Origin of the sequence: Alloactinosynnema sp. L-07 (assembly GCF_900070365.1) — a bacterium.
In the GTDB taxonomy this organism is placed as follows: Bacteria; Actinomycetota; Actinomycetes; order Mycobacteriales; family Pseudonocardiaceae; genus Actinokineospora.
Genome location: NZ_LN850107.1, coordinates 2,337,742 through 2,799,114, shown reverse-complemented (window position 1 = coordinate 2,799,114; position 461,373 = coordinate 2,337,742). Strand labels below are relative to the sequence as shown.

Genomic DNA, 461,373 nt, shown 5'->3' with positions numbered 1-461,373 from the left:
AGCGCAGCCTGGGCAGGAACGGTAGGCGACTGGCGGCGCCCCAGGAGAACGCGGTGCACGCCGCGGCGCGGGCGGTGCTGATCTCGGTCAGGAACCGCACCAACGGGTGGCTGTGTTTGACCAGTTCCACCGCGCTGAACAACAACGGTTCCACCGCGCGCCGCCGCGACATCGACATCAGGTGCAGCCGCCGGGCGTCCGCGGTCACCGCGAGATCGTCGATCGGGACCAGGTGCGTGTCGGCGTGCCGGGGCGGGTGCTCGGCGAGGGAGAGGACGTGGGGGAGGACCCGGGGTGTCCTGGCGACGTTCTCCGCCCGTGGGTACAGCGGCGGGCACGACAGCTGCACCGGCAGCGCGTTCTCGGTGATCGTCGGCAGGCCCTGGTAGGCGCGAAGCATCCGGGCGCGATCCTCGGGGGCGAACGGGTCGAGAAACCGACCGGCCGACAGGCCCGCCGACCGAGACACACCGGTGACGACCAGCTCGAAATCACCGCGCAGGAGGGCGTCGAGGGTGGGCGCGTGGACCCGGACCCGCAGCTGCGTGTGTGGTTGCACGCTGGCTGTGCGCAGGTCGTCGACCGCGAGTTCGGTGATCATCTCGTCGTCGAGCACGATCTCGTGTTCCTGCTCCATGGCCGCTTTCTGGGCCAGGCCGAGCAGGGCGCTGTCCCGATCGGACATTGCCCGCCCAGCGGGCGGTGGCTGGAGGGAGTCCCGGTAGCCGGAGGGAAAGCCGAGGCCGGTGTCGGGGTTGACCAGGTCGGTCACGGGGACGACCGCGTTGAGGCCGAACCGTTCGAGGAATTGCCCGTGGTAGGTCTGCCAATTCGGGGGGCCGAACGGTTCGGGGGTCAGCCGCACCAGTGCCGCGGCGGCGGCCGCGGCCTCCCGGGCGATCGTCTCGGGCAGGAGGAGGTCGCTGTCGAGTAGCAGGTCCGGGGCGAGTGGCCGTTCGGTACCGGACACGGCTGCCATCGCCGCCTCGGTCGCGGCTCGCAGGGTGTGGTTGAGCGCGGGCACGCTGGACTGGTCGTGAGTGGCCAGGTCTGTGTGAATCGCGCGCAGTGCGTCCACGAGTTCACGGGTGTCGGCCGGCGTGTCCGACTCTGCCCGGGTGAGGGTGGCGATGACGTGCCCGAGCGGGTCGGTGCTGGTCATCGGGGGGCGCAGCTCGGTGCGCAGGACACCCTGGGCCACCAGGGTGTCCAGCACCCGGTCGATCGCCGACCGCGGCTGGTTCGGGAAGTCGATTGCCAGTGTGGCCGCCAGGTCCCCCAGCACGATCGGGTCCCGCGCGCTGGTCATGACACGGGCGACGACATCGAGGCACCGGATCGACAGGTCCACCGGTTCACCGCCGCCACCATCAGCCTGGCGGTAGGCGATGACGAGCGAGCCATCGCGGGTGAACGCGACGTTGTGCGCGACCACCACCAACCGCTGCCGCAGAACGGGGTCGGTCTCCAGGCGCGTGATCACCGTGGCCAGCCACGTCGTGTCCACCCTCGTGGTCACCCGATGGTCGTCGCCGACGCGGACCACCGGGCCATCGCCGAAGGTGCACGGCGCGATACCGGCGAACAACCCGAACGGTGTCGACCGGCCCTGCGCGCGCAGCAGGTAGCGGGCGACGGCCAACACCGCGCGCCGGACCTCGCGTTCGGGCCGTGGCTGTCCGTCGCGGATCTGCCGGACGCGCCGGGCCAAGGCCGGGCTGGCCGCCTCGACGGCCGCGGCGAACTCCGTGGACGCCCAGACCTGGCCCAGCCAGGCCCGCCACTGCTCGATGCCCTCGATCGAGGTGTCGGCCAAATCCGGCCAAGGCATGACGGTGGGCTGGTACGCGGATGCGCGCAGCAGCACCGCGTCATCGACGACGTGGAACACTTTCGCTCCCCACAACGCAAAGCCGTGCCCGGCGGCGCGGCGCGCCGCCGGGCACAGACCTCTACCGGACAGGTGATCGAGCGGTCTCGCTCTACGGGCAGGAGTTGCAGGCCGACTCGCACGTCGCGCCGCAGCCGTCGTCGGTCAGCCGCAGCAGGTCATCGACGACCCCGCCCGACTCCACGATGGTGATGTCAAGATCCCAGTCCAAGTCCGCCGTCGCCGTGGGCGTGTGATCCATCTGAATGGCCACGGAACCTCCCTTTCGATGTGATGGTGGTGTTTCGTTCCGGGCACCCGGAAAGGTGCCCGTAAGCCAGATCCCGCCCCTCGGTCAGGGCCAGGAAATGACAATCCGGGTGTGGATCTTGTCCACGACCAGCCCGTCACCCAGCCCTGCCGCTGGCGTGGCGGCGGGATGGACCTCGATCCGCGCCCCGGCACCGTGCCGGTGGTCGCGGTCCCAGACGCGCAGCAGATCGACGAGCTCCCGCGCGAGGTCCTCGGCGTTCGGGCCGTGCGCCAGCACGCCGGTCTCGAAGTCGTCGGTTCCCTCGATCGGACGCTTCATCCGGTAGGCGAAGCCGGCGCCGCGCACGATCGTGGGCACACCCCGAATCGCCGACGGACCGACCAACCCGCGCTTGATCGCCGCTGACGTCGCGGTGAGCAGACCGAAGCCGGGGGAGGTGGTGGCGACGAAGAAGTCCATTCCGTCGACCTGGTCGAACACCACCCCGGACCAGCGCTCGACACGCGGGCCGAACAACGACTCCCGCAGGGCGTCTGTGTCGAGTTCATGGGCGCCGTCGACCCGGATGCCGACCTCGTTCCCGTCGAGCGGCACCGTGCGTTCCACGTGTGCGCCTGCGCCTTGCATGGGGACGAACCCGCACAGGCGGTAGCTCAGGCTCACCAGGTGGTCCCCGTCGCGCTCGAACGCGACCGACCTGGTCAGGCCGCGCAGCCGCAGCGGGAGCACGATCCGACCCCGATCGGTGAGCTGGGCGATCCACGCGGGCGGGATGTCCCATGCCCCGGCGGTCACGATCACCCGATCGAACGGGGCGCGATCGGGCACACCATGCTCCGCGTCGGCCAACACCACCCGGACCCGCTCATATCCCGCCTCGGCCAAGCATCCCCGTGCGCTGGACACGATGTCGGAGTCGATGTCCACCGAGGTGACCTGGCCCGACTCGCCGACCAGCTCCGCGATCAACGAGGCGTTGTAGCCGCCGGTCCCGATCTCCAGGACACGCATCCCGGGCTCGATCCGCGCCTGTTCGAGCATCGTGGCCTGGATGTGCGCCTCGGACAACGAACTGATCGCCGCGCCCTGCCCGTTGCGCTTGGTGACGATGGCCGTGGTCGGGGCATAGACCCGCTCCGCTGGCTCGCCCACCGGCGCGAAGACATGCCGGGGCACCGCGAGGACCGCGTCCGCGACACGCTCGGTGACAATCGCGCCCATCCGGCGGAGTTCGTCGACCATCGCCGCGCGAAGCACGTCGATGCGCGTCGAGGCGGGCCCCGGGGTGTCACGACCAACAGCGTCATCTCGGAGTGTGTTCATGTGATCACTCTTTCAGCTCTCTTTGGGCGGTGTGAGGGTGTCCCGGTCAAAGACGGACTCGCTGGGCGAGCCCGATGCTGGCGACGCGGTCGGTCGAGCTCGCCGTGGATCAGGTTCGACCAGAGCACCGACAGGTCGGGCGAGGCCTCGGTCCAGTGCGTGGCGCGCCGATGCCGGTGCCGAGGTCTCGCGCCGGCCGGGTCATTCCGGCGTGGTGGCGCGTTGGGTGATGAGTCGACGGCTTTGTTGGGGGGTGAGGGCTCGGGTGGTGAGGGCTTTGGCGTGCCGGCGGTAGGCGAGCACGGTGTCCCCGCGGTCGAAGATCAGGTGCGAGGTGCGCAGCCGGACCGCCACGGCGGTGGTGCGGTCTTCGAAGGTCAGCAGCTCGAAGGACTCACCGATGGGACCGTGGTCGAGAACGCGCAGACACACGGTCGGCACACGGGTCAGCGTGGCCAGGTCGGCGCGTTGGTCGTCGGGCATGGCGGCCAACGCGAACGCCGTGACCAGAAAGGTGTAGCGAGTGTTCCCGAGTGGGCGACTCGTGGCGATGGCGTGGGCGGTGGAGGCGACCACGGTGACGCTGGTGGCCAGGCTCGCCAAGTCGTCCAGCGCGGCGGTGTCGACACCGTGTTCGGTGCCATAGCTGAGGAGCAGCGCGTCGCTGTCATGACCCCGGCGCTTGGCCATGCCGAGGATGCGGTCGCGCCGCTCACCGGTGACCCCGCACACCGCGAGGACCGCGACGATGTCCTCCAACCGCACATTGGTTGTGCCGCCGACCACCCGGGAGATGCTGCTGATCGACACGCCGACCCGTTGAGACATCTCGGCATAGGTCAGCCCGCGCTCCTTGACCGCTTGTCGCAACGCCACGCCCACGATGCGTGCGCAGAGATGCTCAGATTTCTTGTAGGGCACCGGTCGCGGCGGGTCGAGCGTGATCTTGTCGAGCATCCTGTGTCCAATCGAGACGGATAGCGGTGTCACACCGTTCTTGCGTCGATGGTGAGCCGGCGGTGTAATCGCCCTCGGGTCACCGGCGGACTCATGCCGCGCAGACCCGCGAGGACCGTGATCGCCGCTGGGGTCAACCGGACATGGCGGTGCTCGGCCCACAGCCGTAGCGGACGCAACGACGACGGGTGCGACACCGACATCGCGACCAGATCGACCGTCGCACCATCGACCGTCACCCCATCGAACCGCGCCGGGCCGACCTGTGCCTCGCTGTCGTTCTCGGTGGCGTTGTCGGCATCGTTCTCTATCGCGGCCAGGATCTCGCTTGCCCGCACGCCGAGCGTGTCACACAGCTCGAACAGCCTGGCCACGGTGCGGTGACGGGTGCCCTGCTCGTAGGTCCCCAACGTCGTGTGGTCGATCCCTACGGGCAGCGGCGCGATCAACTCCAGGCGCCACCAGTCTCTGGCGTCGCGCGCGGGGTGCAGCAGCTTGCCCAGCAGTCGGATGCGGCGATCACCGTGTGTCGTGGTCACCACCGCTCCCATCCGCCGCGATCGGCCAGCATGCGGGCGATCGCGGTGTCGGCGAAGACGATCGCGCACTCCGGGCACACCAGCGGCGCGGGCTTGCCGTCGGTCGCCTCGGCGACGGTCCCGCACAAAGCACGGGGCCAACCCGGCGCGACGAGGTGTGCCCGCCCGCGGTAGAACGGGCTGCTGCCCCACGACAGCCGCCATACCGGCTCAGCGTGGTGGTGGTTCATGATGGGCTCCCCGAACGGGACGGCGGCGGCTGTCACGGCGCACCCGGCACAAGGTGGGCGGCGCATCGAGCACACCGGACCAGCCCGCTGCCGTGCGATACCCGCGCGGGATGAGTCCACGCCCGGCACAACGCGATCCAGCGCGGCCCGTCCTCGGTGGCCAGGGTGCGCGGTCGACCGTCCTCGGTCGCGATGTAGTGCAGGATCGCGGTGACCGACCCGACCGCCTGAAACGGCCGCACTGGCGCGGGTCGGTCCTGAGTCCAGGCGGCGAGCACATCGCGGCCGAGCGCCGTCAGGGTCGCCGAGCGCCACAGGTCGGCGCCTCGGGGTGGATCGAGGCAGACGAGGTCGTCGCGGCGCAGCACGAACAGCGCGCTGATCAACCAGGCCGGGGCCGCCTCGTCGGTCCGCGTTCGCAGCGGCGTGGTGAGACCGTAAGCACCGACCTGATCGCGTTCGACCATGCGCAGCGCGCGCAGCAGTCCGGGCTCGTAGAGCGGCGTCGACGGCCGCAGCGCCGTGGTCACCGGAACCACCCAGTCGCGGCGCGACGGATGGCGGTAACGGCGGTGTCCCACGGCGGCAGCGCAGGCGAGATCGGCCGGGTCAGCCAGCTCCGGTCGCCGCCCTGGTCGGTCAGGGGCAGGAGCAGGGGCGTGCGGCGTGGCAGAGCGCGAACCCGCGCGTCGGCGAGGCTGGGTGGCAGCTCCAATGGGCCGCACGCGATGGCGGTCAGAAGGGTGCAGCGGCGGGTGCGTGCGTCGAGGAACAGCGGTGCGGTCGACACGGCCTCGGCGACCGCCGCCGCCAGTGGCTCGGGGAAAGTGAGGGCGTCGAAGTGCTCGCCGACGCCGATCATGATGTTGCCGTGTTCGTCGGTGAACGCGTCCCACCCGTGCTGCCGGTACTCCAATAGCGCCCGGGTGAGGTCATGCCGCGTGGGCATCCGTGCCGCCGATCGCGGAGCGGTCAAGGTCGTGATCAAGGTCGCGGTCATAGTCGATGTCCTTGGTGGTGGATCCAGCGAATACGGCGTGGGCGACCACCGCGTCGCGGAGCGCGGCACGTAGTCGGCCCACCGCCAGAGGGGTGAAGGCGAGAGCGCCCGGACGCGATGCGTTGAGAACGACGCCTTCGGCGCGGATCTGGACCCGCACTAGCGTGTGTCGTCCTTCGTGGTCGCGGCAGCGGACCGTCCAGAGGTCGCGGTCGCGTTGCCACCGCAGGCGGCTCAGCAGCGCGATCCACGGCAGGCGGCGGGCGCGGGACATCACGACCGCCGCCAAAGGGATGGGGCCGGTCCGCACGACTGCGCCCGAGTGGTCAGGGCGGTCGGGGGACGGTCGCGCGGACCGGCCAGGAAGGCATCCACCCTGCTCGGGCGCATGACATGGGAGGCGCATGCCACGCGAACCGCACAAGCAAGGACGGAATGCCGAGAACAGGGATGGGACCCGGGCGATTGGATGGACAGGGGATCGCCAATGGGGACGAGCGCATCGGCGCGGACACCATGCTGGACAGCCAGCTGTGAGCCTGCACGTGCAGGTTTGTTTTCTGAGCCGGAGATCTGCCCAAGCGCCCGGTTCAGGTTGCAATGGGTCGGACGAGTCGACGCTGCCCGGTCTGTGATGGCGTCCTCTTTGGATGCTTTGTCTGACTGGACCTGTCCGGTGTGGGTTCGTCGGGTGAATGTCCGCCGACACCAGGTCTTGCCGCGATGTGATCGCAGCGCCCGTGTGGTCGAGGTGCAGTGGCGGCGGGGGAGTGTGGTGTTGGTGTCGGCGAGTTCGGCGGACAGGGCGCGGCAGCGTTCGCAGTCGTCGAGGTGGAGTTCGACCTGGGCGGTCTCGCGCTTGGACAGTCCGCCGCGGACCCAGGCGCCGAGTCGGTCGGCGGTGGCGCGGCAGCGGTCGCTGCTGTTTTCGGCGAGGTGGACTTGGAGGTAGGCCTGGCGGAGTCCTTCGCGGGCGCGGTAGGCCAGGGCGGAGACGCCGTTGGGGGTGAGGCCGAGGATGGGGGCGACCTGGGCGGGGTTCTGGCCTTCGATCTCGGTGTGCCAGAGGACGGCTTGCCAGCGTTCGGGGAGCATGGCGAAGGCGCGGGCGGCGAGGCTGCGTTCGAGTCCGGCGACGGCGGTGTCGGAGAAGGGGACCGCGACCTGGTCGGGGTTGACGCCGCTGACCTGGGAGACGTCGTCGGAGAGTTCGACCTTCTTGTCGCGGCGGGTCTTGTCGTAGGCGGTGTGGCGCAGAGCGGTGAGCAGGTAGGCGCGGAAGGCGGAGTCGGGGCCGCGGCCTTGGCGCAGGGTGTCGAGGACTTTCGCGAACGCCTCGGACACCAGGTCGTCGGCCTCGGCGGGCGACCTGGTGAGTTGGCGGGCCAGGTTCCGCGCCGCGCCGACGTGCCGCTCGTAGAGCGATCCGTAGGCCGACACGGTCCCGGCGCGGACCAGGCTGGCGAGGCGGCCGTCCTCAAATTCCGGGAATTCGATCAGTGTGGTACTCATCCTCAGCCGCGCTTTCGGCGAAGTCGCCATACTCGTTGTTGAGTCGCGCGATCTTGTTTGCTCCACGAGGTCTGCACGAGATAACCGCGCAGGGCAAGGCTTCCGGTGAACGCGTCGAGGTAGGCGTCCAACACCACCGAGTCCGCGACGTCCACCTTGTTGAGTCCAGGGAGCGTCGTGGTGTTGAGGATGAGGACGGTGTCCTGGTTGTCGGTGGTGGCTCGGCCGTCCCACTTCAGCCAGCATTCCAGCCAGGGATCGGTGATGACCAAGATCGGGACCCAGGGGCTGGTGCGCTGCGCAGGTGACAGTTCGGCCCGCGTCTTGGCGACCCTGGCGGCAGCGATCAAGGCCACTTGCTCGGCATTTGCTACGAGAGTCCCGACATTGCGCAGCGGTAGTTCCTTGCGACCGCTCGATGCCGGTTCGCTCAACCTCGTGGTGCGTGGATTCGGGTGCATTAGGTACCTCGACTGATCGTTGGCCGATGTCAAGACCTCAGGGCGGCATGCGCGTTGACTACGACCGCTGGCCACAGTTGGCGCGGGGCGGCTGGTCTGGGTCATGTTCAACGCCAGACGAATTGCGTCAGGGGCTGGCAGAACGCGGTGCAGGTGTGCGGGCGGGTGCTCCCATGGCACGTCTGGGTCCCACCACGCCGGGGCCTAACGGCGAGAGAACCAATGCGTCGACGAGCCCGTCGTGGTCGCGGGCAAGAGAGACATCGAGTTGCCCGAGCGCGTTGGGCTGTGGTCGAGGAAGCCACCGCTTCGCAGCAGTTCCTGCGCGTAGGCATCGAGGTTGGCCTCGGCCGCGGGGCTCATCGCTTGTCCTCGACGGAGAAGTCGTGCGTTCGCTTCCAGAGCAGCAGGCCAAGCCTTGCGCATAGGACGCACGCGGCCAGCCCAACGATGACAGTTGGCATCGCCATTTGGTCTCCCGTAACCGGGACGGCGGGGTCGAACTGGGGTGGGTTCGACCCCGCCGCCTTCTGCGCTGATCGGGAGGTCGGAGCACGTTGCCGAACGGATGCCGCCGGTCCTCCCGACCCGCGTGCGGCCCATCGGGCTGCGTTGATAAAGTTAGCGGTAAACTTTACCGTAATCCATCCCCTGATTGGGTGACCATCCTGGGGCGTGATCGAGTGGGGCTGGAAGACTCGGTGCCGACGGTTTGGCCGAAGGGAGACATGGTGGCTGCCGAGCGCTTGCCAACAGCTCTGGGCTTTCTGGTCGGCAATGAACTGCGAGTCGCCCGCGACCAGGCACGAATCAAGCAGTCGACCGCAGCGGACTTCCTGGGCATCACCGCAGGCGGGCTTGCTCATCTGGAGAGCGGCCGGAACCGCCAGCAACCCGACGTCGTACGAGCGCTGCTTGGGCACTATGGCGTCCCACAACCGCAGATCGACCGGATTGCGCGATTGGCCGGTCGATCAGATGCGGACGACTGGTGGGCGTCCAACGCCGACGTTGTGCCGGACTGGCTCAGGACGTTGATCGGGCTCGAAGGGCTCGCGTCCTCGTCGTTCGCTTACGCGCCCATGGTCGTGGCTGGTCTGGCCCAGACGCGTGGATACGCGCGGGCCCTGCTCACTGACAATCTCCGTGTGCCGCTGGTCGACGCCGACCGAGTCGTCGATGTGCGAACTGATCGCCAGCGCCACCTGTGGCGCGACGAGAACCCGCTGCGCCTGCACTGCGTCCTTGAGGAAGCTGTTCTGCACCGCCGGATCGGTGGTAGCGACGTCTTCCGCGAACAGCTTCAGCACCTGCTCGATCTGTCGACCAAGCCGAACGTGACGCTGCAGGTCATCCCGTTCGACGTGCCTGTGCACGATGGCCTGGACGGCAAGTTCACCCTCCTCGATTTCACCGAGGCTCGCAGCATCGGCTACTCGGAGGGGCCGGAAGGCGCCCGATCGGTGCAGGAACCTGGCCAGGTCGCGGCCTACCATCTAAGAGCCGAACGGATCGCAGAGCGGGCATTGCCGGTACACGACACGCGTGACCTGATCGCCAGGTACATGGCCGCACTGTGAAGGAGCTGTCAGAGGGGCCATGCATGTCGAATGATGCCAGGTGGCGTACGTCAAGCTTTACCAGCGACGGAGAGAGTTGCGTCGAGGTCGCGTTGGCCGTCACCTCGGCGGGCATCCGGGACACCAAACACCGTGCGGGCGGAACTCTCACGGTTGATCGGGAGTCGTGGAAGCTCCTGATCGACGTCATCATCAAGTCACCGAGTTCGTGAGGCGTGTGCTCGCGCGTCAATGACAGGTCGACCTTGATCGAGGGCTCGTATTGGTAGCAGCCTTCCTCTCCGAACTTCCATCAGCGTGGCGTTTCGATGGCCGTGGACGCGGCGGGAAGTGCGTGCAGCGATGTGAACAGCGGGAGCTGCCGCCCGTCTCGGCTACGTTGCCCCCGTCTCCCTAACGGTGGTGCATGAGGTTGTCGAACCCGTCGTGCACCACGCACACCCCGGCCCCCGAGCCGAGCATCGCGGGCTGGGTTCGCTTGTGAGACAGCTGGCTGATCAGCTCCGCGACGGTCCGCTATCGCTGGCGCGTTCACGAGAGCAGTGGCCGAGCTGGTCGACGCGGCGCGCTGGGCGGTGGCAGCGCCGCGATCTGTCACCTCGGCGTTCGACTCCCTCGCCAACGACCATGACGTGCGCGATCCCCGCCGCCATCGCCAGCTTCTACGGCCATAATGTGCCCTACCCCCGGCTCGGAGCAGCCTTGGGCCTCTGGCTGACGACGGGCGCTAACGTCATGCTCTCGGCCAGCTTCTGCCTGACGATCAAGCGCAAGGACTGGCTCTGGCCGCTCGGGCGTGAGACTGGGCGAGGAACGTGACGACGCAAGGGAGCTTGGTGTGGCCTCTGACGCACTCGAAGGACCGGTCCCGGCGTCGAGCGGACGGGGCCAGCCGATCCTCGATCTGTTGGACAAGGCCATCGGCCTGCAGACACCGCTGGTCCGCAAGAACATCGCCCGGGCCCGCCAGCGCAACCCGGAGGCGACACCGGCGGATGTCGTCCGCACCCTGGAGCGGATGTACGTCAGCGCTCTGGCTAGCACGGGCGCCGCGGTCGGGGGCGCCGCGGCAGCGCCCGCCGTCGGCACCGGGATCGCGCTGGCACTGTCGGCGGGCGAGGCGTTCTCCTCGCTCGAACTGAGCACCCTGTTCGTGCTCTCGGTCGCCGAGGTCCACGGGGTCCAGCTCGACGAGATCGAACGCCGCCGGACACTCGTCATGGGGGTCCTACTCGGCAAGTCCGGATCCACGACCATCGGCAAGGTCGCCGAGCGCACCGGCCAGCACTGGGGCCGACAGCTCATTAGCAAAGTGCCCACAGCGGCCCTGCGCCAGATCAACAGCGTCCTGGGCAGGAACTTCATCACCAAGTACGGCACCAAGCAAGGGATCATCGTGCTCGGCCGGGTAGCCCCGTTCGGCATCGGCGCGGTGATCGGCGGCGGCGCCAACGCCACCGTCGCCGCACTGGCCGTCAAGGCCGCCCGACGCGCGTTCGGCCCGGCACCGCTGTCATGGCCCGAGACATCGCCGGAGCCAACCCCGGAGTCCCCGCACGAGACACCGCCAGGAGTCGTGCCGGGGATCGTGCTGGAGCCCGCACCGGAGTCGAACCCGGAATCAAGGCCGCAGAGCGGCTGAGACCCCGTCCACACCGGCAGGGCCCTGCCACCAGCAACCATTCCGCCCGTCACGCCAACTACCCGGACTCCGCAGGCCCCCGCCAACTTGGCGTGGAATCCGCCAACTTCGGCCGGACGGGACACGACCTGTCCCGTCCGGTTGAACTTGTCGGAGGACGGTGAAGCTGACCTGCGATTCGCCAACCAGGTCCGGACAGTTTGGTGTGCGTGTGTCGGACCTGGTTGGCGGAATCCGAGACGCGCCGCAGTGACCGACATCCCGGACGCACCTCCAAGAATCGTTCTGCGTCCTGCTTGATGTGGGAAAGTTGGTGCGTGGGGAAGCGCGAGATGGACGACGAGCAGCGCGAGCGGATGCACGACCTCAAGCGGTTGACTTGGCGTGGAGTGCTGGCCGGTGGCGTGTTCCTGGTCTTCGCGATCGTCGCGGGGGTGTTCCTACTCGACGACTGGACGGCGTTCCTGTTCTGGGGCTCGCTGAATCTCGTGCTGACCATGGTCGTGTTCGTCTCGCAGTGGCGCTATATCCGGCGCGGACCGTTCCCCCGGCTGCCCGTGAGCGTGCGTGATGGCACCACCCCTCGTCCGACTCGTCCAGCGATCGGAAAGCTGATGAGGATCGGGCAGCAGGTCAGAATGGCTGAATTAAGGCGCCGCGCGAAGCGCGGCGACGAGTCCGGCAGTTGCCAGCGGGGATGTCGGTAGCCGACCAGCCAACGGACATTGGTCTCGGTGATCCACCCGGCCTCGACCCACCGCTGTTACTGGCCGCCGATGTGCTCGTCGAGGCCCGAGTTGGGCCAAGTTCGTGCGTAGTGGCTCGGGTCTTAATCGCTTCGAGGATCGGGGGTCTCTCCGAAGTCGTCATGGCTGCGTGATCGAACCAAGGTACGCGGTGCCGCCGTGCTGCTGCGCTATCAGTTCGATGGTCTTCTTGCTGGCAAGCATGTCGGGAACGCTCAAAGTGTGCCCGGGGGACGCGGTGCGCAGAACCGCGAACAGGTAGGAGTTCGGTGCGGCAGGCAGTGACAGTCGTGGGGTGGCGATGGCGTTCCGGGGTACTGGGTAGTGCAGGACGGTCTCGAAGTCGATCATGTTGTCTGGTGACAGGGTGTCCATGATCTCGCCGATCGCCTGTTCTGCCTGGCTTTCGGGGATGAAGCAGTTGGTCCACGGGTGTGGGTCGAGCCAGTGTCCGGTGGACCGCAGCGCCGTCTCGCCGTCGGCCAAACGTCGGACGAAGGACCAGTAGTCGATGTCCTCGACTTCGACTTCGTCTGAGGAGAGCCGCTTGATGATCTCGTCGTTTGGCAGGGCCGTCGATGTGTAGTTGAACGCGGCTTCGATGCGGTGCCACCAGGATCCCTGGTCGTTCGGGCGGGCGTGGCCTTCGATGTAGTCGGCGGCGCCGCTGGTCATCAGCCACAGCTGTTCTCGCAGGAAGAGCGCGAGGTCGTGGTAGTAGACGTGGTAGACCCGGACGGACACTGGGGCGGGGATGAGGGTGAGGGTCGCACGGGTGATGATGCCGCGGCGGCCACGTCCGGCTCGGACGTCATCGAAGAGCTGCCGGTTCTCGGTCCGGGAGCAGGTGACGAGGTCTCCGGCGGAGGTGACGACGTCGAGTTCGTCCACGTTGTCGGTTTGTGCGCCGTAACGGTGGCTGGTGCCGCTGAGTCCGCCAACGGAGAGCGTGCCACCGACGGTCAGTTCGATGTAGTCGGTCAGCACCGGTGGTGTCTGGCCGCGTTCGAGCGCGGCGCCGGTGACCGTGCTCCAACGGGTGCCGCCGTCCACGACGGCGCGACCGGGCTCGACGGTGTGGACGCCGTCGAGGCCGCGCATGTCGATGACCACGCCGCCCGCTGATTGGGCTTGGCCTGCGGTGGAGTGCCCTGCGCCGCGGGGCACGACTTCGAGGTTGTGGGCGCGGGCGTAGCGGACGGCGTCGATGACATCGGCGACGGACTCCGCGCCGACGACCGCGTCGGGCTCGTGGTGGACGATGTGGCCAAAGTCGTCCGAGCAGGCGTCGAAGCGCGGCCCGCTGGTGATGAGCCGCGGGTCACCGGCCACCTGTTCGTAGCGTGCGGTCAACGTGTGCTCCCCTCGATACGGCTGGTCGCATGCTGTCCAAGCGTTGCTGGGCTTGGGCGGCCCTGAGTTCGTCGTCGACATCGCGGTAGGCGTCGACGGCGCGGCGGAGGGCGTCGCGGCCGTGGGCGGTGCGGTTGTCGGCGATGTACAGGTCGGCGAGCAGATCCAAGGTACGGGCCTGTTCGCGGCGGTCGCCCAGTTCGGTGCGGGCGGCGAGGGCGCGTTCGAGGTGCATGATGGCGCGGTCGAGGTCGTCGAGGTGGCGGCAGACGATGGCGAGTTTGTCGAGCGCGCAGCCCTCGGCCTGCCGATCCAGCGGGCGAAGCAATTCGACGGCCACTTCGAGGTACTCGCGAGCCGTCTGGTGCTGGCCCATGTCGTGACAGACCTCGCCGACGTAGGACTGCGCGATCGCTGAACCGAGCGCGACATTGAGGCCGGTGAACATGGTCTCGGACTGGGTGAACACGTCTGCGGCGTGGCGTAGTTCGCCGAGGGCGTGGTAGGCGCGGCCGATTCCGATGAGGGTCCAGGCCAGTCCGAAGTCGTCGTTGCCGCGTCGGATCGCGAGCGCCTGCCGGTAGCAGGCCAGTGCTTTCCACGGTCGGCCCAGGTCGAGGAAGGCGTTGCCCAGGTTGTTGACCAGGAACGCGAACCCCGCGGTGTCGCCGTTCGCGCAGCAGATCTCCAGCGCGAGTTCGTGCGGCCGGGTCCACGGGCCCCACGGCTTGCGGCGGTAGAGGTAGTCGCACAAGACGATCGGCAGTCCGACGGCGATGTCGTCGAGGCCGAGTTCGGCGGCCTCCTGGCTGGCGTTGGCCAGGTTCACGCGTTCGGTCTCACACCAGTCCGCGGCCTCGTCGTAGCCTAGGAACTCCGGTGTCGTGGGCATCGCCGGGACGTTGCGTTCGGCGTAGCCACGACCCGCGGAGATGATCCGGCCCGCCGCCTGGCCCGCGCTGAGGTACCACCGCAGCACCCGCTCGGTGGCCGCACGGCGTGCCGGTTCGGGCTCGTCGGCTTCGGCGCACTCGGCGGCGTAGAGGCGGAGCAGGTCGTGGAAGCGGTAGCGGTCCTCGCCGGTCTCCTCGATGAGATGAGTCTGTACCAGCGCGTCGAGCCGTCCCTGCGTCTCGGCCAGGTCGAGGTCGACCACCGCTCCCGCGGCGGCAACACTGAACTCAGGGCCAGGGTGGACACTCAACAACCGGAACAGACTGGTCAGGCCGCTATCGAGCGCGGTGTAGGACCACGAGAACGCCGCTCGGAGCGCGGCACTGTCGTCGCCGCCCACGGAGAGCACCTCCAGCCGCTTGGTCTGTGAGGTAAGCATCGTGGCCAGCCGGGCCAGCGCCAGGTGGTCCCGGTCATTGGCTCGTTCGGCAGCAATCCTCAACGCCAGCGGGAACCCGGCACACAGCATCGCGAGGTCGCGAGTGGCCTCGGGATCTTCGTGCGCGCGACGGCCAATGACATCGGTCAACAGAGATGCAGACTCCTCGGCGTTGAGCGGTCCCACCGACATTCGGATCGCATCGTCGCGAGTGGACAAACCGGCTAGCCGATTGCGGCTCGTTACCAACGCCAGACAACCGTCACTGCCCGGCAGCAGCGGACGGACCTGCTCTGCGGTAACCGCGTTGTCGAGCACGACCATCATCCGCTTGCCCGCGAGCAGGCTGCGGTACTGGCCGATCCGCTGATCCATACCGGGAGGAATGGCCAGCGGGCCGACGCCGAGTGCAACCAGGAAATCGCGCAGCACCTCGCTGGGGAGGGCCGGTCGATTCGACGCGTCATGGCCGCGCAGATTCGTGAACAGAATTCCGTCGGGGAATCGTTCGGCGACGACGTGTGCCCACTGGATGGCGAGTGCGGTCTTGCCCACCCCGGCGGGTCCGTCCAAGCACATCACCGACATGAGCGCGCGTCGCGAAGCCTGGTCGATCTCGGCGGACATGCGCGCGACGTGGCCGTCGCGCCCAACGAAGTGCCTGCCGCGGGCCGGAAGCTGCGCCGGTCGCACGCGGTGAACCTGCTCCCGCGGTAGCGCGGTGAACAGTCTCAGCAACTCACCGTCGGTCCCTAATGCCTGATCACAGGCTTTGGCCAGCTGCTCGGTCGGCTGGCGCTGGCCGTGCTCGACGTTACCCAGATGGCTCCGACTGAACGTCGTCAACTTCTGCAGCTCGGCCAGCGACAACCCGCGCTGATCACGCCACCGTTGAAGCTCCGCCCCGAACGCTGCCGCCCCCTGCGGGGTCGTCTTCTGCTGTCTTCCGTTCATGTGAAGACACCTCCCCCCTACCAATTTCCTGCGGACCTTCCGAAACTGGAAACAAGTCCAACAACGGTCCGCACCCCTTCAGAGAAGGCTAAGCGGGATCGCGGAGCCGCCGCAGGCGAGAACTCGAATCTGCGGGAGGTTCACCTGATAGGGCGAAACCAACTCGACGGTTTCACCCACCGTATTCGGTCACAAATGGGAGAAATCATGAGAAGCAATCGCATCCGCGTCCTGCTCGTCGCGGTCACCGCCGCCGCCAGCGTGCTCGGAGCGCCTGACCAGGCGACTGCGACACCCGATGCCAGAGCGGGCACGCAGTGGAAGTGCGGTTTCTACATCACGCCCGGGGACTCGCACGGGACGACTTCGCGCTACTTCCATTGCGGCTACAACCACATCATGATCCAGGTCCACTGGAGCAATGGTGCGAGTCACATCGGCTGCATCGAGCCGTGGGAGAACCACCCGTTCTGGCGGGACGGCGCGACCGTCGTGGTCAACGCCTACTTCGTGCCTGTGACTCCACGCGTCCTGATCTCTCCCAGCGGCCGTCGGGTGTGCGCGGCCAGCCAACCCACCAGCTAGGGCCATATCGTCGAGACGAGCCTCGGTAAGGAGTCAGCGTGGGAATCATCGGACACTCTGCCCGCTTCACGCTCGTGATCGTCGCGATGCACCTCGGTGGATGCACGCAGAGAGCGACACCGAACGCGCCGACCAGTGCACCGTCCACGACCACCGCCTCGGCAGGCGAGCAGGCGATCGAGTCGTACGTGGCCATGTGGAGCGATTTCGCCGACGCGGCGACCACGTCGAACTGGCAATCGCCGCGGTTGACCGATCACGCGACTGGCCCCGCGCTCTCGGTGATCACAGACGCACTTCGCCGGGACAAGGAGAAGGGAGTGGTCACGAAGGGCCGCCCGACACACAACCCGCGGGTGTCCTCACAGGACCCGACCGGGGATCGGGACATGATCCGGGTCGAGGACTGCGGCGACAGCTCCGACTGGCTGAAGTATCGAGCCGACACAGGGGCGCTCGCCGATGACCGTCCTGGTGGCCGCCGAGCGATCACTGCGGAACTGGTTCGCGCGGAGGGTGCCTGGAAGGTTCGGGAGTTCACGGTCAGGGCGGTGGGGACATGCTGACGCGCGACGTCGCCGCTGCTGCAGTCGGCGTGATGCTGCTTGTTCCCGGCACTGCGCTGGCCGATGACGGGTGGGGTGAGGTGACCTGTCACGGATCGGGGTGCGATGTCGCCGCTGGGTCCAGCGCCACGACGAAGTCGGTCGGCACTTCGGTTCCTGGTCCTCACCCGGTTCTGAACGCTCCTGAACCTGTTTCGCCGTGTGTTCCGTCAGTTCCGTCGGGGTTGACGGATCCAGCCGAGCAGGCTGCGTGGCGCGAGTTCGCCTGCGGCGGCCAGGTCGCGTTCGGGTCGGTTGACGGCCCGCCGTTGGCCGTCGACGCCGCGGCGGTCGCCGTGGTGGCGCGGGATCGGCTCCGGCTTCCGGCGCCGGTGATCGGTTCCAGTCCGGCGAGCGCGCAGTTGGTTCATCTGCCGACCTGGCTGTGGTTGCGGGACTGGGCGCCGGTCGCGGCGTCGGTCTCGGTTCCCGGGGTGACGGCGACCGCGATTGCCACCCCAACCGCTGTCGAATGGTCGATGGGCGACGGACATGCCGTGTCCTGTGCCGGACCGGGAACGCCGTACCGAGTCGGCGCTGACCCGGGGACGTCCTCGCCCGACTGCGGGCACACCTACACCACCTCGTCGGCACTCCAACCCGACTTGACCTTCCCGGTCGCCGCGACCGTGCGGTGGAAGGTCAATTGGTCCGCGGCAGGCCAAAGTGGATCGTTTCCCGACCTGATCACCTCGGCGGCGACCGGGCTGAGGGTCAACGAAGTGCAGGCCCTCGTCCGCGGCCGCTGAAACCCCGTATTCCCTGTCCGCTTTAGCGAATTCCGCGACGCGGCGCGCTACCGCTTTGCCTGGAGGCGATCATGAGCTCAACGACAATCCGGACCGACACCGACCTCGCGGCTGAACCGGAGCCACCGTGGCTGAGCGGCAACACCCGAGCCCGCCGCCTCCGGATGCGGTTCTCGCGTGGACGCAGCGTGCCGCACCTGGCATTGGGCGCGGTGCTGGTCGCCGGATGTGCGGCCGGATTCCTGACGGTGTTCGCCAGCTCAGATACCCGGACCGAGGTCTTGGCGCTGGCCAGGCCCGTGGCGGTCGGCCATGTGCTCGATCTCCGGGACCTAGCGGTGGTCGAGGTCGCGGTCGACGACCGGGTGCCCGTCATCCCGGCCAGCCGCTCAGCGGACCTGATCGGCGAAGCGATGGCCACCAGCCTGCCCGCCGGTGCCCTCCTCACCCAGGACACGGTCGGCCCATCGATGGTTCCCGCAGCCGGACACGCAATCGCCGCGCTGAGCCTGAAAGACGGCCAGTACCCGCCTGAAGTCGCGCCGGGGGCGAAGGTCTCCGTCGTCGCCACCCCCATCGCCCAGGGCGCACCAAGTCCTGCCTGGGCGGGCGTGGTCACGGGCGTCGGTTCCTCTGCGGGGGAGTCGACCACGGTCGTGTCGGTGCAGTTGCCGCGGACGCAAGCACTGGAGGTGGCAGCGATACCGGTCGGCCGGGTGGCGCTCGTGCTCTTGGCGAAGGGAGATCAGTGATGTTGGTGAGCGTGATTTCCGTGAAAGGAGCGCCCGGAGTAACGACTCTCGCGCTTGGCCTGGCTGCGTGCTGGCCGAATGTGGTGCGCCGCCTGCTCATCGAGGCAGACCCCTCCGGCGGCGACGTGGCAACTCGCTTCGGGCTACCGCCCACCGGCTTGGCCGGTCTGACCGCGGCGGCTCGATCGGGCGCGGACCCAGCATTGCCGTGGGCGCACGCTTGGATGCTCCCGCGTGACGTCGGGGTGGTGACCGCACCAGCGAACGCGGACGCCGCGCGGGCCACTCTGGCCGTGCTGCCACCGGGGTCGATTCGGATGGCCGCTGACCAGCCGGGCACCGTCGTGGTGCTCGACTGCGGCCGAGTCGAATCGGACTCACCGGTCATGCCGATGATCGGCTCGTCGGACGCGATGGTCCTGATCACCGGCTCCCGCGGCGACGAACTGGCCCACCTCGCCCCGCGACTGGCGGCGATCGCCCGCTGGTCACCCCGGCCGCTCCTGCTGCTCGCCGGTGAGGGCTACTCAGTCGACGAAGTCGAACGAACCCTCGGCGTGCCGCCACTCGGCCACATCCCCCACGACGAGGTCGGCGCCGCGCTCTTCTGCGGCAGGCCGACTCCCCGCTGGCGGACGCGTCGCGAGCCGACTCGCACGGCGCTGGGCCGCTTCGCCCACAACGTCGCGCTGGTGCTTCGCTCCGCGCTGCCCATCAACCCACCCTCGTCGGGCCAACTCAAGCTGACCGCACCCGTTCTCGGCCTGCCGCCCAGACTGATCTCGGCGAGCGGGATGCGACCCGCGCCAGCCCCCGCAGAGACGGGAGCCGCGTCATGACCATCCACCCGCTTCCGACACCGCAGCGCCCACGCCAACTGCCCGTCGAACACAGCGACCACGCTGCTATGGCCCGGCTGCGCCGGTACCTGCTCGACACGCTGGCCGCGGAACTCCCCGGCCGAATCGAGACCCACCAACGCGGCGGCCCCACGATGTCCGCCGATGAGCGCCGAGACCTGGCGAAGAAGATCCTCACCGACGCCGTCCAGACCCACAGCGAACGCGCGCTGATCGCCAACCGCCCGCTGCTCGCCAACGCTACCGAACGGCAGGTCGTTACCCAGGTCCTCGACGAACTGTGCGGCCTATCCGGGCTGCAGCCACTGCTCGACGACCCAACGGTCGAGACGGTCAACGTCAACAGGTGGGACCAGGTGATCGTCCAGTACGTCGACGGCCGCCGCGCCCAGGTCGCCCCGATCGCCGCGTCGAACGACGACCTGACCGACCTCGTGCGCACCTGGGCCGCGCGCGCCTCCAGCCAGGAACGGCGCTTCGACCAGGGCAACCCCGCGGTCAACCTCCAACTTCCCGGCGGGGCACGGTTGTTTGCCGTGTTGGGCCTGACCGCCGGAGCCGTCACCGCCCTGTCGATCCGCCGCCACGGCTACCTCACCGTCACCCTCGCCGAACTGCAGCAACGCGGCACCATCGACGCCGGCCTGCACGCCTTCCTCGCTGCGGCCGTCCGCGCCCGTAAGAACGTGCTGATCACCGGCGGCACCGGGGTCGGCAAGACCACCCTGCTGCGCGCGTTGGCCGCCGAAATGGATCCGATGGAGCGGATCGTCACCATCGAGGACGCCTTCGAACTCGCCCTCGACCGCGACCCAGCCCACCTCGACGTCACCGCCCTGCAGGCCCGCGAACCCAACATCGAAGGCGAAGGCGCGGTCTCCCAGGCCGACCTCGTGCGATGGGCACTGCGGATGAGCCCCGACCGCGTGATCGTCGGCGAGATCCGCGGCCCCGAGGTCATCCCCATGTGCAACGCCATGTCCCAAGGCAATGACGGCTCCATGGCCACCCTGCACGCCTCCAGCTCCCAGATCGCCTTCACCCGCTTGGCCTCCTACGCCGCCCAATCACCCGAGCGACTCCCGCTCGAGGCGACCAACCTGCTCATCGCGGGCGCCGTGCACTTCGTCGTCCACCTCGACCGCGTCAACGGCACGCGGCTGGTCTCGTCGGTTCGCGAGGTGGTCGGCGCCGACGGGCCGCAGGTCGTCTCCAACGAGGTGTACCGGCCAGGCACTGATCGCCGAGCGCGTCCAGTCCGCGGCGCACTCCGCGCCGACACCCTCGACGACCTCACCGCCGCAGGCCTCGACCCTGCCATCGCTTTCAAGCCCGATGGCTGGTGGACGCCGTGAACCCGGCCTTGCTGTCCGCCGTGCTCGGCGGCGGGGTCGGGATCGGCGTGCTGCTGATCGTTGCCGGCTGGCGGGGTAAGACCAAGGTTCGGCTCCCGCAGACCAGCCGCCAAGTCCGAGTGCGATCTGCCGTGACCGCCGGCATCGGTGCGTTGACCTGGCTGGTCACCGGCTGGGTCGTCGCTGGAGTCCTGGCGGCTGCCGCGATGTGTGCGCTGCCCGAGATACTTGGACCTGACCGTCGCCACCAGCGGCGGATGGGCAGAGTCGAGGGTATCGCCAGCTGGACGGAGATGCTGCGCGACACCATGTCCGCCGCCGCAGGCATGGAACAGGCGATCCTCGCCACCGCCCCGCTCGCACCCGCCGCGATCCGCGTCGAGGTCACTGCGCTGGCCGCCCGTATCCAGGCTGGCGATCGGCTGCCCGACGCGCTTCGTCGGATGGCTGACGAACTCGCGGACCCCGCGGCCGACCTCGTCGTTGCCGCGCTTGTCCTCGCTTCCCAGCGCCAGGCCCGCCAACTGGCCGACCTGCTCGGTTCGCTGGCTGGGGCCGCGCGGGAGCAGGCCGCCATGAGGTTGCGAGTCCACGCCGATCGCGCTCGTACTCGCACCTCCGTCCGGGTCATCATCGGCACCACGATCGTGTTCGCGGTCGCCCTCGTGCTCCTCAACCGGCCCTACCTGTCGGCCTACGACACCGCCACCGGCCAACTCGTACTCGCCAGCGTCGGCCTCCTGTTCGCGGCCGGAGTCGCCTGGCTGGCCAAGATCGCCGCCACCGCCGAACCCTCCCGAGTCCTGGTCCCCAGCACCACGTCGGGCCGAGTCACGGACAAGACGGTGACGTCATGATCAGCATCGTCCTGCTCGGAGCAGGTTTCGGCGCAGGGCTGTGGGTGCTGGCGGCATGGGCATTTCCACCGCGCCCAAGACTCGCCGCCCTTCTGGCACAGGGCACAGGACCAACTGCTGATGCCACAAGTCGGCTGGCCGCCGTCATGCGGGGGACCGGGGTGCCCAGCCGCCAGCTCACCAGGGACCTGACCCTGCTCGGCCGCTCTATAGACCGACACCTCACGTACAAGATCACGTTCGCCGGGTCCGGTCTGCTGACGCCCTGGCTCCTGCAATTCCTGCTGGCAGTGGCAGACGTCGAGATCGCGGTGGTGTCTACGACCGCCGCATCCGTCGTGCTCGCAGCGATCGGACTCCTCGTGCCCGACGTCCGAGTGCGATCTACAGCTCGGGCCCACCGCGCGGAGACACGCCACGCGCTGTCCGCCTACCTCGACCTCGTCTGGATCACCCTCGCAGGCGGCGCGGGAGTCGAAACCGCCCTCAACGACGCCTCGGTCATCGGCAGAGGAACCACCTTCTCCCGCATACGCCGCGCACTCGACAGCGCCCGCCTGACTCGGACAAGCCCCTGGGACACACTCCGCCGACTCGGCGACGACCTCGACGTCGCAGAACTCACCGAACTCGCCGCGTCCCTCAGCCTGGCGGGCACCGAGGGCGCCCGGGTCCGCCAGTCCCTGGCTGCCAAAGCAGCCGCCATGCGAACCCGCCAGACCTCCGACGCCGAAGCGGACTCGCAATCCGCCACCGAACGAATGTCGCTCCCCGTAGTCGCGCTGCTTCTCGGCTTCCTCGTCTTCATCGGTTACCCAGCGATATCACAAGTCCTCAACACGTTCTGAAATGGAGAAATCATGCGAACTATCTGGACACTATGGACTGTCGCCTACACACACCTCCGCACTCGAATCAACCTGCTGCGAGGCGACAGCGAATCCGGATACGCTACCGAGACGGTCCTGGTGACCGCACTACTGGTCGCCGCGGCTATTGCCGTGATCGCTGTCATCATCGCCAAGGTGTCGGCCAAAGCCGACGGAATCACGCTGTGAGAGCACCATGCTCACTCCGCCACCATCCACTCCGCCTTGGGAACCCACCTCGTCGACCGGACCGGCACGGCTGATCCGAGCAGCCACCTGGCGGTCCGTGTTCGTCAGTGACCGCGGCGCGGTCAGCGCCGAACTGGCGCTTGTGACGCCGCTGCTTCTCTTGCTGCTGTTGCTAATCGTGCAGTTCGCGCTATGGTCCCACGCCACTCACATAGCACAAGCCGCCGCCTCCGCAGGGCTCGCCGCCGCACGCGCGCAGGACGGGACCGCCGCCGCAGGATCAGCAGCGGCTCGGCGGATGCTCGACGACCTTGCAAACGGCCCGCTCGACGCACCCAACGTCTCGGTCCATCGCGACACCACCACGGCCACAGTCCATGTCAGCGGCACAGCCTCGGCCGTAGTCCCGTTCCTTCGGCTGCCAGTCCACGCCGAGGCGATCGGTCCTGCCGAACGGTTCGTGACAATCTCCGCAGCGACGGGTGATCCGGTGCCATGACTACTACCAAACCGACCACCACCCCACGTTCCCGCTGCGGTGCGGGACGACCGCTGGGACGACGCAACCAATCCCGCCGGGGCCGATGGCAGGCCATCTGGCGCACCGACCGGGGCTCCGTCGCAACCGAAGTGACGTTGGTAGCGCCGCTGCTGGCCATGCTGCTCGTGTTCGTCGCCGTGGTCATCCATCGGAGCGTAGATGCCCGGTTGCGCATGGAAGAGGCCGCGCACCAGGCCGCCCGCGCGGCGAGTATTGAACGCACCCCGGCCGCGGCGACCGCGGCGGCGCAATCCACCGCCGCGAGTGCGTTGTCCTCAGCCGGAGTGGCGTGCGAGTCGCTGACCGTGGACACCGTCACCTCCGAGATCCGGCCTGGCGGCACGGTGAGCGTCACGATCTCCTGTGCCGTCAACTTCGGCGACGTACTGATCGTCGGATTCCCTGGCCGGAAATACTTGTCCGCCACCGCTGTCGAACCCATCGACCTATGGCGTTCAACGCTGGTCTCCGGGGGGCAACCGTGAGTCGCCGATGGCCCCGCATCGAATCCGGTCGATCGTCGGCGTGGTGGCGTGCCCGACGCCGCGGGTGGCATGCCGACGATGGCCAGGTGAGCGCGTTCGTCGTGGTGCTCGTCTCGGGAATCCTCGCGTTGGCCGGTCTTGCCCTTGATGGCGGTCTCGCGTTGGCGGCGAAGGTTCGGGCCACGGGCCAGGCCGAGGCCGCAGCCCGAGCCGGTGCCCAGGCCATCGACCTGACCGCCTACCGCGGAACCGGAGCACTTCGCCTGGTTCCAGCGCAGGCTGTCGCCGATGCTCAAGCCCATTTGGCGGCCGTGGGCGCCACCGGCACGGTGAGCGTCACCGGCGACACCGTCACGGTCACCGTGACCGCGTCCCGATCAACTCAACTGCTGGGACTGGTCGGCATCGGCTCGATGTCGGTCCACGGGCAGGGAAGCGCGCGTCCGCAACGCGGCGTGACCGCGGTTTCCCTGGGGTTCGCGAATTCTGAAGTGGTGAACGGCGGGAACAGAAGTGTGGGTGGTGCGTGATGACGGTACCTGCATGCTTCGGTTCCGCAACCGACGGGCAGTGTTGTCCGGCCTCGGTCGGATCAGGTGCTTGCTGCGGAACTCGGGGGACTGAGCCCTGCGGTCAGGGTGCGAGTCGCTGTGCGATCGCCGAGCAGGTCGGTGTTGTCGGCGAATTGGTCAACGGCCCCGGTGAGCGGCAAAGTGCGAAGTTCGGGATCGGTGATGCTGGCGACGAGTGCCTGGCTGAATCGCTCAGCGTGCAAGACCTGGAATGGCCGGTCGTGGTAAGGGCGAGTGTTGGGGTCGAGCGGCTTGGTCAGGCTGAGTTGGTTGTGCAGCGTCGCGACGGTCGAGTATGCCGTGGCGAGGTGGCCTTCCCGGTCGTGCCAGGTGGTGGCTGCGAGCGCTGCGGTCAGCGTCGGGGTGATGGTGGCGGCGCAGGGGAGTTGGGCGAAGGCGCTGCCGAGCCATTTGCTGTAGGGCGGGTAGCGGCGGTGCATCAGAAGGCTCAGGCGCATGAGGTCGCGTACCAGGCGGGCGGCGACGATGGCCGAGCCGAGTTCGTCGCCGACTTCTCCGCAACGCCCGACGAACGCCTCTTCTTGGGAGATCCGCTGCCATTGGCAGGCCAGGACGTAGCGCCAGACCTGCTCTGGATACCAGCTGAGATGGGAACGAGCGGAGGTGAGTTCACCTGTTCGGTCGTGAAAGACCGCTCCGGCGGTGACCTCGGCGAGGGTCTGGCTGGGGGTGGAAAGCCAGTCGAGCGTGGTGATGCCGTCGCGCGGATCGAATCCGAGGTTGGCGGTGAGCCAGACGTCGAGGCTGGTGACGTCGACGCGGTGGAAGACCGGTCCGTCGGTGACCTCCATGTGGCGAATATGGTCGTTTCCGGCGGAGGCGAAGTTCGTGGGGTAGCCGTAGAACGTCTTGGGCAGCTCATTGCTCAGCGCCGTCACGATGTCGTGGGCATGCCGGTCGGCGTCGTGGCGGCGCAGGAACAGCTGCAGGCGTGGACCCCATTCGTGATCAGCGGAGCGGGTGGTGTCGAATCCGAGGACCTCCGAGCCGCCGCCGAGCCGTGCGGCTGTGTGGGGCAGGTCCCCGAAGTGGGCGTGGACCAGTGGCCGTACTGCCTCGTGGTAGAAGCGGCGGGACAATTCCAGGCCAGGGATGAACGGGTGGTCCATGAGGGGCATGGTGCCGCGCAGGGCGTGCGTGCCGCGACTGGATATCGCCGGCGTCAGTCAGGGCTTGTCGATATCGGACGGGTCAAGGACTGCGGTGTAGCGCTCGGCGCCGCCGACGGACAGGCCGAACAGCGTTCCTGTTCGAAGTCCTCGAAGTCCTCGGCGGTGCGCAACGGCCGCGCGGACTCCAACGACCGCACCTCAGCCAGCGTCACGGGCACCCCTGTTCATCGGGAGACGGAATCTGCCAAGAACATCGGCACCTCGTCAGGAATGTCGACCTTCGATCGGAATCTCCACGCGATCGGGTGAACCCGCTCCCACCAGGTCATGGGCTCGAGCTGGAACTGAGATCGCCGAAACAAACCCCGCGGCATTTCATGCAATCGAACCCTGACCGCACCCCAACGCCACACGCAGCGCGCGTCAACGAGAGGAGAGTCCGATGGCCACGACCGAGGAGATCGAGCGCCGTGTCCGGCAAGCCGATACCGCTCGCAGCGCCAGACGCGCCGCCGCGGCCCGCCAGATCGGCGACCTCGCCCAGCGGCGGGCCTGCCTCGCCGAACAGGTCGACGACATCGAGCGTGAACTCGCTGACGTGCTGGCCGCCGTGCGTGACGTCATGACGATCGACGAGTTGGCCGCGTTCACCGACGTGCCCGCGGCGGACCTGACCCGTTTGCTGACCGCGCGCACGACCCGTAAGCCCGGCCGCACCAAGCGTCGACAGCCCACAGGTTCAGGCCGTATCGCACGCGACATCGACAGCCGACGATCCGCGACGACACCGGCTCCTGGTGTGGGGTCCGGGCCGACGCAACCAGCTGAACCGCGTGCCGACTCGGGCGCTGTGGACGTACCTGCTCGTGTCTCAACCGGAATGCCATAGGTCCAGGCGACCGCTCGGCGTCAAGCAACGGCGATGCGTCAGTGGCCGGGGATCGACCGTGAACTCCCTTGCAGCCAAGGAATCGAGCAACTCGTGACCCCATCATCGCACCCCGGTCGACGGGCTCCGGCGCGGCCACCGAGCAGGGTGCGCGGCGCTGGATCAGCTGCGGCGGACGCGCTCCTTATCCTCGGGCGGATCTTTCGGGGGCTGATCGCTGCCGCGGCGTTGGTCGCGTTGGTGGCCGGTGTGCCGTGGGCGTTGTGGCACTACGTCGGCTGGCCGCTGCCCGACCACGTGCCGACCTCGGTCGAACTTCGGGGTGTGCTGCTCGGCCCGATGACCAGCGCGTTCCTGCTGGGCGTGCTGGCTTGTTTGTGCTGGATCGCGTGGGCCGCGTTCACCCTCGACGTGGCCCGCTGCATGCTGGACCTGGCACGTGATGGGTTCGACGCGACCCGGCTGTCGAATGTCTCGGCGGCCGGGCCGGCGCGCGCCGTGGCGCGAGCTCTGGTCGGCGCGGTCCTGCTGTCCGTGCTGGGCTTCCGCCCGGCGTTGGCGGCGGCCGGTCCGTTGACGGCCATGCCGGGCACCGAGCCGCGGGTGGCGGTGACCGCCCCAGCCTGGCGACACCTGACGGCGCACCGCGACGTGGTCGTGCGTGATCCCATCGCCGCCCCGACCTCCGCCGCCTCGCCCGGCGATACCGCGGCGGTGAACTCGGCCGCGCGTGTGGGGTCGGTGGTCGTGCGGGCGCCGCGCGGCGGTGTGCATGACTCGCTGTGGGGGATCGCTGAACGCACCCTCGGTGACGGGGCGCGCTGGCCGGAGATCTGGGAGGCCAACAAGGGCAAGCCCCAACCCGGTGGCCGGTCCTTCACTCGGCCGAGCCTCATCTTCCCCGGCCAAGAGCTGGCCCTGCCCGCCGACACGACCGCACCAGCCCTGCTAGCCCCACCTGCACCGCCTGCTCCAGCGCCCACTGCGACGATGCCGCCGACGTTCGTGTCCCCGTCCACGCCTACCACCCCCGTCGCACCCACCACCCAGGGGCCACCGGCGGCGCCGGACATCAGCTCACGGCCCACGGTCGCGCGGGAGCCGGGCATCGCGTGGGGGCAGGAGTTGTTCGTCGGTGTGAGTTTGGCGGCGGCGGTGAGCGCGGCGTTGATGGTCGCCCGTCGCCGCTACCGCGCCCGCTACCGGCCCGGTAGTGGTGACCGCGACGACCTGCCCGTGGCGCCGGTGGTCTACCGGTTACACCTGGCTCACCTGAACGTCGCCGACGAGGACACCCTCGACGACAACCGCGGCTCCTCCGGGGGCGATGGCGTTGGTGGTGGGGCCGTCGTGGTGGGCGCCGCCGCGGCTCGTTCTGTCCTGTCGGGCGGGCGGCGCACCGTCCTGGCGCCGGGGCTGGGGGTTCGGGACGGCCGCGAGATCGCCGTGGACCTGGCCGCGGTGCGTGGGCTCGGGCTGGTCGGCGCTGGTGCCCCGGCCGCCGTGCGGGCGGTGCTGCTCGCCGCGCTCACCACCACCGCCACCACGGTCCGTTCGGCCGGTTCTGTCGGATCGGGTGGGGCGGTCGTCGTGGTCCCCGCCGAGGACCTGTCCGTCGTGCTCGGACACCGCGCCACCATGGTGCCCGCGTCCGTGCGGGTGGTCGCAGACCTGGACGCCGCGCTGGACGCACTGGAGGCCGAGACCCTCGTGCGCGCCGCCCACCGCGACCAGGACCCGGTGCAGGGGTTGCGGCCGCTGGTGCTGGTGGCCCGGTCCCCGCAGCAGCGCCAGCGGTTGCAGGCAGTCCTCGACAACGGGGCGCCGTACGCCGTCACCGGGCTGCTGCTGGGGCAGTGGCAGCCCGGCGTCACCTGTTACGTCCGTGACGACGGCACGATCTCGGCCAGCAGCCCCGGCATCGGCGAGGCGCTGCACGGCACCCGCGTGTTCCGCCTCGGCGACACCGACACCGCCGACCTCCTCGCGCTGCTACGCCACACCGAACCAGCGGCCGACCACAGCGACAGCGGCAGGGGTGATGACGGGGACGCCGTGGTGATGTCGCCGACGCCCGGCCGCCGCGGCGGCCGAGTACCCGGCCACACCACCCGCCATGGCACACGCGCCGATCCACGCGGACCCACCGCTGCGGACGTCGAGCCGATCGCTGACCCGGCGATGGAGGTCACCCAGGTGGTCGACACGCAGCCCCGGTCCGACACCGCGTTGGAGATCCTCGGCCCGAGCAGCCCGAGCAGCCCGAGCAGCCCGAGCAGCCCGAGCAGCCCGAGCACGCCCGACGCGAGGATGCGCCCGCGGCCCGCGCCGCGGTGCGCGCCGGCGGACACGCCCTGGCCCAGCGAGGCCGACGACGGCCCAGCGCCGACCAACCCCACAGCCACCTCCACGCCCACAGCCACCGCCGCGTCCACCGTGGACGACACCCGCGCCGCCGGGAACGACGCGGAGGACGAGATCGCGTCCAGGCTCGCCGACGGGCCGCGGGCGCTGATCACCGTCACGGTGCTCGGCGGTCTGCGCGTGCACTGGAACCCCGCCCTCGGCCTCGACGCCGACGCCGAGGGTGTCGGGCGGGGGCGGGAGATCACCGGGGCGTTGCAGCCCCGAAGCCAGGTGCTACTGGTCCTGTTGGCGTTGCACCCCGACGGCGCCACCCGCGAGACACTCGTGGAGGCCCTGTGGGGCCAGGACCCGCCGGCCCGCCCGACCAACTCGCTGCACACCGCGCTGTCGCGGCTGCGGCGCGACCTGGCGCGGGCCACCGGCGGCGCAGCGGGCGAGGTCGCCGCGGTCGACAACGGCCGCTACCGCCTCGCCCCGAACAGCGTGGAGGTCGACTACTGGCGGTTCGCCGCGGCGGTGGCCGCCCGCCGCGCCGCCGCCACCGACGCGCAGCGCGTCGCCGCCTACCGGGACATCGTCGACCTCTACGGCGGGCTCGTGGCCGACGGCCTGTCGAAGATCGACTGGCTGGAACCGGTGCGGGAGGCGACCCGCCGCGAGGCGATCGACGCCGTGTCCGCCCTGGCCCGCGCCCTGGTCGCCGACGACCCGCGGCAGACGCTGGACCTGCTGGAGATCGCGCGCGCGTTCGACCCGCACAACGAACTGCTGTACCGCGACATCATGCGGCTGCAGGGCGAACTCGGGCAGCTCGACGCGATCCCCCGGACCCTGACCCTGCTTACCACCCGACTGGCCGAGATCAACGACACCCCCACCCCCCAGGCGCGGGGCCTAGCGGCCCGCCTGGGCAGCCAGCACGACACCGACCGCCCCCAACCCCGGATCGGCCCGCCGGGCCCGCGTGGCCGGACGTGAGGGGCGGGCGTGGCCGCGGTGCCTGAGTCAGGCGGGCTCGTCGCGCACCGGCAGGGAGCTCTGCGGGTCGGGCTCCCCATCGACGTCGACGCCATCCGCGTCGGCGGCCTCCTCGAACGTGTCGGCGTCGTCGAGTGCGGCACGCCCGGCGGCCTCGGTGTGCGCGCCATTCCATTCCCGTCGCCATCGCGGCGGGCGTATGCCCGTGCCTGCGCGAGGAGTTCCGGATGCGCGTCCACCCACAGCAGCGACGCCTTCGCGAATTCCACATACTCGGAGATGTCCGGGTTCAGTGTGTAGCAGACCCGAACCGGAAAAGATGTGCTGTCGGACGTGCGCGCCAAAGGACCCTCTTCGGTCATCTTTTTCGACATGCGCGCCAGAATGCTATCGTGCAGGACGTGTTTGTCCTACCATTCCGCGCGTATGGAATACGAGCTGATCGTGGAGAGAATCTCTTTCGACGCGTGGGGCCACTCGAGAGCGACCAGGATGGTCGAAGTCTATTTGTCCTCGAAAAGGTATTTCAGATCGCGCCAGCCTCGAAGAAGTCTCACGTCGCTTGCGTTCATCGGGTTACCCATTGCGGCAGGCCCGGCTCGCCCGCCGCGCTGGCAGTCCAGGCTTCCGGCAGTCTGGCCCTCGCCGCCGCCAGCACGGTCGTGCCCGGTCAACGTGGCCGCAGTGGGGCCTCGAACTCCTCGTGTCGTGACGATTGAGATCTCCACGCCACGCCGGTCGGCGCAACCGGTCCTCAGGATTTCCACTCACCCCGAACCGGCCACGATCTTCACCCACTGTAGTCAGATCGACGGCACGGATGGTGACTACCGGCGGGGGTGCATACGGGGGATCATGATGGGGTTCATACGGGGGATCAGGTTAGTCGACCACCTCGTGCGCGCTGCGAAGCCGCAGCTCACCTGGCCTGTACGGGGATCCGCTGGTATCCCAGACTCGCTTGGCCACAAGCGGGGAGTCACATCGGGCGGGCGGTGTGGCGCGCGTTCCCATCATCCATTGTCGGTCGGCAATCATTCCTCTCTCACCTCTATTGCCACTCGCCTTTCCTGTTTGTTTGTTCTATGCCCAGTCAGGCCGGTGTCCTGCTTTCTCCGCGCCCGGCGTTGTTGTCTCCGGTCGCGCCGTGCTCGCGCTCCGCGGTGGCCTGCGCGCGGGCGGGTCGCCGACCTGCGGAAACCGGCGGCGCCGGGAAAGGTGGCCTCGCGACCCGCCTCGCGCACACCCCGAATGGTGAGGCCGAATTCACGCGAAAAGAGTCTTGAAAATGCGCGCGATTTCGTATTGCGCGCGGCGCGGAGCAGAGTCATAATTGAATTGCCGCCGGGGGAACCGGAACCCACCGAATACCACACCCGGCGCGAGCTATGTCCGACACGCGACACCCGCCGCAATAGCCGGACCGTTTCACGAAATGCGCGCCCGCCCATTGTGCGCCTATCGAAAGGATCACCCGCGATGACCACGCCGACAACGACCGCCCCGGCACCCACCACCCCCACCGCCGCGCGCACCGCGCCGGCTGCGGGGTCGGGTGCGACCGTGCCCCGGCTGCGCAACGGTGAGCTGCGCGCGATGGTCGCGCGGGTGCTGATCGACGCGACCGGTGCCGACATGACCCCGCGCGGGATCGCCGCCGCGTTGGGCGGGCGGTCCTCGGGTGCGGTCGGCAACGCCCTGAAGACGTTGGCCGAACGTGGCGAGGCGCAGATCGCGCCGGGCTCGCCGCTGGCCTACCGGGCGACCGCGACCACCGCCGCCGTCGCCGCCGCGACCATCACCCCCGCCCCGTCCGGCACGACCCGCCCGCGCCGCACCCGAACCACCGCGACCGCCGCGCCCGCGACCCCGACCGCCGCGCCCACCCCGGCGTCGGCACCGGTCACCGGTCCGGTGACGCGCCCGAACGGGATGGCCTACCACCCCCGCCAACTGTCCGGGATGGCGGACGTGACGGCGCTGCGGAAGCTGCGCGAAGCCGGGGTCGCCGCCCTCATGTACGGACCACCCGGAACGGGCAAGACGTCGGTGATCGAGGCCGCGTTCCCCGATCTGGTGACCGTTCAGGGCGACGGGGACACCACGGTCGCCGATTTGGTCGGCGAGTACACCCAAACCCCGGACGGCCGCTACGTGTTCGTCCACGGTCCGCTGGTCCGCGCGATGCGCGAGGGGCGGACCCTGTTCATCGACGACGCCACCCTGATCCCGCCGACCGTGCTCGCCGTGGTCTACCCGGCGATGGACGGACGCCGCCAGATCACCGTCAAAGCCAACGGCGGCGAAACCATCGACGCCGCCCCCGGTTTCTACACCGTCGCCGGACACAACCCCGGCGTGCACGGGGCGGTCCTGTCCGATGCCCTGTCGTCCCGGTTCAGCGCGCAGGTGCACGTGTCCACCGACTACGACCTCGCCGCCCAGCTCAATGTGGACCGCCGCGCGGTCAAGATCGCCCGCAACCTGGCCACCCGACACGCCAACGGCGAGGTCGGGTGGGCACCGCAACTGCGCGAGTTGTTGGCGTTCCAGAAGATCGCCGACGTGTTGGGGGCGACCGCCGCCGCCGGGAACCTCATCGGTGCCGCCCCCGAAGACGACCGCGACACCGTCGCCGCCGTGGTGCGCGACGTCTTCGGCGGCACCGTCGCCCCCCTGTCACTGGGTCCCCGCATCTAGCCGCCCGCCCCGCCCCGCCGTACGCCGCCGCCCGCTGACCGTCCCGAAAGGACACCCGCTATGAGCGTCCACCTCGCCACCGACCCCACCGCGACCGGTTCGGTCGTGTTCCCCGCCCGCCCCGAATGGTCGACACTGTCCGCCGCGCTGGCCGACGAGGTCGGTGTGATCGCCGACCGCGAGGACCTGCTGGTCACGATCGCGCCCGGCGCGGGCGGGGGAGCCCCCGCGTGTTTCTACCCCACCCGCGCGCTGATCGAGGTCGACGGCAGCCACCTCGGTGTCGACCCCGCCACGGTCGACCCCCGCAATCTGTCCGACCGTCCCCGCTACGCGACCACGTGGGGGCTGCTCACCCACGAGTGCGGGCACGCCAAACACACCGCCTGGAACCCGCCGACCGGCACACCGCCCGCCGTCGCCGAGGCCGCGAACCTGTTGGAGGAGCCCCGAATGGAGGCCGCGCAGGTCCGCCGCCGCCCCGACGACCGGCACTGGCTCCGCGCCAGCACGCGCGGCATCGTCGCCGCCGACCTGCACCTGTTCGCCGACCCCACCCACGCCCCGCAGATGACCCGCACCGACGCCGCCCGCGCCGCCGCCCTGCTGCTCGCACGGGTCGACGGCGGCATCCTCACCCGCGCCGAGGTCGCCCCCGTCGCCCACGCCATCGACACCGTGCTCGGCGCCGACACCGTGAACAAACTGCGCGCGGTGTGGCGCGCGGCGTTGACCACGGCAGACGACGACGCCGACACCATGATCGAGCTGGGACGGCAATGGTGCGAGATCGTCGGCACCGACCCGCCCACCCCACCCCCGGACCCCGCCACCGGGACACCCGACCCGACCGCCACCCCCACCCCACCCCCGAACGGTCCCGGCACCCCGCCCGGGGCCCCAACGGGCGCCACACCGCCCGGGTCGCCGGGCGGCACCCCGCCGCCGCCGTCGCCGTCGCCGTTGGCGGGTGCGATCGCCGCCGTGCTGGACACCGTCGCCGCGAAGGTGGCGCGGGAGAAAGCCCCGGAAGACCCCGCCGCCAACGCTGCCGCCGCGCGGGCACGGGACGACGCCAAACGCCGGATCGCCGAGGAGGCCGCGCAGCGGGTGTTCGGTGTTCCGCCCGGCTCACGCGACGGGCACACCGCCTGCACGGGCACCCGCCCGCCCACCGCCGAGGAACGCAGCGCCGCGCGGGTACTGGCGCGCGCGTTGACCACCGCCGGGGTCCGCGACCGGGTCCCGACGAAGACCACCTCGCCCGTACCGCCCGGACGCCTCCGGATGCGCGGCGCGCTCGCCGCCGACGCGCAACGCGCCGCCGGAACCATGCCCACCGCCGAACCGTTCACCCGCACCACCCGCACCCCCGTGCCCACCCCGCCGCTACGGCTCGCGGTCGCCTGCGACGTGTCCGGCACGATGGGCTGGGCCCGCGACCACGTCGCCTCCGCCGCGTGGATCATCGCCGACGCCGCCCGCCACACCACCGTGCCCACGCAGACCGCGAGCGTGATCTTCGGCAACCGGGTGCGCCCGCTGACCGCGCCCGGCACAGCCCCCGCCGTGGTCACCGAGTTCGCCTCCCACGACAACTGGGAAGACATCCCCACAGCGCTGGACGCCCTCGACGGCGCGCTCGGACTGTCCCAACCGGGCGCGGCGCGCCTGTTGGTGATCGTGTCCGACGGCCGCTTCCGCGACCAGCCCCGCCGCGACGGGCAACGCAAGCTCACCCGGCTGCGCGCCGCCGGGTGCGCGGTGCTGTGGCTGACCACCCGCGACACCGACACCCCCCTCGACGGGGCGACCGTGCACCGCCTGACCGACCCCGCCACCGCAGCCCGAGCCATCGGACACGCCGCCACCGCCGCCCTGCGCGCCGCCACCCGCTGACCCCGCCCCGATCCGGGGGCGGGCAACCCCCGCCCCCGGACCACCCACCCGACCGACCACGAGAGGTGATCACCATGTCCCACAACAACACCCCGACCGACACCAAGATCATCACCACCCGGCGGGTCCACCCGCAGGACTACGGCATCCACGTCAGCCGGTCGGCGGCCTACCTGCGCACCGCCTACGGACACCCCGCCGCGATCGCCTTCCACAACGGCCTGCGATGGGCAGCGCGCCCGATGCGCGAATTCCACCCCGAACGCCCCGGACCGCACGGACGCTGGACCCACCCCGGCACCGAAACCACCGCCGACACCTACGAAGCCGCGTTCACCGCGCTCGGGTTCCCCGCCGACCTCGACCCCGACCGCCCCCAGATCGTGTAACCGCCCGCGCCATCGGACGCGCCGCGCTCGGCGTGCCGCACCCGCCGACCCGCCCGCCGGACCACCACCGGCACCCGACCAACGAGAGGTGATCACCATGTACGACCAGACCATCGCGACCGTGGGCGAACTACGAGCCGCGCTCGACCGCTACGACCCCGCCACCCCGGTCCGGTTCGCCCAGCAGCCCGGCTACCCGCTGGAGTACACCGTCGGGCGCGTCGCCTGCACCCCTGAGGACGCCGAAGGCGACGGCACGCCACCCACCGACCCTCCCGTGGTGTGGATCGGCGAAGGCGACCAGGTCGGCTCCCTGCCCGCGATCGCCGCCGACGCCCTCGGGTGGACGCGATGACCACCACACCGCGACCGGCCAACCGACCCGACGGCATCGAGCATCGCGCGCGCCCGTGCGCTCGATGCCCGTGGCGGCGCGACGCCGACCTGACCCAGTTCAGCGCCGCCGACTTCGCCAAATTGGCCCGCGCCAACGGGAACCCGGAACCGAGGCCGCGATCGACGCGCCGACCATGGCCTGCCACCTTGACCAGCCTGGCACCGTGCACGCCTTGCAACTGTGCGCCGGATGGCTCGCGGTCGTCGGCCCCGACCACCTCAGCGTCCGCCTCCAGATCGCCGCCCCCGCTCTGGTTCGAGTGGTCAACCAGCTCACGCTGGAGAACCAGCAGTTCCCAGGAAGCACTTGCACATCCCGCAGCCAACATCATTGCCTTCCCCGGCCGACGTTTCCCCGACTCGAAGGACTGAACGCCAACAAGCCGGGGCCGACGTTGTACTCGCCGAAAGTCGGGCGGATTCGCCTCGACAGGTCCCCTGAGCTGTCGTCCCGTAGCGCCTTTGGCGTCCGGCGCGATTGCAAGTTGTGGAGCTGTCCGACCGTGAGCTGGTGCTGTTGGCGCGAGCTGGTGACAGGCAGGCGTTCGCGGTGCTGCTCGTGCGTCATCGGGCGGCGATGCACGCGGTCGCCGTTGCCAGGCTGGGCCCTGGGGCGGATGTCGAGGACGTTGTGCAGGACGCGAGCCTGGTGGCTCTGACGTCGTTGCGGCGGCTGCGCGACCCGGCCCTGGTCCGTTCGTGGCTGACCGGTATCACCCGCAACGTCTGCCGCGACCGCATGCGTGGTGTTCGCATGGTCGAGTTGCCCGACGTCGCGGACGAGGCGCCGGGGCCGGAGGAACGGTGTGAACGGCTCGCGATTCACGACTGGGTCTGGGGCGCGGTGAACGCCCTGTCCGAGCCGCTGCACCACGCCGTGCTGCTCCGGTACTTCAGCTCTGCACGCAGCTATGAGTCCATCGCGCAGGCGCTTGGCGTGCCGGTCGGCACGGTGCGTAGCAGGCTCAACCACGCCCGACGGATCCTCGCGGCGCAGCTAAGCGACCTGGCGGGTTCCGCGTCCCCCGATCACGGCGCGCTCGAGCGCGACCGCACGGCGCTGTTCGCGGGAATCGCCGAGCAGTACAACCGTGGCGCCGAGCTGGCGTTGCTGAGGACCGCGCTGGTGCCGGACGCCCGGCTCACCGCGGCCGGTACGTCGGAGGTCATCCTGGGCCGGGACCTGATCGTGCGGGGGATCGGCGAGGATGTCGCCGTCGGCGTTGGGCTGCGGCTGCTCAACGTCATCGCGGGCCGCGACCTCACGGTGGTCGAGGGCGCGTTCATCAACCCGCCGGACGATCCTGCCCATTGCCCGCCGTTGACCACCCAGGTGTTCTTCCACCGCGGACCCGAGATCGCCGCACTGCATCTGCACTACGGCCGGGAGTGAACTTTCCGGCCGCACGTGCCACTGGTGGGTATGACCGAAACAACGAATCCCAACCTGGTCGCCCTCGACGGCTACGCGATGCCCGTGTTGGCGAGTGCGGGCAGTCAGGAGCGGGCCCGGGTGATCGCCGCCCGCACCGGCCGTGCCTTGTCCTGGCTGGAACGCTCGCTGCGGCGGCGGCCGCTGTTCACCCTCTACGTCCTTGATGAGCAGGACTGGCCCGCGGTGTCGGACGTGCCGATCTACGGCATGCCGCAGTCGGTACCGGGCAAGATCGTCACCTCACCCCAACCGGCGGGCTGGTGGCAGGAGTACCTCGACGCGCTGCGGCCGCACCTGCCGCCGGAGATGCTGGCCGATCTGGCACGCGTGTTCGGCGACCCGGCGGACTTCACCACGATGGCCGACCTGGTCGCGGTGCACGAGCTGACCCACCTGTTCCACGAGATCCACCCGGTGACCTGGGCCTCGGAGTTCCCGGCCGACTGGGTGATGGAGTTGTTCGCCAACATCGGCATGCACGGCTATGTCGCCACGCACGAGCCCCAGCTGCTACCGCTGCCGGTCACGCTGGCCGCGGCCGCCCGGGCCGCGGGCGCCCAGCCGTGGCCACTACGCGAGCTCGCCGCGATGGGCGCCAGCATGCAGACCAGCGTGCCGAACTACGTGTGGTTCGAGTTCATGCTCATCGGGTTCGCCGAGTCGATCTGGAACACCGGCGGCATCGACGCGATGCTGGCCTTCCAGCAGACACTGGGCCAACCGACGTTGAGCCCGGAGGCCGTCGTGCACCGCCTGACCGCGATCGACCCGGCGGTCGCCGAAGCCGTGCGGGCGTGGCCTACGGGATAAGTCGCGCGCAACACGCCGCGGCTCCCGCCGGGCCCGGTGCTGAAAATAGGAACGCCGCGCCAACCAGCCGTTGCGCCCCGAGCACATGGCTCGACGCATCAACACGCTTACTTGACAGGGAAGATCACGACCGGCCGCGCGTGGTTGTCCAGCGGCGGCGACCCTCACGGGCTATAACGCAATGACCAGGGCCGTGGTTCGTCCCGAACCCGGACCTTCCCGACGGCGGCTCGCAGGCCGCGACCGGGTAGCCGCCGAGCTGCCCGTCATTGGCGACACCGCGCCGAGGAAGGCGACCTTCACCGTGGGCGGCTACCCGATTCCGGGGTACGCCGCTCCCCGTCACGACTTTCTGCTGCGGTGTCGCCTGAGCACCTGGCGCCCGCCTGACGAGCCCGCCCACGCGGTCGCCCTCCGCCGTCGAGCAGGTCCTGAGCCGCCAGTGGCCCATGGCCGACCTCGCCCGCCCGGCGATCCGCGAGGGACATACACCCTGCCGCGGCCCGGCCCGAACGGGCTGGCAACTCGCCGCCCTCCCCGGCCACGCCGAGGCCGGCCTGGGCCGCCGCCACCGGCACTGCAGCCGACGGCACTCAGGACGGCGGCCAGGCTGAGTCCCAGCGCGGCCGGGGCGAGGCGCAGCCGTCCGCCGCCCCGGTGCTGGTCGCCGTGGTGGGCGACAGCGATACCGCGCTGCTGCCGGCTGACAGCCCCGGAAGTCGCCAGGGGATCACGGTGCTCAACGCGCCGGCCGACAGCGAGCCGTGCGGCGGTCGCCGACACCAGGGCCATGACCGCGGTAGGCGGCCTTGATCTTGGCTACGGCGTCCTGGACGCCGCGCCGAGACAGCGGTCGGGTGGGCCGCCGAAGCCGGACAACACCGCCGCCGTCGAGCACGTCCCCGAGGTGCTGGTCGCGGCCGACCGCCACAACCGGTCCACCGACCAGGCTATGACCGACTCGGCAAGCGACGTCGGCGCCCTGGACGCCGCCATCGGCAACCAGATCTCGTTCATCGAGGTCTACGTGCTGCGCCTACTAGCCGCGCTCGGTGTCGCCATGCCCATCGACGACGTCGACGTCCTGGTGGGCATACCGAGCCAACCAGGCGCATACACGCACCACGTAGGCGATCTCGCAGGTTTCGACTCACCGCCCCAGCTTGGACAGGTGATCTTCTTCGAGAAGGTCGATGACGAGCTCGTCCGGGACATCCGGAAAGCAACGGCCCCGCGGCCCAGTTCCCCGCCCGGAGGCCGCGACTCCCAACGGCGCGCGCAACCAGCGGCCCAGTGTTCTCGGTTGTCACACCGATTTGGTCGGCGACCTGCCGAAACGTCGAACCTGTGCGGTACAACGCCAGCGGGCGGTTTCGCCGCGCCGCGTCGGCGAACATCAGGGACCTGCGCAGGCCCATCACCCTCGCGAACCGCATTCCCAAAGGGGGGAAGGATCAGGCTGCGGAAGGTGCCGACACCGTACCGGTTCCGCCGCCATCCGCCGCGATAGTTCGACAACGCCGCCCCGTTTGGCCCCGCACGTGGCCCGGCGGATGTGGTTGTGCCCCAACGGTGAGCGGGCACCGTTGGGGCACACCCCGGCCGGCCTGTCCGGGGTCAGGCTGACGCGATGGCGGGCTTAGCCTCCGTCGTGTCCGGGGCGAGCGCGTACCGGCGTGGCCGGTCTTTGGTCTGCGTCGCGATCGTGGCCTCGACCAGCTTGTCGAGCGCGTTGCTGACCGCGCCGGTGGATTTGCCGCCGAGCTTGCGGGCGATCTGGACCGGGCTGAACTCCGCGCCGGGGTGGTCGCGCAGGTGGTCCTCGACCATCCCGCGCAACGCGCCCGGTGCCAACCGCGCCGCTGTCACACCCGCGCCGCCGTCGCCCGTCGCGGCTGACCCCGCACCGTCGGCTGTCGGTTCGACCGCCTTGGCGTCATGTTCGACGTGGGCAGTGGCGGCCGGCTCCGGGGCAGCGGTGTCCGGAGCGTTCTCGGCCGCAGCGGTGTCCGGTTCAGTGGCGACCGGTTCGGCGTCGGGGTCGGGGTCGGCACTGTCGTCGGGGGAGGCGTCGGTCGGCGGGGTGTCCACAGCGGGTTGCGCGGTGTTCGGTGTGTCGGGGTTGCCCATCGGGTCGGCGCTGTCGACGCCCTCTTGCGTGACGGCGTCCCGCTCGATGTCGTCCGGAGTGTCGGTGTCGGGCTCGGTGTCGGTGGTGTCGGTGGGGGTGATCGTCCACAGGTCGGCGGCGCGGCGACCGCCGTCGGCGATCCCGGCGGTGCGGGTGACGGTGCCTTCGTTCGCCCACCGGGCGAGGATCTTGCCCGCCGTGGATTTCCCGATTCCCGCCGTGGTGGACAGGTCAGCGGCGGTGGTGTTCGGGTTGGCGTACAACACCTTCCACAGCTTGTCCTCGGTGTCGGGGACGGGGACGGGGCGCAGGGTCCGGGCGGATCCCGTCGCGGTGGTCGCCGTGTGGGCGCGGGTTGTCGTGCGGGTGCGGGTGCGGGTGGACATGACGTGTCTCGATTCGGTGTGTCGTGATCGGGTGGTCATGCCCCGGCCGGAGCGGTGTGGCCCCCGGTGCGCTGCCGGTTGTTCGGGCCACACGTCTATGGACGCTCTGTCGGCGCGTGAAGTCAACCGGTGCGCCGAAACAATTTCTGTCTCGTGTGGATAGTCACCCGTTTGTGGTGCGGCGCTTGACATTCCGGCCAGAGCAGAGCGTTCGTGTTGGTCGCCGGGCGATCCGCCCGGCCGACAATCACCAACAGACAGGGGTAAACGATGACACCGCAGCAATTCGCCGCCCTGCGATTCCGCCGCGCCGACGGGCTGACCGTGCACGGCCCATTCGCCGACCGCGCCGACGCCGATGTGGTGGCCGACCGCTACACCGACACCGCCGACACGGTCGCGTTCCCGATCGCGTTGTACCCGTCGGACGCTGACCCGATCACCACCCGCGCCGCCGCCGAGACGACCGGCACCGTCCTCGAACTCGACGACGAGATCGCCGACGCGCTGTTCACCGACGAGCCGCAGCCCGACCATGGTGGGGCTGTGGTGGTGTCGGTGCTGGTCGACCCGCCCGCGCGGCGGCTGGTCCTGTGGGTGGGACCGTTCCCCGACATCGCGCAGTCGCGGCTGTGGCTCGACCACGCCGGCACCCTGAGCGGGGAGTACCGGGCGACCACGCGCATCCACCCACTGCACGCCCTGGGCACCGCCGAGTCAGCACCGGAACCGGATCCGACCGCCGTCACGGCCGTGGCCTGACCATCCCCACCTGGGGGCCGTGGCCCGCGAGGAGGTGGCGGCCACGGCCTCCAGGGGTGAGGCGTCGTCTCGCCCGAACTCGGCGATACGCCGTGCCGACGCACGAATTGAGGTCGGCACTTCCACGCACCCGAATTCCTTTGTGGCCGCGCCATGTCGCGGATTGACCATCGCTCCAGAATGGGAGTCGATCATGCCTGTTGTGGTGACCGCGCGCGATGTCCCGGAAATCCGGGCGCGCATGGCGGCCTGGGCACGCGATCCGGGCATCGACGGCGCGGGGAACTGGTTTCGGTTCTGGCTCGGCCCGCAGCCGGAGACAGCGACCGAGTCGCCGGTGTTCGACCGCGCCGACGACGCTTCGACGATCATCGCCGACCGGCTGGCCGTGCAGCTCCCGGCCGCTGAGCTGTTCTACGTGTCCGACGACATGACCGAGCTGGCCAGGCACGCCGCGACCACGTTGACCGACTACCGGCTGCACCCCGAGGACCTGCCCGCCCCGGTCGGGATCCTGTTCTACGGGCACCCACCGGTGGCGGACACCGCCACCGACAGCCACAACCCGATCACGGCGGTGTCGTGGGGGCCGGGTCGCGGCGGGCTGTGGGTGCACACCTGGGCGACCACCACCGCGCGGTGGGCCGACCAGGCGGGTCGGCTCGGGCAGGCGCTGGCCGAGCGGCTGCCCCACGAGGAGGCGCTCGCCCGCGCTACCCGAGGCTCCCAACGCCCCGAGCCGGACCCCGACCACGACTCGCCGACCACTTACGAGGGCGTCGACTTCTACCTGGCTGGGCTGCTGCCCAACCTGCGGCGCGCGCCGATCCCGCCCTCGTTCTCCCCGCCGCACGGCTACGACTGGCGCGGCGTGACGCCGATGGCGTTCACCGACATGCAGGGCTGGCCCGGCTACACCCCGAGCAACGGCGAAGGCATGAACGCCGACGCGAAAGCCACCCTGGAACGCACCATCATCGCCACCTGGCTGCTGATGGGCCAGACCCTGGTCCGGTCCGAGCACCTCACCGCGCCCCGCGCCGTGCGCCGCCGCATCGAACGCGACGACCCCCACCTGGACCCCACCGTCCGCTACATCGACCTGCGCCGCGCCCGCACCGAACCCGCCGACCACACCGACGACCCCCGCACCACGGGCCGCGAATACCGGCACCGCTGGATCGTGCGCGGCCACTGGCGAAACCAGTGGTACCCCAGCCGCAACGACCACCGCCCCATATGGATCGACCCGCACCTCGCCGGACCAGCGGACATGCCGCTGCTGGGCGGCGAGCGAGTCAACGTCCTGCGCCGCTGAACCACCGCCCTCACCTCGCCGCCGACGCCCCTCACCTCCGTCATCGACACCGCCAGGGAGCACAACGCCATGCCGACCGGACCCGGACACCCCGCACACGCCACCCCCGTCGCCGATCCCGCCATGGGCGCACCGCACATAGACGGAGAGGCGGCGTTGCGCGCCTGGGAGGGACTGTCGCCGGAGGCGATGGCCCTCGTCCCGGCGTTCACCATCCCGATGCGCCAACCGCGCCAGACGTGGGCGATGCTCATCGAGGCCGTCGACCTCGTCGGCGACCTCGACCACGGCGCGGAACTGGAGCTGTTCGCCGCCAGCTGGCTCCCCGAGCAGCCCCCGGCCGACCTGTGCGACGGAGACCTCGTCGTAAGGCTCACCCCGACCGAGGACAACACCCTCCACGACACGAACACAGACACCGTCGACGTGGAGATGCTGCTCGCCAGCTTCGGCCACTGGCGGCGAGTCGGGTTCTGGCCACACCTGGACACCGCATGGCCGGTGACCATCGCCCCCACCGCCGACGCGATCATGGGCCTGCACACCGACCTCGCCGAGTCCGCCGCCCGCGACGGCACCGTACCGCCGCGCACGACGTCGGCCCTCGGCACCATCAGGGAGCTGCTCGACGCCGAACTGATCGCACCGGGGGAGGAGTTCCTGTGGGAACGCCGCAACACCAGCGTCCGCCACATCCTCCGAGCCCGCGCCGACGGGACCGTCGCCCTGGCCGACGGCCGGGTGTACGCCACCCCGACCAGCGCGGCCACCGAACTGGGCGGCTACCTCCAGGACGGCTGGGCAGTGTTCCAGCGGACCTCCGACGGGCGCACCCTGGCCGACCTGCGCACCGAACTCCACACCCGACGCCGCCGGTAACCCCGCAACACCCCATGTCCCCTGCCCCCACGCTGTCCACCGCGTCCGTCGCGAGGAGTTCCGTGATCCGTTCAGAGTCCACAGTGGATCGTGATGTCCTGATGGGGGGCGGCTGGCAGGGATCGGTCTCTGCTCCACCCTGGAGGCGGCCGCCGTACCGCCGGCCAACGACATCGCCGCGCCGCGCGCCGAGGGTCTGTCGGTCGAGGCCGAACGCGCCACCGTCGGCGACGTCGCCACGCTCTTCGCACAGGCCAGCAACCACAACATCATCACGCTCGACGGCTTTCGCTCCGCCGCTGTTCACCCAGCGCATCCTGCTTGTCGCCGCCGACGGCCGACCATACGCCGCGACGACGGGCGCGGGCATCGGCGGCGTGGAACCCCATTACCCCGCAACGAAAAGCACTCCTGAATGTCCACAGCAAGCTGTCCGGCAAAGCCCAATTCGCCTTGACGGCGCATAGGATCTTGTCGTGACAGGGGCGTTCACATGGTGTCTCAACGACGTTGCGCACAATCCGTCTCTCCTGCTTGGCGCCTTCTTCGTACTTCCAACCGCAACATCACCGCCCGGCCGGCCACCGGCACGTCGGCCACCTTTCGGTCGTAGCGGCTGTGAACCCGACGGGATCGACAGCCACAGGACGGAAAAACGCCGACCTCCCCGCTAACCCGCGCCCAGACCCGCACACCCGAACCGGCCCGCTCGATCCCCTCGACGACCACGCCAGCCAGATGCAGCAACAGCACGTTCCAACCACTGATGATCACACCGCGAACATGATCACAAACCCCCGATCGACGCCCGCACCCGGCACGCCTCGTTGATCACGCAACCACGGACAGAGCCAATCACCTGCTCCACACCATGATCAACGATCACGACATGGAGCAGTTACGGGACATCCTTTAGACGGCGTGCAACCCTTTTGCTGCGGGCTCCGTAAGTAGCTGCGGTGTCGAAGGGAGCCATGGTGCGCAAAGTCGACGAGGACCGGTTTCGGGGGTTTGTCCAAGACCATGCCGCGGCCATGCGGCGCAGCGCCTACCTGCTCTGCGGCGACTGGCACCTGGCCGAGGATCTCGTGCAGACCGCACTGATCAAGGTGCACGGCGCCTGGCCGCGGGTGACGAGGACCGATCATCCGGTCGGCTACGCGCGCACGACCCTGCTCAGGTGCTGGTTGGACGAGCGGCGACGGCCGTGGCGCCGGTCGGAGCGTCGAGTCGGTCAGGTTCCGGACGGCGTGAACGCCGTGGCTGACCCGGCCGTCGCGCACCAGCGAACGGACTTGCGTGACGAGTTGTTCGTCGCGTTGAGCTCGATCCCCCCGCGCCAGCGAGCCGCGCTCGTACTCCGCTTCTTCGAGGCACTCTCGGTTGCCGAGACCGCGCGGGCACTGGGCTGCTCAGAAGGCACCGTCAAGAGCCAGACCGCTCGCGGCCTGGCCGCCATGAAGGCCGCGCTGGGCGACGTCAAGCCACAGCCGGCCGACCTGAACTGCGGGGAGCTGCCATGAACGAGCAGCAGATCACCGAACGGTTCCGGCGTGCTGTCGACAACGAGCCGCCGCTGGGATTCGGCCCGGACGACATTGTCGACCGCGCGGCCACGGCCAGGCGCCGCAGGACGCTGCTACTCGGCTCCGCCTTCGCCACGGTGGCCGTCGTGGTCGCCGCGGTCGCGGTGCAGAGCTTGGCGGGGCGAACCGGCCCCGCCGGTACGCAGCCATCGGCCGGGTCCGGCTCGGCGACCGTTACGCAGCTGAAGGAGCGAGCGGCCGCGATCGAGGCTCATATGCGGGCTGTTGTACCGCAGGTCATTCCGGGTGTGCGGGACCTGTGGACCGGACGCTTCAGCAACTTCCTCGGCAGCGACGAGCCGACCGACGGGCCGAACCGGATCTACGGCAACGTCGAGTTCGTCGACTCGGTCGGGCGAACCGGACTGCTGCTCGAGGTGTACGCGCCGGGCGTCGCCGGTTTCGGGCCCGACTCGCCATGCTCGACGATCTTCGAGGAGATCGGTTCGGCGACCTGTGATCCGCCCGTCAGCCGACCAGACGGAAGCTCGGTGCTGATCGGCCGCGCGACGGTGCGGGCGAACGGCCGGGCGACGACCGTCGCGATCCACTTCCGGGCCGACGGTTCGGTGGTGTGGGTGTCCGGCCACGCCTACGACCCGGGTCCGCCGGATGGGGCGCAGCCGGGCCCGGACCGTGCCGAGGTACCGGTGTCGGCGAACCAGTTGGTCGCGATCGCCATCGAACCGCAACTCACCGTCGCGGTGGGTTCCAGGGCCGAGACCATGCCCAGCGCGCCCCGTGAGAGCAGAGCGCGGCAGGAGCCGGAGCCGGCGGACCTGTGGTCACCGCCGGGTGTCGTTGCGCGGATGTCGACCATCGCCGAGCTCGAGCGGCAGGCCGCGGCGTGGCAGCAGCTGGCCCGAACGAGGATTGGCGAGTTCGTCCCCGGCGCATCGTCGGTCAGCTCAGTCGGACCTGTGAGCGAAGGCCACGGCGAGCTCAACGTGACCGCGCCCAGGCACATCGGCGCCGTCTCCTACACGCTCGGCGGCCATCCCTATTCGGTGTCTTTCGCCATCAGCGCACCGGGATCGGCCGTTCCGGGACCGCAATGGGTGTGCGCCAACAGCTTTGGCGAGTGCACGCAGGCGAGCCATGCCAATGGGTTCCTGACCACCGAGCGCTGGACTCAGCGAGACGGCAAGCACCAGATTCTGGCCGTCACCCACTTCCGGGCCGATGGAGTGGTGGTCGCGGCGTTCGGGCACAACGGTGACCCGTTCGAACCGGGGGAACCAAACTTCTGGCCGACGATTCCGGTCACCGTCGCCCAGCTGACGGCACTGGCCACCGACCCCGGCTTCACCCTCTGACTTGGCCGAGCAGGAGCTACCACCACACCCCGTTCAGCGACGTCCCCGGGTACTCCCAGTCGCTCCGCCGTGCCCGGGAGCCCCGGCGCCGCCGGGGCTGGCCACCCACCGGGCCGCGGCCCCAGACCTGCGGGGCGGCGGCGAGGATCTGCGCCACCGCCGATCGCGCGGGCGGCAGGGAAGCCGGGGGTGGCGACGCAGGGCCCGCTCAGACAGCTTCGGGCAGGTCTGCGGGGCGCTGCGGGGCACCGTCGAGCAGGCCCGTGAGACTGGTGAGCTCGCGTGTTCAACTGTCGCGGTTCGAGGTCAGGGTGGCGGTGTGTGATCGCCTGGGCGTAGCGGTTCCAGGTGGCGCCTGCTTGTGTAGCGATCCTGGTGGTTGGTGACGGGATGGTAGCCGAGGACGTCGGCGACGACGGGTGCGGGCAGGTCGAGGACGTGCCGGTGAATGGCGGCGGTGCGGCCGGTGGGGTGGGGACGCCGAGGTGTCTGACTTTGGCGGCAAGGCTCCCGGGGTGCATCGGCGCCCCGGCGCGGCGGCCGGGGAACAGCCACCGTGAAGTCGGGTTGGTGGCGGTGTTCATGTTGTCCCGCTTGCTGATCCAGTCGATCAGGAGGGTCGCGAACGGCGCTGGGACCGGTGAGGGTGGCTCACCGAGTCGCAGCAGAAGCTGGTCTTCGTCGTGGATGACGTCGTCGATGGTGAGGCGGACGGACACTGCCTCATCGGAACGTGGCTTGGCCGCCGCTCCCGGCCGCGCCGACGCGCGCTTCGCGGCATGAGCGGATGTTCGCGGCATAGCGAATGAACCATCGACGATGTTTGTCGCCACACTTCGCATGGGTCGGACGGCTGGCCATTGGCGAGGCCAAGTGCCAGCCTTGCATCCCTTCATTGACGATCGGCATGGTTGGCTCTGGCGCGCCAACGGTCCGCGTAGGAGGTTGTTGCAATGGTGTCTGGGTGGTTGGGTCCCAGCACTCGGAGCCGATCGGCCAACAGGGATTCAAACGCAGCCACCGCCCCGACGATGTCGCCCGCCTCGCCCTGACAGTGTGCGAGGTGGTGTCTGGTGTTCATGGTGTCTGGGTGGTCGGGTCCCAGCACTCGGAGCCGATCGGCTAGCACGCTGTCGAACATATTCTTAGCCTTGATTGGGTCGCCAGCTTCACTCTGCCAGCGAGCGATGTGGTGGCGAGTCATGAGTGTGTCGGGGTGGTCAGGACCAAGTACGCGCACTCGGTCCGGAAGAAGTTCCTGCAACGCGACGACGGCACCAGCGGCGTCACCAGCGACTGCCTGCCAGCGGGCTATGTTGTGGCGTGTCTTGAGGGTTGATGGGTGGTCCGGGCCGAGCACCCGAAGTCGGTCATCAAGCACACGCTCGAACGCCACTACGGCTCCGACTGGGTCACCAGCCTCGCCGAGGCACCGTGCAAGGTAATGTCGGGTGGTCAGGGTGTGGGGATGTTCCGACCCAAGGACCCTTATGCAGTCGGGCAGCAATTCCCTTAGCGCGACGACGGCGCTAGCCGCGTCGCCTGCAATTGCCTGCGATCGAGCAAGGAACTGGCGCGTCGTCAGAGTGTCGGGATAGCTTGGTCCGAGGACGCGCAGTTGGTCGGCAAGCACGCCTTGCAGGGCGACAACCGCGCCAGCGGCGTCGCCAGCAAGTGTGCGCCAGATAGCGGCGCGATAGCGGGCGTGGAGGGTGTCCCTGTGATCCGCGCCGAGGTAGTGCGTGGCCTGATCGCGGAGATCTTCAAAGTAGACTAGTGCAGCTGCAACTTGTCCTGCCTCGCCCAACGAGTTGCCAGCCATGAACAGCGCAGAATGGCCGTTCGGCTTCCAGAGTGAAGGCTTGGTGGACCTGTGCGCGGTGGCGGTGCAAGTTCGAAGGACAGGGTGGAGTTCGGGACCTGCCTGTGACCACGCTTGCGCGAGGGCGTCCGCAGTGAGACGCGCGAGTTCGTCGCGTTGGTCACCCGTGAGTGTGTCTCGAACGGCGCGTTGCACGAGAGCATGGACTGCGATGGCGCGTGCGGGTTGACCGGGATCGAGCGTGATCAGGCTGAGCTTGTGGAGGTTGGCAAGTCCGTCGGATACCTGATTGGTGTCGACTTCGGCGCCAGTAATGCGCGTGAGGAAGCCGCGAACGACGTCACTGGTGAGCAGCGTGAGGGGGAAGCCGTTCGGGTCAAGCAGGCTCGCAATGCGCAGCAACGGCTCGGCCAACCCGTATGGCGGCAAGGTGTTGGCGTGTTCGATCGACAGCGACCACGTCGCGGCCACGGTGTCCCGATGTTGGTCGGGCAATTGTGCGCGGATCGGCACGACTTCAGACAGACGGCGTTGTTGATCGGCGAGTCGATCGCGATAGCCGCGGATGGTGAGTAAGGGATTGTCGGTGATGAACGCCGTAGCTTGAGCGAGGGCGAGCGGAAGATGCCCGAGTTCGCTTGCCAGTTCTCCAAGTTCTCGCTGGTCGTCGACTGCGGGAAGTGCGTCCGCGAGATAGTCGATGGCCTCGGTCTGGGTGAACACTCCGAGCTCGATGACCGTGCGGCCATGAGCTCGCAGGGCGCTGTCCCGGCGGCGAGTGGTCACCATGACCTGCCCGCGCGCACGGCTCGGGGGCCACAACTCGCGGATGTCAGCGGGATCCTGGACGTCATCGAGCACGACCAGCCAGCGACTCTCGGTTCGCCCTAGCCAGTTGCGGAACCATTCGGCTGCCTCGTCGGGAGGTTGCTCGCGCGAGCCGAACCTCTGAATCTGACGTGCTGCCTCGGCGTACGCGGTGATCACGGCATCGCGAGACATCGCGCTGGCCCAAACGACGACGCCGAGCCCATGGTCGGGCCACACCGACCATGCGTAGCGGGCGGCGACCTGTGACTTGCCGACCCCACCGAGGCCCGCCACGACGACCCCTGCGGAGCTTTCGGCACCCATGAGAATGGCCGTGCCGCCGTCAGTGAGCGTACGCCGGATGTGATGTACCGCCCGGCGTTCCTGGTAGTGGTCAGCTATCGGGGGTGGCAAGCCGACGCGGACCGGTGTTGCGACCCGGCTCGGGAGCAGGGTGGCGGCGTGATTGCGGGCGAAGCGATACGCGGAGGCGCGGTCACTGGCCCGGGACCGCGGTTCGGGACGAGCATGGCGGGCCAACTCGTCGGCGACCGCGTCGAAGATCGGGCCCAGGGTGAGTGACTCGGGCTGGCCGGGAATGCCGCGTTCGATGACATCGACGAGGGCTTTGGTGAAGTAGGTCTGCGGGCGGGTGATGTCGGGGTCGTGTTCGAACCACGCGGTGGAGAACGCGCCGCTGGCCATCATCAAGTAAAACCCCGGCGAACGTGGCAATTCGGTCTGCCCGAGCTGACCATCGGCGGCCAACTCAGCGAAACAGCAATCGATGACGGCGATCTTTGTGGTCGCCTTACTGGTCCGGAACGCGTGCCGCACCGCGTCGAAGGTCAAGCTCGTCGTCGTGCGCAGAGCTGGGTGATCGCTGGAGTCTCCCAACGCGAGGCAGAGCCGGTCGTCGTGGTCGTACTGGCCGTGGCCGACGTAGTAGAACAACGCCACATCCACGACGTCCTGGAACCACAGCACCAAGTCGTGTGGTAGATCGGCGAGGCGGTCCTGGTCGGCCACCACCATCACCCGGTCCTGCGGCCATCCTCCGCACACCGGCCCGGTCAGCAGCGACCGCATCCGCTCCAGACTGTGCTGAGCCGCCGGCACTGTGGTCAGGTGCCGGTAGTTCCAGTTCCCGATCAGCACGGCCCGCGAGCGGGAGTAGTCCCCGTCGACCGCGTCAGGCATCCAATGCCTTCTCCACCACCGGCAAGACATCGGCGACATTGTCTGCTGTCAACGTGATCGTCTTGTCGCCCGTCTTCACCGTGATCGACACCGACGACCGACGTGACTTGATAAACGCGGGCAGCGTCCGCACAGCCACAACCAACACCCCTCCACTGGCAGCGCTCAGCTGCAGCACGTCCCACACGCCCTGCTCGCCAACTGCCGGAACGCCAGGCACCTGCACCAAATCCAGATCGGGCACCCGCCGCAGGTGGTCTCGCAACGACCGCAGCTCAGCCGGATCAGAGACCGACACCACCACACCCGACATGCCTACCCCACTCGTCGTACCCGAAATGTGCCTCTCCGTACAATCGTGGCAGCCCTGCTCCGGGTTACGGGCTCCAGCACCACGTCGAGAGCCCGTTGGTAGCGCTCGTCTCTCTGCTTCTAAGGTCCTACTCGGCCTCGGCGACGAGGAGCCACGGCGGCGGTTTCGACCGTGCGATCGACTACAACCGACGGCCCTGGAGGGGCCTCGCCCAGTGGCGATGAGCGGGTCTCATCTGCTACCGCGATCAGGCGCGGCCACGGCAGCCAACGCCGAGGCGTTCAGAAGGCTGCTGATCGCCGTCGTCAGTTGGCAAACGGCGACAGGGACGATCGACCGACATCAGCCTGCTCCACGAGCAACGCCGATATCTCGTCCAACGCGACGTCGACCCGCCGTCAGCCAACTATCGAAACCCGCCGCCGCGGTGCTACAGAACGACTCGACGCCCAGAGACGAGCCTCAGCCGGACTTCACTGCGGGACACCGCTCTCATCGGCATGAGCGAGCATTCGGCACGGCCATGATCGCCTGGGTCTCGGCAGACACCGCTGATAACCGCCAATTCGGATAAGATCCACATCAGCCCAGACCGACGCAACCCAGGCGAACCAGGCCACCGGATGGGCCGCCGCCTGAGAATTCGCCGGCCATGCGCACGACATCGTGAGACTCCGCAACCTTCACCGAGAACGGACACCAACACTGCCCGCCGGTCTCACCGAGCTGGCGCAGGCGCCACATCGGCGCAGGATCCTTGAGACGGCGCTATCTAACATGAGAACCTACAACGGTGTACGTTCCGCTTGAACTTGAACACTTTGGTTCGCCTGACCTGCGACTTTCCGCGCTATCTGATCACCTCCGACGGGCGGGGTTTCCGGGTCAACTACTCAATCCCGGCTCAGCGTTGTGAGGTATCCGGGTTGGTTGACGTCGTGACCAGCCGGTTTCCGCCATAGCTGAGCAAATGCTCGCGCAGTTGTCATATAGCGCGGAAAGTGTTCAAGTCGGCGCGGAAACTACAAACGGCATTACCGGATGACACGTCCGCCGCCGGTGAAGTCGTCTCCTCGGTATCGCACCGGGTGGACACCAACCGGCCTGCCGAACGTCGGTGCGTCGATCATCTGACCGGCACCGATGTAGAGACCCACGTGGTGAATCTTGGTGTTCGGGGTGCCGTAGAACACCAGATCGCCCGGCACGAGATCAGCTTCGCGCACCCGAGCCGTCGCCCAGTACTGGGTATGCGCCGTGCGAGGCAACTGAATCCCGGCAGCCCCATACGCGGCCTTCGTCAATCCCGAACAGTCAAACCCGCCCGTGACCTGCGTCTGGCCGTTCGGTAGTTCGGTCAACTCGGCTCCGTTCCCGCCCCATTGGTACGGCAGTCCTCTCTGCCCGCAGGCGTAGTTGATCGCGGCCACCGCGACGGGGTTGGGGGCGGCGCCGGCGTTGCAGTTCCCGGTGCCGACGACGACCGAGGTCGTGGTGGTGCAGCCCGCGCCGGTGGCCGCGCCGACGATCAGGCGTGCGGTGGTTTCGTGCTGGGCGTAGGCGTCGGGGAATCCGGAGCGTTGCACGGCCTGGGCGGCGTCGGTCACGCTCATCGTCTGCCAGCCGGGCACCTTCGCCAGGTGTCGGTAGAACTGGGTGGCGGCGTAGGCCGGGTTCATGATCTGCCCTACCGAGCCCCAGCCCTGCGACGGGCGTTGCTGGAAGAGCCCGACGCTATCTCTGTCGCCGTGGTCGAGGTTGATCAGGGTGGATTCCTGCATCGCGGCGGCGATGGCGACCACCTGGCCCTGCTCGCCGATGTTGAGTCGTTTGCCGACGGCCACGATGACGGCGGCGTTGGCGAGTTGCTCGGCGCCGTACCCGGCGACCCCGGTGCCGGCGGCGAGGGCGCAGTCCACGCTGGGGGTGCTATCGCCGAACACCGCATCGACGGCCCCGGACACCCCGTGGGCGAACAGGACCGGGACGACCAGGATCACGGCCAGCACAGCGGCGCCGATTTTCAGGATCACGAGGTCACCTCTTCTGTGTGCTCGGCCCGCGTGAGGTGGCGGGCGGCGGGGTGGGCGGCATCGGCGGCGGCGCGGGCGCCATGAGCGGCGGGGTGTCCGGCTCCCGCGCCGACTCGCCGTCGCCGTCGGGGCCGGTCGGGGGCGGCAGGTGCCAGGCGTCGAGCAGTCGGTGCAGCTCGCAGCGCGCGCCGATCCCGGCGGCCGGGTGCAGGGGCAGCCAGACCTGGTCGGCCGGGCTTGGGTGGGCTGTGTCGGGGTTGAGCAGGTCGGCCGCGGCGGTGGCGACCGGCACGAGGCTCGGGTCGTCGAGCTCGCGCCAGGCGCGGTGCAGCACCCGACGGGCGGTGGCCTCGCGCCGCGCGGTGGGCAGCCACACCAACACGGGCGTGGTGATGCCGGTGGCCGCGGCGAGCGCGGCGTAGCCGGCCAGTTTCCCGGCGAGTTTGCCCAGCACCTCGGTGCCGAAGTCGTACTCCAGGAAGAACTCGACCTCCTGGCCTGCGGTGGTCCAGCGGCCGTAGGCGTCGGGGCGGGTCAGGTCGCCGAAGTGTTTGGCGCAGCGGTACTCCGACCACCACGCCACCACCCTGCTGGCCTCATCAGGTGGGTCGTGGTGGGCGCGGTCGACCAGCGCGGTGAACCACTCGGCGACCCCGACTGTGTGTGCCAGCCGCAGGCTGTGGGCGACGCCGAAGGCGCGGTCGTGGCGGTAGCCCAGTTCCTTGACGTCGAGGCCGTCTTCGGCGGCTAGGACGGCGGCCCCGGCGGGGGCGAGGACGTAGTGCATGGGGGCGGTGCCGAGGGTGACGAAGGGCTGGAATCGGTCGACGACGCCCCACAGGTACAGCTCCCGCATCCGCTGCCGCCCAGACCGGAATGAGGGGAAGGCGAGGGCGGTGATCTGGTGGGCGGTGAGGACCCGGTGCTCGTGGAGCATCCGGATGATCCACCGGTCGCGCGGGGTCAACCGCCAGGCGAGCACGGCTTGGTGGTCGGCGGTGTTGGCTGACCGTGGGCTCGGCCGGGCGGGCTTGTGCCCTCGAAGGGATCGCTGGCGGGTGGGATTGGTGATCATGGGGGTCGGGCCTCCGATCGATTGTGCGGCAAGGGTTTTTGTGCCGGGTCGGTCAGGGGTGGCGGCGCGGGTCGGCTGTGCGTGGGCGCTCGGCGGGTGCTCGGCGCCGCCCTGTGGGCTGGGACGAGCCGGGCCGCTGCGGGGGCCGCGACGGCGCACCCGCGGTCGGCGAGGCGGCGCCGGTGGTGCGGTCGCGTAGGGCGCGGCGGGCGATGCCGCGGATCTCCCTTGCCCGGCCGGGGATCGCCCGTGGGAGCGGTTGGGTGCGCATGGTGAACGGCTGCGCCTCCTCCCCGTTGAGGACGAGGCGTGCGGCGGCGTGGTAGGCGCCGAGGTGGGCCAGGTCGTGGTCGGATAGCCGTGGCGTGGTGTGTCGGGACAGTTCGCGCGCGTCTTCCGGGCTGGCGTTGAAGAAGATCTTGCTGCGGGCGTTGGTGGACATGCCCTCGCGCAGTTCGCGGGGGAGTTGGCCGAGGTGTTGGTGGGCCAGGGTCATGGCGACCCGGAATCCGCGGGCCTCGGCGAGCATGTCCTCGATCGGGTAGGGGAGGTTGAGGAAGTTGTGGCATTCGTCGATCACCATCGAGGCGTCGCGGCGTTGGCGTTGGGGGATGCGGGCGCGGCCGGTGGTGGCCTGCCAGGTACGGGCCACGACGAGGGAGCCCACGAGCCGGGTGGTTTCCTCCCCGAGGCTGCCTTTGGGGATACGGACGAGGCAGATCCCGCCGTCCAGCACGTCGCGCATGTCCACTGTGGAGTGCCCACCGGCGATGGCGTCGCGGACGAAGGGGCGCAGCAGGAACGCGCGGAGTTTGTTCATCAGCGGCGAGATGACCTGGCTGCGCGCCGAGTCGGTCAGGTCCTCGTACCAGGACCAGAAGCCGCGTAGCACCGGGTCGCTCACCCCTGCGGTGACTCGTGACCGGAAGGCGGGGTCGGCGAGCAGTTTGGGGAGGTCGGCGAGGGTGGCGACGCCTTCCTGGGTGCGCAGGGTCAGACAGGCGGCGCGCATCACGTCGTCGGTGCGCGGCCCCCAGAACGCGGAGTAGACGCGCCGAAACACGCTAACGAGGTTGTCGACGGTGAGGTCGGTTTCCCCGCCGTCGAGGGGGTTGAGGCACGGGGGCCTGGATGTGGCGTCGGCGTCGAAGAGCACGACCCGGTCCCCGGCGGATTTTGGGAGGCGGGAGAGGATGTCGGTGACGAGGTCGCCTTTGGGGTCGATGAGCACGATCCCGCGCCCCTGCTCGGCGTCGGCGAGGATCATGTTGCCCAGCAGGGTGGATTTGCCCGAGCCGGTGGCGCCGATGACGTGCAGGTGGTGCCGGGCGTCGGGGACGCGCAGGGCGACGGGGCGTTGGTGGCCGGTGTCGGTAACCCCCAATGGTTTCGCGGCCGGTCCGGGGGTGGCGATGCCCGGTGGTGGGGCGATGGCGCGGGCTCCGGCGCGTTGGACTCCGGGGATCGCCTCCTCCGTGGGGAGATGCGCGATCGCGCCGAGTTCGGGCACCGAGAGCAGGTCCCCGGCGCCGAGGCGGCGCTCGGCCAGTGCGGGGCCGGGGTGGCGCAGGCGGCGGCGGGCGTAGCGGTTGTGCTCGGTGAAACTGGCGAACGACGCGGCCAGGGCGTGCGCGCGGCCGCGGGCGATGTCGCGCGCGGTGCGCATCTCGCCGTCGGCGGCGTCGGCGGGCAGGAGGGTGGCCACGGCGTAGCGGATCACGGTCTCGTACTGCGGGCCGCGCTGCTTGCCCACGATGGCGCGGTTCTGGGCGGCGTACTCCAGCGAGGTCCGCGGGTCGCTGTGCAACGTCCCCGCGCTGGTTCGGCGCCCGGTCGGGCGGCGGGTCTTCATGCCGGGGGTGATCGCGTCCAGCAACCGCCCGACGAGGCTGGTCGAGCCGCCGGTGTGCACAAGCCGCGCCGCCCTGCGGGCTCGGGTGACGCGGCGGCCGGCGACCGGCCGGGCCAGGATCTGCACGACGGCGTACTCCTCGCGGCCCAGCCCGACCGGTGCCCCGATGAGGGCACGGAGGGGGTCGGCGTCGAAGTCGCTGCGGATCGGCAACGCCTCGCCGCGGGCCAGTCTCAGCTCGCCGCCGACCACCAACCGCTGCTGCGTCGACCCCGGCGCCGGGAGCGGCGGTGTCGCGGGGTGGGCGACGCGGGTGTGCGACCCCGGCCACGCCGCCTCCACCGCCCGCTCCACCAAGCCGGGCGGGATGACACCGGGCACCCACAACCGGATCGCGACCCCCTGCTCGGAGAACACGTACTCGCACGCCACATGCGGCTGCCCGGTGAACCGACGCCGCCACCCTGGGCGCAACAAGCCCACGAGGTTGGACCACAACGCTTGCCCGCCCGCGGGATCCACCTGCGGCGGGGCCAGGACGGTGATCTGGCGGGCGTCGGCGACCAGTCGGGCGTGGCAGCGCCGCGCCCACCACCGGCGGCCGAGCACCAGCGCGGCGACGCCGACGACGGCCGGCGGGGCGGCGATCGGCCCCCACTCGATCACCCACTCCCGCAGACGTTCCAGCAGCGCGCGCGCGGCGCCGCCGGGGTCGCGTAGGTAGTCGCCGAGCCACCCGCCACCCAACCCACCGGACCGGATCCCGGTGGGCATGGTCGCAGGGGCGGGGCGGTGCAGGGCAGCAGGCATCCAGGAACGCATGGCAAGTCCCTTCACGAAACAGCCGACAAGGCGCGCGGAACGAGCGTGTGGTGGTCAGGCCGCGTGGATGTCGTTGTCGAGGTCGATCTGGTCGTCGGAGTCGGCCGACCCGAACTCGTCCCCGGCCATGTCGTGTTCGTCGCCGAACCCGAGGTCCACATAGGACTGGCTGGTATCGTCGGAGTCGGCGACGTGGCCGTCGGCGGCGTATCCGGCGAGCTCGGCCGGGTTGCTGGTGACCAGGTAGTGCTCGGTGGGCGAGGCCAGGGCCTGGAATGCCACCCTCTGCGTTCCCGCCGACAGCAGGCCCTGGCCCTGGTCCGAGCTCAGGAGGAATTGCCGTTCGCCGGCGGACAAGTCGAACGTGTGGGTGACGTCGTCGATCGCTTGCGACGCCTGCCGCAACAGCACCTGTGTGGCGGCGTTGGCGATGACGGCTTTACCTAGTTCGCTGCCCAACACATCGGCCGTGTCTTGAGTAGCGACCGTGAGCCCGGCCCAGTGTTTGCGTGCTGCTTTGGCCATGCGGAACAGGAACTCGGCGCCGGTTTTCTCGCGCATCAGCAGCCATGCCTCGTCCACCACGACCAGGCGTGGTCGGCGGATCGCTGGGTTGCTGATTCGCCGCCACACGGTGTCGAGGACGAGCAGGGTGCCGATGCCTTTGAGCTCGTCGGGCAGGTCTCGCAACGAGAACACCGTCAGGTGGCCTTCGGGTGTGGTGGTGGTCTGGCCGTCGAAGAGCTGCTTGAACGCTCCGTCGACGAACGGATGCAACCTCGCTGCGAGCTCGACGGCGGCCCGGTCCCCGGCATGGCCCGCGTCGGCGAGTTGGTCGCGCAACTCGCGCAACGTGGGCGCGGGGCGGGTCCAGGTGCGGGCGTCGGCGGTGATCCCCACCGCCTGGTAGGTGGCGGCGATGCCACGGTCCAGGGCGGCCCGCTCGGCGGCCTCCAGTTCGCCGCCGACGAGGACTCCGATCGCGGTGTGCAGGAACAGGCTGCGCCGGATCAGGGCGTCTTTCGGGGCGGTGCGGCGGCCGTCGGCGCGCGTGTGGATGGGCAGGTCGAACGGGTTGAGCCGTACGTTCGCCGCGCCGAGGTGGATGTGGGTGCCGCCCACGGCGGCGGCCAGGCGGGCGTATTCGTCCTCCGGGTCGACCACGGCGATCTCGATGCCCCGATACAAGCTGCGCAGGAGTTCGAGTTTGACCAGGTAGGACTTGCCGGAGCCGGAGCGGCCGAGGATCACCGAGTTGTGGTTGTGCATGGCAGGGGCGAAGCGGTCCCAGTGCACCAGCCCTTGGGAGCCGACGTTGTAGCCGTAGAGGACCCCCGAGGGCGCGGCCACGCTGGTGGGGTCGGCGGCAGGGAGGTCCGGGCTGGTGAACGGAAACGCGGCTGAGAGCGCCGGGGTGTCGAAGGTGCGGCGTATCCCGATCAGGTCCAGGCCCATCGGCAGGGTCGACACCCAGCCCTGCAACGACCGGTACGTCGTGTGCTTGGCGTCCAGCAGCAGGCTGGCGCACAGCGACCGCAGCGCGGCCACCTCGTCGGCGAGCGCGCGTTCGGAGATGGCGTGGATGGTGAGGTACAGGCCGACCCGATACAGCTTGCCCTCGCCGCGGGCGACCCGGCCGGCCAAGTCGTAAGCGTCCTCGGTGGCGGCCTCGACCCGCGGGTCGTGCAGGCGGCCGTGCTCGGCGGTGTGCCGACGCCCGGACTCCAACTTGGCCAGTTGCTTGCGCAGCCGGGCGGCCGCGGTCGCGGGATCGATGGGCTCGACGTGCAACGAGACATCCAGGCGGCCGGGGTAGGTGAGCAGCGGCTGCAGCCAGCCGGGGTGCACCTCACGCGGGAACCCGGTGACGCCGAAGCTGGCGACCCACTCGCCGCCGACCTCCAGGTGCCTGGCGCCGACCGACAGCGAGTCCGGGGTGAACGCGGCGGCGCCCTGCACGGGGCCGCGAATGGTGCTGGGGCTGGTGCCGCGTGGCGCTGTCTGTCGCGGGCGGCGTGCGCCGCGCCGGGTGCGTGCTGGGGTGGCCATCAGAACCGCCTCCGTCCCTGGTCGATGTCGTCGAACTCGCCGTCGCCGTCCTCGTAGTCCTCGAAATCGTGGTTGTCTTCGTCGTCCCAGTTCTCGTCCTCGCCCGTGTCGTCGGTGCGGTGATCGGCGTACCGGAGAGCGCGGCCGGTCTCCCCGCCGTCGACGTCGTCGTCGAGGTCATCGGTCGGGTCGCTGCCCGCGGTGGTGATCACGTCGTCGGCGCTGGCCAGGTCGGCCGAGGGCGGCAGGAGGGTGTCGGGGTTGCACGCCGAGGCGAGGACGGCGGTGGCCTGCCCGGCGTCCAGTGGGGTGACGACGATCCCGGCCGGGCCGAGCAGCTCGACAGCTTCGCCGAGGCGGCGGACCAGCCGGGATTCGGCGCCGCGCCGCGCCGCCGCGCTCGCCGCGCCCGTCGCCGCGGCCGCGGTGCGGCGTCGCCCGCGGCCGTGGGCCAGGGAGGTCAGTGCCGCGAGCGGCCCCGGACCACCCAACCCATCAACCGAACCTGCCGGCTGCGGGCCTTCGCGGAGGACGAGGAGCACTTGGCGGCGTAGCAGGTCGGTTTGTGCGGCGAGTTGGGTGAGGTAGTCGGCGTGCTCGGCGGCCGCGGCCTCCAGCGCGGGGTGGGGTAGCCCGCCGGCCCGTTGGCGTAGTTCGTTGATCTGTCCGGTCAGGTCGAGTCGTTGCGCGCGGATGAGGATCTGCACGGGCGCGGTCAGTGAGTGCAGGTAGCGGCCGAAGCCGGCGACCAGTCCTTCCTGCTCGGCGGCGGTGCGCAGCGCGAAGTTCACCGTGGAGGCGACCGCCACCACGGCCAGGCCGTCGGCGCCGAGGTCCACCACCCCGATGTCGCCGCGGGTGGGGGTGATGGCTTGTGCGGGCAGCCGCAGCGCCGAGGGCGAGATCTGCTCCCGACCCGGCGCCCTGCCACCCCTGCGCGCGCGCCGGGGTGGCGTGTCGTTGCCGCCTGTCGTGCATGCTGCGGTGAGCCAGTCGGGTGCGGGCCGCACGCCTTCGGGGGCGGTGACGCGGTGGCGGGGGGCGAGGCGTTGGCCGATCGCGGCCAGGAACAGCCGGTCCAGGCTGACCCCGTCGCGTTTGCCGAGGGCGAGGATCGCCGCGGTGGCCGCGACCGGGACGGCGATGGCGAGGAACACCGGGATCGGCACCAGGACGCGGGTGAGGGTCCAGGCTGTGTAGAGCAGCAGGCCGGTGGTGGCGAGGATCGCGAGTTGGCGGGCGGTCAGCGCGCCGAGCACGCGGTCCTCGACGTCGATGTCGGCGGGGATGCGGACGGTCATGGCGCTGTACCTCCTGGGTTGGAACGTCTTCCCGGTTTCGGCAGGTCCAGCGGCAGCCGTAGTTGCCTGCGGGCAGGCGGCCGAGGCGCCGCTGCCGGGGGCGGCACGGATGCGGGTGTGGGTGTCGGGACGCGTGCGACCCCGTCGAGCGGCAGCCGGTACTGCCCGCCCCGGTCGGGACGGTTGCCCCGATAGGGGTCGAAGGGCAGCTCCGGCTGGACGACCCGGCTCCGGGTGGTCGGCGCGGGAGCAGGCGCGGGGGCGGCCGGGCGCGGGACGCGCCGGATTCCGTCCAGCGGCAGCCGGTACTGCCCGCCGGGGGTCGGCCGGTTGCCCTCATACGGGTCGAGCGGCAACCGTAGTTGCGTCCCGTCCCTGCGGGTCTTGCGTCGGACATCGCGTGATGTGGGCGGGGCCGGTGGCGTGGGAGTTCGCTGGACGTCCAAGGGCAGTCGGTACTGGCCGTCGCGGCCGAGGATCGGCTTGTTCTCCGGCCAGTCGTCCCCGAGCGGCAACGTCAGCTGCCTCCCCCGTGGCGGGGACGGGGCGGGCCTGGAGTTCGGCGTGGGTCTGGGTGTGGCCGATCTGGTTCGTCGGACACCGGCCAAGGGCAGCACGTACTGGCCGCTGGCGGTGGCACGTGTGTTGGCGTAGGGATCGGCCGCACCGCCACCGCCACCGCCACCGCTTGTTCCCGTGTTGTCGCCGCCGCTGTTGGCCGGGCGTGGTGTTCGGTGTCCGCTGAGCAGGCCGAAGGTCTTGTAGGCGAGGAAACCCCTGACGAGGGATCCGATCAGGGAGCGTCCGTTGCCGCCGCGGATGGAGGACAGCACCCAGAACGGGATCTTGAACAGGATGTACATGAGGGCGAGCGCGACCAGCAGGTTGACCAGCCCGCCCCCGGTGGGGCCGAAGACGGTGAACCCGCCGGGGGCGAGGAACACCTTCATCGCGGTGATCAGGGTGAGGCTTTGGGCGAGTTGGATGGCCAGGCAGCCGCCGTAGGCTTTCCACCACCAGTAGGCGATGCCCTCGGTCTGGGGCAGGGCGTGGAACATCAGCGCCAACGGTGCCCCGGCGATCAAAATGATGGTCAGGGCGACGCGGACCACGTAGGTGAGCAGCAGCGCGACGAGCATCCCGGCGATGAAGATGCCGATGAAGATGATCCAGATCCCGCCGTTGAGCGACCCGAGGACCAAGTCGCGCAGGGTCTGGCCGGCGGACTGCGCGTCGACGCCGCCGCCCATGATCGCCGCGACGAGGGCGTTGGCGATCTGGATGCCCTTGGTCGCCGACCACAGCGACAGTGCCCCGGCGAGGAAGCCGACCACGACGCGGGGTGCGAGTTCCTTGATGGAGTGTCTGGTCTGGACGGTCTGGTAGCCCATCGCGATGATCCCGGCGATGACGATGAGCAGGCTGTAGGAGACGAGCAGGATCTGCCAGGAGTTGTCCCACAACTCGGCGACCCGCGGCAGCGACTCCGGCGTCGGCGTGGTCAGCAACGTGCGCGACAACAGCTCCAGCAGCGGGTTGAGCGCGGAGGTGACGATGCCGCGGAAGAACCCGTTGATGGCGTTGGTGACGCAGCCGCCGATCGCGGTGATCCCGCACTCCTGCTCCCCGTCGCCGCCCTGACCCGGCCCGGTCGCGCCCGGACCGGTCGGCGGTGAGGTCGCGCCGGGCTGAGGGATGCACCCTTCCCCGGTGCACGGCGCTGGGGATGTCGGCAGGTCGGCCGGGACGCAGCCGACGGGAACGCCCGGGTGGACGACGTCGGTGGGGCAGGGCGGCAGATCCGTCGGCGGCCAAGGCAGCGGGAGCCCGGTGGGTGCCGGCCGCGGCGGGGTCACTGTGGGCAGCGTGCAGATCGGGCTCGGCGAGCCGGGTGGGCACCCGGGGTCGACGGTCGGGATCGGCGTCGGCGGGGCGGGCTGGGCTGCGGCCGGGACAAGGTCCGCGGCGGCGGCGGCACTCGCAGCGAGAACACCGGCGAACAGCACCACCAGGCTCACCGCGACCGCCGGCGCGCGGCCCCCCGTCCACCGCCTGCGCGGCCTGCCGGTGCACCGGGTGCGGTTCGCGGGGGGTGCGAGCAGCACCCGACCGGCGCCGGTGTTTGTCGATCGGACGTGATCGGATGCTTCGGAGGTCAGGCCACGGACAGTTGGTGCGGCTGCTGCCTGGCGTCGGGTGGGTGCGGTCGGCCCTGGTCGGCGTGGCATCGCTCAGGCCCCCACGATGCCTTTGAGCACGGCCACGACCAGCGGTGCGAGCGCCGCGAGGCAGTAGCCGATCCCGGCGGCCTTGAAGCACTCCTTGGCCTTCTCCTGCTCGCCCGGATCACCGGCGCCCACGACCCGGCGCACCCCGCCAATAGTCAGGAACACCGTCGCCAGAGCGGCGAGGATCCCCATGACCCAGGTCCGGATGTTGCCCAACACGGTCTCGACCGAGTCGGCGACGGCGAGCACCTGCGTGGTGTCCGCGAGCGCCGCCGACACCGCCGCGGCCGACAGCACCACGGCGAGCACCACGGCCTCGGCGAGCACCACGGCCGCGCGCCGCACGGCGTCGCGACGCGCCGCACAAGCCGCACGGCCCGCGGCCGCGGACGGAGCCAACGAGGAGGCAACGGACGCCGCGAGCGCCTCGACGGCCGGCCGGGACCGACGGGAGGGAACTCGGCGGGCGGGCGTTCCCCGCGTGAGCCGCGAGCAGCTGACCGGTCCGACGCGGGGGCGGTGGACGCCAAGAGTGTGCGCGCCGCGGATGTGGTGGTAGTCGGGTCGAGAGCGGCGGGAACGGGTCAGGCGGCACATGGAGGCACCTCCGAAGTCGCGTTCGACGGCCGTCGGGTGGTGCGGTTCGGCCGGTCGAGCGGGGTGGTGTGCGCGGGGCGGCTGGTGTCCTCCCGCAGCCCTCGACTCCGGATTCGGCCCCCGTTTCCCGAGGGCGATACCGAACCGTGACCGCCACCTTCTCCGCTGCGGTGCTCACCCTGCGTGACTTGCCGTGTGGTCGGCGCGGGCCGGCGCCGGTGTCGTTGGCGGCGGCGGTGATGGTCGCGGCGGCGACCGCGTGGATCTCGACGTCGCGGTCGCGGCGGTCGCCGGGGTCGTCGTGCGGGGCCTGCTCGGTCAGCCACGCGACCAGCCGCGCTTCGGCCTGCCCGCGTGCCCACTGCAGCGTGGTGACCTTCACCCCGGCGTCGGCGGCGGCCGCGGTGAGCGAGTAGTCCTCCAAGCGGGTGGAGCCGATCAACTCCGCTTCGGCTCCGGTGATGGCGCCCTCGGCGACCGCGCGGGCCAGCACGAAGTCCGGGTGCCCCCACGGCGGCGTCGGCTCGCTAGAGTGGAAGCCCTCGGCGGCGGGCAGCGGCCGGTCCAGCGCGTCGCGCACGTACAGGTGCCCGGCGCGCAGCGCGGCGCACCGCAGCCGCCACATCACCCACGGCCGGGCGATGTTCATCTCAGCCAGTTCGGCCAGGAACCCGGTCAGCACCGCGGCGTGGATGTCGCGGTGGTCGTCGGCGAACCTCGCGCACAACGTGGCGGCGATGGCGAACAGCGCGGGCAGCGCGACACCGACACACGCGACCGTCCACGCGCCGCCCTCGTCGCGGGAGCGGGTGACCAGGTGCATCCACACCAGGTCCACCGCCGCCAACGGCAGCGAGGTGTGCAGCAGCAGCTCGCGCAACTCGTCCAACGGCACCCGCCGCGCGGGCAGGCCGGGGAAGAACCGGCCGTCGACCGACAGCGGGGCGGGGCCGGTGACCAGCCACTCGAACGCCGCCCGCACCGAGTCCAGCGGCAGGGAATCGGGTTCGAAAGGCGTGTCACGGAAAACTGAATTCGGGGCCATTGTCAGCTCCTTTGCGATGGTCGAAAGAACAACGACCACTACAGGAAGTCAAACCGCGTCCACCACAACGCAACACAACGCCACCAAAAGTCCACCACACCGCCACCGGCGATCTTCAGTGAACATCTCCGCCCACAACAAAGATCATCACGAGCCGCCAAGAGGCCGCCGCCGATCGCGGATTCAAGATCATGTGATGATCATCCGTAATGGCCACCTGACTGCGAAAACCGGGGTTTGGTGGCGCTATGGTGGCGATTTGGTAATAGCCGACCGGCGGGCCATGAACCCCCTCCCGTCTCTCGGCCATGCCGGGCGGCGAGACGTGCGGAAAACGTCTGAGATAAATCGGTCCAGGGGCGCAGGGGCGGGGTGTTCACGGGTTCTTCGCGCGCTCATGCGCGCGAGCCGGTATCCCCTGAAAGCCGCGCCGTGACCCGAAACCTGCCGATAAAGATTCGGTAACTGGCGCGGAAATGTTGGGTGTTTTTCGGAGTCGGGGGGTGTCAGAGGCCGCCATGTGCGGCGCGGCGCACACCCGATTCTGCGAGGTATTCATGGCCCAGTCCGATCAGCCCGCGCGCCGCTCGGCGTCGCATGGCCCGAAGCGGCGCGGGGATTGCACCCGTCCGGTGGGCAGGGTTCCTGGGGGTGAGCGCCGCCCGTATCCGACCGCGGCGACGACCACCAGGGTCAGCCCGGCCAAGCCCGGCTCCACCACCAGTCGTGCCCGCTCGCGCGGCTCGGCCGCGGCGCCGACCCCGGCGACGGTGTGGACGGCCGGGGCGACGGGGATCGACCTTGACGCGACCTGGCCCGCGCCGCTGGTCGCCAAGGTCGTCGCCGCGTTCACGGCACCTGGCGGGCGGGTCGTGCTGCTGCCCTGGCCGACCTCACAGCCGTCGCTGGACACATCCGGTGCTCGGCGTCGCGGGCTCGGTGTCGTCGACCCCGACGGCGTCGTCCGGCGCACGCCCTGCGACTCCGGAGCCAACGCCGCCGACGGCATGGCGGGCGCCGAGTTGTCGGCCGCGCTGGACGCGGTCGAGCACCTCGGCCGCCACGGTCGGGTCGTGCGCGTCGCCGCCCCGGACGAGGCGCACCGGCCGGTGTCGCGGCCGTTCTGGGCCGACCTCGTCGGCGACCCCGCCCCACCCCCGACCGATGCTCCGGCGGCGGCCCCGCCGGGCATCGACGGCGTCTCGCCGGAGGCGGACCTGGTCATCACCAGCCTGCCCCCGGCCGAGGCCGGCGACCGTGTCGGCGACCTCGTGGCACTCGTCGCGGCCCGCCTGCTCCGCGCCGGCGGCATCCTCGCCGTACTCACACACAGTGATTGGCAGGGCGGTGAGCTTGTCGACCCGACCGGCGCGGTGGTGGCCGCGGCGCAGAACGCCGACCTGCTCTACCTGCAACACATCGTCGCCCTGCACACCCCGGTCCGCGGCGGCCGCCTCGCCACCGAGGACCTGCCCGACACCCACGGCTCGACCGCCCAAGCGCGGGCCCGCCTGGAGCACCGCGCCGCCGTGCGGGGGCTGCCCGCGCCCCACGTCCGGGTTCATTCCGACGTCCTCGTGTTCTCACAGCAGCACGACCACGACCCGCTCCCGTCGAGCCCCGCCGAGCAGGCGTTCGAGGACGGAGTCCCGCGATGACCGGCACACCGACTCCCCACCCCGCCCATCCCGAAGCCGACCCCGGACCTCACCGGGCCGGCGACAGCGAGGAAGGCACTCCCGTGGCCGACGACCGCACCCCCGACACCCCGCCGCGCCGCAGCGCCGACCCGACAACGGCGCCCGCGGAGACCGTCGCGGACGCGGCGACCATGCGCGTCCCGCGCGGCGTCATCGACGCCCTCGACACCACCACCAACACGAACGTGGGTAACGGCACCGCCGACCGTGCCGCCGACACCGCGACCGAGGACTCGGTCGCCGACAGCACTGCCGACCGTGCCGCAGGCGATGTCCGGGAGCTGCCGGTGTCGGTGTGGACGACCGCGCAGGCCGCCCCGGCGGCGCAGCGCAAGGGCCGCTACATGCCCGAGTCGACCGCGCACCCGGCCAAGATGCTGCCCGCCGTCGCCGCCCATGCGATCGCCCACTACACGCGGCCGGGCGAGCTGGTGTTGGACCCGATGTGCGGGATCGGCACCACCCTCGTCGAAGCCCTCCACCTGGGCAGGCGGGCGGTCGGTGTCGAGTACGAGCCGCACTGGGTCGACGTCGCCCGCGCCAACCTTCAACTCGCCCGCGACACCGGGATCGAGCAGGACGGGCGGGTGTTCCACGGCGACGCCCGCCAGATCGCCGCGCTGCTCCCCGCCGAGTACGTCGGGCAGGCCGCGCTCGTGGTCACCTCCCCGCCGTACGGGCCCTCCACGCACGGGCAGGTCGCGGTCGCGCCCGGAGTCGGCATCCAGAAGTACCACCACCTCTACGGCAACACCCTCGACCGCGGAAACCTCGCCAACATCGGCCACCACCGGCTGCTGGCCGGGTTCACCCGCATCCTCTCCGGACTCGTCCCCTACCTGAAGCCCGGTGGGCACATCGCCATCACCATCCGCCCCTGGCGCGAACACGCCGAACTGATCGACCTGCCCTCCCAGATCCTCGCCTGCGGGGTACACGCCGGCCTCATCCCGGTCGAACGCTGCGTCGCGCTGCTGGCGCGCGCCGCCGAGGGCGAACTGGTCGCGCGCGGCAGCTTCTTCCAGCGCGACTTCATCCGCAAACAGAGGGAGAACGGGCTGCCGTTGCACCTCATCTCGCATGAGGACGTGCTGGTGTTCCGGTCCCCGCTGCGCAGGTCAGCGAGTTCAGGAATCGCGACAGCACATCAGGATTCCCGAAGTTTTGTCACCGGCCAGACGCGACACGCCGGGAACCCGAGTGCCGGTTTGGGCGCGTCGGGGAGTTGGGCGGCATGAGCAGCCGACCCACCACCACGAGCCGATCGCGGCGCGGCTGCGCCCCCGCCCTCGTCGCCGTCACCACGGCGGCGGGGGCGGTGCGGGCGGCCACACCGCCCACCGCCACGAACACCACACCGGACATCCTCGCGGTCACTGCGACTCCGGGGCCGGTCGTCGGGTCGGTGTGCACCGGCTACGGCGGACTGGACCTCGGGGTGCTGGCCGCGTTCGGCGGCGGCCGTGTCGCGTGGTGCGCCGACCCCGACCCGCACGTCACCCAGATCCTGGCCGCCCGGATGCCCGGCATCCCGAACCTCGGCGACCTCCGCGCCATCGACTGGGCGCGGGTGGAGCCGGTCGAGGTGCTCACCGCGGGGTTTCCATGTCAGGACATCTCCGCCGCCGGACGGCGCGCGGGCATCGAGAACGGAGCGCGTAGTGGCCTGTGGGCCGACATCGTGGCGGGCGTTCGCGTACTACGACCCGCGATGCTCGTGGTGGAGAACGTCGCCGCGCTTCGCTGGAAAGGCGGAGGACTCCACAAGGTTCTCGGCGACCTGGCCGAAGCGGGGTATGACGCGCTCTGGCGTAGCGTCCGCGCCGCCGACATCGGCGCCGCCCACCGCCGCGAACGCGTGTTCGTGTGCGCCTGGCCCCGCACCAGCACCCGATGCGAAGGCGGAGATGGTGCCGACGTCGACCGCACAAGATGGTTCCTCGAACGGCATCTCGGCGGCCAGCCGACAGGGCGGTCCTTCCCTGCTGGACCGGTTGCGGCTGTTACCGACGCCGACGGCGTCGGATGCGAAGAACTGCACACACCGGACGCGGAGCGGTGGGCCGTCGCTGCCCGACGAGGCCAGGTTGCTGCCGACTCCGAGGGCCTCGGACACCGGCACACCGGGGCGGCGAGCAGGCTCGGGATTCGGGCCGCCGCTGTCGCAGCAGGTGCTGCCGCTGGCCGACCCGCAGGCGTTCTTCCCGACGCCTCGGGCAACCGACGGGACGAAAGGCTGCCCGGCGCAGCGGGGCAGCAAGGGCGACCTGATGCTGCCCTCGGCGGTGATGCGGCTGCTCACCCCGGACAGCACGATCCCGGACAGCACGATCCCGGACAGCGACGGCACCTCGTAGCCATCCCCACCCCACACGACCCAGAGCCGGTGGCGGCGGGCGGAGAGGTGGCGTGGGGTGCCTACGCGCCCGCCATCCAGCGGTGGGAACACGTGCTCGGACGGCCAACGCCGTACCCGACACAGCCGGGCACGCACGGCCGCCCGGTCCTCGCCCCGGCGTTCGTCGAGCACCTCATGGGCCTGGAGCCCGGCTGGCTGACAAGCCTGCCGCTGCCCCGCACCGCGCAACTGCGCGCCCTGGGCAACGGAGTCGTCCCGCAGCAAGCCGCCCACGCCATCGGGCTGCTGCTGGCCGACCTCGCCGCACTCCTCGGCACGGACACCGGCGTGACCGGCGGGTGCCGCGGCCACGGGCTGGAGGCGAACGCGGCATGACCAGACCATCCACTCCCGACACTCGACCGGCGGCGAGGTGCCTGTCGCTCGGCGCCGGCGTTCAGAGCACAGCGGTGTTGCTGCTGGCGTGCGAGGGCTTGATCCCGCGTTTCGACGTCGCGCTGTTCGCCGACACCGGCTGGGAGCCCAAGGCGGTGTACGCCAACCTGGCCCGACTCCGCGCGCACGCCGCGCAGCACGGGATCCCGGTGCGCACGGTGTCGGCGGGCAATATCCGCGACGACGCCCTCGACCCAGCGCACCGGTTCGTCTCGATGCCGCTCCACACCTTGAATCCGGACGGCAGCCGAGGCCTGGCTCGTAGGCAATGCACGTCCGAGTACAAGATTTCGCCGCTGAAGAAGGCGGCGCGCGAGCTGCTCGGCTATCCGCACCCGCGACGGGTGCCGCGCGGCGTCTACATCGAACAAGCAATCGGCATCTCGACTGACGAGTTCGCGCGTGCCAAGGATTCCGGCGTCGGCTACTTGCGCAACGTGTTCCCGCTGCTCGAGTTGGGCTGGGATCGCACCCGTTGCGTCGAATACCTCGCCGAGCGCGGCTTCGCCGGCACGGTGAAGAGCGCCTGTGTCGGTTGCCCGTTTCACGGGCGGGCGGGCTGGAAATGGTTGCGGGACAACGATCCCGACGGATGGGCCGACGCGGTGGAGTTCGATAAGGCTATCCGTCACGGCCACCCGCACGCCACCGCGCAGGGGCAGCCGTTGCGCGGGCAGTACTTCCTGCACCGCTCCTGCACACCACTCGACCAGGTCGATCTCGACATGCCCGCGAACGGGAAGCGGCACCTGCGGTTGATCACGGCCGAGTCAGCGCGTGAGCAGGACGGTGACCCGGACGGCTGCTCGCCGTGGTCGTGTCGCTCGGGCGAATCGGTCACCGGCACCGGGGAGCGGGCGGCATGAACGCCGCGACCGTGCCTGGCGCGGCCAGGCTGGCGTCGGCTTGGTCGACCACCTGGCGGCCCGCGGTGCTCGGGGTCGGGACGATGGTGGGTTACCTGTTGTCGGTTGTCGCGGCCAACGTCGCCTCGGTCCACTGGCCGCCGCCGAGCGCCGGCGGTCTGCTGGTACCGGCGGGCACCCTGTTCGTCGGGGCCGGCCTGACCCTGCGCGACCTGCTGCACGACGCACTCGGACCGCGCGGCGTGATGGCGGGCATCGCGGCCGGAGCCGGACTGTCCGCCGCGCTGGCCTCCCCGCGGATCGCGGTCGCCAGCGTGGCGGCCTTCACCGTCTCCGAAGTCATCGACGCCCTCGTCTACGCGCGGCTGCGCCACCGCACGCGACTGGGAGCTGTCGCGGCGTCCAACGCGATTTGGCCTTCGGCAGCGCCGCCGCCATACCCGGGCAGATCCTCGGCAAGACGGCCGCGACCATCCTCACCCTGCTCCTTCTCCGCACCACGGGCGGCGAGTCCCGAGGGGTGCGGCGATGAGGTTCTACCTCGGCACCCACCAACCCTCCTGGCTCGCCCGAAACCTCGGAGTACCGCTGCTGGTCAGCCACCGACGCCTAGCCGGGCGACGCAGCCTGCCGCGCGCCACCGGCCCGTGGGCCCTGGACTCCGGCGGATTCACCGAACTGACCATGCACGGCCGATGGCGCACCGACCCAGCCACCTACATCACCGCGGTACGCCGCTACGCCACAGAGATCGGAAACCTGGCCTGGACCGCGCCTCAGGACTGGATGACCGAGGACCACGTCCTGGCACGCACCGGCCTGACATTGCGCACCCACCAACACCGCACCGTCGCCAACTACCTATGTCTACGCGATCTGGCTGCGGACCTGCCGATCATCCCGGTCCTTCAAGGACAGTCGATCGCCGACTACAACCGTTGCGCTGATCTCTACGAACACCGTGGCATCGACCTCGCCGCCCTACCGCTGGTCGGGATCGGCAGCGTCTGCCGACGCCAACACACCGTCGAAGTCGAACGCATCGTGCGATCCCTGGCAGGCCGCGGATACCGACTCCACACCTTCGGCGCGAAGACCCTCGGGCTGAGACGCTTCGCCGACGCCGTTGTGTCGAGCGACTCGGCGGCATGGAGCTTCCAGGGCCGATATCTCCCAGGGTGCGGTCCATCTCATCGGACCGAGTCGAACTGTCTGCGCTTCGCCAGCACCTGGTACCGGAAAGTCTTGCGCAACACCAAGTCTGATGATCGCGCCGCCGCGTGAAGGCCAAAGGGCACAAATGATGTTGGAGGTAGTCAAATGTCTCAGAGCAGACCGTCCCGCCGGGTGGCAGGTGCGCGCAGGCCGCCCGCCGCACATGAGACCGACCGCACGCAAGAAGAACCTCCGCGCGCGGATACGCACTCCGACGAGCCACATCAGGGGGCGGAGGATGGTGTGGTTGTGCTACTGACAGCCGAACAGGCGGCGCAACGGTTGCAGCTCAGGGTCTCCTGGTTGCGGCGTAAGGCAGCCGCGCGAGCCATCCCGTGCCGCTATGTCGGAAAGCATCTGCGGTTCACCCACGACGACCTACTCGCCATCGCCGACCAGGCCGAGTCAGGCCCCAATGTGCCGAGAACCACTCGGGGCCGCGTCCCCTGATCGGGCGGACTCCAACGGTTTCCTTGACCGGACCACGACACGGACGGGTCCATACACGTGTCGGGTTCGGACCCATATCAACGAAGGTGAGCAGATCGTGGCGTACTCGGAGCCGTCCGGACCGAACTCGTGGCGGGTCCGTTTCCAGAAGCCCGACGGCACACTCGGATCAGTATCAGGATTCACGTCCAAAGCCGACGCCGACGAACACGCCCAAGAGATCGACGTCGACCGACGCCGTGGTCAGTTCATCGACCCCGACGGCGGCCGAACGCCGCTTGGAGCGTGGGCGGCGGACTGGTTCGACGCGTTGGATGTCGCCCCGAACACCGACCGGCAGTACCGCAGCCTGTGGCGCAACCACCTGGAACCCGACTGGGGGATGACGCCGCTCGTCGCGATCACCAACCTGTCCGTGCACAAGTGGGCCAAGGGCAAACGCGCCGAGAACTACGCCACCAGCACCGTCTCCACGATGGTGAAGCTCCTGTCGATGATGCTGTCCGACGCCGCCGATGAGAAACTCATCCACGCCAACCCATACCGCGCCAACCGGCGCGGCAGACGCCGCCACGCGGTGGTTCGGGAGCGCGTTTACACCAGCCCCGAAGGTGCGCTGCGCTTGGCGCTGCACGCCACCGTGCTGGCGGGTTGGTGGGCAGGCGCGCTGCTGATCACCGCTGCCTGGACCGGCGCCCGATGGGGCGAACTCCTCGGCATGCGGCGTTCCAATCTGCACCTCGACGGCCCCGTGGGAAAGATGGTCATCGATCCAAACGAGGGCGCGCTCCTCGAGATCGACGGGGTGTTCAGCCTTGGGCCACCTAAGACCGCCGAGTCCGCGCGCACCATCATCCTGCCGCCATTCCTGACCGCACTGCTCCGTCAACATCTCGCCACCCATAACCACACTCACGTGTTCGTCACCGCCGAGGAACAGCATCCGCGCCGGTCCAACTTCTCCCGCCGCGTCATGCGTCCGGCAGCCGACGGCACCCGGGGCTACCCGCAACACTGGCCGCACCTCACCCCCGTGCAGCCCGATCTGACCTTCCACGGTCTGCGGCACAGCCATAAGACATGGATGATCGCCGACCTGATCCCCGATATCGCTCAGGCCAAACGCCTCGGCCACCGACTCCCCGACAAGATCGAACACATCTACAGCCACGTCGCCCCCGAAGTCGAAGCCCGTCTCCTCGACAACCTCGAACGCCGATGGCTCGACGCCGTACGCGAGGTCACCGCGACGGAACGACATCACACAGAGCGGATCTCGAACCTCGGCCAGATCACCTCCAACGAGGACAACCTGTGACGCCGTCCTCGGCGTATCGCTCGCGGTAGCCAAGGCCGTTTGCGTTGTCCGAACCTAACTTGCAGGACTCGTTGCGGGTGTCCGGACCTATGTTGGCTGATCGTCGGGCGTTACCCGAACGAGCGCTGGGCTGCGGTGTCCGACATGGACCCAATGCCCCGGGGACGGAGGGCAACTTCGGGCGGTTACAAGACACTTCCGGGTGCCAGCCGCATCAGTGGAGCTGTCCGGGCCGCGTCATCCTGGCTGCGCCCCACCCGCGTGCCGGTAGTTCAGGACATCGTTCCCGTTACGAAGTCAAACAGATATAGGCCTGCCTGCCCCGCAACTGCGACCGACCGTCCGTCCGGTGTCCACGCACACGCGCTCGCGGGCTCCTCGATGCGGAGCAAAGCCGCCACGTCCAGGGTGGCGAGGTCCCAGATCCGAACCGTCTGGTCGTCGCCGACAGATGCCAGCCAACGTCCGTCAGGTGCCACGGTCAGCGCCCTCACGGGCTGCGTATGCCCCACGAGTGTGCTGATCTGGTGCCGGGTACCCACGTCCCACAGCCGGATGTCCTGATCGTCGCCCGCCGACGCCAGCCAGCTCCCATCGGGTGCGACCGCCAATGTCCGGACCGGCCGCGCGTGTCCCGTTACGGTCGCCAGTTCGCGTCCGTCCGTGTCCCAGAACCGGAGCGTCCCGTCGTCCCCAGCCGACGCGACCCATGTGCCGTCTGGTGCCATGGCCAGAGCCCGCACCGTGTCCGTGTGCCCCATGAACCTCCTGTGCCCGAACTTCCTCCTGGTGATCCGTGGCAGTGGTGCCTTACTATGGAGGGGGTTGTACTGGCCTTCCTTGACCCTGACGGTCCACAGTCGAATCTTGTGGTCGTCACCCCCAGCGCACACTAGAGTTCGGCCGTCCGGCGTAACCGCGAGTGCTTCGGCATTGGCACTGAACGTGCTGGGGTCGGCGTACATCGCGATGGACGGATCCCTGAGCCATTTCGCGGGTATGGTGTCGGCGAGCGCCCGCCACAACCGAACGGTGCGGTTGTCCAACGCGAGCGCGAGCCAGCTGCCGTCCGGTGCGATGGTCAGCGCCTTCGCTTCGTCGCGCATCCAGGAGTGCGCTTCATCGCGCATCAAGGAGTACGCGAAGTTGGTATACGTGAACCGTCGTTCGCCGGTGGCGGTGTCCCAAGTCCGGATCGTGTTGTCGCCACCAGCGGAGGCAAGCCACTTGCCGTCTGGCGAGACTGCCAAGAGGTTGACGGACCTCGTTCTACCGTTTGTCTTCGATCGCCGTTCGAGACCGGACAGGTCCCACGTCCGCACAGTGTTGTCGTCACCGGCCGACACCAGTCCCGTCCTGCTCGGCGCGACGAGCGCCCGCACGACGTCCGTGTGCGCAGTCAGCGTCGCCAATGGATTCCCGCTGGCCGTGTCCCAGACGAGGATTGTGCCGTTATAGCTGCTCGAAGCGAGCCAGCGTCCGTCGGGGGAGACGGCGAAGCCGGCTGCGAGATGCCTCATCCAGGTGTGGGTGGCTCGTTCCTCCCCGGTGTCCATTGTCCAGAACCGAACACCGTGGTCGTCCCCGGCAGATGCGAGCCAGCTACCGTCCGGTGCTGCCATCAGCAGGTGCACCGCGCGTGTGTGCTCGGCGAGGGTGAAGCGGTTGCTGCCGGTGGAGGTGTCCCAGACTCGTACGGTGTGGTCGGCGCTCGCGGAGGCCAGCCAGGACCCGTCGGGTGCCACGGCGAGGGCGTGCACTGCGCCCGTGTGCTCGGCGAGGGTGAAGCGGTTCCTGCCGGTGGAGGTGTCCCAGACTCGTACGGTGTGGTCGGCGCTCGCGGAGGCCAGCCAGGTCCCGTCGGGTGCCACGGCGAGGCATCGGATGGCATCCCGGTGTCCGTGGAGCACCCACCGTGCGGTCGTCGTGGACGTGTCCCAAATCCGGATCTGACGATCATCTCCAGCTGACGCGAGCCAGGAGCCGTCCGGAGCCGTCACGAGCGCGCGTACTGGAAGCTCGTGCCCGGTAAAGGAGCGGCGTACCTCTGCGGTGATCGCATCCCAGATCTGCACGACGTGCGCATCGTTGGCGGACGCGAACCAGGAGCCGTCGGGCCCCGCGACGAGGATTGAGACTGATGAACTCTGGTTGCGCGCCACGGCGAGTACCTCTTCGCTGGCGGTGTCCCAGATGCGCACGGTGTTGTCGTCGCTGGCCGATGCGATGCGAGATCCGTCTGGTGAGACCGCCAGCGCGCGCACCATCTTGGTATGGGCGGTCAGTGTTCTGCGTAGAGCCGGGTCCGGCAGGTCAGGCAGGGGCCACCTGTTGACCAGGACCGGGGCGGCCCGGCCTTGAGCGAGTTCGGAGGCCTGCAGACCCCACTCAGGATCGTGTGCGACGCGGCTGAAGAGGATGTCTGCGCGGAATCGGGCGGGTCTCGTCGGAGCCAGGAGGTGGGCTGTCTGTCCCAGCAGCCGGTGTAGTCGAGCGCATCGCGAGGTGTCGACCAGGGAGAGGTCGGTGTAGGGCGCGGTGGGGCCGGACTGCCCCACTCGGGCTAGCACCCAACGCAGGTCGACTACCAGGGCCTCCGCGCTGTTGGTGTACTGCCCGGCGACGAGGTGCTCGACCAGATGGTCCCAGAGGTACCGGGCCGACTCGGCCATGTGCCACCACGCGATCCGGTCACCAGCGGTGGTGTCGGAAGTTTGATGGGCGAAGGGGACGGCGATCGGGATCCCGTCGGCGGCGGCCCGCAGCATACTGCGGTGGAGTTCGACGAGCCGCTCGCTGCCGAGTTCTTCCTGCAGATAGTCGCGAACCACGTCGTGCAGACTCACAGCGCCTCCAGCATCGGCGCCCGTGACTGTCAGCAGGGCCAGTTGGGCGAGGCGTGCGCACAACGCCCTCGTGCGCACGATGTCGAGCCCGCCGGTCTCCCGCCACAGCTCCTGCACCAGCGCTACCGGCACCATCTCATCCTCGACGAACACGGCGAGCTCGGCGAAGCGCGCGCGCTCGACTGGCGCCAGCAACCCGACGCTGGCCTCGATCGTTGCCGCGATGGCACGCTGGCGCTGGTCTGGATCATTGACGTCCAAACGCTGCGCAGACGCGCCAGACAACCCATCGAGCTGAAGGGCGCCGGAGCGGCGGAGCTGGTCGACCAGGCTCCGCGCTGCCGCGGCGGCGTCAGCATGCACGGTCACCTGGTCTGACAGGACTTTGTTCACCAAACGCAACAACAGCGGCCACCGGCCCGTCTCCGCGACGAGGTCCCGGATGACCGCTGGCGGCAGAGCTGGCAGCTCCGCAGTCAGCAGCAAGCGGGCCTGCTCCTGCGTAACCTGGTCGACCGGGACCGGGATGGACTCACCGCCCACCAGGGAGGGGATCCTGGTAGTTATCAGCCGGACGCAACGCCCGCCGACCGGGAACGCCGACTCTTGTTCGCTGTGCCACACGTCATCGAGGATGATCAGGCGTGGTGGTCCGGTGGACAGGAGGGCGGCGAGGTACTGACCCGCTTGCTGCGGATCGGTGAACGACATCGGGTTCTGCGGATCCAGTCGAGCGATGAGGTCGTTGACCTTGTCCGCGATCGCCGACCGGGCGCGCACATCGCGGCCCAGCGTCACCCAGTACACCCTGCCGCCGAACTGGCGCAGGACCCGCCGGTCGGCGCGGACCAGTTTCGCCACCGTGGTCTTACCGAACCCGCCGGCGCCGTGCACGGCCGTCGTGATGCCAACGGTGGCCCGAGGTTGCCTGAGCAGGGCGTTCACCACCTGCCGGACCTCGTCGGGCCGGTCGACGATCCACGGTTCCAGCCGCTGTTCGGCAGGTAGCAGTTCGTCTATCCGCTTGTCCGCGAAACGATGCACCTGCCCCACCGCGAACGCAGTGAAGGCGACTGCGGCTGTCGCCCCGGCCACCCACCACAACGGGTTCTCCTTGACGACGGCCAGCCAGGGGAGGTCGACGGCGGTGGCCAGGTTCACCGCGATCGCCACCACGGTGCCCGCGCCCGCCGCGGCGATGACCACGATGAACAAGAGGGCGAGGGGCCACGACCGATGCAATCGCCTCCGCCAGATGCCCACTAGTCCCCCATCGCGTCCGGATCACGGCCTGTGGCTGTCATCCACCTCGCGTAAGTTCATCGACCTTCGGGGAGAGTTCGCTACACCCGGCGTGATCAGGATGGACACTCTACCGCCTTGATCGACTTCGGCCCGGACTCGGTCATCGAGGTCGCTTCGGCCGCCAACCGGGCGCGGGATCAATGGCACCCGTTACCGGCCTCGTCCACGCCTTCGAGCAGGCTGGCGCTCCAGCAAGGCTCAAGCGTGCTTCATCTCGACCGGCACCGGCGACAAGCAACACAGCGGTCAGCTCCTGATTGCGTTCGCCGGCGCAGAAGTCGAAACGAGCCATCTGGCACTGTTCGACAAGCCCCGACCTCGACACTGAAGAACACCTGGCCCAGCAGACCGTCATCAGGGTCGACCGGGCAGTCTTGTCAACTTGCTCGCGGTGTGGCGCGCACACTGACTCGACGAGCTGCTGCTCCACGCCTGTTGGCAAGCTGGAGTCGTTGCCGCTAGGGAATTCTGCGGCAGTGTCTAGTGCAGCAGCCAAGTAGCCCTTAAATCGAAGCCCGCCTCCTCGACAACCTCGAGAGCCCGCTGACTTCAAGCGGTGCGAGTGGTCATCGAATCCGGACGACACGAAGCTGCCGACCTCCAGCCTCACCCATACTGCGAACGAGGGCAGTTCCAGCGATCTCTGATCTTTGGCAGCGCGATCCACATGGTTGGTGGTTGAATCGACTGATGCTGGTTGAACGCGACGGGCCCGATGGTGAGGCTCCCTCGTGCCGTTCTATCCGTTCAACGAACCCGGACACGACATCACGTCGTACGAGGGTGCGTTGATCGAAGTGGATGATCGCGAGTTACGCGGCAGCATACGTATGCGGTGTCATCCCTCCCATCTGGACGTCCGTTGGCAGATCGACGAAGACGTGCCCGAGCGGTGGGCTCTGGGAGTGTTCGAAGAACCTGAGATCGATCTTCAGGTGCGCGAATCCGGCACGATCTATGCCATGCGCGGATTGCGCCACGACTTTGGTTCCGGATCCCTTGCCACATGAGCTTGGTTCGAGTGACGCACGGATGCGGCGGCTCCTGATCCACTGGCTGAACCTGCCAGCTATCCACAGCCCGGTCTTGCTCCGCACGGATGTCGGCGATAGATGGTCTGCATGGACTGGTAGATGGCGGCTCGACATCGGACCGTGGAGGCTGACACTTGATCGACGAAATGACCACGGAAGCGTGTGGGATGCCATCGGCAGCAACCCTGGCATCGCGATGACACACGTGATGGAGATCGTCCGGGTGGACGGCAGGCACTTCACCGCATGTCAGGTCGAACCCTGATCAAGACTGTCCAATATGGTGTGTCGTTCGCCTTTGGAGGATGGATCGCCCCGGCACTTCCAGTCGGCTTCGACGCGTACGGAACCGTCGTCTGGCGACAGTGGGCGTCGACGTTCTGCCATCCAGGACGTAACGGCGCTATGGCGAGGCTGCACTATCCGAACACGGTTGACCTTCACCACCTGCTCGCCACCGTGTACGAGGCATTTGTCGACGCCGATCGCGAGCACACCACCAGAATCGTCCTGTCGATGGCTGTCGAGTCCAACCCATGCGGGTCGGGTCGAGCAGCGAACGTTGACAGCATTCTCGGCGATTGAGCTGCTGAGTTGGCTCAACCTGAAACTAGACCGGGGGATGAGCAAGTCGAGCTACAATGCACTTCGAGCTGATGGGCGTCTGCGGAGACTCTTGAAAGATGCCCGCGTTGACGTCGCGGTCAACCCCACTCGGCAACCGACGCTTGCCGAGTTCGCTTTGGCGGAGTCAGAGTCATGCCTACCCGTCGACGGGCCAACGGCGGTGAGTCGAGTTCGCAACCGCTTGGTGCACCCCAAGGTGCCCCGCGACGAGGTCTATCATCTAAGAGGTCTGGTCGCCGACGTGTGGTTGCTGACCCGCCACTACGTCAATCTGCTCATCCTTCACTGGTTGAAGTACAACGGTTCGTACCAGACAGTGCTTGGACCCGGAGGGTGGGCGGGACGCCGATCCGGTGCCGTGGTCTTGAGGGTGACCGCCACGGGTGCCGGGGTTTCGTAGCCTTCGTGCTGCGATGCCAAAACACCGAGCGTTGTGACCGATCACGGCGAAGTGCAGCGGTTAGCGCCGGAAGGGGCGGCGGCCGTCGCGGGGAGGGAAGCTGTTGAACGGTTTGAACCAGGCGTGGGGACGGTAGTCGCCCATGCCGATCGAGGTGTCGGGGTCTTCGATGCCGTCGAGTTCGAGGTCGAACAGGTTGAGGATGTCGTGGTCTTGGAAGAGGACGTCTTTTGCCATGTCCCAGTCGAAGTGGTCGGGGTGTGCTGGGAGTGCTTCGATTGCGCGGGTCGCGCTGGGCCAGTCGTCGTGGACGGCGTCTCGGGACATGCTGATGGCGAGGTGGAGTGCCATTTCCTCTGCGGCGCAGCGGGGTTGGGGCCAGTCACCGTTGGCGAGGTCGTCTGCCAGGTCGGTGAAGGCGCGCGCGGCTTGGCGGCGCCAGACCGCGTTTTGGCGCCAGGTGATGGACGGGTATTCGTCGAATGTCGACCACCTGCCGTCGTTGGGGTCCGCGGGTTCGTCGCCGAACTGGATGACGTCTTCGTAGGCTAGGCCGGCGCGCAGTTGGCAGGTGGACCACAGGGTCGACGCGGTGCGGGGCGTGAGTTGATACCCGGCGCATTGCTCGCAGCTGTCACGGTCGCATGTGGAGGTCGGGAACAGGGCTGTGAAGTCGGGAACCTCGGCGTCGGTGATCGGCCGGCCGGTGGGGTCGATCTCGATGGCGTGCTGGTTGCTCTTGGTTGCTTCGAGTCCGGCGTCGTCGGGGATGGCGGTGAAGGGATCGGCGATCAAACTCACGGCTTCGACGATGTCGCCGATCACCAGAGCGCGTTTCTCGGCGCGGGCAGTTTCGCCTCGGTGTCGTCGTCGGTGGCGTAGTTGAGGCCGTCGATGTGGTCCAGTGCGACCTTCTCCAGTGCCGCGGGGTCGTTGACCTCGACGACGACTTCCATCAGGACCTTGACCCGCCGCGGCGCTGGCTGGGACTCACCCATCCGGCGAGCATACGACCGAGCGTCCATGTGATCACTCGAAGATCGGCGCACAGATTCGGCGTCCCGACCCACCCTGACCGTCGGCGGGCCGTCGCCCGATCATCGTGCCGTGTCCGACGCCAACCGCCGTGTGCTCGTTGATATCTACGTCGTGGGACGTCGACCGTCGCCAAGGAACGTCCGTCCGTGCCGGGACGACACGGCGCTGAACAGGGCGAATGGCGCCAGTTGTGGCCGGTTGTGGAAGTTCACCCGATCGGGAAGATCGACTATGACCCCTCAACGAGATCAACAGGCGCCGCAGGAGGACCGGCCTCCAGAATTTCTCCATACCGGTCGGTAGAACGATCTTTCCATCCACAAGGGACGATCAACAACGCGGCTGGCTAACAACATCAAAAAGCCCGTCTACCTGCGGAAACTTCCAGGTAGACGGGCGTTTCGATCGACCGTCGGGCTGACAGGATTCGAACCTGCGACCCCTTGACCCCCAGTCAAGTGCGCTACCAAACTGCGCCACAGCCCGGTCGCATCTCGCTCTCGCGAGTGCTTGGCAAGACTAGCGCACCGCTATCCGGATCAACGAATCGGGGGCGACGCGGGGACCCGTGATCGGCGGGTCCCCGCTGTCCCCTCGGTCCAGCGCCGACCCCGAGCGGCGCTGACGGGGTGACTATGGCTGGTTGGAGGGGTGGGGGATACCGGCGAGAGTGGGGTGTGGCGGGCCGACTTTGGTTGGTAGGTCGGCCACGACCGCGAAGCCGCCGGACGCGGTTGGGGCCGCGGTGAGGGTGCCGTCGGCGGTGTGGACTCGTTCGGTGAGGCCTGCCAGGCCGGTGCCGCCGCGGGTGTCGACGTCGTGGGGGCGGGTGGCGGGGCCGTTGGTCACCGCGACTCGGACTCGGCCGGGGCTCGGTTCCAACACCACTTGAACGGGTGCGCCGGGGGCGTGTTTGACGGCGTTGGTGAGGGATTCCTGGACGACGCGGTAGATGGCTCGGCTTACCAACGGTGACGCGGTGATGGGGGAGGACTCGTACGTCACCTGTACGCCTGCGTGGCGGGTTTGGGTGATGAGGGTGGGGATGTCGTCGATGCCGTGGCGGTCGGGGGCGACCAGGCCGAGGGTGGCGCGGGTTTCGGCGAGGGACTGCTTGGCCAGGTGGCGGAGGCGGTGGGCGATCTCCTTGGCGGCCGGGTCCGTCGTGGTGGCGGCGAGGGCGGCGGACTGGACGGCGATCAGGGTGGCGTTGTGGCCGACGTGGTCGTGGATCTCGCGGGCGATGCGGGTTCTTTCCTCCGACCGCGCTTGGTCGGCGCGGGCTTCCAGTTCGGCTTGGCGGGCTCGGTCGAGGTCGGCGAGGCTCGCGTCCAGGTGGGAGTGCAGGCGCAGCACCACGCCCATGGCCGCGGGGCCGCCTGCGGCCACCAGGGAGAACATCAGGCTCATGGCCTGGTCTCGGATGGTGCTGGTGAAGTCCAGTTGGACCGGGATGGCCAGGGCGAAGAACGCGGCGGTGACCCAGGCGATGGTGGCTCGCAGTTCGGTGTGTCTGCCCAGGTGGTAGAGGGCAACAATGGAGGGCGGCCAGCCCAGGCCGCCGACCAGGGTGGGTAGGCACGCGAGCACGGCAAGCCATGGCCACCGCAGCCGCAGGGGGAGCGCGAGGCAGGCCACGACGGCGGCGGGGAAGGCGAAGGCGAAGCGCGTCGGGTGCGACAGCAGTACCGCCGCCAGCGGGACGCCGATGACCAGTACCTCCACGCCGACCCGGCGAACCACGCTCACGGGCAGCCCACATCCACGCCGTGGACCAGCAGTGCCGCCTGGACGCGGTTGCGGACACCCAGTTTCGTCAGTGTCGCGGAGACGTAGCTCTTCACCGTCGCCTCCGTCAGGTTCAAGGTGGACGCGATGCGGGCGTTGGGGTGGCCGTCGCCGAGGAGGTCCAGGACCTGGCGTTCGCGGGCGCTCAGGGTCGCGAGCGCGCGGGCCTTGTTCAGGGAGACTCCGGCGCCGCGCAGTCTGGGGAGCAGGCGCGCGGTGATTCGGGGATCGAGCACCGCGCCGCCCGCGGCGAGGTCGCGGACCGCGCGGACCAGGGTCTCCGGCTCGATGTCCTTGAGGAGGAAGCCCTGGGCGCCCAGTTCGAGTGCCCGTGCGACGTAGTCGTCGAGGTCGAACGTGGTCAGGATCGCCGTGGCGGGTGGGGGATCCGGCAGCATCCGCAGGACGTCGATGCCGCCGAGGTGGGGCATCTGCACGTCGAGCAGGAGCACGTCCGGGTGGTGCCGGTTGACCGCGTCGATCGCGGCGTGGCCGTCGCCCGCTTCGGCGACCACGTCGATGCCGCCGCCCGCCTTGAGCAGGACGCCGAGGCCGTGGCGCAGCAGTGGCTCGTCGTCGGCAATGACGACTCTGATGGTCCCCAACACCTAGCCCACCCTAATCTTGAGCTGGGAAGACGCCACCTCAATAAGGAGTTCCGGCCGTGCCGATCGCCGATCTGGGTGACCGCAAACTGCACTACATCCGCCGCGGCCATGGCGTGCCGCTACTGCTGATCCAGGGCATGGGCGGGCACCACGGGCTGTGGGGCGAGCCGTTCCTGACCCGGCTCGAACGCGACTTCGACGTCGTGGCGTTCGATCACCGGGGGATCAGCCACAGCGACCCGGCCGAGGCGGGATTCACCATCGCCGACCTGGCCGACGACACCGCCCGGGTGCTCACCGCCATTGGCTGGGACGACGCGCACGTCATGGGGATCTCGATGGGCGGCATGGTGGCCCAGGAACTCGCGGTGCGGCACCCCGAGCGCATCCGGACCCTGACGCTCGGCTGCACCTACGCGGGCCCCGAGGGCGGGACCCTCGACGGACCGGGGCCGATGCGGATGATGCTGGCGGCCAACGCGGGCGGCGACGTCGGGACGATCCTGCGCGCGGCCTACGAGGCGAACCTGTCCCCGACGTTCCGCGCGGACGAGACCCGGTTCAGCGAGTTCGTCGAGGTGACGCTGTCGCAGCGGGTGCCGTCGCCGGTGATCATGATGCAGCTCCAGGCCGTCGCCCGGCACGACGCCGAGGCCCGGCTCAAGGGCGTCAAGATCCCCACGCTCGTCGTGCACGGCACCGAGGACGAGATGATCACCCCGAAGAACGGTGACCACGTGGCGAGCCTGGTGCCCGACGCCAAGCTCGCCAAACTGCGGGACGTCGGCCACCTGTTCTGGTGGGAGCAGCCCGACCGCGCGGCCGAACTGCTCCGCGAACATTGTCGCTAGTTCTTGCGCTGCTTCTTTTCCCGGACGCGTACCGAGATCCGGACCGGGCTGCCGGTGAAGCCGAACGTCTCGCGGAACTTCCGCTCGACGAACCGCCGGTAGCCCGCCTCCAGGAACCCGCTGGTGAACAGCACGATCGTCGGCGGCCGGACCGACGCCTGGGTGGCGAAGAGGATCTTGGGCTGCTTGCCGCCGCGGACCGGCGGGGGAGTGGCGGCCACGAGGTCCGACAGCCACGAGTTGAGCTGGCCGGTGGACACGCGCTGGTCCCACGAGTCCAGCGCCGTGCGCAGCGCGGGAGCGAGCTTGCGCACCGCGCGGCCGGTCAGCGCCGAGACGTTGACGCGCTCGGCCCACGGCACGCGGACCATGCCGCGGTCGAGTTCCTTGTCCAGCTGCAGGCGGCGGTCCTCGTCCACGAGGTCCCACTTGTTGAACGCCAGCACACAGGCCCGGCCGGACTCGACCACCATCGTCAGCACCCGCAGGTCCTGCTCGGCGATCGGCTCGCTGGCGTCGAGCAGCACCACCGCGACCTCGGCGGACTCGATGGCCGCCTTGGTGCGCAGCGAGGCGTAGTACTCGGTGCCGCTGGCGAAGTTGACCCGCTTGCGCAGGCCGGCGGTGTCGACGAACCGCCACACCTGCCCGTCCAGCTCGACCATGGAGTCGACCGGGTCGACCGTGGTGCCCGCGACCGCGTCGACGACCGCGCGGTTCTCGCCGGTCAGCCGGTTGAGCAGGCTGGACTTGCCCACGTTCGGCTTTCCGACCAGGGCGACCCGCCGCGGTCCGCCGGTGAAGCCGAAGGTCTCCTTGGGCGTCTCGGGCAGCGCGGCGAGGATGGCGTCGAGCAGGTCGCCGGAGTTTCGCCCGTGCAGGGCGCTGACCGGGAACGGCTCGCCAAGGCCCAGCGACCACAGCGACGCGGTGTCGGCGAGCAGCCGGTCGTCGTCGACCTTGTTCGCCACCAGGATCACGGGCACCTTCGAGCGGCGCAGCACCTTGGCCACGGCCTCGTCGGTCGCGGTGGCGCCCACGGAGGCGTCCACGACGACCAGCACGGCGTCGGAGTGGGTCATCGCGTACTCGGCCTGCACCGCGACCGCGGCCTGCAGGCCGTCGGCCTTGGGCTCCCAGCCGCCGGTGTCGAGCACGGTGAAGCGGCGGCCGTTCCACAGCGCGTCGTAGGCGACGCGGTCGCGGGTCACCCCTGGGGTGTCCTGCACGACCGCCTCGCGGCGGCCGAGGATGCGGTTGACCAGCGTGGACTTGCCCACGTTGGGCCGCCCGACCACGGCGAGCACCGGTTGGGGCGTCGCGCCGCCCTCGTCGCCGTCGGCGAACTCGTCGCCGATCGAGGCCCATTCGGACTCGTCGGTCCAGGTGCCGTCCAGCGTGTCATCGAGCTCAGTCATCGCTTCCGCATTTCGTCAACTTCTCGGACCAGGTCGGCGAGCCGGACCCGGATTACTTCGGTTGCCTCGGTGAGGCCGGAGCGCCCGCGGCCGACCGCGAGGTCGAACGGTTCGCCCACCATCATGTCGATCCTGGGCCGCCACCGCCGACCGCTGCCTTCCGGCCTGCGGGTGCCGCGGGTGGCCACCGGCAGCACGACCGCGCCGGTCTGGCGGACCAGCCAGGCCGCGCCCTGCTCGGCGGCGGCCACGTCGCCCGCGCCGCGGGTGCCCTCGGGGAAGATGCCGACCAGGCCGTCGTCCTTGAGGATGGCGACCGCGGTCAGCAGCGGCGCGCGGTCGGGCTCGCCGCGCTTGACCGGCACCTGGCCGATCGCCCGCAGCCCCTTGCCCGCCAGGCTCTTGAACATCTCCTGCTTCACCAGGAACACCGAACGGCGCGGCAGCATTCCGTAGATCAGCTGTGGTTCGAGCAGGGAGCTGTGGTTGGCCACGAGCACTACCGGCCCTGTGCGGGGGACCCGCTCCAAGCCGTGCACGCGGACGCGGAACGCGGGCTTGAAGCACCACGTGCCGATCCAGCGGCCCAGGTCATGGAACCAGGGCACCGCGCCATCGGGCAATTGCGTATTCATCGCCCCGCCTGCGCGTGGGTGCCACTGAGCCCGCGGTCACGGACGATCGCGAGCAGGTGGTCGACGACGCCGTTGATGTCCAGGTGGGTGGTGTCGACCTCGACAGCGTCCTCGGCCGCGCGCAGCGGTGAGGTCGCGCGGGTCGAGTCGAGCCGGTCGCGGCGCTCCACATCGGCCTTGACGGCGTCCACAGTGGACGCGCGGCCGTCGGCGGTGTCCTGTCGGGTGCGACGCGCGGCGCGGGCGTCGGCCGACGCGGTGAGGTAGACCTTGAGCCCGGCGTCGGGGGCGACCACGGTGCCGATGTCGCGACCCTCGACCACGATCCCGCCGAGCTTCGCGCGGACCTCGCTGATGATCTGCCGCTGCCGGGCGACCAGCAGCTCGCGCACCTTCGGCACCGCGGAGACCGCCGAGACGGCCAGGGTGACCCGCTGGCCGCGGATCTCGGTGGCCACGTCCTCCGCGCCGAGGTGGACCGACGCCCGGTTGGGCTCGGTGCCGACATGCAGGTCGACCGACTGGGCGGTTCTGAACACGGCACCCGCGTCGGCCGGGTCGACCCCGGCGCGCAGCACGGCCAGCGTCACCGCCCGGTACATCGATCCGGTGTCGAGGTAGCCGGCGCCCAGCGCGCCCGCCAACCGCCGGGCCACAGTGGATTTGCCGGTGCCCGAGGGGCCGTCCATCGCCACGACCCCACGCAGCTCGCCATGTCCCACCGCGGCATCCTCCTGGTAATCACGCCTTGACCAGTGGTTCATTCTGCCGTGTGCCCGCGCCAACTCTGTCGGTGGGCGGCGCTACGGTGCTCGACATGACCGACGTCACCGACAGCCCCACCGGCTGGGTCGCCAAACACATCGAGCGCTACGTGGCCACCGACGGCGCGGACGGGCACCTCTTCCAGGGCCACGCCGCGCTATTGCTCACCACACGGGGGCGCAAGTCCGGTGTGCCGCGCCGCACACCGCTGTTCTACGGCCGCGCGGGCGCGGCCTACCTGCTCGTCGCCTCCAACGGCGGGTCGGTCGGGCATCCGTCCTGGTATCTGAACCTGCGCGCCGAGCCGTCGGTCACGGTCCAGGTGCTCGGCGAGGTCTTCATGGCCACGGCTCGCACGGCAGGCCAGGACGAGCGGCCGGAGCTGTGGGACATCATGGTGAAGACCTTCGGCACCTACGCGACCTATCAGCGCAAGACCGAGCGGGAGATCCCGGTGGTCGTCTTGGAGCGCGGGTGACCGTCCTGTCGCTCAAGGCCCTCAACCGCGCCACCCTGGCCCGCCAGCTGCTCATCGAGCGGTCCGACCTCGACGTGCTCGCGGCCGTGGAACACCTGGTTGGGCTCCAGGCCCAGACCCCGCAGACCTGGTACGTCGGCTTCTGGTCGCGACTGCGCGGCTTCACCCCGGATCAGGCTTCCGACCTGCTGGAATCCCGCGACCTGGTGCGTATCGCGCTGATGCGCTCGACCATCCACCTGGTCTCCGCCGACGACTGCCTGCGGATCCGCCCGCTGCTCGACCCGATGCTGGCCAGGTCGATGAACGGCGTGTTCGGCAGGCGCATCGATGGCGTCGACCGGGACGCGCTGCTCGCGGCGGGCCGGGCCGTCCTCGAAGAGCGGCCGATGATCTTCAGCGATCTCGGCCGGGCGCTCGGGCGGACCTGGCCCGACCACGATCCCGACGCCCTCGCCCAGGCGGTTCGCGCCTGGACCCCGCTGGTCCAGGTGACGCCGCGCGGGCTCTGGGGCCGCCCCGGCGCCGCCGCGCACACCACGGTCGAGCACTGGCTGGGCCCCCGCGAGGTCGAGCCGATGAGCCTCGCCGAGATGGTCCGGCGCTACCTGGCCGCGTTCGGCCCGGCGTCGGTCAAGGACATCCAGCTCTGGTGCGGGCTCACCCGACTGTCCGAGGTGGTCAAGGGCATGGACCTGGCCAGGTTCACCGACGAGCAGGGCCGCGAGCTGTTCGACCTGCCCGACGCGCCCCGGCCGGACGCGGACACCCCGGTGCCGATCCGCTTCCTCTACGACTACGACAACCTGCTGCTCTCCCACGCCGACCGTTCCCGCGTGATCACCGACGGCTACCGCGGCCAGGACTTCGACCCGCACGGCCCGATGCCGCGGGTGATCCTGATTGACGGCATGACCGCCGGCCTGTGGACCACCGAGATCACCCGAGACCGCGCGGTCCTCTCCGCGCGCGGTCTGAGCAAGCTCACCAAGGCGCAGAAGTCGGAGATCGAGGCCGAGGGCGCGGGCCTGCTGGGCTTCCTCGCCCCCGGCATCGAGCACGAGGTTCGCGTCGCCTGACCCCACAGCCAACACCGGCACCGCGCTATCCCTGTGTGATCCCGTCACGCAGGTTCTTCAAAGTCTTGCTCAGCAACCGCGACACATGCATCTGCGAAAGCCCGACGCGGCGGGCGATCTCGGTCTGGGTCAGGTTCCCGTAGAAGCGCAGCAACAGGATCCGACGCTCGCGCGCGGGCAGCTGCTCCAGCAGCGGACGCAGCGTCTCGTGGTACTCGACGCCCTCGATGGCGTCGTCCTCGGCGCCGAGACGGTCGGCCACTGGGCCGTCGTCCTCGCCGGGGCCGAGGATCTCGTCGAGTGACTGCGCGCGATAGACGTTGCCCGCCTCGATGCCCTCGTAGATCTCCTCTTTGGACAGTCCAAGCCGGGCGGCCAGCTCGCTCGGTGCCGCGGCCCGGCCCAGGGTCTGGGCGAGTTCGGCGCAGGCCGCGGTGATGGCGAGGTGGCGTTCCTGGAGTCGGCGCGGCACGCGCACCGACCACCCGGTGTCACGGAAGTGCCTGCGGACCTCTCCCATGATCGTCGGGATGGCGAAGGCGAGGAAATCGGTGCCCCGTCCGGGATCGAACCGGTCGACGGCGTTGATCAGGCCGACCGTGGCCACCTGCAGCAGGTCGTCGTGCGCCTCGCCACGGTGGTTGAACCGCTGCGCGATGTGCTCGGCCACGGGCAGGTACTCGGTGATCAGCCGCTCGCGGGCGGTCTCCCACGCGGGCGTGCCCGCCGTCTCGAACAGCGGCCTGAGGTGCCCATAGCCCGCTGAGGCGTCCCGCCACGCGGCGCGGGTCAAGCCTGGCTGCGTCATCGTGGCCCCTTCTGGGCGACACCGACGCGGATTTCGACCGCGTGCGGTGCGCTTGTCCGTCGAGTCACAGGACATAGGTACCCGCTCTCCGCACAACTCAAGCGAAACCAGCGCGCCCGCGCCTGCCGGAGGCGGCACGCTGTCGACCGGCGCCGCCGCCGTCGGCGGTGCGTAAGTCCACTGTGGATCGGGCGGCGTCGAGGTCGCTGTCCGGCACGAGCGCCTCATGTGCCCGCGTCACCAGTCGGCCGGTCGCGTCGACGAGGAAGAATTCCTCCTCGACCCCTACCGCGCCGCCGTCCATAACGCGGATGGTGCTCCCGTGCCGGTTTCAACGCCCCCCGAACGGGTAGTCGACAGGTGACTGATTCACGCGAATGGGGAGGCGACAGTGGCCAAGCGGGTCTCGGACGCGATGCACATGTTGCTCACAGCGGTCCGGTCGGGCGACATCGACTCGGTGTCCGGCCTGCTCAAGGGGTGGTGCGGGCCGGAGCACCCCGGGGGCGAGGACTACGTGGCACTGGTGGCGGCGCTGATCGGGGAGGGCGGCCGCAAGATCAGGGAAGCCGAGACCGCGGCGGTCGACGCCGCCTTCGTGCTGGAGGTGCACAGCGAGGGGGCCGCGCTCGATATCGACGCCGTCGACCCGCCGGTGCGGGCCGCGCTGCGCGCCCAGCTTGCCTGGCTCAACGACGACCCCGCCGACGTGGACTTCCAGATCAGAATGGTCGCCGACCATGGCGACAGCGACGACCGGATGACGATGCTGGTCAACACGCTGGTGTGGGCGGTCTAGTCACGAGGCTGCCGGGCGGGTAGCGCGAACCAGACGATGCCGAAACCAGCGGCCGTGATCGCGGTGATGACGGCCGACGCGGGCTGCCCCAGGGTCACATCCGAGCGCGATCGCCGTTCGTTGACGTCGCGAGGGCCTCGGCGCCGCGCTGGTCGTCGGGCCAGGTGTGCCACTCAGTCATGTGCCGGACGTACCCGGCCGGGGACCGGCGGAAACTCGGGTCTGTTGGTCGAGTCAGATCCTCACGCCGGGATCGCGGCCTGAGTCGACGGGGTGACCGGGTCCACGATGTCGGCGAAGTCGTCGTGACGCTTGAGATACGCCGCCACGAACGGGCAGATCGGCACGATCCGCCTGTCCGCCGCGCGGGTGTCGGTGAGGGCGCCCGCGATCAGCTTGCCCGCCAGGCCGCGGCCGGAGAAGCGGTCGTCGATCTCGGTGTGGAAGAAGATTCGCTGGTGGTCGCGGTCGACGTACTGGGTATAGCCCGCTACTTCCCCGCCGACGCTGACCTCGTACCGCCCTGGCGAGTTCTGGACCGCGATCTGTTCATCCGTCACACCCTCAGTATCGCGGTATAGCCTGAATGGCGCAGTGACGTTCACATCGTGAGTCGGGGTTGCATGAGTAATCTGGAGAACGCTCCTGCCGAGTTGGTCTGCGCGCGCGCAGACGGGCCGGGCAAGGTGCTCGACGCGCGGGAGGTTCCGCTTGGCGGGCCGCGGGCGATGACGGTCCGGCGCACCCTGCCGCAGCGCGAGCAGTCGCTCATCGGGGCCTGGTGCTTCATCGACCACTACGGCCCCAGCGAGGGCGACATGCGCGTCGACGGCCATCCGCACACCGGCCTGCAGACCGTGTCGTGGCTGTTCAGCGGCGAGGTCGAGCACCGCGACACGACCGGCGCCCACGCCATCGTGCGGCCGGGGGAGATCAACCTGATGACGGCGGGTTCCGGCATCGCCCACTCTGAGTACTCGACCGACGCCTCGAACGTCCTGCACGGCACCCAGCTCTGGGTCGCGCTGCCGGAGGCCGACCGGTTCGCCGACCCCGGATTCCAGCACTACGCCCCGCCCGCGGTCGACCATGACGGCGCCCGCGTGCTGGTCTTCCTCGGGACCCTGCTCGGCCAGACCTCGCCGGTGGCGACCTACACCCCGCTGCTGGGCGCGGAGATCACGCTGCGCGCGGGCCAAGAGCTGGTGTTGGACATCGATCCGGCCTTCGAACACGGTGTCCTGGTCGACACCGGCGACGTGATGGCGGCGGGCGTCTCGGCCAAGCCCGGTCAGCTGGTGTACCAGCCGACCGGTCCAGCGATCCTGACGGTGTGCGCGGGTGACGACGGCGCGCGGGTGCTCGTCCTCGGCGGTGTGCCGCTGGGGGAGCGGATCGTCATGTGGTGGAACTTCATCGGCCGGTCCCACGACGAGATCGTCGCCTTCCGCGACCAGTGGGAGCAGCAGCGCGCGGGCGGCGAGTCCATGCGGTACGGCACGTTCCCGGCGCAGTGGTCCCAGACGCTGCCCGCGCCCGCGCTGCCCAACATCCGGCTGAAGTCACGCGGATGAAGGTCATCCTGTTCGGCGCGAGCGGCATGGTCGGCCAGGGCGTGCTGCGGGAGAGCCTGCTCGCCACCGATGTCACCGAGGTCGTCGCCGTCGGGCGGTCGCCGCTGGGCAAGTCCCACCCCAAGCTGCGCGAGATCGTGCACAAGGACATGCTCGACCTGAGCCCGATCGCCGATCAGCTGACCGGTCTGGACGCCTGCTTCTACTGTCTGGGTGTGTCTTCGGCCGGAATGTCCGAAGTGGACTATACCAGGGTCACCCACGACTTCACCCTCGTCGCGGGCACGCTGCTGGCCGAGCGCGATCCCGGGATGACGTTCATCTACGTGTCCGGCTACGGCACCGACAGCACCGAACGCGGCCGGACGATGTGGGCCAGGGTGAAGGGCCGCACCGAGAACGAGCTGATGTCGCTGCCGTTGGCGACGTTCATGTTCCGGCCGGGGTTCATCCGGCCGATGCACGGGGTCAAGTCCAAGACCCGGCTCTACCGGCTGCTGTACGCGGTGGTCTCGCCGCTGTCCGGCCTGATCCAGCGGATCGCGCCCAACCAGGTCAGCACGACAGAGGGCATCGGCAAGGCCATGCTGGAGGTCGCGCGGTCCGGTGCGCCGCAGCCGATCCTGGGCACCCGGGCGATCAACGCCCTCGCCGATGGGCCAGGACCAGCGCGACCATGACCGCGCCGGTCACCCCGATCAGCCGCGGCACGTCGATCGCGGGCTTCCAGCGCACGGTGCCGCGCTGGATCACGAACGCCCCGGACGGCCGGGCGACCAGCCCGAACCCGGCCCCGTCGACCTTGCCCGCGGGCTCGTCGCCGGAACCGCCACCGCCGCCACCGTAGACAGTGGCGGCGGCGATGACGGTGATCCCGTCGCGCTCGTAGGGCTCGGCATAGACGGTGCGGGCGCTCAGCGAGTCCCGCACGGTCTTGATCGCATCGATGAAGGCCACACCGACGACCTTACGAGCCCGACGCGGTCCCGACGACTCACTGGTCGCCGGACTCGCGGCCCGCGACCTCGGGGTAGTCGCAGCGGAACTTGGCCGGAGGCCGTCGAGGATCAGGTCGAGCCCGAAGGTGAACGCGGGCACGCCGTCGTAGCGGCCTTCCATGACATGAACGGCGAGTTCGGTCAGGTGCGGGAACTCGCCCGGGGGGAAGCCTCGCCGCCCGGGTGTGAGCTACGGCGCCGGGTCGCCCTCGGCTTCCTTGCGCGCCTGGGCGCGGCGGCGCTTGCCCTCGTGCATGGCCTGCACCCGGGCGACCGGGATGGCGTGGCCCTCTTCGACCAGATCGGCGGGCAGGGTCTGCGGGGCGGGCATCCGCTCGGCCCACGGGTCGCCGTCGAGGAGGGCGGGCGCGGTGTGGATGGTGAAGTCGGCGGGCTTGATCGAGTCGAGGTCGTCCCACGACACCGGGAACGACACCGGCGCTCCCGGTCGCACCCGCGGGCTGTAGGCGGCGACGATGGTCGCGCCCCAGGAGCGGGTCGAGTCGAGGAAGACCTTGCCGCCGCGGTCTTCGATGATGTACGCCGTCGTCGCCACCTCCGGGTCGATCAGCTCGGCCCGCGCGGCTACGGCCCGGGTGGCGGCGGCGACGTCGTCCATCGGGGTGGTGAGGTCGACCGGGACGAAGATGTGCAAACCCTTGGCGCCACTGGTCTTCACCGCGCCCGCGAGCCCCGCGTCGGCCAGCGCCTGCCGGACCAGGAACGCCGCCCGGACGGCAGCCGGGAACGATTCGCCTGGCGGCGGGTCGATGTCGAGGATCAGGTGCGTGGCGTGGTCCGGCACGGCGGTCGTGGTCAGCGTGGTGTGGTACTCGACGGACCGCTGGTTCGCGAACCAGAGCAGCGTGCGACGGTCGTCGCAGAGGCCGTAGGAGATCTCCCGCTTCGACGCCTCCGCCCACACCCCGACCCGCCGGACCCACGACGGGGTGTACTTCGGCAGGTTCTTCTGCATGAACGGCGCCTGCCCCGGCCGCACCCGCTGGACCGACAGCGGACGGTCGCGCAGGCCGGGCAGGATCCGCTCGCTGACGGCGTCGAGGTAGTCGATCAGGTCCCGTTTGGTGGCGCCGGACCCGTCGAACAACGGCGAGTCGAGACTGGTCAGGGAGACACCGTCGCGCACTTCGTCTTCGCTCACCCGATCACCATCTCACAACGGGCATCTCACTGGCCGTGGCGGCGGTCGCCCATCACCAGTTCGCTCACCCGCGCCTCGGACTCGGCCGAGAACGGACTCCGGTGGGCGGCCACCGCCCACCGGGTCTCCTCGGCGACCAGATCGGCGTTGATCTGGGCCGCGGCCCACGCGCCCGCCGCGGCAGCGGCGCCGACCTGGGCGACCACATCGGTGACGTTGCCCGCGAGCCACACCCCGGCCACCTCGGTGCGGCCGCTCGCGTCGGCCGGGAGGTAGTCACCGTGCCCCGACGGATGGGCCACTGCCCGCAACCCGAGCGTGGCGAGGAAACCCGCCCGCACCACCATCCGCGACGCGACCGCCACGACCGCACGGTCCACCACGGTGCCGTCGCCCAACCGCACGCCGACCAGGCGATCGTCGACGATCTCCAGCGCCGCCACCTCGCCATCCACCACACCGATCCCACGCGCGGCGAGCTGCTCGGCCTCGTCGGAGGTCGGCCGTGTGCCGTTGGCGAAGTACGTGACATCGGCACTCCACTGCCGGAACAGCAACGTCTGGTGCACTGACATCGGTCCGGTGGCCAGCACCCCGATGGTCTGGTCGCGCACCTCCCAGCCGTGGCAGTACGGGCAGTGCACCACGTCCCGGCCCCACCGTGCCCGCAGCCCCGGCACGTCCGGCAGCTCGTCGACCAGCCCGGTGGCCACAAGCACCCTGCGCGCCCGCACGGTCCGACCGTCGACCAGATCCACCACGAACCCCACCCCGTCGCGCGCGATGTCACCGACCTCGCCGAGGACTACGTGACCGCCGTAGCCGCGGACTTCCGACCGGCCGCGCTCCTGCAACTCGGCCGGGGAGATCCCGTCGCGCGCCAGCAGCCCATGCACCCCCTCGGCCGGCGCGTTGCGCGGGGCGCCCGCGTCGATCACGACCACGGACCGGCGCGCCCGCGCCAACATCAGGGCCCCGCTCAGCCCCGCGGCGCCACCGCCGACCACCACCACGTCATAGCTGTCATTCAGCTCGTCGGTCACCATGACCACCTCCACGACCACCTTGCGAGTCGGGCGGCGGTTTCCGCAACCTTTGTTGCCGGTTCGGCAACTCACTTGATCTTGATTGGACAGTCGGGAGTGGTCGTCCGCAAGGCGGGGATGAGCAGGATGGTCACGGCAAGGGACAGCGCGGCGCACTCGCGGACATGACCGCGGTTGTCGGTGCGGCGGCCTATCGTGCTTCCCGTGAGCAGGCACGACCAGCACAGGAGATCGTCATGAGCACGCTGTCCGAACGACCCAACACCGCGTTGATGGTGATCGACGTCCAGGTCGGGGTCGTGGCCGAAGCCCATCAGCGCGACGCCGTGGTCGCCAACATCGGGACTCTTGTCGACAAGGCGCGTCAAGAGAGTGTCCCGGTCGTCTGGGTCCAGCATTCCGATGAGGACTTGGCGACGGGAAGCTCCGCTTGGGAGTACGTGCCGGAGTTGGTTCGGCAGGAGGCGGAGCCGCTGGTGCACAAGACGTTCGGCGATGCTTTTGAGGGCACCGACCTGGAGGACGTGCTCGCCGGGATCGGAGTCGGCCGTCTGGTCGTCACCGGCGCGCAGACCGACGCCTGTATCCGCTCCACGATTCATGGCGCCTTCGCGCGCGGCTACGACGTCACCCTCGTCGGCGACGCGCACACGACGGAGGACCAGAGCGCCTGGGGAGCGCCGTCGCCGGACAAGGTCATCGCGCACACGAACCTCTACTGGCGGTACCAGACCGCGCCCGGCCGCACCGCCGGGGTTACGGAGACGAAGGACGTGTCATTCAGCGCGGACTAGACCTCGAGTCTTTTGGCGAATGTCGTGCCAGGACGGCCGTCGGCGGTGACCTCCTGGCCCGTGCGCACGAATCCCGTTCGGGTGAGCACGGCCTGGGAAGCGTGGTTGTCCAGGGCCGCGCCCGCTCGCAGCAGGGTCAGGCCGAGTTCGCGGGCCGCGAGGTCGCAGATCCGCCGCACCGCCGAGGTGGCCACACCCCGGCCCACGGCGGACCGCGCGATCCGGAATCCGAGTTCGGCCGCGCCGTCGGCGACGTCGACCAGATTGACCCGGCCTTGGACGCGGCCGTCGGAATCCACGAGAAGGTAGAAGTGGTGGAGCCCAGCGGCCTGCTCGGACAGCAGTTCCGCGTGCCGCTGGTCGAAGTGGGCGAAGTAGTCGTCACCGCGATCGGGCACCGACTCGGCGAAGTAGGCCCGGTTCTCCCGTTCGAACGCCAGGAGCGCGGGCCCGTGGTCGGCACGCAGCCGTTGGAGTTCGGGCATGATCACCCGCGCATCGTAGACATCGCGGCGCGCGCGCAGTGGGTCAGGCGCGAGCTAACTTATCCCCATGGTGAAGAGCGGCGAGGTCACCGCCCTGGTCGCGCGCAGCGTGGAACCCGGGTGTGAGCGGCAGTTCGAGCAGTGGGTGCAGGGCATCCTTGAGGAGGCGGCCAAGTTCCCCGGTCACCTGGGCCACGGCCTGCTGCGCCCCGCCGAACCCGGCCAGCCCTGGCACGTGATGTACCGCTTCCGTGACGAGTCCACCTACGAAGCCTGGCAGGCGTCGGGGGAGCGGGCGGCCTGGTTCGCCAAGGCCGACGGACACCACGAGGAGACCGCCCGCCGGGAGCTGACCGGCCTGGAGGCGTGGTTCGAGTCGGCGGACGCGCCGCCGAAGTGGAAGATGGCGATCAGTTCGGGCCTGGGGATCTTCCCGCTGACCCTGTTGGTCAACCTGGTCATCGCGCCGAGCCTGGGTGGCGTGCCGATCGTGCTCAGAACCGTGCTCATCACCGCGTTGTTCAGCGTGATGATGACCTACGTGATCATGCCGAACGTGGCGCGGGTACTGCGGGGCTGGCTGCACCCATCTCGGGGGTAGAAACGGCTGTCCGATCGAGCGACTGCCCGGTGACGGTCTCGACTGCTGCAATGGCGCAATGGGATCTAGTGGCACCGCCCGTGTGCGCGGACTGGCAGCGGAACTGAAGACACTCCGGAAGAACTCGGAGCGAACAACCCTGGAGATCGCCAAACGCAGTGGCTTCTCGCCCCCGGTGCTGAACCGGATGGAGAACGGGCTGCGGGAGGTGACCGTGGAGGAATGCGCGACTCTCCTGGCGATCTACGGGATCAAGGGCAAAGAGCGCATCCGCATCATGAACCTGGCCAAGCAACCCGGCGACATGCTGATCTTCCGTGGCGACGTGGCCGAAGTGCTGCGAGCCCTGGTCAACTTCGAGTCGACTTCGACCCGCATCGTTGAAGGCTCGATGATGCGGGTCCCCGGCCTTCTCCAAACGGCCGACTACATGCGCGCTGTCATGGTGATCGCCCGCATGTCCCCGGACTACATCAAGGACATGGTGGCGACCCGGCTCAAGCGCCAGGAGGTCCTGTGGAAGCAGGGTGCGCCCACCTACCTAGCGATCCTCGATGAGATTGCCATCCGCCGCCGAACCGGCAGCGCCGAGCTGATGGCCGAGCAGATCGTCCATCTCTGCGACATGGCCCAGCGGCCGAACATCGACATTCGGGTAATCCCGATCGACCATGGTGCCCACGACGGACTTGATGGCAACTACAAGCTCATGGAATTCGCGAAGGGGGATCCGGTCATCCTGCTTGAACACCGCTCATCCTCGCTGTTCGTCGACGAGAGCAGCGAGATCGAGTTGCACCAGAACGTGACCGATAGACTGGTCGAGGTGGCGCTCAGTTCAGCCGACACGGTGAAGTTCCTGCGGCGCCTGGAGGCGGAATTCCGGCGGGAGTGAAACGAAATGGATCTTCGTAACGCTGAGTGGCGGAAGTCGAGCTTCAGCGATCATCAGCTCGACTGCGTCGAGGTGGCGTTCGTGGGTGGGGCAGTAGGGGTTCGGGATTCCAAACGCCCTGGACCTGCGATTGTGCTCAATTCGCATGCTTGGCGGCTCGCGGTGGAACAATGGAGGGATGCCGGGCGCCAGCACTAGCGCGGGGACCGCGCACCAGGGCCGTGTGCGGAGACTGCGCGCGCGGTGGGCCGAGCTGCCTCCGGACGCGTCGATCCGGCTGGCCAAGCGCACGTCGAACCTGTTCCGGCACCGCCGTGGCGCCGGAACCGTGCACGTCGCCGAGTTCACCCACGTCCTCCACGTCGACCCGGTCGCGCGGACCGCTGACGTCGAGGGCATGGTCACCTACGAACAGCTCGTGGACGCCACCCTCCCGCACGGCCTCATGCCGCTGGTCGTGCCCCAGCTCAAAACCATCACCCTCGGCGGCGCCGTCACCGGTCTCGGGATCGAGTCCTCGTCCTTCCGCCACGGGATGCCGCACGAGTCCGTCCTCGAACTGGACATCCTCACCGGCGACGGCCAGGTCGTCACCGCGCGGCCGGACAACGAACACCGCGCCCTCTTCCATGGCTTCCCCAACTCCTACGGCACCCTGGGCTACGCGCTTCGGCTGACCATCGAGCTCCAGCCGGTCCGCCCGTACGTCCACATCCGCCACCTGCGCCACCGCGACCCCGCCGCGTACTTCGCCCAGCTCGCGGAGGTCTGCGCGGCCGGGGAACACGCGGGCGAGCCGGTCGACTTCGTGGACGGCACGATCTTCGGCCCCGACGAGCAGTACCTGACTCTCGGCACCTTCACCGATCAGGCGCCGTACACCAGCGACTACACCTGGCTCGACATCTACTACCGCTCGATCCAGCACCGCGGCGAGGACTATCTGTCCGTTCGCGACTATCTCTGGCGTTGGGACACCGACTGGTTCTGGTGCTCGGCCGCGCTCGGCGTGCAGAAGCGGCCCGTTCGCAGGGTGCTCGGCAGGCGGTTCCTGCGGTCGGACGTGTACTGGAAGATCGTCGCGCTCGACCGGAGGTTCGGCCTGTCGCGGCGGGTGGACCGGTGGCGGGGGCTGCCGCCCAGCGAGCCGGTCGTGCAGGACATCGAGGTGCCGGTCGACCGAGCCGCGGAGTTCCTGGACTTCTTCCACCGGGAGATCCCGATCAGCCCGATCTGGGTGTGTCCGGTCCGGCTGCGTGCGCCCGTCGAGTGGCCGCTCTACACGATGAACCCGGACACTCTGTACGTGAACTTCGGCTTCTGGTCCTCGGTCCCGCTGGCCACCGGCGAGGCGCCCGGCACGCACAACCGGCTCATCGAGCGGACCGTCACCGACTTGGGTGGCCGAAAGTCCCTTTATTCCGAAGGATTCTACGCTGAGGACGAGTTCTGGAAGCTCTACAACGGACCGTCCTATCGAGACTTGAAAGCCAGGTACGACCCTGGTGACCGGCTATTGGACCTGTACGAGAAATGTGTCAGGGGGAAGTGATGACTGTCGCGTCCGCATTCGTCGCCCTGCTGCCGCCCGACGGCGACATCTGGGTGACCGCCTACGACGGGAGTTCGGCGGGCAATCCCGCCGCAACGGTCCGCCTCGACCTGTCCACGCCGGAGGCCGTCAGCTATCTGCTGTCCGCGCCCGGTGAACTCGGTCTCGCGCGGGCGTACGTCACCGGCCACCTCAAGATCACCGGCGGGCTCTACGCCACCCTCGACGCGCTGCTGCCCATCATGGACGACCTCAGTACGCGCGATGGCTTGCAGCTAGTGCGGGAACTCGCCCGCGACCACCTGCGCCGGATGCCGCACCCGCCGGAGGAACTGCCGGGCCGCGCGCGCCGGACGCTGACCGGCCTGCGCCACTCGCGGCAGCGCGACAGCGTGGCGATCTCGAACCACTACGACGTGTCGAACCGGTTCTACGAGATGGTTCTCGGCCCGTCCATGGCCTACACCTGCGCGTGCTACCCGACCGACGACGCGTCCCTGGAAACGGCGCAGTGGACCAAATTCGACCTGGTCTGCCGCAAACTCGCCCTCGAACCGGGCATGCGCCTGCTCGACGTCGGCTGCGGCTGGGGCGCCATGGCCATCCACGCGGCCAAGCACTACGGCGTCGACGTCCTCGGCGTGACGCTGTCGCGGGAGCAGGCGCTCTGGGCGCAGAAGGAGATCGCGACCCAGGGGCTCACCGACCGGGTCGAGGTCCGCCACCAAGACTACCGCGATGTCACCGAGTCCGACTTCGACGCGGTGTCGTCCATCGGCCTCACCGAGCACGTCGGCGCGGCCAACCTGCCGGGCTACTTCCGTTTCCTGGCAAGCAAACTGCGTCCCCACGGCCGTCTGCTCAACCACAGCATCACCCGGACGACGACCAGCGCGCCGCATCGCGTCGGCCCGTTCTTCGACCGCTATGTCTTCCCGGACGGCGAACTCGAAGGCGTCGGCGATATCGCGTCGGCCATGCAGGACAACGGGTTCGAGATCCGCCACGACGAGAACCTGCGCGAGCACTACGCCCGAACGCTGGCCGCCTGGTGCGCCAACCTCGACACCCATTGGGACGAGGCCGTCCGGGACGCGGGCATCGGGCGGGCTCGGGTGTGGGCGCTTTACATGGTGGCGTCCCAGCTGGCGTTCGACCGGCACGAACTGGAACTGCACCAGCTGCTCGGCGTGAAGGTGGATGAGCGGGGCGGCAGCGGCATGCCACTGCGCCCTACCTGGGCCTCCTAGAAAGGAGTGTGCTCCAGCCAGTGCTTGATCACGGCCGAGTCGCCGTGGACCTCGACGCGGTCATCAAGGGGGACGCGGCGCAGCAGCGTGAGCAGGATGTCGGCCGCCGACCCGCGGACCGCGGCGGCGGCCTTGCCGTGCGCCTGCTCCCAGACGATCTTGTCGCCGTCGGTGGTGATCAGCCACTCGCCTTCGGTGTCGGTGGCGTGCAGGTGCAGTGAGGAGCCCTCGGGGAGCACGCCCGTGCCGCGCAGGCCGACCAGGAACAGCCACTCCGAGATCGAGTCGGCCGCGATCACCGGCTCGATCTCGAACTTCGCACCGACCGCGAGCACCGCGTCGGCCCGGTGCACGACCACCTCGTGCAGCCTGCGCCGCAGCCACCACGTGCTCGGCCGGGGGCCGGTGAACGTCCACACCGGCGCCTCCCCGGTCGCGGCGACCCCGGCGATCAGCACCTGGGGGCCTTCGACCAGCCAGTCGACCGCCGCGTCCCAGTCCTCGGGGGCCTTGCCGCCGACCACGGACTTGGTGTCGATCGGCGCCTGCGCCCGCTCACGGCTGATCTGGGCGGCCCAGCGGTCGCCGCGACCCATGTGGGTGACCAGGTGGCGCAGGGTCCAGCCGGGGCAAGTCGGCACTTCGGTGTCCGGGTCGGCGGCCCGCGCCAGGTCGGCCAGGAGGCGGTTCTGCTCGATCAGTTCAGCGGCGAAATCCATGCCGCCATCTTATTGACCGCCACCGACAATCGGTGGCGGTCAATCACGGGAAGGGGTCCCGGCTAGTCGAGTCGCTCGCCGGACTGCGCGTCGAAGAAGTGGATCTCTTCAGGGTGACGCAGGGTGGCGGTGATGGTCTCGGCCAGGGCCGGGGGTGTGCGGCCGTCGACCCGCATGACCACGCGGGGGGCGTCCGGGGCCGAGGGGATGGAGGCGTGGACGAGGGCGTCGGCGCCGAGTTCCTCGACCAGTTCCACGACCAGGTTGACGCCCTCGGTGCCCGCCGGGGCCAGAGTCAGCGACTCGGGGCGGATGCCCGCGGTGACCGTCTCGGCGCTGACAGCGCGGGGGAGCGGGACGTCGAAGTCGCCGATGCGGAAGGTGCCGTCGCCGACGGGGACCGTCAGCAGGTTCATGGCGGGGCTGCCGATGAAGCCCGCGACGAAGGCGTTGGCGGGCTTGTCGTAGAGGGCCCGCGGGGTGTCGCACTGCTGCAGGAGACCGTCCTTGAGCACCGCGACCCGGTGACCCATCGTCATCGCCTCGACCTGGTCGTGGGTGACGTAGATCGTGGTGGTGCCGAGCCTGCGTTGCAGCGCGGCGATGTTGGCGCGGGTCTCGACGCGCAGCTTGGCGTCGAGGTTGGACAGTGGTTCGTCCATGAGGAACACTGCGGGATCGCGCACGATGGCCCGGCCCATGGCGACACGCTGGCGCTGGCCGCCGGACAGTGCCTTGGGTTTGCGGTCCAGATACTTCTCCAAGTCGAGCAGCCTGGCCGCCTCGGCGACCTTTTCGGCGATAGCCGACTTCGACAGCTTCTGCAACTTGAGCGCGAAGCCCATGTTCTGCGCGACAGTCATGTGCGGGTACAGCGCATAGGACTGGAACACCATCGCGATGTCGCGTGCTTTGGGCGGCATGTGCGTGACGTCGCGGTCGCCGATGTGGATGGCGCCCTCGTTGACGTCCTCCAGGCCCGCCAACATGCGCAGCGCGGTCGACTTGCCGGAACCCGACGGTCCGACCAGCACCAGGAACTCGCCGTCCTCAATGGACAGGTCGAGCTGGTCGACGGCCCGAACCGGCGGGGATCCGGGGTACACCCGCGACGCGGAATCGAAGTCGACCTTGGCCATCGTCGTGCCCTCCGTCGTGCGTGTTTCGCGACTTTAGCGTCCCAGGATGCCCCATCCTCGCGGGTCGCACCAGTGTGGGCGGGCTAGGGGGCGCGGCGACGTGCCCCTAGCGGGGTCTCGAAACGATAACGAGGATTGGTTGATCATTCCCTTACCGGCGACTTGCGAGAACAGTCCCTGTAACACCACAAGCCGAACGCTGTGCCGAGCGTTCGGGGAGCGTCTGACGATCCACTGGAGGGTGTCGTGTTTGCGCGAGGTAATGCCGCTCTGGCCGCCGCGATTGTGCTGGTCTTGAGCGCGTGCGGTACTGAGGACTCGGGCGGTAGCGGTTCCGGTGCCGGGACGCCCGCCGCACTGGAAGGAACCGGTGCGATCACCCTGGTGACGGGCAAGGACACGTCGGGGAACCTGCAGAACCAGGTCGACGGGTGGAACTCCGCGCACCCGAACGAGAAGGTCACCGTCATCGAGCTGCCGGAGGACGCCGACGCGCAGCGGCAGCAGATGGTGCAGAACGCGACGACGAAGTCCGACGCGTACACCGTGCTCAACCTCGACGTCATCTGGACCGCGGAGTTCGCGGCGAACCAGTGGATCGTGGAACTGCCGGAGAAGGACTTCCCGCTGGACAAGCTCCTGCCCGCGACCGTGGAGACTGGCAAGTACTTCAAGAAGCTCTACGCGGTCCCGACGACCAGTGACGGCGGCCTGCTGTACTACCGCAAGGACCTGCTCGACGCGGTGGGCGCCAAGCCGCCGACGACGTGGGCCGAGATGTACGCGGCGTGCGACAAGGTGGTCGCGGCGAACCCCGCGATCTCGTGCTACGCCGGTCAGTTCGAGAAGTACGAAGGCCTCACAGTCAACTTCAGTGAGGCGGTCAACTCCGCGGGTGGTGACGTCGTCGGCGACGACGGCAAGGCCAACGTCAACACCGCCAAGGCCAAGGCGGGCCTGGACTTCCTGGTCAACGGCGTCAAGGACGGCCGGATCGCGGCCAAGGCGCGCACGTTCAAGGAAGAGGAAGGGCGCCGCGCCTTCCAGGCCGGTGAGCTGGTGTTCCACCGCCAGTGGCCCTACCAGTACGCCAAGGCCAACGCCACCGACGGCTCGTCGCAGGTCGCGGGCAAGTTCGCCGTGGCGCCGCTGCCGGGCATGGACGGGCCGGGCTCCTCGACCCTGGGCGGGCACAACTTCGCCGTCAGCTCGTTCGCGAAGAACAAGAAGACCGCGGTCGAGTTCATCAAGTACATGGTGGACGAGAAGCAGCAGCGGGAGAACCTGGAGAAGACCAGCCAGGCTCCGACCTGGGCGTCGATTTACGACGACCCGGCGCTGGTGGCGAAGTTCCCGTACCTGACGGAGCTGAAGAAGTCGATCGAGAAGGCGAAGAAGCGTCCGGCGGTCGTCAAGTACCAGGAAGTCTCCTCGGCGATCCAGGAGGCGGCTTACTCGGCGATGAGCGGCGAGACCACCAGCGCCGACGCGCTCGCGTCACTGCAAACAAAGCTGGAGCAACTGACCAAGTAGGGCGGGCACGCGGGGGCCGGTTCACCGGTCCCCGCACTTCCTTCGGTGCCGTTGAGGAGGAGGGGTTCGATGTCGTCGACTGCGGTTGGGGCGCCGGAGGCGCCTGGGCGGGTCAAACCGCCGCGCACCAGCCGAAAAGAGGGCGTCGGGAAACTCGCCGGGCTGCTGGTGTCGCCGACGCTGATCGTGCTCGGCCTCGTCGTGGCCTACCCGATCATCGCCGCGGTCCGGCTGGCGTTCTACCAGCGCAACGAGGGCATCGACCCCGAGACCGGCATCCTGGAGACCGGCTACAAGTTCGTCGGCATCGACAACTTCGCCGACATGTTCCGCGGCGACACCGGCGCCCGCTTCCTCAACGCGCTGTGGAACACCACGAGCTTCACCATCGCCGCGGTCGGCCTGGAGATCATCCTCGGCGTGCTGATGGCCCTGGTGATGCACAAGGCGTTCAAGGGCCGCGCGCTCGTCCGCGCGTCGATCCTGGTGCCGTGGGCGGTCCCGACGGCGATCGCGGGCATCCTATGGCGCTGGATCTTCCAGGCCGACGGTGTGGCCAACGACCTGCTGCCCGGCGAAGCGGTCCTGTGGACCACCGACGGACCGCAGGCCTGGCTCGCGGTCGTCATCGCCGACACCTGGAAGACCGCGCCGTTCATCGGGCTGCTCGTGCTCGCGGGCCTGCAGGTGATCTCCAACGAGGTCTACGAGGCCGCCAAGCTCGACGGCGCGTCGCCGTGGCGGACCTTCTGGTCGGTCACGCTGCCGCTGGTCAAGCCGACGCTGATGGTCGCGGTGCTGTTCCGCATCCTCGACACCCTGCGCATGTTCGACCTGCCCTACACCTTGATCGGGCCAGGGAAGAACTCCACCGACACAGTCACGATCCTGGCCTTCGAAGAGGCGGTGAAGTTCACCAAGTACGGCCCGGCCTCGGCGTACGCGGTGTTCCTGTTCGTCTACGTCGCCGCCGTCGCCTTCGTGTTCGTCAAGCTGCTCGGCGCCGATGTCGTCGGCGCGCGCACCGGGAGGAACCGATGACCGCCGCGACCGTGACCCGGCCCGCCCTGGCCAAGCCCAAGCGCAGCGGCTGGGCGTGGCTGCCCTACGTGGGCATCGCCGCGATCGTGATCTACTGCCTGGCGCCGTTCTACTGGATGCTGGTGTCCAGCCTGCGCCGCACCAACGACATCTTCGACTCCTCGGCCCTCCCATCGCCCGCGTCGACCGACTCCTATGAGGCCGCGTTCTCGGCGAACAACGGCTTCCTCCGCGCCCTGGGCAACAGCTTCCTCGTCGCCGGCGTCACCACCGTCCTCGTGCTGCTGATCGGCACCCTGACCGCGTATGCCTTGGCCCGCTTGGACTTCAAGTTCAAGAACCTCGTCCTCGCCGTCATCATCACCACCAGCATGTTCCCCGGCATCTCACTGCTCATCCCACTGCTGGAACTGTTCAGCGGCATCGGCTGGATCAACACCTACCAGGCGATGATCGTGCCCAGCATGAGCTTCGCCCTGCCGCTGGCGGTGTGGAATCTGACCGCGTTCTTCCGCCAGATGCCGATCGAGCTGGAGGAAGCCGCGCAGATCGACGGCTGCTCCCCGGCACAGGCATTCCGAAAGGTGATCCTCCCGCTCGCCGCGCCGGGTGTGTTCACCACCGCGATCATCACCTTCATCGCCGCCTGGAACGAATTCATCATCGCGCTGTCGGTGGTCAACAAGAAGGAACTCAAGACCGCTCCCGTCATCACCAGCCAGTTCACCGGCACCACCCAATTCGACGCACCCTTCGGCACCCAGATGGCGGCGGGCGTCATCGTGACCATCCCACTGGTCATCCTGGTGCTGCTGTTCCAGCGCCGGATCGTCGCCGGGCTGACCGCCGGTGGCGTCAAATAGCGTGGACTGAGACCGCGTAGTCGCCGTCGGTGAACGGCTCGCGGTCCCAGGTCGCGTAGCGCTCGACCAGACGCAGGCCCGCGGCCGCGGCGTGCTCGTCGTAGTCGGCGGCGGTGTAGCCGCGGTCGAGGCTGAAGCCCGCGATGAGCAGGCCGCCAGGTGCCAAGTGTCGGGCCACGCCCGCGACCAGGGCGGCCTGGGTGCCGGGAGGGGTGAACAGCGGGACGTTGCCCGCCATGACCACGACGTCGAACACCCGGCCAAGGTCCAGTTCGGTGAGGTCGGACTCGACCCAGGTGACGCGCGGGGCGCGGTCGCGGGCGGTGGTCAGCATGGAGGAGTCGATGTCGGCGCCCACGACTTCGATGCCGTGGCGGGCTAGTTCGACGCCCACGCGGCCGGTTCCGCAGCCCGCGTCGAGCACGGTGGTGGGGGAGTAGGCGCGGACGAAGGTGGCCTCGCCGTGCACGTCGGTGCCCTCGGCCGCGAGCTGGTCGAACTTGCGCTGGTAGGCGTCGCCGTCCCAAACAGTCATACTCGGAGAGTAACCGGCGGCTACCCAGCGGCGATTCACCCGTTCGGCATCATCGGATGAGGCTAACCGGGTGCCCCGCCGCAGCGACACGTACTAATACGAAGCGTTCTGGGGCTCAAAATCTCGGAGGCGGCTGTGGACGGAGCGGAACCGGTGCTCGACCCGATGCTGGAGTCACTGCCGGATGCGGTGGTCGCGGCCATGGAGGTCCGCGACGCCTGGCGCAAGCGAGTCGCCGAGCAGGGCGGCGGGCTGGAGTTCCTGATCTCCGACCTGGCCCGCTGGCGGCCAGGATCAGCGGTGAAGGTCGCGTTCCTCGACGGGGACACCGCCTTGCACCAGGACATCGTCGACGCGACCAAGCAGATCACCGACGCGTGCCACCTCGAACTGGACTTCGGGCTGGTCAACGGCAAGTTCCGGCGGTGGAAGACGACCGACACCGCGCGGGTCGCCGACATCCAGGTCAGCTTCGACAAGGGCGGGTTCTGGTCGCTGGTCGGCACCGACAGCAACGACCCGAACATCAGCGACCCGGCCAACGGCATCGGTGGCGGACCCGGGCAGCGCAGCCTCAACCTCGGCGGTTTCGCCACCCAGCGGCCCGCTCGGTGGAAGGGCACCGCGCGCCACGAGTTCATGCACGCCCTCGCCTTCCACCACTCCCACCAGAACATGCGCGGGCCGTGTAAGGACGAGTTCCGCTGGGAGGACGACCCTGGCTACGTCCCGACCACGGACGCGCGCGGGGTGTTCGTCCCCGATCCGGCGGGCCGCCGACCCGGGATCTACACCTACCTGGCGGGGCCGCCGAACCGGTGGTCGCGGGGCAAGGTCGACCACAACCTGCGCACCGTCGAGTCGCCGGACGTGATCGCCGGGCCGTTCGACACCGATTCGGTGATGCTGTACCAGTTCCAGGCGTTCTTCTACAAGACGTCGCCGAGCCCGTGCGGGCCGACCGGCAACGGCGAGGACCTCTCCGATGGCGACAAGCGGGGCCTGCGGCTGATCTATCCGCACACCGAGGAGGGCATGTCCGACATCAAGACCAGGGCGGGTGCGGCGCTGGACAAGATGGGCGACGAGGCGGGCATCGAACGCTCGCCGTTCGAGGCACGCGTGGTCGAGCTGCTCAACGGTCTGGTCAACGCGTAGCGGGAGGGGCCGAATGCTCCTGACCAAAGGGCAGCGCCTGGAGTTGGCGGGTATGGTCGCCAGGTTCATCGGCGCGAACAAGGACTACGACGCCGTGGTGGTCCTTTTCGGACCCGACCTCGTCCGCGCCACGCCGGACCAGCCCAATGCCTTCCAGTACGCGGAGGGTCTGCTTCGCGAGGCCTTGCGGAGACCGACCGTGGAGATGTTCGCGCACGTCCTGATGACCGTCGACCCGGTGGGCGAGTTGGGAGACGTCCACAAGATCGTCCACCGGGTCACCCATGGCGAGATCGAGTGGGAGGGCGGCGACATCGACCCGGTGTGGATGCCCCCGGAGTCGATGGAGTCGCCCTTCGCCAACCGGGACCGGCTGCGCGCCGCGCTGTGTGAGATGGCGGAGGGCGGCGGATTCCCCGCGGTCACCGTCGAGGCGCCCGCAGGCCACGGCAAGCTTACGATGAGCCACTACATCGAGTACCGCGCGACCCGCGCCGGGAAGTTCCAACCGATGGTCGAGCACCTGCTTCGCCTGGACACCGACCAGGTCGTGCCGCACCTGGCGCGCAAGCTGTGGCGGCGGCTGGGCATCCCCGGCGAGCCGACGAACCCGGTGAGCCGGGTCCCGGACCGGCGGTCGGTCGACATCGCCGCCGAACTGGCCCGCAAGGCGCTGCTGGGCACGAACCGGGTCTGGTTCGTGGCCAACGTGGTCCGGCCCAACCTCGACGACGGGGTGTGGACATTCCTGGACGAACTCATGCGCCTGGTCCGGACGGACCCGGACCTGGCGAAGAAGCTCAAAGTGACGGTGCTGGCCGACTTCACCGCGGTGGAGCTGCCGAACAAGCCCGAGATCGACGCCCGGTTCACCCTGCCCGACATCGGGGCCCAGGAGATCGCGGGCTGGCTGGCCGCCGCCGTGCCCGGCAAGGACGCGCGGCTCTACGCCTTGGCCGCGAGCATCGTGATGGAGAAGGTCGACCGGGCCGCCCCGGCGCCCGCGATGCGGCTGGCGGTCATCGCCGAACGCTGCGTCGTGGCGCGGCACGAACTGTTGGAAGCGAAATGATGGACGACGGCGAGCGGCTCGCCGAGCTGCTGTCGGTGCTGTTCACCGACCCACAGGAATTGGAGCGGTTCCTGGTCGTGGAGAAGCTGCCGTTGTCGGCCCGCCCGCATGAGAAGGGCGGATCGCGCCGGTCGTCGCTGCGCAATCTCGCCAGGGATCTCGACCGCGCGGGCCTGGCGAGCGACCGGTTGTTCTTGGCGCTGGTCAGGCGCAATCCGGAGCGGACGGCGGACATCGAGCAGGTCGCGCGGTTCTACCGGGACGAGTCGTTCACCGTCCCCGACACCGACGTTCCGGAGCCGGTGCCCGCCGAGTTCGCCGAGTTCGCCGCGTCCCTGAGCCGCGCTCTGGACGACATCACGCCCACTGCGCCGCCCGACCCGCTCGATGACACCCACCGGCCGTGGACCACCGCCGCCGCGGTGTTCGGCGCGTTCCCGCCGAGCGAACTGCGGCCGTTGGAGCCCGTGGCGTCGTCGGCGATCACCACGCTCAGCGGGTTCGTCCACCCGAACCTCGACGGTCGGTGGCTCCTCGACGAGCCGGTGCGCGTCCGGTGCCTGAACCACTTGTGGCGCACCGACTCACTCGCCGTCGCGCTGGACGCCAATCCACACATCGAGGATTCCAAAAGGGACAAACTGCGGACGCTCGTCGCGGGCGATCCCCTGGCACCCAATGAGATGCGGAGCAAGGACCTGGAGGAGTACTCCGTCGTCATGGGGTGGCTGGTCGAGACCGACATCGTCGATCCCGACGTCCGCGCGCTGCTGGAAGCGACCCTGACCCGCCGCGATCTGCTCGACCCGCTCGCCGCGCTGGTCGGCCCCCACTTCCAGGGCCGCGAGTCCGAACTCAAGACGGTGGACTGGTTCGTCCGCGGCATGGTCGTCAAGAACGCGCTGTGCCTGTACGGGCCGGGCGGCGTCGGCAAGACGAGCCTGCTGGGCAAGATCCTGCTCGACCTCGAACTGGCGGCCCAGCGGTGGCCGACCCCGTTCGTCTATCTCGACTTCGACTGGATCCGCAACGACCCGCGCGACCCCGCCGGGCTGCTGCGCCAGATCGCCGAGCAGCTGCGCCTGCTGTACGCGACCACCGACGAGGCCCGCGAGTTCGCCGCGCTGGAGGACCTCACGGGCCGCATCGACATCGAGCGGGCGTCGACGATCCTGGCTGTCGACCTGGACCTGGACCTCGACGGGATGATCCGGGTGCTGTCCGACCGGCTGTTCCGGGTGCGCGACCTGCACGGCCCACCGGGCTACACCCCGCCGCTGGTCCTCTTCCTCGACACGTTCGAGCAGGTCCAGGCGAAGGGGCCGGGCGCGCTGCGCGACCTGGACGACTTCCTGTCCCAGCTCGTCACCGCGCTGCCCGACATGCGGCTCATCGTCTCCGGGCGCGGCAAACCAGCCCGGCTGACCGGCTTCGGCGACCCCCTCGACCTGCCGCTGGGCGACCTGGACGACCGCGCCGCCGAAGCCGTGCTCGAAGGACTCGGAGTGGCCGACGCCTACCTGCGCGAGCTGATCGTGGACAAGTTCGGCGGCAACCCGCTGACCCTGCGGCTGGCCGCCAACGCGCTGGCCCGCTCCGGCTCGGCGAACGCGGCGTTCGGCGACATCGCCGCGCGCGCCGACGTCCTGACCGGCGTCGCGCTGGAGCAGGTCCAAGGGATGCTCTACGCGCGCGTCCTCGGCCACATCCGTGACGTCGAGGTCGTGAAGGTCGCCTATCCGGGGCTCGCGGTGCGGCGCATCGACGTCGATGTGCTGCGCAAAGTCCTGGCCGAGCCCTGCGGCCTTGACCCGGATCGGGCGTCGGAGATCTTCGACAAGCTGCTGTTCGAGGTCGGAATGTTCGACCGCGAGGGGCCCAACGCGGTGAGCCACCGGCAGGACGTGCGCAGGCTGATGCTGCGCAGCCTGCTCGACGAGCCGCAGCGCGCGGCGACCGTGGCCGAGATCCACCGCCGGGCGATCGACTACTACCGCACGCGCGACCGCGCCGAGGAGCTGTATCACCGGCTGGTGTCGGGGCAGGACCCGCGCGAACTCGACAAGCTGTGGGACCCGGTCCTGCGCCAGTCCCTCGAACCCGCGCTCGGCGAGCTGCTGCCGCGCCGGGCGAGGACCTGGCTGGAACGCAGGGTGAACCCGACCGCCGACGAGGACCGCTCCGACTGGGACCAGGAGGACTGGGAGGCCGACGCGCTGGGCCGGGCGTTGTCCTGGCTGTCGTCGGACAGTCCGGCCGACGCGCTCGCGGTCCTGGCCGAGCGGTCCGCCCGCCTGCCCGGCAGCAGGCTCTACGCCGTCGAGGCCAAGGCGCGGCTGCTGAGCGGCGACCCCAACGGCGCGTCGAGCGTGATCCAGGTCGGCACCGCGTCGGCGGTCGAGGCACGGGACCGGCTCGCGCAGGCCGAGTTGGCCGCCCAGGCCGTCGCGGTGTGCGGCGCGCTGAACGACAGCTTCGGGGTGGTGACGGCCGCCGAGTGGGCGGTGACGTCGTGCGACCTGCTCGGCGACCCGGAGCGCGGTGTCGGTGTGCTGGCCGACGCGGTCCAGGTGCTGCGGTCGTTCGACCAGGACAAGGCCGAGGAACTCGCCGATGAACTGGCCACCCGGTTCACCCACCTGTCTCGGGCGTCCCTGCTCGGCCACCCTGAACTGGTCAAACGCGTGCTGCACGCGGCGGGCGACCTCGACGGCCGCGTCCTGCACCACGCCGCCGCCCAGGTCGGCGACCAGACCGAGACCGATGGGGGAGTGTTCCAGGAAGACCCCTTCGCGCTGGCCCGGCTGCTCGACCTGACCTCCACCGGCGCCCAGCCCGCGATCGACGCCCTCGCCGACGAGGTGGGCCTGACCCGCCGCGCCGACCACACCGAGCTGGCCCGGCTCGTGATGCGCTCGGGACGCACCGGCAAGGCCATCGCGGTCGGCCTGGACTGGGCGAACGACCCGATCCGATCGCGGTCGGTGGTCGTGGACACCCTCGTGCGACCCGCTGACGGCAGGAGCCTGTCATGACCTTCGCGCACCTCACCCCGGCCGAGCTGACCAAGGTCCAGCAAGCCGCTCTGGCCTGCGGGTTCGCCAGTGAAGGGGAGATGGCGGCGCTGACCGCCGACATCTCGCCCGTGTTCGTCGCCACCGCGACCCAGGGTGGCACGCCTGCGGCCCGGCTGATCACACTGACCAGCCGGATGAACACCACCAGGGCGCTGCTGTCCGGGCAGAACCCGCTGCGGCTGTGGTTGGACAAAGCCGTCCTGCTGGCGGCCGGGCGCCCCGAGGAACTGGTGTTCCGGCGCGCGCTGGAGGTCGTCGAGATCGATGGCTCGGCCATGGCGATCGACGCGCCCGCCGCGCCGATGGACGTCGACACGCTGCCCGGCGTCGACGGCGAACTCGAAGTGGTCATCTTCGAGGACGACACCCTCGACGTCGGATTCCTGCACTCGGGCACCGAGGTGTCCCGCTCGGTGGCGAAACTGTTGGTGCACCGGCACTTCGGCGGCATACCGTCCACTTTGGCCGGTAACGCCCCCGACCTCGGCAACGGCACCGGCTGGCTGATCGGACCGGACCTGCTGATCACCAACTTCCACGTCATCAACGCGCGACTGCCCACCGAGGGCGACGCCCCGCGGGCCGACTTCGACCTGCAAGGCAAGGGAACCCGCGCCCTGTTCGACTTCTACGACGCGGGCGCCACGGTCCAGGCCGTCGCCGCGGTCGAGTGCCTGGCCAGCGACAAGGATCTGGACTACGCGATCCTGCGGCTGCCCACGGGTGCCCGCAAACCGCTGCGGTTGCGGACGAGCCCGATCCTCAAGCCGCAGGAACGGGCGCTACAGGAACGCGTGAACGTCCTGCAGCACCCCGGCGGGCTGCCGATGCGGCTGGGCTTCCGGAACAACTTCGTCGTCTCCGGCACCGCCGAGCGCCTCAGCTACCTGACCGACACCGCGGGCGGCTCGTCCGGCTCCCCGATCTGCGACGACGCTTGGTTCGTCGCGGCGCTGCACCGGGGGTTCAAGACGATCCCGCCCGGCAGCAGCGTGTCGGTGTGGGGGCGCACGATCAACCAGGAGAACTACGGCACCCCGATCGGCAAGATCATGGAACACCTCGCCGCGCACCACCCCCTCGTGCACGGCGAGGTGCTGGCCGGGCAGGTCTAGGACACCGCCGTGGCGACGAAAACGACCACGGGCGGCACGGACTGCGAGAGGAACCCCGCCAATCCGCTGCCCTTGGGCCTGCTCAGACCCAACCGGTCGGAGATGAGCAGCACCACGCCCGCCACCGCCATGAAGCCGCAGGTGTAGAGGACCAGGGTCCTGCCGACCACCTCGTCGCCGGTGTTCAGCGCGATCAGGCCGATGACCGTGCCCGAGCCGAGCAACAGGTTGTAGAAGCCCACGTTGAACGACCACAGCAGCACGGCGGGCACGTCCTCGGTGGGCACCTTGAAGAGTCCCTTGTGGATACTCGGCCGCCGGAACAGGAACGACTCCCACACCCACGCCAGCAGGTGGACCAGCGCGCCGATCCCGGCGAAGACCTGGGCGACGACGTTCATGACGGCCACTCCGACAGCGTGAGGCCGTGCCGTCCGACGATGTCCCGCAGCAACGGTGCGGCCTGCTCCAGCGGGGTGCCAGGGGGCACGGTCTGGTCGACGTCGCGGAAGAAGCGGCCCATGGCGTCGGTCAGGCTGATGGCGAGGAACTTCACCGACGGGGTGTGCACCGTGAAGGTGTGCATCGCCCCAGGCGGGATGGTGATCGAGGCGCCCGGACCCACGTCGTAGATCTCGCCGTCGACGTAGACGGCCATGCGGCCGTGCAGGATGTAGAACGACTTGGGCCATGGCGTGCCGTGCGGCGGCACGGTCGGCCCGCGCGGGGCGTCGACCTCGAACAGCTCGTAGGCGCCGTCGGTGTGCTCGGCGTCCACCTTCACGGTGACTTTCGCGTCGGACGAGTCCAACTCCTGGCCCTCGCCCGCGGTGCTCAGATGTGTCTTCATGAACTCGAAGCTAGGAACCCGGCACCGGCCGATCCATCCCGTAATTGTGGGATGCCGCCCGCGGACGGCGGCGCGCATACTCGGTCCATGTGGGAGGGACTGGCGCTCAGCGCCCAGCGTGACATCGCCGCGCTGGCCAAGGCGGGCCTCGGCGTCGCCGAGCTGCACGCGGCCGCGATCGAGCTGGTCGACCGGGTCGTGCCCACCGACCTGACCTGCTGGGCGTCGATGGACCCCGACACCGCCACCATCAGCTCGATGACCAGCGGCGCGGCCCGCATCCCGCAGCGGTACGAGCCACTGCTGGCCACCTACGAGTACGACGGCACCGAGCCACACACCTTCGCCGAACTGGCCCAGCGGCCGGTCCCGGTGGCCCGCCTGTCCGACCTGGAGCGCCGCGACATCGAACGCAGCGGCCGGGTCAACGAGGTGTGGCGACCGCTCGGCCTGGACTTCGAGCTGCGTGCGGTATTCCGGGCCGACGGCACCTGCTGGGGCGCCGCCGGGATGGTCCGCCGGGGCGAGTTCAGCGACCGCGAGGTCGAGTTCGTCACCTCCGTGGCCCCCGCCCTCGCCACCGCGACCCGCCTGGCGTCCCGGTCTCGCAGCGCACGCCCACGCGGCGCACCCGCGATCGTCGTCGTCACCCGGTCCGGGCAGCCCAGGGCGGCCACCGCCGCGGCGGAGGCGTGGCGAACGGAACTGGACGAGGTAGCCCCCGGCCGCTTCGGCGTGATGCTGCGCGCGGTGGTCGTCGGCGCCCGGTCCTCGGTGTCGGGCACATTCCGGGCCAGGGTCCGCGACGCCTACGGCGGCTGGATCCTGTTCCAGGCCGACCGGCTCATCGCTGGTGAGGACAGCGACGAGACGGTCGTGACCATCGAACGCGCGGCGGGCGTCGAACTACTGAGCCTGCTGTTCGCCGCGTACAGCCTGACCTCCCGCGAGCGGGAGGTGTGCCACGAGGTGATCGCCGGTCGGTCCACTTCGGACATCGCGCACCGCCTCGCGATCACCGCGCACACGGTGCAGGACCACCTGAAGTCGGTGTTCGGCAAGGTCGCCGTCCGCAGCCGCGGCGAACTGGTCGCGAAGCTCTGCCCGGAGGACTACGACGCCCGCCTGTAGCAACCGACGACCGAGGGCATACGCAACGCACCCAACAGGCACCCACAAGCCCAAGCAGGCCCACGGGTTTCTAGACACCGATCTTGTGCCATGGCCCCCAAATCGCGAAAGTCAGACCGCGGCTAGCCTGGATGTTGACGAAGAGGGTATGCCCGTCCGGACTGAAGGTCGACCCAGCGAACTCATCATTGAACCGAGGCGCTCCCGTGTTGCTCACCAAGCGATTCAGCGCGATGTCGAACAACTGCCCGCCGCGGGTGAGGCCACGGATGAAGTTGTCGTTGACGTTGTCCTCGCACAGCACCAGCGTTCCCCGCTTGCTGGTGGTCACGTTGTCCGGGAAGTCGAGCACGTCCGCGCCGGGCGACTGGAACAACAGCCGCAGCATCCTCGAATGGGTGTGATACGCCCAGATCTGTCCGGTGCCGTTGCCGTAGCCGTCGGCGATCGGGCCGATCGACGTCTCCGCGGGCCCGCCGCCCTGGGTGGAGGTGAAGTACACGACCTCGTCGTCGTAGACCGATCCCTCCAGACGGGAGAAGTACGCCGCTCCCTGGGCCCAGCCTTGCCGGGCGACGTGGGTCAGGGCGGTGTTGTTGGAGGTCGGGGCCGGGACGCCGGGGGTGTACGGGAAGGTGGGGTCGGGGTCGTCGATGTCGACCCAGTCCACTTTGTACATCGCGTGTGGCTCCTGTGCCGCGGCCAGGTCGGCGTTGGGGGTTCCCTTGACCCGCAGCATCTGCAGGTGGCCGTCGTTGTCCAGCTTGCCGGTCCGAAGTGGATCCCGGCGCGGCTTGTAGCGGTAGAAGCCCGACGGGAAGCTGAAGTCGTCCTCCGTCAGGTACAGGTACCCACCCTTGGGGTCGTAGGCGACCGACTCGTGGGCGAAGCGGCCCGCCGCGGTGATCGGCTGCCGATCGGACGTGCCGTGCGACGGTACGTCGAAGACGAAGCCGTGACGCTGGGTCAGGGCGGTGTTCGGGCCGCCGGTGAAGTCGGGGCCGACGTCGGGGCCGTTGACGGTCTCCTCGCAGCTGATCCACGAATCCCACGGCATCTGGCCGCCGGAACAGTTCATCTGGGTGCCGTTGAGGCTGGTGTGCGACCGCACGACCTCGCCGAACCGGGTCACCTCGATGGTCGTGGTGCCGCCCTGGGCCATCGGGTCGTAGGCCTTGGTCCGGTCGCCGAACGCTGGGCCGGCGTTGTTGATCTCGTGGTTGCGGACCAGCAGGTAGTTGCCCCCGTGCCCGTGGAACGAGCCCATGCCGTCGTGCCTGCCGGGCAGTCGGGTGCCGTCGTCGAGGATCACCGCGGACTCGGTGTCGTGGAACGAGCGGTACTGGAAGCCCTGCGGCAGCCACAGCCGCACGATGCCGTCCCGCAGGTCCGGGATGGGGCCGAGTTCGTGCGCGGCGGCGGGGGTGGCCGCGGCCCTGGTCACGAAACCGGCGAAGGGGCCGCCGAACAGTGCGCCTGCGACGGCCCCGCGCAGAACAGAACGTCGATCCATTTCCACCATCGACCGATCGTGCGCCTCGCGCCGCCGGTCGGCAACCGGTCGTTCGCCCCCAGTTCGTACTCGTGAGGATCAGTCAAGTTAGGCCATTCGGTGGGTAACTGTCCGGCTTCGCCCAGCGATGCAGGGACCTGGAGTCGTCCACCGAGGGAGCGCCATGATCGTGCGGGTCCTGCCACGTCGTAGATCGTCAGCGGTGAGTGCCAAACGCGGTGCCGGGATCATGGCGATCATCTTCGCCATGCTCGCTGGTGGACTGTCCCCGGTGGGACTCCCCGGGACGGCGGCGGACAGCGGCACCAGCACGCTGGGTGTCGACGTTCCCGAGTATCCAGAGGGCAAGCAGTTCAACCCGAACCAGCTCAAGGACGTCAAGGCGGGCGACCCCGGCGCGGGGATCAACCTGATCGACGCGCCCACCGCGAACAACCAGGGCCAGGCCAGGCTCGGCTACCCGATCGAGTTGCCGAAGGGCCGCGCGGGCATGCAGCCCGCCCTGGCACTGTCCTACAACTCCGGTGGCGCCAACGGCTGGACCGGCACCGGTTGGGACCTTTCCACCCCCGCGATCACTTTGGACACCCGTTGGGGCGTCCCGCGCTACCACGGCGGCCTTGAGACCGAGACCTACCTGCTCAACGGCGAGCAGCTGACCCCGGTCGCCCACCGCGGCGAACTCCAGGCGCGCACCGCGGAGAAGGTGTTCCACACCAGGGTCGAGGGCAAGTTCGACCGGATCGTCCGGCACGGCAGCGGCCCGGCGAACTACTGGTGGGAGATCACCGAGAAGAACGGCACCCGCCACCTCTACGGCGGCACCGGGGCACCGTCGGCGCAGGCCACGCTGGCCGACGGGGCGGGCAACATCGCCACGTGGGCGCTGGTCGAGAGCCGCGACACCAATGACAACTTCGTCCGGTACGAGCACGCGAAGGTCGCCGACGGCGGCGTGGCGAACTCGACGGTCGCAGGCTCGAACCTGTACCCGAGCCGCGTCACCTACACCGGCCACGGCTCGACCGACGGCCGCTACTCGGTGACCTTCCAGCGCGACCGCGACCGCGGCGAGGCCCGGCGGGCCGACGTCGGCATCGACGCGCGCGGCGGGTTCAAGAAGGTGACCGCCGACCTGCTGCGCCGGGTCGAGGTCAAGTTCGACGACCAGCAGATCCGCGCCTACGAGCTCAACTACCGCACCGGCGCGTTCGCCAAGACCCTGCTGGAGTCCGTCTCGCAGTTCGGCGAGGACAACGCCCGGTTCACCACCCACACGTTCGACTACTTCGACGACATCCGCGACCAGTCCGGCGCGTACAACGCGTTCACCAACTCCACCGGCTGGAACATGCCCAACGACGGCCTCGGCGTCGGCCTGCGCGGCTTCGGCGACGCCAGCGCGCTGTCGTCCAACACCTCGAAGGGCGCCGGCGGCCACCTCTACGTCGGCTACAACCCGACCGCCCCGCGCAAGTCGAACTCGGCGGGCGTGAAGGTCGGCTACAACGCGGGCTCGTCCGACGGCCTGCTCGCCCTGGCCGACGTCAACGGCGACAACCTGCCCGACAAGGTGTTCCGCTCCGGCGGCGGCATCTTCTACCGGCCCAACCAGTCCGGCCCGACCGGCCAGACCCGCTTCGGCGACACCCCGATCCGGCTGACCAACCTGCCGTCGATCTCCCGTGAGCGCACCCGCTCGGCCACCGTCGGCATCGAGTCCTACTTCGGCGTCGCGGCCCAGCTGGACTACGTCTCGACCACGACCAACTCCGACCGCTACTTCGCCGACGTCAACGGCGACGGCATCACCGACCTGGTCAACAACGGCGGCGTGCTGTTCGGCCACCTCGACGCCAACGGCCAACCCGCCTACAGCGCCAACAGCCACGACACCCCGGTCCCGGTCGGCACCGGCGCGGTGTTGGGCACCATCGTCGGCGACCAGACCGCCGAGTTCGAGCGCCAGGTCGACCAGTTCCCGCTGATGGACAGCGTCCGCCGCTGGGTGGCCCCCTACGCGGGCACCGTGCGGGTCGACGGCCGGGTCCGGCTGGTCCAGGACACCGGCGACGAGCGCGCCGCCTACCGGGCCGCCGACGGCGTGCGCACCACGATCCAGCACAACGGCACCGAGCTGTGGGCCCAGCGCATCGGGCCCGACGACTACATCGAGTTCCAGCCGAGCGGCGTCGAGTCGATCCAGGTCCAGCGCGGCGACGCGATCTACTTCCGCGTCCAGTCGGTGCTCGACGGCCTGTATGACCAGGTCAACTGGGACCCGGACGTCACCTACGTCGGCCAGGCCGCGTCCACCGACGTCAACGGCCTTGCCAACCACCGCTACCTGGCCTCGCGCGACTTCACCCTGGCGGGCCGCCCGTCCGTGGTCACCGCGCCGCTGACCGGCACGCTGCACCTGTCCGGCGACGTGACCAAGTCCGGTTCGACCACCGATGACGTCACCGTGGTGATCAGCCGCAACGGCACCGACGTGCTGACCCGCTCGCTGCCCGGCGGCTCGGGCGGCACGGCCTCGGTCGACCTGGACATCCCGGTCACCGCGCAGGACACCCTGTCGTGGCGGCTCAAGGTCGACTCGCCGATCGACGCGGGTGCCCTGAGTTGGGTGCCGCGCGCGCACTACACCGCCGCCCAGGGTGTCGACGCGGTCGTCGACGAGAACGGCAACCCGACGCTGACCATCACCCCGCCGTACGACCTCGACGTCTACCCGGCGACCACGCTGACCGCGCCGCAGGGCTTCCATACCGCCGCCGCGACCGGTGACCTCAGTGTCCAGCCGAGCATCGCGTTCAACTTCGCCGGACAGCCGACCGACGCGAAGGTCGTGTTCACGGTCAAGAAGCGCGGCGCGCTGCTGGCCAAGCGGGTCATCGACATCGTCGACGGCGTCGTCCCGGCCATCGCGCCGCTGACGGTGCCGGTGACCGAGGGCGACGAGCTGTTCTTCGACTACTCCACCTTGGACACCACGCTGCTGTCCAAGCTGACCTCGCAGTCCGTCGAGGTCAACGGCGCCGCGGTGCCCAGCGCGCTGCACGCCTCGGTCGAGCAGGGTGCCTTCGCGCAGCCGTACCGCGGCTGGGCGGCCATCGGCTACCAGGGCAACCGCACCCGCGCCACCAGCCCGATCGCCCAGTCCGACCTGGTCATCGACGAGAACTACCGCGACTCGCTGCCGGGCGGCCCGACCGAGGGCGACGTCCCCGGCTTCACCGCCGACCCCAAGGCCAAGACGCCGAAGATCGTCGTGTTCGCGCCGCTGCCCGCGCTGGGCCGCTGGGCGGGCGCCGACGACAACACCTGGGTCTCGGCGGCGGGCGCGTCCAGTTCCAGGCTGGGATCCGACGTCATCGACGTCGTCACCGACGCCGACTTCGCAGGCGCGACCGGTGTGGCCCGCCGCGGCCGCACCCAGCAGATCTCGACCACGTTAGGCGCGGGCATCGGCGGCATCGGCGTGGGCGGCAGTGTGGCCAAGGGCCGCAGCACCGGGCAGGTCGACTTCCTCGACCTCAACGGCGACCGGTTCCCCGACGTCGTCGGCTCGGGCGGGGTCCAGTACTCCGACATGGTCGGCGGCCTGGGCAGCACCCGCGGCAGCGTCGGCGGCAACGTGCGCGAGTCCGAGTCGCTGGCCTACAGCGTCTCGGCCAACGCGGGCAGCCCGGCGCGCACCAGCTCCACCGCGCGCGGCCAGGACATCCCCTCCGGCGGCACCAACGCCAACTCGGCTAAGGCGGGCACCGAGATGCCCACCCTCGGCGTCGGCGGCAACCTCGGCGGCGGCGAGTCCGACTCGGCGCACGACCTGATCGACATCAACGGCGACGGCCTGCCCGACAAGCTCTACGAGAACGGCGACGCCGCGCTCAACCTGGGCTACACCTTCGCCGGGCGCGAACCGTGGCCGGGCGGCCCGCTCAACGAGGGCGAGACCAAGAACGCGGGCGTCAACCTCGGCTTCAACACCGACTACTACGGCTTCGCGGGTGGTGTCTCCGCCGGTGTCGGCACGTCCAAGACCGACGCCACGCTGATGGACATGAACGGCGACGGTCTCATGGACCGCGTCTTCTCCGACGGCGGAAACGCCCTGTCGGTCGCCATCAACACCGGCAACGGCTTCGCCGCGCGCACGCCGTTCCGGGGCAGCCTGGCCGGGGTGAACGCCGACGCCAACGCCTCCCTCGGCGGCGGCGTGTACTTCACCTTCGGCTTCTGCTTCTTCTTCGGCTGCATCGTGTTCAACCCGGGTGCCGACGTCACCACCGGCATCGGCCGCACCGAGGTCGCCCTGCGCGACGTCAACGGTGACGGCTACGTCGACCACGTCAAGTCCACCAAGGACAACGAGCTGGTCGTCGCGGAGAACAAGACCGGACGCACCAACCTGCTCAAGTCGGTGGCCCGCCCGCTCGGCGCGCACATCGACCTCGACTACACCCGCGACGGCAACACCTACGACTCGCCCGACTCGCGCTGGGTGTTGTCGCGCTCGACGCTGTTCGACGGCCACACGGGCGACGGCCAGGACCGCCAGGTCTCGACCTTCCGCTACGAGGCGGGCAAGTACGACCGGCTGGAGCGCGAGTTCCTCGGCTTCGGCAAGGTCGTCACCGAGCAGCGGAACCCGGGCGCGGCCGACGCGGTCTACCGCACGGCGACCGACGAATACCGCACCGACGGCGTCTACACGCGCGGGCTGCTGAGCCGCTCGGTCACCGCAGACGCGGCCGGGAACAAGTTCCTGGAGACGGTCAACACCCACCAGCTGCGTGACATCGCCACGGGCGCGCCCGCCAACGGCGCCAGCGCGACCGCGACGGTGTTCCCGCTGCTGGCCCGCACGGACCGGTACTTCTACGAAGGCCAGGCCACCGCGGGCAAGACCTCGTACGTCGAGAACGAGTACGACGAGTTCGGCAACGTCACCCGCACCTTCGACGCGGGCGACACCGGCACGGCCGACGACGTGGAGACCAGGGTCCGCTACAGCGGTGCCAACGCCACCTGTCTCGCCCGGCACATCGTGGGCCTGCCGGTCTTCAGCGAGGTCCGCGGGTCGGGCACGCAGCTGCGCCGCAGCGAGGCCGACGTCGACTGCGCCACGGCCAACACCGGACAGGTGCGCGAGTACCTGGCCGACGGCGCCGCCGCGGTGACCGACATGGCGTTCTTCGCCAACGGCAACCTCAGGTCGGTCACCGAGCCCGCCAACAAGAACGGGCAGCGGTTCAAGGTCGACTACGAGTACGACACCGCCGTCGGCGTGCACGTCGAGTCGGTGACCGACAGCTTCGGCTACCGGTCGACCACGACGCACAACATCAAGTACGGCCTGCCCACCTCCGACACGGACTTCAACGCCAAGCAGGTCCGTACGGTGTACGACTCGGTGGGCCGGGTCGACAGCATCACCGGGCCGTACGAGCTGCCCGAGAACCGGATCACCATCGACTTCGAGTACCACCCAGAAGCCGTGGTCCCGTACGCCGTGACCCGCAACGTCGACCGCTCCGCGGCGGGCGTCCGCGAGGACACGATCGACACGGTCCTGTTCATCGACGGTCTGAAGCGCACGCTGCAGACCAAGAAGGACGCCAGCGTCGTCACCGCGCCCGGGGCGGACCCGCGGCAGGTGATGACGGTGTCCGGCCGCAGCGTGTACGACTTCGTCGGCCGCGGCGTCGAGCACTTCTACCCGGTCACCGAGCCCAAGGGTGGCAACACCTCGTTCAACGGCGCCTTCGACAGCGTCCAGCCGACCCGGCAGACCTTCGACATCCTCGACCGCGTCACCCGCACGGTGATCCCGGACGACACGTCGTCGGCCAACGCCTACGGCTTCGGCCAGGACCGCTCCGGCACCACCCGGTTCGAGGCGGTCGCCACCGACGGCAACGGCAAGCAGCGGCGCACCTACACCGACACCCGCGGGCTGACCACCTCGGTCAAGGAGTTCAACCAGGCCGCCGGTCAGCCGGTGATCTGGACGAGCTACGCCTACGACCCGCTGCGCCAGATCACCACCGTGGTGGACGACCGAAACAACACCACGTCCGCCGCGTACGACAACCTCGGCCGTCGCACCATTGTGGACAGTCCGGACGCGGGCCGCACCGAGACCCGCTACGACCTGGCGGGCAACGCCACCGCCAAGATCACCGCGAAGCTGCGGGCGGGCAACAAGGCCGTCGAGTACGACTACGACTTCAACCGCGTCTCCGGCATCCGCTACCCGACGTTCACCGGCAACAACGTCACCTACACCTACGGCGCCCCCGGCGCGGCGGACAACACCGCCAACCGGGTCGCCTCGGTGCGCGACGCGGCGGGCACGGTCAGCCGGGCGTACGGCCCACTCGGCGAGCTGGTCCGGGAGAGCCGCACGGTCACCGCGATCAACGGTCCCGCGCGCAGCTACACCACGTCCTACCAGTACGACTCGTTCAACCGGGTGCTCCAGCTGACCTTCCCGGACAGCGAGGTGCTCACCTACGAGTACGACTCGGGCGGCCAGGTCAGCCGGGCCACCGGCCACAAGGGCACGTTCGACTACACGTACCTGAACCGGCTCGACTACGACAAGTTCGGCCAGCGCGCGCTGATGGAGACCGGGACCGGGGTGCGCACCAGCTACACCTACGACCCGGCCGACCGCCAGCTCGCCACCCTCAAGGCGCGGCTGCCCGACGGCCACGAGTTCCAGAACATCACCTACACCTACGACAACGTCGGCAACGTCCGGCAGGTCCGCAACAACGTCGCGCTGCCGCACGGCAAGCCCATCGGCGGGCCGAGCGTGCAGACCTTCAACTACGACGACCTGTACCAGGTCACGTCGGCGTCGGGGGAGTACCGCAACAAGGACAACAAGCTCGACCGCCAGTCCCTGACCCTGCGGTACGACTCGCTGCACAACACCACGCACAAGGACCAGAAGCACGAGATCGTCGTCAACGCGCAGACCACCGCGCCGCAGACAGCGAGCTCGAACACGGTCCTGACCGACCCGGCCGCGGGGACCGACCCGACGCTGGCCCCGGTCGGGCCGATCGAGGAGCCTGCCGAGCCTGCTGAAGAGCCGCTGCAGGAGACGCTGGAGCCGGGTGCCACCACCGGCAAGGCGCAGGTGCAGAAGAAGACCACCTACACCTACGACTACGCCTACAACAGCGCCAAGCCGCACGCGGCGAGCAAGGTCGGCCCGGTCAACCAGGTGTTCGACCAGAACGGCAACCTGATCGACACGGTCAACACCGAGCCGCCCGCGCCCGGCAAGCGCAGGCAGCTGGTGTGGGACGAGGAGAACCGCCTCGCCTGCAACCAGGACCACGCCCGCAACACCACGGTCCTTCAAGATCCGAGCGCGTGCGTCAGTCCCCAGCAACCCGCCACGGTGCGCTACGTCTACGACGACGAGGGCAACCGGGTGGTCAAGGACGCCGGTCCCAAGCACATCTACCCGAACCAGAACTTCAGCGAGCGCAACGGGACCGGGTTCAAGCACGTGTGGGTGGGTGACACCCGGATCGCCACCAAGACGGTCAAACCGGACAACACCTACGAGAACCACCACTTCTTCTTCCACGCCGACCACCTGGGCTCGTCGTCCTACGTCACCGACGAGCACGCCAACCTGACCGAGCACCTGGAGTACTTCGCCTTCGGCGAGAACTGGGTCAACGAGCACCCCGCTCAGCCCACCCCGGTGCCGTATCAGTTCGGCGGCAAGGAACTCGACGAGGAGACCGGCCTCTACTACCACGGCGCGCGGTACTACAACCCGAAGACAACGCAGTGGCAGAGCCCGGACCCGGCCCTGGACAGCTATCTCGACGGGGAGCCGAACAACGGCGTGCTCCAGCCGTTCAATCTCTCGTCCTACACCTTCGCCAACAACAACCCGGTCCGACTGACCGACCCCACCGGAGCCAGCACCTGGAACCGCGTGATGGGCGGCCTCAAGGCGGTCGGCGGTGTGCTGGAGATGGCGGCGGGCGCGGCGGGCGGCGCGGCGACCTCGTGGACGGGTGTCGGCGCGGTCGCGGGTGCGGTCGTGGTGGTCCACGGCGCGGACGTGACCAGTGCGGGACTGCGCCAGCTGTGGACCGGTGAGGAGACCAGCTCACTCACCAGCCAGGGCCTGCAGGCGGCGGGCATGAGCCGCAGGAACGCCGAAATTGTCGATACCACCATCACGGTCGTCGGGTCGCTGGGCACGACGGCCCTGGCACAGGCACCCAGAGTGGCGGCTCAAGCCACGGGCGCGGCGGTGAGACACTCGTCGGCCGCGCTCGGCGCCAACCTGGTCCGCGCGGGCACCGCCCAACCGGCCCAGACCGCGGCCCACCACATCGTGGCGGGCGGTGCGGGCGCCGCCGCACCCGCGCGAGCGGTTCTGCAGCGCTTCGGTGTGCACATCGATGAAGCGGTCAATGGCGTGTTCCTGCCGCGGAACGTGAATTCACTCAACCCGACTGGCGCGGCTGTCCACTCCAAGGTGCACACCGACCGGTACTACGCTGCTGTCAACCAGCTGCTCGGGCGAGCGACCAACCGACAGCAAGTGGTCCAGTCGCTGGCCTACATTCGACAGCGGCTGCTGTCGGGCGGATTCCCGTGATCCGGAGGAAGCATTGAGGCTCTATGAGCCGCAGGTCCGTCCAGGCTTCGAGTGGGTGCTCCCGGTGCACGACACCGACAACGAGTACCTCTGGAGCCTGGACGGCACCCCGCGGCAGGCGGCCTGGCGACCGGTCCCGGTCGCCAGGCTCGCGGTCGAGGACACCGGCGAACCGCGCGCGGAGGCGGACCTGCCGTGGCTGGGCGGCCACGTGTTGGTCTTGCGCCCGCGCGCGGTCGCGGCGTTGCGCCCCCTGCTGGAGGCATGCGGCGAACTGCTGCCGCTGGCGTGTCCCGACGCCGATCTCTGGTTGTTCAACGCTCTGACAGTGACCGACGCACTTGACGAGTCGGCCTCGGAGATCGTGCGCTTCGACGACGGCGAGATCCTCGCCGTCGAGCGGTACGCCTTCCACCCGGAGCGGATCTCGGCACCGGTCTTCAAGGTGCCGCAACTGCTGCGTGGACCACTGTTCGTCACCGACGACTTCATCGATCTTGTCGCCGCCGCCGAGCTGACCGGATTCGGGTTTTCGCAGGTCTGGGCCGGTTCGCCTGCTATCGTGACGCCCCTGGAGGACTGAGGGGGACCAGTTGGTGAAGCGCGTCGCGGTGGTCTTGGCGTTGTTGGCGTCCGCACTGACCGGCGTGGCGCACGCCGACGCGGTTCCCAAGGTCGTCTACGTCGGCGACTCGGTCGCCGCGCAGAACGCGCCCGCACTGGCCGCGGCGCTCGGCCCGGTCGACCTCCACGACGCGACGCTCGGCGGCACCGGCATCTGCGACTACCTGGCGGGGGAGCCGACCTGGCTGCCGCAGTCAGCGAAGTTCGCCAACCTCATCCGCGACCAGCGACCCGATCTGGTGATCTTGCAGTTCTGGGGCAACGACTACTACTCGCCCTGCGTTTCCCCACTGCGGCGCGGCGAGCAGGCGTTCTACGACAAGTACCTCTGGAACGCGTTCTCCGCGCGCCGCGAGATCAACGAGGCGGCCGACTCGATCGGCCTGCCCCGGCCCAAGGTCCTGTGGGTCCTGCAGGCCCCGTTGCCCGACCCCCAGCGCGAGGTCCCGCGCAGGCTCAACGAGATCTACACCTACGCCGCCGACCTCGCGGGCGACCGGGTCACCGACGCGGGCGCGACCGCCAGCATGGCCGCCTACCCGTACGACAACATGACCCACGACCGCTACGAGTTCACCCGCTTCCTGCCCTGCACCGACAAGGAACGCGCGACCGGCACCTGCACCTTCCCCGGCGCGTTCGGCGGCGTGGCCCGCTTGCGCGCCGACAACGACGACATCCACTTCTGCCTCGACGGCACCGCGCCCGTGCGCGGCTGCCCGGTCGTGTCGCCGGGCGTCGACCGCTATGCCGACCGGATCGCCGCGGACGCGAAGGCATGGCTGGGATAGCTCGCTGGTCTGGCCGCTCGGCAAACGTCGGCGCCCACCCACCTCCCGCCGGTCCGGCGCGTCGGCTGGCCGGCATCTGGTAACGAGGTCGCCCGTTCGCCTGTTGACTCCCCACCGCCGCCTGCACTTGGTTGGTGAGCACACTTCGGACGGGGAGGCCGCGATGCCGCTGCACACCAAACTCGCCGCAGGAGCCGCCGCGGTGCTGATCGTCGTGCTGGGGCTTGCCGCCCCAGCACACGCCGCCGAGCCCATCCCGGCCGACTCCGCGCCATCCGGTTCGCCGTCACCAGGCTCGCTGCTGTCCGGATCCACGTCGGTGGACAGCGTCGAGCCCGGGTATCTCGGCGACGTCACGCTGATCACCGGCGACCGAGTCACCGTGCGCCGAGTCGGCGCGCGGCTGGTGCCCGCGGTCGATCCAGCCCCCGGGCGCGCGCACGTCCACTTCGCCGTCACCGGGGACGGCACGCGGCTGCACGTCGTCCCCGACGACGCCTGGCGCGACCTCAATACCGGCCGCCTCGACCTGCGCCTCTTCGACGTCGCAGGACTTCTCCGCGCGGGCTACGGCGACGACCGGTCGCCCGACCTGCCGTTGATCACCGAAGACCTCACCCCGACCCGACAGCCCAAGGACACCGCCGCCGAGGCATGGGCGATCCGACGCGCCACCGCCACCGGCAGGGTATGGCTTGACGGCATGCGCCACCCGAGCCTCGACGTCAGCGTCCCGCACATCGGTGCCCCGGCCGCGTGGGCGGCCGGATACACCGGTCGCGGTGTCACGGTCGCCGTGCTCGACACCGGCGTCGACTCGACCCACCCCGACCTGCGCGGCCGGGTCGCCGCCGAGAAGAACTTCACCAGCGACCGCACGGTGCGCGACGAAGACGGGCACGGTACGCACGTGGCCGCCACCATCGCCAGTCGCGGCACCTACCGTGGTGTCGCGCCCGACGCGCGGCTGCTCGTCGGCAAGGTGTGCGGCGGCGCGGGGTGCCCCGAGTCGGCGATCCTGGCCGGGATGCGGTGGGCCGTCGACTCCGGGGCCAAGGTCGTGAACCTGAGCCTCGGCGGCCCGGACGCCGCGGGGGAGGACCCCCTCGAAGCCGCGGTCAACCAGCTCAGCGACCGTGCCCTGTTCGTCGTCGCCGCGGGCAACGACGGCGGTTCCGGTGCCGAAACCGTCGCCTCACCCGCGTCCGCCGACGCCGCGCTCGCTGTCGGCGCCGTCGACAAGCACGATGCTCTCGCGGGCTTCTCGTCCCGCGGACCGCGCGTCCACGACGCCGCGCTCAAGCCGGACATCCTCGCCCCCGGCGTCGACATCACCGCCGCCCGCTCGCGCTACTCGTTCGGCAAGCCGCGCGAGAAGCACCGCGACCTCAGCGGCACGTCGATGGCCACCCCGCATGTCGCGGGCGCCGCGGCCGTTCTCGCCCAGGAGCATCCCGAGTGGACCGGCCGTCAGCTCAAAGCCGCCCTGATGGCTTCCGCCAAGCCCATCGACGCGGGCAGCTATGACCAAGGTGCGGGCCGCGTCGACCTCGCCCGCGGTGTCACCCAGTCCGTCTACGCCTCACCTCCGAGTGTCTCGATGGGCCGCCAGTCGTGGCCGCACGACGACGATCCCCTTGTCACCAAGTCGTTCTCCTACACCAACACCAGCACCCGGCCCGTCGAACTTCGGCTGACCCTGACCACGGACGCGCCCGCGGCCACCTTCCGCCTCTCGGCCGACCGCGTCACCGTTCCGGCAAACGGCACCGCGTCAGTCGAGATCACCGCCGACACCACGGTCGACGCGCCGGAAGGCCCACTCAGCGCCCGGATCGACGCCGAGGCAAGAACCCAGCGCGTCACCGTCCCGGTCGCCATCGACCGCGAGCCCGAGAGCTACGACCTCACCTTCCGCACCGTCGACCGCGAAGGCAACCTGTCCGACTACAACTACTCCTTCCTCCTCGGCGTGGATCCGTCGCGCTACCGTCCCGTCCCGACCATCGGTGGTGTCGGCGTCGTGCGCGTCCGCAAGGGCCGATACCACCTGGACTCGGTGATCAACACCCGCCGCGCCGATGGCGTGACCGCCGACTCCCACAAGGTCGTGATCCCGACAGTAGAGGTGACCACCGACAAAACCGTGACGCTCGATGCCCATACGGCACAACCGATCTCGGTCACCTTCGACCGGCTTGGCGTACGCCCCAAGGCCGTGGGCGCCGGGTACAGCCGGATAGGTGAGGACCGCGCGGTTTTCACCGGCGTGTTGGGTGACACGTTCGAGCGAATCTTCATCGGACAGCTGGGCGATCCCTTGCCCGACACCCACTTCGTCGCCGACATCGGCGGCGCGTGGGCGATCCCGGACCGCGACGGTGACGTCACCGCCACCCCGGTCGCCTATCACCTGCAATGGTTCGACTATGGACACCTGCCCAACGGGTTCACCAGACACGTGGTCGATCAGGACCTCGCGCGGGTGCGCACGACCTACCGAGACCAGTCCGACCGGCGTGGTGCCACGAAGGTGTGGATCGCCAAGGAACCCCGCTTCGGCACCTCGGTCGGCTACGGGCTGCCGCTGTCGCTGCCGCAGGTCCGTACCGAGTTCCACAACGTCGACGACCTGACCTGGTACGCCGAGCTGGCACAGTGGCGCAAGGTCAAGAACTCGCTGCGCACGGAAACCGTTGTGACCAGCGGCGAACTGGCCCACCCGCCCGGCGCGTCAACCGACGACCAATGGAACTCCGCGGTCTTCGGCCCCGGCTTCCGCCCCGGCGACTGGGCGTTCCGCTCCCACGACTCGCTCACGCTATCGCTGCCGATGTACGCCGACGCGGGCCTCGGCCGAACCGGTACCTCCATAGTGGATGGTGGTTCGACCGCGCTGTATCGCGAAGGCGTCGAGGTCGGCCGGTCGGAGAGTCCCGGCCAGGGCTCGTTCGACGTGCCCGCGGAGTCCGCCGCCTACCGCCTGGAGACGACCGCGGCCCGCAGCGGTGTGTCGCGCTACTCCACGTCGATCACCTGCGTCTGGACGTTCACCTCCGTGCGCCCGCCGGATGACCGGAAGGGAAAGGGCGGCGTGCCCCTGCCGCTGATGGTCGTCCGCTTCGCGCCGGAGGGGCTCGACCCGCACAACCGCGTGACGGCCGACCGTGTCCGGGTGCCGGTCACCATCCAGTGGAACCCGGGGACCGAGCAGACCCTCGCCGCGCTGGCCGTCGAGGCGTCCTTCGACGACGGCCGCACGTGGCGACCGGTGCCCGTCGCCGACGGTGTCGCCACAATCGATCACCCGCGATCCGCCCGTTTCGTCTCATTGCGCGCCCGTGCGACCGACAGCGCGGGCAACACCGTCGAACAGACCACGATCCGCGCCTACGGCTCACGCTAACCACAGCGTTTCTCAGCAGGCGTTTCGGTTCGGCACAGGAAACGCTCAGGGAACGGGCGGATTCTGGAGGCACCGGCACCGCGGGAGGCCATGATGCGAAACTCGAACTGGCGTACGTCGAGTGAGCGCGGCCCGCGCCGGACCAACGCCGACGCCGTGGCCTCCTACGCCGACCCGCGAACCGGTCAGATCGCTTTCGCCTTGGCCGACGGGATCGGCGAGGACGGCACGGCCGCCCGGCTCGCCGCCGCCGCTGCCGTGCGCGCCGCGGGCGACGGTGCCGAGGCGGCGATGGCGGCGGCCCGGCACGCCGTCGAAGCGGCAGGCACGGGCGACTGTGTTCTCGTCATCGCGGTACCGCTGCCTGGGGAACAGGGCTACGAGATCGCGTGGGTGGGCGACGCCCGGGCCTACGCAGTGGTCGGCGACGCCGTCACCCAGTTGACCACCGACCACACTCTCGCCCAGTACTTCCGCGACCGCGGCACGCCCGCGACCCCGCGGATGGAACACCTGGTCACCGCCTCGGTCCGCACCGCCAAACCCGCGCGGATCGGGTACGCCACCGTCCCCACGCCCGCCTTCCTCCTGCTTGCCAGCGACGGCGTCCACCGCTATGTCGATGGCCGGTCCTTCGCGCGAGTCCTGCACCACGCCCCCGACCCCGCGGCCGAGTTGGTACGGCTCGCGGTACGCGAAGGCAGTGCTGACAACGCCACCGCGCTCGTCGTCCAGTGCCCGCCCGCGCTGCCCGCGACGGTGGCGATACCGGCGGCCGCCGCCTGAGGATCGGGCGTGACTAAGCTGATCAGCATGGCGACTTGGGGCGATCTGGCGCAGTACGTCAACGACACCTACGACGTGATCTCCGAGAACGAGGGCGAGATCCGCATCCTGTTCAACTTCGAGGCCTACGACGACGAGGACGAGCGCACCCAGGTGGTCGTGCTGGCTCGCGAGGTGCTCGACAAGCAGCACGAATGGGTGCAGATCGCCTCACCGGTCGGCCTCGCCGACAAGGTCGACCTCAAGGCGCTGCTCACCGAGGTCGGCCACACGTCGGTCGCCTGCGGCGTGGCGATCATGGGCGACCACGTGGTGCTCCGGCACTCGCTGCCGCTGGCCACGCTCGACCTTCCCGAGTTCGTCGACCCGCTGTCCTTGCTCGCGGGCACCGCGGACCAGCTCGAAGAGATCTTCTTCGGCGGCGACAGCTACTGACTCGGGTAGGGCTCGCCCTACCTTCGATCTTGGTGCTGCCTCCATGGGTTCCTGAGGCGCTGATTCCTACTGTGGGATCAGTCGTTCTTAGGGGGAGACATGACAACCACGGCCACCCGCCCGCCCAAAGCGCCGCGCAAGCGGCGGGTGTGGATCCTGCCGCTCGGCGCGATCATCGTCGCGTTCCTCGCGTTCTCGATCCCGCCCTACCTCGGCCTGGATCCGGCCAAGGCAAGGGTGCCGCAGCCGGAGGGATTCCCGGAGCACTACTACGCGCTGCTGGCCCACATCGTGTTCGGCACGGTCGCGATCGTCAGCGGGTTCCTGCAGATCTGGCCGTGGTTTCGGGCCAAGCACCGGCGCGGGCACCGGATCGCGGGCCGACTCTATGTGTTCGGCGGGGTGATCCCGGCGGGCCTGGCAGGCCTGGTCGTCGGGATCACCTCGCCGTTCGGGCCCGTCGGCGCCTTCAGCGCCGTTGTGCTCGTGTCACTCTGGCTGACGACCACGATCATCGGCTACCGCCGCGCCCGGCAACGGCGGTTCGCCGACCACCGGGAATGGATGATCCGCAGCTACACCCTCACTGCGTCCACCATCGTCAACCGCTTCTGGGCGCCAGTGCTCGCGATCAGCTACGAGCCTTACATCGACACCGTGTTCGAGGGCAGCGAGCGGGCTTACGTCATCACCGTCGCCGGGCTGACGTCCTGGCTGAGCTGGGTGCTGCCGCTGATCTTGGTCGAGGGCTGGCTGATCCGCCGCAGGCTCAGTGATGGTGGTGATACGCGTGGACCACGGCGTGCCCGAGTCCGCGGCCGATCATCCACCGGTTGATCGGCAGCGTGACCACGAAGGCGACCGCGAACGCCACCGCCAGCGCGCCCCAGAACACCCAGCTTGCCAGTCCCGCGTCCATCGCCCCGGGCACCGCGACCATCACGCCGTTGTCCACGATCTCCATCACCAGGATTGACACGGTGTCGGCGGCGAGCGCCACCTTCACCGCCTGCCGGAATCCCACGCCCGCCTTCAACACGCCGCGCATCGTCAGCGCGTAGCCGAAGATGAACGCCAGCACGACGGCCGCCGCGATCGTCGCCACGTCGCTCCACCCCAGCGCGGTGCCGAGCACCATGCCCAGCACCTCGCCGATCGCGCAGCCCGTCAGGCAGTGCAGCGTCGCCTGCGCGGCCGTTCGCCAACTCACCGTTGTGTTCATGATTGCCTCCTCGGTCTGACCATATACCCCCAGGGGGTATATGTCGAGCGGGGTTCCGCAAGGTCGACAAAGTCGGGCACCGACCTGGCCGTTCCGCACCGGAACACGATCGGGTGACGCGGGAACTTCTTTCCCGCTGAGCCGACTATCTGGTTGTCGTTCGCGAATGACGGAGAGCGTCGTCACACCGGGTCGGTCCGCCCGACCCCAGGCCCACTGATCCGGTGTCACGCGCCCCTCTCCAGCTCGCCCACAGTCGCGCGTAGTCGCCTTCGCGCGCCACGAGCTCGTCGTGGGTGCCCAGTTCGGTGATCCGGCCGCCCATCATCACCGCGACCCGGTCGGCGTCGCGCGCGGTGTGCAGCCGGTGCGCGATGGCGATCACGGTCCTTCCCCGCAGCACGGCCGCCAGGGACCGCTCAAGGTGCCGGGCCGCGCTCGGGTCGAGCACCGACGTCGCCTCGTCGAGGATGAGGGTGTGTGGGTCGGCCAGGACGATCCGGGCCAGCGCGAGCTGCTGGGCCTGGCCGGGCGAGAGTGGGACGCCGATGGCGGTGTCGAACCCGAGATCCTCGGCCCAATCCCAGGCGTCGACCGACCGCAGCGCCGCGACCAGCTCCTCGTCCGACGCCGCTGATTTGGCGATGGACAGGTTGTCGCGCAGCGATCCGCGAAAGACGTGATGTTCCTGCGTGACCAGGGCGACCTCGCCGCGCGGATTGTCCACTTCGGACAGCGGGACACCGCCGACGGTGACTGAACCGGATCGCGGCTGGTGGATGCCAGCCAGCAGCCTGCCCAGGGTCGACTTGCCCGCGCCCGAGGGGCCGACGATCGCGAGCCGCTCGCCTGGGGCGACATCCAGGGCCACCTCGTGCAGGACGTCGTGTCCATCGCGGTAGCCGAACGACACGTCGTGGACGCGGATGGCGTTGTCGGCGGGCGTCGCTCCCGTGCTGGTTGGCTTGTCGCCGCGAACGCCGAGTAGGCGAGCCAGTGAGGCGCCGCCGATCTGCAGTTCGTCCAGCCAGTACAGCAGGCGGTCGACGGGGTCGAGGATCTGCTGCACGTAGAGCGTCGCGGCGGTGGCGGCGCCGAGCGAGACGACGCCGTGGAGGGACAGCATGCCGCCGATGACTAGGGTGGCGACCACCGGCAGGATATAAGCGGTATCGGCGATCGGCAGGTAGATACTGCGCAACCGCAACGTGAACCGCTCGGCGGCGTAGGAGTCGGCGATGTCGTGGTCGACCCGGGCGAGGCGCTGGTCGTGCGCGCCGAACGCTTCGACCGTGCGTGCTCCCGCCACCGTCTCGGCCAGGCCCTCGGTCAGGTCGGTGTAGGACGCGTTCGAGCGCAGATAGCCCGCGCGGGAGCGGCCTCGGTACCAGCGGGAGGCGAAGTAGAGGGGCGGAACGGCGATCAGGCACGGCAGCGCGAGGAGCGGATCCACGAGCACCAGCGCGCCGATCGTGAGCAGGATGGTCGAGACGGCGACAAGACTGTCTGGGACAGCGAGTCGGACACAGCGGGAGAGCATGTCGATGTCGCGGGTCGTGCGGGTCACCAGGTCCCCGGTGCTCGCGCGTTCGACGGTTCCCTGGGGGAGTCTCAGTACCGTGCCTATGAATGTCTCGCGGAGGTCGGCCAGCACGCGTTCACCCAGACGGGCCGATGCGTAGAGGGCCACTGACGTAAGGACCGCTTGTAGAATAAGGAAACCGAGTACGGACAGTGCTATCTGGTCGACCTTGTCGTGTCGCTCGACCAGCCTGCCGATGAGCCACGGCACCGCCAACCCGCTGATCGTCGCCAGAGCGTGCAGTGACACCGAGCCCGCGAGCGCGCGCGGGTGGCGAAGAGCCAGTGCGCGCGCGTGGGCGCGGACTTCGGCGGCGGACGCGACGGGGAGCGTGCTCACTCTGCCTCCTCGCGAGTGACCAGGGACCGATAGCGCTGATCGCTCATCAAGTCGTTGTGCGCCGCCTCCGCGACGACCTTGCCGTCCTCCACATAGGCGACTCGCTCGGCGTGGCCGAGCAGGATCGGGCTGGTGGTGAACACGACTGTCGCCTGGCCGCGTCGGTGGTCGGCGATCGCCTGGCCGATGTGTGACTCGGTGAGCGCGTCCACCGCGTTGGTCGGTTCGACCAGGATCAGCACGTCCGGGTTCGCGGTGAGCGCGCGGGCCAGCCGCAGTCGCTGTCGTTGCCCGCCGGAGAACTCCCGGCCCGCGCCCGCGATCCAGTTCGTCGACTCGACGACATCGCGGGCCTGGGCGGTGTCGATCGCGCGATCGGTCGCTAGTTCGCTCACCGGGCCGGTGAAGAGGTGGGCCTCGTTGTTCGCGACCAGGACGTGCCGTCGTAGACCGGGTAGATCTATGTCTCGCAGATCGATGCCTGCGTAGGTGGCGTCGCTGTCGTGGTAGCGGCCCAGGCGGTCGGCGAATTCGGCGGCGTCGGAGGGGGCCGCGCACGCCACGCCGAGGAAGACCTCAGGTGGGACGGTCAGCCCGGACTCGGGATCGGTCAGCGTGCCGTGGATCGGTGTCCGGTCGCCAGAGCGTAGGTCTGGTCGGGCGTTGAGCAGGGTGATCACCCGGCCCGCGGCCACGTGGGCGCGGGTCGCGCTTTCGATCAACGAGGTCACCCGGCGCAGCGCGCCCGCGAGGAACACCGCGTAGCCGTAGAACGCCACCAGTTGTCCCGCACCCAGGTCGCCCGCCGCCACGGAGCGGGCCCCGAGCCAGACGATCACCGTCACCAGCACGCCCGGTAGCAGCAGCTTCGCGCCCTCGATGAGGGACTCGGCCATGGCCACGCGCACGCCTGATTCGCGGACCCGCTGGGACTGACTCCGGTAACGGGCATCGAAGGCGTCCTCGCCGCCGATGCCGCGCAGCACGCGGAGGCCATCGACGATGTCGACCGCCAGGGTGGTGAGTTCGGCCTGCTGTTCCCTCAAGTGCTGTTGGCGGGCGTGCGTCGGGCGGATGAGCAGCGAGACCAACGCGGCGATGAGAGGGACACCGACCAGCACGACCAGGCCGAGTCGCCACGAGGTGTCGACCATGATCGCAACGACCACCAGGATGGCGGCCGCCGCCCCGGCGCCGCGCGCCGCGTTCTCCATGGCCAGGCCGATCCGGGTCATGTCGGCGGCACCGATGCCGACCACGTCGCCGGTCGACATCCTGGCCGACAGCGCGGCGCCGAGCCGCGCGGCGTGGCGCGTCGTGTCGCGCATGACCGTATAGCTCGCGCCGAACCTGGCCTGGAAGGCGGCGCGGTCCCGCAGCGTCCCGGTCACCGCAGCGACGACGCCGAGCCCGAGCACCGCCGCGCCCCACCACAGCAGAGCGCGCTGGTCGCGGCCGATCAAGCCGCGATCGATTCCTTGGCCTATCGCGGCAGGGAGGAGGGCCTGGGAGATCGTGCACAAGGTCCCGTAGGCCAGAGACAGGGTAAAGGACCGGCGTTCGGTGTGGACGAGGGCGAGCAGATAGCGCGCGGGGGTGCGGGGCATGGTTTCCGTTCGACGACGGCGACGGCAGAGCACCGTACCGTGAGTCCGCTCGCTGGATCGGGTGAATTTCTCAGCGGACTCAACAATCCGACCCTGAGGTGCGTTGGAGGGGCGTCGATCAACTGAAAGGAGTGATTGGGTGCCGAGCTTCGACGCGTTCGCCGCTGATCGCCTGTCCTGGCTGTTGCGCTACGCCACGGCGCTGACCTGCGACCCGTACCTCGCGCAGGACATCGTGCAGGAGGTCATGCTCCGGGCGCAGTCCCGGTGGAGTCGGATCAGCGCGCTGGACGCCCCGGACCACTACGTCAAGCGCATGGTCACCAACGAGTACCTGTCCTGGCGCCGCAGACGCGCCGCGCGTGACGTCACCTCGGCGCATTCGACGCTCGAGGCGATCAGTCCGCCCGTGCGCGACCCGGCCCACCAACACGCCGAGCGCGACGCGATGCGGGCGTGCATCGCGACGCTGCCGCGCAAGCAGCGGGCGGCGATCGTCCTGCGCTACTACGAGGACAACACGGACGAGGAGATCGCCGGGGTCCTGGGCTGTTCCGCGGGAACGGTCCGCAGCCATATCTCCCGGGCGCTGAGCACCTTGCGTGCGGCGGCGCCGGGGTTCGCCGTGACGGAGGCCTACAGATGACGTTCGACAAGACCGAGTCCCTCATCCGCGACGCCATCACCGACCAGGCGGCCCGCGCGGTCGACCCGGAGGCGGTCCTTCGGGAACTACGGAGAGGTTCAGGCGCGCGCCGCGGTTCGCGGCAGGCCGTACTGGTGTTCGCCGCGGCGGCGGTGGTCATCGCGGTGGTGTCCGCGGTGGTCGTGCCGGGCCTGGTGCGGAGCGACCGCCCGCCTGCCGGAACGCCCGACATCGCCGCCGCCATGGCCGACCAGACCATCCTGGTGCTGGGCAGGGACGAGTTCGGATATACCGACGTGGTCATGCTGACCCGGCTGACCGCGACCGGCCTGACCGCGATCTCGATCCCACGGGACGTCTTCGTGGACATCCCGGGCCACGGACCGGGCAGGGTCAACATCGCCTACGCGCGCGGCCGTTGGGCCGCCGAACAACGTGGCCAGGATGCGGCGGCGTCGACCAAGGCGGGCGTGGAGACCGCGATGGCGACGGTCCGCTCATTAGCCGGCGTCCCGATCGATCACTACGCCGTGATCGACATGGCCGCCGTGCCGACCATGGTGGACGCCGTCGGCGGCGTCGAGGTCTGCCTCCGCGCTGCCACCTCGGACAGGTACAGCGGGGCAGACTTCAACGCGGGCAGGCAGACGCTGTCCGGTGCCCAGGCACTGGCGTTCGTCAGACAGCGCCGCTCCCTGCCCAACGGCGACTTGGACCGGGTCAAGCGTCAACAGGCGTTCTTCACGGCCCTGACGGCCAAGGTGGTCGCCAAGGGGGACTTGTCCGCGATGGTCGGAGTGGTGCGGGATCACGTTGTCACCGACCTCGACCTCGTCGACCTGGCCCAGCGGGCGTCTGAGCGGACCGTACGAATGGGAGTCATCCCGGTCGACGGGCAGATCGAAACGCCCGCCGTGTCGGCGTTGGGCGTGACCGGGGACAAAGTGCGGTCATACGTGGGCGGCATGTTCAACGGACCTGATCAGACCGGGGGAGGTGGCACGCAAGATCCACCCTGCGTCGACTGACGCGGTTCGGTGGAGCCCGCCAGGCGGGCACGCGCAGGTCAGCCGTAGGCCTTCGCCGGAAGGTGGCCCAGGCAGTCGGAGTGTCAGGGTCGGCCGGCATGCTCGATCCACGCCCGATCGACGGGACGTGAACCGAGGCGGAGGGTGCGGAGGTGCGGTGGACCGCTGAGCGCGTGCTCGCCCTGGCGCCGGATGAGGCGTCGGTCCGGGCGGGGCGGGCGCAGGCGTCGGCGGTGCGGTGGACCGCGTCGGGTGCGTCGGGGGACGCGGTCTGGGGCCAGTGCCAGGGCAGTGGCAAGGCGCCTTACCAGGTGATTGTCGAGTTGGCAGAGCCCGCGTTCCGCTGCACGTGTCCCAGCCGGAAGTTCCCCTGCAAGCACGCGGTCGGGCTCCTGCTCCTGTGGGCCGAGGGTGTCGTGGCAGATGGCGATGAGCCCGAGTGGGTCGATGCCTGGCTGCGTGAGCGGGCCAGTCGGGTACGCCAGTCCACTGAACCGGGCGAGCGCGACGAGGCGGCCGCCGCGACGCGGGCCGCGCGGCGGGCGGGGCGGGTCTCGGGTGGGGTGGCTGAGCTGCTTGGCTGGCTCAACGACCAGGTGAGCACCGGTCTGGCCGTGCTCGACCAGAGCCCGGACGTCCTCTACGGGGTCGCAGCGCGGATGGTCGACGCCCAGGCGGGTGGCCTGGCGACAGCGCTACGGCGGGCGGCGGTGATTCCGGGGCGGGGCCGGGACTGGCCGTCGCGGCTGTTGGAGGAGTTGGCACTGCTTCGGGCGCTGGCGAAGGCGTATGAGCGGGTCGACGAGCTGCCGGAGCCGCTGGCAGCCACCGTGCGCGCGCGGATCGGGTTCACGGTGGACACCGCCGACGTGCTCGCCTCGGGCGAGCGGGTCAGTGATGAGTGGCTGGTGGCGGGGCACGTCGACCAGGAGTCCGAGCAGCTGGTGTCGCGCCGGGTGTGGCTGCGTGGGGTCGAGTCGGGGCGGTGGGCGCTGGTGCTGTCCTTCGCCGGGCCAGGGCGGACGCTGGACACCTCCCTGATCGGCGGCACGCGGTTGCGGGCGGTCTTGGCCTTCTACCCGGGGGCGTTGCCGTTGCGCGCGCTTGTCGCCGACAAAGGGGATCCGGTGCTGGCCGGGCGGCCCGAGGGCGGCGGCATCGGCGACGCGCTCGCGGCCTACGCGGGCGCGCTGGCTGTGGATCCGTGGACGGAGCGCGTGCCGGTGATGCTGGGCGACGTCACGCCGGTGCGCCTCGGCGGCGGGTGGGGACTGTCCTCTTCGGACGGTTTGGCGCTGCCGCTGGGCGCGGGGGTCGACCCGTGGGCCCTGCTGGCGGTGTCGGGCGGCAGGCCGCTGACCATGGCCGCCGAGCTGTCCCCCAGCGGTCTGCGTCCCCTGACCTGCTGGGACGACGATCGGGCGGTGCGCCTGTGACCGGCTGGGACGACCTTGTCGCCGCGGCGCTCCTGGGCACCCGGCGGCGCCCCGTTCGCACGGGGGAGCTGCCCAAGGAGGTTCGGGCGCTGCTCGACGAACCCCCATCGGCCGACGCCGAACCGGCGCCCGGGGCGCCCGCGGCGGGTGAACACACTGGTGATTCAGCGGTGGGGGCGGCGCGTGGCGGTGTGGGGGAGCGGGCCGTGGCTCTCGCCGCCGCGGATCGGCTGTTGACGGCCGCGGCACTGATGGCGGGGTATCGGCGGGCCGGGCGGGTGGGGGAGCGGGACGCGACCGCGCTTGAGCAGGCGGTGGCCGACGTTCGGGGTGTGGTTCCGGCCGCCGCGCGGCGGCGGCTTGATCTCATGCTCACTGGGGATCACACCGATCTTCTCGGTGACTGGTTGGACCTCGTCCACGCGCGGGGGTTCCGGTTGCCGCCGGAGCGGTTGCCCGCGCTCGCGGAGGTGGCGCGGGTTCGGCCGGGGATTCGACACTCGTTGGCCCGCGTAGCGGCGGGGCGGGGTAACTGGCTTGGCGCACTGAATCCCGAGTGGAGCTACCTGGCCAGCCATCGGTCCGATGTGGACGATGTCTGGCGGTTCGGCGACACCGCGCAGCGGATTCATTGGCTGACCGAGGCCGATCCGGAGGTGGCGAGGGCGGCGCTCGCGGCCGACTGGGGTGCTGAGCCCGCACCGGTTCGGGTGCGGATGCTGCGGGCGGTGGGGAAATCGTTGGACGACGAGTTCCTCGAATCCGCGCTCGACGATCGGGCGCAGGAGGTGCGGGCGCTGGCCGCCGACCTGCTGGCCGGGCGGCCGGAGTCGGACCTGGCCGGGCGCATGGCGCGGCGGTTGGCGGAGTTGGTGGCGGTCACTGGCGGGACGCTGGTCGTGCGGTTGCCCGCCGCGCGGGACGACGCGATGGCGCGGGACGGTGTGCCCGCGGGCGTGGGTCGCGGTGGGCAGCGGACGGCCTGGCTGCGGGCGATCGTCGCGGCGGCGCCGTTGGGGGCGTGGGGTGAGCCGGGGGAACTGCTCGCTATGCCCGTTCAAGGCTGTGACGCGGGGACGCTGCGCGAGGCGTGGGCGCTGGCCGCCGCCCGCCAGCGGAACGTGCGGTGGGCGCGGGCGTTGCTGGAGACCGACTTGTCCACCCCGGAGACCGCGGCCCTGGTGGGTGTTCTCCCGGCGGGCGACTGGGCGCGGGCGATCAAGCGGCTCGGTGGGGTGCGCAAGTCCGCGGACCTCGCCGAGTTGGTGATCGCCCTGTCTGGACCGTGGCCCGCCGACCTCGGCGACGCCCTGCTCGACTGGCTCGCGGGGCACGGGGACAACCGGGCGGTGGCGCGGGCGGCGAACGTGGTCGCGCGGACGGTCCCCGCCGAGTGCCTCGACCACCGGGTGGCCACCCAATCCCTTCCGTCGGACGCCCCGGCGTGGCGTCGGCATCTGTGGGAGACGCTGAACTTCCGCCGTCGGATGGACGAAGAGCTGCGATGAGAACGAGGAGTCTCAATGATCGTTTCAAACCTGAGCATTGATCGGGGCGCGCGCTCTGGCGAAGCAGTGGTTGTCGTGGATTTGGAGCAGTCGTGACTGAGACCGTGTTGCGTCCACACGCCGAGCAGGCCTACGCCGACGAACTCGTCGCGCTGGCGGCGGTGGACGAGCGGGAGCGGCCGCCGTCGTGGCGGCTGTCGCCGTGGGCGGTGCTGCACTATCTGATGGGCACCACGCTGGCCGACGGCACCGAGATCACGCCCAAGTACATCGGGCCGCGCAGGCTGATCGAGGTCGCCATCGCCACCTTGGCCACCGACCGGGCGCTGCTGCTGCTCGGCGTGCCCGGCACCGCCAAGACCTGGGTGTCCGAGCACCTGGCCGCCGCCATCAGCGGCGACTCGACGCTGCTCGTCCAGGGCACGGCGGGCACCGCCGAGGAGGCGATCCGCTACGGGTGGAACTACGCGCGGCTCATCGCCGAGGGGCCCAGTGAGCAGGCGCTGGTGCCGAGCCCGGTGCTGCGGGCGATGCGCGACGGCAGCCTCGCCCGGATCGAGGAGCTGACCCGGATCCCCGCCGACGTCCAGGACAGCCTCATCACCGTCCTGTCCGAGAAGACGCTGCCGATCCCCGAACTGGGCAGCGAGACGCAGGCCCGGCGCGGGTTCAACGTCATCGCCACCGCCAACAACCGCGACAAAGGCGTCAACGACCTCTCCAGCGCCCTGCGCAGGCGGTTCAACACCGTCGTCCTCCCGCTGCCCGACACCGCCGAGGCCGAGGTGGAGATCGTCACCAGGCGGGTCATCGACCTCGGGGCGTCGCTCTCGCTGCCGTCCGAGGGGGCGGGGCTGGCCGAGATCCGCAGGGTCGTCACCGTGTTCCGCGAGCTGCGGGCGGGCCGCACCGAGGACGGGCGGATCGCGGTGAAGTCGCCGTCGGGCACGCTGTCCACGGCCGAGGCGATCAGCGTGCTGACCGGCGGTGTCGCGCTCGCCGCGCACTTCGGCGACGGCGTCCTGCGGCCGCACGACGTGGCCGCCGGGATTCTCGGCGCCGTGGTGAAGGACCCGGCCGCCGACACCGCCGTCTGGACCGAGTACCTGGAGACCGTGGTCCGCGAACGGGACGGGTGGGCCGACTTCTACCGGGCCTGCCGGGAGCTGGCCGGATGACCCTTTCCGTCCTCGGCATCCGCCACCACGGGCCCGGGTCGGCCAGGGCGCTGGTGTCGGCGCTGGCCGATCTCGCGCCCGACATCGTGCTGATCGAGGGCCCGCCGGAGGCCGACGCACTCGTGGCGCTCGCCGCCGAGGACACCATGGCGCCGCCGGTGGCGCTGCTCGCCTACGCCGTCGACGACGCGGCGCGGGCGGCGTTCTGGCCGTTCGCCGTGTTCAGCCCCGAGTGGCAGGCGATCCGCTACGCCACCGCCCACGGCATCCCGGTCCGCTTCTGCGACCTGCCCGCCGCCCACCAGTTCGCCGCCGATACCAAACGCACGCGGCGCACGGAGGACCCGCTGGGCACGCTCGCCGAACTCGCGGGCTACGACGACGCCGAGCGCTGGTGGGACGACGTGATCGAGCACGGCGCGCACGACGAGGCGCCGTTCGACGTCATCGCCGAGGCGATGGGTGCGCTGCGTGAGGACCACGACGAGCCCGACGAGCGCGAGAAGCAGCGCGAGGCCTACATGCGCCAGACGATCCGCAAGGCCCGCAAGGACGGCTTCGAGCGGATCGCGGTGGTCTGCGGCGCGTGGCACGTGCCCGCGCTGCGTGAGCCGCTGCCGCCCGCCGCGCACGACCAGCGCGTCCTCAAAGGACTGCCGAAGCGCAAGGTCGCGTGCACGTGGGTGCCGTGGACGCACAGCAGGCTCGCCACGACCAGCGGCTACGGCGCGGGCATCACCTCGCCCGGCTGGTACCACCACCTGTTCACCGCCACCGACCACATCACCGCCCGCTGGCTCACCGACGTTGCCCGCGTCCTGCGCCAGGAGGACCTGCCGGTGTCCAGCGCGCACGTCATCGAGGCCGTCCGCCTGGCCGACACCCTGGCCGCGCTGCGCGACCGCGCCGTGCCGGGCTTGGCCGAGGTCACCGAGGCGACGCGGGCCGTGCTGTGTGGCGGCGACGAACTCCAACTCGACCTGGTCACCCGGCGCCTGGTGGTGGGCGAGCGGCTCGGCGCGGTTCCCCCCGGCACGCCGCAGGCCCCGGTCGCCGCGGATCTGACCGCCCAGGCCCGCAGGCTGCGGCTCAAGCGCGACCCCCTCGAACGCGAACTCGACCTCGACCTGCGCGACCAGAACGGCGCCGAGAAGTCCCGGCTGCTGCACCGGCTGCGGATCCTGAGCATCGACTGGGGCGTGCCCGCGCTGTCGGCCCGCCGCTCGAAGGGCACGTTCCGCGAGACATGGGCGCTGTGCTGGGAGCCCGGCTTCGAGGTCGACCTCGTCGCCGCGGGCGTGCACGGCACGTCGGTCCTGGCCGCCGCGACCTCGGTCGTGCGGGCCAGGACGACCGCCGAGTCGACGCTGCCGGAGATCACCGGCGCCATCGAGGACTGCCTGCTCGCCGACCTCGCCGACGCGCTGCCCGAGGCACTGGCCGCCCTCGACACCCGCGCCGCCGCCGACGCCGACGCGACCGCCCTGATGGGCGCGCTGCCGCCGCTGGCCCGCGCGGCCCGCTACGGCGACGTCCGCGGCACCGACACCGCCGCCCTGGCCGCCGTCAGCGAACGGATCCTCACCCGCGTCTGCGCCGGTCTGCCGCGTGCCGCGCACGGCATCGACGACCAGGCCGCCGAGGAGCTGTGCAAGCTGGTCGACGGCGTGCACGAGGCCACCGGCCTGCTCGGCGACGTCGCCGTCGACCAGTGGCTGTCCGCGCTGGCCACCATCGCCGCCCGCGACACCGCGCCGCCGCTGCTCGCGGGCCGGGTGACCAGACTGCTCCACGACGCCGACCGGGTCGCCACCGACGAGGTCGCGCTGCGACTGGCCCGCGCGTTGACGGCGGGCGTCACCCCGCAGGCCGCCGCCGCGTTCATCGAGGGTTTCTTCGCCGGTGGCGCCCTGCTGCTCGTGCACGACGACACCCTGCTCGGCGTCCTCGACCGCTGGCTCGCCGAGATCGCCGTTGACCAGTTCACCCAGGTGCTTCCCTTGCTGCGGCGTACTTTCGGTGCCTTCGCGCCCCCGGAGCGCCGGGTGATCGGCGAGCGCGCCGCGGGCCGCACCGCCCGAACCCAGACGAGTGCCGATCTTGACGAGGAACGGGCCGTTGCCGCGCTGCCGGTGCTGGCCACGCTGCTGGGGGTGGGCCGGTGACCGACGAGCGACTGCGCCGCTGGCGGCTCGTGCTGGGCGGCGAAGAGGACGGCACGGGCGTCACCCTCGACGGCGACGACTCCAAAATGGACGGTGTACTGGGCGCGCTGTACCAGTCGGAGACCAACGACGACGCGCCGCGCCAGGCCGGGCTCGGCGCGTCGGCGCCGCGGGTCGCGCGCTGGCTGGGCGACATCCGTTCGTACTTCCCGAGTTCGGTGGTCCAGGTGATGCAGCGCGACGCCGTCGACCGCCTCGGGCTCACCAGGCTGCTGCTCGAACCCGAGCTGCTGTCGGCGGTCGAGCCCGATGTCCACTTGGTAGGGACGCTGCTGTCGCTGAACTCCGTGATGCCCGAGCGCACCAAGGAAACCGCGCGCGAGGTCGTCCGCAAGGTGGTCGACGAACTGGAGGGCAAGCTCGCCGAGCCGACCAGGTCCGCCCTGCGCGGCGCGCTCGACCGGGCCGCCCGCACAGCCAGGCCGCGGCACGGCGACATCGACTGGCGCCGAACGGTGCAGGCCAACCTGCGCAACTACTCCCCGGAACTGCGGACCGTGGTCCCCGAGAAGCTGATCGGCTACGGCCGCCGCGGCCAGGCCGTGCAGCGCGACGTCATCCTCGCCATCGACCAGTCGGGCTCCATGGCCGAGTCGGTCGTCTACGCGAGCCTGTTCGGTGCAGTGCTGGCCAGCATGCGGGCGCTGCGCACGTCGCTGGTCGCGTTCGACACCTCGGTGGTCGACCTGTCCGACCTGCTCGAAGACCCGGTCGACGTGCTGTTCGGCACCCAGCTCGGCGGCGGCACCGACATCAACCGGGCGCTGGCCTACTGCCAGGGGCTGATCACCAAGCCCGCCGACACCGTGCTCGTCCTCGTCAGTGACCTCTATGAGGGCGGCAACCGCGACGAGATGTTGAGCCGGATTCGAGCGATCCTCGAGTCCGGCGTCCGAGTGGTGGCGCTGCTGGCCCTGTCCGACTCCGGGGCACCGTCATACGACCATGACAACGCGGCGGCGTTCGCGGCACTGGGTGTGCCCGCGTTCGCCTGCACACCGGACAGGTTCGGCGACGTGATGGCCGCCGCGCTGCGCGGCGACGATGTGCTGGGCTGGAGCTGAGTCAGTCCGATGAGATGTGGTGGGCTGGAGCTGAGTCAGCCGGACGAGGTGCGGCGGGCGCCGCCCGCGCGGAGCAGATCCTCACGGGCGCGGGCGATGCGCGAGCGGACCGTGCCGATCGGACAGCCGCAGATCTCGGCGACCTCGGTGTAGGACAGGCCGAGGACCTGGGTGAGCACCAGCGCCTCGCGGCGGTCGGCGGGCAGGTCGTCGAGCAGCAGGTTCATCTCCACCAGGTCCTCGAACCCGGCGGCGCCGTCGTGGAGTTCCGCGTGCCGGTTCTCCGCCGAGGTCGCCCAATCGTCGGTGCCGACGGTCCTTGGCCTGCTGACGGCGGCGCGGATGTTGTCGACCGCGACCCGGCGCGCGATGGAGAACAGCCACGTTCGCGCCGACGAGCGCGCGGCGAACCGCGACAGGCTCGGCAGGGCCCGCAGATAGGTCTCCTGGGTGAGGTCGTCGGCCAGGTCCACTGACGTCAGATGGGCCAAGAACCGCCAGACGTCACGCTGCGTGGCACGGACGAACCGCTCCAGCGCGCGTCGGTCGCCCGATCCGGCGGCGAGCGCGCACTCGGTCAGTTCGTCGTGATTGTTGCCCCCTGAGACTCCCACGAAGCGCAGCGTAGCGGAAATACCCGCGGGAACTTCGAGAGCCAGTCGAGCGACTATCCAATCGTGGACTGTGACCTGTGTCGCGAAGCCGTGTCCGCGCGGCTGGACAACGAAGCCGAGCCCGCCGGGGCCGCGGCCGTCGACGAGCACCTCGAACGCTGCGCGGCGTGCCGGGCGTGGCAGGCGAGCGCCGTCGAGCTGTCACGCTCGCTGCGGGTGCGTCCCGCGGTCGCCGTGCCGGACCTGACCGCCGCGATCCTGGCCGCGGCGCCGGAGCGTGCGCGGGCGTGGCCGCGCTTCGCCCTCGGCCTGGTCGCCGTCGCCCAGCTCACGTTGGCGCTGGCGCAGATCATCGGGGTGGACGGCAACTCCTACCACGTCGACCACGGCCACGCGGGCCCGTTCGCGGGCCACCTGTTCAACGAGAGCACCGCGTGGAACCTGGCCCTGGGGATGGGGCTGGGGTGGGCGGCGCTGCGGCCCAAGGCGTCCGCGGGGCTGATCCCGGTGCTCGCGGGATTCGTCGTGGTTCTTCTGGGCTATTCGGTCTATGACTTGATCGCGGACGCGGTGCCGACATCGCGGGTGGTGAGTCACGGCGTTCTGGTGCTGGCGCTGGTTTTGCTGTTGATCGTGCGTCATGACGCGGCCTCGCCGACGCCGGGGCACGGCGATGTCGTTGGCACGCCAGAGGAATATGGCGACCTGAGCCCGGTGTCCGCGCCACAGAGGGAAAAGAAGGGATCGCGTAGGGGACACCTGCGCCCAGCGAGCAAACATCGTGCTGCATAGTTAGGAATAGTTAACCAAGTATCACCCGAATAGGTGAATGACTTCTCCTGAGAACCGCTAGCGTGGGGTCGCGGAGGGGAGGTGGGGGGAAATGACCGAGGCGACAGTCACGCCCGAGCGGCAAGACCGATGGGGATTGGTTGCCGTAGCGGGGATTCTGTCCTTTGTGGCCATGCTCGACATGAGCATCGTCACGGTCGCGCTGGCCAAGATCGGCGACGAGTTACAGGTCTCGCCGCAGGCCGCGCAGTGGGCGGTGCTGGGGTATCAGCTGGTCGTCGTCGCTCTGCTGCTGCCGGTGGGCGGCTGGCTCGACGGCGCGGGCCCGCGGTCGGCCGTGCTCGCCTCGGTGACGGTGTTCGCCTGCGCCAGCGGCCTGGCGGCCTTGTCGCCCAATCTGACCTGGCTCATCGCCGCCCGTGTCGTGCAAGGCACGGCCGCGGCGGTGTTGTTCGTCCTGATGCCGGTGCTGGCGGCCAAATCCGTGCGTCCCGAGATGCGTGGGCGGGCGATGAGCGTGCCCGCCACCCTCGGCCCGCTAGGTGCGGTGCTTGGACCAGCCATCGGTGGTGTGCTGCTTGATCAGTGGGGCTGGCAGTCCATCTTCCTGGTCAAGATCCCGTTCTGCCTGGTGGGTCTGCTGGTCGCCTGGCGCATCGCGCCGCGCGGCGGCGGCCTGCCCGCGCCCAGTCGCGCCGCGTTCGTCGACGCGGGCCTCATCGGATCCGCTGTCGCCGCGGTGCTGCTCGCGCTGACCTTCGCCGTCGACTCGCCCGCGTGGCTGCTCCTGGCCCTGGTCGCGGTCCCCGCCACGGCCGCCTGGCTGCGCCGGGACAGCGGCAAACGGGTCGCGGGCACCATCGCGGGCGGTCTGTGGCGAGTGGACAGTGCGGTGCTCTGCCTGGCCGCCGCCTTCGCCGCCATGCACTACCTCGTCGCGCTGCACCTGCAACGGGACGAGGGAGTCAGCGCCACCAGCACCGGCTTGACGGTCATCGCGTTTCCGCTGGCGATGGCGCTGGCCGGGCCGATCGGCGGCAGGCTCGCCGACCGCTTCGGCCACCGGCCGGTCGCCATCAGCGGCGCGGCCACCACGACACTGGGCCTTCTGCTGCTGGTGTTCGCGGGCGCCGAGTGGACTCCGGTCGACATCGCCTGGCGAATGGCGATCGCCGGACTCGGGATGGGTCTCTACGGCGGGCCATCACAGGTGATGGCGATGGCCACCGCGCCCGACCGCATGGGCGCCGCGAGTTCGGCCGTTCAAGTGGCCCGCAGTCTCGGTTTCACCGTCGGCCCGGCGCTGGCCACCGCGGCTTGGGCCATGCCAGGCGGGTCCACACCAGCTGGATTGATCCTCGCCATGGGCGCGGGCGCGCTCGGGTTGATTCTGCTGACCTCCACACGATCCGGCCGCTGACTCCAGCCGCCGACCAACGAACCTAGGGGAGTTCCCGCATGTGCGGAATAACCGGCTGGGCGTCCTTCGACCAGGATCCAGGCGCCGATCCCACCGTTATCGAAGCCATGACGTCCACAATGGCCAAGCGTGGACCGGACGACTCGGGCACCTGGTGCGGGCGGCACGTCGCCCTTGGCCACCGCAGGCTCTCGGTGATCGACCGCGACGGCGGCGCCCAGCCGATGACCACCGTCCACAACGGACAGGACATCGCGCTCACCTACAGCGGCGAGGTCTACAACCACCATGACCTGCGCCGCGAACTGACATCGCTGGGCCACACCTTCCGCACCCGCAGCGACACCGAGGTCGTGCTGCGTGCCTACCTCCAGTGGGGTGAGGCGCTGGCCGACCGCCTGGTCGGCATGTACGCCTTCGCCATCTGGGACGCCCGCGCCGAGAAGCTGGTGCTGGTGCGGGACCGGCTCGGCGTCAAGCCGCTGTTCTACGCCGAAGTGAGCGCGGGCATTGTCTTCGGCTCCGAGCCCAAGGCCCTGTTCGCCCACCCGGAGGTCTCACCGCGGATCGACGCCGACGGCCTGCGCGAGGCCTACAGCCTGCTGTTCAACACCGGCCCGACGGTCTGGGCGGGGGTGCGCGAGGTGCCGCCCGGTGTCGTGGCGACCTTCGACCGCGGCGGCTACCGCGAACGCGTGTACTGGCAGCTCGAAGCGGGCACCCACGCCGACGACCTCGACACCTCGATCGAGACCGTCCGCGCCCTGCTCAACGACGCCGCGCGCGGCCAGCTCGAATCCGATGTGCCGCGGTGCAGCCTGCTTTCCGGCGGCATCGACTCGACCGTGATCACCGCGATCCTCGCCGACGAGCTGCGCCGCACCGAGGGCGGCAAGATCCGCTCCTACGCCGTGGACTACTCCGACCAGGCCGAGAAGTTCACCGGCGACGTCCTGCGCACCGGCCACGACACCCCGTTCGCCGCCGAGGCGGGCGAGTTCATCGGCACCGAGCACAGCACCGTCGTGCTCGACCCGCGCTCGCTGCTCGACCTCGACCACCGCCGCGCGGTGGTGGAGTGCCGGGACTCGCCGATCGGCGTCGGCGACATGGACACGTCGCTTTACCTGCTGTTCGGGCGGATCCGCATGCACTCGACGGTGGCGCTGTCCGGCGAGGCGGCTGACGAGGTGTTCGGCGGCTATCCCTGGTTCCACAAGAAGGAAGCGCTCGACGCGCAGACCTTCCCGTGGCTGCTGGTCGTCAAAGACGATGCCGCCATGCCGATCAACCCCGACCTGGCAGGCGTCCTGCGGATCCCCGAGTTCCGCGACGACACCTACCGCACCGCGATCGCCGCCGTGCCGCAAAGTGAGAGCACTGATCTCCTGGAACGCAGGCAACGCGAGATGCAGCACCTGTCGATGACCAGGTGGCTGCGCCAGCTGCTGCACCGCAAGGACCGCCTGAGCATGGCCCAGGGCTTGGAGGTCCGCGTCCCGTACTGCGACCACCGGCTGGTCGAGTACGCCTTCGCGACCCCGTGGGCGCTCAAGAGCCACGACGGCCGGGAGAAGAGTCTGCTGCGGTCGGTGGGCCAGGGCATCGCGCCGGACTCGGTGCTCTACCGGCCGAAGAACCACTATCCAGCCACACACCACCCTGACTACAACCGCGGCCTGCAGGATATGGCGCGGGACGCGCTCACTGTCGACTCCGTGCGCGCGCTGGTGGACGAGACGCAGATCAAGGCCTGTCTCGACGTCGCGCCGGAGGAACTGCCGTGGGGGCACCGATTGCGCCTGGAGCGGGTCGTCGACCTGGCCCTGTTCCTCGACATCCACAAGCCTGAACTGACCGTCTGAGCCGGAGGACGACGATGACCGACGAGCCCATCGAGATGTTCGGGCGCGAGTACAAGCGCGATCCCTATGAGCTGTACCGGAAGATGCGCGACGAAGGACCGGTGCACCGGGTGCTGTTCCCCAGCGGCGTCAAGGCGTGGCTGGTGACCGGTTACACCGCGGCGCACGAAGCCCTCAACGACGACCGTCTCGGCAAGAACCACTCCCGCGGCAACGCCACGTGGCGCGAGCGGGCGGCGATCATGCCGGAGCCGCAGCACTCGCAGCTGCAGGTCCATCTGCTGCACCAGGACCCGCCGAAGCACACGTCCATGCGCAAGCTGGTGACCGACGGATTCGCCCCGCGCCGTATCGAGGCGCTGCGCCCGCGGCTGCAGGAACTGGCCGACGCGCTGATCGACGCGATGCCGTCGACCCCGGAGGTGAGCATGGACCTGGTGGCCTGCTTCGCCGCCAGGTTCCCGTTCCAGGCGCTGGCCGAGGTCATCGGCCTGCCACCGGAGCTGGCCTCGCGCTTCAAGCGCGAGTGGGGCAAGGTCGTCGCCCCGGTCGGCCCGACCGACCCGCGCCGCGCCGAGTACGAGGGCCTGCTGCGCGGTCTGCAGGGCTACATCGCCGAGGTCGTCGCCAACCGGCGGGCCAATCCGGGTGACGACCTGCTGAGCAAGCTCGTCGGCGCGCACGCGGCGGGCGAGCTGAGCCAGGCCGAGCTGGACTCGATGATCTTCCAACTGCTTGTCGCGGGCCAGGAACCGGTGACCAACCAGATCACCACCGCGATCATGGCGCTGGTCCGGCACCCGGAGAAGCTGGCTGTCCTCGCCGCCGACCCGTCCCTGCTGCCGCTGGCCGTCGACGAGCTGCTGCGCTACGACAGCGCCTTCGAGCTGACCACCTGGCGGTTCTTCACCGAGGATTCCGACCTGCACGGCACCACCATCCCGGCGGGCGACTCGGTGATCGTCTCGCTCTGCGCGGCCAACCGCGACGAGCGCCGCTTCGCCGACGCCGACGAGCTCGACCTCACCCGCAGCCCGAACCCGCACCTGGCCTTCGGCCATGGGATCCACTTCTGTCCTGGCGCCGCGCTCGCCCGGCTCGAACTGCAGATCGCCATCGGCACGCTCATCGACCGGCTGCCCGGTCTGCGGCTGGCCGTGCCCGAGGACAAGATCGAGTGGGTCGGCGCGGTCCTGGCCCGCGGCACCACCGCACTGCCCGTCACCTACACCGAGCGAACCTGACCCGATAGCCGATCCGACACACCACGCCCGCTGTCCCGCGCAGGCGTGGCGATCCAACCTGCCCAAGTGGAGGAACACCCAAGATGACCACGTCACCGTCAACGGTCCCAGGCGCCACGCCGTCCACATCGGACTTGGAAACCTGCGCGGCGATCCTGGAGCTTCTGTACCCCGTGCGGCGCGCCGCGGACCCGGACGCGCCGAACACCGCGGCGGCGTTCCCCGAACAGATCAACCAGCTGCTCGACTTCGTCTCCGTCGGTGAGCCGGTCATGTTCACCCTGCCGGGATTCCCGTGCAAGTCACCCAATCCGGCGAAGGTGCTGGGCGACCTGCCAGACGAGGGGGAACGCCTGTCGCTGCGATTCCTCGACGAGCTGTGCGCGTCGGTGCAGGCGGTATACGCGCCGGGCGCGCGACTCGTCATCTGCTCGGACGGACACATCTTCGGTGACGTCATCGGGGTCGCCGATGATCGAGTTGACGCGTACTCGGATGAACTCCGCGAGCTGATGGCGAAGGAAGAACTGTCTCGGCTGTCCTTGTTCAATCTGCAAGACATCTACCCCGGTCTGAGTTACGACGAGAAGCGGCGCCGGGTCACGGTCGCCTACGCTCCGACTATCGCGCAGTTACGTGAAGAGGTCATGACCGACGAGTCGACGTTGCGGCTCTATCGAGGGATCACCCGGTTCCTGGTCGACGACACCGCGCACTGGACCGGCTCGAAGTCGGCGCTGCAGCGCGAGTGCCGCACTCGATCTTACGAGGTGATCGCCCGCAGCCGGGCGTGGGGTGACCTGGTCGCGGCCTACCATCCGCGCTCCGTCCGGCTGTCGATCCACCCCCAGCCCGCGGGCGCGGCCAAGTTCGGGATCCGCCTGCTCGACGCCCCGGACGCCTGGATGACGCCGTGGCATTCGGTGCTGGTCGAGGAGCCGGGGAAGGCCCCCCGGCTGGTGCGCCACAAGGACGCCGTGGAGCTTGGCGAGCTGGTCACAGTGGACGGCAGGCCGAGTCATTTCCGCGTCACTGATTGACGGGGCCCTGGTGGTCGAACGCGATCAGGGGATCGCCGGTCAGTGGGTGCTCGACCACCGCGGCCCGCACGCCGAACACCTCGGCGAGCAGGTCGACGGTGAGCACGTCGCGCGGTTTGCCCGAGTCGACGACCTGACCGTCGCGCAGCACGTGCAGTCGATCGCACAGGCTCGCCGCGGCGTTCAGGTCGTGCAGGGCGATCAGCGTGGTGCGGCGGTGTTGGCGCAGCAGGCCGAGCAGGTCGATCTGGTGGCGTAGGTCGAGGTGGTTGGTCGGCTCGTCGAGGACCAGCACGTCGGGCTCCTGCGCGAACGCCCTGGCCAGCAGCACCCGCTGCCGTTCCCCGCCGGACAGCGCCGAGAAGGGGCGCCCAGCCAGCTCGGTGACCCCGACCTGGGCCATCGCGTCGGCGATGATCCGGCGGTCGCGTTCGTCGTCGCCCGCGAACGCGCGCTTGTACGGTGTGCGGCCCATCGCCACGACCTCCAGCACCGACAGTTCGAAGTCGCTGCCGCGTTCCTGGGGCAGCGCGGCGACATGGCGGGCGGCCTCGGTGGCCGACATCGCCCGCAGGTCGCGCCCGTCGAGCAGCACCTGCCCGGAGGCCGGTTTGAGGTGGCGGTACACCGTGCGCAGCATGGTCGACTTGCCGCTGCCGTTGGGGCCGACCACGCCGACGATCTCGCCGGGCTCGGCGATCACGTCGACCCCGGACACCACCGTGCGCCCGGACAGGGCGACGGTCAGGTTCTCGATGGCGATCCTCACGCGCGCTCCAGCCGTCGGTCCAGCAGGTACAGCAGCGTCGGCGCGCCGACGAGGGCGGTCACCACGCCGATGGGGAGTTCCTGGTCGGACAGGGCGACGCGGGCGACGATGTCGACCACCACCAGCAGCACCGCGCCGGTCAGCGCCGAGATCGGCAGCAGCCTGCGGTGGTCGCCGCCGACCACCAGCCTGCACACGTGCGGCACCATCAGCCCGACGAACCCGATCGCGCCGGACACGGCCACCAGCACACCGGTCAGCACGCTGGTGACCACGAACAGCTCGCGGCGCAGCCTGCCCACGTCGATGCCGAGCCCGGCCGCGGTCTCGTCGCCCATCAGCAGCGCGTTGAGCCCGCGGGCGCGCGCCTGCAGCAGCAGAAAACCCAGGAGCACGACGATCGCGGGCACGGCCAGGATCGACCACTTCGCCCCGCTGAGGCTGCCCATCAGCCAGAAGAGCACGCCCCGGGTCTGCTGCTCGTCGGCGGTCTGCAGCACCAGATAGCTGCACATGCCCGCGAGGAACTGGCCGATGCCGACGCCCGCGAGCACCAGGCGCAGCGGGGAGAAGCCGCCACCGCGCCTGGCCAGCGCCCAGACCAGCGCGAACGACCCGAGCGCGCCGAGGAACGCCGCCGCGGACAGGCCCAGCCCGAGCAGGCCGCCCGCCGTGCCGCCGAGCACGATCACCGCGACCGCGCCCAGCGACGCGCCGGAGGAGATGCCCAGCAGGTACGGATCCGCCAAGGGGTTGCGGACCAGCGCCTGCACCGCGGTGCCGACCAAACCGAGCCCGGCGCCGACCACGGCGGCCAGCAGCGCGCGCGGCACCCGCAGCTGCCAGACGATGAGATCGGGTGTGCCCGGTACCGGCTTGGCACCGGTCAGGTGGCCTGCCACGATCGACCACACCTGGCCGAGCGGGACGAAGGTCGAGCCGACCGCGGTGGCCAGCGCGAGCCCGGCGACCAGGGCGACGGCGAGCACGGCCACCACCAGGCCCGCGCGCACCTTGGGCACAGCCGGGAGGTGCGCGCGGTCCTGGAGGGGAAGCGATTCGACCGCCACGGCTAGCCCTGGGCGACGATCACGTCGGGGTGGATGGTCTTGGCGATCTCCACGACGGCGTCGGCGTTGCGCACGCCCGCGATCGTGGTGGCCTCCGAACTCACCCGCACGAACTTGCCCTGCTTGACCGCTTCGAGGCCCGCGGTGGCTGGGAACTCGCGCAAGAACTTCTCCGCCGCGGCGAACGCGGCGTCGTTCTCCTGCTTGCCGCCCTTGTCGCGGACGCCGAGCTGGATCCACTGCGGGTTGCCCGACACGACCTGCTCCCAGCCGACCGGCTTGAAGTCGGCGTCGCAGTCGGCGAACAGGTTCTTGGCCCCCGCCAGCGTGATCACCGCGTTGGCGACCTGCTTGCCGCACACCGCGATCGGCTGCTCGGTGCCCGCGTCGAAGTCGAAGAAGAAGTACGATGGGCGCTTGTCCTGCGGCAGCTTGGCGACCGCGTCGGTCACCTTGGTGACCTTCGTGCGCATGCCCTGCACGAGTTCGTCGGCCTTGGCGCCGGTCCCGGTGACCGAGCCCATGCGCTTGATGTCCGTCTCCACAGTGGACAGGTCGGTGAGCGGGCCGGACGCCTTGGCCGCGCACGCGGTCGACTTGAGGTAGACGTGCTTGATGTCGGCGGCGGCGAACTCCTCCTCGCTCGGCGGCCCGCCCATCCCGCCCATCGCGCCCGCGTGGGCGAAGGTGTCGACGTAGAGCTGCGCGCCCGAGCCGAGCAGCTTCTCCTTGGAGATCACCATCTCGCCAAGGACGGGCACCTTCTCGCCAGCGGCCCGGAACGACTCCGGCAGCGTGCCCTTGGCGGGCGGGAACCCGGTACCGATGATCTTGTCGCCCGCGCCGAGCCAGAACAGCAGCTCCAGGCTGGAGCCGTTGCTCGTGACGATGCGCTGCGGCGCGGCGTCGAAGGTGGTCTTGCGGCCTTCGCAGTCGTCGAGCGTGGCCGGGAACCCGGTGGACCCCCCGGACTGGCCGGACGGGTCTTGCTTGGCCTCCTGCACGGCCGGTGAGCACGCGGCGAGCCCCACCGCGGCAGTCCCGATCACCAGTGCGCTGAGCACACGAGAACGCATATCGACCCCTGTTCGCGTAGATAGTCGTCCTCTAGTCGGGCGGTCGCCGCCGGAAGTTCCGGGCCGAGCGGTATCCGCCACGATCGGCCCCGGATGATCGGCTCAACCGGATAGGCCATTGGCCGAGGTGGGGTCTACCAACTGGGAATCCGGGATGCCGAACGTCGGGCTTGTCCGGTTCCGTCTTATCCTCTGCGCTGTGGAGGGCCGGAGTCGCGCGCGCATCGTTGGGCGGACGGGCGTGTTGAACGCCTTGCGCGACCAGCTCGCCGGAGGTGGTGGCGTGCTGCTGACCGGACCCAGCGGCATCGGCAAGACCACCCTGCTCGACGAGGTCGCCGACGGCTGGCCCGGGGTGGTGCTGCGGGCCACCAGCGCGGAGAACGAGCGGTGGATCCCCGGGACCGCGCTGGCCGACCTGTTCGCGCAGATCCCCACCGAGGCACTGGCCACCCTGCCGGACCCACAGCGGCGCGCGGTCGCGGACATGCTCAGCGGCGAGCGGATCGACGCGCCGGGGGCGGCGCTGCGCATGGCGTGGCACGCGCTGCTGCTCGCCACCTCGGCCGAGGCGCCGGTCCTGGTGCTCATCGATGACGTCCAGTGGATCGACGCGACCTCCGCCGACATCCTCGCCTACGCCGCGCGCAGGCTCCCCGGAAGCGACGTGCGAGTGGTGGTCGCGGGTCGGGTCCAGGAGCCGGTGGACCTCGCCGAGGACGGCGACGGCGCAGATCCCCGGCCGGTGGCGCCGTCGCTGCTGGTGCCGCCACCGCTGCTGCGCCTGCCCGTGCCGCCGCTGACCGCCGACGACCTGGCCGAGCTGTTCGACGTCTACGGCCTGCCTGCCCGCACGGCCATCGCCATCCACACCGACTCCGAGGGCAACCCGTATCTGGCGCTGACCCTGGCCGGGGCGTTCTCCGAGCGCACCGGGCTGCGCGCGCCCGCGCCGCTGCCGCCCGGCGTGGCCGCGCTGGTGCACGAACGTCTCGCCGCCGTTGCGCCCCGGGTGCGCCAGACCTTGTTGCTGTGCGCGCTGGCGACGCGGCCGACCATGCGGCTGCTGCTGCGCGCGGGCCGGGCCGACGCGCGCCACGACATCCGCCACGCCGTGCAGGCCGGGCTGGTGGTCACCGACGAGGAGAACATCCGCTTCACCCCGCCCGCCGCCGCGTCGATCGTCGCGGACCTGGCCGACGCCGAACGCCGCGCCCAGGCGCACCGCGAGCTGGCCGAGGCGGTCACCTTCGACGACCAGCGCGACCGGCACCTGGCGCTGGCCTCCGCCGCGCCGGACGCCCAGGTCGCGCGGGCGCTGGTGGTCGCCGCCGAGACCGCGATCCGGCGCGGCTCGCGGGATCTGGCCGCCGAGCTGTACCTGCTGGCCGCCGACCGGGCCCCCGCCGACCTGGCCGGTCAGCGCCTGGAGTGGCTGGTCTCGGCCACCGAGGCGGCGGCCAACGCGGGTCTGCCCGAGCAGGCGGGCCGGGCCGCCCAGCCCCTGCTCGACGCCGCCGACGCCCGGCCGCTGCTGCGGGTGCGGGTGCGGATGGCCCTGCTGCACGTGGCCGGTCAGGGGTTCGGCGGCATGAGAGAGGTGTTCGCGGCGGCCGTCGCCGACGCTGGGGACGACCCGGCGTCGCGCGCGCTGCTCTGTCTGTGGCAGTCGTGGGCGGCCATGGTCGCATCGGACTCCGACAAGGCCATCGCCGACGCCGAGCGCGCCGTCGAACTGGCCCGGTCGGTCGGCGACCACAACACCGCGGCGCTGGCCGCCGCCGCGATCGCGCTGCAGTTCCGGGTCATCGGGCGGCCGGACAGCTGGTCGGCACTGGGGGCCGCGCTCGCGCTGCCCGCCCCGGACATCGATGGCTGGACCCACATGTCCCCGCGCTACATCGGCACCCGCTTCGCCATCTTCGACGACCGGCTCGACGACGCGCGCTCCGACCTGCTCGACATGCTCGCCCTGGTGGAGCACGGAGCGGCCGAGGAACTTGTGCACGTGTTGCGGTCACTGTCTGAGGTGTCCGTCGGGCTTGGGCGCTGCCAGGACGCGCTGACCTACGCCGACCGCGCGCTGCGGATCGCGAGCGAGGCCCGGATGAGCCCGGGGCCGTGCTGGCACGCCGCGGCGGAGGCGGAACTGGCGGGCGGCAGCATCGGCCGGGCCATCGCGCTGGCCGAGCGCGGCATCCGCGCCTCCGAGCAGGAGTCCGACGGCGTCTTCATCCGGCGACACCTGCACGTGCTGGGGCAGGGCCTGCTGCGGTCGGGCCAGCCCGCGTCCGCGGTGGCGGCGCTGCGCCGCATCGCCGAGTCCGACCAGAGCGATCCGTCCATCCTGCGCTGGCACGGCGACCTCGCCGCCGCGCACGTGTTTGTCGGCGAACTCGACGAGGCCGAGCGGCTCCTCAAGTCGACCCGTGAGGAAGTCGATGGCCGCCCGCACACCGACGGCGTCCGCGCCCGACTCGACCGATCCGATGCCGGACTGCGCCACGCCCGCGGCGACTCCGACGCCGCGATCGAGCTGCTCGACCGCGCGACCGCGGTGTTCACCGAGTTGGGACAGCCGCTGGAAACCGGCAAGTGCCACTTGGTCCGCGCCAGGGTCGAGCGCAACCGCCGCCGGTTCGCTCCCGCCCGAGCCTCCCTGGATACCGCGCACGCCGTGTTCACCGCCGCGAAGGCCCACCCGTGGGCCACCCAGACCGACACGCTGCGCTCCCGGCTCGACGGCTCCGACGCCCCGGCCGCCACGGCCGCCACGGCCCTGCAGCTGACCAGCGGCGAGTCGCGGATCACTGAGCTGGTGGCCGAAGGCGCCAGCAACAAGGAGATCGCCGACCGCCTGTTCGTCAGTGTGAAGACCGTCGAGGCGACCTTGACCCGGCTCTACCGGCGGCTCGGCATCCGGTCGCGGACTCAGCTGATCAGGCTGCTGAGCGACCAGGAGTAGTTCGGCCGTTCGCGCGGAAATGCGACATTCATGAGTTCTGCATACCGCACTTGTGTGTTTTTCATCGGCGCCGCCGTAATCGGTCACCACCGTAATAGTCCCAGGCCGGGTACCGTTTAAGGATGAGCGGTGTTCGCCTGGGGTGTTTCGCATTCGCGGAGATGCGGTTCGGCGCACGCGACAGCACGATGGAACTGTACACACACCGCAGAAACAATCGTACGGAGTGCCACTCCTGCGGCGACGGGAAAGTCAACGGTTTGCGGGGACGACCCAGATTGGATGCGGATTATGACGGATAACCAATGGAAGCTGGTCGTGGACCGGGAGGGCGTGACCATCGCCAGTGACCGGTTCCGGCTGACCGCGGCAGGCACGGTCCCCCCGCAGGACGAACTCGCCCCGGACGAGGCCGTGCTCGAGGCCATGGAGTCCAGCCAGCTCGAAGGGATCATCTCCGAGCTGCAGTCGATGACGCGGCGCACCTATGGGCAGTTCTGCGGTCTGTCGCGGGCCGTGGAGATGGTCGGCGAGCGCTGGGCGCTGCTGATCATCCGAGACCTGCTGGTCGGTCCGAAGTCGTTCACCGAGCTGGCCGAGGGCTTCCCCCGGCTGTCGATCGACGTGCTGTGCTCGCGGTTGCGGGAGATGCAGCACTTCGGCGTGCTCGATGAGTCGATGAAGGACGGTGACATGAGCTACGAGCTGACCGAGTACGGTCGCGCGCTCGACGAGATCGTCATGTCGCTTGGCCGGTGGGGTGCCCTGTCGCTGGAGGACCCGCGGCCGGAGGACATCATCACCGAGAACTCGATGATCATGGCGCTTCGGTCGACCTACCAGGCCGAGGCCGCCGCGGGCCTCACCGCGAGCTTCGAGCTGCGGCTGGGCCCGGTCACCATCCACGCCAAGGTCGTCGACGGCGTTCTCCGGGCGGGCGCGGGCCCGCTGCCCGGTGCCGACCTGATCGTCGAGCCGGGGCCGACGCTGAAGATGCTGATGGCCAACGAGATGACCCCGGAGCAGGCGCTGAACACCGGGCACGTCACCCTCACCGGTGACGAGTCGCTGTTCCCGCGGTTCGTGACCCTGTTCCAGATCCTCCCGATCGCCGCGCCCGTCAGCTGATCGACAACACCTAGCCCGGCGGCCCCAAGGCCGCCGGGCTTTGTCGCGTTCATGGACAGCGCACACAACAAAGCGCGCGGTCTGGGATGACCGCGCGCGATGATGAGTGAACTAACTTCTAGACCGCGCGACGCACCTGGGTGGCGGTGGCGCGGCGGGTGAGTGCCGCGGAGCGCACGTCGAGCAGCGCGCTGAGCACGGGCGGGTCGAACACCCGCATCGGGTGCAGCGACACGTCGGCGATGCGTGCGGTGATGTCGGGGCGGATCGTGATCGGGCCGTGCGCGCCGATGAACGGGATCGGGTCGAGGGAGTCCTCCGCGCCGGGCGGCACCGAGTGGGCGAGCACGTGCCAGGTGCCTTCCGGCACGTCGTTGAGCGCGTACGGGCCGGGCCGGTCGAGCACCGCGCACCGCACCGGCGAACCCTGCAGCATCCGGCTGGGGAACAGCCCGATGAACACCAGCCCGGCCATGCCCACCGGCGGCGGCGTGACGTGCCCGCGCACCGTGGAGGTCCGGTTCATGCCACCCGCTGGGACGTCGGCGGGCAGTTCCGCGGTCGACCCGCCCAACTGGCGGTAGGAGATCGGGGAGAGGCCCACGGTGCTGCGGAACCGCGAGCTGAACGTGCCGACGCTGTTGTAGCCGACCTGGTGGCTGATGTCGGCGACGGTGAGTGAGGTGGTCAGCAGCAGCCGCTTGGCCTCCTCCAGGCGCATGGCCGAGAGGAAGCGGCCGGGGGAGACCCCGGTGACCTGCTGGAAGACCCTGGAGAAGTGGAACTTGCTGAACATGGCCGATCGGGCCATGTCGTCGATGGTGAGTCGATCGGCGAGGCCACGCCGCATGGTGTCGATAGCCCGTTCGACGGCTCGCACGACCATCTCGTCCATTGCGTTTTCCCTTTCGCTGAATCAGCCCTTGCCCCTTGCCGGATACAGCTGGAGAAAAACATTGTCCAGCCGTTCTCGAACGTCCTTCAAGTGCCTTCGTCATGACCCCGGGTGAGTGATTCTCGGGTGTCGTGTGCACAACGCATGTTCGGGTGGTGCGCAATTCACAAGCCGCTGGTCACGCCGCTGCCGAGCGGTTTTCCGGAATGCTCAGATGGGCGTGGAATCGGCTCGCGTGGATGGCCGGGTCGGAGTCCGACGGGTAGGGCATGGGGGAATCCGGGTGGGTGAGCACCGCTCTCACGAGCACGGGGGACTGGCAGTGAGCGAGCTTCCCGCGCACCAGGTTGCTGAACTTGTCGAGCTGGGTGGTGGTCGAGACGTCGCTGTAGCCGGAGGCGCGGGCCAGCGCGAGCACGTCGGCCCGGTCCGACGGCGGCGGCGAGGCGTGGCCGGAGCCGTAGAGGCCGTCGTCGAGGACGATGTGGATCAGCGGCAGGTCGACCAGGGTGCCCGCGGTGATGAGGCCGACCGGGTTGCGCACGAGGTTGCTGTAGGAGTCGACGATCACCGTGGGCCGCCGGGTCTCCAGGGCGATCCCGATGCCCAGCGAGCCCGCCAGGCCGATCGACGCGGTGAGGTAGAAGTGGTTCGGCCGGTCCTCGACGACTTGCGCGATGCGACACGTCGCGTCGGTGGTGAACACCACCGGCTGCGCGGTCGACGTCGCCGAGATGATCGCTTGGATGGCTGCCGTCTTGTTCACTTCTCGTCCCCCACCCTGTCCGCGATGAGCAGCGCCGCCGGGCGCCGCTGGTCCTGCACTGCCTCGACCATCAGGTTGACCTGCTCGTCGAAGGCCCCTTCGAGGTCCAGTTCGAATGTCTCCATGCCAAGGCCGACCAGCAGCGGGACGGTCAGCCTGCGCAGGATCGCGCTCTCGCCGAGGTGCTCGCCTGCCACGACCCGCACGTTGACCACGAAGAGCATCGGGATGCGATAGGGCACCACCAGCGAGGCGATGGCGCTCAGCGACATGCCCAGCCCGGCGTTCTCCATGAGCACCACCGGGTGGCGGCCGGTCAGCGAGGCGCCGACGGCGATGCCCACCGCGTTGTCCTCGCGTGCCACGGTCAGCACGCCCGCACGTTCGTCCAGTGTTCTGTGCAATGGCGAGAGAACGCCGCACGGCGTGGCATAATACGGCCCGAAGTCCGCCGCGATCAGTTCCTTGCTCAATTCATTGGCGACGTCAATCCGTTGGGCGAATGAAGGCATCTCGTCTCCCCTGCAGGTGGGCCGGTGATGGGCCGCGCGGCGCTGACTGGCTTTCGGCCCGGCGGATCGGCGGTATACCGGCGACGTCGAAACCGTCGATTCGGAAGTTCATGTCCGAGATTGCCCGTGTTTGTTCGGGCGAAGCGGATTTCGGCCGTGGAAGACGCTGTGACCTGTGGTGATGGCCGTACTGGGTGTTCGACCACGACGGTCCGATTTGGTCTGACGGCGTGGATCCGATAGCGTGTCCCCGCATCGGCGTCTTCCTCCTTTCAGCTGAGAAATACCTTCTCCCGGCGATGAGGCCAGCACGCCCAGAACACTCGCAGAATGTGCCGTCGTTCGACAGTGACGGGCCCACGACGGACTTGGTGAAAACAGGTCCACCCGGGGTATGAAAAAGACACGTATGGCCGGTGACAGTGACACTGGCCGCGCGGCGTTGTCGACTTCAAAATTGGCCTCCCGACTTCAAATACGCACTCCACGGGAGTTCAGATGACCACGCTCGACACGCAGAACGTGATCACCCTCTTAGCCACCCTCGGCGTCGACGCCCGTCCGACCGACCGTTCCGTGCAGATCGACAGGTTCGAGCAGTGGGTGGACGACGACCGCACCTCGATGACCATGGGCTCGACGATGTGCCTCACCTCGCGGTCCCTTGCCGAGGCTCTCGTCTGATGACTGGCGATGGCACGAGTGAGCCGCTGGTCTCCTTCAAGCGGCATCTTCGTGCCGAAGTCGCCGAGGGTCACGGCGTCTACCTGTTCTCGGAGGACGGAGTCACCGTCCTCAAAGGATCGACAGTCGCCTCGGTCGCGTCCCTTATGGACGGAACCAGGAACCTCGCGGACGTGCTCGGCGGCCTGCCCGCCGATGTCACGCCGCAAGAGGCGGGCAGCGTCCTGGCCCGCCTGTCACAGGCAGGCCTGCTCACCGTGCGCCGTGAGCAGGAACCTGCCGACACCCGCACGCTCGCCTACTGGGACGCCGCGGGCCTCGACGCCGCGGCCGCCGTGTCCGCCACCGCGCGCGACACCGTGCGGCTGCGCGTCGTCGGCAACCTCGACATCGCCGCCGCTGTGTCCGCGCTCAATGGCGCGGGCCTGTGTGTGGCTGACGAACCCGACACCTGCGCGCTGACCGTCGTCGTGTGCGACGACTATCTGAACCCGATCTTGGCCCGCATCGACGCCGAGCACCGTCAGTCCGGGGTGCCATGGCTGCTGGCCAAGCCCGGCGGCACCAAGACGTGGCTGGGGCCGGTGTTCGAGCCGGCCGCGGCGGGCTGCTGGCACTGCCTGGCCGACCGGCTGCGCAAGCACCGCAACGCCGAGCTGTGCGTGCAGGACGCGCTGGGCCGCAAGGGCCCCGCGATCAGCCCCGCCGCGTCCACCCCCGCCACCGCGGCGCTGGCCATGCACCTGGTCGCCGCCGAGGCGCTCAAATGGGTCTCGGGGCTGCGGTACCCGGGCCAGCGCACCGTGTGGACACTCGACACCCTCGATCTGCGCGGAACCCACCACGACGTCCCCGTCTACCCACAGTGCCCGGCTTGCGGCGACCCGGCACTGATCCGTGACCGGTCGAACAGGCCGATCGAGCTGTCCTCGCGCGGCAAGGTCTCCGACGGCGGCGGCGGCCACCGCAGCCTGACCCCGGAACAGATGCGCGACCGCTACTGCCACCTGATCAGCCCGGTCACCGGCATCGTCAAGGAGATCAAGCGCGACCGCCGCGGCCCAGCCTTCTTCAACTCGTTCCGCTCCGGGGCCAACGTCGCCACCCGCGCCCGCCACGTCGACACACTGCGCGCCACCCTGCGGATGACCAACGGCGGCAAGGGGATCACCGAGGTGGCCGCCGAGGTCAGTGCCCTGTGCGAGGCGGTCGAGCGGTACTCCGGCTCCTTCCACGGCGACGAGGAGCGGGTACGCGGCAGCCTGCGGTCGCTCGGCGAGCTCGCCATCCATCCCAACGCCTGCCAGCTCTATGACGAGCGCCAGTTCCGCGATCGGCACGCCTGGAACGCCGGGCACGGGGCGTTCCAGTACGTCCCCCCGCCGTTCGACCCCGACGCCGTGATCGACTGGACGCCGGTGTGGTCGCTGACCGAGCGGCGCCACCGCCTGCTGCCCACCAGCCTGCTCTACTTCGGCGCCCCCGACAGCGGCCCGATCATGGCCGACTCCAACGGCAACGCCGCGGGCAGCAGCCTGGAGGACGCGACCCTGCAGGGTCTACTGGAGCTGATAGAGCGCGACGCGGTGGCGATCTGGTGGCACAACCGCACCCGCCAGCCCGGCGTGGACCTGGCCGCGTTCGACGACCGCTGGGTCGCCGAGCTGCGCCGCGTGCACGCCAAGATCGGCCGCGAGGTGTGGGCCCTGGACCTGACCTCGGACCTGGGCGTGCCCACGATGGTCGCGCTGTCGCGGCGGGTCGACCAGGCCGAGGAGGACATCATGTTCGGCTTCGGCGCCCACCTCGACCCACGCATCGCGCTGCGCCGGGCGCTGACCGAGCTGAACCAGATGATGCCCGCGGTGATCGAGACCCGCGGCGACGGGAAACACCAGTGCGACGACCCGGACGCGGTGCACTGGTGGCGGACCGCGACCGTGGCGAACCAGCCTTACCTGCGGCCCAACGTGTCGGTGCGGCCGACCGTGCCGCAGGACCACCACTACACCTTGTCGACCGATTTGCTCGATGACATCACCGCGCTGACCGGCCGGATCGAGGCGCGCGGGATGTCGGTGCTCGTCCTGGACCAGACCCGGCCTGACGTGGGCCTGCCCGTGGTCAAGGTGATCGTTCCCGGCCTGCGGCACTTCTGGTCCCGGTTCGCTCCTGGGCGGCTCTACGACGTGCCGGTCCGGATGGGTCGGCTGCCCGCGCCTACCCGGTTCGAGGACCTCAACCCCCTGCCCATGTTCCTTTGAGTGTTCGACGTTTCATCCGTTCAAGGAGTGCCACGTGCCCATCGAGCCCGGCGGCCGGTCCGAACCTCGGATCCGGCTGTGGTCGCTGCGAGAAGACGTTCTCGTCGAAGGCGACCCGCAAGACGATCGACTGGTCGTGGTGACCCGCTGGGGTGAGACCAAGATCGAGGGCGCGGACGAGATGGTGTGGGAGTCGCTGCGGCGGATGAGCCTGGGCCCGGTGTCGCTGGACAACGTGCTCGGCCCGCGCGGCGGCTCCCCGGAGGACATCGCCCGGCTGCGCGACGTGCTCTACCGGCTGGCGGGCTCAGTGGTGCACTCGCTTGGCACCCGCAGTGGGGAAGGGCCGATGCTGTCGGCGGTCCCCGTGGCGCGCACCGCGCGGTTCGTCTTCGCCGAGGTCGACCCGGCCCGCCCGGTGCGGCTGTCGCGGTTCGCCGCGATCCGCACCAACGACGGGGACCTGGTGCTCGAATCGCCGCTGGCCGACTACCGGGTGGTGCTGCACCGGCGGATCGCCTCGCGGGTGGTCGTCGGGCTCAACGCGGCCACGTCGGTCAGCGACCTCGCCGCGGCGCTGGACTTCGAGCATTCCCTGGTCGGCGACGTGGTCTCGTTCCTGGCGGCGACCAGGATCGTGCTGCTCGGCGAGTGGGCCGACGGCGCCGCGGCCCGGGTGCCGAGGTTCGTCGAGGACACCGACCCGAGCCTGGTCAGCTGGTCCCACCACGACCTGCTGTTCCACGCCCGCACCAGGCTCGGCCGCTACGGCGGGCTGTCGGGCATGGTGTTCCCGACCGCGCAGGCGGTCCCGCCGCCCGCGCTGGTCAAGCGCCTGGAAGGGGGCCGCCGGTTTCGGCTGCACCAGCCCGACCTGGCCGAGCTGGACACCAGCGACCCGTCGCTCACCGAGGTCATCGAGAACACCCGGCTGTGTCAGGAGCTGTCCGACCGGCCAGTGACGGCCAAACAGGTCGGCGAACTGCTGTTCCGGGCCGCCCGGATCCGATCGGTGTCACGCGCGTCGGCGGGCGGGTCGGTGACCTACGAGGTGTCGGACCGGCCCTATCTGAGCGTCAACGGGCTCTACGAGCTGGAGATCTACCTCCTGCTGCACCGCTGCGCGGACCTGCCAAGGGCGATTTATCACTTCGACCCGCAGGCACACGAGCTGACCATGGTCAACGACGCTGACGGCGAGCTCGACGAGGTACTCGACTACGCCATGATCGGGAGTGGAACATCGCGGTGGCCGCCGGCGATGATCACGGTGACGGCGCGAGCGGCGCGGTCGTCGTGGATGTACGGGGGCATCGCGTACTCGCTCACGCTCACCCATGTCGGCGCACTGCAGCAGACCTTGTGCCTCGCGGCCACCGCGATGGGCCTAGCGGCCTGCGTGCCCGCGATCGATCCGGGGGACGTCGTGGACGCGGCGTTGCGTCTGGACTGGCCCGCGGAGATCGGGGTGGGGGAGTTCGTCTTCGGCCACCGGAGCGAATCCCGGGGTGCCGACGGCGGCACCCCTATAATCCGGCAGTAGCGGCGCCGCTACCGATGGTCAGATCGGACGGGGGTTGGATGACTCCAACTCAGCGAGGGGGAAACATGCAGTCGGTCTCCGGTCGCGGCAAGTTAGCCAGGCGTCCAGGTGACACTCCCGGCGCCGACCTGCCGAGGAGCGATTTCCTGGACGGTGGCGACGACTCCGCGCGCGTGCCCCAGTTGGCTCCGGTTCTCGCTCGAGTGATCGTCGCCACCGTGTTCTTCGGAATCTGCCTGTTCGCGTTCCTGTCGGTGGTCGTCACCCAGAAGGCTCTCTGGCCGTCGTTGCAGGCCGCGGTCTATTTGCTGATCTTGCTGATGCTGCAGGTGGTCTACTTCTCCCGACCAGGCGCCCCGCTTCGCTTGCCGCTGACGTACGCGGTCGTGGCTGTTCAGGTGTATCTGGCCTTCATCCCGATGGAGCAGTTCGGCGAGTCCTGGGTGTCGATGCCCGCGTTGTTGGCAGGCACGGTACTGCTGGTGCTGCCGCCCGCGCTCGGGGTGGCCGCCGCCGTGTCCATTCTGTTCATCATCTGCCGCACCGAGTATCTGCTGACCGGGTCCCTGCTCGACGCCGTCTACACCACCCTCGGCAGCCTTGGAGCCACGCTCGAGGTCTTCGGGTTGACGCGGCTCGCGGGTCTGATCACCAGTCTGCACGAGGCACGGTCTGAACTGGGTCGGGCCGCGGTGGCCAAGGAACGCACTCGGTTCGCCCGCGACCTGCATGACCTGCTCGGGTTGAGCCTGGCGACGATCGGCCCGAAGAGCGCGCAGGCCCGCCGCATGCTCGACACGGACCCAGACCGGGCGCGCGCGGAGTTGGCCGAGATCATCAGGGTGTCTCGACACGCGCTGGCCGATGTGCGCCTGATCGCCAGCGGATACCGCGAGATGTCGCTGCACGATGAGTCCCGCGCGGTCGAGTCGCTGCTCGCCGCGTCGAACGTGGATGTGCGGATGGAGCTCAACCACAGCGAGTTGCCCGCGAACATCCGGTCTGTGGTGGTCGCTGTCCTGCGAGCAGGCGTGGCCAACGTTCTTGACCACACCAGCGTCGCGCGGTGCGAGATCGCCATGCGCCAAGCCGGGCGTACCGTGACCCTCGACATCCTCAGCGACGGCGTGTCCGGCCGCTGCGAGATCGCTCCTGGGGAGGGCGAAGGCTTCGACGTCCTCACCGAGCGGGTCAGCGCGCTCGGCGGTGAGCTGACGGTGGGGCCTGACCCTGACGGCCGGTTCGGTCTGCACCTGGTCATCCCGGTGACCACGGACGACGTCGACCTGAAGGTGGAGTCCGACGAGATCGAGCAAGTTCCCCGGATGGCCACGCTGCTGGCCACCGGCCTGATGAACACCGTGTTCGCGCTCTTCTTCATCGCGGCGATGCTGCACTTGGCTCTCATCACCCGCGCGCCCGAAGTGCTCACCGTCAGCGCGGTGTGTGTGGCCGGACTGGTGGCGCTGCAGCTGTTCTATGTCAGCAAGCCCGGCGCGCGGTTCACCACAGTGAAGAAGTACGCGGTGATCGCGGTCCAGGCGGTGCTCGTCTATCTGCCGTATGCCCTGTTCCCACATGCCTGGGTGAGCGCGCCGGGGCTGCTCGCGGGGACCATGCTGTTCCTGCTGCGGCCCGCGCTGGGCTGGGTCGGGTTCGTCGCGGTCGTGGTGAGCGTGCCGATCGCCCAGCAGGGGTTCGAGGGTGAGTTGGTCGGCATCGTCTTCAACGTGGGCGCGACGGTCATCACCGGTTTCGTCACCTATGGGCTCACCTGGATGGCCCGGGCGGTGTCGGAACTTCGCGCGGCCCGCCGGGAGTTGGCGGAGGCGGCCGTGGCGGAGGAACGGATGCGCTTCGCCCGCGACCTGCATGATCTGCTGGGCCTGAGCTTGTCGGCGATCACCCTGAAGACCGAGCTGACCCAGCGGCTGATGAAGGTCGACCCGGCGCGCGCCCGCACGGAGCTGATGGAGATCGTCGGGATCTCGCGGCTGGCGCTGGCCGACGTCCGTTTGGTTGCCAGCGGCTACCGGGACCTGTCGCTCAACGAGGAGTCGCGCTCGGCGGAGTCGGTGCTCGCCGCCGCGGACGTCGACGTGCGGATGGACCTGCATTACGGTGAATTACCGGTGGAGGTCCGCACCGTGCTCGCGACGGTGCTGCGGGAGGGGGTCACCAACGTGTTGCGGCACAGCAAGGGCGCGCGCTGCGAGATCAGTGTGCGCCAGCACGAGAACATGGTCGTGCTGGAGATCGTCAACGACGGGGTGGGCGAGGCGGAGACCGGCGCGGGCAGCGGCAACGGCATCCGCAACCTGTCCGACCGGGTCGCCATGGTCGGCGGGAAGCTGACCGCGGGGCTTGACTCCGATGGCAGTTTCCGCCTGCGCGCGCTGGTGCCCGCCTAGTGCGGCGAACCGGAAGTTCGGCGCCCGCATGGCGGCTCTGGCGCCGAACCCTCGCTTTGGGCCACTAGCGTGCGTTCCTGGGGGGAGTTTCGGGCGGACTCCGGTCCGCTGCTCGCGCCCTCGCTGGCGCGCGCGATCGTCGCCACCGTGTTCTTCGGTCTGTGTCTGGTCGCGTTCTTGCAGGTGGTCGACTCGACGGTGGGGCACTGGCCGACAGTCGCCGCGGGCGGGGTGCTGCTGGTCCTGCTGGCGTTGCAGGTGGGCTACTTCTCGCGCCCCGGTGTGGCACTGAGCTCGTCGCTGAGCCATCTGCTGCTGATCGCGCAGGCCGTGCTCGTCTTCTTGCCGCAGCAGGAGTTCGGCCAGGCGTGGGCGGCGCTGCCCAGCCTGTTGGCCGGAACCGTGCTGCTGGTCCTGCCGTCCGCGGCGGCGGGCGCGGTGTTCACCGTGATCATCGCCGTCATCGCGGCCAACCAGGAGTCGCTCACCCACTCGACGCTCGACGTCGCCTACATCGTCGTCGGCAGCGTCGGCGCTGCGTTGCACGTCTTCGGCCTGACCAGGCTCGCCGGCCTGATCACCGACCTGCACGAGGCCCGCACGGAGCTGGGCCGGTTCGCGGTGGCCGAGGAGCGCAGCCGCTTCGCCCGCGACCTGCACGACCTGCTCGGTCTCAGCCTCGCCGCGATTGGTCCTAAGGGGACAGTGGCGCGGGCGGTCATGGCCGCCGACCCGGACCGGGCGCGGGCCGAGCTGGGGGAGATCCTGACCGTGGCCCGGCACGCGCTGGCCGACGTGCGGCTGATCTCCAGCGGCTACCGCGAGGTGTCGCTGCGCGAGGAGACCCGCTCGGTCGAATCGCTGCTCGCGGCGTCGAACGTCGACGTGCGGATGGAACTCAACCACGGCGAACTGCCACCCCGGCTGCGGTCGGTTCTGGCAGCGGTCCTGCGCGTCGGGGTGGCCAACGTGCTGCACCACACTGATGTCGCCCGCTGTGACATCACGCTGCGCCAGGCCGGTCAGACGGTGACCCTCGACATCGTCGACGACGGCGTGTCCGGCCGCTGCCATCCCGAGTTCGTGGCACCCGACGGGCTCGCGGTGGTGACCGATCAGGTCGCCGCCCTGGGTGGGCGGCTGGTGGCGGGACCGGACCCCGACGGCCGGTTCGGGCTGCACCTGACCATCCCGGTGGCCAGGGAGCGCGCACCCAGGGCAGACGAGCCGATCCCGCGCTACGCGACCTGGCTGGCCACGGGACTGATGAACGTGGTCTTCGTCGGCTTCCTCTGCGCGGCGATGCTGCATCTGCTCTACCAGACCCACGATCCCGAGGTGCTGGTGTTCAGCGGGATCTGCCTGGCCGGGCTGGTGTCGACGCAGCTGTTCCTGGTCAGCAAGCCGGGGGCGCGGCCGACCGAGCCGCAGGCTTACCTGGTGGTCGCCGGGCAGGCGGTGCTCGTCTATCTGCCGCTCGCGGTGTTCCCGCACGCGTGGGCCAGCGTGCCGGGCCTGCTCGCCGGCACGATCCTGCTGGTCCTGCGCGCGCCGGTGGCCGTGCCCGCGCTCGTCGCGGTGGCCGCGACCGTGACGTGGACCCAGGGCGGGTCGGCGCTGCCGGGCGTCGTGATCACCGCGCTCGTCACCTACGGGCTGACCTGGATGGCGCGAACCGTGTCGGATCTGCGCACGGCGCGTCGCGAACTGGCGGCGGCCGCGGTGGCGCGTGAGCGGTTGCGCTTTGGGCGGGACCTGCATGATCTGCTGGGGTTGAGTTTGTCGGCCATCACCTTGAAGGCGGAGCTGGCGTACCGGGCGATGCGGGCGGACCCGGCGCGGTCCGCGGCCGAGGTCGCCGAGATCGAGGAGATCGCCCGGCTCGCGTTGGCCGACGTCCGGCTGGTGGCCGGGGGCTATCGGGACCTGTCGCTGAGTGAGGAGTCTCGGGCCGCTGAGGCGGTACTGGCGGCCGCCGACGTGGACGTGCGGATGGATCTGCGCTACGGGGAACTGCCCGCGTCGGTGCTCACCGTCCTGGCGACCGTACTGCGCGAGGGCGTCACGAACGTCCTGCGTCACAGCCGAGGCGCCCGCTGCGAGATCTCCGTGCGCAGGGTGGGGGAACTGGTGGAGTTGGAGATCGTCAATGACGGAGCGATCCCCGACAGCGCCGCCCCGGGCGGCGGCAACGGAATCCGCAACCTGTCAGATCGAGTCCGCGCGGTCGACGGCGAACTCGTGGCGCGCGACGAGGGGAACGGAGTCTTCCGGCTGACGGTGCGGGTGCCCGCCCAGCCATGACATCTGTTTGTGCCAGTGGCAAACGACTGTGGGGCAGTGGGTCAGAGCCAGCCTGACTCGGTGGCGATGCGGATGGCGTCGACGCGGTTGCGGGCGTTGAGTTTGGTGACGATGGTCGTCAGGTAGTTCCGCACTGTTCCGGCGGAGAGGTACAGGCGGGCGGCGATGTCGACGGCGTTGGCGCCGCCCGCTGCCATTTGCAGGACCTCGATCTCGCGGCCGGTGAGGGGGCAGTCCGCGCCGTCCCAGGCGGCCAGGGCGAGGTCGCCGTCGACGACTCGTCTGCCTGCGGCGACGCCGCGGATGGCGTTGGCGAGTTTGTCGGCGGGGGCGTCCTTGAGGATGAAGCCGCCGACCTTGGCCGCCAACGCGCGGCGTAATGTGCCCGGTCTGCCCAGGCTCGTCAGGATGAGGGTGCGGCACTCGGGAAGATGCTCGTGCAGCTCGGTGGCCGCGGTGAGGCCGTCCTTGCCGGGCAGGTCGATGTCGATGACCGCCACATCGGCTTGCGACTTGCGCGCGGTGGACAGGATGTCGTCGCCGGAGGCGACCTCGGCGACGACGTCGACGTCGCGTTCCAGGTTCAGCAGGGCCACCAGGGCGCCGCGGACCATGTGCATGTCTTCAGCAATCAACACTCTGATCACTTCACGCACCCTTCGCCCGCCCGACCCATGTTGTTTGTACCACCTTCCACGTGTCTGATTTACGCCCGTCTGGACGCCGGTAATTGTCAACTGGTACCTGCTAATGGGGGTAGGGGTTCCACATTACCTGGTGTGGCCAGGTGTTTTGGCGAGTTCGGCGACTCGGCGGGCGGCGGCGAGACTCGCCCAGGAAGTCAGATCGACCAGTTCCGCGTCGGAAAGCGCCGCTTCGTCCACGACAGACGGTTCGACCTGGTAAGCCGCGATGGCGGTGAGCAGGGCGAGCACGCCCGCGGCGCGGTCGGGCTCGGGCAGGACCGAGACGGCGTCGCGGACCCAGACGCGGCTGATGCCCTTGGGTTTGCCGTCCCACGCCGCGAGTTCGGCGGCGACCAGGTCGCGGACCGACGGCGGGACCGAGCGGCGGCCTGCCTCGTCGATCACGGCGTAGGCGCGGGCGAAGGCGTCGGCGATCGTCGGGTTGCCATCGGCCCACCACAGGTCCGGGCCGATCGGTGCGCGCGCCAGCAGGTCGAGCGCGCGGCCCGGTTCGTGGTCGGCGCTCGCCGAGGACTTCATGACCCGGCCGAGGAACTTGCCCGCGCGGCCGCGCGCGCTCTCCGGCACGTTCGGCGGCAGCGGCGAGCCGGGGAGGAAGACGTTGACCACGCGGTTGAGGTAGTGGAAGGTGATGGCCACGCCCATGACCTCGGCGGTCGGTGTGGGCACCGGGCCGCCCGCGCCGCTGTCGCGTGACCACTCGGCCAGCGCGCGCACGTCGTCGTCCTCGATCTCGTTGAGGCGGGACACGGCCAAGGCGGCGGCCTCGGGGCCGTCGGTCAGCCCGCCGAGAGTGGCGCTGTGCACCTCGACGCAGTAGGGGCACTCGTTGCCGACCGACACCCCGGCCGCGACGATCTCCCTGGTCGCCCGGTCGATCGCGCCCCTGGCCAGCAGCGACTCGCGCAGCATCGCCCACACCGCGGCCATCACGTCGGGGGCGGGGGAGTGCAGGGCGATGGGCGGGGCGAGCATGCCGAACTCGCGCTCGACCTGGCCGTACACCTCGGCGACGAGGTCGCGGGCGCGGCGCGGACGGACCGGGATGACGTACTGGATCTGGTTCAACGCCGTGCGCAGCGCTGTACGGATCAACAGACCACTCATCCGGCCACCTCACAAGTTCGGTGGCTCCACTCGCGAAGACACTGTGACGATGATTCGCTCGCAAGCTCGCTCATCCGGCCACCTCACAAGTTCGGTGGCTCCACTCGCGAAGACACTGTGACGATGATTCGCTCGCAAGCTCGCTCATCCGGCCACCTCACAAGTTCGGTGGCTCCACTCGCGAAGGCACTGTGACGATGATTCGCTCGCAAGCTCGCTCATGGACGCGTTCCTTCCCCATGCAGGAGTATCCAGGTCAAACCTACGGGGCAGGCGCCGCTTGGTGATCTTGCATCGTGCTCTGTTTGTCAAGTCCACTGTGGACTAGAAGGCGGCCGCGACGGTCGCTTGGGCGGCCGCGGCGAGCAGCGCGACGGCCAGCGCCCCGGCCGCCGGGAACACGATGAAACGAACCATTCGGGCGGGATTGCCCAGCAAGGGCAGCCAGGCCAGCCCGGCCAAGCCCAGGATCACTCCACTGTGGAGCAACGCGGTCTGCTCACCCGCGGCCGTCCAGGCCCTGGTGAACGCGATGGCCGCCCCGATCGAGCCCGCCGCCAGCACGAACGGCGCGGCGCGGGTCACATATGGGGTCAGCGGGCGCGACACCGGGGCGATCGCGTGGAAGGCGGGGAACACCCCGGCGAGGAAAGCGAAGAACGCGACCTGGTTGGGCAGGCCCAGCTTGCCCGAGAGCATCAGCTCCAACACCACGGCCACCGCCGCACTGGCACACACGAACGCCGCCGTGCGCCTGCTCGGCACGCCGAGGAATCCGCGCAGCAGCGCGAAGCCCGCCACGGCGGGGACCGCGTAGAGCAACGCGATCCGCAGCGTGAGCGGGCCTAGGGAGATCGGGACGGTGATCGTGTGCTCGTGCTGGGCCTGAGCCGGAACCGCCGTCGTGACCAGGAAGAAGACCGTGGCGGCGGGGATGGTGAGCCGCCGCGGAAGGCGGCCCACCATCTCGCTTAGCCGACGAGGACCGGCCCGGCGCACGAGCACTTCATCTCGGCGCGCTCCTCGGGGCGAGGGCGCATGTGCAGGATCATCGCCACGACCATCGGGACGAAGACGACGAAGTTGTAGAACAGGTGCAGCTCAACGCGCGGGGCGATGAGCTGGACGATGCTGGTCGGCTTGGCCTCGCCGAGCAGGTTGCTGCCCGCCAGCGCCTGGATCAGCAGCAGCAGGTGCTCGAAGTGGTGCCAGACCTGGATCCACATCGATGCGACCCACCACTTGCGCGCCCGGCCGGTGAAGCCGTGGCGCAGGATGACCAGACCGGTCAGCATGATGATCGCGTAGCCGTAGTGCATCCACTCGGAGCTGACCAGCCACGGGAACCAGAGCCCGAGTACGCCGCCCGCCTTGGGCCGCGCCCAGTCCAGGACGTAGATCTGAATGGCCTGGACGATGTGCTCGGCCCAGTGGGCGAGCACGATGAACAGGAAACCCATCAGGGCGGCCTTGTGGTACTTCCCATTGAGCGCGGCGATCAGGCCACCCTGCTTGCCCGCGCTCACTTGCGTCGTCATCACGCCCACCTCTCGTCGCGATGTGCGGTCCGCCCGGCACGGCGACCCGCGGTGATCTTGGCGTCACGCGGCGCGTCCATGCAAGGATTGGGAGCGCCTATAGGCCAACAGGGCGAGTTCACGCACCTGTTCGGCGTCCGGTCCACCCTCGGCCGCGATGTGTTCGAGCAACCTTGCCTTTCGGGCATACCAGTCAGCCACTTCCTGCGTGCCTGCTTTCGGCCCCGGCATGTCCAGCATCAGCTTGGTCATCTCTTCGAGCACACTCATGTCCCGCCACCACCGTCGTCTCAGCCCGCCCCGGCCGCCCGCGGGTCGCGGGCGGCGGGGCGGCCGTCCTGCGCACCGACGAGGCGTTCCGCCCGTTCTGGGAGGACCCGCGGCGGGTCCCGGCGAAGGTGCGCACAGCCGAGGACGGCGTCCCGCTCAGGCGCTCAGCGGTACGGTCCCCGGCCGCAGCAACGGCTTGGTCGTCGCCGGGTCCGGCAGCGACCCGTCGTAGCCGACCTTGATCCCGCGCGCCCGCGCGGCGGCGACGATGCCGGGCATCGCCCGCTCGGCCAGCGCGGAGATCGTGAGCGCGGGGTTGACCGTGAGCGCGGCGGGCACCGCCGAACCGTCGGTCACGAAGATGCCAGGGTGTCCGCGCAGCTCATGGCGGTCGTCGAGCGCCGAGGTCGCCGGGTCGTCGCCGATACGGCACGACGACAGCGGGTGCACGGTGTACGCGCCGACGAGGTCGTTGGTCCACGGCAGCACCGTGGCGATGCCGTCGCGTTCGAGGATGTCGCGGACGTCGGCGTCGGCGGCCGCCCACGCCCCGAGCGTGTTGGGCGTCGGGTCGTAGCTCAGCGGTCCGCGGCCCAGCATCTGCTGGGAGATGCGGTAGGCGTTGCCGGTGGGCGGCGGCGGGCCGAAGACGCCCTCGTTGTCGTCCTCGACGATCTGGAAGATCGTCAGCCACGACTGCCAGCGGCGCAGCATCTCCTTCTTCGCCGGACCCAGCCAGGTCGGGCCGTCCTCACCGTGCGCCTGGGCCAGGATCGTGCCGAGGCCGGGCGGGAAGTACAGCTGCTCAAGGGAGTAGCGCCGGTACTCCGGCAGCGACCCGTCGAGCCGGTCCCAGCTGGCGATCACCGGGCCCTTGCCGATCTGGTTGGCCGCGTAGGCGCGGCCGTCGCCGCGGTCGAGGCCGAGCACGTCGCGGGCGCGGTCCTCGTTGATGATCGCGGTGTTGAGGCGCTCGCCGTTGCCGGAGAAGTAGCGGCCGACCGCGTGCGGCATCGGGCCGAGTTCGGCCTCCGACCGCTGCAGGATGACCGGGGTCGCGCCTGCGCCCGCCGCCAGGATGACGATCTTGGCTTCGATGGCGCCGCCGCCGGTGGTGATCCGGTAGTCCTCGTCGTCGACGTGCAGGTAGTGCACCCGGTAGCCGCCGTCGTCGAGCCGCTCCAGCCGCTGGACCTCGTGCAGCGGGCGGATCTCCGCGCCCGCGGCCGCCGCGCCGGGCAGGTAGTTGAACAGCAGCGACTTCTTGGCGTCGAACTTGCAGCCCGCCATCATCCAGTTGCAGTTGGTGCACTTGCCGTTGTCGATGCCCACCGGCACCGGGTTGGCCGTGCGGCCCGCGTTGTCGCACGCCGCGGCCCACAGACCGCCCGCGTAGCTGATGTCGTCCCAGGTCTGCTGCTGCACCGGGATCGCCGAGGACACCCGGTCGTACCACGGGTCGAGCGTGTCGCGGCTGATCGCGGCGGGCCACATGCGGCGGCCGATGCTGCCCTGCCGCTCGAAGACGAACCGCGGCGCGCGGGGCAGGGCGGCGAAGTAGACCACGCTGCCGCCGCCGACGCAGTTGCCGCTCAGGATGCTCATCCCGTCGCCCGCGACGAAGTCGAAGGCCCGGGTGTAGCTCTTGCCGAGCAGGTAGTCGTGGTCGAAGTCCTCGGCCTGCAGCCACGGGCCGCGTTCGAGGATGGTGACCTTCGCCCCGCCGGTGGCCAGGTGGTAGGCGGCGATGGCGCCGCCGAACCCGCTGCCGACGATCAGGACATCGGTGGTCTCGGTGGTCACGCCGGGCTCCCAGTGGCAGTCGTGTCGGGGTGCGGCTTGGCGAACTGCCTGCCGTAGGAGTAGTCCTTGAACCGCCACAGGCCGTCCTTCTGCGGCAGCTCGAACCCGATGGTGAGCAGGCCGGGGTGGCCTTCGGCGATCGCGTCGTGGGTACTGATGTGCGCGGCGCTGTCGAAGGCCATGTTGCAGAACAGGGCCAGCAGCACCCAACCCGACTTCTCCGGGTGACCGGGGGTGGTCAGGATTCGGATGAGCGCGACCCGGTCGTCGAACTCCAGCGCCACGAACGGCGGAACCGTGTCGTCGAGGGTGATCCCCTTGTCGGCGGCATAGTTCGTGGCGTGGCCGTTGAGCATCCCGACCAGCGACTCCAGCCCGGCGGTGATCCCGGTCGCGGGGTGGTGCAGCATCTCCAGGGCGCCGGACTGCACGGCACCGCCGCCGGTCGAGACACCGGCGATGGCACGGTCGTCGGGGCTGCGCTTCTCGCCAGGCACGATCGTGTCCGCGAACGCTTCCAACGTGATCGTTTTGACCTGTTCGTCTGAGGTGCCCGAGTGCACGGCGGTGTCCTCCCTCGGCTGCGGTAGACGTTTATCGTCTTGCTGAGAGGGTCATTGCCGCATCTCCCGCCATGCCAATCTTTTCTTGCTGTATAAGGAAAATCCGCAGTCAGGAAGGTGTCTCCCGTCAGTTTTGGCGCCACAGTCGGCATTTGGAGGGAGACTTGTTGTGCGGATGCGCGAACTCTGTGCCGAGGCGGGCCTGTCGGTGGCGACGGTCAAGTTCTACCTGCGCGAGGGCTTGCTGCCGCCGGGGGAGCGCACCGGCCCGAACCAGGCCGACTACGACGAGAGCCACGTGCGCAGGCTGCGGCTCATCCGCTCGCTGGCCGGCATCGGCGGCCTGTCGATCGCCGCGATCCGCGACGTGCTCGCCGACTCCGCCCACGACCTGCTCAAGGCCGGGCGCGGCAAACTGGACGTGACCGATGAGGAACGCGCGTGGGCGCTGGACCGGATCTCCGCCATGGCCGAATCCCGCGGCTGGGACCTGCGCGGCGCGGACACCGCCGTGTCCGCCCTGGTCGGCGTCCTGTGCGCGTTCCGGCGGCTGGGCCACTGCGAGCTGCTCGACCACGTCGACAGCTACGCCGAACTCGCCGAGGCGATCGCCCGCCTCGACCGGACCGCCGACGCCGAGACCTCCCCGGCGGGCACGGTCCTGGGCGACATCCTCCTGGTCGCCCTGCGCAGGCTGGCCCGACGACGCGGCTGAGACCGCCGCGCCGCCGAACCCCCGGCCTCAGCCGATGAAGGCGACGCCGACCGCCCTGCTGAACAGCGGCGCCACGACGTGCGCCCGCCCGGTGGCGAGGTCGACGCGGGCCAACACCGACAGCGGCCCGCCGAGTTGGACGGCCGCGATGGCCCGGTAGTCACTCGGGTCGAACGGGCCCGCCGGAGCGGCTCCCTTGATGTCGAAACCATTGACCGCGGTGATCCGCAGACCGAGCCTGCCCACGGTGAACAGCTGCCCGGTGTTAGGGGACACGGCCGGGGTGACGCCGGGCGCGGTTCCCTGGGTGACCAGCGTGTCCCGGGCGGCGTCGAGGTCGTAGAGCAGCGTGCTCGTCGCGCCCGCGACGCTGTTGGTGTAGCCCGCCGCGGCGACGGCCGGGGTCGTGCCCGCGGCCTTGTCGGTCGGGGCGTAGGCCAAGGGGGTATCCGTGGCGGCCACCGCGCCGGTGCCGGGCACGAGCCGCAGGTTCTGGCCGGACGAGGTCACCACCCGGATCCGGTCGACCGTCGGGTTGAAGTCGATGCCGATCGCGGTGCCGTTGAGCGCGATCGGGGCGCCGACCGCGGTGGCCTGTCCCGTGTGGGCGTCGACGGTGTAGAGCTGGCCGCCCGCCGACAGCGAGTACAGCACGCCCGTGGCGGGCCGGACGTCGATGCCGATCAGGCGGTCGCCAGCGGCCACGCCGGTGATCCGCGCCTTGCCCTTGACCAGCAGCGGGAACCCCGCGTCATGCCTGGTCAGGAACCCATTGGTGCTCAGCACGAGCAGTTCGCCACCGGAGCGGGGGTGGTGCTTCGGGGTGGCCGCCGCGCTGCCGGTGCCCAGTACCGCGGCGAGGACCGCGGCGCAGGCCACGATGGCGGTAGTCGCTTTGCGCATGAGTGCTCCCTGTTCTCGACTTCCGGAAACCTTGCGCAGTGCATTCGGCGCCGAGGGCCCCGGTGTTCATCCGGGATCGAAACCGGACGAATTCATCACCCGACTGAACAGTTGGCGGGTCCGCTCCGAACACACATCGACCCCGAAAAGGAGTGTCGATGAGCGGGCTTACCCGCGGGCGACGGACCGCGCGCCGGTCGGACGGTGCTGATCTGACCTCCGACCAGGCACTTCGTGCCGCGTATCGGGCCCATGGCCCGGAGCTCTACCGCTTCGCCCTGCGCACGTTGCGCGACGAGGGCGGCGCCCAAGACGTGGTGCAGGAGGTGTTCCTGCGCGCGTGGCGCGCGGCCGACCGCTATGACCCGGACGTGGCGAGCCTGCGGGTGTGGCTGTTCGCCATCGCCCGGCACGTGGTTGTCGACGAGGTCCGGCGCAGCACCGCCCGGCCCGCGCGCGTTTTCGGCCTGATTCCCGAGGAACCAGCCCAGGACGCCGAGGGTTTCGACGAGCGCCACCTGACGGCATGGCTCATCGAGGAGGCGCTGACCAGGATCAGCCCCGAGCACCGCGGCGCGCTGATCGAGACCTACTTCCGCGGCCGGTCGCACGCCGAGGTGGCCGCCGAGCAGGGCGTGCCGACCGGGACGCTGCGCAGCAGGCTGTTCTACGGTTTGAAATCACTCCGCGTGGCCTTGGAGGAGATGGGGGTGGAGCTGTGAATGAGAACGCCCATCGCGCCCTCAAGGAGGTGCTCGGCGCCTACGCGCTCGACCAGCTCGACGAACATGAGCGGCTGGCCGTCGAAGCGCACCTGGCCGGGTGTCAGGAGTGTCGGGCCGAACTGCGTGAGATCACCCCGGTCGCCGAGAGCCTGCGCCTAGTCGACGTAGACCAGCTTGGCCCGGTGCCGCCGTCGCCGCCCCCGGACCTGGGGGAGGCGGTGCTCGCCCGGATCCGCGCCGAACGGGGCGAGCGGGTCCGGGCGCCCCGCTGGGCGGTACCGGCCGCCGCGGCGGTGGCCGCGGTCGCTCTAGGCGCGGGAGTCGGGTGGTGGGCGCATCCGGACGCGCCCGCGCCGACCCAGGACGCGAAGGTGCCGCTGGAGGCGGTCGCCGTGCGGGGACCGGACCCCAGGATCAGCGCGAGCGCGCAGCTTGTTCCCCACACCTGGGGTGTCGAGATCAAGCTGACCGCCACCGGGTTCGAGACCGGCGAACCCTATCGGGTCATGGTCACCGACGCCGATGGGCGCAAGATCCCCGCGGGCGAGTTCATCGGCACCGGGCCGAAAGAGATGAAGTGCAATCTCAACAGCTCGGTGCTCCGGGCGAACGCCAACGGATTCGAGGTCACCGATCCGTCCGGCGCTCTCGTCCTCGAGTCGACGTTCTGACCCGGACGCGGGGGAGGGGCGCCTGCCGAAGCCGACGCCCCTCCAGAACCGCATGCCTCAGAGCGAGTGCACCGTCATCGGCAACCCGCCCTTGACCCGCAGCGACAGCATCGGCTCCGGCACCACCGGGTAGTCCGGGACCAGCTTCATCCGCATCTCCCTGGCGATCATGGAGACCACGAACGCGGCCTCCATCAGCCCAAGGTGGCTGCCGACGCAGAAGCGCGGGCCCGCGCCGAATGGCAGGTACGCGTACCGCGGCCGCGTGTTGGGCCGTTCCGGGTCGAACCGCTCCGGGTCGAACTTCTCCGGCTCGTCCCAGAACGCCGGGTGTCGGTGCAGGGTGTAGGGGCACACCATGACGTCCGACCCCGCGGGCACGTGGTAGCCGCCGACCTCGTCCTCCTCGACCGCGCGCCGGGTGAGGATCCAGACCGGCGGGAACAGCCGCATGGCCTCTTCGAGGACCATGTTGGTGTACGTGAGCTGCTTGAGGTCCTCCAGCACCGGGGTGCGGTCGCCGAGCACGGCCACCGCCTCCTCGTGCAGCCGCTGAGCGACCTCAGGGTGTTTGTCCACAAGGTACAGAGCCCAGCCCACCGTGCTGGCCGTCGTCTCGTGCCCGGCCAGCAGCAGCGTGATCAGCTCGTCGCGCATGCGCTGGCTCGCGACCTTCGGGTCGGCTTCCTCTTTGGTGGACAGGATCAGCCGGGAGATCACGTCGTCGGCCGGGTCGCGCGGGTTGCCGCGTCGCTCGGCCACCAGCGCCTCGACGATGCGGGTCAGGTCGGCACTGGCCGCGCGGAACTCCCGCTGCCTGCGCAGCGGCAACCACGTCGGCACCATGCCCATGGTCTCCATCTCGAACATGGCCTGGTCCTGCACGGCCTCGAACGAGTGGCCGATCGACTCGAACGCGTCGAGGTCGGCGTCGAGCAGGGTGCGACCGAGCACGCCGAGGGTGAAGCCGGTCAGCTCGTGCAGCACGTCCACCGGCCCACCCGACTCGCGGGTGCGCAGGCGGGCGACGAGCTTGGCCGCCTCCTCGATGACCGTGTCGGCCTGGCCGCTGATCCGCCTGGCCTGGAACACCGGCTGGATCGTGCGCCGCTGCTCGCGCCACAGGGCACCATCGCTGGTCAGCAGGCCGTCGCCGAGGGCGCGACGGGCTTCGACGTAGCCGATGCCCTTGTGGTAGTTGGCGCTGTTGTCGGCCAGGATGTGCTTGGCGTGGTCGGGGTGGTTGAAGTAATACAGGGTCTTCGGGCCGATGCCCACCCGCACCGCGTCCCCGTAGGTCTCCGCCGCCGTGGACATCAGCGTGAGGCGGTCGCTCTTGAGCTGCTTGAGCAGGCTGAACGTCTGGCTGCGTGGGGGACCGGGGGGAACCCGGCGCGGGTGGGTCATCGTCAGGCCGCCTTCGGTTCCGTGGTGACGGTCGCCGCGGGCACCAGCGTGACCGGGGGCGCCGACACCTTGGACTTGTTGATGAAGTGCACCGTCCAGTGGAAGCAGCCCCGGATCAGGCACACCAACGCGGTGGCGAGGAAGATGTTGTACGCCACGTGCGCCACGATCAGCACGCCGTAGGCCAGCGCCACACCGCCGCCGAAGGCGAACTGCGCCCACGGCTTCGACGGGGACGTGCCGGGGTCGGTGATCATGTAGTTGGTGAACAGGATGAACGCGACGCCGGTCATCATGCCCAGCGCGGCCGGGATCGACGTGTCGAACAGCCAGCCGCGGACGATCGACTGGGCGGCGAACACGCCCACCCAGCCCGCGATCAGCCACATCCGGCCGGTCAGCTTGCCGTTGATCATCGTGCCGCCGATGATGATCAGACCGGGGATCAGCCAGTCCACCCAGCCCGAGGTGTGCTCGGTGAAGTGGTACGGCGGCGCGATCGAGCCCCACGGGAACAGCAGCAGGATCATCGCGATGCCGAAGTTCGACGGGTTCATGAAATGCCGCATGCGGCCCTTCACCGGAGCCCGCAGGATCCACTTCGCGCCGACGGCCAGGGTGACACCGAAGATGAGCACCCAGATCCGGTCGTTGACGTAGATCAGCATGTTCACCGCGAGGCTGGTGATGTGCGCGGGGAACAGGAACACCATCAGGCCCTTGAACCCGCCGCCCGCGTAGCGCGGGTCGCGGCCCTCGGCGCGGGCGCCGAGCTTCTCCAGGCCGAGCTCGACGGTGTAGCCGGTGGCCAGGGCCACCAGCGGCCAGATCCACGGCTGCTCGAAGCCGAGCAGCAGGTAACCGAGGATGTTGAACACCGTGATCGACATGGCGAAGTTGCGCAACGCCATGGTGACCTTCGGATCATGCCGAACCGCTGCGGGAGCGGCCTTGGTCTCGGCCATGACTCACTTCTCCTTCGCCTGGGCGCCGAGCAACAGCGCGTGCATGCCCGGGGTCAATTGCAGATCCTGTTCCTGGCGCTGGCCCGCGCGGTCCCGCCAGGTCAGGTGCACCTGGACCGGCCCGGACACGTCGCCGAGGCCGAGGTGGATGTCGTTGCTGCGCTTGCCGGAGTGCCCGCCGCCGCCGTCGACCCGGCCGATGACCTTGCGGCCGTCGGGGAGGGTGGCGACGGCCTGCGCGCCCACGACCGGGGAGCCGGGGGTGTCCTCGTGGAACAGGCACAGGGTGATCGCCTTGCCCACGTTGGGCGCCTCGTTGCGGTAGTACACCGGCTGGTCCCACTGCCGGGCCATGGCGAAGTCGAGCCTGCCGTCGCCGTCGGCGTCACCCGTGGCGACACCGCGGGTGGGCACCGGGATGGCCAGGCCCAACTCGGGGGCCAGGTCGGCGTAGCGGCCGTCCGCGCCGCGCACGAAGAACTTCATCGTGTGGTCGCCGCCGACGTCGTCGCCGAGGGTCACGTTCGGCCAGAAGACCGGGTCGATGAGCAGCTGGTCGTTGGCGGTGGCCAGTTCCTGCAGCTGCGGCCAGCGGTTGACGTAGCCCTTGACGAAGCCGGTGGCCTGCACGACCTGGTTGACGCCCTGGTTGGTGAAGTCACCGGCCTTGACGTCCCAGCCCCAGCCCGACCAGGCGGTGTTGACCTTGCCGCTGACGTCGTCGAACGGCGCCTCGCCCGCGTTGAGCTTGTTGCGCAGGTCGGTCTGGTCCTTGGCCTTGGTCAGGAAGTGGAAGTTGCTCTCCTCGATGCCCCACGATGTGGTGATGTTGGAGACGAACAGGTCGTAGAGACCGTCGCCGTCGAGGTCGGCGAAGTCCTCACCCATGCCCTTGAACGAGTCGTTGCCGATCTGCTTGGACTTGGGGACCACCGGCGAGCCGTAGGCCCGGATCTCCTCGAAGGCCAGCTTGCCCGGCGTGGACTTGTTGTGCAGCAGGTGGTCGGGGCCGAAGTCGTTGGCCAGGTGCAGCTCGGGCAGGCCGTCGCCGTCGATGTCGGCCGAGGCCGCGCCCAGCTCCCAGCCCTTGGAGACCTCCACCGGCAGCGCGTCGTCCACCATCGTGAACTTGCCCTTGCCCTGGTTGAGGAAGAAGTAGTCCTCACCGCCGTTGCGCGCGTCGGACATCGAGTCGTTCATCTCGACGCCGCCCGCGACCCGGTCGTCGAGCACCGGGCTGTGCTTGAAGTAGTTGGTGATCAGGATGTCGGCGTGGCCGTTGCCGTCGAAGTCCTCATAGGTGACGGCGTTGCTGTTCCACTGCGGGCCCTCGTAGATGCCGCTGGTGGAGGTGGGCACCAGCTCCACCGCGACGAAGCAGTCGGGGTCGAGCTTCTTGGCCCCCGGCTTGGTGTAGAAGATGATCGGCGTGCGGCCCCAGTAGTAGACCAGCAGGTCGATCCGGCCGTCCTCGTTGAAGTCGCCCGGCAGGCAGCCCATCGGGGCGATCTGGCCGTTCATCGGCAGCACGCCGGGGTTCAGCGCGAAGGGCGGGTAGCGGTCGCCGTTGCGGTCCGGCACCGGCGTCACCACGACCTGGTCGATGCGCGGGTCGGTGATGCACAGGTCGTTGGGCAGACCGTCGGCGTCGACGTCGTTCATCGCGATGGCCGCGCCGACCGACGAGATCCACGCGTCGATGTGCTTGTAGTCCTGGTTGACCTTGCGGACCTCTTGCTGCTTGAAGCCGCTCGGCATGGCGATGGACATCGGGCTGAACTTGAAGTCCTTGGCCATCACCGACTTCTCGGCCGCCGAGGTCTCCGGCAGGCGGGCCACCATGAACGTGGTCACCACCAAGACCAAAGCGATGATCCCAGGAAGCTGCCTGTGCAGCCATCCAGGTTTGGCGGTCATCGACTCACACCTCCCAGTGAAACGAATTGGCCTGCGACGCGCTGGCGCCAGACCTCATAGGCGGGCAGCTCGCCGTCGGCCGGCAGGCCGCGACGGGCATCGTGGGTGACTTGCGCTGCGTCCTGAGGGGACAGTCCGCAGAACACTCGGGACGCGATCTCGGTGTGCGGGATGACCAGCCCGGCCCGGACCCTGGCCTCCGACGCGAACGCCGAGGACTGGCTCACCACCGGCTGGTACTGGCCCACCAGGTCGCGGTAGCGCAGCAGCTCGGACTCGTCGGCGCCACCGGCGTAGGTGGCCGCGAGCCCGGTGCCCGCGAAGAGGTCCTCGCGGCGGTGCTCGGGGAACTTGTTGATCATCTTGGCGACCAGTTCGCCGTCGCTGCCGCCGATGAACCACATCGCCCGGCCGATCCCCTGGTCCAGAGCCCGGTTGGCGTACGAGGTCGCCTCGGTGGTCTTGGAGTAATCGCCACCGGGCCACGGGAAGCGCGGGTCGACGTACTGCTCGTCGATGTAGCGCTTGGTCTTGAAGTAGGCCTGGTGGAAGCCGTACCCGTCGAGGACCAGCCAGCTCAGCAGCGGGTCCAGGTTCTTCGCCTTGGGCCAGCGGAAGCGCGGCAGCCTGGCCATCGCCCAGCCGATGCCGACGTAGACCATGTAGACGTGCTTGTCGCCCTCACCGGCGAGGAACTTGTCGGTGAGGTTCGTGGGACCCAGCGGCAGTCCGTCGCGGACCGCGAACCCCATTCCCGCGCCCTCATAGGCGAAACCGCGGTAGTACGGCGGGATCTCGTCCATCCGCGCCGCGGCCTCGCTGACGGTGGCGGCCTCCGCGGCGTGCGCGTAGCCCTCCAGGAAGCTGCGGCCGACGGTCTCCAGGTTCTCCTGGGCCTCGGGGCTCTTCTTGTGGAACCCTCGGACGTCGAGCAAGGTCTCCGACGTGCTCGGGGTCAGGATCCGGCGCCGTAGCGCGCGCCATGCTGTGCCCAACTGACTCTCCCCCTTTACGGGTGGACTCGTTCTGCGGATGGTTGGCTGACAACGCTCTGCACGAGCCGGGTGCGGATGCGCTCGCGCCAGCGCTCGTAGGCGGGGTCGATGCCCGAGCCCCACGGGTCGGCCGCGGTGCTGTCGGCGATCTCGACCGCCTCGTCGATCGTCAGGCCCGCCATCGCGCGCGCGGCGAGCTCGGAATGCGGCGGGGTGAACCCGGCGTAGGTGCGGGCCTTGACGGCGAACACCGCACCCAGCGCCAGCTCGGACCAGTGGGCGCCGCTGGCCTGACGCAGCCAGGTCAGCCCAGCCTCGTCGCCGCCGCCCGCGAACGTCGCGGCCAGGCCGACCCCGCTCCACAGGTCGGCGCGGCGGTGCTCGGCGAACCCGTTCACCGCCTTGGCGACGGCCTCGGGGCGCGCGCCGTTGATGAACCACAGCGCCCGGCCCACGCCTTGGTCGTATGCGCGCAGGAAGTACTCCGGCGAGCCCTCCCACGGGTACGGCTTGGGCACTCGCTGCTCGTCGACCCACCGCTTGGTCTGGAAGTAGGCGCGGTCGAAGCCGAAGCCGTCCACCGCGAGCCAGGTCATGGTCGGGTGGTACGGCGACTCGCTGATGTCGGGGATGACCTTCTTCCACAGCACCCGGGGCAGCCGCGCCATGGCGAAGCCGATGCCGATGTAGGTGAGGAAGATGTGCGGGGCGCCGGGGCCGCCGAGCAGCTCCTTGGCCTTCTTCCCCCGACCACCGGCCATCGCGTCGCGCACGGTGGCGGCCATCGCGGCGCCCTCGTAGGCGAACCCGCGCTGCTCCTGGCGCACCAGGGCCAGCTTGCGTTCGACCTCCCACAGGGTCTTGGCCTCGATGCCCCATTCGAATCCGCTGATCACCGCCTGCGGAATCGCCTCCAACGCCTCGGCGGCGGGGGAGTCCGCGCCGGGGAAGCCGCGGACGGCGAAGCTGACCTCGGTGAGTTTGGGCGTGAGGAGAACTCTTCGTAGCGTGCCGAGAATCGGCATAGATGTCACCCCGCTTTCCTTGGACCATGGTCTGGTGTCCGATATCGGGGTGCATCTTCCGTATTGCCTGCGGCGCCAAGGTGGGAAATAATGGAGAAACGCCCCGCCGGTGTCCCGGCGGGGCGTTGTTACTCGGTTATTGCGGTCGCGCTACACCCAGGGCGCCAGCGGGTACCAGGGCAGGATGCCCCGGTTCGCCAGCATGCGCACGTCCCAGTAGAGGAATGTGAACACCCCGGCGATGATCAATGCCGACGCGGTGACGACCGCGACCCGGCGCGGGTCGGCGGCGAACCAGCGGCCCACCGCCCCGCCCAGCAGGGTGGCCATCAGCACCAGCAGCACGCCCATGATCAGGATGTTGCCCAGCGACTGCAGGGTGAACGCGGCGGCGCCGTAGAGCGGGTTGCCGCTCTCGGCGGCGTCGCGGAACAGCGCCCGGAACAGGCCGAAGGGCCTGCCGATGAGGAAGGCGCCGATCAGCGCGCCGAGGAACACCATGCGCGCGTTGGGGAAGCGCCGCGAGATCTTGGCGAACGGGTCGCGCACGACACCGGCCGCGGCCAGGCCGAGGTAGATCATGATCAGGCCGATCAGCCCGAACACCACCAGCGACTGAACACTGCGGGCCGACAGCTGGCCCGCGACGCTCTTGGCGGTGGAGAACTGGGGCATGTTCGTGCCGACGACGCCGACGAGCACGCCGTAGCCCGCGGAGACCGCTGTCATGCCGACCGACAGCCACAGCAACGGCTTCAAGGTGGCCTTGAGCCTGCCCATCCGGGTGTCGGTGGTGCCCAGAACCGGCGCCATGGCACCGAACACGGCGATGTTGCACGCGGTGAAGGTGCCCGCGACGCCGGTGACGAACGCGAAGGCGATCCCGGCGCCGACGCCGCTGATCGCGGTGGCCTTGGCGTCGTGGCCGAGCATGCCGTTGGCGATGGTGTCGCCGATCGTGCTGTCGACGAACTTCGCCGACCACGCCACGGTGAGCAGGAATCCGACGAGCGCGCTCAGGCCGATCACCAGCCCCTTGCGGCTGGGGAAGGGGCCGAGCGCCGACGGATCGGTGGCTGCGGGGACGGATGGGCCACGGGCGTGCCGGGTGTCGCTGCTGCTCATCTGCTGTCCTTTTCGGAAAGGCGACGGGGATATTCTCCGATATTGCGGTTCCGTGAATCTGCAGATGGTACTGACGCGACTGGCGAATATCGGCGGGCGCGGCCAAGAGGGCACGTTCGGAGTAAGCGTCCGAAATAGGGGGGTTGTGGGGTGGGTGTCCGGGGGCGTCCGGGGTGCGCGCACGGACGGAGACGACAATGTTTGCTTTCCGCCAGCAAACTGGGCATCGCGAAGCCATAAATTATGACCATTGGAACCGCGACTTATTCAAAATTGTGACCCATCGGGCGCGGTCAGGCAATGGTCCATTTCAGTCCAGAGGCGGTGAAGGTATGAGCAGTGAACGGATCGCGATCGTCGGCATCGGCCTTCGTTATCCCGATGCGAGTTCCCCGGCGGAGCTCTGGGAGAACGTGCTGTCCGGCCGCCGCGCGTTCCGGCGGCTTCCGGACGAGCGGATGAACCACGCCGACTACTGGTCGCCCGACCCGAAGGCGCCGGACCGCTTCTACGCGAGCAAAGCGGCCGTGCTCAAGGACTTCGAGTTCGACCGGGTCAAGTACAAGATCGCCGGAAGCACCTTCCGGTCGACCGACCTGACCCACTGGCTCGCCCTCGACGTGGCGACCCAGGCCCTGGCCGACGCGGGCTTCCCGGAAGGGGAGGGGCTGCCCAAGGCGGCCACCGGCGTCGTCTTCGGCAACAGCCTGACCGGTGAGTTCTCCCGCGCCAACATCATGCGGGTGCGCTGGCCCTACGTGCGGCGCACCGTGGCGCACACCCTGGCGGGCAAGGGCTGGTCGGAGGACGAGACCACCGCCTTCCTCGCCGAGTTGGAGGCGCAGTACAAGGCGCCGTTCCCGCTGTTCGACGAGGACACCCTCGCCGGTGGCCTGGCGAACACCATCGCGGGCCGGGTCTGCAACCACTTCGACCTCGGCGGCGGCGGCTACACCGTCGACGGCGCCTGCTCGTCCTCGCTGCTGTCCATCGCCACCGCCGCCAAGGCGCTGGTCGACCGGGACATGGACGTGGCCATCGCGGGCGGTGTCGACCTGTCGATCGACCCGTTCGAGGTGATCGGCTTCGCGAAGACCGGTGCGCTGGCCACCGGCGAGATGAAGGTCTACGACAAGGACTCCAACGGCTTCTGGCCGGGCGAGGGCTCCGGCGTCGTCGTGCTCATGCGCGAAGAGGACGCCGTGGCCCGCGGCGGCAAGATCTACGCCTGCATCTCGGGCTGGGGCATCTCCTCCGACGGCAAGGGCGGCATCACCCGCCCCGCCGAGGCCGGACACCGCCTCGCGTTGTCCCGCGCCTACAACCGCGCGGGCTACGGCGTGGAGACCGTGTCCTACTTCGAGGGCCACGGCACCGGCACCGCGGTCGGCGACGCCACCGAGATCGAGGCGCTGTCCACCGCCCGCAGCCTCGCCGACCCGACCGCGCGCCCGGCCGCCCTTGGCACCATCAAGGGCAACATCGGCCACGCCAAGGCCGCCGCGGGCATCGCCGGTCTGATCAAGGCCACCTTGGCGCTGCACAACCAGGTCATCCCGCCGGGCACGGGCCAGAAGGCCCCGCACCCGCTGCTGGAGGCCGAGAACGCGCCGATGTACGTGCCGCAGTCGGCCGAGCTGTTCCCGACCGACGTCCCGCTGCGCGCGGGTGTCTCGGCGATGGGCTTCGGCGGCATCAACACCCACATCGCGTTGGAGCAAGCAGCGGGCGTCACCCGGCGCACCGAGCTGACCCGGCGCACCGGCACCCTGGTGTCCAGCCGTCAGGACGTCGAGCTGTTCCTCTTCGACGCCGCCGACGCCGCCGAGCTGCGCGACCAGCTGTCGCGGGTGGCCGCGCTGGTCACCAAGCTCTCCTTCGCCGAACTCGGCGACCTCGCGGGCACCCTGGCCGGTGAGCTGGCGGGCCGTCCGCTGCGCGCGGCGGTCCTGGCGAGCAACGCCGAGGAGGCGGCCCGCAAGCTGGAGAAGCTGGTCACCCTGCTCGACGCGGGGGAGACCACGCTGTTCTCGCCGGTCGAGGGCGTCTTCCTGGACAACCGGACGGTGGCGCCGAAGCTGGCGTTCCTGTTCCCCGGCCAGGGCTCCGGCCGCGGCGCCGTCGGCGCCATCCGCCGCCGGTTCCCGGTGGCCGACCAGGTATTCCAGGCCGTGACCCTGGCGGGCGACCAGGTCGCCACCGAGGTCGCCCAGCCGCGCATCGTCACCGGCTCGCTGGCCGGTCTGCGCGTGCTGCACGCCGTGGGCGTCGAGGCCGATATCGCCGTTGGCCACAGCCTCGGCGAGCTCACCGCCCTGGCTTGGGCCGGGGCGATGGGCGGGTCCGAGGTGCAGGAGCTGGCCAAGATCCGCGGTCAGGTCATGGCGCAGGCCAGCCACGGCGGCGGCGCGATGGCGGGCCTCGCGGTCGAGCCGGAGGGCGCGCTGCGCCTGATGGCGGGCTCCGACGTGGTCATCGCCGGGTTCAACAGCCCCGGTCAGACCGTCATCTCCGGTGCGGCCGAGGAAGTGGAGAAGGTGTGCGCCAAGGCCTCGGCCGAGGGTGTCACCGCGACCCGCATCAACGTCTCGCACGCGTTCCACTCGCCGCTGGTCAAGCCCGCGGCCGACGCCATGACCGCGCGGCTGGCCGAGCGCCCGTTCGAGCGCCTGGCCCGCCAGGTCGCCTCCACGGTCACCGGCGACGTCCTCGACCCCGACACCGACCTGCGGACCCTGCTCGTGGAGCAGGTGCTGCTGCCGGTGCGGTTCACCGAGGCCGCCGCCCGCGCCGCCCGCGACGTCGACCTGCTCATCGAGGTCGGCCCCGGCCGGGTGCTCACCGGGCTGCTCGCCCAGATCGCCCCCGACAAGCCTGCGCTCGCCCTGGACACCGACAGCGCCTCGCTGAGCCCGCTGTTCACCGCGATCGCCGCCGCGTTCGCGCTCGGTGCCCCGGTCGACGCGTCGGCGCTGTTCACCGACCGGCTCGTCCGCCCGCTGGCGCTGGACGGGGAGATGACCTTCCTCTCCAGCCCGTGTGAGGCCGCGCCCGCCATCGACGCGCACCTGCTGATCCCCGTTCAGCAGACCGCGGGGGCCGCCGAGGACGCATCCCCCTCGTCCTCGGCGGCAGGCCAGTCCGAACTGTCCACTTTGGAGCTGCTGTGCAAGCTCGCCGCCGAGCGCGTCGAGCTGCCGCAGGAGAGCGTCACCGCGGAGACCCACCCGCTCGACGACCTGCACCTCAGCTCGATCTCGGTGGGCCAGATCATCAACGAGGTCTGCCGGGAGCTGGGCCGTCCGGCGCTGTCGGCCACGACCAACTTCGCCACGGTCACCCTGGGCGACCTGGCCCAGCTGATCGACAACCTTGCCGACACCGCGGGCGGCGGCGTCGACCCGGGCAAGGACGTCGCGGGAATCGCCGCGTGGGTCCGACCCTTCCAGGTCGACTACGTCGAGTCCTACCGGCTGCCGGTCGAGGTCGGCGACGGCGAGCCCGGCACGTGGCAGGGGTTCGCCCCGGCGGGTCACCCGCTGGCCGAGCCGCTGCGCAAGGCGCTTTCCGAGGCCGCGATCGGCGACGGTGTGCTGCTGTGCCTGCCCAACGACGGCGAGGAGCACATCGACCTGTTCCTGGCCGCGGGCCAAGCCGCCGTGGCGGGCAAACCGGGTTCCCGGTTCGTCGTGGTGCAGCAGCGCCTCGGCGCCTCGGGCCTGGCCCGCACGCTGCACCTGGAGAACCCGGGGGTGACCACCACAGTGGTCGGCCTTGCCGACACCGAGCCCTCCAACGCCGACTCGGTCGCCGACACGGTGACCCGCGTCGTCGAGGAGGTCGCGTTCACCAGCGGCTTCAGCGAGGTGCGCTACGGCACCGACGGCACCCGGACCTCCCCGGTGCTGCGGGCGCTCACCGCGCCCGCCGGGCCGGTCGGACCGTCTCCTTTGGACTCGACCGACGTGCTGCTGGTGACCGGTGGCGGCAAGGGCATCACCGCGGAGTGCGCGCTGGCCATGGCGCAGGACTCCGGGGCCAAGCTCGCGCTGCTCGGCCGGGCCGACCCGGCCAAGGACGAGGAGCTGTCGGAGAACCTGGCCCGCATGGAGGCCGCGGGCGTGACCTTCCGCTACGAGCGGGCCGACGTCACCTCGACGTCGGACATCGCCGCCGCGGTCGCCGTCTTCGAGGCCGAACTCGGCCCGGTCACGGCGTTCCTGCACGGCGCGGGCCGCAACGAGCCCGCCGCCCTGTCGAGTCTGTCCGAAGAGGACTTCCACAAGACCTTGGCGCCCAAGATCGCCGGTCTGCGGGCGGTCCTCGACGCGGTGGACCAGGACAAGATCAAGCTGCTGGTCACCTTCGGCAGCATCATCGGCCGGGCCGGTCTGCGCGGTGAGGCGCACTACTCCACCGCCAACGACTGGATGTCCGAGCTGACGGTCAAGTTCGCCGAGGACCACCCCGGAGCCCGCGCCTTGGCGCTGGAATGGTCGGTCTGGTCCGGGGCGGGCATGGGCGAGAAACTCGGCGTGGTCGAGGCCCTGATGCGCGACGGCATCACCCCGATCTCCACCGAGAACGGCATCGCGGTGCTGCGCGAGGTGCTGGCCGACCCGAACGCCGGTCCGGTGCTCGTGGTCAGCGGCCGCGCGGCCGGGCTGCCCACGGTGGAGATGGACGAGGTCGAGCTTCCGCTGAGCCGGTTCGTCGACCAGGTGATCGTCCACTACCCGGGCGTCGAACTCGTCAGCGAGGTCGAGCTGTCCGCGGGCAGCGACCCGTACCTGGAGGACCACCTCCTCGACGGCGACCTGCTGTTCCCCGCGGTGATCGGCATGGAGGCGATGACCCAGGTCGCCACCGCGCTGACCGGCCCGAAGGGCGCTCCGCTGCTGGAGAACGTCGAGTTCCTCCGGCCGATCGCGGTGCGACCCGGCGGCTCCACCACGATCCGCCTCGCCGCGCTCGTCCGCGACGCCGAGACGGTGGACGTCGCGCTGCGCAGCGAGGAGACCGGGTTCAGCGCCGACCACTTCCGTGCCACGCTGAAACTGCCCCGGCCGGACCTGCCCGCCACCAGGGTGCCAGACTCGGGCCTGCCCGCGGTCGCGGTCGACCCGACCACCGAGTTGTACGGCACGGTTCTGTTCCAGGGCAAGCGGTTCCAGCGGGTGCAGGCCTACCGCACCGCCGCCGCGCGCCACGCGGTGGCCGAACTGGGCACCAGCTCCACCGCCCCGTGGTTCGCCGCCTACCTGCCGCAGGAGCGGCTGCTCGCCGACCCCGGCACCCGCGACGCGGTCATGCACGCCATCCAGTGCTGCGTTCCCGACGGCATCCTGCTCCCGCAGGGCATCGAGAAGCTGCACCTGGCCCAGCGCGCCGCCGCGGACACCGAGTACGTGGTGATGGACGCCCGTGAGCGGTTCCAGGACGGCGACAGCTACACCTACGACGTCGACGTCCGCACCCCGGACGGCGACCTGGTGGAACGCTGGGAAGGCCTGGTCCTGCGCTGCGTCCGCAGCCGCAACGGGGCCGGACCGTGGGTGCCGACCATGCTCAGCGCCTACCTCGAGCGCACACTCGAGAAGGTCCTGGGCGGCAAGCGGGCCGTCGTCGTCGAACCCGACGGCGAGGACGCCGACCGGCGCGCGCAGACCGAACTTGCGGTCAGCCGGGCCCTGGGCAAGGCCGCGAACGTGCGGCACCGGCCCGACGGCAAGCCCGAGATCGACGGCGGCCAGGTGTCCTCATCGCACGCCGCGGGGCTGACCTTCGCCATCGTCGGGGTCAACCGCCTCGGCTGCGACGTCGAGTCCGCCGCCGAGCGCTCCGAGCAGGACTGGGTCGGGCTCATCGGCCAGGACCAGATCGCCCTGCGCGACCTGGTCACCACCGAGACCGGCGAGGCGGCCTCGGTGACCGGGACCCGGATCTGGAGCGCGCTGGAGTCCCTGCGCAAGGCCGGGTACACCAGCCAGGCACTGACCCTCGACAAGGTCCACCAGGACGGCTGGGTGGTGTTGTCCTCGGGCGACGCCAAGATCGCGACGTGGGTCACCACGGTCAACGACCGGACCGACCCGGTCGTGTTCGCGGTTCTGTCCGGAGAGGAACTCTGATGGCGAACTACTACGAGATCCGGCACACCGTCGGGTTCGAGGAGACCAATCTCGTCGGCAACGTGTACTACGTGAACTACCTGCGCTGGCAAGGCAGGTGCCGCGAGATGTTCCTCAAGCAGAAGGCCCCGCTGGTGCTGGAGGACGTGCAGAAGGACCTGAAGCTGTTCACGCTGAAGGCCGAGTGCGAGTTCTTCGCCGAGATCACCGCGTTCGACGAGCTCTCCATCCGGATGCGCCTCGACGAGCTGACCCAGACCCAGGTCCAGTTCACCTTCGACTACGTCAAGCTCGAAGGCGAGGTCCTGATCGCCAGGGGAACGCAGCGCATCGCCTGTATGCGTGGGCCGAACACCAACACGGTGCCCTCGCGGGTCCCCTTGGAGCTGCGCAAGGCGCTCGCGCCCTACGCCGGTCCGGGGATCTCGCCGAAGGCACTGCTCGCGGACGCGGCCTAGCAGGCGGAGGGGACGACATGGTCAACAATCCGGGGCCGGTGCGGCATCTGACCGCCGCGCCGCAGCCGAGTTCGACCCCGGCCACACTGCGCCAGGTCATGGGGCAGTTCGCCACCGGGATCACCGTCATCACCGCGGGCGGCCCGCTCGGCCACGGGATGACAGCCAACTCGTTCACCTCGGTCTCGCTGGAACCGCCGCTGGTGCTGTGCTGCGTGGCCCGGACCGCCCGGATGCACCAGGCGATCCTGGCCGCGGGCGGATACGGGGTGTCGATCCTCGGCGCCGAGCAGACCACGCTCGCGCGCTACTTCGCCGACAAGACAAGGCCCGCGGGACCCAGTCAGTTCGACGCTGTCGACTGGGTCCCGGGCCGCCAGACCGGCGCGCCGATGCTCATGGGCGCGCTGGCCTGGCTGGAGTGCACGCTGACCAACGACTACGAGGGCGGCGACCACTCGATCTTCGTCGGGGAGGTGCTCGAAGCCCAGCGCGGCGGCGGGCGCGACGCCCTGATGTTCTTCAGCGGCGGATTCCTGCAGGCGGCGCCGCCTGCCGCCAGGACCGCCTGAACCGGGAGATCACCATGAGAGTGGCCGTCACCGGGGGCACGGGATTCGTCGGCTCCCACACGGTCGCGGCGCTGCTGCGGTCGGGCCACCAGGTCCGGCTGCTGGTACGGGATGAGACCGCGGTGCCCCGCGTCCTGCGGGCCCACGGTCTCGGCCTGACCGGGGTGGACGTCGTCGTCGGGGACATCCTCGACGAGGCCAGTGTCACCACCGCCGTGCGCGGGGCGGACGCCGTCCTGCACGCGGCGGCGGTGTACTCCTTCGACAGCCGCGACCGCGCCAGGATGCGGCGGACCACCGAGCACGGCACCGAGCTCGTCCTCGGCGCCGCGCGCCGGGCGGGTGCCGGGCGGATCGTCCACGTGTCCACTGTGGCCGCTCTGTTCGGTAGGGGAGTGCGGGTGATCGGCCCGGACTCCCCAGTCGGCACCTCGCGGGAGCCCTACCTGGCCACCAAGTCGGCCGCGGAGCGGATCGCGCGGGACCACCAGCGGGCCGGGTCGCCGGTGACCATCGTCTACCCGCCCGCGCTGCTCGGCCCCGACGACCCGCACCTTGGCGACCAGGCCACCCGCCTGCGCGACGTGCTGCGCGGGCTGACCCCGATCTGGCCGACCGGCGGCTTCCCGATGGGCGACGTGCGCGACACCGCGGCGACGCTCGACCGGGTCGTCGGCGGATCGGTCGCGGGGCCACGGGTCTTCTGCCCGAACACCTATGTGTCCACAAAGGAATTCCTGCGGGCGGTGCGGCTGGTCACCGGCCGCTCCCTGCCCGCGGTGCGGCTGCCCGCCCGCGCGCTGGGGCCGGTCGGCCGGATGTGCGACCTGCTGCAGCGGATCTGGCCGTGGCACCTGCCGGTGCAGTACGGCGCGATCCACACCTGCGCCTGCGCGACCAGGGTCGACGACGAGGTCTCGACGCGGGTGGCGCGGCCACTGGCCGACTCGGTCGCCGACACGATCAGCTGGCTGCACGCCGCCGGTCACCTCACCGACCGGCAGGCGGGCAGGCTCGCGACCCCATCCGCAAACCGGGAGACGCCCGCTGCTTAGCCACCGGGTGATCCTGAACCCATTGGCCCGCAGGCTCGCGACCCCATCCGCAAATCGGGAGACGCCCGTTGCCTAGCCACCGGGTGATCCTGGATACATTGGCCCGCAGGCGTTTGCGCCCGCCTCGCTCGCGAAAGGACAGTCACGTGTCCGGACTGCAGGACGTGATCACCGCATTGACCGCGGACGGCGAGGACGTCGACCGCCTGGTCAAGGACCTCGACGCCGCCCAGTGGGCGCTGCCGACCCCGGCGCCGGGCTGGACCGTGGCCCACCAGGTCGCCCACCTGGCCGCCACCTTCCGGATGGCCGGACTGGCCGCGGCCGACCCGGCCGCCTTCGGCGCCATGGCATCGAAGCTGAGCCCCGACTTCGCCGCGAACGTCGAGTACGCGTTGTCGGCCTTCGTCAACGACCCGCCCGAGGTCCTGCTGTCGCGCTGGCGCACCGAACGCGACGCCGCGTTCAAGGCGCTGGCCGCGGTGCCCGCCGACAAGGTCGTGCCGTGGCTGGTCCGCCCGCTGCCGCCCGCCATCCTGGCCTGCGCCGGGATGATGGAGCTCTTCGGCCACGGCCAGGACATCGCCGACACCCTCGGGGTCGAGCGGACCTTCACCGACCGCCTGCACTACCTGGTGGCCTTCGCGGTGCGCACCTGGGACTTCGGCTACCTCGCCCGCGAACTGCCCACCCCCGAGGTCGAGTTCCGCTTCGAGATCACCGGCCCGTCCGGCGCGGTCTGGGAGTTCGGCCCCGCCGACGCCGAGAACCGGGTCACCGGCCCGGCCGTCGACTTCTGCCTGCTGGTCACCCGCCGCAGGCACCACAGCGACCTCGCGGTCACCGCGACCGGCCCGGAGGCCACCGCGTGGCTGGAGATCGCCCAGGCCTACCGGGGTCCCGCGGGTACGGGGCGCGAGCCCGGCCAGTTCGCATAGCGCCGTGACCCGGCAGCGGCCAAGTCAAGAGCGCGGGCGCGTCGGGGCGCTCGCCGAGGGACGAGGGTGAGTCAGTTGGTCAGTCTCAGGTGGGGAACAGAATGAGCGCCCCCGGATTCGAGTTGCCTGACTCCCCGCCTCCTCGGGTCGGGGACCACGGGCACGGCAGGCACCTGCGCAAGGTCGAAGCGGTGCCCGCGCCGCCGCCGCCCCGGTCGATGCGGCTGCTGCGCCAGGAGCGCGACGAGCTGCACCGGCAGGTCCTGGCGGGCAAGCCGGAGGCCATCGCGCGGATGCGGGCCCAGGGCAAGCGCACCGCCCGCGAGCGGCTGGCGCTGCTGCTCGACGCGGACTCGTTCACCGAGATCGAGATCTTCCGCAGGCACCAGGCCCGCGGCATCAAGATCGACGAGAGCCGCCCGCACACCGACGGCGTCATCGTCGGCTCCGGCACCATCGACGGCCGCCGCGTGTTCGTCTACGCCCAGGACTTCACCATCAACGGCGGCTCACTGGGCGTCGCCCACGCCGCCAAGATCCACAAGGTGATGGACCTGGCCCTGGCCACCGGGGCGCCGATCATCGCCCTCAACGACAGCGGGGGAGCGCGCATCCAGGAGGGTGTGCTCTCGATGGACGGCTACGGCGGCATCTTCCGCCGCCAGGTCGAGGCCTCGGGGATCATCCCCCAGATCAGCGTCGTCCTCGGCCCGTGTGCCGGTGGCGCGGCCTACTCACCGGCCCTGGCCGACTTCGTGTTCATGGTCCGGGACACGTCGAACATGTTCCTGACCGGCCCCGATGTCGTCGCGGCGGTCACCGGCGAACGTGTCACCCACGCCGAACTCGGCGGCGCTGACGTCCACGGCACCCGCTCAGGTGTGGCCGCCTTCGTCCATGACGACGAGGAAAGCTGTTTCGAGGACGTGCGGTATCTGCTGTCGCTGCTGCCCTCGAACAACCTGGAGATGCCTCCATCGGCCCCGGCGCGCGGGGCGACTGAAGACGATCGGCCCGGCTTGGCCGACATGGTTCCCGCTGAGCCGAACAAGCCCTATGACATGCGCGCGGTCCTTGAGGAGATCGTCGACGACGGCGATTATTTGGAGGTCCACGAGCAGTGGGCGGCCAATGTTCTGTGCGCCCTTGGCCGGATCGACGGTGAGGTTGTGGGCGTGGTCGGCAATCAGCCGTTGGTGCTGGCGGGCGTCCTGGACGCGGCGGCTTCGCAGAAGGCCGCTCGTTTCGTCCGCTTCTGTGATGCCTTCGCCATTCCTTTGGTGACTTTGGTGGATGTGCCGGGGTTCTTACCGGGGACTGAGCAGGAGTACGCGGGCGTGATCCGCCATGGCGCCAAACTTCTGTACGCCTACTGTGAGGCGTCGGTGCCCCGAGTGCAGGTGATTCTGCGGAAGGCCTACGGCGGCGCCTACATCGTCATGGACTCCAGGTCCATCGGCACCGACATGTCACTCGCCTGGCCAACCAACGAGATAGCCGTCATGGGCGCGGCAGGCGCGGTAGACATCCTCTTCCGCAAAGAACTGGCCGCCTCCGCAGATCCGGAACGCCTAGGCGCCGAGATGCGGGCTGAGTATGGGGACCAGCTCACTCATCCGTACTTCGCCGCTGAGCGTGGTTTGGTTGACGATGTCATCGATCCGGCCAAGACTCGGTCGGCGATTGCCCGCGCCCTTGCGATGCTTCGAACCAAGCGCAAGCAGGCGCCTCGCCGCAAGCACGGGAATATCCCCCTGTGAGTCGCACCCGCGCTCTGTAGTTCTGTCCGCACCATCGGGTGAAACTGGGCGATCACGCTTTGTCCGGGGCCCCTACGACGGCCCCTGTGGGGAAAAAGCGGTGGCGGATAAGGCACCCCACACGCCAGGCAGCTTAGGGGCCGTCGTCCCCCCAGACAAAGCGTGATCGCCCACCTTCACCCGATGCCGCTCAGGCGGTCTGATGCGGCTTTGTTGTTTGGTTTCCTACATCCCTGTTTTGCCGTCCAGGCGCTCTCGTAGTAGGTCGGCGTGGCCGTTGTGGCGTGCGTATTCGGCGATCAGGTGTGCCAAGATCTTTCGGAGCATGATCGGTTCCCCGGTTCGGTGATGTTTGCCGGTGGCCTCCAGGGACGGGGCTTCCGCGACGATCGCTCGTGAGATCTCGCACTGTGCGGCCCACACCTCGAATGCCTCGGCCGGATCCCCATCGAGGTCCTCAAAGTCCTGGTCGGGATCCTCGTCCGAGTAGTACAGCGGCACCGTCTCCCGCCCGGCGAACTGCTCCTCGAACCAATACTGCTCAGTCCCCGCCAAATGCCGAACCAACCCGTGCAGCGTCAAGGTCGACGGTGGAATCGCCCGCTCCGACAACTGTTCCCGCGTCAGGCCGTCGCACTTCAAGCGAAACGTTGACCGGTGCCAGTCCAGCAGTTCGGTGAGAATGTCGCGTTCGGTGCCGACGAGGGCCAGAGGGGCGCGGGTGTCGTCTGCCCAGACCGGGCTGTAGTTCTCTTCCGGGATCTGCTCCATGGCGACCAGTGTGCGCCAGACCCATGACAATTTACGGGGTCTGGCCGAGCCCCTGCATGACACGGCCAGACCCGGCGCTCGGGTCGCAGCGAGGGCATAGACCCGTGAACGCATCCCGCGCAGGTGAGGGCGCCCTCACGGCGAGACACCATCCACTCTAGGGCAACCTGGCCGCCGCGACGACCATGTGCCCCTAATGTTCCCCAACCGGCAACAAACTTGACCCGAAAGGTGGCGAGGGCCGGGCGTGTGAGGTACGTCCGGCCCTCGCCTGGTACCCGGCGGCTCGCGCTCGCATCGCGATGTGCCGGGTGGGGTGGCCGATCGCCCCTGACGGCTCGGGCACCCCGTTGGTCCGACCGGTCGCCCTTCGCGAGGGGCCACCGTCGGTCAAGGTTGAGCTTGCCGGGCCGCAGCAGGCCGGAGTAATCCCAGGGAGTCATAGCATCTGCCTATGTATCAACTGGGAAACTGTGAGTGAACCGGGAATGTCGCGGTTTCTCGTGCCGGTTTCAGGGCTTTCTAGTGTCCAGTACGGCCATTTCGTCCGATTCCAGCGCCAACTCCGTTGCTGCGGCCGAGTCCTGGATGCTCGCCGGGCGCGATGAGCCGGGGATGGGGATCACCACGGGTGCCTTGGCCAGCATCCACGCCAGGCACACCCGCTGCGGGCTGACCCCGCGCCGGGCCGCGACCTCGGCGAACGCCGCGAACCGGCTGCCCAGCGCGGAGGCGTCGCGGATGCCGCCGAAGGGGCTCCATGGCAGGAACGCGATGCCGAGGTCGGCGCACAGGCGCAGCTCGGGTTCGCTGCTTCGGAAGACCGGGGAGAACTGGTTCTGCACGGCGGCGAGCCTGCCGCCGAGGATCTCGTTGGCCGTGGCGATCTGCGCCGGATTGAAGTTGGACACCCCGGCCATCCGGATCTTCCCGGCGTCGAGCAGGTCGGCCAGCGCGCCGACGGAGTCCTCGATCGGGACCTTCGGGTCCGGCCGGTGGAACTGGTACAGCCCGATCGCGTCAACCCCTAGCCTGCGCAGCGACGCCTCACAGGCCGCGCGGAGGTGCTCGGGACGGCCGTCGAGGTGCCATTCGTCGCCGGGGCCGCGGGTGTGGCCGCCCTTGGTCGCGACCAGGACCTCCGCGTCGACCCCGCGCAGCGCCTCGGCGATCAGGTCCTCGTTGTGCCCGAAGTCCGACTCGGTCAGGGAGTAGGCGTCGGCGCTGTCGATGAACGTGATCCCGGCGTCGACCGCGGCGCGCACCGTGGCGATGGCCCGTTCCCGGTCCGGCCGCCCCGTCACCGACAGCGGCATGCCGCCGAGGCCGATCGCGCTGACTTCCACACTGCCGATCATTCGGGTCCGCATCACCAGATCCTGCCGTCGTGGGTCTGAACCTGCCAGGGCTACCGGCGGCGGGGCCATGACGCACGGCGCAGGGCCGCGGTCAGCGCCTCGGTCGCGGGCTCGATGTGGGCCATGTAGTCGGCCAGCTGCGCCGGGTCGGCGGTGAGGTCCGGCGCGGGCAGCGCGCCGGGGGTGATCCATGACAGGTCCGCGGTCGGCGCCAGCACCTGCCGCCGCCACCAGCCGGTGACCTCGTCGGTGACCTTGGCCGCGGACTCGGTGGCCGCGGTGATCTCCTTGTCGGCGTCGACGATCTCGCCCACGATGGCGACCACCCGGCCACGTTCGTGCTCGGCGTGCCTGCGGGCGGCCTGGTGGGCGGCGTCGAGGAGTTCCTTGTAGCCGACGACGGGGTCGGTGCTCATGGCGCGTCCAGTGCGGTCGTCGTGTCGAAGGGGATCAGCACGTCCGGCCTGCTGTGGGTGGTCTTGTCGAAGAAGATCGCCCGGTGCGGCCGCGGCGACCAGTCGATGATCTGACCGGCCGCCAGCGTGTTCAGCTCGGATCCCTGCACGTCCAGCGCCACCCACGCGCCCACGTCGTCGGTCCCGCCGAAACCGAGGGTGTCCTTGAGTCGGGCCACCCCGCGCCACCAGCCAATCGTGTGAATCCGTGCGCCGGGGCCGTTCTTGAGCAGCGACCGGAGCCGGTCCAGCCCGCTCTTGGCCAGCGGCGACTCCTTGACCTCCAGCCAGGGGTGCGCGGCGTCCACGGCGTAGAAGAACACGAACCGCGGCCGGGTGGCCTGTTCCTCGGTCAGGGTCGCGATGTCCTCGCCCAGGCGAAGATCGACCTCATGTCCCGCCGCGGTGAGCACGGCGGCGAGCTTGCCGACCCGCTCGGCCAGCGCGGGGACCGGGCACCAGAAGCTGAAATCGCAGCTCCCCGGCTCGTGCTGCCTGCCGAGCGTCAGCGCCGCGGTGTCCATGATGGACATAGCGTCGGCCGTGGCGGTGCCCAGCACGGCCAGATTGCGGCCGGGCACCGGGTCCAGCCGCACGCTCGCCGCCCGGTCGGCGACATCGATGATCTGCCCCAGCACCAACCCGCTCGGCTGGGCGTACGCGGCCGAAGCGACCAGCTCGGGCTGGTGCGCGCCGTCGAACAGCCTCGGCTCCGCCGACGACAGCCGCTCCCACAGCGCGCGTTGCAGGGCGTCGAACGTGCCCCGGCTCGACGCGTCGGGAATGTGGGCGATCTCGTTGCCGTGCGCGACGCCGGACTCGTGGTTGATCACCGCGTGCCAGCGCGGCAGGGTGACCGAGGCGTTGTTGTGCTCGGCCAGGACCCGCTTCGCCTTGGGCATCGCGATGCGCAGCGTGCACTGGTCGTACACCGCGGGCTTGCCCCAGAACGCCTCGATCCCGGCGATGTCCTGGCTGGCCAGCACCAGGTGGATGCCCTGCGACCGACCCCGCCGCGCCACGTCCTCCAGCAGCGTCGCCGCCTGCTGGGTGATCTGGTCGCGCCCGCTGAACAGCGCCTGGAACTCGTCGATCACCGCCACGATCCGCGGCCAGTGCCCCTCCGGGTCGGCCTCCCGCAGCTCCGCGAGCTTGGTGACCTCCTGCCGTTTGGCCGCCTCCGCCCGCCGCGCCAGCTCCTCGGCCAGGAACCGCAGCAGCGCCAGGCCGAACTCGCGGTCGGTGTTGACGTTCACCCCGACCAGCCGCGCCTGCGGCAGCCAGCTCGGGTCCTTGCGCCCCGGCGTCAGGCCCGCGAACGACACGCCTTCCTTGAAGTCGAGCAGGTACAGCTCCAGCTCCGACGGCGGATACCGCGCGGCGAGCCCGCCCAGCATCGCGTAGAGGAAGTTCGTCTTGCCCGACCCGCTCGGCCCGGCCACCAGCGCGTGCGGGGTCGCGTCACCGAGGACGACCTCCACCGGCACGCCCTCGTGGAACCCGACCGGCGTGCGCAGCTCGTCCCGCGCGGACTCGCCGCCATGAACCTCCGGGAGCAGGTCGCCGAACGCGCGCGGTCGCCCGCGCCTGGCCACCACGACATCGCTGATCGCCGCCGCCGCCCGGCTCACCATCGCCGGTGGCGGCGCCGGATCGGCCCGCACCACCACCTCCGGTCCGGTCATGCTGCTCGTGGCGTGCTCGGCGTCGACGAACGTGACCGTCTCCATCGGACTGTTCGCCGACACCGGGACGTCGACCAGGATCAAGTGGACACCGGCGTCCGGGCCGGTGCGGGCGATCCGGTTCAGCTCGCGGTACTGCTCGTCGGCGGGCCGCTCGCCATTGCCGAAGAGCACCGCCACCTGCCACGGCTCGATCCGCCGGTCCGCCGTGACACTGCTCTCCCGCAGCGAGCCCGCGCCCAGCCGCAGCGTCGCCGCGTGCACCTTGCGGACGTGGCCCGCCAGGCCCGCGAGCAGGTCGTCGAGCCGGGTGGGGTCGTGCACCACCATCAGCCCGGCCGCGGTCAGCGGGTGCAGGGTGGGCAGCGGCCCGGTCAGATGCCCGATGTCCCACAGGTGCACCCGGACCGTGCCGGGGGTGAACGTGCTCAGCAGCCGGATCAGCAGGGACTCCACAATGGAGTCGACCGCCGCCCGGCTCGACCCGGTGGAGTTGATCCGCAGGTGCCCGACGTCGAGCAGCGGCACCGCCAGCGGGAACTCGTGCTCCGGCGGCGCGTGCTCGACGCGCGCCGTGCCGATCCGCCACAGCCGCGGCGCGGTCGCCCCCGGGTCGCGTCCGACGTGGCCCAGCCATTCGGCGGCCGGTGCCCCGGCCGGTCCGACCGCGGCCCGGGCGACCACGTCGCGCACCTGGGGCAGACCGGTCCGGTCCCACTCGGCGTAGCTGCGGTCCCGCTCGGCGGTGATCCGCTGCCACACCGCGCGGCGCACCGGGTCGGCCGACACCGATGCCATGAGGTCTTGGTCGCGCGCCGCCTTGGCCAGTCCCATCGCGTAGACCGACTTCTCGAAGTCGAGCTGGGTGCGGCGGACCTGGGCGCGCTGCAACCTGCCCTCGGCGGCCCCCCTGGCCAAGCCCAACACAGACTGCAGTTCCGCCAGTGCCTGCTCGGCCCGTTTGCGGCGCTCGCCCTTGCCCAGCATCTACAGCCTCGTCAGGTAGTCGATCACGGCCTGGCGGCCGCGGGCGACCAGTTCGCCCGCCCGGCCCACTTCGGCGATCGCGAGGTCGAGGTCGGCCGGGTACCAGCCATCCTCCACCCGGCGCGCGCCCAGGAGAACCGCCTTGGCCTCCTCAAGCGGACCGGTGGCGGCGGCGGTGTAGGCCGCGGTCCGGTCCAGGGCGTCGCAGATCCCACGCAGCGCGTCGGCCAGCTCCGAGATCGTCAAAGCCGTGCCGCGTAGCCCTCGGCGGAGGTGATGCTGGCTTGAACCGCGGCTTGGGCGCCCGCGAGGACCTGGAGCGCCTCGGCCAGCAGGCCGTGCGCTTGCGCCACGTCGGCTTGACCGCTGCCTTGAGTGGCAGTCGCCAGCGCCGAACGCGCCTCATCGAGTTGAAGCGACGCCTGAGAAATCGCCGCGATACCTGCCTGTGCCTTTTCGGTGGCCACCGCGATCCCGGTACGGATCTCTTCCACGCCCGCCATGTCGTCACAGGCTAGTGCTGATGATCTCCGTGGGCCGCACCGGGTGCGGTTTCTTTGCCCAATCGAGGGATCAGTGCTGGTTGAATGTCGGACATGGACACTGGGGAGATCGCCAACACGCCCGAGCCGCCGTACTACGCCGTGATCTTCACGTCGGTGTTGGGGCCCGACCACGACGGCTACTACGAGACCGCAGCGCGGATGGCGGAACTGGTCGCCGAGTCACCCGGCTACCTGGGTCACGAGAGCGCGCGCGGGGAGGACCGACTCGGAATCACGGTCGCGTACTTCCGCGACGAGGACTCGATCCGCACCTGGCGGGACAACGCCGAGCACGCCGCCGCCCGCGCCCGCGGCCGCGCCGAGTGGTACGACGGTTTCGAGCTGCGGATCGCCAAAGTCGAACGCGCGTACGGCTTCCGTCGCGCCGAGTAGCCCGCGCCCGCTCGTCGCCGAATGGGGGCGGACCGTGCGGCACGACTATCGTCATCGGGACGTGCGGGCGGGTGGGGAGCGGGAATGACGGGCGCGGGCTTCGCGGCGGGTGCGAGTGCGAGTGCGATGGTGCGCGACGAGGAGTGGCTGGTCCGCGCCTGTGAGCCCGCCGGGGATGGGTGGAAACTTTCCGTCCTGGGCACCTCGTCTACCAGCGATGGCAGCAGAGGAGTACATCGCGGGTTACAAGACCTGGGGTGGATCTGGTGCGAACTATTGCTGTCGAGAACAGTCGCGATCTTGCACTTGCGGTTGGGTTCTGGGCGTCGATCGTCCACGACTTCTTCATCAAGGCTGCCGGTTTCACGGAGCTAAAGCATGAAGTAATGGGGAAGTTGCCGCATGTGCGGGGAGATCGACGCGATCACCGCGATCGTGCTCGGTATCACCGCTGCGAGCTGTGCACGATCTATCGCACTCAGTTCGGTGTGCTCAGCAAGTACGAGCGGGTCATGCGGTTCGACGCCAACGGCCGCCAGGTGCCCTCCGACATCGTCAAAGCCCACGAGGGCGACCCGCGTGAGGCCAACCTCGGGCACTACGTCCTGCCGTTCACCCCGGTCGACCGGGAGAACGACATGACCCGCGCCCACGAGGTCTTCACAGAAAGGCTTCGCTCCCGCTGAGCCTCGGCTTGTGCGTCGCGGCCTTCTCGGCCGCGGCGAGGACCTGCTCGCGCAGTGGGGCGGGTAGGTCGGCGCGTTCGGCCAGCCAGGTCGACCACAGGGGGAGCAGGGCGATCGCGGCACGGGCGTGGTCGGGCTCGTACATGTCGCCGATCAGGAGGCTCGCCACCCTGGCGCGACCCGGTGAGACCCCGTACGCGGTTTCGCCGATGATGCCCTGCGACCACTCGTCGGCCAGCACGTCCACGTCGTCGGGGTCGGGGGCGAGGCCGAACCGCTGGACGTGCCAGTCGGTGAACTCGGCGGCCATCGACAGGTGGTCACCCCGGAAGTACTCCCCGTCCGGCAGGTCGATGCCGCGTTCCTCCAAGGCGAGCGCCAACTTGAGGATTCGGTTCTCGACCCGGAAGTGCTCGTTCAGCACCTCGCGTGTCTCGTCGCCCATGAGGTCCCTGGCGAAGTCGACCAGGCAGGCCAGCTCGTCGCCGTTCTCGACGGGTCGGGACACGGCCGCGTCGGCGGACTCGCCCACCGCGGCCCGCCATGCCGCCTCGGCCTGGGCTGTGTCGTCGTAGACGCCTGCCCCGGCGAGCGTGGGCGTCGAGTCGGAGACGACGTCGAACAGGTATGCCGACGTGTCCGCCTCGCCCGGATACCGGTAGGTCGCGATCACCCCGAACCTCGTGCCGTAGGTGTCGACCAACCGCACGACATCCCCAGTCGCCTGGACGGCGCGCGTGTCGTGCGCCCACGACGGAACTCCGTCGCCGTCGGCGGGACTCGGTGTGCCGATGGCCTCGACGATGCCCTCGCGGGTGTACGGGGCGATCGCGACCAAGCCGTGCCGCAGCAGGTCCAGTCGCAGCCGCTCGTCCCCCTCGGCGGTCAGGCGCGCGCGGTCGGTGGCGGCCACCAACTCGATGAACCAGCGCGAGAAGTGCAGCCCCATCCGGATGTCGTACAGCGCCCAGTGCAACTGCTCGCCGACGAGTTCGGCGGTGCGCTGTTGAAGATCGGACGGACTCACGGCCAAGGTCAGGGTGGCGGCGCCGTCGAGCACCGCCGCCGTGGCCTGGTCGAACCAGTCGGGACGCGGCTGGCGACGGGGCTGGGAAGGCCGGTTCTTCGCCTTCTTGTTCTTCTTGGGCTTACGCCCGCGAGACACCGGAGACACCCCGAAGACCCTAGGCGATCCCCGCTGCCGCCACCGCCGAGGCCACCCGGCTCAGCCGTCCAACCCGCCTGACCTGGCCTGACGCAGAAACGACCAGAACGCGCCAGCGCCGACGACCACCACCGGACCGGTCCCGTTCTCCTTGCTGTCCCGAACCGCACCCCCGGCGACCAGACACGCCAACTCCACACACTGGGCGTCATTGCCCCCGCCCGTTCGGCTGCTCTTGCGCCAGTTTGCGCTGGTCAGATCCCTGGATCGGGTCGGCATAGTCGATCTCCTCAGCTCAGTTCGGCGATCCTCTCGCTCAGTATCTCCATCGAGTCGCTGTCGGAGACAGCGAGTTCCCACGCTTGGTCGAACCCGACCGAGTACGGACCGGTGGCCTTGATGTATTCGGGCCTGGTCAGAGAGGCGACATAGGCGATCGTTCGTGACGGCTTGATGTAGAGCAGGGTGAACGGGCAGCCCAACGCAGGCGATGAGCCTGCGGACCAGGGCAGTATCCGGAATCGAACGTTGGCGAACTCGGCAACTTTGGCCAGGTGCACGAGTTGTTCGCGAAGCACCTCCCGGCCGCCGACCTCGCGGTGAAGCGCGAGCCCAAGCTGTCTCCCGGCACTGGAGGCGACCGGCTGGAGTTCACCCTTGGCTCCGGATCGGACAGTCGGATGTGGACGATGGAGGCGCGGCGAGCGTGGGCTACGTGCGGCCGGACTTCGGCCTGTCGTGCGCCGACCCAAGGGTGCCCGCGGTAGCGGTGTTCTGCGACGGGCGAAATTCCACGCCACCGCCGAACATAACCGGATCGCCGACGACGAGAAGCCAAGGTCGACACGTTCGACAGCGTGAATCGTCGACGAGGGCGAGGACCTGCACGCCACCCACTGGCTGATGCTGCGCCGCCTCGTCAACGAAGGCCCGAACGACCTGTTCCTCTGCGAGGACGGCCACCAGCGCGTCTATGGGGAGAAGCTGACGCTGGGCCAGTTCGGCATCCATATCGTCGGCCGGTCCCGCAGGCTCACCCTCAACTACCGCACCACCCGGCAGAACCTGCGCTTCGCCTTGGGCCTCATCGACGGCGAGGTGTCCGATTTGGACGGATCGGCCGAGACCGTCGCGGGCTACCGCGGCCTGCTCAGCGGAGCTGAGCAGGCCGCACGGGGATTCGCCGGCGAAGCCATGGAGACGGCCGCGATCGTCGAGACCGTGCAGGGGGTGGCGGGCCAACCTCGACGCCGCGCTGCGCGAGCGCCACGGCGCGGACGTCGACAAGGCGGGCATGACCCCCGACCTGTCGGTGATCGGCGTGCTCGCCCGCACCAACCGCCAGTGCGACGACCTCGCCCGCGCCCTGCGGCAGGCCGGAATCTCGGTGGAGACCCTCGGCAAGGACTTCGACGTCACCGGCGACGGCGTGCGCGTGGCGACCATCCACCGGGCCAAGGGCACGGAGTTCGCCCGGGTGATCGTCGCCCGGCTCAGTGACGGCTCGGTGCCGGAGCACTGGATCCTGGAGCAGTCATCCGAAGGCGACCACGTCGACATCCTCCAGCGCGAACGCTTGTTTCTTTACGTCGCCGCCACCCGGGCCCGAGACCACCTAATGCTGACGTGGTCCGGCACACCTTCCAGGTTTCTCCCCGAGGAGGTCTGGGGCGACGGCGCGGAGCAGGGCCCGCGATCACCTTGTGCTCACCTGGCCTGGCGGCCCGTCCCGGTTTCTCCCCGCGTCGTCAGGGTTAGGGCATGTCCTGCGGATCATGGCGGGCGGTATCCGCGCCCGCTCGGCCCCTGGCCGCACCGCGGGAACGGCCACGGACAACCAGTACGCGACCGTCCCCGCGGCACGCCCAGGAACCAAGCGGATCACGGATCCCACCCACCATGATCCACAGGACACCCCCTAGTCGAGGAGGTCGGGAGCGACGGCGCGGAGTAGGGCCCCGCCCATCGTCGCACCTGTTGATCAGTCGATGAACGCCAGCAGTTGTTGGATCTGGCCGGTTCTCGACCGCACGACACGATCGGCCAGGGCCCGCACGGCCGGGTCGACACCGTCGGCCAGTTCCGTGCGGGCCAGTTCGACCGCGTTGTGCTGATGCCCCGTCAGCACGGTCACGAAGCGGTGTTCGAACTCACCGTCCGGCAGGGCGGACAGCGCTGCGATCGTGTCGGGCGCGGTGACGGCGGGCCCACCGTGGTGGGAGTGCGCCGCCGGATCGGGGTCGGCCGCGGCGGGCTGACCCCAATCGGTCAGCCAGTCCCGCATGGTGTCGATCTCGGTCGCCTGCGTCAGCTCGATCGCCTTGGCCAGGTCCTTGACCTGCGCGCGCACCGGTCGGGTGGCGGCCATTCGGACCAACTCGACGCCCTGCTCGTGGTGGGTGACCGCCATTTGCAGGAACATCACGTCGGCGGCGTTGTGGCCGGACCCGTTCGGGACCGTGGCGGCACTGTGGCCGCCATGGGCACCGGGCGTGCCGGAGCAGCCGGTCAGGACCATGGCCAAGGCGACGATCAGCAGGCGGCGCATGTCAGACCCGCTGCCAGAGCGCCGGGGTGACGTCGGGCTCCCAGCCCGAGAGCGCGGTGTGGCCCTGCGTGCAGCGGTAGGAGCCGCCGTTGTAGGTGACCGTGGCGCCGGTCGCGTAGGCCGTGCCCGCCGCCCAGGTGCCGGTCGACGGCGGCGTGGTCGTGGTCGTGGGCGGGGTGGTGGTCGTGGTCGGCGGCGTCGTGGTGGGCGGGGTGGTCGTCGGGGGAGTGGTGGTCGGCGGGTTGCCGCCGCCGACCTGCAGGTCGACGCAGTTGTAGAAGGCCATCGGCGTGTCGGCGACGTTCCAGACCACGAGGAGCTTCTGACGCCCGCTGTAGCGGCTCAGGTCCACCACGTGGCTGAAGGACGCCGGGGGTCGGGCGCCGTTGTCGTTGAACACCGCGATGCGGGTGCCGCCGATGAAGTACTCCCAGCTGGCGGTCGAGTGTCGGGCGGTGATGACCCAGTTGAAGGTGACCCGGCCCGCGGCCACCGAGGTGGCGGGCCAGTTGCGCGAGTCGTCGTTGAGCTGGGCGAACTGGCTCAGTCCGCCGTGGCAGTTGCGCTGGCCCTTGGGGCCTTCGACGCTCTGCGGCTCCCAGATGACCGGGCCGCAGTCGGCGATCTTGCCCTGGGCGCACACGGCTTGCCTGCTGGGCGGGCTGGAGATGTAGCCGTGGGCCATGGCTGGGGTCGACGGGATCAGGATGAGCATTAGCGGGGCCAGACAGGCGCCCGCGGCGAGGGCGATTCGGCGTTTCACGGCGGTCCTTCCACAGCTGTTCTGCGTGTGTTTCGTCGTGTTCACAGCGGAACGGGAGCAGTGGGACGCCTGCTGCCGAGCGGGATGCTCAGTTGTCTAGACCATAGGAACCGGGTGTCGCCCGCGTCAAGATCTCGGGGCCGATCGGGAAATTCCCAGTGCCCGCGACCGGCCGTTCGGCCAGGTTGGCGAGTGCGCGGGCGGGCCTCGGGTATTTTGGGACACCTGTTCGAGTCATCACCACAAGCCGGGAGTGCGCCCCAGTGACTGCCGAGACCCTCTACGGAGCGGACGACCTGACCCATCTCGAGGGTCTGGAGGCGGTTCGCAAGCGGCCCGGCATGTACATCGGGTCCACCGACAGCCGCGGTATCAACCACCTGTTCAGCGAGGTCGTGGACAACTCGACCGATGAAGGTGTCGCGGGTCACGCCACCCGGATCGTGGTCACCCTGCACGCCGACGGCAGCGTCCAGGTCGACGACGACGGCCGCGGCATCCCGACCGGGACCCACGCCAAGTCCGGCCTGTCCGGCGTCGAGCTGGTGCTGACCAGGCTGCACGCGGGCGGCAAGTTCGGCGGCTCCGGCTACAAGACCTCCGGCGGCCTGCACGGCGTCGGCGCCTCCGCGGTCAACGCCCTGTCCCACCGCTTCGACGTCACGGTCAAGCGCGAGGGCAAGGTCCACCAGATGTCCTTCGCCCACGGCGTGCCCGGCCTGTTCGACGGTCCCGGCTCGAAGGCCAAGTTCACCCGCCAGTCCGGCCTCCAGATCGTCGGCAAGATGAAGCGCGGCGAGAAGACGGGCACCTCGATCCGCTACTGGTATGACGCGCGTTACTTCGAGAACAGCGCCGCGCTGGATGTCGAGGGTGTGCGGGGCAAGTTGCGCAACACCGCGTTCCTGGTCCCGGGTGTGACCTACGTCCTGCGCACCGCGATCGAGGGCGCGATCAACGAGGAGACCTTCCACTACCCCAACGGCCTGACCGACATGGTCGACTTCCTGGCCCCGTCGAGCGAACGCGCGGTCTCCGGCACCATCCTGATCACCGGCGACGGCACCTACCTGGAGAACGCCGCCGACGAGAACGGCGTCATGCGGTCCAAAGTGGAGCGCCGGGCCGAGGTCGAACTGGCGCTGCGCTGGGGAACGGGCTACGACCGCACGGTCGAGTCCTTCACCAACACCATCCGCAACATGCACGGCGGAACCCACCGCAAGGGTTTCGAGCGCGCCGCGGTGAAGGCGTTACAGGAAGCCATCTCCCGCACGCGCGGCCTGTTGAAGCCCAAGGAAGACCTGCCGACCCTGGATGACGTGCTGGAAGGGATGACAGCGGTCATCCACGTCCGCATCCCCGAGCCCCAGTTCACGTCGCAGACCAAGGACGAACTGAGCACCGCGGGCATCACCAAGGTCATCGGCGGCGTCGTCGAACGGTACTTGAAGGCCTGGGTCGACGACCGCAAGACCAAGAACGAAGCCAAGGTCGTCCTCCAGAAGATCGTCGACGCCGGCCGAGTCCGCGTCGCCCAGAAACAACAGAAGGACGCCGCCCGCCGCAAAACGGCGCTGGAAGGCGCGGCGATGCCCGCCAAACTCGTCGACTGCCGCGCGACCGGCGTGGCCCGCAGTGAGCTGTTCCTGGTGGAGGGCGACAGCGCCCTCGGCTGCTTCACCGGCGACACGATGGTGGCGTTGGCGTCCGGACAGAGTCGATCTTTCGCCGACCTGGCGGCCGACTGGGCCAATGGCGTCACCCACTTCGGGTACACGACCAACAGCGCGGGCCGAGTCGTCGTCGCGCCGCTGGTCGAGCCGCGACTGACCAAACGGGGCGCGGCACTGGTGCAGGTGCGGCTGGACAACGGCGAGTCGGTGCGGTGTACGCCCGACCATCGCTTCCGCCTGCGCGACGGTTCGTATCGACGGGCAGACGAGCTGAGCCCTGGCGATTCGCTCATGCCGCTGTACCGCTCGTTCTCGTCCAAGGCCGCTGGAGATAAGCTCGACGGCTACGAGCGCGTATGGATGAACGACCGCGACGAATGGGTCTACACCCACTACCTGGCCGATGTCTACAACCTCCGGCATGGACTGGACACCACGGCCAACGGCAAGGTGTGCCACCTCGGGCTGAGGGAAGCGGCTTCGATGGTCAACCACAAGGTCGCCTCGGTGGAACCGCTGACGGAAACCGCGGATGTCTACGACCTGACGGTCGAGGGCTATCACAACTTCGCGCTCGAAGCAGGTGTGTTCGTCCACAACAGCGCGCGGCTCGCGCGGGTGTCGGAATATCAGGCGCTGCTTCCGTTGCGGGGCAAGATTCTCAACGTGCAGAAGGCCAGTCTCGCCGACACCCTGCGCAACGCCGAGATCGCCTCGATCGTGCAGGTGCTCGGGTCGGGCACCGGCCGCGCCTTCGACCTCGCCGCCATGCGCTACGGGCGGGTCATCCTGATGGCCGACGCCGACGTCGACGGGTCGCACATCCGCACGCTGCTGATCACGCTGTTCGCCAAGTACATGCGCCCGGTCATCGAGGACGGCAGGCTCTACGCCGCGATGCCGCCGCTGCACAAGGTCGTCACCAAGGGCCGCAACGCCGAGACCCACTTCACCTTCACCCAGCGCGAGATGGAGACCACGGTCGCGCGCCTGGAGAAGGCGGGCAAGACGATCGTCAAACCCGTGCCCCGCTTCAAGGGCCTCGGCGAGATGGACGCCGACGAACTGTGGGACACCACCATGAACCCGGCCACCCGCTCGGTCCGCCGCATCACCCTCGACGACGCCGAGGCCGCCGAGGCCGCCCTGGAACTGCTGATGGGCGAAAAGGTCGAACCCCGACGCAATTGGCTCATCGACTCGTCGGCCCGGGTCGACCAGTCCGCGATCGACGTCTGAGCAGAAGAGGAAGCAGCGCACCGATGGCACGCCGCAAGGGCCCCGCGACCAAGGTCGACCCGAACGCCTTCGACCGGGCGGGCGCCAAGGTCTTCGACACGCCGGTGAAGTCCGAGATCGAGGACTCGTACCTGGAGTACGCCTACTCGGTCATTCACTCCCGGGCCCTGCCGGACGCGCGGGACGGCCTCAAGCCGGTCCACCGCCGGATCCTGTTCTCGATGAGCGAACAGGGCTACCGCCCAACCAGCGCCTACGTGAAGTCCTCCCGCGTCGTCGGCGACTGCTTCGTTCGAGGCGCGCGGGTCTCGACGCCGGAAGGCGTGCGTCCGATCGAGGACATCGAGATCGGCGACAAGGTCCTCGACGGCGACGGGGTGCCGGTCCAAGTAATCGCCGTGTACGCGAATCCGGTGTCGGAACTGGTGCGTGTCACATGGTCGGACGGCACCACGATGCTCGTCACGCCCGGCCAGCGGTTCTGGTGCGCGGGCGGGAACGCGGCGGAATGGGTCGCCGCCGCCGACCTCACCGGACGGCGAACGATTCGCGCGGGCGAGTCCGACCTGGCCGTCGTGTCGGTCGAGCGGGCCGAACCCGCGCCGACCTTCGACATCCAGGTCGACTCCGACGAGCACGCGTTCGTGGTCGAGGGTTTTGTCGTCCACAACTGCATGGGCAAGTACCACCCCCACGGCGACATGGCGATCTACGACGCTATGGTTCGGATGGCGCAAGACTTCTCGCTCAACACGCCGTTGGTCGACGGGCATGGAAATTTTGGTAGCCCAGACGATGGACCGGCCGCGAGCAGATACACCGAGGCTCGGATGTCCCAAGCCGCAATGCTTCTTGTCGGGGAGCTTGGCGAGGACACTGTGGACTTCCGGCCGAACTACGACGGTTCCCTGCAGGAGCCCGGTGTTCTGCCAGCCGCCTTCCCCAATCTATTGGTGAACGGCACCTCCGGCATCGCCGTCGGCATGGCGACCAACATGATCCCGCACAACCTAGGCGAGATCGTCACCGCCGCCCGCTGGCTGGTCACCCACCCCGACGCCACGCTCGACAAGCTCATGGAGTTCGTTCCCGGGCCCGACCTGCCCACCGGCGGCATGTTGCTCGGCCTCGACGAGGTGCGCCGCGCCTATGAGACCGGGCGTGGGGTCGTGCGGATGCGGGCGAAGGTCGAGATCGGACCGCTGGAGGGCAGTCGGGGCAGGCAGGCGATCACGATCACCGAGCTGCCCTACCAGGTCGGCGCCGAGAAGATCATCGAGAAGATCACCGACGAGGTGACCAAGTCCAAGCGCCTCACCGGGATCGCCGACGTCAAGGATCTCACCGACCGGGAGAACGGCACGCGGGTCGTGGTGGAGTGCAAGGTCGGGGTCAACCCGCAGGCGCTGCTGGCCGACCTCTACCGCCTCACCCCGATGGAGTCCTCCTTCGGCATCAACAACCTGGTGCTGGTCGACGGCAAGCCGCAGACCCTGGGCCTCAAGGCCCTCCTCGACGTCTTCCTCAAACACCGCTACGAAGTCGTCACCCGCCGCACCCGCTACCGCAAGCGCAAGCGCGAGGAACGCCTGCACCTGGTCGACGGCCTGCTCATCGCGCTGCTCAACATCGACGCGGTGATCAAGCTGATCCGGGGCAGCGAGGACGCCGTCGACGCGAAGTCCGGCCTGATGACGAAGTTCAAGCTCTCCGAGATCCAGGCCACCTACATCCTCGACACCCCGCTGCGCCGCCTCACCAAGTACGACAAGCTCGAACTCGAAGGCGAGCAGGACAAGCTGCGCGCCGAGATCGCGGAGCTGTCGAAGATCCTCGACGACGAGTCCGTCCTGAAGAAGGTCGTGTCCATCGAACTCGCGGCCGTGGCCAAGGACCTCGCCGAGGAACGCCGCACCGCGCTCATCGACGGCGACCTCAAGGAGGTGCTCGCCGCCTCGAAGCCCGCGGGCCCGCTGGAGGTCGCCGACGACCCGTGTCAGGTGATCCTCTCGGCCACCGGCCTGGTCGCCCGCACCGCCGCGGAGTCCGAGGAGTCCTCCGAGGCACGCAGGCGCAACGGCCGGGTCAAGCACGACGCGGTCGCCGCGGTGGTCCACTCGACCGCGCGCGGGCAGATCCTGCTGGTCACCAACCGGGGCCGCGCGGTCAAGACCGACGTGCTCCCGCTGCCCGTCCTGCCTGAGCAGAGCGGCACGGTCTCCCTCACCGGTGGCATGGCGGCCAGCGAACTGCTCGACCTGGACCCCGGGGAGCGGGTGGTCGGCATCGCCCCGCTCGACGACGACGCCTCGCCCGGCCTCGCGCTGGGCACCAAGCAGGGTGTGGTGAAGATCTGCTCCCCGGAGTGGCCCGTGCGGTCGGACGACTTCGAGGTGATCACCCTCAAGGACGGCGACGAGGTGATCGGCGCGAGTTGGCTGGGCGACGGCTCCGAGTCGCTGGTGTTCCTGTCCTCGGACTCGTCGCTGCTGCGCTACGCCGCGTCGGTGGTGCGGCCGCAGGGGCTCAAGGGCGGCGGCATGGCGGGCATCAACCTGGCCGCCGACGCGCACGCGATGTTCTTCGCCGCGGTTCGCACCGACGATAGCGAGCACGGCGAGCCGATGGTGGTCACCTCGACCGGCCAGAGCGTCAAGGTCACCCCGTTCGAGCTGTACCCGGCGAAGGGCCGGGCCACCGGCGGCGTCCGGTCCCACCGGTTCCTCAAGGGCGAAGCCGGGCTGGCCCTGGCCTGGGTCGGGCCGCGTCCGGCGGGATCGAGCCGCACCGGGTCGGCGGTGGAACTGCCGGAATCCGACCCGCGCCGCGACGGTTCTGGGCACGCGCACCCGGGGCCGGATGTCGTGGGCCATTTGATTGAGCGGGACTGATCCGACGGTCTAGTCAGGGTGCCCTAGGGTTTTCCCCGATGCTGGGCAGGGTCATTGGCAATAACGTTGTCCTCGGTCGCCCGGGGCGACTGGGCGCGCAATCCAACCGCAGCCCGGGCGGCCGCGCGACTTTATGGACAACGAAAGAGTGCCGATGACTCGGGCCCGGTGGGAATCCGGCCCGTAGCAGCCACGGACCCCGCTGCATTGCCCGCCTTACGCCCGAGGTTGGCGGGGTCCGTGTCTGTCTTTTCCGGCCAAGCGATCTCGTCTGGGAGGACACCTGATGGGAGCACCGGGGTGCCTGCCCGGTTCCGCGCCCGAACCATTGCTGTCCGTGGCCCCCGCGGCCGAACGGATCAGCAGGTCGCGTGGGTCGTTGTTCCATTCAGGAGTTCTGCGTCCCGGCGCGGTCACGGTGCTGTGGCTGGAGGGTTACCAGCCCACCAGGGTCCGGCCGCGGTCAGTCGCCGCGGTGGTGTACTTCCCGCCGGTCATCGACACGCCTGAGGGGCTGTGTCTGGAGACCGATCAGGTCTGGTTCGGGGTCCCGGCGCGCACGTCGAGCTGGTAGCCCGCGCGCGCGGAGAAGTCCGCGACCACGCTGAACCGGTCGCCCCGCACAAGCGTGGTGCGCCACTCCACCGCGATGCCGTCGGCGGTGCCCAGCCGGTGGATCGAGAACGCCGCCACCCCGATCGGGATGTCCAGCAGCCGCCGCTCGGCCGGAGTCGGGATCACCGCGCGGATCTGCTCCTGGCCGCCGGTCAGCCGGATCCCGCACCGCGCGTCGAGTTCCTGGTAGAGCGAGGTGTCGGCGAAGTCGACGCCGCGCAGCGGGGCGGCCACTGACTTGGGCAGCCAGACCCGGTCGACGGCCAGCGGCTCGTCGTTGGCCAGCCGCAGCCGCTCCAGGTACAGCAGGGGAGTCGACTCCTCCAACCCCAGCCGGACCGCGACGACGCCGTCGGCCCGCACGTCGAGGGTGCGGACCACGCTGTGCTGGTCCATGCCCAGCGCCCGCACCGAGGCGAAGAGGCTGTAGAGCGCGCCGATGGGCTGGGTGATCTCGGTGGGCTTGCCCAGCCGGGGCGGCTGGCCGCGGCCTGCCACCACGAGTCCGTCGGCGCGCAGCCTGCGCAGCGCCTCGCGGACGGTGTTGCGGCTGACCTTGTATTCGGCGGCCAGCGCGAGTTCACCGGGGAAGGCGTCGTCAAAGTGGCCAGCGCCGACTCGGCGCAGCAGGTCGGCGTGCAGCTGAGCCCACAGTGGCGTGTGACTACGCCGGTCGAGTACGGAGGTCCCCACGTCGGGAAACCTAGCAGGCCGAGTTTTCCAGCAGCCGGTACGGGCGCAGGGCCAGCCACATGTCGGGAACCTAGCAGGCCGCGTTTTCCAGCAGCCGGTACGCGCGCAGGGCGATCTCCAGGTCGAGGCGGGAGTCGGGCGCGGCGAGGCGGTCGCCGAAGAGCTTCTCCACCTGACGCATGCGGTAGCGGACGGTCTGTGGGTGGACTTGCAGCTGCTCGGCGATCTCGGGGGCGCTGCCGCGGCTGGCCAGCCACGCGAGCAGGGTCTCGACGGTCCGAGCGCGCTGTTTGACGGTCAGCTCGGCCAGCGGGGCCAGGGCACCCTTGATCAGTTCCCCGACCAGGAACTCGTCGGCGAGCAGCCAGAGCGTGGTCAGATGGTCGCGGCACCACACGACCGGGCCGTCCTTGATGATCCCGCGGTCCATCAGCTCCATCGTCCGCCGCGCCCAGCGCCGTGACTTGGCCGCGTCGGCGAGCGGGACCGTCGGGCCGACGCAGATGCGGTGTCCGCGGACCCGGCCCCGCAGGGCCAGCACCCGTGCGGCAGGGTCGGCGACGATCAGGCACGGGCGGTCGCCGTCGTGATCGGCCAGCACGTCGTCGGGCAGCGCGGAGCCGAACAGCTTCTCCAGATCGCCGTCGACCACCAGCACCCCCACCGTAGGCGGTGGCCGCCAGCGGGCCGTTGCCGCGAGCTTGGCCATGGTCGCGCCGGTCGCCGGGGTGCCGTTGAGCAGGAGGTCGACCAGCCTGCGGCGGCTGCGCTCGATGACGCCGACCGACTGGGCCTGGGCGGCGGTGTAGCCCTCGATCGACAGGGCGGAGATCTCGTCGACGTAGGCGAAGATCGCCTCGGCGGCCTTGGCGAGCATCGGGGTGGGGACCTGCTGCTCCTGGCACCACACCGCGACGTGGCGCCAGGCCACGCGGCCGCCGACCCGGTAGGCGGTCTGCAGGCAGTCGAGGCTGCGGCCCTCGGTGAATTCCATCCGGCCCAGCTGGCGGAACACGTTGGCCCAGTCCTCGGTGGGCGCTCCCATCCGCAGCACGGCCTGTTCCACGCCCGCGACCATCGCCGCGCCGAACTGGCCCTTCAGCGGCTTGGCGTAGGCCGGGACCGCGCGCTGGATCTCGCGGATCATGTCCGTGGTCAGCCTGCCGACGAGCGGGCGGAACTGGTCGACCACTTCTCGGGGCAGGCTGGCCCACAGCGCCGCCGCGGGTCCGTCCTGAACCACCTCTGTGGTCATCGAGAGTCCCCTGTCGTCGCGAGACGATCGGAATTGTGTTGGCGACAATAAGTTCCGGATACGCCGCTTGTCAAAGTTCAACTTTACGTGACACCACAACTATTCGGTACCCCCGGCTGCTCGCCTGGTGACAACTTTTGGATCGACAGTTCGCGGCCATGGCGAAGAATGTTTGCGCCTATCGACACCTCGGATATCGCGCCGTTAACGTCCCCGATATGTCCATTCTCCGGCGTGTGTTCTCCCTTTCGGCGGTCGCCACGGTGACCGCGGCCGTGCTACTGGTCCCCACCGCGCCGGTCGGCGCCGCGGGGGTGCCGGTCGGTCCCGCGGGCGACGCGTTCTATCAGCCGCCCGCGCCACTGCCGGGCTCGGCACCGGGCGATCCGATCTGGTACCGCGCGACGCCCGCGCCGATCGCCACGGTCAGCGGGGCCTCGGCGTACCACGTCCTGTACCGCTCGAAGAACGCCACCGGCGCCGACATCGCGGTGTCGTCCACCGTCTTCGTCCCGCTGCTGCCCACGCTCGGCACCCGGCCCATCGTCGCGCTCGCGCCAGGAACCCAGGGCATCGGCGACAAGTGCGCGCCGTCGAAAGCGTTCGCGAACGGCACCGAGTACGACCAGCTCTACGTGAGCGAGCTGCTCAACAAGGGCTGGGCGGTCGCCGTCACCGACTACGAAGGTCTTGGCACACCGGGAGACCACACATATGTGATCGGCCAGTCGGAGGGCCGGGCGATGCTCGACTCCGTCCGCGCCGCGACCCGCGTGCCCGCCATCGGCCTGCGCGCGGGCGGCAAGGTCGGCCTGATCGGCTACTCGCAGGGCGGTGGCGCCGCGGCGTGGGCCGGGGAGCTACAGCCCTCGTACGCGCCGGACTTGAACCTGGTCGGCATCTCGGCGGGCGGGGTGCCCGCCGACCTCGACGCGGTGGGCAAGGCGCTCGACGGCAGCGCGGGCTTCGGTCTGCTGCTGTTCGCGGCGGTGGGACTGGACACGGCCTACCCGGAGCTGAACCTGGAGTCCTACCTCAATGACGCGGGCCGCAAGGAGTTCGCCGACCGGGAGAAGTGCGTGTCCGACTTCGCGCCCTACATCGGCAAGCGGATCAGCGACTACACCACCCGCAGCCCGCTCACTCAGCCCGACTGGCAGGCCCGGATGGCGGAGAACAAGCTCGGCTCGCGGGTGCCAGGGGCGCCCATCTTCCTCTACCACGCGAGCGGCGACGCGCTTGTGCCGTTCGGCCAGGCCGACGCGCTGCGCCGGGAGTACTGCGCGAAGGGCGCCGCGGTGAAGTGGGGCGTCCACCTCGGTGAGCACGTGACCGCCTTCGCCTCCGGCCGCGCCGACGCCGTGGCGTACCTCGCCGACCGGTTCGCTGGGAAGGCGGCTCCGCGATCGTGCTGACCAGGGTCCACGCCACCATCGCGCTGATCGCGTTCCTCACCGCCGCGGACAACACGGTGGTGGCGGCCGCGGCACCCTCGGTGGCCGCCGAGTGGGGGCTGGGGGTGACCGCGACGCAGGGAGTCACGGTGGCCTACCTGCTGCCCTTCGCCGGTCTGCTGCTCGCCGCCGGTCCGATCGTGGACCGGTTCGGCGAGCGGGCGGTGCTGCGGTCCGGACTGCTCGCGTTCGCGGTGGGCACGGTGGTCGCCGCGAGTGCGGTCGGCTACTGGCAGCTGGTGGCGGGACGGGTGGTCCAGGGCGCGGCGGCGGCCCTGTTGGTGCCCGCGACACTGAGCCTGGTGCGGACCCGGCTCGCCGCCGCGGACCGGGCACGTGCCGCGGCGGTGTGGACGATCGCGCTGGCGCTGGCGCTCGCGGCGGGTCCGGCCATCGGTGGGCTGGTCGCCGAGCACCTGCACTGGACGTGGGTGTTCTGGGGAACGCTGCCGGTGCTCGTCGCGGCGTCAGCGGTGCTGCCTGAGGCCCGCCATGCGGCGGCTCGGCCGACCGATGTCATCGGGCTGGGGCTGGCCGCGCTGGTGATGCTCCTGGCGACCGGGGCGCTGATGGTCCTGGCCGACGGCGGGATCCTGGCGGTTCCGCTGGGCGCCGGTGGGGTGCTGGTCGCGTTGTGGTTCGTCGCGCGGGAACGGCAGTCGCCCGCGCCCGTCGTGCCCGCGGAACTGGCGCGGGACAAGGTGTTCCGGTCGGTGCTGGTGGTGCAGGCGCTGTGGGGGCTGGGGGTCACCGGGGTCTGTGTGGTGACGCCGCTGGTGCACCAGCGCTGGCTGGGTCTCGGCCCGGCCGACGCGGCGCTGCCGCTGGTCGCGGTGGCCGCGTCCCTGATCTTGACCGCGCCGTGGGTGCCCGCCGTGCTGTCCGCGGTGGGCGAGGCCAAAGCGGTGTCCGGCGGGTTGATCGTGGTCGCGTTGGGGTTGGTCGAGGTGGCGGCGGTCAACGAGATCGCGCTGCTGTGGCCCCGGCTGCCGGGGCTGATCTTGATCGGCGTGGGGTCGGCGTTCACCGTGCCGCTGACGACGTTGGCGCTGGAGGTGGCAGGCGAGCGGCTGGCCGGGGCCGCCTCCGGGCTGCTCAGCGCGGCACGGGAGTTCGCGGGCGCGCTGGGTGTGGCGGCGGTGGCGGTGTTCGTCGGCGGGACCGCGGGCGAACTGGCAAACGGATACACCGCGGCGCTCGTGGCCGCGGCGGTGTTGCAGGTCGGTGCCGCGCTGATCGCGGCAAGGGTCGGAGAGACAGCACGGGTAAGGACGGTCAGATGAGTTCGACGCTCTCCGAGGCGCTCACCGCGTGGGCGCGCGTGAGTCCCGACGAGGTGGCCGTGAGCCACCTCGACTTCACCACCGTCGTGCGCGGCGCGCGCACCGACCTGACCTGGGGACAGCTCGACGCCAGAGTCGACGCGGTCGCGTGCTGGCTGCGGCACCGCGTCCGGCAGGGCGAGCCGGTGGCCGTCCTCATCGGACAGACAACCGACTACCTGGTGGCCTTCCTCGGCGCCCTGCGCGCGGGTGCGGTCGCCGTGCCGCTGTTCGCCCCCGATCTGCCCGGCCACGGCGACCGGCTGGCGTCGGTGCTGCGCGACTGCACCGCGCGCACCGTGCTGACCACCTCCGATGTCGCGCCCAGGGTGACCCAGTTCGCCGCCACCAACCAGCTGCCGATCCGCGAGACCGTCAGCGTCGACACGCTGCCGACGGCCATCGGCGTCGACTTCGAGCCCATCGCGGCGGACCCGGACGACTTGGCGTACCTGCAATACACCTCCGGCTCCACCGGAGACCCGCGCGGGGTGATGATCACCCACCGCAACATCATGGCCAACGTCCGGCAGGCCGTGACCGCCTACGGTGTCCGCAGGCGCTCGGTGACGGTCAGCTGGCTGCCGCTGTTCCACGACATGGGCCTGATCCTGTCGATCGGTGCGCCGCTGGAGGCCGGGGCGCGGACGGTGCTGATGGACCCGCTGGCGTTCATCGAGCGCCCGGAGCGCTGGTTGCACGCGCTGTCGGCCAACCCGGGCGCGGTCAGCGCCGCGCCGAGTTTCGCCTACGCCTACTGCGCCGCGCGCGTCCCCGAGTCGGAGAAGGCCCGGCTGCGCCTGGACACCGTCGACGTGCTGATCGACGGCAGCGAACCGGTGCAGCCCAACGCGATCAGCCGCTTCCAGGCCGCGTTCGCCGAGTGCGGACTGCGGCCGTGGGCACACCGGCCGTCCTACGGGCTGGCGGAGGCGACCGTGTTCGTCGCCACGGCCAGGCGTCCGATCGTCCGCCGGTTCGACCGGGTCGCGCTGGCCGCCGGGCGGATGGTCCAGGTGGCCGAGGACCACCCCGACGCGGTCCGGCTTGTCTCTTGTGGACAGCCGATCGACCAGGAGGTCGTGGTGGTCGACCCGGTGACGACCCTGCGGCGTGGGGATGGCGAGGTGGGCGAGATCTGGGTCGCGGGCGAGAACGTCAGCCAGGGCTACTGGAACCGACCGGAGGAGTCCGCCCGCACGTTCGGCAACGCCGTGCACGGCACCGATCCGCGCTGGCTGGCCACCGGCGACCTTGGCGTGTGGTTCGACGGCGAGCTCTACATCACCGGCCGGATCAAGGACCTGATCGTGGTCGACGGCCGAAACCACTACCCCCACGACGTCGAACGCACCGCCGAGGCCGCCCACGGCGCCATCCGCCCCCGCAACACCGTCGCCTTCTCCATCGCGGGCGCGGACGGGGAGTCGGCGGTCGTGCTGGCCGAACGGGCCAAGACGGTGGCGGTCGACGACGTGGACGAGTCCGACGTGGCCGCCGCGGTGCGGGCCGCCGTGGCGACCAGACACGGGTTGACGCTGCGGGAGGTTCTGCTGGTCGAGCCGGATGCCCTGCCCCGCACCACCAGCGGCAAGATCTCGCGCACCGCCTGCCGCGAGCGCTACCTGACCGGTCGCGCGTGAACCCCGGGGAGGTGGCGGCCTGGCTGGTGGGTCGGGTCGCCGAGATCGCAGGCCTGGCGCGCGAGTCGATCGACCATGCGCGCCCGTTGCAGGAGTACGGGCTGTCGTCGCGTGACACCGTGCGGTTGGTCGCCGAGCTTGGTGACCAGGTCGGCCGGGTGCTGCCGACGACGTTCGGCTACCAGCACCCGTCCATCGCCGCCCTCGCCGAGGCATCGTTGGACAATCCTCTTGTTGAACAATCCTACGATGCTGGGATTGTGGGATTGTTCAAAGGTAGGACAGTCGCGCCGGGTGAGCCGATCGCCGTCGTGGGGATCGGGTGCAGGCTGCCGGGCGGGATCGAGTCGCCCGCCGCGTTCTGGGAGTTGCTTGACCGGGGCGCCGACGTGATCGGCGACCGACCCGCCGGGCGCTGGCCGGGTCTGGTCGACGACCTGCCCGCCGCGGGTGGCTACCTCGACGACGTGGCCGGGTTCGACGCCGGGTTCTTCGGGATCAGTCCGCGTGAGGCGGCGGTGATGGATCCGCAGCAGCGCATCGTCCTGGAGGTCGCCTGGGCGGCCCTGGAACACGCGGGCATCGCGCCGAGCACCCTGCGCGGCAGCCGCACGGGTGTCTACATGGGAGTGTCCGCGACCGAGTACGGGGCGCTGACCATGGTCGACCCCGGCGCGGTCGACGCGTGGTCGGCCACCGGTGCCGCCGCCGCGATCGTGGCCAACCGCCTGTCGTACCTGCTGGACCTGCGCGGCCCGAGCGTCGTGGTCGACACCGCGTGCTCGTCGTCGCTCGTCGCCGTCCACCAAGCCGTTCAGGGCCTGCGGCACGGCGACGCGGACCTGGCCGTCGTCGGCGGTGTCAACCTGCTGCTCACCCCCGGTGTCACCGCCACCTTCCAGCGCGCGGGCGTCCTGGCCGCCGACGGCCGGTGCAAGGCGTTCGACGCCGCCGCCGACGGGATCGCGCGCGGCGAGGGCTGTGGCGTGGTCGTCCTGCGCAGGCTCACCGACGCGCGTCGGGCGGGGGATCGGGTGCTCGCGGTGATCCGCGGCAGCGCGATGAACTCCGACGGCCGCTCCAACGGCCTCATGGCGCCCAGCCCGGACGCGCAGGCCGCGCTGCTGGCCGACGCGTACCCTGCCGCCGAGATCGAACCATCCACAGTGGACTACGTGGAGGCGCACGGCACCGGCACCCTGCTGGGTGACCCGATCGAGGCGGGCGCCCTCGGCGCGGTGCTGGGCGCTGGGCGCGCGCCGGACCGGCCGCTGCTCGTCGGCTCGGTGAAGACCAACCTCGGCCACCTGGAGGGCGCGGCCGGGATCGTCGGCCTGATCAAGGTCGTGCTCGCGCTCGCCAACGGCCGGATCCCGGCCAGCCTGCACTACCGCGAACCCAACCCGCACATCGACTTCGACGCGCTCGGCTTGCGCGTGGTCGACACGGCGGCCACCTGGCCCCGCTACGGCGGCCTGGCCTGCGCGGGCGTGTCCGCCTTCGGGTTCGGCGGAAGCAACGCGCACGTCGTGGTCGAGGAATGGCCGAGCGCGCCGACCGTCGCCGAGTTCGACACCGACCAGCCCGAGGCGCTCGTCCTGTCCGCCGCCACCGCCGAAGCGGTCCGAACCCGCGCCGCGGACTTGGCCGACTGGCTCGACGTCGACCGCTCGGCCGCGCTCGCCGACGTCGCGGGCGCGCTGGCCACTCGCCGCGACCACCTGCCCGCGCGGGCCGCCGTGGTCGCCACCGGCCGGTCCGCGCTGGTCGCGGCCCTGCGCGCGTTCGCCACCGGCGCGCAGACGCCTGCCGGGTCCACTGTGGTCAGTGCGACCGGTGCTGGCGCGGCCCCCGTGTTCGTCTTCTCCGGCTACGGCTCGTCCTGGCCAGGCATGGGCAAAGCGCTGCTGATGGAACCCGCGTTCGCCGCGGCCGTCGACGCGCTCGAACCGCTGTTCGCCGCCGAAGCGGGCTTCTCCCTGCGGGACGCGATCGCCGACGGCGAGCCCGCCGACCTGACCGTCGCGGGCCCGACCCTGTTCGGCATCCAGGTCGCGCTCGCCGAACTGTGGCGTGCCCACGGCGTCACTCCGGCCGCCGTCGTGGGGCACTCGGTCGGCGAGGTGGCCGCCGCGGTCGTCGCGGGCGCGCTCGACGCCGGACAGGGTCTGCGAGTGGTCATCGCCCGGTCGGCGCTGCTGGCCGAGGTCGACGCGTCCGGCACCGGCGCGATGGCCGTGGTCGAGCTGTCCGACGCCGAGTTCACCGCCCTGGCCGACCAGTTCCCCGGCGTCGGCGTCGCGGTGCACGCGTCGCCGTCTCAGCTGACCGTCGCCGGACCGCCCGACCAGGTGGCCGCCCTGGTGTCCTATGTGGATGGCATGGGCAGGCTGGCCAGGACCCTCGACGTGGGCGGTGCCGGACACTCGGCCGCCGTCGACCCGTATCTCGACGGCTTCCGGGCGGCACTGGCCGGGCTGACTCCGAACGCCTCCGCCGTGCCCGTGTTCTCCAGCGTCGGCGACGGCCCGTTCGACGTCGACTACTGGGTGGCGAACCTGCGCCAACCGGTTCGCTTCGCCCAGGCCGTGACGGCGGCGCTCGGTGCGGGCCACCGCTGTTTCCTGGAGATCTCGCCGCACCCGATCGCGATCGCGGCCGTCGAGCGGACCGCGGCCGGTGTCCCCGTTCTCGCTGTTCCCAGCCTGCGTCGCGGCTCGGGGGTCGAGGCCTGGCTGTCGGCCGCGGCCACGCTCTACGCGCACGGCAACGCCGCCGCCATCGCCGCTCGCCACCCCGACGCGCCGGTCGTGGACCTGCCGGGACCGGTGTGGCGGCACGAGCGGTACTGGGTGGCCAGCCCCGTGCCCACCGACCGGCACCCGCTGCTCGGCGACCACGTCGAGCTACCCGAGGACGGCAGGCACGTGTGGCAGGCCGACCTCGGCGCGCACCCGCTGCCGTGGCTCGCCGACCACCGCGCCTACGGCGTGGTGGTGCTGCCGGGCACGGCATACCTGGAGCTGGCGCTGTCGGCGGCACGCGTGGCGCTTGGCGGCAGGGTCATGATCGTCGACCTCAAGTTCGTCGAGTTCCTCGCGCCGGGCCCGGATACCACCCTCACCACGATGATCGACCGCGACGGCCGCGTCACCGTCTCCTCCCGCGGCCCCGACGGCGGCTGGATCACCCACGCCACCGCGACCGCGCTGCCCGACGACAATGCCCCGGTCGTCCCTTGTTCGGAGCCAGAGAACGGCGGCCCGATCGACCTCTACGGCGCGCTCGCCGCGACCGGCCAGGAGTACGGCCCGGCGTTTCGCGGGCTGTCCGGCGTCGTCGCCGCGCCGGGCCACGCGACCGCGTCGATTCGGCTGCCCGCCGAGGTCGGGGGACACCGCAGGTTCGCCGTTCACCCCGCGCTCACCGACGCCTGCCTGCAGACACTCGTGGGCGCCGCGCTCGGCCTGCCCGGCGTGCACGGCCGCTATGTCCCGACGTCGATCGGCCGCGCCCGCGTCTTCGGCGACCCGTCGACCGGCGTCCGCTGCGTGGCGACCCTGAGCCCGGACGGCCAGACCCTGCTCGGTGCCGTGCACTTGGTGGATGGGGACGGCGCGGTGCTCGTGGAGCTGTCCGACGTGCGGGCGTCCGCGCTGGGCCAGGCGCCCGGCGGGTGGACGGAGCTTGCGGTGGAGCGGCGCTGGGACCTCGCGCCGCTGCCCGTCCCGCGCCCGGGTCGCCGGTCGTGGGTGATCGTCGGCGAGTACCCGGGCCTGGTCGAGGCGCTCGACGGCGACGAGATCCGGTCCGCGGGTGGCGGGGCGGACGGCGTGGTGGTGATCGCCGACCCGACCGACCCGCAGGCGCTGCTGGTGTCGGTGGCGCGGATCGCCGCCACACTGGTCGACTCGCGACTGTGGGTGGTGACCGACGGCTCGGCGTCGTGGCTGCGCGGCCTCATCCGCGTCCTCGCGTTCGAGCATCCGTCGCTGCGCGCCACGCTGCTTGAGGTCGACGCCGCCTCCGGCCCCCGTGCGATCGCCGCCGAACTCCGCGCCGACCGCCCCGACGACGAGGTCACGTGGCGCGACGGCAGAAGGCTGCGCGCCAGGTTGGCCCGCGCGAACGTCCAGCCCACCGCCGACCTTCCGATCCGCGATGGCGCGTACCTGATAACCGGTGGCCTCGGCGAACTCGGCACGCGGGTCGCCCGGTGGCTCGCCGATGGCGGCGCCACGCGAATCGTCCTGACCGGCCGAACCGCCCGGCCCATCCCGGACCTGCCCGTCGAGGTCGTCCTCGGCGACATCGCCGACCCCGGCTTCGCCGAACTTTCCGTCGCCCACGCCCAACGCGGCGGGGTTCCCTTGCGGGGCGTCGTGCACGCGGCAGGCGTCCTGGAGGACCACACCGTCGCGTTGCTGACCGCCGAGGACGTGGCGCGGGTGTGGCGACCGAAGGTGGTCGGCGGACAGCGATTGCATGAGGCGACGTCGGCGGTCGAGTTGGACTGGTGGGTGGCGTTCTCGTCGATCGCCGCCCTGGTCGGCTCACCAGGCCAGGCCGCGTACGCCACGGCGAACGCGTGGCTGGACACCTTGGTCGACCAGCGCCGGGCCGCGGGCCTGCCCGCCGTGACAATCAACTGGGGCGCCTGGCAGTCACCTTCGGCGCGCGCGAACGCGGCTTTGGCCGAACTCGACCCAGACCACGGCCTCGACGCGTTGGCCGGACTCCTGTCTCACGACCGCACGGGAATCGGCGTGGCCCACCTCGACGCCGCGCGCACTGTTGCCTTGTTCCCCGAGTTGGCGCGGCGCCCGTTCCTGGCGGGCTTCACCGGCCTGCCCGCCGAACCCGTTGTCACCACGACATCGTTCAGCACCCGCGAGGCACTCCTGGACCACCTGGCAACCGTGGTGGAAGGCCTGATCGGCGTCGTCGACCGAACCGCCCCGCTGACTTCGCTGGGTCTGGACTCCCTGATGGCCGTCCGCCTCCGCACCGCCATCGAACGCGACCTGGGTACTACCCCACCGGTACCGCTCCTGCTGCGCGGCGCCAGCCTGACCGAGATCGCTGAGCATCTGGCCGACGAACTCGACCTACCTACCACCCAGACGGATGACGCGCCCGACCCCCAAACCGCCCATAGTTGTCCACACCCCCTCGCCACCGAAGATCATTTGTCACCCCCTCCGGATAGACTGGCCAAGGGCCGTCCCCCCGGGGAAGGGTGGGGGCTTGCCGGCGCGCGGGATGCGGCTGAGTGTGTGCCCGATGGTGCTGATCTTCACCGGGGTTCCGCTGGGCGTGGGTGGGGGCAGGCCGGGCCGCGGGATGCCGCTGAGCGGTGGGTCGCGTTGGTGTGGGGCGAGGTGTTGGGCTCGGCTCCCGAGAGTGTGCACCAGGATTTCCCCGGCGATCTGGCCCAAGTGCGGCGCGTCCACGAAGCCATGGGGGACCGGCTCGCCGATCTCCCGCCCGTCGAGGTCGTGTTCGCCAACCCCACCGTCGCCGCCATGGCCGATCTTCTGCGCGACCGGCTAGACGGTGCGCCCGATCAGATCGTGAAGGTGCTGCGGGCCGGGGGTGAGGGCACCCCGCTGATGCTGTTCCACCCGGCGGGCGGCCCGACCAGCGTCTACCACCCCCTCGTCACCGAGTTGCCCGACGGCTACCCGGTCTACGGATTCGAGCGGCTCGATGACGAGTCCACAGTGGAGGGCAAGGCACGTCGCTACGTCGACCTGCTCCGCGAACTCCAGCCGAACGGCCCCTACTGGCTCGGCGGGTGGTCCTTCGGCGGCTGCCTGGCCTACGAGGTCGCGCACTCCCTTATCGAGCAGGGCGAGACCGTCGCCCAGGTCGTCATGATCGACACGATTCTGCCGCGCGTGTCCCAGGTCGAGCCCGAGCAGGTGCTGCTCGACCGGTTCGCCCGCTTCGCCGCCTACATCGAGCAGACCTACGACGTCGCCCTCGGTCTGTCCATCGACGCGCTGGCGGCCATGGAGGAGGGTGCGCAGATCAACTTCGTCATGTCCCGCCTGGCCACGATCCCCGCCATCGGCGATGCCGTGCTCAAGCACCAGTACGCGTCCTATGTGGACGCGAGGGTGGCCGAGCGGTATCGGCCGCGGCCGTACGCGGGGCGGGTGATGCTCGCCAGGGCGACCGAGCCGCCGCCGTTGACCAGTTCGCTCGACCCCCGTTACCTGCGCGCGGACGACGCGCTTGGCTGGGACGAGCTCTGCGCGGACCTGCGCGTGGTGAAGGTGCCGGGGAATCATCTGACGATCATCGACCCGCCCGCGGTGGCCACCCTCGCGGCGGCGGTCGCGGCCACGGAGGTGCGCTATGGCTGAACGGCCGCGCGACCTGGTGGACGACCTCTGCCTGCGTCGCGACGAAGCGATCCGGCTGGGGGAGAAGCGGGCCAGGGAACGCCAGCGACCCAAGGGCAAACTCACCGCCCGCGAGCGGATCGCCCTGCTGGCCGACCCGGGGTCGTTCCTCGAACTCGACGAGTTCGCGAGGCACGACGGCGGACCCTACGGCGACGGTCTGGTCGCCGGGCACATCACCGTCGACGGGCGCCCGGTCTGCGTGTTCGCGCAGGACTTCAGCGTGTTCGGCGGCAGCCTTGGCGAGGTCTCCGGGGCCAAGGTGCTCAAGGTGATGGACCTGGCCCTGCGCACCGGCGTCCCGATCGTCGGGATCAACGACGGCGGCGGCGCGCGCATCCAGGAAGGGGTCACCTCGCTGGCCCAGTACGCCGAACTCGCCCGCAGGCACACCGCGGCCTCGGGGGTCATCCCGCAGATCTCGATGATCCTCGGGCCGTGCGCGGGCGGAGCGGTGTACGCGCCGGCGCTCACCGACTTCACCGTGCTGGTCGACCAGCTCTCCCACATGGTCGTCACCGGCCCCGACGTGCTGCGCGCGGCCACCGGCGAGGAGTCCACTCTGGACGAACTCGGCGGTGGCCACACCCACGCCACCGTCTCCGGCGCCGCGCACTACCTCGGCGCAGACGAACCCGACGCGGTCGACTGGGTCAAGACGCTGCTGGGTTTCCTGCCGTCCAACAACCGGGCCGTCGCGCCGGAATACGTCGACGAGACGGCGTTCGAGGTCACCGCGACCGACCTCGAACTCAACCGGATCGTCCCGGACGGCGCCAACCAGGCCTACGACATGACCGAGGTCGTCACCCGGATCGTCGACGACGGTGACCTGCTGCCGGTGCACGAGGGATTCGCGCCCAACATGATCTGCGCGTTCGGCCGGGTGGCGGGCCGGTCGGTCGGCGTGGTGGCCAACCAGCCGCTGGTGGCCGCGGGAGCGATCGACATCGACGCCTCCGAGAAGGCCGCCCGCTTCGTCCGGTTCTGCGACGCCTTCGAGATCCCGCTGCTCACCTTCGCCGACGTGCCCGGCTACCTGCCCGGCCGCGACCAGGAGCGCGGCGGCATCATCCGGCGCGGCGCGAAGCTCATCTACGCCTACGCCGAGGCCACCGTCCCGAAGGTCACCGTCGTCGTCCGCAAGGCCTACGGCGGCGGCTACGCGGTCATGGGCTCCAAACACCTCGGCGCCGACGTCAACCTGGCCTGGCCCACCGCGCGGATCGCCGTCGTCGGCCCCGAGGGCGCCGTGCAGGTGCTGCACCGGCGCGAACTGGCCGCCCTGCCCGGTCCCGAACGTGCCGCCCGCGCGCGGGAACTGGCCGCCCGCCACCACGACTCGCCGTACCCGGCCGCCGAGCGCGGCTATGTCGACGGCGTCATCGAACCGGCCAGGACCCGCGTCGAGGTCACCGCCGCCCTGCGGGCGCTGCGGGGCAAACGAGCACAGACGCCCGACCGCAAACACGGGAACATCCCGCTCTAAGTGGAGGTAGGCATGACCCGCTCACGGATCGTCCGCTGGATCGCGGCGGTCGCCGTCCTGGCCTCGGTGGTGGTCCCACTGACCGCGGCCGAGGCGGCCCCGGCGCCGGTCAAGGCCGACGACGGCGCCCGGGTGACCGAGGAAGTCCGAGTGGACGCGAGGATGGTGGACCTGCGCATCGAGTCACCCGCGCTGGGTAGATCGGCCTGGGTCCGGCTGCTGGTGCCCCGCGGCTGGGACGCCGACCGCACCCGCGTCTGGCCCACCCTGTGGCTGTTGCACGGCTGCTGCGCCGACGTCGACTACAAGTCGTGGACCGAGTACACCGACGTCGCCGCCTTCACCGCGGACAAGGACGTGCTGGTCGTGCTGCCCAGCGACGGCCGCGCGGGCATGTACTCGGCGTGGTGGAACTTCGGCATGTCGAACAAGCCCGACTGGGAGGCCTTCCACCTCAACGAGGTCCGCCAGATCGTCGAACGCGGCTACGGCGCGGGCCCGAAGCGCTCGGTCGCGGGCCTGTCCATCGGCGGCTACGGCGCCTTGGCCTACACCTTCCGCCACCCCGGCATGTTCGCCGCCGCGGCCAGCTACAGCGGCATGCCCAACACGATGCTCTATGGCATCCCCAACTTCATCCAGGGCATCCTGATGCGAGAGGGCCTGCCCGCATACAACCTGTGGGGCAGCGAGTTCCTCCAGCGCGCGAGGTGGATCGCGCGGAACCCTTATGACAACGTCGAAGCGCTGCGCGGGACCAAGCTCTACATCTCCTCAGGCAATGGCAGCGCCGGACCACTCGACAAACCGGGCGCGTTCGACATAATCGAGCCGCTTTCGTACCTGTCGTCGCGCACCTTCACCGACCGCCTCAAGCAGCGCGGCATCCCGGTCACGACGAACTACTACGGCAACGGCACCCACTCCTGGCCGTACTGGGAGCGCGAACTCCACGCCTCCTGGCCAACCCTGGCGGCAGGCCTGGGCCTACCCGCCTAGCCCCCAGACCGACGCGCCTTGCTTTGCTTGTGGGGACCGCAGGTCCCTGCACTTCCCCCTGCACCCTCGTCCTGGCAATCCCTTGTCCGGGCCCAGTGAAGTCAAGGGTCAGCTCGCTGATCGCGCAGCGACGCCGCAGGCGCCCTTTACTTCACTGGGCCCGGACAAGACGCTGATTGACGAGGGAGCGACCCCGTCCTCCGAAGCACGAACGAGCGAGTCCGCGGTCTCGGGCTCCTTCACGGGCTCGGTGCCAGCATCGATCCACACCACGGGATGCCTCGCTTCGATCGTCCGCCGCCCTTCACCTCCATAGAGCGGTGGCCCGTGGGAAAGGTTGCCTCCCGCCACGAAAGAAGGCAGGCCGCCTCCGTGGGGGAGACGGCCTGCCTCTTGTTGGTCGCCCGCCCCGGGCCCTTGCCGCCCGGGGATGGCTCCCGATCACACCTTCCGGGTCAGAAGGTGAGCTTGACGCTGTCGATGTAGCCGGTGTCGTAGCGGGCGATGTCCTGGACCTTGAGCTTCCAGGTGCCGTTGGCGACCTCGGTCGACGCGTTGACGGTGTAGGTCGCGATCACGTTGTCGGCCGAGTCGTTCGACGACGAGTTCTTCAACCGGTAGGCCGAGCCGTCCGGGGCGATGAGGTCGATGACCACGTCGCCGCGCCAGGTGTGCTTGATGTCGACGTCGACCTTCAGCGTCGACGGCGCGTTGCCCGAGATACCCGACACGGCGACGTCGCTGGTGACGGCCGCGGCGGGGGAGTCCGGGATGTTGACGTTGTTGGTGTTCTCGAAGACCCGGCTCGGCGGCGCGGTGGTGGTGGTCGGGGGCGTGGTGGTCGGGGTGGTGGTCGTGCCGCCACCCAGCTCCGTGGCCTTGGCCTTGATCGCCGCGGACAGGGCGCTCACCTCGCCGTAGACGCCGTACTTGTTCGGGCGGGCGCAGCCCTCGCCCCACGAGACGATGCCGACCTGGATCCAGTTGTTGTTGTTGTCGCGGCGGACCATCGGGCCGCCGGAGTCGCCCTGGCAGGTGTCGATGCCGCCCTCGGGCAGGCCCGCGCAAAGCTCGGTCGCGGGCTTGAGGTTGGCGTAGGCGCTCTTGCAGGTGGCGTCGGAGACGAACGGGACCTTGGCCTTGAGCATGTAGCGCTGCTGGGAGCCGCCCTCGGAGGCCGCGCCCCAGCCCATGATGTCGAAGGTGCCGTTGTCGAAGGCGGAGGTGGTGGCGATGGGCAGGGTGGCCGCGCCCGCGATCGGGCTGGACAGCTTGATCAGCGCCCAGTCGCCACCCGTGGAGGTCGAGTAGCCCGGGTTCTTGTAGACGTAGGACGAGGTGCGCTTCACCGCGCTGCTGCTCTGCAGGTCGACCACGCCGTAGGTGGCGGTGATCGAGGTGTTGTTGCCGGTGCTGCTCACACAGTGCGCGGCGGTGAGGACCAACTGCTCGGAGTACATGGCGCCGCCGCAGCCCATGGACAGGCGGACCATCCACGGGTAGTCGCCCAGGGCGGCGGGTGTGCCGCCGACGATCTGCGGGCTGACGTCGCCAGGCTGGGAGGCCGGCGGCTGCGAGGCCAGGGCCTGCCCGGCCACGGTCGCCGCGGCGGCGACCGTGGTCGCGGCCAGCATCATGGCCTTCTGGAGCTTGCTGAGCTTGATCAACGAACTTTCCTTTCCACGGTGACGCATGCAGGGAGTGGAGGGATCAGGGGAAGGTGAGCTTGAAGCTGTCGATGTAACCGGTGTCGTACCGCGCGACGTCCTGGACCTTGAGCTTCCAAGTCCCGTTGGCGACCTCGGTTGAGGCGTTCACGGTGTAGGTGGCGATGACGTTGTCAGCGGAGTCGTTGGACGACGAGTTCTTCAGCCGGTACGCGGAGCCGTCCGGGGCGATGAGGTCGATGACCACGTCACCGCGCCAGGTGTGCTTGATGTCGACGTCGACCTTGAGGGCCGACGGGGCGTTGCCCGAGATGCCGGAGACGACCACGTCACTGGTGATCGCGGCGCCCGCGTCCGGGATGTTGACGTTGTTCGCGTTCTCGAAGACCTTGCCGGGAGGCTGCGGAGTGTCACCGCAGTTCCCGCCGATCGCGCGCTTCGGGCAGTCGGCGTAGTCGAGCAGGTAGAGCACCGCCGCCTTGTTGCGCGAGGTCTCCCGCGCCAGGATCTCGTCACCGGGATAGAAGCCGCCGCCGCTCGCGCCGGACGGGAACATCTCGAAGGTGTAGCCCCAGATCTTGTGGGCGCCCCACAGGTAGTCGTCGATCGCGCCGTCGGTGATGTACAGGTCCGATGATTGCTCCGGCTTGTAGCCGTTGGTCTGCGCCATGGCGCGGCCCATCGTCGAGAAGATCTGGTGTTCCTCGGCGTTGAGACCGGGCGCGGTGTCATCGAACGTCCAGCCGAACGGCCACAGGACGAGTTCGCTGTAGGAGTGGAAGTCGATGGCGGTGCTGATCTGCTGCTTGCCGCCGACGTTGCGGCTGGTGACCCAGTTCTGCACAGCCCGGACCTCGGGGGCCGACCCGGCCGACGGGCCGCGGTAGGTGTCGGAGCTGGGGTTGGTCGAGGAGCCGTTGCAGCAGCCCCACTTGTAGTCCCAGTTGCGGTTGAGGTCGGTGCCCACGGCCGACGATCCCGCGTTGGGCTGGCGGTTCTTGCGCCAGCTCTTGTACGAGCCGGTGGCGATGTCGAACTCGCCGCCGTCGGGGTTGATGTCCGGCATGATCCAGATCTCGCGCGAGTCGACCAGGCCCTTGATCCGGCTGTCGGTGGCGTAGCCGTCGGTGAACAGGTTCACCAGGTAGAGCGCCATCTCCACGGTGATGTGCTCGCGGGCGTGCTGGTGGTGGGTGAACAGCACCTCCGGCTCGTTCTCATCGGTCGCCGCGTTGTCCGAGATCTTGATGAGGTAGAGGTCGCGGTTCTCGTAGGACTTGCCGTAGACCTGCTTGGTGATGATCCCCGGGTGGTCGGCGACGGCCTTGTTCAGCTCGGCGACCATCTCCGCGTAGTTGTGGAAGCCCGAGTCGGCGGAGGGGAAGTCGTTGACCCCGTTGGCGTCCTGGGTGCCCTGGACCGAGGGCGTGGCGTCGGCGACGACCTCGAAGCCCATCGCCTTGATCTTGGCGACCTCGGCGGGGGTGGCCGTGATCAGTGTCCGGCTGTCCTCGGTGCCGTTGATCGCCGCACCGGTCCCGGCGATGGCGCTGCGCTGCTGCGCGGTGCGCACGCCGACCACGCTGTACTCGGCCGCCGCGCGCAGCTCGGCGGCGGGTCGGCCGCCCTGCTCGCCGGACGCGGGTCCGTTCATGGTCAGCACGACCGCAGCCGCGGTCAGCGCGCCGACCAGCAGGGATAGCGGTTTTCTTTTCACAGTGAAACCTCCCGCAGGGTGGCGCCGTGTTCGGGCGCCGGAGGAATAGCCGCCTATTGCGGACATGCCCTCACATGCCCCCGGGTCGGCGGATATCCAGCATCCTGGCCTGCTCGTCGCGGTAGCCACAACCCCACTAATGAAGTGTGCTGTTGCCGGTTATTTCCCAGTCTGGACCTGGGAAGTCGACAAATCCGACGGTCGTTCCCGGTTAAAAGCGAGGACTTCCGCAGGCGATTGCCGGACCGCAGAATGAGTAGGCGGATATCGGCGCGGATCGAGAATGGCAATAATCCGGGAACGGGTGACACAAGGCCGATACACAATTCGCCACCGACCACGCGGCGGGCATGGACGCCACCGGGGAAGGCGCACCCTGCATGCGCCTTCCCCGGTCGGCGGGCGGGGTCGGGTTTCGTCGACCGCGCGGGCGGGCTACCTTCCGGTAGGTGACGGACCTGTCTCCCACCGATCCCGCCGCGGCGCAGCCCTTCGCCGACGCGCTGCGGACGGCCATCCAGGCCAGCGGGATCACCCTGGACCGGGTCGCCGACCGCCTGCGCGAGCGCGGCACCCCGGTCAGTCTGGCCACCTTGAGCTACTGGCAGTCCGGCCGCAGCCAACCGGAGCGGGCCAAGTCCCTGGCCGCGCTGACCCACCTCGAAGACATGCTGGGTCTGGTCTCCGGCCACCTCGGCAGGCTGCTCGACACCCCGAAACCGCGCGGACGCAACGTCCACCGGCCACAGGAGCCGCTCGACAGCGTGGCGCCGTGGGCCGACGATGAGTCCTACGACCGGGTCGTCGGCGGCTTCGACCTCAGCGGCGACGGCCACCTGACCCGACTCAGCGCGAACGACCTGGTGGTCATCGGCGCCGACCGCACCAAACACGTCCAGCGATCGCGCCAGGTGCTGCGCGCGGAGAAGGACGGCGTCGACCGGTTGGTCGTCGTCGGCTGGAACGAGAGCCCCGACGAGCCCATCCCGGAGATCGTGCCGCTGCGAAACTGCCGCCTCGGCCGGGTCAACCGCGACGAGCGCACCGGCCAGATCGCCACCGAACTGCTCTTCGACCACGCGCTGGCCCGGCGCGAGACGATCGTGATCGAGCACGAGATCGCTTGCCCGCCGCCGCGCCCGCCCGCCCACGACCACGAGCGGGTCAGCAGGCTGCCGGTGCGCGAGTTCCTGGTCGAGATCCGGTTCGACCCGGCCGCCCTGCCCGTCCACGTCGCCCAGTTCTCCGAGGTCGACGGCCGGGAGCGGGTCAAGGCGGTCACATTGGACTCATCGCACACCGCGCACGCGCTGGCCTTGGACATGCTCCCCGGCCGCTACGGCATCCGTTGGTCGTGGGGACAACGGTGATCACTCCGGACTCGGTGCACACCTTGACGCACACCGCGCACGCGCCTGCGATGGGCATGGTCCCCCAGTGATCACCGTTGTCGGTGAGGCCCTGGCCGACCTGATCGCCGGACCCGACGGCCGCACGTTCACCGCGCACCCCGGCGGGAGCCCGGCCAACGTCGCCCTCGGCCTCGCCCGGCTCGGCGAACTGACCCGCCTGGCCACCCGACTGGGTGAAGATCTGTTCGGTCGCATGATCGGCGCGCACCTGACCGCGGGCGCCGTCGTCGTGGAGCGGCTGCCCGCGCCGACCACCGACACCAGCGTCGCCTTCGCCGCCACCGACGCCGCGGGCGTGGCCACCTACGACTTCCGCATCGTCTGGGACATCACCACGATCCCCGGTGACCTGGGCCGCTGCGTGCACACGGGTTCGCTCGCGACGATGGTCAGCCCCGGCGCGGCCGTCGTCGAACAGATGATGGCCGACGCGCGCGCCGACGGTGTCCTGGTGTCGCTGGACCCGAACGTGCGGCCGTCGCTGGCCGGGACGCGAGCCGCCGAACGGGTACGAATCGAACGGCAGGTGGCCATCGCCGACATCGTCAAGGTCAGCGACGAAGACCTCGGCTGGCTCTATCCCGGCGCCGATCCGGCCGACGTCGCCGGGCGGTGGCTGGCGTCGGGCCCGCGCGTCGTCGTGGTCACCCGTGGGGGAGAGGGCGCCTACGCGGTGACCTCCGCCGGGTCGGTGTCCCGCCGGGCGCCCGCGGTCACCGTGATCGACACCGTCGGCGCGGGGGATGCCTTCACCAGCGGTTTTCTGCACTGGCTCAGCCGAACGGGCCTGCTCGACCGCCCGGCCGACCTCGCCCACCTGACCGGCGACCAACTCGCCCCCGGCCTCGACCTGGCCTGCGCGGCCGCCGCGATCACGTGTTCCCGACCCGGCGCCGACCCACCAACGAGTGCCGAGTTGCACGCTGAACACGGATACCTTCTGTAGCCCAGGCACGTCCGCGCAGCCATCCGGCGGTGTTCGTTGAGCGAACGGCCGACGATGAACGGCTGATCCCGATTCCGGCAGGCCACGCCATGTCCTACTGTGTATACGTTCTGTTGCGTAGTTCACACTCGGGGAGCCCGCCAGATGCCCACCGCCGACCGGTCGTCGTGGGACACCGTGCCCCGGCTCACGCCGCTCGACTTCGACCGGCCCAACCTGGCCCGGCTCACCGACGCGCTGCTCGGCGGCCGCGATCACTATGCGTCAGACCGCGAAGTCATGGACCAGGTGCTCGAACTGGCCCCCGGCGCGAAGCAACTGGCCAGAGACCACCGCGACTGGATCATCCGGGTGCTGCGGCTGCTGGTTGGCGAGCGTGCGATCGACCAGTTCGTCGACCTCGGCTCGGGACTGCCGACGGTGGACAACACCCATCAGGTCGTGCAGCGGTACAACGCCGAGGCCCGGGTGATCTACGTCGACAACGATCCGGTCGTGCAGGCGCATGGCCGGGCGATCCTGGAGGAGAACGACCGGACGCACGTCGCCGGGTGCGACTTCCACCCCGCCAAGGCGCTGGGGCATCCTGATCTCGCGCCGTATCTGGACCTGAGTCGGCCCGTCGCCCTGATGATGAACTCGGTCATCCATCATGTCGCTGATGACGACTCGGCGGCCGCGATCGTGCGGGAGTGGCTCGACGCGGTGCCATCCGGGTCCTATCTGATGCTGACGCACCAATACGACCCGGCGGACGGGTCTGAGGCGAGTCTGCTGATCCGCGAGTTGGAGCGAATGTTCCGGGGGACGGAGATCGCGGCTCGGCCTCGCTCCCGGGAGACGATCGCCTCGTACTTCGCCGGGCTGGAACTGGTGCCGCCCGGGTTGACGCATCCGCACGACTGGTGGCCTTCCGGGCCGCGGATGCTGCCGCTGTCGGCCTTGAACTTCACCGTTCTCGCTGCTGTCGCACGCAAGCCTTAGGGCCCGGTTACGGCCTTGCCAATAGCCGGTGGGCCAGCAGCGTGCCCGCCGCCATCGCGGCGGGGAAGACGACAACCGCCGCCAGCGGGATCAGGCAGACCAAGTACACCGGCACGGCGAATCCCAGGGTCATCGCGCGGCTCTTGCGGAGGGTGGCCCGGCGTTCGCGGAGGCTGTGCCCTCGGCGGACGAAGGGGATGGCGGTCAGTTCCACCGCGAGCAGCCAGGCGCCGATGGCGATGGCGAGTACCGGTACGACAGTCTGTCCCAGTACCGGGATGAAGCCGAGCGCCAAGAGCACGATGGCCCAGACCAGTGCGCGCAGGATCAACAGCACCGTGTCGCGGAGACCGATCCAGGCCGCTCGGCCCCAGCCGATGCGCTCGGTGTTCGGCACGCCGCCGAGGACCTTGTCCTCGACGTCCTCGGCGATGCTCTCGTAGAACGGGCCGCCGACGGCCAGTGCCAGGCCGGAGAACACAAGCAGTGAGACCGCGATCGCCGCGACCGCCATGACCAGGCCCGCGGCGATGCGCAGGGCGCGGCGCCAGGTGGTGGCCCAGTCGTCAGCGAAGGGGGTGGCCCAGGCGACCAGGGCATCGAGGTTGGTCGCCAGGAGGGTCAGGCCGCCGAACAGGATCACGCTGGCCAGCAGGACCGGCACGGCACCGCGTTTGAGCATGGAGCGGTCGCGGGTCACGATGCGCAGTCCGTGGCCGAGCAGGCCGACGCCGACGGCGAAGTCTTTGATCACGGGGCGAGTGTAGGGAATTCTTGACTTCGACAATGGTCGAGGTCCTACCGTCATCGCCGTGGACATGCAGATGACGGCGTTCAGTTCCCTCTACAAGACGATGCACGCCTCCGAGACCTCCGGTGGCGGCGTCTCCCGGGCCACGGTCCGGCGGATCCTCGGGTTCGCCCGCCCGCACAAGGCCCGGTTGCTTTGGTTCCTCGTGGTCAGCGTCGTGCTCTCGACCACGGCGGTGGTCACCCCGGTGCTCGCGGGGCAGGTGGTCGACGCGATCGTGGGCGGGACCGACAGCGGGCTGATCGTGACGCTCGCGCTGGTCATCGCCGGGGTCGCGGTGTTCGAGGCAGCGCTCGGCCTGGTGTCGCGGTGGCTGTCGGCCACCGTCGGCGAGGGCCTGATCCTCGACCTGCGCACCCGGGTGTTCGATCACGTCCAGCGGCAGCCGGTCGCCTTCTTCACCCGGACCAGGACCGGTGCGCTGGTCAGCAGGCTCAACAACGACGTCATCGGCGCCCAGCGGGCGTTCAGCGACACCTTGTCCGGGGTCGTCGGCAACCTGGTCACACTGGTGCTGACGCTCGTGGTCATGATCGGCATCTCCTGGCAGATCACCTTGCTCGCACTGGTCCTGCTACCCGTGTTCGTGCTGCCCGCCCGCCGGATGGGGTCCCGGCTCGCCTCGATGCAGCGGGCAGCGGCCGAGCACAACGCGGCGATGAGCACGCAGATGACCGAGCGGTTCTCCGCGCCGGGCGCGACGCTGGTCAAGCTGTTCGGCAGGCCCGCCGACGAGTCCCACGAGTTCGCGGTCCGGGCGGGTCGGGTGCGCGACATCGGCGTGCGGACCGCGATGCTGCAGTGGGTCTTCCTCACCGCGCTGACCCTGGTCTCGGCCCTCGCGCTGGCCCTCGTCTACGGACTCGGCGGCGTCTTCGCCCTGCGCGGCTCGCTCGACCCGGGCTCGGTGGTCGCCCTCGCGCTGCTGCTGGCCCGCCTCTACGCGCCGCTGACCGCGCTCGCCGGGGCCCGCGTCGAGGTGATGAGCGCGCTCGTGAGCTTCGAGCGGGTCTTCGAGATCCTCGACCTGCCGCCGCTGATCGCCGACAAGGCCGGTGCCCGCGAGGTGCCGGACGGGCCGGTGTCGGTCGAGTTCGACAAGGTCCGCTTCGCCTATCCATCAGCGGACAAGGTCTCATTGGCCTCGCTGGAGGACGTCGCCCGGCTCGACACGCGCGGCGGGGTGGAGGTGCTGCACGAGGTGTCCTTCCGCGCCGAGCCAGGTCAGCTGGTGGCGCTCGTCGGCTCGTCCGGCGCGGGCAAGTCGACCATCGCCCAACTCGCGCCCCGGCTCTACGACGTAGACTCCGGCGCGGTCCGGCTGTCCGGGGTCGACGTGCGCGACCTGACCGCCGACTCCATCCGCGCGACCCTGGGCATGGTCACCCAGGACGGGCACCTGTTCCACGAGTCGATCCGGTCGAACCTGCTGCTGGCCAGGCCCGCGGCGGCCGAGGACGAACTGTGGGACGCGCTGCTGCGGGCCCGGCTCGACGATCTGGTCCGCTCGCTGCCCGACGGGCTGGACACGGTGGTGGGGGAGCGCGGCTACCGGCTCTCCGGTGGCGAGCGCCAGCGCCTCACCATCGCCCGGCTCCTGCTGGCCCGCCCGCGCGTGGTGCTCCTCGACGAGGCCACCGCGCACCTGGACTCCACGTCGGAGGCCGAGGTCCAGGCCGCGCTGGGCGAGGCGCTCGCCGGTCGGACCGCCGTGGTCATCGCGCACCGGCTGTCGACCGTGCGCGCCGCCGACCTGATTCTGGTCGTGGAGGACGGCCAGATCGTCGAACGCGGCACCCACGAGGTGCTGCTGGCCGTCGGTGGGCGCTACGCCGAGCTCTACCGGACCCAGTTCGACCAGCCATCGGCGGCGCCCGCGCTTACCTGACGAGTGAAGTTCAGGTATCGGGCGAGTCCATTAGGGACAGTCGCGGGTATCGTGTGCTGATGGCGAACCCGCTCGACCCCGCGCTGCCCGATCTGGTGGCGGCGACCATCCGCGAACTCGCGGTGGCACACGTCGATGTCCCGGTCTCGGTCATCGACGCGGTGGTTCGACAAGCCGCCTGGGAGTTGGTCGCCACCCACCGGTCGACCGCCGAGTTCGCCCGGCTGCTCGCCCGGCGTGCCGACGCCCGGCTGCTCGCCATGACCGGCACCCTGACCCCGGTGCGTGGCCGGACCCTCCCGAGCGAACGGGCCGTGGCCGATGACTCGGCCACGGCCCCTCACCTGGGCTGAGATTGATCAGACGCCCGCGACGCTGCGGATCCAGGTGCGGTACGAGGCCACGTTGGTGTAGTTCGTGACCGACTGGCGGTCGCTGGTCGACGCGACGCCGACCTGCTTGCCGGAGGCGAACATCGGGCCGCCGGAGTCGCCACCCGCGGTGATGCCGTCGATCCGGGTCGCCCGCACCGCGACGCCGCCGTAGGCGTCACGCGCGTTGACCGAGCTGACGCGCACGTTCGCGTACTTCAGATAGCGCGACTGACAGTTGATCTCCGGCTGGTTGGTGCAGGTCGCACCCCAGCCGTAGACCTGGACCGTCTGGCCGACGCGCACGTCGGTCGAGGTGCCCAGCGGCGCGTAGGTGGCGTTGACACTGCGGTCGAGCTTGGCGATGGCCAGGTCGGAGCCGGAGTGCCGGGTGATCTGGACCGCGGTGGCGGTGGTGCCACCAGTGGTCTGGTCCAGGCTGCCGATGCGGAAGGAGATGGTGCCGCTGGCCACGCAGTGCTTGGCCGTCAGCACGTACTGCGGGGCGATGATCGTCGCCGAGCACGTCTGGCGCCCGTTGGCGAACAGCCGCGCGGCCCACGGGCCGCTGGTGGCTGTGTTGCCATCGATGATCATCGGTGTGAGGCTCGGCTCCGGTTCGGGAGCCGCGACGGCCGACGGGGCGGCGCTGAGCAGTGCCAGCGCGATACCGGTGACCGTCAGAGCGATCTTGGACTTGAACATTCTCGGTCTCGATTCGTTGCAGGGGAATCGACAATTAGTGACCTTTTCACCCGATAGAGGCAACGACAAGGCGACGATTTTCACGCGCGTTCACACTCTGGCGCGGCCTACTAGCATCGGGATCGCGGGACGTGCGACGAAGCCGCCCGCCGGACTCAGGAGGTCGAACTCGATGGCGCTTCTGCGCAGCTACGTCGCGGGCCGGTGGCACACCGCCGACACCGACGGAGCACCCCTGCACGACGCGGTGACCGGAGAGGAGATCGCCCGGATCTCCTCGGCGGGCGTCGACATGGCCGCCGCCTTGGACTACGGCAGGCGCACGGGCGGCCCCGCGCTGCGGGACCTGACCTTCCACCAGCGCGCCGCGCTGCTCAAGGTGCTGGCCTCGCACCTGCTCGAACACAAGGACGAGCTCTACGCCCTGTCGCTGCGCACCGGTGCCACCCAGCGGGACTCGATGATCGACGTCGACGGCGGCATCGGCGTGCTGTTCGCCTACAGCGGCAAGGGCAGGCGTGAGCTGCCCAACGCCAAGGTCTACGTCGACGGCCCGGTCGAGCCGCTGAGCAAGGGCGGCACGTTCGTCGGCCAGCACATCGCCGCGCCCCTGCGCGGTGTCGCGGTGCAGATCAACGCGTTCAACTTCCCGATCTGGGGACCGCTGGAGAAGTTCGCCCCCGCGTTCGTCGCGGGCGTGCCGAGCCTCATCAAACCCGCCAGCCAGACCGCGTACCTCACCGAGAAGCTCGTCGAGCTGATCGTGGCATCGGGGATCATCCCCGAGGGCAGCGTGCAGCTGGTCTGCGGCAGCGCGGGCGACCTGCTCGACCACGTCACCCCGCAGGACCTGGTCTCGTTCACCGGCTCGGCCTCCACCGCGCTGAAACTGCGCACGCATGAGGCCGTCGTGCGCAACTCGGTCCGGTTCAACGCCGAGGCCGACTCGCTCAACTGCAGCATCCTCGGCCCCGACGCCGTGCCGGGCACCGTCGAGTTCGACCTGTTCGTCAAGCAGCTCGTGGCCGAGATGACGGCCAAGGCGGGCCAGAAGTGCACCGCGATCCGGCGCGCCTTCGTCCCCGCGAGCCTGATCGACGACGTCGCCGCCGCCACCGCCGAGAAGCTGGCCAAGGTCACCGTCGGCAACCCGGCCAACGCCGACGTCCGGATGGGCGCCCTGGCCAGCCAGGAACAGCGCGAGGAGGTCCGCCGGTCACTCAAGGCCCTGCTCGACGCGGGCAGCGTCGTGTTCGGCGACCCGACGACAGTCGACGTCATCGACGCCGACGCCGAACGCGGCGCGTTCCTCTCCCCGGTCCTGGTCCGGGCCGACGGCGACCGCGCCGAACCCCACGAGGTCGAGGCGTTCGGCCCGGTCAGCACGCTGATGCCCTACACCGACACCGACCACGTGATCGACCTGGCCGCCCGCGGCCTGGGCAGCCTGACGGGCTCCATCGTCACCGCCGACCAGGACTTCGCCCGCGACGTCGTGCACGGCATGACCCCCTGGCACGGCCGCCTCCTGGTCCTCGACGCCGAGGACGCCAAGGAGTCCACCGGCCACGGGTCCCCGCTTCCGGGCCTCATCCACGGCGGACCCGGCCGCGCGGGCGGCGGCGAGGAGATGGGCGGCATCCGCGGCGTGCTGCACCACCTGCAGCGCACCGCCGTGCAGGGCAGCCCCCGGATGATCGCCGAGATCACCGGCCAGTGGGTGTCGGGCGCGCCCCGGCGTGAAGCGGACGAGCACCCGTTCCGCAAGTCCCTCGCCGAGCTGCGCATCGGCGACTCGGTGGTCGCGGGTCCCAGGACGGTCACCCAGGCCGACATCGACCACTTCTCGGAGTTCACCGGCGACACCTTCTACGCCCACACCGACCCGGTGGCCGCCGCGGCGAACGAGTTCTTCGGCGGCATAGTCGCCCACGGCTACCTGATCGTCTCGTTCGCGGCGGGCCTGTTCGTCTCGCCGGAGCCCGGCCCGGTGCTGGCCAACTACGGTCTGGAGAACCTCCGGTTCCTGACCCCGGTGTTCCCCGGTGATGAGCTGACCGTGACCCTCACGGCCAAGCAGATCACCCCCCGCGAGAACGCCGAGTACGGCGAGGTGCGCTGGGACGCCAACGTCACCAAGCAGGGCGACGAGTCGGTAGCCAAGTACGACGTACTGACCCTGGTCGCCAAGACCCGGTAATTCACAACAGGCCCAGAAACGAGGGGCGGTGTCCAGTACTGGACACCGCCCCTCACTGCGCAACTACTATGCCGCGTCCACCAGGATGACCGTCGCCTCCTGAGCGGCGACAGCCGACGCATAGTTCCGCTGCACCTGAGAGGCCTCAGCCGAGGTAGGCCGCGCGTTGGTGCAGCTCACCGGTGCGGAACTGCCCGACATCAGGTCCGAGCAGAGCCCGGTCCGCCGGTCCGGCAGACCCAGGATGTGCCCGAACTCGTGCGCCGCGATCCGAGTCGGGTTGTATCCCTGCTGGACGGCCTGGCGGCCCATCCAGACGGTGCCGCTGCCGCTGGGGCGGATCGGCCCCAGGGTGGCCCGCGGCCAGTTGTTGTCGGCGATGACGCGGACATTGATCCGCTGTCCCGCGGTCGCCTTGACGATCCGCACGTTGGTCACCGACTCGTTCCAGATCTTCACGCCTGCCGCCACCGCGGCCTTGAACTCGCCCGCGTTGGCGTCGTCGTAGGTAATCGTGACCACCGCGGCGGGCGCGGCGGGTGCGGCCGCCGCCGGTGCGGCACCGGCGATGACCGCGGCACCCAGTGCGGCGTTGGCCGCGACCAGGGCGAATGTGCGTCGAAGCATGCAGGGCTCCAGTTGTTCTGTTGCGGATGAGCCGCCCGAGGTACGCCCGCACCTCTCAACCTAGGAGCGTCCGCCCGCCGCGCAAGACGGCCATTCGGTGGCGTCCGGTGGCGCTGAGTGCAGACCAGTTAGGCCAACCCGGTGAAGAAGTGACCGCCGTCACAATCGAGGCGGTGTGCGACCATCCACAGTGGACTCCAAGGCGGGCTAAACCAGCGATGATCAGCGGGAATGCCCCAGAAGGCGCCCTGGTTCGGCCCTGCCGCCGAGCGGTGGCGGCAGGCGCGGGGTCGCGCGGGCGGGTATGCTGGACCTGTTGCGGCACAACGGATCTCGGGCTCAATGGCGTGCGGCCGACCACTTAAGGGACCCCCGATTTGATCCCGAGTTGGGCGCCGTGTAACTTTATCCAAGTCAGAGCGGAACGGGCCGGGAAAACCGGAACGAGCGATGGCCAAACCAAAGCCTCGGAAGTAGCCACTTCTAGTGGTGACCAAGATGTGCGTGTGTTGTTTGAGAACTCAACAGTGTGCCGATTTAAGCCAGTAGAGCTTAAATGATTGAACCCCTTTGTGGGTTCCTTTGAGATGAATTGATGCCAGTTTTGGTGTCTTTTTGTCAGGCAGAGAACACTCTGAAACATTATTGGAGAGTTTGATCCTGGCTCAGGACGAACGCTGGCGGCGTGCTTAACACATGCAAGTCGAGCGCTGAAGCCCTTCGGGGTGGATGAGCGGCGAACGGGTGAGTAACACGTGGGTAATCTGCCCTGCACTCTGGGATAAGCCCGGGAAACTGGGTCTAATACCGGATATGACCACTTCACGCATGTGTTGTGGTGGAAAGTTCCGGCGGTGCAGGATGAACCCGCGGCCTATCAGCTTGTTGGTGGGGTAGTGGCCTACCAAGGCGACGACGGGTAGCCGGCCTGAGAGGGCGACCGGCCACACTGGGACTGAGACACGGCCCAGACTCCTACGGGAGGCAGCAGTGGGGAATATTGCACAATGGGCGAAAGCCTGATGCAGCGACGCCGCGTGAGGGATGACGGCCTTCGGGTTGTAAACCTCTTTCAGCAGGGACGAAGCGCAAGTGACGGTACCTGCAGAAGAAGCACCGGCTAACTACGTGCCAGCAGCCGCGGTAATACGTAGGGTGCGAGCGTTGTCCGGAATTATTGGGCGTAAAGAGCTCGTAGGCGGTTTGTTGCGTCGGTCGTGAAAACCTGGGGCTTAACCCTGGGCCTGCGATCGATACGGGCAGACTTGAGTTCGGTAGGGGAGACTGGAATTCCTGGTGTAGCGGTGAAATGCGCAGATATCAGGAGGAACACCGGTGGCGAAGGCGGGTCTCTGGGCCGATACTGACGCTGAGGAGCGAAAGCGTGGGGAGCGAACAGGATTAGATACCCTGGTAGTCCACGCCGTAAACGGTGGGTGCTAGGTGTGGGGAACATTCCACGTTCTCCGTGCCGTAGCTAACGCATTAAGCACCCCGCCTGGGGAGTACGGCCGCAAGGCTAAAACTCAAAGGAATTGACGGGGGCCCGCACAAGCGGCGGAGCATGTGGATTAATTCGATGCAACGCGAAGAACCTTACCTAGGCTTGACATGGACTGGAAACCTGCAGAGATGTAGGCCCCCTTGTGGCTGGTTCACAGGTGGTGCATGGCTGTCGTCAGCTCGTGTCGTGAGATGTTGGGTTAAGTCCCGCAACGAGCGCAACCCTCGTTCTATGTTGCCAGCGCGTGATGGCGGGGACTCATAGGAGACTGCCGGGGTCAACTCGGAGGAAGGTGGGGATGACGTCAAGTCATCATGCCCCTTATGTCTAGGGCTTCACACATGCTACAATGGCCGGTACAGAGGGCTGCGAGACCGTGAGGTGGAGCGAATCCCTTAAAGCCGGTCTCAGTTCGGATCGGGGTCTGCAACTCGACCCCGTGAAGTCGGAGTCGCTAGTAATCGCAGATCAGCAACGCTGCGGTGAATACGTTCCCGGGCCTTGTACACACCGCCCGTCACGTCACGAAAGTCGGTAACACCCGAAGCCCATGGCCCAACCCGTAAGGGAGGGAGTGGTCGAAGGTGGGACTGGCGATTGGGACGAAGTCGTAACAAGGTAGCCGTACCGGAAGGTGCGGCTGGATCACCTCCTTTCTAAGGAGCATCTGACCCCGTCCAGCTTGCTGGGCGGTGGGAGGGCCAGGCCGCCGGCGAATGCCCGGTGGGTGGTTGCTCATATGCTGTGGAACTACTGGACGAGCTGATGCTCACGGCGCTCACCTCGAGCAAGTACTGCGGTCTTCGGGCCGCGTGGAACGCGGAGGGTGAGGGTGCGGGGAGTGGATGTGTGTCGGCACACTGTTGGGTCCTGAGACAACACCCGCGAGGGTTGTTGCTCGGTTCAGGGCCAGCCGCGGAGATACATCGGCCACGTTGGTGGTGCTGGTATGTCCAGGGATGCGGTTTGGTTTCTGGTTGGTGTTTGAGAACTGCACAGTGGATGCGAGCATCTTTGTAGCAAGATATTAAGGGCATACGGTGGATGTCTAGGCATCAGGAGCCGATGAAGGACGTAGGAGGCTGCGATAAGCCTCGGGGAGCTGTCAACCGAGCTGAGATCCGAGGATGTCCGAATGGGGAAACCCGGCATCAGTCATGTGGTGTCACCCGCACCTGAATCTATAGGGTGTGTGGAGGGAACGCGGGGAAGTGAAACATCTCAGTACCCGCAGGAAGAGAAAACAACCGTGATTCCGTGAGTAGTGGCGAGCGAAAGCGGATGAGGCTAAACCGTGTACGTGTGATACCCGGCAGGGGTTGCGTATGCGGGGTCGTGGGACCTATCTGGTCAGTCTGCCGGCTGGTCGGGGAGTAAGAAAACACTGTGTTAGCGGAACATGTCTGGAAAGCGTGACCGTAGTGGGTGAGAGTCCCGTACGCGAAAACTCAGTGTCTCCCGATGGTGTTCCCAAGTAGCAGCGAGCTCGTGGAATTTGCTGTGAATCTGGCGGGACCACCCGCTAAGCCTAAATACTTCCTGGTGACCGATAGCGGACTAGTACCGTGAGGGAAAGATGAAAAGTACCCCGGGAGGGGAGTGAAAGAGTACCTGAAACCGTGTGCCTACAAGCCGTCAGAGCCTTTCGGGGTGATGGCGTGCCTTTTGAAGAATGAGCCTGCGAGTTAGTGCTGCGTGGCGAGGTTAACCCGTGTGGGGTAGCCGTAGCGAAAGCGAGTCTGAATAGGGCGCTTGAGTCGCGTGGTCTAGACCCGAAGCGGAGTGATCTACCCATGGCCAGGGTGAAGCGACGGTAAGACGTCGTGGAGGCCCGAACCCACCAGGGTTGAAAACCTGGGGGATGAGCTGTGGGTAGGGGTGAAAGGCCAATCAAACTCCGTGATAGCTGGTTCTCCCCGAAATGCATTTAGGTGCAGCGTCGCATGTTTCACGCCGGGGGTAGAGCACTGGATGGTCTAGGGGGCCTACAAGCTTACCGAAATCAACCAAACTCCGAATACCGGTGTGTGAGAGTGCGGCAGTGAGACTGCGGGCGATAAGGTTCGTAGTCGAGAGGGAAACAGCCCAGAACACCAGCTAAGGCCCCTAAGTGTGCGCTAAGTGGGAAAGGATGTGGGGTCGCCCAGACAACCAGGAGGTTGGCTTAGAAGCAGCCACCCTTGAAAGAGTGCGTAATAGCTCACTGGTCAAGTGGTCCTGCGCCGACAATGTAGCGGGGCTTAAGCGCACCGCCGAAGCTGTGTCATTCACACAATACATCCCCGCTCTTTGGGTGGGCAGTGGTGTGGATGGGTAGGGGAGCGTCGTGCAGCCATCGAAGCGGCGGAGTGATCCAGTCGTGGAGGCTGCGCGAGTGAGAATGCAGGCATGAGTAGCGAAAGAAGAGTGAGAAACTCTTCCGCCGGATGACCAAGGGTTCCTGGGCCAGGCTAATCCGCCCAGGGTAAGTCGGGACCTAAGGCGAGGCCGACAGGCGTAGTCGATGGACAACGGGTTGATATTCCCGTACCCGTGTGGACGCGTCCCTGGTGAGCTCGGTGATACTAACCGCCCAAAGCATGAGTCCCTTCGGGGGCGGAGTGTGGAGCGCGGGACCTGATCCGGTAGTAGCCAAACGATGGGGTGACGCAGGAGGGTAGCTCCGCCACCAGTTGGTGTGTGGTGTAAGCGTGTAGGCCGGTTGACAGGCAAATCCGTCAACCACATAGGCTGAGACGTGATGCATAGCCGAATGAGGCGAAGTAGAGTGATCCCATGCTGCCGAGAAAAGCCTCTAGTGAGTTTCCACGCGGCCCGTACCCCAAACCGACACAGGTGGTCAGGTAGAGAATACCAAGGCGATCGGGTGAACTATGGTTAAGGAACTCGGCAAAATGCCCCCGTAACTTCGGGAGAAGGGGGGCCACAGGACTTGAAGCCCTTCGCGGGCTAGGGTCAGGTGGCCGCAGAGACCAGCGAGAAGCGACTGTTTACTAAAAACACAGGTCCGTGCGAAGTCGCAAGACGATGTATACGGACTGACGCCTGCCCGGTGCTGGAACGTTAAGAGGACCGGTTAGTCCGCAAGGGCGAAGCTGAGAATTTAAGCGCCAGTAAACGGCGGTGGTAACTATAACCATCCTAAGGTAGCGAAATTCCTTGTCGGGTAAGTTCCGACCTGCACGAATGGCGTAACGACTTCTCGACTGTCTCAACCATAGGCCCGGCGAAATTGCACTACGAGTAAAGATGCTCGTTACGCGCGGCAGGACGGAAAGACCCCGGGACCTTTACTATAGCTTGGTATTGGTGCTTGGTTCGGTTTGTGTAGGATAGGTGGGAGACTGTGAAGTCCGCACGCCAGTGTGGGTGGAGTCAATCTTGAAATACCACTCTGATCGTACTGAGTGTCTAACTTCGGACCGTGATCCGGTTCAGGGACAGTGCCTGGTGGGTAGTTTAACTGGGGCGGTTGCCTCCCAAAGGGTAACGGAGGCGCCCAAAGGTTCCCTCAGCCTGGTTGGCAATCAGGTGTCGAGTGCAAGTGCACAAGGGAGCTTGACTGTGAGACAGACATGTCGAGCAGGGACGAAAGTCGGGACTAGTGATCCGGCGCTGGCTGGTGGAAGCGGCGTCGCTCAACGGATAAAAGGTACCCCGGGGATAACAGGCTGATCTTGCCCAAGAGTCCATATCGACGGCATGGTTTGGCACCTCGATGTCGGCTCGTCGCATCCTGGGGCTGGAGTAGGTCCCAAGGGTTGGGCTGTTCGCCCATTAAAGCGGTACGCGAGCTGGGTTTAGAACGTCGTGAGACAGTTCGGTCCCTATCCGCCGCGCGCGCAGGAGACTTGAGGAAGGCTGTCCCTAGTACGAGAGGACCGGGACGGACGAACCTCTGGTGTGCCAGTTGTCCCGCCAGGGGCACGGCTGGTTGGCTACGTTCGGAAGGGATAACCGCTGAAGGCATCTAAGCGGGAAGCTCGTTCCAAGATGAGGTCTCCCACCCCCTTTGAGGGGTTAAGGCCCCCAGCAGACCACTGGGTTGATAGGCCGGAAATGGAAGCCCAGTAATGGGTGGAGTTGACCGGTACTAATAGGCCGAGGGCTTGCTACAAACATGCTACGCATCCACTGTGCGGTGTCTGAGACACCAACCACCCCCACACACCCGACCACTGGTCGGTTGAGCGTGGGGTTGCTGGTTACTGTTTCATAGTGTTACGGCGGTCATAGCGGCAGGGAAACGCCCGGTCCCATCCCGAACCCGGAAGCTAAGCCTGCCAGCGCCGATGGTACTGCACTCGTGAGGGTGTGGGAGAGTAGGACGCCGCCGGACTAAAACTGCGAATGCCCCCTCTGTCTTCTTCGGAAGACAGAGGGGGCATTTCGCATTTCCGGAGCAAGACCAGGGACAAGCTCGGCAAACACCGTTGGTCATCGAGCGAACCATCGCCTGAACCTTCGGCAACCGGCGACTCGCGATCCGACACGAGCGGAACGCCAACAGCTTCCTCGCGTTCCTGACACCCGCCGCCGCGCTGGTCGCCTTCAAGAAACTCCACACATGAGTCCGGCTCTAAGGGGACCGTGGCGGAAGTCGACCACGGTGACCCCGCCCTGCGGCGGTTGCTCCGCAATGGCGACCAACCGTAGAAATCCGGGGAGGCGGAACAGAACTGAAACGGCCCGCTCGGTTTCCCGAGCGGGCCGTTCACGTTCCGGCTCGTCCCAGCCGGACCGTTTCTCCCTGTGCGCCCCTACCCGCGCAGGGCCGTGATCAGCTCGCCGTTGGTCGTGTCACCGGAGAGCTCCCAGAAGAACGTGCCACCCAATCCCTGCTGCGAGGCATACGACCGCTTCCCGCCGATAGTCGCCGGGGTGTCGTAGCTCCACCACTGGTTCCCGCAGTGCGCGTACGCGGTGCCCGCGATGGTGCCGCTGGCCGCGCAGCGTCCCTTGAGGACCTTGTAGTCCTCGATGCCCTGCTCATACGTGCCGGGTGCGGGGCCGGTGGCGGTGCCGCCCGGTGCGGCCTGGGTGACGCCGGTCCAGCCGCGGCCGTAGAACCCGATGCCGAGCAGCAGCTTCGACGCGGGCACGCCCTTGGACTTGAGCTTCTGGATCGCCGCGTCGGAGTTGAAGCCCGCCTGGGGGATGCCGGTGTACGACGTCAGCGGGGAGTGCGGGGCCGTCGGACCCTGGGCCGCCCACGCGCCGAAGAAGTCGTAGGTCATCGGCATGTACCAGTCGACGTACTGGGCCGCGCCGCCGTAGTCGGCCGCGTCGAGCTTGCCGCCGGACGAGCCGTCGGCCGTGATCGCCGCGGTGAGCAGGTTGTTCGAGCCGAACTTGGTCCGCAGCGCGCTCATCAGGTTCTTGAACGACGCCGCCCCGCTGGTGTCGCAGGTCAGACCACAGGCGTTCGGGTACTCCCAGTCGATGTCGATGCCGTCGAACACGTCGGCCCAACGCGGGTCCTCGACCAGTCGGTAGCAGGATTCCGCGAACGCCGCCGGGTTGGCCGCCGCCTGGCCGAAGCCACCGGACCAGGTCCAGCCGCCGAACGACCAGATGACCTTGATGTGCGGGTACGCCTTCTTCAGCTTGCGCAGCTGGTTGAAGCTGCCGCGCAGCGGCTGGTCCCACGTGTCGGCCACACCGTCGACGCTGTCGCCCGCGGTGTAGGCCTTGTCGTAGTCGGCGTAGCTGTCACCGATGGTGCACTGGCCGTTCTGCACGTTGCCGAACGCGTAGTTGATGTGCGTCAGCTTCGACGCCGACCCGCTGGTGACGATGTTCTTCACGTGGTAGTTGCGCCCGTAGACGCCCCACTGCGCGAAGTAGCCGATCAGCTTGGAGCCCGGAGGGGCGGCGGCGTCGTGGTCGTGCTGGTTGTGGTCGTGGTGGTGGTGGTTGTCGTCGTCGTTGTGGTCGACGTCGGCGGAGTCGTCGTGCTGGTGGGCGGGGTGCCGCCGCCGCAGGACACGCCGTTGAGGGTGCAGTTGGCCGGGGAGCCGGATCCGGTCCCGATGAAGCCGAAGGACACCGTGCCACCCGGCTGGATGGTGCCGTTCCACGACACGTTGGAGAAGGTGAAACGGTTGCCCGACTGGGTACGGGTCGCGTCCCAGTGCGAGGAGATCGATGATCCGGCGGGTAGGTCGAACGCGACCTTCCAGCTGCTGATCGCCGTCGCGCCGCCGTTGCGGATCGTGTACTTGCCTTCCCAGCCGGACCCCCAGTCGGAGGTCTTGACGAATTCGGCTGTCGGCGTGCCTGCGCCGCTAGCGGGTGCGGCGACGAGCGCCACGGTCACCGTGGCCGCCGCGACGAACGCGGCAGCCAGGTGCCATCGGATTTTGGGCATGGTTCACCTCAACTCGGAGCAGGGATGTTGTGAACTGGCCCGACCGCAGGGCGCGCGGGACAGAGTCGGGCCGCGACCCCTCCGCCCGGTGAAAGGCGGAGGGGACGATCTTGGGGGATCAGCCGTTCGGTCTGAGCCGTCCGGCCGCGAGCACCTCGGCGGCGGCCCGCAGGCTCGACCAGGAGCCGCCGCGGGTGTCGATTCTGGCGGCCGCGCCGAGGTCGGGGCCAGGAACCCCGGTCTCGATGTGGACCACGGCCGAGGCCTGCTTGATCAGCCGCAGCACCTCGGCGCGGGCGTGCGGATGGCGGTGGGTGTCACGGGTGGTCACGATGACGACCCGCCCCGCGACGTCGAGGTCGTCGGACCCGACGACCGCCTCTGGCAGGACCTCGGCGAGGTGCGGTGCGAGCCCCCAGGGGACCGGGCCCGCCGCGATCGTCGGCGTGACCTCGATGTCGACCACCACGGGCCTGCTGCCCAGGTCGGGGATCGGGGTGGCCCGCAGTGCCGTGCGCGCCACCTCCAGGCCGAGGTCGACCTCACACCGCACCCCGGTCACCCCGACCGGCTGGGTGCCAAGTGCCCGGGTTCGCGCCGCGGCCTCGGCCAGGCGCTCCTCCGGGATGACGCCGTCGCGCACGGCGAGCATGATCCGGTCGACCAGCGCGTCGAAGCCGTCGGCGTCGGAGGCCACGCCGCCGATGCACAGCGCGTCCGCGCCCGCGGCCAGCGCCCGCACGGCTGCCTCCCGCAGCCCGACCGCGTCGCCGAGGGTGCCCGCGACCGCGCCCATCTCGATGGCGTCGGTGACGATCGTCCCGGTGAACCCGAGTTCCTCGCGCAGCACCCTGATCGCCGTTCGGTTCAGCGTCGCCGGGGCCGGGCCCCATGCCGGGATGACCAGGTGGCCGGTCATCACCGCCCGCACGCCCGCCGAGATGGCGGCCCGGAACGGCACCAACTCGGTGGCGAACAGCTCGGCCGGGGTGCGCGGCAGGATGGGCAGCGTCAGGTGTGAGTCGGCGGTGGCGGCGCCGTGGCCGGGGAAGTGCTTGACGCAGGCCGCGACCCCCGGCCGCTGCATGCCGCGCACGGTCGCCGCGACGTGCTCGGCGGCCTTGGCCGGATCGGACCCGAACGCCCGGACCCCGATGATCGGGTCGTCGGCGGTCAGGTTCAGATCCGCGCACGGGGCCAGGTTCAGGGTGATCCCGCAGGCGGCCAGCCGGGCACCGATGGCCAGGCCGACCTCGGCGGTGAGCCCGAGGTCATCGGCCGCGGCCAGCGCCATTGGGCCGGGCAGCTTGCTGCCCCGCCCCGCGTCGAGCCGGGTGACGTCGCCGCCCTCCTCGTCGATGCCGATGACCACGTCGTCGCGTTCGCCGCGCAGCCGCTCGGTCAGCCTGGCGACCTGTTCGTCGTCGACGACGTTGCGGCCGAACAGGACCACGCCGCCCAGGCCCGTGCTGATCCGGTCCAGCAGCCAGTCGGGTACGTCGGTGGTGCCCGTGAAACCGGGCAGCAGCACCGCCTCGGTCAGCTCGCGCAGACTCATCCCTTCACCGCCCCCGCGGTCGAGCCCGCGACCAGCTTGCGCTGCACGAGCATGAAGAACACCAGCGCGGGCACGGCGTAGATGACCGACGCGGCCATGATGCCGCCCCAGTCGGTGCCGAACGCGGTGCGGAACGACGCCAGCCACACCGGCAGCGTCTGCTTCGACTGGTCGCGCATGAAGACCAGGGCGTACAGGAACTCGTTCCACGCGGTGACGAAACCGAACACCGACGTGGCGACCAGCCCGGGTCCGAGCAGCGGCAGCGTGATCCGCCGGAACACGCTCCACCGCCCGCAGCCGTCGACCATCGCGGCCTCCTCCAACTCGATGGGGATACCTTTGACGAACCCGCGCAGCGTCCAGATCGTGAACGGCAGCGTGAACGCGGTGTAGACGAGCAGCAGCGACGGCAGGGTGTCGAGCAGGTCCGCGTCGCGCATGATCAGGTACATCGGCACGAACAGCGCCTCCAGGGGCGCTAGCTGGGCGATCAGCACCAGCAGGACGAACCCGCGGCGGCCCGCGAATCTCATGCGCGCCAACGGGACCGCCGCGAGCAAGCCCGCCGCCAGCGCGCAGCCGACGGCGCCAAGGGTGACGATGAGGCTGTTGGTCAGGAAGGTGGTGAAGCCCGGCCGGGTGATCGCGGTGGCGAAGTTCTCCAGCGTCGCCGACAGCGGGATCAGGTCGTAGGCAGGGGAGAGGATGTCGTTGGACTTCTTCAGCGCCGTGGTGAACATCCAGTAGGTCGGGAAGAAGAACAGCAGTGCGATCACGATTCCGGCCGCGGACAGCGCGATGCGCTGGGGTCGAGTCTTCATCGGCTCACAGCTCCGTTTCCGGTGAGCGCACCAGCAGTCGCAGGTACCGCCACGTCACCGCGACAAGGATCAGCAGCATCAGCACGGCGATCGCCGCGGCGATCCCGAAATGGCTGCCGGAGATGCCTTTGAGGTAGAGCAAAACGGGCAGGGTCGTGCTGTCGCCGTCCGGGCCGCCCTGCTTGATGGCCCAGATCTGGGTGAACACCTTGAAGTCCCACAGCACCGACAGGAACACCACCATCGTCAGCAGCGGTCGCACCGCGGGCCAGCTGACCACGCGGAAGGACTGCCAGGCCGTCGCGCCGTCGATGCTCGCGGCCTCGTAGAGGTCCTTGGAGGCGCTCAGCAGCCCGGCGTAGAGGGTGAACGCGACGAACGGCACCGCCTGCCACAGGATCAGCAGCCCGATGACGGTCAGCGTGCTCATGCCGCTGGCGAACCACGAGTGGCCCGCGAAGCTGTCGAAACCCAGTGCCACCAACGTCTTGTTGAGGATGCCGTACTGCTGGTCGAACATCCACTGGAACACCGTGGTGGTGGCGATGATCGGCGTGGCCCAGGCGAGCACCAGCGCGATCTGCAGCGCCATCCGCACCGGACCGGTCAGGTGTCGCATGAGGACGGCGATGCCGAGTCCGACCAGGACGGTCGCGGCGACGCACGCGGCGGTGAACACCACCGTGCGCAGGCCGATGATCCAGAACTCCGGGTCGGACAGCACCGCGTGGTAGTTGTCGAGCCCGACCCACACCACCTCACCGCGGACCAGCTCGCCCAGATCGAGCCTGCGGAAGCTGATCCCGAGCACCTGCAGGGCGGGCCAGCCCAGCAGGGCTATCAGGACCACGACCGCGGGCGCGAGCATCAGGTACGGCACGACTCGGTCGGCCGGGCGCCGGTGGGGCCGTGCCGCCCGCGGGGGTGCCTCCGCGGGCGACACGGTGTCAACAGTCGCGGTCATCAGGCCGCGAATGCCTTATTCAGAGCGGAGTTCGCGTCCGCGGTGGCGGCCTCGATCGTCTTGGCCCCGGTGAGGTAGGCGGTCAGCATGTCCTTGAGCGGGTTCTGGCCCGCCTCGATCGCGCCCCAGGTCGGGGTGGCGGGCACCGCGCGGCCGTTGCGTGAGGCCTTGGCCATCGCTGAATTGACCGGGTCGGCCTCCAGCAGGGAGACATCAGACGACGTGCCCGGAATCATGCCCGCCTTGGCGAACTGGCTCTGGTACTTCGCGCTGGACAGCAGCTTGAGGTACTCCTTGGCCAGGTCCTGGTCCTTGCTGTTGGCCGGGATCGCCAGGTTGGAGCCACCCTGGAAGACCGGTGCGGTCTCGCCCGTCTTCTTCGACGGGATCGGGAACGCGGCGGTCTGCGCGGTGAGGCTTGGGTTGTTCTTGGCCGCGGTCGCCAGCTCCCACGGCAGCGCGATCATCATCGCGACCTTGCCCTGGCCGAAGATCCCGGCCTGCTCGGGGGTCTGCTCGTCGGTGTCCTTCGGCGCCTTGGTGCCAGAGGCCTCTTGCAGCTGCTTGTAGAACTCCAGGCCCGCCTTGGCCTGCGCGCTGTCGAGCGTGGCGGTGAACTTGGTGCCGTCACGCTTGGCGATGTCGCCGCCCTCGTCGTAGATGAACGACAGCAGGGTGTACCAGTTCTGTCCAGGCAGGTAGAGGGCCTGGAAGTCCGGGTCGCCGCCGAACTTCGCGCGCAGCTTGGTGATGGCGTCGAGCCACTCCTGCCGCGACGTCGGCGTCTTGGCGATCCCGGCCTGCTCGAACATGTCCTTGCGGTACAGCACGAGCCGGTTGGCCGCGTAGAACGGCACGGCGAACTGCTTGCCGTCCCACGAACCCGAGTCTTTCAGGCTGGTGAGCCACTGGTCCTTGTTGAAACCGGAGCTGGCCTCGGTGAGGTCGGCCAGCACGTTCGCCGCGGCGAACTTCGGTGCCTGGGTGTTGCCGATCTCGATCACGTCGGGCGCGTCATTGCCCGCCAGCGCGGTGGTCAGCTTGTCCTGGATCCCGTTCCACTGCTGGACCTCGTACTTGACCGTGACGTCCTTGTGGGACTCCTGGAACTCCTTGTGCAGCGCGTCGGTCAGCGGCTGCGGCGCCGACCCGTTCATCAGCCACACGGTCAGGGTCCGGGGCCCCGACGCCTTCTGGTCTGATGAATTCCCGCTGTTCCCTGACCCTGCACAGCCTGCCAACGCAAGTAGGAGGGCCATACCTCCGACGACTGACCTTCTTACGCCCGAACGCTTACGCACGACTAACCGCCTTCCGAACGTCGCTCCGGGGCCGGGGCGACGGTGTTGCCAAGTGGTTTAGACCATTGGGGACAGCGTGGCCCTGGCCACTCACCCTGTCAAGATCTGAGGGCGTCTCGAGTCCACCTTGCCGTACGAATTTTGGCGCGCAAGGTCTGACGTCATACCGAGTTTCCATCACACGGGGTCCGTCGGTCAGAAGAATGTCCGCACGAAGTCGATCACTGTTTCGCCGTCCGATTCGGTGACCGGAAGCAGGCTCCACTTGTCGAAAGTCGTGCAGGGATGGGATAAACCGAGTCCGACCCAGTCGCCGACGGCCAGGTCCGCGTCGCCCCGGAGGTAGGCGTGCTGGTCGTTGAGCGCGGTCACCGAAGATCCGACAAGTGGCCGGACACCGTCGGCGGTGCGCAGGTACTTTGGCTCGGGCAGTCCGAGGTCGTAGGGGACGTCGCGCTTGCCGACCGCGAGCAGGGCCAGTCCCGGCTCTGGCCTGGAGACGACCTGCGCCCACGCCCGCAGGGCCGACCGCAGTGGCGCGGCGGCGTGCAGGCGCGGGTGCGCGCCCAGCGGAGAGATCTCGCGGTAGAACCCGTCGTCGTGGGTCAGGTAGGTGCCGCACCGCAGGACCGGGAGCACCGGAACCGGCCACGGCCCGGTGAGGGCGTCGGCCACCTGGTCGAAGAACGCGCTGCCGCCCGCGGTGACGATGACCTGGTCGGTCTCGAACATCCCGGCCAGCGCGAACACGGTGTCCCGCAAGCGATCAAGGTAGGCAGCCACGGCCGCCAGACCCTCGCCGCTGGCGTCGGCCGACGCCGGGCCCTCGTACCCGCCGACCCCGACCAGGCGCAGCGCCGGGCTGGCCGCGATCGCCGCGGCGACGGTTCGGGCGGTGGCCAGGTCGCGCACGCCGGTGCGCCCGCCCGCCACCCCGACCTCGACCAGCACGTCCAGCGGTCGCGGGCCCGACCAGGCCGCGGTCATCAGCTCGACGCCGCGCACCGAGTCGACCCAGCAGGTGACCTCGAAGTCCGGGTCGGCCAGCTCGCGGGCCAGCCAGCGCAGGCCCGCCGGGTCGAGGAACTCGTTGGCGACCACGACCCGGCTGACCCCGAACGCCCGGTAGACCCGCAGCTGCCCGGCGGTGGCCGCGGTGATCGCCCACGCGCCGTGTTCCAGCTGGCGGGCGAAGAGTGCGGGCGCCATCGTGGTCTTGCCGTGCGGGGCCAGCAGCACCCCGCGTTCCGCGCACCAGCTCGCCATCGTCGTCAGGTTGTGTTCGATGGCGGGACCGTCGAGCACCACCATCGGACCGACGAATCCGTCGCCGAACAGGCTGGTCCGGCGGGCGGCGGCCGCGCGGGCGGTCAGCCCGAACAGGCTGTCTGGCACCGAGCGGAACCGCCAGTCCAGCGGCTCGTCGCCGAGCCGGGCGACCGCGGCGGTGTCGATGCGGGCGGGGGACAAGGTCACGATGGTCTCCGGTCTGGTCGCGGTTGGGTATCCCTGTGAACCGAACCAGGGCCCGTGCGTCCAGGATGGCGAGACACTCGGGAACGCGCGCGGTGCGTGGTCCGTTGACCCCACGGGGGCGGCGGCGGGTGCCGAACGGCCAGGTTGCGAAGGGGAATCCTCACGATGGTGTTCAAGAAGATGCTGCGGGCGCTGGGCGTCGGCGGTCCCACGGTCGACACCGTGCTGACCGACACCCGGGTCTACCCGGGCGGACTGCTCACCGGCGAGGTTCGGATGACCGGCGGTGAGCACGACTCCGACATCGACTACATCGCGCTGTCCCTGGTCACCAGGGTCGAGCGGGCCGACGAAGGCGTCCAGGTGGTGGAGTTCGACCGGGCCGTGGTGTCCGGTCGCTTCGTGCTGCCCGCCGGACAGGCCAGGTCCGTGCCGTTCCAGATCCCGGTGCCGTGGGAGGCGCCGATCACCGAGCTGTACGGCCAGCACCTGCACGGTATGGGCCTTGGCCTGCGCACGGAGCTGGCGGTGGCCAAGGCCGTCGACAAGGGCGACCTGGACCAGGTGAACATCGTCCCGCTGCCCTCGCAGGCCGCGGTGCTCGACGCGTTCGGCAGGCTCGGCTTCCGCTACAAGAACGCCGACCTCGAGGCGGGCCGCATCCACGGCGTGCCGCAGCGGCTGCCGTTCTTCCAGGAGATCGAGTTCTACCCGCCCCGTGAGCTCGCGGGCGGCATCACGCAGGTCGAGCTGACCTTCGTGGCCGAGCCGGGTGGGATGGCCGTGGTCCTGGAGGCCGACAAGCGGGCGGGCCTGTTCCGTTCCGGCGGCGACGTGTTCGGCCGCTTCCAGGTCAGCCATGAGGAGTCCGAGCGCACCGACTGGACCGCCCGGATCGGCGAGTGGCTGTCGCAGGTCTCCTCACGGCGCCCGGCCCAGGGCTTCCACGGCGGCGGCCACCACGGCGGCCACGGTGGTCACGGTGGCGGCGGCATGGGTCTTGTCGGTGGCATCGCCGCGGGTGTCGTGGGCGGCATGGTCATGGGCGAGGTCTTCGACGAGGTCGGCGACGCCTTCTTCGGCGACGAGGATTAGGCGCGTACGGTTGCCGCGTGCTGACGGTGACCGATGAGTTCATGGCGTTCTGGCAGGAGCGCCACTTGTGTACGTTGACGACGGTTCGGCCGACCGGCACCCCGCATGTGGTGCCGGTCGGCGCGACCCTCGACCTGGCCGCGGGCGTGGCCCGCGTGATCACCTCCGGCGGGTCGGCGAAGGTGCGCCACATCCGTTCCGCGGGCACGACTCCAGCTGCTTTGTGTCAAGTGGACGGACGTCGGTGGTCCACTGTGGAAGGTGTGGCCCGGATTCTCGATGATCCCGAGTCGGTCGCCGATGCCGTGCGCCGCTACACCGAGCGCTACAAGCCGCCCCGCCCGAATCCGGAGCGGGTCGTGATCGAGATCGCCATCACACGCGTGTTGGGGACCGTTCGTTAGCCCCAGACGATGTCGGACACCGTGCCGAGCGGCTCACGCACGCCCAGGGCCTCTGGCACCTGGCGGAACGAGTCGGCCGTGCGTACCGCGTCCGGGAAGCGCACGCTCGTCCGTTCCTCCAACTCCGCCACACCGACCTGGAACACCCGGAACTCGTCGAGTTCCAGTGATTCCAGCTGGTTGAGGTTCTGGGTGAGCAGGAACGCGCTCGCCTTGAGGGTGCCTGCCTCCACGAACGCGATGATCTTCCAGAACTCGCGCGGGATCCGCACACCGCGGAAGACGCGGTCGTCCGCGCCGAACACCGGGCCGCCGTAGATACTGACCCGCAGATTGTCGACGTCGACGTCCTCGAAGATGGCGTCCTCCAGCCGACCCCACAGCCCGCGGCGCATGCTCTGGTTGAAGTCATCCATCTGCGGGGTGATGTTGGTGAAGAAGAACGAGTCGCGGTTGGCTTGCCGCGCCTCGTCCAGCGACCCCCACAGCAGGTCCGCCCGCCGCGCCAGGTGGCCGCGGTCGAGCCGGTTGTCCCGGTAGAGCTCGTCGCCGGTCTGCGCCGTCGCGGGCAGGCGCGGGTCCTTGACGAACGGGACGCCGGTGCGGCTGATCTTCTTCAGGCCGCCGCCGTCGACGTTCCACGCCACCCAGTATGCGAACTTGCGCGACTGGCTCATGGTCAGCGAGAAGTGCGTGTAGTCGACCCTGGTCGTGCCGCCCACGGTGACCGCGTCCGCGGCGACGTCGGGGTCCAGGCCGGGCACGGCGAGGTCGACGCTGAGGAACCTGGAGTCGAACCCGCCGGTGGTCACCCCGGACTCCGGCTGGACCAGGGTGACTCCCAACTTCTCGAACACCGACCGGGGCAGGCAGGCCAGCGCGTGCTCGTCCGGGTCGCCGGTGCCCTCGCCCGCGAAGTGCAGGCCCGCGAGCACCTTGCCTGGCCTGCCGTTGGCCGCCTTGAACACCCACGCCGCGCCCGAATCGCCGCCCCGGCTGATCTCGCCGTCGGAAGGCTTGCGGGCGGGGTCGACGCCGATCTCGAAGCAGCCGATCTCCACCACGCCGCGGTCGCCGCCATAGTTGATCTTCGCGAGGGTGTCGACCCGGCGCACGATGCCGTGGGTCACCCCGGTCGTCCGGCCGCTCTTGACCACCTTGTCGCCCAGCTCGGGCTCACCCAGTTCTTCGGGGACGACGTCGAGTTCGAGGATCGACGGGTCGATCGCGCGCCCCTCGACCGCGGCGATGGCGCCGTCGCCCGCGACGCCGAGGTAGGAGCGCACCAGCGGGCCGAGGTGGTTGCGGTCGTTGCGGTTGTCGTCGTGGGTGCCCGGCTGCACGACCGTGTCGCCGAGGGCGCCGTCGTGGCCGTGCAGCACGTGCCAGTTGCTCAGCGCGCACGGCTTGCCGGTCTCCACGTCGTAGACGATCGCGCCGACGGTCCCGCAGGTGATCGACGGGTGACCGACGCTGACCCCGGGCCGGATCGGGTCGAGCCGGACCTTGCGGTCGTTGGCCGCGGCCTCGGCCACCACCCGGAAGTCCGGGCGGTAGGTGCGTTCGAGCACGTCGGTGGGCACCTCGACGCCGCCGACGGTGATCGACGGGGGCAGCGCGACCGTGTCCAGTGACTCCAGTGCCTCCAACTCGGCCTTGGCCGCCACGGTGAACTGGATCGACACCTCTTTGGTTTGCTTGCCGTCCCGGACCTTGTAGCCGACCCCGATCGAGGACACGTTCGGGTCCTTGAGGTAGTCCGACCCCTTGGTCCGGATGAACTCGCGCAGGGCGGCGAACAGCTCGTCGGTCGGCTCCAGCGGATCGGGCTTCTTGGCGGCCATGGGTGAGTCCTTCGACAGGCCGTGATCGGCGCACTGGTGGGTGAGGCGACGATCCACCCGTCCGTGGCTCTCGGCAAGGGTCCGTAGTCACTCCGTAGCCGACCGACCCCAACTGTTGCCCTTTCGGTCACCCGAGGGCCGCCGGAGCCGCCTCCGCACCACGTCGAGGTGCGGAGATGGTCATGGGGGTGTCACTTCCACGTTCGTGTGAGCCGCTACGATTCACAATCGCGTACCGCGTGTGAACGCTTGCTCTGTGTACTGTCGATCTCTGACTGAGCGTCGGTGTTCCCAGATCGAGTGTCACACCTTCGTGGGCGTCGCCAGGGCGGGCGGAACACACTTTGACCCTTGACTGTGGAGAGTCGTGAAGCGCAAGACCCGTAGGCAGGCCAAGGCGACCTCGATCCGGTCCCGCCTGACCGGTGTCGTCGCCGTCCCCGCGGTGATCCTGCTGGTGATGTGGGCGGTCTTCTCCACCTTCACCATCTTCGACGGCATCTACATCCGCGACACCGCGGCCGCCGTCAAGGGCGGCGCGATCCCGGCGGTCAACACGCTCTCGGCCCTGCAGCGCGAACGCCAGGCCACGATCGCGGCGCTCATCGCCGACAGGCCCGACCTGATCGGCCTCACCGAACAGCAGCAGACCACCGACCTGTCCCTGCGGGATTTCACCGCGGCACTGGAGGAGATGCCGGGCAGCGCGACCCCCGAGGTCGACGCCCGGCTCAAGCCGTTCGTCGAGGCGGTCACCGCGCTGCCCGACCGGCGCATCCAGGTCGGCGGCGGCAACGCGGACAAGGTCGAGATCTACCGCTACTACAACAGCCTCCTGGACGCCGGGTTCGCCCTGTTCGACACCCAGGCCCGCGAGCTGCCCGACGCGGACATGGTCGAGTCCACCCTGACCATGATCGAGGTCATCCGGGCGGGCGACCGGATGTCGCGGGCGTCCTCGCTCGCCGCGATCGCAATCGCCGCGGGCGGCTTCACGCCAGATCAGCACGTCGAGTTCGTCGGCCTGGTCGGCTCGTACCGCACGGCGCTGGCCACCCAGGTGGACCTGGGCACCGATCCGCTGAAGGGCGCCTTCCAGCGGCTGGCGGCCACCCAGGCCTGGGGCAGGCTGGTCGCCGACGAGAACCGGCTGATCGTCGCGGGCCCCAAGGCCGAGGACACGGGCAGCAGGCGAAGCCAGCCGCCCGCGCCCCCGGTCAGCGCCCAGGACTGGGAGTCGGTCTCGGGCACCGCGGCCGAGGAACTGATCAAACTGGCCACCCAGCAGGTCGCGGGCGCGGTCGACGTGGTGGTCGAGCGAGCCGACGCGCGGTTCCGGACCGGCCTGATCGGCAGTCTGGTCGCCCTGTTCCTGGTAGTCCTCGGCATGGTCGCCGCCAGCGTGTTCGCCCGCCGCCTGATCGACAAGGCGCTGGTCACCCGCTTGGAAGGGCTCAAGACCGACTCGCTGCGGCTGGCCCACGAGCGCCTTCCTGACATCGTCGACCGGCTGCGCCAGGGCGCCAGGGTCGACGTCGGCGCCGAGGTGCCCCCGCTGGACTACGGCACCGACGAGATCGGCCAGGTGGCCGACGCGTTCAACGCCGCGCAGTACACCGCCATCGCCGCGGCGGTGAAGGAGAGCCAGGCCCGCGAGGGTGTCAACCGGGTCTTCCTCGGCATCGCCCACCGCCACCAGGGCCTGGTGCACCGCCAGCTCAAGATCCTGGACAAGATCGAGCGTGAGGAGGAGAACCCCGAGCACCTCGACGCGCTGTTCCAGCTCGACCACCTCGCCACCCGCGCCCGCCGCAACGCCGAGAACCTGATCATCCTGGCGGGCGAGCAGCCCGGCAGGCAGTGGCGCAAGCCGGTGCGGCTGCTCGACATCCTGCGCGCCGCGGTCGCCGAGACCGAGCAGTACGTCCGGGTCCGGGTGCGCCAGGTGCCCGACGTGGCGCTGCACGGCGTCGCCGTGGCCGACACCATCCACCTCGTCGCCGAACTGGTCGACAACGCCGCGTCGTTCTCCCCGCCGCGCTCCCAGGTCGAGGTCTACACCAGCCTGGTGTCCGGCGGCGTGGTCGTGGAGATCGAGGACCACGGCCTCGGCATGACCGCCGAGGACCGCGAGGCCGCCAACCAGATGCTGGCCTACCCGCCCGAATTCGACGCGATGGCGCTGCGCGGCGAGTCCCGCCTCGGCCTGTTCGTCGTCGCCCGGCTCGCGGTGCGCCGTTCGATCCGGGTCGAGCTGCGTGAGTCGCCCTACGGCGGCACGGTCGCGCTGGTCTTCCTCCCCTCCGACATCGTCGTCGAGGCGGTGGAGGCCGACCATGGCGCGCCCAGCCCCCGACCGCGGCAGCAGACCCTGCGCACGCCGCGCAAGCCCGAGCCCGAGGTTCGCTACGAGCCGCCGGTCGGGCCCGCGTTCGACCGGATGTGGTCGGACGTGGCCGGGTCGGCCGAGGACACGCTGTGGCCGCAGGTCGACGCGGAGGAGGCCATGCCGCCGCAGCGGACCTACTCGGTGACGGAGCCGGTCTCGCGCAACGGCAGCCGGTCCGCGGAGCTGCCCAGACGCGAGCGAACCGACAACGGAGTTGGGGAACCGGCGAAGGTGGATGAAGCGCGACAGGGGGCGGGGCAGACCGCTCCGCCCCTGCCAAGACGCAAGCGACAACAGCACCTCGCGCCGCAGCTGCGGGAGGAACCGCCGTCGGAGGTGGAACTGCCCGACCGGGAACACTCCCCGGAACGGATCCGCTCCACCATGGCCGCGTTCCAGCGAGGCACTCAGGACGCACGCCGAGCCGACCCTCCGGTCGAGCCGTGATGAAAGCTATTACGGGGAAGGACAGCTCCACGTGAACGACAAGTTCGGACAGGACAACCAGCTCAACTGGCTATTGGACGACCTCGTGCGCAGGGTGGTCGGCATCCGGCACTCGGTCGTGCTCTCCGCCGACGGGTTGCTGCTAGGCCGCTCCGACGGCCTGTCCAAGGACGACTCGGAGCACCTGTCGGCCATGGCGTCGGCGTTCCAAAGCCTGGCCAGGGGGACCGGCAGGCAGTTCGGCGGCGGGCAGGTCCGGCAGACGATCGTCGAGATGGACCACGCGTTCCTGTTCGTCACCGCCGCGGGCCGCGGTGCCTGCCTCGCGGTGCTCGGCGAGGAGGACGCCGACGTCGGCATGATCGCCTACGAGATGAACATGCTGGTCAAGCGGGTCGGCGCGCATCTGGCGTCGGCGCCCCGAGTGGGTCAGCTTCCGGTGGCGGTGCCCGGCAGACGGCCTTCGTGATGCGATCGGACCAAGACTGGTGGTTCGACGACGCGGCGGGCCCGCTGGTCCGGCCCTACGCGATGACCAGGGGCCGCACGCGGCCAGGGGCGCCCAACCTCAACCTGGTGACCCAGATCCGCGCGTCCCAGTCGCGGTCGGACCCTTCGTCGCTCACCCCGGAGCACCGGGAGATCATCGACCTGTGCAAAGTCCCGCTCTCGGTCGCCGAGGTGGCCGCGTATCTGAACGTCCCGCTCGTCGTGGTCAAGGTCTTGATCAGCGATCTGATCGAGCGTGGCGACGTGGTGGCCGGGGCGCTGTTCCAGACCTCGGAGATCGCCGACACGAAACTTCTGCAGGCGGTGCTCGATGGCATTCGGAGGATCTGACCAGGTGAGTGACACGGGCGTGATCCCCACCTCGATCAAGATCGTGGTGGCTGGTGGGTTCGGCGTCGGGAAGACCACGATGGTCAACTCGGTCAGCGAGATCCCGCCGCTGCGGACCGAGGAGGTCCTGACCGAGGCCAGTGTCGGCATCGACGACATGGTGGGCATCGAGGGCAAGGAGACGACGACTGTCGCCTTGGACTTCGGCCGCATCACGATCAACCCGCGGGTGGTGCTCTACCTGTTCGGCACCCCCGGCCAGAACCGCTTCTGGTTCATGTGGGACGAGCTGGCCATGGGCGCGCTGGGCGCGATCGTGCTGGTCGACACCCGCAGGCTGGACTCCAGCTTTCCGTCGATCGACTTCTTCGAGCACCGCAACATCCCGTTCATCGTCGCGGTCAACGGCTTCGAGGGCACCTGGCCGCACACCGAGGCCGAGGTGCGCCAGGCGCTCGACCTCGACGACGGGGTGCCGATCGTCCGCTGCGACGTGCGGGAACGCGAGTCGAGCAAGGATGTGCTGGTGGAGCTGGTCCAGTACACGATGAACCAGCTCTCGGCTAGCGCCCGACTGTGAAGGTCTGAGCGGCGGTAGCCAGCAGATTGAGCAGCTCGACCAGCGGGGTCGAGGACAGCCGGTCCCGCCAGTGCTGAGCCTCGCCGCGCAGCTCGACGCCGTCGGCCGAGGTGGTCACCGACGTCAGGCGCAGGCCGCGCGGCAGATCCGGCAGCGGCACCTCGAATGGACGCAGCCGCGCGGGCATCGGCATCCGCCTGCCCGCGAGCCACAGGGCGGTCGGCCGCAGCTGGGCCACACCGTCGTCGACCTCGGGGACGACCTCGAGTTCGCCCGGCCACGGGTCGCGGGCCACGAACAGCCGCTCGCCGAAGCGGACGCGCAGGTCGGGGCGCACCTTGGCCAGCTCGGCGCGCAGCGCCTCGGTCGACAGTGACACCGCCAGCGTCACCGACTCGGCCATGATCGCCGTTGAGAACGGACCCGCGAGCCGCAGGTCCCGGGCGGTCACCAGGAGCCGGTCGAGGGTCAGCGCGGGCCAGGCGACGTCGTTGGCCTCGAAGCTGACCGCGTCGATGCGACCCTGAGCCAGGCGCAGCGTGTCGCCCGCGCAGTCCAGGTCGACCACCGTCAGCGGGATCTCCTGGCCGCCGGACTTGACGGTGACGCGCTTGCCGCGCAGGCGCTGCGCGGTCACCCGCACGGCTGTCTCGACCACCCCGGCGGGCGTGGTCGGCACGGAGGGCAGCAGCGAGCGTCCCGCCGAGAGCACCGCCTCCAGGCCGCGCATCGGCAGCCATCCGTCGAACGGCCCACTCACGCCTCAACTATGACCGACCCCGCCGGTGAACCGCGCGCTGGGTCCGCCCACCTGGGTGAACCAGGATGTAAGCCTGCTGCCCGGGGGTCAGACGTTGTTCGGCGCGCTGACGGTGATGGTGCGGGAGATGCTCTTGAAGCCCTTCGGCCACACCGTGTACTTGTGCGTGGTGCTGCCCGCGGTGGCTGAGCAGGGGAAGGACAGCTCCAGCTGTCCTGAGGCGGCGTAGTCCGAGCCGTAGGCGCCGTAGGTGCCCGGGTTGTCCACCGCGATGGCGGCCCCGTCGGCCCCGGTCACCTTCCACTTGATGATGACCGGCGTCCCCGGCTTGCTGAACGGGGCGTCCGGGGTGCCGTTGATCGGGCAGGACGGCCGCTGCACGACCTCAAGACTTACTACGGCCGCGCCCGCGGGCGTGGTTATGGGCGTCGAGTGGTGGGTCGGGCGCGTCGTGGTCTTGGTCGGCGCCTTGGTGGTGGTGGTCGCGCCCGCGCCGCCAGGGCCGGAGCCGCTGTTGCCCGGCGGGTTGGCGGTGGTCGCCGTGACGGTCTCGGTGATCGTGGTCGGGGTGAGTGGCGCGATCGTGTCCCCCTGCGCGCCGCTGCTCTGCAGGCTGGTGCAGCCCGTGGACGCCGCTCCGATGGCCAGGCCGAGCACCAAGCCGCCGAGTATCCGCGATGCTCTGCGGTTCATGCCGTTCATGTTCCATCCCCACTGTTCGCCCGACTGGTCGTGAACAAACAGACGTGCGGAGTGACGGCAGGTTGCCGAGGGCTACCAGGGGGCGGGTGCGTAATCCTTGAGGAAGCAGCCGTAGATGTCCTCGCCGAGTTCGCCGCGCACGATCGGATCGTAGACCCGCGCGGCCCCGTCCACGAGGTCGAGCGGGGCGTGGAAACCCTCGTCGGCCAACCGCATCTTGGTCGGGTGCGGGCGCTCGTCGGTGATCCAGCCGGTGTCGACGGCGGTCATCAGGATGCCGTCGGTCAGCATCTCCTGCGCGCTGGTGCGGGTGAGCATGTTCAGCGCGGCCTTGGCCATGTTGGTGTGCGGGTGCCCGGGTCCTTTGTAGGCACGGCTGAACTGACCCTCCATAGCGGACACGTTTACCACGTACTTGCGCCGCGCGGCCGCCGCGGCCATCGCCGGGCGCAGCCTGCTGATGAGGATGAACGGTGCGGTCTGGTTACACAGCTGCACTTCCAGCAGCTCCATCGCGTCGACCTCGTCGACCTTCTGCGTCCAGCTGTTTACCGGGTGCAGATCGGGCACCAGGCCGCCCGCGTCGATCGCGGTGTTGTCGGCGATGCGCTCGGGGGACGCCGAGCCCGCGGTGAGCGCCAGCGCGGTGACCGGATGCAGGTCGGAGGTGTGCGCGACGGCGCCCGCGAGCGCGGCCGGGTGGGCGTCGCCGGTGCGGCCCATGGTGAGCATCTCGGGCAGCGGGCCCGCGGGCAGGGGAGCGGACTCGGCTTCGACCAGCACCGAGTACGAGCCCGCCGACCGGCGCACGGTCTGCGCGGCGTTGTTGATGATGATGTCGAGCGGACCCTGCGCGGCGACCGTGTCGGCCAGGGCGACGACCTGGGCCGGGTCCCGCAGGTCGACGCCGACGATGCGCAGCCGGTGCAGCCAGTCGGCGCTGTCGGGCATCGCGGCGAACCGGCGCGCGGCGTCGTTGGGGAAGCGGGTGGTGATGGTGGTGTGCGCCCCGTCGCGCAGCAGGCGCAGGGCGATGTACATGCCGATCTTGGCCCGGCCGCCGGTGAGCAGGGCCCGCCTGCCGGTGAGGTCGGTCCGCGCGTCGCGGCGGTCGCGGTTCTTCAACGCGCACGGCGGGCAGAGCTGGTGGTAGAACGCGTCGACCACGTGGAAGCGCTGCTTGCAGGTGTAGCAGGCCCGGGAGCGCAGCAGCGTGCCCGCGCTGGCGCCGACGGTGTTGGACACCAGGGGGATGCCCTGGGTCTCGTCGTCGATGCGGTCGGGGGAGCCGGTGGCGGTGGCGTGGGTGACGGCCCGGTCGGCGTCGGTCACCGCGGCCCGCTTGGCGGCCTTGCGGCGCCTGCGGACCGACTTGTAGACGCCCGCCGTCGCCCGGCGGACGGCCACGGCGTCGGGGTGCTCGGGGGGCAGTTCGTTGACCTCGGCGATGACGGCGAGGCAGGCCTGGAGGCGGTCGGGGTCGATGCCGGGGCCGTGGTCCGCGGGCTCGTCGTCCACGGGGGAGAGGCTGTCCGCGGACGCTTCGCGCCGGGTGGCGGCGGCGTCCTCGGCGGCTTCACGCTCGGTGTCGGTGAGGCCGTCACCCGGTAGGTCGTGGGCTGAGATCCCCTCGACCGGGTTGTCCTGAATCGCCGTCATCCGTCCGCTCCTGCCTCGCTGGTTTCGTCACCCACTGTAGAAGCCGCCCCGCCCGCCAGTGCCCGCGCCCCGCTCCTTGCCCCCCATACTCCATTTTTCCAACTATGCCTCTTCCGCATTCCACTATCAAGATATCCGATAGAGCTGGCCCGGGGAGGCGGAGTGCGGTTGAAGGGGATGGGTGGTCAGCCCGAGACGGGACGCGAGAGACCAAAGAGGCCTGGACGGGCCAGGTCAAAGATGCGCGGACGGGCCAGGCCAAAGACGCGTGGAAGGGAGCGACCTAATGACGTCTGGACGGGCCGGGGAACGAGCAGCGCCCGCCGTGTGGGGACACGGCGGGCGCTGCTCGATCGGGGTGCTCAGTCCTGCAGCTCCGCGAGGGCGGCCTTCACCTTCGACAGTTCCGCTTCCAGCTCCGCCATCCGGGCGCGGTGGGCTTCGCGGGCGGTGTCGATGACGACCTCGATGGCCTTCGAGATGTCCTCGTGCAGTTCGGCGGCGGCGCGCGAGACGGCGGCGGCCGGGATGGCCAGGCCCTGCACGACGCGCTTGCCGCCCTGTGACAGCTCGGCCTGCCAGTCGCCTTCCGCGGTGCCGGTGACGGTGAGGGTCAGCTCCACCGTGCGGGTCTTCTTGGCCGTGCTCGGCGCGCGCGTGGCGCGAGCCTTCTTCGGGGCGGGCTCGGCGGTCTCGGGGACCGCCGCCTCCGCCTGCTCCGCGGACTCGGTGGCCGCTGCGGTCTCGGGCTCTGCGGGCACAGCTTCGGTCTCCGTGGACACCATCGACTCCCTATCCGTCGCCAGGTCGATCGGGGAGATTAGAACATCCGTTCGGTGCCTCGTGATCGCCGGGGGTCACGCCACTAGGAACTTGTCCAGGTCGTCGGCCAGGTCGGTGAACACCGCGGTGTTCAGCTCGAAGGCCAGCCGTGACTCGGCGATCACGGCGGCGCGCTGTTCGGCCGTCCACGGCGCGGTGTCGAGCAGGCGGCGGTAGCGGTCGCGGAAGACCGGCGCGGGGCCCAAGTCGTCGAAATCGTAGAAATGGGCGCCCGCGCCGGTGATGCCGTGCTGGGTGCGCAGCCGGGCCCGGATGACCTGGCCGCCCGCGATGTCGCCGAGGTAGCGGGTGTAGTGGTGGGCGACGAAGCCGACCGAGGTGTGCCCGACCTCGGCGACCCTGGCCCGATAGGCCTCGGTGGCCGCGGTGGGCTGGATCCGGGTCTGCCAGTCCGGGCCGAGCAGGGCGGCCAGGTCGGCGGTCAGCGCGGGCACGCGGTGCAGCGTGTCGACCACGAACGGGCCCGCGACCGGGTCGCGGCGCATCGCCGCCGCGGCCGACTCGATCGCCGCGTAGATGAAGTAGTGCTGCGCGGCGAGCGCGGTGTACCCGGCCCGGCTGAGGTCGCCGGCGATGAGCGCCACGATGTACGGCGACTCCTGGGCCCGGTCGTGGCCTTCTCGCGTCGCCTGCCGCAGGACCTGCGAGAACGGGATCTCCTCGGACATCGACGGCCACCTTTCGCTGTGCCTACTTAGGCGAGGCTAACTCGACTCACCGGTATGCGCTCGAACCACACCCGTACGGATCAATCCGGGGCATGGTGGCGAGAATGGTCCTGGCCTGGGCGCGGCTGAGATTCCAGGTCATCGGGGTGTCCTCGTCGGTCCCGTCGAAGTCGCGCAGCGCGCAGGCCCGCAGCGGCTCGGGCAGTTCGGCCAGCGCCGGGACCACGTCCTCGGAGAGCATTGACAGGTAGACGGTGTCGATGTCGCCGGTCTCGGCGTAGCGGGCGACGTTGCGGTCGGCGATGAACCGCTCTGGGTCGAGAGCGGCCAGGCCGATGAGCATGGCGACCGCGGTGCCCACGACCGCCTGGGGCACCCAGGCCCCGCGCAGCCGCACCCCGGCCACCAGGACCAGCACGTAGATGATCCCGAGCCAGATCTCGCACACGCCGACGAGCAGGCGCAGCACGGTGAAGCCGTAGGTCTGCTGGTAGGTCCACAGCCGCCCCATGGCCGACACCACGATCACCAGCGTCAGCACGGCCAGCGCGCCGAGCAGGGCCCGCAGCCAGAGCCGGTCGGCCGCGGTGTCGGTCGGGGCGACCCTGGCGGCGACGGCGAGGACGACCAGGGTGAGCAGAGTGACGGCCAGCAGCTGCCAGAAGCCGGAGCGGGCGTACTGGGCGTAGGTGAGGTCGGCGGTGGTCAGCACGTACTCGCTGCCGCCGAACAGCACCGCGAGCTGGACGCCGACGAACGCGGTGAACAGCGCGACCACCACGCCGACCGGCAGCGCCCACTCGGCCAGGCTGACCCGCTTGCGGGCGGATGCGGGCATCTCGTCGACTGTGGCGGGGTTGGCGAGCACGAAGACCGCGCCGAGCACGGCGAACGTGGCCGCGGTGAACAGGAAGATCCACTCGGTGACCCGGTCCCCGTCCAGGTCGGGGAGCAGGCCGCCGAGCAGGTTGCCGAAGCCCTCGTCGGCGCCCGCCAGCAGCGACCCGAACAGTGCGAACAGGGCGACCGCGATCAGTACCGACCGCCCGATGCGCGGCGAGTCGGACCCGCGGCGCAGCGTGCGCAGCCCGGACGCGGCCCACGGCAGCGCCCGGAACGCCGCGATCCCGACCGCGACCACACCGAAGGCGAGCGCGCGCACCGATCGGCCGCCGGTCACCGCCAGCGAAGCCGCGCCGCAGGCCGTCATCACGCACAGGACGAACAGCCACTCCGACGCCCTGACGCCGCCGACGGCCATCAGGGCCAGCCCGGCCACGAGCCAGCCGACCCGCAGCCGCCCCGGCGTCTGTCCCGCGACCACGACCAGCGCCACCGCGATGGCGACGGCCGCGGCGAACCACCCGATCCCGGGCTTGTCCAGCGGGACCGTGGACGCGGCGGCGACAGCCGCGCCACCCGTCGCCAGCAGCGCGACACGTGGGGCCCGTGGTGATCTCGCGGGCCAGTAGGTGTCGAAGAAAGTGGGTTTGAGGGGAATGGTGAGCACCGGCATCGGACTCATGGGTGGTACCGGAATGCTCGTTTCGAGGACTCCGGTGGCGGTCGGCTCGGCGGGTGGCGTGTCGACCTGAGTGGTTGTGTCGTCCGACTGGGGTGTTTCGGGCATGGCTGTCTCCAGATTCTGGGCAGGGTTGATCGCGGGACGACCCGGTCCCGGTGCGGTGTGGGGTGGTCAGGCGGGCAGCGTGATGCGGATGCGACAGCCCGTGCGGGATGGCGGCGCCGGGTCGACCACGGCGATGGTCCCGCCGTGCAGTTCCACCACCCAGCGGGCGATGGCCAGGCCGAGTCCGGTGCCGCCGCCGGTGGCCCGTTCGCCGCGGGTGAAGCGGCGGAAGACCAGGTCGCGCTCGGCGGGGTCGATGCCGGGGCCCTGGTCGCGGACCTCCAGCGTCAGCCCGCGCGAGGTGGCCGCGGCGATCACCCGGACCTCACCGCCCGCGGGCCCGTGTCGCACGGCGTTGTCGAGCAAGTTGACCAGGACCTGGTGCAGGCGCTCCCGGTCGGCCGAGACGGTCGCGGCCGCGGGGGCGACCGAGGTGGCGAATCGGACCGCCCGGCCCGCCGCGACCGCGTTGACCTCGGCCTCGGCGACCACCTCGGCCAGCAGCGGCGCGATCTCGACGCTTTCCCTGGCCAGCGTGTGGGCGCCCGCGTCGATGCGAGACAGGTCGAGCAGTTCGGCGACGAGCCTGCCCAGCCGCTCGGCCTGGGCCAGGGCGGTGCGCATGGTCCCAGGGTCGGCCGCGCTGACCCCGTCGACGACGTTCTCCAGGACCGCCTGCAGGGCCGCGATCGGGGTGCGCAGTTCGTGGGAGACGTTGGCGATCAGCTCGCGGCGCTGCCGGTCGGCGGCCTCCAGGTCGGCGCTCATCTGGTTGAACGCGCGGCCGAGTTCGCCGACCTCGTCGCGGGCGGTGACCCGGACCCGGCGGGAGTAGTCGCCATGGGCCATCGCGCGGGCCGCGGCGGTCATCTCCCGCAGCGGGCGGGTCATGCCGTGGGCGAGGATCTGGGAGGTGACCAGGGCGCCGGTGATCGCGGTGATCGAGGTGACGGTGGGCAGCCAGCCGATCATGTACCAGAAGTAGGCCAGCGCGGTGGCGCCGGACGCGATCAGCAGGATGCCGAGTTTGACCTTGATCGACCGCACCGGGTCCAGCGGCCGGGGGAGCAGTTCGAGCAGCGCCGCCCCGCGTTCGCGCAGGCTCACTTGGGCACCTCCAGCGCGTAGCCGACGCCGTGCACGGTGCGGATCAGGTCGGCGCCGAGCTTGCGGCGCAGCGCTTTGACGTGGCTGTCGACGGTCCGCGTCCCGGCCGCGTCGCCCCAGCCCCAGATCTCGGCCAGCAGCCGCTCGCGCGGGTGCACCGCGCGCGGGCGGGCGGCCAGGTGGGCGATCAGGTCGAACTCGATCGGGGTGAGGTGCGCCTCGACGCCCGCCCGTCGCACCCGGCGCTCCACCGGGTCGACCTCCAGGTCGCCGACGACGATCGCGGCGGCCTCTGGCTCGACCTGGCCCGCCCGGTCGATCCGCCGGAGCAGCGCGTGCACCCTCGCGGCGAGCTCGCGGATCGAGAACGGCTTGGTCATGTAGTCGTCGGCGCCCACCGCCAGCCCGACGAGCAGGTCGGTCTCGTCGTCGCGGGCGGTGAGCATGAGGATCGGCACCGGGCGCTCGGCCTGGATCCGACGGCACACCTCCAAGCCGTCGAACCCGGGCAGCATGATGTCGAGCACCACCAGATCCGGCTTCGTCCGCGCCGCGATGGCCACCCCCTGCGGGCCATCGTGGGCGAGGTCGACGTCGAACCCCTCGGCCCGCAATCGGGCCGCCACGGACTCGGCGATGGTCAGCTCGTCCTCGACCACCAGCACCCGGCGCCTGTTCCCCATGGCCAAGACTCTAAGCACTGCCTGTGGGCGGCGGGGGCGGGCGATGTGAACGTTCTGTGGAGGCGGCGGATCATTCGGTCGGGGCGGCCGGGTTGGGCACGTCCGCCTTGGCCAGAGTGAGGGCAATCGGATAACCGGGTGAAACCCGCTCGCGCCATTGCCTAGGCTGGTGCCTCGATGACCGCCGCCGTTTCCGTCGCCGACCTGCGCGACCGTATGTCTGAGCTCATGCTGCGCGACCAGCGCAGACTTCGGCGTCGGCTCGACAGCCTGCGCGGGGTCCGTGACCAGGGCAAACGCGGGGCCACGCTGGCCAAGATCGCCGCCGAGGTGGACACGGCGGTGCGGCGGGTCGAGCTGCGGCGGGCCTCGGTGCCCAAGCTGAAGTACCCCGAGGAACTGCCGATCAGCCAGCGGCGGGCCGACATCCTCGAAGCGATCCGCGACAACCAGGTCGTGATCGTGGCGGGGGAGACCGGGTCGGGCAAGACCACCCAGCTGCCCAAGATCTGCCTCGAACTCGGCCGCGGGATCACCGGCATGGTCGGCCACACCCAGCCGCGCAGGCTCGCCGCGCGGACGGTGGCCGAGCGGGTCGCCGAGGAGGTCGGGACGCCGCTGGGGGAGACGGTCGGCTGGAAGGTCCGGTTCACCGACCAGGTGGGCGAGCGCACGCTGGTCAAGGTGATGACCGACGGCATCCTGCTCGCCGAGATCCAGAACGACCGGATGCTCACCCAGTACGACACGCTGATCATCGACGAGGCGCACGAACGCAGCCTCAACATCGACTTCCTGCTCGGCTATCTCTCCCGGCTGCTGCCCAACCGCCCGGATCTCAAGGTCATCATCACCTCGGCGACCATCGACCCGGAACGCTTCTCCCGGCACTTCGACGACGCCCCGATCATCGAGGTCTCCGGCCGCACCTATCCCGTGGAGGTGCGCTATCGCCCGTTGGTCGACCCGGAGGACCCCGACGCCGACCCGGACCGCGACCAGACCCAAGGCGTCCTCGACGCCGTCGACGAGCTGTGTGCCGAGGGGCCGGGCGACATCCTGGTGTTCCTCTCCGGCGAGCGGGAGATCCGCGACACCGCCGACGCGCTGACCGCGCGCAACCTCAGGAACACCGAGATCCTGCCCCTGTACGCGCGCTTGTCGAGCGCCGAGCAGCACCGCGTGTTCCAGAAGCACTCCATGCGCCGGGTCGTGCTTTCGACCAACGTCGCCGAGACGTCGCTGACCGTTCCTGGCATCAAGTACGTCATCGACCCCGGCACCGCGCGCATCTCCCGCTACAGCAACCGCCTCAAGGTGCAGCGGCTGCCGATCGAGCCGGTGTCGCAGGCCTCGGCCAACCAGCGCAAGGGCCGCTGCGGCCGAACCAGCGACGGCATCTGCGTCCGGCTCTACAGCGAGGACGACTTCCTCGCCCGGCCGGAGTTCACCGATCCGGAGATCCTGCGGACGAACCTGGCGTCGGTCATCCTGCAGATGGCCGCTGCCGACCTCGGCGACATGGCCGACTTCCCGTTCATCGAGCCGCCGGACAAGCGCCACATCGCCGACGGCGTCAACCTGCTGCACGAACTCGGCGCGCTCGACCCGACCGAGGCCGACACCGCCAAGCGGCTGACACCGCTGGGCCGCAAGCTCGCCCAGTTGCCCGTCGACCCCCGGCTGGCCCGCATGGTCATCGAGGCGGACAAGGGCGGCTGTGTCAGCGAGGTCATGGTCATCGCCGCCGCGCTGTCCATTCAGGACCCGCGGGAGCGGCCGCAGGACAAACAGCAGGCGGCGCAACAGATGCACGCCCGCTTCGCCGACCCGGACTCCGACTTTCTGACCTTCCTCGCGCTGTGGGACCACCTGCGTGAGCAGCAGAGGGAGATATCGGGCAACCGGTTCCGCAGGCAGTGCAAGGCGGAGTTCCTGAACTATCTGCGGGTGCGCGAGTGGCAGGACATCCACAGCCAGCTGCGGCAGGTGGTGCGCCAGCTCGGCATCACGCCCAACGACACCAAGGCTGACCCGCGCAACGTCCACGTCGCGCTGCTGGCAGGTCTGCTGTCGCACATCGGGTTCCGCGACCCGGCGGCGAAGGAGCCCGGCCGGGAGTTCGTCGGCGCCCGCAACGCCAAGTTCGCGATCTTCCCCGGCTCGGCGCTGGCGAAGAAGCCGCCGCGGTGGGTGATGGCCGCGGAGCTGGTCGAGACCTCGCGGCTGTGGGGCCGCATCGCCGCCCGGATCGAGCCGGAGTGGGTCGAGCCGCTGGCCGAGCACCTGCTCAAGCGCACCTACAGCGAGCCGCACTGGGAGGCCAAGCAGGGCTCGGTGGTGGCCACCGAGCGCGTCACCCTCTACGGCCTGCCGATCGTGGTGTCGCGCAAGGTGCAGTACGGCCGGATCGACCCGGAGATGTCGCGCGACCTGTTCATCCGCAACGCTTTGGTCGAGGGCGACTGGCAGACCAGGCACCATTTCTTCCACGACAACCGCAAGCTGCTCGCCGAGGTCGAGGAACTGGAGCACCGGGCCCGCAGGCGCGACATCCTGGTCGACGAGGAGACGCTGTTCCAGTTCTACGACCAGCGGATCCCGGCCGAGGTGGTGTCCGGGCGGCACTTCGACACGTGGTGGAAGAAGACCCGGCACGAGCAGCCGGACCTGCTGTCGTACTCGAAGTCCATGCTGGTCAACGAGACCGCCAAGAACATCACCGAGCAGGACTTCCCCGACCGGCTCCAACAGCAGGGCCTGTCGCTGCCGCTGACCTACCGGTTCGAGCCCGGCCGCAGCGACGACGGCGTCACCGCCAAGGTGCCGATCGCGGTGCTCAACCAGCTCAGCGGCGACGGGTTCGCGCTGCAGGTGCCGGGGCTGCGGGAGGAGATCGTCACCGCGCTGATCCGGTCGCTGCCCAAGCCGCTGCGGCGCAACTTCGTGCCCGTCCCGGATGTCGCGAGGGCCGTGGTGGCCCGGTTGAAGGACGACGAGGAGTCTCTGCCCGACGCCATCGGCCGCGAACTGCGACACCTGACCGGCGTGACCATCCCGCGCGACGCCTGGCAGCTCGACGCCGTCCCCGCGCACCTGCGCACCACGTTCCAGGTCGTCGACGGCGACAAGACGCTGGCCACCGGAAAGGACCTGACCGCGCTCAAGGACCAGCTCAAGTCCCGGCTGCGCGCGTCCCTCGCCGCCGCTTCGGTCGACCTGGAACGCCGCGGCCTGACCGCGTGGACGATCGGCACGCTGCCGAAGGTCCAGCGCACCGAGCAGAACGGCCTCGTCGTGACCGCCTACCCGGCGTTGATCGACGAGGGCGACACGGTCGCGGTCCGGATGCTCGACACCGCCACCGACCAGCGCCACGCGATGTGGCTGGGGACCCGGCGGCTGGTACTGCTTGGAGTGCCGTCGCCGGTCAAGCAGGTCGTTCGGACACTGTCCAACCAGGCGAAACTCGCCCTGTCGCACAACCCGCACGGCGGCGTCCCGGCCCTGTTGGCCGACTGTGTCGACTGCGCGGCCGATCACTTGATCGCGCAGGCGGGCGGCCCAGCCTGGGATGAGGCCGGGTTCACCCGCCTGCGCGAGGCGGTCCGCTTGGGTTTGGTGGAAACGACGATGGACGTACTTGACGCGGTGCGCAAGGTGGTCGTCGCGTGGAACGACGTGCAGACACGACTGGCGCGGACGTCAGGACCGATCTTCGTTGAGGCTTTGTCCGATATTCGAGAGCAGATGGCTGGGCTGATCCATGCCGGCTTCATCACGTTGACAGGAATGAGTCGTCTGTCCGATGTAGAGCGCTATTTGCGTGGGATCGAGCGCAGGCTGGACAAGCTTCCGGAACGGCCTGACCGGGATACGACGTGGATGCACATCGTGCAGGATCTAGAGGACTCCTACCACGAGACGCTGAACCTGTTGCGCCCCGCTGCCCGTGACTCCGAAGAGGCGCGAGCGGTCGGGTGGATGATCGAGGAACTCCGGGTGAGCTACTTCGCCCAGACCTTGGGCAGCCCGGTCCCGATCTCGGACAAGCGGATCATGAAGGCGATCCAGGCATTGAACCCGTAGACCGCTCGTCCGGCGGGGTCAGCAGCATCGTGATGTGCTGCATCCCGGCCGCCAACATGGCGAATCCTCCCCGGGTCTCCCGCTCGAAGCCGACCATCTCGTTCTTGAAGCCGAAGAACTCGGCTTGAAGCCTGTCGATTTTCTGACCTTGTTCCAATTGGGTCTCCCGTAGGGCGTTGAGGACCTTCGTGTGGGCCCGCAGATGTTCGTGCACCTCTCCCACCTCTCTGCTGGCGGCGCTTGCCAAGGCGCGGGCGACGGCCGCGTCGGCGTGGGCGTCTTCGGCGATCTCTCGGGTACTGGCGGCCTCGCGCTCCAAGGCGGTTACGCGGGGTTCGAGTGGTTCATGTGTCACGGCTCCGATCGTACGACCTCAGGGCCGTTCACGGATGAGCGACCGCCGATCACTCTTGCGTGACAACGCGCGTCCTGGGAATCTTACTATTTCAGTATCTGAAACGCGGGTGCACGCCTCTTCCATGCAGGGACGGAGGTGACCGTTCGTGGCTGGCGAGTATGCCGACCTGGAATTCGGCCTTGTGTACGACAAGGCGCAGGACGCGTTCGATGTGAGCCTGCGGTTCACTGGGGTGGACACGGTCGACTGGCCGGAACATCCCTCTGACCTGCTGCGTCTCGATCTCCCCGCGCTGCTCGAACTCCTCGATGACGAGGACGCCTACGCCGAGGCGTTGTCGCGGATGGTGTTCGGCAGTGCCGAGATCTCGCGTTTCTACGAAAAGGCGATGGCCGCCGCGCACACCGCGCCGATCCACGTCCGATTGCACATTGACGGGCCCAGCCGGTTCCACGCGATCCGCTGGGAACTGCTGCGCGACCCGGTGACCGGGTTGCCCATTGCCACGAATTCCACCGTCCTGTTCTCCCGCTATCTGTCCGGCTCCGATTGGCGGCCCGTCCCGGTTCGCAAAGCGGGCGACCCGGTCGCGCTCGCGGTCATCGCGGCGCCGTCCGACCTCGCCGAGTACGCGCCAGGGGGGCGTGAGTTGGCGCCGGTGGATCGCAAGGGGGAGTGCGACCGGGCGAAGAAGGCACTGGCGGGGTACCGCACCGAGGTGCTGCCCAACGCCAGTCTCAACGCCGTGGTCGAGCGCCTGCAGGACGCTGACGACCCGATCGACGTGCTGTACCTGGTGGCCCACGGCGCGCTCACCGACGATGTCCCGCTGCTCTTCCTGGAGACCGCGGACGGCAAGGCCGATCCGGTCGACGCGCGCAGGCTGGTCGAGGCTTTCCAGCATCTGGAGCGGAAACCGACGCTGGCCATGCTCATGTCGTGCCGGTCGGCGGGGACGGCGTCTACCGACCATGGCGCGCTGGCCGCCCTCGGGCCGCGGTTGGCGGCGGCCGGGATCGCGGCGGTGGTGGCGATGCAGGGCGACGTGACGATGTCGAGCGCGCAGACCTTCGCCGAGCGGTTCTTCGCCGAGTTCGCCGACGACGGGGTGGTCGACCGGGCCGCGGCGGTGGCCAGGAGCGGCATCCGCGACCGGCCCGACTGGTGGGTGCCGGTGCTGTTCTCCCGGCTGCGGTCCGGCCGCACCTATTACCGCACCGAGGTCGGCGGCGAGACGTGGGGTTCGCTGGCGCTGATGATGCGGACCGGCCGGTTCACCCCCGTTCTGGGCCCAGGGTTCGCCGACGGCATCGTCGGCTCGCGCATCGAGATCGCCCGTCGCTGGGCGCGGCGCTGGCAGATGCCCATCGCGCCCGCGGGGCGGGGGAACTTCGCGCAGGTCGCCCAGTATCTGAGGGTGGGCCGATCGCCCGGCGAGGTGCGCGCGTTCCTGATCGACTATCTGATGAGTGATCTGCGCGACCGCAGGCGCCGCGCCGATCCCGCCGACCTGATCGCCCAGGTTCCGCAGCACCTGCTCGACGCCGCGGAGCCGGAGCCGGTGATCCTGGAGTTGGGCAGGCTGCTGCGCGAGAGCGATCCCGACGAGCCCTACCGGGCCGCCGCGACCCTGCCGGTCAAGGTCTACGTCACCACCGGCTGGACCGACCTGCTCCAGCAGGCGTTGCGCGCCAACGACCAGCCCAAGACGCCGACCACGCTGTGTTTCCCCTGGAACGACTCGGTCGAGCAGGTCGACCCGCGCACCCTGGAACCGCCGACGGTGGTCAAGCCGTGGGTCTACCACCTGTTCGGCAGGCTCGACAACCCAGACTCGGTGGTGCTCACCGAGGACGACCACTTCGAGTGGCTGACCGCGTGGATCGACCAGCGCCCGTCCATCCCGCCCGCGGTGTCGGCCTCGCTGATGAAGAACTCGCTGATGTTCCTGGGCTACCGGCTCGACGACTGGGATTTCCGGGTGGTCTTCCAGGGCATCAAGAGCTTCGGCGGCAGCTCGCGGCTGCGCGCCAACTCCCATGTCGGTGTCCAGGTCCGGCCCGAGAGCCAGACCATCGAGCCCGAGGCGGCCCAGCGCTACCTGGAGTCCTACTTCGGTGAGGACCGGGTGAGCCTGTTCTGGGCCGCCACCCGCGACTTCCTCAGCGAGCTGCGGGCCAACGCGGCGGGTGCGCCATGAGCGCCGACACGGTGCAGAGCTGGTCAGCCGCTCGTGACTTCTCGTGCGAGCCGCGGGCCGACGAGGAGGGGGCGCCATGAGCGCCGACACCGCGCCGATCGTGCTGCCCGCGGCCAATCCCTATGTCGGGCCGCGCGCGTTCCGCCGCGACGAGCGGCTGCCCAACCGGCAGCAGGCCGCCCGCGAGGTGGCCGACCTGGTCATCGCCGAGCGGGTGGTGCTGCTGCACGCGCCGTCGGGGGCAGGCAAGACCTCCCTCATCCAGGCGGCGGTGGCCAGGATGCTGCGCTCGGACGGTTTCGTGCCGACCCCGCCCGCTCGCGTGGACAAGCAGCCGACCGCGAGCGGCAACCGGTATGTCCACAGTGTCGGGGTCGACCTGCTCGGCGCCGAGACCCCAGGCCTGGCCGAGCTGACCTTGGCCGAGATCGTCGAGCGGATGGAACCGCCGCTGCTCGACGGCGCCGCCCGCGTCCTGGTCCTCGACCAGCTCGAAGAGGTCCTGGCGCTGGATCCGACCGACGGTCCGGCCAAAGAGGAGTTCTTCCGCCAGCTCGGCGCCGCCCTGGCCGACGGCACCCTGTGGGCGCTGCTGGCCGTCCGCGAGGACTACATGGGCGGCCTGGACAAGTACCTGCGGTTCCTGCCGGGCAGGCTGCGCGCCCGGTACCGGCTCGACTTCCTCGACCACGGCGAGGCCCTGGCCGCCGTGCGCACCCCGGCGGGCGAACAACGGGTGTCCTTTGTCGACGGTGCGGCCGAGTCGCTGGTCGACCGGCTCGCCAGGGCCAGGGTCGACCGGCCGGGCGGCGGGGACGACTGGCTCAGATCCCCTTACGTCGAGCCGTTCCAGCTCCAGGTCGTGTGCCGCACGCTGTGGCGGGTCGCTTCGGCGCGGGCGGGGGAGAGCTTCCGCGAGATCGGCATGGCCGACGTCGACCTGGTCGACATCGACCGCGCGCTGAGCCGCTACTACAGCCACGCGCTGACCGAGTTGGAGCGCGAACTCGGCGTGTCGCAGCGCATCGTGCGGGACTGGTTCGAACGCGACCTGATCACCGCGCGCCGCTTCCGCGCCCAGACCACGCGCTCTCCGGTGCCGGGCGAGTTGGGCGCGCGGGTGCTCGACGCGCTGGAGGACGCCTACCTGATCCGCATCGACAGCCGGGCGGGCACCACCTGGTACGAGCTGGCGCACGACCGGCTGATCAACGCCGTGCTCGACGCCAACCAGTCGTGGCGGCACGCCACGCTCGACCCGTGGCAGGTCGCCGCCTACGAGTGGCGCCGCAACCAGCGCCAGCGCGCGTTCCTGCTCACCGGCGACGCCCTGCGCCGCGCGCCGCAGCCCGCCGCGGCGGGGTTGGCCGACCTGGAGCGCGAGTTCCTGGTCCGCTCCCGCGACGAGGCGGGCCTGGCCGACGCCCGCGGCGTGACCAACAGACTGGCGCTGCTCGCCGCCGCCGAGGCCGTGGTGATCGTGGTGCTCGCCGTCCTGTTGGTCGTGCTGACATGACCGAGCTTCCGGTCAACGGTGTCGACGCGGACACCGGGGGATACCTCTTCCCCGGTGACACGGTCGAGACGGTGGCGGCGGTCGCGCGGGGCGAGCGGCCAGAGGAACGCCACGTCCGGGCGCTGCGCAAGCGTGACCAGCAGCGGGAGCCGACGTTCGGGGTGATGTTCGGGTTCGACCCGGAGGACTTGGCCTCGGTCGGGTGGGCGGTCGTGACGACACCGGCCAGTCCCGTGCTGGACGCGCTTCGTCCGTTGCTCGACCGGCGCAAATCCCAGGCGGGCGCGCTGTATCGGGAGTTGGTGGTCGAGCCGGGTGACGACGACGGCGCGTTCCTTCGTCGGCATGGGGCCGCGCCCGGACCGGCAGAGCCCACCAAGATCCCGTACTACCTGCTGTTCGCGGGTGACCCGGCCGAGTTGCCGTTCAGCCTGCAGTACCAGCTCGACGTCCAGTACGCGGTGGGCCGCCTGCACTTCGACACGCTCGACGAGTACGCCGCCTACGCCGCCGCGGTGGTCGTGGCTGAGGAAGCCGAACCGTTGCCGCCAGGGATCCACTTGTTCGGCGTGCGCAACCCCGACGACCGGGCGACGACGCTGAGCGCGGCCCAGCTCATCGCGCCGCTGCACAAGGAACTGACCGACCACGGAGTCACCGTCGCCGCTGATGTGGCGGAGCAGGCGACCAAGACACGGCTGGCCGCGCTGCTCACCGAACCGCACCCGGGGCGCGTGCTGTTCACCGCCTCGCATGGCGTCGGGTCGGCCAAGCCGAACATGCGCGAGATCCAGGGCGCGCTGCTGTGCCAGGACTGGCCCGGCCCGATGGCCGCCGCGCCGCTGAGCACCGACTACTACTTCGCGGGCGCCGACGTCGTCGGTCCGCCGACGCCCGACATCGTGTTCTCCTTTGCCTGCTACGGCGCCGGGACACCGGCGGCGGCCGAGTTCCCCAATGGGCACGACGCGGGCCGCGCTTTCGTTGCCCGGCTGCCGCAGCGGTTGCTGGCCGCGGGCGCGCTGGCCTTTGTCGGGCATGTGGACCGGGTGTGGAGCTGCTCGTTCCTATGGCAGGGGATGGACCCGCAGATCGGTGCCATGGCCAGCACGCTGCGCGCCATGGTCGCCGGACAGCGGCTCGGCTCGGCGATGGAGTATCTGAACCAGCGCTACGCGGCGATCGCGACCGAACTGGTCACCAGAGTCGACGAGTTGCGCCGCACCGGACGCAAGATCGACGACCAGGCCCTCGCGGCGCTGTGGACAGCCAACACCGACGCCCGCAATTACATTGTTCTCGGTGACCCGGCCGTGCGGCTGGGGGCCGGGAAGGGCCCATGATCTTCGTCGAACCCCACGGCGACCTCGCGGTAGTGCGCCTCGACCACGGCAAGGTCAACGCGCTCGACCTCGAACTCTGCGACGCGATCAGCCGCACCGTGAGCTCGCTGGCGGCCGACGCGATCGTCCTCGCCGGGGCCGGTCGGGCGTTCTCGGCCGGGGTGGACCTGCGCCGGGTGGTCGACGGGGGAGCGGAGTATGTGGCGGCCTTCCTCCCCGCGCTGAGCAAGGCGTTCCTGGCCGTCTTCGACTGCCCGCGCCCGGTCGTGGCCGCCGTCGGCGGTCCGGCGATCGCGGGCGGCGCGGTGCTGGCCGCGGCGGCCGACTACCGGGTGATGTCCGGCGGCCGGATCGGGCTGACCGAGCTGCTGGTCGGCGTCCCGTTCCCGGTGGCGGCATTGGAGATCGTCCGACACGCCACCGAGCGGCACGCCGCGCGGCTGGTCAACACCGCCGTGGTGCTGGAGCCCGCGGACGCGCTGCTGGTCGGTCTCGCCGACGAGGTCGTGGCGGCCGACGACCTGCTGCCCACCGCGCTGGCCCGCGCAAGCGAGCTGGCCAAGGTCCCGGCGGCGGCGTTCGCGCTGACCAAGGAACAGCTGCATCGGCCCGCCCGGACCCGGATCGAGGCCACCCGCGCCACCGACGATCCACGTGTGACCGCGCTGTGGCAGGCGCCGGACGCGTTGGCCGCCATCCGGTCGTACCTGGACGCGCTCGCTAGTAGATGATCTCGGCGGCGAACCTGGACGCACTGCACGAGATCGCCCTCGAAAGTCCAGCCACCGGTTCTCGCAACCGCACCTAAGGGGCACCGTGACGGAACCTGACCACGGCTACCCACAATCCGCACCGGTCCTCCGGTAGGCGACCAATTCTTAGAATTCCGGGGAGGCGGACATGTGCAGGCGGACGACGGTCCCGGTGGCCGACGAGCGGATCTGGACCAGGTCGCAGAGCTGGTTGGCCAGCCACACCCCGCGCCCGCCAGGGACCGAGGGCAGCGGCACGGTCCGGCCGACCATCGGGTCGACGATGTGGCCGCTGTCGCTGATCTCGCACACCACCGCGTCGCCGTCCGCCCAGACCCGCAGCGTGCCGCGTTCGCCGCCGTGGCAGATGCTGTTGGTGACGATCTCGTTGGTCGCCAGGGTCAGGTCGAGCGCCTTGGCCCGGCTGAGCCCGAACCCGCCTGCCCGCACGGTGACCAGGTCGCGCAGCTCGGGCAGGTCGTCGAGGGCGAAGTGGGCGATGTCGGAGACCGCGTCCGGGGCGGGCAGGTCCGCGCTGAACTCGACCTGCGCCGACTTCGGGTCGAATCCGGCGCTGGGGCTCACGGTCCCGTTGGTCACGATCACGGGGTGGTTCGCGGCGCTCGCGTCGAGCGCGGCGGCGGGCATCCTGGCGTCGATGGAGCAACGCAGTCGCAGCGGCGTGCCGTCGAAGGCAGCGTTGACCAGGGCGTCGTGCAGCTGGGCCTCGATGTTCGCCGCGTCGCTGCGGCCGGAGTGCACCGGCTCGCCGACACCGCGCGACGGGCCGGAGCCTGCCAGGCCGCGGATGGCCGGGATGATCCGGGCGGGGTTGCGGCCGATCTCGCGCAGGTCGAGGTAGGTCACGGCGCCCGCGTCGGCGCCCAGACCGGCGCGCACGCGGTCGAAGCGGTCGGGCGACAGCAAGGCGAACACGGGCTCACCGGCGCGCACGCCTTCCCGGAGGAAGTCGACGGTGCCCGCGAGGAAACCCGATTCGTCGCGGTAGACGAGGGCCTCGTGCACGAACTCCGGTGCGCTCGCCGATGTGTCCATGCGAAAGCTCACGTCCTCGGGCAGGTCGGGGCGTCATCCTGAAGCTCAGGACGCCGGGGAGCGTCGCACGTTGCCTGCACCTGGAAAGGGTACCCGTGCCCACTCCGACCGGCGAGACGCGGCGACCCCCGACAGACTTGAGGGTGAACGGTGTTCATGGCGAGGAAGGAGTCGGTCGGTGGCGGATTTCGACGGTCTGTCGGCGTTATTCGTGAACTGCACCCTCAAGCGCTCCCCCGAACGGAGTCACACCCAGGGGCTCGTCGACGCCAGCGCGGGCATCATGGCCCGCAACGGCGTGTCGGTCGACCAGTTCCGCGCGATCGACCACGACATCGCCACCGGCGTGTACCCGGACATGACCGAGCACGGCTGGTCCAGCGACGAGTGGCCCGCGCTGACCGCCCGGGTGATGGCCGCCGACATCCTGGTCGTGGCGGGCCCCATCTGGCTGGGCGACAACAGTTCGGTGACCAAGCGGATCATCGAGCGCCTCTACGCGCTGTCGGGCCTGCTCAACGACGCGGGCCAGTACGCCTTCTACGGCCGGGTCGCGGGCTGTCTGATCACCGGCAACGAGGACGGCGTCAAGCACTGCGCGCAGAACGTCCTCTACAGCCTCCAGCACATCGGCTACACCATCCCACCCCAGGCCGACGCGGGCTGGATCGGCGAGGCGGGACCGGGCCCGTCCTATTTGGACCCGGGATCCGGCGGCCCGGAGAACGACTTCACCAACCGCAATACCACGTTCATGACCTGGAACCTGATGCACCTGGCCCGGATGCTCAAGCAGGCGGGCGGCATCCCGGCCCACGGAAACCAGCGCAGCGCGTGGGACGCAGGCGCCCGGTTCGACTTCGAGAATCCGGAATACCGATAGCTTGGCTTCCATGGTCACCACGCTGGCGGCGTCGCCGAAGAAGCACCGGGTGAGCGTCGACGACTGGCTCATGCTGCTGCTGGCCGTCGCCGCCGTCGGCCTGCTGTCCTACCGGACGTTCTGGCACCCGCCAGCCGAGGTCGCCCGGCTGATCACCCGCGTCGACTGGGCCCTCTGCGGGGTCTTCGCCGTGGAGTTCCTGTGGCGCTGGCGGTCGGCGGGGTTCTCGCGGCGGTTCCTGAAGGTCAACTGGTACGACCTGGTGGGCATGGTGCCGGTGTCGAGCCTCTGGTTCCGGGCGTTTCGGCTGCTGCGTCTCTGGCGGATCGCGGTGATCATGACCCGCCTGCGCATGCCGGTGAACCGGTCGGTCGGCGAGGAACTGGCCCACCGCGCGATGGGCCGGTTCGGCGGTCTGCTGATCGACGTGGTGAAGAAGCCGCTGACGGTGGCGGTGCTGGAGGAGGTCGTCTCGGTCCTGCGCACCGGCCACTACGCCAGAAACCTGGCCAGCGCACTGGAGGAGAACCGCGCCGAGATCCGCCAACTGGTCCTCGACAAGATCAAACACGACCCCGACCTCGGGCGCCTGCGCAGACTCCCCTTCCACGACGACATCGTCGGCTCCGTCTCCGACGCCGCGCTCCGGGTGATCCTGGAGATGCTGGCCGATCCGCGGACCGACGAGCTGATCTCGGACCTGCTCCGGGAGAACATCGAACAGATCCGGGAGGCGGTGCGGTCGGGGGCACACCGGGACCTGCCGGAGTTCGTGCCCGCCAAGCCGCCTCAGTAGGAGCGGCTGACGAGATCACGTCACTGGATGTCGCTGTCGGGGTCCGGGAGTTGGTACGGCGCCTGTTCCGGCTCCACGTAGTCCACGCCCTCGACCTCCTGCACCGCCGCCAACGCCTCCTCCGGGGCCGAGCCGGTGATCGTGCCGACCGGCTCGATCACCTGTTCGATCCGCATTCCCGCTTCCCGCAGGTCGGCCACGACCTTGTCCAGGTGGGACAGGCCGGTGTCGTCGAGGGTGACGAGGATGCGATGGGTCATGGGGCTTGCACCAGACCCCCGCCGACGTCGGTCGACGGAAGGGGGAGGCGTCGGGCGGTCTGGGAGAGGCGGGCCCAGAGTTCCCATGAGCGGGCTCCTGTCGCCTGCGCGGTCAGCGCCGCCACGCCCGCGACGTGGGGGGTGGCCATGCTGGTGCCGCTGATTCGGTTGTGGCCCAACGGGGTCGGCCACGAAGAGTAGACGTCGACGCCGGGGCCCACGATGTCGACCGAGCCGATGCGGTCGACGGTGCCGCACGAGAACCAGGCGATGGCCAGGTTCACGTCGACCGCGCCGACGGCCATGATCGAGGGGCAGTTGGCCGGGTGGCCGACCGGGTTGATCTGGCCGTTCTGCCGCCGGGACTCGTTGCCCGCGGCGGCGATGATCATCGTGCCCTGGGCCATCGCGCGCTTGGCGACGGTCTCGTAGGTCTGGGAGTACGCGTCGCCGGGGCGGGTGGCGGCGCCGAGGGACATGGAGACGACCGGGCAGCCGTTGGTGATGGCCCACGCGATGCCGGACAGGATGCCGCCGTCGGTTCCCGAGCCGCGGTTGCTCAGCACCTTGCCCGCGTAGATCTCGGCCAGGTACGCCACGCCGTAGCCGGGGCCCTTCGCCGGGTCTCGCGGGCCCGCCGCGGTGCCGATGCAATGGGTGCCGTGGCCGTGGCCGTCCCGCACGGTCTCGTTCTGGACGAAAGAGTTCGTGGTGACGACGCGCCCGGCGAAGTCGGGGTGGTCGATGTCGAAGCCGGTGTCGAGGACGCACAGGCGGATGCCTTCGCCGGTGGCGGTGCTCAGCTGCGCGCCCACGGCCTGCAGGCCCCAGGTGAACAGGCTCTCGTCGGCCGTGGGGGTCGGTTCGGCCTCCTGCGCGCTGATCGCGTAGACGCGGCGCTCCTCCTCGATCAGGGCGATCGGACCCGGCTGGGTCGCCGCCCGGGCCAGCGCGATGACCTGGTCGGGGTCGGCGTTGACGACCGCGACGCCCAACTGGTGCAGCACGAGGCCGTCGGGGGTGCCGAAGTCGACGTCGACGCCGCCCGCGTCGGCGGTGCTGGTGGTGCGGATGCCCGCCACATCGTTCAGTTCCCGGGTGCCCGCCGCCACGGCGTCGTCCTCCATCAGCACGAGGTAGCGCCCGGTCGTCCCGCCCTGTCCTGGATTGGTCATGAGAGTCCCCGTTTCGTCGAACAGCCCGCCTCCCTGATGATCGGCCGTTCCGTACTGAATGTAACGCGGGTCACACCAACGGCCCTACTGTTGCGTTCCACTCACTGAATTCACCCGGTCGCCACAGACCGGGCGATTAGGGTCGGAGTCATGCAGACCTGGCAATCACACCCGGTGCCGCGGGTGTCCGGCACGCCCAAGCCGCTGCGGCTCCACGACACCGCCTCGGCCGAGATCCGGCTGACGACCCCTGGGCCGACGGCGACGATGTACGTCTGCGGGATCACCCCGTACGACGCGACCCACCTCGGCCACGCGGCGACCTACCTCGCCTTCGACCTGGTCCACCGGGTGTGGCTGGACAACGGCCACCAGGTGCACTACGTGCAGAACGTCACCGACATCGACGACCCGCTGCTGGAGCGCGCCGAGCGCGACCAGGACGACTGGGTCGTGCTCGGGATGCGCGAGACCGCCCTGTTCCGCGAGGACATGACCGCGCTGCGGGTGCTGCCGCCGCGTGACTACGTCGGGGCCGTCGAGTCCATCCCCGAGGTTGTCGAGGCCGTCGCCAAGCTGCTCGCCAACGGGGCCGCGTATCGCGCCGACGACGCCGAGTTCCCCGACATCTACTTCGACCACAAGGCCAGCGGCCACTTCGGCTCCGAGTCGCGCTATGACGAGGCGACCATGACGAAGTTCTTCGCCGAGCGTGGTGGCGATCCGGACCGGGTCGGCAAGCGGCATCCCCTTGACGCGCTGATGTGGCGGGTCGCTCGGCCTGGTGAGCCGTGCTGGGACAGCGAGCTGGGCGCGGGCAGGCCTGGCTGGCACATCGAGTGCAGTGCGATCGCGCTGAATCGTGTCGGCATGGGGTTTGACCTGCAGGGTGGCGGTTCGGATCTGATATTCCCGCATCACGAGTTCAGTGCCGCCCATGCCGAGGCGCTGACCGGTCGGCATCCGTTCGCGCATCACTACGCGCACTCGGCGATGATCGGGTTGGACGGGGAGAAGATGTCGAAGTCCAAGGGGAACCTGGTCTTCGTTTCTCGGTTGCGGGCGGATCAGGTTGATCCGATGGCGATTCGGCTTGGGCTGCTTTCCGGGCATTACCGCACTGATCGCACGTGGACTCAGGGTGTGTTGGACGAGGCCATTGCTCGGCTTGGTCGGTGGCGGGCGGCGGTGGAGTCGCCGACCGGTCCGGCCGCGGCGCCGCTGATCGCTCGGCTTCGTGAACACCTGTCCGATGACCTCGACACCCCCGGCGCCATCGCGGCGATCGACGCGTGGACGGCCCAGACCGGAACCGACGTCACCGCTCCCGGAGAGGCGAAAGCCGCGATCGACGCGCTGCTCGGCATCGCGCTCTAGGGATGGCACCCGCCCGGGTCAATAGTCGACGCGGTCCGGGCGGGCCTCCCAGGCGGTGAACGGGTCTATTTCGCCGCCGGTTCTGATGTTGTCCACGGCGACTGGCCAGGAGCCTCTCGGCTGGGTGAAGACGTCGTAGAAGCGGCGGTCGTCGAAGCCTGCTTTGGCGGCGTCGTGGCGGTCGGCGGCGTAGACGACTCGGTCCACTCGGGCCCAGAGGGCTGCCGCCAGGCACAGGGGGCAGGGTTCGCAGGAGGAGACCAGGACGCAGCCAGTCAGCCGGAAGTCGCCTATCGCGTTGCAGGCTCGGCGGATGGCGACGACCTCGGCGTGGGCGGTCGGGTCCAGGTCGGTGGTGACCTGGTTGGTGCCGCGGGCGATGACTTCATCGCCGCGAACGACCAGGGCGCCGAAGGGGCCGCCGCCCTCGGCGACGTTCTTGGTGGCCAGGTCCACTACCTCGGTCAGCCACGACAGCATGGCGGCACCTCCCGTTACTTCAGTCGGCAACTTCGGAGTCCGTTACTTCAGCGTGCGGCTGCGGCCGCGGAACTCGGCGACCACTTCGTCGTCGCGCCGCACGGTGACGTCGTAGATGCCGCTGCGGCCGTACCGGGTGCGTTCCTCGGCGGTCGCGACCAGGTCGTCGCCCAGGCGGACCGGGGCGATGAAGGTGATGTCGGCCCCGGCCGCGACGGTGACCGGGCCGTGGCTGTTGCACGCGCAGGCGAAAGCGGTGTCGGCCAGCAGGAACACATACCCGCCGTGGCCGATGGCGTGGCCGTTGACCATGGTCTCGGTGATCGACATCCGCAGCGTGGCCCGGCCTGGGCCCGAGTCGAGCAGTTCGATGCCCAGGGAGCCCGATGCCAGGTCGTCGGCCAGCATGCGGGTCACGGCGGCGGGGGTCGCGGGCTCAGGGGTCACGGTGTCCTCAGTACGGTTTGGGCAGGTCATCAGCATAGTGCGGGTTACTCAGCTCACACGTCAGTTGCTCTTCCGATAGTAGGAAGTCAAACTAAATGGGCGACGGTCCCAATCGCCGTCGACACCCCGAGGAGGATCCGATGTCCGCCCAGTTGCATCGCCCAGCGCACCCGGTCCGGTTCGTGACCGCGGCCAGTCTGTTCGACGGCCATGACGCGGCGATCAACATCATGCGCCGGATCCTGCAGTCCCAGGGCGCCGAGGTCATCCACCTCGGGCACAACCGCTCGGTCCGGGAGGTCGTCGCCGCGGCCATCCAAGAGGACGTGCAGGGTGTGGCGATCAGCGCCTACCAGGGCGGCCACGTCGAGTACTTCACCTACCTGGTCGAACTGCTCGCCGAGCAGGGCGCGGGCCACATCAAGGTGTACGGCGGCGGTGGCGGCGTCATCGTGCCCGACGAGATCAAGCTGCTGCACGCGCGCGGCGTCGAGCGCATCTTCTCGCCCGAGGACGGACAGACACTCGGCCTCGCCAAGATGATCAACTCGATGATCGAGGCCTGCGACACCGATCCGGCGGAGGCGACCCCGGCGACCGCCGACGGCCTGCTGGCGGGCGACCAGCGCACCCTGGCCCGCGCCATCACCCAGATCGAGGCGGGCACACTCGACAGCTCGGTCCGCGCCGCCGTGGCCGAGGCCGCCGCCGCGCGCCGTGTCCCGGTGCTGGGTATCACCGGAACAGGTGGCTCCGGCAAGTCCTCGCTGACCGATGAACTGGTCCGCCGCCTGCGGCTGGACCAGCAGGACAAGCTGCGGGTCGCGGTCATCGCCGTGGACCCCAGCCGCCGTCGCGGCGGCGGTGCGCTGCTCGGCGACCGGATCCGGATGAACAGTCTTGGAGGGGGCGGCGACGCTGGATCAACCCCAGTCTTCTTCCGCTCGCTGGCGACCCGCGGCGCGGGCTCGGAGGTCCCGGAAGGACTGTCCGACGTCATCGCCGCCTGCAAGGCCGCGGGCAACGACCTGGTCATCGTCGAGACCCCCGGCATCGGCCAGGGCGACGCGGCGATCGTGCCCTACGTCGACACCTCCCTGTACGTCATGACGCCCGAGTTCGGCGCCGCGTCGCAGCTGGAGAAGATCGACATGCTCGACTTCGCCGACGTCGTGGCGATCAACAAGTTCGAGCGCCGCGGCGCCGAGGACGCCCGCCGCGACGTGGCCCGCCAGCTCGTGCGCAACCGGGAGGCCTTCGGCAAGTCCTGGGAGGACATGCCGGTCTTCGGCACCAGCGCGGCCACCTTCAACGACGACGGCGTCACCGCGCTCTACCAGGAGCTGCGCACCCTGCTCGCGGCGAAGGGCGTGGCGTTCGGCGATGGCGTCCTGCCACACGTCGGCGGCCGGGTGTCCACCTCGGCGGCCACGATCGTGCCGCCGCAGCGCGCCCGCTACCTGTCCGACATCGCCGAGACGGTCCGCTCCTACCACCGCCAAACCGACGTCCAGGTCGAGGCCATCCGCGAGCACTCCGCGCTCACCCGCGCGCTGACCGCGCTGTCCGCCGCCGACGCGCCGACCGACGATCTCGACAAGATCACCGCGGAGGCCGCCCGCCGCGTCGAACGCGACACCGAGGACCTGCTGGCCCAGTGGCCCGCGACCGTCGAGCAGTACCGCGCCGACGAGCTGGTGGTGAAGGTCCGCGACAAGGAACTGCACACCCAGCTGTGGCGCGACACCTTGTCCGGCAACCGGGTCCCGCGGGTCGCGCTGCCCCGCTTCGACGACAACGCGACGCTGCTGCGCTTCCTGCGCAAGGAGAATCTGCCCGGCGCGTTCCCGTTCACCGCGGGGGTGTTCCCGTTCAAGCGCGAGGGTGAGGACCCGGCCCGCATGTTCGCGGGCGAGGGCGACGCCGAGCGCACCAACAAGCGGTTCAAGCTGCTCTCGCACGGCAACCCGGCCACCCGGCTGTCGACCGCGTTCGACTCGGTGACCCTCTACGGCCGCGACCCCGACACCCCGCCGGACGTCTACGGCAAGATCGGCACCTCCGGGGTCTCGATCGCCTCGCTCGACGACATGAAGACGCTCTACGGCGGCTTCGACCTGACCGCGCCGACCACGTCGGTGTCGATGACGATCAACGGCCCCGCGCCGACGATCCTGGCCTACTTCCTCAACACCGCGATCGACCAGCGCGTCGACGCGTTCGTGCTGGAGCACAACCGGCGGCCCACCGCCGAGGAGCACCAGGAACTCGCGGCGTGGGCGCTGGCCAACGTGCGCGGCACGGTGCAGGCCGACATCCTCAAAGAGGACCAGGGCCAGAACACCTGCATCTTCTCCACCGAGTTCTCGCTGCGGATGATGGCCGACATCCAGGAATGGTTCATCCAGCACCAGGTCCGCAACTTCTACTCGGTGTCGATCTCCGGCTACCACATCGCCGAGGCCGGGGCGAACCCCATCAGCCAGCTGGCGTTCACCCTGGCCAACGGCTTCACCTACGTCGAGTCGTACCTGGCGCGCGGCATGGACATCGATGAGTTCGCGCCGAACCTGTCGTTCTTCTTCTCCAACGGCATGGACGCCGAGTACTCGGTGATCGGCCGGGTCGCGCGCCGCATCTGGGCGGTGGCCATGAAGAACCGCTACGGCGCGGGGGAGCGGTCGCAGAAGCTCAAGTACCACGTGCAGACCTCGGGCCGGTCGCTGCACGCGCAGGAGATGAACTTCAACGACATCCGCACCACGCTGCAGGCGCTGTGCGCGCTCTACGACAACGCGAACTCGTTGCACACCAACGCTTTCGACGAGGCGATCACCACGCCCACCGAGTCGTCGGTGCGCCGGGCCATGGCCATCCAGCTGATCATCAACAAGGAGTGGGGCCTGTCGATGAACGAGAACCCGCTGCAGGGTTCCTTCATCATCGACGAGCTGACCGACCTGGTCGAGGAAGCGGTGCTGGTCGAGTTCGACCGCATCTCCGACCGCGGCGGCGTCCTGGGCGCCATGGAGACCGGCTACCAGCGCGGCCGCATCCAGGACGAGTCGATGCTCTACGAGCACCGCAAGCACGACGGCTCGCTGCCGCTGGTCGGCGTCAACACCTTCCTGCCCGTCAAGGGCGAGGAGGACGAGGTCTTCGAGATCGAACTGGCCCGCGCCACCGAGGACGAGAAGCGGCTGTGCGTCGAGCGGACCCGCGCCTACCAGCAGAGCCACCAGGTCCAGGCGCAGGAGGCCCTGGCCCGGCTGCGCGAGGTCGCGGCGTCGGACGGCAACGTCTTCGCGGTGCTGATGGACGCGGCGCGGGTGTGCACCCTCGGGCAGATCACCGAGGCGTTCTTCGAGGTCGGCGGCCAGTATCGGCGCAACGTTTAGCACTTCCGGTAGAAACTCCTTCGACAACGGTGTCAGTGAGAGGTGGATAGGTGACTGAGTTCAGCCGCGTCGGCGTGGTCGGTTCGGGTCTGATGGGGTCGGGCATCGCGGAGGTCTGCGCCCGCGCGGGCCTGGACGTGATCGTCGCCGAGGTCAACGCGACCGCCCTGGACGCGGGCCGCTCCCGCATCGAGGCGTCCCTGGCCCGAGGCGTCAAGAACGGCAAGCTGGCGGAGTCCGAGCGTGACGCGGCGCTGGCGCGGACGCGGTTCACCACCGACCTCGCCGACTTCGCCGACCGCCAGGTGACCATCGAGGCCGTCGCCGAGGACGAGTCGATCAAGACCGACATCTTCGCGACGCTGGACAAGGTCGTCGAGGACGAGAACGCGATCTTCGCGTCCAACACCTCTTCGATCCCGATCATGAAGCTGGGCATGGCGACCGCTCGGCCGCAGCAGGTCATCGGGGTGCACTTCTTCAACCCGGTGCCGGTGCTGAAACTGGTGGAGTTGGTGCCCTCACTGCTGACCGCCGATGAGACCAAGCAGCGCGCGCAGTCGTTCGTCGAGTCGGGGCTGGGTAAGCAGGTGATCTTGTCGCAGGACCGGGCCGGGTTCGTGGTCAACGCCCTGCTGGTGCCATATCTGCTGTCGGCGATTCGGATGCTGGAGTCGGGTTTCGCCTCGGCCGAGGACATCGACAACGGGATGGTGCTGGGTTGTGCGCATCCGATGGGGCCGCTGCGCCTGACCGACCTGATCGGTCTGGACACCACTAAGGCGATCGCCGACTCGCTGTATTCGGAGTTCAAGGAGCAGCTGTACTCGGCGCCGCCACTCTTGCTGCGAATGGTAGACGCCGGCCTGTTGGGCAAGAAGTCCGGTCGGGGTTTCTACCAGTACTGAGGCATTCGGGGAGTTCGGCCACCGTCGCTGCGGTGGCCGGCCCCTCGCAAGGGTGAAGCGCGGCGCGCCGATCGTCGCGGCGACCAACATCAGCGAACAGGGCGGGGTGGCTGGACCCTCACCTGGTGAACTCGGCGACGTAGTGCCAGCGTCCCGGGGGTTCCTCCGGGTTCGGCGGGCGCTCATCGACCCAGCCCTGGGTGAGGCCGAACGAGTCCAGTTCGACGCGGGTCAGGGGCTGGGCGATGCGGGGCGGGTCGTCGGTCGGCTTGGCGGAGAAGCCGATGACCAGGAGGGTCCCGCCGGGGGCGACGAACCCGCTGATGGCCTTGATGGCGGTGGCGCGGTTCTCGCCGCGCAGGACCTGGATCGTGTAGGCCTCGTAGACCAGGTCGAACGCACCACTCCACGCCGCGGGGGCGGCCAGGACGTCGGCGGTGCGGAAGTCGATGTCCGGGAAGCGCTCGGTGGCGAGGGTGACGGCGCTGGGGGAGAAGTCGAACGCGGTGACGTCGTAGCCGAGGGACCGGATGTACTCCGCGTCGTCGCCGTAGCCGCTGCCGACGACCAGTGCGCGGCCCGCGCCGGGGGTGGTGAGGCGGTTCGTCAGCAGGACGTTCGGGCGGGCGCGGTGCCAGGGCACCTCGGCCTCGCCGCGGCTCGCCTCGGCGTAGAGGGTTTCGAACCAGCGGTAGTCGCCCGCTGACTCGACGGCGAGTTGGGCGGCGCGGTCGGGATCGGTCACCCTGCCATCCTGCCCTATCCGCCGAAAGGTCTTTCAAGTTACTCGTGAGTGCTACTCATGAGTCGCGGCGAAAAAGTGAACGAACAACGGATATTGCGTGCTTCTGAACAATTTCAGGTGAGAACTCAGTCACAAATCGAGCGCTACTCGAGGGTAATTGTCCAAAGTGACGCGGTGGCAGTCATCGCATTGCGCGAACAGATCGGATCAACGGGCGCGCGCATGGTCGGGACGGGCGCGTACAGGCCCGCCGAGGCCGTGGCCAGCGAGGTGATCGCGGCCCGGTTCGGACGCACTGGTGACTGGATCCGCGAGCGCACCGGCATCAGCTCCCGACGCTTCGCCGGGTCGGACGAGACCATCGAGGGAATGGCGGTCGAGGCGGGCAGACGCGCGTTGGACAACGCGGGTGTCCCCGGATCGGCGGTTGACCTGGTGATCGTCGCCTCGTGCAGCCAACCGGTGCCGATTCCCAGCATCGCCGTCGGCGTCGCCGCGCGGCTGGGCGCGCCGCACGCGGCGGCCTACGACCTCAACGCCGCCTGTTCGGGGTTCTGCTACTCCCTGGCGGTGGCCGCCGACGCGATCCGCGGCGGGTCGGCGCGCACGGTGCTGATCGTCGGCGCGGAGAAGATGACCTCGTGGGTCGACCAAGCCGACCTGGGCACCTCGATCATCTTCGGCGACGGCGCGGGCGCGGTCGTCCTCACCGGGTCCGACACCCCGGGCATCGGCCCGATCGTGTGGGGCAGCGACGGCTCGGCCAGCGACCTGATCCACGTCCCGGCGGGCGGGCTCATGCACATGGAGGGTCAGGCGGTCTTCCGCTGGGCCACCACCGAGATCCACCCGATCGCGCTGCAGGCCTGTGACCGGGCGGGCGTGCGGCCAGGCGACCTGGCCGCGATCGTGCCCCACCAGGCGAACCTGCGCATCGTCGAGGCACTGGCGAAGAAGCTCGGCGCCACGGACGCGGTCGTCGCCCGGGATGTCGTCGACTGTGGGAACACCTCGGCCGCGTCGATCCCGATGGCGATGGACCGCATGCTCACCGAGGGCCAGGTCGACCCCGACGCGCTCGCGCTGCTGGTGGGATTCGGCGCGGGCCTCACCTACGCCGCCCAGGTCGTGCGGTTCCCCAGCGCCCTGGCCGCGGTAACCGGCTAGATGTACCTCGCCAGGACGTTGGTAACGGTCGTGTCGGACTCACGGGACAGCGGCTAACCCGGGCGGAAGTCGCTGGGCCGGGCCCGCAGGCCGAGCAGCCACTCGACGGCCTGCTCGCAGCGCACGGCGGCGAAACCGTCGCCGAACGGGTTGTCGGCGGGGGCCACGGCGAGGCGTTCCACCTGGCTCAGCACCAGCTTCTCGGCGATGCGGGCCACCAGCGCCCGGTCGGCGCCCGCGGTCCACGGGTAGCCAGGCCGGTCGGGTTCGGCCCAGACCCCGGGCTCCCCGCCGACCATCATCGCGGGCACGCCGAAGCTCGGCGCCTGCTCGGCGAGGATGTCGGAGTCGGTCACCACGGCAGCGGCCAGCGAGAGCAGGCACACCTGGCCGGGGTGGTCGACCGGCTCGGTGATCGTGACCCGGACCAGCCGCCCTAGCACGTTCTCGGCGCTGACCCGCAGCCCGCTGTCGTAGGGCGCGGGCAGCACGACCTCAAGGTCCGGGTTGGCCAACACCAGGTCGGCGACGCCGTGCAGCACCGCCGCGAGTTCGTCGGTGTCAGCCCAGCGGCCCGGATCCAGTGCGACGAGCACCATCCGGGACGCGCCCCGCACCACGGCGTTCTCCACGGCGCGCAGGCGGTCGTCGGCGTGGTCGCCGTGCCGGTCGAGCGCGTCGAACCCCGCGTCGACCGCCGTGCTGCCGACGGTGACGACCTTGGGCCCGCAGTGCGCCTCGCACTCCAGGTTCGACGCGGCGTCGGTGGTCGCGGCCAGGTGCAGCGAGCTCACCTGGGCGATCAGCCTGCGGTGGCCTTCCTCGGGAAACGGCGCCGTCAGGTCGTAGGAGCGGACCCCGGCGTCGAGGTGCACGACCGGGATCCGGTGCCAGAACGCGGCCATCGCCGCGCTGACCGCAGTGGCCGTGTCGCCCTGGACGATCACCGCGTCGGGCACCAGGTCGGTGTAGGCGTGGTCGAGCGCGTTGAGCAGCCGGGCCGCCGCCCGCGGCGTCGTGCGGTCGCGATCGGACCCGACGACCAGGCTGGGCACGAGATCGAACGCGCCGAGGGTCTCGGTCACCTCGTCGGGCCCGCAGGAGATCACCACCGGGCGGATCCGCTGCCGCAGCCGCATGGCGGCCGCCACCGGGGCGATCTTGACCGCGGCCGACGTGTCGCCCGCGACGAGACAGACCAAGGGGACGCGACCCGGGGCGGGTGCGGGCAGCGGGACCAGCGTGTTCGGCACTATGTCCGCCACCCCCTCACCGCGAGAAATCCATCGCGGCCGACGTTACCGCCGGTAGCGCGGGCGCCGGATTCGACACGCCGACCTCGTCGTTTCCGATCCGGTCGTGATCACCCTCCGCAGTCGCCCTAACCGTGGGGGCGCGGATTCTGCAGCCGGGTCGCGTAGACCGCGGCCTCGGTGCGCCGGTCGAAGCCGAGTTTGTGCAGCAGCGTCGAGACGTAGTTCTTGACCGTCTTCTCCGCGAGGTAGAGCTGGTTGGCGATCTGGCGGTTGGTCATGCCCTCGGCGATCAGGTCGAGGATCTTGCGCTCCTGCGGGCTCAACGTGCTGTAGCGCGGGTCCTCCGCGCGCCCGGAGCGAAGCCGGTCGAGCACCGTGGCGGTCACCCCGGCGTCGAGCAGCGACCCGCCCGCGGCGAGCGTGCGCACCGCGGAGACCAAGTCGTTGCCGCTGACCTGTTTGAGCATGTATCCGGCCGCGCCCGCCATGATCGCGCCGAAGAGCGCCTCGTCGTCGGAGAACGACGTGAGCATCAGGCACGCGGGCGGCGGCACCATGGCCGAGCGCAGTTCCCGGCACACGCTGACGCCCTCGCCGTCGGGCAGCCGCACGTCGAGGATGGCCACCTGCGGGCGCAGCGCGGGCACACGGGCCAGCGCCTGAGCCGCGGTCGCGGCCTCGCCGACGACAACGATGTCTGGCTCGGCGTCGAGCAACTGCTTGAGCCCGCGGCGGACCACCTCGTGGTCGTCAAGCACGAATACCGAGATGCTCACGAGACCACCTCGCACGCTCGGTGGCATTCGCGGGCGCACTGTGACATTGATTCGCTCGCACGCTCGCTCATGTGACCACCTCGCACGCTCGGTGGCATTCGCCGGCGCACTGTGACATTGATTCGCTCGCCAGCTCGCTCACGGGGCCTCCTCGGCGGTCACGCTCGGATGGCGGGGCAGCGGCACCGACCAACTCACTCTGGTCCCGCCGCGCGGAGGTGTCTCGAACACGCAGTCGCCACACCAGCGGCGGGCGCGCTGGAGCATGTTGGCCAGTCCGCTGCGCTGGGCGATCTCGGCGGGCAGTCCCGCGCCGTCGTCCTGCACCAGCAGTTCCAGCCGGGTGGCCGCCCGGTCGACGGTCACCGTCGCCTGGACCCGCGACGCGCGGGCGTGGCGCACGACGTTCGACAGCGCCTCCCGCAGCGTGGCGACCAGGTCGAGGTGGATCTCCGGGGGGACCACCGAGTCGAGCGGACCTTCCATCCGGACCGTGGGCTCGTAGCCGAGCGTCGCGGCGGCGTCGGAGATCGCGCGCAGGATGTCCGCGCGCGGGCTGTACGCGCCGTTCGCGGGCTCCTGCAAAGAGAAGATGCTGCGCCGGATCTCCCGGATCGTCTGATCGATGTCGGCGACGTGGCTGCCCAGCCGCTCCCCGAGTCCGGTGTCGAGCTGGCCGCGGGTCAGTCCCTGGATGCCGATGCCGATGGCGAACAGCCGCTGGATCACCAGGTCGTGCAGGTCGCGGGCGATCCGATCGCGCTCCTCGAACAGCGCCAGCCGCTGCCGGTCGAGCTGGGCCTGGGCGGACTCCATCGCCAGCGCGGCCTGGCTGGCGTAGCCGTCGATCATGCGCAGGTCGTCCTCGTCGAACGGGCGCGCGCCCACCGGCTTGGCCACGATCAGCACCCCGCGCGGGTGCGGCCCGGTGCGCAGCGGGGCGAACGCGGTCGGGCCGAGTTGGGCGACGCCGAGGGGCAGGCGGTCGAAGGTCTGGGCGGAGCGGGCGAACACGGCGTTGGCGAGCTGATCGATCCGGCGGGCCCGGCCGGTGCTGAACACGTCACCCGCCAGGCTCTCGACCACGGGGATGCGCAGGCCCTCGAACTGGGCGCGCAGGTCGCCGTTGCCCGCCTGGATCCGCAGGTCCGTGGGCGAGTCCGGGACGGCGACCGCGGCCAGGGCCGCGCCCGCGGTCTCCCTGGCCCGGCGGGCGAGCAGGCGCAGCGCGAACAGGTCTTCGACCCCGGTGCGCAGCAGCGCGGTGACCTCGTTGGTGGCGCGCAGCCACGCTTCCCGGCGGTGGCTGCCCTCGTAGAGTTTGGCGTTCTCGATCGCCAGCCCGGCCGCCGCGGCCAGCGCGCCGACGACGTCCTCGTCCTCCTGGGTGAACGGCAGGGCGCCGATCTTGCCGCTGAGCTGCAACTGGCCGAAGACCGTGCCGCGGGACCGCACGGGCATCGCGAGGAACGAACCGCTCGCGGGATGGTCGTCGACGCTGCCGGACTCGATGACCTCGCCGTCCTGATCGATGACCCGCAGCACGCCGTACCGGGCACCGGTCAGCTCGCGGGCCGCGGCCACGACGCGGCGGGTGACGTTGTGCATCGACAGGTCGCTGCCCACCGAGACGACCGCGTCGAGCAGGTGTCGGACCCGTTCCCGGGAGACCTTGGCGGCCGCGGCCAGGTCGATGAGGTCGTGGATCAGCGGGCCCGCGCCCGGTACGTCGCTCTGCTGCTCGGTCGGCCACGCGTCGGAACCGTGGCGTCGCGCGCCCAACCCGCCCCCCGCTCCCGTCTGCAGCACGGCACTCCCGCTTTCCGTCGCACCGCCGGAGTGTCCCGCTTCACTCCGGTCCCAAATAAGGGATCGTCAACCTTCTCGCAAGTGATACAGCTATAGGCGGAATCGCGCCAGATCAACTGTTTCGACAGTGGCCCCATTCAGCTCGCCGCGCAAGGTCGACCGCGTAATGTCACCGCGAATACGTACGATTGTTGCTCGGCGCCCGGAATCCCCGCCTGCCGGTGATCTCTTCACGGTACGTCACGGCGTGTGGCCGCTTGGCCACCTATCGCTACCTGGTGTAACGCGTGAGGGTCGCTCGGATCTTGGGGAGAGTATTTGGACCCTACTGGCGGGGGTAATTTTCCGGCCGCGACCGGCATTCGGCCCATAACTCGGACGCCTATTTGCGGGGTGTTCACGCGCGCCTTTTGTCTAAGGAAAGAACGCCAGGTCACCGCGCTGATTCGGCGGTGGTGAGCCAGCGCAATGTCCACCGGCCGGGTCCGCCGCGCAGAATCGTTCTGGAAAGCGGCGCGATATCGATTCGCCAGAATGCGGACGGGTCGGCGCCCAATGCGCGGACAATCATCGCCTTCGCCACCGCCGGATGGGTCACCGCGACGGTACGGCGGCCATCAGGGGGCGTGTCGAGCCAGCCGCCCACCCGATCGAGCAGATCGAGCAGGGTTTCCCCGCCGTGCGGGGCCGCGCCGGGGTCGGTGAGCCAGATCGCGACCGCGTCCGGCTCGGCCGCGGCGACCTCGTCGAGGGTGCGCCCGCGCCACCGGCCGTAGTCGCAGTCGCGGAGCCGGTCGTCGGGGTCGGCGGACAGACCCAGTGCCGCCGCGGTCTGCGCGCACCGCGACTCCGGCCCGCGCACCGCGGTGTCGGCGCGCGGGCCGCCATCGATCCCGGTGTGCTCGATCGGCTCGTCGGCGGGGAAGGCGGCCAGTCGGGTCGCCGCCGTCGCGGCATGGCTGACCACGGTCAACGTTCGGCTCATGACATATCCCACCCCACGAACGGCCGCGTTGACACCGTCCCCGTGGCTCCCATACTTTTCAAAGTCGACCCTGATGGTAGAAGGAAGCCGGTGTGACTCCGGCACGGCCGCGCCACTGTGATTGATCCTCGACCGGGGATCACAGTCAGACCCTCCACCGTCGCCTGCTCCAACGACTGGGCCGCGTGAAGCCCGAGGAGGACTCCATGACGCATGCCGTCGCGATTCCCGCACCCATCCCGCTGACGATCCCGATTCGACAGATCCTGCCGTACGCGATCTTCGTGGGGGTGCTCTCCCTGCTGGCGCTGTACTTCGTGGGTGCCGAGCAGGGCGCCCTGGCGATCTTCGAGGGCACCACGGTGCACGAACTCGTCCACGACGCGCGGCACCTGCTGGGCTTCCCGTGCCACTGACCGAAACCGAGCCAGTGAACACCGCGGCACCCGCGTTGACCATGCGTTCGCTGCTGATCTGGGGCCTGCTCGCCGGCCTGGTCGGCGGCCTGCTCGCCTTCGGCTTCGCCGCCGCGTTCGGTGAGCCCTCGGTCGACCGCGCCATCGCGATCGAGGAAGCGGGCGCCGCGGCCCATCCCCACGGCGAGACCCCCGCGGCCGAGCCGGAGCACGGGCACGCCGAGGAGGAAGGGTTCACCCGGGCCTTCCAGTCCACGGTGGGCCTGGGCATCGGCGCGGTCCTCTACGGACTGGGCGTCGGCGGCCTGTTCGGCGTCGCGTTCGCTTTCGCCTACGGCAGGCTCGGCACCCGCACGCCGCGGGCCACCGCGCTGGCCCTGGCGGGCATCGGGTTCGTCGCGGTGGTGCTCGTGCCGTTCCTGACCTACCCGGCCAACCCGCCCGCCGTCGGCAACCCCGACACCATCGAGGAGCGCACCGCCCTGTTCTTCGCCATGATCGCCATCTCGCTGGCGCTCGTGGTGGCCGCGGTCGCGGTGTCCCGGTCGCTGACCCCGCGCCTGGGCGGGTTCACCGCCGCCACGGTCGCGACGGTGGGCTACCTGGTGATCGTGACCGCGGTGGCCAAGGTGCTGCCGGGCTTCCAGGAGGTCCCCGAGGGCTTCCCCGGCGACCTGATCTGGAACTTCCGCATCGCGTCGCTTGGCACCTCCGCGGTGCTGTGGGGCGCGATCGGGGTGACCTTCGCGGTCCTCATGCACCGGAGCCTGCAACGCAAGGCCTGAGCTGACGACACCTCGAACCGCGAGCCACCCGTGTCGGGCGGCTCGCGGTTCGTCGTTCAAGCGAAGTTGGAGACTCGAATCGTTCAGTTCTTGAGGGCCGAGACGAACGCCGAGATCGCCGCCGGGTTGCCCGCCGGGTGGGTGTGCAGATAGGACGCGTGCACCCCGCCCACCGCGAAACCCTCCCGCTGGACCGTCCCCTCGTGGTCGCGCCAGATCCACGCGGGGCCGGTGCCGTGGGCCGGGGTGGTGCGGGTGCGGTGGAACTCGTGGCCGGTGACCCTGGTGCCCTCGGCGTGCAGCGCCGAGTCGGTCGCGGCGACCGCGTCGCGGTAGCCCAGGGTCAGGCGGGGGGTCATCGCCGCGGTCGCGGGCAGCACCCCGCACATCGGCAGATCGTCCAATTCGGACGCGAGGTAGAGCAGGCCGCCGCACTCGGCGTGGATCGGGGCGCCGGATCCGGCCAGCGCGCGGACGGCCGCGCGCAAGGCGCTGTTGGCCGACAGGGCCTCGACGTGCTGCTCCGGGAATCCGCCCGGCAGCACCAGCGCCCGCGTCCGCTCGGGCAGGTGTTCGTCGCGCAGGGGATCGACCACGGCGATCTCCGCGCCCGCCGCCCGCAGCAGCTCAACGTGCTCGGTGTAGCCGAAGGTGAACGCTGGACCGCCCGCGACCGCGACCACCGGCCTGCCCGCCGTGGGCGTGACCTCGGCGGCGGGATCCCAGGCCGGGCCAGGGAAGCCCGGCGCCGACCGGGCCAGCGCGACGATCGCGTCCAAGTCGACCGAGCCGTCGATCAGGTCGGCCATCGCCGCGACCGCCTGGACCGCCGCCGCGCCGTGCTCCACGGCGGGGACCAGCCCGAGGTGCCGCGACGGCACATCCACGTCCACCGCGCGCCGCACCGACCCCAGTACCGGCAGACCGACGTCGTCGCACGCCTCGCGCAGGACCTGTTCGTGCCGGTCGGAGCCGACCTGGTTGAGCACCACGCCCGCGAGCCGCACGCCCGCGCGGTAGGAGCGGAAGCCGTGCAGCAGCGCGGCCAGGCTCGTGCTCTGCCCGCGGGTGTCGACCACCAGCAGCACCGGCGCGTTGATCAGCTCGGCCACGTGCGCGGTCGAGCCGTAGCCGCCCGCGGCGACCTGGTGGCCGATGCGGCCGTCGAACAGGCCCATGACGCCCTCGACCACCGCGAGATCGGCGCCCGCCGCGCCGTGGCGGAACAGCGGGCCGACCCGGTGCTCGCCGACGAGGACCGGGTCGAGGTTGCGGCCCGGCCGGTCGCACGCCAGCGAGTGGTAGCCGGGATCGATGTAGTCCGGCCCGACCTTGAACGGCGCGACCGTGTGCCCGCGCCGCCGCAGGGCGGCCATCAGACCCGTGGCGACAGTCGTCTTCCCGCTGCCGGACCCGGGGGCCGCCACGACGAGTCTGGCTACCACTCGATGCCCTTCTGGCCCTTCTGGCCCGCGTCCATCGGGTGCTTGACCTTGGTCATGTGCGTCACCAGGTCGGCGGCGTCGACCAATGCCTGCGGCGCGTCCCGGCCGGTGATCACCACGTGCTGGTGTCCAGGCCGGTCGGTCAGCGTCCGCACGACCTCGTCGACGTCGATCCAGCCCCACTTGAGCGGGTAGGTGAACTCGTCGAGGACGTACAGGTCGTGTTCCTCGCGCTCGATCCGGCGGGCGATCTCCGCCCAGCCCTCGCGCGCGGCCTCGGCGTGGTCGTCCTCGGTGCCCGACTTGCGCGACCACGACCAGCCCGCGCCCATCTTGTGCCACTCGACCGGCCCGCCCTCGCCGGTCTGCTCGTGCAGCTTGCCAAGCGCGAGGAACGCAGACTCCTCGCCGACCTTCCACTTCGCGGACTTGACGAACTGGAACACCCCGATCGACCAGCCCTGGTTCCACCCGCGCAGCGCCAGGCCGAACGCGGCGGTCGACTTGCCCTTCATCTCACCGGTGTGGACCACCACCAGCGGCCGGTTGCGCCGCTGGCGGGTGGTGCGGCCGTCGTCGGGGACGGTCTCGGGCTTGCCCTGTGGCATCGGTGATCCCCCCTCAGGCCGCGCGCGCGGCACGGACGACGCCCGCGACGGCGTCGGCGGACAGGTCTTCCAGGCGCAGCCCGGTGCCGCCCAGCGCGGCGGCCAGCCGGACGGCGAGGCCGAGCCGGACCGGCCCGCTCTCGCAGTCGACCACCACGCTCGCCGCGCCCTCGGCGGCGATCATCGCCGCGGCCCGGAGTGCGTCGCCGACGGCGTCGTGGGCGACCGGGACGGTGGCGCGGCCGTCGGTGACGACCACCAGCAACGCCCGCCTGCGCGGGTCACGCAGGCGCTCCACGGCCAAGGTCTTGCGGGCCCGCAGCAGGCCGTCGGCCAGCGGCGTCCGCCCACCCGTGCGCAAGTCGCGCAGCCGGGCCACGGCGGCTTCGACCGACGACGTCGGCGGCAGCACCAACTCGGCCGACGAGCCGCGGAAGGTGACCAGGCCGACCTTGTCCCGACGCTGGTAGGCGTCGCGCAGCAGGGAGATCACCGCGCCGGTCACCGCCGACATCCGCTTGCGCGCGGCCATCGAGCCGGACGCGTCCACGGCGAACAGGACCAGGTTGCTCTCCCGGCCCTCGCGCACCGACTTGCGGACGTCACCGGCCTTCACGATCAACGCCGTGCCAACGCGGCCACGCTGGTGCTGGTGCGGCGCGGCGGCGGTCAGCGTGCCGACCAGGTGGACACCCGCGCCCTGCGAGGTCGACGCCCGCAGCGCCCTTCCGGCGCCCGCCCGCGACCGGGACCGGCGCCCGGGGGCGCCCTCGCCGACACCGGCGATCTCCAGGTGCCGGGCGCGGAACGCCGGGTCGGGGGTTGCCGGTGCCTGTCCACCCGTGGGGGACTCCTGGGGCGACTGCTGGGAGCCCTGGGTGGGGCCGCTGGGACCGTCGCCCGGCTCCGGTGCGCCGCCGCCCGGGCCTTCCGGTCCTGGGTCGGGATCCGGGTCGGTGTGCTCGGCGGCGTCGCGCAGCGCCTGATCGAGCTGGTCCTGCTCGATGCCCGGCTCGTCGAACGGGTCGCGCCTGCGCCGGTGCGGCAGGGCGAGCCGGGCGGCCACGGCGACGTCGGCCTCCTCGACCTGCTCGGCGCCGCGCCACGCGGCGTGCGCCACGGCGGTGCGGGCGAGCACCAGGTCCGCGCGCATGCCGTCGACGTCGAAGGCCGCGCACACCGCCGCGATCCGGCGCAGCTCGCCGTCGGGCAGCGTGACCTTCGGCAGCGCCGCGCGGGCATCGGCGATCTTGCCTGCCAGCTCGGTGTCCGAAGTGGACCATTGGGTGGCGAACCCGGCCGGGTCGGCCTCGAAGGCCAGCCTGCGGCGGATGACCTCGGTGCGCGTGGGCACGTCCCGCGCCGCGCGCACCTCCACGGTCAGCCCGAACCGGTCGAGCAGCTGCGGGCGCAGCTCGCCCTCCTCCGGGTTCATGGTCCCGACCAGCAGGAACGACGCCGCGTGCGACACCGAGACGCCCTCGCGCTCGACATGCGCGCGGCCCATCGCCGCCGCGTCGAGCAGCAGGTCGACCAGGTGGTCGTGCAGCAGGTTGACCTCATCGACGTAGAGCACGCCGCGGTGCGCGGCGGCCAGCAGCCCCGGCTGGTAGGCGCGGACACCCTCAGTCAGCGCGCGCTCGAGGTCGAGCGAACCGATGAGGCGGTCCTCGGTGGCGCCCACGGGCAACTCGATGAGCCGGGCGGCGCGGGTGTCCCGGCCGCCGTCGTGCGGGCCGTCGGGGCAGCGCGGGTCGGGCGCGGCCGGGTCGCAGCTGAACCGGCAGCCGTGGACCGCGGCGATGTCGGGCAGCAGGGCGGCCAGCGCACGCACGATGGTCGACTTCGCTGTGCCCTTCTCACCCCGGACCAGCACACCGCCGATACCCGGGTGCACGGCGTTGAGCAGCAGCGCGAGTCGGAGGTCGTCGTGGCCGACGACCGCGGAGAACGGGTAGCCGGCGCTCATCGGCACACGACAACAAAGCTGGCAGGCAGCACGCCATGATCCTCACTCCGGGTCCGCGCCCGGGTCGGTCTCGGCAGGGCGGAGTGTCCTGGCTCCCGGATCGACGCGCCGCTCCGGCCTTCCCAGGTCGCCCCGGTGGCACGCGGGGGAGTGGCGCTCCCCGGTCACAGTGGCGGGACCGCACCGGAATCGCACCGGTTTCCTCGCACACCCTGCTTGGTCGCTCGCATCGTCGCAGACCCGACCCGCCACGACCAAGCCGCGTGGCGTGGATCTCGGCGGCGGTCGGTTACCGTGTGCACTCGTGGTGACTGTGGTGGGCATCGGTGCGGACGGGTGGGCAGGCTTGGCCGGACCCGCCCGCGACGCGCTGGCCAGCGCCGACGTGATCGTCGGGGTGGCCCGTCAGCTCGCGCTGCTGCCCGAGGAGATCGCCGCCGACCGGGTCGAGTGGCCGTCACCCCTCGTGCCCGCGATTCCGGCGATCCTCGACGCGCACCGCGACCGCGCGCTGTGCGTGCTGGCCAGCGGCGACCCGATGTTCTACGGGATCGGGGCGACCCTGGCCCGCCGGACCGAGCTCCGGGTGATCTCCCACCCGTCGTCGGCGTCGCTGGTGTGCGCGCGGCTGGGCTGGGCGCTGGAGGACGTCGAAGTGGTCAGCGCGGTGGCGCGGCCGGTGGTGCGGTTGCACGCCGTGGTCCACCACGGCCGCCGCGTGCTGGTGCTCAGCGAGAACTCGACCACGCCACTGGCCGTCGCCCGGCTGCTGACCGCGCGGGGATTCGGGGCCAGCCGGATGACCGTCGTGTCGTCGGTCGGCGGTCCGGACGAGCAGTTGGTGAGCGGGATCGCCGACGACTGGTCCGCCGCCGTCGGTGCCCTCAACATCGTCGCCGTCGAGTGCGTGGCCGCGCCGGAGGCCCGCAGGCTGCCCCGCACACCCGGCCTGCCGGACGACACCTACGAACACGACGGCCAGATCACCAAGCGGGAGATCCGCGCGGTGACGGTGGCCGCCCTGTCGCCGGAGCCGGGGCTGCTGCTGTGGGACATCGGCGCGGGCTCCGGCAGTGTTGGGATCGAGTGGATGCGGTCGCACCCGTCGTGCCGGGCGATCGCCGTCGAGCCGCGCGCGGACCGGGCCGAGCGGATCATCCGCAACGCCAACCGGCTCGGGGTGCCCGGCCTGCGGGTCGTGCACGGGTCGGCGCCGGACGCGCTGGAGGACCTGCCGGACCCCGACGTGGTGTTCGTCGGCGGCGGGGTGACCGTCGAAGGGGTCATCGCGGCCGGGTGGGCGGCGCTGCGGCCCGGCGGCAGGTTGGTGGTGAACGCCGTGACGCTGGAGTCCGAGGCCCTGGTCACCCGCTGGCGGGCCGACCTCGGCGGCGACCTGATCCGGCTCGCGATCAGCCGCGCGGCCCCGCTGGGCGCGTTCACCGCGTGGCGGCCGATGCTTCCGGTGACGCAGTGGACCGTGGTGAAGGAGAACCAATGACCGTGCACTTCATCGGGGCGGGCCCTGGGGCCGCCGACCTGATCACGGTGCGCGGGCAGCGGATCATCACCGCGTCGCCCGTGTGTCTCTACGCGGGCGCGCTGGTGCCGGAGGAACTGTTGGGCCTGTGCCCGCCTGGTGCGCGCAAGGTCGACACGGCGAACCTGACCCTCGACGAGATCACCGCCGAGTTGCTCGCCGCCCACGCCGACGGCCACGACGTCGCCCGCCTGCACTCCGGCGATCCGTCGGTGTTCAGCGCGATCGCCGAGCAGATCCGCCGCCTCGACGACGCCGGTGTGCCCTGGGACATCACCCCCGGGGTGCCCGCCTTCGCCGCGGCCGCCGCGTCGCTTCGCACGGAACTGACCGTCCCCGGCGTCGGCCAGACAGTGATCCTCACTCGCACCTCCGCCCGCGCCACGCCGATGCCCCAGGGCGAGGACCTCGACACACTCGGCCGGTCCGGGGCCACGATGGTGCTGCACCTGGCCGTGCAGCGGATCGACGAGGTGGTGGCCGAGCTGCTGCCGAACTACGGTCCACTGTGTCCGGTCGCGGTGGTCGCCTACGCGTCGCGGGCCGACGAGGTGATCCTGCGCGGGACGCTGGCCGACATCGCCGACCGGGTGCGGGAAGCCGGCATCAAGCGCACGGCCGTGATCATCGTCGGCAGGGTCCTGGCCCCGGAGGGGTTCTGCGACAGCCACCTGTACTCGGCCGCGCGCGAGCGTCAGTGAGTGCGGCCGACCTCGGCTGCCATTTGTACTTGGCCGCGGGGCAAAGGTCAGTGAGTGCGGCCGACGATCGTGCCCGCGCGGTCGATCACGACCACGTCGACCTCGACCTCCGCGCCGCGCAGCGTCGCCACGGCGGTGCGCTTGGCGCCCTCGGCCACCGCGTCGCCCAGGGGGATTCCCTCCTGCTGAGCCAGGGTGAGCGCTTCCAGTGCGGTGTTGCCGTTGGTGATCCGCTCGGCCAGTTCGGCGCTGCCGCCCGCTGCCGTGGCGGCGCGGGCCAGTGCGGCGAGGTCGACCTGGGAGCGGGCCGAGTGCAGGTCGAGGTGGCCGTCGGCCAGTTTGGACAGCTTGGCGAAGCCGCCAGATATGGTGAGCCTGGCCACGGGGTGGCGGCGCAGGTACTTGAGTACGGCGCCCGCGAAGTCGCCCATGTCGAGCAGGGCGTCCTCGGGCAGGCCATAGAGCGCCATGACCGTGCGCTCCGACGTCGATCCGGTGCAGCCCGCGACGTGCTGGTAGCCCGCCGCGCGGGCCACGTCGATGCCGCGGCGGATGCTGTCGATCCACGCGCTGCACGAGTACGGCACGACGATCCCCGTGGTGCCCAGGATGGACAGGCCGCCGAGGATGCCCAGGCGCGGGTTCCACGTCTTGCGCGCCAGTTCCTCGCCGCGATCGACGGAGATCTCCACGACCACGTCGCCGCTGCCGCCGTGCCGCGCGGCGACCTCGGCCACATGGTCGCGGATCAGGGTGCGGGGGACCGGGTTGATCGCGGGTTCGCCGACGGGCAGCGGGAGTCCGGCCTTGGTCACCGTGCCGACGCCGGGGCCCGCCACGAACGTCACGCCGGTTCCCGGCTCGCCGGGTCGGACCGTCGAGCGGATCAGCGCGCCGTGGGTGACGTCCGGATCGTCGCCCGCGTCCTTCACCACCCCCGCCATCGCGCTGCCGGGGTCGAGGTCCTCCACGGCGAGGGCGAACGCGGGCGTCTGTCCTTTCGGGAGCGTGATGGTCACCGGGTCGGGGAACTCGCCGGTGAGCAGCGCGGTGTAGGCGGCGGTGGTCGCCGCCGTCGCGCAGGCTCCCGTGGTCCAGCCGTAGCGCAGGCCCTCCGGCGTGCGCCGTTGTCCGGTCATGACACCAGAGTAGTGAGCTCATGAAGGTGCTCATCCTCGGCGGCACAGGTGAGGCAAGGGCCTTGGCCGCGGCCTTGGTTTCGCGGCCGGACACGACTGTCGTCTCCTCGCTCGCGGGCCGGGTCCGCTCGCCCCGGCTGCCGGTCGGCGACGTGCGGATCGGCGGGTTCGGCGGGCCGGAGAAGCTGGCTGAGTGGCTGGTCGACGCGCGAATCGACGCGGTGGTGGACGCCACCCACCCGTTCGCCGAGCGGATCAGCGCGTCGGCCGCCGCCGCCGCCGCGCGCACCGCGCTGCCGCTGATCATGCTGCGCCGTCCTGGATGGACCGAGCGGCCGGGCGACGCGTGGCACTGGGTGGGCGACCTGGACGAGGCCGCGCGGCTGCTGCCGTCGCTCGGCGAGCGGATCTTCCTCACCACCGGCCGTCAGGGGCTCGGCGCGTTCGCCGGGTCGGACCGCTGGTTCCTGGTCCGCTGCGTCGACCCGCCAGAGGTCCCGCTGCCCGCTCGGATGGAACTGCTGCTCGACCGCGGCCCCTACACCCTCGACGGCGAGCGCGACCTCCTGCGCGAACACAAGATCGACGTGCTGGTCACCAAGGACAGCGGCGGCGACCTGACCGTGGCCAAACTTGACGCCGCACGGGCGATGGGGCTGCCGGTCGTGGTGGTTCGGCGTCCGTCCATTCCGGATGTTCGGTCGGTGGCGAGCCTCGGCGAGGTGCTGGACTGGCTAGGCGCGCGCTGAGGCTTGGACCAGCAGTTCGACGCCGTCGAGGATCCTGGTCAGGCCGAAGTCGAAGCCGTCGGTGTCGAACGCGCCCGCCGCGGCCACCTTCGACAGCGCGGGGAACTTCTCGGCGGTGACATAGGCGTTCACCAGCGGCTCCCGCTCCGCCCACCACTCGACCTCGCTCAGCCCGCTGCGCGCCGAGGCGAGCTGGGAGTCCACCGACAGCATCGCCAGGCCCCGGACATACCCCTCGATCAGCAGGAACACCCCGAGCATGTGGTGGGGGTCGAGGCCCGCGGACTCGACCACGGACAGCAGCGCGTCCATCCGCACCGTCTCGTTCGGGCCCTGCAGCTCGTGGGCGCTCGGCGCGAGCAGCAGCCACGGGTGCCGGTGGTAGAGCGCCCACAGGTCGCGCGCGTAGGTTTCCATGGCGGGCCGCCAGCCCGTCGCGGTATTCGGGACCGCGGTCTCGCCGACGACGTGGTCGCGCATGGCGGCGACCAGATCGGCCTTGCCGGGAACGTAGGTGTAGAGCGACATGGTGCCGACGCCGAGCTTCTCCGCGACCCGGCGCATCGACAGCTCGGCCAGGCCGTCCCGGTCGGCCAGCTCGATCCCGGCGGTGACCACCGCGTCGATGGTCAGCCCCGGCTTGCGGCCCCGGCCCGCTTCGCCGGGGGCACGCCAGAGCAGTGCCATGGTCCGGGCAGGCTCCCTGCGCTCGATCTTCTCCGCCATGCCCGGCACCTCTCGTAGGATGTACGGTACAGTGTACGATAATGACTCGTACGGTGTACCGTACAGCCTAAGACGACCAGGGGGTAGTGCATGATCGCGGCCGACACCGCCACCCGTCTCGCGCGCTGCGCGGCCGTGTTCGAACCGGGGGAGCCCGCTCGCCTGGGCACGGTCGCCTTTCACGGCGACGTGCCCGCGGACATCGGTGCCGCCGGGGAGCTGACCATCGCCGAACCCGACGGCGGCACGGTGACGGTCCCCGTTGTGCGGCTGCCCGTCGCGGCCGCCGTCCCGGTGCTGACCAGGGCCCGCAAGGGGGCCGACGCCCACCCGGCCGCCGCGTTCTGGGGTGCCGCGGTGCTGGTGGGGCTGCAATTGGTCGCCCGTGGCCGGATCCTGCCCGGGATCACCGCCCACGGCTTCGACTCGTGGCGGGCCGGGCCGCTCGACCCCGGAGACCTGGACCGGCTGCGGGAGCTGGCCGACGCGATGCCCGCCGCGGCGCGCGCGGTGCCGGTGCCCGGTCGGGTGCCCGCCGAACTGGCCGACGCGCACACCCTGGTGCGCGGGTTCATCGACGCGGTGGCCGATGGCATGCCGCGCACCGCCGCCGCGCCAGTTGTGGCAGGCGGGCCGCTGTTCGCCGCGCGCAAGCCGGTGAAGGCCCCTCGGCTGCGCGGGTGGTCCGACGAGCTGTCGGCCGGACTCGACGCGGGCGTGCGGATCTCGTTGCGCGTCGAGGTCCCCGGCGACGACTACTCCACGGGTCAGTTCCACGCCGTCGTGCAAGGGCATTCGCTCGCCGACCCGTCGGTGGTGGCCGATGTGGCCGGGCTGTGGGAGCGCGGCGGGTCGGTCCGGGTCGACGTGACGATGGCCGTGCGGCGCGCGGCGCGGGTCTGGGCGCCGATGCAGCGGCTGCTCTCGCAGGGTGTGCCCGACCGGCTTGTGCTCGATGACGCCGACGTCACCGAGCTGTTCCAACTCGCCCCTCGGCTCACCGCGGCGGGTGTCGAGGTCCACTGGCCGAGGGACCTGCTGGCGCCGATCACGGCCAGGGCGGCGATCAGCGGGGCCGCGCCGTCCGACCTGCGCTCGGCGCTGGGCGGGGGTGCGCTGTTCGCCTTCGACTGGCAGCTCGCCCTCGGCGACCAGCCGCTGACCAAAGCCGAACTCGACCAACTCGCCGAGTCGCATCGGCCGGTGGTGCGCCTGCGCGACCAGTGGGTCCTGGTCGACCCGGAGGTCACCAGCAAGGCGCGGGAGCGGGAGCTGAAACCGGTCACCGCCGTCGAGGCGCTCGCGGTCGCGCTGACCGGCACCACCGAGATCGACGGCGAGCGCGTCGACGTCGTCACCTCCGACTGGCTGGAGTCCCTGCGCGCCCGCATCGCCGACCCGGACTCGGGTGCCGACGCCGTCGAGCAACCCGCCGAACTGGCCGCGACCCTGCGCGACTACCAGCTGCGTGGTCTGCGCTGGCTGGCCAGGATGACATCGCTGGGTCTGGGCGGCTGCCTGGCCGACGACATGGGTCTGGGCAAGACGATCACCCTGATCGCCCTGCACCTGCATCGCGGATCCGGGCCCACGCTGGTCGTGTGCCCGGCTTCGCTACTGGGCAACTGGGAGCGCGAGATCGCCCGGTTCGCGCCAGGCACCCCGGTCCGCCGCTTCCACGGCGGCGCCCGGACGCTGGCCGACGAAGGCTTCGTCCTGACCACCTACGGCACGATGCGCATGGACGCCGAGCGGCTCGCCGCGCACAACTGGGGGCTGCTGGTCGCCGACGAGGCCCAGCACGTGAAGAACCCGTCCTCCAGCACGGCGAAGGCGCTGCGCACAATCCCGGCCGACGCCCGCGTCGCGCTGACCGGCACGCCCGTGGAGAACAACCTGTCGGAGCTGTGGGCGGTGCTCGACTGGACGACCCCCGGCCTGCTGGGCAGCCTGTCGCGGTTCCGGGCCCGCTGGGCCAAACCCATCGAGGCCGACCAGGACACCGAGTTGGCCGCCCGGCTCGCCACGCTCGTGCGCCCATTCCTGCTGCGGCGGCGCAAGTCCGACCCGGGCATCGCCCCGGAACTGCCGCCGAAGACCGAGACCGACCAGCCGGTGTCGCTTACCCGCGAACAGGCCGGGCTCTACGCCGCCGTCGTCCGCGAGACCATGGCCGCGATCCGCGAGTCCGACGGCATGGCCCGACGCGGGCTGGTCATGAAGCTGATCACCGGTCTCAAACAGATCTGCAACCACCCGGCGCAGTACCTCAAGGAGCCATCGGCCGCGCTGACCGGCCGCTCCGGCAAACTCGAGCTACTCGACGAACTGCTCGACACGATCCTCGCCGAGGATGGGTCGGCGCTGGTGTTCACCCAGTACGTGACCATGGCCCGGCTGATCGAGCGGCACCTGCGTGAGCGCGGCATCGCCTGCGCGCTGCTGCACGGCGGCACCCCGGTGCCCCGCCGCGAGGAACTGGTCCGCCAATTCGGCGATGGCGCGTTCCCGGTGTTCCTGCTGTCCCTCAAGGCGGCGGGCACCGGCCTCAACCTGACCCGCGCCGACCACGTCGTGCACTTCGACCGCTGGTGGAACCCGGCGGTCGAGGATCAGGCGACCGACCGGGCCTACCGGATCGGGCAGACCCGGCCGGTGCAGGTCCACCGGCTGATCGCCGAAGGCACCGTCGAGGACCGCGTCGCCGAGATGCTGGCCACCAAGCGCGACCTCGCCGACTCGATTCTGGCAGGCGGCGAGGCTGCCCTCACCGAACTGACCGACGCCGAACTGGCCAACCTGGTGGAGCTGCGATGACGGCACTCGGATTCCCCGCCTTCCCACCGGTCGGCCGCGGCGTCTTCGCCCGCAGCTGGTGGGGCCGCGAGTGGATCAAGGCGATGGAGGACTCGGCACTCGACGAAGCCCAATTGCGCCACGGACGCAAGTACGCGCGTGGCGGGTATGTCGGCGCGATCACCGTCAGCGCGGGCAGGCTGTCAGCGACTGTCCGCGACTACGAAGACGACACCAGCTACCAGACCATCATGCGGCTGGAACCGTTGTCGGACGCGGAATGGCGGCGGTTCCTCGACCAGGTCGCGACCCAGTCGGGGCACATCGCCGCACTGCTCGACGGCGACATGCCCGCCGACCTGGTCGACGCCGCCGCCGACGCCGGGGTGCGGCTGCTGCCCGACATCGGCGACCTCGATCCGGAGTGCACGTGCCCCGGCTGGGAACTCCCATGCCGCCACGCCGCAGCCTTGGCCTACCAGGTCTCCTGGCTGCTGGACTCGGACCCGTTCGTGCTCCTGTTGTTGCGCGGCAAGGCAACCGCCGACCTGCTGTCCGACCTCCAGTCCCGCTCGGCGACCGAACCGGCCACCACCGCGTTCGCCAGACAACCCGCCGAACTCCCCGACCCACCCACGATCCCCACCGAAGCGCCGCCCCCACCCGACATCCCAGCCGCAGACGGCATAGACCCGGCAGGCCTAGCGCTCCTGGTCATCGACGCCGCACAGCGCGCCCGGCGCATGATGACCACCGACCTCCCCGACCTCCCCCGCACCGCCGACCTCGTGCGCTACGCCGCGACGTACCCGTCGGTCCACCTCGACGTCGACCCACGCGCCATCGAGGCATGGCGCAATGGCGGCTGGGACGGACTCCACGTCCTGGAAACGACTTGGCGCCCACCCACCGCCCTCACCGCCCGCGCCGCCGACGCCGCGAACACCGTCGCCGAGGGACCGATCGAGGTCCACCACAACCACTGGACAATGGGCAACACCCAGGTCCGCCTAGGCCGAGACGGACGCTGGTACCCCTACCGCGATCAGAACGGCCAGTGGTGGCCCGCAGGCCCCCCACAGCCAGACATCGCCTCAGCACTGATAGCAGTGCTGGCCTAGGGACCGCCAGGTCCTTCTTGTGGGGACCGTAGGTCCCTGCATTTCCCCCTGCACCCTCGTCCTGGCAATCCCTTGTCCGGGCCCAGTGAAGTCAAGGGTCAGCTCGCTGATCGCGCAGCGACGCCGCAGGCGCCCTTTACTTCACTGGGCCCGGACAAGACGCTGATTGACGAGGGAGCGCCCCCGCCCTCCGAAGCCCGAACGAGCCCACTCATCGGACATCCGGCGCCGCAGGGTAGGTCCGAGGTGTGAACACAACCTGAGTCCCATCCCCCCGCTCAACCACCCTGGTCTGAGACGAACCGATCAGCAACAGACACCGCATGTCGACGGTGGTCGGGTCAAGGTCGGCGAGGCGGACCACCCGAACCGTCTCCTCAGGCCCACCCACATCCCGCCCGATCACCACCGGCGTATCAGCAGACCGGTGCTCAAGCAGCAGATCACGCGCCTCCCCAAGCTGCCACGTGCGACTCTTAGACGCCGGGTTGTAGATCGCGATAGCCAGATCAGCCTCCGCGACAGCAGTCAACCGCTTGGTGATCACATCCCACGGCTTGAGTCGGTCCGACAGCGAGATCGTGCAGAAGTCATGACCCAGCGGCGCACCTACCCGGCTGGCGACGGCCTGGGCCGCGGTCAGGCCGGGCAGTACCCGCACCGGCACGTCGGTCCACTGTGGATCGGTGGCGACCTCCAGTACGGCCGTGGCCATGGCGAACACGCCCGGATCGCCTGACGACACGACCGCCACTCGCCTGCCGCGCTTGGCCAGGTCCAGGGCGAACGCGGCTCGCTCGGCCTCCACCTGGTTGTCGGAGGCGTGCCGCTGCTGGCGCGGGTTCGGCGGGACCCGGTCGAGATAGGTCTTGTACCCGACCAGGTCATCGGCCGCCGCCAACGCCTCCTGGGCTTCAGGGGTGAGCCACGGTCGACCCGCAGGCCCGGTACCCACCACCACAACCTCTCCGGAGACCTCGGTCTCAGGATGGATCTCAGCGCCTCCTGATACGCCCTCGTTGACCGGGCTCGTCAGCAGCGCCAGAGAGAAGTACGGCACCGTTGTCGGGTCCACTTCGGACAGCGGCAGACTGCGCCCGGTCTCCCACGTGGCCCGCTCCACGTACCGTGCCTGGTCCAACTTGCCCGCCGCCTCGAACGCCGCGCGGACCTTGCCGAACGTGCGACCCAGCTTGAGCACCGCCGCCGAGTCCGTGGCCGCCAAGTGCCGCGCCAGATCCTCGGCGGGCAGCGTCCCAGGCAGGATCGTCAGCACTTCCTCACCCTCGACCAGCGGCCGCCCCAGCACCGCCGCCGCCGCGCTCACCGACGTCACGCCGGGAACGACCTCCGTGCGATAACGCCCGCACAGCCGCTTGTGCATGTGCATGTACGACCCGTAGAACAGCGGGTCACCCTCGGCCAGGACCACGACATCGCGACCCGCGTCCAAGTGCACGGCCAACCGGGCCGCCGCCTGTTCGTAGAACTCGGCCATCGCACCCGCGTAGCCGCCGGGGTGGTCGGTCGTCTCGACGGTCAGCGGGTAGACCAACTGCTCCTCGATCTGACCTTCCCGCAGGTAGCGGGCCGCGACACCGCGCGCGATGGACTTGCCGTGGCGGGCGCTGTGGTAGGCGACCACGTCGGCCTCGCCGATCAGCCGCGCGGCCTTGACCGTCATCAGGTCCGGGTCGCCGGGGCCGAGCCCGACGCCGTAGAGGGTGCCCGTCATTCCTGCTCACTCGCGATCGCGTTCACCGCGGCGACGGCCATGGCGCTGCCGCCCCGCCGTCCCCGCACCACCAGATACGGCACGCTTCCGTGTTCGGCCAACGCTTCCTTGGACTCGGCCGCGCCGATGAAGCCGACCGGCAGGCCCAGGACCGCGGCGGGCCGCGCGCCCTCGTCGATCATCCCCAGCAGCCGGAAGAGTGCGGTCGGCGCGTTGCCGATGGCCACGACCGCGCCGTCGAGCTTGTCGCCCCACAGCTCCAGTGCCGCCGCGCTGCGCGTGTTGTCCAAAGTGGACGCCAGGTCGGGGACGCTGGGGTCGGACAGCGTGCAGATGATCTCGTTGTCGGCGGGCAGCCGCTTGCGGGTGATGCCGCTGGCGACCATGTGCGCGTCACACAGGATCGGCGCGCCCGCGAGCAGGGCCGCGCGGGCGGCGGCCACGACGTCGGGGGAGTAGGCGATGTCCTCGACCAGGTCGACCATCCCGCACGCGTGGATCATGCGGACCGCGACACGGGCCACGTCGGCGGGCAGCCCGGCCAGATCGGCCTCGGCCCGGATCGTGGCGAACGAGCGGCGGTAGATCTCCGCGCCGTCCCGGATGTAGTCGATCAACATTCCAGCCTTCCGTCCACCACGTAGCCACGCTCGGTGGCCACCACGTCCATCACCCCGGCGGGCTTGCCGCACCGCCGGTCACATCCCGACCAGTGCGCGGGCCGTCCCAGCGGCCGCGCGTCGGCCCGCACATCGGCCAGCGACTTCGCGCAGCCCGGTCGCCCGGTGCACGCGGTCACCCCGAGCCATGGCGAGTCCGGGTCACTGATCAAGCCGTCGATCCCCGGATCGCCGCCCGCGACGACGAAGCCACGCCACGGGGTCAGCACCACGTCGCCGAGTCGCGCTGCCTGGTCGGCCGTCAGCCTGCCCAACGGCACACCGAGGCCGAAGCCCGCGCTCCCGTCGGCGAACTCGACTGGCCCGACCGGCCCGACGACCGGCGGCCTACCCGTGATTCGTTCCTCAGTTCGGGGGAACAGCCCGGCGATGCGATCGGCGGGCAACTCGGCGACGCGCCACTGCTCGTCGCGCAGCTCCAGGAACGCTGTCGCGGCGGCCAGCATCGTCTCGACCACCTGGTCCGGCCGGACGCGGACGCCGTGGTCGGCGCCGCCCAGCAGGATCGCGACCGCGTCGCCCACCGGCAGCGCGGCCACGTCGGCGCCGAGCCAGGCGACATCGCCGCGGCCGTCGTCGAAGGCGAACAGGAACCGGCCCGGCAGCGCCGCGAGATCCGCGCGCCCGCACAGCTCATGGTCCAGTTCGGCCGCGAGCCCGGGCCGGCCGAGCGGCGAAGACATGATGTTGCGCACTTTCTCGTGCGTCAGCGACGGCAGCAGGCCCGCTCCGGCCAGCCGCGCGCCCAGCTCGACCTCGGCGCCGTCGGCCAGGCCGCGGACCTGGAGGTTGGCCCTGGAGGTCAGTTCCAGCGTCCCGTCGCCCAGCTCCCGCGCGGCGTCGGTGAGGGCTCTGACCTGCGCGGATGTCAGTCGGCCACCCGGAACGCGGACCCGCGCGAGACCGCCGTCCGCCGCCCGGTGCACGTCGAGTGCACCAGGGCAGGCATCGGCGCCCATACGGCGCTGGGAGGAAGGCACTGCCCGAATATAGGGTGAGCCGGACAAAGCGATGGCAAGCGGAGGAAGCCGGTGTGAGTCCGGCGCGGTCCCGCCACTGTCACCGGATCGGTTCATCCGGTCCGGGAGCCAGAAACTCCGGCCGTCGCAACCCACTACCCGGGGCGCGGACCCCAGGAAGGGCCTCATGATCCTTTTGCTGTCGACCTCCGACACCGATCTGCTCTCCGCGCGCGCCAGCGGCGCCGACTACCGGCTCGGCAACCCGGCCCGCCTCGGCGTGGCCGACCTGCCCGCACTGCTCGACGGCGTGGACGTGGTCATCGTCCGCCTCCTCGGTGGCCGCCGTGCCTGGGAGGAAGGGCTCGACGCGCTGCTCGCCGGACCCCGGCCGGTCGTCGTTCTCGGCGGCGAGCAGGCCCCGGACGCCGAGCTGATGGAGTGCTCGACCGTGCCGGTCGGCGTCGTCGCCGAGGCGCACAGCTACCTCGCGCACGGCGGTGCCGACAACCTGCGTGAGCTGTTCCACTTCCTGTCCGACACGCTGCTGCTGACCGGCGAAGGCTTCGCCAAGCCCGCCCAACTCGCCGCGTGGGGTCCGCTGGAGCGCACCGCTCGACGCACCGAGGGTCCGAAGGTCGGCATCCTCTACTACCGCGCCCACCACATCGCCGGGAACACCGCGTTCGTAGAAGCGCTGGCCTCGGCGGTCGAGGACGCGGGCGGCCAGGCCGTCCCCGTCTACTGCGCCTCCCTGCGCACCGCCCCGCAGGACCTGCTCGACGTCCTCGGCACCGTCGACACCCTGGTCGTCACCGTCCTCGCCGCGGGCGGTACCCGCCCGGCCGACGCGTCCGCGGGCGGCGACGAGGACGCGTGGGACGTTGGCGCGCTGGCCGCGCTGGACATCCCGATCCTCCAGGGCCTGTGTCTGACCTCCAGCCGCGAGACGTGGGCGGAGAGCGACGACGGCCTGTCGCCGCTGGACACCGCCACCCAGGTCGCCGTGCCCGAGTTCGACGGCCGGATCATCACCGTCCCGTTCTCCTTCAAGGAACAGGACAAGGACGGCCTGTCGGTCTACGTCGCCGACGCCGAGCGCGCCGCCCGCGTCGCTGGGATCGCGGTCAAGCACGCGACGCTGCGCCACGTGCCGCCCGCCGAGCGCAAAGTCGCGCTGATGCTGTCGGCGTACCCGACCAAGCACGCCCGCATCGGCAACGCGGTCGGCCTCGACACCCCGGCCAGCGCGATCAAGCTCCTCACCGCCATGAAGGACGCCGGCTACACCGTCGGCGACCTGCCCGGTGTCGCGACGGAGGACGGCGACGCGCTGATCCACGCGCTGATCGAGGCGGGTGGCCAGGACCCGAACTGGCTCACCGAGAAGCAGCTCTCCGGCAACCCGGTGCGCATCTCGGCCGCCGAGTACCGGACCTGGTACGACACACTGCCCGCCGACCTGCGCGAGTCGATGGAGGAGCACTGGGGCCCCGCGCCGGGTTCGCTGTTCGTCGATCACTCCAACGACCCCGAGGGCGAGATCGTCCTCGCCGCTCTGCAGGCCGACAACGTCGTGCTGATCGTGCAGCCGCCGCGCGGCTTCGGCGAGAACCCGGTCGCGATCTACCACGACCCGGACCTGCCGCCGAGCCACCACTACCTGGCCGCCTACCGCTGGGTCGCGGGCAGCTTCGGCGCGCACGCCATGATCCACCTTGGCAAGCACGGCAACCTGGAATGGCTGCCGGGCAAGAACCTGGGCATGTCCGCGTCCTGCGGTACCGACGCGGCCCTCGGCGACATGCCGCTGATCTACCCGTTCCTGGTCAACGACCCTGGCGAGGGCACCCAGGCCAAGCGCCGCGCCCACGCCACCCTGGTCGACCACCTGGTCCCGCCGATGGCCCGCGCCGAGAGCTACGGCGATCTCGCGCGCTTGGAGCAGCTGCTCGACGAGCACTCCAACATCGCCGCGATGGACCCGGCCAAGCTGCCCGCGATCCGCGCCCAGATCTGGACCCTCATCCAGGCCGCCAAGCTCGACCACGACCTCGGCATGGAAGACCGCCCGCACGACGCGGAGTTCGACGACTTCCTGCTGCACGTCGACGGCTGGCTGTGCGAGATCAAGGACGTCCAGATCCGCGACGGCCTGCACACCCTCGGCGACGCGCCCACCGGGCCCGCGCGGGTCAACCTGGTCAACTCGATGCTGCGCGCCCGCCAGATGTGGGGCGGCAAGGCCTCGGCGCTGCCCGGCCTGCGGGAGGCGCTGGGGCTGGCCGAGGACGGCTCCGAGGCGCGGGTGAAGGTCGATGAGATCGACGCCCTCGCCCTGTCGCTCATCGAGGCGATGGAAACCCGCGACTGGTCGGTCGACGCGGCCGATCAGGTCACCCGCGACGTTCTGGGAGCCGAGAACGAAGCCGTGACGGAGGTCCTGACCTTCGCCGCGGTGGAGGTCGTGCCCCGGCTGGCCCGCACCACCGACGAGATCACCCACGTCCTGCACGCACTCGAAGGCGGCTACGTTCCCGCCGGTCCCAGTGGTTCGCCGCTGCGCGGTCTGGTGAACGTGCTGCCCACCGGCCGGAACTTCTACTCCGTCGACCCGAAGGCGATCCCCAGCAGGCTCGCGTGGGAGACCGGTTCGGCCATGGCCGAGTCGCTGGTCGCCCGCTACAAGACCGACACGGGGGAGTACCCGCGTTCGGTCGGCCTGTCGGTGTGGGGCACCTCGGCCATGCGCACCGCGGGCGACGACATCGCCGAGGTGCTGGCGCTGATGGGCGTGCGGCCGGTCTGGGACGAGGCCTCGCGACGGGTGAGCGGGCTGGAAGTGATCCCGCTGGCCGAACTGGGCCGCCCGCGCATCGACGTCACCGTCCGCATCTCCGGCTTCTTCCGCGACGCCTTCCCGCACGTGGTCTATCTGCTTGACGACGCCGTGCGCCTGGTCGCCGCACTCGATGAGTCCGAAGAGGACAATTACGTCCGGGCGCACGTGTTGGCGGACAACGATAAGGACGAGCGCCGTGCCACGACCCGTATCTTCGGGTCGAAGCCCGGTGCCTATGGTGCGGGTCTGCTGCCGCTGATCGACAGCCACAACTGGCGCGACGACTCGGATCTGGCCGAGGTCTACGCGGTCTGGGGCGGCTTCGCCTATGGCCGCGACCTCGACGGCGCCGCGGCCCGCGAGGACATGGAGTCGGCGTACAAGCGGATCGCGGTGGCCGCCAAGAACGTCGACAGCCGTGAACACGACATCGCCGACTCGGACGACTACTACCAGTACCACGGCGGAATGGTCGCCACCGTCCGCGCGCTGACCGGCCGCGCCCCGGCCGCGTACATCGGCGACAGCACCCGGCCGGAGTCGGTGCGGACCCGGTCGCTGGAGGAGGAGACCAACCGCGTCTTCCGTTCCCGCGTGGTCAATCCGCGCTGGATCGAGGCCATGCGCAGGCACGGTTACAAGGGCGCCTTCGAGCTCGCGGCGACCGTCGACTACCTGTTCGGCTACGACGCCACGACCGGTGTCGTGGCCGACTGGATGTACGACAAGCTGGCCCAGACCTACGCGTTGGACCCGGAGAACCGCAAGTTCCTCACCGAGTCGAACCCGTGGGCCCTGCACGGCATCGCCGAACGGCTGCTCGAAGCCGCCGAGCGCAAGATGTGGGCCGAGCCGGACCCGGCCACGCTCCAGCAGTTGCAGGAGCTTTACCTCCAGGTCGAGGGTGACATCGAGGCAGGCTCGGAATAGGTGTGGGCCCCACCGGGTGTGGCGATCACACCCGGTGGGCGCGGGCCGCGGCGAAGCAGTAGACGCCGAACGCGGCCAGCCCGACGGCGATGAGTACGAGCAGGCCGACGCCCCAGGGCTCACCGGCCAGGGTGTGCAGGGCCTTGTCCAAGCCGCCGGACTCCTCGGGGTCGGCGGTGACCGCGGCGGTGGCGACGAGGACGCCGATCACCCCGTAGGCCAGGCCTTTGCCGGTCCAGCCGATCCGGCCGATCCGCTTCACCCAGCGCTGGGAGCCGTCCGGCAGCGTGCTCAGATTGAGATCCTCGGTGAACGACCTCTTGACGCCCTTTCGGAACACCACGATGGCGATGATCAGGATGCCGAGCGCGACCGCGCCGACCAGCACCTGCCCGAACGGCAGTGCCAGGACGCGTGCGGTCAGGGCCTGCTGCCTGCCGGTCGAGTCCGTGCTGCCGGAACCGAGCGCGAACTGCACAGCGCCGACGCCGATGAATGTCGCGGTGACCGACCGGGCTACCGCGCCGATCCGCTTGCCGGTGCGCTTGCGTTCCTTGTGGACATAGGTGAAGCCGACGGCGGCCTCGGCCAGTTGCCACAGCACGAAGAGGAACAGGCCGATCGCCAGCGCCCAGAGCAAGGCCGGGCCGATCGGCGACTTCGAGATCTCGGCCAGCGCGCCCTTGGAGTCGCTCTGCGCGCGGTCGCCGAAGACCACCTGCGCGGCCAGCCACGCGATCAGCAGGTGGACCGCGCCGTAGAACAGCATGCCGATCCGACCCGCCACCTGCAACGCTGGGTTCTCCCGAACCTCTTGCGCCGTGTCGCTCACCGCTGATGGGTACCCAACCTGGTGCGATGTCAACCGCGCGCCGACACGCCGAGGGCCCCGACCTCCACGGCGGCGTCCTTCGCCGTGGAGGTCGGGGCCTCGAAGTTCATCCCTGTTTGATCAGGCCACGCGCCACAGCGCGGGCGTGTTGGGCGGCTCCCAACCCTGCTGGGCGACGTGGCCCTGCAGGCAGACGTAGGCACGGCCGCCGTAGGTGACCCTGGCGCCCGTCGCGTACGCCGTGCCCACCGCCCACGTGCCGCCGGGCGGCTGCGAGGTCGTCGTCGTGGGCGGGGTCGTCGTCGTGCTGGTCGGCGGGTTCTGCGGCACGTTGAGCACGAAGTCGAAGCTGGCCTGCTTCGCGCCGGACACGTCGCGGACCGTCATCAGCAGCCGCGCGTCGAAGATCGAGTCGGTGTTGTTGCGCGGCTCGTTCGGGAAGTACAGCTGTGTGGTGAGCACGGGGCGGCCGGGCGCCTGCACCTTGACGTGCAGGTGCCGCGTGCGGCCCGGGTAGAGGCCGGGGAAGATCGTCGTGAGGGTGAACGCGCCCTTGGCGTCGGTGAACTGGTGGCCGCGGTAGCGGAAGCCCGTGTTGTCGTAGGCGCCGTTGCCGTCGGCCTGCCAGAAGTCCATCAACACGTTGCTCAGCGGAAGGCACGACAGGCCGAAGACATAGCCGGTGACGGTAAGGCGGGTGCCCGGCGTGCCTGCCGGGATCAGCGACGTGCGCCGCGGCGAATTCGGCTTGAAATAAGGACCTTCGGTCTGCGGCGGGGTCGGGTCGTCGCCGTCGTCGCACGCCGGGGTCAACTCGGGGGCGGTGCCGGTGGCCGCGGAGGTCCGGGCCAGGGCGGGAACGCCGACGAGGGCGATGGGCACCGCGACGCCCGCGGCCAGTGCGGCGTGCAGCACCGCCTTGCGGCTGACCAGCCGCGGGGGCTCGGTGCCGGTCGTGTCGTCCATTGCCTTCTCCTTGGGTCGTTGAAGATTCACTACGAACCTAGGGAGCCGGTTGGGCACGGGCGATGGACTGAATCCCTCAGTCGTGGTGAATCCCGTGGGCGCCATTGCCAGTCGCGTGACGGAACTGGCCGGGGCTCATGCCGACCTCGCGGCGGAAGAACCGGCAGAAGTAGGCCGGGTCGGCGAACCCGACGCGGCCCGCGACCTGCCGGACGGTGAGGCCGGTCTTGGCCAGCAGTCGTTTCGCTTCGTGCACCCTGGCCACCCGCACGAGCTGCGCCGCGGTTTGGCCGGTCGCCGCGCGGACCGCCTCGGTGAGATACCCCGGGGTGACACCGATCCGTTCGGCGTAGGCCTTGACGCTCCACAGGTCTTCGCCGCGGCCGGCCAGGCTCGCGAACTCCTCGGCGACGGCCTTGCCGCGGGCGGGTCCGCGCGGCGATGTCCGCGACAGCCGCGCCGCCCGGACGACGAGGACGTGCAGCAGCGCGCCCAGGACGGACTCGACGCCGTCGGCCCCACCGCGGTACTCGGCGTCGAGTTCGGCGATCAGCCGGGCGGTGCCCGCGTCGGCGGTCGGGTCCAGCGCGAGCCAGGGCCGCTCGCTGAGCCGCCTGAGCACGTCGCGGTCCTCGGGATAGTCGAGCAGGAAGTCGTCGGTGAACAGGATGACGGTCCCGTCGAGCCCGTGGACGTCCTCCCAGTGGTGCACCTGACCCGGCGTGATGACGCCGAGGTGCGGCGGGCGCAGTTCGCACCGGGCGAGGTCGACGACATGGGTGCCGGTGCCCGCGGTGACGTGGATGATCTCGTGGAAGGTGTGCCGGTGCGGGAAGTCCGCGCGCGACATCGGCCCGATGGAGTCGAACGTCCCGATCGCGAAGGGAAGCGCGTCGGGGATGGGTACCTCCAGTCGGTGCATCGGCGGCTCGCCCGCCCATGGGGTGTGGCAAGGCGTTCCCGGCAGCACTGTAGTCCCGCGCATCGTCCCGATCCTCTCCGCAAAGGTCCAGACCATTGTGCGCGCGTGGCGGCGTGGGCGAAACAAGATGATCAATCATCTTGGGCAGATCGGCCCATGGCGCGCGCGCGGCGGCAAGCCCACTCTGGACCGGTGACCGACCGGACCGGCGACAGGCTTTTCACACCGGCGTACGTGCTGCTCAGCGTGGCCGACCTCGGATACTTCACCGCGGTCGGTGTGTCCGTCTACACGCTGCCGCTCTACGTCACCGGCCCGATCGGCGGCGATCGGGCCACGGCCGGGCTCGCCTTCGGGGTGTTCGCCGTGTCCGCGCTGGTGCTGCGGCCCTTCGCGGGTCGGCTCACCGACGTCTGGGGTAGGCGGCCGCTGCTCGTCGGCGGCGCCCTGCTCGCCGCGCTGGGACTCGTGTTGACCGCCGTCGTCGACTCGCTGGCGCTGATCGTGGCCCTGCGGCTGCTGCTCGGCGTGGCCGAGGCGGGATTCATCGTCGCCGGGTTCGCCGCGCTGGCCGACCTGGCGCCGCCCGCCCGGATGGGGGAGGCGCTGAGTTACAACTCGCTAGGGCTCTATCTGGGGCTGGCGTTCGGCCCGCCGCTGGGTGAACTGCTGGTCGAGACCAGCGGCTTCACCACCGCGTGGCTCGTCGCGGGTGGCATCTCGGCCACGTCGGCACTGTTGGCCTTGGGCATCGGCGAGACGCGGTCGGCCGAACCGGTCCCCGAGGGGCCACGCAAGCTGATCCACCGCAAGGCCATCGCCCCCGGCATCGGCTTCTTCACCGCACTGGCCGCGATCGGCGGATTCCTCACCTTCGCCGCACTGCACGCCGACGCGATCGGCATGGGCCAGGCCAGCGTGCCTCTGTTCACCTACGGAATCGTGGTCGTGGTCTGTCGCGTGGCGTTCGCCAAGGTGTCCGACCGGTTTCCGCCGCTGCGCGTGGGTGCGGCGGCGCTGGGTCTGATGAGCGCGGGCCTGGCGGTGGCGGCGTCCTGGGTCACCCCGACCGGCCTGATGATCGGCGTGGTGCTGCTCGCTCTGGGGGTCACGTTCAGCACGCCCGCGTTCTTCTCCGCCATCTTCGCCACCGCGAGTCCGAGCGAACGCGGCGCGGCCTCCGGCACGGCGAGCGCGTTCATCGACCTGGGGCTGGGCGGCGGCCCGATCCTGCTGGGCCTGGTCGCCCAGTCCGCGGGTATTCCCTGGGCCTTCGCGGCGGCGGCGGCGACCACCTTGGCTGGAGCCGCGTGGACCCTGGCCCAGTCGCGACGCCCGACGCTGGTGCGCTGACGGCATTACCTGACGGGTAATCGTGTTTCGCGCGCGCGGTCGGCAGTCTGGGTTCCGACACAGATCAAAGGAGCAGACATGACGATCACCCAGTCCAAGGCCGCCATCGCCCCCACCACCCTGCTGCGCAGGCTCCTCGCGCTGGACGCCGTCGTCACCGGCGGGAACGGCCTGATCTACCTGTTCGCCTCGGTGTGGGTGGCCGACCTGCTCGGTGTCTCCGCCGGTGCCCTGGTCGGGATCGGCGCGTTCCTGGTCGTCTACGGCATCGCGGTCGGGGCGCTCGCCCTGTCGAAGTCGCCTGCCCGCGGGTTGGCCATGGCCGTCGTCGAGGCGAACCTGGTGTGGGCGCTGGCCAGCGTCGTCATCGCCGTGTTCGGGCTGATGGGGGCCAACACGATCGGCACCGTGTGGACGATCGTCCAGGCGGTCGCGGTCGCGGGGTTCGGCGCGACGCAGCAGTACGCCCTCAACAAGATCAAGGCCGCGGCGTAGTCAGCGCCCGCTCGGTGGCCGTGTCGGCAGGCATGAATGTCTCGATGGCGAGCTCGGACACCGTGACGTCGAGTGGGGTGTTGAACGTCGTCACGGTGGTGATGAAGGACAGGATCTCGCCCCGGTGGCCCAGTTGGAGCGACTGGGCGATCGTGTCGAGATCGGCGGCGGTGCCCGCGATGCCGGGCACCTCCGGGTAGGTGGAGACCTCGTCGAACAGGGTGCGCAGCGTCGGGTTGGCCGACCAGGACAACTGCCGTTCCAGGCGGTCGAGCAGGTGCCGCCGCCACGCGGGGGCGTTCACCACCCTGGGGGCGAGTCCGTTGGGGTGCAAGCAGATCCGGATCAGGTTGAGCGGCGGCGTGAGCAGCTCGGGGATGACACCGTCGAGCATGATCTCGACGACGGCGTCGTTGGCCGCCACGACCGTGTAGGACCCGTCGAACACCAGCGCGGGGTAGGGGGCGTAGGCCTTGAGCAGCCGCTCGATCCCGGCGCGCACCCTGGCCATCTCCGGGGCGTCGACGGCCATCTCGGTGTAGACCGGCGCGTACCCGGCGGCGAGCAGCAGCTCGTTGCGCTGGCGGACCGGGACGTCGAGGTGCTCGGCGAGTTTGAGGACCATCGACTGACTCGGCTTGCTGCGCCCGGTCTCGACGAAACTCAGGTGCCGCGCGGAGCTGTCCAGCGCCAACGCCAGTTCGAGCTGGCTCATCCGGCGGCGCTCCCGCCACTGCCGCAGCATCGGTCCCACGCCGACCGCCGTCATGGTTGCCCTGGGTGCCACGGTCCCGAGCCTAATCCAACGGTGGGGGAGGTAATTCGCGTCACTCGGCGAACGTCTCACGATGCGGACGATTCGTTGGCGAGTCGACCAGTTGACCGACGTTTCGTAGGTTGAGCTGTGTCAGCGCCGAACGATCTTATGGTCGAGTCGCGGCGCACCCGTCGAACCAGGATTGAGAACAATGAAGAACGCACTGCGCCGCACGCTCGTACTCGCGCTGGCAGGCGCGGCCACGGCCGCGCTGGTCGCCTGCGGGAGCCCCGAGGCGGCCGACGCCCAGACGATCAAGGTCGGCACGCTCACCGACGCCCCGCCCGTGGTGTTCCTCAAGGACGGCCGGTTCACCGGGTTCGACAACGAGCTGCTGCGGGCCGTGGCCGAGCGGCAGGGGCTCAAGGTCGAGTTCGTCGGCGTCGAGTTCTCCACGCTGCTGGCCAAGGTCGCCAACGGTCAGGTCGACCTCGGCAGCTCGTCGATCTCCGCGACGGACAAGCGCAGGCAGACCGTGGACTTCACCAACGGCTACGAGGTCGGCTACACCACGATCGTCGGCAAGCAGGACACCCCGGTGACCGGGGTCGAGAGCTTGGCGGGCAAGCGGGTCGGCGTCGTGCAGGGCACCGTCCAGGACGAGTTCGCCAGTGGCAAGGTGCCCGGCGCCGAGGTCGTGCGGTTCCCCGACTACAACTCGGCCTTCGCGCAGCTGAAGTCCGGCGGCCTGGACGTGTGGATCGTGCCGCTCGACATCGCGGACAAGTACATCGCGAACAACGCCGACTTCCCGCAGAAGGTCGTCGTGAAGCGCGCCGACACCGAGGCGCCTGCCGCGTGGGCGGTGCGCAAGGGCAACGACAGCCTGCGCGACAAGCTCAACACCGGTCTCGCCGCGGTCATCCAGGACGGGACCTACGCCAAGCTGCACGAGCAGTTCCTGCCCGGCACGCCCATCGCCGACGACTTCAAGCCCAAAGCCCCGTGACCGAGACCTTCTTCAGCTGGCCGCACATCGCCGAGGTACTGCCTGATCTGCTGCGGACCGGTCTGGTCAACACGCTGATCCTGGCCGGTGCCTCGGCGGTGCTCGGCACCCTGCTCGGGCTGGTCCTGGCGATCATGGGCCTGTCGTCGAGCCGCTGGCTGCGCTGGCCCGCGCGGGTCTACACCGACCTGTTCCGCGGCCTGCCCGCCATCGTGACGATCCTGCTGATCGGCCAAGGGCTGGCGATGGTCGCCCGACCGCTGTTCGGCACCGACCCGTATCCGCTGGGCATCCTCGCGCTGAGTCTCGTGGCCGCCGCCTACATCGGCGAGATCTTCCGCTCCGGCATCCAGAGCGTCGACCGCGGCCAGTTCGAGGCAGCCCGCGCGCTGGGCATGACCAACACCGCCGCGATGGGCAAGGTCGTGGTGCCCCAGGGCGTCCGCCGGGTCCTGCCCGCGCTGGTCAACCAGTTCATCGCGCTGATCAAGGACTCCAGCCTGGTCTACTTCCTCGGCCTGCTCGCCGACCAGCGCGATCTGTTCCGCATCGGCCAGGACGCGGCAGCGACATCGGGCAACCTGTCGCCGCTGGTCGCCGCGGGCCTGGTGTACCTGGCGATCACGGTGCCGCTGACGCACCTGGTCAACCGCATCGACCGCAGGCTGCGCACCGGCCGCCCGGTCCAGGGAGGTGACGATGACCCCGCTGACGTTCCCGAACTCGCCGTCCGGGCTTGAGATCGACGACATTCATCTGTCCTACGGACAGACCCGCGTCCTGCGTGGCGCGACCCTGTCAGTCGAGAGTGGACAGACGACGTGCGTGATCGGGCCATCGGGCTCGGGCAAGTCCACCTTGCTGCGCGCGGTCAACCGCCTCACTGAACCGGACTCCGGCGACATCCGCCTGGCGGGCCAGAGCGTGCTCACCCTGAACCCGGACCTGCTCCGGCGGCGGGTGGGCATGGTGTTCCAGCAGTTCAACCTGTTCGCCCACCGCACCGTGCTGGACAATCTGGTCCTACCGCTGCGATCGGTGCGCAAGCTGTCGTCAGCGGAGGCCGAGGCGGTCGCGCGGGAGCGGCTGGCCGAAGTCGGCCTGGCACACAAGGCCGACTACCGCCCAGCAGCACTCTCCGGCGGCCAGCAACAGCGCGTGGCCATCGCCCGCGCCCTGGCGATGGAACCGGAGATCATCCTGTTCGACGAGCCGACAAGCGCACTGGACCCCGAACTGGTGAAGGGCGTCCTGGACCTGATCGCCACCCTCGCCGGACGCGGCCTCACGATGGTCGTGGTCACCCACGAGATGGGCTTCGCCCGCGAGGTCGCCGACAAGGTGGCCTTCATGGACCACGGCCGAGTGGTCGAGACAGCCGCGCCCGACCAGTTCTTCGGTGACCCGGAAAGCCTACGGCTCAGACGATTCCTGTCCCAGGTGCTCTGATCAGCTGGTGACTTTCCGGCACAGGTAGACGCAGTCCAGCGGATCGTCGGGAACGTCGCTCACCGACGCCACCTCGAACCCCGCCTCACCCAACATCTTCCGGGCGAGCTGCTCACCCCATACGGTGCCGAGTCCCGCGCCGTCGCGGGCCAGGGAGACGGTCATGCAGTGCAGGACGCTGACGGAGTAGAGGAGCGGAGCGGCCGGGTTGCCGATGTTGTCCTCCAGATTGCTGGAGGCCTTGATGTCGAACATGACGAACACCCCATCCGGCACCAGCACGTCGTACACACCGCGCAACACACCCGCCGGATCAGCCTGGTCGTGAATCGCGTCGAACGCGAACACCGCGTCCAGCGGCTCCGCGGGCAGCGCGGCGACGTCGCACACCTCGAACCGGGCATTCGTCAGCCCCAGCGCGGCCGCCTCGGCCCGCGCCCTGTCGATCGCGTCGGGGGAGAAGTCGTACCCGACGAAGTCGGAGGCCGGATAGGCGGTCGCCAGGAGATTCACCGCATGCCCGGTGCCACAACCGATGTCGGCGACCCGGATTCCCTTCTCCAGCCTGCGCGGCAGATCCCCGGTCGACGGCAGGACACCGTTGATCAGCTGCCCGTCGAAGAGACCCCGGCTCATCGAGTCCATGACATCGGTGAACCGCGGCCGGAACTGCTCGTAGGACACGCCGCCGCCTTCCCGGAACGCGGTGACCACTTCGTCGAGGTGACTGCCGAGCAGGGCACTGATCAGACTCACGACGGCCAGGTTGCTGGATCCCGCCCCACAGAGACAGGCGGCGTGCTCGGCGGGGAGGGTGTAGGTGTGGGTGATGGGGTCGTAGGTGAAGACACCGCCGGTCACCAGCGCACCCAGCCACTCCCGGACATACCGTTCCTGCAGCCCGGCCCGCTCGGCCAACTCGACACTGGTGGCAGGGCCTTGGGCGGTGGCGTCGAAGAGCTGGGTCCGATGGCCGATGTCGATCATGAAGGTGAGCAGGGAACGGGAGTAGGTGTCGATGAGCATTCCCGCGAACTCTTCGACCTTGCTCTCATCGAAGATCTGATCGGCGACGGTGGTCATGACTGCCTCCTTGGTCAAGGTGTTCCTCTGACGCTAGGCCGGACAGCCAGATGTCCTCTTCGAGCAAACTATGCAGGTTCCACCGACAGCGCTGGTCCAAACTAACCACTCGCCGATGCGCAGCGAGGCAGGGGCTTTGGCTGTTGCTCTTGGTCCTTCGCAATACCCCCTAGCACCCCGTCGTGTGCGCGGACGAGTGCACTCGTTGGTGTACAACGATTGAGTGCACTCGTTCCGGCTTCGGAGGGCGAGTCGCTCCCTCGTCAATCAGCGTCTTGTCCGGGCCCAGCGATGTCAAGGGCGCCTGCGGCGTCGCTGCGCGAGCGGCAAGCCGCCCCTTGACATCGCTGGGCCCGGACAAGGGATTGCCAGGACGAGGGTGCAGGGGGAAGTGCAGGGACCTTCGGTCCCCACAAGCAAGGACCTGCGGTCCCCAACGACAAAGACAAAAGGGGGAGGGGGTGCCGTGGGCGGGTCCTGCTGCGGGGACCCGCCCACGGGTTCCACCGCGACCCCCTCGTGGTGGCTTACTCAGCTCCGCCTAGGACTCGGAGTAGGCGGGCGGACTCTGTGGCAACGGCTTCACGGCCCGCCTTCATGTACTTGCGGCTGTCCACTGTGTCTGGGTTGGCCGTTAGGTAGTAGCGGATCGCTGCTGTGAAGACCTTGCTCAGCTGTGTGGCGATATTGATCTTTGTCATGCCCTGGCGGACCGCTTCGAACAGGTCTGCGTCCGCAACGCCCGACGAGCCGTGCAGGACCAGCGGCACCGATACCGCTGCGCGCAGTTTGGCGATCAGGGCGTGGTCAAGGGTTGCGTCGCGGGTGAGCATGGCGTGGGAGGAGCCCACGGCGACGGCCAAGGCGTCGACACCGGTGGACGCTACGAACGCCGCGGCTTCGTCTGGGTCTGTGCGGACGCCGGGGGCGTGGACGCCGTCTTTGCCGCCGACTTCGCCGAGTTCGGCCTCCACCCAGACGCCTGCCGCGTGACAGTGCTCGACGACTGCCTTGGTCTGGGCGACATTCTCCGGGTAGTCCAAAGTGGATCCGTCGTACATCACCGATGAGAAGCCGAGTGCTACCGCCTCGTGGACCAGATCCACCGATTCGGCGTGGTCGAGGTGGACCGCTACCGGTACTTCGGCTGCCCGTGCGACGGCGAGGGTGGCGAGGGCTATCGGCTCCAGTGTGCCGTGGTAGCGGACGCAGTTCTCGCTGATCTGCAGGATCACCGGGGACCGCGCCGCTGTAGCGCCCGCTACCAGGGCCTCGGCGTGTTCGAGGTGGATGACGTTGAAAGCGCCGACGCCCGTGCGGGCCGCCCAGGCGGGGTGCACGATCTCAGCGGTTCCTACGAGTGGCATCGAAGTTCCTCCAGGGTCACGCCCACACGCAGCTCATGGAGCGCGTCGGTGTCCAGATCACCCGCGAGCGGAGCGGCGACGGCGGCCGCTGACCACGCCACCGCCTCTCGGAGCAGGTAGGGCCAGGGATGGTCGGCAGCCAAACCAGTGGCCAGGGCGGCGACAAGGGCGTCGCCCGCGCCGGTCGGGTTGCCGTGGACGACGCGGTCGGGGCGGGCCAGCCAGCGGCCGTGTTCGCCGACCGCGAGGAGGCCATCGGCGCCCAAGGAGGCGACGACGGTTCCCGCGCCGGTCGCCCGCAGTGCCTCGGCGGCGGTGCACGGGTCGGATTCGCCGGTGGCCTCACGGAGTTCGACGGCGTTCGGCTTGACCACGTCGGCGCCTGCCGCTGCGCCCGCGAGCAGGGGATCGCCGGTGGTGTCGAGCACTGTGCGGCAGCCGTTGGCGCGGGCCAGGCCGACCAGTTCGGCGTAGGCGTCGGCGGCCAGGCCGGGGGGCAGGCTGCCCGAAAGCACGACCACGTCCGCGTCGGCCAACAGGCCGCCGAGGTGGCGGCGGAAGCTCGCCCACTCCGCGGCGGTGATCAGCGGGCCGGGCTCGTTGAAGACCGTCGCGTCGCCCTCGGCCACGATCGACACCGTGCGCCTGGTCTGGCCCGCGACCGGGAACAGGTCGAAGGCGATGCCGGAGGCGGTGAGGTCGGTGCGCAGCTCCGCGCCCGCCGCGCCGCCCGCGAAGGCGACGGCGAGCGTGGACACGCCCTGTCCGGTCAGGACCCTGGCGACGTTGACGCCCTTGCCGCCCGCCCGGCTGTGCACTGTGGACACCCGGTGGCTGGAGTTGGGCACCAGCGCGGGAACCGTGTAGGTGGTGTCCACCGCGGCGTTGGGTGTAATGGTGACGATCATGGTGTGCCCCGAATGTTCCACAGTGCCAGCAGACCGGCGCCCAGGCACGCGGCTTGGTCGCCGAGGCTGGCCTTGACCAGCTCCGGCACGCGCTGGAAGGTGAGCAGCTCGGCCAGCCGGGTACGCAGCGGGTCCAGCAGATCCGCGCCCGCTCCGCTGAGGCCGCCGCCGATCACGACCACCTCCGGCCCCAGCATGTTGGCGACCATCGCGAGCACCCTGGCGAAGGCGTCCACGCCCTCGGCCCAGACCTTCGCCGCAGCCGGGTCGCCCGCGACCAGGCGGTCGCGGACCTCAAGGGCCGTGGTGACCTCCGCGCCGGTCAGGGCGCTGTACCGGCGGGCCAGCGCCCGCGCCGAGGACACCGTCTCCAGGCAGCCGCGGTTGCCGCACATGCACAGCTCGCCGTTCGGGTCGACCGTCACGTGGCCGACCTCGCCCGCGTAGCCGTCGCCGGTCAGCACCCGTCCGCCGCTGATGAACCCGGCGGCGATGCCGGTCCCGATCGGAATGAACGCGACCTCGTGGAAGCCTTTCGCCGCACCGAGTTCCCACTCGGCCAGCGCGCCCGCGCGCACATCATGGCCGAGGTAGGTCGGGGTGCCGGTCTTCGCGGTGATCCGGTCGGCCAGGTCCGCGTCGCGCCAGCCGAGGTTGACCGAGAGCCGGGCGATCCCGCTCGCCTCGTCGACCAAGCCTGGGACCACGACTCCCGCGGCGGCCAAGGGTACCGTCGCGTGGGTTCGCAGTTCGGCGAGGACGTCGGCGACCATGTCGACCACCGCGTCCGCCCCGTACGGCGTGGGGCGGCGCACCGTGTGGCGCACGCGGTGGTCGCCGTCGATCAGGGCGGCCTTGGTGAAGGTCCCGCCGACATCGACGGCGGCGACGAGCAGACCGGCGTTCACCGTGGTCACGCTAGTCGGGGACGCGACTGTCACGGGTTCAGAGGGGAAAGGATCACTGACCGGGTGAGGTGGCGCGGTCGGTCGGGGTTGAGGCCCTTACGGTCGGCGACCGCGATCGCCAGCCGGTGCGCCAGCACGAGTTGGGCCAGCGGGTCGAGGTCGTTGGTGACGAACGTGGCCCCGGTGGCGGCGACATCGTCGGCCAGTCCCTTCGGCGCCTGGCCGAAGACCCAGGTGACCCGGTTCGGCTCGGCGATGGCGATCGGGCCGTGCCGGTACTCCATCGACGGGTACGACTCGGTCCACACCTGGGCGGCCTCGCGCAGCTTGAGCCCGGCCTCGTGGGCGAGGCCGACGGTCCAGCCCTGGCCGAGGAAGGTGAACTGGTCGGACTCGGGCAGCGCGCCCAGCGGCTCGGCCAGCGCGCTCTTGGCGTCCGCGATCGCCGCGGTGAGGTCTTCGCCGAGGCTGGCGCGCAGCAGCGCTACCACGGAGGTCGCCGACCGTGTCTGTACCACCGACTCCTCGTCGGCGAACGGCAGCTCGATCACGTGGTCGGCCAGACCGACGACGGGCGCGCCGACGGTGGCGGTGATCGCCACGGTCGTGGTGCGGCCGCGCAGCGCCGAAAGCAAGTCCAATATCTCGGTCGTGGTGCCCGAGCGGGAGATCACCACCACCCGGTCGTAGGCGTCGCGGTCCACCGGGAACTCCGACGCGGCGAACGCGTCGGTCACGCCCTGCCCCGCTTCCTCCCGCAGGGCCGCGTAAGCCATCGCCACGAACCACGAAGTGCCACAGCCGGTGACCGCCACCCGCTCGCCCGGCGTCGGCAGTGCCGCCGCGTGCGTGGGTGCGATGTCCACGGCCCGGGCCCAGCAGTCTGGCTGGCTCTCGATCTCCACCACGGAAGCAGACAACGCCACGAAATCCTCCCTCATCGTCCTAACGTGCACGATGCTACACGAAACAGGGCCAAATCAAGCACCTTTGCGCAATCGCGCTCAGTCGTTAAGACTGTTCTCGCGGTGAGTGTCGGTCTCCACAGCCGATCGCGCTGACCGGCGTCGCTTAAGGAACGGATGACGGAGGTGGCGATGAACCGACACGAGCGCCTGAGCGGCCTGCTCGAACTTCTCGGCGAGCGCGGACGCGTCGATGTCGACGAACTGGCCGACGAGCTGACGGTGTCGGCCGCCACGATCCGGCGGGACCTCGACCACCTGGCCGAGCAGCAGCTCCTCACCCGCACCCGCGGTGGCGCGGTGGTCAACAACGTCAGCTACGACCTGCCGCTGCGCTACAAGTCGGGCCGCCGGGCGCCGGAGAAGTCCAAGATCGGCCAGACCGCCGCGGCCCTGGTCGGCGCGGGCGACGTGATCGGTCTCAACGGCGGGACGACCACCACCGAGGTCGCGCGCGCGGTGGCGACCAGGGGCGACCTGGCGCGGCCCAGCGACGGACCCACGCTCACCGTGGTCACCAACGCGCTCAACATCGCCAACGAACTCGCAGTGCGCCAGCACATCAAGCTGGTCGTCACCGGCGGCGTGGCCAGGCCGCAGTCCTTCGAGCTCACCGGCCCGCTGGCCACCAAGGTGCTCAGCGACATCACCCTGGACGTGCTGTTCCTCGGCGTGGACGCGATCGACGCCGACAGTGGCGCCTACGCCCACCACGAGGGCGAGGCCAGCATCAACGCGCTGATGGTGGAGCGCGCCCAGCGGGTGGTGGTCGTGGCCGACAGCTCAAAACTCGGCTGCCGGGCGTTCGCGCGGATCTGCGCGATTCCGCGCATCCACGCGCTGGTGACCGACTCCGACGCGTCCGACGCCGTCCTCGCAGGCTTCCGCTCGGTGGGGCTCGCCGTCCATCAGGACTGATGGACGGCGAGGGCTGGGGTGACGGACTGGGCGAGGGTGCCAGTCCGCCACCCCACGCTTTCTACGCGGTGGCTTCCTTTGCGAGCTGGGTGATTCGCGCCCAGTCGCCCTGGGCGACCGCGTCGGCGGGGGTGAGCCAGGAGCCGCCCACACAGCCCACATTGGACAGTGCGAGGTACTTCGGCGCGGTCTCCTGGGTGATGCCGCCGGTCGGGCAGAACCGCACGTGCGGGAACGGGCCCGCCAGCGCGGACAGGTAACGCACGCCGCCGGCGGCCTCGGCGGGGAAGAACTTCAGCTCCGTGAGCCCGCGCTCGGCCGCGGCCATGACCTCCGACGCGGTGGAAACCCCTGGCAGATAAGGGAGTCCGCTGTCGGCCATCGCGTCGAGGACGGTGGGCGTGCTGCCGGGGCTGATCAGATAGCCCGCGCCCGCGCGCACCGACGCGGTGACCTGCTCGGCGGTGACCACCGTGCCGACACCGACCACCATGTCCGGCACCCGTGCGGCGATCCGGCCGACCGCGCCCAGCGCGGCGGGGGAGCGCAGCGTCACCTCGATCGTGCGGATCCCGCCCGCCAGCAGCGCTTCCGCGAGCGGGACAGCGGTCTCCACGTCGTCGATCACGACGACCGGGATCACCGGGGACAGCGTCAGAACGTTCACGAGAGCACTCCGAAGACCGAGGCGCCGCGGTCGGCCGGGCCGACGGCGGCACGCAGTGGGGCGAACAGTTCGCGGCCGGTTCCAGTGTGCACCGCACAGCGCTGCTGGTCGGGGGTGCGGGCGGCGAAGTCGAGCGGGTCGACCAGGATGTCCACCGAGCCGGACTCGGCGTCAACGACGATCAGGTCGCCGTCGCGCACGCGGGCCAGTGGTCCGCCCGCCGCGGCCTCCGGCGTCAGGTGGATGGCGGCGGGTACCTTGCCAGACGCGCCGGACATCCGGCCGTCGGTGACCAGGGCGACCTTGTCGCCGCGATCTTGCAGCACCCCCAGCGCCGGGGTGAGCTTGTGCAGTTCGGGCATGCCGTTGGCCATCGGGCCCTGGAAGCGCAGCACCGCGACGAAGTCGCCGGACAGGGCGCCCGCCTCGAACGCGGCCAGGAACTCGTTCTGGTCGTCGAACACGCGGGCGGGCGCGCGCACCACCCGGTGCTCCGGCTGCACCGCGGACACCTTGATCACCGCGCGGCCGAGGCCGCCGCTGAGCATCCGCAGCCCGCCGTCTGGGGCAAACGGGTCGCTCACACCGCGCAGCACGGTCTTGTCGAGACTGTCCCGTGGGCCGGGCCGCCAGACGAGCACGCCGTCGTCGAACGTTGGCTCCTCGCGGTAGCGCTCGTCGTACAACCCCGCCACGGTGCGCACATCGGGGTGCAGCAGGCCGGAGTCGAGCAGGTCGCCGATCAGCGTCGCCGTGCCGCCCGCGGCGTGGAAGTGGTTCACATCGGCTGTGCCGTTGGGGTAGATCCGGGTCAGCGACGGCACGATGGCCGACAGCGCCGAGAAGTCGTCCCAGCGCAGATCGATCCCAGCCGCGGCCGCCATGGCGACCAGGTGCATCGTGTGGTTGGTCGACCCACCCGTCGCCAGGAGCGCGACGACACCGTTGACCACGGCGCGCTCGTCGACGACCTCGCCGACCGGCGTGTAGTTCTCGCCCAGCGCCGTCAGTCCGGTGACCCGGCGGCCCGCCTCGGCGGTCAACGCCTCGCGCAGCGGGGTGCCCGGGTTGACGAAGCTGGCGCCGGGCAGGTGCAGGCCCATGACCTCCATGAGCAGCTGGTTGGAGTTCGCCGTGCCGTAGAACGTGCACGTCCCGGCGCTGTGGTAGGACGCGGACTCGGCGGCGAGCAGGTCCTCGCGGCCGATCTTGCCCTCGGCGTGCAACTGGCGGACCCGGCTCTTCTCGGCGTTGGGCAGCCCGGAGGCCATCGGGCCCGCGGGCACCAGGACGGCGGGCAGGTGCCCGAAGGCGAGCGCGCCGATCACCAGGCCGGGCACGATCTTGTCGCACACGCCGAGCAGCAGCATGCCGTCGAACATGTCGTGGGAAAGAGCGATCGCCGTCGACATCGCGATCAGGTCGCGGCTGAACAGCGACAGCTCCATGCCCGCGCGGCCCTGGGTGATCCCGTCGCACATCGCCGGGACGCCGCCCGCGAACTGCGCGACACCGCCCGCCCCGGCCACGGCGGCCTTGAGCTGATTCGGGTATTCGGCGAAAGGCTGGTGCGCCGAGAGCATGTCGTTGTAGGACGACACGATCGCGATGTTCGGCTTCACCGCCGCGCGCAGCCCGAGCTTCTCGCCGGGGGAGCAGGCGGCGAACCCGTGGGCGAGGTTGGCGCAGCCCAGGCTCGACCGGGCCGGGCCGGTCGCGGCAGCCTTCCGCATCCGTTCCAGATAAGCACCACGGGAGTCGGCGCTGCGCGCGATGATCCGGTCGGTGACGGCGGTCAGGGTTCGATTCACGCGTGCTCCTCTTCGTGCCAGTCACGGCCGTCGCGCTCGATCAGCGTGGTCGCCGCGGTCGGGCCGCCGGTGCCCGCCGGGTAGCGCCTGGGGGTGCCGGACTCGCGCCACGCGTCGAGGATCGGCTCGATCCACGCCCAGGCCGCCTCGACCTCGTCGCGGCGCATGAACAAGGTGGGGTTGCCGCGCACGACGTCGAGCAGCAGCCGCTCGTAGGCCTCGGGCGACCGAGCCTTGAACGTCTCGGCGAAGCTGAGGTTCAGCGGCACCTGCCGCAGCCGCACCCCGCCGGGGCCGGGCTCCTTGGTGACCAGGTGCAGCCGCACGCCCTCGTCGGGCTGCAGGCGCAGGACCAGCCGGTTCGGCGCGATGGCCGACTCGGGGATGTCGGGGAAGACCGAGTGCGGCACCGGGCGGAACTGGACGACGATCTCCGAGGCCCGGTGGTCTAGCCGCTTGCCGGTGCGCAGGTAGAACGGAACGCCCGCCCAGCGCCAGTTCTGCACCTCGGCCTTGAGTGCCACGAACGTCTCGGTGTCGCTGGGCGCGTTGAGTTCCTCGGCGTAGCCGGGGACGGGCTTGCCGTCGACCAGACCGGCTGTGTACTGCCCGCGCACGGTGCACCGCTCGACTTCGCGGCCGGTCAGCGGGCGCAGCGCACGCAGGACTTTCAGCTTCTCGTCGCGGACCGCCTCGCGGTCGAGGCTGGTCGGCGGTTCCATCGCCACGAGGCACAGCAGCTGCAGCAGGTGGTTCTGCACCATGTCGCGCAGCGCGCCGGAGCCGTCGTAGTACTCGGCGCGGCCACCGACACCGACCGTCTCGCTGACGGTGATCTGCACGTGGTCGATCGCGCGGGAGTTCCACCTCGGCTCGAACAGCGCGTTGGCGAAGCGCAGCACCAGCAGGTTCTGCACCGTCTCCTTGCCGAGGTAGTGGTCGATCCGGAAGATCTGCTCCTCGGCGAAGACCGCGCCGACCTCGTCGTTGATCCGGCGCGCGGACTCGATGTCGTGCCCGATCGGCTTCTCCAGCACCACCCGGCACGCGGAGCTGACCAGGTCGTTGGCTTTCAGCCCGGTGCAGATGGGGCCGAACAGGCGGGGCGCGCAGGCCAGGTAGTACACCCGCACCCGCGCGGCGGGCGCGATGAGCGCGCTCAGGTCGCCCCACGCGGACGGCTCGGCGACGTCGATGGTGACGTGGTGCAGCCGGGCGAGGAAGCGGTCGATCAGCGCGGCGTCGTGGGTGCCCTCCGGGAGGAACCCGACCAGTTCGGCGACGGTCTTGTCCCGGTAGCCCGCGTCGTCGAGGCCCGCGCGGGACACCGCGATGATCCGCGAGTCGGCGGTGAGCTGGCCGTCGCGGTCGCGCAGGTAGAGGGCGGGGAGGAGCTTGCGCATGGCCAAGTCGCCGGTCCCGCCGAACACGACGATGTCGCATGGCGCGACCTGGGGTAGTCCCTGCATGACGCCCACCCTACGGCACTTAGGCCCATAATCAAGCACACTTAGGTACTACAAAGACATTACTGTTGGGTAGTGTCCAGTTGAACGACGAGAGTGAGGGGTGTTCGGTGGCGGGACGGCCGATGTCGGCACCTGGCATGTCGGTGGGCGAGGTATTCCAGCTGGTGCGCGAGGGGCAGGCCGAGACCCGGTCGGACATCGCCCGGCTCACCGGCCTGTCGCGAACGGCGGTGTCGCTGCGGGTCAACCAGCTCATCGAGCACCGGCTGGTGGTCGAGCGGGCCGAGGGCGGCTCCACCGGAGGTCGTCCGCCGGTGCGGCTGGAATTCCATGCCACGGGCGCGGTCGTACTGGCGGCCGCGGTGGGCGCGAGCCGGGCCCAGTACGCCGTGTGCGACCTGGCGGGTCGGATCCTGGCGTCCTCGGCGGTGACCTCCGACTTCACCGAAGGGCCCGATGTGGCGCTCAGGTCGGTGGTCCGGCAGCTTGACGGCCTGCTGGCGGCGGCGGGCCGGACCGACGCCGACGTGCGCGGGATCGGGGTGAGCATCCCCGGCGTGGTCGACCGGGTGACCGGCCGGATCGTCAGCAGGCCGGTGGCCCCAGGGTGGGACAAGGTCGAGGTGCCCGAGGTGCTGGGCGCGCGGTTCCCAGTGCCGGTGGTGGTCGAGAACGACGTCAACGTCTTGGCGCTGGCCGAACACCAGGCCCACCCGGGCACCGACGACCTGGTGATGATCAAGGCGTCGACCGGTGTCGGCGTCGCGATCATCGCCGATGGGCGGCTCGTGCGCGGCGCCGTGGGGGCCGCGGGCGAGATCGGCCACACCAAGATCGGCGGCGACCGGGTCTGCCGCTGCGGCGCGACCGGCTGCCTGGAGGCGTACGCGGGCGGCTGGGCACTCGCCCGCGAACTCGGCGTCGCCGACGCCCGAGCGGTCGGCGACCTGGTCCGCGCCCGCCATCCGGAGGCCCTGCGCGCGATTCGCGACGCGGGCAGGCGGATCGGGGAGGTGGCCTCCGGGGTGGTCAACCTGTTGAACCCGGCGGCGATCGTGGTCAGCGGCGACATCGTCTCCGACGGCCTGGTCGCGGGCATCCGCGAACTGACCTACCAGCAGTCCACCGACGTCGCGACCCGCGGACTGACCATTGAGGCGTCCACTTTGGACGACCAAGCCGCCCTGGCGGCCTGTGTCGTGATGATCCTGGACGACCTGCTCTCCCCGGACGCGATCGACAATCTCACCAGCCCGCCTTCCCGGAGTGCGAGGTCTTAGCCGGTCAGCCGGGGTAAGCCGAGGCGTCGACCAGTTCTCGGAGCATCCGCACCCGTTCCGGCTCGACCGGGGACTCCCAGTTCGGCCGGACCAGTCCGCCCGCGTGGAACGCGGTGACGCCGACCGCGCGCAGTTCGGGGATGTGCTCGGTCCGCAGTCCGCCGCCCGCGATGAGCCGGACGCCGGAGGCCTGCCACCCCGCCCGGCCCGCCAGGACCGCGAGTCCGTCGGACAGGCCCGCCGCCGATCCCGCCGTCAGCACGAAGTCCAACCCGGGCAGTTCGCACAGCGCGGGCCACGCGGATTCCGCGTCGCCCGCGTGGTCGATCGCGCGGTGGAAGGTCCAGTTCGCCCCGTCCAGCGCGCCCACCAGTGTCTCCGTGGCGTCGAGATCCACTCGGCCGTCGTCGGTCAGGAAGCCGAGCACGAACTCGTCGGCCCCGGCCGCCCGCAGCGTCTTCGCCATCGACACCAGGTCGGCCAGGCGGTAGCGGTCGACGGTGAACCCGGCCCGGTCGCGCAGCATCACCCGCAGGGGGATGCCGACCGCCGCGCGGATCGCGGCGACCAGGTCGGGTGCTGGGGTGAGACCGTCGCTGGCCATGTCGCTGATCACCTCCAGCCGGTCGGCGCCGCCGAGCTCCGCGGCGCGGGCGTCGGCGACGGTGAGGGCGATGATCTCCAGCAGCACCGGGGCTCCTCTGATCCAGGGCAAGTTGTCTAGACCATTATATCGGTTGCGGACAAGGAAACGCGGGCCTCCCGAAGAAGGGAGGCCCGCGTCCCATTTACCGGTCAGATCCCGATCGCGGTGATCTCCGCCGCCGAGGTGTACTGGCCGCCGGTGGCGTCGGTCAGTGCCCTCAGTCGCAGGTACCGGCCGGACTTCGCGGTGAACGACGCCGTCTTCTCGGTGCCGTCGTTGGCGAAGGTTCCCGTCGCCACCGCCGTGCCCCAGTTCGTGGTGCTGTCGCTGACATACACCTCGTACTGGCCGATCCGGCCGTTCGCGCCGCCGTCCTGCCGGGGCAGGTATCGCAGGGCCGACACCGAGTGTGCCGAGCCCATGTCGATCTGGATCTCGTGCGGCAGCGGTGCCACGCCGCCGGACCACTTGGTGTGCCAGATGGTCCCCATCTCCCCGTCGAAGGCGTTGGTCGCCGCGCCGTTCTCGCCAGAGGTCTCCTGGCTGTCGACGTGGACCAGGGACCAGCCCGTCTTGCTGATCGGACCGGAGGTGACGGCCGTGCCGAGCGTGGTGATCTCGGCCGCGGAGGTCCACGGGTTCCCGTTGACCTCCGACAGGGCGCGCAGCTTCACGTAGCGCCCGGCCTTCGCGGGGAAGGTGACGTTCTTCTCCGTGACGCTGTTGGCGAAGCCGCCCGAGGTGACCGCGGTGCCCCAGTTGGTGGTGCTGCCGCTGACGTAGACCTCGTATTGGCCGATCCGGCCGTTGACGCCGCCGTCCTGCCGGGGCAGGTACCGCAGGCCGTCGACGTTGTAATGCCCGCCGAGGTCGATCTGGATCTCGTGCGGCGGCGCCGGGTCGGGGTTGACCTGCGACCAGGCGGTGTGCCAGATCGTCGCGTTGTTGCCGTCGATCGCGTTGGCGCCGGTCTGACCGGGCTCGAAGCTGTCGACCGACAGCACCGACTGGCCGGTCTTCGGGATCGGCGCACCCGCGGGCACTGACGGGATGGCCAGGGCGGTCGGCAGGGTGACGGCGGACGCGGTGACGGTGAACGCCGACGACGTCGACAGCGAACCGGTCTTGACGTACAGCACGCCCTGGCGGTCGGCCGGGTCGTGGAACCAGCCGGTGGCCGCCGCGTCGTAGGCCGACCTGGTGGTGTGCTTGGTCAGCGTGGTCGAGCCGAGCGTGACCGCGGTGGGCGCGCCCGCCACGTGCATGTTCACCTCGTAGCCGCGGTTGGCGAGCTTGCCGGTGTAGGTGCCCGTGCTCGCGCCGACCGCGACGCTGACCGTGCCCGTGCCCGAGGTGGGCGCGGTGACGTTCACCGACTGCTTGGCGAACGACCCGGTCTTGTACGCGCGGGTGTTGCCGTCGTCCTCGTACAGGGAGAACGACGAGTTGCCGCTCGGGTAGACGTCGAAGGTGATCGGCGTCGCCGGCTTCTCACCCGCGTAGTTCATCTGCGGCCACATCGGGACGATGCCGCCGCCCTTGACGAACACCGGCAGCGTGTCCAGCGGCGCGCTGTAGCCGTTGAACCAGCCCGGCCCGGAGTAGACCTTGCCGCTCCAGTAGTCCGTCCAGGTCCCGGCGGGCAGGTAGATGCCGTCGCGGACCGTGGTGTCGCTGGTGATCGGGGCGACCAGGAACGAGTCGCCCGCCATGAACTGCTGGGCGGTCTGGTTGCCGCGCGCGATCGGGTCGTTCGGGAACTCCAGCACCATCGCGCGGGTGGACGGGGTGCCGGTCTCGGTGGCCACGCGGCTCATCGAGTACAGGTACGGCAGCAGCCGCTCACGCAGCTTGAGGTACTTGCGGTTGATCGACAGCGTCGGCTCGGCGAAGCGCCACGGCTGCTTGTCGTTGAAGCCCGCCGACGGGCCGGACGCGCCCCAGCCGGACATAGTCATAAGCGACGGCAGGAACGCCTTCCACTGCAGGTCCCGCGCGTACGTTTTGGGACTGCCGTCAAAGATGCCGTCGACGTCGCCGGAGGCGTAGTTCAGCGCGGACAGGCCCGCCCCGGTGATCGCCGGGACATGCCACTTCATGTCAGCCCAGGTGCCGTGGGTGTCGCCACTCCAGACCACCGCGTTGCGCTGGGTGCCCGCCCAGCCGTCGACCGTCCAGACGAACCGGCGGCCGTCGCTGTTGTTCTCGATGCCGTCAACGGCCTGCTGCACGCCGTCGAAGGCGAACTTGTACCCGCCGCCGACCCAGGCCACGTCAGTCTTCACCGCGCGGCTGCCGGAGACACCGACCTCGTTGGCGATATTGGCCAGACCGGTCGAGGTCCACAGGCCGGTCTTGAAGCCCCTGGTCGCCAACTGCGACACAGTGCTGGTCAGGCTGGTGTAGCCGCAGCCGTAGCCGTCGTTGGGCAGGAACCAGCCGGAGGGCATGTCCGCGGCGCGGGCCTGGTCGGCGTACTTGACCACGTCCGGGGTGGTCTGGTGGTCAACGCGGTTGGGGTTGCCCTGGTAGTCCGGGCTGGAGGCGTTCCAGCAGTCGGCGTTGCCCATCTCGAAGCCCCAGATCGGGGCCAGGAACGGCTTGCCGGTGACATCGGTGTAGCGGTTGAGGATGTCCTTGGGGGTGTCGCCGACGAAGAAGAACGCGTCGAACCGGGACTCGTTGTGCCGCAGGCCGACCGTGGGCAGGAACGCGTACTGGCCGGGGGCCCAGGTGTTGCGTACGACGCCGTATCCGTTGGTGGAGAAGTAGAACGGCGCGGGGGACGCGTTCGTGTTCTCCCGCCACTGGTTGTCCTTGGCGACCGGGACCGTCTTGTCGCGCAGCGCCCACTCGCCGAGCCGGAAGCCGGTGCCGTAGAACTGCTCGTCGGTGCCGCGGGTCAGCGATTGGGTGGCGGTGTTGGCGGCGCTGTCCCAGGTGAGGCCGGTCGACTCCTTCCAGACCGGAGTCAGGTTGTCGGCCTTGTAGAGCTCGAATCGCAGCGGCGTCTTGTACGCCCGCAGGGTGAGGGCGCTGGTGCTGATCTTGTAGTGCGTGCCCTCGTCGGTGTACGACGTCGTCACCGCACCGAAGTTGGTGTTGATCGCGATCTGGCCGTTGACCGGGTCGGAGAAGGTGCCGTTCGGGGTCATCCACAGCCGGAACACGCCGGGCTGGGCGAAGGACACGCGGACCTTCGGGGTACCCGCCGAGATGTCGTAGGTGCTGCCGTTCTGGGTGAAGGCGGTGACGTTGCCGAGGGTGGTCGGCGCGGCGCTCGCCGAGATGCTGTTCACGAGGGTGAGTGAGCCTGCGATGGCGGCGACCGCCAGCAGGGTACGTACGCGGGGTCGGGCTCTCATCGATACCTTCCAAGTGCAGGGGCGAGGATCAGGCACGAGAACTGTTCATAAATGATGCTTAGTGACTAGTTTCACGCATAATTGCGCAGCGTGCAGGGTCAGGTCGGGCCCTGTCAACCCTTCGTTCAACAGGCAACAAAACGGACCCGCCGAGTGACGGGTCCGTCGTTCTGCGTGTTACCCCGAGTATCCGGTGAAACCGTTATGCCGGTTATGTGGTCCGCTCGACCCGGACCGGGTGCGGGCGGTGGGCGGGCGGGTCGCGCGGGTCGACGGCGAGCGTCAGCTGTCCGTCGGACTCGTGCACCACCGCGAAGCCCGCGAACCGCAGGGTGATCAGCATGACGCGGTTGGCCTCGGTGCGCACGAACTCGGCGACCGGTCTGCGCCCGTCGGCCAGGGCCGCCTTGATCAGGTGGTCGACCAGGGCGGCGCCCGCGCCGCGGGACACCACCCGGCAGGACACCACGAGCAGCTCGATGACGCTGTCGGCGGCGGAGAACGCGGTGACGGCCAGCCCGACCGTGCCGTGCGAGCCGAATCGGTCGCTGAGTTCGGCGACGAGGACCTCGTGGCGGGGTGAGGCGCACAGGGCGAGCAACTCGTCGGGGGCGAAGGTGCGGCCGGTGGTGTTGAGCTGGTGGGCGCGGTCTGCCAGCTCATGCGTTCGGCTGAGGTCCGCCGGGTCGGCCGGGCGGACCCGCAGGACCAGGTCGAGCGACTTCATGAACTCCTTGGTCGGGCCGACGTGCTCAGCCTCAGCCTGCTTGCGCAGCTGTTCGGCGCGGTAGAGATGTCGGCGCCCGCGGGACTCGGCCGTGGCGTGCCGGGCCGCGAAACCGCCCAGCTCGGGTAGTCGGACCGCCTCCTCGGCCGGGTAGCACCGCACCGTGGGCAGGGCCGCGGCCACCTCGGCGCGCTCGGTCGGGTCGCCTGCGATGAACGCGATCGCGTCGAGGGCGATGTCCAGTTCGGCGGCGACGCGTTTGATCGACTCGGACTTGGCCACCCGGCCGACCTCAACCCAGGTGAACAGGTCGAGCAGCCCATTGCCCGCCAGGTGGGCGGCGGCGACGTCGGGTTCGCCCCGGCAGGCGACCGCGTGCAGCACCCCGCGCTGATCCAGGGTGCGCAGCGTCCGGACCGCGTCGGCGAAGGGGATCGCGTCGCCGCACCCGTCCCACAGCGTGCCGTCGAGGTCCCAGACCAGGCACTTCACCGGTGCCGTTGTCATCTGGCCACCTCCCTCCCCGTCGACCCCACGATGATCTCCATGAATGGGCCGTCGCGGAAGGTCCAGCGCTACGCCGGATAGGTATGGGTTTCGGTCGCCTTGACCGCCGCCCACAGCGTGTCCCCGCGCTGGATGCGCAGCTCGGCGACGGTCGCGGTGGTGATGTCGGCCAGGACCGGGGGAGTGCCGTCGAGGCGGACGCGGGTCGTGTGCGCGTGCTGTTCGACGCCCGCCACCGTGACCGGCCAGGTATTGCGGGGGCTGCCGCCGGGCGCGGCCGGGTGGAGGCTGACGGCGCTGGGCGGGAAGGCCAGATGGACGGGGCCGGTGGTCGGGGTGGCGATGGTCAGGGCGCCGCCCTCGGCGAGGTCGACCGTCGTGCCGCGGGCGGTGCCGCGGTAGAGGTTGAGCCCGACGAGGTTGGCGACGTAGTCGGTGCGGGGCTGCCGGGCGACCTCGGTGGGCGTGCCCTGCTGCACGATCCGGCCGTCCTCCACGATCACGAGCCGGTCGGCCAGCACCATCGCGTCGAGCGGGTCGTGGGTGACCAGCAGGGTGTGGCCGGGATAGTCGCGCAGGTGGTGGCCGAGTTCGGAACGGACATGCATCCGGGTGCTCGCGTCGAGCGCGGCCAAGGGCTCGTCGAGCAACAGCAGGTCCGGCCCCGTGGCCAGCGCACGGGCCAGCGCGACGCGCTGGGCCTGGCCGCCGGAGAGCGCGCGCGGCTTGGTCCGGACGTGGTCGGCGAGCCCGACCCGGTCGAGCCAGACCTGGGCCTGGTCGCGGGCGGCGTGCCGGGCCAGGCCGCGAGCGCGCAGGCCGAAGGCGACATTCTCCAGCGCGGTCAGGTGTGCGAAGAGGAGATAGTCCTGGAACACGACCCCGATCGGCCTGCGCTCAGCGGACCGGAACACGTCTGGTGGGGCGTCCCAGATGTCGTCGTCGACGTGGATGTGGCCCCCGGTCAGCGGGACCAGCCCGGCCAGGGCGCGCAGCGCGGTCGTCTTGCCCGCGCCGTTGGGGCCGAGCAGGGCGACGACCTCACCCGCGGCGATGGTCAGCGCCAGGTCCAGTGCGAATCGGTCGCGGCTGACCCGCAGGTCGGCGCGCAGCGTCATGCCGCACCTCGGATCCAGCGTTCCCGCAGGCCGGCCAGCACACCCACCGACACGAGCAAGAGCACGACACTGAGCACGATCGCGGCGTCCGGCTCGGTCTCCAGCGCCAGGTACACCGCCAGCGGCATGGTGGTCGTCTCGCCCGGGAAGTTGCCCGCGAAGGTGATGGTGGCGCCGAACTCGCCCAGCGCGCGGGCCCAGCACAGCACCGACCCCGCCACGACGCCCGGCATGATCGACGGCAGCGTCACCCGCCGGAAGGTCAGCCAGCGGGACGCGCCGAGGGTGGCCGCGGCCTCCTCGTAGCGCGGGTCGGCCGCGCGCAGGGCGCCCTCGACCGCGATCACCAGGAACGGCATGGCGACGAACGCCTCGGCGACCACAACACCCGCCGTGGTGAACGGCAGCGACACCCCGAACCACGCGTCGAGGTGCTGACCGATCAGCCCGCGCCTGCCCAGCACGAGCAGCAGCGCCACGCCGCCGACGACCGGCGGCAGCACCAGCGGAACCGTCACCAGCGCCCGCATCAGCCCGCGCCCCGGCACGTCGCCGCGGGCGAGCAGCCACGCCAGCGGGATGCCCAGGACCAGGCAGATCGCGGTGGCCAGGGTCGCGCAGACGAGCGAGAGCCGCAGCGCCTCGCCCACGGCCGCGCTGAACAGCCGCTCGGGCAGCGTCGACCACGGCGCGCGGACGAGAAGGCCGATCAGAGGAATGAGCAGGAAGGCCAAGCCGAGGACGGCGGGCAGCACGAGGACGGCGGGCAGCCGCCCCCGCGCCGCCCGCCGGGTCGCCGTCACGGGTTGTCGAAACCGGCTTCGCCGAACGCCGCGCGACCCTTGTCCGACAAGACGAAGTCGATGAACGCCTTCGCCGCGCCCGCGTTGGGCGCCTTGGCCAGCGGCGCGATTGGGTAGTCGTTGACGGCCTTGTCCGCCTCGGCGAACCCGATGCCCTCGACCTGGTCACCGGCCGACTTGACGTCGGTGCGGTAGACCAGGGCCGCGTCGACCTCGCCGAGCCGGACCTTCGTCAGCACCGCCTTGACGTCCTGCTCCAGGGTGTCGGGCTTCGCGGTCACCTTGGCCGCGTCGAACGCCTTCTTCGACGCCGCCCCGCACGGGACCTGCTCGGCGCACAGCGCGATCTTCAGCTCGTCCTTGCCGAAGTCGGCCAGACCGGCGACCTTGGCCGAGTTGCCCTTCGGCACCGAGATCTGGAGCCGGTTGCGCGCGAAAGTGGTCGGGGCGGCGGTGATCGTGCCCGCGTCGGTGACCTGCTTCATGTTGGCGGGCGACGCCGAGGCGAAGACGTCGGCGGGGGCGCCCTGGTTGAGCTGCTGGGCCAGCGCGGAGCTGCCGCCGAAGTTGAAGGTGACCTTCACCCCGGGGTGCGCGGCCTCGAAGTCCTTGCCCAGCTTGGTGAACGACTCGGTCAGCGACGCGGCGGCGAACACCGTCACCGTCCCGCTGAGCTGGGCGCCGGGCGGCTGCTCGGCCTGCGGCGACCCGCAGCCGGCGAGCCCGAGCAGGGTGACGGCGACGATTCCAGCTCGAATCACCCTCATGCCTCCGGGATCTCGACGACAACGTGGGTGGACTTGATCGAGGCGACGGCGACGCTGCCGATCTCCAGGCCGAGTTCGTCGGCGGCGTCGCGGCTCATGAGCGAGACCACCCGGAACGGTCCGGCCTGCATCTCGACCTGGGCCATCACCCCGTCCTTCACGACCCGAGTGACGATTCCGCGCATCCGGTTGCGCGCCGAAGCGGCCACGGTGGTTCCCGGCTCGGCGGTCTCGGACATCCGCTGGGCGAACCCGGCGAGTTCCCGACCGTCGATGGCCTTGCGGCCGCTCTCGGTCTGGACCGCGGCGAGCTTGCCCTGGTCGATCCAGCGGCGCACGGTGTCGTCGCTGACCCCGAGCAGGGCGGCCGCCTCGCTGATCCGCAAATTCGGCACAGCGCGAAGCCTATAGCCGCATCAGAGGAAAATCTAGCCGTAAAACGCCGTGACTCCCGAAAGGCGAGATCACCTGCCGGGAGTCACGTCTCAACTAGGCGACCGCGAGGAGCTTGCTCGCCGAGCAGGTGATCGCGCCGACGTTCTTGACCGTCTGGCGGAACTCACGCTCCGTCGCACCGTTGGAGTTGATCACCTGGGCGTAGTAGCCGCGGGTCAGCTCGAACTGGCACGGGGTCGACGCCGACGCGCCGGACGGGCTGAACCCGACGATGTAGGCCGCCGAGAGCGGGTTGGCGTTGTTCCACGTCTTCGATTGCTCCGCGGCCGGACCCAAGGTCCCGGTCGAGATGATCGTCGAAGTGGTCTTGACCCCGAGCAGGATCTCGGCGGTGCAGGCGATCGAGCCGACGTTCTTGACGTTGAACCAGAACTCGCGCTCGCCGCCCGGCTGCTGCTGATACCACTCCCGGGTGACCTCGAATTGGCACGCCACGGTGCTGGTCGCGCCGGTCGGGGACAGGCCGACGACGTAGGCGGCGTTGAGCGGATTGGCGTTGTTCCAGTGCTTGGTCACCGTCTGGCCGGGGTTGACCCCGCCGGTCGACCACACACCCGCCGCGTCGGGCAGCGAGTACAGGTAGATGTCGGTGCCGCACGCGATCGAGCCGATGTTCTTGATCGTGTAGTGGAACTCGCGTTCGCCGCCGAAGTTCTGCACGTACCAGGTTCTGGTGACCTCGAACAGACAGGGCAAGGTCGTGCTTGCGCCCTTCGGCGACAGGCCAACGACGTACGACAGGCCCTGTGGGGCGTTGTTCCACCCCCAGTGCTGCGTGCCACCTGGGGCGACGGTGCCGGAGAAGTGTGACGTCACCAGCGCCTGGGTGGACACGGGCGCCGCCGTCGCGGTGGCCGGGGCGACCAGCAGGGCCGACATCGCCGCCAAGGCGAGACCGGCCAGAGCTAACAGTGTTTTGCGCATTCAGTGCTCCTCGATTGTGGATCGTGCCTGATGGCGACCAGTGCACCGAGGTGGCGCTGTGGCTTCGACGCGGCCGCGTTGTGGGCGCCACAGCCGATCCACAACACCCGCTCGCGACGATGGCGGCACTCGCGCGGCTCCGGCCGCGCCGATCAGGGGAGGAACCAGCCGTGTCCGCAGCAACGGTTTGGCGCGCATCCGCGCTTGCCGCACTCGTCGTTGTCCCAAGCCTCGTGCTCACCGGAACCGCGCAGGCCCAGGACGGGACGGTCCAGGTGATCAGCGGCGAGCTGACGATCAAGGCCGCCGGGAGGCAGGTCAACAAGGTGCTGGTGTCGCACGTGGGTGACATGGTCGTCGTCAGCGATGTCGTGCCCCTCAGCGCGGGACCGGGGTGCCGCAAGTACGAGCGGACCGAGGTGCGCTGTCCGGCGACGGGGGTGACGAGCCTGGCGATCGATCTGGCGGACCTCGACGACAGGGCGGCATACAAGGGCCCGATGCCCGTCTACGCCGACGGCGGGGCGGGCGACGACATCGTGACCGGCGGGTACGGTGGCGACAAACTCCTGGGTGGCGAGGGCGTGGACTACGTCAGCGGCGGACCAGGCAACGACACCCTCATCGGCGGTCCCGGCGCCGACCACGTGTACGGCGGCACCCACAACGACGTGCTGTACGGCGACCTTCCGTACGCGACGCCCCTGTGTGACTCCGGCCTGCCGAGTTGCGGCGACTTCCTCTACGGCGGCGACGGCGCGGACAAGATCTATGGCGGCGAATGGGCCGACACGCTGGCGGGGGAAGGCGGCAACGACCTGCTGCGCGACTTCAGCGGCGGGGCGACATTCCGAGGTGGCCCAGGCGACGACACCATGATCGGCGCCTCGCCCTCCATGCGGGACACCGTCGACTACAGCGACCACCTCACCGACGTCAAAGTCGACCTCACGGCGGGAACCGGGGGAGATGTCCAAGCGGGCGAGCACGACACCATCACCTCCATCCAGGACGTCAATGGCGGGGCGGGCAACGACAGCCTGAAGGGCAACAGCGGAGACAACAACCTGACCGGCAACGGTGGCAACGACAGCGCCGATGGTGGCGATAGCGTGTTGTACAACGACATCTGCAACGTGGAATCCCCGAGCTACTGCTAGATGATTGATTCCTGACTATCGCGGGCCGGTCGAGACCTGGTGATAGTCAGGAATCAATCATCTAGTCGCGGCGTATCTGGACAGATCCCTGGTCCTCTCCCTAGCGGGAGGATCTTCTGTGAGCGATGTCGATGTTCGGCTCCTGGGCCCGCTGGTGATCAGCGGGCCCAGCGGTGTGCCCGCGCTGTCCGGGGCGCGGCAGCGCACACTGCTGGCGCTGCTGGCCCTGAAGTCACCCGAGCTGCTGTCCAGATCGCAGCTGATCGACGCGCTCTGGGGCGTGCGGCCGCCGCCGACCGCGGTCCGGACTCTGCAGAGCCACCTGGTGCGCGTCCGGCAGGCGCTGGCCGGTGCCGGGCTGGCCGACGCGCTGGTCACCGTCGAGCCTGGCTACCTGCTGCGACTGCCCGCGGGCGCGCTCGACGTCGTCCGGTTCGAGGAGCACGTGGCGGCGGGCAGGCGGGCGCTGGGGACCGGGGCGGCGGGGCTGGCGGCCAGGGAACTGCGGGCCGGACTGGCCCTGTGGCGCGGTGACCCGCTCGCCGACTGCCCCACCCACGAGTGGGCCGCGGCCGAGGTCGACCGGCTCAGCGACCTGAAGATCAGCGCCGCGACGGCGCTCGCCGAGGCGAACCTGCGGCAGGGCGCGCATGCCGAGGCGGTCGGCGAGGTCGAACAGCTCGTGGCGCGCTATCCGTTCCATGAGCGGCTGTGGGAGCTGCTGGTCATCGCCTACCACCGCGGCGGCAGGCAGGGCGACGCCCTGCGCGCGTTCCAGCGGGCCCGCGAGGTCCTGGTGCGGGAACTGGGCATCGAGCCCGGCGCCGGGCTGCGGAGCCTGGAGGCCGCCGTGCTCGCCGGGGCGGCCGAGGTGGACCCGGCGACGGCGGCCCCGGTCGTGGCGCGGGCGGCGCCGGTGACCACGCTCGTCGGCCGCACCCGCGAACTCGCCGACATCGGGCGGCTGCTGGGACGGGCGCGGCTGGTGACCCTGACCGGGCCGGGCGGGTGCGGGAAGACCCGGCTCGCGGTGAGCGCGGCCGAGCGCGCGGGTCGCCGGGTCGCGATGGTCGACCTGACCCCGGTGGCGTCCCCGGACCTGGTGGTCGACGCGGTGGCGACGGCACTGGGGGTGCCCGAACGGCCGGGTACGCCGCGGCTGGACACGCTGGTCGGCGAAGTCGGGGACGTGCTGGTGGTCTTGGACAACTGCGAGCACCTGGTGCGCGCGTGCGCGGACTTGGTGTCGCCGCTGCTGGCCGCGTGTCCGTCGCTGACCGTGCTGGCCACCAGCCGCGAGGCGCTTCGGGTCGCGGGGGAGTCGGTCTACGAGGTCGCGCCGCTGGCCGTGCCGGATCCGACCTGCCCGCGGTCGCTCGCCGAACTCTCGGTCTACGACTCGGTACGTCTGTTCCTCGACCGCGCCACCGAGCAGGGCGCCCCTGGCTTCACCGACGATGACGCGACCGCCATCGCGCGGCTCTGCGCGGCACTCGACGGCCTGCCGCTGGCCATCGAACTCGCCGCGGCCCGGACCTCGGTGCTGGCCCCCGCGCAGATCGCCCGCCGACTTCGGGATCGCTTCGGCCTGCTCACCCTCGGCCCGCGGGGCGCGCCCGAGCACCACCGCACACTGTTGGCGACCCTCGCGTGGAGCTTCGACCTGCTCGACGCCGACGAGGCCGCGCTGTTCCCCCGCCTCGGCGTGTTCGCGGGCGGGTTCTCTCTGGAGGCGGCCGAGGCGGTGTGGGAGCCGACACGCGCGCTCGACGCGGTGACCGGGCTGGTGGCCAAGTCGCTGGTCCGGGTGCGGCGCGAAAACGGGGTCAGCCGGTTCTCCCTGTTGGAGTCGGTCTCGGCCTACGCGGGCGACCTGCTCGCCGCCGACCCGTCCGGTCTGGCCGACGCCCAGGTCCGGCACGCCGCGTTCTTCCTGGCCCAAGCCGAGTCCGCCGACGCCGACCCGACCGGGGTGAGGCTGGCCGACCTGCGCGCCGACCACGACAACCTGCGCGCCGCGATAAGCTGGTCGCCGCACCCGCTGCGGCTGGCCGCCGCCCTCGGCCGCTACTGCCACCTGCACGGCCACTACCGCGAGGGCCGCCGCTGGCTGGCCACCGCTCTGTCCACATCGGACGAACCGGCGGCGGTGACGGCCAAGGCCCTGGCCGCCGCGGCCTCCTTGGCTCTCTTCGAATGCGACTACCCGGCCGCCGCCGACCACGCCGAGGCGGCCCTGCGCCACGCGGCAGGCGAACACCGGCTGACCGGCCGACTCCACCGCCTGCTCGGCTCGGTCGCCAGAGAGACAGGCCGCTACGCCGACGCGCTCGCCGCGTACGCCGCCTCAGCGGCAGGCTATGAAGCCGCGGGCGACCACTACGGCCTCGCCTATTCGAGACAGTTGACCGGCGCGACGTCCTGGCTGGCGGGCGACCTGGACACCGCCGACCACATCCTCAACGCCAACCTGCACGACTTCCACACCCTCTCCGACCGCAAGGGCGCCGCGTCGACCTCGGCCTACCTCGGCGCCGTGGCCCTCTACCGCGGCGAGTCCGCCCGGGCCCGGGCGCGGCTGGACCACGCGCTGGAGACGTTCGGGGAGCTGGAGTTCAAGGAAGGCATCGCGTGGGCGCTGAACCTGCTCGGCCTGGTGGAGTACGCGGAGGGCAATGCCGCGGGCGCGCGTCCCCTGCTCACCGCCAGCCTCGCCCTGCACCGCGAACTCGGCGACCACTGGCGGCAGGCCAGCGTCCTGGAAGCGCTGGCCTTGGTCGACCCGGACGAGAGCCTGATCGCGCGGGCGCGTGAGATCAGGACCCGGATCGGCGCGCCCGTCCCAGCCGTCGAACGGAACCCGCCGCAGCCGCCGGAGCCGCGAAGCGGCTCCGGACTCCCATGCCCTCCCAACCGCACCAGACAGCCCCAGCCCTCTCGTGCAGCTTCTAACTCGCCCAGGCCCGTTCGCTGAGCCCGCCCGATTCGCCGGAGCCGCGAAGCGTCTCCGGACTCCCATGCCCTCCCAACCGCACCAGACAGCCCCAGCCTTCTCGTGCAGCTTCTAACTCTCGGCCGCGCCCGTCCGCTAAAGGTTCACGCCTCGGCCCGGTGTGCGATGCGGCCCCCGACGATGGTCATCGCGACCGGCAGGTCCACGAGTTCGTCGGCGGCCAGCGTCAGCGGGTCGCCGCCGAAGACCGTGAGGTCGGCACGCGCGCCTTCCTTTATCCGCCCGGCGATGAGTTCCTCACCGGCGCCATAGGCGGCCCAGGTCGTGTAGCCCGCGAGTGCCTGCCGAGGGCTGAGTGCCTGTTCCGGGCCGACCGGCGCCCGGTCCCGCGCGCCCGCCGGGCGGCGCAGGCGCGCGCCAGCCATCACCACCCGCGGGTCGTAGTCCGCGATCGGCCAGTCCGAACCCAGCGCCACCCGCCCGCCCGCGGCCACGATGTCCGCGCACCGCAGCGCCTGTGCACGGCGGTCGGGTCCGACGCGGGCGGACCAGGTGTCGCTGTGGTCGGGCAGGATCCAGTCCAGATGGGTCGGCTGCATGGACGCGACCACGTCAAGGGCGTGGAACCGGCCGACATCGGCGTCGGCGAGGACCTCGGCGTGCTCGACGCGGTGCCTGCCGCCGCCGACGCGCTGATAGACGTCGAGGACGTGGCTGACGGCGCGGTCGCCGATGGCGTGGGTGAAACAGGGCAGCCCGAGGTCGACCACGGCGCGCGCGGCCCGCTCGAACCGGTCCACGTCTGTCCAAAAGGGACGGATGCTCTCGCCCGCGCAGTCGGGATGGTGCAGCCAGGCCGAGCCGCCGTCGATCGTGCCGTCCAGGAAGAACTTGACGGCGCCGACGGTCCAGCCGCGGGGCCGCCGCCGCAGTGCGCGAACGGTCTCGATGGTGCCGTCGACGTCGTCGGGCAGCGCCCAGGGGGCGAGCAGGACCCGTAGCGGCAGCTGGCCGCTCTGGTCGAGTTCGTCCAGGACGGCTTCGGTGCCCGGCCACAGGTCTGGCACGTGGATCCCGGTGATCCCGCAGGCCGCCTGCGCGGCGAAGAGGTCAGCCGCGCCGCGCGCGGTCTCGGCGAGGGTCTGTGGCGGGACGGCCGCGTTGCCGAGCAGGACGGCCGACATCTCGTGCAGCAGGCCGGTGGGGTCGCCGTGCTCGTCGACCACGATCTCGGAGCGGTCGCCGAACCCGATCGGCCCGGTGATCCCGGCCTGGCGCAATGCTTCCGTGCTCATCAGGGCGTTGTGGCAGTCGGCGAGCATGAGGAACGCGGGCCGCCCGCCGCCCGCCCGGTCGATCAGCGCGCGTGGCGTGTCCGGCAGGGTGACTATGGCGTCGTACTCGACTCCATCTATGATCACCCAGCCGTCGTCCGGCGTGGTCGCGGCCGTGCGGCGGACCAAGTCCAACAGCTCGTCGAGCGTGCCGAGGCCCAGGGCGCTGCCGCCACGCCTGGTCGCGATGCCCATCAGCGGATGCTGGTGGGAGTCGACCAAACCTGGGGTGACGGTCAAGCCAGTCCCGTCGACCACCTCCGTGCGACCGCCGATGTGCTCATCGACGTTGTCGCCGACCGCGATGATCCGCCCGGCGCGCACCGCCACCGCGCCCGCCACCGGCCTGGCCGGATCCATGGTGTGCACGGTCGCGTCGCGGAGGACCAGATCGGCGGCCGTCATCGCTGGGCCGATCGCAGATAGGCCCGCCAGCCGCCGTGGTCGGTGATGTCGTTGGTGGCGGTGTCGACCCCGGTCGCGTCGGCGACGAACCCGGTGACCACGGTGCCGTCATCGATGCGAACCGGGCCGAGGCCGAGCGGTGCGGCGATGGTCGGCAGCAGCGCGCCGAGACCCTGGTTCGGCAGCTCCCAGATCTCGACCTCGACACCGTCGGCCGATCCGTCGCCCGGAATCAGACCAGGGCGCGGAAACGGGCCGGGGACACGGTAGAGCCGGTAGCCGCCCGCGGTCCGGGCGCGCGCGTGCAGCCTGCCGCCCAGCGCGACGAGTTGGGGGTTGGCTGGCTGGCCGGTGAGGTGGGCGCCGACGACCGCGAGCCGGGTGTGGCCCTGCGCGGCATCCGGTTCGGCGCACGGCTCGCCGGTCCACCGCGAACCCAGGTCGAGCAGTGGGCGGTCGGCGAACGCGGGCGCGATCAGCTGCACCCCGAACGGCAGCCCGTCCGGTCGCTCGCCCGCCGGGACCGCGATCGCGCACAGGTCCAGCAGGTTCACCATGTTGGTGTACGTGCCGAGGCGGGAGTTCGCCCCGATCGGATCGGCGGCGACCTCCGCGAGCGTCGGGTGGCCTGGGGTCACCGGCAGGAGCAGCGCGTCCGCGCCGACGAACACCTGGCAGGCCAACGCGCGCAGGCGTTCAAGTTGGTCGAGTCCGGCGAACACGTCGGCCCCGGTGATCGATTCCGCGCCGAGGACGATCCTGCGCACGGTCGGGTCGAGGTGCGGGCCGTCCGGGTCGAGTTCGCCGCCGAAGGCGGCCAGCCGCTCGGCGACGAACGGGCCGCTGTAGAGCAGCCGCGCGGCGTCGAGGAACGGGGTGATGTCGACCGGGACGAGGTGAGCGATCGTCGCGGCGTGGGCCAGCGCGGCCGCCCACGCGACCTGGTGCGGCTCGTCGAGGTCGAGGGGCGAGTCGGGGACGGCGATCACCCGCAGCCACCGCGCGACCCCGGCCGGGGCGGCGGCGGGCATCGGCCGCGACCACGGCGTGCCGGGGTCGAACCGGACCACCGCGTCGAACGCGGCGCGGGCGGTGGCCACGTCCCGGGTGAACGTGGTGACACAGTCCAGCGACGGGCACGCGGGGACCACACCGGCGGTGGAGACCAGACCCCGGGTCGGCTTCATGCCGACGATGCCGTTGAAGGCGGCCGGGACCCGGCCGCTGCCCGCGGTGTCGGTGCCCAGCGCGAGCGGCACGATCCCGCTCGCCACCGCCACGGCGCTGCCCGAGCTGCTGCCGCCGCTGACGTGCTCGGCCGAGGCCACGCTGTGACAGGCGCCGTACGGGCTGCGAGTGCCGACGAGACCAGTGGCGAACTGGTCCAAATTGGACTTGGCGATCGGCACCGCGCCCGCCGACAGCAGCGCCCGCACCACTCCGGCGTGACCTGCGGCCGGGGTGGTCCGGGTCGGGCAGCCCGCAGTGGTCGGCACGCCTTCGACGTCGATGTTGTCCTTGACGACAAAGGGAATCCCGGCCAGCGGGCCGTCGCCCGCCTGCTCCGCGAACGCCCGCACCTGGGCGTCGTCGAACACGGTGATGAAGGCGGGCTGCGCGGTCGTCCGCGCGGCTTCGAGGGCGTCAAAGATCATCGTGTGTCCCACCTGGCGCGTTCGTCGGCGAACGCGGCCTGGCGCCGCGCTCGGAGGGTGGCGATCTCGGCGGCGTGCTCGGTCTCGATCGCGGCGACCTCGGCCAGCGAGAACGTCGCGGGCCGGGCCACCAGATCCGCGCGGCCCGCCTTGATGTCGGCACGCAGGTCGGCCAGTTCCGCCGCCGTGACCGGCTGGAACCGCAGCCGGTCGAACTGGCGCAACAACCACGGCCGCGCCCCGGATCCGGGCACGTGGCGCCACACCGGGACGGTCCGGCCGACGAGCTGGTAGCCGCCTGGGCCCTCCATCCCGTACACGCACAGGTACACCCCGCCGATGCCGACGGCGTTCTGCGGCGTCCACGTGCGGGCCGGGTCGTACTTCGTCGTCACCAGCCGGTGCCGCGGGTCCATCGGCACCGCGACCGGTGCGCCCAGGTAGACATCGCCCAAGCCGATCACCAGGTAGGTCGCGGCGGTGACGATGTCGAACACCTCGTCGCGGTCGCGCAGGTCGTTGACCCGGCGGATGAACTCGACGTTGTCCGGGCACCACGGCGCGTCGGGCCGCACCGACCGCGCGTAGCGCGCCATGGCCTCATGCGCGAGCGGGTGGTCGAGCGCGAGCGGCAGGGTCACCTCCCGCACGTCGAGCGTGACCTGGTTCGGGTCGGGGATCCGCAGCGCGTGGTCGAGCACGATCTCGGCCAGTTCGTCCGGGCGGATCACGGCCGGATCGGCTTGCAGCAGCAGGGATCGCACGCCCTCGACCAGCTCGCTGATGCCCGCGACGGCCTCGGCGCGCAGCCGCTCGGCGAGCAGGTGCACCCAGAACCGGACCGTCAGGTCTAGCTCGGCGGGCCCGGCTTCTAGCAGCAGGTGGTGGTCGCCCGCGCGGCGCAGGACGAGACCAGGCCGATGGCCTTCGGGGTCGAGCCGGGCGAGGACGACGTCCGGCTCGGCGGTCGGCGGGACCGCGGAGCGGGTGGTGGCGACTCGTGGCGAGATGACGTGCAGGTCGGCCAGCAGCGCGTCGCGTTCGGCGTTGACGGCCTCGGCGGTCGCGGGGGAGACCACGTCCAAGCGCACGGTGTCGCCAGGACGCAGTTGGGCGAGCATCCACCGGTCCGCGCGGATCACCACGCAGGGCACGACGAACCCGCCCAGGCTCGGACCGTCCGGGCCGACGATCACCGGGGTGTTCCCGGCGAGCATGATGCCGCCGATCGGATAGGCGCTGTCGTGGATGTTCGACGGGTGCAGACCGGCTTCGCCGCCGTCGCGCCGCGCCCACCCCGGCGTCGGCCCGATCAACCGGACGCCGGTGCGGTCGGCGCGGTGGTCGACGGTCCAGGTCGCGGCGAACAGCGCGGCGACGCCGTCCGGCGTGAGGTGTTCCGGCGCGCCGTGCGGGCCCGCCAGCACGCGTAGGGTCCAGTCGTGGCGCAGCTCCGGCAGCAGCTCGGCCACGTCCATCGGCGGGTCGAGGTTCTCCGCGCGGCCGATCGGCAGCGTCGTGCCCGCCGTCAGCGGACGCCCGTCGTGGCCACCGAACCCGCCCAGGGTGAACGTCGCCCGGCTGCCCAGGTCCAGCGGCGCGGCGATACCGCCCGCGACGGCGAGGTAGGAACGCAGGCCAGGCTCGCCGCACGGTCCGAGGTCGAGCACCCCGCCCGCCGGAACCACGGTGACGACACCCAACTCGACCGGCCGCCCGTCGACGGTCGCGTCGTGCGCCGCCCCCGTCACGCAGATCAGCGCGCGCTGACCGAACCGCAGCGTCGGCCCGACCGCGACCGCCTCCAGCCCGGCCGCGCCCCGATGGTTGCCAACGGCGCGGGTGGCCAGCGCGAACGCGAAGTCGTCCCACGCGCCCGATGGCGGCACCCCGACATCCCAGAGGCCGCGCCTGCCGTGGAGGTCCTGCACGGTGGTCTGGACCCCAGGCGTGAGGACTTCGATCGTGGCGGTCCGCACGACAGTGGCCGTCACTGGCTCCACCAGCCCAGCAGCTGGATCGGGGTCGGATTCCAGCCGTTGCACGGGTTGTTGAGCTGCGGGCAGTTGCTGATCAGCGCGATGATGTCGCGCTCGGCGCGCACCTGCACATACTTGCCCGGCGCGGAGACGCCGTCGGCGAAGGTGAGCCCGCCGTCGGCGGTCAGCGGGACGTTCATGAAGAAGTTGATGTTGTGTCCGAGCTCGGCGGGACCGATGCCTGCCTCGGCGCCGTAGCGCAGGAAGGTCTGCCTGCACGCGTGCTGGTGGCGGGTGTGCGCGCCGTAGCGGATGACGTTGGACTCCTGCGAGCACGCGCCGCCGACCGTGTCGTGCCTGCCGCAAGTGTCCTCGGTGATCGTGGCCAGCACGTCGAGGTCGGCCGAGAGCAGCCGGGACCCGGTGGTCAGGTAGACCGCGCCCTGCTCGCGGATGGTGTCCATCGCGCTGTAGCGGTTGTGGAGGTCGGCCGCGTCGTAGAACAGGGTGTCGGCGGCCTGGTTGCCGTGCAGGTCGACGATGCGGAAGCTGCCGCCCGCCGGGATGACGCCGACCCAGCCGTCGCCCGCCGCCACGGTCACATCGAGGTTCGGGGCCGTGATCACGCGAACACCGCCTTGGCCGCTTCGAGGGCGCGGGCGCTCTCGTCCCGGAAGGTCATCGACGGATCGTCGTCGCCATACGGCTCACCCTCGGTCACCTCGGCCAGGACCGCCGCGGGCCGCCACCGCGGATCCGCCGGATGCGGGGCGGTCGCCAGGATCACCAGCAGATCGACCTCCGCGCGCAGGCTGACCCAGTCGCCGGTCTTGGCGTGTCCGTCGACGAAGCTCAGGCCGCCGTCGTCGGCGGTCGCGAGCTTGCTGAAGAAGTTGACGCACGCGTGCAGGTGAGCGGGCCCGCGGCCGTGCTTGGTCAACTCGCTCACCACCCCGGCCCGCGCCGACCGCCGCCACTCGTTGCGATCGGCACCGTAGGACGACGGCCCGAACCGCTCGACGTGCGCGTCCACCGAGTGCCCCCCGAGCGCGTCGTGCCAGTCGAGGGTGGAGCCGACCACCGAGGCCAGCCCGACGCCCCGGTCCGACATCAGCACCATCGGCGGGTGGACGCGCGCGCTCATCTGGGCTTTGAGCGTGTCGGGGATGTTCATGCGGTCGACCGGATCACCGGCGGCGTAGACGAACGTCGAACAGTTCGCCCCGTCACCCTGGGCGGTCAACCGCAGCACCCGTCCCCGCCGAACCTGGACCGACCACGCCGCGGCGGCGGATACCACATGACTCACGAGCGCGGCCAAGCCACGACCTCCGGTTGTCGAAGGCCCCGCGGGGTACGGCGCCAGGTGGCCTCCCGGGCTTTTATCCCGCCGTGGAACAAGGCAGCCGCCTTGCCTGCGTCTCTCGGACCAGCCCCGGAGAATCCGACGGAACCCTAGACGCGCCCCGCGTGCGTGCGGGTCCGTGCCAGACAACCAGACGGGACCACCGCGCGCAACGAGATCCGATCACTCCGCCGACAGTTCGGACGGGACCGCGTAGACGTCGACCATCGCGCCGTTGCGCAGAACCGTGATCGGCAGATCCAGGCCGATGGCCTCACCGAACAGCTGACGCTGGATGCCCTGGGCGTCACGCACTTGGACCCGCCCGACGGTGAGGACGAGGTCGCCCGCCCGCAGGCCCGCGCGGGCGGCCGGGCCACCGGCGACCACTTCCACCACCCGCAGGCCCGCGCGCTGGCCGGTGCGGTCGGCGACGTCGTCGGGCAGCGGCGCCGGGACGCCCACCACCCCCAGGTAGGCGCGGCGGACGCGCCCGTCGGCGAGCAGGGTGTGGATGATCCGCAGGGTGGTCGCGTTCACCGGGACCGCCAGGCCGAGCCCGAACCCGGCCACGGCGGTGTTGATCCCGACCACGCGGGCCGCTGAGTCGGCCAGGGCGCCGCCGGAGTTGCCGGGGTTGAGGGCCGCGTCGGTCTGGATCACGTTCTCGATCACCCGGCCCGTGCGTCCCTGCCGCACCGGCAGCGCCCGGCCGAGCGCGCTCACCACGCCCGCGGTCACCGAGCCCGCGAGGCCAAGGGGATTGCCGACCGCCACGACGAGTTGGCCGACGACGAGCCGGTCGGCGTCGCCGAAGGCGGCGGGCGGGGGAGTGTCGCCGTCGACCTGCAGGACCGCGAGGTCGGAGAGGGCGTCGCGGCCGACGACGACGAACCGGGACTCGGCGCCGTCGGCGAAGGTGACCGTGCCCGACCCGGCCGAGCCGACGACGTGCGCGTTCGTGATGAGGTTCGACGAGTCGTCGAAGATGACGGCTGATCCGCTGCCCTGGCCCAGCCGGACCGCGGCGACCCTCTGGGTCACGGTGGCGGCGACCGCGCTGACCGTCCGGGAGTAGGCGTCGAGGGCCTCGGCCTCGGTGGGCAAGCCCGGTTCGAGGTCTTCCGACACGTCGACCACCACCTCGGGCCCGGCGCGATTACATCATTTCACCTCACCAGTGTGCGCCCGCGCGTGGTGATCTCGCGCCCAGTTCACCCTGAGCGGAAACGCCGGGGATTCAGTACCGCGACCGCGTACCACCACGGATGTCGCCGCCGCGTGGTCGAGGGACGGTGCTCGCATGAAGCTGAACGAAGCGGTCGAGCGACTGTTCTCCCCGGCCAGGTGCCCAGGGCGGGTCGGGGCCGAGGTCGAGCTGATCGCGGTCACCGACACCCCCGACCCGCGCCCGGTCGACCCCGCCGTCCTCTCCGCCTGGTTCGACGCCGACTTCGTCCGCGTGGCGGTGCCGACCTTCGAGCCGGGCGGCCAACTCGAACTCAGCCCCGCGCCCCGACCCTCGGTCGACACACTCGTGCGGGACCTGCGCGGGCTGGTGGATCGCGCGTCGGCGATCGCCGCGCGAGTCGGCGCGCGACTGGAGTCGGTCGGCACCAACCCGTATCACGGCTGCGACGACGTCCCGCTGCGCACACCGTCGCCGCGGTATCTCGCGATGCAGCGGGCGTTCGACGAGGTTGGGCCGGACGGCAGGCGGATGATGCGCCTCACCGCGTCGCTGCAGGTCGCCGTCGACCTGCTGCCGGGCGGCGCGGGGCGCGAGCAGTGGCTGGTCGCCAACCTGGCCGGTCCGCCGCTCACCGCGGTGTTCGCGAACTCGCCGTCGCTGGACGGTCTGCCGTCGGGGATCGACAACGCGCGCACCCGGATCTGGCAGGGCGTCGACCCGCGCCGGACCGGCTACGACGGCCGCCACCTCGACCCCGCCGACCCCGTTGGCGCCTACGCCGCCTTCGCCGCGGCCGCGCCCCGGCTGTCGATCCCCGAGACCGCCGACCCGGTCTACCACCTGTCCACCCTGTTTCCGCCGGTCCGGCCGCGCGGCGGCTACCTGGAGGTCCGCTACCTCGACGCCCAGCCGGTCGACCGGATCGGCGCCGCGGTCGCGGCCGTGGTGACCCTGCTGACCGACGCGCGGGCTCGGCGGGACGCGCTCGACTTGCTGCTGCCGCGCGTCGCCGACCAGTGGCGGGCCTGGAGCGAGGCCGCGGCAGGGTATTCGCCCGAATCGGCCGCCCTGCTCTCCATTGTCCACTCGCGACAGACAGTGCCGATTCGCCATGCCCTCGAACCGCTCGAACACCGCGAGGTAGGTCTGTTTGTGCGCGGCCAGGTCGGGCAGCATCCCGGAGGCGTGTCATGAGGATCGCGTTCGTCGCCGACCCGCTGGAGTCGCTCGACGCGGGCATCGACAGCACGGTCGGGCTCATGCACGCGGCGCAGGACCGCGGCGCCGAGGTGTGGGTCACCGAGACCAGGCATCTCGAAGCCGTCGACGCCCGCGCCCGCGCGACGGCCCGCCGGGTGCGGCTCACCCCATGCGCGCCGGCAGGCGGAGTTCGCTGGACCGTGCCGGACCCGTGGTTCACCGTCGTCGCGTCGCGGCGGATCTGGCTCGACGAGACGGCCGCGGTGTTCATCCGCACAGAGCCGCCCATCGATCAGACCTACACCGCCGCCACGCTCATCCTCGACCTGGTGGACCCGGCGCGGACCGCCATGGTCAACGATCCGCGCGGGATCCGGGCGTGCAGCGAACACCTGCTGCCGCTGCGGTTCCCCGACCTGATCCCGCCCACCGCGGTCACCGCCGACGCGGGCACCATCCGGGCGTTCCTCGCCGAGCACGGACCCGCGGTCGTCAAACCGGTCGACGGGTTCTCCGGCCGGGGCGTCCTGCGGCTCGACGAGGGCGACCCGAACCTGCCCTCACTCATCGAACTGTCGACCGAGTTGGGCGCGCGCGCCGTCGTGGTGCAGAAGTTCCTGCCCGAGGTCGGTTCCGGCAACAAACGGCTGTTCGTCGTCGCGGGAGAGCCGGTCGGCGCGGTCTACCGATTCCCGGCCGACGGCGACTTCCGCATCGGCCACCCGTCCGCGCGGGCCCCGGTCACCGCCCGCGACCGCGAGATCTGCGCCCGCCTGGCGCCGACCCTGCTGGCCAACGGCATCCACACCGCGGGCCTGGACGTCATCGGCCCACACCTCATCGAAGTCAACCTCACCAGCGTAGGGGCGCTGCGCAAGGCCGACGCACTGCTCGGCTGGACCCTCTGCGCCGACTTGATCGACAGCGTGCTCGACACGCGCGAAGAACGGAGATCAGCATGACCACCGCAATCATCTGCACCGCGATCCTGGCATCCGCGGTGTTCATCCTCGGGCTCAACGTGTCCATCCGGCGCGGCCAGACGCACAAGGCCGGGGGCAGCCAGTACACGACCGACCCTGACGACAAGCTGTACGTCGCGATCCGGGCGCACGGCAACGCCTCCGAGTACGTGCCCACGCTCATCGTGCTGTTCCTGCTCGTCGGCGCAAGAAGCCCGGACTTCGTGGCGATCCCGCTGATCATCGGCGCGACGCTCGCCCGGCTGGCGCACGCCTACGGGATGCTCAGCGCGGGCAGCCTCAACGTCGAGACCAAGTACCGCTTCGGCGGCGCCGCGGCCACCTACATCTTCGGCGTGGCCCTGGCCATCGCCGCGGCCGTGAGTTTGTTCTGATGGCACGCCATCCGGCCGTCCGCGCGCTGCGTACCCGAGCCTTCCGCCGCTATGTCGCGGGCCAGCTTCCGTCGGTCACCTGCTCCTGGGCGCAGGTCGTCGCGCTGGCCTGGGTGGTGGTCGACCTCGACCCGCGCGCGCTCGGCTGGATGGTGGCCTGCCAGTTCCTGCCGAGTGTCCTCTTCGGACCGTGGTGCGGCGCGGTGGTCGACCGGCACGACCGGCGGCACCTGCTGATCCTCGCCGAGGCGGGCCTCGGTCTGGTAGCCCTGTGCTTCGCCGTCGCTTCAGCCACGCACTCGCTGACCCTCCCGCTGATCTACCTGCTCGCCACGGTCTGGGGTGTGGTGAACGCGCTCGACACCCCGGCCCGGCGGGCACTGGTGCCGATGCTCGTCCCGCCGGACCTGGCGGCGGGCGCCTCGGCCCTGGCGGGCACCGTCATGCTCCTCGGCATGACCGCGGGCACCGCCGTCGGCGCGGTCATGATCACCACCGTGGGCGTCGGCGCCACCTTCGCCGTCAACGCGCTGTCGTTCCTGTTCGACATCGCGCTCCTGCTGACCATCCGCACCGCCGCGTCGCCCAGGGTCAAGCGGGCCCCAGGCCAGATCCGCGACGGCCTGCGGTACGTCTGGCGCACGCCGCCGCTGCGGGCCGCGATGCTGGCGCTCGGGGTCGTCGCGACGTTCGCGTTCACCATCCAGGTGTCGGTTCCGATCTTGATCCGGGTCGAGTTGGGTGGCGGCGCGGGTCTCGTCGGCACGGCGTTCACCGCGATGACCGCAGGGAGCCTCGTCGGTGCCCTGTCCGCGGCTGTGCACGGAAACCCCGGACCTCGGACGCTGGCGAGGTCGATTCAGCTCATGGCCCTGTGTTCGGCGATCACCGCCGCATCGCCCGGCATTCCCGTCGCCCTGCTGGGCATCGCGGGCATCGGGCTGGCCTGGTCGCTGTTCCTCGCCTCGGCGATAGCGACACTGCAGACCGCGGCGCCGTCGATGACCGGTCGCGTGATGGCGCTGTTCTCCGCGGTCCTGCTGGGTGGAACGGCGCTCGGCGGACCGGTCGCCGCGACACTGGCCGACCTGGTCGACCCGCGCGCGCCGTTCGTCCTGGGAGCCGCCGCCTGCCTGGTCGCCCTCACCCGATTGAATGACGGCAGCACTGATCGAACTCGGAGGGCACGTGGGCGAGACAAGGGACATCGAACGGATCTACTCCACCACTGAGGTCGTCGCGAAGCTCCGCCGCCTCGCCGACGCGCTGGAGTCGGAGACCTCGTTCCGCATCCAGATCGCGGGTGAGCGCATCCGGGTGCCGGTGCGCGCCCAGTTCTCCATCGAGCACGAGCGCGGCGACGGCTCGGAGGAGATCGAGTTCCAGCTGAAGTGGGACCTCGAAGAGGCCGACGACGACGAGGACGACGACGCCGTCGTCTGATCGCCTTTCGCTAACCAGCCTGTGAAGCAACGTGAACTGGTGCCCGGGCCGCCCGGGCACCAGTCTCGTCGGCATGGAACTCGCAGGCATCTTCGTCCCCCTGATCACGCCCTTCACCGCCGATGACCACGTCGACGTCGACGCCCTGGCCGGATTGGCCCACCAGGTCATCGCCGACGGTGCCTCGGGCCTGGTCGCGCTGGGAACCACCGCGGAGGTGTCGGCGCTGGACGCGGGGGAGCGGGCCACCGTGGTCGAGGTCTGCGCGTCGGTCGCTCGGGAGCTGCATGTGCCTCTGGTCGTCGGCGCGGGCGGCAGCGCGACCGCGGCCTCCGTCCGCGACCTCGCGGCGCTGACCCGCCCCGAGATCACCGCCGCGATGACCCTCGTCCCGCCGTTCACCCGCCCCTCGGAGGCGGGCGTCGTCGAGCACTTCCGCGTGCTCGCCGAGGCCAGCCCGGTTCCCCTGATCGTCTACAACGTGCCCTACCGAACCGCCCTGTCGCTGTCGGCCGAGACGGTCCTGCGCATCGCGGACCTGCCCAGGGTGATCGGGACCAAGCACAGTGTCGGCGCCGTTGATCCGGCCACCGTCGCCATCCTGGGCAGGCGCCCACCCGGCTTCGCCGTGATGGCGGGCGACGACGTCCTCGTCTCGCCGCTGCTGGCCCTGGGTGCCGCGGGCGGGATCCTGGCCTCCGCGCACCTCCGCACGGCCGACTTCGTCGAGCTGGCGACCGCCTGGCGCAAGGGCGAGGCCGACCGGGCCCGGGCGCTCGGGCACGACCTCGCCGACCTCTCGGCGAAGCTGTTCGCCGAGCCGAACCCCGTCGTCATCAAGGCCGTTCTGCACGCCCACGGGCGGATCGCCACCCCGAACGTGCGGCTGCCGCTGCTGCCCGCCACGGCGGTCCCGACCGTGTGACGCGCTGGTCGGGGTGTAACCGTCGGCGCGACGAGCGGATCGAGGCCGGATGCGGTGAGCTGTGGTACGTGCGCGAACTGGTCGCGGACCTCGAAGTGAGAGGACGAGTCAGATGATCTTGCGCAGGTTGGCCAGGCCCCTGCTCGCGGGCATCTTCATCACCGGCGGCATCGACGCGCTGCGGGCGCCCGAGGCCCACGCCGAAGCGGCGAAACCGCTGATCGACAGCGTGGCGGGCAAGCTGCCCGAGCAGGTCCCCACCGACCCGGTGACGCTGGTGAAGATCGACGGCGTCATCAAGGTGGGCGCAGGCGTGTTGCTGGCGCTCGGCAAGTTCCCCCGCCTGTCGGCGTTGGCGCTGTCGGGCAGCCTCGTGCCGACGACCCTGGCCCAGCACCGGTTCTGGGAGGAGAAGGACCCGGGCCAGCGCAAGCACCAGCAGGCCCACTTCCTCAAGAACCTCGGCCTGCTCGGCGGGCTCCTGCTGGCCGCGGTCGACACCGAGGGCAAGCCCTCCCTGGGCTGGCGGGCCCGACACGCCGCTCACGACGTCGGCGACTGGGCCCGCGACGCGGGGGAGACGGTGGCCGAGGCGCCCAAGAAGGCCCGCAAGGCGCTCGCCGACGCGTTGCCCGGCTGACTCCAGCCGGGCACCACCGCGCGTCGAGGCGTCCGCGTACCGCGCCGTCCATGATCGGTTCCGAATCAGGACGGAAGGACGCGATGATGCTGCGCAGGCTCGCCCGACCCATGCTCGCCGCCATCTTCATCGGGGGTGGCCTGGAGTCGCTGCGTGACCCGGCCGCCCACGCCGAGCAGGCCAAGGCGCTGCTCGACCGGCTGCCGGGCGACTCGCACACCCTGGTCCGGCTCGACGGCGCGGTGAAGGTCGGCGCTGGTGCCGCCCTCGCGCTGGGCCGCTTTCCCAAGGCCTCCGCGCTGCTGCTGTTCGCGAGCCTGGTCCCCACCACCCTCGGCGCCCACCGCTTCTGGGCGGAGAAGGACGCCGCGGTCGCCAAGCAGGAGCAGGTCCACTTCGCCAAGAACCTCGGCCTGCTCGGCGGGCTGCTGCTGGCCATCACGGCGGCCGAACGCCAGCGGTGAGCTGTCTCACGCAACCGTGAGCCAGGATTTCGTCCGACACAGAAGTTAGGTTGGACGAATCCACTCACTGGAGGTGTCCGTGACCCCCGTCGTCCCGACCGACTCCGCGTTGCGCCGCGCCCTGCGCCGTGCCCGCGACGGCGTCGCGATCGACCAGGTCGAGGCCGAGGTGCTGCTGCACGCCCGCGGCGAGCACCTCGACGACCTGTTCGCCACCGCCTCCCGGCAGCGCGACGCGGGGCTGGCCGCGGCGGGTCGGCCAGGGGTGATCACGTATTCGCGCAAGGTCTTCATCCCGCTGACCAGGCTCTGCCGCGACCGCTGCCACTACTGCACCTTCGCCACCGTCCCGCACCGGCTGCCCGCGCCCTTCCTCAGCCCGGACGAGGTCCTCGACATCGCCCGCGCCGGTGCCGAGATGGGTTGCAAGGAAGCGCTGTTCACCCTCGGCGACCGGCCGGAGGACCGCTGGCCCGCCGCGGCCGAGTGGCTCGAGGCCGCCGGTTACCCCGACACCCTGTCCTACGTCCGCGCCATGGCGATCCGGGTCCTGGAGGAGACCGGCCTGCTGCCGCACCTCAACCCGGGCGTGCTGAGCTGGACCGACCTGCAGCGGCTCAAGCCCGTGGCGCCGTCGATGGGCATGATGCTGGAGACCACCGCGACTCGGCTGTGGTCGGAGCCGGGCGGGCCGCACTACGGCTCGCCCGACAAGGAACCCGCCGTCCGGCTGCGGGTGCTGGAGGACGCGGGCCGCTCGGCCGTCCCGTTCACCACCGGGATCTTGATCGGCATCGGCGAGACCCTGGCCGAACGCGTCGAGTCGCTGTTCGCAATCCGCGGGGTCGCCCGGCGCTACGGCGGCGTCCAGGAAGTCATCATCCAGAACTTCCGGGCCAAGCCCGACACCGCGATGCGCGGCATGCCCGACGCCGAGGCCGACGAGCTGGCGGCCACGGTCGCCGTCGCGCGGGTCGTGCTGGGACCCAAGACGCGCATCCAGGCCCCGCCGAACCTGATCGGCGGCGAGTACGGCCTGCTGCTGCGCGCGGGCATCGACGACTGGGGCGGCGTGTCGCCGCTGACGCCCGACCACGTCAACCCCGAGCGCCCGTGGCCGCAGATCGACACTCTCGCGGCCCAGACGGCCGAGGCGGGCTTCCGCTTAGCTGAGCGGCTGACCATCTACCCCGAGTACATCCACCGCGGCGAACCCTGGCTCGACCCGCGTCTCGGCGCCCACGTGGCCGCGCTGGCCGATCCGGCGACCGGTCTGGCCGTCGAGGGCGCGGCGCTGGTCGGCCGCCCCTGGCAGGAGCCCGAGGTGGCGCTCACCGCGTCCGGCCGCACCGACCTGCACACCGCGATCGACACCGAGGGCCGCACGGGCGACCGCCGCGACGACTTCGACTCGGTCTACGGCGACTGGGAGGAACTGCGCGGCCAGGTCACCCAGCCCAGCGCGCTGCCCGTGGGCACCGGGCAGCTCCGCCCCGAGTTCCGCGCCGCGCTGCGCCACGCGGAGAAGTCACCCGCCGAGACATCGACCGACGACGCCCTGGTCCTGCTCTCGGCCCAGCGGGGCGCCGAGATCGAGGCGCTCGCCGAACTGGCCGACGGACTACGCCGCGACGCCGTCGGCGACGAGGTGACCTACGTCGTCACCCGCAACATCAACTTCACCAACGTCTGCTACACCGGCTGCCGGTTCTGCGCCTTCGCCCAGCGGCGCACCGACGCCGACGCCTACACGCTGTCCCTCGACCAGGTCGGCCAGCGCGCCGAGCAGGCGTGGTCGGTCGGCGCCACCGAGGTCTGCATGCAGGGCGGCATCCACCCCGACCTGCCCGGCACCGCGTACTTCGACATCGCCGCCGAGGTCAAGCGGCGCGCCCCCGGCCTGCACGTGCACGCGTTCTCGCCGATGGAGGTCGTCAACGGGGCCAGCCGCACCGACCTGTCGATCCGCGACTGGCTGGTGGCCGCGCGCGAGGCAGGCGTCGACTCGCTGCCCGGCACCGCGGCGGAGATCCTCGACGACGAGGTCCGCTGGGTGCTGACCAAGGGCAAGCTGCCCACCGCCACCTGGATCGAGGTCGTCACCACCGCCCACGAACTGGGCATCCCGACCACCTCGACGATGATGTACGGCCACGTCGACACCTCCGCGCACTGGGTGGCCCACCTCAAGCTGATCGGCGAGATCCAGCAGCGGACCGGCGGGTTCACCGAGTTCGTCCTGCTGCCGTTCGTGCACACCAACGCGCCGCTCTACCTCGCCGGGATCGCCCGGCCCGGTCCCACCCGGCTGGAGAACCGGGCCGTGCACGCGCTGTCCAGGATCCTGCTGCACGGCCGGATCAAGAACATCCAGACCAGCTGGGTCAAACTCGGCGACGACGGCGTTGTCGAAGTGCTGCGCGGCGGCGTCAACGATCTCGGCGGCACCCTGATGGAGGAGACCATCAGCCGGATGGCGGGCAGCGACAACGGCAGCTACAAGACGATCGCGGGCCTGGAGGCACTGGCGACCGCGGCGGGCCGCCCCGCGCGGCAGCGCACCACGACATACGGCGCGGTGCCCGCCGAGCGGCTGGAGACCGGCCGCGCGCACGACGGCGTCTGGACTCCCCGATCGCTCCCGTTGCTGGGAACGTAGCGATGTGTGTCACAAACATCGGCGTTGCGCGAAATCTTCGAGCGAGCGGACGCGGCGATCGTTGAATACGGTCTCACAAGGCGATACTTTGCACCGCCGCCCATGATCGGATGGCGGTGCGAACGCGGAGGTTGGCAGTGGACCGGTACGAGAGACTCAGCGCGCTGCTCGACCTGCTCGGGCAGAGCGGCAAGGTCGACGTCGAGGATCTGGCGCGGGATCTGGCGGTGTCCGCCGCGACGATCCGGCGCGACCTCGACCATTTGGCCGAGCAGCAGCTGCTCACGCGGACCCGCGGCGGCGCCGTGGCCAACAACGTGGCCTACGACCTGCCCCTGCGCTACAAGACCGCCCGCCACGCCTCCGAGAAGGAACGCATCGGCAAGGCGGCCGCGGCTATGGTCGCCCGCGGCGCCGTGGTCGGCCTCAACGGCGGCACCACGACCACCGAGATCGGCCGCGCGCTGGCGATCCGCCCCGACTTCGCCCAGTCCGACGAGCCGGGCGTCACCGTGGTCACCAACGCGCTGAACATCGCCAACGAGCTCGCGGTGCGGCCGCACGTGAAGATCGTGGTCACCGGGGGAGTGGCTCGCCCGCAGTCCTTCGAGCTCAGCGGCCCGCTGGCCACCCGGATCCTCGGCGAGGTCACCCTGGACGTGGTGTTCCTGGGGGTCGACGCGGTCGACCCCGGCCGCGGCGCCTACGCCCACCACGAGGGCGAGGCCAGCATCAACCGGCTGATGACCGAGCGCGCCCGCCAGGTCGTGTGCGTCGCCGACGGCTCCAAGCTCGGCAAGCACGCCTTCGCCCAGATCTGCCCGACCTCGAAGCTGAACGTGCTCATCACCGACGAGACGGCCCCGCCCGAGGTCGTGGCGGCGTTCGAGGCCGAGGGCGTGGAAGTCCAGATCGTCTAGATCGTCTAGATCGTCTAGGGCCTGGAGCCGCCGAGCATCGAGATCACCAGGTCGGCGTAGCGGCGGCCCAGTTCGGCGGGTTTCGGGGTGCTGCCCGCCGTGTACCAGCGGGCGATGTCGACGCACAGCGACAGCACCGCCCTGGCCGCGGTACGCGCGTCGCAGTCGAAGTGCTCGTCGGCGACTCCCTCGGCGATCAGCGCGCGCACGACCCGCTCGGTCCGCAGCCGCAGGTCGGCGACCGTGGCGTAGTCGGCGTCGGGCAGGGCGTTGATCTCGTACTGCACGATCCGGGCGATCTGGTGCCGGGTCGCGTGCCAGGCGGCCATCTCGGTCACCAGGACCCGCATCCGCGCGGGCGGGTCGCCCGGCCCGGACGCGGCGGACTCGACCAGGGCCAGCGCCTGCTCGTGCCCGTTGCGGCTGATCGCGGCCAGCACCGCGGCCTTCGACGGGAAGTGGACATACAGCGCGGCCGGGCTCATCCCGGCCGCGGTGGCGATGTCGCGGGTCGTCGTGGCGTGGTAGCCGCGTTCGCTGAACGAGTCCACCGCGGCGGCCATCAGCCGACGCGCCGCCGCGGCGGTCACCGCCGGAAACTGATCAGCGACAATGTCATTCGTCATCCTGGAAGATCCACCAGCGCCGCGAGGGCTGCCCGGTGTCTGCCCGGGGTGCCGAGTGCCAGTTCGTCTGCCTTGGCGCGCTTGAGGAACAGGTGCACCGGGTGCTCCCACGTCATGCCGATCCCGCCGTGCAGCTGCACAGCCTCCTCGGCCGCCTTCACCGCCACCGTCGAGCACAGCGACTGCGCCACCGCGACGGCCACCGCGACATCCTGGCCGGTGGCGAGCGCGTCAGCCGCGTTGAGGGCCGCGGCGCGGGCCAGCGCGATCGACTGCCAGAGATCGGCGAGACGGTGCTTGATCGCCTGGAAGCCACCCACCTGGCGGCCGAACTGGTAGCGCTGCTTGAGGTACGCGACCGTCGTGGTCAGGCACCAGTCTGCGATCCCGACCTGCTCGGCGGCCAGCATCGCAGCCCCTGCCCGCAGCGCACTGTCCACAGCAGACCGTGCGTCACCGGACAGCCGGGTCCCGGTGCCGTCGAACGTCACGTCGCCGACAGGCCGGGTCAGGTCAAGCGACACGACCGGCGCGACCTCGGCGGCGTCGACCAGGTACAGGGCACCGTCGGCGGGCACGAGGAACTGGTCGGCGACTCCCGCGTCAGCCACCGACCGCACGATTCCGGCGAGCGGCCCATCGATCGCCACGGTGAACGAAGACAGCGGAACGGCGAGCACGATGACCGATTCGCCGGACGCGATCCGGCCCAGCGCGGCCCGGGCATTGTCGTCGTCGAGTTCGAGCAGCGCGGCGGTCGCCAGCACGGCACTGCTGAGAAACGGTGCGGGTGTCACTGAACGGCCGAGTTCTTCGGCGACCACGGCGGCCTCACGCCAGCCCGCGCCCTGCCCGCCCAGGTCTTCCGGGACCGGCAGCGAGGTCGCGCCGAGGTCGGCCAGGGTCTTCCACAGGCCGCGGTCGTACGGGTCGGCCTCGATCCTGCTCAGCACTGTGGCCGGGTCGGACTTGTCCGCCAGCAGTTCCCGAACACCCGCGCGCAGGGACTCTTCGACGTCGGTGGAAAGCAGGTTTGGGTCGAGGTCCATCCCCCGGAAGGTGGGTGCCGTCACTGTTCCCTCCACTGTGTCAATGGGTTCACTCGCAGGCTCGCTCACCGCGGGAGATCCTTCCACGCGACGTCCTTGTCGACCCTTGGCTCCGAGGGCAGGCCGAGTACGCGCTCGGCGATGATGTTGCGCAAGATCTCCGAGGTGCCGCCCTCGATGGAATTCCCCTTGGCGCGCAGGTAGCGGTAGCCGGCGTCGCGGCCGGTGAAGTCGACCTTGTCGGGACGGCGCAGTGTCCAGTCGTCATAGCGCAGGCCGTCGCCCGCGATCTCCAACTCCAGGCCGGACAATTCCTGGGCGAGCCGGGCGAAGGCCAGCTTCATCGCGGAGCCCTCGGGGCCGGGGGAGCCGCTGGTCAACTGCTGCCGCAGCCGGATGCCCGCCAGCCGCAGCGCCTCCGACTCCACCCACAGCTTCAGCAGCCGGTCGTGTGCCTCGGGTGTGCGGCGGTCCGGGTTGGCCCGCCAGGTGTCGGCGACGACGCCGATCATCCCGCCCGCACGCGGGATCGGCCTGCCGCCGATGGCCACGCGCTCGTTCATCAGCGTCGTCTGCGCGACCCGCCACCCGTCGCCGACGTCGCCGAGCCGGTGCGCGTCGGGGATGCGGACGTCGGTGAGGAAGACCTCGTTGAACTCGGCCTCGCCGGTGATCTGGCGCAGTGGCCGCACCTCGACGCCGGGATCGGTCATGTCACAGACGAAGTAGGTCATGCCCGCGTGCTTGGGCACGTCCGGATCGGTCCGGGTCACCAGGATCGCCCAGCGCGCGGTGTGCGCGCTCGACGTCCACACCTTCTGCCCGGTGACCAGCCAGTCGGCACCGTCGCGGCGCGCGCGGGTGCCCAGCGCGGCCAGGTCGGAGCCCGCGCCCGGCTCGCTGAACAGCTGGCACCAGACCTCCTCGCCTGTCCACAGTGGACGAAGGAGGCGCCGCTTCAGCTCGTCGGAGCCGAACGCGAGGATCGTCGGCGCCGCCATGCCCAGGCCGATGCCGATGCGCCGGGGATCGTTGTCGGGCGCACCCGCCTCCGTCAGCAGGGCCTCGACGGTCTGCTGCTCGGTGCGCGTCGCGCCGAGTCCGCCAAGGCCCTCGGGGTAGTGGACCCACGCCAGGCCGGCATCGAAGCGGGCGCGCAGGAACTCCAGCCGGTCGGTGGTGGCCGGGTCGTGGTCGGCCAGCAGCGTGGCGACCCGGTCGCGGATGTCGGTCACGCGGACTCCTTCGCGGGGACGAGCAGGACGACGGCCTCGGCCACGCAGCCGGGCTTCGTTTCGTCCCCGATCTCGATCGTGTAGGCGATCACGGCGTGCACGCCCAGCGCGACGGGCGCCACCGACACCAGTTGGGCGCCCAGCCGGACTCGGGCGCCGACTCGCACGGCGCTGGGAAAACGCACCTTGTTGAGCCCGTAGTTGACACCCATGGCGAACCCGCGGAACTCGTAGACCTCGCGGCCGAGCATGGGCAGCAGCGAGAGGGTCAGGTAGCCGTGCGCGACGGTGCCACCGAACGGGCCCGCCGCGGCCCGCTCGGTGTCGAGGTGGATCCACTGGTGGTCGCCGGTGGCGTCGGCGAAGAGCTGGACCCGCTCTTGGGTGATCTCGAACCAGTCGCTGTAGCCGAGGTGCTCGCCGAGGGCGGCGGCCAGCGAGTCGATGCCGTCGAAGGTCCGCATGTCAGTAGCTCCCGTCTGCCGCGCCGAGTCCACGGGCTGGAAGATGGCGGCTGCTCGGTAAGCCGGTTGAGCGATTCCCGTCCACCTTCATGTCAGTCCTTCGGCCCGCCCGCGACGTAGATCACCTGGCCGGAGACGAACCCGGCCTCCTCGCTCACCAGGAACGACGCCGTCGCCGCGATGTCGTCCGGGTTGCCGATCCGGCCGACCGGGATCATCGCCGCGGCGCCGGTCTTGAAGTCCTCGAACGACACGCCCATCCGGGCGGCGGTCGCCGCGGTCATCTCGGTCTCGATGAACCCGGGCGCGATGGCGTTGGCGGTGACACCGAACTTGCCCAGCTCGATCGCCAGCGTCTTGGTGAAGCCCTGCAGGCCCGCCTTCGCGGTGGCGTAGTTGGCCTGGCCGCGATTGCCCAGTGCCGACGTGCTGGACAGGTTCACGATCCGGCCGTAGCGCTGCTCGGTCTGGTGGCGCTGGACCGCGCGGGTCATCAGGAACGAGCCGCGCAGGTGCACGTTCATGACCGCGTCCCAGTCGTCGTCGGTCATCTTGAAGATCAGGTTGTCGCGCAGGATGCCCGCGTTGTTGACCAGGACGGTCGGCGCGCCCAGCGCCTCGGCGACCTTGGCCACGGCGGCGTCGACCTGGTCTGACTTGCTGACGTCGGCGCCGACGGCCATGGCCGTGCCGCCCTCGGCCTCGATCGCGTCGACCGTGTCCGCGCAACTGGCCTCGTCGAGGTCGATGACGGCGACCTTGAACCCGTCGCGGGCGAGTCGCTTGGCCACGGCGGCGCCGATGCCGCGGGCGGCGCCGGTGACGATGGCGGTGCGGGGCTGGGACACGGGTCCTCCGGTCTCTCGATGACTAAGCAAGCGCTTAGCAAGGTACCCGCCCGGAGATCGGGGTGTCTAGAACTCGAAGCCGCCCGGCTTGCCGTTCCGGTCGGCGATCAGCCCGGCCAGCGTCGCGATCGCGATCTCGGCGGGCGTGCGCGACCCGATGTTCAACCCGATCGGGCGACGCACCGACTCGATCAGCGCCTCGTCGACCCCGAGCCCGCGCAGGGCGGCGATGTGCGGCGCGGCGTGTCGCGGGTTGCCCATCACGCCGACCCATCGCGGCCGGGCGTTGAGCACGTCGCGCAGGACCGGCCCGAGCTCGGCGCGGTGATGGTCGGTGACGACGACGTCGGTGCTGTCCCCGAGGTCGGCGGGCGGATGTGTGATCACCTTCGCCCCCGGATGGCCGACGCGCGCGCGTTCCGGCTCAAGCAGGATCGTGTGATAGCCGAGGTCGGCGCCGTAACGCAGGAGATGGTCGGCCACGGCGGTGGCGAAGACCGCGACCAGGGTGCGCGTCCCGGTCTCGGCGCTGACGACGCCGTGCGCGACGTCGCAGGAATCGGGTGTGCCCATGCCCGCAGTCTCCACCTTACGGAGCACTCGCGCGGACGGGCGAATGTCATTCGACTGATCGGCGATATGGCATGATGACGTTAGTCAATAGTTGGGAAGACATGGACGAGATTGACCGAGCGCTGATCGCCCGGCTGCAACAGGACGCGACCACACCGTACGCCGCCCTTGGTCAGGAAGTCGGCCTGTCCGGCGCCGCCGCCCACGAGCGCGTCCGCAAACTCCGCGAGCGCGGCGTCATCCGCCGAACGACCATCGACGTCGACCCGGTCGCCGTCGGCAAGGGCGTACTGGCCTACGTCATGGTCGAGGCCGCGACCTGGATGGGCGACCCGGACACGGGCTCGGCGCTGGAAGCCCTGCCCTGGGTCGAGGAGGCCCACATCATCGCGGGCGGCGCGTCCCTGCTGGCCAAGGTCCGCGCGTCGACGACCGCCGACCTGCAACGCGCCCTCAAGGACATCTTCGCCATCAAGGGCGTCACCGGAACCCAGACCATCGTGGTCCTGGAGACTTTCTTCGAACGCCCGGTCGCCGTCGATGTCTGATCAGCTCCCCTACACCGGCTTGACCTTGGACCGCGCAGGCGCCAACCGCGCCGACGCGTCGTGGCTGGCCGACCTGCTGGCCCACCCCGACTCCACGGTGATCCCATACTGGAGAGACCAGGTCCTCGCCAGTGGCGGCCGTCCCCTGTGGACCGGCGCCGAGATTGTCCACAGGCACCCCGAAAGCAAGATCAACCGTCACCCCACTCCGATAGACTGGCCAAGGGCCGTCCCCCCGGGACAGGGTGGGGGCTGCGCGGGGGTGTTCGCCGGTTTGGGGGATGGCGACGAGGTCGCTGTGGACGTCGACGGGCCGGTCGTCGGTGACGTCTGGGGTCGGGCGGTGTTTCTGGGGATTCGCGGGGAGGCTGGGGTCTTCGCGCTGGATCTGTCCGAAATGGATGAACAGGCGGCGCTGCGGTTCGCGGGGGCCGACTCGGTGGTCGACGTTCGGCGGCTGGTGTCGGGGCTCGATCCGGACGAAGCGGCGTGTCTGGCCTACGCGCGCGGGTTGCTGCACTGGAATCGCAACCAGCGGTTCTGCGGTGCCTGCGGTTCGGCCGCGGCGGCGAGTCAAGGTGGGCATCTGCGGACCTGCGAAGGGTGCGGCAAGCTGCTGTTCCCGCGTATCGAACCCGCTGTCATCGTCCTGGTCGAATTCGGTGACCGCTGCCTGCTCGGCCGCCACCGGGGCGCCGCCCCGAACGCCTTCTCCACGCTTGCCGGATTTGTCGAGATCGGCGAGAGCCTCGAAGACGCGGTTCGGCGGGAGGTCGCCGAGGAAGCGGGCGTCGCGGTCGGCGACGTCGTGTATCGCGCGTCACAGGCGTGGCCGTTCCCGGCCGGGCTGATGCTCGGATTCCGCGCCGTGGCGACTTCCCCCGACATCTCCGTCGACCGTGAGGAACTCACCGAGGCTCGGTGGTTCACCCGGGCGGAAGTCATTGCGCTGCAACAGGAACACGTCGCCGCGGGGACTCATCGCGGCGACTCGATCGAGCGGTACCTAGTGGATCGCTGGCTCGCGGGGGCTGACCCTTAGGGGACGTGCCGGGGTCCAAGATCGGGGACGAATCCTGATTCGCAGGCAGCCGCCCACTGGCAGTCTTCGTTCAACCTGAACGGAACCTGTGTGGGGGGAACCCAAAATGTCAGCTAAACCGATGGTGACAGTGCGCATCGCGAGGTGGAGCGCCGAACATCCGTGGCGGGCCATCGGTGCCTGGGTCGTCTTCGTGGCCCTGTGCATCGGCTTAGGCTCGGCGGTCGGCACCAAGACCGCCGACTTCGACGACAACCCGACCGGCGAGATGGCCGTCTACCAGAAGATGATCGACGACGCCAAGTTCGACCGCCCGGCGTCCGAGAACGTCTTGATCACCGCGCGCTCCGGCGCGCTGGACCAGAAGGTCGCGCTCGACGTGGCCAACACGGTCCGCACCAAGATGGACGCGCTGTCCGACACGGGGACGGTCAGCGAGCCCATGCCGTCGCCGAAGGGCGAAGCGGTGCTGGTCAACGTGGAGATCACCGGCGACCGCGACACCGCGGGCGACCGGCTGCAGCCACTGCTCGACCTGACCGCGTCGATCCAGTCGGCGCACCCGGACCTGCGCATCGAGCAGGTCGGCGGTGAATCGCTGAACAAAGCCGTCTCGGAGACCTTGGGGGAGGACTTCCAGAAGGCCGAACTGATCAGCATCCCGGTCACCCTGATCATCATGCTCCTCGCCTTCGGCGCGGTCATCGCCGCCGGTGTGCCGGTGCTGCTCGCCATGTCCGCGGTGGGCGCCGCGATCGGCCTGTCGGCTCTGGTGTCGCAGCTGGTGCCCGGCACGGAGAACACCTCCAGCATGATCCTGCTGATCGGCATGGCCGTCGGCGTCGACTACTCCTTGTTCTACATCCGCCGAGAACGTGAGGAACGCGCCCGCGGCGCCAGCCACATCGACGCGGTGGAGATCGCCGCGGCGACCTCCGGGCACGCGATCGTGGTCTCCGGCATCGCCGTGGTGGTCGCCATGGCGGGCATGTTCGTCGCCAACGACGTCACGTTCTCCTCGATGGCCATCGGCTCGATCCTGGTCGTGATGGCCGCGGTCATCGGCTCCATCACCGTGCTGCCCGCGATGCTGGCCAAGCTCGGCCGCTGGATCGACCGCCCCCGCGTGCCGTTCGTATGGCGCCTGTCGGCCCGCTCCGGCGGTGAGCCCCGCTTCTGGAAGGCCCTGCTCAAGCCGTCGCTGCGCAAGCCGGGCATCGCGCTCGTCGTCGCCGGTGGCGCGCTGGTCGCCCTGTCCATCCCCGCGTTCGGGATGAACCTGAACTCGCCGTCGGACGCGGACCTGCCGCGCAGCATCCCGATCATGCAGTCCTACGACCGGATGACCGCGGCGTTCCCGAGCACCGGCGCGGTGCACGCCATTGGTGTGCGCGCGCCCGGCGACGGTGTCGCCAAGACCGAGGCCGCGGTCGACGACCTGGTCAAGCGCATCCAGGCCAACCCCGCGTTCGCAGGCGACAGCGCGCCCAAGGTCACGCGGTCCGAGGACAAGCGGATCTTCCTGATCCGCGCGGGCATTCCGGATCGGGGCACCAGTGAGGGCGCGGCCAAGTCGCTCGACTGGTTGCGCACCAACGCGCTGCCCGGCACGGTCGGCACGGTAGCGGGCGCCGAGTTCGCCGTCAGCGGTGAGACCGCGGGCAACAAGGACTTCGTCGACAACATGACCGAGTCGCTGCCGTGGGTGATCTCGATCGTCCTGCTGCTGACGTTCCTGGTGATGCTGTGGACGTTCCGCTCGCCCGTGATCGCCGCGTCGGCGATCTTCCTCAACGCGCTCTCCGCCGGTGCCGCCTATGGCGTGCTTGTGCTGGTGTTCCAGAACAAGTGGGCGGAGGACCTGCTCGGCTTCACCTCCACCGGCGGCATCGTCGCGTGGCTGCCGCTGATCCTGTTCGTCGTCCTCTTCGGACTGTCGATGGACTACCACGTGTTCGTGGTCAGCCGCATCCGCGAGGCCAGGCAGAAGGGCATGGACACGCGATCGGCGGTGTCCCACGGCATCACGACCTCGGCGGGCGTGGTCACCAGCGCCGCGGCGGTCATGATCGGTGTGTTCTCCATCTTCGGCACGCTGAGCACCATCGACATGAAGCAGATGGGTGTCGGCCTCGCCACCGCGATCCTCATCGACGCGACCCTCATCCGCGCGGTGGTCCTGCCGTCGCTGATGGCCGTGCTCGGTGACAGCAACTGGTGGACGCCGAAGTTCCTGCGGGGCCGCGAGGAGCCCGAGACCGCGCCGCTGCCCGTGCGGCAGCTCGACCCGGTCGGCTGATCCCTGGCCAACCAGCCGCCCCCGGACCCACTGGGTTCGGGGGCGGTCCGCGTCGCCCCGGCGCACACTGGACCCATGCGTTTCGCCGACCGGGTCGAGGCGGGTCGGGTCCTCGCGGGCAGCCTGACCCACCTGAGCGAGGAAAAGCCGATCGTCCTCGGCCTCCCGCGCGGCGGCGTCCCGGTCGCCGCCGAGGTCGCCGCCCGGCTGGGCGCCGAGGTCGACGTGGTGCTGGTGCGCAAAGTCGGCGCACCGGGCCATCCCGAACTGGCCGTCGGCGCGGTGGGGGAGGGCGACGTGACCATCCGGTCCGAGCGGGTGCTGCGCGAACTGGACCTGACCTGGGCCGATGTCGCCCACACCGCGGCCAAGGAACGCGCCGAGATTCTCCGTCGCGTGGAGTCCTTGCGCGGGGGCGGGCCCCCACCGGACCTCATCGGCCGAACCGTGATCCTGGTCGACGACGGCGTCGCCACCGGGGCGACGCTGGTGGCCGCCGTGCGCGTCGTCCGGCGGATGGGAGCGGGCCGGGTGGTCGTCGCGGCCCCGGTGGCCCCCGCCGACGTGGTGGCCGACCTGCGGCTGATCGTCGACGAGGTGGTGTGTCCGCTGACGCCGCGGCGGTTCTACGCGGTGGGCTACTGGTACGAGAACTTCACCCAGGTCGACGACGCCGAGGTGCGCGCGATCCTCGGCCGCTAATGCTGCTAGTCGACCAGGACACCCTGGTCGGCGGTGGGGCCGAGCAGGTCGAGGATGCGCCGCATGGCCGGGGGAGGGTTGTGCAGCACCAGGTGCCTGCCGTCGGTCAGCGACCCGGCGACCCGGACCAGGGTGATCACGCCCGAGATGTCGATGAAGTCCAGTTCGGCGAGGTCGAGGTGGACGTCGCCCTCGGCTTGGCGGCACAGCGCGACCAGGAACTCCTCGAAGTCCGGCCGGTTCGTCAGGTCCGCGTGTCCCGAGATGCGTGCGCCCTGCCGCGGTATGCCGACTGGGGAGTCCGACTCCGGCACCGGGTTCAGGTCAGCGATCGTGGCCACCGCCTCGAAGAGCGGCGATTGGCCGGTCAGCCACTCGCACGGCCTGCCCTCCCAGTGGATTCCGGATCTCGGTGGAGGGCAGCCTACGCGTGCCCCGCTCGGGTGTCCCAGGTCAAAAGTCCCTCAGGCGGGGACCGCTGGTAACAACACCGTGAATCGCGTCCGCCCCGGTTCGCTGAGCACCGTCACCGTGCCGTCGTGGGCGTGCAGGACCGCCGAGACGATGGCCAGACCGAGGCCCGTCCCGCCCGCCGACCGCGACCGGGAGCCGTCGCCGCGGGCGAACCGCTCGAAGATCTCCGGGCGCAGGTCGGCGGGGATGCCGGGACCGTCGTCGGTGACCGTCAGCTCGACGTGGCCGTCGGCGCGCGCCAGTCCGGTGGTGACCGTCGTGCCCGGGGGTGTGTGGGTGCGGCCGTTGGCCAGCAGGTTCGCCACGACCTGGTGCAGCCGCTGTTCGTCACCTGTGACCACTACCGGGTCGCTGGGCAGATCCAGCCGCCACTGGTGACCCGGGCCCGCGACGCGCGCGTCGCTGACCGCGTCGACCACCAGGCGGGACAGGTCGACCGGTTCGGTGAGCAGCGGCCTGCCCGAGTCGAGCCTGGCCAACAGCAGCAGGTCCTCGACCAGCGTGGTCATCCGGCCCGCCTCGGACTCCACTCGCGACAGCGCGTGCGAGATCGGCGGCGGCACCTCGTCTGGCTGCCTGCGCACCAGCTCGGCGTAGCCGCGGATCGCGGCCAGCGGGGTGCGCAGCTCATGGCTCGCGTCGGCGACGAACTGCCGAACCCGGGTCTCACTGGCATGGCGGGCCTCCAGCGCGTCGGACACGTGCCCGAGCATCTTGTTGAGCGCCGACCCCACCTGGCCGACCTCGGTGTCCGGGTCGGTGTCGGCCTCCGGCACCCGCTCCGACAGCGCCACCTCACCGCGGTCGAGCGGCAACTCGGCGACCCGGCGCGCGGTGGCCGCCATCCGGTCGAGCGGCCGCAGCGTGCGGCGGACGATGACCACGCCTGCCGCGCCGGTGATGGTCAACCCGACCAACGAGACGGCGCCGAGGACGAGGCCGACGGTCCACAGGGTGTCGTTCACCTGTTCCATCGGCAGACCGGTGATGATCACGTCCGCGGGGCCTTGCGTCTGGGTCGCCACCAGGCGATACGTCCCCAGACCGCCCAGGTCGCGGTCATATTTCGAGCCGATAGGGAGATTGGTCAGGATCGAATGGAAGCGTTCGGGGATCTCCTCCTCGACGCCCCGGACGGTCTGCAGCCGCGTGTCTGAGACCTGGCCGTCGTTGATCCACGCGTTGAGGGTTCCGGGGCCCTGCCCAGGTATGGGGCCCTGGCCCCGACCGAGCGGAGGCTCGCCACGCGGCGGTCCCTGCCGCCCGGTCGCGCGGTCACTGGCTTCGCTCAATTGGCGGTCCAACTGGTCGACCAGGAATCCGCGCAGCACAACAAGAGTTACCACGCCGATGACCAGACAGACCATCGCGAGCAACACGACTTGCTCGGCGATCAACCGCGTCCGCAGCGTCTTAGCGCGCCGGTTTGAGAACATATCCCGCGCCCCGCATCGTGTGGATCATCGGTTCCCGGCCCGCGTCGACCTTCTTGCGCAGGTAGGAGATGTAGAGCTCGACGATGTTGGCTTGGCCGCCGAAGTCGTAGTTCCACACCCGGTCGAGTATCTGTGTTTTGCTCAGGACCCGGCGCGGATTGCGCATGAGGAAGCGGAGCAACTCGAACTCGGTGGCCGTCAGGCTGATCTCGTCCCCACCGCGGAAGACCTCGCGCGTGTCCTCATCGAGCGTGAGATCGCCGACGACGAGACTCGCCCCGGCGGTCGCCTCGGTGACCCCAGTCCGCCGCATGAGCGCACGCAGGCGGAGAACGACCTCCTCGATGCTGAACGGCTTGGTCACGTAGTCGTCACCGCCTGCGGTCAGCCCGGCGATTCGGTCCTCAACGGAGTCCTTGGCGGTGAGGAAGAGGACCGGAAGCGTGTCGGTCTCGGCACGCAGTTTGCGCAGCACCTCAAGCCCGTCGAAGTCAGGCAGCATGACGTCCAACACCACGGCGTCCGGCCGGAACTCCCGCGCCACCCGCACCGCCGTCGCCCCATCAAGCGCACTGCGGGCGTCCCAACCCTCATACCGCAGCGCGAGGGTCACCAATTCCGCCAGGGTCGGCTCGTCATCGACGACGAGCACCCGGACCGGCGTCCCATCCGGTCGCCGAAGTTCAGGCCGATGCATGGGTCCATGATGCGCCCGCCTCATGACACCCGGCTGTGGCGAACCTGTGGGCTCCCTGTGCGTCACTTGTCGACGGGATCCACGACCTTCGCCGCCGCCACGATGATCGACCAAAGCGGACTCCGCGTGCGCTCGTAGTACACCCGCCGATTGGCAGGCTCCCGATGCTCGGTGAGCATGCCGAGATCCACCAACCGCGTCAGCTCGATCCCAGTCGCACTCTGCGCGATCACAGTCTTCGGCGGCTCGGACTGATAGAACCGAGGCCCCGCATGCAAGTGAATCCACAGCGCGAGCCGCAGCCTGCTCGGCCTGCCGAACATCAGCCTGCCCACGTCGCCCGCGTCCATGTGCGCTCCAGATATGCGGTAGTCGTTATCCGATATCAAGATAGCGGCCCGGGGTGGGAGTGACAATCGCCAGGGGGCCTCGGCCTGGCCTACTGGCCTTGATCCAGCCCGGCCTGGCCCGAACTCGGTCCGGGCGTGTCCTAGCCGGAACCCAACCGGTCCCAGGTCTAGGGCATGTCCTGTGGATCATGGCGGGCGCTATCCGCGATCCACAGGACACGCCCTTGCCCGTCCGGCGAGATCAGGCCATGCCGACGTTCCGGCCCTGGCAGTTCTCACTTTGTCTCAGCACCGGCCCAACGCACGCCCCCCAGTCCAGCTCTAGCTTGGCCCATCGCAACCCAAGCCACCGCGACCAGCCCAATTCCAGGACTGACCCGCTGGCCTGCCCAGCGTTGGCTGGCCCGAACGTGTTGCTCGGTTCCCGACGATCCATGCCTGCCCCTGCGGCCTGTACTGGCGGGCACGACCTCGGCGCGGTGTTGACCTGGCGATTCTCAGCGCACGCCGCGGGGACGGAACTGGATGCTGATTCTGGGCCCGACCGGTCGGGCGGTCTTCGGCACCGCGTGTTCCCAGGTCCGCTGGCATGACCCGCCCATGACCAGCAGATCCCCGTGCCCCAACGCGTGTCGCACTGCCGCGCCGCCCGATCTCGGTCGCAGCAGCAGCGCTCTGGGCGAGCCCACCGACACGATCGCCACCATCGTGTCCTCGTGCGCGCCCCGGCCGATGGTGTCGCCATGCCAGGCGACGCTGTCTCGGCCGTCACGGTAGAAGCACAGGCCCGCGGTGGCGAAGTGCTCCGGTTCGTAGTGGGCGTTCAGCGCGTCGAGGGCCTCGGTGAGGCGGGGGTCGGGTAATCGGGTGTCTTCGTCGTAGAAACAGAGGAGACGAGGGACGTCGACCACCGTGTCGTACATCGCCCGCCGCTCCGCCCGCCATGGCACCGTGTCGACCAGGCGCTGGAACAGATCGTCGGCGCCGTGGAGCCAGCCGGGCAGGACGTCGAGCCAGGCGCCGTCGGTGAGATGGACTCGGCGTACACGGGAGAGCGGGGCGAGACCGGCGGCGTCCGGTCCGTCCCACAAGGATCCCTGCAATGCCAATGCCATACCCGCGACCCTACCCGAACTATCGAACACGTGTTCACAGGCGCGCGAGCTGTCCACAGGCGATACTTCAGGCAGACATCTCGACCCATCGGGAGGGGGCACGATGCTCGCGGCCGTAAGTTCCACGCCAGTCGTCGACTTGGGAGCCCGGTTGCGGGCGTCGGTGGCGAAGGTGGTCGCCGACGTCGGCCGGTCCGGGGTGGTCGATGAGCTTCGCGCGGGCTTGGCGTGGACTGCCGCTTGCGGACAGACGTGCCAACTCACCGGTCCTGTCGCCAGGGTCCGCCAGGCCGTCGGCGAGATCCAGGACGGCGACCTCGCCGCGGCGGAAGCGTCGCTGCGTCGAGCGCTCGCGGCGCTGAGGTGAGCACGGACACTCGCCGGTGGGAACTAACGCTGCGTGGTGAGCGTTTGGTGGGTGTCGCTTCCTGAATCAGGACCGGTGGACGTTTCCCGGCGGTGTCCCCCACGCTGCCGGACGTACGCCATCGGTGCGCGGGCGACCATGCCGCCGGCCGGACAACCCCCATCCGGTCCGGTCGGCGGCAGAAAACTTCACCAGGGTGTCGGCGTGGCGGCTCATGAATCCGTCACGCCGACCTGGTGCGCCGGTGTGCGATCGATCATGGGTGCAACCCTGCCAGTGAATGTGTCCGGCACTGGTACCGCAATCCCGAGGTCCCGCAGACTAGTGGGGTGCGATCCATGCGCCCAATTGCGGTGAAGGGAGCGGAATATGGCTTCAGTGACAAACGCGCTGCGTTCCGGGGTATTCGGCGACGATTATGTGATGCTCGCCGACAAGATCGCCATCGCGTTGAATGGGCTGCCCAGTCGGGGTCGGCGCGACGCGCTGCGCAGGCTCGGGGAGGTGCTCGCCGACAAGCAGGCCACCGGTGACGGGGCCGCGGTGCACCACTTCGTGGAGTGCCTGGAAATGACCGCCCGGATGTCCCGCACCCGGGACTACAAGATCGCCATGGCGCGTGTCGAGGCCGCAGGCGACGCGCGCGACATCAACGATGTGATCGCCATGCTGGAGGCTGGAGCCGATGAGTCGGGAACGAATGCGGCTTAAGCTCAATCTGGGGCTTTCCCGCCTCGAGAAATGGGCCGCGAACGCGGGACAGGCGGAGAAGAACGCGCTGTATCGGGCGCTGTTCTCGGTCGCCGACGGCACGGTGTTCCGTTCGTACAAGGTGCTCGACGACGTCTCCCGGTCCGGCGAGTTCTTCGTCGTGGTGCGGGAGAACCTGATCGTCAAGATCTGCTTCCGCGAACCGGACGTGTTCGGTGTGCTGTACATCGGCGCGCCGGAAGAGCCCGCCGAGCAAGAGGTTGAAATCTCCTGAATCGGCGTCAAGCCGCCAGGTGATCGCCTTGTCTGGGTCCGATTGGCCCAATCGGAATTCGCGTTGTTGAGCTTGTATCGATCATGTGCAAGCCTGGAGTCGGGTTCTCGCGCGTCCAGACAAGTCGGAATTGACTGCCGATTGATCAAGGAGACACGGTGTCGGAATTGGACATTCCCGGACTGGATGTGTCCGGTCGGGTGCGCGCTCGTGACATCCAGATGGCGGCCGTGGCCGACGTGCGCCGCCGGGTGCTGATGATCTCCGGCGCGGTCGACGCGATCGACCACGACGTGTCGATGAGCCTGCACCTGCCCGAGCCCGGGCGCTGGCAGGTGATCAAGTCGGAGACCAACCTGACCGATCAGACGTGGACGGCCATGCAGGTCACCACCGACGAGGACACGTACTTCGTCGACGGCGGGGACGCCATGATCATGTCCCGGCAGTTCGCCCGTACGTTCCTGACCCCGGATCTGCGCAGGCTGACCTACCACGACGGCGAGGTCCGCCCCGGCGAAGCCGTGCTGAAGGTGTTCGAACTCGAGTGTTCGACGCGCAAGCCCACCTACGCCCACGCGCGCTACAGCGCCGCGCCGACTGACACCCCGGAGCAGATCGCGGCCGCGGTGGAGCAGATGGTCGCCGACGGGATGCCCACCCGGCCGGTCATCGAGATGATCATCCCGGTCACCGTCATCGGCTGAGTCCGCGACGCTTGACGCCTTACCGACGAAGCCGGCTCGCCCGGCTTCGTCGGCGCGTCCTACCCCCTTGAGGCCACATGATCAAGTTCATGCCCGAACCGCGGTTGCTCGACTCCCCGCGCGGACGGGACTGGCCCCGCCCCCTCGTCGTGCCGTCCCCGCCGACCGGCGTGCCGCTGCCTGCCAGGGCCAACGCCCTGATCGTCGGTGCGGGCCCGGCGGGCCTGGCCGTCGCGTCCGCGCTGTGGCACCTCGGGGTGCGGGACGTTGTCCTGGTCGATCGCGACGGGCGGCCGTGTCACCGGTTCTTCGACCGGATCGACCGGCTGGGCCAGCGGGTGTTGAGGTCGCCGTACGAGCATCACCCTGGCGTCGAGGGCTACCGCGACTGCGAACTGCTCGACTTTGCCCGGATGCACTGGTCCCTGCTGACCCGGGACGAACGCGGTGAGATCCGGATGGCTCAGTCGGGACACCGCTCGGTCGTGCCGGTGGACGTGTTCGACGCGTACTGCCGCCATGTCGCCGGCGTGCACGGCGTGACCGAACAGACCTGGCAGGCGACAGTCACAGGCATCCGACCCGATCGGGACGGCGTGGTGGTGGCCACCGATCGGGGCATGATCGACGCGCGCTTCGTCGTGCTGTGCCAAGGCGAGGAACGACGGCAAGCACCGGACGGCTGGCGTGGTGGCTACTGGGACGAACCAGTACCGGCGGCAGCGAGGTCGATCGTGGTGGTCGGCGCGGGCCTCAGTTCGGCACACATCATCGCCAACGCGCTGACGTCGGGCCGCCACGTGCACTGGGTGGTCCGTGAGACCGAAGAGCGATACCAGTGCGCCGACGTCAACGCGTCGTTCTTCCGCCCGGAGGGCCGCGCGAAGTTCGACGCGGGCTCGTGGGCCGACCGACTCACCCTCATGGACAGGCACCGCCGCGCATCGGTGATGTTCGAGTTCCAACCATTTCTGCGCGCCGCTGAGGTTGACGGCAGGCTGACTGTGCACCGAGGCCATCCGGTCGCGGAGGCGTGGACCGGCGCGGTGCGGCTGGCCAACGGCGACACGGTCATCGGTGACCACGTCGTCTTCGCTCTAGGAACCACCCCTTCCATCGGCACCGGTCTGCTTCCGGCCGAGATCGTCGCAAGCCGCGACGGCTGGCCCGATCTTGATGAGCGCACGCTCGCCTACCGCGCGGACCCACGCGTCTTCGCCGTCGGTGCCGCCGCGTGCATGGTGCTCGGCCCGGCCGCCCGCAATATCGACGGGCACCGCGTCGCCACGGCCCGCGTCGCGGCCACCATCGCCGCCCGCTCCGGGATCTTGGCCCCGACCAGACTCCTCGCGGAGGCAGGCGCCTTTGTCTGACACCAGATTCACCCTGCCCGCCATCGACGCCCCAGCCTCGACCGAAACGGGCGTGATGCTGCTCGGCCTGGACCCGGAACGCCTGCTGGCGTGCCTGGCCGTGGTCACCCTCGCCGACGATCCAGGCCAGGTCGCCATGCTTGTCGACCACGTGCGACACGGCGGCGCCCACCTGACCATGCCCGACTTGATCACCGCGGGTGCCCACCACTGGCGCACGATCCGGCCCGACCTCGCCGCGGCCGACCCGAATCCGGTCGTGTCCGCCGCGGTCCGCCAGACCTGGGACCGCGCACACACCGCGATCGCCGCCGAACTCACCACCGTCGGCCCGGCCCGGCTGGTCTACCTGACCGTCTGCTGGCTGCGCCGTGCCGACATCGACCCCGTCGCCGCCCTGTCCGGAGGAGAACCGTGACCCACCTGCCGTCCCTGCCGGAGAACGCCGTCCTGCTCGACGTCTTCCAGCGCTACCCGGAGACCGCCCGCCCCTTGATCGACTATCACGAGACCGTCATGCGTGCCCCGTCGTCCCCTTTCAGTCTGGGGGAGCGCGAGCTGATCGCCGCCTACGTCTCCGGTGTCAACGCCTGCGGCTACTGCCACGGCGTGCACACCGTGACCGCCGAGGCGTATGGCGTCGAACCCGGTCTGCTCACCGCCGCGGTGGCCGACCTGGACACCGCGCCCGTCGATCCCCGGATGAAGCCGGTCCTGCACTACGTCGGCAAGCTGACCCGCAGTCCGTCGAGCGTCACCCAGTCGGACGCGGACGCCGTGTACGCCGCAGGCTGGGACGAGCGGGCTTTGCACGACGCGGTCCTGGTCTGCGCGTTGTTCAACTTCATGAACCGCATGGTCGAGGGCCTGGGCATCACCGCGGACGCGGCCTACTTCGCGAAGTCAGGGCAGCGTCTCCACGACATCGGCTACGCCGGTCTGTCGGAGATGATCCAGCAGGCGAGCGCATAGCCGCAGTGTCTCGGTCGGCGAGCGGTTGATCTCGGTTGACCTGTCTCGGTGAAGGCGAGTGCCACGTCCTCGATGAAGTAGATCGTGTTGAGCGTGATCAGCCCGTCCAACTCGGCGTCCGCCAGTGGAAGCGCGGTCATCGAGCCGGTGTGCAGGCGCAGTTTGCCCGAGTGGAACCGGCGGGCCGCGCGTTCGACCATCGAGGGGGAGTAGTCGATCCCGTGGGCGAGGCCCGCGCGCTCGATCAGCAGGCCGAGTCCCAGCCCGCCGCCGAACCCGAGGTCGGCCACAACATCGTCCGCTGCGGGCGCCACGGTCGGTGGCTACGTGTCCTGTTGCGCTCCTTCTGGTTGTGTCGGCTGGTCATCGGCCGGATCGATGCCGTACTCGCGGGCGAGGGTGGTGTAGATCGGGTGCGGGTCGATCAGCAGCATCGTTGGGCCTTTCGTGGTGAAGGACGTCGCTATGTACCCCTTCTCGGTGGATTGACAGCCGGCGTAATGGCCTAGGCCGATTCCGTTGCGCCAAGGAGGTCGAGATATCCCTCACTCGCATGCCAGAGCGCGTCGGCGGTCGGCTCGAGCTTGCCCGGTTTCCACCGGCGCTCGGTGTAGGTGGCGGTGCACGCGCGTAAGGCGCGCAGGCTCACAGCCAACTCGTCCGCGAGGCGCTCCGCTCTGAGGCCGGGGGAGGGGGCAGGTAACCGAACGTCGTCGATGTCGTTGTCGGCGATCGCCCGCAGGGCGTCTTCGTTGATTCCGTCCGCGACCGTCCAGATCAGGACGGGACGGTCCAAGGCGTGGTTCCAGACCGGCGCGCTCGCGGATCGCCAGTGGAGCGTGACCGGCGCCGTCTGCAGGCGCGCGGCGTAGGCCCAGTGCTGAGAGCCGTGTGGCTCGGTCAGCCACGCGGCATCGCCCGGTGGCAGGTCGACCACTAAGGCAACGGTCACCGTGTCGATCTCGGCGGCTTGGGTGAGGATCTCACCCGCCGCCCACAGTTCGTCGACGCGCAGCGGAAAGATTGATCGTGGCCTGGTGGCCATGTCCGCGCAGGTCTCCGCAGTGGTGCGCAGGTGGTGCAGCGCACGTGCCCTCTTCATTGCCTCTGTCCTCCGGTCGGTTTGGGGTGACGTGGAGAACGTTACGGGAGCGAGAGGGGCCACCGCCTCGGTCTCTGGTCTCAAGTGGACTAGATCTTTGGTCCTAGGACCGTCCCTCGCCCCAGAGTTCGCTCAGATAGTTCCGCACCGCGTCGACGCCTCGGTCGTGCAACCGGTGGATCCGCCGGGTGCCTTGGCGCTCTTCGACCACCAGCCCCGCGCCGCGCAACAGTTTCAAGTGGCGCGACACCGCGGGCCTGCTTATCGGCAGCGCGTCAGAGATCTCCTGGACGGAGCGTCCGCCGTCGGCGAGCAGCCGCAGGATCTGTCTGCGATTCGCGTCGCCCAGGGCGTCCAGCTGCGCGTCCGCCACGTTAGGCGCCGCCCTCGACCCGCTTCTTCAGGCCCGAGGCGAACTGGTCGAACGACGGCTGCAGGTCGGGCATGGATTTCCAGATCAGCGGCAGCATCAGCCCGGTGTACTCCTCACGCATGCGGAACTCGGTGACGGAGTCCGATGTGGACGACAGCGTGTAGGTGCGTACGCCGCGGAACAGGCCCAGCGGCATGCCCCCGGAGAACGTCATCCCCGAGTGGGGCGTCATGGCGGTGACCTTCACCGGGAACGTGCGGTCGGGGCTCGCGGCACTGGTGACGCGGATCTTCGCGCCGGGTTCGATCCCCCCTTCGACCTTGGTGACACCCGAGTCCCAATTCGGCCAGTTGGCGCCGTCGGTCAGGACGGCCCACACCTGTGCGGGAGTGGCGTTGATCGTCGCGCTCGACTCGTAGGACTTCATGTCTGCTCCTTGACGTGGACTGATGCCCTGAACCGTAACACCAGAGTTACCGACAGAGGCTCTGACCGCGATTGGAATCCAAATATCAACCTTCCACTATCAAGATAACAGATGGTTGGCCAAGCGCGAGCCGGTCACCTCGCTACTCAAAGACAAAAACGCCTAGACGGGGGGTCTGCGCGGCTGGTCACGTGGTGTGGCTGATGAGGAACGCGGCGGTGAAGCCCGCGGTCGCGACCAGCCCGGTGGTGTTTCCGCCGTTCTCGAAGGCTTCCGGCATCATTGTGTCGGCGAGCATGGTCAGGATCGCGCCCGCCGCGAAGGCCTGGATGACCGCGATGGTGGCAGGCGATGACGTGCCGAGGAACGCGTAGCCGAGTCCGGCGGACAGCGCCGACGCGAGTGCCACGCCCGTCCACAGACTCAGGATCCAGCGGGTCGAGTGTCCCGCTTTCCGCAGGCCGGACGCGGCGGACATCGACTCAGGAATGTTCGACAGGAACACCGCGACGACCACCGCGACGCCGACCGATCCGCCGCCGATCAGGGAGACTCCAATGGCGGCCGACTCAGGGACGCCGTCCAGCAATGAGCCGAGCACGATCGCCATGGCAGTGCCGGACGACTGTCGCCCATCGGACCGTTTCCGATGTTCCCCGCCGTGGTGATCGATGGCGAGGTCGCCGAGAAAGAAGGTGATCGAACCAGCGGCCAGACCCGCGGTGAGGGCGAGCGCCCCTCCCGCCTGGAAGGACTCGGCGGCCAGTTCGAAGGCCAACGCGCTGATCAGTACCCCAGATCCGAAGGCCATCACCAGCCCGATCAGTCGCGGCCGCGGGGTTCCGACGAGCCCTAGCAGGGCGCCGATCACCAATGCCATCCCGCCGACCAAACCCCACCACATCGCTTCCCACATGCGGGTCAGCTTCGCCTCTCCGCGCACGCTTCGCACCTGCGGGTGATCGTGGCCAGAGGTCCTGGCCAGTAGGCTGATCGTTCATCGCGAGGGGAGCGGGCTGTGGCCGTGGACAACAGCAACCGGGAGGCGTACCTCAAGCGACTGCGCCGGATCGAAGGGCAGGTCCGCGGTCTGCAGCGCATGGTGGAAGAGGACAAGTACTGCATCGACATCCTGACCCAGGTCTCGGCGGCCACGAAGGCGCTGCAGGCCTTCTCCCTGGAATTGCTCGACGAGCACCTCGCCACGTGTGTCGTAGCGGCCGCCGCCGCGGGTGAGCCGGAAGCGTCCAAGAAGGTGCGGGAGGCCTCCGACGCCATCGCGAGGCTCGTTCGGTCTTAGGGGTACCCCCGTAGGGTATGGTTGAGGTGTCCGACAAGGAGGGCACCGGATGCACGGCTACAGCGACGACAAAGACGACTACCTCAAGCGACTGCGCCGGATCGAAGGGCAGGTCCGTGGTCTGCAGCGCATGGTCGAGGAGGACAAGTACTGCATCGACATCCTGACCCAGGTCTCGGCGGCCACGAAGGCGCTGCAGGCGGTCTCGCTCGGGCTGATCGATCAGCACTTGAGGCACTGCGTCGCCGAGGCGATCGCCGATGGTGGCGGCGCGGCCGATGACAAGGTCCGAGAGGCGAGTGCCGCGATCGCGCGGCTCGTCCGGTCGTAGGGAGTCAAGTGAGTACGGCACGCAAGATCGGGGCGTACGGGGTCATCCTCGCGCTTGTCGCGGCTGGGGCGTACGGGCTCGGCGCGGCCGTCGGACCGTTCGAAGCCCCCGCGAGTGACACCCACCAGGTCGACTCCGGGCACACGGAGGGCGAGTGACCACGAACCTGACGCGTACCGCCGAGCTGGAGCTCACGATCGGCGGCATGACGTGCGCTTCCTGCGCGAACCGGGTTGAACGCAAGCTCAACAAGCTCGACGGCGTGACGGCCACGGTCAACTACGCCACGGAGAAGGCCAACGTCGTCTACGGCGATGGTGTCGACCCGGCGACGCTCATCGCCCAGATCGAGGCAGCGGGCTACACCGCCGCGCTGCCCGAGGCGGCTGACGACTCCCGTGAGCACGACGGGCTGCGTGAGCGGCTGATCGGGTCGGTCCTCCTGGCGGTCCCCGTTGTGGCGATGGCGATGATCCCGCCGTTGCAGTTCACCTACTGGCAGTGGGTGTCATTGGCGCTGGCCACCCCGGTCGTGACGTGGGGTGCTTGGCCGTTTCACCGGGCGGCGTGGCTGAACCTGCGGCACGGGGCCGCGACCATGGACACCCTGGTGTCGATGGGCACGTTGGCGGCGTTCGTGTGGTCGCTCTACGCGTTGTTCCTCGGCTCGGCAGGCACGCCAGGCATGACTCATCCATTCGAGTTCACCGTCGCTCGAACGGATGGATCCGGCGCGATCTACCTTGAGGTCGCCGCAGGAGTTACGGCTTTCATCCTGGCAGGCCGGTACTTCGAGTCGCGAGCCAAGCGGCGCGCGGGTGCGGCGTTGCGGGCACTGGTCGACCTCGGCGCCAAGGATGTCGCGGTCCTTCGGGACGCGGGTGAGGTTCGGATACCGATCGGGCAACTGGCCGTCGGTGAGCGCTTCGTGGTTCGGCCCGGTGAGAAGGTCGCGACGGACGGTGTGGTCGATGAGGGGTCTTCCGCGGTCGACGTGAGCATGGTGACCGGTGAGTCCGTGCCGGTCGAGGTGGCCGCGGGAGACAACGTCGTCGGGGGCACGGTCAACGTCGGCGGCAGATTGATCGTCACCGCGACGCGGGTGGGCGAGCACACGCAGCTCGCGCGGATGGCTCGGATGGTCGAGCAGGCTCAGACCGGCAAGGCCGAGGTGCAGCGGTTGGCTGACCGGGTCTCGGCGGTGTTCGTCCCGGTGGTGATCGCGTTGGCGGTCGGGACGCTGGCGTTCTGGTTGGGTGCGGGCGCGGCGACTTCGGCGGCCTTCACCGCGGCGGTGGCGGTGCTGATCATCGCGTGTCCGTGTGCGTTGGGGCTGGCGACGCCGACGGCGCTGCTGGTCGGCACCGGGCGTGGTGCGCAGCTCGGGATCATGATCAAGGGCCCGGAGGTGTTGGAGTCCACTCGTCTGGTCGACACCATCGTGCTGGACAAGACCGGCACGGTGACCACGGGCCAGATGTCTCTTGTGGAGGTTCGGGTCGCCGATGGCGAGGATGAGGCGGAGGTCCTGCGGCTCGCTGGGGCGGTCGAGGACGGGTCGGAGCATCCGATCGCGCAGGCGATCGTGCGGGGTGCTCGTTCCGCTGTCGGTGAACTGTCGCCCGTAACCGATTTCGCTGCCGTCGAGGGCCTCGGGGTTCGGGGTACAGTGGACGGACGGGTGGTGGTGGTCGGTCGGACTTCCTTGCTGGACCAGGGAAATCCGCACCTGCCGAGTGATCTGTTCTTCGCCAAGGCTGATGCGGAGCGGCGTGGTCATACGGCGGTCACGGTCGGTTGGGATGGGCGGGCACGCGCGGTGCTCGCTGTCGCCGACACCGTGAAGCCGACGTCGGCGGAGGCGGTCATGTGGCTGCGGTCGTTGGGGTTGACGCCGGTGTTGTTGACGGGCGACAACGAAGCGGTGGCGCGGACGGTGGCGGCCGAGGTCGGCATCACCGAGGTCATCGCGGAGGTCCTGCCTGAGCAGAAGGTCGAAGTGGTGGCCAGGCTGCAGGGTGAGGGCAAGGTCGTGGCGATGGTGGGCGACGGTGTCAACGACGCTGCCGCGTTGGCGACAGCTGACTTGGGGCTGGCCATGGGGACGGGCACCGATGTCGCGATCGAGGCGAGCGATCTGACGTTGGTGCGCGGTGACCTGCGGGCGGCGGCCGACGCGATCCGGTTGTCGCGGCGGACGCTGCGCACGATCAAGGGCAATCTGTTCTGGGCGTTCGCGTACAACGTGGCGGCGGTGCCGTTGGCGGCGGCTGGTCTGATGAACCCGATGCTGGCGGGTGCGGCGATGGCGTGCAGCTCGGTGTTCGTGGTGACGAACAGCTTGCGGCTACGGAGTTTCCGTGGGCTTGCCTGAGCGGGTGAGGAAGTCGATGGTGATGTCGGCGAACAAGGGTCGTTCGACGGCGGCGTGATCGGCGCCGGGGATCACGGCGAGTTCGGCGTTGGGGATGGTTCGGCACAGGCGGGGTGCTTGGGTGAGGACGTCCTCATCACGGTCGCCGGTGATGATCAGCGTTGGCACGGGGATGCCCGCGAGTTGTTGGTCGGTGTAGGTCGGCAGGGTCAGCCACAGGCGTGAGGTGTTGGCCATGAACGTGGGCACGTAGTCGGCGCCGTGGAGTTTCTTGATCACGTCGAGGAAGCCGGGGATCGTGCGCTCGAACAGGTCGATGTCGACTTCGCCCGGTGTGCTGAACCCGATCGCGGCGAGGGCGTCGCGGTACTGCTCGCTTTGTTCGACGACGACACCGCCGAGGACGAGTGCGGACACCAGTTCTGGTTTGCGGAGTCCGAGTTCGAGGGCGATCTGCGCGCCGTCGCTGTAGCCGACGACGGCGGGGCGGTTCAGCCCGAGTTCGGTGATGAGGGCGGCACAGTCGTCGGCGAACAGGTCGTAGGCGAAGTGGCCTGCGGGGTTGTCGCTGAGTCCGTGGCCTCGGGTGTCGGGGACGATCACGCGATAGTGGCTGGACAGCGTCGGGAGGTGGGCTGACCACATGAGTTCGCCGGTGACGAGGCCGCCGTGGAGCAGGATGATCGCCGGATTGGTGCCGCCGCTGTCGGTGTAGTGGATCGCGGTGCCGTCCGGCAGGGTGGTGATCATGGTGCCTCCGGGACGAGCAGCACGGGCCGGTGGGTTGTGCGGGCAAGTGCGGTTCCGACTGAGCCACGGGTGACTCGGCCAGGGTTCCAGTGCCGGTGGTGGCCGACGATGATCATGGTAGCGTCGAGTTCTTCCGCGGCGGTGCGCAGGACCGGGGCCGGTTCGCCGATCTTGACGTCGAACGCCCACCGTCCCGGGAACCCGGTCAGGGCGTCGCGGACCGTGTCGCGTAGGGCGGTGAGCGCGGTGTCGGCGTGCGACTCCCAGTCGTCGGCGTCGGGGTCGACTGGGTAGTCGCGCAGGTCGACGGCGTGCAGGATGTGCAGGTCGGCGTCGAGGCGGGTGCCTAGGTCGGCGGCGACGGCGAGGACCGCGACGCTGAGGTCGCGGTGGTCGACGCCGACCGTCAGCGTGGTCATGGCCTGCGGGCGATCACGATGTCGCGGAGGATGGCCTGGTCGACGCGGTGGGCCAGTGATCGGTACGGGCCGTGGTCGATCGGGTCGAGCCCTGCGTCGGCCAGTACCTCGAGCGCGTCGGCGCGGGAGGCGACGTTCGTGTTCCACGCGATGCCGAGGCTGCCTCCGGGGCGTAGTACCTGGGCCCAGATCGGGGCGGCTTCGCGGAGCAGGTCCAGTGGGCTGCGCTGCAGGGCCTGGCCTGCGCGGCTGCCGTGCTGGACGCCGTAGGGGGCGTCGGTGACGATGAGGTCGATGCTGTCGGCGCGGTGGAACTCGCGGGTTTTGACGGTGTCGGCGTTGATGTAGGTGAGGGCGAGTGCGTCGCCTGCTTTGTAGCTTTCCTTGCTGAGGCCGATGGATACCTGGAGTTTGCGGCCGAGGAGGTGTTTGTCGCGGCGGACGCGGGTGATCTCGGCCTGGTGTTTGACGCGTTTGCGTTTGAGCCAGGTCTGGATGAAGGTCGCGTAGGCCTCGAAGTCCTTCTGGTCGATGTCGATGCCCGCTGCGTCCCAGCCGTACATGATGACCTGGTTGAGGGTGGTGCCTCGGCCGCACATGGGGTCGAGCACGCGGAGGCGGTGGTCGAGCATGTCGTGGGCCCGTGCTGAGGACATGAGGGTGACGTTGAGCAGGAGTTTGGTGAACAGCTCGTTGGTCTTGCCCTGGTATTTCTGGATGGTGATCAGGTCGTCGTCGAAGGCGTCGAGCCGGTGTGCGTGGAGGGGTTCGAGGAGTTTGCCGTCGACGCGGAACAGGGCGTACAGCGTCGACAGGTTCGCGAGGTAGGCGATGTCGGTGTCGCTGAGGGTGTCCGCGGTGAAGGTGACGTAGGGGACGCCGCCGAGTTCGGTGCGGGCGAGGTCGCCCAGGCGACTGTCCAAGACGGACTGGTTGAAGACCTGGAGCTCGGCCAGGGTCAGTTCGACGGACGCTTCGGCGTAGACGCGGTTCGTCGAGGGCAGGATCAGCAGTGCGTAGTCGGCCATGGTGGGCCCGATCCTAGGGCTTCGCGTCTCCGTCAGCCGACCGATGTCTCCCGTTCGCGGCGGGGAGACCGTTGCGGGGTACGTCACCTTCGATGTTGGAGCCCGCCATGACCCTGCACCGGTTGCCCGGCCGAGACACCGACAGCCATGACGAGTGGATGAACGTTCACGTCCGTCGCCTTTCGCGAAGGCGCCCCCTGTACCAAGGGGGCGCCTTCGTCGTTCTCCGGTCAGTCCTCCTGGTCGGCGACGAGCTTTCCGCCTTCCAGCAACGTCTTCAGCGCGGAAAGGATCATCGTCCAACCGTCCTGGACTCCTTCGAGCATCTTGCTGTCCGGGCTGTCGAAGCCGTCGTGGGTGATGGTCAGCTTGATGCCCATCATCGGGATCGCCGCGGGCTCGATGTCGAAGGTGACCCTGGACTTCTCCTTGAGCGCCTCGGCGAACTCCTCGTCGCTTGTGAAGAGGTCGCGGTGCATCGGCTGCAGGGTGTGCCACGTGTAGGACAGTCGCTTGCCGGGGATCGCTTCGAGGACTTTCTGGTCCAGATCCTCGAATTCGCCCGCGGGGTTGGACTTCCACTTGATCGGCGAGCCCACCGTCCAGTCCGACTCAGGCCCGGTGCCGCCCATGTAGATCTTGATGAACTCCGGGTCGGTGAGCGCGCGATAGATCTTGTCCGCGGTGGTCTGGATGTAGGTGACGTAGACGAATTCCGGCTTGCTCATCGGAGGTCCTTCCAGGGCATGCTTGAGGTGCGACAGCGCGGTCATGCGGCCGCGTTCGTAGCGTCCGATCCACCGGTCTGCGATCTCGTGGACGGGCACGGGGTTGAGGTAGTGCCATTTCTCGCGGCCGTGCTTGACGGCGGTGACCAGGCCCGCGGCGGACAGCACGTCGAGGTGTTTGCTCACGGCTTGCCTGGTCATCGCCAAGCCCTCGCTCAGTTCCCGCAGGCTTTGCCCGTTGCGCTCGTTGAGTTTGTCGAGCAGGCGCCTGCGGTGGGGGTCGGCCAAGGCTCGGAACACCGCGTCCATCGCGAGCAGAATAGGCAACCGCATGGTTGCCTGTCTAGTCGGGGGTGCCTGCGATCTCGGCGGCGAATTCACCAAGGGCTATGCGGTTGGGCAGGCCGGTCTTGGTGATCAGGCTGGAGACGTGTCGTTCCACGGTTCTTGGCGACAGGTGCAGTCTGTCGCCGATCTCGCGGTTGCCCAGGCGGCCCACCAGCAGGGTCAGGATCTCGAACTCGCGGACGGTGACCCCGGCCGAACGCAGTTCCGCGGGGATGTCCTCGGCCCCTTCACGCCGTTGGGAGACGCGGGCACCCGCGCGGCGCAGGAGGGCTCGGCATGCGCCTGCCACGGCGGGGACCTCGGTGCGGTGGAAGTGGTCCTCCGCGGTGCGCAGCCAGCCGATCGGGTCGCCCCAGCCTGCGTCGATGGCGGGTTCGGCGACCAGGCGTAGGCCGAGGTGGTGGCTCATCGCATAGGGGGCGCCCGCGCGGATGGCGTCGTCGGCCGCGGCGGTGGCGTCGGGGAGTTTGCCCGCGCGGCCCAGGAGTATCGCTTGGGCGAAGAGGGTGAACTGGCGGTCCCAGCGCAGGGCGCACGCGGGGTTGGCCGTCACCTCCAGGAAGTCCGTCCAGTCCGCTTCGCCGCCGAGGACTCGCAGCAGCAGGTGCAGTCCGTGGCGACCGGATAGCGGGAACACGCTGCCGCCGGTGTCCTCGCTGGCCACGGCCCGGGTCAGGTCGGCCAAGGCGCGGGGGCGGTCTTCCTCCAGCAGTGCGCAGAAGGTGCCTGCCAGGCCGTAGACGCGGGGGGCGTGCAGGGCGGGGTCGCCCTGCCATTGGCGGAACTCGGCGATGGCGGCGTCCATGTCGCGGCGGTTGCCGCGGTGGGCGGCGAGTACGGCGGCGAGCAGGAGCACGTACTGGGTGGTCTCCACCAGTTTCAACCTGGTCGTGGCGGCCAGGACGCGGTCGATGGCGGCGCCCGCGGTGCCGTGGTCGCCGCGCAGGATGGTGTGCAGGGCGATGCTGGCCTCGGCCTGGTAGCGGGCGGTGACCGCGCCCGCTCGGGAGGCCTGGTCGCGGGCCCGTTCCAGGCGGTGCAGGCCGCCGTGGCGCAGGGCGTCGTCGTTGCCGAGGCGGATCAGGGCGTGGATCTCCCAGATCGGCAGGTTGTGGCGCACGGCCAGCGACCGGGCGCGTTCGAGGCAGGCGGTGGCCTCGGTGGGGTCGCGGTGGCGGGCGATGGCGCCGAGCAGCTGCCAGGCCTGGCAGGCGACCTCGGGCAGTGGCACGGCCTCGGCGACGGTGGCGGCCTGGCGGGCCAGGCGTTCGGCGGTGTCGAGTTGGTCGGGGCCGGGCACGTCGAGGGCCAGATGGGCGGCGACGACGTCGATCGGGGCGACGTCCTCGGCTGATGAGTCGTCACCGAGCAGGGCGCGGGCGGCCTCGACCTGGACCAGGCCGTCGGCGGTGTTGCCCGCGACGGTGGCCGCCCAGGCCAGGCGGGTGTGCAGGTCGGCGCGGCGGCGGGCGGTGAGGCCGCCGACCTGGTCGAGGGTCTCGACGGAGGCCAAGGCGCGTTCCATCAGGCCCGCTTCGGCCAGGGCCAGCACGAGTTGTTCGAGGGTGGTGGCGCGGGTGGCGGCGTCGGAGTGGGTGAGCAGGGTCCAGGCCCGGTCGAGCAGGGCGACCGCGGAGGTGGCCGCGCCCAGGGCCAGGGCGCGGCGTCCGACCTCGGCGAACAGCCTGCCCGCGGCGTCGTTGTCGCCGGCGTCGAGGCGCAGCGCGGCGGTCACCTCGCACCATTCGCCGGGCAGGCCGGGGTTGACGGTCTCCACGGCGTCGGCGACGGATCCGGCGAGGGTGGCGCGTTCGTCGGGGTCGAGTTGGGCGAGGACGGCTTCGCGGCCGAGCTGGTGGTGGAAGGTGTACCAGTCGGCGGTGTGTTCGTCGGGGGCGACGAGTTGGGCGGCGCCGTCGCCTTGCAGGAGGCTGAGCAGGTCGCGGTCGCTCATGGCGGTGACGTGCTGGACGACGCCGAGGGGGAACCGGGGGCCGAAGACCGCGGCGACGGACAGCAGCCGTTGGATGCGGGGGCCGAGTTGGGCGACGCGGCGGGCCAACGGCCGCGACAGCGCCGAGGTCATGGCCGCGCGCGAGTCCTGGGCGACCGACCAGGTGTCGCCGTCGCTGACCAGGACCGCGTCGTCGATCATCGTGGTGAGGAGTTCCTCGGCGATGAACGGGATGCCCGCGCTGCCCGCGAGCAGCAGGTCGACCGCGGCGGCGGGGATCTGGGCGGTGTCGATGTCCAGACAGGTCGCGGTCAGCCTGCGCAGGTCGTCGCGGGTGAGCCGGTCGAGGTCGATGACCGTGCAGCGGCCGCGTTGGGCCGCGGCGCGGGCCATGGTGAGCGCGGCGCTGTCCTGGTCGCGGATGGCGCCGAGCAGCAACGTGGGTTGCAGGTCGACGTTGTCGACCAGGTACTCGAGGACGGCCAGGGTCTCGGGGTCGGCGTCGTGCAGGTCGTCCAGGGTGATCAGGCAGCCGCGGTCGCGGCCGACGTGCCCGGTGAGCCGCAGCACGGCCTCGGCGAGCACGACGAGGGAGTCCCCACCCGCGGGCGGCTCACCCCAGCCGGGGACGAGCCTGCCCAGGATCGGGCCGTAGGGCCCGAGGTCGGCCGGGTCGACGGGATCGGCGCGCAGCAGGAACAGGATCGCCTCGGTGAGCGGCCGGAACGGGGCCATCGGGCCGATGGCGCTGGCCCGGCCGCGCATCAGCCCCATCCCGGCGGCGAACGCCGACTCGATGGCGGCCGCGGTGAGCCGTGACTTGCCGATGCCGCTCTCGCCGACGAGGAAGATCGTCCCACCCTGGCCCGCGCGGGCCGCCGTGAGCGCGCGCTCCACCGCCCTGATCTCGTTGTCGCGACCCACCAGGACTGTCGAACGGTGTCGCACGGTGCCGGATGCTACTGATCGGAATGGGGGCCGACCTACCACCGAACGATGGATTCGGCCTGCCCCGGTCCGATCACGCTGTGATGGTTGGGCAGCATGTGGTGCCCATGATGTTGGCGTCCTCGGCCCCGGCGACGGGGGAGCCGCCGACGAGGCTGGCGGCCATCAGCCCGATCGGGAGGGCGACCCTGGTCAGCGCGGCGGCGCGCACGCCGAAGACCACTGAGGGGAACAGTCGGAGCTTGCCGACCGGCTCGTCGACACCATGGGCGGAGTGCTGGCCTGACTGGTCGTTGGACACTGACTTGTCTCCTTCTTCACGGTGATGTGGGTGTGGGGTGCAGCAGCAGAGCGGACGGGACCTGGGTGGGGGCGGCCAGCCGCAGCATCGCGTAGCCGATCCCGGCCAGGCCGGTGAGCAGACCGGGCGTGGGCACGCCGCCGGGCACGCCGCAGCGCGGACCGTGTTTGCGCAGGACGTCGAGCACCAGCCCGCCGCGACGGCGCACGGCACGGGCCGCGGCGCCGCGGGGGGTGTCGGCGACGGCGGCACTGTCGGCGACGGCGGTGAGGACCTCGGTGATGCCGAGTTCGCCGTGGCACAGCGACAGGTCCAGCCGCACGGGCGCCGAGGCAAGGGCGTTGATGTCGGAGTCGGGGATGGGGCCGGGCAGGGCGGTGCGGGCCAGGAGCCTGCCCGCCAGGCCGTGGCACCAGCCTGCGGGCAGGTCGGGGGCGGGATCGGTGGCCAGGGCGTGCGCGGCGAGGCGGGTGCCCGCGGCGCGGTGGTGGTCGTCGGGGCCGAAGCGGTGCAGCGCCCAGGCGGCGCTGAGCGCGGCGGGGCCGGTGCGGTCGGCGAGGGAATCGCTGGTCGGGATCTCGGCGGACGGGGGCGTGGTGCTGGTGGTGGTCGAGGGGTCGACGTCGGGATGTTGGTTGGTCGCGGGACCTGGATCGGTGGGTGAGGACCCAGGGTCGGCGGTGACCGCGGGGCGGGCGTGATCGGAGGCGGGGGTCGTGGGTTGGGTGTGGTCGCCGTCGGTGGGGTTGCCGGAGTCGGTGCCGATGGGGGTTGGGAGGCGATGGTTCGTGGTGCTGGGGAGATCGCCGGTGACCGCGGTGGTGTGGACGCTGGTCTTGGCGACAGGTAGGACGCCTGCGGCGAGCGCTTCGAGGTGATTGGCCGGGATGCCGGGCAGGTCGCCAGCGGCGGCTGTGTCGGGGACGTGGTTGGTCGGGTGGTCGGGTGCGTCGCCTATGGCCACTGGGGCAAGGGGATGGTTCGCCGGGATGCCGGGCAGGTCGCCTATGGCGACTGTGCTGGGGAGGTGGTTGGCCGGGGTGCCAGGAGCGTCAGCTATGGCGACTGTGCCGGGCAGGTGGTTGGTCGGGCGGCCGGGTACGTCGCCTATCGCGACTGGGGCGTGGGGATGGTTCGCCGAGGTGTCGGGTAGGTGGCCTGCGGCGGCTGAGGTGCCCGGCAGGTTCGCCGAGGCGGTGGGGGACTGGATGGTGGGGTGTGGATCGGCGGGGTCGGCCTGAGTGGGCTTGTCGATGGCGGTCAGCAGGACCAGGCGGTCGGCGCAGGCGCGGGTGGCGGGGCCGGTGGGCACGCCCAGTTCGGCGTCGACGGCGGTGAGGGCGGCCAGGCAGCCGGAGAGGCCGGTGGTCCAGCCGATGTCGGTGGTGTCGGCGGCCGCGGCGGCGGCGAGGGTGGCGGCTTGGGTGGCGGGGGTGCGCAGGGTGGGGTCGTCGAGCAGGGCCGTGAGGCGGGCCAGGCCGTAGGCGATGCCGCCCAGGCCGTTCATGCCGCCGCAGCCGATGGCGGTGACCAGGTCGGGGCGGTCGGTGAGGGCCTCGACGAGGGCGGGGAGGTCGGCGATGGCGTGGCGGGCGAGGTCGGCGTAGCGGGTGATGCCGGTGGCGGCGGTGAGTTGGGCCAGGAACAGGGCTACGCCGAGGTGGCCGGTGCCCAGGGCCGCGCCCAGGGGCAGGACCAGCCATTGGTCGTCGACCGATTCCAGGCCGAGCCAGTTGACTCGGTCGCCCGCCGGGACGCCGCGGGCGACGAGTTGGTCGGCGACGGCGCAGGCGGCGGCGAGGAGGCCGTCGGGGTGCAGGGCGGCGGCGGACGCGGTGCCGGGGACGGGGTCGGCCGCGGGGTGGGCGGGGGTGCCGCCGCGGGTGGCGAGGGTGGCGGAGATGATCCATTCCTGGTCGCGGCGGTCGACTTCGCTGAGGTCGGCGATGGTGGCGCGGGCGGTGTCGACGCTGCTGCGGGGCAGGGGCACGGGCAGTCGGTGGCCGGTGGCGGTGCGCAGTTCGGTGCCGCCCGCGGTGCCGAGGAACAGGGGGATGTCGCCTGCCCACAGGTCGTTCAGTTCGTGGGTGGTGAGCTGGGCGAGGACGGGGTGGTGTTCGCGGCCCGCGCAGAGCACCGACAGGGCGCGGTCGCGGTCGAGGGCGTCGCGCAGGACGTCGGGGTGGGTGGTCTCGTCGAGCAGGGTGCTGTAGACCCAGGTGGGGCGGGTGACGACGCGGATCTCCAGGTCGGCGCAGGACTCGGCGAGTGCGGTGAACTCGGCGCGGTGGGCGGCGATGGCGTCGTAGGCGTGGCGGAAGCCGGTGAGCATGGCGGTCTCGTGGTCGCCGGGTTCGACGTCGGCGTCGTGCAGTCGGGGGCGGTTGCCTGCGCCCGCGATGTCGTAGCCGCGGCGGGTCAGGCGCATCCGGTCGGTGCCGGCGTCGAGCCAGTCGATGGTGCTGGCGGGGGCTCGGCCGCCGTATCCGCCGCCGAGGCCGGACAGGTCGGCGGCGCCTTCCTCACCGACGATGATGATCGGCAGCAGGGCGGTGCGGTGCACGGAGGCGGCCAGCGCGTCGGCGGCCGGGTCGCCGGTGCCGGTGATCGACAGGTTGGGGTGGAAGACGGTCTCGGTGTCGACGAGCACGGGGTGTTCGCCGTGGGCGATGACGTTCTCGTGGTGGACGTCGATGGCGCGCAGCGCGTGCAGCAGCGCCAGCAGGGCACCTTGTCTTCGGTAGAAGCGGTCGGCGGCGTCCTCGTCGGGCAGCGGCTGGGCCGTGACGTACTCCGACCAGCCGTAGCCGGTGCGGGTAAGCACGCGTGGCACGCGGGGGGCCAGGCCGGGGGCGGCGGTGTCGAGCACGGTGAGGAATTCGGCGAGGCGTTGCTGGGTGGCGCAGTCGCGGGGTTTGTAGACCAGGCGGGTGCCGTCGGCGAAGTCGACGAAGGCCACGGTGCGGCCGCCGCCGTGGGGGTCGCCTTGGCCGAGGGCCACGGTGGTGAGTGGGCCGGGGTCGGTGCCGTCGAGCAGGGTGGCGACCAGGTCGGCGCGGTCGGCGGCCAGGCGGGTGAGCAGCTCGGTGGCGCTCTCGGCGGTGGTGGTCGCGGTCTGGGCGAGGACGCGGGCCAGCACGGGGTAGGCGGCGAGCAGTTCGCCCAGGTGTTTGGGTTCGGTGAGGCGGCGGGTGAAGTGGTGGAAGCGGGCGCGGCTGTCGGCGCCGGTGAGGGTGCCTTCGGCGCGGTGCCGGTGCAGTTCGCTGACCAGGGCGCGCGCGGACTGGGCGACGAGTTTGTCGGTGAGGGTGGCGGCGAGCGCGGCGCGGACGGTGTCGGCGGTGTCGGCGGGCAGGTGGCCGCAGGCGAGGGTGACGAAGGGCCGCAGGATCCGGCCGAACGCGGCCTGCCACGGGCTGTCGACGTCGGCGGTGTCGGTGTCGGTGTCGACTGGTTCGGCGGCGCGCACGGCGGCCTCGACGGTGTCGGCCCAGCGGGGTCGGGGCACCCTGGCGGCCAGTCGCGCGGGGGACTCGGCGCGCAGCGCGTGGTCGGTGAGCAGCCCTAAGTCGGCCAGCCGCAGGGCGTAGGCCGGGTCGGTCTCCGGCGGCGCGGTCGCGGCGGACGGGGCGGGCAGCCGTTCGTGCGTCGCCAGTCCCGGGGCCCACCAGGTGGGGTCCGGGAGCGCTGCTGCGGGGGTGGCTGGGCTCACGGCACTGACGTTGCCAGAACGACCCCGTGGGGGTCATGAGTGCGGCACACCCACATTTGGGTATGCGCCCCGCACGGGTAGGGGCAGGTGCTCCACCTGCGGGGCGAGGGTGTCGGGCATGCGGCGGGGACGGGCAGGTGGGCGGGTTCGCCGTGGCGCGGGGGAAATGTGGGGGACCGGACCCGATGCGCGGGCGGGTCCGCGGCGCGCAGGCTGCGTGCCGAGAGGTTCCGCTGCTGAACGGGGAGGACCGATGGGAGAGCCGGTACGAGTCGATGTCGTCGCGCTGGATCCGCTGTTGGAGGCGGGAGTGACCAGTGCCCTGCATGGCTGTCCGGACGTCGAGGTGGCGCGGGTGGGTGAACCCGCCGCGGTCACCGTGGTGATCGTCGACGGCGTCGGCCACGACGTGCTCGACCTGGTGCGGTCGATCCGCGCCCGGGAGCCTCGACCCGAGGTGGTGCTGGTGGCCACCGACCTGGCGGCCGCGGAGGCTTTGCACGTGATCGCGGTGGGCGCTCGTGGGCTGCTGCGCAGGCGGGAGGCCAGCGCGGCCCGGTTGGCGCGCACGGTGTTGGCCGCGGCCGCCGGTGACTGCACGGTGCCGCCCGACATGCTCGACCGGCTCCTGGAGCACAGCGCCGACCCGCTGTCGGCGACCCGCGCCGAGTGGACCGGGCCGGGCCTGAGCGACCGGGAGCGCGCGGTGCTGGCGCTGGTCGCCGACGGCCACGAGACCGGGGAGATCGCCAAGGAGCTGTCCTACTCGACGCGGACCGTGGCGGGCGTGGTGCACGACATCACCCACCGGTTCCGGTTGCGCAACCGCGCCCACGCGGTGGCCTACGCGCTGCGGGCGGGTCTGCTGTGACCGCCGCGCTGAGGGTCCATGTGACCGCGGCCGACCCGACGGTGCGTGACGGCATGTTGGCGCTGCTGGCGGGCGCGGGCATCGACACCGCCGAGTTCGACCCCGACGCCGACATGGTGGTGGTCGCCGCCGCCGAGACCGTCGACGAGGCGCTGGCGGGCTGCGTGCCCGGCGAATACCCCAAGGTCGTCGTGGCGGACTCGTTCTGCCCGTCCGGGGCGCTGCGCGCGGTGCGGTCGGGGGCGCGGGCGATGGTGTCGACCGGGTCGACGCCCGACCAGTTGTCCGCCGCCGTGCACTCCGCGCGCCACGGCGACGGGCGCATCCCGCATGACGTGCTGGTGCGGCTGCTCGGCGGGCCTGAGGAACGCCCGGCGCCCACCAAGGCCGCGGTCCCCTCGACGCTGACGCCGCGGCAGACCGCGGTGCTGACCTTGATGGCCGAGGGCCACGCCAACGCCGCGATCGCCGCGACGCTGTCGTGCTCGGAGCACACGGTGAAGAACGTGATCTACGACCTGATGGCCCGCCTGCACGTGCGCAACCGGGCGCACGCGGTGGCCAAGGCGGTCCGAATGGGACTCATATAAGGTCGAGTCCATGCCTGTGCGGTCCCGTGTCCCCGTCACCGCCGATGATGTCGATTCCGCTGTGCGCTTGGCCGTCGATTCGCTGGGGGCGGTGACGGACGCCGACTGGGACGCGGGCGCGGGCACGTTGGAGTGGACGTGCCGGGAGACCGTGGAGCACCTGGCCGACGACTTGTTCTTCTACGCCGCGCAGATCGGGCCGCGGCGTCGGCCCGCGACCGCGGCGGTGCCGTTCGCGTTCACCGTCAAGCGCCCCGGCGGGCCGCTGAATCTCGTCTTCGCCGCTCCCGAGGCGGGCAACGAGGACCTGTTGCAGGTCGTGGAGACCTGCGGGGCGCTGCTGACGGCCATGACGCGTACCACGCCGCCGGACGTCCGCGCCTACCACGTCTACGGTGTCTCCGACCCAGAAGGCTTCGCCGCCATGGGGATCGTCGAGACCCTCGTGCACCTGCACGACCTGGGCCAGACCCTGGGTTTCCCCGTCGAGCCGCCCGCCGAGCTGTGTGACCGGGTGCTGCGGCGGCTCTTCCGTAACGCCCCGACCGACACCGACCGGTGGGCGACGCTGCTGTGGGCGTGCGGTCGGGCACCGCTGGGTGAGCGGCCGCGGCAGGCGCAGTGGCGCTGGGACGGCACCCCACTGGACTAAGTGGACAGACGAAGCTGGACTAAGTGGACACAAGAAATCGGGACAGGAGTCGTTCTCCTGTCCCGATTTCTGTGTAGCGGGCTTACCGGGCGGCCGCCGGGATCGCCGACGGCAGGAAGTCCGGCAGCTCGACGCCCAGGCCCGCGGCCCGCGCGTGGGTCATCACCAGGTCGGCCACCGCCAGGTCCAGCACGCCGAGGCCGAACGGGGAGAACAGGGTCGTCTTCACCGGGTCGCGGGGATGTTCGGTGTCGGTGAGCAGCAGGTCGCCCAGGGCGGCGTGGATGAAGTCGCGGTGGCCAAGGTGCTGCTCGGCCAGGTGCGGTGAGGTCGCCGCGCGGCACACGTGGTCGGGGTCGTCGACGACGTTGACCGACGACAGGACACCGTCGATGGTGACGTCGCGCAGCGACACGTGCAGCACCAGGGTGCCGGGGCGGCACTCGGCCAGGTCGGTGTAGGGGACCGCGGCGGTCGTGGCGACGCTGACCAGGCCGTGCGCGGCCAGCGCGGCGGGCAGGCCATCGGCGATGGTGACCGCCAGGTCCGGGTCGCAGCGGCGGGCGAACTCCGCGGCCCGGTCACGGTCCAGGTCGTGCAGCGTGACCTCGGTGATCGTGGGGTACACCACCCGCAGGAACCTTAGCACCTCGAAGTTGATCACCCCGCAGCCGATGAGGGACACCCCGGTGTCGGGGGTGGCCGGTCGCAGGGTCGCCGCGGCCACCGCGGCACTGGCCGCGGTGCGGCGCGCGGAGATCGTGGAGCCCTCGATGAGCGCCACCGGGTGCCCGTTGTCCATCGAGTTGAGGATGATCGCCGCCGACGCCCGCTCCAGGCCATCGGCCACGTTGCCGGGAAACGAGGCGATCCACTTCATGCCCGCCACCGCGTTGTCGCCGCCGAGGAACGCGGGCAGTCCGATGATGCGGTTGCGCGTGTCCTGCGGGAACCGCAGGAACACCGAGTGCGGCAGCGCCGTGGCGCCGCGCGCGTGCTGCTGGTAGGCACGCCGCACCGCGGCGAGCACCTCGAGTTCGCGGCCGTCGAGCACCTGCCGGACCGCGTCGTTGCCGACGATCAGCACAAGGCCACCTCCACGGCGTTGTCCACCGTCTCGTCCTTCCAGAGTTCGGTGACGTCGCCGAAGTGGGCCGCGACCCAGGCGTCGTCGTAGATCGTGTCCAGGTATCGGGTTCCGGTGTCGGCCAGGATCACCGCGCAGGTGGCGCCGTCGGGGATGCGGTCGCGCAGCCGCAGCAGCGCGCTGATCACCGCCCCCGACGAGCCGCCCGCCAGGATCGCCTCCCGGTTGGCCAGCCTGCGGCAGCCCACCACACAGTCCAGGTCGCTGACGTGGACCACCTCGTCGGCCAGCCCGGCGGTGTAGAGGCCCGGGCGCATCGCCGCGCCGTGGCCGGGGATCAGGCGCCTGCCCACCGGCTGGTGGAAGATCGCGCTGCACTCGGCGTCGACCGCGACGATCCGCGTCGGCAGCCCGATCTCGCGGGCGTAGTCGGCGCAGCCGCGCAGCGTGCCGCACGAGCTGGTGGTGCACAGCAGATAGTCCAGCCTGCCGTCGAGCGCGTCGACGATCTCGCGCATCGTGGTGCGGTGCGCCCACGCGTTGCGCGGGTTGGCGTACTGGTTGGGCCAGTACGCGTTGGGCAGGGTCGCCACCAGCTGCCGCACCCGGCGGATCCGGGTCGGCAGGTACTCGCCGGTGGCCGGGTCCTTGTCGGTGACGGTGTGCACGTCGGCGCCGTAGGCGCGCATGATCGCGATGTTCTGCGTGTTGGTGCGCGGGTCGACCACGCAGATGAACCGCACGTCGAAGTAGCGGCACGCCTGCGCCAGGCCGATGCCGAGGTTGCCGGAACTGGACTCGACCACGGTGGACCGGCCGGGGATCACCGTGCCGGTCTCGATGGCGTCGGTCAGCATGGCGTGCGCCGACCGGTCCTTGATGCTGCCGCCGGGATTGCCCGCCTCCAGCTTGGCGAAAGCGCGGAAGCCGCCGCCGGGCACCAGCTTGGTGAGTTCCACCAGCGGGGTGGCGCCGACGGCGGACAGCACCCCGGCGCCCGCGTTGGGATAGCCGCCCATCAGGCCGATTCGCCCACTTGCGCCATCCGCTCGCGCAGGCTCCGCGGGCGCATGTCCGTCCACACCAGACCGATGTGGTCCAGGCAGTGCTGCTTGGGGCCTTCGGTGCCCTCCGCGTGCCAGCCCGATGGCAGCTCGCGGTCGGCGGGCCAGATCGAGTACTGCTCCTCGTCGTTGCGCACGACGCGGAAAACGCCCTCGTCGGTGTTGTCGGTCATCGCTGGTCCTCCCGCGTCGGGATGTGGTCGGCGTGGTTCGTCGCCGAGCGTGCCCGCCGCGGCGGTGGTGGCCGTAGAGACAAACGCGCAGGAGGACCCGCGCTCGACGGCTGCCGCTCCTTCTCTGGTGGCACACCGGGTTCGCGCAGCACTGTTCGACTACGACCCGCGGCCGCCGCCGTGGTCGCCGATGGCGTGGAGGTGCGCGGTGCCCGGTGGTGACAGCCAGAACGCGACGGTGAGCACGGTGCGCGCGGCGTCGTTCTCCCAGCAGCGGCTGTGGTTCCTCGACCAGCTGCGGCCCGGTTCGTCGGACTACCTGCTGCCGATGGCGCTGCGGGTGCTCGGCGGGCTCGACGTGGGCGCGCTGACGAAGGCGTTCGCCGCGGTCGTGGATCGCCACGAGATCCTGCGCACCCGCTATGTCGCCGCCGACGGCGACCCGATTCAGCACATCGACGCGCGGGTCGACACCGAACTTCGGATGATCGACGTCACCGGGCTCGCCGCCGCCGAACGTGACCAGCGGGTGCCCGCGCTGATCAAGGATGAGTTGGCGACCCCGTTCGACCTGGCCGGGGAGGCGCCGCTGCGGCTGGCGCTGGCCCGCTTCGCCGACGACGACCACCTGCTGCTGGTCACCGTGCACCACATCGCCTTCGACGGCTGGTCCTGGGGTGTGCTCGGCCGGGAGTTGGCCGCCGGGTACCGCGAACACACCGGCGGCGCGCCCGCCGACCTTCCCGCACTGCCCAAGCAGTACGGCGACTTCGCCGACTGGCAGCGCGACCTGCTCAGCGGCCCCCGCCTGACCCGGCAGCTGGACTACTGGCGCGACCGGCTCACCGGGATCGAGCCGCTGCGGCTGCCCACCGACCTGCCTCGGCCGCCGCAGTGGGACGGCGCGGGCGACGTCGTGCGGTTCGACCTGCCCGCCGACCTCGTCGCCGCCGCCGACGCTCTCGCCAGGGGCGCGGGCTCCACCCGCTACATGGTGTTGCTCGCCGCGTTCAAGACGCTGCTGGCCCGCTACACCGGGCAGACCGACCTCGCCGTGGGCACGCCGGTCGCCGGGCGTGGGCGCACCGACCTCGAAGGCATGATCGGGCTGTTCGTCAACACCCTCGTGCTGCGCACCGACCTGTCCGGCACGTCGACGTTCCGGTCGCTGATCCACCGGGTGCGCGACACCACGCTGTCGGCGTTCAGCGGCGCCGACGCGCCGTTCGAGCGGATCGTCACCGAACTCACCCCAGAACGGGACCTGTCGCGCAACCCGCTGTTCCAGGTGTCGTTCTCGCTGCTCAACGCCGTCGGCGCGCAGATCACCCTGCCCGGCCTGGACGTCGAGCTGATCGAGACCCCGTTGACCGGGTCACCGTTCGACCTGACCCTGGACCTCAAGACGTTCCCCGGCGGCCGGGTCGGCGCGCGCCTGCAGTACGCGACCGCGCTGTTCGACCGGGCCACCATCGACCAGATCGGCCACGCCTACCTCGACGTCCTGCGCGCCGCCCTGTACGACCCCGACGCCACCGTCGCGGACCTGGGCGCGCGGGCAAAACTGTTGCCCGCCAAGGAAAAAGTCCGCCTTCTCGCCTACGGGACCGGCCCGGTCGATGAGGTGGGCGACGAGACCGTGACCGAGCTGATCGACCGGCAGGCACTGTCCACACCGGACGCGTTGGCGGTCGCGTGTGGACAGGACAAGCTCACCTACGCCGAACTCGTCGCCAAGGCCGACCGGCTCGCTCGGCACCTGCGCGCCCACGGGGTCGGTCTCGGGTCGGTGGTCGGCGTGCACCTCGACCGCGGCGTCGAGCTGCTCGTCACCTTCCTGGCCGTGCTCAAGTCCGGTGCCGCGTATCTGCCGCTGGATCCCGTGCAGCCCGTGGGCCGCCTGGCCGCCATGGCCGCCGACGCGGGCGTGCGCGTGGTCGTCACCGAGACCGCGCTGGACGCGAAGATCACCGACACGTCCATCCTGGTCGACCGCGACCAGATCGACGCCGACACCGGGAGCCTCGACCAGGTCGCCGGTCCCGACGACCTGGCCTACGTCATCTACACCTCCGGCTCCACCGGCGCCCCCAAGGGCGTGATGATCCACCACCGCGGCCTGGTCAACTTCGTGCTCGCCATGCTCGACCGGCCCGGTCTGCGCGCGGGCCAGGCCGTGATCGGGCTGACCACGATGTCGTTCGACCCGTCGGTGCTGGAGCTGTATGTTCCGCTGCTCGTCGGCGCGCACGTCGTGCTGGCCGACACCGAGGAAGCGCGCGACCCGCAGCGCATGGCCGCCCTGATCGAACGCACCGACCCGGTCATCGTGCAGGCCACCCCGACCACCCTGCGGATGCTGCTCGACGTCGGCTGGACCCCGCCGGCGCGGCTGACCGTGCTGTGCGGCGGGGAGAAGATGACCGCCGAGCTCATCGGCAGACTCACCGCCGACGGCGCCCCCGTCTGGGACCTCTACGGGCCCACCGAGACCACCGTGTGGGCCACCACCGCCCGCGTCGGCGGCGACTGGGCCGCGGCGACCAACTACACCGTCCACATCCTGGACCCTCACCTCGACCCCGTGCCCGACCTGGCCGTCGGCGAGATCCACGTCGGCGGCGTGGGCGTCGCCTTCGGCTACCTGGGCAAGCCCGGGCTCACCGCGGCGGCGTTCGTGCCCGACCCGTACGGGCCGCCGGGGTCGCGCCGATACCGCACCGGGGACCTCGCGCGCCGCCACCCCGACGGCACCGTGGAGATCCTGGGCCGGGGCGATCACCAGGTGAAGATCCGCGGCCATCGCATCGAGCTCGGCGAGATCGAGAACGCGCTGCTGGGCCACCCCGCCATCCGCGCCGCCGTCGTGCACCCCGCCCCCGCCGACACCGGTGACCTGCGCCTGACCGGCTACCTCATCGCGCACACCCAGGCGCCCAGCCCCGAGGAGCTGCGCGAGTTCCTGCTGGCCACCCTGCCCGACTACATGGCCCCCGAGGGCTACGTCGTCCTCGACGCCTACCCGTTGACCTCCTCAGGCAAGGTCGACCGCAAAGCCCTGCCGATCCCCGAGGCCCGCCCCGCCGCCGCTGCGTTCGTCGAACCCCGCTCCACCGACGAACGCGTCGTCGCCGGGGTGTGGCAGGAGGTCCTGGGCGGGCCCGAGGTCGGCGCCCACGAGAACTTCTTCGACATCGGCGGGCACTCGCTGCTCGCCACCCGGGTCGCCGTGCGGCTGCGCGCGGCGTTCGGGATCGACGTGCCGGTGCGCGCGCTGTTCGACCACAGCACCGTCGCCGCGCTCGCCGCCGCACTGCCCGACTACCCGCGGGTGACCGAGCGGAGCGCGATACCCGCGCTCACCGGCAGGCGCCGCGGCCACCGCCGAGAGGACGCCCGATGACCATCGCCCCCCACCGGATCGACACCCCGCGCACGACCGAGTTCGGCGTGTTCGAGGACTACGAGTCCGAGGTCCGCAGCTACTGCCGCAAATTCCCCGTCGTGTTCAACCGGGCCAAAGGCGCCGAGCTGTTCGCCGAGGACGGCCGCCGGTTCATCGACTTCTTCTGCGGCGCCGGATCGCTGAACTACGGCCACAACAACGAGTTCATCAAAGCCCGGCTCACCGACTACCTCGCCGCCGACGGCATCGTCCACGGCCTGGACATGTACACCGTGGCCAAACGCGAGTTCCTCGGCCGTTTCGCCGAGACCGTGCTGCGGCCCCGCGAACTCGACTACAAGGTCCAGTTCTGCGGGCCCACCGGCACCGACGCCGTGGAGGCCGCGCTCAAACTCGCCCGCAAAGCCACGGGCAGGCGCGGGGTCATCGCGTTCACCGGCGCCTACCACGGGATGTCGCGCGGGTCGCTGGGTGTCACCGGCAGCAGGCGCGCGCGCCGCGCGGGCGGGGTCAGCGGCGGCGAGGTGACGTTCGTGCCCTACGAGGACGGCCCGCTCGGCGGGTTCGACTCCGTTGGCCTGATCGACCGGCTGCTGGCCGACCCGTCGTCGGGGGTCGAGCTGCCCGCCGCGGTGATCGTCGAACCCATGCAGATGGAAGGCGGGGTCTACCCGGCGTCGGGGGACTGGCTGCGGTCGCTGCGCGCGGTCACCGACAAGTACGGGGTGCTGCTGATCGTCGACGAGATCCAGGCAGGCTGTGGGCGCACCGGCACGTTCTTCTGCTTCGAGCAGGCCGGGATCGTGCCCGACATCGTCACCGTGTCCAAGTCCATCGGCGGCTACGGGCTGCCGCTGTCGCTGGCGCTGTTCCGCCGTGAGCTCGACGTGTGGGAGCCAGGCGAGCACACCGGCACCTTCCGCGGCAACCAACTCGCCTTCGTCGCCGCCGCCGCGGCGTGCGACCTGTGGGGGCAGACGAAGTTCCGCACCGACCTGGCCGTGGGCGCGCGCAGGCTCGACCGGTTCCGCGCCGAGGTCAGCGCCGCCCACCCGGACGTCGACACCCGCGGCCGCGGCATGGCCATCGGGATCGACCTTGCCCGAGCGGGCGGACCTGAGCGCGCCGACCGGATCCAGCGCCACGCCTTCGACCACGGCGTGATCGTGGAACTGTGCGGCCGCCACGACGAGGTCGTGAAGATCCTGCCGCCGCTGACCATCGACATCCCCCGCCTCGACAGCGGACTCGACGTGCTGCGCGCCGCGTTGCGCGCCTGACCCAAGGAGCAGCGATGACCCGGCGCCACCTGATCTCCGTCGACGACCTCGGCGACGACGACCTGCACTGGATCGTGCGCCGCGGCGCCGAGTTCGCCGCGGGCCGCCACACGGGCGAGGAACCCCTGCGCGATGACGTCGTGGGCATCCTGTTCCGCAAGACCTCCACCCGCACCCGCACCGCGTTCGCCGCGGGCGCGCTGCGGCTGGGCGCGCGGATCGTCACCTACGGGCCCGACGACCTGCAGGAGAACACCGGCGAGACCGTCGAGGACACCGCCGCGGTGCTCTCCGGCATGCTCGACGTGCTCGTGGCCCGCACCGCGGGACCCGAGGCCGAGTTGCGCGCCTACGCCGCGCAGCACCGCATGGCGGTGATCAACGCGATGAGCGCCGAGGAACACCCCACCCAGGCCCTGGCCGACCTGAGCACCCTGACCACCCGGTTCGGCAGGCTCGACGGGCTGCGCGTGCTGTATGTGGGGGAGGGCAACAACACCGCCTCCGCGCTGACCCTGGCCCTGTCGCGCTACCACGACACCCAGCTGCACCTGCGGACCCCGCCCGGCTACGGCGTGGCCCAGCGCTACCTGGACCGGGCGGCGATCAACGCCAAGCGCACGGGCGCGGTCGTCGAGCAGCGCCACGACGCCGATGACCTGCCCGAGGTCGACGTCGTCTACACGACCCGCTGGCAGACCACCGGCACCGTCAAGCCCACCCCGGACTGGCGGACGAGTTTCGCGCCGTTCCAAGTGGACACCGCGATGATGGCGGCCTGCCCGGGGGCGGTCTTCATGCACGACCTGCCCGCCCACCGCGGCGAGGAGGTCACCGCCGAGGTCCTCGACGGGCCGTCGAGCATCGCCTTCGAGCAAGCCGAGCACAAGTACCACAGCGCGCGGGCCGTACTGCAGTGGTGCGCGGGGCGATCATGACCCGCGGGCTGACCGCGGTGTTCGCCGCGGGCGGGGTGTCGGCGTTCGGCACCCAGATGACCATGCTGGCGCTGCCGTGGCTGGTGCTGGAGACCTCCGGGTCGGCCACCCGCGCCGGGCTGGTCTTCGCCGTGCAGGTGCTGCCGATCGCGCTGCTGGGGTTCCTCGGCGGTGAGGTCATGCAGCGCCACGGCGCGCACCGCACCATGGTCGTCGGTGACGCCGCGCGTGGGCCGCTGGTCGCGCTCGTGCCGATCCTGCACGGGCTGGACCTGCTGACCCTGCCGGTCCTGCTGGTGATCGTCGCCCTGCTCGGGGTGTTCGGCGTGCCCTACTACGCCGCGCAGCGCGTGCTGGCCGTCGACCTGATCGGCGCCGACCCGAAAGCGCTGACCAGGGCCAACGGGATCATGGAGGGCACCGCCAACGTCTCGGCGTTCGCCGGGCCCGCCGCCGCGGGCGCGCTGATCGCGGCCGTGGGCGCCGAGCAGGTCCTGTGGATCGACGCGGCCAGCTACGCGGTCTCCGCGCTGCTACTGCAAGTGGTCCCCAAGGCGAACCGGGTCGCGCGCGGCAAAGCGGGTGGACCCCCCGGTGTCCTGGCCGGGCTGCGGCACCTGCGCGCCGACGCGTTCCTCGGGCAGACCATGGTCTCCACCATCACCTTCGGCTTCCTGCTGCGGGTGCTGGCCATCGCGCTGCCGCTGCTGGCCTTCGCCCGCTTCGACGGCGACGCCGCCCTCGGCGGGCTGCTGGTGGCCAGTTCCGGGGCGGGCGCGCTCGCCGGATCCGTGCTGACCTACGCGCTGTCGAGCCGGGTCGAACCGCGGCGGCTGCTGACCTGGTCGGCGGTGCTGCTCGCGGCGCCGCTGTGGCTGCTGGTGCTGCCCGCGCCCGTGCCGGTGCTCATGGCCGGGGTGGCGCTCTCGGCGGCGGCGGTGCCGCTGTCCAACGCGCCCTACTTCGGCATCCTCACCGCCCGCGTGCCCGACGACCACCGGCCCAAGGTGCTGCAGAGCGTGATCACCCTGAGCAGTGTCGCCGGACCATTGGGATTCCTCAGCGCCGGACTGCTCACCGACGGGCTCGGCGTTCGGGCCACCCTGCTCGCCGTCGCCGCGCTGGCCACCCTGGCCGCCGCCAACATCCTGCACGCGCTCACCCGCCTTGAGCCCGCGTCCACACAGGACATGAAGATCCCGATCACGTCGAAGGGGAGGTAGGGCGCGATGCCCGACAACACCGTTGTGCTGCCCGCGGGCCACTGGCGCCTCTGGAACCAGTTCGCCCTGCGCGGACCCGGTTTCCCGGCCACCGGCGTGCTGCGCCTGGCCCCCGACGGCCTGGCCGTCGCCGCCGACAAGTTCGGCCCCGGCGACGCGCTCACCGGCCCGGACTGGACCGCGTTCGAGGAGGACTTCGGCGTCGCCGCGGTGGCCACCGCCGAACACCTGCAGGACATCGCCCGGCTGCCCGCCTTCCGCGCCGCGGTGGCCTGGCAGAACCGCACCGTCCTGAGCTCGGGCATCGCCCCGTTCCTGAACTGGACCCCCACCGCGGCGGGCCGCACCAGCATGCCCCGCCAGCGCGAGGAACTCGTCGCCCACTACTGGCAGCGGTTCTGCGTCAAGAACGACACCATCGGCTTCTTCGGACCCGTCGGCTGGGGCACCTGGGACCTCGACACCGCGGGCGTGGCGGTCCAGCCCGGCGAGGGCCTGATCGCGACCTCGGAGGTGTACTTCTCCAGCTGGGCCATCGACACCCTGGCCAAGACCATCAGCGCCGACCCCGGCCTGCGGCGCTGGATCGCGCCCCGCCGCGTGCCGTTCGCCCGGATCGACACCGACACCGTCCGCGTCCCCGGCAGACCCGCCCAGCCGATCACCGCCGAGCAGCGCGCCGCCCTGGTGCTGTGCGACGGCACGCGCGCCGTGCCCGACCTGCTCGCCGAACTCGGCGACACCGAGGACAACCTGGTCGCCACCCTGGAACAGCTCGTGCGCAGCCGGTGGATCGTGTGGCGCCTGGAGGTGCCGACCAGCGCGCACCCCGACGAGTTCCTGCGGGCGGCCCTGCACCGCGTCGGCGACGCCGACGTGCGCGGCCGCGCACTGTCCACACTGGACGCGCTGTGCGCCAGCCGGGACCGGGTCCGGGCCGCCTACGGCGACGCCGACGCACTCGTCGAGGCCATGGCCGCGCTCGAACACGACTTCGCCGAACTCACCTCGACCTCGGCGACCAGGGCCAAGAACGCGCGCACCGCGCCGTGCCGGTCGCTGGTCTACTCCGACTGCCGCCGCTCGGCCACCGCCACCATCGGCACCGCCATCCTCGACGAGCTGACCCCGCTGGCGCTGTGCCTGACCGCCGCGCGGTGGATGACCAACCGGTTCGCCGAGACCGTCGGCGGGCGCATCCGCGAAGCCTACGAACGGGTGCGCGACCGCGACGGCCGCGTCGACCTCGGGTCGTTGTGGATGGAATGCCTCCCGGTCCCGCACCCGGAGTCCATCGCCGACAGCGACCGCGTCCAGGCCGAGCTGCGTAACCACTGGGAGCGGATCATCGCCGCTCCCGAGGGCGCCCGCCGCGTGCGGCTGAACTCCGCCGACATCGCCGAGCAGGTCCGCGAGACCTTCGAGGAACCCGGCCGCGGCTGGAACATCGCCCGCTACGTCAGCCCCGACGTGCTGATCGTCGCCCCGGACGCCGACGCGGTCGAGCGCGGCGAGTTCGAGCTGGTCCTGGGTGAGCTGCACGTGGCGATGAACACCATCGGCGCGTCGTTGTTCGTCATGCAGCATCCCGACTTCGACAGCCTGATCGCCGAGACCGACCGCGACTTCCCCGCAGGCCGGGTCATGCCGATGCTGCCCAAGGAGCAGCCGCCGCGCTGGTCCACCCGCAGCAGGCCGTCGCTGATCCGCGCCTCGGACTACTTCGTCGCCCTGGTCGACTACACCGCCGACCCGCACCGGCCCCGCACCGTCATGAGCGCGGACGTCACCGTGGAGGACCGCGACGGCGCCATGGTGCTCGTGTTGCCAGACGGGGCCGTGTTCGACCTGCTCGACGTGTTCGGCAACGCCATGACCAACCGGGTGATGGACCGGTTCACGCTGCGCCCCACCGCTGATCATTCGCCGCGGGTGACCATCGACAAGATGATCGTCTGCCGCGAGACCTGGCGGCTGCGGGCCGACTCGCTGGACTTCACCGCCGACAAGAGCGAGGCCCGCCGGTTCGTCCGGGCCCGCCACTGGCGGGACTCGCTGGAACTGCCCCGGTTCGTGTTCGTGGTCTCGCCGACCGAGCCGCGGCCGTTCTTCGTCGACTTCGACAGCCCCGTCTACGTCAACATCTTCGCCAAGGCCGCGCGCCGCCTCGCCCGCGCCGACCCCGACGGGCGGCTCACCATCACCGAGATGCTGCCCAGCCCCGAACACGCGTGGCTGACCGACGACGAAGGCTCCCGCTACACCGCCGAGCTGCGCTTCGTCGCGGTCGACCAGACCACGGAGCAGCGATGATCGTGGCGACCCTGCGGTCCCACGGCGCCGCCCCCGCTGTGCGCGCCGCCGAGGGCACCCTCACCTACGCCGACCTCGCCGACCGGATCGACGGCCTCGCCGCCGCCCTGGTCGAGCGCGGGGTCGGGCCGGAGGACGTGTGCGCGGTCGCCGTCGAGCCGGGTGTGGCCGCGGTCGTGGCGATGGCGGCGGTGCTGCGGGCGGGCGCGGCGTTCCTCACCTTGGACGTGACCCTGCCGCAAGCGCGGGTCGAGGCGATGCTGCGGACCGGGGGAGCGCGGTACCTGATCGGATCGCTCGACTTCGACGGCACGGTCGTGCCTGCTGACGCGGTCGGCGGGCCGGTCGAGTTCCCCGAGGCGGACCCGGAGTCGCTGGCCTACATCAGCCACACCTCCGGGTCGACCGGCGAGCCGAACGCGGTCATGATCTCCCGACGGGCCATGGAGTCCTATGTGGACGTCATCGTGCGCGACTACCGGCTCGGCGCCTCGACCGTGGCGGTGCAGCTGGCGCCGCTGGGGTATGACGCGTCGATCCGCGACACGTTCGCGCCGCTGCTAGCGGGTGGGCAGCTCGTGCTCGCGCCGCGGTCGGCGCTGCTGCGGCCCGCCGAGTTCGCCGCGCTGATCGCCGACAACGGGATCAACACGATCCTGAGCACCACGCCGTCGTTCCTGACCTTCCTGGCCCAGCAGGACCGCGCCGCGCTGCGCGGGGTCGAGCTGGTGGTGACCAGCGGCGAGTCGCTGCGACCGTTCCTCGCCGCAGGGGACCGGGGTGTGGTTCGAACGCTCGTCAACCAGTATGGGCCGACCGAGTGCACCATGACCGCCACCCGCTTCCTCGTCCCCGCCGACCCGGAGACCGAGGTCGACCTGATCGGCACCCCGATCGACGGGATGACGGTCTGGCTGCTCGACCCGGACCTGGACCCGGTTCCCCCGGGTGAGACCGGCGAGGTCTACCTCGGCGGTGTTGGGGTGGCGCGCGGGTATCGCGGCAAGCCGGGCCTGACGGCCGAACGGTTCGTCCCGGTGCCGTCCGGTGAACGCGTGTACCGGACGGGCGACCTCGCCCGGCGGCGGCCGGACGGGACGCTGGAGTTCCTCGGCCGCGCCGACCGACAGATCAAGATCCGCGGCTACCGCGTCGACCCCGCCGAGGTCGAGGGCGCGCTGCTGACCCACCCGGCCGTGACCGGCGCGGTGGTCACCGCCGACGCCGACGACCGGGGCCGGATGTTCCTCACCGCCCATGTCACCGGCGAGCCGACCCCCGCGGCGGCGCTGCGCGCGCACCTGGCGTCGACCCTGCCGCCGTACCTGATGCCACGGAGGTTCGTGCACCTGGAGCGAGTGCCCACGACCCGGACCGGGAAGGCGGACCGGACCGCGTTGGGGGCGAGCCGATGACCGCCGCCGACACCCGACTCGGCCCGGCCGACATCGCCGTGGCCGCCGACCGCATCCGCCGCCACGTCCGGCGCACCCCGCTGCTGACCGTCGACGGGCTGCGCGGGCTGCTGTTCAAAGCCGAGCACCTGCAGACCGGGCGTTCGTTCAAGACCCGCGGCGCGGCCAACGCGCTGCTCGGGCACCGGGGCCGCGACGTGGTCACCGGGTCGTCGGGCAACCACGGCATCGCCGTGGCCACCCTCGGCGCCGCGCTCGGCGTCGGTGTGACCGTGGTGATGGCCGCGGGCGCCGACCCTGGCAAAGCCGCCGCCGTGCGCGCCATGGGCGCCGAGGTGATCACCGTCGCGGGTGGCGTGGTCGAGCGCGAACAGCGGGCCCGTGAGCACGCCGCGCGCACCGGGGCGATGTTCGTGCCCTCCTCCGACCACGAACTCATCGTCGCCGGTCAGGGCACCGTCGGGCGCGAGATCCTCGACGACGCGCCCGGCGTCGACACGATCTTCGTGCCGACCGGCGGGGGTGGGCTGCTCGCCGGGATCTGCCTTGCCGCCGACCGGCCCGTGCGCGTCGTCGGCGTCGAACCCGCCGATGCCCGCCGCTACGCGCTGTCCGTGGCCGCCGACCGGCTCATCGAGGTGCCGCCGCCCGCCACCGTCGCCGACGGGCTGCGCGGGCAGCGGCCGGGGGAGATCCCGTTCCCCATCATCCAGCGCCGCGTCGACGACCTGATCGGGGTCGGCGACGACGAGATCACCCACGCCGCGCGGCTGCTGCGGCGCGGCGGGATCGAGGCCGAACCCAGCGGGGCGGTGGCCCTCGCGGGCGCGCTGCGCGCCGGGTTCCGCGGCACCGCCGTGGCCATCGTGTCCGGCGGGAACACGCCGCGATCACTGTCAACCACCGAAGGGGACCTGCCATGACCATGACCAACACCGTCGACGTGCCGGAGCTGATCGCGGCCATCTACCGCGAGACCCTCAGCGACGACAGCCTCGACACCGCCAGCGACTTCTTCGAGGCGGGCGGCGACTCACTGGCCGCGTTCCAGATCACCGCCCGCCTGCAGGACGCGCTCGGCGTGGAGATCCCGGTGGCGCTGGTGTTCGCCTACCCCTCGCCCGAGGACCTCGCCTGCGTGGTCGACCTCGACACCCACGGGAGCTGACGGGCATGACCGACACACCGGTGCGCCTGGGTGCCTGGCGCGTGTGGGACCAGTTCGGGCTGCGCGGTCCGGGATTCCCGGCCGCCGGTGTGCTGCGGGTCGTGCCCGAGGGCCTGACGGAGGCCGCCGACAAGTTCGGGCCGGGCGACAAGCTGTCCGGCCCCCACTGGAAAGCCTTCGAGGAAGAGTTCGAGGCCGCCGCCGTGCGCGCGGCCCAGGAGCTGCAGCGGGTCGCCGCGACCGACGCGTTCCGGGCCGCCGTCGGCTGGCAGAACCGGCCGCTGCTGGGCCGCGCGGTCGACCCGTTCGTCGGCTGGGACCCCACCTCCGCGCGCACCAGTTCCCGGCGCCAGCGCGAGGAACTCGTCGCCCACTACTGGCAGCGGTTCTGCGTCAAGAACGACACCATCGGCTTCTTCGGACCCGTCGGCTGGGGCCGCTGGGACCTGTCCGTCGACGGCGTCGAGATCGACCCCGGCGCCGAGCTGATCGAGTCCGCCGAGGTCTTCTATTCCAGCTGGGCGATCGACTCGCTGGCCAAACTCCTCGACGCCGACCCCGCCGCGCGCGACTGGATCGCGCCCCGGCGGGTCCCGTTCGTCCGCGTCGCCGACGGCCTGGTCTCCCTGCCCGGTCGACCCGCTCAGCAGGCTTCACCGGAACTGCTTGCCGTGCTCGACCGCTGCGACGGCACCCGCACCGCCCACGCCATCGCCGCCGAACTCGGCCCCGACGTGCCCGCCTTGCTCGGCGAGGCGCTGGGCAAGCGGTGGATCGGGTGGCGGCTCGACATCCCCGCCGACGCCCACCCCGAACGACACCTGCGCGCCTGGCTCGACCAGGTCGGCGACCCAGACCTGAGCGCCGACGGCCTGACCGCGCTCGACGAACTCGACGCCGGTCGCGCCAAGGTTCGCGCCGCGGGCGACGACCCGGCCCGCCTGCTCGCCGCCCTCGCCGAGCTGGAAGCCAGGTTCGTCGCCCGCACCGCCGCCGCCGCGGTCCGGGAGAAAGGCGCCACCACCGCGCCGTGTCGCACCCTCGTCTACTCCGACACCCGCCGCGCCGCCACCGCCCGCCTCGGCCGCGACGTGCACGCCGCACTGGCCCCCCTGGAAATGCTGTTCGCCGGTGCCCGCTGGATGACCGCGGAACTGGCCGACGCCGTGATGCGCCGCGCCCGCGAGGTGTTCGACGGCCTCACCGGCCCGGTCGACCTGGCCACCTTCTGGTTCGCCTGCATGCCGGTCCTGCACGTCGACGCCCCCGCCGCCGCCGAGCGGATCCAGCGCGAGTTCCAGGCCAAGTGGGCCGAGATCCTGCGTGTGCCCGCCGACGCCAACCGTGCCCGAGTGTCCACTTCAGACATCGAGGCCGCGGTGCGGGCGGCGTTCCCCGAGCAGGGCACGGGATGGAACCTGGCCCGCTACCTCAGCCCCGACATGATGATCGCCGCCACCCCCGACGAGCTGGCGCGCGGGGAGTTCGAGCTGGTCCTCGGTGAGCTGCACATCGCGTCGAACACCCTGGGCAACTCGCTGTTCGTCAACCAGCACCCCGCCGCCGCCGAACTGTTCGACGCCACGACCGTCGACTTCCCCGAGCCCCGGCTGATGCCGCTGCTGCCCAAGGAGAACAAGTCGCGCCTGTCGATCCGGGTCCGGCACGCCCTGGTGCGCCCGCGGGACTACTACGTCGCGCTCGCCGAGATGACCGCCGACCCGACCCGGCCCCGCACCGTGCTCAGCGCCGACGTGCTCGTCGAGACCCGCGGCGACCGGCTCGTGGTGGTCCTGCCCGACGGCGCGGTGTTCGACGCCGTGGATGTGTTCGCCCACGTGCTCACGACGCTGGCGATGGACCTGTGCGTCGTGCTGCCCGAGGCGCCCCACACCCCGCGGGTGGCGATCGACCAGGTCGTCATCGCCCGCGAGACCTGGCGCTTCGGCGCCGACGACCTGGCCTTCTCCGCCGAGAAGACCGAGGCCCTGCGCTACGTGCGGGCGCGGCACTGGCGGACCGAGAAGGCCCTGCCGAGGTTCGTGTTCGTGTCCTCGCCGAGTGAGCCGCGGCCGTTCTTCGTCGACTTCGACAGCCCGCTGTATGTGAACCTGCTGGCCAAGGCCGCCCGCAGGCTCGTGCGCACCGACCCGATCGGCACGCTCACCGTCACCGAGATGCTGCCCACCCCCGACCAAGCGTGGCTGACCGACCACGAGGACCGAACCTACTGCGCCGAACTGCGCTTCGTCGCCGTCCACGAGGGGTGAGCCGGTGGAAGAGGCGATGGTGCACGGCGTCCTGACCTCACACGCGATGGCGAGGATCACCGTCACGGGGCTGCCCGACCGCCCGGGCAGCGCGGCCAGGGTGCTGCGCACGATCGCCGACCTCGACGTGGCCGTCGGCACCGTCGTGCTCGACCGCGCCTTCGACTGCACGGTCCGCCGCCTGGACGGGCCCTTGGTGGCCGCCGCGCTGAAGCGTGCGGGCTACACGGTGTCTCTCGACGACCGGGTCAGCGAGATCACCGTGGTCGGCGCGGGCCTGCGGTCCGTCCCGGCCGTCGCGGCCGGATTCTGCGCGGTGCTCGCGCGAGCCGGGACCAAGATCGAGCTGGTGTCGATGGAGAACGGCCGCATGACCGTGGTCTGTGGCTCGGACCGCTACGAGCAGACCGTTCGCGCGCTGTGTCGGGAATACCGGGTCGACGCGACAGAGGACGCGGGTTTCGCGGTGGCGTGACCGGCGGGCCGAGCGGGCCGAGCGGGCTCGGCCCGCCGCGCCGCTAGCGGGCGTTGAGCTGGTCGATGTGGGCGACGGCCTCGGCGTTGTCGGACTGCAAGCGGCCCGCCCAGCCCGCGTTCTCCAGTGGATAGTGGTTCATCAGCACCAGCGTCTCGTCGGTGTCGGCGATCTCCCCGTACGCGGCGTGGATGGCGGCGTGGAGCTTGCCCGCCATCGTCCGCTTCGCGTCGAGGTCGGCGAGTTCGGGTGCTTCGAGGAAGCACACCGGGCGCACCGGGACACCGCCGATGTCGCCATCCTGGGCGACGTTGTCGGCGTCGTAATCACGCAGCCAGACACGGACATCCGGCATGCGAAACGCCTCGTCGATCGCGGCCGTGACCTCGCGCATCATGCGCTGCTTCGCCACGCGGTCCAGTCCCGCGGGCGCCTCGATGAAGAACTCATCGGCGAGCGGTGGGCGCTGCTGGTGGTGCGCGAGCTGCTGCTGGGCCCGAAACGGTTTCACCGACCTGCGCGCCGGGATGCCCACGGCGGGCCCGGACATGCTCGCCCTGCGCCTGCGCGAGCTCACCGAACACGGCATCGTCCGACGCAGGCGGCTGCTCCCCGCCGGGGTGCAGGTCTACGAGCTGACCCCATGGGGTGCCGAACTCGAACCGATCGTCATCGGCCTGGGCCGCTGGAGCAGCAAATCCCCGTCCTTCGACAGCGACGCCCCGATCGGGGCGGACTCGCTGGCCCTGTCACTCAAAGCCCTGTTCGACCCGGCGCGCGCCGACACGCTCGACGCGACGATCTCCCTCAGCATCGACGAGGACCGGCTGACCGTCCGGATCGAAGCCGGACGAATCGACGTCACCAGGGGTGAAGCGGTGCGACCGGACCTCGCCCTGACGGCGGACTCCAACGCGCTGGCCGCGGTGATGTGGGGCGACGGCGCCATCGACGACGGCACCCTGAAGATCGGCGGCGACCTCGACCTCGCCGCCCGGTTCGTCACCCTGTTCCCACTGCCCACCCCCGCCGACGACCTCCGCGAGGCGGACGCGTGATCGGGTGGGCTCGCCCGTCGACACGAGCGAGCCCACCCGGCTACTTCGTGGCGACGAACAGCCTGCCGCCGGGGAAGCGGTGGGCGTCGCATGTGGCGTCGGAGAAGCCCGCGGCGGCGAACTTGGCCAGCCAGTGCTCCTCGGTGAGCAGCTGCCTGCCCATCAGGATGTGGGTGTAGGTGAACACCGAGCTGAACCGCCGCTCCCGCTCGCTGTCGGCGTAGGGCACCGAATCGGTGATCGCCACCACGCCGCCGGGTGCCAGCGCGTCGCGGCAGGCGGCGAGCAGGGCGTCGAAGGTGGCCTCCTCCTCGGGGAGCAGGTCGTGGAAGACGAAACCCGCGTGGATCAGGTCGGCGCCCTGCAGCGCGGCGGGATCCTCGACCAGCGCCTGGATCGGGCTCTGCACCACGGTCAGGCGGTCGGCGACCCCCGCGCGGCCCGCGGCGGCGCGGGCCTCGGCGCAGGCCCCAGAGCTGATGTCGACGGCGACGCCGTTGGTGGCGGGCAGCGCGGTGAGAACTTTGATGAGCAACCCGGCCGCGCCCGAGCCGAGGTCGACCATCTTGGCGGGCGCCTTGCCCAGGATCGTGGACATGATCAGCGGGTAGAACGCCTGCTCGCCGATCCACTTGGAGCTGACCGCGACCTCCCGGCCGTTGCGCAGGAACTTCTCCCGCGCCAGCACCGGGTGCCGAAGGTAGTCATCGATGTGGTCGATGTAGGGGCGGTTGGCGTTGATCGCCCAGGAGATGTAACCGGCCGCGTGGCGGCGGTCGGGGAAGTCCGCGGCGACGGTGTAGCCGTGCCCGGCGGGGACGATCAGCGCCGCCGCCAGCAGTGCGTCCACAAAGGACTGGGCGGCGTCGGTGGGCAGGTCCGCGGTGGCGGCGATGTCCTCGGCGGTCAGGATGTCGGCGTCGAACAGGTGCGACACGCCCAGCTTCTCGCCCATCTCCAGCAGCGCGGCGGTGGCGGCCAGGTCGGCGGCGGCCTCGATCGGAAACGATGACACGGTGGTCCTCCAGATTTGTCGGTTACGCGAACTCGGCGACCATCTCGATCTCGACGGCCATGCCGAAGGGCAGCTCGGCCACGCCGATGGCGGAGCGGGCATGGCGCCCGGAGTCGCCGAAGATCTCCACGAGCAGCTCCGAACACCCGTTGATCACCTCGGGGGTCCGGTTGAAGCCGGGGGCGCACTTGACCATGCCGAACACCTTGAGGATGCCGGTGATCCGGTCCAGCGAGCCCAGGTCCCACCGCAGGGCGGCGAGCAGGTTCAGCGCGGTGAGCCGGGCGGCGTGCTTGCCCTGCTCGACGGTCAACTCCCCGCCGACGTGGCCGATGACCGGCACCGACGGGTCGGCCCCCGACGGGACGTTGCCCGAGACGTAGACGGTGGGGCCCGACCGGCGCACCGGCAGGTAGATCCCGGCGGGCACCTGGAGTTCGGGCAGGTCGATGCCGAGTTCCTTGATCCGGGCCTCGGCGCTCACCGCAGCGCCCCTTCCAACTCGCGCAGCGGGGCGATGCTGCCGTCCTCGTGCAGGCGGGCCACGTGGGCGCGCGCGTCGGCGGGCTTGCGCGGGGCCGGTCGCTTGGCCGGGTCGGCGGTGCCGACGTGCACCCAGCCCAGCACCCGCTCGCCCGGCCCGGCGCCCATCGCCGCGCGCACCGGGTCGGCCTCGACCAGGCGGCCGGTCTTCCACACCGACGCCCAGCCGCGCGCGTGCAGGATCAGGCCCAGGTTGTGCACCATCGCCGAGGTCGCCGCCAGCTGCTCCCACTCGGGCACGCGCGCGGCCGGGTCCGGCGTGTAGACGATGCCCACGAGCAGCGGGGACCGCAGCGCCTTGGCCCCGGCCCGCGCGCCCTCATCCGGGTCCGGCAGCGACCGCGCGATCGAGGCGGCCAGGACGTGGCGGGCCTCGTCGCGGATGACCAGCAGCCGCCACGGGCGCAGCAAGCCGTGGTCGGGCGCGGTCATGGCCTGCTCGACGAGCACGAGCAGTTCCTCGTCGGTGGGGGCGGGCGCGGTCAGCGCGGACACGCTGCGCCTGCTGACGATCGTCGCTACCGGGTCCACGAGATCACCTTCCGTTCTGAGTTCATCGGCCACAGGTGCCGCGACGGTCCTGGGCGGGGCAGGGACTCGATCCGGCCGGTGGTCAGCCCGCCCGCGTCGGCGGTGAGCAGCTGACCGGCCACAGCGGCGAAGCCGGATCGGAAGTGGTGGGCGGACTTGACGCCGACCACGGCGTAGCGGTCGGGCATGACGCCGTGCAGCAGCAGGATCTCGGGGTCGAACACCTGCAGGCGGTGTGTCGCGACGATCACCTCGACCCGGCCGACGGTGAGCCGGACGCTGGGCCCGAAGTCGACGGCCTTGCCGCGGCGCATGCTCTGGCCGACCACGCGGCCGTCGGTGACCGCGCGGACGGTGGCCGTCACGGGCAGGTCGGCCAGACAAGCGTCAATGGTGGCGCCGACCCCGGCCGCGATGGCCTGGGCGACGGTCGCCGGGTCGTGGATCGTGGCGAAACAGGCGTCGACCCCGGCGGCGAGGATGGCGCGCAGCAGGCCGGTCTCGGTGCCGGTCGCGCCGCCGCCGGGGTTGTCGGCGGCGTCGCCGATGACGGCGGGCGCCGGCCCGGCCAAGGCGAGCATGACCGCCTCCTCGGCGGTCGTCGGGTTCTGGCGGAAGCGGGACCTGTTGTCCCACAGCCACTCGGGGACCCGCTCGGACACCGGCGTGCCGGGTTCGCACACCGTCACCAGCGAGGCGCCCGCCTGCGGGGTGTCGGCGTAGGGGAAGCCGTGGAACACCGTGCAGGCCAGCACCCCCGGTTCGGTTTCGGCGGCGCGGGTCAGTTCGGCCAGTTCGGCGGCGGGCCCGGAGTCCGTTGTGGACGGTGGCAGGACCATGGGCAGCCGCACCAGCCGCACGTCGGGCCTGATGCCGCTCGCCGCGGCGCCGAACGCGATGCGGGCGGCGACCTTCGCCTGGTCGGCCAGGTCGGTGTGCGGGTAGAGCTTGCACCCGACCACCACATCGGCCAAGTCCACCACGTCCTGGGTGAGGTTGCCGTGCAGGTCCATCGTCACCGCGATCACCGCGTCCGGCAGCGCCGCCCGGACCGCGCGCAGCACCCGCACGTCCAGCGACTCGTCGGGCTCGACCACCCCGGCGCCGTGCAGGTCCAGCAGGACCACGTCGCACGAGTCGGGCAGCCGGGCGACCAGCCGGGCCTCCAGGTCGGCGTACACCGCGGCGGGCACCACCCCGGCGGGCTCGGCGCGCGCGTGCAGGGCGCCGACCACCTCCACGCCGACGCAGGCGGCGAGATACCCGCCGACCACCGTCTCCGTGCCCGCGAACTCGGCGACCAGGTCGGCGCCGACGTGCACGGCGAACCCGTCGACCCCGGCGGCGTACGTGCTCGACTCGTGCACGATGCCGCCGACCACCGCTCTCATCGCCGCAGCCCCGCCAGGTTGTAGCCGCGGCGGGCGCGGGCGGTGCGCAGCGGCACGCACTGGTCGAGGTCGGCGCGGACCGCGGCCTCCATCTCGGCGATGCGCAGCACGTCCTCGGCGGCCCGCTCGGCCGTGGCCACCGGCACCACCAAGGCGCCCGCGCCATCGGCGCACACCAGGTCGCCTGGGTGCACCAGCGCGCCGGAAACGTTGATAGGCACCTGGGCGGCGACGAACCGGGCGCGGTTCTTGCCCGACTTCATGAAGCAGCCGCGGCTCCACAGCGAGTAGCCCAGCGCGCGGATGTCGTCGACGTCGCGGCAGGCGCCGTCGATGACCGTGCCCGCCACGCCCCGGCTGACCGCGACCCCGGCGAGGATGTCGCCCCACACCGTGCAGTCCACCCGGCCGCCGTTGGCGATCACCACGACCGCGCCCTCCGGGACGTCGTCGATGAAGTCCGCGGCGGGGGCGTTGGTGCCAGGTTCGACCGGTTCGAACGACACGGTGAACGCGGGTCCGACCACGGTTCCCGCGCCGGAGACGCGGGCCAGCTCGACCAGGCCGCCGTTGATGCCCGCCAGGTCCAGCGCGTCGCTGACCGGGCCGGTGCCGTGGGCGCGGAAGGTCGCCAAGGTGTCAAGATCGGTGCGCATGGGGGCTCCACTAGCGACAGGGGGCGGTTCGCGCCCGCAGGACGGTTTCGCGGATGGTGGTGACGCCGTCGGTCAGGCAGGCGCCGATGCCGGGGGCCGCGCTGGGCTCGACCCAGCCCGGCCGGGCCAGGGTGACGCCGTGGTCGACGCCGTCGTCGACGTAGTAGCGCGAGCTCGGGCCGACGTCGCTGGGCAGCGTCATGTTCGGCAGCGTGGCCAGCGCCAGGTTGGTGAGTCTGCCGACGCCGATCTCGTACTTGGCGCCGACGAAGGTGGCGATGCCGTTGTCCAGGCAGAAGTCGTGCACCCGCACCGCCTCGGCCAGCCCGCCGACCCGACCGACCTTGATGTTGACGACGCGGCACGCGCGCATCCGGTGTGCCCGCTCGACGTCGGCCAGGCCCTTGACCGACTCGTCCAGGCACACCGAGGTGGCCAGGCGCCGCTGCAGGTCCGCGGTGGTCTCCAGGTCGGTCGACCCGAACGGCTGCTCGATCGCCAGCGGCCCGAACTTGTCCAATGTGGACACGTGGTCGAGGTCGCCTGACCCGTAGGCGGCGTTGGCGTCGGCGATCAGCGGCAGCTCCGGGAACGCGGCGCGCACCTCCCGGACCGGGACGACGTCCCAGCCCGGCCGGATCTTGATCCGCACCCGGCGGAACCCGGCGTCGCGGGCCGCGCCGACCGCGGCCAGCAGCTCGTCGATCGACGGCTCGATGCCCACGGTCGCGGCCACCGGCACCGAGACCCGGCGCCCACCGAGTTCCTGGCACAGCGGCAGACCGGCCGCGCGGGCCCGCAGGTCCCACAGCGCGCACTCCAGGGCGGCCTTGGCCTCCTCGTGTCCGTTGATGTGCCGCCACGCCGATGCCGCGGTGAGCGGGTCGGTGTCAGGGGCGGCCAGCACGATCGGCGCCAGGTAGCGCTCAAGGATGTGCCAGGCGGTCTCGACGGTCTCGTAGTTGTAGAACGGGGTCTCCATCGCCGTGCACTCGCCCAGGCCGGACAGCCCGTCGGAGTCGACCTGAACGACCAACTTCGTCCAGGTCTCGAACCGCTGCCAGCGGTTCTCGAACGGCCGGGTCAGCCGCGCGCGCACCATCCGCATCCGCACCTGGTCAACGCGCATCGGCGACCGCCCCCACGTGGACGGCCAGCTTCTGCCCGCCCTGGAAGACGTTGACGCGCGCGTTGAGGCTGGCCTTGGAGCCGAACCCCGCGACGCGGCCGTTGAACAGGTAGGTGTCCAGACTGATCGGCATGGCCACCACCCGCGGCCCGTCGCGGCGCACGGTCGGGTAGGCGGCCGGGGCGACGTGCCGCTGGACCAGGTGGCCTTCGTCGAGGCCCCGCGCGACCGCGGCCAGCCACGACGAGCGGGACACGGCGCGGCCGATGGTGACACCGTCGCCGCGGATGTCGTAGGCCTCCTTGAGAACGTAGGCGGCCTGGTTCTCCACCAGGTCGTCGGCGAGGGAGGCGCCGTTCTCGGCCGTGGCGCGCGGGGTGAGCCTGCGGCCCCAGGGCAGCAGCGACTCCACCAGCGCGCGGTCGTCGTCGGTGAACAGGTGCGCGAACTCTGGTTCGCGCGGCAGGGCCAGCGAAAGCTTGCTCTCGGCGACATAGCGCGCGCCGAAGGGGTTGACATGCACGAACTCGGCGTCGGTGACGATGTCGAGCAGGCGGTGCACCGTGGCCGGGTCCTCGGCGAGCAGCGTGCGCCAGGTGGCGGTGTTGACCTTGTTCCAGCACGCGTCGGCGGGCTTGTCGCCGAAGAAGACGCGCTTGCCGACCAGCCGGGCGTCGCGCGGGTCGGCGAGGAACGCCTCGACCCCGGCGCGGCGCAGCACTTCGACGGTCTCCACGCTCTCCCGGTTGGCCGCGCCGGTCGGCTGCAGGATCGCGATGTGCCCGGGCTCGGGCGCACCGGCCCGGCGCGCGCAGGCCCGCAGGGTGCTCAGCAGCGCGGTGTCCTCGGCGTAGGTGAGCGGCGACCAGTGGGCGCGGGCGCCCAGGTCGGCGAGCAAGCCGCGCACCAGGTGGTTGATGCGCGCGGTGAACAGGGTCCCGGCGGGGGCGTCGGCGTTGTTCTCCAGCAGCACGGGCCGCTCGGTGCCCTGCTCCAGGTAGCCGTCGAGCCTGCACACCGCGACCTCGCCGCCGAGCCGCTGGTCGGCCAGGACCAGCGCCTCCTCCTCGGCGGTGAGCCCGTACCAGCGGCGCACCGAATCCTCGGCGACGTACAGTCGGATGATCTTGTTGAGGAGCTGGACGTACTTCTCCACCGCCGCCGCGTACTCGGTGGCCGCGCCGTGGTCGATCAGGACGGGAACGGGGGAGAGGGGGAAGTCCTTGTTGCGGAACACCTCGCCGCCGCGGACCCGCTCGTCCACCACGTCCCACAAGCCCTCGCGGCTGAGCACGTCGGCCAGCACGCCCGTCATCGCGGCCCAGTCGATCATGCGGCACCCACCATGGCGGCGGTGCGAGCGTCGGAGAAGTACCGCTGCACCAACGCGCGGGTCGCGCTCGCCCGTGGCCATCCCTTGCACGCGTGCTCGTCGAAGCCGCGCACGAACGCGAACTCGATGCCGGTCCCGCACAGAAACGCCTCGTCGGCCCGGTAGGCGTCGACGCGCTCCAGCGTGGTCTCCTCCACCGCTAGGCCGACCTCGGCGGCGGTGTCGAGCACCCACCGGCGGGTGATGCCGGGCAGCACGCCCTCGGTGAGCGCGGGGGTGCGCAGGACGCCGTCGGTGAGCAGGAACAGCGCCGCGGTCGGCGCCTCGCACAGCCTGCCGTGCTGGTTGGTCAGCACGCAGCCGTCGAACCCGGCGTCCTTGGCCTCCAACACCGCCAGGCGCGGCCCGGCGTAGTTGGAGATGTTCTTCGCCGCGGCCGGGAACGACGCCTCGGGGGCGCGCTGCCAGTCGCTGATCCGCAACCGCATGCCCTCGTCGGTGCGCAGCCACCGCTTGCGGCCCATCGGCGTCGCCGAGACCGTCAGCAGCGGCTGGACCGGCTCGGCGATCGTGCCCGGATTGCCCGCGCTCACCGCGATACGCACATAGGCGTCGTCATCGATGCCGTTGCGGGCCACCAGTTCGTCGACCAGCTCGGGGAGCCGGTCGACACCGGGGTCCTCGATGCGCATCATCGCCAGGGACGCGCGCAGCCGGTCGACGTGCGCGCCGAGGAGGAACGGCTGGACCTGGGTTCGGCCCGCCTGCCGGTAGAGCCGGACTCCCTCGAAGACCGACAGGCCGTAACGCATGGCCAGGCTGGCCACCGGCACCGTCGCCTCGGGTTTGGCGACCCACCCGTCCCCGTGGAACACCCGCTGATAGGAGTCCGGCATCGCGCTCACGCCTCCTGGTAGCGGAACACGGGCTCCGACGGGTCGTAGGCCTCGCGCAGGATCGCGTCGAAGTGGTTGTGCCGGGCGTCGAGCGCGCGGCGCAGCGCGTCGATCGCCGCGGCCTGGAGTTCCGCGGTGTCGGCGTAGCGCACCAGCAGCTCGCGCGCGGCGGCGGCGTGCTCGTCCTCCAGATCGCTGACCGCGTCGGCGCCCGCGTCGCTGGAGGCGTGGTGGACGAAGAACTCGTAGCCCCACTCGGGCAGCGCGTAGTCGTCGCGCATGACGCTGAGCATCGAGCGGCCCACGCCGGTGACGATCGGCGGCTGGCCTTCCATGAGCAGCAGCACCGAGGCGACGCCCTGGGTGAAGTGGTTCTCGGAGCTGTTGCACACCGACACGTTGTGCGCGACGACCGCGTCGGTCTCAGGGAAGCGGGCGGCGGTGTCGAGCACGGCTGGGTCCACGCCGACGGCCTTGCCGAAGTCGGCGAAGGTGTCGAGGTGGCGGCGGGAGTCCGACAGCGTTCCGGTCTCCTCCTCGTAGATGTTCTCCACCAGCAGACGCCGCAGCCGGTAGTCGTCGATCCGGGAGGCGATGCCGAGGATGTTGCGGGTCCACAGGTTCTTGATCGGCCAGCGCTGGATCACGAAGGTCCGCAACAGGCGCTCGGTGGCCTTGCCCGCGAGAATCGTCTGGTAGAGGGCGCTGGTCATCTTGCGCCGCTCACCAATCATGCGGTCCAGCTCGGCGACAAAGGTGCTCACGATGGGGTTCCCTTTCAGGAGGACAGGATTCGGTCGCTCAACAGGCTGGTCAGGTCGGATGAATCGCCGCGCAGGGCCTCGATGTCATCCATGTTCAGATTGAGCAGGCTCGTCACGATCGATTCGCATTCCGACCGCGAGTTCCGCTCGATCCACGGCTTGAGGATCTCCGCGCTCGCCTCCGCCAGCACGGCGATGTCGAAAGCGCGGTCGGCGTTGGCGCGCAGATATCCGGCGATGAGTTCCATCGACAGATTCCCGCCGCCCTTGCCCATTCCGCACAGCGACGCGTCGAGAAACGCGCACCCGGTGCGCGCGGCCTCCAGCGAATTGCCGAACGCGAAACTGAGGCCGTCGTGGGCGTGGAAGCCGATGGCGGTGCCCGGCGCGGCGGCCCGTGCGGTGCGCACCACCTCGGCGGCGCCCTCGGGGAACAGACTGCCGTTGGAGTCGGCGACGTAGAAGATGTCGGCCCCGGCGGCGTGCGCGGTGGCCGCGGCGTGGGTGACGCCATCGGGCCCGACCTGGCTGACCCGGATCAGGTTCACCGCCGCGCGCATCCCGGCCGCGTGCGCGGCGGCCACGTGCGGGGCCACCGCGTCGATCGTGGACAGCTTGGCGGGCAGTCGGACCAGGCCGACGCCCAGGTCGGCGAGGCGCTGGTAGACGTCGATGTCGACGTCGGCCATGTGCGCCATCACCACCATGGTCGTCGTGTCGGGCATGCGCTCGCGCAGCGCCGCCAGGTACTCCGGCGGGCACGACGCGGCCGGGGAGCCCGCGCTGTCGCGCCGGGGCCGGATGTAGCCGACCTCGACGTGGTCGATCCCGGCGCGCACGCACGCGTCGACGACGGCGACCGCCTGCGGCAGCGACCAGGAGTGTTTGTTGACGTAACCCCCGTCCCTGAGCGTCACGTCGAGCAAGGTGAGATCTTCGAGTGTGTTGGACATGGCAACCCCCGGATCGGCGGGAAAATCGCATGGCGGCTATTTCGCAACGCTACCTGTGGCGCTTTGTCATGGTCGAGGCAGAATGGTCGGCAGATAACCGGCAGAAAAGGTGTCCCCGGCAGAAAGCTTGGTCTCTCGCGCGCGCGTCGATACGGTCGGAACCGTGACCATCTCTGGGAGGCCGATATGACGGAAGTAGCGGTTCTGCGGGTTTTCGCCGACGCGCACGGCGAATTCGGCAATTTCCTCGGTGTGGTGCTCGACGGGCCGTCGGTGCCCGAGGAGGAACGTATCGAGCTCGCGGCCCGCGTGGGATATTCGGCGACGGTGTTCGTCGACGACGTCCGGACGGCCGCGATGCGGATCTACACCCCGAAGGTGGAGCTGCCCTTCGCGGGACACCCGGTGATCGGGACCGCCTGGTACCTGGCGCGCGAGACCGGGACGGCGCCGACGACCATGCGGCCCCAGGGCGGCGACGCGCCGACCTGGACCGAGGACGGCCGCACGTGGATCACCGCTGGACTGGCCGCGACCCCGCCGTGGTGGCACGAGCGGCTCGCCCACGCCGCCGACGTCGACGCACTGGTGGGCCCGATCGACCCCGCGCAGGACTGCACCCAGCTGTGGGCATGGGAGGACGAGACGCTGGGACACGCCAGGGCGCGGGTGTTCGCCAGCCGCATCGGTGTCACCGAGGACGAGGCATGCGGGTCGGCGTCGATGCGCCTGGCCGCGGTGCTCGGACGGGATCTGACGGTCCGACATGGGCACGGCTCGGTGATCCGGGTCCGACCCGGGGCGAAGGCGGGAACCGCCGACCTGGGCGGGCTGGTCGTAGCCGACCCGCCGCGGCGGCTGTGAGGGGCTCATCGCGCGCCGACCAGCTCATCGGCCACAGTGGACAGTGACAGGCGGTGGATGGCGGCCCTGGCGGACAGGGCCGCCAACGCCATGGGCACCCCCGCGCACGCGGAGATGATCGTCTCCACCGCGCGCGGCTCGGCCTGAACCCGCTCCGCGCCCAGCCTGCGCACGAGCACGGCGTGGGACTCGGCGCGGGAGAGGCGGTCCACGGCGACCGGGTGGGCGCCCTCGGCGACCACGAGATCGGCCAGCGGGTCGCGGCTGGTGACGACCACGACCGAGCCCGACGCGCCGGGCAGCAGCGGCCGGACCTGGTCCACGTCGCACGCGTCGTCCAGCACGATCAGGGTGCGGCGGCCCGCGAGCAGGGAACGGTAGAGCGAGACCCGCGCGTCGAGCGTCTCCGGCACCTCGGTCGCCCCGAGCGCGCCGAGGACACCCCGCAGCGCCTGCGCCGTGGACCCGCGCAGGTCCACATACAGCTGCCCGCCGGGGAACTGGGACCGCACCCGGTGCGCCCACCGCACCGCCAGCGCCGTCTTGCCCACGCCCGCCGCGCCGGTCAGCACCGCGATGGCGACCGCGGTGGGCTGGTCGGCGGCGCGGCCGAGCATGTCGTCGAGCTGGGCGAGTTCGGCCAGGCGGGCGGCGAACACCGGGATGTCCATCGGCAACTGCGCGGGCACCACCGTGTCGTGGACCGGGGTGCGGGGAGTCGGCCGGCGCGGCGCGTCCGGGTGGACGCGCCGCGCCAGGACCTCGAAACCGGCGCGTTCGGTGCCGGTCAGGGTCAGGGCGTCGGCGAGCAGGCGCACCGACTCGCCGTGCGGGCAGGACACCCGGCCGCGTTCCAGGTCGCGGATGGTTCGGACGCTGACGCCCGAGCACAGCGCGAGCTGCTCCTGGCTCAGCGCCGCCGCCGCGCGCAGGGCGCGCAGCAGGGCGCCGAAGGACACCGCGTTCTGGGGTGCGGCCATGGTGGTCATCGAGCCTGGTTCTCCCGCGCCTCGTCGGCGGCGATCACCTGGTCGAGCAGCGCGGCGAGCCTGCCGACGTGCGGGGCCTTCATCACGCTGAAGTGGTCACCGGGCAGCCGGTGCACCCGCACGCCGCCGGTCATCTCCTGCCAGCGCGCCAGGAACTCGCGGTAGGTCTGGCCCGCGGCGACCTCGTGCTCGCCCTTGGCCAGTTCGTCGCTGACGATCAGGTGCAGCGGCCCGTCGTAGCGGCGGTGCCGGTAGGTCAGGCACAGCTCCATGACCTCCCGCCAGACCCGCGCCGCGGGCAGCCACATCTCGCCCGCGCCGTGCTCGGGCAGGGTGATCCCGATCTCGGGGTCGACGTCGTCGACGATGTGGTTGAGCAGCGCCAGGGTCTCCTCGCGCACTGAGCTGTCGCCCGCGTCGAGTCGTTCCAACAGCTCGACGCATCGCTTGATCAGGGTGAACTCGTCCTGCAGCTCGACGCGGTCGTGGCTGTCGATGCCGGGGTCGAGCAGCATGAACGTCACCTGCTCGCCATCGGCGGTGAGCCGGTGGGCGATCTCACTGGCGATGCCGCTGCCGCCGCACCAGCCGAACAGCCGGTACGGGCCGTGCGGCACCGCCGCCCGCAGCTCCGCAAGATACCGGGTCGCCATGTCCTCAGTGGACGGTGCCGGTCCGGTCGGAGATTGCAGGCCCGGCCACTCGAACGCGGCCAGCGGCAGCTCCGGGTCCAGCTCCTCGGCGACCCTCAGGTACCAGTGGGCGCTGCCGCCGCCGGGGTGCACGCAGAACAGCGGGGCGCGCGAGCCGGTGCGGTTGAGCCAGATCAGCGCCTTGGCCGCGGTCGGGGCGCCGGTGATCGAGGCGGCCAGGCGCTCCACGGTCCGGTGCTCCATGAACGCGCGCACCGTCAGGTCGATGGCGTGGCGCTCGCGCAACACCGCGATGATCCGCAGGATCAGCAGCGAATGCCCGCCCAGGGCGAAGAAGTCGTCGTGGACGCCTACCCGCTCGACCCCCAGCACCGCACCCCACGTGCGGGTCAGCGCCCGCTCGGTGGAGTTGCGCGGCGCGACGTAGGCGCGCGCCGAACTGGCCGTCCCCGCCGCGGGCAGCGCCTTGCGGTCGAGCTTGCCGTTGGCGTTGATCGGCATGGCGTCCAGCTCGATCCACGCGGTCGGGACCAGGAAGCTCGGCACCCGGTCGCGCATCAGGTCGGCGAGGCCGTCCAGGGCTACGCCGTCCTCCAGGGCGGCGTAGCCGACGAGGAACTTGGTGCCGTCCGCCCCACGCTGGACCGCGGCGGCGCCGTCGCGGACGCCGGGCAGTGCGGCGATGGCGGTCTCGACCTCGCCGAGTTCGACCCGGTGGCCGCGGATCTTGACCTGGTGGTCGCGCCTGCCGACGAAGTGGATCAAGCCGTCCGGGTCCTGGCGGACGATGTCGCCCGAGCGGTACATCCGGCCGTGGCCGCGCGGGTCCGGCACGAACCGCTCCGCGGTCATGCTCGGGTGGGCCGCGTAGCCTCGGGCCATGCCGGGGCCGCCGATCAGCAGCTCACCGGGCACGCCGAACGGCACCGGGAGCAGCTCCTCGTCCACCACCAGCACATCGGTGTGCGGGATGGGCGGGCCGATCGGGATGACCTTGTCCCCGGGTGACGCGCCACGGTGGATCGTGCTGAACGTGGTGCACTCCGTCGGGCCGTAGGCGTTATTGATCTCCACGCCCAGCTCATTCACCGTCCGCACATGCGCCGGGTTGAGCACGTCACCGCCCACCACCAGGTAACGCAGCGTCGACAGCGCGGCGGGCCGCACGTCGGCGACGTGGTGGAACAGGGCCGTGGCCAGGCACAGCGTCGTCACCTCGTGGTGGCGTAGCAGGTTCTCCAGTTCCTCGGCCGTCGGCGTCCCCGGCGGGCACACCGCCAGCCTGCCGCCGTTGCACAGTGCGCCCCACAGCTCGAACGTCGCGGCGTCGAAGGCCAGTGGCGAGTGCAGCAGGAACGTCTGGTGCTCGTCGAAGGCGCAGTAGTCGGTGGCGTGGACCAGGCGGACGATGCCGCGGTGGCAGATCTGGGCGCCCTTCGGCTGACCGGTGGAACCCGAGGTGTACATCAGGTACGCCAGGTTGTCTGGCGACAGGTCCACCTCGGGTGCCGTGTCCGGGTACCCGGCGGTCGCGGCCCAGTCCGGCTCCAGGCACACCGACGCGAGCCCGGCGAACCGGTGCGCGTACTGGCCCTGGGTGACCACGAACGTGGCCCGCGAGTCGTCCAGCACCAGCCGGACGCGCTGGTCGGGGTGGGCCGGGTCGATCGGCACGTAGCAGCCGCCCGCCTTGAGGATGCCCAGCAGCGCGACGACCACCTCGACCCCGCGGTCCATGCACACCGCGACCGGCGTCTCCACGCCCACACCGTTGGCCCGCAACAGCCGGGCGAGCTGGTTGGCGCGGCGGTCCAGCTGCGCGTAGGTCATCCGCCGCTCACGGAACTCCACGGCGACCTCATCCGGCCGGGCCCGCACCTGCGCGGCGACGAGGTCGGTCACCGTGACCGGCGGCAGCGGCGGGCTGACCCGCGGCTGCCCGGTCTGCTGCTCCAGGCTCGGCGCGCGGAAGGCGCGCGGGTCGGCGTCGAGGTCGGCGGCCATCTCGGTCAGCACGGCGAGGTAGGCGCCCGCCAGGCCGGTCAGCCGCTCGCGGCCCGCCCAGCCCGGCCTGCACGTCACCCGCAGCTCACCGGGGAAGGTCCACACGTCGAGGGTGAACTCGTTGGGGCTGTCGTCCACGATCTCGCCGACGCCGGACTTGTGGTCGTCGAGCACGTGGAAGTCCAGCGCGGCGAAGATCACGTCGATCAGCGGCGCCCCGCCGCCCCACTCCCGCTGCATCGCCGGGACCGGGTAGCGGCGGTGCGGCCACAGCGCCATCTCCTCGGCGAACACCCCACGCAGCAGCTCCCGCCACGACGGCACCGACAGGTCCACCGCGAACGGCACCGTGTTCAGGTACATACCGCGCACCTGGTCGCCGTCGAGGGTCTCCGGCCTGCCGTTGGTGACCGCGCCCGCGAAGAACCTCCGCTGCCCGGTGATCAGGCCCAGCACCTTCAGATGCGCGGTGTAGAGGACGGTCTTGAGTGAGGTCTGGGTCTGCGCGGCGATCCGGCGCAGGCCCGGCTCCAGGTCCCGCCACGGCAGCCGCACCTCGAAGTGCTCGTCGCGCTCGGCGGGCGGCGCGGAGTCCTCGGGCAGGCGCAGCCGGTCGAACCGCTCCAACCGGTCGCGCCAGAACTCGCGGTCCTCCACCGAGGCCAGGGACTTCTTCTCCAAGGCGATGAAGTCGGCGTAGCGGGCGGGCGGCTTGGGCCCTAGACCGGAGCCTTTGCCGTCGCGCAGCGACTTGTAACAGGCGCGCAGCTCACCGATCAGCGAATGGTGGCTCCAGCCGTCGAGGATCGCGTGGCACTCGATGTGGGTGAGCAGCCACTCCCGCTCGCCGAGCTGGTGCACGTGGTAGCGCAGCAGCGGCGCCTGGCTCAGGTCGAACGGGAGCAGCTTGGCCTCGGCCAGATATGCCTGTACCGCTGCCTTCTGGTCCTCTTCGGACAGACCGCGCAGGTCGTCGTAGCCGACCGGCAGGTCGGCGGTCTCATGCACCAACTGCATCGGCTCGGTGTACCCGGTCAGATCGAACGACGTGCGCAGAATCTCGTGCCGGTCGACCAGCAGCCGCACCGCCTCACGCACCGCGTCCAGGGAGAACGGGCCGTCGTCGACGATCTGGAAGTTCGTGACGTTCTGATAGCTGTTCCCGTGTGGGGACGCGATCATCTCGTAGACCATGCCCGCCTGCACCTGACCCATCGGGTAGGCGTCGGCCAGGCCGTCGGGCAGCCGCTTGCGGTCGACCTCGGCCAGCAGCTCGAACCGACCCACCAGCTCGTCGGCCACCGTCTCGCCGGCGACCGACGCGAGCTCGGCCGGGCTCGGGTGGGTGAACACGTGCTGCACCGACACATCGATGCCCTGGGCGCGCAGCGCGCCCACCGCGCGGATCGCCCGGATCGAGTCGCCGCCCGCGTCGAAGAACCGGTCGTGCACACCGATCCGCTCCACGCCGATCGCCTCGGCCATCGCCTCGGCCACCGACCGCTCCAACGGCGTGCGCGGCGCGGTGTATTCACCGGTCAGTGCTGAGCCTGCGGCAGGCTTGGGCAGTGCCTTGCGGTCGACCTTGCCGGACGTGGTCAGCGGCAGCGTGTCCAGCGCGACCCAGTGCGTCGGGATCATCGACTCCGGCAGCCGCTCCCGCAAGAACTTCGCCAGCTCCCGCACATCGGCCGAGCCGACCGGGTAGCCGACGAGCTGTCCATCGTGGACGGTCACGGCCGAGGCGCCGACCTCGGGGTGCTCGGCCAGCACCGACTCGATCTCGCCCAGTTCGATGCGGTGGCCGCGGACCTTCACCTGGTGGTCGATGCGGCCCAGGTAGTCGATCGCGCCGTCCGGGCGGAAGCGGGCCAGATCGCCCGTTCGGTAGCGGCGCTCGCCGCCCGGGCCGGGCACGAACCGCTCGGCGGTCAGCGCGGGTTTGTTGAGGTAGCCGCGCGCCAACTGGACGCCGGCGAGAAGCAGTTCACCCGGCACGCCGACCGGCACGGGGGAGCCGTGGGCGTCGACGATGTGAGTGCGGGTGTTGGCGATCGGGCGGCCGATGGTCACCGGCTCACCCGGCACGCACAGGGTGGCGGTGACATCGACGGCGGCCTCGGTCGGGCCGTAGAGGTTGTGCAGCTCGCCGCCGATGCGCTCATGGGCGCCGGTGACGAGGTCGGCGGGCAGCGCCTCGCCACTGCAGATCACCCGGCGCACCGAGGGCAGCGCGCCGAACGGCTCAGCCAGGAACGCGCGCAGCATCGACGGCACGAAATGCAGCGTGGTGATCCCGGCTTCGCTGATCACCTCGGCGAGGTAGGCCGGGTCGCGGTGCCCGCCGGGGCGGGCCATGACCAGCGTCGCGCCGGTGATCAGCGGCCAGAAGAACTCCCACACCGACACGTCGAAGCTGTACGGCGTCTTCTGCAGCACCCGGTCGGACCCGTCGAGTCCGTAGGCGTCCTGCATCCACAGCAGCCGGTTCACGATCGCCCGGTGCTCCACCATGACACCCTTGGGGCGGCCGGTCGACCCGGACGTGTAGATCACGTACGCCGGATGCGCGGGATGCACCTCGACCGCGTCACCCGCCGCCTCGGGCAGGTCCATCCTCGGGTCGACGGTCCGGATGCCGTGGTCGCGGTCGGAGATCACCAGCGTCGCGCCCGAGTCCGCGAGCATGTAGGCCAGCCGGTCGGCCGGGTAGTCCGGGTCCAGCGGCAGGTACGCGCCGCCCGCCTTGAGGATCGCCAGCAGCGACACCACCAGGTCGATGCCCCGGTCGAGACCGACCGCGACCACCGACTCCGGCCCGACGCCCAGCGTGCGCAGGTGGCTCGCGAGCCTGCCCGCGCGCGCGTCGAGGTCCCGATAGGACAGTTCGGCGTCCTCGAACCGGACGGCCACCGCGTCCGGGCACTGCTCGACGCGGGCCTCGAACAGGCCGGTCAGGGTGCCGGTCGGATAGTCGACGTCGGTGGCGTTCCAGGCCGCCAGCTGCGCGTGTTCGGCCTCGGCCAGCAGTTCCATCCGCCCGACCGGCGCCTCCGGCGTCGCGGCGACGCCCGCCAGCAGCCGGACGAAGTGGCCCGCGAGCCGCTCGACGGTGGCACGGTCGAACAGGGCGGTGGCGAAGTTGATCCCGCCCGCGAACGAGCCGTCGGCGCGCTCGGTGACCGCGAGGGTCAGGTCGAACTTGGCGGTGGACTCGCCGACCGGGATGGACTCCGCGCGCAGGTCCGCCAGCTCGACCCCGGCCGACCCGGACTCCTGCCAGAGGAACATCGCCGAGAACAGGGGAGTGCGCGACGGGTCGCGGTCGGGGACCAGGTCCTCCACCAGCCGCTCGAACGGCAGCCGCTGGTGGCCGTAGGCGTCGAGCACGGTGTCGCGGACCCGGCCGAGCACCTCGGTGAACGACGGATCGCCCGACAGGTCCGTGCGCAGGACCAGGGTGTTGAGGAACAGGCCCAGCATGTCCTGGAACTCGACCCGCTCACGGCCCGCGACCGGCGTGCCCACGGCGACGTCGTCCTGGCGGGCGTAGCGGGCGAGCAGGATCTTGAACGCGGCCAGCAGCGTCATGAACGGCGTCGCGCCGTTGGCCCTGGCCAGCGCGGACAGCGCGTGCGCGACCCCGGCGGGCACGTCGAAGGTGACCTGGTCGCCCGCCGCGTCACGCACCTTGGGGCGGGGCCGGTCGGCGGGCAGCTCCAGCGGGGTGAGCCCGGCGAGCTTGCCGCGCCAGTAGGCGAGCTGCCGGTCGACCACATCGGCGGTCAGCTGGTCGTGCTGCCAGGCCGCGTAGTCGGCGTACTGCACCGGGTGCGGCGGCAGGGCGAGCGATTCACCGGACACGGCGGCGTTGTAGCGGGTGGCGAACTCGCGGACCACCAGTTCCTCCGACCACGCGTCGGAGGCGATGTGGTGCGCGGTGAACACCAGCGCCCACTCCTGCTCGTCCATCCGGGCCAGCGTCGCGCCGAACACGGGGCCCACGGCCAGGTCGATCGGCGCGCGGTCGGAGGTCATGAGTCCGGCGAGCCGCTCGACCTCGCCGCTCAGGTCCACTTCGGACAGAGCGGCAGCGCTCGGCGCGTCGATCACCTGGACCGGCTCGCCGTCCACCACCTCGTACCGGGTCCGCAGCACCTCGTGACGGGCCACGATCCCGTCGAGCGCCACGCGCACCGCGGCCCGGTCGACCGGGCCACGCAGCCGCAGGGCGGTGCTCATCAGGTACTCGGTGGTGCCCGGCTGCAGCTGGTCGAGGATCCACAGCCTGCGCTGCGCCGACGACGGCCGCGGCGGGGTGTCGCGCGACACGCGGGCGATGGACTCGTCACGGACGGGTGCGGCCGTGCCGCGCAGCCGCCGCCGCAGCAGCTCCGCGCGCAGGGTCGCCTGGTCGAGGGTCTCGGTCATCACACACCTTCTCGGGACAGCAGTTCGGCGACGTCGGCGTCGGACAGTCCGGCGATCTCGGCTTCGATGGCATCGGTGACCGCGCCCGCCAGCTCGGCGACGGTGGTCGCTTCGAACAGGGTGCGCAGCGCCAGGTCCACGGCGAAGGTCTGCCGCAGCCGCGCCAGCACCCGGGTGGCCAGCAGCGAATGCCCGCCCAGCTCGAAGAAGTTGTCGTGCACGCCGACCCGCTCGACGCCCAGGACGTCGGCCCAGATCCCGGCGACGGCCTCCTCGCCCGGATCGCGCGGTGCCACGTAGTCACGTTCGGCGTCGGTGCGCACCGGGTCGGGCAGCGCCTTGCGGTCGACCTTCTTGCTCGCGGTCAGTGGCAACTCGGCCAGCGGCACCCACAGCGCGGGGATCATGTACTCCGGCAGCAGCTCCCGCAAATGGGCGCGCAGTTCGGCGACGGTCGGCTCGACATCGCGGGGGACCAGGTAGGCGACGAGTTGCTTGTCGCCCGGCCGCACATCGCGGGCCACGACGACAGCCGCCTGCACCGCGGGGTGCCGCGACAGCGCCGCCTCGATCTCGCCCAGCTCGATCCGGAAGCCCCGCACCTTGACCTGGTGGTCGATGCGGCCCAGGAACTCGATCACCCCGTCGCGCCGGTACCGGACCAGGTCGCCCGTGCGGTACAGCCGCGCGCCGGGCTCGCCGGACAACCCGTCCGGCACGAACCGGTCGGCGGTCAGGCCTGGCCGGTTGAGGTAGCCGCGGGCCAGGCGGACCCCACCCAGGCACAGCTCGCCCGGCACACCCAGCGGCACCGGACGCAGGTCGGCGTCGAGGATGAACGCCTTCGTCCCCGCGACCGGACGCCCGATCGGCAGCGTCGCGTCGGCCCGGTGCCCGGCCGGCTCACCCGCCACCGGGTGCAGCACGCAGGTCACCGTCGCCTCGGTCGGACCGTAGTTGCACAGGAACCGCGCGGGCAGGCCGGTCGCGGCCCACCGGCGCGCGTCGGACACGGTGACCACGTCGCTGCCGACGTTCATCAGCCGCAGGTCGGTCAGCTTGTCCACATCGGACGACTCCAGGATCTCCCGGTAATAGGCGGGGGTGATCTCCATGATCGTCACGCGGTGCTCGGCCAGCCGGGCGGGCAGCTCGGCCGGGGTCCAGAACACCGGGTCGCTGACCACGATCGTCGCGCCCGCGACCAGCGTCGCGGCGATCTGGTCCATGGCCACGTCGAAGGTCAGCGCCGAGAGCAACACCACCCGGTCGTCGACGCCGATGCCGTAGGAGTCGGCGATGATCCGGCAGTGGTGGGCATACGAGCGGTGCTCGATCATCACGCCCTTGGGGCGCCCGGTCGAGCCGGACGTGTAGATGACGTAGGCCAGGTCACGCGGCTGGACCAGGGTCGGCGGGTTGTCCTCGGCGCCGCCCCAGTCGCCGTCGATCAGCACGGTCCGGCGCGCGGGGTCGATCCGGTCGGCGAAGCGGGCCGCGGTGACAACGATGTGCGCGCCCGCGTCGTCGAGCATGAACTCCAGCCGCTCGGCCGGGTGCGCCGGGTCGAACGGGATGTAGACGCCGCCGGACTTGAGTGTGCCCAGGAGTACGACCACCGCGTCGATCCCGCGTTCCATGCAGGAGCCGACGACGACATCCGGGCCGACGCCCAGGGCGCGCAGGTGGTGGGCGAACCGGTTGGCGCGCAGGTTCAGCTCGGCGTAGGTCAGCTCCGCGCCGTCGAAGACGACCGCGACCGCGTCGGGGGTGCGGGCGGCCTGCCGCTCGACGAGTTCGGGGACGGTGAGCCCGCGGTCCTCGACGGGGTCGAGCAGGTCGACGCGGGCGCCATCGGGGTCGGGCCAGTCCAGCAGCAGCGTGTCGCGTTCGTCGGTGGGCAGGACGTCGAGGTCGGTCAGTGTGGTGCCCGGGTCGATCGCGATGCTGTCGAGCAGCCGCAGATAGTGCGCCGCGAGGCGTTCGATGGTCGCCCGGTCGAACAGGCCGGTGGCGTACTCGAACCAGCAGCGCAAGGTGCCGTCGGCGCGCTGCTTGACCGTCAGCGTCAGGTCGAACTTGGCCACCGGCGTGCCCGAGTGCAGCGACTCGATCGACGCGCCGCGCAGCGTGGTGGGGAAGCGGTCGAGGTGCTGGAGCTCGAACATGATCTGGAACAGCGGGTTGCGCGACAGGTCGCGGTCCGGGCGCAGCGCGTCGACCAGGTGCTCGAACTGGACGTCCTCGTTGGCGAAGGCCTCCAGGGTGACCCTGCGGACCTGCGCCAGGAAGTCCACAAAGGACGGGTTGGCACTCGCGTCGGTGCGCAGCACCACGTTGTTGACCAGGAAGCCGAGCACGTCCTCGGTCTCCTGCCGGGTGCGGCCCGCGACCGGGGTGCCCACGGCGATGTCGGCGCGGCCGGTGTAGCGGCCCAGCAGTACGTTGAACGCGGCCAACAGCGTCATGAACAGCGACGCGCCATGCCGCTGCCCCAGCGGGCCGAGCGCCTGCCCGGTCGGGTGCGGCACCTCCACGATCACCGTGTCGCCCGCCGGGTCGCGCAGCGCGGCGCGCGGGCGGTCCATCGGCAGCTCGACCGGGGTCAGGTCGGCGAGCTTGTCGGTCCAGTAAGCCAGCTGCGTGTCGGTGCTCTGCGCCCGCTGCCAGGACGCGAAGTCGGCGTACTGGACGGCGGGCGGGGTGAGCGGGGACGCCTCGCCCGCGGCGAAGGCCTGGTAGGCGGCGTCGAGGTCGCGCATGAAGATGCCCATCGACCAGGCGTCGAAGGCGATGTGGTGCAGGCTGATCGCGACCAGGTGGTCCTCAGCGGTCAACCGGACCACGGTGATCCGCAGCGGGTGGTCGGCGGCCAGGTCGAAGGGGGTGCCGCAGGCCTGGTCGATCAGGTCCAGCGCGTGCGACTCGGTGCGGGCCTCCACGAGGTCGAACCGGACCGCGGCGGGCGGGTCGATGATCTGCACCGGGTCGCCATCGCCGCCGACATAGCGGGTGCGCAGCACCTCGTGGCAGCGGGCGACGTCGTCCACGGCGCTTCGCAGCGCGGGCACGTCGAGCGGGCCGCGCAGCCGCAGGGCCAGCGGGATCAGGTACTCGGCGCTGGCCGGTTCGAGCTGGTCGAGGAACCACATGCGCTGCTGGGCGAACGACAGCGGCAGCCCGCCGCCGCGCGGCACCGGCTGGATCGCCGCCGAGTCCGACACGTCCCCGCCGTCGATCATGGCCGCCAGGTTGGCCACGGTGCGTTCGGTGAACAGCTCACCGACACCGAGTTCGACGTCGAACTCGCGGCGCAGCTTGAGCACCAGCCGGATCGCCAACAGCGAATGCCCACCGAGAGCGAAGAAGTCGTCGTCCGCGCCGATCCGGTCGACACCGAGCACCTCGGCCATCAGCCCGGCCACGGTCTGCTCGGTCGACGTGCGCGGCGCGACGTGCTCGCGCACCTTCACCGCGCGGGCGCCGTCGGGGTCGGGCAGCGCGGCCCGGTCGACCTTGCCGTTCGGGGTCAGCGGCAGCGCGTCGAGGGTGACGAACACCGAGGGGATCATCGCTGCGGGCAGGCGGGCGTCCAGGTGCTCGCGAAGGTCCGCCAGATCGATGGTGTCCGGGACGACGTAGGCGATCAGCTCCACCTCGCCGGTCTCGGCGCGTCGGGTCGTGACCACCGCGGCGGTCACCGCCGGGTGCGCGCACAGCGCGGCCTCGATGTCACCGGGCTCCACGCGTACCCCGCGCACCTTCACCTGCGCGTCGACCCGGCCGACGAACTCCAGCGCGCCGTCCTCGCGCCTGCGCACCAGGTCCCCGGTGCGGTACCAGCGCTCGCCCCTGGCACCGAACGGGTTCGGGGTGAAGCGGTCGGCGGTCAGGTCGCCGCGCGCGGCATACCCGCGGGCCAGGCCCACCCCGCTCAGGCACAGCTCGCCCGGCACCCCCACCGGGACCAGGTCGTCGTCCGGGCCGACGACGAACGTGCGCATGTTCGGCAGCGGCGTGCCGATCGCCACGATCTCGACTTCCTCGGCGGCGTCGTAGGGCCACGCGGTCGCGTCGATCGAGCACTCGGTGGGGCCGTAGGTGTTGAACACCTCGATGTCGACCGTCTCGCGCAGCCGCGCGCACAAGGCGGCGGGCAGCGGCTCACCGGCCGAACACACCAGCCGCAGCGCCGCGCAGTAGACCAGCCCCGGCTCCTCCACCAGCAACCGCAGGATCGACGGCACCACCTGCAGCACGGTCACGTCATGGTCGGCGACCGCGCGCAGCATCGCCGTCGGGTCGCGGTGCGCGCCTTCCGGGGCCATCACGACCGCGCCGCCGGACACCAGCGGCGACAGGAACTCCCACACCGACGCGTCGAACCCGATCGTGGTCTTCTGCAGCACCCGGTCCCGCGCGCCCAGCCGGTACCGGTCCACGGCCCACAGCACCCGGTTGCGGATCCCCGCGTGGGTGATCACCACGCCCTTGGGGCGGCCGGTGGAGCCGGAGGTGAACATGACGTAGGCGGCGTTGTCCTCGCTGATCACCGGCCGGTCGGCGGGGCAGGCACCGAGGATGGTGTACGCGTCGGTGTCCATGGCGACCACCGGCACCGACAGCACCCGGTCCCGCAGCGACTCCACGGTCAGCACCAGCGCCACACCCGCGTCCTCGGCCATGACCGCCAGCCGCTCGGCCGGGTGGTCCACTGGCAGCGGCACGTAGATCCCGCCCGCGGCGAGCACCGCGAGCAGCGCGACCACCAGGTCCGACCCGCGGTGCAGCGCCACACCCACCGGCGTCTCGGCACCGACCCCGCGCGCGATGAGGTGGTTGGTCAGCGCGTCGACCCAGGCGGCCAGGTCGGCGTATGTGAGTTCCTCCTCGTCGGTCACCACGGCGATCGCGTCCGGCGTGGCCGCGGCCTGGGCGGCGACCAGCTCGGGCAGGTTCGACGCTGGAGTGGCCGCGGTCGTGGCGTTCCACTCGACCAGCTGCCTGCGGTCGGCGTCGTCGAGGAGGTCGACGCGGCCCACCGGGGCGGTCGGGTCGGCGGCGACCCCGGCCAGCAGTCGCACGAAGTGGGCCGCGACCCGCTGGATGCGGGCCTGGCCGAACAGCGCGGTGGGGAACAGCAGCTGCGCGACCACCGAACCGTCCGGCCGGTCCAGCAGGTGCAGCGACAGGTCGAACGCCGAACTCGCCCATGGCGTCGGGAACCGCTCGACCTCGATCCCGGTCAGGGTGAACGGCTTGCGCTGGGCGTTCTGCAGGGCGAAGCCGATCTGGAACACCGGGTTGCGAGACAGGTCCCGCTCCGGGGCCAGGTCGGCCACGACGCGCTCGAACGGGATGTCCTGGTTGCCGTAGGCGTCGAGGGTGACCTCGCGGACGCGGGTCAGCAGGTCGGTGAACGATGGTCCGCCGGACAGGTCGGTGCGCAGGACGATCGTGTTGAGGAACAGGCCGATCAGCTGATCGAGCTCGGCCTGGTCGCGCCGGGCCACCGACACCCCGACCGCGATGTCCTGTTTGCGCGAGTAGCGGCTCAGCAGCAGCTGGAACGCGGCCAGGTAGACCATGAACGGGGTCGCGCCGTACGCCTTGCCGACCGCGGTCACCGCGGCGGCCACGTCGGCGGGCACGGTGAACTCGAAGCTGTCGCCGTCGGCGTCCCACCGCGGCGGCCGCGGCCGGTCGGTCGGCAGGTCCAGCGGCTCCAGCCCGGCAAGGCGGCCCCGCCAGTAGTCCAGCTGCGTGGTCAGCGTCGGCGCTGCGGTGTCCCACCACTCGCGTTGCCAGTCGGCGTAGTCGGCGTACTGCAGCGGCAGCGGTACCAGCGGCGAGGGCTCACCGGCGGCGATGGCGTTGTAAATGGTGGTGAGCTCGCTGGTCATGACGTTCCACGACCAGCCGTCGAAGGCGATGTGGTGGACGCTGAACAGCACCACCACTTCGTCGGCGGCGACGCGGACCAGGGTGACCCGCCACGGCGCCTGCTCGCGCAGGTCGATCGGCATCCGCAGCACGTCGGCGCCGATCTCGCGGACCCGGTCCTCCCGCTCGGCCGCGGGCACGTCGGACAGGTCGATCACCGCGGGCGCCACCGGCGCCGGGTCGTCGATGATCTGCACCGCGACATCGCCGTGGGTGTCGTAGCGGGTGCGCAGGATCTCGTGGCGCTCCGACAGCGCCGACAGCGCCGCGGCGAACACCTCGGTGTCCAGCGGCCCACGCAGCCGGTACGCCCGGTGCAGCAGGTACTCCGTCGCCGCCCCGGACCGCAGCTGGTCGAGGAACCACAACTGTTCCTGCGCGAATGACAGCGGGTAGCCGCCGGTAGCCATCGATCGCCTCCTGGTCTTCTACAGCTGGACGGTCATGCGGACGGTTCGGCCATGGCCACGGCGATCTTGCGCGGCCCGGTGAACGGCTCCCGGCCGTGCGCGGCGAGCATGTTGTCCACCACCAGCACGTCGTCCAGACGCCAGTCGAACCGGCGCTGGGCGGCGCGGTAGCAGTCGCGCAGGTGCGCCACGACCTCGTCGGGGATCGGCGCGCCGTCGCCGTAGTAGGTGTTGGTCGGCAGGTCGGCCTCGTCGAACATCTCCCGCAGGCCCGCGCAGACGTCCTCGGCGAGCGTGGTCACGTGGAAGAAGGCCAGGTGGTTGAACCAGACGGTCTCGCCGGTCACCGGGTGGGTGTGCACGGCCTGGCGGCGGGCCCTGGTGCGCAGGCCGGTTCGGCCCACCCACTCGACCTCGACCCCGGTGCGCGCGCAGTACGCCTCGACCTGGGCGCGGTCCTCGGTGTTGAACGCCTGCTGCCACGGCACACCGACGCCGGCGATGAAGTTGCGCACCACCATCCACCCGCGCCGGGCGAACTCGTCGCGCACCGCAGGGTCGATCGCGGCGTAGACCTGGCGGATGTCGGCCAGGGGAGTCGAGCCCAGCGTCATGGGCGGCTGCATGCAGTAGAAGAACAGCGTCAGCGGCCACGTGGCCTGGTAGGAGTTCTCGTTGTGCAGGAAGATCTCCTCACTCGGCGGGTAGTCCGTCGAGGTGTAGACCTGCCCTTTGATGGTGCTGCGCGGCGAGGACCGCTCCGCGTAGGTCAGCGGGGTGCCCGACAGCGCGCGCACCACCCGGTCGAACCCGTCCACCCCGCCGACCTCGAAGCCGCGCAGCAGCACGGCCCCGGTGGTCCGCAGCCGGGAGCGCACGGTCTCGCGTTCAGCGGCGAGATAGGACGCGAGGGACATACCTGCCTGGCCGGCGCTGAGCACCAACGGGAGTGTCGACTCCGGTCCGGAGTCCGCGAGCGCGATCGCAACGTCGGAGGTCGCATCCATGCGCACAGCGTGTCCGTCCGGGCAGGTTCCGCAGCAGAGAAGGACCGGCAATGCTGTGCGCTCGACCCGGATGCGCGTTCTTCTCCCCGGGAACCGGCGGGTCCTCGCCGACGACCACTCAGACAGCGCGGCGGCTTGACGCTCGACCGCCCGACCGAGAGGCTCCCCGCATGACCCGCACCGCCCGCGCCCTGCTCATCGCCGTGGCGCTCGTCCTGGCCACCGCGACCCCCGCGCTCGCGCACAACTCGCTCAAGTCGAGCACCCCCGCCGCGGGCGCCACCCTCGACGCGGCCCCGGCCGCGGTCGCGCTGACCTTCGCCGAGGCGCTCACCCCCGCCACCACGACGGTGACGATCACCGGTCCGGACGGCGCGGCGGCCGCGGGCGCGGTGCAGGTGGCTGGGGTGACCGCGACGGTGCCGTTCACCCCGACGGTCGCGGGCGCGTACAAGGTCGCCTACAAGGTCACCGGCCACGACGGCGACGCCACGTCCAACAGCTACACCTTCACCCTGAGCCCGGCGGCGATCCCGACCACCACGACACCGCCGCCGACCACCACGACCACCCTGGCGCCGACCACTGTCGCCCCGACGACCCAGCCCGCCACCCAGCCCGTCGCGGCCGAGACCGAGTCGACCCCGTGGTGGCCGTGGGCCATCGGCGGGCTCGTGGTGCTGCTCGCGGGCGGCGGGATCGTGGCGCTGCGCCGCCGTTCCGCCTGACCCGCTCCATCCGTGCGGTGTTGCGCCGCGGCCGTTGTCCCGCGGTCCGCGGCGTGGCTACCGTTTCCCCGTGGAGCCAACGATTTCGCGGAGCAAGACCATCGCGGTCGGAGCCGATGTCGTGTGGGGCCTGGTCTCCGACCTGCCCAACATGGGCCGGTTCAGCCCGGAGAACGTCGGCGGACACTGGGTCGACGGCACCGGGCCTGCCGTCGGCGCCCGCTTCCGCGGCACCAACCGCAACGGCGAACGCGAATGGCACACCAACGCCACCGTCGTCGAGTGCGTGCCAGAGCGGCTGCTGACCTTCGACGTGCGCAGCCCCTTCGGCGTGCGCGTGTCGCGATGGTCCTACGTGCTGGAACCGACCGCCACCGGCTGCGTGCTCACCGAGAACTGGTACCGGGTCGGCAGCTGGTTCATCCGCCGCTTCCTGGGACCGAAGGTGACCGGCCGGACCGACCGGCCCGGCTTCAACACCCACTCCATCGACTACACCCTGGCCGCGGTGAAGGCGTTCGCGGAGAACTCAGGGCAGGTAGTCGGGACTCTGTCCACCGGCCAGCCGGAATCCACAGTGGACGAGAGCTAGTTCGCAGAACATCGAGTTCGCCCAGGAGAACCACTCGCGGGTGAACCTGTTGGGATTGTTGACGTCGAAGCTCTCGTGCATCATGCCGGTGCCGCCCGTGGTCGCCAGCAGCAGCGCCAAGATGTCCTCCTGCTCCTGCTTGGTCGTCGCCGTCAGCCCCTGCACGCTCAACGCGATTGGCCAGACGTAGTTCGACGGCGTGTGCGGGCTGCCGATCCCGGCGGCCGCGGTACCGTCGAAGTAGTACGGGTTGTCCGGGCTCAGCAGGAACTCGCGGGTGGCCACATATACCGGGTCGAGCGCGTCGACACAGCCCAGGTACGGCAGCGACAGCAGGCTGGGCACGTTGGCGTCATCGAGCAACACCGACCGGCCGAAGCCGTCGACCTCGTAGGCGTAGACCTTCGTGCCGCGCGGGCCGGTCACCGTGGCGTGCGCGGCCAAGCCCGCGGTCATCTCCCGGTGCAGGCGGTCGGCGTCGGCGGCGAGGGCGTCGTCGTCGAGCAGCTCGCGGGCGATCTCGCCGAGCTGGCGCATCGCGCGGGCGGCGTAGAAGTTGCCGGGGATGTTGAAACCCAGGTCGCAGGCGTCGTCGCTGGGCCGGAACCCGCTCCACACCAGGCCAGTGGGCTTCGTCAGCCTGCCCTTGCCGAAGCGTCCCAGCGTGTTGCGGCCATGGGCGAACCAGCCGCCGCGGCGGAACCGGTAGTGCGAGCGGGTCTCGTGGTCCTGCTCGACGGTGAAGGTGTCCACGATCCGGCGCGCGGCCGTGCGGAAGGTTGACTCACACCAGTCCGTGCTGCCGGTCGCCTTCCACAGCAGGTAGGCGAAGTCGATGCCGTAGGTCAGCGAGTCGATCTCGAACTTGCGCTCCCACACGATCGGATCCATCTTCGTGCGGTCGGAGTGGTGGCCCCGGCCGTTGGGTTCGAGGTTGAACGCGTTGGCGTACGGGTCGATCGTGATGTAGCGCCACTGCCGCAGCAGCAGCCCGGTCAGCAGCTTGACCAGCTCCGGCGCCTCTTCCACCAGGTAGAGCAGCGGACGCAGCTGCGCGGCCGAGTCGCGCAGCCACATCGCCGGGATGTCGCCGGTGATCACGTACGTGGTGCCGTCGGGCTGCTCGGACACCGTGGTCTCGGCGGTGTTGGTCAGGAAGCGGGTGACCGCCTGCGCGACCTGCTCACCACCCATCGCGGCGGTGATCCGCTCGGCGACGGTAGCGAGCAGTTCAGGGCGCAGACGTGCCACGGTGGCCTCCTCGGGGGTCGATCTTCCACACCCTACGCGGTGTGCCCGCCCCACTCCATCAGGTCACGGCGCCGCCACCCCAACGTCGGACAAGGCACGTGAGTTGAGGATGCCTGCTGAGTTACGCCTTCGCGGTCTCCCACAGACCCATCACATTGCCCTCGGGATCAGTGAAGTACGCCGCGAATCCCATGTCGCCGACCGCCATCTTCTCGGTCACCGTCTTGCCGCCGCGCTTGCCGACCTCGGTCAGCGCGTCATCGATGCTGGCGACGTCGACCACGAGGACCGGGGTGGGGGACCACTGGCCGCCTGCCCTGGCCATCATGCCGCCGTTGATGTACCCGGACTCGGTCGGTCCCTGTTCGCCGCTGGGTCCGGTGGACACCATCGTGTAGTTCATCTCGGGCATCTCTTGGATCTGCCAGCCGAACACCTCCTGGTAGAAGGCCCTGGCCCGGTCGCCGTCGTCGAACGGGATCTCGAAGTGCACGACTCGTCCACTCATCTGGCTTACCTCCTTCGGCTCGTCCCTCGACTCTAGGTCCGTCGCGGTGGATCGGCTCGGTGGATCGGCCCAGTGCTAGTCCGCAGGTGGGCCAGTTTGCTGGTGGGCGCCTGTTTGGGTGGTTCGCCTTGATTTGGGGCCCCTAGAAATGGGCCTGTGCGGGTCAAAAGGCGAGCTCAAGGAACCTCACCCGCACCGCGATTTTAGGCCCATTTCCCCCAAATCAAGGCGAACCACCCAAACAGGCCGTTCCGTACGGACCGTCGCGTTTTCGGGGGCCCTGCCTTGGGTGGGTTTTTAGCTCAGACCCTTTGCGATTTGGTCCATTACCGAGCTGTCGGCCAGGGTGGTTGTGTCGCCTACTTCGCGGTTTTCGGCGATGTCGCGGAGAAGCCTTCGCATGATCTTGCCGGAGCGGGTTTTCGGGAGTTCTGGCACGACGAGCACTTGGCGTGGTTTGGCGATTGGGCCGATTTCCTTGGCCACGTGATCTCGTAGTTCCTGCACCGCACCCTCGGCGCCGCCGCGCAGGATGACGAAGGCGACGATGCCCTGGCCGGTGGTCTCATCCGCCGCGCCGACTACCGCTGCCTCGGCGACGCTTGGGTGGGAGACCAGGGCGGACTCGACCTCTGTGGTGGAGATTCGGTGGCCGGACACGTTCATCACGTCGTCCACCCGGCCCAGTAGCCAAATGTCGCCGTCGGCGTCGTATTTGGCGCCGTCGCCTGCGAAGTAGAAGCCCTGGTCGGCGAAGCGGGACCAGTAGGTCTCGCGGAAGCGGTCCTCGTCGCCCCAGATGCCCCGCAGCATCGCGGGCCAGGGCTTGTCAAGGACCAGGTAGCCGCCGCCGCCCGGGCCGACCGGGGTGCCTGAGTCGTCCACGACGGTGGCGCTGATTCCCGGTAGTGCGCGCTGCGCGGACCCTGGCTTGGTTGAGGTCACCCCTGGGAGTGGGCTGATCATCATGGCGCCGGTTTCGGTTTGCCACCAGGTGTCCACGATGGGGCAGCGGTCATCGCCGACGTGTTCGCGGTACCACATCCAGGCTTCGGGGTTGATCGGCTCGCCGACGCTGCCGAGGACCCGCAGCGATGTCAGGTCGTACTCGGCGGGGATCGAGTCGCCCCACTTCATGAAGGTGCGGATCAGGGTCGGGGCCGTGTAATACACCGACACCCCGTACTTCTGGATGATCTCCCAGTGGCGGCCCTGGTGTGGGGTGTCTGGGGTGCCCTCGTAGATCACCTGGGTGGCGCCGTTGGCGAGTGGGCCGTACACGATGTAAGAGTGGCCGGTCACCCAGCCGATGTCGGCGGTGCACCAGTAGACATCAGTCTCCGGTTTGAAGTCGAAGACCACGTTGTGGGTGTAGGCGGCCTGCGTCAGGTAGCCGCCGCTGGTGTGCAGGATGCCTTTCGGATTCCCGGTGGTGCCTGAGGTGTAGAGGATGAACAGCGGGTGCTCGGCATCAAACGCCTGCGGGGTGTGGGTGTCGGGCTGGTGGTCGACCAGGTCGTGCCACCACAGGTCACGGCCCTCCGTCCAGTCCACAGTGGAGCCGGTGCGCCGAACCACCACGACATGCTCGATCGACGGGGTGTCGGCCAGTGCCTCGTCGACACCTGCCTTCATCGGCACCGCGCCGCCTCGGCGGAACTGGCCGTCGGCCGTGATCAGGACCCTGGCCTGGGCGTCGTCGATGCGCGAGCGCAGCGCGGTAGGGGAGAAGCCGCCGAAGACGACCGAGTGGACCAGGCCAAGGCGGGCGCAGGCGAGCATCGCGAACACGGCCTCGGGGATCATCGGGAGTTGGATCGCCACCCGATCGCCCGCGACCAGACCCAGGGAGGCGAGGCCGTTGGCGGTCCTCGACACCTCTTGTCGCAGGTCGCGGTAGGTGATGGTGCGGGTGTCGGCGCCCTCGCCCTCCCAGTGGATCGCCACCCGGTCGCCCAAGCCCGCCTCGACGTGGCGGTCCACGCAGTTGTAGGCGACGTTGAGGGTGCCGCCGACGAACCACTTGGCGAACGGCGCGTCGGACCAGTCCAGGACCTGGGACCACTCGGTCGCCCAGCTCAGCCGCCTGGCCTGGGTGGCCCAGAAGGCGTCGCGGTCGGTATCGGCTTCCGCGTAGAGCTGGGCGGTGGCGTTCGCCGAGGCGCGGAACTGCGCGCTTGGGGCGAAGGTGCGCCGTTCGTCCATCAGGTTGGCCAAGGTCTGTGAGTCCATTGCTGCTCCCGCAAATGCCCGTCGGTGGCCGCCAACGTTAGGAACGGGCCGAGCCCAGGTGGGGCCACGGCGACGGACGGTGCGGGGCGGGGGACGAACGGTCGATGAGTGGTGGCGCGCGGGCGACCGTCCCCTAACATCGTCCCATGTCCGTGCCAGCGCAGCCGCCGACACGGTCCTGGTCGCCATGGGCGTCCCGGGCCGATGCCGCCGCTGTGCTGGGTACCGCCCGCCAGATCGCCGACGATCTGTCCGATGGGCTGGCGGGTACCCGGGTCCGCCAGGTCGCGCGCGGCGTGCGCAAGCTGCTCGACGTCGAGGGCGTGGCCCTGGCCGACCTGTCGGGGCAGCCGGTCTGGTCGGGCAAGGCCGCCCCGGTCGACCGGGTCGCGGCCCTCATGCAGGAGGTCATGCACACCGAGACCAGGGCGGGCCGCTCGCCGCTGCTGGTGTTGCCGCTGCATGTCCACGACGAACTCGCGGGGGTGCTGATCATCTTCGGCGCGGGTCGGGCGTCGGCGATCCGCGAGGTGGCCGAGTGGATCGTCGCGGCGCTGGAGCGGGCCCGGCTGGAGGCCTCGGCCGAGTACGCCGCCCAGGCCGAGCTGCGGGCGCTGCGGGCGGAGATCTCCCCGCACTTCGTCTACAACGCGCTGACCGTGATCGCCTCGCTGGTGCACTCCGACCCCGAGCGGTCCCGCGAGCTGATGCTCGACTTCGCCGACTACAACCGCTACAGCCTGGCCAGCCACGGCGAGTTCACCACCCTGGCCGACGAGTTCCACGCCATCGAGACCTACCTGGCGCTGCAGCGCGCGGTGCTCGGCGACCGGCTGCGGGTGCAGATCCGGGTCGCCCCGGAGGTCCTGGCCGTGACCATCCCTTATCTGGTGTTGCAGCCATTGGTGGAGAACGCGGTCCGACACGGCATCGAGCCCCGCGCGGGCGACGGCGTCGTGCAGGTGCGCGGCGAGGCGGAGGGCAACGACTGCGTGATCAGCGTGGAGGACGACGGGGTGGGGATGGACCCCGCGGTGGCCGAGGCGATCCTGGCCGGCCACGGCCGCGCGGGCAGCATCGGACTGGCCAATGTGGACCGTCGACTGAGGAATGTCTACGGTGCGTGGTACGGCCTGGTGGTGGAGACCGCGCCCGAGGCGGGCACCCGGATCGTCGTGCGCGTGCCGGTGTTCCAGCCGGGGGTGACGCGGTGATGCGGGTACTCGCGGTCGACGACGTCAAGGCGGCGCTCGATGAGCTGTGCAGGTTGCTGCGCGCGGCTCCGGAGGTCGCCGACGTCACCGCGGCGGGCGACGCGCTGACCGCGCTGCGGCTGATCGAGGGCGGCCAGTTCGACGCGGTGTTCCTCGACATCTCCATGCCCGGGATGAACGGGCTGGAGCTGGCCTCGCTGCTGTCGAAGCTGAGCAAGCCGCCGGTGATCGTCTTCGTCACCGCCTACGACGGGCACGCGGTGTCGGCCTACGGCATCGGCGCGGTCGACTACCTGCTCAAACCCGTGCGCGCCGAACGCCTCGCCGCCACGATGTCGCGGGTGGCCCGGATGGTGACCCCGGCGCCTGTGGACAAGACCGCGGCGCCCGCCGCACCGGAGTCGACCAAGCCGGACGCGATGCCGGTGCTGCCGGTGGAGGCCGACGGCCGCATCCGCTACGTGCGGCGCACCGACGTCGAGTTCGTCGAGGCGCAGGGCGACTACGTGCGCCTGCACACCCGCGGCGGCGTTCACCTGGTGCGGATGCCGATCTCCCGGCTGCTGGAGTACTGGGAGAACGCCGGGTTCGCGCGCGTGCACCGCGGCTACCTGGTGGCCATCGACGCGGTCCGGGAGCTGCGCAGCGACTCGGTCGGCGGGATGCTGGCCCACACCGACCTCGGCGACGTGCCGGTGAGCCGTCGACACGCCCGTGAGCTGCGGGAACGGCTGCTGCGCGCGGCGCAGCGCGGCGAGCTCGGCGGGCGGGCCTGATGCCCTCGCGCCGGGTCGCGGTCACCAGCCCCCAGACGCGGCTGGCGCACGCGCGCCGCCGGGTGCTCACCGCGTGGCGGCCGCCGGTGCTGGACCCGTCTGACGTGCAGCACGCCATGCGGATCTACACCGCTCAGCGCAGGCGGGCGTTGCTGCCGCTGATCCTGCTGGTCGTCGTGCTGCTCGGGTTGCCAGCGCTGCTGGCCGCGTTCCCCGGGCTCGACGACGTGCGGCTGCTGGGCATCCCGGTGTCGTGGCTGGCCATGGCCACGCTGCCCTACCCGCTGATGGTCGGTCTGGCGGCCTGGCAGCTGCGCCGGGCCGAACAAGTCGAAGACGACTAGGCATGATCGCGTTCCTGTCGGTCGCCCCGGTCGTGCTCGTCACGCTCCTCATCGGACTGCGCGGCATCGCCGCCATGCGCACCACCTCGGACTTCCTCGTCGCTTCCCGGCGGGTCTCGCCGCTGCTGAACTCGGCGGCGGTGTCGGGGGAGTACCTGTCGGCCGCGTCGTTCCTCGGCGTGGCCGGACTCGTGGTCAAGGACGGCATGGGCGCGCTGTGGTACCCGGTCGGGTTCACCGCGGGCTACGTGGCGATGCTGGTGCTGGTGGCCGCCCCGATGCGCCGCTCCGGCGCGCTGACCGTGCCCGACTTCGCCGTGGCGCGGCTGGCGTCGCACTCGCTGCGCAAGCTCTCGGCCGTGGTCGTGCTGGTGATCGGCGGGCTGTACCTGGTGCCGCAGTTCCGCACGTCCGGGCTCGTCCTGTCGGCGGTCAGTGGCAGTCAGTACTGGGTCGGTGTGGTCATCGCCGCGGCGGCAGTCAGCATCACTCTCGCCCTGGGCGGGATGCGCGCGGCCACCTATGTCCAGGCGTTCCAGTTCTATCTCAAGCTGATCCTGTTCATCGTCCCGGCGATCTGGCTGCTCATCCAGGCGGGCCCGGCGGTGCGACACGAGGCCGTGCACCCGGTGGAGTTCACCCACTTCACCAAGGACACGCCGGTCGACTTCCAGGTCGACGTCACCCTCGAACTGCGGGAACCGACGGAGGTGATCCGCCAGGACGGCGCCCGCGAGACCCTGCCCGCGGGTGAACTGCGCGCACCCGCGGGCACCACGCTCGTCTTCGCCGAGGGAACCCCCGTGCCCCTGCCGCGCGGCGGCGCGGCGCCCGGCGGCCCCGGCTGGCAGCGGCCCCTGCTCGACCTGCGGCACGCGGGCTACCCGCTGCTGGGCACCTGGGCGATCCTGATCGCCACCATGCTCGGCACCATGGGACTGCCGCACGTGCTCGTCCGCTTCCACACCAGCCCCGACGGACGCGCCGCGCGCCGCACCGCCGCGATCACGGTGGGACTGCTCAGCATCTTCTACCTCCTGCCCGGTGTCTACGGGACGCTGGCGAAGGTCCTCGTGCCGCAGCTCTACCTGGCGGGCACCACCGACACCGCCGTGGTCGCCCTGCCGTCCCAAGTGGAGGTCGGCGGCTGGGGCAACGTGTTCACCGGTCTGCTCACCGCGGGCGCCTTCGCCGCGTTCCTCGCCACCTCGCTCGGCCTGCTGCTCGTCGTCTCCGGCGCCATCGCCCACGACCTGCTTCCCGGCGGTCTGAATCGGTTGCGTGGCACGGTGTTCGCCGCCGCCGCGGTCGTGGTCATGCTCGCCCTGCCCTCGGCTCGCATTGACGCGGGCGTACTGGTCACCTGGGGTTTCACGGTCGCCGCGTCGACGTTCTGCCCGCTGTTGGTGCTGGGTATCTGGTGGTCGCGGCTGACGAAGGCGGGCGCGATCGCGGGGGTCACCGTCGGCCTGCTCGCCTCGGCGGGCGCGATCGCGGCGACCCTGTTCGGCGGTGAACTGTCCGGCTGGCAAGCGATCCTGGTCGCCCAGCCCGCGCCGTGGTCGGTGCCGCTGGCTTTCGCTACGATGATCGGAGTATCGCTGTTGGGCCGTCCGCCGTCCTGGGCCGCTGCGGCGATGCTGCGCCTGCACCTCGGCGAGCAGCAGCCCACCCGCCCGGACTCCGGACGTGACCTGGGCCACTCATCCTGGCAAGCCCGCCGTTCGTCGGCCGTTCGTCGCATCACTCGACGTCTGGGCCGCTGACGGGTTCTTCGCGGCGGGATCTTCCTACGGTCACGGGAAACCCGATCCCCATGACGGAGGCCGCGATGACAGTCACCGAACCCGAGGTCCGCCCGCCGGACCAGCACCCGGCCTGGACCGAGATCCAAGCCAGCCCGGAGTTCGTGTCATTGCGCAGGCGCCTGCGTCGGTTCGTCTTCCCGATGACCGCGCTGTTCTTCGTCTGGTACATGGCTTACGTGCTGCTGGCCGACTACGCGCACGGCTTCATGTCGACCAAGCTGTGGGGCAACATCAACGTCGGCCTCGTGCTGGGCCTGCTGCAGTTCGTCACCACCTTCGGGATCACCGCGCTGTATGTGCGGCACGCGACCAAACACCTCGACCCCGCCGCGGAGAAGATCCGCCACGAGATCGAGGGAGACCTGTCATGACGCTGGCCGCGCAGGTGGCGGGCAACAACCCCGTCCTCAACATGGCGATCTTCGGCCTGTTCGTCGCGATCACGCTGGTCGTGGTGTTCCGGGCCAGCCGCAACACCAAGACCGCCGCCGACTACTACGCGGGCGGCCGCTCCTTCACCGGCCCGCAGAACGGCGTCGCCATCTCCGGTGACTACCTGTCGGCCGCGTCGTTCCTCGGCATCGCCGGTGCCATCGCCCTCAACGGCTATGACGGCTTCCTCTACTCCATCGGGTTCCTCGTCGCCTGGCTCGTCGCGCTGCTGCTCGTCGCGGAACTGCTGCGCAACACCGGTAAGTACACGATGGGTGACGTGCTCGCCTTCCGGATGCGCCAGCGCCCGGTGCGGGCCGCCGCCGCGACGTCCACTTTGGTCGTCTCGTTCTTCTACCTGCTGGCCCAGATGGCCGGTGCGGGCGGGCTCGTCGCCCTGCTGCTGGGCATCACCAGCAAGACCGGGCAGGCCGTGGTCATCACCCTCGTCGGCGTGATCATGATCGTGTATGTGCTGGTCGGTGGTATGAAGGGCACCACGTGGGTGCAGATCATCAAGGCCGCGCTGCTCATCACCGGCGCGCTCGCCATGTCGCTGTGGGTGCTGGCGAAGTTCGGGTTCAACCTGTCCGCCGTCCTCGGCGGCGCGGTGGAGAGCGCGGGCACCGAGGCCGTGCTCAACCCGGGTGCCCAGTACGGCAAGACCGAGACCAGCAAGCTCGACTTCGTCTCCCTTGGCCTGGCGCTGGTGCTGGGCACCGCGGGCCTGCCGCACATCCTGATGCGCTTCTACACCGTGCCCAACGCCAAGGAAGCGCGCCGCTCGGTGGTGTGGGCGATCTGGCTGATCGGCATCTTCTACCTGTTCACCCTGGTCCTGGGCTACGGCGCGGGCGCGCTCGTCGGCCCCGACGCCATCAAGGCCGCTCCCGGCAAGGCGAACTCGGCGGCGCCGCTGCTGGCCGAGGCACTGGGCGGGCCGGTCCTGCTGGGCCTGATCGCCGCGGTCGCCTTCGCCACCATCCTGGCCGTGGTCGCGGGCCTGACGATCACCGCGTCGGCGTCGTTCGCCCACGACATCTACGCCAACATCATCAAGAAGGGCAAGGTAGACGACAAGGCCCAGGAAATCCGCGTCGCCCGGATCACCGCGGTGGTGATCGGCGCGGTCGCCATCGTCGGCGGAATCGTCGCGAATGGACAGAATATCGCGTTCCTGGTGGCGCTGGCCTTCGCGGTCGCGGCCTCGGCGAACCTGCCGACCATCGTGTACTCGCTGTTCTGGAAGCGGTTCAACACCTCCGGCGCCCTGTGGAGCATCTACGGCGGTCTGATCTCCAGCATCGTGCTGATCGTGTTCTCGCCCGCGGTGTCGGGCAAGCCCGCGACGGCGGCCACCCAGTCGATGATCAAGGGTGTCGACTTCCACTGGTTCCCGCTGGAGAACCCAGGCCTGGTGTCGATCCCGCTGGCCTTCTTCCTCGGCTGGTTCGGCACCGTGATCTCCAAGCGCGGCGACGCGGCCAAGTACGCGGAGATGGAGGTCCGCGCGCTGACCGGTGCCCACGCCGAGAAGGCGACGGCGCACTAGGAAAAGGGGAGTGTGGGAGCGGGTCGTCCCCCGGACGGCCCGCTCCCGCGCGTAGCCTTGGCAACACTTGTGCCGCTGCCGGTCACTAAGGGGAATGATGACCGAGCGGGTCCATGACCCAGATGACCGCGTCCTGTGGTCACGAGCGGCGTCCGGGGACGAGTCGGCCTTCGGCACACTGTTCGACCGCCACGCGAAAGCGGTCTACAACCACTGCTTCCGACTCACCGCGTCGTGGGCGGCGGCGGAGGAACACCTGCAGAACACGTTTCTCATGGCCTGGCGCAAACGCGACAGCGTGGTGTTGGAGAACGAGTCCGCCCGGCCGTGGCTGCTGGCGGTGGCGACCAACGAGGTGCGGAACTGGCGGCGGACGTTGGCCCGGCGGGTCCGGCTGTTCGACAAGCTCCAGCCCGACCCGCCGATCCCGGACCACGCCGACCAGGTCGCCGACCGCGTCGACGACCAACGGCGGATGGCCGACCTGCTGGCGGCGGTGAACAAGCTGCCCCGCAACGAACGCGAAGCCCTCGCCCTGTGCGTGTGGTCGGAGGTCTCCTACGCC

Annotated in this window: 389 protein-coding genes, 1 tRNA gene, 3 rRNA genes, 5 pseudogenes and 3 riboswitches (2 of these 401 cut by a window edge); of the genes and pseudogenes, 199 read left to right on the top strand and 199 right to left on the bottom strand. The window is 70.3% G+C overall.

Going from position 1 to position 461,373, the window contains the following annotated elements; translation table 11 throughout:
- The 11 genes and pseudogenes from BN1701_RS12440 to BN1701_RS12395 all read right to left on the bottom strand — a co-directional run.
- Positions 1 to 1,891, bottom strand: partial view of a lantibiotic dehydratase gene (locus BN1701_RS12440; RefSeq protein WP_197672086.1) — the 5' portion only. It extends 1,202 nt beyond the left edge of the window; the window shows 1,891 of its 3,093 coding nt (coding positions 1-1,891); its start codon is at positions 1,889 to 1,891; its stop codon lies beyond the left edge, outside the window.
- A 91-nt stretch (positions 1,892 to 1,982) separates the two neighbouring features.
- Complete coding sequence (locus BN1701_RS34270) at positions 1,983 to 2,144, bottom strand: FxLD family lanthipeptide (RefSeq protein WP_231949584.1); 162 nt, start codon at positions 2,142 to 2,144, stop codon at positions 1,983 to 1,985.
- 81 nt (positions 2,145 to 2,225) lie between these two features.
- Positions 2,226 to 3,467 carry a methyltransferase, FxLD system gene (gene fxlM / locus BN1701_RS12435; protein ID WP_054048466.1) on the bottom strand — a complete coding sequence of 414 codons (1,242 nt, stop codon included), beginning with the start codon at positions 3,465 to 3,467 and terminating at the stop codon, positions 2,226 to 2,228.
- 201 nt (positions 3,468 to 3,668) lie between these two features.
- Positions 3,669 to 4,424 (bottom strand): Scr1 family TA system antitoxin-like transcriptional regulator, encoded by a 756-nt coding sequence (locus BN1701_RS12430; protein ID WP_054048463.1) that lies wholly within the window; start codon positions 4,422 to 4,424, stop codon positions 3,669 to 3,671.
- 29 nt (positions 4,425 to 4,453) lie between these two features.
- On the bottom strand, positions 4,454 to 4,963 hold the full coding sequence (locus BN1701_RS12425; RefSeq protein ID WP_157367939.1) for a hypothetical protein: 510 nt from the start codon (positions 4,961 to 4,963) through the stop codon (positions 4,454 to 4,456).
- Positions 4,960 to 5,193 (bottom strand): hypothetical protein, encoded by a 234-nt coding sequence (locus BN1701_RS12420; protein ID WP_157367938.1) that lies wholly within the window; start codon positions 5,191 to 5,193, stop codon positions 4,960 to 4,962. Before BN1701_RS12420 ends, BN1701_RS12425 begins: the two co-directional genes overlap by 4 nt.
- A 32-nt stretch (positions 5,194 to 5,225) precedes the next feature.
- Positions 5,226 to 5,723 (bottom strand): hypothetical protein, encoded by a 498-nt coding sequence (locus BN1701_RS12415; protein ID WP_054048457.1) that lies wholly within the window; start codon positions 5,721 to 5,723, stop codon positions 5,226 to 5,228.
- On the bottom strand, positions 5,720 to 6,142 hold the full coding sequence (locus tag BN1701_RS12410) for a hypothetical protein (RefSeq protein ID WP_054048455.1): 423 nt from the start codon (positions 6,140 to 6,142) through the stop codon (positions 5,720 to 5,722). The genes BN1701_RS12415 and BN1701_RS12410 overlap by 4 nt, the downstream gene beginning before the upstream one ends.
- Positions 6,126 to 6,467 carry a hypothetical protein gene (locus BN1701_RS37260; RefSeq protein WP_067520674.1) on the bottom strand — a complete coding sequence of 114 codons (342 nt, stop codon included), beginning with the start codon at positions 6,465 to 6,467 and terminating at the stop codon, positions 6,126 to 6,128. Before BN1701_RS37260 ends, BN1701_RS12410 begins: the two co-directional genes overlap by 17 nt.
- Positions 6,468 to 6,970: 503 nt before the next feature.
- Positions 6,971 to 7,705 (bottom strand): annotated as a pseudogene (locus BN1701_RS37255) (sigma-70 family RNA polymerase sigma factor); the annotation flags it as partial.
- Positions 7,706 to 7,707: 2 nt separating this feature from the next.
- Positions 7,708 to 8,061, bottom strand: a complete 354-nt coding sequence (locus tag BN1701_RS12395) for a hypothetical protein (protein ID WP_054048453.1) — start codon at positions 8,059 to 8,061, stop codon at positions 7,708 to 7,710.
- A gap of 764 nt (positions 8,062 to 8,825) precedes the next feature.
- Here BN1701_RS12395 and BN1701_RS12390 point away from each other — a divergent pair.
- From BN1701_RS12390 to BN1701_RS12375, 4 genes are all read left to right on the top strand, one after another.
- A complete protein-coding gene (locus BN1701_RS12390) occupies positions 8,826 to 9,746 on the top strand; it encodes a helix-turn-helix transcriptional regulator (protein WP_231949583.1) in 921 nt (306 codons plus the stop codon).
- Between the two features lie 23 nt (positions 9,747 to 9,769).
- Positions 9,770 to 9,958, top strand: coding sequence for a DUF397 domain-containing protein (locus BN1701_RS34260; RefSeq protein ID WP_082859817.1), 189 nt, complete (start codon positions 9,770 to 9,772; stop codon positions 9,956 to 9,958).
- A gap of 626 nt (positions 9,959 to 10,584) precedes the next feature.
- A complete protein-coding gene (locus tag BN1701_RS12380; RefSeq protein ID WP_197672085.1) occupies positions 10,585 to 11,388 on the top strand; it encodes a hypothetical protein in 804 nt (267 codons plus the stop codon).
- A gap of 317 nt (positions 11,389 to 11,705) precedes the next feature.
- The gene (locus BN1701_RS12375; RefSeq protein WP_157367936.1) at positions 11,706 to 12,095 is read left to right on the top strand and encodes a hypothetical protein; all 390 of its coding nucleotides are present in this window, start codon (positions 11,706 to 11,708) and stop codon (positions 12,093 to 12,095) included.
- 159 nt (positions 12,096 to 12,254) lie between these two features.
- Here the strand turns inward: BN1701_RS12375 and BN1701_RS35485 are convergent, their stop codons facing one another.
- Both BN1701_RS35485 and BN1701_RS12365 read right to left on the bottom strand, forming a co-directional pair.
- Entirely contained in the window at positions 12,255 to 13,487 is a 1,233-nt protein-coding gene (locus tag BN1701_RS35485; protein WP_172803234.1) for an FAD-binding protein, read from the bottom strand.
- Positions 13,456 to 15,774 (bottom strand): tetratricopeptide repeat protein, encoded by a 2,319-nt coding sequence (locus tag BN1701_RS12365; protein WP_082859816.1) that lies wholly within the window; start codon positions 15,772 to 15,774, stop codon positions 13,456 to 13,458. Before BN1701_RS12365 ends, BN1701_RS35485 begins: the two co-directional genes overlap by 32 nt.
- Positions 15,775 to 15,981: 207 nt before the next feature.
- On the opposite strand from BN1701_RS12365, the gene BN1701_RS12360 reads away from it, so the two are divergent.
- The 11 genes from BN1701_RS12360 (at position 15,982) to BN1701_RS12305 (ending at position 24,151) form a co-directional block, all read left to right on the top strand.
- The gene (locus BN1701_RS12360; protein WP_054048441.1) at positions 15,982 to 16,359 is read left to right on the top strand and encodes a DUF6355 family natural product biosynthesis protein; all 378 of its coding nucleotides are present in this window, start codon (positions 15,982 to 15,984) and stop codon (positions 16,357 to 16,359) included.
- Between the two features lie 38 nt (positions 16,360 to 16,397).
- Positions 16,398 to 16,925 carry a hypothetical protein gene (locus BN1701_RS12355; protein WP_231949582.1) on the top strand — a complete coding sequence of 176 codons (528 nt, stop codon included), beginning with the start codon at positions 16,398 to 16,400 and terminating at the stop codon, positions 16,923 to 16,925.
- 224 nt (positions 16,926 to 17,149) lie between these two features.
- Positions 17,150 to 17,713 (top strand): hypothetical protein, encoded by a 564-nt coding sequence (locus BN1701_RS12350; RefSeq protein WP_054048439.1) that lies wholly within the window; start codon positions 17,150 to 17,152, stop codon positions 17,711 to 17,713.
- A gap of 71 nt (positions 17,714 to 17,784) precedes the next feature.
- On the top strand, positions 17,785 to 18,465 hold the full coding sequence (locus BN1701_RS12345) for an SAF domain-containing protein (RefSeq protein ID WP_054048437.1): 681 nt from the start codon (positions 17,785 to 17,787) through the stop codon (positions 18,463 to 18,465).
- 248 nt (positions 18,466 to 18,713) lie between these two features.
- Positions 18,714 to 19,304 carry a hypothetical protein gene (locus BN1701_RS12340; protein WP_231949581.1) on the top strand — a complete coding sequence of 197 codons (591 nt, stop codon included), beginning with the start codon at positions 18,714 to 18,716 and terminating at the stop codon, positions 19,302 to 19,304.
- A complete protein-coding gene (locus tag BN1701_RS12335; protein ID WP_054048433.1) occupies positions 19,301 to 20,680 on the top strand; it encodes a CpaF family protein in 1,380 nt (459 codons plus the stop codon). The genes BN1701_RS12340 and BN1701_RS12335 overlap by 4 nt, the downstream gene beginning before the upstream one ends.
- Positions 20,677 to 21,537, top strand: a complete 861-nt coding sequence (locus tag BN1701_RS12330; RefSeq protein WP_157367934.1) for a type II secretion system F family protein — start codon at positions 20,677 to 20,679, stop codon at positions 21,535 to 21,537. Before BN1701_RS12335 ends, BN1701_RS12330 begins: the two co-directional genes overlap by 4 nt.
- Entirely contained in the window at positions 21,534 to 22,385 is an 852-nt protein-coding gene (locus BN1701_RS12325; RefSeq protein ID WP_054048430.1) for a type II secretion system F family protein, read from the top strand. Before BN1701_RS12330 ends, BN1701_RS12325 begins: the two co-directional genes overlap by 4 nt.
- 307 nt (positions 22,386 to 22,692) lie before the next feature.
- A complete protein-coding gene (locus BN1701_RS12315; RefSeq protein ID WP_054048425.1) occupies positions 22,693 to 23,094 on the top strand; it encodes a TadE/TadG family type IV pilus assembly protein in 402 nt (133 codons plus the stop codon).
- Positions 23,095 to 23,147: 53 nt separating this feature from the next.
- Positions 23,148 to 23,621, top strand: a complete 474-nt coding sequence (locus BN1701_RS12310; RefSeq protein WP_054055814.1) for a TadE/TadG family type IV pilus assembly protein — start codon at positions 23,148 to 23,150, stop codon at positions 23,619 to 23,621.
- 86 nt (positions 23,622 to 23,707) lie between these two features.
- Complete coding sequence (locus BN1701_RS12305; protein ID WP_054048423.1) at positions 23,708 to 24,151, top strand: hypothetical protein; 444 nt, start codon at positions 23,708 to 23,710, stop codon at positions 24,149 to 24,151.
- A gap of 62 nt (positions 24,152 to 24,213) precedes the next feature.
- Here BN1701_RS12305 and BN1701_RS12300 read toward each other — a convergent pair whose 3' ends face one another.
- The gene (locus BN1701_RS12300) at positions 24,214 to 25,323 is read right to left on the bottom strand and encodes a DUF4037 domain-containing protein (protein WP_054048421.1); all 1,110 of its coding nucleotides are present in this window, start codon (positions 25,321 to 25,323) and stop codon (positions 24,214 to 24,216) included.
- Here BN1701_RS12300 and BN1701_RS12295 point away from each other — a divergent pair.
- From BN1701_RS12295 to BN1701_RS12285, 3 genes are all read left to right on the top strand, one after another.
- Entirely contained in the window at positions 25,315 to 25,635 is a 321-nt protein-coding gene (locus tag BN1701_RS12295; protein ID WP_054048419.1) for a hypothetical protein, read from the top strand. The two genes, BN1701_RS12300 and BN1701_RS12295, sit on opposite strands and share 9 nt — an antisense overlap.
- A 133-nt stretch (positions 25,636 to 25,768) precedes the next feature.
- The gene (locus BN1701_RS12290; RefSeq protein WP_054048417.1) at positions 25,769 to 26,215 is read left to right on the top strand and encodes a hypothetical protein; all 447 of its coding nucleotides are present in this window, start codon (positions 25,769 to 25,771) and stop codon (positions 26,213 to 26,215) included.
- A 249-nt stretch (positions 26,216 to 26,464) separates the two neighbouring features.
- Positions 26,465 to 29,560 (top strand): BTAD domain-containing putative transcriptional regulator, encoded by a 3,096-nt coding sequence (locus BN1701_RS12285; protein ID WP_231949580.1) that lies wholly within the window; start codon positions 26,465 to 26,467, stop codon positions 29,558 to 29,560.
- Positions 29,561 to 29,587: 27 nt separating this feature from the next.
- On the opposite strand, the gene BN1701_RS35480 is transcribed toward BN1701_RS12285, so the two are convergent.
- Positions 29,588 to 29,803, bottom strand: coding sequence for a hypothetical protein (locus BN1701_RS35480; protein ID WP_157367933.1), 216 nt, complete (start codon positions 29,801 to 29,803; stop codon positions 29,588 to 29,590).
- Positions 29,804 to 31,039: 1,236 nt separating this feature from the next.
- Between BN1701_RS35480 and BN1701_RS12275 the strand changes: the two genes are divergently transcribed.
- From BN1701_RS12275 to BN1701_RS12250, 7 genes are all read left to right on the top strand, one after another.
- The gene (locus tag BN1701_RS12275) at positions 31,040 to 32,260 is read left to right on the top strand and encodes an AAA family ATPase (protein ID WP_054048411.1); all 1,221 of its coding nucleotides are present in this window, start codon (positions 31,040 to 31,042) and stop codon (positions 32,258 to 32,260) included.
- Positions 32,261 to 32,320: 60 nt separating this feature from the next.
- Positions 32,321 to 34,159: a vWA domain-containing protein gene (locus BN1701_RS12270; RefSeq protein ID WP_054048409.1), complete on the top strand. Its 1,839-nt coding sequence runs from the start codon at positions 32,321 to 32,323 to the stop codon at positions 34,157 to 34,159.
- A 74-nt stretch (positions 34,160 to 34,233) separates the two neighbouring features.
- The gene (locus BN1701_RS12265) at positions 34,234 to 34,548 is read left to right on the top strand and encodes a hypothetical protein (RefSeq protein ID WP_054048407.1); all 315 of its coding nucleotides are present in this window, start codon (positions 34,234 to 34,236) and stop codon (positions 34,546 to 34,548) included.
- 97 nt (positions 34,549 to 34,645) lie between these two features.
- A complete protein-coding gene (locus BN1701_RS12260) occupies positions 34,646 to 34,903 on the top strand; it encodes a hypothetical protein (protein ID WP_054055813.1) in 258 nt (85 codons plus the stop codon).
- The gene (locus BN1701_RS38185) at positions 34,900 to 35,316 is read left to right on the top strand and encodes a DUF6283 family protein (protein ID WP_369800673.1); all 417 of its coding nucleotides are present in this window, start codon (positions 34,900 to 34,902) and stop codon (positions 35,314 to 35,316) included. The genes BN1701_RS12260 and BN1701_RS38185 overlap by 4 nt, the downstream gene beginning before the upstream one ends.
- Positions 35,317 to 35,455: 139 nt before the next feature.
- The gene (locus BN1701_RS12255; RefSeq protein ID WP_157367932.1) at positions 35,456 to 36,337 is read left to right on the top strand and encodes an RNA polymerase sigma factor; all 882 of its coding nucleotides are present in this window, start codon (positions 35,456 to 35,458) and stop codon (positions 36,335 to 36,337) included.
- Positions 36,338 to 36,367: 30 nt separating this feature from the next.
- Positions 36,368 to 37,189: a hypothetical protein gene (locus BN1701_RS12250; RefSeq protein ID WP_054048403.1), complete on the top strand. Its 822-nt coding sequence runs from the start codon at positions 36,368 to 36,370 to the stop codon at positions 37,187 to 37,189.
- A gap of 819 nt (positions 37,190 to 38,008) precedes the next feature.
- On the opposite strand, the gene BN1701_RS35475 is transcribed toward BN1701_RS12250, so the two are convergent.
- On the bottom strand, positions 38,009 to 38,206 hold the full coding sequence (locus BN1701_RS35475; RefSeq protein ID WP_157367931.1) for a hypothetical protein: 198 nt from the start codon (positions 38,204 to 38,206) through the stop codon (positions 38,009 to 38,011).
- Between the two features lie 600 nt (positions 38,207 to 38,806).
- Positions 38,807 to 39,706, bottom strand: a complete 900-nt coding sequence (locus BN1701_RS12240) for a MarR family transcriptional regulator (protein WP_054048399.1) — start codon at positions 39,704 to 39,706, stop codon at positions 38,807 to 38,809.
- A gap of 270 nt (positions 39,707 to 39,976) precedes the next feature.
- Between BN1701_RS12240 and BN1701_RS12235 the strand changes: the two genes are divergently transcribed.
- The 3 genes from BN1701_RS12235 to BN1701_RS12225 all read left to right on the top strand — a co-directional run bounded on the left by BN1701_RS12235 (position 39,977) and on the right by BN1701_RS12225 (position 42,665).
- Positions 39,977 to 40,468 (top strand): hypothetical protein, encoded by a 492-nt coding sequence (locus BN1701_RS12235; protein ID WP_054048397.1) that lies wholly within the window; start codon positions 39,977 to 39,979, stop codon positions 40,466 to 40,468.
- A gap of 193 nt (positions 40,469 to 40,661) precedes the next feature.
- Complete coding sequence (locus BN1701_RS12230) at positions 40,662 to 41,786, top strand: hypothetical protein (RefSeq protein ID WP_231949579.1); 1,125 nt, start codon at positions 40,662 to 40,664, stop codon at positions 41,784 to 41,786.
- 69 nt (positions 41,787 to 41,855) lie between these two features.
- A complete protein-coding gene (locus BN1701_RS12225; protein ID WP_054048395.1) occupies positions 41,856 to 42,665 on the top strand; it encodes a hypothetical protein in 810 nt (269 codons plus the stop codon).
- A 501-nt stretch (positions 42,666 to 43,166) separates the two neighbouring features.
- Here the strand turns inward: BN1701_RS12225 and BN1701_RS36840 are convergent.
- Positions 43,167 to 43,439 (bottom strand): transposase family protein, encoded by a 273-nt coding sequence (locus tag BN1701_RS36840; RefSeq protein ID WP_082859812.1) that lies wholly within the window; start codon positions 43,437 to 43,439, stop codon positions 43,167 to 43,169.
- 203 nt (positions 43,440 to 43,642) lie between these two features.
- On the opposite strand from BN1701_RS36840, the gene BN1701_RS12220 reads away from it, so the two are divergent.
- A complete protein-coding gene (locus BN1701_RS12220; protein ID WP_054055811.1) occupies positions 43,643 to 44,188 on the top strand; it encodes a SigE family RNA polymerase sigma factor in 546 nt (181 codons plus the stop codon).
- Positions 44,185 to 45,567: a hypothetical protein gene (locus BN1701_RS12215; protein ID WP_054048393.1), complete on the top strand. Its 1,383-nt coding sequence runs from the start codon at positions 44,185 to 44,187 to the stop codon at positions 45,565 to 45,567. The genes BN1701_RS12220 and BN1701_RS12215 overlap by 4 nt, the downstream gene beginning before the upstream one ends.
- An 892-nt stretch (positions 45,568 to 46,459) precedes the next feature.
- Here BN1701_RS12215 and BN1701_RS12205 read toward each other — a convergent pair.
- The 10 genes from BN1701_RS12205 to BN1701_RS38175 all read right to left on the bottom strand — a co-directional run bounded on the left by BN1701_RS12205 (position 46,460) and on the right by BN1701_RS38175 (position 62,714).
- Positions 46,460 to 49,399, bottom strand: a complete 2,940-nt coding sequence (locus tag BN1701_RS12205) for a tetratricopeptide repeat protein (RefSeq protein ID WP_054048389.1) — start codon at positions 49,397 to 49,399, stop codon at positions 46,460 to 46,462.
- The gene (locus tag BN1701_RS12200) at positions 49,392 to 49,712 is read right to left on the bottom strand and encodes a hypothetical protein (protein WP_054048388.1); all 321 of its coding nucleotides are present in this window, start codon (positions 49,710 to 49,712) and stop codon (positions 49,392 to 49,394) included. The genes BN1701_RS12205 and BN1701_RS12200 overlap by 8 nt, the downstream gene beginning before the upstream one ends.
- Positions 49,713 to 50,746: 1,034 nt before the next feature.
- Positions 50,747 to 51,745, bottom strand: coding sequence for a C40 family peptidase (locus BN1701_RS12195; protein ID WP_157367930.1), 999 nt, complete (start codon positions 51,743 to 51,745; stop codon positions 50,747 to 50,749).
- Between the two features lie 4 nt (positions 51,746 to 51,749).
- Positions 51,750 to 52,820 (bottom strand): replication-relaxation family protein, encoded by a 1,071-nt coding sequence (locus tag BN1701_RS12190; RefSeq protein ID WP_054048386.1) that lies wholly within the window; start codon positions 52,818 to 52,820, stop codon positions 51,750 to 51,752.
- A 52-nt stretch (positions 52,821 to 52,872) separates the two neighbouring features.
- Entirely contained in the window at positions 52,873 to 55,494 is a 2,622-nt protein-coding gene (locus tag BN1701_RS12185; RefSeq protein ID WP_082859810.1) for a type IV secretory system conjugative DNA transfer family protein, read from the bottom strand.
- Between the two features lie 54 nt (positions 55,495 to 55,548).
- Positions 55,549 to 57,543 carry a VirB4 family type IV secretion system protein gene (locus BN1701_RS12180; protein ID WP_054048384.1) on the bottom strand — a complete coding sequence of 665 codons (1,995 nt, stop codon included), beginning with the start codon at positions 57,541 to 57,543 and terminating at the stop codon, positions 55,549 to 55,551.
- Positions 57,543 to 58,844, bottom strand: a complete 1,302-nt coding sequence (locus BN1701_RS12175; RefSeq protein ID WP_054048382.1) for a PrgI family protein — start codon at positions 58,842 to 58,844, stop codon at positions 57,543 to 57,545. Before BN1701_RS12175 ends, BN1701_RS12180 begins: the two co-directional genes overlap by 1 nt.
- Complete coding sequence (locus tag BN1701_RS12170; RefSeq protein ID WP_231949578.1) at positions 58,841 to 60,949, bottom strand: hypothetical protein; 2,109 nt, start codon at positions 60,947 to 60,949, stop codon at positions 58,841 to 58,843. Before BN1701_RS12170 ends, BN1701_RS12175 begins: the two co-directional genes overlap by 4 nt.
- Positions 60,950 to 61,075: 126 nt before the next feature.
- The gene (locus tag BN1701_RS38180) at positions 61,076 to 61,264 is read right to left on the bottom strand and encodes a pilin (RefSeq protein WP_369800527.1); all 189 of its coding nucleotides are present in this window, start codon (positions 61,262 to 61,264) and stop codon (positions 61,076 to 61,078) included.
- The gene (locus BN1701_RS38175; protein ID WP_369800525.1) at positions 61,191 to 62,714 is read right to left on the bottom strand and encodes a hypothetical protein; all 1,524 of its coding nucleotides are present in this window, start codon (positions 62,712 to 62,714) and stop codon (positions 61,191 to 61,193) included. Before BN1701_RS38175 ends, BN1701_RS38180 begins: the two co-directional genes overlap by 74 nt.
- 503 nt (positions 62,715 to 63,217) lie before the next feature.
- Here BN1701_RS38175 and BN1701_RS12155 point away from each other — a divergent pair.
- From BN1701_RS12155 to BN1701_RS12125, 7 genes are all read left to right on the top strand, one after another.
- Positions 63,218 to 64,372, top strand: coding sequence for a hypothetical protein (locus BN1701_RS12155; protein ID WP_231949576.1), 1,155 nt, complete (start codon positions 63,218 to 63,220; stop codon positions 64,370 to 64,372).
- On the top strand, positions 64,369 to 65,652 hold the full coding sequence (locus tag BN1701_RS12150) for a TRM11 family methyltransferase (protein ID WP_054048377.1): 1,284 nt from the start codon (positions 64,369 to 64,371) through the stop codon (positions 65,650 to 65,652). The genes BN1701_RS12155 and BN1701_RS12150 overlap by 4 nt, the downstream gene beginning before the upstream one ends.
- On the top strand, positions 65,649 to 67,148 hold the full coding sequence (locus BN1701_RS12145) for a DNA cytosine methyltransferase (RefSeq protein ID WP_082859807.1): 1,500 nt from the start codon (positions 65,649 to 65,651) through the stop codon (positions 67,146 to 67,148). Before BN1701_RS12150 ends, BN1701_RS12145 begins: the two co-directional genes overlap by 4 nt.
- Positions 67,149 to 67,222: 74 nt before the next feature.
- A complete protein-coding gene (locus tag BN1701_RS12140) occupies positions 67,223 to 68,074 on the top strand; it encodes a hypothetical protein (protein ID WP_054048375.1) in 852 nt (283 codons plus the stop codon).
- Positions 68,075 to 68,602: 528 nt separating this feature from the next.
- Positions 68,603 to 69,358: a hypothetical protein gene (locus BN1701_RS12130; RefSeq protein ID WP_054048370.1), complete on the top strand. Its 756-nt coding sequence runs from the start codon at positions 68,603 to 68,605 to the stop codon at positions 69,356 to 69,358.
- 174 nt (positions 69,359 to 69,532) lie between these two features.
- Complete coding sequence (locus BN1701_RS37245; protein WP_231949575.1) at positions 69,533 to 69,739, top strand: helix-turn-helix domain-containing protein; 207 nt, start codon at positions 69,533 to 69,535, stop codon at positions 69,737 to 69,739.
- Positions 69,740 to 69,836: 97 nt separating this feature from the next.
- Positions 69,837 to 71,057 carry a tyrosine-type recombinase/integrase gene (locus BN1701_RS12125; RefSeq protein WP_067520666.1) on the top strand — a complete coding sequence of 407 codons (1,221 nt, stop codon included), beginning with the start codon at positions 69,837 to 69,839 and terminating at the stop codon, positions 71,055 to 71,057.
- A gap of 272 nt (positions 71,058 to 71,329) precedes the next feature.
- Here the strand turns inward: BN1701_RS12125 and BN1701_RS12120 are convergent, their stop codons facing one another.
- Positions 71,330 to 74,848, bottom strand: a complete 3,519-nt coding sequence (locus BN1701_RS12120) for an NB-ARC domain-containing protein (RefSeq protein WP_231949839.1) — start codon at positions 74,846 to 74,848, stop codon at positions 71,330 to 71,332.
- A 1,091-nt stretch (positions 74,849 to 75,939) separates the two neighbouring features.
- On the opposite strand from BN1701_RS12120, the gene BN1701_RS12115 reads away from it, so the two are divergent.
- Together BN1701_RS12115 and BN1701_RS35470 are read left to right on the top strand one after the other, a co-directional pair.
- A complete protein-coding gene (locus BN1701_RS12115) occupies positions 75,940 to 76,218 on the top strand; it encodes a hypothetical protein (protein ID WP_054048367.1) in 279 nt (92 codons plus the stop codon).
- Positions 76,219 to 76,488: 270 nt separating this feature from the next.
- Positions 76,489 to 76,827, top strand: a complete 339-nt coding sequence (locus BN1701_RS35470) for a hypothetical protein (protein ID WP_157367928.1) — start codon at positions 76,489 to 76,491, stop codon at positions 76,825 to 76,827.
- Positions 76,828 to 77,329: 502 nt separating this feature from the next.
- On the opposite strand, the gene BN1701_RS12105 is transcribed toward BN1701_RS35470, so the two are convergent.
- The 5 genes from BN1701_RS12105 to BN1701_RS12090 form a co-directional block, all read right to left on the bottom strand.
- Entirely contained in the window at positions 77,330 to 78,094 is a 765-nt protein-coding gene (locus BN1701_RS12105) for a hypothetical protein (RefSeq protein WP_054048363.1), read from the bottom strand.
- Positions 78,091 to 78,267 (bottom strand): hypothetical protein, encoded by a 177-nt coding sequence (locus tag BN1701_RS35465; protein ID WP_157367927.1) that lies wholly within the window; start codon positions 78,265 to 78,267, stop codon positions 78,091 to 78,093. The genes BN1701_RS12105 and BN1701_RS35465 overlap by 4 nt, the downstream gene beginning before the upstream one ends.
- A gap of 452 nt (positions 78,268 to 78,719) precedes the next feature.
- Positions 78,720 to 78,793 (bottom strand) — tRNA-Pro (locus BN1701_RS12100).
- Between the two features lie 147 nt (positions 78,794 to 78,940).
- The gene (locus BN1701_RS12095; protein WP_054048361.1) at positions 78,941 to 80,056 is read right to left on the bottom strand and encodes a sensor histidine kinase; all 1,116 of its coding nucleotides are present in this window, start codon (positions 80,054 to 80,056) and stop codon (positions 78,941 to 78,943) included.
- Positions 80,053 to 80,703: a response regulator transcription factor gene (locus BN1701_RS12090; RefSeq protein ID WP_157367926.1), complete on the bottom strand. Its 651-nt coding sequence runs from the start codon at positions 80,701 to 80,703 to the stop codon at positions 80,053 to 80,055. Before BN1701_RS12090 ends, BN1701_RS12095 begins: the two co-directional genes overlap by 4 nt.
- A gap of 56 nt (positions 80,704 to 80,759) precedes the next feature.
- Between BN1701_RS12090 and BN1701_RS12085 the strand changes: the two genes are divergently transcribed.
- Complete coding sequence (locus BN1701_RS12085; protein WP_054048358.1) at positions 80,760 to 81,554, top strand: alpha/beta fold hydrolase; 795 nt, start codon at positions 80,760 to 80,762, stop codon at positions 81,552 to 81,554.
- On the opposite strand, the gene der is transcribed toward BN1701_RS12085, so the two are convergent.
- The 3 genes from der to cmk are packed head-to-tail and all read right to left on the bottom strand — an operon-like array spanning position 81,551 to position 84,296.
- A complete protein-coding gene (gene der / locus BN1701_RS12080) occupies positions 81,551 to 82,972 on the bottom strand; it encodes a ribosome biogenesis GTPase Der (RefSeq protein WP_054048356.1) in 1,422 nt (473 codons plus the stop codon). The two genes, BN1701_RS12085 and der, sit on opposite strands and share 4 nt — an antisense overlap.
- The gene (locus BN1701_RS12075; RefSeq protein ID WP_054048354.1) at positions 82,969 to 83,607 is read right to left on the bottom strand and encodes a 1-acyl-sn-glycerol-3-phosphate acyltransferase; all 639 of its coding nucleotides are present in this window, start codon (positions 83,605 to 83,607) and stop codon (positions 82,969 to 82,971) included. Before BN1701_RS12075 ends, der begins: the two co-directional genes overlap by 4 nt.
- Positions 83,604 to 84,296 carry a (d)CMP kinase gene (cmk, locus tag BN1701_RS12070; protein WP_054055803.1) on the bottom strand — a complete coding sequence of 231 codons (693 nt, stop codon included), beginning with the start codon at positions 84,294 to 84,296 and terminating at the stop codon, positions 83,604 to 83,606. The genes BN1701_RS12075 and cmk overlap by 4 nt, the downstream gene beginning before the upstream one ends.
- 128 nt (positions 84,297 to 84,424) lie before the next feature.
- On the opposite strand from cmk, the gene BN1701_RS12065 reads away from it, so the two are divergent.
- A complete protein-coding gene (locus tag BN1701_RS12065) occupies positions 84,425 to 84,850 on the top strand; it encodes a nitroreductase family deazaflavin-dependent oxidoreductase (protein ID WP_054055802.1) in 426 nt (141 codons plus the stop codon).
- Entirely contained in the window at positions 84,847 to 85,929 is a 1,083-nt protein-coding gene (locus BN1701_RS12060) for a winged helix DNA-binding domain-containing protein (RefSeq protein WP_054048352.1), read from the top strand. The genes BN1701_RS12065 and BN1701_RS12060 overlap by 4 nt, the downstream gene beginning before the upstream one ends.
- A gap of 25 nt (positions 85,930 to 85,954) precedes the next feature.
- On the opposite strand, the gene BN1701_RS12055 is transcribed toward BN1701_RS12060, so the two are convergent.
- Positions 85,955 to 86,737 (bottom strand): RNA polymerase sigma factor SigF, encoded by a 783-nt coding sequence (locus tag BN1701_RS12055; protein WP_054048350.1) that lies wholly within the window; start codon positions 86,735 to 86,737, stop codon positions 85,955 to 85,957.
- 97 nt (positions 86,738 to 86,834) lie between these two features.
- Positions 86,835 to 87,041, bottom strand: coding sequence for a hypothetical protein (locus BN1701_RS12050; RefSeq protein WP_054048348.1), 207 nt, complete (start codon positions 87,039 to 87,041; stop codon positions 86,835 to 86,837).
- An 87-nt stretch (positions 87,042 to 87,128) separates the two neighbouring features.
- Here BN1701_RS12050 and BN1701_RS12045 point away from each other — a divergent pair, with 87 nt between their 5' ends.
- Entirely contained in the window at positions 87,129 to 87,536 is a 408-nt protein-coding gene (locus BN1701_RS12045; protein WP_054048347.1) for a hypothetical protein, read from the top strand.
- Positions 87,537 to 87,778: 242 nt separating this feature from the next.
- On the opposite strand, the gene BN1701_RS12040 is transcribed toward BN1701_RS12045, so the two are convergent.
- On the bottom strand, positions 87,779 to 88,096 hold the full coding sequence (locus BN1701_RS12040) for a GNAT family N-acetyltransferase (protein ID WP_054048346.1): 318 nt from the start codon (positions 88,094 to 88,096) through the stop codon (positions 87,779 to 87,781).
- A gap of 63 nt (positions 88,097 to 88,159) precedes the next feature.
- On the opposite strand from BN1701_RS12040, the gene BN1701_RS12035 reads away from it, so the two are divergent.
- Positions 88,160 to 89,110, top strand: coding sequence for a pirin family protein (locus BN1701_RS12035; RefSeq protein ID WP_054048345.1), 951 nt, complete (start codon positions 88,160 to 88,162; stop codon positions 89,108 to 89,110).
- Entirely contained in the window at positions 89,107 to 89,790 is a 684-nt protein-coding gene (locus tag BN1701_RS12030) for an epimerase (RefSeq protein ID WP_054048344.1), read from the top strand. Before BN1701_RS12035 ends, BN1701_RS12030 begins: the two co-directional genes overlap by 4 nt.
- On the opposite strand, the gene BN1701_RS12025 is transcribed toward BN1701_RS12030, so the two are convergent.
- From BN1701_RS12025 to BN1701_RS12015, 3 genes are all read right to left on the bottom strand, one after another.
- A complete protein-coding gene (locus BN1701_RS12025) occupies positions 89,750 to 90,229 on the bottom strand; it encodes a hypothetical protein (protein WP_231949574.1) in 480 nt (159 codons plus the stop codon). The two genes, BN1701_RS12030 and BN1701_RS12025, sit on opposite strands and share 41 nt — an antisense overlap.
- A 69-nt stretch (positions 90,230 to 90,298) precedes the next feature.
- Positions 90,299 to 91,270, bottom strand: a complete 972-nt coding sequence (locus BN1701_RS12020) for a DNA polymerase domain-containing protein (RefSeq protein WP_054048343.1) — start codon at positions 91,268 to 91,270, stop codon at positions 90,299 to 90,301.
- A gap of 26 nt (positions 91,271 to 91,296) precedes the next feature.
- Positions 91,297 to 92,316 carry an NAD(P)/FAD-dependent oxidoreductase gene (locus BN1701_RS12015; protein WP_197672084.1) on the bottom strand — a complete coding sequence of 340 codons (1,020 nt, stop codon included), beginning with the start codon at positions 92,314 to 92,316 and terminating at the stop codon, positions 91,297 to 91,299.
- A 236-nt stretch (positions 92,317 to 92,552) separates the two neighbouring features.
- Here BN1701_RS12015 and BN1701_RS12010 point away from each other — a divergent pair, with 236 nt between their 5' ends.
- Entirely contained in the window at positions 92,553 to 93,110 is a 558-nt protein-coding gene (locus BN1701_RS12010) for an isochorismatase family protein (protein WP_054048341.1), read from the top strand.
- Here the strand turns inward: BN1701_RS12010 and BN1701_RS12005 are convergent.
- Positions 93,107 to 93,595, bottom strand: a complete 489-nt coding sequence (locus BN1701_RS12005) for a GNAT family N-acetyltransferase (RefSeq protein ID WP_054055799.1) — start codon at positions 93,593 to 93,595, stop codon at positions 93,107 to 93,109. The two genes, BN1701_RS12010 and BN1701_RS12005, sit on opposite strands and share 4 nt — an antisense overlap.
- Before the next feature lie 67 nt (positions 93,596 to 93,662).
- Between BN1701_RS12005 and BN1701_RS12000 the strand changes: the two genes are divergently transcribed.
- The 5 genes from BN1701_RS12000 to BN1701_RS11985 all read left to right on the top strand — a co-directional run bounded on the left by BN1701_RS12000 (position 93,663) and on the right by BN1701_RS11985 (position 97,893).
- The gene (locus BN1701_RS12000) at positions 93,663 to 94,196 is read left to right on the top strand and encodes an antibiotic biosynthesis monooxygenase (protein WP_054048339.1); all 534 of its coding nucleotides are present in this window, start codon (positions 93,663 to 93,665) and stop codon (positions 94,194 to 94,196) included.
- A gap of 82 nt (positions 94,197 to 94,278) precedes the next feature.
- Positions 94,279 to 95,091: a Scr1 family TA system antitoxin-like transcriptional regulator gene (locus BN1701_RS11995; protein ID WP_172803233.1), complete on the top strand. Its 813-nt coding sequence runs from the start codon at positions 94,279 to 94,281 to the stop codon at positions 95,089 to 95,091.
- A 6-nt stretch (positions 95,092 to 95,097) separates the two neighbouring features.
- On the top strand, positions 95,098 to 95,289 hold the full coding sequence (locus tag BN1701_RS34215; RefSeq protein ID WP_082859802.1) for a DUF397 domain-containing protein: 192 nt from the start codon (positions 95,098 to 95,100) through the stop codon (positions 95,287 to 95,289).
- Positions 95,270 to 96,643 carry an FAD-binding oxidoreductase gene (locus tag BN1701_RS11990; RefSeq protein WP_054048335.1) on the top strand — a complete coding sequence of 458 codons (1,374 nt, stop codon included), beginning with the start codon at positions 95,270 to 95,272 and terminating at the stop codon, positions 96,641 to 96,643. Before BN1701_RS34215 ends, BN1701_RS11990 begins: the two co-directional genes overlap by 20 nt.
- The gene (locus BN1701_RS11985) at positions 96,643 to 97,893 is read left to right on the top strand and encodes a cyclopropane-fatty-acyl-phospholipid synthase family protein (RefSeq protein WP_231949573.1); all 1,251 of its coding nucleotides are present in this window, start codon (positions 96,643 to 96,645) and stop codon (positions 97,891 to 97,893) included. Before BN1701_RS11990 ends, BN1701_RS11985 begins: the two co-directional genes overlap by 1 nt.
- Here the strand turns inward: BN1701_RS11985 and BN1701_RS11980 are convergent.
- Together BN1701_RS11980 and BN1701_RS11975 are read right to left on the bottom strand one after the other, a co-directional pair.
- A complete protein-coding gene (locus BN1701_RS11980; protein ID WP_054048330.1) occupies positions 97,890 to 98,612 on the bottom strand; it encodes a maleylpyruvate isomerase family mycothiol-dependent enzyme in 723 nt (240 codons plus the stop codon). The two genes, BN1701_RS11985 and BN1701_RS11980, sit on opposite strands and share 4 nt — an antisense overlap.
- Positions 98,613 to 98,674: 62 nt before the next feature.
- On the bottom strand, positions 98,675 to 99,751 hold the full coding sequence (locus BN1701_RS11975; RefSeq protein WP_054048328.1) for an ABC transporter ATP-binding protein: 1,077 nt from the start codon (positions 99,749 to 99,751) through the stop codon (positions 98,675 to 98,677).
- Between the two features lie 246 nt (positions 99,752 to 99,997).
- Here BN1701_RS11975 and BN1701_RS11970 point away from each other — a divergent pair, with 246 nt between their 5' ends.
- The 3 genes from BN1701_RS11970 to BN1701_RS11960 all read left to right on the top strand — a co-directional run bounded on the left by BN1701_RS11970 (position 99,998) and on the right by BN1701_RS11960 (position 103,188).
- Positions 99,998 to 101,284 carry an ABC transporter substrate-binding protein gene (locus BN1701_RS11970; protein WP_054048326.1) on the top strand — a complete coding sequence of 429 codons (1,287 nt, stop codon included), beginning with the start codon at positions 99,998 to 100,000 and terminating at the stop codon, positions 101,282 to 101,284.
- Between the two features lie 69 nt (positions 101,285 to 101,353).
- Positions 101,354 to 102,325: a carbohydrate ABC transporter permease gene (locus BN1701_RS11965; RefSeq protein WP_082859801.1), complete on the top strand. Its 972-nt coding sequence runs from the start codon at positions 101,354 to 101,356 to the stop codon at positions 102,323 to 102,325.
- Positions 102,322 to 103,188, top strand: a complete 867-nt coding sequence (locus BN1701_RS11960; protein ID WP_054048324.1) for a carbohydrate ABC transporter permease — start codon at positions 102,322 to 102,324, stop codon at positions 103,186 to 103,188. Before BN1701_RS11965 ends, BN1701_RS11960 begins: the two co-directional genes overlap by 4 nt.
- Here BN1701_RS11960 and BN1701_RS11955 read toward each other — a convergent pair.
- Positions 103,181 to 103,723, bottom strand: coding sequence for a class I SAM-dependent methyltransferase (locus tag BN1701_RS11955; RefSeq protein WP_054048321.1), 543 nt, complete (start codon positions 103,721 to 103,723; stop codon positions 103,181 to 103,183). The two genes, BN1701_RS11960 and BN1701_RS11955, sit on opposite strands and share 8 nt — an antisense overlap.
- 135 nt (positions 103,724 to 103,858) lie before the next feature.
- Here BN1701_RS11955 and BN1701_RS11950 point away from each other — a divergent pair, with 135 nt between their 5' ends.
- From BN1701_RS11950 to BN1701_RS11935, 4 genes are read left to right on the top strand one after another with little or no spacing between them, the layout of a single operon-like run.
- Positions 103,859 to 104,881: a hypothetical protein gene (locus BN1701_RS11950; RefSeq protein ID WP_054048320.1), complete on the top strand. Its 1,023-nt coding sequence runs from the start codon at positions 103,859 to 103,861 to the stop codon at positions 104,879 to 104,881.
- Positions 104,882 to 104,894: 13 nt separating this feature from the next.
- Positions 104,895 to 105,953 (top strand): hypothetical protein, encoded by a 1,059-nt coding sequence (locus BN1701_RS11945; protein ID WP_054048318.1) that lies wholly within the window; start codon positions 104,895 to 104,897, stop codon positions 105,951 to 105,953.
- The gene (locus BN1701_RS11940) at positions 105,953 to 108,988 is read left to right on the top strand and encodes an ATP-binding protein (RefSeq protein WP_054048316.1); all 3,036 of its coding nucleotides are present in this window, start codon (positions 105,953 to 105,955) and stop codon (positions 108,986 to 108,988) included. The genes BN1701_RS11945 and BN1701_RS11940 overlap by 1 nt, the downstream gene beginning before the upstream one ends.
- Positions 108,985 to 110,145: a trypsin-like peptidase domain-containing protein gene (locus tag BN1701_RS11935; RefSeq protein ID WP_054048315.1), complete on the top strand. Its 1,161-nt coding sequence runs from the start codon at positions 108,985 to 108,987 to the stop codon at positions 110,143 to 110,145. The genes BN1701_RS11940 and BN1701_RS11935 overlap by 4 nt, the downstream gene beginning before the upstream one ends.
- Here the strand turns inward: BN1701_RS11935 and BN1701_RS11930 are convergent.
- Together BN1701_RS11930 and BN1701_RS11925 are read right to left on the bottom strand one after the other, a co-directional pair.
- Complete coding sequence (locus tag BN1701_RS11930) at positions 110,142 to 110,546, bottom strand: DUF1304 domain-containing protein (RefSeq protein WP_054055797.1); 405 nt, start codon at positions 110,544 to 110,546, stop codon at positions 110,142 to 110,144. The two genes, BN1701_RS11935 and BN1701_RS11930, sit on opposite strands and share 4 nt — an antisense overlap.
- Complete coding sequence (locus BN1701_RS11925; RefSeq protein WP_054048312.1) at positions 110,543 to 110,995, bottom strand: cupin domain-containing protein; 453 nt, start codon at positions 110,993 to 110,995, stop codon at positions 110,543 to 110,545. Before BN1701_RS11925 ends, BN1701_RS11930 begins: the two co-directional genes overlap by 4 nt.
- A gap of 87 nt (positions 110,996 to 111,082) precedes the next feature.
- Here BN1701_RS11925 and BN1701_RS11920 point away from each other — a divergent pair, with 87 nt between their 5' ends.
- Complete coding sequence (locus BN1701_RS11920; protein ID WP_054048309.1) at positions 111,083 to 112,126, top strand: helix-turn-helix transcriptional regulator; 1,044 nt, start codon at positions 111,083 to 111,085, stop codon at positions 112,124 to 112,126.
- A 70-nt stretch (positions 112,127 to 112,196) separates the two neighbouring features.
- Here the strand turns inward: BN1701_RS11920 and BN1701_RS11915 are convergent, their stop codons facing one another.
- Positions 112,197 to 113,639: a PhoX family phosphatase gene (locus BN1701_RS11915; protein ID WP_054048307.1), complete on the bottom strand. Its 1,443-nt coding sequence runs from the start codon at positions 113,637 to 113,639 to the stop codon at positions 112,197 to 112,199.
- Between the two features lie 202 nt (positions 113,640 to 113,841).
- Between BN1701_RS11915 and BN1701_RS37980 the strand changes: the two genes are divergently transcribed.
- The 7 genes from BN1701_RS37980 to BN1701_RS11880 all read left to right on the top strand — a co-directional run bounded on the left by BN1701_RS37980 (position 113,842) and on the right by BN1701_RS11880 (position 129,171).
- Positions 113,842 to 122,292 carry a SpvB/TcaC N-terminal domain-containing protein gene (locus BN1701_RS37980; RefSeq protein WP_157367925.1) on the top strand — a complete coding sequence of 2,817 codons (8,451 nt, stop codon included), beginning with the start codon at positions 113,842 to 113,844 and terminating at the stop codon, positions 122,290 to 122,292.
- Positions 122,293 to 122,305: 13 nt separating this feature from the next.
- A complete protein-coding gene (locus BN1701_RS11905) occupies positions 122,306 to 122,875 on the top strand; it encodes an imm11 family protein (RefSeq protein WP_067520664.1) in 570 nt (189 codons plus the stop codon).
- A 13-nt stretch (positions 122,876 to 122,888) separates the two neighbouring features.
- Entirely contained in the window at positions 122,889 to 123,707 is an 819-nt protein-coding gene (locus tag BN1701_RS11900) for a hypothetical protein (RefSeq protein WP_054048302.1), read from the top strand.
- A gap of 163 nt (positions 123,708 to 123,870) precedes the next feature.
- Positions 123,871 to 127,113 carry a S8 family serine peptidase gene (locus BN1701_RS11895; protein WP_054048300.1) on the top strand — a complete coding sequence of 1,081 codons (3,243 nt, stop codon included), beginning with the start codon at positions 123,871 to 123,873 and terminating at the stop codon, positions 127,111 to 127,113.
- Positions 127,114 to 127,206: 93 nt separating this feature from the next.
- On the top strand, positions 127,207 to 127,899 hold the full coding sequence (locus BN1701_RS11890; protein ID WP_231949572.1) for a PP2C family serine/threonine-protein phosphatase: 693 nt from the start codon (positions 127,207 to 127,209) through the stop codon (positions 127,897 to 127,899).
- Between the two features lie 27 nt (positions 127,900 to 127,926).
- Entirely contained in the window at positions 127,927 to 128,334 is a 408-nt protein-coding gene (locus BN1701_RS11885) for a hypothetical protein (RefSeq protein WP_054055796.1), read from the top strand.
- Between the two features lie 99 nt (positions 128,335 to 128,433).
- Positions 128,434 to 129,171 carry a DUF2306 domain-containing protein gene (locus tag BN1701_RS11880; protein ID WP_067520661.1) on the top strand — a complete coding sequence of 246 codons (738 nt, stop codon included), beginning with the start codon at positions 128,434 to 128,436 and terminating at the stop codon, positions 129,169 to 129,171.
- On the opposite strand, the gene BN1701_RS11875 is transcribed toward BN1701_RS11880, so the two are convergent.
- The 3 genes from BN1701_RS11875 to BN1701_RS11865 form a co-directional block, all read right to left on the bottom strand.
- Positions 129,104 to 129,556 carry a DUF4396 domain-containing protein gene (locus BN1701_RS11875; RefSeq protein WP_054048296.1) on the bottom strand — a complete coding sequence of 151 codons (453 nt, stop codon included), beginning with the start codon at positions 129,554 to 129,556 and terminating at the stop codon, positions 129,104 to 129,106. The two genes, BN1701_RS11880 and BN1701_RS11875, sit on opposite strands and share 68 nt — an antisense overlap.
- 145 nt (positions 129,557 to 129,701) lie before the next feature.
- Positions 129,702 to 131,477 carry an ABC transporter ATP-binding protein gene (locus BN1701_RS11870; protein ID WP_067520659.1) on the bottom strand — a complete coding sequence of 592 codons (1,776 nt, stop codon included), beginning with the start codon at positions 131,475 to 131,477 and terminating at the stop codon, positions 129,702 to 129,704.
- A complete protein-coding gene (locus BN1701_RS11865) occupies positions 131,474 to 133,084 on the bottom strand; it encodes an ABC transporter ATP-binding protein (RefSeq protein WP_054048294.1) in 1,611 nt (536 codons plus the stop codon). Before BN1701_RS11865 ends, BN1701_RS11870 begins: the two co-directional genes overlap by 4 nt.
- A 139-nt stretch (positions 133,085 to 133,223) precedes the next feature.
- On the opposite strand from BN1701_RS11865, the gene BN1701_RS11860 reads away from it, so the two are divergent.
- The 7 genes from BN1701_RS11860 (at position 133,224) to BN1701_RS11830 (ending at position 142,169) form a co-directional block, all read left to right on the top strand.
- Positions 133,224 to 133,730 carry a SigE family RNA polymerase sigma factor gene (locus BN1701_RS11860; protein WP_054048292.1) on the top strand — a complete coding sequence of 169 codons (507 nt, stop codon included), beginning with the start codon at positions 133,224 to 133,226 and terminating at the stop codon, positions 133,728 to 133,730.
- Positions 133,727 to 134,758, top strand: a complete 1,032-nt coding sequence (locus BN1701_RS11855) for an LCP family protein (protein ID WP_054048290.1) — start codon at positions 133,727 to 133,729, stop codon at positions 134,756 to 134,758. Before BN1701_RS11860 ends, BN1701_RS11855 begins: the two co-directional genes overlap by 4 nt.
- 152 nt (positions 134,759 to 134,910) lie before the next feature.
- Complete coding sequence (locus BN1701_RS11850) at positions 134,911 to 136,194, top strand: SWIM zinc finger family protein (protein WP_054048288.1); 1,284 nt, start codon at positions 134,911 to 134,913, stop codon at positions 136,192 to 136,194.
- Positions 136,191 to 137,702 (top strand): DUF5691 domain-containing protein, encoded by a 1,512-nt coding sequence (locus BN1701_RS11845; RefSeq protein WP_054048286.1) that lies wholly within the window; start codon positions 136,191 to 136,193, stop codon positions 137,700 to 137,702. Before BN1701_RS11850 ends, BN1701_RS11845 begins: the two co-directional genes overlap by 4 nt.
- Positions 137,703 to 137,794: 92 nt before the next feature.
- A complete protein-coding gene (locus tag BN1701_RS11840; RefSeq protein WP_054048284.1) occupies positions 137,795 to 138,880 on the top strand; it encodes an AAA family ATPase in 1,086 nt (361 codons plus the stop codon).
- Positions 138,877 to 141,045 (top strand): DUF5682 family protein, encoded by a 2,169-nt coding sequence (locus BN1701_RS11835; protein ID WP_054048282.1) that lies wholly within the window; start codon positions 138,877 to 138,879, stop codon positions 141,043 to 141,045. Before BN1701_RS11840 ends, BN1701_RS11835 begins: the two co-directional genes overlap by 4 nt.
- The gene (locus BN1701_RS11830) at positions 141,042 to 142,169 is read left to right on the top strand and encodes a VWA domain-containing protein (RefSeq protein ID WP_054048280.1); all 1,128 of its coding nucleotides are present in this window, start codon (positions 141,042 to 141,044) and stop codon (positions 142,167 to 142,169) included. Before BN1701_RS11835 ends, BN1701_RS11830 begins: the two co-directional genes overlap by 4 nt.
- Positions 142,170 to 142,204: 35 nt before the next feature.
- Here BN1701_RS11830 and BN1701_RS11825 read toward each other — a convergent pair whose 3' ends face one another.
- Positions 142,205 to 142,783, bottom strand: coding sequence for a sigma-70 family RNA polymerase sigma factor (locus BN1701_RS11825; RefSeq protein WP_054048278.1), 579 nt, complete (start codon positions 142,781 to 142,783; stop codon positions 142,205 to 142,207).
- A gap of 63 nt (positions 142,784 to 142,846) precedes the next feature.
- On the opposite strand from BN1701_RS11825, the gene BN1701_RS11820 reads away from it, so the two are divergent.
- From BN1701_RS11820 to BN1701_RS11800, 5 genes are all read left to right on the top strand, one after another.
- Positions 142,847 to 143,575 carry a zf-HC2 domain-containing protein gene (locus BN1701_RS11820; RefSeq protein ID WP_054048275.1) on the top strand — a complete coding sequence of 243 codons (729 nt, stop codon included), beginning with the start codon at positions 142,847 to 142,849 and terminating at the stop codon, positions 143,573 to 143,575.
- Between the two features lie 91 nt (positions 143,576 to 143,666).
- Positions 143,667 to 144,995, top strand: coding sequence for an MFS transporter (locus BN1701_RS11815; RefSeq protein ID WP_054048273.1), 1,329 nt, complete (start codon positions 143,667 to 143,669; stop codon positions 144,993 to 144,995).
- 38 nt (positions 144,996 to 145,033) lie between these two features.
- The gene (gene asnB, locus BN1701_RS11810; RefSeq protein WP_054048271.1) at positions 145,034 to 146,860 is read left to right on the top strand and encodes an asparagine synthase (glutamine-hydrolyzing); all 1,827 of its coding nucleotides are present in this window, start codon (positions 145,034 to 145,036) and stop codon (positions 146,858 to 146,860) included.
- Positions 146,861 to 146,874: 14 nt separating this feature from the next.
- Entirely contained in the window at positions 146,875 to 148,104 is a 1,230-nt protein-coding gene (locus BN1701_RS11805) for a cytochrome P450 (RefSeq protein ID WP_054048269.1), read from the top strand.
- Between the two features lie 83 nt (positions 148,105 to 148,187).
- The gene (locus BN1701_RS11800; protein ID WP_082859798.1) at positions 148,188 to 149,144 is read left to right on the top strand and encodes an L-tyrosine/L-tryptophan isonitrile synthase family protein; all 957 of its coding nucleotides are present in this window, start codon (positions 148,188 to 148,190) and stop codon (positions 149,142 to 149,144) included.
- On the opposite strand, the gene BN1701_RS11795 is transcribed toward BN1701_RS11800, so the two are convergent.
- The 3 genes from BN1701_RS11795 to BN1701_RS11785 are packed head-to-tail and all read right to left on the bottom strand — an operon-like array spanning position 149,134 to position 152,059.
- Positions 149,134 to 149,913, bottom strand: a complete 780-nt coding sequence (locus tag BN1701_RS11795) for an ABC transporter ATP-binding protein (protein WP_054048265.1) — start codon at positions 149,911 to 149,913, stop codon at positions 149,134 to 149,136. The two genes, BN1701_RS11800 and BN1701_RS11795, sit on opposite strands and share 11 nt — an antisense overlap.
- On the bottom strand, positions 149,910 to 150,983 hold the full coding sequence (locus tag BN1701_RS11790) for an iron ABC transporter permease (protein ID WP_054048263.1): 1,074 nt from the start codon (positions 150,981 to 150,983) through the stop codon (positions 149,910 to 149,912). The genes BN1701_RS11795 and BN1701_RS11790 overlap by 4 nt, the downstream gene beginning before the upstream one ends.
- A gap of 2 nt (positions 150,984 to 150,985) precedes the next feature.
- On the bottom strand, positions 150,986 to 152,059 hold the full coding sequence (locus tag BN1701_RS11785) for an ABC transporter substrate-binding protein (protein ID WP_082859797.1): 1,074 nt from the start codon (positions 152,057 to 152,059) through the stop codon (positions 150,986 to 150,988).
- A 154-nt stretch (positions 152,060 to 152,213) separates the two neighbouring features.
- On the opposite strand from BN1701_RS11785, the gene BN1701_RS11780 reads away from it, so the two are divergent.
- Positions 152,214 to 155,024: a LuxR family transcriptional regulator gene (locus BN1701_RS11780; protein ID WP_082859796.1), complete on the top strand. Its 2,811-nt coding sequence runs from the start codon at positions 152,214 to 152,216 to the stop codon at positions 155,022 to 155,024.
- 291 nt (positions 155,025 to 155,315) lie between these two features.
- Positions 155,316 to 156,152: a helix-turn-helix domain-containing protein gene (locus BN1701_RS11775; RefSeq protein ID WP_197672082.1), complete on the top strand. Its 837-nt coding sequence runs from the start codon at positions 155,316 to 155,318 to the stop codon at positions 156,150 to 156,152.
- Positions 156,153 to 156,270: 118 nt separating this feature from the next.
- Here the strand turns inward: BN1701_RS11775 and BN1701_RS11770 are convergent, their stop codons facing one another.
- The 3 genes from BN1701_RS11770 to BN1701_RS11760 all read right to left on the bottom strand — a co-directional run bounded on the left by BN1701_RS11770 (position 156,271) and on the right by BN1701_RS11760 (position 158,325).
- Positions 156,271 to 157,047 (bottom strand): helix-turn-helix domain-containing protein, encoded by a 777-nt coding sequence (locus tag BN1701_RS11770; RefSeq protein ID WP_054048258.1) that lies wholly within the window; start codon positions 157,045 to 157,047, stop codon positions 156,271 to 156,273.
- Positions 157,048 to 157,225: 178 nt separating this feature from the next.
- Entirely contained in the window at positions 157,226 to 157,813 is a 588-nt protein-coding gene (locus tag BN1701_RS11765) for a hypothetical protein (RefSeq protein ID WP_054048256.1), read from the bottom strand.
- Positions 157,810 to 158,325 (bottom strand): hypothetical protein, encoded by a 516-nt coding sequence (locus BN1701_RS11760; protein ID WP_054048254.1) that lies wholly within the window; start codon positions 158,323 to 158,325, stop codon positions 157,810 to 157,812. The genes BN1701_RS11765 and BN1701_RS11760 overlap by 4 nt, the downstream gene beginning before the upstream one ends.
- A 498-nt stretch (positions 158,326 to 158,823) precedes the next feature.
- Here BN1701_RS11760 and BN1701_RS11755 point away from each other — a divergent pair, with 498 nt between their 5' ends.
- From BN1701_RS11755 to BN1701_RS11735, 5 genes are all read left to right on the top strand, one after another.
- Positions 158,824 to 159,009, top strand: a complete 186-nt coding sequence (locus BN1701_RS11755; protein ID WP_054048252.1) for a hypothetical protein — start codon at positions 158,824 to 158,826, stop codon at positions 159,007 to 159,009.
- A complete protein-coding gene (locus tag BN1701_RS11750) occupies positions 159,009 to 161,273 on the top strand; it encodes a TOMM precursor leader peptide-binding protein (RefSeq protein WP_054048250.1) in 2,265 nt (754 codons plus the stop codon). The genes BN1701_RS11755 and BN1701_RS11750 overlap by 1 nt, the downstream gene beginning before the upstream one ends.
- A gap of 34 nt (positions 161,274 to 161,307) precedes the next feature.
- Complete coding sequence (locus BN1701_RS11745) at positions 161,308 to 162,816, top strand: SagB family peptide dehydrogenase (RefSeq protein WP_054048248.1); 1,509 nt, start codon at positions 161,308 to 161,310, stop codon at positions 162,814 to 162,816.
- Positions 162,817 to 163,034: 218 nt separating this feature from the next.
- Positions 163,035 to 165,227 carry a sensor histidine kinase gene (locus tag BN1701_RS11740; RefSeq protein ID WP_172803232.1) on the top strand — a complete coding sequence of 731 codons (2,193 nt, stop codon included), beginning with the start codon at positions 163,035 to 163,037 and terminating at the stop codon, positions 165,225 to 165,227.
- Positions 165,228 to 165,296: 69 nt separating this feature from the next.
- Positions 165,297 to 167,531: a sensor histidine kinase gene (locus BN1701_RS11735; protein ID WP_054048245.1), complete on the top strand. Its 2,235-nt coding sequence runs from the start codon at positions 165,297 to 165,299 to the stop codon at positions 167,529 to 167,531.
- A gap of 41 nt (positions 167,532 to 167,572) precedes the next feature.
- Here BN1701_RS11735 and BN1701_RS11730 read toward each other — a convergent pair whose 3' ends face one another.
- From BN1701_RS11730 to BN1701_RS11700, 7 genes are all read right to left on the bottom strand, one after another.
- Positions 167,573 to 168,178: a DNA-binding response regulator gene (locus BN1701_RS11730; RefSeq protein WP_054048243.1), complete on the bottom strand. Its 606-nt coding sequence runs from the start codon at positions 168,176 to 168,178 to the stop codon at positions 167,573 to 167,575.
- A gap of 123 nt (positions 168,179 to 168,301) precedes the next feature.
- Positions 168,302 to 169,345: a carboxymuconolactone decarboxylase family protein gene (locus BN1701_RS11725; RefSeq protein WP_054048241.1), complete on the bottom strand. Its 1,044-nt coding sequence runs from the start codon at positions 169,343 to 169,345 to the stop codon at positions 168,302 to 168,304.
- 324 nt (positions 169,346 to 169,669) lie between these two features.
- Positions 169,670 to 170,311 carry a DUF6239 family natural product biosynthesis protein gene (locus tag BN1701_RS11720; protein ID WP_054048239.1) on the bottom strand — a complete coding sequence of 214 codons (642 nt, stop codon included), beginning with the start codon at positions 170,309 to 170,311 and terminating at the stop codon, positions 169,670 to 169,672.
- 5 nt (positions 170,312 to 170,316) lie between these two features.
- Positions 170,317 to 170,883, bottom strand: a complete 567-nt coding sequence (locus BN1701_RS11715) for a hypothetical protein (protein ID WP_054055793.1) — start codon at positions 170,881 to 170,883, stop codon at positions 170,317 to 170,319.
- 63 nt (positions 170,884 to 170,946) lie between these two features.
- Positions 170,947 to 171,153 (bottom strand): hypothetical protein, encoded by a 207-nt coding sequence (locus BN1701_RS11710; RefSeq protein WP_054048237.1) that lies wholly within the window; start codon positions 171,151 to 171,153, stop codon positions 170,947 to 170,949.
- Between the two features lie 156 nt (positions 171,154 to 171,309).
- Positions 171,310 to 172,956, bottom strand: a complete 1,647-nt coding sequence (locus BN1701_RS11705; protein WP_054048235.1) for a GMC family oxidoreductase N-terminal domain-containing protein — start codon at positions 172,954 to 172,956, stop codon at positions 171,310 to 171,312.
- Positions 172,953 to 173,519, bottom strand: coding sequence for a DUF5987 family protein (locus tag BN1701_RS11700; protein ID WP_054048233.1), 567 nt, complete (start codon positions 173,517 to 173,519; stop codon positions 172,953 to 172,955). Before BN1701_RS11700 ends, BN1701_RS11705 begins: the two co-directional genes overlap by 4 nt.
- A gap of 175 nt (positions 173,520 to 173,694) precedes the next feature.
- Here BN1701_RS11700 and BN1701_RS11695 point away from each other — a divergent pair, with 175 nt between their 5' ends.
- Positions 173,695 to 174,234 (top strand): MerR family transcriptional regulator, encoded by a 540-nt coding sequence (locus tag BN1701_RS11695; protein ID WP_067520656.1) that lies wholly within the window; start codon positions 173,695 to 173,697, stop codon positions 174,232 to 174,234.
- A gap of 27 nt (positions 174,235 to 174,261) precedes the next feature.
- Here the strand turns inward: BN1701_RS11695 and BN1701_RS11690 are convergent, their stop codons facing one another.
- A complete protein-coding gene (locus BN1701_RS11690) occupies positions 174,262 to 175,137 on the bottom strand; it encodes a DUF4394 domain-containing protein (RefSeq protein ID WP_054048229.1) in 876 nt (291 codons plus the stop codon).
- A gap of 158 nt (positions 175,138 to 175,295) precedes the next feature.
- Here BN1701_RS11690 and BN1701_RS11685 point away from each other — a divergent pair, with 158 nt between their 5' ends.
- Together BN1701_RS11685 and BN1701_RS11680 are read left to right on the top strand one after the other, a co-directional pair.
- Entirely contained in the window at positions 175,296 to 175,859 is a 564-nt protein-coding gene (locus tag BN1701_RS11685; protein WP_054048227.1) for a sigma-70 family RNA polymerase sigma factor, read from the top strand.
- Entirely contained in the window at positions 175,856 to 176,533 is a 678-nt protein-coding gene (locus BN1701_RS11680; protein WP_054048225.1) for an anti-sigma factor, read from the top strand. The genes BN1701_RS11685 and BN1701_RS11680 overlap by 4 nt, the downstream gene beginning before the upstream one ends.
- A gap of 57 nt (positions 176,534 to 176,590) precedes the next feature.
- On the opposite strand, the gene BN1701_RS11675 is transcribed toward BN1701_RS11680, so the two are convergent.
- The 6 genes from BN1701_RS11675 to BN1701_RS11650 form a co-directional block, all read right to left on the bottom strand.
- Positions 176,591 to 177,940 carry a cytochrome P450 gene (locus tag BN1701_RS11675; RefSeq protein WP_054048223.1) on the bottom strand — a complete coding sequence of 450 codons (1,350 nt, stop codon included), beginning with the start codon at positions 177,938 to 177,940 and terminating at the stop codon, positions 176,591 to 176,593.
- Between the two features lie 2 nt (positions 177,941 to 177,942).
- Positions 177,943 to 178,905, bottom strand: a complete 963-nt coding sequence (locus BN1701_RS11670) for an enediyne biosynthesis protein (RefSeq protein ID WP_082859794.1) — start codon at positions 178,903 to 178,905, stop codon at positions 177,943 to 177,945.
- Between the two features lie 3 nt (positions 178,906 to 178,908).
- Positions 178,909 to 180,822 carry a CRTAC1 family protein gene (locus BN1701_RS11665; protein WP_054048221.1) on the bottom strand — a complete coding sequence of 638 codons (1,914 nt, stop codon included), beginning with the start codon at positions 180,820 to 180,822 and terminating at the stop codon, positions 178,909 to 178,911.
- A complete protein-coding gene (locus BN1701_RS11660; protein WP_054048219.1) occupies positions 180,819 to 181,817 on the bottom strand; it encodes a DUF1702 family protein in 999 nt (332 codons plus the stop codon). The genes BN1701_RS11665 and BN1701_RS11660 overlap by 4 nt, the downstream gene beginning before the upstream one ends.
- A 14-nt stretch (positions 181,818 to 181,831) precedes the next feature.
- Positions 181,832 to 182,842, bottom strand: coding sequence for a DUF1702 family protein (locus BN1701_RS11655; protein ID WP_054048217.1), 1,011 nt, complete (start codon positions 182,840 to 182,842; stop codon positions 181,832 to 181,834).
- 150 nt (positions 182,843 to 182,992) lie between these two features.
- Positions 182,993 to 183,967, bottom strand: a complete 975-nt coding sequence (locus tag BN1701_RS11650) for a hypothetical protein (protein WP_054048215.1) — start codon at positions 183,965 to 183,967, stop codon at positions 182,993 to 182,995.
- Positions 183,968 to 184,299: 332 nt separating this feature from the next.
- On the opposite strand from BN1701_RS11650, the gene BN1701_RS11645 reads away from it, so the two are divergent.
- The 6 genes from BN1701_RS11645 (at position 184,300) to BN1701_RS11620 (ending at position 194,881) form a co-directional block, all read left to right on the top strand.
- On the top strand, positions 184,300 to 190,098 hold the full coding sequence (locus BN1701_RS11645) for a type I polyketide synthase (RefSeq protein ID WP_082859793.1): 5,799 nt from the start codon (positions 184,300 to 184,302) through the stop codon (positions 190,096 to 190,098).
- Positions 190,098 to 190,556 carry a thioesterase family protein gene (locus tag BN1701_RS11640; protein WP_054048213.1) on the top strand — a complete coding sequence of 153 codons (459 nt, stop codon included), beginning with the start codon at positions 190,098 to 190,100 and terminating at the stop codon, positions 190,554 to 190,556. The genes BN1701_RS11645 and BN1701_RS11640 overlap by 1 nt, the downstream gene beginning before the upstream one ends.
- Before the next feature lie 17 nt (positions 190,557 to 190,573).
- Positions 190,574 to 191,128 carry a flavin reductase family protein gene (locus tag BN1701_RS11635; protein WP_082859792.1) on the top strand — a complete coding sequence of 185 codons (555 nt, stop codon included), beginning with the start codon at positions 190,574 to 190,576 and terminating at the stop codon, positions 191,126 to 191,128.
- 14 nt (positions 191,129 to 191,142) lie between these two features.
- Positions 191,143 to 192,183, top strand: a complete 1,041-nt coding sequence (locus BN1701_RS11630; RefSeq protein WP_054048211.1) for an NAD-dependent epimerase/dehydratase family protein — start codon at positions 191,143 to 191,145, stop codon at positions 192,181 to 192,183.
- Positions 192,184 to 192,329: 146 nt separating this feature from the next.
- Positions 192,330 to 193,121 carry a TIGR03084 family metal-binding protein gene (locus tag BN1701_RS11625; protein ID WP_054048209.1) on the top strand — a complete coding sequence of 264 codons (792 nt, stop codon included), beginning with the start codon at positions 192,330 to 192,332 and terminating at the stop codon, positions 193,119 to 193,121.
- A gap of 218 nt (positions 193,122 to 193,339) precedes the next feature.
- Complete coding sequence (locus BN1701_RS11620) at positions 193,340 to 194,881, top strand: acyl-CoA carboxylase subunit beta (RefSeq protein ID WP_054048207.1); 1,542 nt, start codon at positions 193,340 to 193,342, stop codon at positions 194,879 to 194,881.
- A 225-nt stretch (positions 194,882 to 195,106) separates the two neighbouring features.
- Here the strand turns inward: BN1701_RS11620 and BN1701_RS11615 are convergent, their stop codons facing one another.
- The 6 genes from BN1701_RS11615 to BN1701_RS11590 form a co-directional block, all read right to left on the bottom strand.
- Entirely contained in the window at positions 195,107 to 195,652 is a 546-nt protein-coding gene (locus BN1701_RS11615) for a DinB family protein (protein WP_054048205.1), read from the bottom strand.
- A gap of 512 nt (positions 195,653 to 196,164) precedes the next feature.
- Entirely contained in the window at positions 196,165 to 197,022 is an 858-nt protein-coding gene (locus BN1701_RS11610) for an aldo/keto reductase (RefSeq protein WP_054055790.1), read from the bottom strand.
- Between the two features lie 38 nt (positions 197,023 to 197,060).
- Positions 197,061 to 197,426 carry a hypothetical protein gene (locus BN1701_RS11605; protein WP_054048204.1) on the bottom strand — a complete coding sequence of 122 codons (366 nt, stop codon included), beginning with the start codon at positions 197,424 to 197,426 and terminating at the stop codon, positions 197,061 to 197,063.
- Entirely contained in the window at positions 197,423 to 200,137 is a 2,715-nt protein-coding gene (locus tag BN1701_RS11600; protein WP_054048202.1) for an FtsK/SpoIIIE domain-containing protein, read from the bottom strand. The genes BN1701_RS11605 and BN1701_RS11600 overlap by 4 nt, the downstream gene beginning before the upstream one ends.
- Complete coding sequence (locus tag BN1701_RS11595; protein ID WP_054048200.1) at positions 200,138 to 200,383, bottom strand: hypothetical protein; 246 nt, start codon at positions 200,381 to 200,383, stop codon at positions 200,138 to 200,140. It lies immediately after the preceding gene.
- Positions 200,380 to 200,640 carry a hypothetical protein gene (locus BN1701_RS11590; protein ID WP_054048198.1) on the bottom strand — a complete coding sequence of 87 codons (261 nt, stop codon included), beginning with the start codon at positions 200,638 to 200,640 and terminating at the stop codon, positions 200,380 to 200,382. The genes BN1701_RS11595 and BN1701_RS11590 overlap by 4 nt, the downstream gene beginning before the upstream one ends.
- Positions 200,641 to 200,733: 93 nt before the next feature.
- On the opposite strand from BN1701_RS11590, the gene BN1701_RS11585 reads away from it, so the two are divergent.
- The gene (locus BN1701_RS11585) at positions 200,734 to 201,075 is read left to right on the top strand and encodes an antibiotic biosynthesis monooxygenase (RefSeq protein ID WP_054055789.1); all 342 of its coding nucleotides are present in this window, start codon (positions 200,734 to 200,736) and stop codon (positions 201,073 to 201,075) included.
- Between the two features lie 257 nt (positions 201,076 to 201,332).
- Complete coding sequence (locus BN1701_RS11580) at positions 201,333 to 201,761, top strand: hypothetical protein (protein ID WP_157367924.1); 429 nt, start codon at positions 201,333 to 201,335, stop codon at positions 201,759 to 201,761.
- Here the strand turns inward: BN1701_RS11580 and BN1701_RS11575 are convergent.
- The 4 genes from BN1701_RS11575 to BN1701_RS11565 are packed head-to-tail and all read right to left on the bottom strand — an operon-like array spanning position 201,736 to position 204,222.
- On the bottom strand, positions 201,736 to 202,926 hold the full coding sequence (locus tag BN1701_RS11575; RefSeq protein WP_054048194.1) for a hypothetical protein: 1,191 nt from the start codon (positions 202,924 to 202,926) through the stop codon (positions 201,736 to 201,738). The two genes, BN1701_RS11580 and BN1701_RS11575, sit on opposite strands and share 26 nt — an antisense overlap.
- A gap of 60 nt (positions 202,927 to 202,986) precedes the next feature.
- The gene (locus BN1701_RS34210; RefSeq protein ID WP_082859791.1) at positions 202,987 to 203,205 is read right to left on the bottom strand and encodes a DUF397 domain-containing protein; all 219 of its coding nucleotides are present in this window, start codon (positions 203,203 to 203,205) and stop codon (positions 202,987 to 202,989) included.
- A gap of 11 nt (positions 203,206 to 203,216) precedes the next feature.
- Positions 203,217 to 203,726, bottom strand: a complete 510-nt coding sequence (locus BN1701_RS37830) for a Scr1 family TA system antitoxin-like transcriptional regulator (RefSeq protein ID WP_255364623.1) — start codon at positions 203,724 to 203,726, stop codon at positions 203,217 to 203,219.
- A complete protein-coding gene (locus tag BN1701_RS11565) occupies positions 203,638 to 204,222 on the bottom strand; it encodes a hypothetical protein (protein WP_054048189.1) in 585 nt (194 codons plus the stop codon). Before BN1701_RS11565 ends, BN1701_RS37830 begins: the two co-directional genes overlap by 89 nt.
- Between BN1701_RS11565 and BN1701_RS11560 the strand changes: the two genes are divergently transcribed.
- Positions 204,221 to 204,829, top strand: coding sequence for a 3'-5' exonuclease (locus BN1701_RS11560; RefSeq protein WP_054048187.1), 609 nt, complete (start codon positions 204,221 to 204,223; stop codon positions 204,827 to 204,829). The genes BN1701_RS11565 and BN1701_RS11560 overlap by 2 nt on opposite strands.
- Before the next feature lie 78 nt (positions 204,830 to 204,907).
- Here BN1701_RS11560 and BN1701_RS11555 read toward each other — a convergent pair whose 3' ends face one another.
- Together BN1701_RS11555 and BN1701_RS11550 are read right to left on the bottom strand one after the other, a co-directional pair.
- Positions 204,908 to 205,474, bottom strand: coding sequence for a DUF305 domain-containing protein (locus BN1701_RS11555; protein WP_054048185.1), 567 nt, complete (start codon positions 205,472 to 205,474; stop codon positions 204,908 to 204,910).
- A gap of 1 nt (position 205,475) precedes the next feature.
- On the bottom strand, positions 205,476 to 206,189 hold the full coding sequence (locus tag BN1701_RS11550) for a lytic polysaccharide monooxygenase (RefSeq protein ID WP_082860320.1): 714 nt from the start codon (positions 206,187 to 206,189) through the stop codon (positions 205,476 to 205,478).
- Positions 206,190 to 206,500: 311 nt separating this feature from the next.
- Here BN1701_RS11550 and BN1701_RS38170 point away from each other — a divergent pair.
- From BN1701_RS38170 to BN1701_RS35460, 4 genes and pseudogenes are all read left to right on the top strand, one after another.
- A pseudogene (locus tag BN1701_RS38170) lies at positions 206,501 to 207,913 on the top strand (ATP-binding protein); the annotation flags it as partial.
- Entirely contained in the window at positions 207,890 to 209,152 is a 1,263-nt protein-coding gene (locus tag BN1701_RS38165; protein ID WP_369800672.1) for a toprim domain-containing protein, read from the top strand. The pseudogene BN1701_RS38170 and the gene BN1701_RS38165, both read left to right, overlap by 24 nt.
- Positions 209,153 to 209,175: 23 nt before the next feature.
- Positions 209,176 to 212,043, top strand: coding sequence for a DNA topoisomerase (ATP-hydrolyzing) (locus BN1701_RS11540; RefSeq protein WP_082859789.1), 2,868 nt, complete (start codon positions 209,176 to 209,178; stop codon positions 212,041 to 212,043).
- A gap of 286 nt (positions 212,044 to 212,329) precedes the next feature.
- Complete coding sequence (locus BN1701_RS35460; RefSeq protein ID WP_157367922.1) at positions 212,330 to 212,617, top strand: hypothetical protein; 288 nt, start codon at positions 212,330 to 212,332, stop codon at positions 212,615 to 212,617.
- Here BN1701_RS35460 and BN1701_RS11535 read toward each other — a convergent pair.
- Complete coding sequence (locus BN1701_RS11535; protein ID WP_054048179.1) at positions 212,575 to 213,351, bottom strand: GntR family transcriptional regulator; 777 nt, start codon at positions 213,349 to 213,351, stop codon at positions 212,575 to 212,577. The genes BN1701_RS35460 and BN1701_RS11535 overlap by 43 nt on opposite strands.
- 70 nt (positions 213,352 to 213,421) lie before the next feature.
- Entirely contained in the window at positions 213,422 to 214,606 is a 1,185-nt protein-coding gene (locus BN1701_RS11530; RefSeq protein WP_054048177.1) for a helix-turn-helix domain-containing protein, read from the bottom strand.
- A gap of 218 nt (positions 214,607 to 214,824) precedes the next feature.
- On the opposite strand from BN1701_RS11530, the gene BN1701_RS11525 reads away from it, so the two are divergent.
- The 6 genes from BN1701_RS11525 to BN1701_RS11500 are packed head-to-tail and all read left to right on the top strand — an operon-like array spanning position 214,825 to position 227,923.
- Positions 214,825 to 216,021, top strand: coding sequence for a lipase family protein (locus tag BN1701_RS11525; RefSeq protein ID WP_054048175.1), 1,197 nt, complete (start codon positions 214,825 to 214,827; stop codon positions 216,019 to 216,021).
- The gene (locus BN1701_RS11520; RefSeq protein ID WP_054048173.1) at positions 216,015 to 217,343 is read left to right on the top strand and encodes an MFS transporter; all 1,329 of its coding nucleotides are present in this window, start codon (positions 216,015 to 216,017) and stop codon (positions 217,341 to 217,343) included. Before BN1701_RS11525 ends, BN1701_RS11520 begins: the two co-directional genes overlap by 7 nt.
- Positions 217,340 to 219,025: a fatty acyl-AMP ligase gene (locus BN1701_RS11515; protein ID WP_054048171.1), complete on the top strand. Its 1,686-nt coding sequence runs from the start codon at positions 217,340 to 217,342 to the stop codon at positions 219,023 to 219,025. The genes BN1701_RS11520 and BN1701_RS11515 overlap by 4 nt, the downstream gene beginning before the upstream one ends.
- The gene (locus BN1701_RS11510) at positions 219,022 to 225,396 is read left to right on the top strand and encodes a type I polyketide synthase (RefSeq protein WP_054048169.1); all 6,375 of its coding nucleotides are present in this window, start codon (positions 219,022 to 219,024) and stop codon (positions 225,394 to 225,396) included. The genes BN1701_RS11515 and BN1701_RS11510 overlap by 4 nt, the downstream gene beginning before the upstream one ends.
- Complete coding sequence (locus BN1701_RS11505; RefSeq protein WP_054048167.1) at positions 225,389 to 226,924, top strand: acyl-CoA carboxylase subunit beta; 1,536 nt, start codon at positions 225,389 to 225,391, stop codon at positions 226,922 to 226,924. The genes BN1701_RS11510 and BN1701_RS11505 overlap by 8 nt, the downstream gene beginning before the upstream one ends.
- A gap of 12 nt (positions 226,925 to 226,936) precedes the next feature.
- Positions 226,937 to 227,923, top strand: coding sequence for an alpha/beta hydrolase family protein (locus tag BN1701_RS11500; protein ID WP_054055788.1), 987 nt, complete (start codon positions 226,937 to 226,939; stop codon positions 227,921 to 227,923).
- Positions 227,924 to 228,378: 455 nt separating this feature from the next.
- Here the strand turns inward: BN1701_RS11500 and BN1701_RS38160 are convergent, their stop codons facing one another.
- The 4 genes and pseudogenes from BN1701_RS38160 to BN1701_RS11490 all read right to left on the bottom strand — a co-directional run.
- Positions 228,379 to 228,654 carry a proprotein convertase P-domain-containing protein gene (locus BN1701_RS38160; protein WP_369800671.1) on the bottom strand — a complete coding sequence of 92 codons (276 nt, stop codon included), beginning with the start codon at positions 228,652 to 228,654 and terminating at the stop codon, positions 228,379 to 228,381.
- A 135-nt stretch (positions 228,655 to 228,789) separates the two neighbouring features.
- Positions 228,790 to 229,560, bottom strand: a pseudogene (locus tag BN1701_RS38155) (trypsin-like serine protease); the annotation flags it as partial.
- Positions 229,561 to 229,633: 73 nt separating this feature from the next.
- Positions 229,634 to 229,918 carry a proprotein convertase P-domain-containing protein gene (locus BN1701_RS38150; RefSeq protein ID WP_369800670.1) on the bottom strand — a complete coding sequence of 95 codons (285 nt, stop codon included), beginning with the start codon at positions 229,916 to 229,918 and terminating at the stop codon, positions 229,634 to 229,636.
- Between the two features lie 120 nt (positions 229,919 to 230,038).
- Positions 230,039 to 231,244 (bottom strand): annotated as a pseudogene (locus tag BN1701_RS11490) (M14 family metallopeptidase); the annotation flags it as partial.
- Positions 231,245 to 231,756: 512 nt separating this feature from the next.
- Here BN1701_RS11490 and BN1701_RS11485 point away from each other — a divergent pair.
- The 3 genes from BN1701_RS11485 to BN1701_RS11475 all read left to right on the top strand — a co-directional run bounded on the left by BN1701_RS11485 (position 231,757) and on the right by BN1701_RS11475 (position 234,649).
- Positions 231,757 to 232,677 (top strand): hypothetical protein, encoded by a 921-nt coding sequence (locus BN1701_RS11485; RefSeq protein ID WP_054048163.1) that lies wholly within the window; start codon positions 231,757 to 231,759, stop codon positions 232,675 to 232,677.
- A 67-nt stretch (positions 232,678 to 232,744) separates the two neighbouring features.
- On the top strand, positions 232,745 to 233,665 hold the full coding sequence (locus BN1701_RS11480) for a carbohydrate kinase (RefSeq protein ID WP_054048161.1): 921 nt from the start codon (positions 232,745 to 232,747) through the stop codon (positions 233,663 to 233,665).
- 144 nt (positions 233,666 to 233,809) lie between these two features.
- Complete coding sequence (locus tag BN1701_RS11475; RefSeq protein WP_054048160.1) at positions 233,810 to 234,649, top strand: SAM-dependent methyltransferase; 840 nt, start codon at positions 233,810 to 233,812, stop codon at positions 234,647 to 234,649.
- A gap of 7 nt (positions 234,650 to 234,656) precedes the next feature.
- Here the strand turns inward: BN1701_RS11475 and BN1701_RS11470 are convergent, their stop codons facing one another.
- A complete protein-coding gene (locus BN1701_RS11470; RefSeq protein ID WP_369800522.1) occupies positions 234,657 to 235,403 on the bottom strand; it encodes an EI24 domain-containing protein in 747 nt (248 codons plus the stop codon).
- 70 nt (positions 235,404 to 235,473) lie between these two features.
- On the opposite strand from BN1701_RS11470, the gene BN1701_RS11465 reads away from it, so the two are divergent.
- Together BN1701_RS11465 and BN1701_RS11460 are read left to right on the top strand one after the other, a co-directional pair.
- Positions 235,474 to 237,348 carry an ABC transporter ATP-binding protein gene (locus BN1701_RS11465; protein WP_197672208.1) on the top strand — a complete coding sequence of 625 codons (1,875 nt, stop codon included), beginning with the start codon at positions 235,474 to 235,476 and terminating at the stop codon, positions 237,346 to 237,348.
- 59 nt (positions 237,349 to 237,407) lie between these two features.
- The gene (locus BN1701_RS11460; protein WP_157367921.1) at positions 237,408 to 237,701 is read left to right on the top strand and encodes a hypothetical protein; all 294 of its coding nucleotides are present in this window, start codon (positions 237,408 to 237,410) and stop codon (positions 237,699 to 237,701) included.
- 6 nt (positions 237,702 to 237,707) lie between these two features.
- Here BN1701_RS11460 and BN1701_RS11455 read toward each other — a convergent pair whose 3' ends face one another.
- On the bottom strand, positions 237,708 to 238,424 hold the full coding sequence (locus BN1701_RS11455; protein ID WP_054048154.1) for a trypsin-like serine protease: 717 nt from the start codon (positions 238,422 to 238,424) through the stop codon (positions 237,708 to 237,710).
- 172 nt (positions 238,425 to 238,596) lie between these two features.
- Here BN1701_RS11455 and paaZ point away from each other — a divergent pair, with 172 nt between their 5' ends.
- The gene (paaZ, locus tag BN1701_RS11450) at positions 238,597 to 240,624 is read left to right on the top strand and encodes a phenylacetic acid degradation bifunctional protein PaaZ (protein WP_054048152.1); all 2,028 of its coding nucleotides are present in this window, start codon (positions 238,597 to 238,599) and stop codon (positions 240,622 to 240,624) included.
- Between the two features lie 66 nt (positions 240,625 to 240,690).
- Here the strand turns inward: paaZ and BN1701_RS11445 are convergent, their stop codons facing one another.
- Positions 240,691 to 241,251: a snapalysin family zinc-dependent metalloprotease gene (locus BN1701_RS11445; protein ID WP_054048150.1), complete on the bottom strand. Its 561-nt coding sequence runs from the start codon at positions 241,249 to 241,251 to the stop codon at positions 240,691 to 240,693.
- Positions 241,252 to 241,893: 642 nt separating this feature from the next.
- On the opposite strand from BN1701_RS11445, the gene BN1701_RS11440 reads away from it, so the two are divergent.
- The 3 genes from BN1701_RS11440 (at position 241,894) to rrf (ending at position 247,094) form a co-directional block, all read left to right on the top strand.
- A 16S ribosomal RNA gene (locus BN1701_RS11440) occupies positions 241,894 to 243,411 on the top strand.
- A gap of 361 nt (positions 243,412 to 243,772) precedes the next feature.
- A 23S ribosomal RNA gene (locus tag BN1701_RS11435) occupies positions 243,773 to 246,872 on the top strand.
- Positions 246,873 to 246,977: 105 nt separating this feature from the next.
- Positions 246,978 to 247,094 (top strand): 5S ribosomal RNA (rrf, locus tag BN1701_RS11430).
- The 16S, 23S and 5S rRNA genes sit together here, the layout of an rRNA operon.
- Before the next feature lie 421 nt (positions 247,095 to 247,515).
- On the opposite strand, the pseudogene BN1701_RS11425 reads toward rrf, so the two are convergent.
- The 6 genes and pseudogenes from BN1701_RS11425 to BN1701_RS11400 form a co-directional block, all read right to left on the bottom strand.
- Positions 247,516 to 249,125, bottom strand: a pseudogene (locus BN1701_RS11425) (glycosyl hydrolase family 18 protein).
- Between the two features lie 118 nt (positions 249,126 to 249,243).
- Positions 249,244 to 250,683 (bottom strand): glycoside hydrolase family 3 N-terminal domain-containing protein, encoded by a 1,440-nt coding sequence (locus BN1701_RS11420; protein WP_054048148.1) that lies wholly within the window; start codon positions 250,681 to 250,683, stop codon positions 249,244 to 249,246.
- Positions 250,680 to 251,507 (bottom strand): carbohydrate ABC transporter permease, encoded by an 828-nt coding sequence (locus tag BN1701_RS11415; RefSeq protein WP_054048146.1) that lies wholly within the window; start codon positions 251,505 to 251,507, stop codon positions 250,680 to 250,682. The genes BN1701_RS11420 and BN1701_RS11415 overlap by 4 nt, the downstream gene beginning before the upstream one ends.
- A gap of 4 nt (positions 251,508 to 251,511) precedes the next feature.
- Positions 251,512 to 252,471 carry a carbohydrate ABC transporter permease gene (locus BN1701_RS11410; RefSeq protein WP_054048144.1) on the bottom strand — a complete coding sequence of 320 codons (960 nt, stop codon included), beginning with the start codon at positions 252,469 to 252,471 and terminating at the stop codon, positions 251,512 to 251,514.
- Positions 252,471 to 253,730, bottom strand: coding sequence for a sugar ABC transporter substrate-binding protein (locus tag BN1701_RS11405; RefSeq protein WP_054048142.1), 1,260 nt, complete (start codon positions 253,728 to 253,730; stop codon positions 252,471 to 252,473). The genes BN1701_RS11410 and BN1701_RS11405 overlap by 1 nt, the downstream gene beginning before the upstream one ends.
- A 237-nt stretch (positions 253,731 to 253,967) precedes the next feature.
- Entirely contained in the window at positions 253,968 to 255,242 is a 1,275-nt protein-coding gene (locus tag BN1701_RS11400) for an amino acid deaminase (protein WP_054055785.1), read from the bottom strand.
- Positions 255,243 to 255,413: 171 nt separating this feature from the next.
- On the opposite strand from BN1701_RS11400, the gene BN1701_RS11395 reads away from it, so the two are divergent.
- Both BN1701_RS11395 and BN1701_RS11390 read left to right on the top strand, forming a co-directional pair.
- Positions 255,414 to 256,343, top strand: a complete 930-nt coding sequence (locus BN1701_RS11395; RefSeq protein WP_054048140.1) for a sporulation protein — start codon at positions 255,414 to 255,416, stop codon at positions 256,341 to 256,343.
- Between the two features lie 41 nt (positions 256,344 to 256,384).
- Positions 256,385 to 256,747, top strand: coding sequence for a PPOX class F420-dependent oxidoreductase (locus BN1701_RS11390; RefSeq protein WP_054055784.1), 363 nt, complete (start codon positions 256,385 to 256,387; stop codon positions 256,745 to 256,747).
- Here BN1701_RS11390 and BN1701_RS11385 read toward each other — a convergent pair.
- Positions 256,744 to 258,591 (bottom strand): DNA/RNA non-specific endonuclease, encoded by a 1,848-nt coding sequence (locus tag BN1701_RS11385; RefSeq protein WP_054048138.1) that lies wholly within the window; start codon positions 258,589 to 258,591, stop codon positions 256,744 to 256,746. The genes BN1701_RS11390 and BN1701_RS11385 overlap by 4 nt on opposite strands.
- A gap of 367 nt (positions 258,592 to 258,958) precedes the next feature.
- Here BN1701_RS11385 and BN1701_RS11380 point away from each other — a divergent pair, with 367 nt between their 5' ends.
- Genes BN1701_RS11380 through BN1701_RS11365 form a run of 4 tightly spaced genes read left to right on the top strand, consistent with a single transcriptional unit; the run spans position 258,959 to position 262,847 of the window.
- On the top strand, positions 258,959 to 261,427 hold the full coding sequence (locus tag BN1701_RS11380) for a nitrate- and nitrite sensing domain-containing protein (protein ID WP_054048136.1): 2,469 nt from the start codon (positions 258,959 to 258,961) through the stop codon (positions 261,425 to 261,427).
- 31 nt (positions 261,428 to 261,458) lie between these two features.
- The gene (locus BN1701_RS11375) at positions 261,459 to 261,896 is read left to right on the top strand and encodes a roadblock/LC7 domain-containing protein (RefSeq protein ID WP_054048134.1); all 438 of its coding nucleotides are present in this window, start codon (positions 261,459 to 261,461) and stop codon (positions 261,894 to 261,896) included.
- Complete coding sequence (locus BN1701_RS11370; protein ID WP_054048132.1) at positions 261,896 to 262,267, top strand: DUF742 domain-containing protein; 372 nt, start codon at positions 261,896 to 261,898, stop codon at positions 262,265 to 262,267. Before BN1701_RS11375 ends, BN1701_RS11370 begins: the two co-directional genes overlap by 1 nt.
- Positions 262,248 to 262,847 carry an ATP/GTP-binding protein gene (locus tag BN1701_RS11365; RefSeq protein WP_054048130.1) on the top strand — a complete coding sequence of 200 codons (600 nt, stop codon included), beginning with the start codon at positions 262,248 to 262,250 and terminating at the stop codon, positions 262,845 to 262,847. The genes BN1701_RS11370 and BN1701_RS11365 overlap by 20 nt, the downstream gene beginning before the upstream one ends.
- On the opposite strand, the gene BN1701_RS11360 is transcribed toward BN1701_RS11365, so the two are convergent.
- The 8 genes from BN1701_RS11360 to BN1701_RS11325 all read right to left on the bottom strand — a co-directional run bounded on the left by BN1701_RS11360 (position 262,831) and on the right by BN1701_RS11325 (position 270,899).
- Positions 262,831 to 263,607, bottom strand: a complete 777-nt coding sequence (locus tag BN1701_RS11360; protein ID WP_054048128.1) for a DUF2993 domain-containing protein — start codon at positions 263,605 to 263,607, stop codon at positions 262,831 to 262,833. The genes BN1701_RS11365 and BN1701_RS11360 overlap by 17 nt on opposite strands.
- An 87-nt stretch (positions 263,608 to 263,694) precedes the next feature.
- A complete protein-coding gene (locus tag BN1701_RS11355; protein ID WP_157367919.1) occupies positions 263,695 to 264,300 on the bottom strand; it encodes a hypothetical protein in 606 nt (201 codons plus the stop codon).
- 81 nt (positions 264,301 to 264,381) lie between these two features.
- Positions 264,382 to 265,968: an SDR family NAD(P)-dependent oxidoreductase gene (locus tag BN1701_RS11350; protein ID WP_082859784.1), complete on the bottom strand. Its 1,587-nt coding sequence runs from the start codon at positions 265,966 to 265,968 to the stop codon at positions 264,382 to 264,384.
- A 362-nt stretch (positions 265,969 to 266,330) separates the two neighbouring features.
- On the bottom strand, positions 266,331 to 266,753 hold the full coding sequence (locus BN1701_RS11345) for a DUF6319 family protein (RefSeq protein ID WP_054048124.1): 423 nt from the start codon (positions 266,751 to 266,753) through the stop codon (positions 266,331 to 266,333).
- A gap of 72 nt (positions 266,754 to 266,825) precedes the next feature.
- The gene (locus BN1701_RS11340; RefSeq protein WP_054048122.1) at positions 266,826 to 267,479 is read right to left on the bottom strand and encodes a heme oxygenase (biliverdin-producing); all 654 of its coding nucleotides are present in this window, start codon (positions 267,477 to 267,479) and stop codon (positions 266,826 to 266,828) included.
- A gap of 46 nt (positions 267,480 to 267,525) precedes the next feature.
- Positions 267,526 to 269,004, bottom strand: coding sequence for a DUF4153 domain-containing protein (locus BN1701_RS11335; protein ID WP_067521165.1), 1,479 nt, complete (start codon positions 269,002 to 269,004; stop codon positions 267,526 to 267,528).
- A 171-nt stretch (positions 269,005 to 269,175) separates the two neighbouring features.
- Positions 269,176 to 270,216: an ATP-binding protein gene (locus BN1701_RS11330; protein WP_054048117.1), complete on the bottom strand. Its 1,041-nt coding sequence runs from the start codon at positions 270,214 to 270,216 to the stop codon at positions 269,176 to 269,178.
- Entirely contained in the window at positions 270,213 to 270,899 is a 687-nt protein-coding gene (locus BN1701_RS11325) for a response regulator transcription factor (RefSeq protein WP_157367918.1), read from the bottom strand. The genes BN1701_RS11330 and BN1701_RS11325 overlap by 4 nt, the downstream gene beginning before the upstream one ends.
- A 177-nt stretch (positions 270,900 to 271,076) precedes the next feature.
- On the opposite strand from BN1701_RS11325, the gene hrpA reads away from it, so the two are divergent.
- The gene (hrpA, locus tag BN1701_RS11320; protein ID WP_054048113.1) at positions 271,077 to 274,988 is read left to right on the top strand and encodes an ATP-dependent RNA helicase HrpA; all 3,912 of its coding nucleotides are present in this window, start codon (positions 271,077 to 271,079) and stop codon (positions 274,986 to 274,988) included.
- Here the strand turns inward: hrpA and BN1701_RS11315 are convergent.
- Positions 274,957 to 275,343, bottom strand: a complete 387-nt coding sequence (locus tag BN1701_RS11315; RefSeq protein ID WP_082859783.1) for a hypothetical protein — start codon at positions 275,341 to 275,343, stop codon at positions 274,957 to 274,959. The genes hrpA and BN1701_RS11315 overlap by 32 nt on opposite strands.
- Positions 275,344 to 275,491: 148 nt before the next feature.
- Between BN1701_RS11315 and BN1701_RS11310 the strand changes: the two genes are divergently transcribed.
- The 4 genes from BN1701_RS11310 (at position 275,492) to BN1701_RS11295 (ending at position 281,136) form a co-directional block, all read left to right on the top strand.
- Positions 275,492 to 277,546 carry a CHAT domain-containing protein gene (locus tag BN1701_RS11310; protein ID WP_054048109.1) on the top strand — a complete coding sequence of 685 codons (2,055 nt, stop codon included), beginning with the start codon at positions 275,492 to 275,494 and terminating at the stop codon, positions 277,544 to 277,546.
- A gap of 76 nt (positions 277,547 to 277,622) precedes the next feature.
- Positions 277,623 to 279,062, top strand: a complete 1,440-nt coding sequence (locus BN1701_RS11305; protein ID WP_054048107.1) for a hypothetical protein — start codon at positions 277,623 to 277,625, stop codon at positions 279,060 to 279,062.
- Positions 279,059 to 280,405, top strand: a complete 1,347-nt coding sequence (locus BN1701_RS11300; protein ID WP_054048105.1) for a hypothetical protein — start codon at positions 279,059 to 279,061, stop codon at positions 280,403 to 280,405. The genes BN1701_RS11305 and BN1701_RS11300 overlap by 4 nt, the downstream gene beginning before the upstream one ends.
- A complete protein-coding gene (locus BN1701_RS11295; RefSeq protein WP_054048103.1) occupies positions 280,402 to 281,136 on the top strand; it encodes an enoyl-CoA hydratase/isomerase family protein in 735 nt (244 codons plus the stop codon). Before BN1701_RS11300 ends, BN1701_RS11295 begins: the two co-directional genes overlap by 4 nt.
- A 147-nt stretch (positions 281,137 to 281,283) precedes the next feature.
- Here BN1701_RS11295 and BN1701_RS11290 read toward each other — a convergent pair whose 3' ends face one another.
- Positions 281,284 to 282,213 (bottom strand): sensor histidine kinase, encoded by a 930-nt coding sequence (locus tag BN1701_RS11290; RefSeq protein ID WP_054048101.1) that lies wholly within the window; start codon positions 282,211 to 282,213, stop codon positions 281,284 to 281,286.
- Positions 282,214 to 282,391: 178 nt separating this feature from the next.
- On the opposite strand from BN1701_RS11290, the gene BN1701_RS11285 reads away from it, so the two are divergent.
- A complete protein-coding gene (locus BN1701_RS11285) occupies positions 282,392 to 283,096 on the top strand; it encodes a flavodoxin family protein (protein ID WP_054048098.1) in 705 nt (234 codons plus the stop codon).
- 10 nt (positions 283,097 to 283,106) lie between these two features.
- Positions 283,107 to 283,892: an ion transporter gene (locus BN1701_RS11280; protein WP_054048096.1), complete on the top strand. Its 786-nt coding sequence runs from the start codon at positions 283,107 to 283,109 to the stop codon at positions 283,890 to 283,892.
- A 20-nt stretch (positions 283,893 to 283,912) separates the two neighbouring features.
- On the opposite strand, the gene BN1701_RS11275 is transcribed toward BN1701_RS11280, so the two are convergent.
- On the bottom strand, positions 283,913 to 284,152 hold the full coding sequence (locus BN1701_RS11275; protein WP_054048094.1) for a hypothetical protein: 240 nt from the start codon (positions 284,150 to 284,152) through the stop codon (positions 283,913 to 283,915).
- Complete coding sequence (locus tag BN1701_RS11270) at positions 284,149 to 285,327, bottom strand: S8 family serine peptidase (RefSeq protein WP_054048092.1); 1,179 nt, start codon at positions 285,325 to 285,327, stop codon at positions 284,149 to 284,151. Before BN1701_RS11270 ends, BN1701_RS11275 begins: the two co-directional genes overlap by 4 nt.
- 150 nt (positions 285,328 to 285,477) lie before the next feature.
- Here BN1701_RS11270 and mshC point away from each other — a divergent pair, with 150 nt between their 5' ends.
- Positions 285,478 to 286,704: a cysteine--1-D-myo-inosityl 2-amino-2-deoxy-alpha-D-glucopyranoside ligase gene (gene mshC / locus BN1701_RS11265; protein ID WP_054048090.1), complete on the top strand. Its 1,227-nt coding sequence runs from the start codon at positions 285,478 to 285,480 to the stop codon at positions 286,702 to 286,704.
- Positions 286,705 to 286,722: 18 nt separating this feature from the next.
- Here mshC and BN1701_RS11260 read toward each other — a convergent pair whose 3' ends face one another.
- Complete coding sequence (locus BN1701_RS11260; RefSeq protein WP_054048088.1) at positions 286,723 to 287,184, bottom strand: nucleoside deaminase; 462 nt, start codon at positions 287,182 to 287,184, stop codon at positions 286,723 to 286,725.
- A 42-nt stretch (positions 287,185 to 287,226) separates the two neighbouring features.
- A complete protein-coding gene (gene paaI / locus BN1701_RS11255) occupies positions 287,227 to 287,592 on the bottom strand; it encodes a hydroxyphenylacetyl-CoA thioesterase PaaI (protein ID WP_054055782.1) in 366 nt (121 codons plus the stop codon).
- A gap of 179 nt (positions 287,593 to 287,771) precedes the next feature.
- Between paaI and icmF the strand changes: the two genes are divergently transcribed.
- Both icmF and BN1701_RS11245 read left to right on the top strand, forming a co-directional pair.
- Entirely contained in the window at positions 287,772 to 291,029 is a 3,258-nt protein-coding gene (icmF, locus tag BN1701_RS11250; RefSeq protein ID WP_054048086.1) for a fused isobutyryl-CoA mutase/GTPase IcmF, read from the top strand.
- A 50-nt stretch (positions 291,030 to 291,079) separates the two neighbouring features.
- Positions 291,080 to 291,937 (top strand): 3-hydroxybutyryl-CoA dehydrogenase, encoded by an 858-nt coding sequence (locus BN1701_RS11245; protein WP_054048084.1) that lies wholly within the window; start codon positions 291,080 to 291,082, stop codon positions 291,935 to 291,937.
- Between the two features lie 118 nt (positions 291,938 to 292,055).
- On the opposite strand, the gene BN1701_RS11240 is transcribed toward BN1701_RS11245, so the two are convergent.
- The gene (locus BN1701_RS11240) at positions 292,056 to 292,682 is read right to left on the bottom strand and encodes a bifunctional 2-polyprenyl-6-hydroxyphenol methylase/3-demethylubiquinol 3-O-methyltransferase UbiG (protein ID WP_054048082.1); all 627 of its coding nucleotides are present in this window, start codon (positions 292,680 to 292,682) and stop codon (positions 292,056 to 292,058) included.
- 174 nt (positions 292,683 to 292,856) lie between these two features.
- Here BN1701_RS11240 and BN1701_RS11235 point away from each other — a divergent pair, with 174 nt between their 5' ends.
- Positions 292,857 to 293,849, top strand: a complete 993-nt coding sequence (locus tag BN1701_RS11235) for a beta-ketoacyl-ACP synthase III (RefSeq protein WP_369800521.1) — start codon at positions 292,857 to 292,859, stop codon at positions 293,847 to 293,849.
- A gap of 53 nt (positions 293,850 to 293,902) precedes the next feature.
- Here the strand turns inward: BN1701_RS11235 and BN1701_RS11230 are convergent, their stop codons facing one another.
- From BN1701_RS11230 to BN1701_RS11215, 4 genes are all read right to left on the bottom strand, one after another.
- On the bottom strand, positions 293,903 to 295,114 hold the full coding sequence (locus tag BN1701_RS11230; RefSeq protein WP_054048077.1) for a UDP-N-acetylglucosamine 2-epimerase: 1,212 nt from the start codon (positions 295,112 to 295,114) through the stop codon (positions 293,903 to 293,905).
- 116 nt (positions 295,115 to 295,230) lie between these two features.
- Positions 295,231 to 295,881, bottom strand: coding sequence for a response regulator transcription factor (locus BN1701_RS11225; protein WP_054048075.1), 651 nt, complete (start codon positions 295,879 to 295,881; stop codon positions 295,231 to 295,233).
- Positions 295,882 to 296,019: 138 nt separating this feature from the next.
- On the bottom strand, positions 296,020 to 297,690 hold the full coding sequence (locus tag BN1701_RS11220; RefSeq protein ID WP_054048073.1) for a GAF domain-containing sensor histidine kinase: 1,671 nt from the start codon (positions 297,688 to 297,690) through the stop codon (positions 296,020 to 296,022).
- A 433-nt stretch (positions 297,691 to 298,123) separates the two neighbouring features.
- The gene (locus BN1701_RS11215) at positions 298,124 to 298,675 is read right to left on the bottom strand and encodes a histidine phosphatase family protein (protein WP_054048071.1); all 552 of its coding nucleotides are present in this window, start codon (positions 298,673 to 298,675) and stop codon (positions 298,124 to 298,126) included.
- A 206-nt stretch (positions 298,676 to 298,881) separates the two neighbouring features.
- On the opposite strand from BN1701_RS11215, the gene BN1701_RS11210 reads away from it, so the two are divergent.
- Both BN1701_RS11210 and BN1701_RS11205 read left to right on the top strand, forming a co-directional pair.
- Complete coding sequence (locus BN1701_RS11210; RefSeq protein ID WP_054055781.1) at positions 298,882 to 299,091, top strand: CbtB-domain containing protein; 210 nt, start codon at positions 298,882 to 298,884, stop codon at positions 299,089 to 299,091.
- 14 nt (positions 299,092 to 299,105) lie between these two features.
- Positions 299,106 to 299,876 (top strand): CbtA family protein, encoded by a 771-nt coding sequence (locus BN1701_RS11205; RefSeq protein ID WP_369800520.1) that lies wholly within the window; start codon positions 299,106 to 299,108, stop codon positions 299,874 to 299,876.
- An 83-nt stretch (positions 299,877 to 299,959) separates the two neighbouring features.
- Here BN1701_RS11205 and BN1701_RS11200 read toward each other — a convergent pair whose 3' ends face one another.
- Genes BN1701_RS11200 through BN1701_RS11190 form a run of 3 tightly spaced genes read right to left on the bottom strand, consistent with a single transcriptional unit; the run spans position 299,960 to position 303,898 of the window.
- Positions 299,960 to 301,321 (bottom strand): cobyrinate a,c-diamide synthase, encoded by a 1,362-nt coding sequence (locus tag BN1701_RS11200; RefSeq protein WP_054048069.1) that lies wholly within the window; start codon positions 301,319 to 301,321, stop codon positions 299,960 to 299,962.
- Positions 301,315 to 301,929, bottom strand: coding sequence for a cob(I)yrinic acid a,c-diamide adenosyltransferase (gene cobO, locus BN1701_RS11195; RefSeq protein ID WP_054048067.1), 615 nt, complete (start codon positions 301,927 to 301,929; stop codon positions 301,315 to 301,317). The genes BN1701_RS11200 and cobO overlap by 7 nt, the downstream gene beginning before the upstream one ends.
- 13 nt (positions 301,930 to 301,942) lie before the next feature.
- Entirely contained in the window at positions 301,943 to 303,898 is a 1,956-nt protein-coding gene (locus BN1701_RS11190) for a magnesium chelatase subunit D family protein (RefSeq protein ID WP_054055779.1), read from the bottom strand.
- Positions 303,899 to 303,979: 81 nt separating this feature from the next.
- A riboswitch (cobalamin riboswitch) is annotated at positions 303,980 to 304,103 on the bottom strand.
- A gap of 99 nt (positions 304,104 to 304,202) precedes the next feature.
- On the opposite strand from BN1701_RS11190, the gene BN1701_RS11185 reads away from it, so the two are divergent.
- Both BN1701_RS11185 and cobM read left to right on the top strand, forming a co-directional pair.
- Positions 304,203 to 305,399 (top strand): bifunctional cobalt-precorrin-7 (C(5))-methyltransferase/cobalt-precorrin-6B (C(15))-methyltransferase, encoded by a 1,197-nt coding sequence (locus BN1701_RS11185; RefSeq protein WP_054048066.1) that lies wholly within the window; start codon positions 304,203 to 304,205, stop codon positions 305,397 to 305,399.
- A complete protein-coding gene (cobM, locus tag BN1701_RS11180) occupies positions 305,396 to 306,139 on the top strand; it encodes a precorrin-4 C(11)-methyltransferase (protein WP_054048063.1) in 744 nt (247 codons plus the stop codon). Before BN1701_RS11185 ends, cobM begins: the two co-directional genes overlap by 4 nt.
- 47 nt (positions 306,140 to 306,186) lie before the next feature.
- Here cobM and BN1701_RS11175 read toward each other — a convergent pair whose 3' ends face one another.
- A complete protein-coding gene (locus BN1701_RS11175) occupies positions 306,187 to 307,278 on the bottom strand; it encodes a cobalt-precorrin-5B (C(1))-methyltransferase (protein WP_054048061.1) in 1,092 nt (363 codons plus the stop codon).
- 20 nt (positions 307,279 to 307,298) lie between these two features.
- Between BN1701_RS11175 and BN1701_RS11170 the strand changes: the two genes are divergently transcribed.
- Complete coding sequence (locus tag BN1701_RS11170) at positions 307,299 to 308,027, top strand: cobalt-precorrin-6A reductase (protein ID WP_054048059.1); 729 nt, start codon at positions 307,299 to 307,301, stop codon at positions 308,025 to 308,027.
- On the opposite strand, the gene BN1701_RS11165 is transcribed toward BN1701_RS11170, so the two are convergent.
- Positions 308,013 to 308,753: a TetR/AcrR family transcriptional regulator gene (locus BN1701_RS11165; RefSeq protein WP_054048057.1), complete on the bottom strand. Its 741-nt coding sequence runs from the start codon at positions 308,751 to 308,753 to the stop codon at positions 308,013 to 308,015. The two genes, BN1701_RS11170 and BN1701_RS11165, sit on opposite strands and share 15 nt — an antisense overlap.
- 90 nt (positions 308,754 to 308,843) lie before the next feature.
- Here BN1701_RS11165 and BN1701_RS11160 point away from each other — a divergent pair, with 90 nt between their 5' ends.
- On the top strand, positions 308,844 to 311,570 hold the full coding sequence (locus tag BN1701_RS11160; RefSeq protein WP_067520653.1) for a DEAD/DEAH box helicase: 2,727 nt from the start codon (positions 308,844 to 308,846) through the stop codon (positions 311,568 to 311,570).
- Positions 311,567 to 312,670, top strand: coding sequence for an SWIM zinc finger family protein (locus BN1701_RS11155; RefSeq protein WP_054048055.1), 1,104 nt, complete (start codon positions 311,567 to 311,569; stop codon positions 312,668 to 312,670). Before BN1701_RS11160 ends, BN1701_RS11155 begins: the two co-directional genes overlap by 4 nt.
- A 211-nt stretch (positions 312,671 to 312,881) precedes the next feature.
- Here the strand turns inward: BN1701_RS11155 and cobJ are convergent, their stop codons facing one another.
- From cobJ to BN1701_RS11140, 3 genes are all read right to left on the bottom strand, one after another.
- Entirely contained in the window at positions 312,882 to 314,405 is a 1,524-nt protein-coding gene (gene cobJ, locus BN1701_RS11150) for a precorrin-3B C(17)-methyltransferase (RefSeq protein ID WP_054048053.1), read from the bottom strand.
- On the bottom strand, positions 314,402 to 315,022 hold the full coding sequence (locus BN1701_RS11145; RefSeq protein ID WP_197672206.1) for a precorrin-8X methylmutase: 621 nt from the start codon (positions 315,020 to 315,022) through the stop codon (positions 314,402 to 314,404). Before BN1701_RS11145 ends, cobJ begins: the two co-directional genes overlap by 4 nt.
- The gene (locus tag BN1701_RS11140; RefSeq protein WP_231949569.1) at positions 315,019 to 316,065 is read right to left on the bottom strand and encodes a precorrin-3B synthase; all 1,047 of its coding nucleotides are present in this window, start codon (positions 316,063 to 316,065) and stop codon (positions 315,019 to 315,021) included. The genes BN1701_RS11145 and BN1701_RS11140 overlap by 4 nt, the downstream gene beginning before the upstream one ends.
- A riboswitch (cobalamin riboswitch) is annotated at positions 316,061 to 316,206 on the top strand. Its footprint overlaps the gene before it by 5 nt.
- A 25-nt stretch (positions 316,207 to 316,231) precedes the next feature.
- Between BN1701_RS11140 and cobN the strand changes: the two genes are divergently transcribed.
- On the top strand, positions 316,232 to 319,816 hold the full coding sequence (gene cobN / locus BN1701_RS11135) for a cobaltochelatase subunit CobN (protein WP_054048047.1): 3,585 nt from the start codon (positions 316,232 to 316,234) through the stop codon (positions 319,814 to 319,816).
- A gap of 25 nt (positions 319,817 to 319,841) precedes the next feature.
- Here the strand turns inward: cobN and BN1701_RS11130 are convergent, their stop codons facing one another.
- The 3 genes from BN1701_RS11130 to BN1701_RS11120 all read right to left on the bottom strand — a co-directional run bounded on the left by BN1701_RS11130 (position 319,842) and on the right by BN1701_RS11120 (position 322,599).
- Positions 319,842 to 320,648 carry a DUF1206 domain-containing protein gene (locus tag BN1701_RS11130; protein WP_067520651.1) on the bottom strand — a complete coding sequence of 269 codons (807 nt, stop codon included), beginning with the start codon at positions 320,646 to 320,648 and terminating at the stop codon, positions 319,842 to 319,844.
- 120 nt (positions 320,649 to 320,768) lie between these two features.
- Positions 320,769 to 321,614, bottom strand: coding sequence for a carbohydrate-binding protein (locus BN1701_RS11125; protein WP_054048045.1), 846 nt, complete (start codon positions 321,612 to 321,614; stop codon positions 320,769 to 320,771).
- 76 nt (positions 321,615 to 321,690) lie between these two features.
- Entirely contained in the window at positions 321,691 to 322,599 is a 909-nt protein-coding gene (locus BN1701_RS11120; RefSeq protein WP_054055776.1) for an AraC family transcriptional regulator, read from the bottom strand.
- A gap of 129 nt (positions 322,600 to 322,728) precedes the next feature.
- Here BN1701_RS11120 and BN1701_RS11115 point away from each other — a divergent pair, with 129 nt between their 5' ends.
- Complete coding sequence (locus BN1701_RS11115; RefSeq protein ID WP_054048043.1) at positions 322,729 to 323,889, top strand: MFS transporter; 1,161 nt, start codon at positions 322,729 to 322,731, stop codon at positions 323,887 to 323,889.
- A 78-nt stretch (positions 323,890 to 323,967) separates the two neighbouring features.
- Complete coding sequence (locus tag BN1701_RS11110; protein WP_054048041.1) at positions 323,968 to 324,384, top strand: hypothetical protein; 417 nt, start codon at positions 323,968 to 323,970, stop codon at positions 324,382 to 324,384.
- On the opposite strand, the gene BN1701_RS11105 is transcribed toward BN1701_RS11110, so the two are convergent.
- Entirely contained in the window at positions 324,368 to 325,171 is an 804-nt protein-coding gene (locus BN1701_RS11105; protein WP_231949568.1) for a helix-turn-helix domain-containing protein, read from the bottom strand. The two genes, BN1701_RS11110 and BN1701_RS11105, sit on opposite strands and share 17 nt — an antisense overlap.
- 181 nt (positions 325,172 to 325,352) lie before the next feature.
- On the opposite strand from BN1701_RS11105, the gene BN1701_RS11100 reads away from it, so the two are divergent.
- The 3 genes from BN1701_RS11100 to BN1701_RS11090 are packed head-to-tail and all read left to right on the top strand — an operon-like array spanning position 325,353 to position 327,599.
- Positions 325,353 to 326,150 carry an ABC transporter substrate-binding protein gene (locus tag BN1701_RS11100; RefSeq protein WP_157367917.1) on the top strand — a complete coding sequence of 266 codons (798 nt, stop codon included), beginning with the start codon at positions 325,353 to 325,355 and terminating at the stop codon, positions 326,148 to 326,150.
- Entirely contained in the window at positions 326,147 to 326,890 is a 744-nt protein-coding gene (locus tag BN1701_RS11095) for an amino acid ABC transporter permease (RefSeq protein ID WP_054048037.1), read from the top strand. Before BN1701_RS11100 ends, BN1701_RS11095 begins: the two co-directional genes overlap by 4 nt.
- Complete coding sequence (locus tag BN1701_RS11090) at positions 326,850 to 327,599, top strand: amino acid ABC transporter ATP-binding protein (protein ID WP_054048035.1); 750 nt, start codon at positions 326,850 to 326,852, stop codon at positions 327,597 to 327,599. Before BN1701_RS11095 ends, BN1701_RS11090 begins: the two co-directional genes overlap by 41 nt.
- Here BN1701_RS11090 and BN1701_RS11085 read toward each other — a convergent pair whose 3' ends face one another.
- The 5 genes from BN1701_RS11085 to BN1701_RS11065 form a co-directional block, all read right to left on the bottom strand.
- The gene (locus BN1701_RS11085; RefSeq protein WP_054048033.1) at positions 327,600 to 328,682 is read right to left on the bottom strand and encodes a class I SAM-dependent methyltransferase; all 1,083 of its coding nucleotides are present in this window, start codon (positions 328,680 to 328,682) and stop codon (positions 327,600 to 327,602) included.
- A 527-nt stretch (positions 328,683 to 329,209) separates the two neighbouring features.
- Entirely contained in the window at positions 329,210 to 330,049 is an 840-nt protein-coding gene (locus BN1701_RS11080; RefSeq protein ID WP_054048031.1) for a class II fructose-bisphosphate aldolase, read from the bottom strand.
- Positions 330,037 to 330,957, bottom strand: coding sequence for a 1-phosphofructokinase family hexose kinase (locus BN1701_RS11075; RefSeq protein ID WP_054048029.1), 921 nt, complete (start codon positions 330,955 to 330,957; stop codon positions 330,037 to 330,039). Before BN1701_RS11075 ends, BN1701_RS11080 begins: the two co-directional genes overlap by 13 nt.
- Positions 330,954 to 331,865, bottom strand: a complete 912-nt coding sequence (locus BN1701_RS11070) for an ROK family protein (RefSeq protein WP_231949567.1) — start codon at positions 331,863 to 331,865, stop codon at positions 330,954 to 330,956. The genes BN1701_RS11075 and BN1701_RS11070 overlap by 4 nt, the downstream gene beginning before the upstream one ends.
- Before the next feature lie 29 nt (positions 331,866 to 331,894).
- Entirely contained in the window at positions 331,895 to 332,791 is an 897-nt protein-coding gene (locus BN1701_RS11065; protein ID WP_369800519.1) for an SIS domain-containing protein, read from the bottom strand.
- A 171-nt stretch (positions 332,792 to 332,962) separates the two neighbouring features.
- On the opposite strand from BN1701_RS11065, the gene BN1701_RS11060 reads away from it, so the two are divergent.
- Positions 332,963 to 333,748 (top strand): DeoR/GlpR family DNA-binding transcription regulator, encoded by a 786-nt coding sequence (locus BN1701_RS11060; protein ID WP_054055773.1) that lies wholly within the window; start codon positions 332,963 to 332,965, stop codon positions 333,746 to 333,748.
- Between the two features lie 61 nt (positions 333,749 to 333,809).
- Here the strand turns inward: BN1701_RS11060 and eda are convergent, their stop codons facing one another.
- Genes eda through zwf form a run of 3 tightly spaced genes read right to left on the bottom strand, consistent with a single transcriptional unit; the run spans position 333,810 to position 337,695 of the window.
- Positions 333,810 to 334,415, bottom strand: coding sequence for a bifunctional 4-hydroxy-2-oxoglutarate aldolase/2-dehydro-3-deoxy-phosphogluconate aldolase (eda, locus tag BN1701_RS11055; RefSeq protein ID WP_054048025.1), 606 nt, complete (start codon positions 334,413 to 334,415; stop codon positions 333,810 to 333,812).
- Complete coding sequence (edd, locus tag BN1701_RS11050) at positions 334,412 to 336,226, bottom strand: phosphogluconate dehydratase (RefSeq protein ID WP_082859781.1); 1,815 nt, start codon at positions 336,224 to 336,226, stop codon at positions 334,412 to 334,414. The genes eda and edd overlap by 4 nt, the downstream gene beginning before the upstream one ends.
- Positions 336,223 to 337,695: a glucose-6-phosphate dehydrogenase gene (gene zwf, locus BN1701_RS11045; RefSeq protein ID WP_054048021.1), complete on the bottom strand. Its 1,473-nt coding sequence runs from the start codon at positions 337,693 to 337,695 to the stop codon at positions 336,223 to 336,225. The genes edd and zwf overlap by 4 nt, the downstream gene beginning before the upstream one ends.
- A 122-nt stretch (positions 337,696 to 337,817) precedes the next feature.
- Here zwf and BN1701_RS11040 point away from each other — a divergent pair, with 122 nt between their 5' ends.
- Positions 337,818 to 338,975: an ROK family transcriptional regulator gene (locus tag BN1701_RS11040; protein ID WP_054048019.1), complete on the top strand. Its 1,158-nt coding sequence runs from the start codon at positions 337,818 to 337,820 to the stop codon at positions 338,973 to 338,975.
- Between the two features lie 4 nt (positions 338,976 to 338,979).
- Here BN1701_RS11040 and BN1701_RS11035 read toward each other — a convergent pair whose 3' ends face one another.
- From BN1701_RS11035 to BN1701_RS11000, 8 genes are all read right to left on the bottom strand, one after another.
- The gene (locus BN1701_RS11035; protein ID WP_054048017.1) at positions 338,980 to 339,666 is read right to left on the bottom strand and encodes a copper homeostasis protein CutC; all 687 of its coding nucleotides are present in this window, start codon (positions 339,664 to 339,666) and stop codon (positions 338,980 to 338,982) included.
- Between the two features lie 104 nt (positions 339,667 to 339,770).
- The gene (locus BN1701_RS11030; RefSeq protein WP_067520646.1) at positions 339,771 to 342,986 is read right to left on the bottom strand and encodes a discoidin domain-containing protein; all 3,216 of its coding nucleotides are present in this window, start codon (positions 342,984 to 342,986) and stop codon (positions 339,771 to 339,773) included.
- A 211-nt stretch (positions 342,987 to 343,197) separates the two neighbouring features.
- Positions 343,198 to 344,220, bottom strand: a complete 1,023-nt coding sequence (locus tag BN1701_RS11025; RefSeq protein WP_054048015.1) for an HAD family hydrolase — start codon at positions 344,218 to 344,220, stop codon at positions 343,198 to 343,200.
- A gap of 68 nt (positions 344,221 to 344,288) precedes the next feature.
- A complete protein-coding gene (locus tag BN1701_RS11020; RefSeq protein WP_054048013.1) occupies positions 344,289 to 345,338 on the bottom strand; it encodes an ABC transporter ATP-binding protein in 1,050 nt (349 codons plus the stop codon).
- Positions 345,335 to 346,141: a molybdate ABC transporter permease subunit gene (modB, locus tag BN1701_RS11015; RefSeq protein WP_054048011.1), complete on the bottom strand. Its 807-nt coding sequence runs from the start codon at positions 346,139 to 346,141 to the stop codon at positions 345,335 to 345,337. Before modB ends, BN1701_RS11020 begins: the two co-directional genes overlap by 4 nt.
- Entirely contained in the window at positions 346,138 to 346,908 is a 771-nt protein-coding gene (gene modA, locus BN1701_RS11010) for a molybdate ABC transporter substrate-binding protein (RefSeq protein WP_054048009.1), read from the bottom strand. The genes modB and modA overlap by 4 nt, the downstream gene beginning before the upstream one ends.
- On the bottom strand, positions 346,905 to 347,303 hold the full coding sequence (locus BN1701_RS11005) for a molybdopterin-binding protein (protein ID WP_054048007.1): 399 nt from the start codon (positions 347,301 to 347,303) through the stop codon (positions 346,905 to 346,907). The genes modA and BN1701_RS11005 overlap by 4 nt, the downstream gene beginning before the upstream one ends.
- A gap of 94 nt (positions 347,304 to 347,397) precedes the next feature.
- Positions 347,398 to 348,288 (bottom strand): hypothetical protein, encoded by an 891-nt coding sequence (locus BN1701_RS11000; RefSeq protein ID WP_054048005.1) that lies wholly within the window; start codon positions 348,286 to 348,288, stop codon positions 347,398 to 347,400.
- Between the two features lie 170 nt (positions 348,289 to 348,458).
- On the opposite strand from BN1701_RS11000, the gene BN1701_RS10995 reads away from it, so the two are divergent.
- Both BN1701_RS10995 and BN1701_RS10990 read left to right on the top strand, forming a co-directional pair.
- Positions 348,459 to 349,448 (top strand): calcium-binding protein, encoded by a 990-nt coding sequence (locus tag BN1701_RS10995; RefSeq protein ID WP_172803229.1) that lies wholly within the window; start codon positions 348,459 to 348,461, stop codon positions 349,446 to 349,448.
- Positions 349,449 to 349,566: 118 nt separating this feature from the next.
- Positions 349,567 to 352,422 (top strand): BTAD domain-containing putative transcriptional regulator, encoded by a 2,856-nt coding sequence (locus tag BN1701_RS10990; protein WP_054048001.1) that lies wholly within the window; start codon positions 349,567 to 349,569, stop codon positions 352,420 to 352,422.
- Positions 352,423 to 352,544: 122 nt separating this feature from the next.
- On the opposite strand, the gene BN1701_RS10985 is transcribed toward BN1701_RS10990, so the two are convergent.
- From BN1701_RS10985 to BN1701_RS10960, 6 genes are all read right to left on the bottom strand, one after another.
- Entirely contained in the window at positions 352,545 to 354,140 is a 1,596-nt protein-coding gene (locus BN1701_RS10985; RefSeq protein WP_054047999.1) for an amidohydrolase, read from the bottom strand.
- Positions 354,137 to 355,795, bottom strand: a complete 1,659-nt coding sequence (gene atzF, locus BN1701_RS10980) for an allophanate hydrolase (protein WP_054047997.1) — start codon at positions 355,793 to 355,795, stop codon at positions 354,137 to 354,139. The genes BN1701_RS10985 and atzF overlap by 4 nt, the downstream gene beginning before the upstream one ends.
- The gene (locus BN1701_RS10975; protein ID WP_231949566.1) at positions 355,792 to 357,789 is read right to left on the bottom strand and encodes a 5-oxoprolinase/urea amidolyase family protein; all 1,998 of its coding nucleotides are present in this window, start codon (positions 357,787 to 357,789) and stop codon (positions 355,792 to 355,794) included. The genes atzF and BN1701_RS10975 overlap by 4 nt, the downstream gene beginning before the upstream one ends.
- A complete protein-coding gene (locus BN1701_RS10970) occupies positions 357,786 to 358,400 on the bottom strand; it encodes an urea amidolyase associated protein UAAP2 (RefSeq protein ID WP_054047995.1) in 615 nt (204 codons plus the stop codon). The genes BN1701_RS10975 and BN1701_RS10970 overlap by 4 nt, the downstream gene beginning before the upstream one ends.
- Positions 358,397 to 359,095 (bottom strand): DUF1989 domain-containing protein, encoded by a 699-nt coding sequence (locus BN1701_RS10965; RefSeq protein ID WP_054047993.1) that lies wholly within the window; start codon positions 359,093 to 359,095, stop codon positions 358,397 to 358,399. Before BN1701_RS10965 ends, BN1701_RS10970 begins: the two co-directional genes overlap by 4 nt.
- Before the next feature lie 48 nt (positions 359,096 to 359,143).
- Positions 359,144 to 359,244, bottom strand: a riboswitch (guanidine-I (ykkC/yxkD leader).
- A gap of 58 nt (positions 359,245 to 359,302) precedes the next feature.
- Positions 359,303 to 360,250 (bottom strand): S1C family serine protease, encoded by a 948-nt coding sequence (locus BN1701_RS10960; protein WP_231949565.1) that lies wholly within the window; start codon positions 360,248 to 360,250, stop codon positions 359,303 to 359,305.
- A 172-nt stretch (positions 360,251 to 360,422) separates the two neighbouring features.
- Between BN1701_RS10960 and BN1701_RS10955 the strand changes: the two genes are divergently transcribed.
- From BN1701_RS10955 to BN1701_RS10910, 10 genes are all read left to right on the top strand, one after another.
- On the top strand, positions 360,423 to 361,505 hold the full coding sequence (locus BN1701_RS10955) for a glutamate-cysteine ligase family protein (RefSeq protein WP_054047991.1): 1,083 nt from the start codon (positions 360,423 to 360,425) through the stop codon (positions 361,503 to 361,505).
- A complete protein-coding gene (gshB, locus tag BN1701_RS10950; RefSeq protein WP_054047989.1) occupies positions 361,502 to 362,473 on the top strand; it encodes a glutathione synthase in 972 nt (323 codons plus the stop codon). Before BN1701_RS10955 ends, gshB begins: the two co-directional genes overlap by 4 nt.
- A complete protein-coding gene (locus BN1701_RS10945; RefSeq protein ID WP_054047987.1) occupies positions 362,470 to 362,868 on the top strand; it encodes an MAPEG family protein in 399 nt (132 codons plus the stop codon). The genes gshB and BN1701_RS10945 overlap by 4 nt, the downstream gene beginning before the upstream one ends.
- On the top strand, positions 362,868 to 364,100 hold the full coding sequence (locus tag BN1701_RS10940) for an MFS transporter (RefSeq protein ID WP_054047985.1): 1,233 nt from the start codon (positions 362,868 to 362,870) through the stop codon (positions 364,098 to 364,100). The genes BN1701_RS10945 and BN1701_RS10940 overlap by 1 nt, the downstream gene beginning before the upstream one ends.
- Positions 364,057 to 364,311, top strand: coding sequence for an amphi-Trp domain-containing protein (locus tag BN1701_RS10935; RefSeq protein WP_231949564.1), 255 nt, complete (start codon positions 364,057 to 364,059; stop codon positions 364,309 to 364,311). The genes BN1701_RS10940 and BN1701_RS10935 overlap by 44 nt, the downstream gene beginning before the upstream one ends.
- 73 nt (positions 364,312 to 364,384) lie before the next feature.
- The gene (locus tag BN1701_RS10930) at positions 364,385 to 365,236 is read left to right on the top strand and encodes a dihydrodipicolinate synthase family protein (RefSeq protein WP_054055770.1); all 852 of its coding nucleotides are present in this window, start codon (positions 364,385 to 364,387) and stop codon (positions 365,234 to 365,236) included.
- Between the two features lie 112 nt (positions 365,237 to 365,348).
- Entirely contained in the window at positions 365,349 to 365,876 is a 528-nt protein-coding gene (locus BN1701_RS10925; protein ID WP_054047981.1) for a DoxX family protein, read from the top strand.
- Between the two features lie 50 nt (positions 365,877 to 365,926).
- Complete coding sequence (locus tag BN1701_RS10920; protein WP_231949563.1) at positions 365,927 to 366,340, top strand: DoxX family protein; 414 nt, start codon at positions 365,927 to 365,929, stop codon at positions 366,338 to 366,340.
- A gap of 79 nt (positions 366,341 to 366,419) precedes the next feature.
- Positions 366,420 to 368,999: a bifunctional FO biosynthesis protein CofGH gene (locus BN1701_RS10915; protein WP_082859779.1), complete on the top strand. Its 2,580-nt coding sequence runs from the start codon at positions 366,420 to 366,422 to the stop codon at positions 368,997 to 368,999.
- Between the two features lie 137 nt (positions 369,000 to 369,136).
- Positions 369,137 to 369,919, top strand: coding sequence for a DeoR/GlpR family DNA-binding transcription regulator (locus BN1701_RS10910; protein WP_054047978.1), 783 nt, complete (start codon positions 369,137 to 369,139; stop codon positions 369,917 to 369,919).
- Positions 369,920 to 369,933: 14 nt separating this feature from the next.
- On the opposite strand, the gene BN1701_RS10905 is transcribed toward BN1701_RS10910, so the two are convergent.
- The 6 genes from BN1701_RS10905 to BN1701_RS10880 all read right to left on the bottom strand — a co-directional run bounded on the left by BN1701_RS10905 (position 369,934) and on the right by BN1701_RS10880 (position 374,714).
- Complete coding sequence (locus tag BN1701_RS10905; protein ID WP_054047976.1) at positions 369,934 to 370,545, bottom strand: TetR/AcrR family transcriptional regulator; 612 nt, start codon at positions 370,543 to 370,545, stop codon at positions 369,934 to 369,936.
- Positions 370,542 to 371,594, bottom strand: coding sequence for an acyl-CoA dehydrogenase family protein (locus tag BN1701_RS10900; protein ID WP_054047975.1), 1,053 nt, complete (start codon positions 371,592 to 371,594; stop codon positions 370,542 to 370,544). Before BN1701_RS10900 ends, BN1701_RS10905 begins: the two co-directional genes overlap by 4 nt.
- Before the next feature lie 65 nt (positions 371,595 to 371,659).
- Positions 371,660 to 372,829, bottom strand: a complete 1,170-nt coding sequence (locus BN1701_RS10895) for an acyl-CoA dehydrogenase family protein (RefSeq protein ID WP_054047973.1) — start codon at positions 372,827 to 372,829, stop codon at positions 371,660 to 371,662.
- Entirely contained in the window at positions 372,826 to 373,293 is a 468-nt protein-coding gene (locus tag BN1701_RS10890) for a MaoC family dehydratase (protein WP_054047971.1), read from the bottom strand. The genes BN1701_RS10895 and BN1701_RS10890 overlap by 4 nt, the downstream gene beginning before the upstream one ends.
- 92 nt (positions 373,294 to 373,385) lie before the next feature.
- On the bottom strand, positions 373,386 to 374,141 hold the full coding sequence (gene fabG, locus BN1701_RS10885) for a 3-oxoacyl-ACP reductase FabG (protein ID WP_054047969.1): 756 nt from the start codon (positions 374,139 to 374,141) through the stop codon (positions 373,386 to 373,388).
- Positions 374,142 to 374,207: 66 nt separating this feature from the next.
- Positions 374,208 to 374,714, bottom strand: coding sequence for an XdhC family protein (locus tag BN1701_RS10880; protein WP_054047967.1), 507 nt, complete (start codon positions 374,712 to 374,714; stop codon positions 374,208 to 374,210).
- 101 nt (positions 374,715 to 374,815) lie between these two features.
- Between BN1701_RS10880 and BN1701_RS10875 the strand changes: the two genes are divergently transcribed.
- From BN1701_RS10875 to BN1701_RS10860, 4 genes are all read left to right on the top strand, one after another.
- Positions 374,816 to 375,262 carry an Lrp/AsnC family transcriptional regulator gene (locus BN1701_RS10875; RefSeq protein WP_054047965.1) on the top strand — a complete coding sequence of 149 codons (447 nt, stop codon included), beginning with the start codon at positions 374,816 to 374,818 and terminating at the stop codon, positions 375,260 to 375,262.
- Positions 375,255 to 376,304, top strand: coding sequence for an NAD(+) diphosphatase (gene nudC, locus BN1701_RS10870; RefSeq protein ID WP_054047963.1), 1,050 nt, complete (start codon positions 375,255 to 375,257; stop codon positions 376,302 to 376,304). Before BN1701_RS10875 ends, nudC begins: the two co-directional genes overlap by 8 nt.
- A 106-nt stretch (positions 376,305 to 376,410) precedes the next feature.
- The gene (locus tag BN1701_RS10865; RefSeq protein WP_054047962.1) at positions 376,411 to 378,603 is read left to right on the top strand and encodes an MMPL family transporter; all 2,193 of its coding nucleotides are present in this window, start codon (positions 376,411 to 376,413) and stop codon (positions 378,601 to 378,603) included.
- 75 nt (positions 378,604 to 378,678) lie between these two features.
- Complete coding sequence (locus BN1701_RS10860; protein ID WP_054047960.1) at positions 378,679 to 379,305, top strand: phosphoribosyltransferase; 627 nt, start codon at positions 378,679 to 378,681, stop codon at positions 379,303 to 379,305.
- 5 nt (positions 379,306 to 379,310) lie between these two features.
- Here the strand turns inward: BN1701_RS10860 and BN1701_RS10855 are convergent, their stop codons facing one another.
- From BN1701_RS10855 to BN1701_RS10835, 5 genes are all read right to left on the bottom strand, one after another.
- Entirely contained in the window at positions 379,311 to 379,646 is a 336-nt protein-coding gene (locus tag BN1701_RS10855) for an STAS domain-containing protein (RefSeq protein ID WP_054047958.1), read from the bottom strand.
- Positions 379,647 to 379,769: 123 nt separating this feature from the next.
- The gene (locus BN1701_RS10850; RefSeq protein WP_054047956.1) at positions 379,770 to 381,215 is read right to left on the bottom strand and encodes a cell wall metabolism sensor histidine kinase WalK; all 1,446 of its coding nucleotides are present in this window, start codon (positions 381,213 to 381,215) and stop codon (positions 379,770 to 379,772) included.
- Complete coding sequence (locus tag BN1701_RS10845; RefSeq protein ID WP_172803228.1) at positions 381,193 to 381,912, bottom strand: response regulator transcription factor; 720 nt, start codon at positions 381,910 to 381,912, stop codon at positions 381,193 to 381,195. The genes BN1701_RS10850 and BN1701_RS10845 overlap by 23 nt, the downstream gene beginning before the upstream one ends.
- Positions 381,913 to 381,974: 62 nt before the next feature.
- On the bottom strand, positions 381,975 to 382,262 hold the full coding sequence (locus BN1701_RS10840; protein ID WP_054047952.1) for a hypothetical protein: 288 nt from the start codon (positions 382,260 to 382,262) through the stop codon (positions 381,975 to 381,977).
- Positions 382,263 to 382,759: 497 nt separating this feature from the next.
- Positions 382,760 to 383,377: an alpha-ketoglutarate-dependent dioxygenase AlkB gene (locus tag BN1701_RS10835; RefSeq protein ID WP_054047950.1), complete on the bottom strand. Its 618-nt coding sequence runs from the start codon at positions 383,375 to 383,377 to the stop codon at positions 382,760 to 382,762.
- Positions 383,378 to 383,480: 103 nt separating this feature from the next.
- Between BN1701_RS10835 and BN1701_RS10830 the strand changes: the two genes are divergently transcribed.
- The 7 genes from BN1701_RS10830 to BN1701_RS10800 all read left to right on the top strand — a co-directional run bounded on the left by BN1701_RS10830 (position 383,481) and on the right by BN1701_RS10800 (position 387,781).
- Positions 383,481 to 383,744: a hypothetical protein gene (locus tag BN1701_RS10830; RefSeq protein WP_054047948.1), complete on the top strand. Its 264-nt coding sequence runs from the start codon at positions 383,481 to 383,483 to the stop codon at positions 383,742 to 383,744.
- A 369-nt stretch (positions 383,745 to 384,113) separates the two neighbouring features.
- Positions 384,114 to 384,455 (top strand): hypothetical protein, encoded by a 342-nt coding sequence (locus BN1701_RS10825; protein WP_157367915.1) that lies wholly within the window; start codon positions 384,114 to 384,116, stop codon positions 384,453 to 384,455.
- Positions 384,430 to 384,729, top strand: a complete 300-nt coding sequence (locus BN1701_RS10820) for a DUF6235 family protein (RefSeq protein ID WP_157367914.1) — start codon at positions 384,430 to 384,432, stop codon at positions 384,727 to 384,729. The genes BN1701_RS10825 and BN1701_RS10820 overlap by 26 nt, the downstream gene beginning before the upstream one ends.
- Positions 384,730 to 384,887: 158 nt before the next feature.
- On the top strand, positions 384,888 to 385,436 hold the full coding sequence (locus BN1701_RS10815) for a DUF6423 family protein (RefSeq protein WP_231949562.1): 549 nt from the start codon (positions 384,888 to 384,890) through the stop codon (positions 385,434 to 385,436).
- 77 nt (positions 385,437 to 385,513) lie between these two features.
- Positions 385,514 to 386,809, top strand: a complete 1,296-nt coding sequence (locus BN1701_RS10810) for an FAD/NAD(P)-binding protein (protein ID WP_054047942.1) — start codon at positions 385,514 to 385,516, stop codon at positions 386,807 to 386,809.
- Entirely contained in the window at positions 386,802 to 387,227 is a 426-nt protein-coding gene (locus BN1701_RS10805) for a DUF6187 family protein (RefSeq protein WP_054047940.1), read from the top strand. The genes BN1701_RS10810 and BN1701_RS10805 overlap by 8 nt, the downstream gene beginning before the upstream one ends.
- Positions 387,224 to 387,781 (top strand): carboxymuconolactone decarboxylase family protein, encoded by a 558-nt coding sequence (locus BN1701_RS10800; protein WP_054047938.1) that lies wholly within the window; start codon positions 387,224 to 387,226, stop codon positions 387,779 to 387,781. Before BN1701_RS10805 ends, BN1701_RS10800 begins: the two co-directional genes overlap by 4 nt.
- On the opposite strand, the gene BN1701_RS10795 is transcribed toward BN1701_RS10800, so the two are convergent.
- From BN1701_RS10795 to BN1701_RS10775, 5 genes are all read right to left on the bottom strand, one after another.
- On the bottom strand, positions 387,739 to 388,095 hold the full coding sequence (locus BN1701_RS10795; protein WP_082859776.1) for a class I SAM-dependent methyltransferase: 357 nt from the start codon (positions 388,093 to 388,095) through the stop codon (positions 387,739 to 387,741). The two genes, BN1701_RS10800 and BN1701_RS10795, sit on opposite strands and share 43 nt — an antisense overlap.
- Before the next feature lie 191 nt (positions 388,096 to 388,286).
- Positions 388,287 to 388,883 (bottom strand): hypothetical protein, encoded by a 597-nt coding sequence (locus BN1701_RS10790; protein ID WP_054047934.1) that lies wholly within the window; start codon positions 388,881 to 388,883, stop codon positions 388,287 to 388,289.
- A 103-nt stretch (positions 388,884 to 388,986) separates the two neighbouring features.
- Positions 388,987 to 389,256 carry a helix-turn-helix transcriptional regulator gene (locus tag BN1701_RS10785; protein ID WP_054047932.1) on the bottom strand — a complete coding sequence of 90 codons (270 nt, stop codon included), beginning with the start codon at positions 389,254 to 389,256 and terminating at the stop codon, positions 388,987 to 388,989.
- A 1-nt stretch (position 389,257) separates the two neighbouring features.
- Positions 389,258 to 389,683: an SRPBCC domain-containing protein gene (locus BN1701_RS10780; protein ID WP_054047929.1), complete on the bottom strand. Its 426-nt coding sequence runs from the start codon at positions 389,681 to 389,683 to the stop codon at positions 389,258 to 389,260.
- Positions 389,684 to 389,870: 187 nt separating this feature from the next.
- Positions 389,871 to 390,626, bottom strand: coding sequence for a ZIP family metal transporter (locus BN1701_RS10775; RefSeq protein ID WP_369800518.1), 756 nt, complete (start codon positions 390,624 to 390,626; stop codon positions 389,871 to 389,873).
- Between the two features lie 75 nt (positions 390,627 to 390,701).
- On the opposite strand from BN1701_RS10775, the gene BN1701_RS10770 reads away from it, so the two are divergent.
- The 4 genes from BN1701_RS10770 to BN1701_RS10760 are packed head-to-tail and all read left to right on the top strand — an operon-like array spanning position 390,702 to position 393,688.
- Positions 390,702 to 390,983, top strand: coding sequence for a metal-sensitive transcriptional regulator (locus BN1701_RS10770; RefSeq protein ID WP_054047927.1), 282 nt, complete (start codon positions 390,702 to 390,704; stop codon positions 390,981 to 390,983).
- A gap of 49 nt (positions 390,984 to 391,032) precedes the next feature.
- Positions 391,033 to 391,314: a metal-sensitive transcriptional regulator gene (locus BN1701_RS10765; RefSeq protein ID WP_054047925.1), complete on the top strand. Its 282-nt coding sequence runs from the start codon at positions 391,033 to 391,035 to the stop codon at positions 391,312 to 391,314.
- 8 nt (positions 391,315 to 391,322) lie between these two features.
- A complete protein-coding gene (locus BN1701_RS35455; protein ID WP_157367913.1) occupies positions 391,323 to 391,472 on the top strand; it encodes a hypothetical protein in 150 nt (49 codons plus the stop codon).
- A 47-nt stretch (positions 391,473 to 391,519) separates the two neighbouring features.
- The gene (locus tag BN1701_RS10760; RefSeq protein WP_082860316.1) at positions 391,520 to 393,688 is read left to right on the top strand and encodes a cation-translocating P-type ATPase; all 2,169 of its coding nucleotides are present in this window, start codon (positions 391,520 to 391,522) and stop codon (positions 393,686 to 393,688) included.
- Here BN1701_RS10760 and BN1701_RS10755 read toward each other — a convergent pair.
- From BN1701_RS10755 to BN1701_RS37825, 7 genes are all read right to left on the bottom strand, one after another.
- Entirely contained in the window at positions 393,662 to 394,438 is a 777-nt protein-coding gene (locus BN1701_RS10755; protein WP_054047921.1) for an alpha/beta fold hydrolase, read from the bottom strand. The genes BN1701_RS10760 and BN1701_RS10755 overlap by 27 nt on opposite strands.
- Positions 394,435 to 394,857 (bottom strand): universal stress protein, encoded by a 423-nt coding sequence (locus BN1701_RS10750; protein WP_054047919.1) that lies wholly within the window; start codon positions 394,855 to 394,857, stop codon positions 394,435 to 394,437. Before BN1701_RS10750 ends, BN1701_RS10755 begins: the two co-directional genes overlap by 4 nt.
- Positions 394,854 to 395,885, bottom strand: coding sequence for a TRM11 family methyltransferase (locus BN1701_RS10745; RefSeq protein ID WP_054047917.1), 1,032 nt, complete (start codon positions 395,883 to 395,885; stop codon positions 394,854 to 394,856). Before BN1701_RS10745 ends, BN1701_RS10750 begins: the two co-directional genes overlap by 4 nt.
- A gap of 230 nt (positions 395,886 to 396,115) precedes the next feature.
- Positions 396,116 to 396,946, bottom strand: coding sequence for an ArsR/SmtB family transcription factor (locus BN1701_RS10740; protein WP_369800515.1), 831 nt, complete (start codon positions 396,944 to 396,946; stop codon positions 396,116 to 396,118).
- Positions 396,947 to 396,956: 10 nt separating this feature from the next.
- Positions 396,957 to 399,863 (bottom strand): helix-turn-helix transcriptional regulator, encoded by a 2,907-nt coding sequence (locus tag BN1701_RS10735; RefSeq protein WP_054047915.1) that lies wholly within the window; start codon positions 399,861 to 399,863, stop codon positions 396,957 to 396,959.
- Between the two features lie 73 nt (positions 399,864 to 399,936).
- Complete coding sequence (locus BN1701_RS10730) at positions 399,937 to 400,164, bottom strand: hypothetical protein (protein WP_054047913.1); 228 nt, start codon at positions 400,162 to 400,164, stop codon at positions 399,937 to 399,939.
- 16 nt (positions 400,165 to 400,180) lie between these two features.
- Positions 400,181 to 403,876, bottom strand: coding sequence for a type 2 lanthipeptide synthetase LanM family protein (locus BN1701_RS37825; RefSeq protein ID WP_054047911.1), 3,696 nt, complete (start codon positions 403,874 to 403,876; stop codon positions 400,181 to 400,183).
- A 253-nt stretch (positions 403,877 to 404,129) separates the two neighbouring features.
- Between BN1701_RS37825 and BN1701_RS10720 the strand changes: the two genes are divergently transcribed.
- The 3 genes from BN1701_RS10720 to BN1701_RS10710 are packed head-to-tail and all read left to right on the top strand — an operon-like array spanning position 404,130 to position 405,989.
- Entirely contained in the window at positions 404,130 to 404,747 is a 618-nt protein-coding gene (locus BN1701_RS10720) for a response regulator transcription factor (RefSeq protein WP_054047909.1), read from the top strand.
- Positions 404,744 to 405,337, top strand: coding sequence for a response regulator transcription factor (locus tag BN1701_RS10715; RefSeq protein WP_231949560.1), 594 nt, complete (start codon positions 404,744 to 404,746; stop codon positions 405,335 to 405,337). The genes BN1701_RS10720 and BN1701_RS10715 overlap by 4 nt, the downstream gene beginning before the upstream one ends.
- A gap of 10 nt (positions 405,338 to 405,347) precedes the next feature.
- Positions 405,348 to 405,989, top strand: coding sequence for a maleylpyruvate isomerase N-terminal domain-containing protein (locus BN1701_RS10710; protein WP_054047907.1), 642 nt, complete (start codon positions 405,348 to 405,350; stop codon positions 405,987 to 405,989).
- An 82-nt stretch (positions 405,990 to 406,071) separates the two neighbouring features.
- Here the strand turns inward: BN1701_RS10710 and sbnB are convergent, their stop codons facing one another.
- From sbnB to BN1701_RS10695, 3 genes are read right to left on the bottom strand one after another with little or no spacing between them, the layout of a single operon-like run.
- Positions 406,072 to 407,076 (bottom strand): 2,3-diaminopropionate biosynthesis protein SbnB, encoded by a 1,005-nt coding sequence (gene sbnB / locus BN1701_RS10705; RefSeq protein WP_054047905.1) that lies wholly within the window; start codon positions 407,074 to 407,076, stop codon positions 406,072 to 406,074.
- The gene (sbnA, locus tag BN1701_RS10700; RefSeq protein ID WP_054047903.1) at positions 407,070 to 408,095 is read right to left on the bottom strand and encodes a 2,3-diaminopropionate biosynthesis protein SbnA; all 1,026 of its coding nucleotides are present in this window, start codon (positions 408,093 to 408,095) and stop codon (positions 407,070 to 407,072) included. The genes sbnB and sbnA overlap by 7 nt, the downstream gene beginning before the upstream one ends.
- Positions 408,095 to 408,313 (bottom strand): MbtH family NRPS accessory protein, encoded by a 219-nt coding sequence (locus BN1701_RS10695; protein ID WP_054047902.1) that lies wholly within the window; start codon positions 408,311 to 408,313, stop codon positions 408,095 to 408,097. The genes sbnA and BN1701_RS10695 overlap by 1 nt, the downstream gene beginning before the upstream one ends.
- 127 nt (positions 408,314 to 408,440) lie before the next feature.
- Between BN1701_RS10695 and BN1701_RS10690 the strand changes: the two genes are divergently transcribed.
- The 10 genes from BN1701_RS10690 to BN1701_RS10645 are packed head-to-tail and all read left to right on the top strand — an operon-like array spanning position 408,441 to position 422,801.
- Positions 408,441 to 411,716, top strand: a complete 3,276-nt coding sequence (locus tag BN1701_RS10690; RefSeq protein WP_197672081.1) for a non-ribosomal peptide synthetase — start codon at positions 408,441 to 408,443, stop codon at positions 411,714 to 411,716.
- A complete protein-coding gene (gene ectB, locus BN1701_RS10685) occupies positions 411,713 to 412,999 on the top strand; it encodes a diaminobutyrate--2-oxoglutarate transaminase (protein WP_054047898.1) in 1,287 nt (428 codons plus the stop codon). The genes BN1701_RS10690 and ectB overlap by 4 nt, the downstream gene beginning before the upstream one ends.
- Before the next feature lie 14 nt (positions 413,000 to 413,013).
- Entirely contained in the window at positions 413,014 to 413,937 is a 924-nt protein-coding gene (locus tag BN1701_RS10680) for an ornithine carbamoyltransferase (RefSeq protein WP_054047896.1), read from the top strand.
- Positions 413,934 to 415,160 carry an MFS transporter gene (locus BN1701_RS10675; protein WP_054055764.1) on the top strand — a complete coding sequence of 409 codons (1,227 nt, stop codon included), beginning with the start codon at positions 413,934 to 413,936 and terminating at the stop codon, positions 415,158 to 415,160. The genes BN1701_RS10680 and BN1701_RS10675 overlap by 4 nt, the downstream gene beginning before the upstream one ends.
- 6 nt (positions 415,161 to 415,166) lie before the next feature.
- Positions 415,167 to 417,473: a lantibiotic dehydratase gene (locus BN1701_RS10670; protein ID WP_054047894.1), complete on the top strand. Its 2,307-nt coding sequence runs from the start codon at positions 415,167 to 415,169 to the stop codon at positions 417,471 to 417,473.
- Entirely contained in the window at positions 417,470 to 418,888 is a 1,419-nt protein-coding gene (locus BN1701_RS10665) for an amino acid adenylation domain-containing protein (RefSeq protein ID WP_054047892.1), read from the top strand. The genes BN1701_RS10670 and BN1701_RS10665 overlap by 4 nt, the downstream gene beginning before the upstream one ends.
- Positions 418,885 to 419,811, top strand: coding sequence for a threonine/serine dehydratase (locus BN1701_RS10660; RefSeq protein ID WP_054047890.1), 927 nt, complete (start codon positions 418,885 to 418,887; stop codon positions 419,809 to 419,811). Before BN1701_RS10665 ends, BN1701_RS10660 begins: the two co-directional genes overlap by 4 nt.
- On the top strand, positions 419,808 to 420,056 hold the full coding sequence (locus tag BN1701_RS10655; protein WP_231949559.1) for an acyl carrier protein: 249 nt from the start codon (positions 419,808 to 419,810) through the stop codon (positions 420,054 to 420,056). The genes BN1701_RS10660 and BN1701_RS10655 overlap by 4 nt, the downstream gene beginning before the upstream one ends.
- A 5-nt stretch (positions 420,057 to 420,061) precedes the next feature.
- Positions 420,062 to 422,326, top strand: a complete 2,265-nt coding sequence (locus BN1701_RS10650; RefSeq protein ID WP_054047886.1) for a lantibiotic dehydratase — start codon at positions 420,062 to 420,064, stop codon at positions 422,324 to 422,326.
- Positions 422,327 to 422,330: 4 nt separating this feature from the next.
- Positions 422,331 to 422,801 carry an ACT domain-containing protein gene (locus tag BN1701_RS10645; protein WP_157367912.1) on the top strand — a complete coding sequence of 157 codons (471 nt, stop codon included), beginning with the start codon at positions 422,331 to 422,333 and terminating at the stop codon, positions 422,799 to 422,801.
- A 43-nt stretch (positions 422,802 to 422,844) separates the two neighbouring features.
- On the opposite strand, the gene BN1701_RS10640 is transcribed toward BN1701_RS10645, so the two are convergent.
- The gene (locus BN1701_RS10640; RefSeq protein ID WP_197672273.1) at positions 422,845 to 423,351 is read right to left on the bottom strand and encodes a hypothetical protein; all 507 of its coding nucleotides are present in this window, start codon (positions 423,349 to 423,351) and stop codon (positions 422,845 to 422,847) included.
- Here BN1701_RS10640 and BN1701_RS10635 point away from each other — a divergent pair.
- Positions 423,350 to 423,859, top strand: coding sequence for an SCP2 sterol-binding domain-containing protein (locus BN1701_RS10635; RefSeq protein ID WP_231949558.1), 510 nt, complete (start codon positions 423,350 to 423,352; stop codon positions 423,857 to 423,859). The genes BN1701_RS10640 and BN1701_RS10635 overlap by 2 nt on opposite strands.
- Before the next feature lie 40 nt (positions 423,860 to 423,899).
- Here the strand turns inward: BN1701_RS10635 and BN1701_RS10630 are convergent, their stop codons facing one another.
- Genes BN1701_RS10630 through BN1701_RS10585 form a run of 10 tightly spaced genes read right to left on the bottom strand, consistent with a single transcriptional unit; the run spans position 423,900 to position 433,070 of the window.
- The gene (locus BN1701_RS10630) at positions 423,900 to 424,874 is read right to left on the bottom strand and encodes a class I SAM-dependent methyltransferase (protein WP_054047882.1); all 975 of its coding nucleotides are present in this window, start codon (positions 424,872 to 424,874) and stop codon (positions 423,900 to 423,902) included.
- A 22-nt stretch (positions 424,875 to 424,896) separates the two neighbouring features.
- A complete protein-coding gene (locus BN1701_RS10625) occupies positions 424,897 to 425,358 on the bottom strand; it encodes a RidA family protein (RefSeq protein WP_054047880.1) in 462 nt (153 codons plus the stop codon).
- Positions 425,355 to 425,948: a nitroreductase gene (locus tag BN1701_RS36425; protein WP_054047878.1), complete on the bottom strand. Its 594-nt coding sequence runs from the start codon at positions 425,946 to 425,948 to the stop codon at positions 425,355 to 425,357. Before BN1701_RS36425 ends, BN1701_RS10625 begins: the two co-directional genes overlap by 4 nt.
- Positions 425,936 to 427,339, bottom strand: a complete 1,404-nt coding sequence (locus BN1701_RS10615; protein WP_082859774.1) for a M81 family metallopeptidase — start codon at positions 427,337 to 427,339, stop codon at positions 425,936 to 425,938. The genes BN1701_RS36425 and BN1701_RS10615 overlap by 13 nt, the downstream gene beginning before the upstream one ends.
- Positions 427,336 to 427,995, bottom strand: a complete 660-nt coding sequence (locus BN1701_RS10610) for an RraA family protein (protein WP_054047874.1) — start codon at positions 427,993 to 427,995, stop codon at positions 427,336 to 427,338. Before BN1701_RS10610 ends, BN1701_RS10615 begins: the two co-directional genes overlap by 4 nt.
- A gap of 10 nt (positions 427,996 to 428,005) precedes the next feature.
- Positions 428,006 to 429,124, bottom strand: a complete 1,119-nt coding sequence (gene menC, locus BN1701_RS10605; protein WP_054047872.1) for an o-succinylbenzoate synthase — start codon at positions 429,122 to 429,124, stop codon at positions 428,006 to 428,008.
- On the bottom strand, positions 429,114 to 430,457 hold the full coding sequence (locus tag BN1701_RS36420) for a hypothetical protein (protein WP_054047870.1): 1,344 nt from the start codon (positions 430,455 to 430,457) through the stop codon (positions 429,114 to 429,116). Before BN1701_RS36420 ends, menC begins: the two co-directional genes overlap by 11 nt.
- On the bottom strand, positions 430,454 to 431,353 hold the full coding sequence (locus BN1701_RS10595) for an aminotransferase class IV (protein WP_231949835.1): 900 nt from the start codon (positions 431,351 to 431,353) through the stop codon (positions 430,454 to 430,456). The genes BN1701_RS36420 and BN1701_RS10595 overlap by 4 nt, the downstream gene beginning before the upstream one ends.
- 5 nt (positions 431,354 to 431,358) lie before the next feature.
- The gene (locus BN1701_RS10590) at positions 431,359 to 432,117 is read right to left on the bottom strand and encodes a TenA family transcriptional regulator (RefSeq protein WP_054047866.1); all 759 of its coding nucleotides are present in this window, start codon (positions 432,115 to 432,117) and stop codon (positions 431,359 to 431,361) included.
- A gap of 14 nt (positions 432,118 to 432,131) precedes the next feature.
- Positions 432,132 to 433,070, bottom strand: a complete 939-nt coding sequence (locus tag BN1701_RS10585; RefSeq protein ID WP_054047864.1) for a hypothetical protein — start codon at positions 433,068 to 433,070, stop codon at positions 432,132 to 432,134.
- 186 nt (positions 433,071 to 433,256) lie between these two features.
- On the opposite strand from BN1701_RS10585, the gene BN1701_RS10580 reads away from it, so the two are divergent.
- Positions 433,257 to 433,934, top strand: a complete 678-nt coding sequence (locus BN1701_RS10580; protein ID WP_054047862.1) for a PhzF family phenazine biosynthesis protein — start codon at positions 433,257 to 433,259, stop codon at positions 433,932 to 433,934.
- Between the two features lie 5 nt (positions 433,935 to 433,939).
- On the opposite strand, the gene BN1701_RS10575 is transcribed toward BN1701_RS10580, so the two are convergent.
- From BN1701_RS10575 to BN1701_RS10560, 4 genes are read right to left on the bottom strand one after another with little or no spacing between them, the layout of a single operon-like run.
- Complete coding sequence (locus tag BN1701_RS10575; RefSeq protein ID WP_054047860.1) at positions 433,940 to 434,923, bottom strand: NB-ARC domain-containing protein; 984 nt, start codon at positions 434,921 to 434,923, stop codon at positions 433,940 to 433,942.
- Positions 434,920 to 442,011, bottom strand: a complete 7,092-nt coding sequence (locus BN1701_RS10570) for a non-ribosomal peptide synthetase (RefSeq protein WP_054047858.1) — start codon at positions 442,009 to 442,011, stop codon at positions 434,920 to 434,922. Before BN1701_RS10570 ends, BN1701_RS10575 begins: the two co-directional genes overlap by 4 nt.
- Positions 442,011 to 448,364: a non-ribosomal peptide synthetase gene (locus tag BN1701_RS10565; RefSeq protein WP_054047856.1), complete on the bottom strand. Its 6,354-nt coding sequence runs from the start codon at positions 448,362 to 448,364 to the stop codon at positions 442,011 to 442,013. Before BN1701_RS10565 ends, BN1701_RS10570 begins: the two co-directional genes overlap by 1 nt.
- Before the next feature lie 32 nt (positions 448,365 to 448,396).
- Positions 448,397 to 449,371, bottom strand: a complete 975-nt coding sequence (locus BN1701_RS10560) for a TauD/TfdA family dioxygenase (protein ID WP_054047855.1) — start codon at positions 449,369 to 449,371, stop codon at positions 448,397 to 448,399.
- A gap of 170 nt (positions 449,372 to 449,541) precedes the next feature.
- Here BN1701_RS10560 and BN1701_RS10555 point away from each other — a divergent pair, with 170 nt between their 5' ends.
- Both BN1701_RS10555 and BN1701_RS10550 read left to right on the top strand, forming a co-directional pair.
- Complete coding sequence (locus BN1701_RS10555; RefSeq protein WP_054047853.1) at positions 449,542 to 450,099, top strand: copper resistance CopC family protein; 558 nt, start codon at positions 449,542 to 449,544, stop codon at positions 450,097 to 450,099.
- A gap of 70 nt (positions 450,100 to 450,169) precedes the next feature.
- The gene (locus BN1701_RS10550) at positions 450,170 to 450,691 is read left to right on the top strand and encodes an SRPBCC family protein (RefSeq protein WP_067520641.1); all 522 of its coding nucleotides are present in this window, start codon (positions 450,170 to 450,172) and stop codon (positions 450,689 to 450,691) included.
- Here BN1701_RS10550 and BN1701_RS10545 read toward each other — a convergent pair.
- The 3 genes from BN1701_RS10545 to acs form a co-directional block, all read right to left on the bottom strand.
- Complete coding sequence (locus tag BN1701_RS10545; protein WP_082859771.1) at positions 450,629 to 451,942, bottom strand: glycoside hydrolase family 125 protein; 1,314 nt, start codon at positions 451,940 to 451,942, stop codon at positions 450,629 to 450,631. The two genes, BN1701_RS10550 and BN1701_RS10545, sit on opposite strands and share 63 nt — an antisense overlap.
- Before the next feature lie 121 nt (positions 451,943 to 452,063).
- Positions 452,064 to 452,450 (bottom strand): VOC family protein, encoded by a 387-nt coding sequence (locus BN1701_RS10540; RefSeq protein WP_054047850.1) that lies wholly within the window; start codon positions 452,448 to 452,450, stop codon positions 452,064 to 452,066.
- Between the two features lie 297 nt (positions 452,451 to 452,747).
- On the bottom strand, positions 452,748 to 454,682 hold the full coding sequence (gene acs, locus BN1701_RS10535; RefSeq protein ID WP_054047847.1) for an acetate--CoA ligase: 1,935 nt from the start codon (positions 454,680 to 454,682) through the stop codon (positions 452,748 to 452,750).
- A gap of 146 nt (positions 454,683 to 454,828) precedes the next feature.
- Between acs and BN1701_RS10530 the strand changes: the two genes are divergently transcribed.
- From BN1701_RS10530 to BN1701_RS10500, 7 genes are all read left to right on the top strand, one after another.
- The gene (locus BN1701_RS10530; RefSeq protein ID WP_082859770.1) at positions 454,829 to 455,896 is read left to right on the top strand and encodes a sensor histidine kinase; all 1,068 of its coding nucleotides are present in this window, start codon (positions 454,829 to 454,831) and stop codon (positions 455,894 to 455,896) included.
- Positions 455,896 to 456,672, top strand: coding sequence for a LytTR family DNA-binding domain-containing protein (locus tag BN1701_RS10525; protein ID WP_054047845.1), 777 nt, complete (start codon positions 455,896 to 455,898; stop codon positions 456,670 to 456,672). The genes BN1701_RS10530 and BN1701_RS10525 overlap by 1 nt, the downstream gene beginning before the upstream one ends.
- Positions 456,672 to 457,016 carry a hypothetical protein gene (locus tag BN1701_RS10520; RefSeq protein ID WP_054047843.1) on the top strand — a complete coding sequence of 115 codons (345 nt, stop codon included), beginning with the start codon at positions 456,672 to 456,674 and terminating at the stop codon, positions 457,014 to 457,016. Before BN1701_RS10525 ends, BN1701_RS10520 begins: the two co-directional genes overlap by 1 nt.
- A gap of 2 nt (positions 457,017 to 457,018) precedes the next feature.
- On the top strand, positions 457,019 to 458,782 hold the full coding sequence (locus tag BN1701_RS10515; RefSeq protein WP_054047841.1) for a cation acetate symporter: 1,764 nt from the start codon (positions 457,019 to 457,021) through the stop codon (positions 458,780 to 458,782).
- A 65-nt stretch (positions 458,783 to 458,847) separates the two neighbouring features.
- Positions 458,848 to 459,195, top strand: a complete 348-nt coding sequence (locus tag BN1701_RS10510; protein WP_054055760.1) for a DUF485 domain-containing protein — start codon at positions 458,848 to 458,850, stop codon at positions 459,193 to 459,195.
- Positions 459,192 to 460,808, top strand: a complete 1,617-nt coding sequence (locus BN1701_RS10505) for a cation acetate symporter (RefSeq protein WP_054047839.1) — start codon at positions 459,192 to 459,194, stop codon at positions 460,806 to 460,808. Before BN1701_RS10510 ends, BN1701_RS10505 begins: the two co-directional genes overlap by 4 nt.
- A 97-nt stretch (positions 460,809 to 460,905) precedes the next feature.
- A protein-coding gene (locus tag BN1701_RS10500) for an RNA polymerase sigma factor (RefSeq protein ID WP_054055759.1) crosses the window boundary here: on the top strand, positions 460,906 to 461,373 show its 5' portion. Its footprint extends 129 nt past the window's final position; the window shows 468 of its 597 coding nt (coding positions 1-468); its start codon is at positions 460,906 to 460,908; its stop codon lies off the right edge, out of view.

Bases quoted from the DNA above. Each gene is read 5' to 3' on its own strand.
- fxlM (WP_054048466.1), bottom strand. From the start codon at position 3,467: ATGAACACACTCCGAGATGACGCTGTTGGTCGTGACACCCCGGGGCCC.
- BN1701_RS12430 (WP_054048463.1), bottom strand. From the start codon at position 4,424: ATGCTCGACAAGATCACGCTCGACCCGCCGCGACCGGTGCCCTACAAG.
- BN1701_RS12420 (WP_157367938.1), bottom strand. From the start codon at position 5,193: ATGAACCACCACCACGCTGAGCCGGTATGGCGGCTGTCGTGGGGCAGC.
- BN1701_RS12410 (WP_054048455.1), bottom strand. From the start codon at position 6,142: ATGCCCACGCGGCATGACCTCACCCGGGCGCTATTGGAGTACCGGCAG.
- BN1701_RS37260 (WP_067520674.1), bottom strand. From the start codon at position 6,467: ATGTCCCGCGCCCGCCGCCTGCCGTGGATCGCGCTGCTGAGCCGCCTG.
- BN1701_RS34260 (WP_082859817.1), top strand. From the start codon at position 9,770: ATGTCGAATGATGCCAGGTGGCGTACGTCAAGCTTTACCAGCGACGGA.
- BN1701_RS12365 (WP_082859816.1), bottom strand. From the start codon at position 15,774: ATGAACGGAAGACAGCAGAAGACGACCCCGCAGGGGGCGGCAGCGTTC.
- BN1701_RS12360 (WP_054048441.1), top strand. From the start codon at position 15,982: ATGAGAAGCAATCGCATCCGCGTCCTGCTCGTCGCGGTCACCGCCGCC.
- BN1701_RS12345 (WP_054048437.1), top strand. From the start codon at position 17,785: ATGAGCTCAACGACAATCCGGACCGACACCGACCTCGCGGCTGAACCG.
- BN1701_RS12335 (WP_054048433.1), top strand. From the start codon at position 19,301: ATGACCATCCACCCGCTTCCGACACCGCAGCGCCCACGCCAACTGCCC.
- BN1701_RS12325 (WP_054048430.1), top strand. From the start codon at position 21,534: ATGATCAGCATCGTCCTGCTCGGAGCAGGTTTCGGCGCAGGGCTGTGG.
- BN1701_RS12300 (WP_054048421.1), bottom strand. From the start codon at position 25,323: ATGGACCACCCGTTCATCCCTGGCCTGGAATTGTCCCGCCGCTTCTAC.
- BN1701_RS12290 (WP_054048417.1), top strand. From the start codon at position 25,769: ATGGCCACGACCGAGGAGATCGAGCGCCGTGTCCGGCAAGCCGATACC.
- BN1701_RS12275 (WP_054048411.1), top strand. From the start codon at position 31,040: ATGACCACGCCGACAACGACCGCCCCGGCACCCACCACCCCCACCGCC.
- BN1701_RS12270 (WP_054048409.1), top strand. From the start codon at position 32,321: ATGAGCGTCCACCTCGCCACCGACCCCACCGCGACCGGTTCGGTCGTG.
- BN1701_RS12265 (WP_054048407.1), top strand. From the start codon at position 34,234: ATGTCCCACAACAACACCCCGACCGACACCAAGATCATCACCACCCGG.
- BN1701_RS12260 (WP_054055813.1), top strand. From the start codon at position 34,646: ATGTACGACCAGACCATCGCGACCGTGGGCGAACTACGAGCCGCGCTC.
- BN1701_RS38185 (WP_369800673.1), top strand. From the start codon at position 34,900: ATGACCACCACACCGCGACCGGCCAACCGACCCGACGGCATCGAGCAT.
- BN1701_RS12250 (WP_054048403.1), top strand. From the start codon at position 36,368: ATGACCGAAACAACGAATCCCAACCTGGTCGCCCTCGACGGCTACGCG.
- BN1701_RS35475 (WP_157367931.1), bottom strand. From the start codon at position 38,206: ATGAACGAGATCTGGTTGCCGATGGCGGCGTCCAGGGCGCCGACGTCG.
- BN1701_RS12240 (WP_054048399.1), bottom strand. From the start codon at position 39,706: ATGTCCACCCGCACCCGCACCCGCACGACAACCCGCGCCCACACGGCG.
- BN1701_RS12235 (WP_054048397.1), top strand. From the start codon at position 39,977: ATGACACCGCAGCAATTCGCCGCCCTGCGATTCCGCCGCGCCGACGGG.
- BN1701_RS12230 (WP_231949579.1), top strand. From the start codon at position 40,662: ATGCCTGTTGTGGTGACCGCGCGCGATGTCCCGGAAATCCGGGCGCGC.
- BN1701_RS12225 (WP_054048395.1), top strand. From the start codon at position 41,856: ATGCCGACCGGACCCGGACACCCCGCACACGCCACCCCCGTCGCCGAT.
- BN1701_RS12215 (WP_054048393.1), top strand. From the start codon at position 44,185: ATGAACGAGCAGCAGATCACCGAACGGTTCCGGCGTGCTGTCGACAAC.
- BN1701_RS12205 (WP_054048389.1), bottom strand. From the start codon at position 49,399: ATGCCTGACGCGGTCGACGGGGACTACTCCCGCTCGCGGGCCGTGCTG.
- BN1701_RS12200 (WP_054048388.1), bottom strand. From the start codon at position 49,712: ATGTCGGGTGTGGTGGTGTCGGTCTCTGATCCGGCTGAGCTGCGGTCG.
- BN1701_RS12190 (WP_054048386.1), bottom strand. From the start codon at position 52,820: ATGATCACCAATCCCACCCGCCAGCGATCCCTTCGAGGGCACAAGCCC.
- BN1701_RS12185 (WP_082859810.1), bottom strand. From the start codon at position 55,494: ATGCGTTCCTGGATGCCTGCTGCCCTGCACCGCCCCGCCCCTGCGACC.
- BN1701_RS12180 (WP_054048384.1), bottom strand. From the start codon at position 57,543: ATGGCCACCCCAGCACGCACCCGGCGCGGCGCACGCCGCCCGCGACAG.
- BN1701_RS12175 (WP_054048382.1), bottom strand. From the start codon at position 58,844: ATGACCGTCCGCATCCCCGCCGACATCGACGTCGAGGACCGCGTGCTC.
- BN1701_RS38180 (WP_369800527.1), bottom strand. From the start codon at position 61,264: ATGGGGATCCTCGCCGCTCTGGCGACGGTGTTCCTGACTATTGGCGGG.
- BN1701_RS38175 (WP_369800525.1), bottom strand. From the start codon at position 62,714: ATGGCCCCGAATTCAGTTTTCCGTGACACGCCTTTCGAACCCGATTCC.
- BN1701_RS12150 (WP_054048377.1), top strand. From the start codon at position 64,369: ATGACCGGCACACCGACTCCCCACCCCGCCCATCCCGAAGCCGACCCC.
- BN1701_RS12145 (WP_082859807.1), top strand. From the start codon at position 65,649: ATGAGCAGCCGACCCACCACCACGAGCCGATCGCGGCGCGGCTGCGCC.
- BN1701_RS12130 (WP_054048370.1), top strand. From the start codon at position 68,603: ATGAGGTTCTACCTCGGCACCCACCAACCCTCCTGGCTCGCCCGAAAC.
- BN1701_RS35470 (WP_157367928.1), top strand. From the start codon at position 76,489: ATGTCAGGTCGAACCCTGATCAAGACTGTCCAATATGGTGTGTCGTTC.
- BN1701_RS35465 (WP_157367927.1), bottom strand. From the start codon at position 78,267: ATGGGTGAGTCCCAGCCAGCGCCGCGGCGGGTCAAGGTCCTGATGGAA.
- der (WP_054048356.1), bottom strand. From the start codon at position 82,972: ATGACTGAGCTCGATGACACGCTGGACGGCACCTGGACCGACGAGTCC.
- BN1701_RS12075 (WP_054048354.1), bottom strand. From the start codon at position 83,607: ATGAATACGCAATTGCCCGATGGCGCGGTGCCCTGGTTCCATGACCTG.
- cmk (WP_054055803.1), bottom strand. From the start codon at position 84,296: ATGGACGGCCCCTCGGGCACCGGCAAATCCACTGTGGCCCGGCGGTTG.
- BN1701_RS12065 (WP_054055802.1), top strand. From the start codon at position 84,425: ATGACCGACGTCACCGACAGCCCCACCGGCTGGGTCGCCAAACACATC.
- BN1701_RS12055 (WP_054048350.1), bottom strand. From the start codon at position 86,737: ATGACGCAGCCAGGCTTGACCCGCGCCGCGTGGCGGGACGCCTCAGCG.
- BN1701_RS12050 (WP_054048348.1), bottom strand. From the start codon at position 87,041: ATGGACGGCGGCGCGGTAGGGGTCGAGGAGGAATTCTTCCTCGTCGAC.
- BN1701_RS12035 (WP_054048345.1), top strand. From the start codon at position 88,160: ATGAGTAATCTGGAGAACGCTCCTGCCGAGTTGGTCTGCGCGCGCGCA.
- BN1701_RS12030 (WP_054048344.1), top strand. From the start codon at position 89,107: ATGAAGGTCATCCTGTTCGGCGCGAGCGGCATGGTCGGCCAGGGCGTG.
- BN1701_RS12025 (WP_231949574.1), bottom strand. From the start codon at position 90,229: ATGGAAGGCCGCTACGACGGCGTGCCCGCGTTCACCTTCGGGCTCGAC.
- BN1701_RS12015 (WP_197672084.1), bottom strand. From the start codon at position 92,316: ATGGTGACCGACGAGCTGAATGACAGCTATGACGTGGTGGTGGTCGGC.
- BN1701_RS12010 (WP_054048341.1), top strand. From the start codon at position 92,553: ATGAGCACGCTGTCCGAACGACCCAACACCGCGTTGATGGTGATCGAC.
- BN1701_RS12005 (WP_054055799.1), bottom strand. From the start codon at position 93,595: ATGCCCGAACTCCAACGGCTGCGTGCCGACCACGGGCCCGCGCTCCTG.
- BN1701_RS12000 (WP_054048339.1), top strand. From the start codon at position 93,663: ATGGTGAAGAGCGGCGAGGTCACCGCCCTGGTCGCGCGCAGCGTGGAA.
- BN1701_RS34215 (WP_082859802.1), top strand. From the start codon at position 95,098: ATGGATCTTCGTAACGCTGAGTGGCGGAAGTCGAGCTTCAGCGATCAT.
- BN1701_RS11990 (WP_054048335.1), top strand. From the start codon at position 95,270: ATGCCGGGCGCCAGCACTAGCGCGGGGACCGCGCACCAGGGCCGTGTG.
- BN1701_RS11985 (WP_231949573.1), top strand. From the start codon at position 96,643: ATGACTGTCGCGTCCGCATTCGTCGCCCTGCTGCCGCCCGACGGCGAC.
- BN1701_RS11980 (WP_054048330.1), bottom strand. From the start codon at position 98,612: ATGGATTTCGCCGCTGAACTGATCGAGCAGAACCGCCTCCTGGCCGAC.
- BN1701_RS11975 (WP_054048328.1), bottom strand. From the start codon at position 99,751: ATGGCCAAGGTCGACTTCGATTCCGCGTCGCGGGTGTACCCCGGATCC.
- BN1701_RS11965 (WP_082859801.1), top strand. From the start codon at position 101,354: ATGTCGTCGACTGCGGTTGGGGCGCCGGAGGCGCCTGGGCGGGTCAAA.
- BN1701_RS11960 (WP_054048324.1), top strand. From the start codon at position 102,322: ATGACCGCCGCGACCGTGACCCGGCCCGCCCTGGCCAAGCCCAAGCGC.
- BN1701_RS11955 (WP_054048321.1), bottom strand. From the start codon at position 103,723: ATGACTGTTTGGGACGGCGACGCCTACCAGCGCAAGTTCGACCAGCTC.
- BN1701_RS11945 (WP_054048318.1), top strand. From the start codon at position 104,895: ATGCTCCTGACCAAAGGGCAGCGCCTGGAGTTGGCGGGTATGGTCGCC.
- BN1701_RS11940 (WP_054048316.1), top strand. From the start codon at position 105,953: ATGGACGACGGCGAGCGGCTCGCCGAGCTGCTGTCGGTGCTGTTCACC.
- BN1701_RS11935 (WP_054048315.1), top strand. From the start codon at position 108,985: ATGACCTTCGCGCACCTCACCCCGGCCGAGCTGACCAAGGTCCAGCAA.
- BN1701_RS11930 (WP_054055797.1), bottom strand. From the start codon at position 110,546: ATGAACGTCGTCGCCCAGGTCTTCGCCGGGATCGGCGCGCTGGTCCAC.
- BN1701_RS11925 (WP_054048312.1), bottom strand. From the start codon at position 110,995: ATGAAGACACATCTGAGCACCGCGGGCGAGGGCCAGGAGTTGGACTCG.
- BN1701_RS11920 (WP_054048309.1), top strand. From the start codon at position 111,083: ATGTGGGAGGGACTGGCGCTCAGCGCCCAGCGTGACATCGCCGCGCTG.
- BN1701_RS11915 (WP_054048307.1), bottom strand. From the start codon at position 113,639: ATGGATCGACGTTCTGTTCTGCGCGGGGCCGTCGCAGGCGCACTGTTC.
- BN1701_RS11895 (WP_054048300.1), top strand. From the start codon at position 123,871: ATGCCGCTGCACACCAAACTCGCCGCAGGAGCCGCCGCGGTGCTGATC.
- BN1701_RS11890 (WP_231949572.1), top strand. From the start codon at position 127,207: ATGCGAAACTCGAACTGGCGTACGTCGAGTGAGCGCGGCCCGCGCCGG.
- BN1701_RS11885 (WP_054055796.1), top strand. From the start codon at position 127,927: ATGGCGACTTGGGGCGATCTGGCGCAGTACGTCAACGACACCTACGAC.
- BN1701_RS11880 (WP_067520661.1), top strand. From the start codon at position 128,434: ATGACAACCACGGCCACCCGCCCGCCCAAAGCGCCGCGCAAGCGGCGG.
- BN1701_RS11875 (WP_054048296.1), bottom strand. From the start codon at position 129,556: ATGAACACAACGGTGAGTTGGCGAACGGCCGCGCAGGCGACGCTGCAC.
- BN1701_RS11865 (WP_054048294.1), bottom strand. From the start codon at position 133,084: ATGCCCCGCACCCCCGCGCGCTATCTGCTCGCCCTCGTCCACACCGAA.
- BN1701_RS11855 (WP_054048290.1), top strand. From the start codon at position 133,727: ATGACGTTCGACAAGACCGAGTCCCTCATCCGCGACGCCATCACCGAC.
- BN1701_RS11835 (WP_054048282.1), top strand. From the start codon at position 138,877: ATGACCCTTTCCGTCCTCGGCATCCGCCACCACGGGCCCGGGTCGGCC.
- BN1701_RS11815 (WP_054048273.1), top strand. From the start codon at position 143,667: ATGACCGAGGCGACAGTCACGCCCGAGCGGCAAGACCGATGGGGATTG.
- asnB (WP_054048271.1), top strand. From the start codon at position 145,034: ATGTGCGGAATAACCGGCTGGGCGTCCTTCGACCAGGATCCAGGCGCC.
- BN1701_RS11805 (WP_054048269.1), top strand. From the start codon at position 146,875: ATGACCGACGAGCCCATCGAGATGTTCGGGCGCGAGTACAAGCGCGAT.
- BN1701_RS11800 (WP_082859798.1), top strand. From the start codon at position 148,188: ATGACCACGTCACCGTCAACGGTCCCAGGCGCCACGCCGTCCACATCG.
- BN1701_RS11785 (WP_082859797.1), bottom strand. From the start codon at position 152,059: ATGCGTTCTCGTGTGCTCAGCGCACTGGTGATCGGGACTGCCGCGGTG.
- BN1701_RS11780 (WP_082859796.1), top strand. From the start codon at position 152,214: ATGCCGAACGTCGGGCTTGTCCGGTTCCGTCTTATCCTCTGCGCTGTG.
- BN1701_RS11775 (WP_197672082.1), top strand. From the start codon at position 155,316: ATGACGGATAACCAATGGAAGCTGGTCGTGGACCGGGAGGGCGTGACC.
- BN1701_RS11770 (WP_054048258.1), bottom strand. From the start codon at position 157,047: ATGGACGAGATGGTCGTGCGAGCCGTCGAACGGGCTATCGACACCATG.
- BN1701_RS11760 (WP_054048254.1), bottom strand. From the start codon at position 158,325: ATGCCTTCATTCGCCCAACGGATTGACGTCGCCAATGAATTGAGCAAG.
- BN1701_RS11755 (WP_054048252.1), top strand. From the start codon at position 158,824: ATGACCACGCTCGACACGCAGAACGTGATCACCCTCTTAGCCACCCTC.
- BN1701_RS11750 (WP_054048250.1), top strand. From the start codon at position 159,009: ATGACTGGCGATGGCACGAGTGAGCCGCTGGTCTCCTTCAAGCGGCAT.
- BN1701_RS11725 (WP_054048241.1), bottom strand. From the start codon at position 169,345: ATGAGTGGTCTGTTGATCCGTACAGCGCTGCGCACGGCGTTGAACCAG.
- BN1701_RS11720 (WP_054048239.1), bottom strand. From the start codon at position 170,311: ATGGTGGGCCGCCTTCCGCGGCGGCTCACCATCCCCGCCGCCACGGTC.
- BN1701_RS11715 (WP_054055793.1), bottom strand. From the start codon at position 170,883: ATGACGACGCAAGTGAGCGCGGGCAAGCAGGGTGGCCTGATCGCCGCG.
- BN1701_RS11710 (WP_054048237.1), bottom strand. From the start codon at position 171,153: ATGAGTGTGCTCGAAGAGATGACCAAGCTGATGCTGGACATGCCGGGG.
- BN1701_RS11695 (WP_067520656.1), top strand. From the start codon at position 173,695: ATGCGCGAACTCTGTGCCGAGGCGGGCCTGTCGGTGGCGACGGTCAAG.
- BN1701_RS11690 (WP_054048229.1), bottom strand. From the start codon at position 175,137: ATGCGCAAAGCGACTACCGCCATCGTGGCCTGCGCCGCGGTCCTCGCC.
- BN1701_RS11685 (WP_054048227.1), top strand. From the start codon at position 175,296: ATGAGCGGGCTTACCCGCGGGCGACGGACCGCGCGCCGGTCGGACGGT.
- BN1701_RS11675 (WP_054048223.1), bottom strand. From the start codon at position 177,940: ATGACCCACCCGCGCCGGGTTCCCCCCGGTCCCCCACGCAGCCAGACG.
- BN1701_RS11670 (WP_082859794.1), bottom strand. From the start codon at position 178,905: ATGGCCGAGACCAAGGCCGCTCCCGCAGCGGTTCGGCATGATCCGAAG.
- BN1701_RS11665 (WP_054048221.1), bottom strand. From the start codon at position 180,822: ATGACCGCCAAACCTGGATGGCTGCACAGGCAGCTTCCTGGGATCATC.
- BN1701_RS11655 (WP_054048217.1), bottom strand. From the start codon at position 182,842: ATGCCGATTCTCGGCACGCTACGAAGAGTTCTCCTCACGCCCAAACTC.
- BN1701_RS11650 (WP_054048215.1), bottom strand. From the start codon at position 183,967: ATGAGCAGCAGCGACACCCGGCACGCCCGTGGCCCATCCGTCCCCGCA.
- BN1701_RS11645 (WP_082859793.1), top strand. From the start codon at position 184,300: ATGAGCAGTGAACGGATCGCGATCGTCGGCATCGGCCTTCGTTATCCC.
- BN1701_RS11640 (WP_054048213.1), top strand. From the start codon at position 190,098: ATGGCGAACTACTACGAGATCCGGCACACCGTCGGGTTCGAGGAGACC.
- BN1701_RS11635 (WP_082859792.1), top strand. From the start codon at position 190,574: ATGGTCAACAATCCGGGGCCGGTGCGGCATCTGACCGCCGCGCCGCAG.
- BN1701_RS11630 (WP_054048211.1), top strand. From the start codon at position 191,143: ATGAGAGTGGCCGTCACCGGGGGCACGGGATTCGTCGGCTCCCACACG.
- BN1701_RS11620 (WP_054048207.1), top strand. From the start codon at position 193,340: ATGCGGCTGCTGCGCCAGGAGCGCGACGAGCTGCACCGGCAGGTCCTG.
- BN1701_RS11615 (WP_054048205.1), bottom strand. From the start codon at position 195,652: ATGGAGCAGATCCCGGAAGAGAACTACAGCCCGGTCTGGGCAGACGAC.
- BN1701_RS11610 (WP_054055790.1), bottom strand. From the start codon at position 197,022: ATGCGGACCCGAATGATCGGCAGTGTGGAAGTCAGCGCGATCGGCCTC.
- BN1701_RS11605 (WP_054048204.1), bottom strand. From the start codon at position 197,426: ATGAGCACCGACCCCGTCGTCGGCTACAAGGAACTCCTCGACGCCGCC.
- BN1701_RS11600 (WP_054048202.1), bottom strand. From the start codon at position 200,137: ATGCTGGGCAAGGGCGAGCGCCGCAAACGGGCCGAGCAGGCACTGGCG.
- BN1701_RS11590 (WP_054048198.1), bottom strand. From the start codon at position 200,640: ATGGCGGGCGTGGAAGAGATCCGTACCGGGATCGCGGTGGCCACCGAA.
- BN1701_RS11585 (WP_054055789.1), top strand. From the start codon at position 200,734: ATGGACACTGGGGAGATCGCCAACACGCCCGAGCCGCCGTACTACGCC.
- BN1701_RS34210 (WP_082859791.1), bottom strand. From the start codon at position 203,205: ATGCCGACCCGATCCAGGGATCTGACCAGCGCAAACTGGCGCAAGAGC.
- BN1701_RS11560 (WP_054048187.1), top strand. From the start codon at position 204,221: ATGACCCCCGACCTGTCGGTGATCGGCGTGCTCGCCCGCACCAACCGC.
- BN1701_RS11565 (WP_054048189.1), bottom strand. From the start codon at position 204,222: ATGCCCGCCTTGTCGACGTCCGCGCCGTGGCGCTCGCGCAGCGCGGCG.
- BN1701_RS11555 (WP_054048185.1), bottom strand. From the start codon at position 205,474: ATGCGCCGCCTGCTGATCGTCGCCTTGGCCATGGTCCTGACCGGCTGC.
- BN1701_RS11550 (WP_082860320.1), bottom strand. From the start codon at position 206,189: ATGCTCATCCTGATCCCGTCGACCCCAGCCATGGCCCACGGCTACATC.
- BN1701_RS11540 (WP_082859789.1), top strand. From the start codon at position 209,176: ATGGCACGCCGCAAGGGCCCCGCGACCAAGGTCGACCCGAACGCCTTC.
- BN1701_RS35460 (WP_157367922.1), top strand. From the start codon at position 212,330: ATGGGAGCACCGGGGTGCCTGCCCGGTTCCGCGCCCGAACCATTGCTG.
- BN1701_RS11530 (WP_054048177.1), bottom strand. From the start codon at position 214,606: ATGACCACAGAGGTGGTTCAGGACGGACCCGCGGCGGCGCTGTGGGCC.
- BN1701_RS11525 (WP_054048175.1), top strand. From the start codon at position 214,825: ATGTCCATTCTCCGGCGTGTGTTCTCCCTTTCGGCGGTCGCCACGGTG.
- BN1701_RS11515 (WP_054048171.1), top strand. From the start codon at position 217,340: ATGAGTTCGACGCTCTCCGAGGCGCTCACCGCGTGGGCGCGCGTGAGT.
- BN1701_RS11505 (WP_054048167.1), top strand. From the start codon at position 225,389: ATGGCTGAACGGCCGCGCGACCTGGTGGACGACCTCTGCCTGCGTCGC.
- BN1701_RS11500 (WP_054055788.1), top strand. From the start codon at position 226,937: ATGACCCGCTCACGGATCGTCCGCTGGATCGCGGCGGTCGCCGTCCTG.
- BN1701_RS11475 (WP_054048160.1), top strand. From the start codon at position 233,810: ATGCCCACCGCCGACCGGTCGTCGTGGGACACCGTGCCCCGGCTCACG.
- BN1701_RS11465 (WP_197672208.1), top strand. From the start codon at position 235,474: ATGACGGCGTTCAGTTCCCTCTACAAGACGATGCACGCCTCCGAGACC.
- BN1701_RS11460 (WP_157367921.1), top strand. From the start codon at position 237,408: ATGGCGAACCCGCTCGACCCCGCGCTGCCCGATCTGGTGGCGGCGACC.
- BN1701_RS11455 (WP_054048154.1), bottom strand. From the start codon at position 238,424: ATGTTCAAGTCCAAGATCGCTCTGACGGTCACCGGTATCGCGCTGGCA.
- paaZ (WP_054048152.1), top strand. From the start codon at position 238,597: ATGGCGCTTCTGCGCAGCTACGTCGCGGGCCGGTGGCACACCGCCGAC.
- BN1701_RS11445 (WP_054048150.1), bottom strand. From the start codon at position 241,251: ATGCTTCGACGCACATTCGCCCTGGTCGCGGCCAACGCCGCACTGGGT.
- BN1701_RS11420 (WP_054048148.1), bottom strand. From the start codon at position 250,683: ATGAGTCTGCGCGAGCTGACCGAGGCGGTGCTGCTGCCCGGTTTCACG.
- BN1701_RS11415 (WP_054048146.1), bottom strand. From the start codon at position 251,507: ATGAAGACTCGACCCCAGCGCATCGCGCTGTCCGCGGCCGGAATCGTG.
- BN1701_RS11410 (WP_054048144.1), bottom strand. From the start codon at position 252,471: ATGACCGCGACTGTTGACACCGTGTCGCCCGCGGAGGCACCCCCGCGG.
- BN1701_RS11405 (WP_054048142.1), bottom strand. From the start codon at position 253,730: ATGGCCCTCCTACTTGCGTTGGCAGGCTGTGCAGGGTCAGGGAACAGC.
- BN1701_RS11395 (WP_054048140.1), top strand. From the start codon at position 255,414: ATGGTGTTCAAGAAGATGCTGCGGGCGCTGGGCGTCGGCGGTCCCACG.
- BN1701_RS11390 (WP_054055784.1), top strand. From the start codon at position 256,385: ATGGCGTTCTGGCAGGAGCGCCACTTGTGTACGTTGACGACGGTTCGG.
- BN1701_RS11385 (WP_054048138.1), bottom strand. From the start codon at position 258,591: ATGGCCGCCAAGAAGCCCGATCCGCTGGAGCCGACCGACGAGCTGTTC.
- BN1701_RS11370 (WP_054048132.1), top strand. From the start codon at position 261,896: ATGCGATCGGACCAAGACTGGTGGTTCGACGACGCGGCGGGCCCGCTG.
- BN1701_RS11365 (WP_054048130.1), top strand. From the start codon at position 262,248: ATGGCATTCGGAGGATCTGACCAGGTGAGTGACACGGGCGTGATCCCC.
- BN1701_RS11355 (WP_157367919.1), bottom strand. From the start codon at position 264,300: ATGAACCGCAGAGCATCGCGGATACTCGGCGGCTTGGTGCTCGGCCTG.
- BN1701_RS11350 (WP_082859784.1), bottom strand. From the start codon at position 265,968: ATGACGGCGATTCAGGACAACCCGGTCGAGGGGATCTCAGCCCACGAC.
- BN1701_RS11345 (WP_054048124.1), bottom strand. From the start codon at position 266,753: ATGGTGTCCACGGAGACCGAAGCTGTGCCCGCAGAGCCCGAGACCGCA.
- BN1701_RS11340 (WP_054048122.1), bottom strand. From the start codon at position 267,479: ATGTCCGAGGAGATCCCGTTCTCGCAGGTCCTGCGGCAGGCGACGCGA.
- BN1701_RS11335 (WP_067521165.1), bottom strand. From the start codon at position 269,004: ATGAGTCCGATGCCGGTGCTCACCATTCCCCTCAAACCCACTTTCTTC.
- BN1701_RS11325 (WP_157367918.1), bottom strand. From the start codon at position 270,899: ATGGGGAACAGGCGCCGGGTGCTGGTGGTCGAGGACGAGCTGACCATC.
- hrpA (WP_054048113.1), top strand. From the start codon at position 271,077: ATGACCGCCGCCGTTTCCGTCGCCGACCTGCGCGACCGTATGTCTGAG.
- BN1701_RS11305 (WP_054048107.1), top strand. From the start codon at position 277,623: ATGAGCGCCGACACCGCGCCGATCGTGCTGCCCGCGGCCAATCCCTAT.
- BN1701_RS11300 (WP_054048105.1), top strand. From the start codon at position 279,059: ATGACCGAGCTTCCGGTCAACGGTGTCGACGCGGACACCGGGGGATAC.
- BN1701_RS11295 (WP_054048103.1), top strand. From the start codon at position 280,402: ATGATCTTCGTCGAACCCCACGGCGACCTCGCGGTAGTGCGCCTCGAC.
- BN1701_RS11290 (WP_054048101.1), bottom strand. From the start codon at position 282,213: ATGGACACATCGGCGAGCGCACCGGAGTTCGTGCACGAGGCCCTCGTC.
- BN1701_RS11280 (WP_054048096.1), top strand. From the start codon at position 283,107: ATGGTCACCACGCTGGCGGCGTCGCCGAAGAAGCACCGGGTGAGCGTC.
- BN1701_RS11275 (WP_054048094.1), bottom strand. From the start codon at position 284,152: ATGACCCATCGCATCCTCGTCACCCTCGACGACACCGGCCTGTCCCAC.
- BN1701_RS11270 (WP_054048092.1), bottom strand. From the start codon at position 285,327: ATGACCAATCCAGGACAGGGCGGGACGACCGGGCGCTACCTCGTGCTG.
- mshC (WP_054048090.1), top strand. From the start codon at position 285,478: ATGCAGACCTGGCAATCACACCCGGTGCCGCGGGTGTCCGGCACGCCC.
- BN1701_RS11260 (WP_054048088.1), bottom strand. From the start codon at position 287,184: ATGCTGTCGTGGCTGACCGAGGTAGTGGACCTGGCCACCAAGAACGTC.
- paaI (WP_054055782.1), bottom strand. From the start codon at position 287,592: ATGCTGGCCGACGACCTGGCATCGGGCTCCCTGGGCATCGAACTGCTC.
- icmF (WP_054048086.1), top strand. From the start codon at position 287,772: ATGTCCGCCCAGTTGCATCGCCCAGCGCACCCGGTCCGGTTCGTGACC.
- BN1701_RS11215 (WP_054048071.1), bottom strand. From the start codon at position 298,675: ATGAGCCGAACGTTGACCGTGGTCAGCCATGCCGCGACGGCGGCGACC.
- BN1701_RS11210 (WP_054055781.1), top strand. From the start codon at position 298,882: ATGACGCATGCCGTCGCGATTCCCGCACCCATCCCGCTGACGATCCCG.
- cobO (WP_054048067.1), bottom strand. From the start codon at position 301,929: ATGCCACAGGGCAAGCCCGAGACCGTCCCCGACGACGGCCGCACCACC.
- BN1701_RS11190 (WP_054055779.1), bottom strand. From the start codon at position 303,898: ATGAGCGCCGGCTACCCGTTCTCCGCGGTCGTCGGCCACGACGACCTC.
- cobM (WP_054048063.1), top strand. From the start codon at position 305,396: ATGACCGTGCACTTCATCGGGGCGGGCCCTGGGGCCGCCGACCTGATC.
- BN1701_RS11175 (WP_054048061.1), bottom strand. From the start codon at position 307,278: ATGACCGGACAACGGCGCACGCCGGAGGGCCTGCGCTACGGCTGGACC.
- BN1701_RS11170 (WP_054048059.1), top strand. From the start codon at position 307,299: ATGAAGGTGCTCATCCTCGGCGGCACAGGTGAGGCAAGGGCCTTGGCC.
- BN1701_RS11165 (WP_054048057.1), bottom strand. From the start codon at position 308,753: ATGGCGGAGAAGATCGAGCGCAGGGAGCCTGCCCGGACCATGGCACTG.
- BN1701_RS11160 (WP_067520653.1), top strand. From the start codon at position 308,844: ATGATCGCGGCCGACACCGCCACCCGTCTCGCGCGCTGCGCGGCCGTG.
- BN1701_RS11155 (WP_054048055.1), top strand. From the start codon at position 311,567: ATGACGGCACTCGGATTCCCCGCCTTCCCACCGGTCGGCCGCGGCGTC.
- cobJ (WP_054048053.1), bottom strand. From the start codon at position 314,405: ATGACGGGCACCCTCTACGGCGTCGGGCTCGGCCCCGGCGACCCGGAC.
- cobN (WP_054048047.1), top strand. From the start codon at position 316,232: ATGATCCTTTTGCTGTCGACCTCCGACACCGATCTGCTCTCCGCGCGC.
- BN1701_RS11125 (WP_054048045.1), bottom strand. From the start codon at position 321,614: ATGGACGACACGACCGGCACCGAGCCCCCGCGGCTGGTCAGCCGCAAG.
- BN1701_RS11120 (WP_054055776.1), bottom strand. From the start codon at position 322,599: ATGCGCGGGACTACAGTGCTGCCGGGAACGCCTTGCCACACCCCATGG.
- BN1701_RS11110 (WP_054048041.1), top strand. From the start codon at position 323,968: ATGACGATCACCCAGTCCAAGGCCGCCATCGCCCCCACCACCCTGCTG.
- BN1701_RS11100 (WP_157367917.1), top strand. From the start codon at position 325,353: ATGAAGAACGCACTGCGCCGCACGCTCGTACTCGCGCTGGCAGGCGCG.
- BN1701_RS11090 (WP_054048035.1), top strand. From the start codon at position 326,850: ATGACCCCGCTGACGTTCCCGAACTCGCCGTCCGGGCTTGAGATCGAC.
- BN1701_RS11085 (WP_054048033.1), bottom strand. From the start codon at position 328,682: ATGACCACCGTCGCCGATCAGATCTTCGATGAGAGCAAGGTCGAAGAG.
- BN1701_RS11080 (WP_054048031.1), bottom strand. From the start codon at position 330,049: ATGCCACTCGTAGGAACCGCTGAGATCGTGCACCCCGCCTGGGCGGCC.
- BN1701_RS11075 (WP_054048029.1), bottom strand. From the start codon at position 330,957: ATGATCGTCACCATTACACCCAACGCCGCGGTGGACACCACCTACACG.
- BN1701_RS11060 (WP_054055773.1), top strand. From the start codon at position 332,963: ATGAACCGACACGAGCGCCTGAGCGGCCTGCTCGAACTTCTCGGCGAG.
- zwf (WP_054048021.1), bottom strand. From the start codon at position 337,695: ATGCAGGGACTACCCCAGGTCGCGCCATGCGACATCGTCGTGTTCGGC.
- BN1701_RS11040 (WP_054048019.1), top strand. From the start codon at position 337,818: ATGTCGGCACCTGGCATGTCGGTGGGCGAGGTATTCCAGCTGGTGCGC.
- BN1701_RS11030 (WP_067520646.1), bottom strand. From the start codon at position 342,986: ATGAGAGCCCGACCCCGCGTACGTACCCTGCTGGCGGTCGCCGCCATC.
- BN1701_RS11025 (WP_054048015.1), bottom strand. From the start codon at position 344,220: ATGACAACGGCACCGGTGAAGTGCCTGGTCTGGGACCTCGACGGCACG.
- BN1701_RS11020 (WP_054048013.1), bottom strand. From the start codon at position 345,338: ATGACGCTGCGCGCCGACCTGCGGGTCAGCCGCGACCGATTCGCACTG.
- modA (WP_054048009.1), bottom strand. From the start codon at position 346,908: ATGAGGGTGATTCGAGCTGGAATCGTCGCCGTCACCCTGCTCGGGCTC.
- BN1701_RS11000 (WP_054048005.1), bottom strand. From the start codon at position 348,288: ATGCGCAAAACACTGTTAGCTCTGGCCGGTCTCGCCTTGGCGGCGATG.
- BN1701_RS10985 (WP_054047999.1), bottom strand. From the start codon at position 354,140: ATGACGGCCGCCGATCTGGTCCTCCGCGACGCGACCGTGCACACCATG.
- atzF (WP_054047997.1), bottom strand. From the start codon at position 355,795: ATGATCTTTGACGCCCTCGAAGCCGCGCGGACGACCGCGCAGCCCGCC.
- BN1701_RS10955 (WP_054047991.1), top strand. From the start codon at position 360,423: ATGAAGCTGAACGAAGCGGTCGAGCGACTGTTCTCCCCGGCCAGGTGC.
- gshB (WP_054047989.1), top strand. From the start codon at position 361,502: ATGAGGATCGCGTTCGTCGCCGACCCGCTGGAGTCGCTCGACGCGGGC.
- BN1701_RS10945 (WP_054047987.1), top strand. From the start codon at position 362,470: ATGACCACCGCAATCATCTGCACCGCGATCCTGGCATCCGCGGTGTTC.
- BN1701_RS10940 (WP_054047985.1), top strand. From the start codon at position 362,868: ATGGCACGCCATCCGGCCGTCCGCGCGCTGCGTACCCGAGCCTTCCGC.
- BN1701_RS10930 (WP_054055770.1), top strand. From the start codon at position 364,385: ATGGAACTCGCAGGCATCTTCGTCCCCCTGATCACGCCCTTCACCGCC.
- BN1701_RS10925 (WP_054047981.1), top strand. From the start codon at position 365,349: ATGATCTTGCGCAGGTTGGCCAGGCCCCTGCTCGCGGGCATCTTCATC.
- BN1701_RS10920 (WP_231949563.1), top strand. From the start codon at position 365,927: ATGATCGGTTCCGAATCAGGACGGAAGGACGCGATGATGCTGCGCAGG.
- BN1701_RS10905 (WP_054047976.1), bottom strand. From the start codon at position 370,545: ATGACGAATGACATTGTCGCTGATCAGTTTCCGGCGGTGACCGCCGCG.
- BN1701_RS10900 (WP_054047975.1), bottom strand. From the start codon at position 371,594: ATGGACCTCGACCCAAACCTGCTTTCCACCGACGTCGAAGAGTCCCTG.
- BN1701_RS10890 (WP_054047971.1), bottom strand. From the start codon at position 373,293: ATGCGGACCTTCGACGGCATCGACTCGCTGGCCGCCGCCCTCGGCGAG.
- BN1701_RS10880 (WP_054047967.1), bottom strand. From the start codon at position 374,714: ATGGGCACACCCGATTCCTGCGACGTCGCGCACGGCGTCGTCAGCGCC.
- BN1701_RS10875 (WP_054047965.1), top strand. From the start codon at position 374,816: ATGGACGAGATTGACCGAGCGCTGATCGCCCGGCTGCAACAGGACGCG.
- nudC (WP_054047963.1), top strand. From the start codon at position 375,255: ATGTCTGATCAGCTCCCCTACACCGGCTTGACCTTGGACCGCGCAGGC.
- BN1701_RS10865 (WP_054047962.1), top strand. From the start codon at position 376,411: ATGTCAGCTAAACCGATGGTGACAGTGCGCATCGCGAGGTGGAGCGCC.
- BN1701_RS10860 (WP_054047960.1), top strand. From the start codon at position 378,679: ATGCGTTTCGCCGACCGGGTCGAGGCGGGTCGGGTCCTCGCGGGCAGC.
- BN1701_RS10850 (WP_054047956.1), bottom strand. From the start codon at position 381,215: ATGTTCTCAAACCGGCGCGCTAAGACGCTGCGGACGCGGTTGATCGCC.
- BN1701_RS10845 (WP_172803228.1), bottom strand. From the start codon at position 381,912: ATGCATCGGCCTGAACTTCGGCGACCGGATGGGACGCCGGTCCGGGTG.
- BN1701_RS10840 (WP_054047952.1), bottom strand. From the start codon at position 382,262: ATGGACGCGGGCGACGTGGGCAGGCTGATGTTCGGCAGGCCGAGCAGG.
- BN1701_RS10835 (WP_054047950.1), bottom strand. From the start codon at position 383,377: ATGGCATTGGCATTGCAGGGATCCTTGTGGGACGGACCGGACGCCGCC.
- BN1701_RS10830 (WP_054047948.1), top strand. From the start codon at position 383,481: ATGCTCGCGGCCGTAAGTTCCACGCCAGTCGTCGACTTGGGAGCCCGG.
- BN1701_RS10825 (WP_157367915.1), top strand. From the start codon at position 384,114: ATGGCTTCAGTGACAAACGCGCTGCGTTCCGGGGTATTCGGCGACGAT.
- BN1701_RS10820 (WP_157367914.1), top strand. From the start codon at position 384,430: ATGAGTCGGGAACGAATGCGGCTTAAGCTCAATCTGGGGCTTTCCCGC.
- BN1701_RS10810 (WP_054047942.1), top strand. From the start codon at position 385,514: ATGATCAAGTTCATGCCCGAACCGCGGTTGCTCGACTCCCCGCGCGGA.
- BN1701_RS10790 (WP_054047934.1), bottom strand. From the start codon at position 388,883: ATGAAGAGGGCACGTGCGCTGCACCACCTGCGCACCACTGCGGAGACC.
- BN1701_RS10780 (WP_054047929.1), bottom strand. From the start codon at position 389,683: ATGAAGTCCTACGAGTCGAGCGCGACGATCAACGCCACTCCCGCACAG.
- BN1701_RS10765 (WP_054047925.1), top strand. From the start codon at position 391,033: ATGCACGGCTACAGCGACGACAAAGACGACTACCTCAAGCGACTGCGC.
- BN1701_RS10760 (WP_082860316.1), top strand. From the start codon at position 391,520: ATGACGTGCGCTTCCTGCGCGAACCGGGTTGAACGCAAGCTCAACAAG.
- BN1701_RS10755 (WP_054047921.1), bottom strand. From the start codon at position 394,438: ATGATCACCACCCTGCCGGACGGCACCGCGATCCACTACACCGACAGC.
- BN1701_RS10750 (WP_054047919.1), bottom strand. From the start codon at position 394,857: ATGACCACGCTGACGGTCGGCGTCGACCACCGCGACCTCAGCGTCGCG.
- BN1701_RS10745 (WP_054047917.1), bottom strand. From the start codon at position 395,885: ATGGCCGACTACGCACTGCTGATCCTGCCCTCGACGAACCGCGTCTAC.
- BN1701_RS10740 (WP_369800515.1), bottom strand. From the start codon at position 396,946: ATGCGGTTGCCTATTCTGCTCGCGATGGACGCGGTGTTCCGAGCCTTG.
- BN1701_RS10720 (WP_054047909.1), top strand. From the start codon at position 404,130: ATGGGAGAGCCGGTACGAGTCGATGTCGTCGCGCTGGATCCGCTGTTG.
- BN1701_RS10710 (WP_054047907.1), top strand. From the start codon at position 405,348: ATGCCTGTGCGGTCCCGTGTCCCCGTCACCGCCGATGATGTCGATTCC.
- sbnA (WP_054047903.1), bottom strand. From the start codon at position 408,095: ATGGGCGGCTATCCCAACGCGGGCGCCGGGGTGCTGTCCGCCGTCGGC.
- BN1701_RS10695 (WP_054047902.1), bottom strand. From the start codon at position 408,313: ATGACCGACAACACCGACGAGGGCGTTTTCCGCGTCGTGCGCAACGAC.
- ectB (WP_054047898.1), top strand. From the start codon at position 411,713: ATGACCATCGCCCCCCACCGGATCGACACCCCGCGCACGACCGAGTTC.
- BN1701_RS10680 (WP_054047896.1), top strand. From the start codon at position 413,014: ATGACCCGGCGCCACCTGATCTCCGTCGACGACCTCGGCGACGACGAC.
- BN1701_RS10675 (WP_054055764.1), top strand. From the start codon at position 413,934: ATGACCCGCGGGCTGACCGCGGTGTTCGCCGCGGGCGGGGTGTCGGCG.
- BN1701_RS10670 (WP_054047894.1), top strand. From the start codon at position 415,167: ATGCCCGACAACACCGTTGTGCTGCCCGCGGGCCACTGGCGCCTCTGG.
- BN1701_RS10665 (WP_054047892.1), top strand. From the start codon at position 417,470: ATGATCGTGGCGACCCTGCGGTCCCACGGCGCCGCCCCCGCTGTGCGC.
- BN1701_RS10660 (WP_054047890.1), top strand. From the start codon at position 418,885: ATGACCGCCGCCGACACCCGACTCGGCCCGGCCGACATCGCCGTGGCC.
- BN1701_RS10655 (WP_231949559.1), top strand. From the start codon at position 419,808: ATGACCATGACCAACACCGTCGACGTGCCGGAGCTGATCGCGGCCATC.
- BN1701_RS10650 (WP_054047886.1), top strand. From the start codon at position 420,062: ATGACCGACACACCGGTGCGCCTGGGTGCCTGGCGCGTGTGGGACCAG.
- BN1701_RS10635 (WP_231949558.1), top strand. From the start codon at position 423,350: ATGCTCGCCCTGCGCCTGCGCGAGCTCACCGAACACGGCATCGTCCGA.
- BN1701_RS10640 (WP_197672273.1), bottom strand. From the start codon at position 423,351: ATGTCCGGGCCCGCCGTGGGCATCCCGGCGCGCAGGTCGGTGAAACCG.
- BN1701_RS10615 (WP_082859774.1), bottom strand. From the start codon at position 427,339: ATGAGAGCGGTGGTCGGCGGCATCGTGCACGAGTCGAGCACGTACGCC.
- BN1701_RS10610 (WP_054047874.1), bottom strand. From the start codon at position 427,995: ATGCGCACCGATCTTGACACCTTGGCGACCTTCCGCGCCCACGGCACC.
- menC (WP_054047872.1), bottom strand. From the start codon at position 429,124: ATGCGCGTTGACCAGGTGCGGATGCGGATGGTGCGCGCGCGGCTGACC.
- BN1701_RS36420 (WP_054047870.1), bottom strand. From the start codon at position 430,457: ATGATCGACTGGGCCGCGATGACGGGCGTGCTGGCCGACGTGCTCAGC.
- BN1701_RS10595 (WP_231949835.1), bottom strand. From the start codon at position 431,353: ATGCCGGACTCCTATCAGCGGGTGTTCCACGGGGACGGGTGGGTCGCC.
- BN1701_RS10585 (WP_054047864.1), bottom strand. From the start codon at position 433,070: ATGTCCAACACACTCGAAGATCTCACCTTGCTCGACGTGACGCTCAGG.
- BN1701_RS10580 (WP_054047862.1), top strand. From the start codon at position 433,257: ATGACGGAAGTAGCGGTTCTGCGGGTTTTCGCCGACGCGCACGGCGAA.
- BN1701_RS10575 (WP_054047860.1), bottom strand. From the start codon at position 434,923: ATGACCACCATGGCCGCACCCCAGAACGCGGTGTCCTTCGGCGCCCTG.
- BN1701_RS10570 (WP_054047858.1), bottom strand. From the start codon at position 442,011: ATGACCGAGACCCTCGACCAGGCGACCCTGCGCGCGGAGCTGCTGCGG.
- BN1701_RS10565 (WP_054047856.1), bottom strand. From the start codon at position 448,364: ATGGCTACCGGCGGCTACCCGCTGTCATTCGCGCAGGAACAGTTGTGG.
- BN1701_RS10560 (WP_054047855.1), bottom strand. From the start codon at position 449,371: ATGGATGCGACCTCCGACGTTGCGATCGCGCTCGCGGACTCCGGACCG.
- BN1701_RS10555 (WP_054047853.1), top strand. From the start codon at position 449,542: ATGACCCGCACCGCCCGCGCCCTGCTCATCGCCGTGGCGCTCGTCCTG.
- BN1701_RS10540 (WP_054047850.1), bottom strand. From the start codon at position 452,450: ATGAGTGGACGAGTCGTGCACTTCGAGATCCCGTTCGACGACGGCGAC.
- acs (WP_054047847.1), bottom strand. From the start codon at position 454,682: ATGGACTCACAGACCTTGGCCAACCTGATGGACGAACGGCGCACCTTC.
- BN1701_RS10530 (WP_082859770.1), top strand. From the start codon at position 454,829: ATGTCCGTGCCAGCGCAGCCGCCGACACGGTCCTGGTCGCCATGGGCG.
- BN1701_RS10525 (WP_054047845.1), top strand. From the start codon at position 455,896: ATGCGGGTACTCGCGGTCGACGACGTCAAGGCGGCGCTCGATGAGCTG.
- BN1701_RS10520 (WP_054047843.1), top strand. From the start codon at position 456,672: ATGCCCTCGCGCCGGGTCGCGGTCACCAGCCCCCAGACGCGGCTGGCG.
- BN1701_RS10515 (WP_054047841.1), top strand. From the start codon at position 457,019: ATGATCGCGTTCCTGTCGGTCGCCCCGGTCGTGCTCGTCACGCTCCTC.
- BN1701_RS10510 (WP_054055760.1), top strand. From the start codon at position 458,848: ATGACAGTCACCGAACCCGAGGTCCGCCCGCCGGACCAGCACCCGGCC.
- BN1701_RS10505 (WP_054047839.1), top strand. From the start codon at position 459,192: ATGACGCTGGCCGCGCAGGTGGCGGGCAACAACCCCGTCCTCAACATG.